The sequence below is a fragment of the Bradyrhizobium sp. USDA 4369 genome, from assembly GCF_054056435.1.
This window is the reverse complement of the sequence record NZ_JBSRYH010000001.1, coordinates 4,712,979-5,164,778: the sequence shown is the minus strand read 5'-3', so window position 1 is coordinate 5,164,778 and position 451,800 is coordinate 4,712,979. Positions and strand designations below refer to the sequence as shown.

The 451,800-nt window shown below is 64.6% G+C and carries 422 protein-coding genes and 10 pseudogenes (2 of these 432 running past the window's edge); 167 read left to right on the top strand and 265 right to left on the bottom strand.

All coding sequences use genetic code 11. The annotated features are described in order from the left end of the window. The 10 genes from ACVIJ6_RS23340 to flgB all read right to left on the bottom strand — a co-directional run. On the bottom strand, window positions 1-196 hold the 5' portion of the coding sequence (locus tag ACVIJ6_RS23340; protein WP_456774614.1) for a glutathione S-transferase. It extends 509 nt beyond the left edge of the window; the window shows 196 of its 705 coding nt (coding positions 1-196); the start codon lies at window positions 194-196; its stop codon lies beyond the left edge, outside the window. 56 nt (window positions 197-252) lie between these two features. Beyond that, a complete protein-coding gene (locus ACVIJ6_RS23335; RefSeq protein WP_456774613.1) occupies window positions 253-930 on the bottom strand; it encodes a lectin in 678 nt (225 codons plus the stop codon). A 162-nt stretch (window positions 931-1,092) separates the two neighbouring features. Beyond that, on the bottom strand, window positions 1,093-2,082 hold the full coding sequence (locus ACVIJ6_RS23330; protein WP_456774612.1) for a Tim44 domain-containing protein: 990 nt from the start codon (window positions 2,080-2,082) through the stop codon (window positions 1,093-1,095). Window positions 2,083-2,237: 155 nt separating this feature from the next. Continuing rightward, window positions 2,238-4,805 carry a cell cycle histidine kinase CckA gene (cckA, locus tag ACVIJ6_RS23325; protein ID WP_041750888.1) on the bottom strand — a complete coding sequence of 856 codons (2,568 nt, stop codon included), beginning with the start codon at window positions 4,803-4,805 and terminating at the stop codon, window positions 2,238-2,240. Window positions 4,806-4,960: 155 nt separating this feature from the next. Further along, the gene (flhB, locus tag ACVIJ6_RS23320; protein ID WP_456774611.1) at window positions 4,961-6,040 is read right to left on the bottom strand and encodes a flagellar biosynthesis protein FlhB; all 1,080 of its coding nucleotides are present in this window, start codon (window positions 6,038-6,040) and stop codon (window positions 4,961-4,963) included. A gap of 14 nt (window positions 6,041-6,054) precedes the next feature. Then, window positions 6,055-6,822 carry a flagellar biosynthetic protein FliR gene (gene fliR, locus ACVIJ6_RS23315; protein ID WP_012045417.1) on the bottom strand — a complete coding sequence of 256 codons (768 nt, stop codon included), beginning with the start codon at window positions 6,820-6,822 and terminating at the stop codon, window positions 6,055-6,057. 203 nt (window positions 6,823-7,025) lie between these two features. Further along, window positions 7,026-7,289, bottom strand: coding sequence for a flagellar biosynthesis protein FliQ (fliQ, locus tag ACVIJ6_RS23310; protein WP_008965881.1), 264 nt, complete (start codon window positions 7,287-7,289; stop codon window positions 7,026-7,028). Window positions 7,290-7,439: 150 nt separating this feature from the next. Then, the gene (fliE, locus tag ACVIJ6_RS23305) at window positions 7,440-7,796 is read right to left on the bottom strand and encodes a flagellar hook-basal body complex protein FliE (RefSeq protein ID WP_456774610.1); all 357 of its coding nucleotides are present in this window, start codon (window positions 7,794-7,796) and stop codon (window positions 7,440-7,442) included. A 16-nt stretch (window positions 7,797-7,812) separates the two neighbouring features. After that, complete coding sequence (gene flgC, locus ACVIJ6_RS23300) at window positions 7,813-8,238, bottom strand: flagellar basal body rod protein FlgC (RefSeq protein ID WP_012045419.1); 426 nt, start codon at window positions 8,236-8,238, stop codon at window positions 7,813-7,815. 28 nt (window positions 8,239-8,266) lie between these two features. Further along, on the bottom strand, window positions 8,267-8,674 hold the full coding sequence (flgB, locus tag ACVIJ6_RS23295; RefSeq protein WP_456774609.1) for a flagellar basal body rod protein FlgB: 408 nt from the start codon (window positions 8,672-8,674) through the stop codon (window positions 8,267-8,269). A gap of 355 nt (window positions 8,675-9,029) precedes the next feature. On the opposite strand from flgB, the gene ACVIJ6_RS23290 reads away from it, so the two are divergent. The 5 genes from ACVIJ6_RS23290 to ACVIJ6_RS23270 all read left to right on the top strand — a co-directional run bounded on the left by ACVIJ6_RS23290 (window position 9,030) and on the right by ACVIJ6_RS23270 (window position 14,358). Then, window positions 9,030-10,073, top strand: a complete 1,044-nt coding sequence (locus tag ACVIJ6_RS23290) for a flagellar biosynthetic protein FliO (protein ID WP_456777063.1) — start codon at window positions 9,030-9,032, stop codon at window positions 10,071-10,073. 44 nt (window positions 10,074-10,117) lie between these two features. Further along, entirely contained in the window at window positions 10,118-10,822 is a 705-nt protein-coding gene (fliP, locus tag ACVIJ6_RS23285; protein WP_012045422.1) for a flagellar type III secretion system pore protein FliP, read from the top strand. A gap of 69 nt (window positions 10,823-10,891) precedes the next feature. Further along, window positions 10,892-11,530, top strand: coding sequence for an alpha/beta fold hydrolase (locus tag ACVIJ6_RS23280; RefSeq protein ID WP_456774608.1), 639 nt, complete (start codon window positions 10,892-10,894; stop codon window positions 11,528-11,530). Then, window positions 11,531-11,767: an alpha/beta fold hydrolase gene (locus tag ACVIJ6_RS23275; protein WP_456774607.1), complete on the top strand. Its 237-nt coding sequence runs from the start codon at window positions 11,531-11,533 to the stop codon at window positions 11,765-11,767. It begins immediately after the preceding gene. A gap of 452 nt (window positions 11,768-12,219) precedes the next feature. After that, the gene (locus tag ACVIJ6_RS23270; protein WP_456774606.1) at window positions 12,220-14,358 is read left to right on the top strand and encodes a PQQ-dependent dehydrogenase, methanol/ethanol family; all 2,139 of its coding nucleotides are present in this window, start codon (window positions 12,220-12,222) and stop codon (window positions 14,356-14,358) included. Between the two features lie 89 nt (window positions 14,359-14,447). On the opposite strand, the gene ACVIJ6_RS23265 is transcribed toward ACVIJ6_RS23270, so the two are convergent. The 6 genes from ACVIJ6_RS23265 to fliL all read right to left on the bottom strand — a co-directional run bounded on the left by ACVIJ6_RS23265 (window position 14,448) and on the right by fliL (window position 21,535). Further along, a complete protein-coding gene (locus tag ACVIJ6_RS23265) occupies window positions 14,448-14,684 on the bottom strand; it encodes a hypothetical protein (protein WP_012045425.1) in 237 nt (78 codons plus the stop codon). Window positions 14,685-14,722: 38 nt separating this feature from the next. Next, window positions 14,723-18,475: a tetratricopeptide repeat protein gene (locus ACVIJ6_RS23260; RefSeq protein ID WP_456777062.1), complete on the bottom strand. Its 3,753-nt coding sequence runs from the start codon at window positions 18,473-18,475 to the stop codon at window positions 14,723-14,725. A 103-nt stretch (window positions 18,476-18,578) separates the two neighbouring features. Beyond that, on the bottom strand, window positions 18,579-19,346 hold the full coding sequence (locus tag ACVIJ6_RS23255) for a MotE family protein (RefSeq protein ID WP_456774605.1): 768 nt from the start codon (window positions 19,344-19,346) through the stop codon (window positions 18,579-18,581). Then, a complete protein-coding gene (locus tag ACVIJ6_RS23250; RefSeq protein WP_012045428.1) occupies window positions 19,343-19,822 on the bottom strand; it encodes a DUF6468 domain-containing protein in 480 nt (159 codons plus the stop codon). Before ACVIJ6_RS23250 ends, ACVIJ6_RS23255 begins: the two co-directional genes overlap by 4 nt. Beyond that, window positions 19,819-21,021, bottom strand: a complete 1,203-nt coding sequence (fliM, locus tag ACVIJ6_RS23245) for a flagellar motor switch protein FliM (RefSeq protein WP_012045429.1) — start codon at window positions 21,019-21,021, stop codon at window positions 19,819-19,821. Before fliM ends, ACVIJ6_RS23250 begins: the two co-directional genes overlap by 4 nt. A gap of 19 nt (window positions 21,022-21,040) precedes the next feature. Continuing rightward, window positions 21,041-21,535, bottom strand: coding sequence for a flagellar basal body-associated protein FliL (fliL, locus tag ACVIJ6_RS23240; RefSeq protein ID WP_012045430.1), 495 nt, complete (start codon window positions 21,533-21,535; stop codon window positions 21,041-21,043). Between the two features lie 387 nt (window positions 21,536-21,922). Here fliL and flgF point away from each other — a divergent pair, with 387 nt between their 5' ends. From flgF to flgH, 4 genes and pseudogenes are all read left to right on the top strand, one after another. Continuing rightward, window positions 21,923-22,687: a flagellar basal-body rod protein FlgF gene (gene flgF, locus ACVIJ6_RS23235; protein WP_456774604.1), complete on the top strand. Its 765-nt coding sequence runs from the start codon at window positions 21,923-21,925 to the stop codon at window positions 22,685-22,687. A 27-nt stretch (window positions 22,688-22,714) separates the two neighbouring features. Then, window positions 22,715-23,504: pseudogene (gene flgG, locus ACVIJ6_RS23230) on the top strand (flagellar basal-body rod protein FlgG). 19 nt (window positions 23,505-23,523) lie between these two features. Next, on the top strand, window positions 23,524-24,591 hold the full coding sequence (gene flgA / locus ACVIJ6_RS23225) for a flagellar basal body P-ring formation chaperone FlgA (protein WP_456774603.1): 1,068 nt from the start codon (window positions 23,524-23,526) through the stop codon (window positions 24,589-24,591). A 5-nt stretch (window positions 24,592-24,596) separates the two neighbouring features. Further along, entirely contained in the window at window positions 24,597-25,376 is a 780-nt protein-coding gene (gene flgH, locus ACVIJ6_RS23220) for a flagellar basal body L-ring protein FlgH (protein WP_172241673.1), read from the top strand. A 353-nt stretch (window positions 25,377-25,729) separates the two neighbouring features. On the opposite strand, the gene ACVIJ6_RS23215 is transcribed toward flgH, so the two are convergent. From ACVIJ6_RS23215 to ACVIJ6_RS23195, 5 genes are all read right to left on the bottom strand, one after another. Next, entirely contained in the window at window positions 25,730-26,521 is a 792-nt protein-coding gene (locus ACVIJ6_RS23215) for a 2-keto-4-pentenoate hydratase (protein ID WP_456774602.1), read from the bottom strand. Between the two features lie 146 nt (window positions 26,522-26,667). Continuing rightward, complete coding sequence (locus ACVIJ6_RS23210) at window positions 26,668-27,690, bottom strand: SDR family oxidoreductase (RefSeq protein WP_456774601.1); 1,023 nt, start codon at window positions 27,688-27,690, stop codon at window positions 26,668-26,670. A 106-nt stretch (window positions 27,691-27,796) separates the two neighbouring features. Further along, window positions 27,797-29,860 carry a sensor histidine kinase gene (locus ACVIJ6_RS23205; protein WP_456774600.1) on the bottom strand — a complete coding sequence of 688 codons (2,064 nt, stop codon included), beginning with the start codon at window positions 29,858-29,860 and terminating at the stop codon, window positions 27,797-27,799. Between the two features lie 273 nt (window positions 29,861-30,133). Next, window positions 30,134-30,499 carry an RNA polymerase-binding protein DksA gene (gene dksA / locus ACVIJ6_RS23200; RefSeq protein WP_172114412.1) on the bottom strand — a complete coding sequence of 122 codons (366 nt, stop codon included), beginning with the start codon at window positions 30,497-30,499 and terminating at the stop codon, window positions 30,134-30,136. Between the two features lie 219 nt (window positions 30,500-30,718). Further along, window positions 30,719-31,330: an NAD(P)-dependent oxidoreductase gene (locus ACVIJ6_RS23195; RefSeq protein ID WP_456774599.1), complete on the bottom strand. Its 612-nt coding sequence runs from the start codon at window positions 31,328-31,330 to the stop codon at window positions 30,719-30,721. A gap of 144 nt (window positions 31,331-31,474) precedes the next feature. On the opposite strand from ACVIJ6_RS23195, the gene ACVIJ6_RS23190 reads away from it, so the two are divergent. Continuing rightward, on the top strand, window positions 31,475-31,849 hold the full coding sequence (locus tag ACVIJ6_RS23190) for a winged helix-turn-helix transcriptional regulator (protein ID WP_456774598.1): 375 nt from the start codon (window positions 31,475-31,477) through the stop codon (window positions 31,847-31,849). 13 nt (window positions 31,850-31,862) lie between these two features. On the opposite strand, the gene ACVIJ6_RS23185 is transcribed toward ACVIJ6_RS23190, so the two are convergent. Continuing rightward, window positions 31,863-32,276 (bottom strand): flagellar assembly protein FliX, encoded by a 414-nt coding sequence (locus tag ACVIJ6_RS23185; RefSeq protein ID WP_012045440.1) that lies wholly within the window; start codon window positions 32,274-32,276, stop codon window positions 31,863-31,865. Window positions 32,277-32,546: 270 nt separating this feature from the next. Here ACVIJ6_RS23185 and ACVIJ6_RS23180 point away from each other — a divergent pair, with 270 nt between their 5' ends. The 4 genes from ACVIJ6_RS23180 (at window position 32,547) to ACVIJ6_RS23165 (ending at window position 35,207) form a co-directional block, all read left to right on the top strand. After that, complete coding sequence (locus ACVIJ6_RS23180) at window positions 32,547-33,671, top strand: flagellar basal body P-ring protein FlgI (RefSeq protein ID WP_456774597.1); 1,125 nt, start codon at window positions 32,547-32,549, stop codon at window positions 33,669-33,671. After that, the gene (gene flgJ / locus ACVIJ6_RS23175; protein ID WP_012045442.1) at window positions 33,671-34,063 is read left to right on the top strand and encodes a flagellar assembly peptidoglycan hydrolase FlgJ; all 393 of its coding nucleotides are present in this window, start codon (window positions 33,671-33,673) and stop codon (window positions 34,061-34,063) included. Before ACVIJ6_RS23180 ends, flgJ begins: the two co-directional genes overlap by 1 nt. 57 nt (window positions 34,064-34,120) lie before the next feature. After that, window positions 34,121-34,606, top strand: a complete 486-nt coding sequence (locus ACVIJ6_RS23170) for a hypothetical protein (protein WP_456774596.1) — start codon at window positions 34,121-34,123, stop codon at window positions 34,604-34,606. A gap of 214 nt (window positions 34,607-34,820) precedes the next feature. Continuing rightward, a complete protein-coding gene (locus ACVIJ6_RS23165) occupies window positions 34,821-35,207 on the top strand; it encodes a hypothetical protein (protein ID WP_456774595.1) in 387 nt (128 codons plus the stop codon). An 87-nt stretch (window positions 35,208-35,294) separates the two neighbouring features. Here the strand turns inward: ACVIJ6_RS23165 and ACVIJ6_RS23160 are convergent, their stop codons facing one another. The 4 genes from ACVIJ6_RS23160 to ACVIJ6_RS23145 form a co-directional block, all read right to left on the bottom strand. Further along, window positions 35,295-35,663 (bottom strand): hypothetical protein, encoded by a 369-nt coding sequence (locus tag ACVIJ6_RS23160; protein ID WP_456774594.1) that lies wholly within the window; start codon window positions 35,661-35,663, stop codon window positions 35,295-35,297. Between the two features lie 33 nt (window positions 35,664-35,696). Further along, on the bottom strand, window positions 35,697-36,062 hold the full coding sequence (gene flaF / locus ACVIJ6_RS23155) for a flagellar biosynthesis regulator FlaF (RefSeq protein WP_041750890.1): 366 nt from the start codon (window positions 36,060-36,062) through the stop codon (window positions 35,697-35,699). A gap of 353 nt (window positions 36,063-36,415) precedes the next feature. Next, window positions 36,416-37,987 carry a flagellin N-terminal helical domain-containing protein gene (locus tag ACVIJ6_RS23150; RefSeq protein WP_456774593.1) on the bottom strand — a complete coding sequence of 524 codons (1,572 nt, stop codon included), beginning with the start codon at window positions 37,985-37,987 and terminating at the stop codon, window positions 36,416-36,418. A 228-nt stretch (window positions 37,988-38,215) separates the two neighbouring features. After that, entirely contained in the window at window positions 38,216-39,760 is a 1,545-nt protein-coding gene (locus ACVIJ6_RS23145; RefSeq protein ID WP_456774592.1) for a flagellin N-terminal helical domain-containing protein, read from the bottom strand. A gap of 386 nt (window positions 39,761-40,146) precedes the next feature. Here ACVIJ6_RS23145 and flbT point away from each other — a divergent pair, with 386 nt between their 5' ends. Then, window positions 40,147-40,590 carry a flagellar biosynthesis repressor FlbT gene (gene flbT / locus ACVIJ6_RS23140; protein ID WP_456774591.1) on the top strand — a complete coding sequence of 148 codons (444 nt, stop codon included), beginning with the start codon at window positions 40,147-40,149 and terminating at the stop codon, window positions 40,588-40,590. Window positions 40,591-40,717: 127 nt separating this feature from the next. Here the strand turns inward: flbT and ACVIJ6_RS23135 are convergent, their stop codons facing one another. From ACVIJ6_RS23135 to ACVIJ6_RS23090, 10 genes are all read right to left on the bottom strand, one after another. Further along, window positions 40,718-42,262, bottom strand: coding sequence for a flagellin N-terminal helical domain-containing protein (locus tag ACVIJ6_RS23135; RefSeq protein WP_456774590.1), 1,545 nt, complete (start codon window positions 42,260-42,262; stop codon window positions 40,718-40,720). A gap of 325 nt (window positions 42,263-42,587) precedes the next feature. After that, the gene (locus ACVIJ6_RS23130) at window positions 42,588-44,096 is read right to left on the bottom strand and encodes a pyridoxal phosphate-dependent decarboxylase family protein (protein ID WP_456774589.1); all 1,509 of its coding nucleotides are present in this window, start codon (window positions 44,094-44,096) and stop codon (window positions 42,588-42,590) included. Continuing rightward, window positions 44,093-45,283, bottom strand: coding sequence for an ATP-grasp domain-containing protein (locus tag ACVIJ6_RS23125; protein ID WP_456777061.1), 1,191 nt, complete (start codon window positions 45,281-45,283; stop codon window positions 44,093-44,095). The genes ACVIJ6_RS23130 and ACVIJ6_RS23125 overlap by 4 nt, the downstream gene beginning before the upstream one ends. A 52-nt stretch (window positions 45,284-45,335) precedes the next feature. Beyond that, entirely contained in the window at window positions 45,336-46,964 is a 1,629-nt protein-coding gene (locus ACVIJ6_RS23120; protein WP_456774588.1) for a hypothetical protein, read from the bottom strand. A 10-nt stretch (window positions 46,965-46,974) separates the two neighbouring features. After that, window positions 46,975-47,781: a hypothetical protein gene (locus ACVIJ6_RS23115; protein WP_456774587.1), complete on the bottom strand. Its 807-nt coding sequence runs from the start codon at window positions 47,779-47,781 to the stop codon at window positions 46,975-46,977. Window positions 47,782-47,874: 93 nt separating this feature from the next. Next, complete coding sequence (locus tag ACVIJ6_RS23110; protein WP_456774586.1) at window positions 47,875-49,746, bottom strand: flagellar protein; 1,872 nt, start codon at window positions 49,744-49,746, stop codon at window positions 47,875-47,877. 12 nt (window positions 49,747-49,758) lie between these two features. After that, entirely contained in the window at window positions 49,759-51,624 is a 1,866-nt protein-coding gene (gene flgK / locus ACVIJ6_RS23105; RefSeq protein WP_456774585.1) for a flagellar hook-associated protein FlgK, read from the bottom strand. A gap of 41 nt (window positions 51,625-51,665) precedes the next feature. Then, window positions 51,666-53,471 carry a flagellar hook-basal body complex protein gene (locus tag ACVIJ6_RS23100; RefSeq protein WP_456774584.1) on the bottom strand — a complete coding sequence of 602 codons (1,806 nt, stop codon included), beginning with the start codon at window positions 53,469-53,471 and terminating at the stop codon, window positions 51,666-51,668. 294 nt (window positions 53,472-53,765) lie between these two features. Further along, window positions 53,766-54,269, bottom strand: coding sequence for a peptide-methionine (R)-S-oxide reductase MsrB (msrB, locus tag ACVIJ6_RS23095; RefSeq protein ID WP_012045458.1), 504 nt, complete (start codon window positions 54,267-54,269; stop codon window positions 53,766-53,768). A 97-nt stretch (window positions 54,270-54,366) separates the two neighbouring features. Then, on the bottom strand, window positions 54,367-55,797 hold the full coding sequence (locus tag ACVIJ6_RS23090) for an NAD(P)/FAD-dependent oxidoreductase (RefSeq protein ID WP_456774583.1): 1,431 nt from the start codon (window positions 55,795-55,797) through the stop codon (window positions 54,367-54,369). Window positions 55,798-55,902: 105 nt separating this feature from the next. On the opposite strand from ACVIJ6_RS23090, the gene ACVIJ6_RS23085 reads away from it, so the two are divergent. Both ACVIJ6_RS23085 and ACVIJ6_RS23080 read left to right on the top strand, forming a co-directional pair. Next, on the top strand, window positions 55,903-56,442 hold the full coding sequence (locus ACVIJ6_RS23085) for a SixA phosphatase family protein (RefSeq protein ID WP_456774582.1): 540 nt from the start codon (window positions 55,903-55,905) through the stop codon (window positions 56,440-56,442). 51 nt (window positions 56,443-56,493) lie between these two features. After that, the gene (locus ACVIJ6_RS23080) at window positions 56,494-56,919 is read left to right on the top strand and encodes a universal stress protein (protein WP_172241621.1); all 426 of its coding nucleotides are present in this window, start codon (window positions 56,494-56,496) and stop codon (window positions 56,917-56,919) included. A gap of 197 nt (window positions 56,920-57,116) precedes the next feature. On the opposite strand, the gene ACVIJ6_RS23075 is transcribed toward ACVIJ6_RS23080, so the two are convergent. Continuing rightward, a complete protein-coding gene (locus tag ACVIJ6_RS23075) occupies window positions 57,117-57,704 on the bottom strand; it encodes a YdcF family protein (RefSeq protein ID WP_456774581.1) in 588 nt (195 codons plus the stop codon). Window positions 57,705-57,800: 96 nt separating this feature from the next. Then, window positions 57,801-58,358 carry a hypothetical protein gene (locus ACVIJ6_RS23070; protein WP_456774580.1) on the bottom strand — a complete coding sequence of 186 codons (558 nt, stop codon included), beginning with the start codon at window positions 58,356-58,358 and terminating at the stop codon, window positions 57,801-57,803. Window positions 58,359-58,439: 81 nt separating this feature from the next. Here ACVIJ6_RS23070 and ACVIJ6_RS23065 point away from each other — a divergent pair, with 81 nt between their 5' ends. Then, window positions 58,440-58,874, top strand: a complete 435-nt coding sequence (locus ACVIJ6_RS23065; protein WP_012045464.1) for a hypothetical protein — start codon at window positions 58,440-58,442, stop codon at window positions 58,872-58,874. Between the two features lie 373 nt (window positions 58,875-59,247). Here the strand turns inward: ACVIJ6_RS23065 and ACVIJ6_RS23060 are convergent, their stop codons facing one another. Then, entirely contained in the window at window positions 59,248-59,754 is a 507-nt protein-coding gene (locus ACVIJ6_RS23060) for a YciE/YciF ferroxidase family protein (RefSeq protein WP_012045465.1), read from the bottom strand. A 386-nt stretch (window positions 59,755-60,140) separates the two neighbouring features. Between ACVIJ6_RS23060 and ACVIJ6_RS23055 the strand changes: the two genes are divergently transcribed. Next, window positions 60,141-61,235, top strand: coding sequence for a lysylphosphatidylglycerol synthase transmembrane domain-containing protein (locus tag ACVIJ6_RS23055; protein WP_172241615.1), 1,095 nt, complete (start codon window positions 60,141-60,143; stop codon window positions 61,233-61,235). Between the two features lie 189 nt (window positions 61,236-61,424). Next, window positions 61,425-63,371, top strand: a complete 1,947-nt coding sequence (locus tag ACVIJ6_RS23050; protein ID WP_456774579.1) for a hypothetical protein — start codon at window positions 61,425-61,427, stop codon at window positions 63,369-63,371. 640 nt (window positions 63,372-64,011) lie between these two features. On the opposite strand, the gene ACVIJ6_RS23045 is transcribed toward ACVIJ6_RS23050, so the two are convergent. After that, window positions 64,012-64,620, bottom strand: a complete 609-nt coding sequence (locus tag ACVIJ6_RS23045) for a DUF2147 domain-containing protein (protein WP_012045468.1) — start codon at window positions 64,618-64,620, stop codon at window positions 64,012-64,014. Between the two features lie 171 nt (window positions 64,621-64,791). Next, entirely contained in the window at window positions 64,792-65,820 is a 1,029-nt protein-coding gene (locus ACVIJ6_RS23040) for an NAD(P)/FAD-dependent oxidoreductase (protein ID WP_456774578.1), read from the bottom strand. 173 nt (window positions 65,821-65,993) lie between these two features. Between ACVIJ6_RS23040 and ACVIJ6_RS23035 the strand changes: the two genes are divergently transcribed. Next, window positions 65,994-66,458 carry an acyl-CoA thioesterase gene (locus tag ACVIJ6_RS23035; RefSeq protein WP_456774577.1) on the top strand — a complete coding sequence of 155 codons (465 nt, stop codon included), beginning with the start codon at window positions 65,994-65,996 and terminating at the stop codon, window positions 66,456-66,458. Between the two features lie 53 nt (window positions 66,459-66,511). Here ACVIJ6_RS23035 and ACVIJ6_RS23030 read toward each other — a convergent pair whose 3' ends face one another. Beyond that, window positions 66,512-66,832: a 2Fe-2S iron-sulfur cluster-binding protein gene (locus ACVIJ6_RS23030; RefSeq protein WP_012045471.1), complete on the bottom strand. Its 321-nt coding sequence runs from the start codon at window positions 66,830-66,832 to the stop codon at window positions 66,512-66,514. A gap of 83 nt (window positions 66,833-66,915) precedes the next feature. Continuing rightward, window positions 66,916-67,290: an Hpt domain-containing protein gene (locus tag ACVIJ6_RS23025; RefSeq protein WP_456774576.1), complete on the bottom strand. Its 375-nt coding sequence runs from the start codon at window positions 67,288-67,290 to the stop codon at window positions 66,916-66,918. A gap of 388 nt (window positions 67,291-67,678) precedes the next feature. Between ACVIJ6_RS23025 and ACVIJ6_RS23020 the strand changes: the two genes are divergently transcribed. Beyond that, window positions 67,679-73,303, top strand: a complete 5,625-nt coding sequence (locus ACVIJ6_RS23020; protein WP_456774575.1) for an apolipoprotein A-IV repeat region-like domain-containing protein — start codon at window positions 67,679-67,681, stop codon at window positions 73,301-73,303. Window positions 73,304-73,517: 214 nt separating this feature from the next. On the opposite strand, the gene ACVIJ6_RS23015 is transcribed toward ACVIJ6_RS23020, so the two are convergent. The 3 genes from ACVIJ6_RS23015 to ACVIJ6_RS23005 form a co-directional block, all read right to left on the bottom strand. Beyond that, on the bottom strand, window positions 73,518-74,396 hold the full coding sequence (locus ACVIJ6_RS23015; RefSeq protein WP_456774574.1) for an MlaD family protein: 879 nt from the start codon (window positions 74,394-74,396) through the stop codon (window positions 73,518-73,520). A 127-nt stretch (window positions 74,397-74,523) separates the two neighbouring features. Next, entirely contained in the window at window positions 74,524-75,318 is a 795-nt protein-coding gene (locus tag ACVIJ6_RS23010; RefSeq protein ID WP_456774573.1) for an ABC transporter ATP-binding protein, read from the bottom strand. Window position 75,319: 1 nt separating this feature from the next. Next, entirely contained in the window at window positions 75,320-76,453 is a 1,134-nt protein-coding gene (locus ACVIJ6_RS23005) for an MlaE family ABC transporter permease (RefSeq protein ID WP_456774572.1), read from the bottom strand. Window positions 76,454-76,611: 158 nt separating this feature from the next. Between ACVIJ6_RS23005 and dgcA the strand changes: the two genes are divergently transcribed. Further along, window positions 76,612-77,607 (top strand): N-acetyl-D-Glu racemase DgcA, encoded by a 996-nt coding sequence (dgcA, locus tag ACVIJ6_RS23000; protein WP_456774571.1) that lies wholly within the window; start codon window positions 76,612-76,614, stop codon window positions 77,605-77,607. Here the strand turns inward: dgcA and ACVIJ6_RS22995 are convergent. Next, window positions 77,577-78,776 carry an MFS transporter gene (locus ACVIJ6_RS22995; RefSeq protein ID WP_456774570.1) on the bottom strand — a complete coding sequence of 400 codons (1,200 nt, stop codon included), beginning with the start codon at window positions 78,774-78,776 and terminating at the stop codon, window positions 77,577-77,579. The genes dgcA and ACVIJ6_RS22995 overlap by 31 nt on opposite strands. A 75-nt stretch (window positions 78,777-78,851) precedes the next feature. On the opposite strand from ACVIJ6_RS22995, the gene ACVIJ6_RS22990 reads away from it, so the two are divergent. Both ACVIJ6_RS22990 and ACVIJ6_RS22985 read left to right on the top strand, forming a co-directional pair. After that, window positions 78,852-80,525 (top strand): hypothetical protein, encoded by a 1,674-nt coding sequence (locus tag ACVIJ6_RS22990; protein WP_456774569.1) that lies wholly within the window; start codon window positions 78,852-78,854, stop codon window positions 80,523-80,525. A 129-nt stretch (window positions 80,526-80,654) separates the two neighbouring features. Further along, entirely contained in the window at window positions 80,655-82,385 is a 1,731-nt protein-coding gene (locus ACVIJ6_RS22985; RefSeq protein ID WP_456774568.1) for a caspase family protein, read from the top strand. A 15-nt stretch (window positions 82,386-82,400) separates the two neighbouring features. Here ACVIJ6_RS22985 and ACVIJ6_RS22980 read toward each other — a convergent pair whose 3' ends face one another. The 5 genes from ACVIJ6_RS22980 to ACVIJ6_RS22960 form a co-directional block, all read right to left on the bottom strand. Continuing rightward, on the bottom strand, window positions 82,401-83,390 hold the full coding sequence (locus tag ACVIJ6_RS22980) for a threonine ammonia-lyase (RefSeq protein WP_456774567.1): 990 nt from the start codon (window positions 83,388-83,390) through the stop codon (window positions 82,401-82,403). A 70-nt stretch (window positions 83,391-83,460) separates the two neighbouring features. After that, the gene (locus ACVIJ6_RS22975) at window positions 83,461-84,273 is read right to left on the bottom strand and encodes a UDP-2,3-diacylglucosamine diphosphatase (RefSeq protein WP_456774566.1); all 813 of its coding nucleotides are present in this window, start codon (window positions 84,271-84,273) and stop codon (window positions 83,461-83,463) included. Between the two features lie 190 nt (window positions 84,274-84,463). Then, window positions 84,464-85,882 carry a pyruvate kinase gene (gene pyk / locus ACVIJ6_RS22970; protein ID WP_456774565.1) on the bottom strand — a complete coding sequence of 473 codons (1,419 nt, stop codon included), beginning with the start codon at window positions 85,880-85,882 and terminating at the stop codon, window positions 84,464-84,466. A gap of 156 nt (window positions 85,883-86,038) precedes the next feature. Further along, complete coding sequence (locus ACVIJ6_RS22965; RefSeq protein WP_456774564.1) at window positions 86,039-87,112, bottom strand: tartrate dehydrogenase; 1,074 nt, start codon at window positions 87,110-87,112, stop codon at window positions 86,039-86,041. 21 nt (window positions 87,113-87,133) lie between these two features. Next, complete coding sequence (locus tag ACVIJ6_RS22960) at window positions 87,134-88,432, bottom strand: MFS transporter (protein WP_012045485.1); 1,299 nt, start codon at window positions 88,430-88,432, stop codon at window positions 87,134-87,136. A gap of 124 nt (window positions 88,433-88,556) precedes the next feature. Here ACVIJ6_RS22960 and ACVIJ6_RS22955 point away from each other — a divergent pair, with 124 nt between their 5' ends. Then, window positions 88,557-89,474 (top strand): LysR family transcriptional regulator, encoded by a 918-nt coding sequence (locus ACVIJ6_RS22955; RefSeq protein WP_456774563.1) that lies wholly within the window; start codon window positions 88,557-88,559, stop codon window positions 89,472-89,474. 113 nt (window positions 89,475-89,587) lie between these two features. Here the strand turns inward: ACVIJ6_RS22955 and glgX are convergent. From glgX to ACVIJ6_RS22920, 7 genes and pseudogenes are all read right to left on the bottom strand, one after another. Then, window positions 89,588-91,826, bottom strand: a pseudogene (gene glgX, locus ACVIJ6_RS22950) (glycogen debranching protein GlgX). 61 nt (window positions 91,827-91,887) lie between these two features. Then, entirely contained in the window at window positions 91,888-92,163 is a 276-nt protein-coding gene (locus ACVIJ6_RS22945) for a DUF3606 domain-containing protein (RefSeq protein WP_456774562.1), read from the bottom strand. Window positions 92,164-92,258: 95 nt separating this feature from the next. Beyond that, entirely contained in the window at window positions 92,259-92,954 is a 696-nt protein-coding gene (locus tag ACVIJ6_RS22940) for a VIT1/CCC1 transporter family protein (protein WP_456774561.1), read from the bottom strand. Between the two features lie 59 nt (window positions 92,955-93,013). Beyond that, the gene (locus tag ACVIJ6_RS22935; RefSeq protein ID WP_456774560.1) at window positions 93,014-93,562 is read right to left on the bottom strand and encodes a cytochrome b; all 549 of its coding nucleotides are present in this window, start codon (window positions 93,560-93,562) and stop codon (window positions 93,014-93,016) included. A 112-nt stretch (window positions 93,563-93,674) separates the two neighbouring features. Continuing rightward, the gene (locus ACVIJ6_RS22930) at window positions 93,675-95,093 is read right to left on the bottom strand and encodes a sensor histidine kinase (protein ID WP_456774559.1); all 1,419 of its coding nucleotides are present in this window, start codon (window positions 95,091-95,093) and stop codon (window positions 93,675-93,677) included. After that, a complete protein-coding gene (locus tag ACVIJ6_RS22925; RefSeq protein ID WP_456774558.1) occupies window positions 95,090-95,755 on the bottom strand; it encodes a response regulator transcription factor in 666 nt (221 codons plus the stop codon). Before ACVIJ6_RS22925 ends, ACVIJ6_RS22930 begins: the two co-directional genes overlap by 4 nt. Continuing rightward, entirely contained in the window at window positions 95,756-96,061 is a 306-nt protein-coding gene (locus ACVIJ6_RS22920; protein ID WP_012045493.1) for a PepSY domain-containing protein, read from the bottom strand. It abuts the gene before it with no gap. Between the two features lie 353 nt (window positions 96,062-96,414). On the opposite strand from ACVIJ6_RS22920, the gene ACVIJ6_RS22915 reads away from it, so the two are divergent. Continuing rightward, on the top strand, window positions 96,415-96,657 hold the full coding sequence (locus ACVIJ6_RS22915) for a hypothetical protein (RefSeq protein ID WP_456774557.1): 243 nt from the start codon (window positions 96,415-96,417) through the stop codon (window positions 96,655-96,657). A gap of 136 nt (window positions 96,658-96,793) precedes the next feature. Here ACVIJ6_RS22915 and arsB read toward each other — a convergent pair whose 3' ends face one another. The 3 genes from arsB to ACVIJ6_RS22900 are packed head-to-tail and all read right to left on the bottom strand — an operon-like array spanning window position 96,794 to window position 98,709. Further along, window positions 96,794-97,822, bottom strand: a complete 1,029-nt coding sequence (arsB, locus tag ACVIJ6_RS22910) for an ACR3 family arsenite efflux transporter (protein ID WP_456774556.1) — start codon at window positions 97,820-97,822, stop codon at window positions 96,794-96,796. 4 nt (window positions 97,823-97,826) lie between these two features. Beyond that, window positions 97,827-98,354: an arsenate reductase ArsC gene (locus tag ACVIJ6_RS22905; protein ID WP_456774555.1), complete on the bottom strand. Its 528-nt coding sequence runs from the start codon at window positions 98,352-98,354 to the stop codon at window positions 97,827-97,829. Then, window positions 98,347-98,709: an ArsR/SmtB family transcription factor gene (locus ACVIJ6_RS22900; protein WP_456774554.1), complete on the bottom strand. Its 363-nt coding sequence runs from the start codon at window positions 98,707-98,709 to the stop codon at window positions 98,347-98,349. Before ACVIJ6_RS22900 ends, ACVIJ6_RS22905 begins: the two co-directional genes overlap by 8 nt. Window positions 98,710-98,833: 124 nt before the next feature. On the opposite strand from ACVIJ6_RS22900, the gene ACVIJ6_RS22895 reads away from it, so the two are divergent. The 4 genes from ACVIJ6_RS22895 (at window position 98,834) to ACVIJ6_RS22880 (ending at window position 102,623) form a co-directional block, all read left to right on the top strand. Continuing rightward, window positions 98,834-99,151 (top strand): ArsR/SmtB family transcription factor, encoded by a 318-nt coding sequence (locus ACVIJ6_RS22895; protein ID WP_456774553.1) that lies wholly within the window; start codon window positions 98,834-98,836, stop codon window positions 99,149-99,151. A gap of 48 nt (window positions 99,152-99,199) precedes the next feature. Continuing rightward, window positions 99,200-100,564, top strand: coding sequence for an NAD(P)-binding domain-containing protein (locus ACVIJ6_RS22890; protein WP_456774552.1), 1,365 nt, complete (start codon window positions 99,200-99,202; stop codon window positions 100,562-100,564). A gap of 24 nt (window positions 100,565-100,588) precedes the next feature. Continuing rightward, complete coding sequence (locus ACVIJ6_RS22885) at window positions 100,589-101,776, top strand: MFS transporter (RefSeq protein WP_456774551.1); 1,188 nt, start codon at window positions 100,589-100,591, stop codon at window positions 101,774-101,776. 190 nt (window positions 101,777-101,966) lie between these two features. After that, window positions 101,967-102,623 carry a TetR/AcrR family transcriptional regulator gene (locus ACVIJ6_RS22880; protein WP_456774550.1) on the top strand — a complete coding sequence of 219 codons (657 nt, stop codon included), beginning with the start codon at window positions 101,967-101,969 and terminating at the stop codon, window positions 102,621-102,623. A 4-nt stretch (window positions 102,624-102,627) separates the two neighbouring features. Here the strand turns inward: ACVIJ6_RS22880 and ACVIJ6_RS22875 are convergent, their stop codons facing one another. Next, on the bottom strand, window positions 102,628-103,353 hold the full coding sequence (locus ACVIJ6_RS22875; RefSeq protein WP_456774549.1) for a GntR family transcriptional regulator: 726 nt from the start codon (window positions 103,351-103,353) through the stop codon (window positions 102,628-102,630). Between the two features lie 175 nt (window positions 103,354-103,528). Here ACVIJ6_RS22875 and ACVIJ6_RS22870 point away from each other — a divergent pair, with 175 nt between their 5' ends. From ACVIJ6_RS22870 to ACVIJ6_RS22855, 4 genes are read left to right on the top strand one after another with little or no spacing between them, the layout of a single operon-like run. Continuing rightward, window positions 103,529-104,422 (top strand): VOC family protein, encoded by an 894-nt coding sequence (locus ACVIJ6_RS22870; protein WP_456774548.1) that lies wholly within the window; start codon window positions 103,529-103,531, stop codon window positions 104,420-104,422. 30 nt (window positions 104,423-104,452) lie between these two features. Then, window positions 104,453-105,997: a bifunctional 3-(3-hydroxy-phenyl)propionate/3-hydroxycinnamic acid hydroxylase MhpA gene (mhpA, locus tag ACVIJ6_RS22865; RefSeq protein WP_456774547.1), complete on the top strand. Its 1,545-nt coding sequence runs from the start codon at window positions 104,453-104,455 to the stop codon at window positions 105,995-105,997. 31 nt (window positions 105,998-106,028) lie between these two features. Further along, the gene (locus ACVIJ6_RS22860) at window positions 106,029-107,348 is read left to right on the top strand and encodes an MFS transporter (RefSeq protein ID WP_456774546.1); all 1,320 of its coding nucleotides are present in this window, start codon (window positions 106,029-106,031) and stop codon (window positions 107,346-107,348) included. A gap of 14 nt (window positions 107,349-107,362) precedes the next feature. Beyond that, a complete protein-coding gene (locus tag ACVIJ6_RS22855; protein ID WP_456774545.1) occupies window positions 107,363-108,214 on the top strand; it encodes a fumarylacetoacetate hydrolase family protein in 852 nt (283 codons plus the stop codon). A 280-nt stretch (window positions 108,215-108,494) separates the two neighbouring features. On the opposite strand, the gene ACVIJ6_RS22850 is transcribed toward ACVIJ6_RS22855, so the two are convergent. The 10 genes from ACVIJ6_RS22850 to ACVIJ6_RS22805 all read right to left on the bottom strand — a co-directional run bounded on the left by ACVIJ6_RS22850 (window position 108,495) and on the right by ACVIJ6_RS22805 (window position 118,643). Then, window positions 108,495-110,078, bottom strand: coding sequence for a DHA2 family efflux MFS transporter permease subunit (locus ACVIJ6_RS22850; protein WP_456774544.1), 1,584 nt, complete (start codon window positions 110,076-110,078; stop codon window positions 108,495-108,497). Beyond that, on the bottom strand, window positions 110,075-111,337 hold the full coding sequence (locus tag ACVIJ6_RS22845; protein WP_456774543.1) for an HlyD family secretion protein: 1,263 nt from the start codon (window positions 111,335-111,337) through the stop codon (window positions 110,075-110,077). The genes ACVIJ6_RS22850 and ACVIJ6_RS22845 overlap by 4 nt, the downstream gene beginning before the upstream one ends. 146 nt (window positions 111,338-111,483) lie before the next feature. Next, window positions 111,484-112,173 (bottom strand): YoaK family protein, encoded by a 690-nt coding sequence (locus tag ACVIJ6_RS22840; RefSeq protein ID WP_456774542.1) that lies wholly within the window; start codon window positions 112,171-112,173, stop codon window positions 111,484-111,486. 15 nt (window positions 112,174-112,188) lie between these two features. Continuing rightward, complete coding sequence (locus ACVIJ6_RS22835; protein ID WP_456774541.1) at window positions 112,189-113,610, bottom strand: alginate export family protein; 1,422 nt, start codon at window positions 113,608-113,610, stop codon at window positions 112,189-112,191. A 12-nt stretch (window positions 113,611-113,622) separates the two neighbouring features. Next, window positions 113,623-114,513 (bottom strand): glyoxalase, encoded by an 891-nt coding sequence (locus tag ACVIJ6_RS22830; protein ID WP_456774540.1) that lies wholly within the window; start codon window positions 114,511-114,513, stop codon window positions 113,623-113,625. A gap of 25 nt (window positions 114,514-114,538) precedes the next feature. Next, window positions 114,539-114,964, bottom strand: coding sequence for a DoxX family protein (locus tag ACVIJ6_RS22825; RefSeq protein ID WP_456774539.1), 426 nt, complete (start codon window positions 114,962-114,964; stop codon window positions 114,539-114,541). A 1-nt stretch (window position 114,965) separates the two neighbouring features. Further along, entirely contained in the window at window positions 114,966-116,843 is a 1,878-nt protein-coding gene (locus tag ACVIJ6_RS22820; protein WP_456774538.1) for an amidohydrolase, read from the bottom strand. Further along, window positions 116,840-117,127, bottom strand: coding sequence for a XapX domain-containing protein (locus tag ACVIJ6_RS22815; RefSeq protein ID WP_456774537.1), 288 nt, complete (start codon window positions 117,125-117,127; stop codon window positions 116,840-116,842). The genes ACVIJ6_RS22820 and ACVIJ6_RS22815 overlap by 4 nt, the downstream gene beginning before the upstream one ends. Window positions 117,128-117,135: 8 nt before the next feature. After that, window positions 117,136-117,786 carry a hydrolase gene (locus ACVIJ6_RS22810; protein ID WP_012045515.1) on the bottom strand — a complete coding sequence of 217 codons (651 nt, stop codon included), beginning with the start codon at window positions 117,784-117,786 and terminating at the stop codon, window positions 117,136-117,138. 32 nt (window positions 117,787-117,818) lie between these two features. Then, entirely contained in the window at window positions 117,819-118,643 is an 825-nt protein-coding gene (locus ACVIJ6_RS22805; RefSeq protein ID WP_456774536.1) for an alpha/beta fold hydrolase, read from the bottom strand. 140 nt (window positions 118,644-118,783) lie between these two features. On the opposite strand from ACVIJ6_RS22805, the gene ACVIJ6_RS22800 reads away from it, so the two are divergent. Further along, entirely contained in the window at window positions 118,784-119,833 is a 1,050-nt protein-coding gene (locus ACVIJ6_RS22800; RefSeq protein ID WP_456774535.1) for an AraC family transcriptional regulator, read from the top strand. Between the two features lie 33 nt (window positions 119,834-119,866). On the opposite strand, the gene ACVIJ6_RS22795 is transcribed toward ACVIJ6_RS22800, so the two are convergent. Then, window positions 119,867-120,322, bottom strand: coding sequence for a nuclear transport factor 2 family protein (locus tag ACVIJ6_RS22795; RefSeq protein ID WP_456774534.1), 456 nt, complete (start codon window positions 120,320-120,322; stop codon window positions 119,867-119,869). 62 nt (window positions 120,323-120,384) lie between these two features. Next, window positions 120,385-121,185 carry a bifunctional hydroxymethylpyrimidine kinase/phosphomethylpyrimidine kinase gene (thiD, locus tag ACVIJ6_RS22790; RefSeq protein WP_456774533.1) on the bottom strand — a complete coding sequence of 267 codons (801 nt, stop codon included), beginning with the start codon at window positions 121,183-121,185 and terminating at the stop codon, window positions 120,385-120,387. A gap of 120 nt (window positions 121,186-121,305) precedes the next feature. On the opposite strand from thiD, the gene ACVIJ6_RS22785 reads away from it, so the two are divergent. After that, window positions 121,306-121,551, top strand: coding sequence for an Lrp/AsnC ligand binding domain-containing protein (locus tag ACVIJ6_RS22785; protein ID WP_012045520.1), 246 nt, complete (start codon window positions 121,306-121,308; stop codon window positions 121,549-121,551). Window positions 121,552-121,973: 422 nt separating this feature from the next. Further along, window positions 121,974-123,038, top strand: a complete 1,065-nt coding sequence (locus ACVIJ6_RS22780) for a helix-turn-helix domain-containing protein (RefSeq protein WP_456777060.1) — start codon at window positions 121,974-121,976, stop codon at window positions 123,036-123,038. Here the strand turns inward: ACVIJ6_RS22780 and ACVIJ6_RS22775 are convergent. After that, window positions 122,992-125,493 (bottom strand): bifunctional diguanylate cyclase/phosphodiesterase, encoded by a 2,502-nt coding sequence (locus ACVIJ6_RS22775; RefSeq protein WP_456774532.1) that lies wholly within the window; start codon window positions 125,491-125,493, stop codon window positions 122,992-122,994. The genes ACVIJ6_RS22780 and ACVIJ6_RS22775 overlap by 47 nt on opposite strands. Window positions 125,494-125,731: 238 nt before the next feature. Between ACVIJ6_RS22775 and ACVIJ6_RS22770 the strand changes: the two genes are divergently transcribed. Further along, the gene (locus tag ACVIJ6_RS22770) at window positions 125,732-126,892 is read left to right on the top strand and encodes an ABC transporter substrate-binding protein (RefSeq protein ID WP_456774531.1); all 1,161 of its coding nucleotides are present in this window, start codon (window positions 125,732-125,734) and stop codon (window positions 126,890-126,892) included. A 39-nt stretch (window positions 126,893-126,931) separates the two neighbouring features. On the opposite strand, the gene ACVIJ6_RS22765 is transcribed toward ACVIJ6_RS22770, so the two are convergent. The 10 genes from ACVIJ6_RS22765 to ACVIJ6_RS22720 all read right to left on the bottom strand — a co-directional run bounded on the left by ACVIJ6_RS22765 (window position 126,932) and on the right by ACVIJ6_RS22720 (window position 141,953). Further along, on the bottom strand, window positions 126,932-127,852 hold the full coding sequence (locus ACVIJ6_RS22765; protein WP_456774530.1) for a c-type cytochrome: 921 nt from the start codon (window positions 127,850-127,852) through the stop codon (window positions 126,932-126,934). Window positions 127,853-128,044: 192 nt separating this feature from the next. Then, entirely contained in the window at window positions 128,045-128,494 is a 450-nt protein-coding gene (locus tag ACVIJ6_RS22760; protein ID WP_456774529.1) for a c-type cytochrome, read from the bottom strand. A gap of 129 nt (window positions 128,495-128,623) precedes the next feature. Beyond that, window positions 128,624-130,933, bottom strand: coding sequence for a xanthine dehydrogenase family protein molybdopterin-binding subunit (locus ACVIJ6_RS22755; RefSeq protein ID WP_456774528.1), 2,310 nt, complete (start codon window positions 130,931-130,933; stop codon window positions 128,624-128,626). Window positions 130,934-131,106: 173 nt separating this feature from the next. Continuing rightward, window positions 131,107-132,063 carry a DUF1775 domain-containing protein gene (locus tag ACVIJ6_RS22750; protein WP_456777059.1) on the bottom strand — a complete coding sequence of 319 codons (957 nt, stop codon included), beginning with the start codon at window positions 132,061-132,063 and terminating at the stop codon, window positions 131,107-131,109. Window positions 132,064-132,127: 64 nt separating this feature from the next. After that, window positions 132,128-134,320, bottom strand: coding sequence for a TonB-dependent receptor family protein (locus ACVIJ6_RS22745; RefSeq protein WP_456774527.1), 2,193 nt, complete (start codon window positions 134,318-134,320; stop codon window positions 132,128-132,130). 40 nt (window positions 134,321-134,360) lie between these two features. Then, entirely contained in the window at window positions 134,361-134,696 is a 336-nt protein-coding gene (locus ACVIJ6_RS22740; protein ID WP_456774526.1) for a DUF2946 family protein, read from the bottom strand. A gap of 175 nt (window positions 134,697-134,871) precedes the next feature. After that, the gene (gene murJ / locus ACVIJ6_RS22735) at window positions 134,872-136,401 is read right to left on the bottom strand and encodes a murein biosynthesis integral membrane protein MurJ (protein ID WP_456774525.1); all 1,530 of its coding nucleotides are present in this window, start codon (window positions 136,399-136,401) and stop codon (window positions 134,872-134,874) included. Window positions 136,402-136,794: 393 nt separating this feature from the next. Next, entirely contained in the window at window positions 136,795-139,230 is a 2,436-nt protein-coding gene (locus ACVIJ6_RS22730) for an NF038122 family metalloprotease (protein WP_456774524.1), read from the bottom strand. A gap of 508 nt (window positions 139,231-139,738) precedes the next feature. Then, window positions 139,739-140,890, bottom strand: a complete 1,152-nt coding sequence (locus ACVIJ6_RS22725; protein WP_456774523.1) for a DegT/DnrJ/EryC1/StrS family aminotransferase — start codon at window positions 140,888-140,890, stop codon at window positions 139,739-139,741. A 55-nt stretch (window positions 140,891-140,945) separates the two neighbouring features. Continuing rightward, window positions 140,946-141,953, bottom strand: a complete 1,008-nt coding sequence (locus ACVIJ6_RS22720; RefSeq protein ID WP_456774522.1) for a Gfo/Idh/MocA family protein — start codon at window positions 141,951-141,953, stop codon at window positions 140,946-140,948. Between the two features lie 359 nt (window positions 141,954-142,312). On the opposite strand from ACVIJ6_RS22720, the gene ACVIJ6_RS22715 reads away from it, so the two are divergent. Continuing rightward, window positions 142,313-143,023, top strand: coding sequence for a DUF1223 domain-containing protein (locus ACVIJ6_RS22715; RefSeq protein ID WP_456774521.1), 711 nt, complete (start codon window positions 142,313-142,315; stop codon window positions 143,021-143,023). Window positions 143,024-143,037: 14 nt separating this feature from the next. Here the strand turns inward: ACVIJ6_RS22715 and ACVIJ6_RS22710 are convergent, their stop codons facing one another. From ACVIJ6_RS22710 to ACVIJ6_RS22685, 6 genes are all read right to left on the bottom strand, one after another. Next, entirely contained in the window at window positions 143,038-145,257 is a 2,220-nt protein-coding gene (locus tag ACVIJ6_RS22710) for a tetratricopeptide repeat protein (RefSeq protein WP_456774520.1), read from the bottom strand. A gap of 84 nt (window positions 145,258-145,341) precedes the next feature. Beyond that, window positions 145,342-147,561 (bottom strand): tetratricopeptide repeat protein, encoded by a 2,220-nt coding sequence (locus ACVIJ6_RS22705; protein ID WP_456774519.1) that lies wholly within the window; start codon window positions 147,559-147,561, stop codon window positions 145,342-145,344. Between the two features lie 81 nt (window positions 147,562-147,642). Next, on the bottom strand, window positions 147,643-149,862 hold the full coding sequence (locus ACVIJ6_RS22700; protein WP_456774518.1) for a tetratricopeptide repeat protein: 2,220 nt from the start codon (window positions 149,860-149,862) through the stop codon (window positions 147,643-147,645). Between the two features lie 70 nt (window positions 149,863-149,932). Continuing rightward, the gene (locus ACVIJ6_RS22695; protein ID WP_456774517.1) at window positions 149,933-151,345 is read right to left on the bottom strand and encodes a mannose-1-phosphate guanylyltransferase/mannose-6-phosphate isomerase; all 1,413 of its coding nucleotides are present in this window, start codon (window positions 151,343-151,345) and stop codon (window positions 149,933-149,935) included. A 12-nt stretch (window positions 151,346-151,357) separates the two neighbouring features. Then, window positions 151,358-152,374, bottom strand: a complete 1,017-nt coding sequence (locus ACVIJ6_RS22690) for an NAD-dependent epimerase (RefSeq protein WP_456774516.1) — start codon at window positions 152,372-152,374, stop codon at window positions 151,358-151,360. Window positions 152,375-152,383: 9 nt separating this feature from the next. Beyond that, window positions 152,384-153,667 carry a nucleotide sugar dehydrogenase gene (locus ACVIJ6_RS22685; RefSeq protein ID WP_456774515.1) on the bottom strand — a complete coding sequence of 428 codons (1,284 nt, stop codon included), beginning with the start codon at window positions 153,665-153,667 and terminating at the stop codon, window positions 152,384-152,386. Between the two features lie 201 nt (window positions 153,668-153,868). On the opposite strand from ACVIJ6_RS22685, the pseudogene ACVIJ6_RS22680 reads away from it, so the two are divergent. After that, window positions 153,869-154,835, top strand: a pseudogene (locus tag ACVIJ6_RS22680) (lysylphosphatidylglycerol synthase transmembrane domain-containing protein). Between the two features lie 2 nt (window positions 154,836-154,837). On the opposite strand, the gene asnB reads toward ACVIJ6_RS22680, so the two are convergent. After that, window positions 154,838-156,808, bottom strand: a complete 1,971-nt coding sequence (asnB, locus tag ACVIJ6_RS22675) for an asparagine synthase (glutamine-hydrolyzing) (RefSeq protein ID WP_456774514.1) — start codon at window positions 156,806-156,808, stop codon at window positions 154,838-154,840. A 38-nt stretch (window positions 156,809-156,846) separates the two neighbouring features. Further along, the gene (locus tag ACVIJ6_RS22670) at window positions 156,847-157,929 is read right to left on the bottom strand and encodes a TIGR04372 family glycosyltransferase (RefSeq protein WP_456774513.1); all 1,083 of its coding nucleotides are present in this window, start codon (window positions 157,927-157,929) and stop codon (window positions 156,847-156,849) included. A gap of 27 nt (window positions 157,930-157,956) precedes the next feature. Between ACVIJ6_RS22670 and ACVIJ6_RS22665 the strand changes: the two genes are divergently transcribed. After that, complete coding sequence (locus ACVIJ6_RS22665) at window positions 157,957-159,147, top strand: hypothetical protein (RefSeq protein ID WP_456774512.1); 1,191 nt, start codon at window positions 157,957-157,959, stop codon at window positions 159,145-159,147. Window positions 159,148-159,653: 506 nt separating this feature from the next. Further along, complete coding sequence (locus tag ACVIJ6_RS22660; protein WP_456774511.1) at window positions 159,654-160,733, top strand: hydrolase; 1,080 nt, start codon at window positions 159,654-159,656, stop codon at window positions 160,731-160,733. Window positions 160,734-160,844: 111 nt separating this feature from the next. On the opposite strand, the gene ACVIJ6_RS22655 is transcribed toward ACVIJ6_RS22660, so the two are convergent. Next, complete coding sequence (locus ACVIJ6_RS22655; protein WP_456774510.1) at window positions 160,845-161,906, bottom strand: hypothetical protein; 1,062 nt, start codon at window positions 161,904-161,906, stop codon at window positions 160,845-160,847. A gap of 437 nt (window positions 161,907-162,343) precedes the next feature. Between ACVIJ6_RS22655 and ACVIJ6_RS22650 the strand changes: the two genes are divergently transcribed. Both ACVIJ6_RS22650 and ACVIJ6_RS22645 read left to right on the top strand, forming a co-directional pair. After that, a complete protein-coding gene (locus ACVIJ6_RS22650) occupies window positions 162,344-163,846 on the top strand; it encodes an MBOAT family O-acyltransferase (protein WP_456774509.1) in 1,503 nt (500 codons plus the stop codon). A gap of 159 nt (window positions 163,847-164,005) precedes the next feature. Further along, window positions 164,006-165,028, top strand: a complete 1,023-nt coding sequence (locus tag ACVIJ6_RS22645; RefSeq protein ID WP_456774508.1) for a hydrolase — start codon at window positions 164,006-164,008, stop codon at window positions 165,026-165,028. Between the two features lie 117 nt (window positions 165,029-165,145). On the opposite strand, the gene ACVIJ6_RS22640 is transcribed toward ACVIJ6_RS22645, so the two are convergent. Next, window positions 165,146-165,349 carry a hypothetical protein gene (locus ACVIJ6_RS22640; RefSeq protein WP_456774507.1) on the bottom strand — a complete coding sequence of 68 codons (204 nt, stop codon included), beginning with the start codon at window positions 165,347-165,349 and terminating at the stop codon, window positions 165,146-165,148. A 49-nt stretch (window positions 165,350-165,398) separates the two neighbouring features. Here ACVIJ6_RS22640 and ACVIJ6_RS22635 point away from each other — a divergent pair, with 49 nt between their 5' ends. The 13 genes and pseudogenes from ACVIJ6_RS22635 (at window position 165,399) to ACVIJ6_RS22575 (ending at window position 178,239) form a co-directional block, all read left to right on the top strand. Further along, the gene (locus ACVIJ6_RS22635) at window positions 165,399-166,316 is read left to right on the top strand and encodes a hypothetical protein (protein ID WP_456774506.1); all 918 of its coding nucleotides are present in this window, start codon (window positions 165,399-165,401) and stop codon (window positions 166,314-166,316) included. Window positions 166,317-166,921: 605 nt separating this feature from the next. After that, on the top strand, window positions 166,922-168,409 hold the full coding sequence (locus tag ACVIJ6_RS22630; RefSeq protein WP_456774505.1) for a PfkB family carbohydrate kinase: 1,488 nt from the start codon (window positions 166,922-166,924) through the stop codon (window positions 168,407-168,409). 9 nt (window positions 168,410-168,418) lie between these two features. Then, window positions 168,419-169,141: a nucleotidyltransferase family protein gene (locus ACVIJ6_RS22625; protein ID WP_456774504.1), complete on the top strand. Its 723-nt coding sequence runs from the start codon at window positions 168,419-168,421 to the stop codon at window positions 169,139-169,141. 108 nt (window positions 169,142-169,249) lie between these two features. Beyond that, window positions 169,250-170,189: pseudogene (locus ACVIJ6_RS22620) on the top strand (NAD-dependent epimerase/dehydratase family protein). Next, the gene (locus ACVIJ6_RS22615; protein ID WP_456774503.1) at window positions 170,186-170,794 is read left to right on the top strand and encodes an SIS domain-containing protein; all 609 of its coding nucleotides are present in this window, start codon (window positions 170,186-170,188) and stop codon (window positions 170,792-170,794) included. Before ACVIJ6_RS22620 ends, ACVIJ6_RS22615 begins: the two are co-directional and overlap by 4 nt. Before the next feature lie 12 nt (window positions 170,795-170,806). Continuing rightward, on the top strand, window positions 170,807-171,805 hold the full coding sequence (locus ACVIJ6_RS22610) for an NAD-dependent epimerase/dehydratase family protein (protein ID WP_456774502.1): 999 nt from the start codon (window positions 170,807-170,809) through the stop codon (window positions 171,803-171,805). Between the two features lie 56 nt (window positions 171,806-171,861). Next, window positions 171,862-172,710 carry a transketolase gene (locus ACVIJ6_RS22605; protein ID WP_456774501.1) on the top strand — a complete coding sequence of 283 codons (849 nt, stop codon included), beginning with the start codon at window positions 171,862-171,864 and terminating at the stop codon, window positions 172,708-172,710. Further along, window positions 172,707-173,630 (top strand): transketolase family protein, encoded by a 924-nt coding sequence (locus ACVIJ6_RS22600; protein ID WP_456774500.1) that lies wholly within the window; start codon window positions 172,707-172,709, stop codon window positions 173,628-173,630. Before ACVIJ6_RS22605 ends, ACVIJ6_RS22600 begins: the two co-directional genes overlap by 4 nt. Window positions 173,631-173,638: 8 nt before the next feature. After that, a complete protein-coding gene (locus ACVIJ6_RS22595; RefSeq protein WP_456774499.1) occupies window positions 173,639-174,676 on the top strand; it encodes a zinc-binding dehydrogenase in 1,038 nt (345 codons plus the stop codon). A 9-nt stretch (window positions 174,677-174,685) separates the two neighbouring features. After that, entirely contained in the window at window positions 174,686-175,303 is a 618-nt protein-coding gene (locus ACVIJ6_RS22590) for a hypothetical protein (protein WP_456774498.1), read from the top strand. Further along, window positions 175,290-176,333 carry an aminoglycoside phosphotransferase family protein gene (locus ACVIJ6_RS22585; protein WP_456774497.1) on the top strand — a complete coding sequence of 348 codons (1,044 nt, stop codon included), beginning with the start codon at window positions 175,290-175,292 and terminating at the stop codon, window positions 176,331-176,333. Before ACVIJ6_RS22590 ends, ACVIJ6_RS22585 begins: the two co-directional genes overlap by 14 nt. Window positions 176,334-176,356: 23 nt before the next feature. Next, on the top strand, window positions 176,357-177,019 hold the full coding sequence (locus ACVIJ6_RS22580; RefSeq protein WP_315798939.1) for a class I SAM-dependent methyltransferase: 663 nt from the start codon (window positions 176,357-176,359) through the stop codon (window positions 177,017-177,019). Between the two features lie 275 nt (window positions 177,020-177,294). After that, window positions 177,295-178,239, top strand: a complete 945-nt coding sequence (locus tag ACVIJ6_RS22575) for a TylF/MycF/NovP-related O-methyltransferase (RefSeq protein WP_456774496.1) — start codon at window positions 177,295-177,297, stop codon at window positions 178,237-178,239. Window positions 178,240-178,261: 22 nt separating this feature from the next. On the opposite strand, the gene ACVIJ6_RS22570 is transcribed toward ACVIJ6_RS22575, so the two are convergent. Continuing rightward, window positions 178,262-179,404 (bottom strand): TylF/MycF/NovP-related O-methyltransferase, encoded by a 1,143-nt coding sequence (locus ACVIJ6_RS22570; protein ID WP_456774495.1) that lies wholly within the window; start codon window positions 179,402-179,404, stop codon window positions 178,262-178,264. A gap of 307 nt (window positions 179,405-179,711) precedes the next feature. On the opposite strand from ACVIJ6_RS22570, the gene ACVIJ6_RS22565 reads away from it, so the two are divergent. After that, window positions 179,712-180,686 carry a TylF/MycF/NovP-related O-methyltransferase gene (locus ACVIJ6_RS22565; RefSeq protein ID WP_456774494.1) on the top strand — a complete coding sequence of 325 codons (975 nt, stop codon included), beginning with the start codon at window positions 179,712-179,714 and terminating at the stop codon, window positions 180,684-180,686. A gap of 136 nt (window positions 180,687-180,822) precedes the next feature. On the opposite strand, the pseudogene ACVIJ6_RS22560 reads toward ACVIJ6_RS22565, so the two are convergent. From ACVIJ6_RS22560 to ACVIJ6_RS22550, 3 genes and pseudogenes are all read right to left on the bottom strand, one after another. After that, a pseudogene (locus ACVIJ6_RS22560) lies at window positions 180,823-182,673 on the bottom strand (acyltransferase family protein); the annotation flags it as partial. Beyond that, entirely contained in the window at window positions 182,651-183,724 is a 1,074-nt protein-coding gene (locus ACVIJ6_RS22555) for a hypothetical protein (protein ID WP_456774493.1), read from the bottom strand. The pseudogene ACVIJ6_RS22560 and the gene ACVIJ6_RS22555, both read right to left, overlap by 23 nt. Window positions 183,725-183,763: 39 nt before the next feature. Continuing rightward, window positions 183,764-185,728, bottom strand: coding sequence for an acyltransferase family protein (locus ACVIJ6_RS22550; protein ID WP_456774492.1), 1,965 nt, complete (start codon window positions 185,726-185,728; stop codon window positions 183,764-183,766). A gap of 628 nt (window positions 185,729-186,356) precedes the next feature. On the opposite strand from ACVIJ6_RS22550, the gene ACVIJ6_RS22545 reads away from it, so the two are divergent. Beyond that, window positions 186,357-188,396 (top strand): TIGR04372 family glycosyltransferase, encoded by a 2,040-nt coding sequence (locus ACVIJ6_RS22545; RefSeq protein ID WP_456774491.1) that lies wholly within the window; start codon window positions 186,357-186,359, stop codon window positions 188,394-188,396. Window positions 188,397-188,419: 23 nt separating this feature from the next. Here the strand turns inward: ACVIJ6_RS22545 and ACVIJ6_RS22540 are convergent, their stop codons facing one another. Beyond that, on the bottom strand, window positions 188,420-190,300 hold the full coding sequence (locus ACVIJ6_RS22540) for a TIGR04372 family glycosyltransferase (RefSeq protein WP_456774490.1): 1,881 nt from the start codon (window positions 190,298-190,300) through the stop codon (window positions 188,420-188,422). A 1,018-nt stretch (window positions 190,301-191,318) separates the two neighbouring features. On the opposite strand from ACVIJ6_RS22540, the gene ACVIJ6_RS22535 reads away from it, so the two are divergent. The 11 genes from ACVIJ6_RS22535 to ACVIJ6_RS22485 all read left to right on the top strand — a co-directional run bounded on the left by ACVIJ6_RS22535 (window position 191,319) and on the right by ACVIJ6_RS22485 (window position 205,285). Next, a complete protein-coding gene (locus ACVIJ6_RS22535) occupies window positions 191,319-192,542 on the top strand; it encodes a methyltransferase domain-containing protein (RefSeq protein WP_456774489.1) in 1,224 nt (407 codons plus the stop codon). Then, window positions 192,539-193,075 carry a WbuC family cupin fold metalloprotein gene (locus ACVIJ6_RS22530; RefSeq protein ID WP_456774488.1) on the top strand — a complete coding sequence of 179 codons (537 nt, stop codon included), beginning with the start codon at window positions 192,539-192,541 and terminating at the stop codon, window positions 193,073-193,075. Before ACVIJ6_RS22535 ends, ACVIJ6_RS22530 begins: the two co-directional genes overlap by 4 nt. Beyond that, window positions 193,072-193,812, top strand: coding sequence for an SDR family NAD(P)-dependent oxidoreductase (locus tag ACVIJ6_RS22525; protein WP_456774487.1), 741 nt, complete (start codon window positions 193,072-193,074; stop codon window positions 193,810-193,812). The genes ACVIJ6_RS22530 and ACVIJ6_RS22525 overlap by 4 nt, the downstream gene beginning before the upstream one ends. 67 nt (window positions 193,813-193,879) lie before the next feature. Continuing rightward, complete coding sequence (locus ACVIJ6_RS22520; protein WP_456774486.1) at window positions 193,880-195,145, top strand: methyltransferase domain-containing protein; 1,266 nt, start codon at window positions 193,880-193,882, stop codon at window positions 195,143-195,145. Between the two features lie 160 nt (window positions 195,146-195,305). Beyond that, on the top strand, window positions 195,306-196,148 hold the full coding sequence (locus tag ACVIJ6_RS22515; RefSeq protein ID WP_456774485.1) for an ABC transporter permease: 843 nt from the start codon (window positions 195,306-195,308) through the stop codon (window positions 196,146-196,148). Window positions 196,149-196,250: 102 nt separating this feature from the next. After that, window positions 196,251-197,000, top strand: coding sequence for an ABC transporter ATP-binding protein (locus ACVIJ6_RS22510; protein ID WP_456774484.1), 750 nt, complete (start codon window positions 196,251-196,253; stop codon window positions 196,998-197,000). A 42-nt stretch (window positions 197,001-197,042) separates the two neighbouring features. Beyond that, the gene (locus ACVIJ6_RS22505) at window positions 197,043-198,110 is read left to right on the top strand and encodes a glycosyltransferase family 2 protein (RefSeq protein WP_456774483.1); all 1,068 of its coding nucleotides are present in this window, start codon (window positions 197,043-197,045) and stop codon (window positions 198,108-198,110) included. Continuing rightward, window positions 198,107-200,221: a TIGR04372 family glycosyltransferase gene (locus tag ACVIJ6_RS22500; RefSeq protein WP_456774482.1), complete on the top strand. Its 2,115-nt coding sequence runs from the start codon at window positions 198,107-198,109 to the stop codon at window positions 200,219-200,221. The genes ACVIJ6_RS22505 and ACVIJ6_RS22500 overlap by 4 nt, the downstream gene beginning before the upstream one ends. A gap of 195 nt (window positions 200,222-200,416) precedes the next feature. Further along, window positions 200,417-202,957: an NF038122 family metalloprotease gene (locus ACVIJ6_RS22495; protein WP_456774481.1), complete on the top strand. Its 2,541-nt coding sequence runs from the start codon at window positions 200,417-200,419 to the stop codon at window positions 202,955-202,957. A gap of 154 nt (window positions 202,958-203,111) precedes the next feature. Beyond that, window positions 203,112-204,269 carry a glycosyltransferase family 4 protein gene (locus ACVIJ6_RS22490; RefSeq protein ID WP_456774480.1) on the top strand — a complete coding sequence of 386 codons (1,158 nt, stop codon included), beginning with the start codon at window positions 203,112-203,114 and terminating at the stop codon, window positions 204,267-204,269. After that, the gene (locus tag ACVIJ6_RS22485; protein WP_456774479.1) at window positions 204,266-205,285 is read left to right on the top strand and encodes a glycosyl transferase; all 1,020 of its coding nucleotides are present in this window, start codon (window positions 204,266-204,268) and stop codon (window positions 205,283-205,285) included. Before ACVIJ6_RS22490 ends, ACVIJ6_RS22485 begins: the two co-directional genes overlap by 4 nt. On the opposite strand, the gene ACVIJ6_RS22480 is transcribed toward ACVIJ6_RS22485, so the two are convergent. The 4 genes from ACVIJ6_RS22480 to rfaD are packed head-to-tail and all read right to left on the bottom strand — an operon-like array spanning window position 205,271 to window position 210,955. After that, the gene (locus ACVIJ6_RS22480) at window positions 205,271-207,184 is read right to left on the bottom strand and encodes a polysaccharide biosynthesis protein (RefSeq protein ID WP_456774478.1); all 1,914 of its coding nucleotides are present in this window, start codon (window positions 207,182-207,184) and stop codon (window positions 205,271-205,273) included. The two genes, ACVIJ6_RS22485 and ACVIJ6_RS22480, sit on opposite strands and share 15 nt — an antisense overlap. Then, window positions 207,181-208,464 carry an O-antigen ligase family protein gene (locus ACVIJ6_RS22475; RefSeq protein WP_456774477.1) on the bottom strand — a complete coding sequence of 428 codons (1,284 nt, stop codon included), beginning with the start codon at window positions 208,462-208,464 and terminating at the stop codon, window positions 207,181-207,183. The genes ACVIJ6_RS22480 and ACVIJ6_RS22475 overlap by 4 nt, the downstream gene beginning before the upstream one ends. Then, a complete protein-coding gene (gene rfaE1, locus ACVIJ6_RS22470; RefSeq protein ID WP_456774476.1) occupies window positions 208,461-209,933 on the bottom strand; it encodes a D-glycero-beta-D-manno-heptose-7-phosphate kinase in 1,473 nt (490 codons plus the stop codon). Before rfaE1 ends, ACVIJ6_RS22475 begins: the two co-directional genes overlap by 4 nt. Window positions 209,934-209,974: 41 nt before the next feature. Then, window positions 209,975-210,955, bottom strand: coding sequence for an ADP-glyceromanno-heptose 6-epimerase (gene rfaD, locus ACVIJ6_RS22465; RefSeq protein WP_456774475.1), 981 nt, complete (start codon window positions 210,953-210,955; stop codon window positions 209,975-209,977). Between the two features lie 149 nt (window positions 210,956-211,104). On the opposite strand from rfaD, the gene waaF reads away from it, so the two are divergent. The 3 genes from waaF to ACVIJ6_RS22450 all read left to right on the top strand — a co-directional run bounded on the left by waaF (window position 211,105) and on the right by ACVIJ6_RS22450 (window position 213,352). Continuing rightward, on the top strand, window positions 211,105-212,169 hold the full coding sequence (gene waaF / locus ACVIJ6_RS22460) for a lipopolysaccharide heptosyltransferase II (RefSeq protein ID WP_456774474.1): 1,065 nt from the start codon (window positions 211,105-211,107) through the stop codon (window positions 212,167-212,169). A 114-nt stretch (window positions 212,170-212,283) separates the two neighbouring features. Next, complete coding sequence (locus tag ACVIJ6_RS22455; RefSeq protein WP_456777058.1) at window positions 212,284-212,823, top strand: D-sedoheptulose 7-phosphate isomerase; 540 nt, start codon at window positions 212,284-212,286, stop codon at window positions 212,821-212,823. 1 nt (window position 212,824) lies between these two features. Continuing rightward, on the top strand, window positions 212,825-213,352 hold the full coding sequence (locus ACVIJ6_RS22450) for a D-glycero-alpha-D-manno-heptose-1,7-bisphosphate 7-phosphatase (RefSeq protein WP_456774473.1): 528 nt from the start codon (window positions 212,825-212,827) through the stop codon (window positions 213,350-213,352). Here ACVIJ6_RS22450 and ACVIJ6_RS22445 read toward each other — a convergent pair. Beyond that, entirely contained in the window at window positions 213,334-214,380 is a 1,047-nt protein-coding gene (locus ACVIJ6_RS22445; protein ID WP_456774472.1) for a glycosyltransferase family 4 protein, read from the bottom strand. The two genes, ACVIJ6_RS22450 and ACVIJ6_RS22445, sit on opposite strands and share 19 nt — an antisense overlap. Before the next feature lie 131 nt (window positions 214,381-214,511). Here ACVIJ6_RS22445 and galE point away from each other — a divergent pair, with 131 nt between their 5' ends. From galE to ACVIJ6_RS22430, 3 genes are all read left to right on the top strand, one after another. Beyond that, window positions 214,512-215,525 carry a UDP-glucose 4-epimerase GalE gene (gene galE, locus ACVIJ6_RS22440; RefSeq protein WP_456774471.1) on the top strand — a complete coding sequence of 338 codons (1,014 nt, stop codon included), beginning with the start codon at window positions 214,512-214,514 and terminating at the stop codon, window positions 215,523-215,525. Window positions 215,526-215,627: 102 nt separating this feature from the next. Continuing rightward, window positions 215,628-217,433 carry an ABC transporter ATP-binding protein gene (locus tag ACVIJ6_RS22435; RefSeq protein ID WP_456774470.1) on the top strand — a complete coding sequence of 602 codons (1,806 nt, stop codon included), beginning with the start codon at window positions 215,628-215,630 and terminating at the stop codon, window positions 217,431-217,433. Window positions 217,434-217,480: 47 nt separating this feature from the next. Continuing rightward, complete coding sequence (locus ACVIJ6_RS22430) at window positions 217,481-218,182, top strand: fumarylacetoacetate hydrolase family protein (RefSeq protein ID WP_456774469.1); 702 nt, start codon at window positions 217,481-217,483, stop codon at window positions 218,180-218,182. A 1,108-nt stretch (window positions 218,183-219,290) separates the two neighbouring features. Here ACVIJ6_RS22430 and ACVIJ6_RS22425 read toward each other — a convergent pair. From ACVIJ6_RS22425 to ACVIJ6_RS22415, 3 genes and pseudogenes are all read right to left on the bottom strand, one after another. Beyond that, the gene (locus tag ACVIJ6_RS22425) at window positions 219,291-220,220 is read right to left on the bottom strand and encodes an aspartyl/asparaginyl beta-hydroxylase domain-containing protein (protein ID WP_456774468.1); all 930 of its coding nucleotides are present in this window, start codon (window positions 220,218-220,220) and stop codon (window positions 219,291-219,293) included. Window positions 220,221-220,451: 231 nt separating this feature from the next. Beyond that, window positions 220,452-220,607 (bottom strand): hypothetical protein, encoded by a 156-nt coding sequence (locus ACVIJ6_RS22420; RefSeq protein ID WP_456774467.1) that lies wholly within the window; start codon window positions 220,605-220,607, stop codon window positions 220,452-220,454. Window positions 220,608-220,786: 179 nt separating this feature from the next. Continuing rightward, a pseudogene (locus tag ACVIJ6_RS22415) lies at window positions 220,787-221,477 on the bottom strand (PilZ domain-containing protein). 842 nt (window positions 221,478-222,319) lie between these two features. Here ACVIJ6_RS22415 and cpaB point away from each other — a divergent pair. The 4 genes from cpaB to ACVIJ6_RS22395 are packed head-to-tail and all read left to right on the top strand — an operon-like array spanning window position 222,320 to window position 226,643. Next, a complete protein-coding gene (gene cpaB, locus ACVIJ6_RS22410; RefSeq protein ID WP_456774466.1) occupies window positions 222,320-223,120 on the top strand; it encodes a Flp pilus assembly protein CpaB in 801 nt (266 codons plus the stop codon). A 17-nt stretch (window positions 223,121-223,137) separates the two neighbouring features. Beyond that, a complete protein-coding gene (locus ACVIJ6_RS22405) occupies window positions 223,138-224,607 on the top strand; it encodes a type II and III secretion system protein family protein (RefSeq protein WP_456774465.1) in 1,470 nt (489 codons plus the stop codon). Between the two features lie 33 nt (window positions 224,608-224,640). After that, on the top strand, window positions 224,641-225,378 hold the full coding sequence (locus ACVIJ6_RS22400; RefSeq protein WP_456774464.1) for a CpaD family pilus assembly protein: 738 nt from the start codon (window positions 224,641-224,643) through the stop codon (window positions 225,376-225,378). Next, the gene (locus ACVIJ6_RS22395) at window positions 225,375-226,643 is read left to right on the top strand and encodes an AAA family ATPase (protein WP_172240111.1); all 1,269 of its coding nucleotides are present in this window, start codon (window positions 225,375-225,377) and stop codon (window positions 226,641-226,643) included. Before ACVIJ6_RS22400 ends, ACVIJ6_RS22395 begins: the two co-directional genes overlap by 4 nt. A 2-nt stretch (window positions 226,644-226,645) precedes the next feature. Here the strand turns inward: ACVIJ6_RS22395 and ACVIJ6_RS22390 are convergent, their stop codons facing one another. The 3 genes from ACVIJ6_RS22390 to ACVIJ6_RS22380 all read right to left on the bottom strand — a co-directional run bounded on the left by ACVIJ6_RS22390 (window position 226,646) and on the right by ACVIJ6_RS22380 (window position 229,907). Next, window positions 226,646-227,515, bottom strand: a complete 870-nt coding sequence (locus ACVIJ6_RS22390) for a tetratricopeptide repeat protein (RefSeq protein ID WP_456774463.1) — start codon at window positions 227,513-227,515, stop codon at window positions 226,646-226,648. 84 nt (window positions 227,516-227,599) lie between these two features. Continuing rightward, on the bottom strand, window positions 227,600-227,845 hold the full coding sequence (locus ACVIJ6_RS22385; protein WP_041751628.1) for a PilZ domain-containing protein: 246 nt from the start codon (window positions 227,843-227,845) through the stop codon (window positions 227,600-227,602). 139 nt (window positions 227,846-227,984) lie between these two features. Beyond that, complete coding sequence (locus ACVIJ6_RS22380) at window positions 227,985-229,907, bottom strand: FAD-binding monooxygenase (RefSeq protein WP_456774462.1); 1,923 nt, start codon at window positions 229,905-229,907, stop codon at window positions 227,985-227,987. 100 nt (window positions 229,908-230,007) lie between these two features. Here ACVIJ6_RS22380 and ACVIJ6_RS22375 point away from each other — a divergent pair, with 100 nt between their 5' ends. Beyond that, window positions 230,008-230,460, top strand: coding sequence for a MarR family winged helix-turn-helix transcriptional regulator (locus ACVIJ6_RS22375; protein WP_456777057.1), 453 nt, complete (start codon window positions 230,008-230,010; stop codon window positions 230,458-230,460). A 335-nt stretch (window positions 230,461-230,795) separates the two neighbouring features. Here ACVIJ6_RS22375 and ACVIJ6_RS22370 read toward each other — a convergent pair whose 3' ends face one another. Further along, on the bottom strand, window positions 230,796-232,307 hold the full coding sequence (locus tag ACVIJ6_RS22370) for a flavin-containing monooxygenase (protein WP_456777056.1): 1,512 nt from the start codon (window positions 232,305-232,307) through the stop codon (window positions 230,796-230,798). A gap of 96 nt (window positions 232,308-232,403) precedes the next feature. On the opposite strand from ACVIJ6_RS22370, the gene ACVIJ6_RS22365 reads away from it, so the two are divergent. Then, window positions 232,404-233,132 carry a hypothetical protein gene (locus ACVIJ6_RS22365; protein ID WP_456774461.1) on the top strand — a complete coding sequence of 243 codons (729 nt, stop codon included), beginning with the start codon at window positions 232,404-232,406 and terminating at the stop codon, window positions 233,130-233,132. Between the two features lie 164 nt (window positions 233,133-233,296). Here the strand turns inward: ACVIJ6_RS22365 and ACVIJ6_RS22360 are convergent, their stop codons facing one another. Beyond that, window positions 233,297-233,794, bottom strand: a complete 498-nt coding sequence (locus tag ACVIJ6_RS22360; RefSeq protein ID WP_456774460.1) for an AAA family ATPase — start codon at window positions 233,792-233,794, stop codon at window positions 233,297-233,299. A gap of 463 nt (window positions 233,795-234,257) precedes the next feature. On the opposite strand from ACVIJ6_RS22360, the gene ACVIJ6_RS22355 reads away from it, so the two are divergent. The 4 genes from ACVIJ6_RS22355 (at window position 234,258) to ACVIJ6_RS22340 (ending at window position 238,512) form a co-directional block, all read left to right on the top strand. Beyond that, window positions 234,258-234,635, top strand: a complete 378-nt coding sequence (locus tag ACVIJ6_RS22355) for a hypothetical protein (RefSeq protein ID WP_456774459.1) — start codon at window positions 234,258-234,260, stop codon at window positions 234,633-234,635. A 102-nt stretch (window positions 234,636-234,737) separates the two neighbouring features. Continuing rightward, complete coding sequence (locus ACVIJ6_RS22350) at window positions 234,738-237,305, top strand: TonB-dependent receptor (protein WP_456774458.1); 2,568 nt, start codon at window positions 234,738-234,740, stop codon at window positions 237,303-237,305. A gap of 270 nt (window positions 237,306-237,575) precedes the next feature. Further along, window positions 237,576-237,854, top strand: a complete 279-nt coding sequence (locus ACVIJ6_RS22345; RefSeq protein WP_456774457.1) for a PepSY domain-containing protein — start codon at window positions 237,576-237,578, stop codon at window positions 237,852-237,854. A 58-nt stretch (window positions 237,855-237,912) separates the two neighbouring features. Continuing rightward, on the top strand, window positions 237,913-238,512 hold the full coding sequence (locus ACVIJ6_RS22340; protein ID WP_456774456.1) for a cytochrome b/b6 domain-containing protein: 600 nt from the start codon (window positions 237,913-237,915) through the stop codon (window positions 238,510-238,512). A gap of 3 nt (window positions 238,513-238,515) precedes the next feature. Here ACVIJ6_RS22340 and ACVIJ6_RS22335 read toward each other — a convergent pair whose 3' ends face one another. Then, a complete protein-coding gene (locus tag ACVIJ6_RS22335; RefSeq protein ID WP_456774455.1) occupies window positions 238,516-238,695 on the bottom strand; it encodes a hypothetical protein in 180 nt (59 codons plus the stop codon). 277 nt (window positions 238,696-238,972) lie between these two features. Between ACVIJ6_RS22335 and ACVIJ6_RS22330 the strand changes: the two genes are divergently transcribed. Then, window positions 238,973-239,998, top strand: coding sequence for a hypothetical protein (locus ACVIJ6_RS22330; protein ID WP_456774454.1), 1,026 nt, complete (start codon window positions 238,973-238,975; stop codon window positions 239,996-239,998). 274 nt (window positions 239,999-240,272) lie between these two features. Here the strand turns inward: ACVIJ6_RS22330 and ahcY are convergent, their stop codons facing one another. From ahcY to ACVIJ6_RS22315, 3 genes are all read right to left on the bottom strand, one after another. After that, a complete protein-coding gene (gene ahcY, locus ACVIJ6_RS22325) occupies window positions 240,273-241,709 on the bottom strand; it encodes an adenosylhomocysteinase (protein ID WP_456774453.1) in 1,437 nt (478 codons plus the stop codon). A gap of 191 nt (window positions 241,710-241,900) precedes the next feature. Then, a complete protein-coding gene (gene metK / locus ACVIJ6_RS22320; RefSeq protein WP_456774452.1) occupies window positions 241,901-243,097 on the bottom strand; it encodes a methionine adenosyltransferase in 1,197 nt (398 codons plus the stop codon). 74 nt (window positions 243,098-243,171) lie between these two features. Then, window positions 243,172-244,521 (bottom strand): hypothetical protein, encoded by a 1,350-nt coding sequence (locus ACVIJ6_RS22315; RefSeq protein ID WP_012045612.1) that lies wholly within the window; start codon window positions 244,519-244,521, stop codon window positions 243,172-243,174. Between the two features lie 310 nt (window positions 244,522-244,831). Between ACVIJ6_RS22315 and ACVIJ6_RS22310 the strand changes: the two genes are divergently transcribed. Next, a complete protein-coding gene (locus ACVIJ6_RS22310; RefSeq protein ID WP_456774451.1) occupies window positions 244,832-245,221 on the top strand; it encodes a DUF2147 domain-containing protein in 390 nt (129 codons plus the stop codon). 142 nt (window positions 245,222-245,363) lie between these two features. Here ACVIJ6_RS22310 and ACVIJ6_RS22305 read toward each other — a convergent pair whose 3' ends face one another. The 6 genes from ACVIJ6_RS22305 to ACVIJ6_RS22280 all read right to left on the bottom strand — a co-directional run bounded on the left by ACVIJ6_RS22305 (window position 245,364) and on the right by ACVIJ6_RS22280 (window position 251,620). Continuing rightward, window positions 245,364-246,482 (bottom strand): cobalamin-independent methionine synthase II family protein, encoded by a 1,119-nt coding sequence (locus tag ACVIJ6_RS22305; protein ID WP_456774450.1) that lies wholly within the window; start codon window positions 246,480-246,482, stop codon window positions 245,364-245,366. A 344-nt stretch (window positions 246,483-246,826) separates the two neighbouring features. Beyond that, window positions 246,827-247,543 carry an ABC transporter ATP-binding protein gene (locus tag ACVIJ6_RS22300; RefSeq protein ID WP_456774449.1) on the bottom strand — a complete coding sequence of 239 codons (717 nt, stop codon included), beginning with the start codon at window positions 247,541-247,543 and terminating at the stop codon, window positions 246,827-246,829. Next, the gene (locus ACVIJ6_RS22295; protein ID WP_012045616.1) at window positions 247,543-248,289 is read right to left on the bottom strand and encodes an ABC transporter ATP-binding protein; all 747 of its coding nucleotides are present in this window, start codon (window positions 248,287-248,289) and stop codon (window positions 247,543-247,545) included. Before ACVIJ6_RS22295 ends, ACVIJ6_RS22300 begins: the two co-directional genes overlap by 1 nt. After that, a complete protein-coding gene (locus ACVIJ6_RS22290) occupies window positions 248,286-249,323 on the bottom strand; it encodes a branched-chain amino acid ABC transporter permease (RefSeq protein WP_012045617.1) in 1,038 nt (345 codons plus the stop codon). Before ACVIJ6_RS22290 ends, ACVIJ6_RS22295 begins: the two co-directional genes overlap by 4 nt. Before the next feature lie 7 nt (window positions 249,324-249,330). Beyond that, the gene (locus ACVIJ6_RS22285; RefSeq protein WP_456774448.1) at window positions 249,331-250,200 is read right to left on the bottom strand and encodes a branched-chain amino acid ABC transporter permease; all 870 of its coding nucleotides are present in this window, start codon (window positions 250,198-250,200) and stop codon (window positions 249,331-249,333) included. A 241-nt stretch (window positions 250,201-250,441) separates the two neighbouring features. Next, complete coding sequence (locus ACVIJ6_RS22280) at window positions 250,442-251,620, bottom strand: ABC transporter substrate-binding protein (protein ID WP_456774447.1); 1,179 nt, start codon at window positions 251,618-251,620, stop codon at window positions 250,442-250,444. 284 nt (window positions 251,621-251,904) lie between these two features. Here ACVIJ6_RS22280 and ACVIJ6_RS22275 point away from each other — a divergent pair, with 284 nt between their 5' ends. Beyond that, window positions 251,905-252,201 (top strand): hypothetical protein, encoded by a 297-nt coding sequence (locus ACVIJ6_RS22275; RefSeq protein ID WP_456777055.1) that lies wholly within the window; start codon window positions 251,905-251,907, stop codon window positions 252,199-252,201. Window positions 252,202-252,209: 8 nt separating this feature from the next. On the opposite strand, the gene purU is transcribed toward ACVIJ6_RS22275, so the two are convergent. After that, window positions 252,210-253,073 carry a formyltetrahydrofolate deformylase gene (gene purU / locus ACVIJ6_RS22270; RefSeq protein WP_456774446.1) on the bottom strand — a complete coding sequence of 288 codons (864 nt, stop codon included), beginning with the start codon at window positions 253,071-253,073 and terminating at the stop codon, window positions 252,210-252,212. Between the two features lie 156 nt (window positions 253,074-253,229). Here purU and ACVIJ6_RS22265 point away from each other — a divergent pair, with 156 nt between their 5' ends. Continuing rightward, complete coding sequence (locus ACVIJ6_RS22265; protein WP_456774445.1) at window positions 253,230-254,072, top strand: uroporphyrinogen-III synthase; 843 nt, start codon at window positions 253,230-253,232, stop codon at window positions 254,070-254,072. Between the two features lie 40 nt (window positions 254,073-254,112). Here the strand turns inward: ACVIJ6_RS22265 and fcl are convergent, their stop codons facing one another. From fcl to ACVIJ6_RS22250, 3 genes are all read right to left on the bottom strand, one after another. Beyond that, window positions 254,113-255,069, bottom strand: coding sequence for a GDP-L-fucose synthase (gene fcl, locus ACVIJ6_RS22260; protein WP_456774444.1), 957 nt, complete (start codon window positions 255,067-255,069; stop codon window positions 254,113-254,115). Then, window positions 255,050-256,135 (bottom strand): GDP-mannose 4,6-dehydratase, encoded by a 1,086-nt coding sequence (gene gmd / locus ACVIJ6_RS22255; protein WP_456774443.1) that lies wholly within the window; start codon window positions 256,133-256,135, stop codon window positions 255,050-255,052. The genes fcl and gmd overlap by 20 nt, the downstream gene beginning before the upstream one ends. Before the next feature lie 131 nt (window positions 256,136-256,266). Then, on the bottom strand, window positions 256,267-256,944 hold the full coding sequence (locus ACVIJ6_RS22250) for a Crp/Fnr family transcriptional regulator (RefSeq protein WP_456774442.1): 678 nt from the start codon (window positions 256,942-256,944) through the stop codon (window positions 256,267-256,269). A gap of 341 nt (window positions 256,945-257,285) precedes the next feature. Between ACVIJ6_RS22250 and ACVIJ6_RS22245 the strand changes: the two genes are divergently transcribed. The 9 genes from ACVIJ6_RS22245 (at window position 257,286) to ACVIJ6_RS22205 (ending at window position 267,793) form a co-directional block, all read left to right on the top strand. Next, entirely contained in the window at window positions 257,286-258,107 is an 822-nt protein-coding gene (locus tag ACVIJ6_RS22245) for an ABC transporter ATP-binding protein (RefSeq protein WP_012045626.1), read from the top strand. Continuing rightward, on the top strand, window positions 258,104-260,035 hold the full coding sequence (locus ACVIJ6_RS22240; protein WP_456774441.1) for an AMP-binding protein: 1,932 nt from the start codon (window positions 258,104-258,106) through the stop codon (window positions 260,033-260,035). Before ACVIJ6_RS22245 ends, ACVIJ6_RS22240 begins: the two co-directional genes overlap by 4 nt. A 310-nt stretch (window positions 260,036-260,345) precedes the next feature. Next, entirely contained in the window at window positions 260,346-261,239 is an 894-nt protein-coding gene (locus tag ACVIJ6_RS22235) for a branched-chain amino acid ABC transporter permease (RefSeq protein WP_456774440.1), read from the top strand. Between the two features lie 108 nt (window positions 261,240-261,347). Further along, on the top strand, window positions 261,348-262,421 hold the full coding sequence (locus tag ACVIJ6_RS22230) for a branched-chain amino acid ABC transporter permease (RefSeq protein ID WP_456774439.1): 1,074 nt from the start codon (window positions 261,348-261,350) through the stop codon (window positions 262,419-262,421). A 58-nt stretch (window positions 262,422-262,479) separates the two neighbouring features. Next, on the top strand, window positions 262,480-263,766 hold the full coding sequence (locus ACVIJ6_RS22225; protein ID WP_456774438.1) for an ABC transporter substrate-binding protein: 1,287 nt from the start codon (window positions 262,480-262,482) through the stop codon (window positions 263,764-263,766). 163 nt (window positions 263,767-263,929) lie between these two features. Further along, the gene (locus ACVIJ6_RS22220) at window positions 263,930-264,766 is read left to right on the top strand and encodes an ABC transporter ATP-binding protein (RefSeq protein ID WP_456774437.1); all 837 of its coding nucleotides are present in this window, start codon (window positions 263,930-263,932) and stop codon (window positions 264,764-264,766) included. A 151-nt stretch (window positions 264,767-264,917) separates the two neighbouring features. Further along, on the top strand, window positions 264,918-266,141 hold the full coding sequence (locus tag ACVIJ6_RS22215) for a phenylacetate--CoA ligase family protein (RefSeq protein ID WP_456774436.1): 1,224 nt from the start codon (window positions 264,918-264,920) through the stop codon (window positions 266,139-266,141). Window positions 266,142-266,272: 131 nt separating this feature from the next. Then, on the top strand, window positions 266,273-267,463 hold the full coding sequence (locus tag ACVIJ6_RS22210) for a CaiB/BaiF CoA transferase family protein (RefSeq protein WP_456774435.1): 1,191 nt from the start codon (window positions 266,273-266,275) through the stop codon (window positions 267,461-267,463). 168 nt (window positions 267,464-267,631) lie between these two features. Further along, a complete protein-coding gene (locus tag ACVIJ6_RS22205) occupies window positions 267,632-267,793 on the top strand; it encodes a hypothetical protein (RefSeq protein ID WP_456774434.1) in 162 nt (53 codons plus the stop codon). Window positions 267,794-268,519: 726 nt separating this feature from the next. Here ACVIJ6_RS22205 and ACVIJ6_RS22200 read toward each other — a convergent pair. From ACVIJ6_RS22200 to ACVIJ6_RS22175, 6 genes are all read right to left on the bottom strand, one after another. Then, entirely contained in the window at window positions 268,520-270,040 is a 1,521-nt protein-coding gene (locus tag ACVIJ6_RS22200) for a tripartite tricarboxylate transporter permease (protein ID WP_456774433.1), read from the bottom strand. A 120-nt stretch (window positions 270,041-270,160) separates the two neighbouring features. Next, a complete protein-coding gene (locus ACVIJ6_RS22195; protein WP_456774432.1) occupies window positions 270,161-270,703 on the bottom strand; it encodes a tripartite tricarboxylate transporter TctB family protein in 543 nt (180 codons plus the stop codon). A gap of 32 nt (window positions 270,704-270,735) precedes the next feature. Then, complete coding sequence (locus tag ACVIJ6_RS22190; protein WP_456774431.1) at window positions 270,736-271,722, bottom strand: Bug family tripartite tricarboxylate transporter substrate binding protein; 987 nt, start codon at window positions 271,720-271,722, stop codon at window positions 270,736-270,738. A gap of 131 nt (window positions 271,723-271,853) precedes the next feature. Further along, window positions 271,854-272,651: an enoyl-CoA hydratase/isomerase family protein gene (locus tag ACVIJ6_RS22185; RefSeq protein ID WP_456774430.1), complete on the bottom strand. Its 798-nt coding sequence runs from the start codon at window positions 272,649-272,651 to the stop codon at window positions 271,854-271,856. After that, window positions 272,651-273,844: a pyridoxal-phosphate-dependent aminotransferase family protein gene (locus ACVIJ6_RS22180; RefSeq protein WP_456774429.1), complete on the bottom strand. Its 1,194-nt coding sequence runs from the start codon at window positions 273,842-273,844 to the stop codon at window positions 272,651-272,653. The genes ACVIJ6_RS22185 and ACVIJ6_RS22180 overlap by 1 nt, the downstream gene beginning before the upstream one ends. Before the next feature lie 208 nt (window positions 273,845-274,052). Beyond that, the gene (locus ACVIJ6_RS22175) at window positions 274,053-275,258 is read right to left on the bottom strand and encodes a pyridoxal-phosphate-dependent aminotransferase family protein (RefSeq protein WP_456774428.1); all 1,206 of its coding nucleotides are present in this window, start codon (window positions 275,256-275,258) and stop codon (window positions 274,053-274,055) included. A 128-nt stretch (window positions 275,259-275,386) separates the two neighbouring features. Here ACVIJ6_RS22175 and ACVIJ6_RS22170 point away from each other — a divergent pair, with 128 nt between their 5' ends. The 4 genes from ACVIJ6_RS22170 (at window position 275,387) to ACVIJ6_RS22155 (ending at window position 280,354) form a co-directional block, all read left to right on the top strand. Next, a complete protein-coding gene (locus ACVIJ6_RS22170) occupies window positions 275,387-276,154 on the top strand; it encodes a GntR family transcriptional regulator (RefSeq protein WP_456774427.1) in 768 nt (255 codons plus the stop codon). Window positions 276,155-276,271: 117 nt separating this feature from the next. Then, window positions 276,272-279,226 carry an FAD-binding and (Fe-S)-binding domain-containing protein gene (locus tag ACVIJ6_RS22165; protein WP_456774426.1) on the top strand — a complete coding sequence of 985 codons (2,955 nt, stop codon included), beginning with the start codon at window positions 276,272-276,274 and terminating at the stop codon, window positions 279,224-279,226. Window positions 279,227-279,423: 197 nt separating this feature from the next. Further along, the gene (locus ACVIJ6_RS22160) at window positions 279,424-279,852 is read left to right on the top strand and encodes a GlcG/HbpS family heme-binding protein (RefSeq protein ID WP_456774425.1); all 429 of its coding nucleotides are present in this window, start codon (window positions 279,424-279,426) and stop codon (window positions 279,850-279,852) included. 139 nt (window positions 279,853-279,991) lie between these two features. Further along, window positions 279,992-280,354 carry a VOC family protein gene (locus ACVIJ6_RS22155; RefSeq protein ID WP_456774424.1) on the top strand — a complete coding sequence of 121 codons (363 nt, stop codon included), beginning with the start codon at window positions 279,992-279,994 and terminating at the stop codon, window positions 280,352-280,354. Window position 280,355: 1 nt separating this feature from the next. Here the strand turns inward: ACVIJ6_RS22155 and ACVIJ6_RS22150 are convergent, their stop codons facing one another. Then, window positions 280,356-281,228, bottom strand: a complete 873-nt coding sequence (locus ACVIJ6_RS22150; protein ID WP_456774423.1) for a GNAT family N-acetyltransferase — start codon at window positions 281,226-281,228, stop codon at window positions 280,356-280,358. A gap of 131 nt (window positions 281,229-281,359) precedes the next feature. Here ACVIJ6_RS22150 and ACVIJ6_RS22145 point away from each other — a divergent pair, with 131 nt between their 5' ends. Together ACVIJ6_RS22145 and ACVIJ6_RS22140 are read left to right on the top strand one after the other, a co-directional pair. After that, the gene (locus ACVIJ6_RS22145; RefSeq protein WP_456774422.1) at window positions 281,360-281,905 is read left to right on the top strand and encodes a hypothetical protein; all 546 of its coding nucleotides are present in this window, start codon (window positions 281,360-281,362) and stop codon (window positions 281,903-281,905) included. A 184-nt stretch (window positions 281,906-282,089) separates the two neighbouring features. Beyond that, entirely contained in the window at window positions 282,090-282,584 is a 495-nt protein-coding gene (locus ACVIJ6_RS22140) for a DUF418 domain-containing protein (protein WP_456774421.1), read from the top strand. A gap of 105 nt (window positions 282,585-282,689) precedes the next feature. On the opposite strand, the gene ACVIJ6_RS22135 is transcribed toward ACVIJ6_RS22140, so the two are convergent. From ACVIJ6_RS22135 to ACVIJ6_RS22110, 6 genes and pseudogenes are all read right to left on the bottom strand, one after another. Beyond that, window positions 282,690-283,469, bottom strand: coding sequence for an enoyl-CoA hydratase/isomerase family protein (locus tag ACVIJ6_RS22135; RefSeq protein WP_456774420.1), 780 nt, complete (start codon window positions 283,467-283,469; stop codon window positions 282,690-282,692). A gap of 72 nt (window positions 283,470-283,541) precedes the next feature. Next, on the bottom strand, window positions 283,542-284,279 hold the full coding sequence (locus tag ACVIJ6_RS22130; protein WP_456774419.1) for an esterase/lipase family protein: 738 nt from the start codon (window positions 284,277-284,279) through the stop codon (window positions 283,542-283,544). Further along, window positions 284,279-287,717, bottom strand: a pseudogene (locus ACVIJ6_RS22125) (acyl-[ACP]--phospholipid O-acyltransferase). Before ACVIJ6_RS22125 ends, ACVIJ6_RS22130 begins: the two are co-directional and overlap by 1 nt. Window positions 287,718-287,815: 98 nt before the next feature. Further along, the gene (locus ACVIJ6_RS22120; RefSeq protein ID WP_456774418.1) at window positions 287,816-288,076 is read right to left on the bottom strand and encodes a YiaA/YiaB family inner membrane protein; all 261 of its coding nucleotides are present in this window, start codon (window positions 288,074-288,076) and stop codon (window positions 287,816-287,818) included. Between the two features lie 43 nt (window positions 288,077-288,119). Continuing rightward, window positions 288,120-288,386, bottom strand: a complete 267-nt coding sequence (locus ACVIJ6_RS22115; protein ID WP_456774417.1) for a hypothetical protein — start codon at window positions 288,384-288,386, stop codon at window positions 288,120-288,122. Between the two features lie 185 nt (window positions 288,387-288,571). Next, window positions 288,572-290,659 carry a molybdopterin oxidoreductase family protein gene (locus ACVIJ6_RS22110; RefSeq protein ID WP_456774416.1) on the bottom strand — a complete coding sequence of 696 codons (2,088 nt, stop codon included), beginning with the start codon at window positions 290,657-290,659 and terminating at the stop codon, window positions 288,572-288,574. A 379-nt stretch (window positions 290,660-291,038) separates the two neighbouring features. Here ACVIJ6_RS22110 and ACVIJ6_RS22105 point away from each other — a divergent pair, with 379 nt between their 5' ends. From ACVIJ6_RS22105 to ACVIJ6_RS22090, 4 genes are read left to right on the top strand one after another with little or no spacing between them, the layout of a single operon-like run. Then, complete coding sequence (locus ACVIJ6_RS22105; RefSeq protein WP_456774415.1) at window positions 291,039-291,728, top strand: GntR family transcriptional regulator; 690 nt, start codon at window positions 291,039-291,041, stop codon at window positions 291,726-291,728. Window positions 291,729-291,788: 60 nt separating this feature from the next. Continuing rightward, window positions 291,789-292,787 (top strand): TRAP transporter substrate-binding protein DctP, encoded by a 999-nt coding sequence (gene dctP, locus ACVIJ6_RS22100; protein WP_456774414.1) that lies wholly within the window; start codon window positions 291,789-291,791, stop codon window positions 292,785-292,787. A 38-nt stretch (window positions 292,788-292,825) separates the two neighbouring features. Then, window positions 292,826-293,338: a TRAP transporter small permease gene (locus tag ACVIJ6_RS22095; RefSeq protein ID WP_456774413.1), complete on the top strand. Its 513-nt coding sequence runs from the start codon at window positions 292,826-292,828 to the stop codon at window positions 293,336-293,338. Window positions 293,339-293,360: 22 nt separating this feature from the next. Then, window positions 293,361-294,650 carry a TRAP transporter large permease gene (locus ACVIJ6_RS22090; RefSeq protein WP_456774412.1) on the top strand — a complete coding sequence of 430 codons (1,290 nt, stop codon included), beginning with the start codon at window positions 293,361-293,363 and terminating at the stop codon, window positions 294,648-294,650. Between the two features lie 96 nt (window positions 294,651-294,746). On the opposite strand, the gene ACVIJ6_RS22085 is transcribed toward ACVIJ6_RS22090, so the two are convergent. Together ACVIJ6_RS22085 and ACVIJ6_RS22080 are read right to left on the bottom strand one after the other, a co-directional pair. Further along, window positions 294,747-295,478, bottom strand: a complete 732-nt coding sequence (locus tag ACVIJ6_RS22085) for a Crp/Fnr family transcriptional regulator (protein WP_456774411.1) — start codon at window positions 295,476-295,478, stop codon at window positions 294,747-294,749. Between the two features lie 552 nt (window positions 295,479-296,030). Further along, window positions 296,031-296,744 (bottom strand): helix-turn-helix domain-containing protein, encoded by a 714-nt coding sequence (locus ACVIJ6_RS22080; protein WP_012045657.1) that lies wholly within the window; start codon window positions 296,742-296,744, stop codon window positions 296,031-296,033. Between the two features lie 139 nt (window positions 296,745-296,883). Here ACVIJ6_RS22080 and ACVIJ6_RS22075 point away from each other — a divergent pair, with 139 nt between their 5' ends. Then, window positions 296,884-297,201 carry a c-type cytochrome gene (locus tag ACVIJ6_RS22075; RefSeq protein WP_456774410.1) on the top strand — a complete coding sequence of 106 codons (318 nt, stop codon included), beginning with the start codon at window positions 296,884-296,886 and terminating at the stop codon, window positions 297,199-297,201. A 21-nt stretch (window positions 297,202-297,222) separates the two neighbouring features. Here the strand turns inward: ACVIJ6_RS22075 and ACVIJ6_RS22070 are convergent, their stop codons facing one another. From ACVIJ6_RS22070 to ACVIJ6_RS22060, 3 genes are read right to left on the bottom strand one after another with little or no spacing between them, the layout of a single operon-like run. After that, window positions 297,223-298,326 carry an ABC-type transport auxiliary lipoprotein family protein gene (locus tag ACVIJ6_RS22070; RefSeq protein WP_456774409.1) on the bottom strand — a complete coding sequence of 368 codons (1,104 nt, stop codon included), beginning with the start codon at window positions 298,324-298,326 and terminating at the stop codon, window positions 297,223-297,225. 2 nt (window positions 298,327-298,328) lie between these two features. Then, window positions 298,329-299,108, bottom strand: a complete 780-nt coding sequence (locus ACVIJ6_RS22065; RefSeq protein ID WP_250172340.1) for an ABC transporter ATP-binding protein — start codon at window positions 299,106-299,108, stop codon at window positions 298,329-298,331. A gap of 2 nt (window positions 299,109-299,110) precedes the next feature. Continuing rightward, window positions 299,111-300,247: an ABC transporter permease gene (locus ACVIJ6_RS22060; protein WP_250172341.1), complete on the bottom strand. Its 1,137-nt coding sequence runs from the start codon at window positions 300,245-300,247 to the stop codon at window positions 299,111-299,113. Window positions 300,248-300,348: 101 nt separating this feature from the next. Here ACVIJ6_RS22060 and ACVIJ6_RS22055 point away from each other — a divergent pair, with 101 nt between their 5' ends. Next, window positions 300,349-300,678 carry a hypothetical protein gene (locus tag ACVIJ6_RS22055; protein ID WP_456774408.1) on the top strand — a complete coding sequence of 110 codons (330 nt, stop codon included), beginning with the start codon at window positions 300,349-300,351 and terminating at the stop codon, window positions 300,676-300,678. Then, entirely contained in the window at window positions 300,679-301,179 is a 501-nt protein-coding gene (locus ACVIJ6_RS22050) for a phage holin family protein (protein ID WP_456774407.1), read from the top strand. A gap of 27 nt (window positions 301,180-301,206) precedes the next feature. On the opposite strand, the gene ACVIJ6_RS22045 is transcribed toward ACVIJ6_RS22050, so the two are convergent. Then, window positions 301,207-303,900 carry a bifunctional acetate--CoA ligase family protein/GNAT family N-acetyltransferase gene (locus ACVIJ6_RS22045; protein WP_456774406.1) on the bottom strand — a complete coding sequence of 898 codons (2,694 nt, stop codon included), beginning with the start codon at window positions 303,898-303,900 and terminating at the stop codon, window positions 301,207-301,209. A gap of 256 nt (window positions 303,901-304,156) precedes the next feature. Here ACVIJ6_RS22045 and ACVIJ6_RS22040 point away from each other — a divergent pair, with 256 nt between their 5' ends. Next, entirely contained in the window at window positions 304,157-305,146 is a 990-nt protein-coding gene (locus tag ACVIJ6_RS22040) for a zinc-dependent alcohol dehydrogenase family protein (RefSeq protein WP_456774405.1), read from the top strand. A 24-nt stretch (window positions 305,147-305,170) separates the two neighbouring features. Next, on the top strand, window positions 305,171-306,727 hold the full coding sequence (locus ACVIJ6_RS22035) for a bifunctional aminoglycoside phosphotransferase/ATP-binding protein (protein ID WP_456774404.1): 1,557 nt from the start codon (window positions 305,171-305,173) through the stop codon (window positions 306,725-306,727). A 144-nt stretch (window positions 306,728-306,871) separates the two neighbouring features. On the opposite strand, the gene ACVIJ6_RS22030 is transcribed toward ACVIJ6_RS22035, so the two are convergent. Both ACVIJ6_RS22030 and ACVIJ6_RS22025 read right to left on the bottom strand, forming a co-directional pair. Then, window positions 306,872-308,566 (bottom strand): PHA/PHB synthase family protein, encoded by a 1,695-nt coding sequence (locus ACVIJ6_RS22030; RefSeq protein ID WP_456777054.1) that lies wholly within the window; start codon window positions 308,564-308,566, stop codon window positions 306,872-306,874. A 185-nt stretch (window positions 308,567-308,751) separates the two neighbouring features. Continuing rightward, window positions 308,752-309,117, bottom strand: a complete 366-nt coding sequence (locus ACVIJ6_RS22025) for a hypothetical protein (RefSeq protein WP_456774403.1) — start codon at window positions 309,115-309,117, stop codon at window positions 308,752-308,754. A gap of 161 nt (window positions 309,118-309,278) precedes the next feature. Here ACVIJ6_RS22025 and ACVIJ6_RS22020 point away from each other — a divergent pair, with 161 nt between their 5' ends. Continuing rightward, the gene (locus ACVIJ6_RS22020; protein ID WP_456774402.1) at window positions 309,279-310,007 is read left to right on the top strand and encodes a CBS domain-containing protein; all 729 of its coding nucleotides are present in this window, start codon (window positions 309,279-309,281) and stop codon (window positions 310,005-310,007) included. Window positions 310,008-310,071: 64 nt separating this feature from the next. Here ACVIJ6_RS22020 and ACVIJ6_RS22015 read toward each other — a convergent pair whose 3' ends face one another. From ACVIJ6_RS22015 to ACVIJ6_RS21930, 18 genes are all read right to left on the bottom strand, one after another. Continuing rightward, complete coding sequence (locus tag ACVIJ6_RS22015) at window positions 310,072-311,340, bottom strand: CaiB/BaiF CoA transferase family protein (protein WP_456774401.1); 1,269 nt, start codon at window positions 311,338-311,340, stop codon at window positions 310,072-310,074. A 185-nt stretch (window positions 311,341-311,525) separates the two neighbouring features. Further along, a complete protein-coding gene (locus ACVIJ6_RS22010; protein ID WP_456774400.1) occupies window positions 311,526-311,987 on the bottom strand; it encodes a GNAT family N-acetyltransferase in 462 nt (153 codons plus the stop codon). Window positions 311,988-311,991: 4 nt separating this feature from the next. Next, on the bottom strand, window positions 311,992-312,285 hold the full coding sequence (locus tag ACVIJ6_RS22005; protein WP_456774399.1) for a hypothetical protein: 294 nt from the start codon (window positions 312,283-312,285) through the stop codon (window positions 311,992-311,994). A 2-nt stretch (window positions 312,286-312,287) separates the two neighbouring features. After that, entirely contained in the window at window positions 312,288-312,671 is a 384-nt protein-coding gene (locus tag ACVIJ6_RS22000; protein WP_456774398.1) for a hypothetical protein, read from the bottom strand. Between the two features lies 1 nt (window position 312,672). After that, window positions 312,673-312,915, bottom strand: a complete 243-nt coding sequence (locus ACVIJ6_RS21995; protein ID WP_456774397.1) for a hypothetical protein — start codon at window positions 312,913-312,915, stop codon at window positions 312,673-312,675. A 118-nt stretch (window positions 312,916-313,033) separates the two neighbouring features. Beyond that, window positions 313,034-313,588 carry a hypothetical protein gene (locus ACVIJ6_RS21990; RefSeq protein ID WP_456774396.1) on the bottom strand — a complete coding sequence of 185 codons (555 nt, stop codon included), beginning with the start codon at window positions 313,586-313,588 and terminating at the stop codon, window positions 313,034-313,036. Between the two features lie 206 nt (window positions 313,589-313,794). Next, window positions 313,795-314,894, bottom strand: a protein-coding gene (locus ACVIJ6_RS21985; RefSeq protein ID WP_456771799.1) for an IS3 family transposase whose coding sequence is annotated in 2 segments (ribosomal slippage) — window positions 313,795-314,642 and window positions 314,642-314,894 — 1,101 coding nt in all. Because the reading frame shifts where the segments join, the coding sequence is not laid out codon by codon here. 650 nt (window positions 314,895-315,544) lie between these two features. After that, window positions 315,545-316,390, bottom strand: a complete 846-nt coding sequence (locus ACVIJ6_RS21980; RefSeq protein WP_456774395.1) for a hypothetical protein — start codon at window positions 316,388-316,390, stop codon at window positions 315,545-315,547. Between the two features lie 309 nt (window positions 316,391-316,699). Then, the gene (locus ACVIJ6_RS21975; RefSeq protein ID WP_456774394.1) at window positions 316,700-317,689 is read right to left on the bottom strand and encodes a M23 family metallopeptidase; all 990 of its coding nucleotides are present in this window, start codon (window positions 317,687-317,689) and stop codon (window positions 316,700-316,702) included. A gap of 12 nt (window positions 317,690-317,701) precedes the next feature. After that, window positions 317,702-318,340 carry a hypothetical protein gene (locus ACVIJ6_RS21970; RefSeq protein ID WP_456774393.1) on the bottom strand — a complete coding sequence of 213 codons (639 nt, stop codon included), beginning with the start codon at window positions 318,338-318,340 and terminating at the stop codon, window positions 317,702-317,704. A 186-nt stretch (window positions 318,341-318,526) separates the two neighbouring features. After that, window positions 318,527-319,351, bottom strand: a complete 825-nt coding sequence (istB, locus tag ACVIJ6_RS21965) for an IS21-like element helper ATPase IstB (RefSeq protein ID WP_456771792.1) — start codon at window positions 319,349-319,351, stop codon at window positions 318,527-318,529. Then, complete coding sequence (gene istA, locus ACVIJ6_RS21960) at window positions 319,348-320,880, bottom strand: IS21 family transposase (protein ID WP_456771791.1); 1,533 nt, start codon at window positions 320,878-320,880, stop codon at window positions 319,348-319,350. Before istA ends, istB begins: the two co-directional genes overlap by 4 nt. 110 nt (window positions 320,881-320,990) lie before the next feature. Then, complete coding sequence (locus ACVIJ6_RS21955; RefSeq protein WP_456774392.1) at window positions 320,991-321,395, bottom strand: hypothetical protein; 405 nt, start codon at window positions 321,393-321,395, stop codon at window positions 320,991-320,993. A gap of 319 nt (window positions 321,396-321,714) precedes the next feature. Then, a complete protein-coding gene (locus ACVIJ6_RS21950) occupies window positions 321,715-322,014 on the bottom strand; it encodes a hypothetical protein (protein ID WP_456774391.1) in 300 nt (99 codons plus the stop codon). Continuing rightward, window positions 322,007-323,680 (bottom strand): portal protein, encoded by a 1,674-nt coding sequence (locus ACVIJ6_RS21945; protein WP_456774390.1) that lies wholly within the window; start codon window positions 323,678-323,680, stop codon window positions 322,007-322,009. Before ACVIJ6_RS21945 ends, ACVIJ6_RS21950 begins: the two co-directional genes overlap by 8 nt. Window positions 323,681-323,784: 104 nt before the next feature. After that, window positions 323,785-324,429, bottom strand: a complete 645-nt coding sequence (locus tag ACVIJ6_RS21940) for a hypothetical protein (protein ID WP_456774389.1) — start codon at window positions 324,427-324,429, stop codon at window positions 323,785-323,787. Window positions 324,430-324,720: 291 nt separating this feature from the next. Continuing rightward, window positions 324,721-325,095 carry a hypothetical protein gene (locus tag ACVIJ6_RS21935; protein ID WP_456774388.1) on the bottom strand — a complete coding sequence of 125 codons (375 nt, stop codon included), beginning with the start codon at window positions 325,093-325,095 and terminating at the stop codon, window positions 324,721-324,723. A 319-nt stretch (window positions 325,096-325,414) separates the two neighbouring features. Continuing rightward, window positions 325,415-326,086, bottom strand: a complete 672-nt coding sequence (locus tag ACVIJ6_RS21930; RefSeq protein ID WP_456774387.1) for a hypothetical protein — start codon at window positions 326,084-326,086, stop codon at window positions 325,415-325,417. A gap of 378 nt (window positions 326,087-326,464) precedes the next feature. Between ACVIJ6_RS21930 and ACVIJ6_RS21925 the strand changes: the two genes are divergently transcribed. Beyond that, window positions 326,465-327,184 (top strand): hypothetical protein, encoded by a 720-nt coding sequence (locus ACVIJ6_RS21925; RefSeq protein ID WP_456774386.1) that lies wholly within the window; start codon window positions 326,465-326,467, stop codon window positions 327,182-327,184. A gap of 160 nt (window positions 327,185-327,344) precedes the next feature. Here the strand turns inward: ACVIJ6_RS21925 and ACVIJ6_RS21920 are convergent, their stop codons facing one another. The 10 genes from ACVIJ6_RS21920 to ACVIJ6_RS21875 all read right to left on the bottom strand — a co-directional run bounded on the left by ACVIJ6_RS21920 (window position 327,345) and on the right by ACVIJ6_RS21875 (window position 335,684). Then, window positions 327,345-327,935, bottom strand: a complete 591-nt coding sequence (locus tag ACVIJ6_RS21920) for a portal protein (RefSeq protein ID WP_456774385.1) — start codon at window positions 327,933-327,935, stop codon at window positions 327,345-327,347. A 129-nt stretch (window positions 327,936-328,064) separates the two neighbouring features. Further along, window positions 328,065-329,204: a hypothetical protein gene (locus ACVIJ6_RS21915; RefSeq protein ID WP_456774384.1), complete on the bottom strand. Its 1,140-nt coding sequence runs from the start codon at window positions 329,202-329,204 to the stop codon at window positions 328,065-328,067. A gap of 137 nt (window positions 329,205-329,341) precedes the next feature. Beyond that, entirely contained in the window at window positions 329,342-330,334 is a 993-nt protein-coding gene (locus ACVIJ6_RS21910) for a M23 family metallopeptidase (RefSeq protein WP_456774383.1), read from the bottom strand. A gap of 516 nt (window positions 330,335-330,850) precedes the next feature. Next, the gene (locus ACVIJ6_RS21905) at window positions 330,851-331,435 is read right to left on the bottom strand and encodes a hypothetical protein (RefSeq protein WP_456774382.1); all 585 of its coding nucleotides are present in this window, start codon (window positions 331,433-331,435) and stop codon (window positions 330,851-330,853) included. A 370-nt stretch (window positions 331,436-331,805) separates the two neighbouring features. Continuing rightward, on the bottom strand, window positions 331,806-331,976 hold the full coding sequence (locus ACVIJ6_RS21900; protein WP_456774381.1) for a hypothetical protein: 171 nt from the start codon (window positions 331,974-331,976) through the stop codon (window positions 331,806-331,808). A gap of 105 nt (window positions 331,977-332,081) precedes the next feature. Next, the gene (locus ACVIJ6_RS21895; RefSeq protein WP_456774380.1) at window positions 332,082-333,368 is read right to left on the bottom strand and encodes a PBSX family phage terminase large subunit; all 1,287 of its coding nucleotides are present in this window, start codon (window positions 333,366-333,368) and stop codon (window positions 332,082-332,084) included. Window positions 333,369-333,371: 3 nt separating this feature from the next. Further along, complete coding sequence (locus tag ACVIJ6_RS21890) at window positions 333,372-334,223, bottom strand: hypothetical protein (RefSeq protein ID WP_456774379.1); 852 nt, start codon at window positions 334,221-334,223, stop codon at window positions 333,372-333,374. Between the two features lie 218 nt (window positions 334,224-334,441). Further along, a complete protein-coding gene (locus tag ACVIJ6_RS21885) occupies window positions 334,442-334,798 on the bottom strand; it encodes a hypothetical protein (protein WP_456774378.1) in 357 nt (118 codons plus the stop codon). A gap of 78 nt (window positions 334,799-334,876) precedes the next feature. After that, window positions 334,877-335,302, bottom strand: a complete 426-nt coding sequence (locus ACVIJ6_RS21880) for a hypothetical protein (protein ID WP_456774377.1) — start codon at window positions 335,300-335,302, stop codon at window positions 334,877-334,879. Between the two features lie 106 nt (window positions 335,303-335,408). Beyond that, window positions 335,409-335,684 carry a hypothetical protein gene (locus tag ACVIJ6_RS21875; RefSeq protein WP_012045710.1) on the bottom strand — a complete coding sequence of 92 codons (276 nt, stop codon included), beginning with the start codon at window positions 335,682-335,684 and terminating at the stop codon, window positions 335,409-335,411. Window positions 335,685-336,007: 323 nt separating this feature from the next. On the opposite strand from ACVIJ6_RS21875, the gene ACVIJ6_RS21870 reads away from it, so the two are divergent. Further along, window positions 336,008-336,331, top strand: coding sequence for a hypothetical protein (locus ACVIJ6_RS21870; RefSeq protein WP_456774376.1), 324 nt, complete (start codon window positions 336,008-336,010; stop codon window positions 336,329-336,331). 21 nt (window positions 336,332-336,352) lie between these two features. Further along, window positions 336,353-336,538: a hypothetical protein gene (locus ACVIJ6_RS21865; protein WP_172239982.1), complete on the top strand. Its 186-nt coding sequence runs from the start codon at window positions 336,353-336,355 to the stop codon at window positions 336,536-336,538. Between the two features lie 45 nt (window positions 336,539-336,583). Here the strand turns inward: ACVIJ6_RS21865 and ACVIJ6_RS21860 are convergent, their stop codons facing one another. Then, window positions 336,584-340,495 carry an ATP-binding protein gene (locus tag ACVIJ6_RS21860; protein WP_456774375.1) on the bottom strand — a complete coding sequence of 1,304 codons (3,912 nt, stop codon included), beginning with the start codon at window positions 340,493-340,495 and terminating at the stop codon, window positions 336,584-336,586. Between the two features lie 205 nt (window positions 340,496-340,700). Between ACVIJ6_RS21860 and ACVIJ6_RS21855 the strand changes: the two are divergent. Beyond that, window positions 340,701-340,922 (top strand): annotated as a pseudogene (locus ACVIJ6_RS21855) (divalent metal cation transporter); the annotation flags it as partial. Between the two features lie 134 nt (window positions 340,923-341,056). Further along, a complete protein-coding gene (locus ACVIJ6_RS21850) occupies window positions 341,057-342,688 on the top strand; it encodes an NAD-dependent malic enzyme (RefSeq protein ID WP_456777053.1) in 1,632 nt (543 codons plus the stop codon). 91 nt (window positions 342,689-342,779) lie between these two features. Here the strand turns inward: ACVIJ6_RS21850 and rocF are convergent, their stop codons facing one another. Continuing rightward, window positions 342,780-343,754: an arginase gene (gene rocF / locus ACVIJ6_RS21845; protein WP_456777052.1), complete on the bottom strand. Its 975-nt coding sequence runs from the start codon at window positions 343,752-343,754 to the stop codon at window positions 342,780-342,782. A gap of 222 nt (window positions 343,755-343,976) precedes the next feature. Here rocF and ACVIJ6_RS21840 point away from each other — a divergent pair, with 222 nt between their 5' ends. Next, complete coding sequence (locus tag ACVIJ6_RS21840) at window positions 343,977-344,237, top strand: hypothetical protein (RefSeq protein ID WP_172240144.1); 261 nt, start codon at window positions 343,977-343,979, stop codon at window positions 344,235-344,237. 15 nt (window positions 344,238-344,252) lie between these two features. Here ACVIJ6_RS21840 and ACVIJ6_RS21835 read toward each other — a convergent pair whose 3' ends face one another. Next, a complete protein-coding gene (locus ACVIJ6_RS21835; RefSeq protein ID WP_456777051.1) occupies window positions 344,253-345,389 on the bottom strand; it encodes an OpgC domain-containing protein in 1,137 nt (378 codons plus the stop codon). A 470-nt stretch (window positions 345,390-345,859) separates the two neighbouring features. On the opposite strand from ACVIJ6_RS21835, the gene ACVIJ6_RS21830 reads away from it, so the two are divergent. Both ACVIJ6_RS21830 and ACVIJ6_RS21825 read left to right on the top strand, forming a co-directional pair. Then, window positions 345,860-346,108: a hypothetical protein gene (locus ACVIJ6_RS21830; RefSeq protein WP_456777050.1), complete on the top strand. Its 249-nt coding sequence runs from the start codon at window positions 345,860-345,862 to the stop codon at window positions 346,106-346,108. A gap of 574 nt (window positions 346,109-346,682) precedes the next feature. Next, window positions 346,683-346,994: a c-type cytochrome gene (locus tag ACVIJ6_RS21825; RefSeq protein WP_456774374.1), complete on the top strand. Its 312-nt coding sequence runs from the start codon at window positions 346,683-346,685 to the stop codon at window positions 346,992-346,994. 62 nt (window positions 346,995-347,056) lie between these two features. Here the strand turns inward: ACVIJ6_RS21825 and ACVIJ6_RS21820 are convergent, their stop codons facing one another. The 3 genes from ACVIJ6_RS21820 to ACVIJ6_RS21810 form a co-directional block, all read right to left on the bottom strand. Further along, a complete protein-coding gene (locus ACVIJ6_RS21820; RefSeq protein WP_012045720.1) occupies window positions 347,057-347,410 on the bottom strand; it encodes a phasin in 354 nt (117 codons plus the stop codon). A 105-nt stretch (window positions 347,411-347,515) separates the two neighbouring features. Next, entirely contained in the window at window positions 347,516-347,815 is a 300-nt protein-coding gene (locus ACVIJ6_RS21815; RefSeq protein ID WP_456774373.1) for a hypothetical protein, read from the bottom strand. Window positions 347,816-348,021: 206 nt separating this feature from the next. Beyond that, entirely contained in the window at window positions 348,022-349,038 is a 1,017-nt protein-coding gene (locus tag ACVIJ6_RS21810; RefSeq protein ID WP_456774372.1) for a GlxA family transcriptional regulator, read from the bottom strand. On the opposite strand from ACVIJ6_RS21810, the gene ACVIJ6_RS21805 reads away from it, so the two are divergent. The 4 genes from ACVIJ6_RS21805 to ACVIJ6_RS21790 are packed head-to-tail and all read left to right on the top strand — an operon-like array spanning window position 348,968 to window position 352,201. Continuing rightward, the gene (locus ACVIJ6_RS21805; RefSeq protein WP_456774371.1) at window positions 348,968-349,813 is read left to right on the top strand and encodes a hypothetical protein; all 846 of its coding nucleotides are present in this window, start codon (window positions 348,968-348,970) and stop codon (window positions 349,811-349,813) included. The two genes, ACVIJ6_RS21810 and ACVIJ6_RS21805, sit on opposite strands and share 71 nt — an antisense overlap. Then, a complete protein-coding gene (locus tag ACVIJ6_RS21800) occupies window positions 349,813-351,111 on the top strand; it encodes an MFS transporter (RefSeq protein WP_456774370.1) in 1,299 nt (432 codons plus the stop codon). Before ACVIJ6_RS21805 ends, ACVIJ6_RS21800 begins: the two co-directional genes overlap by 1 nt. Window positions 351,112-351,131: 20 nt before the next feature. Continuing rightward, a complete protein-coding gene (locus ACVIJ6_RS21795; RefSeq protein ID WP_456774369.1) occupies window positions 351,132-351,887 on the top strand; it encodes a YqcI/YcgG family protein in 756 nt (251 codons plus the stop codon). Continuing rightward, the gene (locus ACVIJ6_RS21790; protein ID WP_456774368.1) at window positions 351,884-352,201 is read left to right on the top strand and encodes a cupin domain-containing protein; all 318 of its coding nucleotides are present in this window, start codon (window positions 351,884-351,886) and stop codon (window positions 352,199-352,201) included. Before ACVIJ6_RS21795 ends, ACVIJ6_RS21790 begins: the two co-directional genes overlap by 4 nt. 11 nt (window positions 352,202-352,212) lie before the next feature. Here the strand turns inward: ACVIJ6_RS21790 and ACVIJ6_RS21785 are convergent, their stop codons facing one another. Further along, on the bottom strand, window positions 352,213-352,401 hold the full coding sequence (locus tag ACVIJ6_RS21785) for a hypothetical protein (RefSeq protein WP_041750924.1): 189 nt from the start codon (window positions 352,399-352,401) through the stop codon (window positions 352,213-352,215). Between the two features lie 436 nt (window positions 352,402-352,837). Between ACVIJ6_RS21785 and ACVIJ6_RS21780 the strand changes: the two genes are divergently transcribed. Next, window positions 352,838-353,071: a DUF6894 family protein gene (locus ACVIJ6_RS21780; RefSeq protein ID WP_210264094.1), complete on the top strand. Its 234-nt coding sequence runs from the start codon at window positions 352,838-352,840 to the stop codon at window positions 353,069-353,071. Between the two features lie 172 nt (window positions 353,072-353,243). On the opposite strand, the gene ACVIJ6_RS21775 is transcribed toward ACVIJ6_RS21780, so the two are convergent. Beyond that, on the bottom strand, window positions 353,244-354,299 hold the full coding sequence (locus tag ACVIJ6_RS21775; protein ID WP_456774367.1) for a hypothetical protein: 1,056 nt from the start codon (window positions 354,297-354,299) through the stop codon (window positions 353,244-353,246). A gap of 238 nt (window positions 354,300-354,537) precedes the next feature. On the opposite strand from ACVIJ6_RS21775, the gene bamA reads away from it, so the two are divergent. Further along, a complete protein-coding gene (bamA, locus tag ACVIJ6_RS21770; RefSeq protein ID WP_456774366.1) occupies window positions 354,538-356,868 on the top strand; it encodes an outer membrane protein assembly factor BamA in 2,331 nt (776 codons plus the stop codon). 67 nt (window positions 356,869-356,935) lie between these two features. Here the strand turns inward: bamA and ACVIJ6_RS21765 are convergent, their stop codons facing one another. After that, on the bottom strand, window positions 356,936-357,370 hold the full coding sequence (locus tag ACVIJ6_RS21765; protein WP_456774365.1) for a hypothetical protein: 435 nt from the start codon (window positions 357,368-357,370) through the stop codon (window positions 356,936-356,938). Between the two features lie 259 nt (window positions 357,371-357,629). On the opposite strand from ACVIJ6_RS21765, the gene ACVIJ6_RS21760 reads away from it, so the two are divergent. After that, window positions 357,630-357,986 (top strand): hypothetical protein, encoded by a 357-nt coding sequence (locus tag ACVIJ6_RS21760; RefSeq protein ID WP_456777049.1) that lies wholly within the window; start codon window positions 357,630-357,632, stop codon window positions 357,984-357,986. Between the two features lie 61 nt (window positions 357,987-358,047). On the opposite strand, the gene ACVIJ6_RS21755 is transcribed toward ACVIJ6_RS21760, so the two are convergent. Both ACVIJ6_RS21755 and ACVIJ6_RS21750 read right to left on the bottom strand, forming a co-directional pair. Then, on the bottom strand, window positions 358,048-358,653 hold the full coding sequence (locus tag ACVIJ6_RS21755) for a DUF6456 domain-containing protein (RefSeq protein ID WP_456774364.1): 606 nt from the start codon (window positions 358,651-358,653) through the stop codon (window positions 358,048-358,050). A 53-nt stretch (window positions 358,654-358,706) separates the two neighbouring features. Then, window positions 358,707-359,231 carry a GcrA family cell cycle regulator gene (locus tag ACVIJ6_RS21750; RefSeq protein WP_456774363.1) on the bottom strand — a complete coding sequence of 175 codons (525 nt, stop codon included), beginning with the start codon at window positions 359,229-359,231 and terminating at the stop codon, window positions 358,707-358,709. Window positions 359,232-359,394: 163 nt separating this feature from the next. On the opposite strand from ACVIJ6_RS21750, the gene ACVIJ6_RS21745 reads away from it, so the two are divergent. Together ACVIJ6_RS21745 and ACVIJ6_RS21740 are read left to right on the top strand one after the other, a co-directional pair. Next, window positions 359,395-360,015, top strand: a complete 621-nt coding sequence (locus ACVIJ6_RS21745; RefSeq protein WP_012045735.1) for a LexA family transcriptional regulator — start codon at window positions 359,395-359,397, stop codon at window positions 360,013-360,015. Between the two features lie 117 nt (window positions 360,016-360,132). Next, window positions 360,133-360,408, top strand: a complete 276-nt coding sequence (locus ACVIJ6_RS21740) for a hypothetical protein (protein WP_456774362.1) — start codon at window positions 360,133-360,135, stop codon at window positions 360,406-360,408. A gap of 96 nt (window positions 360,409-360,504) precedes the next feature. Here ACVIJ6_RS21740 and ACVIJ6_RS21735 read toward each other — a convergent pair whose 3' ends face one another. Continuing rightward, window positions 360,505-361,479, bottom strand: coding sequence for a quinone oxidoreductase family protein (locus ACVIJ6_RS21735; RefSeq protein WP_456774361.1), 975 nt, complete (start codon window positions 361,477-361,479; stop codon window positions 360,505-360,507). A 220-nt stretch (window positions 361,480-361,699) separates the two neighbouring features. Between ACVIJ6_RS21735 and ACVIJ6_RS21730 the strand changes: the two genes are divergently transcribed. The 3 genes from ACVIJ6_RS21730 (at window position 361,700) to ACVIJ6_RS21720 (ending at window position 364,053) form a co-directional block, all read left to right on the top strand. Continuing rightward, the gene (locus tag ACVIJ6_RS21730; RefSeq protein WP_456774360.1) at window positions 361,700-361,960 is read left to right on the top strand and encodes a hypothetical protein; all 261 of its coding nucleotides are present in this window, start codon (window positions 361,700-361,702) and stop codon (window positions 361,958-361,960) included. 256 nt (window positions 361,961-362,216) lie between these two features. Next, window positions 362,217-362,543, top strand: a complete 327-nt coding sequence (locus tag ACVIJ6_RS21725; RefSeq protein WP_456774359.1) for a DMT family transporter — start codon at window positions 362,217-362,219, stop codon at window positions 362,541-362,543. A 1,288-nt stretch (window positions 362,544-363,831) separates the two neighbouring features. Next, window positions 363,832-364,053 carry a hypothetical protein gene (locus tag ACVIJ6_RS21720; RefSeq protein ID WP_456774358.1) on the top strand — a complete coding sequence of 74 codons (222 nt, stop codon included), beginning with the start codon at window positions 363,832-363,834 and terminating at the stop codon, window positions 364,051-364,053. Between the two features lie 43 nt (window positions 364,054-364,096). Here the strand turns inward: ACVIJ6_RS21720 and ACVIJ6_RS21715 are convergent, their stop codons facing one another. From ACVIJ6_RS21715 to phnG, 9 genes and pseudogenes are all read right to left on the bottom strand, one after another. Beyond that, window positions 364,097-364,705, bottom strand: coding sequence for a pyridoxamine 5'-phosphate oxidase family protein (locus ACVIJ6_RS21715; RefSeq protein WP_456774357.1), 609 nt, complete (start codon window positions 364,703-364,705; stop codon window positions 364,097-364,099). After that, window positions 364,683-365,328: pseudogene (gene phnN, locus ACVIJ6_RS21710) on the bottom strand (phosphonate metabolism protein/1,5-bisphosphokinase (PRPP-forming) PhnN). Before phnN ends, ACVIJ6_RS21715 begins: the two are co-directional and overlap by 23 nt. Then, window positions 365,325-366,482 (bottom strand): alpha-D-ribose 1-methylphosphonate 5-triphosphate diphosphatase, encoded by a 1,158-nt coding sequence (locus ACVIJ6_RS21705; RefSeq protein ID WP_456774356.1) that lies wholly within the window; start codon window positions 366,480-366,482, stop codon window positions 365,325-365,327. The pseudogene phnN and the gene ACVIJ6_RS21705 overlap by 4 nt, the downstream one beginning before the upstream one ends. A 14-nt stretch (window positions 366,483-366,496) precedes the next feature. Further along, window positions 366,497-367,195 carry a phosphonate C-P lyase system protein PhnL gene (gene phnL / locus ACVIJ6_RS21700; RefSeq protein WP_456777048.1) on the bottom strand — a complete coding sequence of 233 codons (699 nt, stop codon included), beginning with the start codon at window positions 367,193-367,195 and terminating at the stop codon, window positions 366,497-366,499. 11 nt (window positions 367,196-367,206) lie between these two features. Further along, window positions 367,207-368,001 (bottom strand): phosphonate C-P lyase system protein PhnK, encoded by a 795-nt coding sequence (gene phnK, locus ACVIJ6_RS21695; RefSeq protein ID WP_456774355.1) that lies wholly within the window; start codon window positions 367,999-368,001, stop codon window positions 367,207-367,209. Beyond that, complete coding sequence (locus ACVIJ6_RS21690; RefSeq protein ID WP_456774354.1) at window positions 367,994-368,878, bottom strand: alpha-D-ribose 1-methylphosphonate 5-phosphate C-P-lyase PhnJ; 885 nt, start codon at window positions 368,876-368,878, stop codon at window positions 367,994-367,996. Before ACVIJ6_RS21690 ends, phnK begins: the two co-directional genes overlap by 8 nt. After that, window positions 368,875-369,978: a carbon-phosphorus lyase complex subunit PhnI gene (locus ACVIJ6_RS21685; protein ID WP_456774353.1), complete on the bottom strand. Its 1,104-nt coding sequence runs from the start codon at window positions 369,976-369,978 to the stop codon at window positions 368,875-368,877. Before ACVIJ6_RS21685 ends, ACVIJ6_RS21690 begins: the two co-directional genes overlap by 4 nt. Window positions 369,979-369,981: 3 nt before the next feature. Further along, complete coding sequence (gene phnH, locus ACVIJ6_RS21680; RefSeq protein ID WP_456774352.1) at window positions 369,982-370,593, bottom strand: phosphonate C-P lyase system protein PhnH; 612 nt, start codon at window positions 370,591-370,593, stop codon at window positions 369,982-369,984. Continuing rightward, window positions 370,593-371,045: a phosphonate C-P lyase system protein PhnG gene (phnG, locus tag ACVIJ6_RS21675; protein ID WP_456774351.1), complete on the bottom strand. Its 453-nt coding sequence runs from the start codon at window positions 371,043-371,045 to the stop codon at window positions 370,593-370,595. Before phnG ends, phnH begins: the two co-directional genes overlap by 1 nt. Before the next feature lie 131 nt (window positions 371,046-371,176). Between phnG and phnF the strand changes: the two genes are divergently transcribed. Continuing rightward, window positions 371,177-371,902 (top strand): phosphonate metabolism transcriptional regulator PhnF, encoded by a 726-nt coding sequence (phnF, locus tag ACVIJ6_RS21670; protein ID WP_456774350.1) that lies wholly within the window; start codon window positions 371,177-371,179, stop codon window positions 371,900-371,902. 29 nt (window positions 371,903-371,931) lie between these two features. Here phnF and ACVIJ6_RS21665 read toward each other — a convergent pair whose 3' ends face one another. The 9 genes from ACVIJ6_RS21665 to phnC form a co-directional block, all read right to left on the bottom strand. After that, a complete protein-coding gene (locus ACVIJ6_RS21665) occupies window positions 371,932-372,774 on the bottom strand; it encodes a phosphodiesterase (RefSeq protein WP_456774349.1) in 843 nt (280 codons plus the stop codon). A 3-nt stretch (window positions 372,775-372,777) separates the two neighbouring features. After that, on the bottom strand, window positions 372,778-373,833 hold the full coding sequence (locus ACVIJ6_RS21660) for an ABC transporter ATP-binding protein (RefSeq protein WP_456777047.1): 1,056 nt from the start codon (window positions 373,831-373,833) through the stop codon (window positions 372,778-372,780). Between the two features lie 2 nt (window positions 373,834-373,835). Next, a complete protein-coding gene (locus ACVIJ6_RS21655) occupies window positions 373,836-374,621 on the bottom strand; it encodes an ABC transporter permease (protein ID WP_456774348.1) in 786 nt (261 codons plus the stop codon). 4 nt (window positions 374,622-374,625) lie between these two features. Then, on the bottom strand, window positions 374,626-375,441 hold the full coding sequence (locus ACVIJ6_RS21650) for an ABC transporter permease (RefSeq protein ID WP_456774347.1): 816 nt from the start codon (window positions 375,439-375,441) through the stop codon (window positions 374,626-374,628). A 48-nt stretch (window positions 375,442-375,489) separates the two neighbouring features. Then, on the bottom strand, window positions 375,490-376,497 hold the full coding sequence (locus ACVIJ6_RS21645) for an ABC transporter substrate-binding protein (protein WP_012045756.1): 1,008 nt from the start codon (window positions 376,495-376,497) through the stop codon (window positions 375,490-375,492). Window positions 376,498-376,657: 160 nt separating this feature from the next. Continuing rightward, window positions 376,658-377,506, bottom strand: a complete 849-nt coding sequence (gene phnE, locus ACVIJ6_RS21640) for a phosphonate ABC transporter, permease protein PhnE (protein ID WP_456774346.1) — start codon at window positions 377,504-377,506, stop codon at window positions 376,658-376,660. Next, window positions 377,503-378,387, bottom strand: coding sequence for a phosphonate ABC transporter, permease protein PhnE (gene phnE / locus ACVIJ6_RS21635; RefSeq protein WP_456774345.1), 885 nt, complete (start codon window positions 378,385-378,387; stop codon window positions 377,503-377,505). The genes phnE (ACVIJ6_RS21640) and phnE (ACVIJ6_RS21635) overlap by 4 nt, the downstream gene beginning before the upstream one ends. Window positions 378,388-378,510: 123 nt before the next feature. Further along, a complete protein-coding gene (gene phnD / locus ACVIJ6_RS21630; RefSeq protein WP_456774344.1) occupies window positions 378,511-379,443 on the bottom strand; it encodes a phosphonate ABC transporter substrate-binding protein in 933 nt (310 codons plus the stop codon). A gap of 81 nt (window positions 379,444-379,524) precedes the next feature. Next, window positions 379,525-380,334, bottom strand: a complete 810-nt coding sequence (phnC, locus tag ACVIJ6_RS21625) for a phosphonate ABC transporter ATP-binding protein (protein ID WP_456774343.1) — start codon at window positions 380,332-380,334, stop codon at window positions 379,525-379,527. Window positions 380,335-380,506: 172 nt separating this feature from the next. Between phnC and ACVIJ6_RS21620 the strand changes: the two genes are divergently transcribed. The 3 genes from ACVIJ6_RS21620 to ACVIJ6_RS21610 are packed head-to-tail and all read left to right on the top strand — an operon-like array spanning window position 380,507 to window position 383,062. Next, window positions 380,507-381,169, top strand: a complete 663-nt coding sequence (locus ACVIJ6_RS21620) for a chloramphenicol acetyltransferase (protein ID WP_456774342.1) — start codon at window positions 380,507-380,509, stop codon at window positions 381,167-381,169. Further along, window positions 381,166-382,353, top strand: a complete 1,188-nt coding sequence (locus tag ACVIJ6_RS21615) for an alpha-D-ribose 1-methylphosphonate 5-triphosphate diphosphatase (protein WP_456774341.1) — start codon at window positions 381,166-381,168, stop codon at window positions 382,351-382,353. The genes ACVIJ6_RS21620 and ACVIJ6_RS21615 overlap by 4 nt, the downstream gene beginning before the upstream one ends. A gap of 7 nt (window positions 382,354-382,360) precedes the next feature. Next, window positions 382,361-383,062: a DUF1045 domain-containing protein gene (locus ACVIJ6_RS21610; RefSeq protein ID WP_456774340.1), complete on the top strand. Its 702-nt coding sequence runs from the start codon at window positions 382,361-382,363 to the stop codon at window positions 383,060-383,062. Window positions 383,063-383,308: 246 nt separating this feature from the next. Here the strand turns inward: ACVIJ6_RS21610 and ACVIJ6_RS21605 are convergent, their stop codons facing one another. Then, the gene (locus ACVIJ6_RS21605; protein WP_456774339.1) at window positions 383,309-384,064 is read right to left on the bottom strand and encodes an SDR family NAD(P)-dependent oxidoreductase; all 756 of its coding nucleotides are present in this window, start codon (window positions 384,062-384,064) and stop codon (window positions 383,309-383,311) included. Between the two features lie 666 nt (window positions 384,065-384,730). Between ACVIJ6_RS21605 and ACVIJ6_RS21600 the strand changes: the two genes are divergently transcribed. The 3 genes from ACVIJ6_RS21600 to ACVIJ6_RS21590 all read left to right on the top strand — a co-directional run bounded on the left by ACVIJ6_RS21600 (window position 384,731) and on the right by ACVIJ6_RS21590 (window position 387,269). After that, window positions 384,731-385,285: a peroxiredoxin gene (locus ACVIJ6_RS21600; protein ID WP_012045765.1), complete on the top strand. Its 555-nt coding sequence runs from the start codon at window positions 384,731-384,733 to the stop codon at window positions 385,283-385,285. A 2-nt stretch (window positions 385,286-385,287) separates the two neighbouring features. After that, window positions 385,288-385,833: a carboxymuconolactone decarboxylase family protein gene (locus tag ACVIJ6_RS21595; RefSeq protein ID WP_456774338.1), complete on the top strand. Its 546-nt coding sequence runs from the start codon at window positions 385,288-385,290 to the stop codon at window positions 385,831-385,833. Window positions 385,834-386,336: 503 nt separating this feature from the next. Further along, complete coding sequence (locus ACVIJ6_RS21590; RefSeq protein ID WP_456774337.1) at window positions 386,337-387,269, top strand: sel1 repeat family protein; 933 nt, start codon at window positions 386,337-386,339, stop codon at window positions 387,267-387,269. A 147-nt stretch (window positions 387,270-387,416) separates the two neighbouring features. On the opposite strand, the gene modD is transcribed toward ACVIJ6_RS21590, so the two are convergent. Then, window positions 387,417-388,292: a ModD protein gene (gene modD, locus ACVIJ6_RS21585; protein ID WP_456774336.1), complete on the bottom strand. Its 876-nt coding sequence runs from the start codon at window positions 388,290-388,292 to the stop codon at window positions 387,417-387,419. A gap of 135 nt (window positions 388,293-388,427) precedes the next feature. Between modD and ACVIJ6_RS21580 the strand changes: the two genes are divergently transcribed. Next, window positions 388,428-388,985 (top strand): DUF2478 domain-containing protein, encoded by a 558-nt coding sequence (locus ACVIJ6_RS21580; RefSeq protein WP_456774335.1) that lies wholly within the window; start codon window positions 388,428-388,430, stop codon window positions 388,983-388,985. Window positions 388,986-389,026: 41 nt separating this feature from the next. Here the strand turns inward: ACVIJ6_RS21580 and ACVIJ6_RS21575 are convergent, their stop codons facing one another. From ACVIJ6_RS21575 to nifH (ACVIJ6_RS21525), 11 genes are all read right to left on the bottom strand, one after another. Continuing rightward, window positions 389,027-389,233, bottom strand: a complete 207-nt coding sequence (locus tag ACVIJ6_RS21575) for a TOBE domain-containing protein (protein ID WP_012045770.1) — start codon at window positions 389,231-389,233, stop codon at window positions 389,027-389,029. Window positions 389,234-389,379: 146 nt separating this feature from the next. After that, the gene (locus ACVIJ6_RS21570; protein ID WP_006609708.1) at window positions 389,380-389,676 is read right to left on the bottom strand and encodes a ferredoxin family protein; all 297 of its coding nucleotides are present in this window, start codon (window positions 389,674-389,676) and stop codon (window positions 389,380-389,382) included. 42 nt (window positions 389,677-389,718) lie between these two features. Then, window positions 389,719-391,026 (bottom strand): FAD-binding protein, encoded by a 1,308-nt coding sequence (locus ACVIJ6_RS21565; RefSeq protein ID WP_456774334.1) that lies wholly within the window; start codon window positions 391,024-391,026, stop codon window positions 389,719-389,721. A 19-nt stretch (window positions 391,027-391,045) separates the two neighbouring features. Next, complete coding sequence (locus ACVIJ6_RS21560) at window positions 391,046-392,152, bottom strand: electron transfer flavoprotein subunit alpha/FixB family protein (protein ID WP_456774333.1); 1,107 nt, start codon at window positions 392,150-392,152, stop codon at window positions 391,046-391,048. Between the two features lie 52 nt (window positions 392,153-392,204). Continuing rightward, a complete protein-coding gene (locus tag ACVIJ6_RS21555) occupies window positions 392,205-393,050 on the bottom strand; it encodes an electron transfer flavoprotein subunit beta/FixA family protein (RefSeq protein WP_012045773.1) in 846 nt (281 codons plus the stop codon). A gap of 260 nt (window positions 393,051-393,310) precedes the next feature. Beyond that, window positions 393,311-393,649, bottom strand: a complete 339-nt coding sequence (gene nifW / locus ACVIJ6_RS21550) for a nitrogenase stabilizing/protective protein NifW (RefSeq protein WP_456774332.1) — start codon at window positions 393,647-393,649, stop codon at window positions 393,311-393,313. Next, on the bottom strand, window positions 393,646-394,437 hold the full coding sequence (cysE, locus tag ACVIJ6_RS21545) for a serine O-acetyltransferase (RefSeq protein ID WP_456774331.1): 792 nt from the start codon (window positions 394,435-394,437) through the stop codon (window positions 393,646-393,648). The genes nifW and cysE overlap by 4 nt, the downstream gene beginning before the upstream one ends. Before the next feature lie 2 nt (window positions 394,438-394,439). Continuing rightward, entirely contained in the window at window positions 394,440-395,579 is a 1,140-nt protein-coding gene (gene nifV, locus ACVIJ6_RS21540; protein WP_456774330.1) for a homocitrate synthase, read from the bottom strand. A 315-nt stretch (window positions 395,580-395,894) separates the two neighbouring features. After that, window positions 395,895-396,389 (bottom strand): Fur family transcriptional regulator Irr, encoded by a 495-nt coding sequence (irr, locus tag ACVIJ6_RS21535; protein WP_456774329.1) that lies wholly within the window; start codon window positions 396,387-396,389, stop codon window positions 395,895-395,897. Window positions 396,390-396,406: 17 nt separating this feature from the next. Then, entirely contained in the window at window positions 396,407-397,141 is a 735-nt protein-coding gene (locus ACVIJ6_RS21530; RefSeq protein WP_456774328.1) for a nitrogen fixation protein NifQ, read from the bottom strand. An 82-nt stretch (window positions 397,142-397,223) separates the two neighbouring features. Continuing rightward, window positions 397,224-398,111, bottom strand: a complete 888-nt coding sequence (nifH, locus tag ACVIJ6_RS21525) for a nitrogenase iron protein (RefSeq protein ID WP_012045780.1) — start codon at window positions 398,109-398,111, stop codon at window positions 397,224-397,226. Window positions 398,112-398,531: 420 nt separating this feature from the next. On the opposite strand from nifH (ACVIJ6_RS21525), the gene ACVIJ6_RS21520 reads away from it, so the two are divergent. Both ACVIJ6_RS21520 and ACVIJ6_RS21515 read left to right on the top strand, forming a co-directional pair. Next, window positions 398,532-398,963: a response regulator transcription factor gene (locus ACVIJ6_RS21520; protein WP_456774327.1), complete on the top strand. Its 432-nt coding sequence runs from the start codon at window positions 398,532-398,534 to the stop codon at window positions 398,961-398,963. A 1-nt stretch (window position 398,964) separates the two neighbouring features. Then, on the top strand, window positions 398,965-399,384 hold the full coding sequence (locus ACVIJ6_RS21515; RefSeq protein WP_456774326.1) for an ArsC/Spx/MgsR family protein: 420 nt from the start codon (window positions 398,965-398,967) through the stop codon (window positions 399,382-399,384). An 18-nt stretch (window positions 399,385-399,402) separates the two neighbouring features. On the opposite strand, the gene ACVIJ6_RS21510 is transcribed toward ACVIJ6_RS21515, so the two are convergent. The 3 genes from ACVIJ6_RS21510 to ACVIJ6_RS21500 are packed head-to-tail and all read right to left on the bottom strand — an operon-like array spanning window position 399,403 to window position 400,374. Continuing rightward, a complete protein-coding gene (locus ACVIJ6_RS21510; RefSeq protein WP_456774325.1) occupies window positions 399,403-399,765 on the bottom strand; it encodes a (2Fe-2S) ferredoxin domain-containing protein in 363 nt (120 codons plus the stop codon). Then, window positions 399,762-400,091: a Grx4 family monothiol glutaredoxin gene (gene grxD / locus ACVIJ6_RS21505; protein WP_456774324.1), complete on the bottom strand. Its 330-nt coding sequence runs from the start codon at window positions 400,089-400,091 to the stop codon at window positions 399,762-399,764. Before grxD ends, ACVIJ6_RS21510 begins: the two co-directional genes overlap by 4 nt. Window positions 400,092-400,140: 49 nt before the next feature. Next, window positions 400,141-400,374 carry a BolA/IbaG family iron-sulfur metabolism protein gene (locus ACVIJ6_RS21500; RefSeq protein ID WP_456774323.1) on the bottom strand — a complete coding sequence of 78 codons (234 nt, stop codon included), beginning with the start codon at window positions 400,372-400,374 and terminating at the stop codon, window positions 400,141-400,143. A gap of 277 nt (window positions 400,375-400,651) precedes the next feature. On the opposite strand from ACVIJ6_RS21500, the gene ACVIJ6_RS21495 reads away from it, so the two are divergent. The 4 genes from ACVIJ6_RS21495 (at window position 400,652) to ACVIJ6_RS21480 (ending at window position 402,629) form a co-directional block, all read left to right on the top strand. Further along, window positions 400,652-401,143, top strand: a complete 492-nt coding sequence (locus tag ACVIJ6_RS21495; RefSeq protein ID WP_456774322.1) for a tetratricopeptide repeat protein — start codon at window positions 400,652-400,654, stop codon at window positions 401,141-401,143. 78 nt (window positions 401,144-401,221) lie between these two features. Continuing rightward, on the top strand, window positions 401,222-401,584 hold the full coding sequence (locus ACVIJ6_RS21490) for an iron-sulfur cluster assembly protein (protein WP_456777046.1): 363 nt from the start codon (window positions 401,222-401,224) through the stop codon (window positions 401,582-401,584). A gap of 35 nt (window positions 401,585-401,619) precedes the next feature. Next, window positions 401,620-402,375 (top strand): dienelactone hydrolase family protein, encoded by a 756-nt coding sequence (locus ACVIJ6_RS21485; RefSeq protein WP_456774321.1) that lies wholly within the window; start codon window positions 401,620-401,622, stop codon window positions 402,373-402,375. Between the two features lie 11 nt (window positions 402,376-402,386). Continuing rightward, window positions 402,387-402,629, top strand: coding sequence for a hypothetical protein (locus ACVIJ6_RS21480; RefSeq protein WP_456774320.1), 243 nt, complete (start codon window positions 402,387-402,389; stop codon window positions 402,627-402,629). A gap of 269 nt (window positions 402,630-402,898) precedes the next feature. Here ACVIJ6_RS21480 and ACVIJ6_RS21475 read toward each other — a convergent pair whose 3' ends face one another. The 20 genes from ACVIJ6_RS21475 to ACVIJ6_RS21380 form a co-directional block, all read right to left on the bottom strand. Continuing rightward, window positions 402,899-403,372 (bottom strand): group II truncated hemoglobin, encoded by a 474-nt coding sequence (locus tag ACVIJ6_RS21475; RefSeq protein WP_456774319.1) that lies wholly within the window; start codon window positions 403,370-403,372, stop codon window positions 402,899-402,901. 32 nt (window positions 403,373-403,404) lie between these two features. Beyond that, window positions 403,405-403,572 carry a hypothetical protein gene (locus ACVIJ6_RS21470; RefSeq protein WP_012045790.1) on the bottom strand — a complete coding sequence of 56 codons (168 nt, stop codon included), beginning with the start codon at window positions 403,570-403,572 and terminating at the stop codon, window positions 403,405-403,407. Between the two features lie 10 nt (window positions 403,573-403,582). Next, a complete protein-coding gene (locus ACVIJ6_RS21465) occupies window positions 403,583-403,897 on the bottom strand; it encodes a DUF6156 family protein (RefSeq protein ID WP_456774318.1) in 315 nt (104 codons plus the stop codon). A 38-nt stretch (window positions 403,898-403,935) separates the two neighbouring features. Further along, on the bottom strand, window positions 403,936-404,148 hold the full coding sequence (locus tag ACVIJ6_RS21460; RefSeq protein ID WP_012045792.1) for a hypothetical protein: 213 nt from the start codon (window positions 404,146-404,148) through the stop codon (window positions 403,936-403,938). A 12-nt stretch (window positions 404,149-404,160) separates the two neighbouring features. Continuing rightward, the gene (locus ACVIJ6_RS21455) at window positions 404,161-404,469 is read right to left on the bottom strand and encodes a 2Fe-2S iron-sulfur cluster-binding protein (RefSeq protein ID WP_315752853.1); all 309 of its coding nucleotides are present in this window, start codon (window positions 404,467-404,469) and stop codon (window positions 404,161-404,163) included. 36 nt (window positions 404,470-404,505) lie between these two features. Beyond that, a complete protein-coding gene (locus ACVIJ6_RS21450; protein ID WP_456774317.1) occupies window positions 404,506-405,720 on the bottom strand; it encodes a DegT/DnrJ/EryC1/StrS family aminotransferase in 1,215 nt (404 codons plus the stop codon). A 2-nt stretch (window positions 405,721-405,722) separates the two neighbouring features. Beyond that, complete coding sequence (locus ACVIJ6_RS21445) at window positions 405,723-405,983, bottom strand: hypothetical protein (RefSeq protein WP_456774316.1); 261 nt, start codon at window positions 405,981-405,983, stop codon at window positions 405,723-405,725. Window positions 405,984-405,998: 15 nt separating this feature from the next. Next, the gene (locus ACVIJ6_RS21440) at window positions 405,999-406,355 is read right to left on the bottom strand and encodes a DUF3024 domain-containing protein (RefSeq protein WP_456774315.1); all 357 of its coding nucleotides are present in this window, start codon (window positions 406,353-406,355) and stop codon (window positions 405,999-406,001) included. A 6-nt stretch (window positions 406,356-406,361) separates the two neighbouring features. After that, window positions 406,362-406,610 carry a nitrogen fixation protein NifZ gene (locus ACVIJ6_RS21435; protein WP_456774314.1) on the bottom strand — a complete coding sequence of 83 codons (249 nt, stop codon included), beginning with the start codon at window positions 406,608-406,610 and terminating at the stop codon, window positions 406,362-406,364. Next, window positions 406,607-406,930, bottom strand: a complete 324-nt coding sequence (locus ACVIJ6_RS21430; protein ID WP_012045798.1) for a nitrogen fixation protein NifZ — start codon at window positions 406,928-406,930, stop codon at window positions 406,607-406,609. The genes ACVIJ6_RS21435 and ACVIJ6_RS21430 overlap by 4 nt, the downstream gene beginning before the upstream one ends. Then, entirely contained in the window at window positions 406,927-407,700 is a 774-nt protein-coding gene (locus ACVIJ6_RS21425) for a 4Fe4S-binding leucine-rich repeat protein (RefSeq protein ID WP_456774313.1), read from the bottom strand. Before ACVIJ6_RS21425 ends, ACVIJ6_RS21430 begins: the two co-directional genes overlap by 4 nt. Further along, window positions 407,693-408,226 (bottom strand): hypothetical protein, encoded by a 534-nt coding sequence (locus ACVIJ6_RS21420; RefSeq protein WP_456774312.1) that lies wholly within the window; start codon window positions 408,224-408,226, stop codon window positions 407,693-407,695. Before ACVIJ6_RS21420 ends, ACVIJ6_RS21425 begins: the two co-directional genes overlap by 8 nt. An 11-nt stretch (window positions 408,227-408,237) precedes the next feature. Then, window positions 408,238-408,567 carry a HesB/IscA family protein gene (locus tag ACVIJ6_RS21415; protein WP_456774311.1) on the bottom strand — a complete coding sequence of 110 codons (330 nt, stop codon included), beginning with the start codon at window positions 408,565-408,567 and terminating at the stop codon, window positions 408,238-408,240. Window positions 408,568-408,577: 10 nt separating this feature from the next. After that, a complete protein-coding gene (locus ACVIJ6_RS21410; protein ID WP_006609676.1) occupies window positions 408,578-408,802 on the bottom strand; it encodes a YfhL family 4Fe-4S dicluster ferredoxin in 225 nt (74 codons plus the stop codon). 55 nt (window positions 408,803-408,857) lie between these two features. Further along, a complete protein-coding gene (gene nifB / locus ACVIJ6_RS21405; protein ID WP_456774310.1) occupies window positions 408,858-410,420 on the bottom strand; it encodes a nitrogenase cofactor biosynthesis protein NifB in 1,563 nt (520 codons plus the stop codon). Window positions 410,421-410,681: 261 nt separating this feature from the next. Beyond that, on the bottom strand, window positions 410,682-411,548 hold the full coding sequence (locus ACVIJ6_RS21400; RefSeq protein ID WP_456774309.1) for an SIR2 family NAD-dependent protein deacylase: 867 nt from the start codon (window positions 411,546-411,548) through the stop codon (window positions 410,682-410,684). Then, a complete protein-coding gene (gene nifT / locus ACVIJ6_RS21395) occupies window positions 411,548-411,769 on the bottom strand; it encodes a putative nitrogen fixation protein NifT (protein ID WP_012029022.1) in 222 nt (73 codons plus the stop codon). The genes ACVIJ6_RS21400 and nifT overlap by 1 nt, the downstream gene beginning before the upstream one ends. Then, on the bottom strand, window positions 411,766-412,980 hold the full coding sequence (gene nifS / locus ACVIJ6_RS21390) for a cysteine desulfurase NifS (protein ID WP_456774308.1): 1,215 nt from the start codon (window positions 412,978-412,980) through the stop codon (window positions 411,766-411,768). The genes nifT and nifS overlap by 4 nt, the downstream gene beginning before the upstream one ends. Before the next feature lie 9 nt (window positions 412,981-412,989). Beyond that, window positions 412,990-413,280, bottom strand: coding sequence for a NifU family protein (locus ACVIJ6_RS21385; RefSeq protein ID WP_172115359.1), 291 nt, complete (start codon window positions 413,278-413,280; stop codon window positions 412,990-412,992). Window positions 413,281-413,309: 29 nt separating this feature from the next. Continuing rightward, complete coding sequence (locus ACVIJ6_RS21380) at window positions 413,310-413,630, bottom strand: HesB/IscA family protein (protein ID WP_008960276.1); 321 nt, start codon at window positions 413,628-413,630, stop codon at window positions 413,310-413,312. 325 nt (window positions 413,631-413,955) lie between these two features. Between ACVIJ6_RS21380 and ACVIJ6_RS21375 the strand changes: the two genes are divergently transcribed. Together ACVIJ6_RS21375 and ACVIJ6_RS21370 are read left to right on the top strand one after the other, a co-directional pair. Then, complete coding sequence (locus ACVIJ6_RS21375; RefSeq protein ID WP_456774307.1) at window positions 413,956-414,564, top strand: hypothetical protein; 609 nt, start codon at window positions 413,956-413,958, stop codon at window positions 414,562-414,564. Window positions 414,565-414,811: 247 nt separating this feature from the next. Beyond that, the gene (locus ACVIJ6_RS21370; RefSeq protein ID WP_456774306.1) at window positions 414,812-415,813 is read left to right on the top strand and encodes an IS5 family transposase; all 1,002 of its coding nucleotides are present in this window, start codon (window positions 414,812-414,814) and stop codon (window positions 415,811-415,813) included. Between the two features lie 228 nt (window positions 415,814-416,041). Here the strand turns inward: ACVIJ6_RS21370 and ACVIJ6_RS21365 are convergent, their stop codons facing one another. Further along, a complete protein-coding gene (locus ACVIJ6_RS21365) occupies window positions 416,042-416,461 on the bottom strand; it encodes a Rieske (2Fe-2S) protein (RefSeq protein WP_456777045.1) in 420 nt (139 codons plus the stop codon). 199 nt (window positions 416,462-416,660) lie between these two features. Between ACVIJ6_RS21365 and ACVIJ6_RS21360 the strand changes: the two genes are divergently transcribed. The 3 genes from ACVIJ6_RS21360 to ACVIJ6_RS21350 are packed head-to-tail and all read left to right on the top strand — an operon-like array spanning window position 416,661 to window position 418,370. After that, entirely contained in the window at window positions 416,661-417,119 is a 459-nt protein-coding gene (locus tag ACVIJ6_RS21360; RefSeq protein WP_456774305.1) for a hypothetical protein, read from the top strand. 50 nt (window positions 417,120-417,169) lie between these two features. Then, window positions 417,170-418,021 carry a sulfurtransferase gene (locus ACVIJ6_RS21355; protein ID WP_456774304.1) on the top strand — a complete coding sequence of 284 codons (852 nt, stop codon included), beginning with the start codon at window positions 417,170-417,172 and terminating at the stop codon, window positions 418,019-418,021. A 31-nt stretch (window positions 418,022-418,052) separates the two neighbouring features. Continuing rightward, on the top strand, window positions 418,053-418,370 hold the full coding sequence (locus ACVIJ6_RS21350; protein WP_012045811.1) for a hypothetical protein: 318 nt from the start codon (window positions 418,053-418,055) through the stop codon (window positions 418,368-418,370). Window positions 418,371-418,741: 371 nt separating this feature from the next. Here ACVIJ6_RS21350 and hspQ read toward each other — a convergent pair whose 3' ends face one another. From hspQ to nifH (ACVIJ6_RS21300), 10 genes are all read right to left on the bottom strand, one after another. Then, complete coding sequence (gene hspQ, locus ACVIJ6_RS21345; protein ID WP_456774303.1) at window positions 418,742-419,068, bottom strand: heat shock protein HspQ; 327 nt, start codon at window positions 419,066-419,068, stop codon at window positions 418,742-418,744. 17 nt (window positions 419,069-419,085) lie between these two features. Next, window positions 419,086-419,373 (bottom strand): ferredoxin III, nif-specific, encoded by a 288-nt coding sequence (gene fdxB, locus ACVIJ6_RS21340; RefSeq protein ID WP_008960273.1) that lies wholly within the window; start codon window positions 419,371-419,373, stop codon window positions 419,086-419,088. Window positions 419,374-419,395: 22 nt separating this feature from the next. After that, complete coding sequence (locus tag ACVIJ6_RS21335) at window positions 419,396-419,596, bottom strand: CCE_0567 family metalloprotein (RefSeq protein ID WP_012045814.1); 201 nt, start codon at window positions 419,594-419,596, stop codon at window positions 419,396-419,398. A gap of 16 nt (window positions 419,597-419,612) precedes the next feature. Further along, on the bottom strand, window positions 419,613-420,083 hold the full coding sequence (locus tag ACVIJ6_RS21330) for a NifX-associated nitrogen fixation protein (protein ID WP_456774302.1): 471 nt from the start codon (window positions 420,081-420,083) through the stop codon (window positions 419,613-419,615). Window positions 420,084-420,093: 10 nt separating this feature from the next. Then, window positions 420,094-420,489: a nitrogen fixation protein NifX gene (gene nifX / locus ACVIJ6_RS21325; RefSeq protein WP_456774301.1), complete on the bottom strand. Its 396-nt coding sequence runs from the start codon at window positions 420,487-420,489 to the stop codon at window positions 420,094-420,096. 25 nt (window positions 420,490-420,514) lie between these two features. Beyond that, the gene (gene nifN / locus ACVIJ6_RS21320; protein WP_456774300.1) at window positions 420,515-421,909 is read right to left on the bottom strand and encodes a nitrogenase iron-molybdenum cofactor biosynthesis protein NifN; all 1,395 of its coding nucleotides are present in this window, start codon (window positions 421,907-421,909) and stop codon (window positions 420,515-420,517) included. A 10-nt stretch (window positions 421,910-421,919) separates the two neighbouring features. Further along, entirely contained in the window at window positions 421,920-423,593 is a 1,674-nt protein-coding gene (nifE, locus tag ACVIJ6_RS21315; protein WP_456774299.1) for a nitrogenase iron-molybdenum cofactor biosynthesis protein NifE, read from the bottom strand. A 131-nt stretch (window positions 423,594-423,724) separates the two neighbouring features. Beyond that, window positions 423,725-425,284: a nitrogenase molybdenum-iron protein subunit beta gene (gene nifK, locus ACVIJ6_RS21310; protein WP_456774298.1), complete on the bottom strand. Its 1,560-nt coding sequence runs from the start codon at window positions 425,282-425,284 to the stop codon at window positions 423,725-423,727. Window positions 425,285-425,367: 83 nt separating this feature from the next. Continuing rightward, window positions 425,368-426,870, bottom strand: a complete 1,503-nt coding sequence (nifD, locus tag ACVIJ6_RS21305) for a nitrogenase molybdenum-iron protein alpha chain (RefSeq protein ID WP_456774297.1) — start codon at window positions 426,868-426,870, stop codon at window positions 425,368-425,370. A 70-nt stretch (window positions 426,871-426,940) separates the two neighbouring features. Continuing rightward, window positions 426,941-427,828: a nitrogenase iron protein gene (gene nifH, locus ACVIJ6_RS21300; protein ID WP_006609655.1), complete on the bottom strand. Its 888-nt coding sequence runs from the start codon at window positions 427,826-427,828 to the stop codon at window positions 426,941-426,943. 475 nt (window positions 427,829-428,303) lie between these two features. On the opposite strand from nifH (ACVIJ6_RS21300), the gene ACVIJ6_RS21295 reads away from it, so the two are divergent. Beyond that, window positions 428,304-428,702, top strand: a complete 399-nt coding sequence (locus tag ACVIJ6_RS21295) for a response regulator (RefSeq protein WP_456774296.1) — start codon at window positions 428,304-428,306, stop codon at window positions 428,700-428,702. 36 nt (window positions 428,703-428,738) lie between these two features. Beyond that, on the top strand, window positions 428,739-429,197 hold the full coding sequence (locus tag ACVIJ6_RS21290; RefSeq protein WP_456774295.1) for a SufE family protein: 459 nt from the start codon (window positions 428,739-428,741) through the stop codon (window positions 429,195-429,197). 259 nt (window positions 429,198-429,456) lie between these two features. Here ACVIJ6_RS21290 and ACVIJ6_RS21285 read toward each other — a convergent pair whose 3' ends face one another. From ACVIJ6_RS21285 to ACVIJ6_RS21255, 7 genes are all read right to left on the bottom strand, one after another. After that, window positions 429,457-430,698: a cysteine desulfurase gene (locus ACVIJ6_RS21285; protein ID WP_456774294.1), complete on the bottom strand. Its 1,242-nt coding sequence runs from the start codon at window positions 430,696-430,698 to the stop codon at window positions 429,457-429,459. Window positions 430,699-430,701: 3 nt separating this feature from the next. After that, window positions 430,702-432,027, bottom strand: coding sequence for a Fe-S cluster assembly protein SufD (sufD, locus tag ACVIJ6_RS21280; protein ID WP_456774293.1), 1,326 nt, complete (start codon window positions 432,025-432,027; stop codon window positions 430,702-430,704). A gap of 18 nt (window positions 432,028-432,045) precedes the next feature. After that, window positions 432,046-432,807 (bottom strand): Fe-S cluster assembly ATPase SufC, encoded by a 762-nt coding sequence (gene sufC / locus ACVIJ6_RS21275; protein WP_456774292.1) that lies wholly within the window; start codon window positions 432,805-432,807, stop codon window positions 432,046-432,048. Window positions 432,808-432,844: 37 nt separating this feature from the next. Then, the gene (gene sufB, locus ACVIJ6_RS21270; protein ID WP_456774291.1) at window positions 432,845-434,365 is read right to left on the bottom strand and encodes a Fe-S cluster assembly protein SufB; all 1,521 of its coding nucleotides are present in this window, start codon (window positions 434,363-434,365) and stop codon (window positions 432,845-432,847) included. A gap of 38 nt (window positions 434,366-434,403) precedes the next feature. Continuing rightward, a complete protein-coding gene (locus ACVIJ6_RS21265; protein ID WP_008961670.1) occupies window positions 434,404-434,598 on the bottom strand; it encodes a 4Fe-4S dicluster domain-containing protein in 195 nt (64 codons plus the stop codon). A gap of 640 nt (window positions 434,599-435,238) precedes the next feature. Next, on the bottom strand, window positions 435,239-436,978 hold the full coding sequence (nifA, locus tag ACVIJ6_RS21260; protein ID WP_456777044.1) for a nif-specific transcriptional activator NifA: 1,740 nt from the start codon (window positions 436,976-436,978) through the stop codon (window positions 435,239-435,241). Between the two features lie 448 nt (window positions 436,979-437,426). After that, complete coding sequence (locus tag ACVIJ6_RS21255) at window positions 437,427-438,275, bottom strand: SDR family NAD(P)-dependent oxidoreductase (protein WP_456774290.1); 849 nt, start codon at window positions 438,273-438,275, stop codon at window positions 437,427-437,429. Between the two features lie 374 nt (window positions 438,276-438,649). Between ACVIJ6_RS21255 and ACVIJ6_RS21250 the strand changes: the two are divergent. Together ACVIJ6_RS21250 and ACVIJ6_RS21245 are read left to right on the top strand one after the other, a co-directional pair. Next, window positions 438,650-439,497, top strand: a pseudogene (locus tag ACVIJ6_RS21250) (xanthine dehydrogenase). Between the two features lie 92 nt (window positions 439,498-439,589). Beyond that, complete coding sequence (locus ACVIJ6_RS21245; protein ID WP_012045829.1) at window positions 439,590-439,832, top strand: (2Fe-2S)-binding protein; 243 nt, start codon at window positions 439,590-439,592, stop codon at window positions 439,830-439,832. A 132-nt stretch (window positions 439,833-439,964) separates the two neighbouring features. Here the strand turns inward: ACVIJ6_RS21245 and ACVIJ6_RS21240 are convergent, their stop codons facing one another. Continuing rightward, on the bottom strand, window positions 439,965-441,311 hold the full coding sequence (locus ACVIJ6_RS21240; RefSeq protein WP_456774289.1) for a histidine kinase: 1,347 nt from the start codon (window positions 441,309-441,311) through the stop codon (window positions 439,965-439,967). 154 nt (window positions 441,312-441,465) lie between these two features. On the opposite strand from ACVIJ6_RS21240, the gene ACVIJ6_RS21235 reads away from it, so the two are divergent. Beyond that, window positions 441,466-442,086, top strand: a complete 621-nt coding sequence (locus ACVIJ6_RS21235) for a response regulator transcription factor (RefSeq protein ID WP_012045833.1) — start codon at window positions 441,466-441,468, stop codon at window positions 442,084-442,086. An 83-nt stretch (window positions 442,087-442,169) separates the two neighbouring features. Next, the gene (fghA, locus tag ACVIJ6_RS21230) at window positions 442,170-443,015 is read left to right on the top strand and encodes an S-formylglutathione hydrolase (protein WP_456774288.1); all 846 of its coding nucleotides are present in this window, start codon (window positions 442,170-442,172) and stop codon (window positions 443,013-443,015) included. A 727-nt stretch (window positions 443,016-443,742) separates the two neighbouring features. On the opposite strand, the gene ACVIJ6_RS21225 is transcribed toward fghA, so the two are convergent. Beyond that, window positions 443,743-444,222: a DUF3280 domain-containing protein gene (locus tag ACVIJ6_RS21225; protein ID WP_041751643.1), complete on the bottom strand. Its 480-nt coding sequence runs from the start codon at window positions 444,220-444,222 to the stop codon at window positions 443,743-443,745. Window positions 444,223-444,363: 141 nt separating this feature from the next. On the opposite strand from ACVIJ6_RS21225, the gene ACVIJ6_RS21220 reads away from it, so the two are divergent. The 5 genes from ACVIJ6_RS21220 (at window position 444,364) to ACVIJ6_RS21200 (ending at window position 449,105) form a co-directional block, all read left to right on the top strand. Continuing rightward, window positions 444,364-445,581, top strand: coding sequence for an ABC transporter substrate-binding protein (locus tag ACVIJ6_RS21220; RefSeq protein WP_456774287.1), 1,218 nt, complete (start codon window positions 444,364-444,366; stop codon window positions 445,579-445,581). Between the two features lie 284 nt (window positions 445,582-445,865). Beyond that, on the top strand, window positions 445,866-446,819 hold the full coding sequence (locus tag ACVIJ6_RS21215) for a YVTN family beta-propeller repeat protein (protein ID WP_456777043.1): 954 nt from the start codon (window positions 445,866-445,868) through the stop codon (window positions 446,817-446,819). Continuing rightward, window positions 446,816-447,643, top strand: coding sequence for an ABC transporter ATP-binding protein (locus ACVIJ6_RS21210; RefSeq protein WP_456774286.1), 828 nt, complete (start codon window positions 446,816-446,818; stop codon window positions 447,641-447,643). Before ACVIJ6_RS21215 ends, ACVIJ6_RS21210 begins: the two co-directional genes overlap by 4 nt. Further along, the gene (locus ACVIJ6_RS21205) at window positions 447,640-448,494 is read left to right on the top strand and encodes an ABC transporter permease (RefSeq protein WP_456774285.1); all 855 of its coding nucleotides are present in this window, start codon (window positions 447,640-447,642) and stop codon (window positions 448,492-448,494) included. Before ACVIJ6_RS21210 ends, ACVIJ6_RS21205 begins: the two co-directional genes overlap by 4 nt. After that, window positions 448,491-449,105 carry a hypothetical protein gene (locus tag ACVIJ6_RS21200; RefSeq protein ID WP_456774284.1) on the top strand — a complete coding sequence of 205 codons (615 nt, stop codon included), beginning with the start codon at window positions 448,491-448,493 and terminating at the stop codon, window positions 449,103-449,105. The genes ACVIJ6_RS21205 and ACVIJ6_RS21200 overlap by 4 nt, the downstream gene beginning before the upstream one ends. 191 nt (window positions 449,106-449,296) lie before the next feature. Here the strand turns inward: ACVIJ6_RS21200 and ACVIJ6_RS21195 are convergent, their stop codons facing one another. Together ACVIJ6_RS21195 and ACVIJ6_RS21190 are read right to left on the bottom strand one after the other, a co-directional pair. After that, entirely contained in the window at window positions 449,297-449,860 is a 564-nt protein-coding gene (locus tag ACVIJ6_RS21195) for a PQQ-dependent catabolism-associated CXXCW motif protein (RefSeq protein WP_456774283.1), read from the bottom strand. Next, window positions 449,857-450,732, bottom strand: coding sequence for a substrate-binding domain-containing protein (locus tag ACVIJ6_RS21190; RefSeq protein WP_456774282.1), 876 nt, complete (start codon window positions 450,730-450,732; stop codon window positions 449,857-449,859). The genes ACVIJ6_RS21195 and ACVIJ6_RS21190 overlap by 4 nt, the downstream gene beginning before the upstream one ends. Window positions 450,733-450,896: 164 nt before the next feature. On the opposite strand from ACVIJ6_RS21190, the gene ACVIJ6_RS21185 reads away from it, so the two are divergent. Continuing rightward, on the top strand, window positions 450,897-451,800 hold the 5' portion of the coding sequence (locus tag ACVIJ6_RS21185; RefSeq protein WP_456774281.1) for a quinoprotein relay system zinc metallohydrolase 2. 23 nt of this gene lie beyond the right edge of the window; 904 of the gene's 927 nt are visible here — the first part of the coding sequence; it begins with the start codon at window positions 450,897-450,899; its stop codon lies beyond the right edge, outside the window.

The following is a 451,800-nucleotide window of genomic DNA, read 5'->3' as shown; positions in this document are numbered from 1 at the left end:
TGACGCGGCGGCCGGCCTTGAGGAACGGCGGCGCGAAGGGCGGCGTGTCGCTGTCCGCCTCCAGCATCGCCGTCATCGCGGCGATGCCCTCCTCGCGCGCGACGTCGCGATAGGCTGCGCCGGCCTCCTCCAGCGCGAGCCGCACATATTCGCCGCGGCCCTGGATCATCGGCCAGTAATACAGCTCGTAGCGCATGGGCCATCCTCGATCTGATGCGCCCATACGTGTTGCGACGGAGAGGACGCGGGTTGTTAGTTCGCCGCGAAGCAGTATAGCAGCCCGTCGCCGCCGGTGCTCTTCAGATCGGCCTGAGAACAGCCGCCATCGGGGCCGCGCGAGGGATGCGACGCGTTCCAGGACTTCGACGGCTCGTCGTCGCGCAGCCCGATGCGATCGGAATGGCCGACCATGGCCGCACCGGTTGTCGCGCTGGTCCAGTTGCGGCAGGTGCGGTCCTCGCCGGGACCGAAGGCGGTTCCATCGGCCTGCGAGCCGGTCAGCACATCGTGGCGGTTCGGCGTATCGCCGCGGCCGTTGATGACCTCGCCCTTCTCGCTCAGAGCGGTCTGCTTGGTGAGATTGTTCGACCCGCTATGCAGATCGGCGACGTCCTTGGCGATGACGACACCCTTGGCGTTCTGCCACGGGCCTTTGCCGATGCGGTCGCGCGCGTTCACCGCCGGCTGGCCGTCGGCGGCCTGCGTCGACAGATAAGCGCGCCAGGTCTTGGCACCTGCGCCAGCCGCCTGGGCCAGGGTCTGGCAGTGCCTGTCGGCACCGGCAAGGCCGCCGAGATTGCCGCCTTGGCCGGGGCCGTTGCTTGTCAGGAAGAAGCTGATATCCGCACCGTCAGCCGACGCGGTCGCGATCAGGCCGGGCGCGACGGCGAGCAGCGCGCTGCCGATCAGGATGCTGCGGATCGATGTCATGGTGTCCTCCCTGGTGGACGTGATGCCGGCGCATCGCTTGGGCGCGATGTCGTTCGCGTTGACAGGAACCCATGGCACGCTGGAATATTCCGCGCCGGGCTCAACGCAAAAGCGCCGCGGATCGCTCCGCGGCGCTTGATGATGATCGTCCGACCGTTCGGCTCAGCTGACCTGCTGGATCGCCGACAGCTGCCAGTCGGCGCCGGGATGGCGCAGGAAGGTCCAGATCTCCGTGACCTCCTGCGGCTGGTCGGAGCCCTCGACCACGCGGCCCGAGGCGCGCTCGGTGGTCTTGTCGGCCAGGGTGAAGCGCATCGCGACCGTCGCATAGTCGGCGCCGTTCTCGCGCCAAGCCTCGGCGAGGTCGCCCTGCAGCAGCTTGACGCCAGAGACCTTGTTGACCACGCCGCGGGCCTGGTTCTGCTCGAGATCGCGCTCGAAATACGAGGCCATCTCGGGCGTCGACAACAGCCGCAGGCGGCCGACATCCTCATTCGACCAAGCCTGCTGGATCTCGCCGAGCAGGCGCTCGAACGCCTCATAATCGGCCGGCTGGATCTGCAGCGGCGGCTGGTTGCTGCCACCGCCGAAGCCACCAAAGCCGCCGAGACCTCCGCCAAGTCCACCGCCAAGGCCGCTCAGGCCTGACCGGAAGCCCTGCTGGCCGTCGGCCGGCGACGGGCCGGCGGCGTAAGCCGGCTGGTTACGGCGCTGCCACCAGGCCATCGCCATCCGCACCAGGAACACCACCAGCACGATCTGCAGGATCAGGCCGAGGATCGAGGCGAAGCCGCCGAGCCCCGAGAACAGGCCGCCGCCGAACAGCATGCCGAACAGGCCGGCGCCGAGGAAGCCCGCGGCGAGACCGCCGAGCATGCCGCCGAATCGACCGCCGAACAGGCCGCCACGCGCGGGCGCAGCGGTGTTGATGCCGCCCGGCTGACCCGGCTGGGTGATGGTGCGATTGAATTGTGACGCCGATCCGGGCGCCGTCGTGGTCGGAGGCGGCGCGGAAAAGGTACGCGTGCCGCGGGAGCCCGAGCTGGAGCCGCCGCCGATCCGGGCGTCAGCTGCCGAGACGGCGAGCACCGTCGGCAGCGCGAGTGAAAGGGCCACGGCCATCGCCTTGAGGAGGCCGCTTTTGCGCTGCATGAAGCTCATCTTTGTTTCCCATGACTCCCCGGAATGGGGATGCCCGTAAGATGGGCACTGCGGGCCAAAAAGAAAGGCGGCACGAGGCCGCGCGGCTGCGGCGCTGGGTCGCGGCTTGAATGCCCTCGACCGCCTTGTCCGGCCCTTCCCCTAACCTATTGCGGTGCCATCGTTTCCTTCACGGCCGCGACCAGTTGGCTGAGCGTGAAGGGCTTCGGCAGGAACGCGAATTGCTGGTTCTCCGGCAGGCTCTTCTCGAACGCGTCCTCGGCATAGCCCGAGACGAAGATGATCTTGATGTCGGGATTCTTCTCGCGCATCACCTTCAGCAGCGTCGGCCCATCCATCTCCGGCATCACGACGTCGGACACCACGAGATCGAGCGCGCCGTTGCATTCCTCCAGCGCCTCCATCGCCTCGATGCCGTTGGAGGCCTCGATGACGCTGTAGCCACGCGAGCGCAGGCCGCGCGCATTCAGCGCCCTCAGGCCCTCCTCGTCCTCGACCAGCAGGATCGTGCCCTGCCCGGTCAGATCGGTCCGTGGCTTCGGCGCCTCGGCGGCGGGCGCTTCCTTGGCGGCGCCATTGCTGGCCTGCGGCTCGGCCGGGACCTCCGCCACCACGTGATGGCGCGGCAGGAAGATCTGGAACGTGGTGCCTTTGCCGACCTCGCTGTCGACATAGATGAAGCCGCCGGTCTGCTTGATGATGCCGTAGACAGTCGACAGGCCGAGACCGGTTCCCTTGCCGACCTCCTTGGTCGAGAAGAACGGTTCGAAGATCTTCTCGCGGATCTCGGCCGGAATGCCGGTGCCGGTATCGCTGATCTCGATGCGGACATAGTCGGCGACCGGCATGCCTTTGTAGGCGCCCTGCGCCGCCTCGTCCGCCGACACATTGGCGGTGCGAACCGAGAGCTTGCCGCCGTCCGGCATGGCGTCGCGGGCATTGACCGCGAGGTTCACGACCACCTGCTCGAACTGCGAGACGTCGACCTTGACCGGCCACAGATCGCGGCCATGCACCAGGTCGAGCTTGACCTTCTCGCCGATCAGCCGGCGCAACAGCATCGTCAGATCGGACAGCGCGTCGCCGAGATCCAGCACCTGCGGCCGCAAGGTCTGGCGGCGGGAGAAAGCGAGCAGCTGCCGCACCAGGGTGGCGGCACGGGTCGCATTCTGCTTGATCTGCATAATGTCCTGGAACGACGGGTCGGTCGGCTTATGCGCGTTCAGCAGGAAGTCGTTGGCCATCATGATGGCCGAGAGCACGTTGTTGAAGTCGTGGGCGATGCCGCCGGCGAGCTGGCCGACCATCTCCATCTTCTGCGACTGGTTGATCTGGTTCTCCAGCGCGCGGCGCTCGGTGGTCTCGAGCATGTAGACGATCGCGGCTTCGGTCTCGCGCTCGTCCTCCTCGACGGCGGTGACGAAGAACTGGCCGAACCGCTCCTTGGCGCCGTCGAGCATCACCTCGACCGGCGGAATATCGGCCTGCCCTTCCGCCGCCTGGTTTATCGCGGCGATCAACAGGTGCCGGTCGCGCTGGCTGACGGTGCGGAAGATCGACTTCGCCGCCGCCGCATCGCCGCTCACGCTCTGCGCCAGCTTGGCGTAGCGCGCATTGGCCCTGACGACCGCGCCGCCGCGATCGACGGTCGCGATGGCCATCGGCGTGTGGTCGAAGAAGCGCATGAAGCGCACCTCGGCGGCGCGCTCCGGATCGGAACGCTCGTCGCGGGCGCGGCTGATGACCAGGGTGCGCGAGGCGCCCGGCTTGCCGTCGGCGCCGAAGGCGAGCTTGTGATAGAGCCGCGCCGGCATGGTCTTGCCGCTGCGCATCTTCAGGTCGATGTCGAATACCTCGGTCCGAACCTCGCCCGGCACCGCCACGATCGATGTCAGCAATGACGCGCCGTCACCGGAGACCACGTCCGACAGCTTCAGGCCCCCCGACGCGATCTCGGCAAGGTCATAATCGAGCCAGTTGGCGAGGGTCGCGTTGACATAGACGAGGCTGCCCTCCGGACTGACGGAGAAGAAGCCGCAGGGCGCATGGTCGAGATATTCGATCGCATGCTGCAGCTCCTGAAAGACGTCCTCCTGGCGCTCGCGATCCCGGGTGATGTCGGCGATCGACCACACCGCATATCGCGCATAGCGCTTGGTCTGGCCCAGCGGCCGGACGCGCATCCGCAGCCAGCGGGCCTGGCCGCCCTCGGCGGCGGTGATGCGCACCTCTTCCTGCTGCCGCTTGCCCTCGCGCGCGGCCTTGAGCAGGCGGAACACGGCCTCGGAGACGTCGGGATTGCCGATGAACACGCGCTCGACCGGACGCGCCTCCTGCGCGCTCGCCGCCCCGGTCATCGCGAGATAGGCGGCATTGGCATAGACCACATGGCCGCGCGGATCGGTGACCGCCAGCCCGTCAAAGGCGTGGTCGGCGATCGCGCCCATCACCGGATCGTCGGTCGTCTTGTCGGCGAAGCGGACGATGCCCGCGGCGAAGGCGAACAGATTGAACAGGCCGACGGTGGCCAGCAGCGACAGCAGACCGAGGATATAGGGCTGCGCCTGGGCGCGGCCGATCGTCATCAGCGCGATCGCCACGGCGACCAGGCCGAACGCGACAAGCAGGATCAAGAGAATGCTGCCGCTGCGGCGCGGCCGCTCCGGCAGGTTCACCTGGTCCTGTAACGCATCGTTGTCTGGTTCGGCGCTCATGGCAAAAGGACGCGACCTGTCGGCTGGGAGCCTCGGTCGATCCGGGCGGCCCCCGCTTCCACCTGCCTGAATCGACGGGTCAAGCGCAAGCCCGTCAAGCCGATATTCCATGATTTATCCGTATTTTGCGGCTGGATCTCGAACCGAATCGACGGTCATCGCGGATGCCCCGAGAGCGTGCGCCGCAGTCCCATCACATAACTGATGATCTCCGCGACCGCGTGATAATGTTCCACCGGGATCTCGGCATCGATCTCGACGGTGGCATACAGCGCGCGCGCCAGCGGAACATTCTCGACGATCGGGATGTCGTGCGCCTTGGCGATCTCCCGGATCTTGAAGGCGATGTTGTCGACGCCCTTGGCGACGCAGACCGGCGCCGACATGCCGCGCTCATAGGCCAGCGCGACCGAATAGTGGGTCGGGTTGGTGATAATGACGGAGGCCTTGGGAACCGCGGCCATCATGCGCTTCTTCATGCGCTGCTGGCGAATCTGGCGGATGCGCCCCTTGACGTGCGGATCGCCTTCCGACTGCTTGAACTCCTCCTTCATCTCCTGCACCGACATCTTCTGGCGCTCGTACCATTGCCGGTACTGGAACAGGTAGTCGCCGATCGCGACCAGCGCGAGCAGCGCGACCACCGAGCCCATCAGATGCTTGGTCAGCGAGATGGTGACGCCGAGCAATTCGCTGACGTCCATATGCAGCAGCGATTCGAGGCGCAGCCGCTCCGGCCACAGGATCATGACCATGACCGTGCCGAGCAGGACAAGCTTGAAGATGCCTTTGGCGAAATTGGCCGCGGCCTGCTTGCCGAACAGCCGCTTGGCCCCGGCCAGCGGCGAGATCTTGCTGAAGGACGGCTTCAGCGGCTCGCCGGACCAGACCAGGCGATGCTGCATCATGTTGCCCGCGATCGCCGCCAGCATCACCATCAGGATCGGCACGCCGATGGCCGCGATCACCGCAAAGGACAGGCTGCGCGCCAGCGCCAGCAGGCCCGCGCCGTCGGTATGGATCATCCATGAATTGGCGATGAGGTTTCGCATCGGCACCAGCACCGCGGTGCCGATCGAGCCGGAGAAGGTCGACATCACCAAGGTCGCGGCGGCGATCACGAACCAGGTGTTCAGCTCCTGGCTCTTGACGACATCGCCGCGCTCGAGCGCCTGGTCGAGGCGTTTTTGCGTCGGGTCTTCTGTTTTGTCCTCGGAATCGTCCTCATCGGCCATCGGTCAGGCACTCCTCACCGCGGCATCATCTCGTGAATGACGCCTTCGAAATAGCCGAGAAACGTGCCCATCATCGCGGCCAGAACCAGCCCGAAGATGAGGAATCCGATCAGAATCGAGAGTGGCGCGCCGACGAAATAGACCTGCATCTGCGGCATCAGCCGCGCCAGTACGCCGAGCCCGATATTGAAGACGAGGCCGAACACCAGGAACGGGGCCGACAGCTGCAGCCCGATCTTGAAGGCGGCGGCGAACGCCCGGGTCGCCAGTGAGGCGACGTCGCCGCTCGGGATGACCTCCCCCGGCGCGAAGATCTTGTAGCTGTCGCTGAGCGCCGCGATCACCAGATGATGGCTGTCGGTCGAGAACAGCAGCGTCACGCCCAGCATGGTGAGGAAGTTGCCGATCAGCACGCCCTGCTGCCCCTGCGTCGGATCGACCGCGGTGACGAAGCCCAGCCCCATCTGCTGCGCGATGACGGAGCCGGCGACCTGCAGCGCCGATAGCGTCACGCGAGCGGTCGCGCCGAGCACGATACCGATCACGATCTCGTGCACCATCATCACCAGCAGCGGTGAGAGGGCCTGCAGGTCGACCTGATAGGCTTGGCGGTGCAGCGGCAGCACGATCATCGTGAGCAGCAGCGCGGTCGCCAGCTTGATGCGGACCGGGATGTTGACCTCGCCCAGCCCCGGCAGCAGCATCACCATCGCGCCGATGCGCGCAAAGGCGAGCATGAACACGGCCGCCAGGGTCGGAAGAAACGAGATGTCGATACGCATCGTCGGCCGCCCCGGCCCGGACCGCCGCAGGCTGCTGCGGCTCGCCGGTCTGCGAAGAAATCGCCTGCGACGAGGCGACCAAAGAGGCGCCGAGCACAACGGCCGCTCGCGCCCGATCGAAAGCAGCAGCGCCCCCCGCGCCGCGCTTCACGACCGGTCGCAGCGCCCTTGCAAAGGACAGCTCTGCCGCGCCGCACATTGCCTCATCCGCCGATGATTCGCGACGAGATCCGCATCATGTGCGAATGCAGCGCATCGGCCATGAACGGCAGGGCCAGCAGCAGCGTCACGAAGATCGCAATGATCTTCGGCACGAACACCAGCGTCTGCTCCTGGATCTGCGTCAGCGCCTGGAACAGCGATACGACCACGCCCACGACGAGTCCGACCACCATCAGCGGCGACGACACCAGCACGATGGTCCAGATCGCATCGCGCGCCACGTCGAGCGTTTCAGCCCCGGTCATGTCCCAACCGCCCCTTCATCGTCAGCGGGCGCTTGAGCGCCCTCGGGTTGCGTGGGGCTCCGGCACATCCGGCCCCTCCGTGTCATGTCAACTGATAGAACGCGTGACGCGCCCCCTCGCGCGTCATCGGCCTGCACGATCCGAGCGAGCTCAGATCGTCATCTTCATCACGTCTTCATAGGCCTGGATCACGCGGTCGCGCACCGAGACCAGCGTCGACACCGCAACGTCGGTCTCGGCGACCGCCGTGACGACATCCATCACATTCGCCTTGCCCGCCGCCATCGCGACGGCCTGGCTGTCGGACTTGCGGCCGGTTTCCATGACGCCGCCGATCGCATCCTTCAGCACCGCGCTGAACGACGGACCGCCCTTGTCGGCGCCATTGCCATTGCCCAGCACATCGCGCACGCGCGCAAGGCTGCCGAAAGCATTGCTCGAACCGCCGGTATCCAGCACGCGGGCGGAATTTGCATAGGCGTTCGCTGCGGAAATTGGGGAGGCCATGACGTTCGTTCCTATCCTAGGTCTTGAGAATGTCGAGCGTGCGTTGGATCATCCGGCGCGTGGCGCCGATGATGTTCAAATTCGCCTCATAGGACCGCTGTGCATCGCGCATGTCGGTCATTTCAACGAGCGGATTGACGTTCGGGTACTTGACATTACCGGACGCATCCGCGGCCGGGTTACTCGGATCGTATTTGACGCGGAACGAAGACTGATCAGGGACGACCTTGCCAAGGGTCACCACCTTGGCATCCAGCGCCCGGTCGAGCGCCGAAGAGAATGTCGGGACCTTGCGGCGATACGGGTCGCCGCCGGCTTTGGCGGCTGTCGAATCGGCATTGGCGATGTTTTCGGAAATCACGCGCATCCTTCCCGCCTGCGCGCGCAGGCCGGAGGTTGCGATGCTCATCGAGCGTACAAAGTCGCTGGTGTCATTGGCCATGCGAGTCGGTCTCCATCCTCAATCTGGCTCAGGCCTTGCCGATCGCCGTCTTCAGCAGACGCAGGCTCTTGCCGTAGAGCGAGGTCGCGGCGGCATAGTCCATCTGGTTGGCGGAGACCTTCAGCATCTCCTCTTCGAGGCTGACCGCATTGCCGGCCGGCCGCGTCAGGAATCCGACCTTGCGGTTCTGGTCGAAGCTCGCGCTCTCGCCCGACGCCGGCGCGATATGCGCGGCGCTGGTGCGCGCCAGCGAGAGCGGCGCAAAGCCGCCGACGGCCTGCCCGGTTGCATCGAATTTCGGTTCAACCAGATCCTTCGGCTTGAAGTTCGGCGTATCGGAATTCGAGACGTTCTCGGCCAGCACGCGCTGGCGCTCCTGGTGCCACTGCATCTTTGTACGCAACGCCGACAGCACGGGCAGATCGTTGATGGACATGGCGCTGCTCAGTTCTGTCCGACTATCGGACGGATTCGGTAGGTAGAAATTGCCGTGCATATGGTTAACGAACGGTTAAAAAGCGGTGCGCTGCACCCCAGGAGAATCCCGGGTTTTTGACGCTTTCTTAGGAATCTGCAGGGCTCGCCGCCGAGCTATGCATCAAATCGGGACGGCAGCCCCGGCCAAGAAGTCGTTTTGGCCCCGCCGATTCATGGGCTATTAAGATGTCGGGCGGCAGTTCCTGCCGTCATGCGTTAACAGGTGGTTCCGGTTCTGAAGCTCCGTTCGCTGCCGGCGATGCGTTGGACAGACGAGAGACTTCGAAAGGACGCGGTATTTGCCGGGGACAGAGATGCAGGCGCTGACGTTCTTTTTTGCATTCGTAGCCGTGCTGGCGCTGATCGGCCTGGCCGCTTGGCTGGTTCGTCGATTCGCCGGGAATCGCCTGGGAACCAACCCGAATCGCGGCCGGATGCCCCGTCTCGCCGTGATCGATGCCGCCGCTGTGGATGGCCGCCGCCGCCTGGTGCTGGTGCGCCGTGATAACATAGAGCATCTTCTGATGATCGGCGGGCCGACCGACATCGTGGTCGAATCGAACATCGTGCGCGCGATGCCGGCGCGGGAGCAGCTGCCGCAGCGCCCTGGCCTCAGTGCCGAGCCGCAGGCCGCGCGGATCGCTCCGCTGCCGGAGCCCGCTCCCTGGCCCGATGCTGAGCCGAAGAGCGAGCCGGTCGAGTTGCCCGAGCCGCAAATGCCGGAGCTGCCGCCGCGCCCGGCCCGGCCATCCTTCATCGACGAGGTCCGCCGCACCGCCCCGGCCGCGGCCGAACGGCGCGAGCCGGCGGCGTTTGCGCCGGAGCCGCCGCCACTCGCCCGTCGCGGCGAGCCGCGGGCGGAGCCACGCCCGGAGCCTCGTTCGGAGGAGACACGCGGTGAGCCGCGTCCCGAGCGTCTGCCGCGCAGCGAGGCGCCGCGTGAGCCGTTGATCCCGCGTCCACTGCGGCCGGCCGAGGCGCCGCAGCAGAGCGAAGCAGCACGTCAGCCGGAGGCACCGGCGAAGCTGCCGCCCCTTCGGCGTCCGATGCGGCCCGAGCCGCCCGCAGCCCCGCCGGCCCCGGCTCCCGCCCCGGTCGCCCAGATGCCCGCCGCGCCTCCGCCAGCGCCGCCACCGTCGCAGCAGAGCGCCGAAGCCAACCTCGCGGAGATGGCACAACGTCTCGAGGCCGCTTTGCGGCGTCCCTCCGCCGATGCACCGGCCGCGCCAGCCGAAGGCACGCCGCTGCGCCAGGCGGTCCGTAACGAGCCGGCGCCGACACCGCCGGCCAAGACGAGCTTTGAAAATCTGGAAGACGAGATGGCCTCGCTGCTCGGCCGTCCGAAGTCGTCTCAGTGAGAGGCGGCTTCGCCCCGCGTAGAGTTCTTTTCATTGCTGTCCTGATGGCCGCCGGCGCACTGGCGGGGAGCGCGGCTGCGCAGGACATCAGCATCAATCTTGGGCCAGGCAATGGCGGCGTGACCGAGCGCGCGGTCCAGCTGATCGCGCTGCTCACGGTGCTGTCGATCGCACCGTCGATCCTGATCATGATGACGTCGTTCACGCGCATCGTCGTGGTGCTGTCGCTGCTGCGCACCGCGATGGGAACCGCGACGGCGCCGCCGAACGCGGTGATCATCGCGCTCGCGATGTTCCTGACCGCCTTCGTCATGGGGCCAGTGCTGCAGAAATCCTATGACGACGGCGTCCGGCCGCTGATCGAGAACCAGATCGGCGTCGAGGACGCGCTGCAGCGCGCCTCGGTGCCGCTGCGCGGCTTCATGCAGAAGAACGTGCGCGAGAAGGATCTCAAGCTGTTCATGGACCTCTCGGGCGAAGCGCCGCCGGCGACGCCCGACGAACTGTCGCTGCGCATCCTGGTGCCGGCCTTCATGATCTCGGAGCTCAAACGCGCCTTCGAGATCGGCTTCCTGTTATTCCTGCCGTTCCTGATCATCGACCTCGTGGTCGCCTCCGTGCTGATGTCGATGGGCATGATGATGCTGCCGCCGGTGGTGGTGTCACTGCCGTTCAAGCTGATCTTCTTCGTGCTGGTGGACGGTTGGTCGCTGGTGGCCGGGAGCCTGGTGCAGAGCTACGGCGGGTAGGCCGCGGCGCGCCGCTATCGTCGAAGCTCAGGATCGCTTAGCCTATCCCGACACCTCCGGGAAGCTTATATGCGCGTGCTCGTCAATGGCGTCAGGCTGTACTTCGACGTCGAGGGGACAGCGCTCGTCCCCGACGGTCCGGCGATGCGGCAGAAGCCGACCGTGCTGCTGCTGCATGGCGGCCCCGGATTCGACCATACCAGCTACAAGCCCGCCTACTCCGCGCTCGCCGACATCGCCCAGCTCGTCTATCTCGACCACCGCGGCAACGGCCGCAGCGAGGACGGGCCGCAGAAGCTCTGGACACTCGCCCAATGGGGCGACGACGTCAAAGCGTTCTGCGACACCGTCGGCATCGTCGATCCGATCGTGCTCGGCGTCTTGTTCGGCGGCTTCGTCGCGATGTCCCATGCGACGCGGCATCCGGAGCACCCGGCCAAGCTGATCCTGATGTCGACCGAGGCCAAGGGCCAGTCCTACCTCGAACAGCGCGTGGCGCTGTTCGAGAGTTTGGGCGGACCGGAGGTCGGCGCGCTGGCGCGGCGCCGCTTCCTCGAAACGGGCGGACACAACGATCAGGCGTCGGTCGAGGCGTGGCAGCGCCTCGCGCTGCCGCTTTACACCCGCAAGGGGCACGATCCCGACATGATGGCCCGCGCCCTGCGCCGGCCCGCGGTACTGCAATGGTTCACCCGGCCGGTCGGCTAGGTGACGTCGTTCGACCTCGTGCCCGATCTTCATCGCATCAACTGCCCAACGCTGGTAATGGGCGGTGAGGACGATCCGATGACGCCGATCGCGTGCCAGGTCGACATCGCCGCCGCGCTGCGTCCCGACCTCGTGCGCTTCGAACGCTTCGCCGATTGCGGACATGGCGTCGTGTCCGATCAGCCGGAGCGCGCATTCGCCGTGATCCGCGATTTCATCCTGGGCGCTCACGGCTGAGCGGCCCCGGTCGAGACCGACGCGCCGCGCCTCTATTTTTGCGTCACAATCACCCGCGGTCAGCACGCCTTCATTGAATCAGCAGCGCGTCGCATCGCTGAACGTGAGAGCTCGGCATTCCCCTCACAAAAGAAAAAGTCTCCGGACCGGGAGGCCGGAGACGAAGGTGAGTGGTTCGGAAAGATGATACGAAGACACTAGCTGCTCGCAAGGCGATCGTGAAGCCAGAAATTGGAGACGAAAACGGCGGAGTTAGTACACCTCATGATCGGGAATTTTTCCTAACAATTCAGGGAGACTCGGACATGACGTGCGTCTTCCGCAACTACACGATCAACAAACAGTTTCAGCGCGCAACTTCAGCCTTCCATTGGGCGTGTCGTTCTTGACGCAGACTTTGATCGCCCTCTACGATCATCGCAGGATCCGCGAGAGATCCACGGAGGAACGATATGGAAGTGACGAAGTGCCCGCGTCCGGCCTGGATTCATGCTGCCTGGAGCACGGCAGCTGCCTTGTGTGTCGCCGTCACGATACCGGCAGACCACGCGACTGCGGATGAGTTGTCAGTCGATCGCATCAAGGCAGCGATCTCCGCCGTCGACAGCACCATGATCAAGGCCAATACCGCGACATCGAAGGACTGGCCGACGATCGGCCTCGATTATGCCGAGACGCGCTTCAGCAGGCTCGACAAGATCAACACCGACAACGTCAAGGATCTCGGGCTCGCGTGGAGCTACAATCTCGACTCCGAGCGCGGCGTCGAAGCCACGCCGGTCGTCGTCGACGGCATCATGTATCAAACCGCCTCGTGGAGTGTCGTCCATGCGATCGACGCCCGGACCGGCAAGAAGATCTGGACCTTCGATCCCGGCGTGAAACGCGAGCTGGGCTACAAAGGATGCTGCGACGTCGTCAATCGCGGTGTCGCGGTCTACAAGGGCAAAGTGTTCGTCGGCGCCTATGACGGCCGTCTGATCGCGCTTGATGCTGCGAGCGGTCAGAAGGTCTGGGAGAAGGACACGCTGATCGACCACGAGCATTCCTACACCATCACCGGCGCGCCGCGCGCCTTCAACGGCAAGATCGTGATCGGCCAGGGCGGCGCGGAATATGGCGCGCGGGGCTACATCACCGCCTACGACTCCGAGACCGGCAATCAGCTATGGCGCTGGTTCACCATCCCCGGCGATCCGTCGAAGCCGTTCGAGGACGAGTCGATGGCGGCGGCCGCCAAGACCTGGGATCCGTCGACCAAATATTGGATCAATGGCGGCGGCGGCACGCCGTGGGACACGATCACCTACGATCCCGACCTCAACATGGTCTATCTCGGCACCGGCAATGGCGCGCCGTGGAATCGCAAGATCCGCAGCCCATCCGGCGGCGACAATCTCTACCTCGCCTCGATCGTCGCGCTGAATGCCGACACCGGCAAATATGTCTGGCACTATCAGGAGACGCCCGGCGATCACTGGGACTACACCTCGACCCAGCCGATGATCCTCGCCGACATCACCATCGACAGCACCCCGCGCAAGGTGATCCTGCACGCGCCGAAGAACGGCTTCTTCTTCGTGATCGACCGCACCAATGGCAAGTTCATCTCGGCCAAGAACTTCGTCGATGTGAACTGGGCCACAAGCTATGACGCCAATGGCCGTCCGATCGAGGTGCCCGCAGCGCGCGGCGATGATCCCTACGACTCCGTTCCCGGCCCCTACGGGGCCCACAACTGGCACCCGATGTCGTTCAATCCGCAGACGGGGCTGGTGTATCTCCCGGCGCAGAACATTCCGGTCAACCTCACACCGGAGAAGAGCTTCGTGAACAATGCCCCGACGCCGGGCAAGTTCGGCGGGGTCACGGCGTGGAATCTCGGCTTCATGCTGAACGCGACGCCGCCGAAGGCACCGGCGTTCGGACGCCTGCTGGCCTGGGATCCGGTCCAGCAGAAGGAAGTCTGGCGCATCGAGCACGTCTCGCCTTGGAATGGCGGCACGTTGACGACGGCTGGCAACCTGGTTTTCCAGGGCACCGCCGATGGCCGGTTCGTGGCCTATGATGCGCGGAACGGCAAAATGCTGTGGGAGACGCCCACCGGCACCGGCGTCGTCGCGGCGCCATCGACCTACATGATCGACGGGGTGCAATATGTTTCGATCGCCGTCGGCTGGGGCGGTGTCTACGGGCTGGCGCAGCGCGCCACCGAACTGCGGACTCCGGGCACGGTCTATACCTTTGCCGTCGGCGCCAAGGCCAAGCTGCCGGAGTTCGTGAAGTACCAGACCGAGGGACTGCTGCAGGGCGTGAAATATGATCCCAAGGACGTGCCGGAGGGCACCGCGCTTTACATCGCCGCCTGCGCCACCTGCCACGGCGTGCCCGGCGTGGACAAGGGCGGCAACATCCGCAATCTCGGCTACGTGCCGGCCGAAGAGATCACCAAACTGAGGGACATCGTCTTCAACGGACCGTTCCGCGAGCGCGGCATGCCCGACTTTACCAGCAAGCTCAAGGAGGAGGACGTGGTGAAGATCCAGGCCTTCATCCAGGCCACGGCCGACGCCATCCGGCCGAAGAAGTAGCTCTCCGCGCCTGGCCTGGTCCACCGCACCGGGGCGTCCGCGCCCTGGTCATGCGGCCCCCGGCCCAGGCTGCGAGCAGCTGCTTCGCCTCAGCCTGCGACGTCGTACTGCTTGCTCAGCTGATCGCCGATCTTCACCAGCATCGCGACGCTCTCGGGATAGCCCGGCAGCGTCGCCGTGCCCGGGTCGGCCTTGGCGCGGAACTCCCATTTGGTGCCCCAGCGCAGCACCGAGATCGCCATGCCGGCGGGACAATCGACCCGCGCCTTGAGCTCCTCCTTGGCCATCGCGATGAGCTCGGCTTCGGTCTTGGTCGGCTTGGTCATCTGATCCTGTCCTCCCGCCCGCGCACCATGCGTCGACCTCAACGGCCGACGATCGCCTGCTTGACGCCCTTGATGCGCGGCAGGCTCCCGGTGGTCTCCGGCTCGACCTTGGCGGCATCCTTGCCGCCTTCCGGCGACGACTTGCCGGTCGCGTCGGGGAAGCGCGCCTTCATGTCGCGCAGGAAGCCGTCGAGCGTATCGACGCTCGCCGCCATCTTGGCGATCTGGGCGAACTCGGCGCTGGATCCGCTCGCCGGCTTGCTGGCGACGTCGAAGGCGAGCTTGTCGGCCTCGCCGGTCATCAGCGGCGCATATTTCTCGCGGAAGCGAGCCAGGCCGATGGCGTCGTCAGCCAGCGCATAGCCGACGACGGCGCGCAGGATGTCGCCGCGCTCGGCCGGATTGAGCGGGCGGAAATCGCGCCAGCGGTCGCCGTAATAGAGCTCGATCTGCTCGGAGGCCTCGCGCCAGCGCCGCGACGCCCAGTAGATGTCGGAGCGCAGCCGGATCGCCTCGCGGCCGATCACGTTGGTGATGATGTCGAGGGCGAGATCATGACGGCCGATGTCGCTGTTGGCGCGTGCCTCCAGCAGCAGCCGCTGCTGGCGCAGTTCGCCCGAGAGATCGGCAATGCGGGTCGTGCGCAGCGCCTCGATGGCGCGATCCGGCTTGCGGTTGGTCAGATAGACCATGGCGAGGCGCGCCGCCACCTGGGCCCGCGCCGCGCCTTCGAGACGGCGATCGACCTGGTACTGCAGCAGCTCGGCGGCCTGATCGAGCAGATCGATGCCGACCAGGCGATCGGCCAGCTTGCGGATCATCTCGTCGCCGCGCCGGCCGATCGGGGTCAGCTCGCGAAAGCCGTAGAAGATGCTGAGCGCGTCGACCGGCGGCAGGTCATCGGCCTTGCCGCTGAGGAACAGCTGCGAGAACAGCCGTGATGCATTGTCCTGGGCCTGGCGCGCCATGTCCGAATTCGGCATCAGGCGGGTCGCCATGCGCGCGGCTTCGAGCGAGTCGGCATAGCGGCCGGCCTCCTCATAGAGCTGCGACATCATCTGCAAGGCCTGCACCTCGACCACGTCGCCGCGCCAGATCGCCTGCAGCGTCTCCAGCTCCTTCAGCGCATCGGCCGGCTTGATCTCACCGCGCTTCTGCAGCAGCTTGATCTCCAGGAGCTTGGCTTCGGCCGCGGCCATCCGGTCGCTGGAATTGATCGCGGCGCGATACTCGTCGAGCGCATCCTTCTCCTGCGCCATGGCCTCGGCCAGCCGGCCGCGCAGCACGGCCACGTCCGGCTTCATGTCGGGCGACACGCCGGTCACGTCGAGCTCGGCCCGCCGCTTGGCAGCACCGGCGAAATCCTTGATCTCGAGCGCCGACTTCATCGCATCCGCGATCACGATGCGCTGCAGGTCGAGCGGCAGCGAGGCGATGGCGAACTCGACATTCTTCAGCTTCTCGCGGGCGTCGGCAAACTTGCCCTGCCGCGCATAAGCGAGGCCCTTCCACATCTGCGAGTCGAAATTGTTGCCGATCGAGGACGTCGCGAGATCCTTCAGGCCCTGATCGGGCCGCCCCATCAGGATGCTGGCGACCGCATGGATCATCAGCATCGCGGTCTCGTCGGTGCGCGGATCACCGTCCGAGATCATCAGGTTGGTGACGCCGCGCGCCTCCGGATACATCGCCCGCGCCATGTAGAAGCGCGCCAGCGCCAGCCGCGCCTGGGCACGCCGCTCCGGCTCCGCATCGGCGGCGGCCTTGATCAGCGCGTCCTGGCGCGCCAGGAAGGGCTGGTTCTGGTTGCGCTGCCATTCGTCGATGTCGAACATCGGCCGGACAGCGGTCGGCGCGCGCTCCGGCGAGAAGCCGATCGAGGACAGCGTCAGGCCGCCGGGACGGCCAAGGATCACCTTGTCGGGCGCGATCTCGACAGCGACATCCTCCGAATTCGGGCGCACCGCGATGCCGTGAATAGAATCGAGCAGCGACAGGTCGACGAAATCCTGGCGCTTGATGAAGCCGCGGATCGGCGGTGGCGCGGTCACCACCAGCAGCGTGTCGCCGGCATCGGGATCGGTCAGCCGGTGCAGCAACCCTGCCCCGGGATTGGCGAGCGGCACCATGACATTGGCCAGCGCGGGATCGGTGACATTGCGCATCACCATCAGCGGCTGCTGGTTGCTCTGGCCCTTGTCGGCAAAGGACAGCGTCCAGCTGCGGCCGCCATCGTCGCTCGACAGCGAATGCATCTGCGGCCGGTTGAGCCTGATCCGGATCGCCTGCCCCTTGTCGAGCGGCATCCGGTTGGCCTCGCCGACGATGGCGCCGCCCTTGGCCTTGATCGGCTCGACATCGACGGGCTTGGTCGAATCGAACACCATCCACACCGTGTCGCCGCGGCGGAACAGCGCCGCCGGCGTGACCTGGCCGAAGCCGAAGGTGAGCCGCAGGCCATCGCTGTCGCGCAGCGCCTCGAGCGTGGCGGCGCCGTTCGCGGTCGTCTCCACGGGCTTCTCGGCCATCTTCTCGACCGGCTTGACGGGTTCGGCCTTGGCGATGTCGGGCTTCGCTGCCTCGGACTTTGCCGTCTCGGACTTCGTAGTCTCGGGCTTCGTAGTCTCGGGCTTGGCAGCCTCCTGCTTCGGCTCGGCCCCGGCGGCTTCGGCCTGCGGCGGCTCTGATTTGGCAGCTTCGGGCCTGGCGGGCTCGGCCTTCTCGGCCATGGCCGGCGCGGCGGCGGCCTCGGTCGCTGGCGCGGCCATGGCGGGCGCGGGCTTGGCCTCGGCTTTCATCTCTTTCGCGATCGTCTCGGAGGTCGGCGGCACGATCTCCGGCAGGGTGGCCTGCTTCGGCTTCTCGCCATTCGGCTTGTCACCATTGGGCTTCTCGGCGGCGGCGGCCGCATTGGCGCCCGGCAGCATATCGGAGGAAACCGCGGCCACCTTCTTGTCCGGCTGCACATAGGCCACGTCGATATTGTAGTTCTTCTCGTCGCGGAAGGCGTGGACATCGACCTCGCCGATCATGCCGATCTCGACCACGGTCCTGGTGCCGTCGATGCGCTGATTGATCGCAGCGACGTTCGGCGGCGCCACGATCTTGGCGTCGGCGAGGTCGAACGACAGCGGCGCGGTGAAGAACAGCGACAGCTTCTGGTCGTTAAGCACCGAGGAGATGCCGACGCCGTCGGGGATCTCGAACACGAAGCGCACGAAGGTCGGCTGCACCAGCGCGCGCACCCGGATCGGCGGGCGCTTCTTGGATTCCGCCTCTGCGCGCTGCAGCCGCAGCGCACGTTCGGCGGCGCGGGCACGCTCGGCGAGCTCGCGCACCACCTCGGCCGGCAGCGGCGGCGGCGGGCCGGTCCAGCTGTCCGGCAGCAGATCGATGAAGACGCGCTCGCCTGCGGTCATGGTGTTGACGCGCACCTTGCGCGACAGCGACAGCCGCAACGCCGAGCCGTCCGGGTCGCCACGCGCCGAGGAGATGTAGTCCGGCGCCGCATCCGTCCAGCGATCGATCGGGATATTGGCGGGCCGATCGAACCTGATCAGCAGGATCGATCCGGCAGTGGTCACCTCGGCGCCGACATCCTCGGTGAATTTCAGCACCAGGCGCGCATAGCCGTTCTGAGCCGACAGGCTCGCCTCGCCGGGCACCGGCGCAGCCCCGGCCGCAACCGTCGACAGCAGCATTCCGATGATGATGGCCGACGCCAACGCAATGCCGGAGCGCATGCGCGCGCGGACCTGCGACCGCAATCCGATGGGAGTCATGCGCACCATGGTCACAAGCTTCCAGTTCGTCATCCGTAACGCGACGGATACGCCTGCCCCGCCACGCCGGAAGTCTAGGAGCCGGCGTTTAAGGGCGCATTAAACATGCGGTTCAATTGGTCCTGACCGGCACGATCTTGCCTTCGATCTTCGGCAACTCGGCGCTGGTGTCGGGCTTGTCGGCGCCCGCCCGGCGCGCCAGCTCCACCGTGAGCCGCTCGGCCGCCTCCGGCGTCATCAGGCCGAGAATGTCGGACATCTTGCGCGGGGCGATCTGGGACGCGATCTCGATCAGCACCGACATGTCGAGCCGGTCGAACACCTTGGCGGCGTCTTTCGGCTTCATGCCCTCATACATCGTGACGATGCTCTTGAAGCGGGCATTGTCGGCCTCGGTCTTGGCGGCCTGCGCTCCGGAAATCCGGCTCTCGATCGCCTTCATCTCGTCGGTCTTGGACTGGATGCGCTGCTCGGCGGCGCGCAACAGGCTCTCGCGAATGTCGATCTCGCGTTGGCGCGCTTCGAGCTCCTGGCGGCGCGACTGCAGCCGCTCGAGGATCGCCTTCTCGGCCGGCGATACCTGCTGCTGGTTCTCCTCGGGCTTGATCACGACGCCGTCGGGCTTGGTGTCCGGAGCGGCCGGCTTGGGCGCCTCCTCCTTCTTCTTCGGCTCGCCATGGGTCGAGCCGGTGACGATGTCATTGTCCTCGCGGCCCGGATAGCCCAGGTTTTCCTGGGCCCAGGACCGCTTGGTCGCCTGCGGATTGTACTCGAAGACGTAGCCGCCATCGATCACGAGGCCGGCCACCTTCAGGACCGCGAGGCAGGCCACCGCAATCAGGACGACGGGAATGACTCGGATGTTACGAAACGCATTCATGCAGCGAGGCCACCGGTCCTTCGACGTTCAGAGAATGCCTGAGCCGCGGCGGCGACCGCCTTGGCGCTGGAGACGCGGACAGGCTCGGCAGTGATCGCCGGCACCGGCGCGGGCGCGGGCTCCGACGCAGCTTCAGGCGCGGTGATCGGGCGCGCGGCGCTGGCGATGCGCGACAGCCGGCGCACGACGCCGTCGCTCTCGGCGAGTTGCTTGCGCAACTGATCCGACATCTGCGTCGCGGCCGCGAGCTGGTTGCCGAGATTTTCGTTGACGTCCCGTACCGCAAGCTTGAGGCCGCCGATCGCCCGCTCGGCGATCTCGGTCGCGGTGATCAGCTCGGCGATGACCGCCTTGAGCGAATGTTCGTCGGCCTTCAGCCGCTTGAGTCTGGAGTTCAGCAGCATGCAATAGCCGATGGTCAGCACCAGAAGGACCGCCACCAGGCTTTCGATGATCAATCCGAGCGAGTGGTTCATTGGGCCTCCATCAATTTGTTCTGGCCTTCGGCGCCTTCAAACATTGCGAGTGTAGTATTGGGCTTGCGCAAATTCTTGGTGACACGGATAGCGACGCGGTCGCCGACCCGGCCCATGCGTCCCTCCGTCAGCATCGTGCTGCCGCAACGGACCGCGACCAGCGCATCCGGGCGGATGTCGAGCGGCAGGGTGTCGCCGACCTTGAGCCGCATCAATTGCTTCAAGGGCACGTCGGCCTCGTAGAGCACCGCGTCGACGGCGACCTCGGCCTGGGCGATCTCGGTGGCGAAATGGCCTTCCCAGACCGGGTCGCGGCCGAATTTCTCGCCCATGAACATCTGCAACAGCACCGGCCGGATCGGCTCGATCGTCGCATAGGGCAGCAGGAGTTCGATATTGCCGCCGCGATCCTCCATGTCGATCCGCAGCTTTACCAGGATCGCGGCATTGGCGGGCCGGCTGATCGCGGCGAAACGCGGATTAGTCTCCAGCCGGTCGATCGTGAAGCGCACCGGCGAGAGCGGGCGGAACGCCTGCTCGGCGTCGCTCAGCACCACCTCGATCAGGCGCTTGACCAGATTGGTCTCGATCGTGGTGTAGGGCCGGCCCTCGACGCGCAGCTGGGTATTGCCGCGGCGGCCGCCCAGCAGCACGTCGATGATCGAATAGATCAGGGTCGAGTCGACGGTCGCGAGCCCGAAATTCTCCCACTCCTCCGCCTTGAACACCGACAGCACGGCCGGCAGCGGGATCGAGTTCATGTAGTCGCCGAAGCGCACCGAGGTGATGCGGTCGAGCGAGACCTCGACGTTGTCGGAGGTGAAGTTGCGCAAGGACGTCGTCATCAGCCGCACCAGGCGGTCGAAGACGATTTCGAGCATCGGCAGACGCTCGTAGGAGACCATCGCCGAATCGATGATCGCGCGAATGCCGGAGTGGTCGTCGAGATTGACCTCGCCTGCGGTGAAGCCGAGGAGATTGTCGATCTCCTCCTGCGACAGCACCCGCTCGCCGCCATTCTTGGTGGCGCCGAAATCGCGGCTGCCGTCCTCAACCATCGCGGCCCATTGCAGGGCCATCGATTCGGTGAGTTCGTTAGCTGCTGCGGCTTCCGCGGCCTCTGCGGGATCCTCCGAATCGAGCGAGGCTTCCCATTGCGCGGCTATCGCATCTTGGTCGACTGGATCGTTGCCTGCCATGATCTTGCGCTTCCGTGCCTTACTGGACCACGATTTCCTTGAACAACACCGCGTTGACCTGGTTGGGCGCCAGCGCGACGTTGACCCGCTTGGTGAGCTCCTCCTTCAGCCGGAACAGGCCCGCCGAGCCGTTGAGATCGCTTGGACGGAGCTCGCGCAGATAGGTCTGGAAGATGTCGGTGACGCGCGGCAGCGTCGGCTTGATATGCTCGACCTGCTTCTCCTCCTTCACCTCGAGCACGATCTTCACTTTCAGGTATTGGACGCGGTCGCCGGGATTGCCGACGAGGTTGACCAGCAGATCCGGTACCTCGACGAAGGCCGGCGGCTTCGGCGCCGGCGCCGCCTCGGCGTGATGCTCGTCGTTCTTGTGGCTGAAAAAGAAGAAATACGCCGCGCCGCCGATGCCGAGCAGCGCCAGGACACCGACGATCATGATGATCAGCTTGAGCTTGCTCTTCGGCGCGCCGGCTTGCTCTTCGCCTTCGCCTGCTCCGCCTTCATTCTCAGCCATGGCCTTCGGGATCCCCAAGGAAAATCACGGGAAGTCGAACCGATGCCGCCAGAAAGCACAATGACGCGAAACCAACGCTCCCAGCGCATCTGCGCTTCGTTGAGGGAACGCTACGGTAACAATGGTTAACGGAAGCTTTCTTTTGTTGAGGCGGTGGGAAAATCTTGCCGGGCAATTATGGTTGATAAGCCGTTATTGCCGGGTGTTTCGGGCGCGGCAAGAAAATCAAATCATTGAAACCACTCGATTTTTAGAGTTGGCACGACATTCGCTGTACTCCTCTCGAACCCGCCGGCTTGGGAGAGCTGAACGGTTCAGGAAGACCCGCTGAAGGCGGCCTTGGGAGAGGCACCGAAAGCGGTATTCGTTAAAAGGGGAGATCGACCGGTGGAGAATGCGCTTCTCATCGGATTGTCGCGGCAGATGGTGCTGGAGCGACAACTCGACGTCGTTGCCAACAACGTCGCCAACGTCAACACCAACGGCTTCAAGGCCGATCAGCAGCTCTTCGAGGAGTATCTCTCCTCCAAGGCTCACGAGGACAATTTTCCGGGCGCGAGCCGCAAGGTGTCCTATGTCCAGGACCGCGGCACCTATCGCGACTTTTCGCAGGGCTCGGCGCAGCACACCGGCAACGCGCTCGACGTCGCCATTTCGGGCAACGGCTTCCTGACGGTGCAGACCGCCGCCGGCGAGCGCTACACCCGCGACGGCAATCTGCACATGAACAATCTCGGCCAGCTCGTCACCGCCGCGGGCGATCTCGTGCTCGGCACCGGCGGCCCGATCGTGCTGCAGCCGACCGACCACGACATCAACATTTCCCCCGACGGCACCGTCACGGTGGTCGAGGGCGTCAACCGCACCGATTCGATCCGCGGCAAGCTGAAGCTGGTCAGCTTCGCCGACCCGCAACAGGCGCAGAAGCAAGGCAACAACCTCTATTCCGCCGCCGGCGGCGTGACGCCGCAGCCGGATACGAGGTCCACCGTCCAGCAGGGCTACATCGAAAAGTCGAACGTGAGCGCGGTCGGCGAGATGAGCAGGATGGTCGAAGTGATGCGCAGCTACACCCAGGTCGCCAACATGCTGCAGGTCCAGAGCGACATGCGCAAGAATGCGATCGAAAAACTCGCCGACGTTCCGGCCTGACCGCGACAGATTTGAAGGAGACGTGACATGCAGGCGCTTCACACCGCGGCAACCGGAATGGCGGCACAGGAACTCAATGTTCAGGTGATCTCCAACAACATCGCCAACCTCCGCACCACCGGCTTCAAGAAGCAGACGGCGGCGTTCCAGGACCTGATCTACGACCATGTGCGCCGCGTCGGCGCGCAGTCCTCCGACCAGGGCACGATCCTGCCCGTCGGCATCGACATCGGCGGCGGCGTCAAGACCGTCGGCACGCCGCGCTCGATGACGCAAGGCACGCTGTCGCAGACCGGCAACAGCCTCGACCTCGCGATCTCAGGCGAAGGCTTCTTCAAGATCCTGATGCCCGACGGTACCTTCCAATACACCCGCGACGGCACGTTCCAGATGGACAATCAGGGCCGCATCGTCACGGCCCAGGGCAACCCGGTGCAGCCGACGATCAGCATCCCGCAGAACGCGTCGGGCATCACGGTCAATGCGCAGGGCCAGGTGTCGGTGACGCTGCCGGGGTCGACAACCTCCAACATCGTCGGCCAGCTCCAGCTGACGCGCTTCATCAACAAGGCCGGGCCTGCAGCCGGTCGGCAACAACCAGTTCACCGACACACCCTCCTCCGGCGCGCCGCAGGACGGCGTCGCCAACCAGGATGGTCTCGGCAGCATCACCCAGGGCAGCCTCGAACAGGCCAATGTCGACGTCGTGAGCGAGATGAGCGAGCTGATCGCCGCCCAGCGCGCCTACGAGATGAACGCCAAGGTCATCTCCGCCGCCGACCAGATGATGCAGTCCACCACCGCGCTGTTCCGCTGAGGCCTGAAGGGAGATCGCCATGATGACCCGAACCGCCCACTCGCTCGTCCTCGCCGCCGCCCTGCTCGCCTCGACTGCGATGTCTGCGCTCGCCGGCGATGCCGACACACAGATCAAGGCTCCCGTCCTGCGCGCCACCGTCAACGTCACCGGCGACATCGTCCGCGTCGGCGATCTGATCGAGAATGCCGGGGCAGCGGCCGGCATCGCCGTCTATCGCGCCCCTGATCTCGGCACCACCGGCCTGCTGCCGACGGCCCAGGTGATCGCAGCCTTGCGCAATCACCAGGTCATCGGCGTCGATGTCCGCGACATCAAGGAAGTCGCGGTCAGCCGGCTGGCCCGTGCGATCGATGCCAAGGAGGTCAGCGCCGCCGTGGCCCAGGCGCTCGAGCACCGCAACGGACTGGGCGACGCGGCCAGCCTCAGCGTCAGCTTCGACCAGCCGGTGCAGGACCTGAAATTCGATGCCTCGGCCAGCGGCACGCTGGCGCCGACGAGCGTGCGCTTCGATCCGCGCAGCGGCCGGTTCGACGTCAATTTCGAGCTCGCCAATGGCAACGGCGCGACCCCGATCAAGCTGCGCTACACCGGCGTCGCGGTCGAGACGGTCGAGACGGTCGTGCTGATCCGCAATGTCGATCGCAACGAGATGATCCGCTCCTCCGACCTGCAGATCGAGCGGCGGCCCCGCGCCGAGCTCGCCGGCGGCGAGCCGGCCTCGCGGGAGCTCGCGGTCGGCATGCAGATGCGCCGGGCGGTCCGCGCCGGCCAGGCGCTGAAGACGACCGACCTCGCCAAGCCGGACCTGGTGCAGCGCGACCAGACCGTCACCCTGATCTACCAGACCGCGGGCATCTACCTCACCACCCGCGGCAAGGCGCTGGAAGCCGGCACCGATGGCGACGTCGTCAGCGTGCTCAATCTGCAGTCCAAACGCACGGTGACCGGCCGCGTCACCGGCCGCGGCCAGGTTTCGGTCGACATCGCCGTCGCGAAGCCCGCGCAGATGTCGGAAGCCGTGATGCCGGCGCCCGTCGCCGTCGCCAGCCGCCTTCCCGCCTCCGCCACCCCGAAAGCCGAGTAACTTCCATGTCCATGTTCAAGTTTGTTGCGCACAACTCTTCCGGCTTGCGGCGGGTCGCGCTGGTTTCCGTGTCCTTCGCGGTGCTGAGCTTCGCCGGCGGCTGCTCCTCGATCGACCGCATCTCGCAGATCGGCGAGCGGCCGAAGCTGACCGAGATCGACAATCCGACGACGCAGCCGGGCTACAAGCCGGTGCAGATGCCGATGCCGAAGCCGGAGGTGGTGTCCTACGCGCCGAACTCGCTGTGGCGCAACGGCTCGCGCGCCTTCTTCAAGGATCAGCGCGCCCGCCAGGTCGGCGACCTCCTGACGGTCACGGTGAGCATCTCCGACAAGGCCAACATCGCCAACGAGACGCAGCGCAGCCGCACCAACAAAGAAGACTCGGGGATCACCGATTTCGTCGGCTCGAAGACGCTCGGCGCCACCGGCAAGAACATTCTGCCCGGCCGCATCCTGACCGCCGACGGCACCTCGTCCTCCGACGGCAAGGGCACCATCCAGCGCTCGGAATCGCTGACCACCAGCGTCGCCGCGGTCGTGACCCAGGTGCTGCCGAACGGCAATCTGGTCGTCGAAGGCAAGCAGGAGATCCGGGTCAATTACGAGATCCGCGAGCTGATCGTGGCCGGCATCGTGCGCCCGGAAGACATCCAGAGCGACAACACGATCGACTCCACCAAGATTGCCCAGGCGCGCATCTCCTATGGCGGCCGCGGCCAGATCACGGACGTGCAGCAGCCGCGCTACGGCCAGCAGGTGATGGATATCCTGCTGCCGTTCTGAGGCAGAGATCATGAGCGGACGACCGGGCGGATGCACCACGCCCGGTCGCATGAAGACACCGCCGAGCTGATCCGATCTGCGGTCGGTCGCCGGGACAACAACGAAGGACCCGCATGAAAATCCCTCCCCCTGCGGGAGGGTCAGGCAAGGAACGGCCGAGCGCGACACGGATCATCCCCCGCAGCCGCCGCCCTTCTCCTGAGCACGAGCTCCCACATTGTCCAACGCGAACCTAGGCGCAGCGGGCAATGTATACGCGGCCTCCGGTAGCTCCCCTGCCGGAGGCCGTGTTCGTTTGCGCGCATCACGGATCGAAGGCGCTGCCGAGCGGACACCGGCTTGCGACGTCCCCTTCACACGAAGGCGGCCTCGACCACACCGAGCCCGTCCAGCTCCATGCGCACCCGGTCGCCAGCCTTCAGCCAGACCGTCTTCACCAGGCTCCCGGTCAGCACCAGTTCGCCGGCCTTCAGCCCCTGCCCGGTCGCGGCAAGATGGTTGGCGAGCCAAGCAAGCGCATGGAAGGGATGGCCCAGCACATCGGCTCCGGTGCCCTCGCCCGCCAGTTCATCATTGATCATGGCGCGTCCCCTCACGGTGAGCAGATCCGGCAGAGCGGAGTGTGCAACCGCGGCGCCGAGCACGCAGCCGGCGGCGAAGAAATCATCCGCGATCAGGGTCGGTGCCCCCAGCGTTTCCCATGTGACGTAGCGATCGTCCACGATCTCGATGGCCGGGTGACAGGCGCCGACGGCGGCCGCAACACGCTCCGCAGTGAACGGCGCCGCCTCTGGCGGCAGGTCCCGCGCGAGCCGGGTCGCGATCTCGCATTCGACACCGACCCGGACGTAGCCGGCCGCCGGCAGGCTCACGCCGCTGCCATGCACGCCGGTGGCGAACACGCCGCCGGCACATGGGTGCGGGATCTGCAGATAGTCCTGCATCACCTTGCTGGTGCAGCCGATCTTGTAACCGACGCGGGCGCCCTGGCGGATCGCAACCTGCTCATGCAGAGCGCGCTGCACGGCGTAACCTGCGGCTTCATCTTCAGGCTGAAGCTCAGGGGGCAAGGCTCCGAGCGGTGTCAATGCGGCCCTGGCGCGGGCGATCATCGCGGCGGCGACCGCCGCGGCATCAGCTTCCATGGACGTTCAACTCCGCTTGCCGACAGCTCCAACCGGCGTTGCAGGATTTATGGTGAAGAGTTTGTTTATAAACGGGATTTTCAATCCCGTCTCAGCTTCATCTGCAGCCTGAAGCGGCGACGGCACAACCGGCGTGTCAACGCAGGTCATCGCGTCAGCTGCCTGATCAAGCTCTCCGCGGTGGCCATGATCGCTTCCTCGTTGGACCGCGGGCTCCACCCCAGCAGCCGCTTCGCCTTGTCTGCGCTGGCCTCACAATAGCGCCCCACGAGCGGCAGCACAGCGCGCAGCTGCGGGACCGCCAGGGCCAGCGCGCGCACCAGCCAGTCTGGCAGCTCGTGGCGCGGCGCCCGTCGCCCTGACGCCCCCATCCGCGCCCGGAGCACCTCGGCGATCTGACGCAGCGACATCGCGGGGCCGGCGATGGCCAGGAAGCGCTCCCCCTTGGCGGCCGGTGCCGTCATCGCCCGCAGATGCAGATCGGCGACGTCGCGGACGTCGACCAGGCCGAAGCTGATGCGGGGCACGGCCGGGACCCGTCCGGCCAGGAGCGCCTGCACCATGGCGATCGAAGTCGAGACGTCCGGCCCCAGCACCGGACCGAGCACGGCCACCGGATTGACGGTCGCCAGTTCCAGACCGCCGCCTTCCTGCGCAATGAAGTGCCAGGCGGCGCGCTCCGCCAAGGTCTTCGACTTCGGATAAGGCTGCACGCCCGGACCATCGAGCTTGCTCCAATCGGTCTCGTCGAACGGATGGCGACGCCCCACGTGCCCGTAGCCGATCGCGGCGAAAGACGAGGTCACGACAGCCCGCTTCACGCCGGCCTCGCGCGCAGCTCGCAGCACGCGCAAGGTGCCGTCGCGCGCCGGCACGATCAGCTCATTTTCGTCCTTCGGCACATAGGCCAGCAGCGGCGAGGCGACGTGAAGCACGTAGTCGCAGCCGGTTGCGGCCGCGGCCCAGCCATCATCACGCGTGAGGTCGGCCGCGTAAAACGACAGCGGGCCGGTGTCCGTCGCCCCGCCGCGCTGAAGCATCGCCAGCACCTCGCTCTGCTGAGCGGGCGTGCGCAAGGTGGCGCGGACGCGATGGCCGGCGGCCAGAAGCTGCAGGATCACATGCGTCCCGATGAAGCCCGAGCCGCCGGTAACCAGAACCTCGCTCATTGCGCCTGCCCCTCACCTGTCCTCCTGCGAGGTCCATGTTGTGTCAGAACGCGATGGCACCTCCATGTCAGAGCCGTCGCCCGGCCATCCACAGCTGCGCGGGCCGTCAGGTCGCCTCGCCAACGGCCGCGGCCGGGCTCTGGCCGAGCGTTTCCAGCCAGGGCATGTCGAACTGGCAGGTCAGCCCGGTCTCGCCAAAGCTGCGCTGCAGATGCCTGACGGTACGCGTCAGCAACCGGCTGCCGAAGCCGACCACCGGCGGTTCACGCGCCGGCGGGCCGCCGCTTTCCTGCCAGCGGACGTGCAGAACGTCGGCACCGAGCGACCAACTGACGTTGACGTGGCCGTCCGGGGTGGAGAGCGCGCCATATTTGCTGGCGTTGCAGGCCATCTCATGAACGACCAGCGCCAGCTGGGTCGTCAGCTCGACGGGGACCAGGATGGTTGGACCGTGGATCACGAGCTGATCGGGCGTGCTGGCGAAAGGCGCGACCTGGCTTTGAATCAGCGCCGCGAGATCGGCGCCCTGCCAGTCGTTCTCGGCGAGGCTGGTGTGCACCGTGGCCAGCGCATGCAGGCGCGAGATGAAATCGCGGACCTTGACGTCCTGGCGCGGCAGCAATTGATGCGCCAGCGACTGGACTACAGCGAGGCTGTTCTTGACGCGGTGCGCCAGCTCGTGAACCAGCAGCTCGCGCCTCCGGTCGGCCTCCTTCGCCGCGGTCACATCGATATTGACACCGATCATCTGCAGATCGCTGCTGCCCTCCTCGGACAGCATGCGGGCGCGCGCCTCGATCCAGCGCACCGAACCGTCCGGCAGCGGCACCCGCCATTCCGAATCGAGCTCGCCGCTGATCAGGGCCTGCTTGTTGTCCCGGTCGGCGCGGGCTCGGTCTTCGGGGTGCACGAGCGCCAGCCAGTCGTCATAGGTGCCGTGGAAGGTCCCCGGAGCCAGACCGTAGAGCTCCTCGATCTCCGCAGACCAATGGCTGGTGTTGGACTTGCCGTCCCAGATGAACGTCCCGAGCCGGCCATATTTGGCTGCAAGCCGAAGTTGCCCTGCGCTGCGCGATGCATCGTCTCTGGCCTTGGCCAGCATCCTGAAGTTCTCCTGGAGGATGCGCGCGCTCTCCGCCTGCGCCCGCTCGGCTGCGGCAAGACGTGCGTTCAGCGCCCGTACCTCCGGCGGATCGGACGCCGCGGCCTCGCCGGGAATGGAGCTCCTGACCGCGATGCTGCCGAGCGGTCTGGCGATGCTGGCGGCGATCGCGGCCGCGAGCAGCAGCGCGAGCCCGCAAATGGTCGTTGCCGCAATCGTGGCGGTCTTGACGGTCGACGAGATCGCCTGCGTGAACGCGCCCTGCTTGATGCCGACCCCGACCGTCCAGCCGCTCAGCTGCGGGTGCGCATTGGCGTTGATGACGCGATCCCCCTCGATCGAGGTAAACTCCGCGATGCCGTCGACCGACGCATGCGCCCGCCAGCCGGCCGATGCGAGCTGGCCCGTGCTGGTGGCGTTCTTCGGGATGCGGGTGATGTAGCGGCCGCTTTCGTCCATGATGCCGACCAGCCAATCGGCCGGCAGCTGCTGCTGGGCCAGCAGCCGAGTATAATTCGACTCGGGCATGGCAATCGACAGGCAGCGGAACGGCTTGCCGTCCTTGAAGACGGGAATGTCGACGGTTGCGACCCACGCGCCGGAGTTCGGCCCCGTGAAGATGTCCGAGATCGACGGCCGTCCCGATCGGAAGGCGCGGTCCTGGGAGCGGCGGCCCTCCGGCGTGCGCTCTCCGAGCGGCTTGCCCGGCGCGGACACCGTGTTGAGCAGGAGGCGGCCATCCACATCCGAAACGATGATCCAGCCGTCCCCGCTGACGACACCGACGCGGCGCGCCTCCGCCTCGAATTCGGTGAGATCCGCTGCGCTGAGCTCGGGCGACTTCGCAAGCACCTCCGCCAGCGCGATATAGCGGCGCAACTCCGCATCGACGGCGCCGGAGATCGTCTGGGCTGCATAAGAAAGGCCGCGCCGGATCGATTCGTCCGCCGACTGCGCCAGCGAGGCGATGACATAGGCGATCAGGCCGACGCAGGGCAGGAACAGAATGCCCGCCAGCAACAGCAGCCGTCCCTTGATGCTCATCCCGCCATAGGAACGCTGCAGCATCGGGAGTAAGCGCCCGAGCAAGCGCCTTGGCATTTCCGGCTCGCGCATGATCCCCCGCGACGTGTTCCCAGATGGAACCGCCACCAACTCGGGAATAGCCGAAAGGTTCCTTGCAAAGTGGGGAAAGGCTGAACCAAAGGGAACGGCGGGGACGCCCCCTGCGGGGCTTCGCTCGATTCAGCCCACGAAAATACCGTCAGACCCAGAGCATGGCGATACGGCCGCACCCGGCGGGCGGCCGCAATCCCCGCTTGCTCTCACCGGCCTCGCGACTTACTCGTCGCGATAGACCTTTTCGCGCTTCTCGTGGCGCTCCTGCGCCTCGACCGACAGCGTTGCGATGGGCCGGGCTTCGAGTCGCTTGAGCGAAATCGGCTCGCCGGTTTCCTCGCAATAGCCGTAGGTATTGTCTTCGATGCGCTGAAGCGCAGCGTCGATCTTGGAGATCAGCTTGCGCTGGCGATCACGGGCGCGAAGCTCGATCGCCCGATCCGTCTCCGACGACGCACGATCGGCGAGGTCGGGATGGTTCACGTTCTCCTCCTGCAGAGCCTGCAGGGTGAGCTTCGATTCGCGCAGGATCTCCTCCTTCCATGCCAGCAGCTTGGCGCGAAAGTACTCGCGCTGGCGTTCGTTCATGAAAGGCTCTTTTTCGGAAGGTTTGTAGTTCTTCAACTTTTCCAAGGTCAGCCCATCTGTACGTGCTGGCGCCGGTCTCGGCACCGGCGGACGGAATACGCCCGTTCGCGGCCGCGTTATATAGCGGCCTCATGTGACAGACAATATTTCCATCGAGACGGGCACCCCGCCGTTGCACAGGCAAATTCGCGGCCTGCCGGCGGGGGCTTGGGGGCGACCTCAATAACCGACCGTGAAACGGGCCCGCCGGTGCGCCGGACGCTCGATTTCGTCGGCCATGGCCACGGCAAAGTCCTCGAACGAGATGAAGCTCTTGCCCTCGGCATCGACCAACAGCTGGTCCGTTCCGAGACGGAACTTGCCGGTCCGGCTGCCGAAATCGATCATTGCGGACGGCGACAGGAAGGTCCAGTCGAGCTCCTTCTCCTGGCGGAGCCGGTCGAGGAACGCCGCGCCCTTCTCGGCCTCGGCCTTATAGGCCGCCGGAAAGCCCGGCGTCGTCACCAGCCGCACGCCCGGCGCGACCTCCAGCGAGCCGGCGCCGCCGACCACAAGGTAACGCGATACGCCGGAGTCCTTTGCCGCCCCGATCAGGGTTTCGGCATCGCTGGCCGAGAAATGGATCGAGCTGATCGCGACGTCGTGGCCCGCCCAGAGCCGCGCCAGCTCGGCGCGGTCATTGGCGTCGCCCTTGACTGCCGTGACATTGGGATGCGCCAGGATCTTGTCGGGGTTTCGGGCGATGCCCGTGACCTGATGGCTACGGCCGGCGAGCTCGGCAGTGATGCGGGATCCGGCACGGCCGGACGCGCCGGCGACGGCGATCTTCATCTTGCAACTCCTTGGGTTCGGTCTGGTTCGCTCGGAGCGGAGCCCTGGACGGGCTTCCCCGGTATCCGATAGGAACTAGATAGCTGAACGATTGCTGGTGTTAAGAGCGCACTTCAAGATCACCTGGTCACGCTGGAGTAACCGATGAGAGCCGCGAACGTCTATTCAGCCGCCTGCCCGACCCGCCAGATCCTCGACCGGGTTGGCGACAAATGGGCGGTGCTGATCCTGATCCTGCTTCGCAACCAGCCCTTGCGCTTCAACCAGTTGCGCCGAACAATCGAAGGCATTTCGCAGAAGATGCTGTCGCAGGTGCTGAAGAGCCTGGAGCGTGACGGGCTGGTGCGGCGGCGCGCGATCGCGACGGTGCCGGTGACGGTGGAATATTCGATCACGCCGCTCGGCCTGACCTTGGCCGCCGCGGTCGATCCGTTGCGCGACTGGGCGGAGCGGCATCTGAAGGACGTCAGCGCCGCGCAACGGCGCTACGACGCGCAGCAGACCTCGAAGGCGGCGTAAGCACGTCTCGACCTCAGCCCTGCCCGGCCTTGGCGAGTTCAACCTCGACGCGCAGCTCGATCTCGGAGAGGATGGTGTCGAGCCGCGGATCGCCCGAGGATTGCTTGAGGTCGGCCGCAGCATCGCGCAGCCGCAGCGCCATCCGCGTGTCGAGCTTGCCGGACAACAACGCCAGCTTGAGATCGTCGAGCACGTCGAGCGCGCGCTTGCCGCGCTGGACCGAGCGCTTGCGCCGCTCCGCCGGATCCTCCTCGATGCCCTGCAGCGCCAGCAGCGCGTCGATATTCGCGGTCTGCTTCGGCGCCAGCGTCGCGCGCGTCTCCTGCGTCGTGCCGGCATCCGGCAGCTTGAACCCGCCCGACGAGGTCTTACGCGTGGAGCTCGTAGACGTGCCCAGCGTCGTGCCGTTCGGACCGTAGATGCGCATCGATGGCTCCCCGCAAGCTTTGCGTGTCGGCGCGGAGATTGGCTGCGCCGTGGTTAATGCGGCGTAAACGGCCCGGCAAATTCTGCCGGGGCGGCAGCTTCGTTCCCCCGGAGTAACCCTGGATCGCGACAAAGCCTGCGATTGATTTCACACTCTTTCAATGAGTTAGCCAGGAGCATCCGCCTGGCACAACCCTCGCATAGTTAACTCCGATCATGCGGTCATGGGAGTGGCCAAGTGATCTCTTGAAGAGCTCGAGGGGAGCATAGGATGCGCCGCGTCCATACTACGCGCCTGTTTCAGGTCGCCTGCGCCGCTATTGTGGCGTTGGCATCGTCTGCCATGTCCGCGCATGCGACCTCGCGGATCAAGGATCTCGCCAATATCGAAGGCGTGCGCCAGAACCAGTTGATCGGTTACGGCCTGGTGGTCGGCCTCAACGGCACCGGCGACACGCTGAACAACATTCCATTCACCAAGCAGTCGCTGCAGGCGATGCTCGAACGCATGGGCGTCAATATCCGCGGCGCCACCATCCGCACCGGCAACGTCGCGGCGGTCATGGTGACCGGCAACCTGCCGCCATTCGCCACCCAGGGCACGCGCATGGACGTCACGGTGTCGGCGCTCGGCGACGCCAAGAATCTGCAGGGCGGCACCCTGCTCGTGACGCCGCTGCTCGGCGCCGACGGCAATGTCTATGCGGTGGCGCAGGGCTCGCTCGCGATCTCAGGTTTCCAGGCCGAGGGCGAGGCCGCCAAGATCGTGCGTGGCGTGCCAACGGTCGGGCGCATCGCCAACGGCGCCATCATCGAGCGCGAGATCGAGTTCGCGCTGAACCGGCTACCGAACGTGCGGCTGGCACTGCGCAACGCCGACTTCACCACCGCCAAGCGCATCGCCGCCGCCATCAACGATTTTCTCGGCGTCAAGACCGCCGAACCGATTGATCCGTCGACGGTGCAGCTGAGCATTCCGCCGGAATTCAAAGGTAACGTCGTCGCCTTCCTGACCGAGATCGAGCAATTGCAGGTCGATCCCGATCTGGCCGCCAAGATCGTCATCGACGAACGCTCCGGCATCATCGTGATGGGCCGCGACGTCCGTGTGGCAACCGTCGCCGTGGCGCAGGGCAATCTGACCGTCACGATTTCCGAGAGTCCGCAGGTGAGCCAGCCCAACCCGTTGTCGCAGGGCCGCACGGTGGTCACGCCGCGCACCAGCGTCGGCGTCACCGAGGACGGCAAGAAGTTCGCGGTCGTCAAGGACGGCGTGTCGCTGCAGCAATTGGTCGACGGCCTCAATGGTCTCGGCATCGGACCGCGCGACCTGATCAGCATCCTGCAGGCGATCAAGGCGGCCGGCGCCATCGAAGCCGACATCGAGGTGATGTAATGGCCACCTCCTTCGTCGATTCCTACGGCGGTCGCGTTCCGCTGAGCATGCCGAGCGCCGCGGCCATGACCAAGCCGCACGCCGATCTCGATCTCGCCGACGCCCTGACCAAAGTATCGCCAAAAGCGCAGGCCAAAGCCAAGGCGACCGCGACCGATTTCGAGGCCATGTTCCTCAACTCGATGTTCGCGCAGATGACGAGCGGCGTGAAGGGTGACGGCCCGTTCGGCGACACCCCCAGCACCGGCGTCTGGCGTTCGATGCTGATGGAGCAATATTCGAAGAACTTCGCCAAAGCCGGCGGCGTCGGCCTTTCCAACGACGTCTTCCGCACCCTGATCCTGCAGCAGGCCAAGAGCAGCGGTTCGGGCGCCGACAATGGCAAAGCGTAGACGTAGGCGTTCACATCGCGGGAGTCAGAGCCGACTCGCGCCGACAGGAGTTACGAGATGACCGCACCGGCCCAGGCGAAGCCAACCACCTATGCAGCTGCCGCCAGCGCCGCCGAGGCGCGCGCGCTCGCCGACGAGATGATCGGCGTGATGAGCGAACTGCTCACCGTGATCGAACAGGAGACCGAGCTGGTCCGCGCCGGCAAGCTACGTGAGGGCATGGCGTTCGGGCCGAGAAAGACCGAGCTGTCGCGTCATTACGTCACCACGGTGGGCCGCCTGAAGGCCAGCCAACTATTCATGAAGCAGACGACACCCGAGCTGCTGGGAACCCTGCACCGCCACCACGATACCTTCCGCGCGATGCTCCAGGTGAACCTGACCGTGCTGGCCACCGCGCACGCGATCTCCGAAAAGGTCGTTCGCGGCGTCAACGCGGAGATCCAGCGGCGCAACGTCCCCAACACCTATACGGCCGGCGGCCGGCGCGCCGCCCCCGGTGCGCGGCACCTCACTCCGCTCGCGGTGAGCCGGACGCTCTGATCCCTGTTACGCCCTCCCGGCTTCGACGTTCGACAGCCGCGCCGCCGCCAAGGCCGCGCGGCTGTTGCCGTTGAATGGTCGGATAAGCTTAAAAGCCCGGCAGGTGTCGCAACGCTACATTCATTCTATTTCCTAACATAACGTTGATTGGTCACGTGCATAGTTGCACTCGGGATGGGTTGGGAATTGACTCGATGGCCATGAGGAGGCTGCCATGAGTTCCGACTTCAGCGTGAGACCGGTAGGAGCGGCTTCACCTGCTCCGATACTCCAGCCGTCGAGCCAGGCGGTGGTGAACGCTGTTCCGACGGATCTTCCTCCGAGCCAGACCGTGACCGCGGCCGAGGGCAGCACTCCTGTGCGCAACGACGTGCCGACCAACGTTGCCAGCGACCTCTCGGTTTCGCACCAGGCCTATTATGATCGTGCCGCTGCCGCGTTGGTGTTCCAGGTCGTCAACCGCAAGACCGATCAAGTCGTGGCCCAATATCCCGACGAGGCCGTTCTGAGACGCCGCGCCTACTTCAACACGCTGGACATGCAGAAGGACTTGCAGAAGGAAGATCTGCCGCGGGTGATGCCCACCGACCGAACCGCCTGAGCCGCCATTGGTCATCGCCCACCGCAACAAAAACGCCGCCCCAATGGGCGGCGTCTGCGTTCTGGCACGGCAGCAATGCCGGGCGAATCAACTGCCCTGGGTGGCGTAGGCGGTGTCGAGATAGGTCTGGCCGGAGGCCGCGTCCGTCACCACGTTCTTGATCTGGGCCTTTCCCTTGGCCGTCAAGGTGAACTTGGTATCGCCGACCCTGAACGCGTTGTCCTTGATCAGAACTTCCTGATATTTGCTCACGCCCTCGCTCTGATAGCGAACCTTGGCGCGAAAGCCATCGACATTGGAGATCGACACCGTGAACGACTTGCCGTTGGCGTATTTGCCGCTCCAGCTGCCTTGATACAGGCTCGGATCGACCGCGACATATTTGCTGCTGCCGTGCGCGGTATTGAGCACGCTCGATTTGTAGGATGCGGACAGGATGCCGGTGATATCAGCCATGGCTATGCCTCTCCTCTGCCCGCTCCCGATCGATCAGCTGCGTCCGGACAGGCCCGCGGCGATATGGCAGTTGATGTCGATGAGCGATTTCAGCTTCGCCGGATCGGGATCCATCTGCATTTCGATCGTCTGCTTCATGACGAACACGCCGATATTGGCGATGTTCTGACGAATCTCGATCGAATTCGGATTATCGTTCATTTCCACTGCGCTCATGAAGATCGTCCAGAGACGACGATTGAACAGCAGTGCCTTGTACATGTTGCGGTCAGGACCATTCCAATTGGCCTGCACGTCCTGCAGCTGCCGCGCCGCCTTCAACAATGCCTGAGCTTCGATCTCCCGTGGTGATGCCGTCGTCTGCGACGTGCGTGCATAGGCTTGAGCGGCATATGACATCAAATACTCCGGACTGACGCGGGGACACGACCAAACTGCTCAGGTTTTGTACGTTGGCTGCCTTTAAAATATGGTTAGCAGCTGTTAGCGCATTTCACATCCAACCGTTGCAGGACACCGCGAAATCATCGGCCCTGCTGGACGTCTTAATTTGTTGCGAACGCCGTGAGACAAAATCTCACGAATAGGACGCCGTGCCGCGCGGCCTGACCACCTTCAGCCACGCGAATTTCGTCGCGAATTGCGCTGCTCGCGCGCTGCTCGCGTCAGCGCCGCGCCAGCTCCATGAGCGTCGCAGACAAAACAAAAGCGGCGGGCCATGCCCGCCGCTTCGAAGAATGAGATCGAGACGATCAGCGCAGCAGCTGCAGGACGCTGGCCTGCGACTGATTGGCCAACGCCAGTGCTGACACCGCGATCGACTGGCGGGTCGACAGCGCCTGGCTGTTGGCCGCTTCCTCGTTGGTGTCGGCCAACGTCAGATTCGACGAGCCGGTCTGCAGCACGTTGATCAGGTTCTTGTTGAAGTCCTGACGGATCTGCACGATCGAGAGGTTCGAACCGAGCGACGACGCTTCCGATCGGATCGCGGTCGAAGCGCTGTTCAAGGTACTCAGGACCTTGTTGGCCGAATTGCTGTCGAGGAAGTCGGTGCCGACGACCAGCGCCGACAGGCCGAGGCCGGTGCTGTTGAACGTCACGCCGGTGATGTTCAGTGTCGAGCGGCCGGTCTCGTTGAAGACCAGTTTCAACGTATCGCCGTTGAGCAGGTTGATGCCGTTGAACGAAGCGTCCTGCGCGGTCGTATTGATCTGCGCGAGCACGTTGTTGTACTGCGCGATCAAGCCGGCTCGCGTGGTCTGCGAGTTGGTGTCGGCCACCGGGGTCGATGCAGTCACGCCGTTGAAGGCCATGCTGGAAGCGGTCGACGAGCCGGCAACCGCGCCGATCGTCGACGAGGCCGCCTCGTTGGTCGTCAGGATCGTGAGCTGACCGGTTGTGCTCAGGCTGGCCTGCAGGTTGTTCGAGGCAAGCGCGGTGTTGAGCTGCGCCAGGGTTGATATCTGCGACGCACCGGTGCCGAAGGTGATGTTCGTCGCGACACCGCCTCCTGTCGAGGCTATTGTCAGTGTCTGTCCTGACAATGCAGGTGGATTGCGTGTCGTGGTTGCGGCCGTCAATCCGAGCTTGGCCAAGGCCGTGCCCGAGACCGTCAGATCCTGCGCTGTGCCTGTCGCCAGCGCGATCTTGCCGCCGGCCACGTTGGAAGGGGTCGCCGTCGCGCCGGTCACCGAGTCGATCGCGGCCAGCAGGTTGCTGACGGTGTCGCCGACGCCGATATTGGTGCCGGCCGACACGGAACCGGCAACGAAGGTGAACACCACGCCGTTGACCACGAGCGTGTCGCCGGTCGTGATGCTGGAGGCCAGGTCGTTCGACGTCGAACTCGCGGTGCCGGACAACCGCGTCGAACCGGTGATCGCCACGGCGGAGCTCAGATTGTCATTGTTGACGGCGCTGCCGGTCACGAAGTTGTTCGACGAGCTGCCGAGCAGGTTGTTGGCCGTCGCCCCGGGGATGACGGCTGACGTGATGCTCGACTTTGTGGTGTAGCCCGTGGGGGCCTGGAGGACCTGGCTCGCGATCGACTTGGCGCTGTCGACCAGCTTCTGGAGCGAGGTCAGGCCGGTATTCGCGGCTTGCAGAACCTGGACACCGTTACCGATGCTATCGAGCAGGTTCGCGATATCGCTCGCGCGATTGTTGAGTGATTGCGCAGTAAAGAATTCGGTGGGATTGTCGAGCGCAGTGTTGACCTTGTTGCCGGTGGCCAGGTTGTTTTGTGTCGTGGCCAGCAGCGATGCCGTATTTTGCAAGGCCAGCAGGTTTTGGCGAACCGAAGCCGAAAGAACAATACCGGACATGTGTGTGAAACCTTCCTAGTTATTCACCAGGAGGTTCTAATCCACCCACTTTTAAAACATGGTTAATGGCGCTTTAAATTTGTTGCTTAACGAATGGTTACCATTCTCCCTGCTGCCCGCGCTTCGTCGTCGAACCAGTATTGATACGGGCCAGCGCCCCGGATCAGGCGCAAAAAAGCGGCGGGGTTTCCCCCGCCGCTTTCGATTTTGAGATGATGCGACTGGACCTCAGCGCAGCAACTGCAGCACGCTCGCCTGCGACTGGTTGGCGAGCGACAGCGCGGACACCGCGATCGACTGGCGGGTCGACAGCGCCTGGCTGTTGGCCGCTTCCTCGTTGGTGTCGGCCAAGGTCAGGTTCGACGAACCGGTCTGCAGCACGTTGATCAGGTTCTTGTTGAAGTCCTGACGGATCTGCACCACCGACAGGTTCGAACCCAAGGTCGACGCCTCCGACCGCAGCGAGGAGCTAGCCGTGTTGAGCACGTTCAGCACCTTGTTCGCCGAATTGTTGTCGAGGAAGTCGGTCCCCGCGGTCAGGTTCGACAGGCCGAGACCTGCGATGTTGAAGGTCACGCCGGTGATCGACAGCGAGGACTTGCCGGTCTCGTTGAAGGTGAGCTTCAGCGTGTCGCCGTTGAGCAGGTTCACGCCGTTGAACGAGGCGTCGGCCGCCGTGGTGTTGATCTGCTGCAGCACGTTGTTGTACTGCGCGACCAAGCTTGATCGCTGCGACTGCGCGGTCGCATCAGCCACCGGAGCCGCCGCCGTCAGGCCGTTGAAGGACTGGCTCGCCGCCGCCGCCGTACCGCCGATCGCGCCGATCGTGGCCGAGGCCGCATCGTTGGTCGTGGTGATCGATACCTTGCCGGTCAATGTGTCGAACGAGGCCTGCAGGTTGTTGGCCGCAAGCTTCGCATTCAGGTCGTTCAACGAGTTGACCTGCCCTGTTCCCAGACCGAACGTGACACTGGTCGCCGTGCCACCTCCTGTGGCGCCGATCGTCAACGTCTGCCCAGACAGCGAATTGCCGACAGCACTGAGGCCGAGCTTGGCCAGTGACGTACCGGACAATGTCAGGCCTGCCGCCGGAGGCGTCAGCGTGATCGCACCAGCCGTGATCGACGAGGTCACGCCGGTCGCGCTCTGGATGGTCGACAGCAGGTTCGTAACGCTGTCACCGATACCGATATTGGTGCCCGACGAGGAAGTGCCGGCGACAAAGGTAAAGGTGGTGCCGTTGACGACCAGCGTGTCGGCCGTGGTGATGCCGGTGGCCAGGTTGTTCGACGCGGTACCTGCCGTACCCGACAGCTTGGTCGAGCCGGTGATCGCCACCGCCGTCGAGGTGTTGTCGTTCAGCACGGCGGTGCCGGTGACGGCGGTGGTGCTGGCGCCGATCAGGCTGTTGGCATTTGCACCGGTCAGCGCAGCGGAGGTCACGTTCGACTTGGTGGAGTATCCGACCGAGCTCTGCAGCACCTGGTTGGCGATCGACTTGGCGCTGTCGACGAGCTTCTGCAGCGAGGTGATGCCGGTGTTGGCGGCCTGCAGGACCTGCACGCCGTTGCCGATACCATCGAGCAGATTGGAGATGTCGGAAGCGCGGTTGTCGAGGCCCTGGGCGGTGAAGTAGTTGGTCGGGTTGTCGAGCGCCGAGTTGACCTTCTTGCCGGTGGCGAGGTTGTTCTGGGTGGTGGCGAGGAGCTGAGCGGTCGACTGGAGCGAGAGCAGATTCTGGCGCACCGACGCCGAGAGAACAATACCTGACATTTTCATACCCTTCTGGTGTGAAACAAACTGCCCGATCCCTTCAGGATCAAGGCGACGCCCGCGATCGTCTGCGCGATCGGGCGACGTCCGTTAAGGTAAACAGGGGTAGCTAACAAAGGGTGAAACCCGACCCTCAGGCAGGCCGTTCCGGGTGCGGGTGCAAAGCCGCGCAACTCGGCGGCATGCAACCAATCATCTCTAAAATCAGCGATTTTTGCCGGCCAACGCCACTGTTTACCGATCATTAACCATGTTCAGAAAGGATTGCTGCGCGCCGACTGATCGCGCCGCAGGCTCTTCGCACATTCTGCACCGGCCGCCGAATGGCTGTCGGCTTCGAAGAAGCAGGTTGGGCGCCGCACCGATCGCGGCAACGGAGAACGAGAATGGCCTTGAAAGTCGAACTGAAGCCGCATGAACGCATCATCATCGGCTCCTGCGTGATCACCAACACCGATCAGCGCGCGCGGCTCCTGATCGATGGCGACAACATTCCGATTCTGCGCGAGAAGGATATTCTGACGCCCGAGACCGCCGATACGCCAGCCAAGCTGGTCTATTTGGCCGTCCAGCTGATGTACATTTCCCCCGGGGCGGACACCAATCACGGCACCTATTTCAATCTGCTGCGCGACATCATCACGACGGTCCCGAGCGCGTGGCCGATCATCGAGGCCATCAACGGTCATATCCTCAACGGCGACCTCTATCAGGCGCTGAAGGAGGCCAAGAAGCTCGTCGCCTATGAGAAGAAGCTGATCGAACAGGCCGAAGCCGAACAGCAGGCCGAAGCCGAGGCGCAGAACAAGCCCGTAAGCTCTGCGGCCTGAGCCGCCTCTCCCGATTGCAAGGGCCCGGCTCACGACGGGAACTGGCTCCTTCGTCTACGGCGAGCGCATGAAAAAAGCGGCGGGGTTTCCCCCGCCGCTTTCGATTTTGAGATGATGCGACTGGACCTCAGCGCAGCAGCTGCAGCACGCTCGCCTGCGACTGGTTGGCGAGCGACAGCGCGGACACCGCGATCGACTGGCGGGTCGACAGCGCCTGGCTATTGGCCGCTTCCTCGTTGGTGTCGGCCAAGGTCAGGTTCGACGAGCCGGTCTGCAGCACGTTGATCAGGTTCTTGTTGAAGTCCTGACGGATCTGCACCACCGACAGGTTCGAACCCAAGGTCGACGCTTCATTGCGCAGCGTGGAGCTCGCCGTGTTGAGCACGCCGATCACCTTGTTCGCCGAGTTGTTGTCGAGGAAGTCGGTGCCCGAGGTCAGGGTCGACAGACCCAGGCCGCCGGTGTTGAAGGTCACGCCGGTGATCGACAGCGTCGACTTGCCGTTCTCGTTGAAGGTGAGCTTCAGCGTGTCGCCGTTGAGCAGGTTGACGCCGTTGAACGAGGCATCGGCTGCGGTCGTGTTGATCTGCGCCAGCACGTTGTTGTACTGCGCGACCAGGCTCGACCGCTGCGACTGCGCGGTCGCATCAGCCACCGGAGCCGCCGCCGTCAGGCCGTTGAAGGACTGGCTCGCCGCCGCCGCCGTACCGCCGATGGCACCGATCGTCGCCGAGGCCGCATCATTGGTGGTCGAGATCGTGATCTTGCTGGTGGCCGTGTCGAACGAGGCCTGCAGGTTGTTGGCCGCAAGCTTCGCATTCAGGTCGTTCAACGAGTTGACCTGCCCTGTTCCCAGACCGAACGTGACACTGGTCGCCGTGCCACCTCCTGTGGCGCCGATCGTCAGCGTCTGCCCAGACAGCGAATTGCCGACAGCACTGAGACCGAGCTTGGCCAGCGACGAGCCGGACAATGTCAGGCCTGCCGCCGGCGGCGTCAGCGTGATCGCACCAGCCGTGATCGACGAGGTGACGCCGGTCGCGCTCTGGATGGTCGACAGCAGGTTCGTAACGCTGTCACCGATACCGATATTGGTGCCCGACGAGGAAGTGCCGGCGACAAAGGTAAAGGTGGTGCCGTTGACGACCAGCGTGTCGGCCGTGGTGATGCCGGTGGCCAGGTTGTTCGACGCAGTGCCTGCCGTACCCGACAGTTTGGTCGAGCCGGTGATCGCCACCGCGGACGAGGTGTTGTCGTTCAGCACGGCGGAGCCGGTGACGGCGGTGGTGCTGGCGCCGATCAGGCTGGTGGTGGTCGCGCCGGTCAGCGCAGCCGACGTCACGTTCGACTTGGTGGAGTAGCCGACGGCGCTCTGCAGCACCTGGTTGGCGATCGACTTGGCGCTGTCGACGAGCTTCTGCAGCGAGGTGATGCCGGTGTTGGCGGCCTGCAAGACCTGCACGCCGTTGCCGATACCATCGAGCAGATTGGAGATGTCGGAAGCGCGGTTGTCGAGCCCCTGCGCGGTGAAGAAGTTGGTCGGGTTGTCGAGCGCCGAGTTGACCTTCTTGCCCGTGGAGAGGTTGTTCTGGGTGGTGGCGAGGAGCTGAGCTGTCGACTGGAGCGACAGCAGGTTCTGGCGCACCGACGCCGAGAGAACGATACCTGACATTTTCATACCCTTCTGGTGTGAAACAAATTGCCCGATCCCTTCGAGATCGAGCGTCGTTGCGGGCCGAGTGTTTCGACCTTGGCGACGGGCGTCACGGTGAACGGCAGTGGCTAACAAACGCTGAAGCGGTTGCAGCGACTTTCCGTTTCAATTCCACCGACAGGTAGTTAGTGCGGTCAGGCGTATCCGCGCCGGCCGCGGAGGCCCGTTGAAAAGGCTCACGGATTTACCAAGCCGGTCGGTTCTTCACACCCCGTAAACCACTTTTGAAAGGTTTCGAGCGCTCCCGCGCCAAGCACCGTTCACGGCGAGATGCGCGACGCGATCACAATGCCAGCGGCGGCGACTCGATCTGCAACAGCGGCGTGACGCCGGCGGCGCGCTGCCGTCCGAAGCTCAGCACCGCGGCGACCAGCCGCGCAATGTCGGCGCGCTGCGTCCGATGATTCACGATCGCCGCACGAATTGCGAGCCGCCCATCCAGCATCGTCGTCGACGGCGCAGCAATGCCGGACTCGTGGATGTCTGCGACGATCTCTCGATTGAGCATGTCGGCATCGTCGGCGCGGTAGCGGAAGCAGACGATGTTGAGATTGACCGGCGCAAGCAGCTCCAGCTCGGACTCGGCCAGAACGAGTGCCTCGAGCTCGCGTGCAAGCGCACAGCTGTTTGCGATCATCGCGCCGAGCGCATCGCCCCCGAAGGTCCGCAGCGTGAACCAGGTCTTCAATGCCCGGAAACCGCGCGACAGATCCGGCCCGAGATCGCAGGGCCATTCGGCGCCCGCCGCGAGACCGCGCGTTTCGCGCCGCAGATAGGCCGCCGGCGACGCGAACGTCTCCCGATGCCGCTCACCATCACGCACGAGCAGGAATCCTGCGTCGTAGGGTACCTGCCCCCATTTATGAAAATCGAGCGCAATGGAATCCGCCTGCGCGATCCCGGCAAGCTTCGGTGCGAGCTCAGGCGACAGCATCGCGAGCGCACCGAAGGCGCCGTCAACGTGAAACCACAGGCCCGCGCTGCGGCAGAGCTCAGCCACCGCCGCCAGATCATCGATGGCGCCGATATCGACCGTGCCCGCCGAAGCGACCACGAGAAACGGATGCAGCCCGGCGTTGCGGTCCTGCGCGATCGCGGTCCGGAGCGCCGAAATGTCGATGCGATGCGCGGCGTCGGTCCGGATGCAACCGAGGGCATCGCTGCCGAGCCCGGCAATGTCCAGCGCCTTGGCGATGCAACCATGCGCGGCGGTCGAGGTGTAGGCGCGCAGCCTCCTGCCCGTCTCGCCGAGCCCGTTCTGGCGAACGGCGGCGCCGAGTGCCGCGCGGCGCGCCACCAGCACGGCCATCAGGTTGGCCATCGAGGTCCCGGTGACGAAAAGGCCGCTGGCGCCCGGTGGAAACCCGAACAGCTGCCGCGTCCAATCGACGACCTGCCGCTCGATCTCGATCGGCGCATGGTCGCGGCCGCCCAGATTGGCGTTCAATCCGGCCGCCAGCATCTCGGCAAGCATGCCGACCACCGTGCCGCCGCCATGCACCCAGCCCATGAAGCCGGGATGGACGTTGCCGGTGGCGTGGGGAACGACGAGTTCGCTGAAGTCGCGATAGACATCGGCGAGATCAGTCGGAGCGCGCGGCAGTTCGCTGCGAAAACGCCCCCGTGTCGCCTCGGACATCGGTTGCCAGACCGGACGTTCACGGATGCCGGCGACGTAATCGATCATGTCGTCGAGCATGCGATGCCCCTGCGCGCGCAGCTCGTCCCAGTCCTGCGGGTCCAGCGTCGCCGCCGGCCGCGACAGATGATCGATGCGCGCGGCGGTGCTCACGCGGCCCGCTCGGCCGCCGCTGCGGCGCGCCTGGCGATCATGGCGGCGAACGCCGCGAAGATCTTCTGCATCTGCGGCGGCTTGTACGGAAAGACGTCCGGCGGATCCATGTTGTGGACCACCGCCGTGTTGTCGGCCTCGAACACCAGCAGCGACCCGTCCTTGGTCTCCGCGCAATCGATGATGAAATAATCGAGGCCGATACGCTCGGCGATGGCCGCGAGCACAGAGCGGTGACGGCGGCCGAAGCCGATGTCGAACGTCTGCATGAACGCGGCCTCTTCGAGGCGCTTGGCCTCGCTGGCGGCCATGCCGGCGTTGAGGTACCAGATGTCCCAGCGCCGCGCGATCGCCATGTGGCAGGCGTAAGCCACGCCATCGACGAAGACGACGCGATATTTGCGGAACAGGCCGTCCTCGCTCGCATAATCGATGAAGCGCGACACGAAGAACTCCTGCTCCTCGCGCTCGTCGAGATAAAGCGAGAGCTCGATCGGCTCATCGACCTTCTCCAGGCCGACGCCGGCATGCGAGCCGCGCGGACGGACGATGATCGGAAAGCCGAGCGCGGCAGCAACGTCCCCGATCAGCTCGCGCTCCTCCGCGACCTCGTTCAACCGCTCGCGGTTGATCGGAATGGTGGCCGGGATCGAAAGACCGTCGATGCCTTCGAGCAGCGCATGCAGCTTGTCGCGATCGAGATGCCAGATGCGCTGCGGCGGATTGAGCAGCGGGCGCGGCCAGCGCGCCGCGACGGCGTCGACCTCGCGCAGCGTGTGCTGGCAGTCGTCCGAATCCGAGGCGATGACGATGGCGACGTCGTGGGCCGGCAGCGGCGACGGCAGCTCCGCGCCTGGAACGATGTAGAGCAACATCAGCTCGATATCGCTGTCTTCGAGCAGGAACTCGATCGGCGTGTTGCTGCCCATGTCGGTGGCGGCCGCGAGCGCCAGCACGCGCAGCCGCGGCGTCGCACTGCCGCCGGCCACACGATAGAGCTGATGCGATTGCAGCACATCGTGCTGGATCGCCAGTCCGGACGCCTTGTCGCCGCGCAGCTGAGCCATCAGCGCGAGGTCGAGCCCCTCCCCCGGCGCGGCGTTGCCGCCAAGCAGCTTGGCCAGCAATGCGGTCCATTGCGGCTCGAGGTCCTGGCCGTCGAACGCGGCCTTGGCGATCTTGGCCATGCCGATCCGGTCGGCACACCCTGCGCATGCCGAGTCTGCGAGCGCGAGCAAATCAATTGGCATTGCAGATATCCCTGAGATCCTGGCTGCTCACATCCGACACGAGCAGCTCTGTTTTGGCGACGACGTCGACGATATGGTCGATCTCGGCTTCGAGATTGATGCGGCAGCCGGTGATGTCGTCACACCACGCCTCCGTCACCTGGCGGGCGCCGATGCACAGCCGCAGCGCGGCGATCGGCGCTTCGCAGGGACGTTCGATGCGGACCGGCTGGCCGACGAGACATTGACGGGCCGCGACATCGGCCAGGCGCCCGCTGAAGCGGCTGCTCAAATCCAGCTGCAGCGCGCGATAGACGGCCTGAGTTTCGCCGACGCCGAGCAGCTGCCCGTGCCGCTGCAGCGCGAACGGGAAGATGGTGGCAAAGCCGAACTCGCCATTGTCGTCGTCCGCAGCCAGCTCTCGGCGCGCGATCGGGCGCAGCACGGGTGACAGCACCAGCAGGCTGTCGATCGCCTCGCCGAGCTGCCTGATCGCCATACGGCGAAACGCGACGGGTACACGGTGATAGGCCGCGATCTCCTCGAGGGCCGCCTCCCAGCGCAGCCATTGACCGATATTGGCGCGCGGCACCGAGCGCGCCCGCAGATCGGTCCAGTCCACCGGCCAGTCAGAACGATTGACGTAGTCGAACACGCCGGACGCCACCGGACCGCCGTCGCGCAACGCCGACGACACGGTGCGCGGCACCAGCAGTGCTCCGCTGAAGGCCGGACCGCCGAAGAATTTGGAGCCCGAGATCAGCACCAGATGGCCGCGCGCGAGATGGTCGCGCAGCCGCGGCCTGCCAAGCCGCATCTGGCACGCATCGACCACGACCTGAACGCGGCCGGGCCAGCGCTGTGCCACCTCGTCGAGGCATTCACGCCCCGGCGCATGCCAGCCGAGCTTCGAGGCGTCCATGACCTGCAGCAGCACGTGGCGTCCATCGCGAACCAGGGCATCGACGGCGCCGAGCACGGCCGCATCGATGTCGCTACGCGGCTGCAACGCGTTGCCATCCAACAGCGGCAGCGGCACGGCCTGACCGGACAGGCCCGCGATCGGCGCCTCCCTGGTCACAGCCACGCCATTCGCCGTCCGCGTGCTGAAATGGCTGCCGCGCATGCTGGCCGCCGTCCCGCTGCCGGTCTGGTCGGACGCCACGACCACGCTGGTCACGGCATCACCGAGCAACGCCCGCGTCAGCGCCAGCGCGTGCAGCTGCGAATCCGTTCCGGATGGCGAGAAGACGATGTCGACATCATCCGGCAGGCCGAGATGCTGCCGCAGCTCGCAGCGCATCTCCTCGGTGCGCCGGTCGAGCGCCGCCTCCAGGCCGAGCGAGATCGCCGCATGCATCAGCTGCTCGCGTGCGCGCTCCACATGGGCATAGGCGCGCTCGGAAATCGGCGAAGCCGTGCTCGATGCAAAGCACAGCAGGTCGGGCATGGGCGCCGGCCCGCAGCCATAGGCGCTGCGGCCCCAGGGCCGGTCCAAAGCAAGGCGGGTGTCGCCGCCATCGATCAGGAGATCGCCGAGCAAGGCGAACAGGTCGCGCAGCCCACCCCCGGCGCGTTGCGGCGGCCGATCGGCCTCCGACGAGTCCCTGATTTCCGACCGGGTCGCAGCGGAATTCATCGCGCGATCATCAGGCCGCATCGACTTCAGCAGCGGTCGGGACCGCCACTGCCGACGCGAATTGCGAGGCGACATTGCCATGGAAGACCGCCGGACCGACATGATCGAGCCGGCTGTCGAGATCGGCCCATATCTCGCCGCCGAGATCGGTCCAGCGCCTGCAGAACGCGAAATCCTCGCTGAGATAGGTGCCGGTCTCCGGCTCGATCATGCATTCGAACAGCGCGAAACGGTTGGGGCTGCCGGCCAGCGCATCCTGCGAATGCTCGCGGAAGAACCGCAGCGGCGCATAGCCCGGATGGGCGATCATCGCCTCGATCGCGCGGCGGCGGATCATCAGGAAGCCGGTGCCGGCGTAGCGCACCCGGGTGAAACCATTGACCACCGCGACGTGATCCGGATTGTCGATCTCAAGAACGTAATCCAGCGCCGCCGCCGGCACGTCCATACGGTTGTCGCTGATGGCCCGGCGCGCCTTGGTCCAGTTGACCTTCTTGATCGGATAGACACCGGCGACCATGTCGCCGCCGGATTCGATCAGCCGAAACACCTGCCGGGGCGTGAAGCCGATGTCGGCATCGATGAACAGCAGATGCGTGGCGGCCGGATCATTGAGAAACAGCGTGACCAGATTGGCCCTGGCCCGCGTGATCAACGCGTCGCCGTCGCGCATGTGGACGGTGAGGTCGACATTGGACGTGGTCCGCAGTTCCCGCTGCAGGGCGAACAACGAGCTCGCATAGATGCTCGACACCTGGCCGCCGAAGCACGGGGTCGCGATCACCAGGTGAATCCGCTCGTCGGTCACGTTGCTCACGTCAGCCTCCAGATGAAGAGGCTCCCGCCCCAGATCTGAATAAAAGCTAAAGAGACGTGGTTAACGAAAGCCTAACCGACGCCTCCCGCAATTCTACAGGAACTTCACCAGCGACAGCTGCGCCAGCATCGCCGTCGTCTGGTAGGAGGCCTGGAGGTTGGTCTGCAGCTGCAGGATCTGGCTCGCGACCTCCGATTGGGTGATGCCCTCCGTCTGATCGACCAGGCTCTGCATCGCCGCTTTCGCCTGGGTCTGGCGCGCGGTGGCATCCTTCATCGTGGTCTGGGCGTTGGCGAAGTCGGTCTGGATATCCGAGATCGACTGCTGGCCGAGTTGCGGCGTCAGGTTGGCGGCGATCCGCTGGCTGAGCGCAGCAATCTGCGGACCGGCATTGGTGGCGGCCGGCGGCGTGTTCACCGCGGCGTAGACTGCGGTCTGCTGCACGAGATTGCGGATGGCGAATTCGTTGGCCTGGGCGCCGAACTGAATGCTCTGCGCAGTGTCAATCCGGATGGTCGAGCTCGACCGCGCCGTGCCCGGCCCGCTATTGCCGGTGTACCAGTTGACCGTGTTGGCGGAGCCGTTGACGAGGCTGGTCGCCGATCCCAGCGGCGTGCCGGAGACACGCAAGGGCGGCGTCGGCGCCGTCACCGTGCCGGAGAGCCCCAGCGCCGCGAAGGCACCCGCATTGGAGCTGGAAACCGAGAAACTCGCGGCATTGTCGGTGCGCAGGGTGATCACCCCGCCGCTCACCGTCGAAGGCTTGGAGGTGCCGCTGAGCCCATCGATCTTCGACAGCAGCGTCTGCACGCTGTCGGTGACGTTGATCTGGTTGTTGCCGTTCGCTCCCGAGGCGACGAAGGTGAGCGTCTGGCCGTTGACGGTGATGGTGTCGCCGGCGGTGAAATTGGTGGCGATCGAGTCGGTGCTGGCTGCACCGGACAGCAGCGTCGCGCCGGTGATCGGCGCCGGCGTCGCGGCCTTGTTGTTGACGGCGGTGCCGAACACCGAGCTTGCCGTATTGAAGAAGTTGTCGCCGGCCGTCACCGCGGAGGCTGCAACCAGCGAGGTGCCCGCCAGGGTCGACAGCGCCGTGTTCAGCGCCGCGTTCAGATTGGCCGAGGTCGCCGCCGGCGTCGCGCCGATCGCGAATGTGTTGGCCGGCGCGGGCGTCGTGGTCGAGGCAGTCAGCTTGATCGACTCGGACGTTCCATCCGGCAGCTTGAAGGTGAAGCTGATCTGGTCGCCGGCATTGGGATTGCCGGCGGTGAGATCGACGGAGATGCCGGCCGGCGAGCCGGAGGGGCCGGTCACGGTGGCATTGGTCAGCGACGAGGTCACCGAGCTGAGCTTGAAGCCAAAGGGCGAGCCCGCGACATCTTCCGACAGAGTGATCGGCATGGTGGCGGATGCCGACAGGTTGAGGCGGCCGAGACCGTTCAACCCGAGATCGGCCTGCCGCCGTTCCGCGATCACCTGCTTCAGGCCGGCCTGGGTATTGGTGCCGTTCAGAATATCGTCGGCCGAAGCCAGCGCCGGCCGGTCGGTGGCGCTGCCGGAGAAGATGAAGCGGTCGCCGACCTGGGTATTGAGGATGCCGACGATGGCCGACAGGTTCGACGATGCGGTCTGCTGCCCCGTGGTCTGTCCGCTGCTGGTCAGGTTCTGCGGCGTGGCCGAAGCTCCACTCTGCACCTGGCCACCGATCTTGGACAACGACTGCAGCGAGGTGTTGACTGCACCGATGACCGTGTTGACATGCGTCATGGTCAGCGAGAACGCCGAGATGTTCGACAGCTGCGCCCGCGCCGCGATCGCAAAGCCCTCGTCAGGCCCCATGCCGGCATAGTTGTTCGCCTTGGTGCCGCTCGACAGCTGGGTCGAAAGGTCCGCGAGCTGGCTCGTGATGTTCCGCACGGACAGGCCGAGCAGAGAGCTTCCGTAATTGATACTGCTGATCGACATCTTACACGCGCCTTACTGGTAGGCCTGGAGCAGGCTCTGCATCATGCTTTGCACGACCGACATGATATGGGCGTTGGCCGAGTAGGTGTTCTGGACCTGGATGAGGTTGGACATTTCGCTGTCCATGTTGACCCCGGCCGTCGAGTTGAACTTCTCCTTCAGCGTGCTGACGACCACGCTCTGCCCCTGGCTGAGCTGGGTCGCGAGCGTCGACGCACTGCCCTGCTGGCTGACGACCTGTTGCAGATAGCCGGACACCGTGCCCTGGAACGGCTGAGCAGCGGAGCCGAGGCCGGTCTTGGGCGAATAGCTGAAGGTGGCCGAGGTCAGCTGTGCGAACAGGAAATCGGGCCGCGTCGAATCCCCGGCCGCGGTCTGCGGCGAGGTCGAATAGGTCGACAGCTTGGTCGGGTCGTTGAGCAGCGCCGGATTGACGTTGAGCCGCCCAGCGAGTCCGGTCATCTGCGAGCCGGACGCGGTGATCGCGCCGGTGTAGAGCGCCCCGCCATCGGTAAACACCGGCAGCTGCGCGCTGCCACTCGCGAGCGTCTGCACCGTGGTGGTCGCCGAGGCAGATTTGACGGTCGCCTGGCTGGTGCCGTCATCGGTGATGCGCAGCGTGGCTCCCGACGGGTTCGAGAACTGCAAATGCGCGCCGCCGAGCGCGCTGTTCAGCTGCGACACCACCGAGGCCATGCCAAGCGAGAAATCGACGCCGACATAGCTGGGATTGGCATTGGTGGCATTCTGCAGCGGCAGCGCCGCGGGATCGTTGACGTTGACGATCTTGACCTGGCGCTGGACGTTGCTCGAATCCGTGTAGGTCAGGTTGATGGTGTTGCCCGCGAGCAGACCCGTCGTCGACACGTCGAAGCCGGCCGGAGGACCCGCGACTGCCGTACCGGCCGTGGTCTTGTCGGACAGCGCCGATGCCATGGTGGCTGCGAGCTGGTCGACCTGGGTCTGCGCCTGAACCAGGGTCTGGTCGCGCAGCTTGAGATCGGCGGCGATCTGGCCGGAGTTCAAGAGATTGTTGGACACGACGTCAAGCGAGACGCCGTTTGAAAGCTTGATGTTGAGCTGCCCGACGCCGCTCTTGGTCGGATTGCTGTTGTACTGCGACGTGGCGTCGAGCGTGCCCGGCGAGGAGAAGGTGAATTGCGAGCTGAGGCCCGCCCCGACCAGTTGGACGCCCGAATTGGTGAACACGCTGACGCCGTTGCTGCCGTCCGATACGACGCGGATGTCGACATATTTCGACAGCGTATTGATGGCGTTGTCGCGCTGGTCCTGCAGCGTCGCCGACAGCGGATCGGAGCTGTTGAGGCCCTGCAACTGCGTGTTCAGAGTGGCGATCTGGGAGATCGCCGCATTGGCCTGCGTCACCGAGTTGCCGATGTCCTGCTCGACATTGCTGCGCAGGGTCTGGATGCCCTTGGTGGTCGCATTGAGCTGCTGCGCCAGGCCTTGCGCGGCGGACAAGGCCACCGATTGCGCCGACTGGTTGCTCGGATTGTTCGACAGCGATTGCAGCGCTGTCGTGAAGTTGTTGAGCGACGTCTCCAACGTGCCGCTGCCGCCGGGCGTGCCGTAGACGCTTTGCAGCTGCTTCAGAATGTTGGCGATCTGATCGGCATAGGCTCCGCCCGAGGTCTCGGTGCGGAGCTGGTTCTGAACGAACAAGTCGAGCTGACGGTTGACGCCGGTCGTCATCACCGTCGAGCCGAAGCCGCCGCTGGCGACCTCGATCTGGTTCGGGTTCTGCGCGACGTAGCCGGGCGTGTTCGCGTTGGCGACGTTCGACGAGATGATCGACAACGCCGCCTGCGTCGAGCGCAGGCCGGACATCGCGGTCGAGAGGGCTGAACTCAAACCCATGTTCGTTTGCCTTATGTCAATTCAACTGCCACGTGCCGCGGTTAGCGCAGCACGTTCAGAAGATCCTGCACCATCGAATTGGCCGTCGTGATCACCTTGGTGTTGGCCGAATAGGCCTGCTGGGTCACGATCAGCTTGGTGAACTCGTCGGCGATGTCCGTATTCGACCCTTCCAGCGAACCGCCGGAGATCTTGCCGGACGCGCCGATGATGGCCTGGCCGGACTGGTCGGTCGCCTCATAGGCGCCACCGTCGAGCGCCTTCAGGTAGTTGGTGCCGTTGAAGTGCGACAGCGTCACCTGGGCGAGGTTGATGGTCTGGCCGTTGGAGAAGGTGCCGGTGACGATGCCGCTGTTGTTGACGGCGACCGACTGCAGCTGGCCGGCGGCGAAGCCGTTCTGCGTGATGTTGTTGATGGTCGCCGAGCCGATCGTGCTGGCATATTGCGTCAGCGCGCCGGAGGAGATGTTGAGGCTGACGGTGCCGAGCGTGGTACCGTCGACCACGATGTTGGGGATCGAGATCGACGACGTTGTCGGCGAGGTGAGCGAGCCGTCGGAGGCGAAGGTGAAATTGGTACCGACATTCTGCCAGGCCACCGTCGAGCCGGTCGCGCTCGAATTGGTCTGATAGAACAGGTTCCAGACATCCTTGTGGCCGGTGCCGAGCGTCGAGCTGTCGACCTTGCCCCAGCGCAACTGCACGTTCACGGGCGTACCCGCGGAGTTGTAGGCGGTGACCGCGCCGCCCGAGATCGTCTCGTTGTTGAAATTGGTGAGATCGTTGCCGATCACGATCCCGGTGCCGGCGCTCGCCGTGCGGTTCAGCGCCACCGGCGATGTGAAGCCGAGCGCGGTGAAGCCAGCCGAGGCGCTGCTCAGGCTCCAATTCTCGCCGCTGCCGGAATGCAGCGTGATCTTGCCGGCGGTGATCGTCGGCTGCACGCCGGTCACCGCGGCGATCTTCGCCAGCAGCGTGCCGACGGAGTCGCCGACATTGATCTGGGTGCCCGAAGCGCCGGAGGCGACGAAGGTGAAGGTGACGACGTCACCGGCACTGCCGGTCAGGGTGATGGTGTCGCCGGCGGTGAAGTTGGTCGTGATCGAGTCGGTGGCCGCCGCGCCCGACAGCAAGGTCGAGGTGGTGATGTTCGCCGCATTCTTGTTGACGGCGGTGCCGCCGGTGACGGTGGCGTCGGCGTAGAAATTGGTGCCGACCGGCAGCGGCACGTTGGAGAGGTCGGCCGAGTTGAGGCCGCCGGCCGCGACCAGCGTGCCCGTGGCCGCATTGCCGCTGGCGCCGGTCTTCGGCTGCGTCGGCAGGTTGGCAGCATATTGGATCGCGGTGGTCGCCTGCGCCGGTACGAAATTGTTGGCGAACTGCAGCACGGTCGGAACGTTGCCGGTGGCGTTGCCGGTCTTCGGATCGACCGCGACGCCCATCAGGTAGTAGCCGGCGCCGTTGATCAGGTTGCCGTTGGCATTGAGCTGGAAGTCGCCGCGGCGGGTGTAGTTGGTGACGCCGGTGAAGACCGGCACGTTGTCGACCACCGACGAGGCCTTCTGGACGTTGAAGAAGCCGTCGCCATTGATCGCCATGTTGGTGGCGACTGACGACGTCGAGACGGTGCCCTGGGTGGTGATGGTCGCCTTGGCGAAAGCGGTCACGCCGCCAGCATTCTGCCGGGTCGGGTTGGTGGCGTTGGGGATCAGGTCCTCGAAGCTGGTGCCGATGCCCTTGTAGCCGACGGTCGACGCGTTCGCGATGTTACCGGAAATGTTCTGCAGCGCGAATGACTGAGCGGACAGACCGCTCACCGAGGTGTTCATCGCGTCGAAGATACCCATACCATTCTCTCCACATTGACCCGGCCGCCGGTCCGCCCCTGGCCGCGTTTTCGTGGAGAGTGTCGCAATCGCCGTGCCAAATATGAATTCGCTGCGAAATCAGCGACTTGCGAAATGACAACGGCAAAAAACCAGTATCAAAAGTGGTGAACAATTGCCGAGCCGGCAGTTCTTGCCGGGCCAGACGCGCGCAATCGCGCCCCGGCTCAGCTGCATGTTGCACGCCCCGGCGCGTCGTCAGACCCGCATGTCCAGGCTTGAACGGACGCGCCGGCGAATCCGGGCGCAGATTCGTCAGGTCGAGGATGGATTGGCCGGATGGAACACCAGCGACAGGCCGTCCATGCAGTAGCGCAAGCCGGTCGGCTTGGGGCCGTCATCGAACACATGGCCGAGATGGCCGCCACAGCGCCGACAATGCACCTCGGTGCGCACCATGCCGTAGGTCTTGTCCTGGCGGGTGCCCACCGCATTGTCGAGCGGCTTGAAGAAGCTTGGCCAGCCGGTGCCGCTGTCGAACTTGGTCTCCGAGGAGAACAGCGGCAGATCGCAGCCGGCGCAGGCGAAGATGCCCTTGCGGTGCTCCTTGAGCAGCGGGCTGGTCCAGGGCCGCTCGGTGCCCTCCTCGCGCAGGATCTCGTATTGCTGCGGGGTCAGCTGGGCGCGCCACTCGGCCTCGGTCTTCTCGATCTCGAACTTCTCGGCGGCGCGGGCGGGCGCGGAGCCGCCGAACCAGCGCAAGGCGGCGAAACCGAACAGTCCGGCAGCAGTGGTGAGCATCAGGCGGCGGTCGATCATGGCGGTCTCCGTGCGGCGGGGGGTTGCCGGAGTTACGGATGGGATGCCGCGAAGTTACGTCAGGCGCCGGTCCAGCGCCTCACTTTCTTGCGAGGTCTCAGCCCTCCCCGGCATCGGGACGACGGGTGAGGTCAGATGGCTGCGGCCGCAGCGGCAGCCGCGCGCCCGGGCGCTGGGCCGCCTGGCGACGGGCCTCGGCCGCCCTGAGCTCGCGGGCCCGCTCCTGCGCCCGCGCCCGCTCGCGCTGCCGCGCCAGCGTCCCGGCCGCCGCCGCGCGGCCGCGGACCCAGAGATTGACGACATGACCCGCCACCCGGCCGCTGACGCCGCCGGCCCAGACCAGCTCGAACGGCGAGAACAGCTTCCAGCGGTCGTCCCCGCCGAGGATTCCCTGCGCGATCAGCTGCCCCGCCATGGCCGAGCTGTTCATCCCCTGCCGCCCGAAGCCGCTCGCGACCCACAGGCCTTTGCGCAACTGCCCGACCTGCGGCATGCCGTGCACGGTCTGGCCGGTGACGCCGCCGAAGGTGTCGGCGATCTCGACATTGCCGAGCTGCGGAAACACGGTGCGGATGCGGCGCTGCAGCGCCGAGGCGAAGCCGCTCGGCCGCGCGTTCCAGGTGGTCTCGGGGCTCGCCCATATCAGCCGGTCGCCATCGACGACGCGGAAATGGTCGACGCCGTCGGCATCACTGACCGAGCCCTTGAAGGCAATGGCCTCCGCCAGGCGCTCACCGAGCGGCGCGGTCACGCCGCCATAGCGCCACACCGGCAGCAGCGTATCCGACAATCGTTGCAGCGGCGCGCCGAGATGGACGTTGCCGGCCAGCACGATGTGCGAGGCGCGCATCCGCGCCGACGGCGTGACGATGCGCTTGCGCACGCCTGACGGGTCGATGCTGACCACCGGCGTGTCCTCGAAGATCCGTGCGCCCGCCTTGCGGGCGAGCCGCGCCAGAGCGTGGACATATTCGCGGCCGTCGAGCTGAAAGGCCTTGGGGTAGTACACGCCATGGAAATAGCGATCGGTCTTGAGCTCGGTCCTGACCCGCTCGACCTGCCAGCCTTCGACGTCGGTGTCGAAATCCTCGTGCAGCATCTGCAGCCGTCGGATCAGGGCATCGCCGGCATCGACATTGGAGACTTCGAGCGCGCCCTCGCTGAGCCCGATGCCCGGCATCGACGCTTCGCTGGCCTGGGCGCGGATGAATTCGCAGCCCGCCCAGGACAACGCCCACAGCGCGCGGGCATGCGCCAGCCCGATGCGCTCGATCAGATCGGGCAGCGGCAGGTCGAATCCGGGCAGGACGGTGCCGACCATGTGGCCGGATGCGTTCCAGCCGACATGGCGGCCTTCCAGCACCGCGACGCTGGCCCCCTGCCGGGCCGCGCACAGCGCCGTGGTCAAACCGGCCAGTCCCGCCCCGACCACGCAGACATCGACGTCGAGGTCGAAATTCAGCCTGATGCGGCCGATCGCGCCTGCGGCATCCGCGTCATCGTTCGCGCTTGTGAAAGTCTCGCTCATGGCGTTTTCTTAGCCAACCCTGCGCCGGACGTCATGACGCTTTTAGTGGCGATAAAGAGACGTGGTACAGCCTGACATAGCCTAAACGATTCGAGACCGGATTCCATGCGCCGATTGATGCTGCTGCGCCACGCCAAGACCGAGACTGACGCGCCGACCGGCCGCGACCAGGACCGCCGTCTCGACGAACGCGGGCACCAGGATGCCGCCATGATCGGCGATTTCATCGCGAGCCACCCGCCCATGCCGGAGCTCGTGCTGGTCTCGCCCGCGGTCAGGGCGCAGCAGACCTGGGAACTCGCCTGGGCGGCGATGAACGGGCGTGTCGCCGCTCCGCAGGTGGAGACGGTGCCCGAGCTCTATGGCGCCGAGCCGATGCAGATCCTGCATCACATCCGGCTCGCGGCCGCGCTCGATCCGAAGCAATTGCTGGTCGTCGGCCACAATCCGGGCATGCACGAGCTCGCGCTGGCGCTCACCGGCCAGGGTGACCCGGAGGGCCGGCACGAGCTGATGCGCAACATGCCGACGGCGGGGCTCGCCGTGCTCGATTTCGACACCGAGGATTGGGGCGATGTGAGCTTCACGCGCGGCAATCTCCTGATGTTCGTCACCCCCAAGCTCCTCAAGCAGGGCTCCGATTGACAGGCCGGCCTCCCGGGGCGCGTAATGTCGCGGCAGTGAGGAGGCCTCGCGATGTTCAAATCGATTCTGGTTCCCATCGATCTGGCCGACACCGACCTTGCCAAGCCCGCGATCGCGACCGCTGCCACCTTGGCGGAGACATGGGCGGGCACGGTGCATCTGCTGAACGTCATGCCGATGACGCCGGTGATGCTGGCCGAATATGTCCCGGCCGATTTCGACGCGCAGCAGCGCGAGACCGCCGAGGAAGCGCTGTCGATCGTGGCGCGCGAATCCGGCATCCCCGCCGAGCGCGTCAGCTACGCGGTCCGCCAGGGCGGCATCTATCACGAGATCCTCGAGGAAGCGGCCAAGGTCAAGGCCGACCTGATCGTGATGACCTCTCACCGCCCGGCGATGCGCACCTACTTCCTCGGCAGCAACGCGGGGCATGTGGTGCGCTACGCGAAATGCTCGGTGCTGGTGGTGCGGCCGTAAGGGGCGCGGCTTCGTCGGCCCCAGGGATCAGCAAATCGCGGCTGTCGCGCGAAATACTCCGAGCTCCACGGCGTCATTGCGAGCGCAGCGGCGCAGCGAAGCAATCCGGGGCCGCACGCGACTCCCTGGATTGCTTCGTCGCTTCGCTCCTCGCAATGACGGAGATTTTTGCTGCCGTTCACGCTTCGCCGCTGAGATCACGGCCAATCCGCAATGAAACCCTTCGCCTTGTACGGCGCGATCTTGTCCCATTCGCTGAGCACGCGGCGGCGGAATTCGGGATGGGTGTGCCACAGATGGCGCGGCACGCCGAATCTATCCACCGTCAAGAGCATCTTCTCGACCTCCGGCCAGTGCCGCTGCAAAGTCATCGCATAGCGCCGCGCGGTCCAGCTGTTGCCGAGGCAGATCACGGTGCGGACGTTGGCGAGGCCGAGCGCGGCCTCGATCACCGGCAGCGAGAACAGCACGTTCTCGCCGGTGTTCATGGCGCGATGCTCTTCGAGAATGCGGTCGGCGGGAACGCCGCGCCGGACCATTTCATCCTTGATCAAGGCACATTCGGAGACTTCGGCCCCCGGCGTGACCCCGCCGCTGACGATGGCGTGGCGGAAATAGCCCTGCTCCCATAGCCGCGCGGCCGTGGCCGCGCGCAGCTCTTCCTCGACCCGCGTGCCGAACACGAACAGGAGGTCGGCGGGACGCAGCGGCGTGTCGGCGAAGTGCTGGGTCGAGATCGCCGCGATCTCCGATTCGTCAGGCATCCGCAGCGTGCGATCAGCCATCATTGTCCTCTTTGTCCTCCGAGACGACTGCTCATTCTCGCATAGCGCGACGGCGTCGCGCGGTCACATTCGATGACCCGGGATGACGCGGCGTGATCAGGGCAGCAGCGCCGGCGGAATGTCGGCGAACGTGTAGCTGCGCGGCACATTACGGGTGAGGAAGCCGCCGACATACCAGGCGAACATGGCGGCGAAGCCGACCAGGAACAGCGCGCCCGGCCACTCGCCGATCAGCAGCGCGCGGACCAGAAGCCCGACCATCGCGAGAGCGAACAGCGCGATCGCGGCAAGCGCCGCGCCGTAGGCGAAGCGGCCGAGGCCCGCCGTGAGCCGCGCGGTGCTGCCGCTTGCGGCGAGCCGCGCATGCAGGCCGGCGACGAAGGCCCGATAGGCCTCGCTTTGCGGCGCCATCAATGCCGCGGTCTGCCAGGACGTCGAGATGATGCTGAGGCGGCGGCCATCGCGGTTGGTGACATCGGCGCGAAACCGTTTCGCCTGCATCGACACCGGGCGGTAGGACAGGCGGATGGCGGTGATATCGGCATAGGGCCACAGACCCGTGCGGCCGGCGAACCGCCACGACAGGCCCTGCTCCGTCAGCTCGAACTGCTGCGCGACGCCGATCAGCGACGCCTTGTAGGCGTAGCGGATCAATTGGCCGTCGGCTGTGGTGGTGTCCCCGGAAATGGCTCGGTCCTGTTGCGTGGCCCGCGCGCCTTATCCTACAAACGAGCCATGAGCGAAACGGTCTATTTCCCCCGCCATCTGATCCTGGCCGGCGCCATGGCGGCCGGCGTGCTGCTGGCGCTCGCCGTGCACATGCTCGGCGCCCGCTACGGGCTCGATCTCGGCGGCTTGTGGCAGACCGAGGACGGCGCCTTCATGCCGGCCGGGTCGGCGATCGCCTGGTGGCTGATCGCCACCGTCGGCTTCTCGTCGGGCTATTTCATCGCCAACATCATGCACAGTGCGGTGTCGGGCGAGATTCCGCAGCGCATGCGCAATTTCCTGGTCGTGGTCGGCGTCTTGATGCTCGCCGGCATCGGCCAGGCGATCTCCGGGCCGAGCCCGGTGCCGTCGGCGGCCGGCGTGCTGGCCGGCCTCGCCGCGCTCGGCCTCGGCGCGCTGATGGCGTTCTGCGGCGCCAATTTCGCGCTCCGCAAGACCTGAGACTTAAGACCTGAAGCTCAAGACCTGAGGCTTCATTGCGGCGGGCGCGTCGACGCACCCCAGCGGATCACGCGGCGGCCGTGAGCATCAGCGTACCGGAGATGACCAGCGACAGCCGCAGGCCATGGACCCCGAGGGCGCCGCGGCGCGGGCGCCGCCGCCATGCGGGCCGTCGTCGCGGTTGACGCTCGTCTCATGCCGGACCTCCTGCTGGCGCCGAAGACGGCCTCAATCGACCTCACATGCGACAAGGATACTTCGATATCGATCGAATGATGGAAGCTCTCCTGCCGGTCACGACCAATGCGGCGCAAAAACGCCGCGCAAAGGCGCGGCGTTTTGTCTCATGAGCTGTCGTGACGCGATCAGGTGATCAGCTGGCCGCGCGCAGATTGACGGTGGTCTCGGCAAGCTTGGTCAGCTTCATGTCGGTCGCCTTCTCCTCGTCCAGGGTCTTCTGAAGAACGGCGGCGCAATCGCTGCGTCCGAGCTGCTTGGCCCAGGCGATCAAGCTGCCATAGCGGGTGATCTCGTAATGCTCGGCGGCCTGGCCGGCATTGATCAGGGCAGCGTCGAGCACCGTCTTGTCCGCGACCTCTCCCGCGACCTCCTCGGCCTCCTCGATGATGCCGTCGATGGCCGGGCAATCGACCGCCTTGGGAGCGATGCCCTGCATCTGAAACACCTGCTCGAGCCGCTGCACGTGCGTCCTGGTCTCGTCGAGATGGGTCAGAAATCCCTGCTTGAGCTGCTGATCAGTGGCCTTCTCGGCCATTTTCGGCAGCGCTTTGACCAGCTGGTTCTCGGCGTAATAGATGTCCTGCAGCTGATGCACGAACAGGTCATTCATTGTCTTGATGTCTTTGGTGAACAGTCCCATTTTCCTCACGTCCTCTCGGTTCGGAACATGGCGGTCCCTCCCCGACCCGTCGCGACCATGTTCGCTGTAGGTCTCGCCTGCGGCTAACCGGTTGAGGACCCGGTTGTTCCGGCTCTGCGCCCCCGGGGCTGGGCGGAACTCGTGCCGACGGCGGGACGTTTGCGACTGAACCGCGCGGGTAACCTTTGAGACCGAACTAAGGCGGTCGCAGCTATGTGACTGGAGTGTGACGGACCCGCAGGACGAAGTCGGAGCTGCGCTGTGTCAAGGACTGCACAAGACGCACGTTTTAGCTTAAGGAACAGGCTGTCACGGATTGCCCGCCCTCATCGATCAATGATCTCGTCTCTCTTCCAAGACCTAGTGCCGCCCCGCCGGGAGGATGAATGCAGCGCCTGCTGACCACGCTCTCGCGTGGCTTCAAGAAATGGATCGGCTGGAAGCGGCTGGGGATTGCAGCGAGCCTTGCGATCATCGCCTTCGCGGTCACGACGCTCGTCCGCACGCTGAAGGGCGTTGACGGCAGCGTGATCCTGACCGCCCTGACCGAAATCCCGCCCGGTCACATCGCGCTCGCGGCATTGTGTGTGATCGGCGCATTCTGCACGCTCACCTTCTACGACTATTTTGCACTGCGAACGATTGGCAAAAAACATGTGCCCTATCGCATCGCGGCGATGAGCGCCTTCACCAGCTATTCGATCGGCCACAACATCGGAGCCACCGTGTTCACCGGCGGCGCGATCCGGTTCCGCATCTATTCGGATTACGGGCTCTCGGCGATCGACGTCGCCAAGATCTGCTTCCTGTCGGGGCTGACCTTCTGGCTCGGCAATCTGTTCGTGCTCGGCATCGGCATGACCTTGCATCCGGCCGCCGCCTCGTCGATGGACCAGCTGCCCCCGGCCGTGAACCAGCTGATCGCGATCGGCATCCTGGGTGCGATCTTCGCCTATCTCGGCTGGCTCGCCGCCGGCAAGAACCGCCGCCAGCTCGGCCAGAACGGCTGGAAGGTTGTGCTGCCCTCGGCGCAGCTGACACTGGTGCAGATCCTGATCGGCGTGGTCGATCTCGGCTTCTGCGCGCTGGCGATGTACCTGCTCGTGCCGTCCAATCCGCCGATCGACTTCCTGTCGCTGTCGGTGGTGTTCATCCTTGCCACCCTGCTCGGTTTCGCCAGCCATGCGCCGGGCAGCATCGGCGTCTTCGATGCGGCGATGCTCGTGGCGCTGCCGCAATTCGGCCGCGAGCAGCTGCTCGCCACCCTGCTCGTGTTCCGCGTGCTGTATTTCGTCATTCCGTTTGCGACGGCGATCTCGATCATGGGCGTGCGCGAGCTTTGGCTCAACGTCGTGAAGCCTTGGCAGGAGCGGCGCCGGCTGCAATCCGCCTGCGACGACGAGGTCGCCGCCAAGCGCGCGGCTGCGACAGCTGCGGCGGCCGTTCCCCATCGCATCAAGCGACGGCACTCCCAGGGGTGAGCGACGCCCGCGCGCATGATCTGAGGACGTGGAAACAGGTTTCCGCAGCGATCATGCTCAAACAAAGGGCTGAGAGCCTTATGCGATCCCGTGATATCGCATCATGCCCGCAGCGAGAGGACATAGGCGCAGTTGACGTTGCGCGCTGGCCTCTTATTTCCGCCCCATCGCTGACGTGAATCCTCGCGTATGACCCGAATGTCCCTTCGTCCGATGCTCGCGGCCGGCGTGCTGGCCGGCCTGCTCGTCCCTTTCGCGGCCACCCAGGCGGCTGCGCAGTTCGGTGCCCCGCCGCTGCAGATCAGCTGGGAGGTGCGCAATCGCTTCCGCCTGTTCCGCGAGGAGCGCGACTTTCTGCTCCATGCCGAGAGCACGCGCGATCGCTCGATTCTCGCCGCCGAGCAGGGCCTGGGGGTGCAGAGCGACGGCCGCGGCTGGGCGCGCAACGTCGTCAACCGGCTGTGCATCGACCTGGCCGGCCACGTCAACGAGCCGTGCACGCGCGACAACGTCAAGGAAAGCTATCTCACGCCGATCGACCATCCCGTCACGGTGCGCCTGACCGGGCCGGTGCCGGTCGGCGCCACCTGCGCCTGGTCGTTCGACGACGGCGATGGGCCGCAGACATCGACTTTCGACTGCGCCGAGCCGGTCAATTTGCGCGTCCGCTACGGCCGCCAGACCGTGGCCAGCGTGGATGTGACCAGCGCCGAGGGCACGCGGCAGGTTTCGACCGGCATCCAGGTCCGCGACGTCTTGATCGCCGGGCTCGGCGACAGCATCGCCTCGGGTGAAGGCAATCCCGACCGCCCGATCGCGCTCGCCGACGAAGGCTTCTGCTTCCGCTCCTATCTCGGCGGGCCCACCGCGCAATATTATCGGCCGAGCCGCGCCGGCTTCAAAGGCGGCCGCGCCTGTGAGGCGCCGGACACGCTGCAGAACTGGCAGAAGTACAGTGCAGTGTGGTTCAACGCCGCCTGCCACCGCTCGCTGTACAGCTACCAGACCCGCACGGCGCTGGCGCTCGCGGTGCGTTATCCGCATGTCGCCGTCACCTATCTGCCGCTCGCCTGCACCGGCGCGACCATTGCCGACGGCCTGTTCGGCAGCCAGCGCGCGCGCGAATGCACACCTGGCCGCTCGATGGCCACTTGCGCCGGCGGCGTCAACGGCCAGATCGGCGAGTTGCGCGAGGCGCTCACCGCGGCCAAGCGTCGCCAGCCGGACCGGCGACTCGATCTGGTGCTGCTGTCGATCGGCGCCAACGACATCAACTTCTCCGGCCTCGTCGCCGACGTCATCGTCGATACGCCCACCGAACGCACCCTGTTCAAGCGCTCGGGCGTCATCGGCTCGGTGGAGGAGTCGCGCAGCGAGCTGGCGCGCGACCTGCCGCAGGGCTTCGCCAAGCTGCGCGAGGCGCTGAAGCCGCTGGTCGGCGACCTCTCGCACGTCATCTACACCGCTTACGGCAATCCGGCGCTGAGCGGGCCTGGGGTTCCCTGCCCCGGCGGTCCGGCCGGCTTCGAGGTCCATCCCTCGTTCAATGCCAATCCGCAGCGGCTCGCCAAGGTCGCGGGGTTCGTCGAGAACGAGTTCCTGCCGTCGCTGCGCGGGCTCGCGCAATGCACCGCGGGTGTGCTGTGCCGCGATCCCGGCACCGATCGCATGACGTTCGTCGATGCGCATCAGGCGGCTTTCGCCCAGCACGGCTTCTGCGCGCGCTCGCCCCAGGACCCGCCCTTCGACCGCGAATGCTTCTCGCCGTCCGGCGAAAGCTTCGATCCGAACATCGTCAGCGCCGCCAACGAGCCGCTGCTGTGCGGTCGCGGCGCCAGCGAGTATCGCCCCTATCTGCCCCGCGCGCGCTGGATCCGCGACGCCAATGACAGCTACTTCTCGGCCATGACCTATCCGCAGGGCCTGCCCGCGGCGATGCAGCCGGCCGACATTCACGATGCGAGCTGGGGCGTGTTGTCGGCGGTCTATGGCGGCGCCGTGCATCCGAGCGCCGAAGGCCATGCCGCAATGGCCGACGCGGCGTTTCCGGCGGCGGCAGAAGTGCTCGACCTCGATGCGCCGGAGCCCAAGATTACCAGCCAACCGCTGCCTCCCGCCGGCGGGGTGCGGCAGTAACGCCGGCTGACGTTGATTTGCCCGTCGGCGGCCGTTCGCGCGCTCGGGGAATGCCGAGCGCTCCGAACACGACGCGCGTCGTGGGTGCCGATGCACGAAATTCGGCAACCTCGTCAAACGGATCACCCTCTCCGCCGGTGCCGGGCCGAATTTTGCGCTTTCGTTTTTACAGAAATCATGCTCTGCTCGCATATCCCGTGCTCACAGAGGGACGCGTCGCGATCGTCACGAACGTGGAGCGCGGGATGCGGTGGGCGCCACCGGTCGCAGCGTGATCCGATCATGCCGACGAACGATCGGCGGCGCACGGTGAAATCGTATGGTCCTGGTCTCCCGATGCTGAGGCCAAGCCGGCGGTGATGATGATCCGCCTGTAACGGGGGCAATAAAGCCGGTCCCCGGGGAGAGTCCGTATAAGCCGTCAAACCATCGCGCGGGGAATGCCGGTGATCGGCTGAACCTGTGGTGACTGCCGCCTGCTTATCTTGTTGCAGGCGGGCCATGGGTGAGGCCTTCACCCGGCATTCCCCGCACCCTCGTCTTTCAGAGGGTGAAAGTGCTGCAAGGCTCGGACGCCATGCGCCGCGAGATCGCGACACCATGCTCATCAGCAACCGCCGAGCCGCGGCCCGGCAGCGGACTACTTCGCAGGCGCCGGCTTCTTCATCATCGGCGGGGCTGCCTGCTTCGCCGCCGGAATCGCGGGGGCCGCGGGAGGCGGCAGATATTTGGCGATGACCGCCGGATCGATCTGCGCCATGGCCGTATCAGGCAGGCGCACCCAGGTCTCGTCCCTGCCGAGCAGCGAGAAACCGATATAGCCGCGCAGCGTCAACGACTGGCCGTCGGGGCTCAAGGTCATCTTGGCGCTGTAGATCTTGCCGTCGCGGGGATCGAGCACATTGCCGTCTTCGTACTTCAGGCCGTCGCGCTTCATGTCGCGGATGAAGGAGAGACCGAGCCAGGGCGCATTCTTGCGGTCGTCGGTGCATTTGTCGCAGACCCGGTTCGGCGGATCGGTCGGCTTGGGAAACAGCTTTGCCATCACGCCTTCGAAGACCCCGTTGTGGTCGACGACGAGCACGTAGAGCACCGGCTGACCGTTCTCGACCTTCTGCCACAGTCCCGCCGCGGACGGCTCCGCTGCGAGCGCAGGCCGCGTCAGCAGCGCACCGGCAACGACAAGCGCGCCGATCGCGAGCTTCGCCACGCCAGATGCCAACCGAAGCCGGGAAAACGCATTCAGCATCATCACCTCACCTTGACCAATCCACCAATCGAATGGCCCGCCAGTCCGGGCCTTTCGAGCGTCGCTCCAGCCCATAACAGGTCTTGCGCGCCGGTGAAACCGGCGCACAAAGGAAACATTTCTTCACATTTGAGTTGGATGGACGGCTACGGGTTCCACCTCACCAACGAATTAGTTGACGCCGAGCTTCTTCTGCAGGCTCGACGACGAGGTCGTGTACTGGAACACCAGCCGCTTCTCCGGATACACGTAGCGGTGCGCTTTCTGCGCCATCAACGCGCCCTCGTGGAATCCGCACAGGATCAGCTTGATCTTGCCCGGATAGGTATTGATGTCGCCGATCGCAAAGATGCCGGGCACGCTGGTCTCGAACGCCGAGGTCTCGACCGGAATGAGATTGTTCTCGAGCGCAATGCCCCAATCGGCGACGGGACCGAGCTTCATCGTCAATCCGAAGAACGGCAGCATCATATCGCAGGCGACGGTCTCGACCGAATTGTCGTTGCCCTTGATGGAAGCGGCGGAGAGCACGCCGTTGGCGCCTTCGAGCGCACTGACCTGGCCGATCCGCAGATCCATCTTGTCGCTTGCGACGAGCGCGCGCATCTGCTCGACGCTATGCGGCGCAGCGCGGAAATCGTCGCGACGATGCACAAGGGTGATGCGCTTGGCCAGGGGATGCAGATTGAGCGTCCAGTCGAGCGCGGAATCGCCGCCGCCGACGATGACGACATTCTTGTCGCGGAACTGCTCCATCTTGCGCACGGCGTAGAACACCGAGGTGCCTTCATAAGCCTCGATGCCCGGCACCGGCGGCCGCTTCGGCTGAAACGAGCCGCCGCCTGCGGCGATCACCACGACCTTGCACTCGAACACCTTGCCGGCGTCGGTGGTGACGCGAAAGCCGGGATCGCCGATCTTCTCGACCTTCTCGACCATCTCGCCGAGATGAAAGGTCGGGCTGAACGGCTTGATCTGCTCCATCAGCTGATCGGTCAGCCCCTGCCCCGTCACCATCGGCACGCCCGGAATGTCGTAGATCGGCTTTTCCGGATAGAGCTCGGCGCACTGGCCGCCGACCTTGTCGAGGATGTCGATCAGATGCGCCTTGATGTCGAGCAGCCCCAGTTCAAACACGGCAAACAGTCCGCAAGGGCCCGCGCCAATGATCAGCACGTCGGTCTTGATCGCTTCGCTCATGTCGCTCTTCTCGTTGAGAGGCGCCGCTCGGTGGTGGCGGCAGGTGGCGGTCCCGAATTTGTAGCCAACGGGCCAGTGTCAGGGAAGGCACAAAAGCCCCCCTCGCCGGCCGCCGCTTGCAGCGCCGAGCGTAGCGGGGTTTGAAGGAGAGGTGAAATGATGGAGATCAATCGGTGACAGAGACGGCCCGCCGCGACCAGACGCCCCGCCTTGAGGACTTCCCGTACCGTCTCACGGACAATGTGCGGTTTGGCGATCTCGACCCCAACCAGCACGTCAACAACGCGGTCTATGCGACCTATTTCGAGACCGGCCGCGTGACGCTGATGAAGGACCCGCGCCATGGCCTCCTGCAGGAGGGGCTGGCCTGGATCATGGTACGGCTCGACATGCATTTCCGCGCCGAGCTGCGCTGGCCGGGGACGATCGAGCTCGGGCTGGGCGTGGTCAGATTGGGGCGCACCTCGGTGACCTGCGAGCAGGTCGTGTTCTCGGAGGGGCGCTGCGTGGCCTCGGCCACCGCGGTGATGGTGCTGATCGACGAGGTGACACGCAAGCCGGCGCCGCTGACAATGCAAGTGGTCCAGGCGCTACAGCCTTGGGCCCGGCGGGGCGTAACGCTGACGCCGCCGGCATGAGCGCGGGAGCGAGGCTCAGGACAGGCCGTCCCGGCGGACGGCCCCCGGACGGGTCAGGCCTGACGCTCGGGCGTCGCGACCACGAGGCCGTCGAGCTCGTCGGACACCTTGATCTGGCAGGACAGACGCGAATTCGGCCGCACTTCATAGCCGAAATCGAGCATGTCCTCTTCCATCGGGGTCGGCGGACCCACCTTCTCGCGCCAGGCTTCGTCGACATAGACATGGCAGGTTGCGCAGGCGCAGGCGCCGCCGCATTCGGCCTCGATACCGGGAATGGCATTGCGGATCGCCGCTTCCATGACGGTCGCGCCGTTCTCGATCTCAACGGTTCGGGATTCGCCGGTATGGTCGACAAAGGTGATCTTGGCCATGTGCGCTCATGCTGCGGAGGAAATGAAGTCGGGCTGTCCTATAACGGACCGCTCCGCTCCGCGCTAGTGCTGCGGCCGGCGGCTCAGGCAACGCCGAGCATGTCGGCAATGGCCGCGCGCGCCTGTGCGACCGCGGTGCCGAGCCAGGCCAGCGCGTCGGCCGGATCGCCGTCGCGCAGCGCCACTTCCAGGCCCTCGGCGGCGTCGGCGACATCGAGTGCGCCGATGGCGCGGGCCGAGCCCTTCAAGGTGTGGGCCACAGCGGCGGCGTCTTCGGGCATCACCTGCAGCCGCTCCAACAGGCGAACCGCCTGGCTGGAGAACATGCCGAGGACCTCCCGCTCAAGGTCGGCGTCCCCCAGCGTCATGCGCCGCAACAGGTCCAGGCTGATCGGCCCATCATCGGGCACCAGCGGAGGGGAAGGCATCCATTCGATCCGTTGCAGGTCGGGAATCATGGCGGCGGTCCGGTGCGGCGGCGCCGATGGCGCCTCTGTCCGCAAGCCAAGCACGACAATGGTTAACGCTTCGTTAGCGCCCCAATTGCCGCGGGTTTGCCGCGATTTCGACCTCGCTCCGCCCCAATCGCGGCTGAAACGAGAATTCGCAGGACTTCTAAAGTGTTAACGACAGCTGCTGTTAACGATGATTAAGAATCTCTTAACCACGCCCATTTCTTTCAAATGGCGCAGCCAATAGGATGCTCCTTCGGATGGAATGGGCCACCTGGCGGAATTTGCCACCTCAGGTTGCCCTGTAGAGGGATGACGTCCGGTTTGAGCCATTCGAGGGGGCACTCGTGTGCGGCTCGCCGGATCGAAATTAAGACGAGGGCTCGGACTCAACATGGCGAACACCCCTAAAAAGGTCAAAGACCCGACTGAAGTTGCGCTGTCCGCCATTCAGGAGGCTTTGAACATCAGCGACACGTCCGCGCCCCTGGAGCAGCAGGGCCCGGTCCAAGCTGACGGGGCCGCGTCCGGGAAGTCGGCCGGCGCCTCGTCCTATGATTCGTTCGACAACCGTCCGGGCGCCGATCGCGGGACGCTGGACGACATCGAACCACCGCCTTTGGCGGTGCGCCGACCGGCCAATGACGACCGCGAAACCATCGGCCAGCTTCTTCAGGCCATCCAGAAGGGCCGTCCGACGCGCAGCGTCTACACGCTGGCCACCGCGTTCGCCGGCATCTGGATCGTCGGCTGTGCCCTGATCACGATCGGCTTCCTGCCGTCGCTGCAGGCGCTGCTGGGACAGAGCGGCGGCGTGCTCGTGCTCGCCGGTCTCTCCGCTGTGTTCTTTGCGCCGGTGCTGCTGTTCTATTTCCTCGCCAGCCTCGCCTGGCGGGGCCAGGAGCTGCGCATGATCGCGCAGTCGATGGCGCAGGTAGCGATCCGCTTCTCGGAGCCGGAAGGGGCCGCCAGCGATTCGATCGTCACCGTCGGCCAGGCGATCCGCCGCGAGGTCGCGGCGATGGGCGACGGTGTCGAGCGCGCGATCGCGCGCGCCGGCGAGCTGGAAACGCTGGTCGCCAACGAGGTCGCCGCGCTCGAGCGCGCCTATAGCGACAACGAGGTTCGCATCCGCGCCCTGCTCCAGGACATCGCCCATCAGCGCGACAATCTCGTCGGCCAGGCGGAACAGGTGCGCAGCGCCATCTCGGGCGTGCAGATCGACCTGCGCCACGACATCGCGCTGATCTCGGACGCGATCGCCTCGCGCGTCGACGAGGTCGCCAAGAGCATCACCGGCGCGCTGGAAGAACGTGGCGCCCACATCACGGCCGCCCTCGGCAATGCCGGCGACAACATGATCCTCGCGCTCGGCGAGCGCGGCGGCGATCTGTTGGACCGGCTCGAAGAGGCGAGCGCGGAAACCACCCGCGCCGTGCTCGACGCGTCCGAGCGGCTGACGACCAGCCTCAATTTCAAGACCGGCCACGTCCACGACGAGTTTGCCGACCTGTCCGACCGCGTCCACGAGATGCTCAACGAGCGCATCGACCGCATCACCAGCGAATTCGAGCAGCGCACGGCGGCCATCGTCGACGGCATCTCGGTGCGCACCGAACAGGTTCACGATTCGCTCAAGGCCTCCGGCGACTCGCTGCTGCTCGAGCTTGAGCTGCGCGGCGGCGACCTCGTCAGCAAGATCGACGAGGCGAGCCAGCGCCTGTCCAGCCAGATCCTGGCGAGCGGTGAGAAGGCGAGCGAGTCGCTCGATGCCACCGTGACCACGCTGGTGGCAAAGGTGGTGAGCCAGACCGAGAGCACGCATGACACGCTCTCGACGCAGATCAGTGCCTTCGATGAGCTGGTGAAGAACCAGGGCACCGAGCTCGCCGAGCGCTTCGCACGCGACAGCTCGACACTCGGCGCGCTGATCACCCGGCACATCACCGAATTCGACCGCACCGTAAAGACCTATGGCGGCGAGATCGTCGAGCGCATGGGCCAGCGCACCCAGGAGATCTCCGAGAATCTCAAGACCTATGTCGATACGTTCGATACGAGGCTGTCGACCAACAGCGGGGAGATCACGGCGACGCTGGACCAGCGGCTGAGCCAGTTCGAGACCAACCTGCAGACCAGCATCACCAGCTTCGATTCCTCGCTCGATTCGAAGATCAAGACCTTCGACGATACCGTCGGGGGACGCCTGAAGACGCTCGAGGAAAGCTTCGACAACCGCGCCACCTCGGTGACCGCGACGATCGAAGGACGCCTCGGCACCCTCTCCAACTCGCTGACCGATGGCGCGGCCCAGGTGCTGAGCGCGATCGACTCGCGGCTGACCGTGCTGACCACCTCGCTGACCGACGGCTCGGCCCAGGCGATCCAGTCGATCGATTCCCGCCTCAATGTCCTCACCTCGTCGCTGGCCGACGGCACCGAGAAGGCGCTCGAGGCGATCGATGGACGCATCGTCAGCCTGTCCAACATCATCGACGGCCGCAGCTCCGAGCTGACCGAGACCGTGACCGCACGGTTCCAGGACATTCATCAGAGCATCGAGACCCGGGTCGGCTCGATCGCGCGGGACATCGACCAGCGCGTGTCGCAATTCGAGGACCTGCTGGGGTCGCGCGTCGAGGCGGTGGCCGGCCGCATCGAAAGCAGCGGCCGCCAGGCCAGCGACGAGCTGATGACCCGCGCGGAGCTGCTCTCCGCCAGCATCAGGTCGCATGTCGAGGACGCTGAGCGCGCTCTCACCGACCTGGTGGTCAACACGAGTGAGACGATCCAGACCGGCGCGCGCAATGCGCAACAGGCCCTGCTCAACGTCTCGACCGATGTCGGTTCGCAGCTGAAGACGACCTCGACCGAGGTGGAACGCGCCCTTGCCGGCGCCGGCAGCAACGCGGCCGATGCGATCCTGTCGAGCGCACGCGAGGCCCAGGCGACCCTGCTGACGGCCTCCGGCGAGACGGCGACCCAGATCAAGTCGCTGACGGCCGACGTCGAACGCACGCTGACCGCGGCGGGCTCGGCCACCGCAGCCTCGATCCTCGCCGGCGCGCGCGAAGTCCAGAGCACGCTGGTGTCGGCCTCCTCGGACGCCGCCGACCATGTCAAATCGCTCGCGTCGGACGTGCAGCACTCGCTCACCGGCGTCGGAACCGCGACGGCCGAAGCCATCACCGCTGGCGCCCGCGAAGCCCAGTCCACCCTGCTCGCCGCCTCCCAGGAGGCCGCCACCCAGGTCAAGGCGCTCACCGTCGATGTGCAGCGCTCGCTCTCGATCGCGGGCACCACGACGGCCGAAACCATCACCAGCGGCGCGCGCGAAGCCCAGATGACGCTGATCAGTGCCTCCTCGGACGCAGCCAATCACGTCAAGTCGCTGGCGGCCGATGTCGAGCGGACGCTCGCTTCTGTCGGCACCAGCACCGCTGCGACGATCGTCGACAGCGCGCGCGACGTGCAGTCGAAGCTGGTAGCGGCCTCGACCGAGGCGGCCGATCACGTCAAGTCGCTGGCCATCGATGTCGAGCGGACGCTGGCGACGGTGGGCACCACCACGGCCACCGTGATCATCGACAGCGCCCGCGACGTCCAGTCCAAGCTGATCTCGGCCTCGACCGAGGCGGCGGAGCACGTCAAATCGCTCGCCGTCGACGTCGAGCGGACGCTGTCCTCGGTGGGCGCCGACACGGCCAGCTCGATCCTCAACAGCGCACGTCAGGCCCAGATGTCGCTGACGACAACCTCGGCCGACACGGCGGCGACCTTGGTCGGCAGCGCGCGCGAGGCGCAGACCATCCTGACCACGACCACGACCGAGACCGTTTCGGTGATCGTGAGCGGCGCCCGCGAGGCGCAGGACATGCTGACCGCGACCTCGACGGACACCGCAGGCCAGCTCAAGGCGATCTCCTCGGAGATCGAGCGCTCGATCAACAGCGTCGCGGCGAACACGACGGATGCGATCCAGAACAGTGCGTTGAACGCGCAGAGCGCGCTCGTCGCCGCCTCGAACGAGGTCTCCACGCGCGTGAAATCGACCTCGACCGAAATCGAGCGCTCGGTGCTCGCAGCCAGCAACTCGTTCGGCTCGGCGATGACCGGCAAGACCGACGAGATCGTCACCTATGTGCAGCAGCAGACCGAGCGTCTGTCGCAGATCCTCGATGGCAAGCGCGGCACTCTGGTCGAGACGCTGAGTTCGAAGACCAACCAGCTGACGATCGAGGTCGATCGTGTCACGGCGGACGCGCTGAAGTCGATCGAGGCGCGCGGCCAGGCCTTCGCTCAGGCGGTCAGCGGCAACGGTTCGGACGTGGCCCGCAACATCACCTCGGCCGGCGAACTCGCGACCACGGCGATCACCAAGTCGCTGCGGGAGCTGGAGCAGGCTTCGCGCGCGGCGATCGAGCAGTCCCGCCAGGTCTCGGTTGCGGCCGTCACCGAAATGCAGGAAACGAGCAAGATCCTGCGCACCGACACCGTCGCTCTGTTCGAGCGTCTGCGCGAGGGCAACATCCTGCTGCAGGAAGTCCTCACCGGCGCCCACGACAACCTCAACTCGCTCGAACGGGCGCTGGTGACGCGCGTCGCCGACTTCGTCACCGCCATGAACGACGTGACCTCGCGGAACGGCACCGCGACGCAGAACCTCGAGGATCAGCTCAACGTCTTCAACTTGAAGACGACGCGGGCGCTGGAAGACCTCAACTCGCTGTCGAGCCAGTTCGACGCCCATGGCAAGGCCTTGATCGAGGCGGCCGCGGTGGTCGAACAGAGCAACCGCGATGCGACGGTCTCGATCTCGGAGCGCAAGTCGACGCTGGAATCGCTGATCACCACCATCGATCTGCGCACCGCGGACCTCGATCAGCGCCTGTCGCGCTTCACCACCCTGCTCGACGAGTCGCTGGCCGCGGCCGAGGAGCGGGCGCGCGACATCGCGCGCGTGGTGGCGGAGACCGCCGGCGCCGGCTCGACCGCGATCAGCCGTCAGTTCGAAGCCATCCGCGCCAATGCGGAAGAGGAACGCCGCCTGACCACTTCCTCGATGCAGGAGATCTACCAGCAGAGCACGCAGGAAGCCGAAGCGATGTTCAAGCAGTCGGCGGAGAAGTTCGCTGCGCTGGTCTCGAGCATGAAGCAGATGACGGCCGAGATGCACCGCGAGCTCGAAGCCACCCGCGGCGAGCTTCGCCGTGGCGTGCTCGAAATGCCTCAGGAAGCGGCCGAGAGCACCGCGCAGATGCGCAAGGTCATCGTCGACCAGATCGAGGCGCTGGCGGAACTGAACCGAATCGTCGCGCATCACGGCCGCGGCCTGGATGTCGTCAGCACGGCGCGCCCCGCTGCCGTCGCAGTCGCGCCCGCTGCCGTCGTCCGCCAGGAGGAGCCGATCGTGGCGGCAGCCGCCGTCGGCGCACGGCCCGAGATGCGGCTGCGCGAGTCGAGCTCGACCAGCGTCACCAACCTGCCTCCGCCGGATCTCGGCATGCAGCCGCCGGCGCCGCCTCCGCCGCCCCAGCCGCGTCGGGTCGAGGCGCCGCCGATGGGTCCGGTCGCCGATCAGGGGCGCGACAATTGGCTGTCCGACCTGCTCAACCGCGCCGACAACAGCACCGCCGGACAGACGGCGCCGCGCGGCCGCGGATCGGCGACGGCCCAGCCGGGCAATCCGCTGGAATCGCTGTCGCTCGACATTGCGCGGCTGATGGACCGCAATCTCGCAGCCGAGATGTGGGACCGCTATCAGCGCGGGGAGACCAAGGCGTTCTCCAAGCGCCTGTACACGCCGGCCGGTCAGAAGGCGTTCGACGAGGTCGCCCGCAAATATCGCGCTGACCGCACCTTCAAGCAGACGGTCGACCGCTACATCACCGAGTTCGAGCGGCTGCTCGATGACGTCGCACGCGACGATCGCAATCCGCAGGCTCTGCGCGGCCAGCTGACCTCGGAGACGGGCCTCGTCTACACCCTGCTTGCCCATGCCGCCGGCCGGCTGGCGTGAGAAGGCGGCGAATGGCGAGTAGCGAATGGCGAGTAGCACGCCGCGCAACGACACCAAACGGAGGCCGCAAGGCCTCCGTTTCGCTTTGGGGACTGCAATAGAAGCTTCTTCGGCCTCGCCCGTCACGCCCCTGCTTCAGCAGCATCGCAAGTGCAGGCCGGGAGCCGGTCGGGAGCCATCGAGGTCGGCGCAGCGCGCCCCTATTCGCCAGGCCTCATCGCCTGCCGCTGGCCGGCGGCGCGGGCGCCGGTGCCGGCTGCGAGGCCTGGGCATTGCTCGGGCTCGAATTGCTGGCGCCGAACAGCACGCGAGTCGGGTTGCGGTCGAAATTGTTCACGGCCCGGCTGATGTCGGACAAGGTCCGCCGCCCGTCGGCCATCAGCGCGCCGGAGCGTTTGTCGAAATCTTCGGCGAGCTCGCGGATCGACTTCACCGTCAGGAACAACTCGCCGCCATCCTTGCCGCCGGCCAGCGAATTGAGCCCGAGCATCAGCGTATCGGCCTTGCCCATGATGCCGTCGACCCGGCTCATGACGCCGTCGATGCGTTCGGAGTTGCGCGCCAGCGACTGGGTGAAGACCTCGAGATTCTTGATCGAGTTCTTCACGGCGTCCTGGTTGTCAGCCACCACCTTGTTGATGTTCTGCAGCGTGGCCCGGATCGCTTCGGTCACATCCTGCAGCCGGGTCGGGTCGGCGCGCAGCACCGGCACACCGTCTTCATCCAGGGGCGGCGGCGGTGCCGCCTCCTCCCCACCCTTGAGCGCGATCGCGGCGACCCCGGTCAGGCCCTGGAACTCAAGCCCGACGAGCGTGTCCTTGCGGATGGGCGCATTGTTCTCAACCATCGCCAGCGCCACCACGCGACGCGGATTGTCGAGCTTGACCGAGATCACCTCGCCGACCCGGATACCGTTGAAATTGACGCTACCGCCATTGCGCAGGCCGGCGGCCGGCCCTTCGAACACCACCCGCAAGGGACTGCGCTGCTTGGTCGTATGCAGGCTCTGGAACCAGAGGACGAACCCGACCGCCGCAGCGATCACCGCCAGCGTGAATGAACCGATCAGGACGTAATTCGCCCGCGTTTCCATTATCAACTCCGGTACCGGCATATCGCGGCGACGATCATGCCCCGCGCTGCCGTGCCTTTCGGTCGGCGCCGGGTTCGGCACCTGCCCCATCTGCTTTGTCGCGGGAGTCCCCTCTCCCGCTCACAAATTAACGAACCGCAGCCGCGGCACTCTCCCCCACCACCGCGCGGGCGCGCTTGCCGTGAAAATACTGCCGGAGCCATGGATGCTCCGAGGCCTGCATGTCGGCCATCGATCCCGCGGCAATGATCTTGCCGTTGCCCAGCACGGCGATGCGGTCGCAAGCCGTGTAGAGGCTATCGAGATCATGCGTTACCATGAAAACGGTCAGTCCCAAAGTGCGCTGCAGAGTGCGTACCAGTTCGTCGAAATCGCCGGCGCCGATCGGGTCGAGCCCCGAGGTCGGCTCATCGAGGAACACGAGTTCCGGATCGAGCGCCAAAGCGCGTGCCAGCGCCACGCGCTTGATCATGCCTCCGGACAGCTCACTCGGGAAACGATCAGCAACATCGGGACGTAATCCGACCATCACCAGCTTGGCGACCATGATCTCGTCCAGCAGGCGCTGCGAGACCCTCAGATACTCCCGCACCGGAAACTGGATGTTCTGCCGCACCGTCAACGAGGAGAACAATGCGCCCTGCTGAAACAGCACGCCCCAGCGCCGCTCGACGGCGCGGCGGCTGGCGCGGTCCGCGGCATCGAGATCGACGCCGAACACCTCGATGCGCCCGGCCAGCTTCGGCACCAGGCCGATGATGGTGCGGGTCAGCACCGACTTGCCCGCCCCCGATGGACCGACGAAGCCGAGGATCTCACCGCGCTTCACGTCGAGATCGAGCTCGTCGAGCACGCGCGTCGCGCCGAACTGCACGGTGACGCCGCGGACGCGGATGATCGGATCTGTCACGTCCTGCGTCATGTCACATCCCGACCGTCGCAAAGAAGATCGCGAACACGCCGTCCATCACGATGACGAAGAAGATTCCCTTGACCACCGAGGACGTGGTGTGGCGCCCCAAGGACTCCGCACTGCCCTGCACCGCGAGCCCCTCGACGCAGGCAACGATCCCGATCACCGCCGCCATCACCGGCGCCTTGAGCAGGCCCACGGTGAAATGGTCGATCGAGATCGCTTCGCGCAGGCGCAACAGGAACGCCTCGGGATCGACCCCGCCATAGAACCATGCCACCAGCCCGCCGCCATAGAGCGCAGCGATGTCGCCCAGGAAGGACAGGATCGGCAGCGCGATCACCAGCGCCAGCATGCGCGGCAGGATCAGCACCTCGATCGGATCGAAGCCCATGGTCCTGAGCGCATCGATCTCCTCGCGCATCTTCATCGAGCCGAGTTCGGCCGTGTAGGCGCTGCCCGACCGGCCCGCGATCATGATCGCCACCAGCAACACCCCGATCTCGCGCAGCACCAGCACGCCGAGCATGTCGACAACGAAGATGTCGGCGCCGAACCTGCGGAAATGAAAGATGCCCTGTTGGGCGATGATGCAGCCGATCAAGAAGGTGATGAGCACGATGATCGGAACGGCGCGCCAGCACACCTGCTCGAGATGATGGATTGTCGAGGTCAGGCGGAAGCTGCGCGGATGGATGAACACCCGGCCGCTGGCGACGATCACGGCGCCGAGCATGTCGATCAGGGCGGCCACGGTGCCGAAGATGCCGGCGACGCTGCGGCCGATCTGGCCGAGCATGCCGGTAATGGTCACCGCCGTCGCATCGTCGTCGGGCGCGGCGCTGACGCGGCGGACCTCGTCGACCAGACTGGCATAGTTCGCCGACAGGCCATCGATCCTGGCTTCGGCGGTTCCCGTCGTGAAGCTGCGGCGCAGCCGCTCGATCAGCCAGGCGCCGAACGTATCGAGCCTGGAGACCTCCGACACATCGATGGACACATCGATCTTCTTGCCGGCGAGCTTCTCGGCATCGGCGACGAGCCGCTCGAGCGACGGCGCAAACGGCGCGGTCCAGGCGCCCGTCGCGCGCAGCGACAGCGCACTGCCCTCGCCACTGCGTTGCAGATCAGGGTCGCCCGTCACGACGACCATCCTCGGAGCCCAGGACGTTCGCTCCTTGACGAGAGAAATCCCACCGCGTCGCCACCACCTTGCCGGAGACCCCCATCAACAGCCATAGTCGCTCCGCTCGCGCAAGTCCCCAGCGCCTCATCCCGGTTCACAAATCGCCAGATTTCCAGATGACTTCCAACGGTTTCCCAATACTGGACGCACGTCTCGGCCACTGGCCGATCGCCGGCAGCTTCACGATCAGCCGCGGCGCCAAGATCGAAGCCGTCACCATCATGGCCGAGATCCGGGTAGGCGCGCTCACAGGCCGTGGCGAATGTGTACCCTATTCGCGTTATGGCGAGACGCCCGAGACATCGTTGAGCGCCCTGCTGGCCATGCGCGACGCCGTCAGCTCCGGCCTCGATCGCAACGCGTTGCAGTCGGCCATGCCACCCGGCGCCGCACGCAACGCGCTCGATTGCGCGCTGCTTGATCTCGAGGCCAAGCGCAGCGGCCGGCGAATCTGGGACTTGCTTGGACGTCCAGCGCCCGAGCCTTGCGTGACGGCCTACACGATCTCGCTTGGCGCCCCCGAGGTCATGGCCAAGGCAGCGGCCAAGGCCGCGCACCGGCCGCTGCTGAAGATCAAGCTCGGCGGAGATGGTGATCCGGCGCGGATCGCCGCGGTTCGTGCGGCGGCACCGCAGTCGCAACTGATCGTCGACGCCAACGAGTCCTGGAACGAGGCGAACCTGGAGGCCAATCTCGCCGCCTGCGTCGCCGCTGGCGTCACGCTGGTCGAGCAGCCGCTGCCGGCAGGACGAGACGATGCCCTCGCCCAGATGACGCGCCCGCTCACGATCTGCGCCGACGAGAGTGTTCATGCGAGCAGCTCGCTCGAAGCGTTGCGCGGTCGCTACGACGCCGTCAATATCAAGCTGGACAAGACCGGCGGCTTGACCGAGGCGCTCGCAATGGCCGATGCGGCGCGTGCGCTGGGCTTTGAAATCATGGTCGGCTGCATGGTGGCCACGTCGCTGTCGATGGCCCCGGCCATGCTGCTGACCCCGCTCGCGCGTTTTGTCGATCTGGATGGGCCGCTGCTGCTGGCCGAGGATTGCGAGCACGGGCTGTACTATCAGGACAGCCTCGTCTACCCGCCCGATGCAGCGCTGTGGGGCTGATGCGCCAAGCAATGGCGCGCGACCCAGACCAGAAGGCCGCCGGATCCGGCCATCGCCGCCATGAGGAAATAGACGCCGGGCCCGTATTGCGCGTAGACCGGCCCCGACACCATTGAAGCGGCCGAGCCGACGATGCCGCTGGCAGCTGCGTAATAGCCCTGGCCGCGGGCGGTCACATGCGCGGGCACCTGGCGCATCAGCAGCCCCATGGTCCCGACCAGGGTCAGTCCGAAGGTGAAGCCGTGGCTGAGCTGGACCGCGGTGAGCCCGATGGCGTGCGGCTCCATGGCGGTGAGCGTCCAACGCAGCACGGCCGCGACAGCTCCGATCATCACCAGGCTCGCAGGCGCCAGCGTGAATCGCGGCGACAGAGCAAACACCACGATCTCGGCGAGCACGCCCATGGTCCAAAGCCAGGCGATCATGAGCCCGCTGAGCCCCTGTGCTTTCCATTCGATCGCGGAGAACGTGTAATAGGCCGCGTGGCTGCCTTGGATCAGGGCCGACGCGATGATGATGCACAGGAAGGCGGGATCGCTCAGCAGATGCCGTCCCTCCTGCGCCGGGCCACTGCCGCGCGGCAACGGGGGCAGCCGCTCGAGCAGCAGGCCGCTCGCGACCCCGACCAGCGCCATCGAGACGATGATCCAGATCAGGTCCGGCGGCGCAATGACGTCAGCCAGCGCGCCGCAGAGCAGCGTTCCAACGATGAAAGCGACGGAGCCCCACAGCCGCAGCCGTCCATAGTTCAAGCCGTAGCTCATCACGCCGCACAGCGCATACGCATCGGTCAGCGGAACGACGGGTGTCCATAGGCTGCAGGTGGCCACATAGACCAGGAAGACCAGCCAGGGATCGTGCTGAAAGCCGAGCACGGCAAAGCCTGACGCCGTTGCGAAAGTGGTCAGCCGCATGGCGCCGCGCAGCGCCTGGCGGCGCTCGGACAATGTGGTGATCAATGGCAGGACGGTGAACCGGGTCAGCGCGGGGACGGCGATGACGATGCCGATCCACGCGGCATCCAGCCCGATCGCCCGTAGCCACACGGGAAAAAACGGCAGGTGCGTTCCCGACAACGCAAACACCGCGCCGTAAAACAGTCCCAGGCGGCCGGCGAATCGCCGTGCCACTGCCGGCGATGTGGTGGAGATTTGTCGGGATAGTGGCATCAATTCAATTGCGATTCGGTCAATATCATGGTGATCGTTATGCCAACGCGCAGCAATTTGCGCGATGGGTTTGCCATGGTCGATGAAGTCTTCGCCCTCTCGCCTATCTCCGCCCGCGCGGCACAGCCGAACGAGGCCGACTACGAGGCGATCCGGGACGCCTTCATGGAGACCTCGCGCGGCCGCTGGTTCCTCGGCGAGTACGCCAAGCGCAACCGCAATGCCGACACCAGCATGGTGCTCGACGCGGTCGCACGCATCGAACATGCCCTGGCCTCGCAACGTCAGCAGCAGCAGGAGTTCGAACGCACCGACGACAAAGCGCTGCCGGAGGCACTGGCCGCGATCCGCGCGGCGGTCGAGGATGCCGCGCTTGCGGCTGCGTCGGCGGTCGACAGCCTGGCTCTTGAGCAGAACCTCGCGCCCGTGCGCAAGGGAACCCGCATCATCAAGGAGATCTCCTGGCGTTGGCGCGAGATCGGCGCGGACTCGCGGATCTGCGATCTGATCGATTCGCAGGTGACGTCGATCGAGGCGGCCTGCGAGCAGCTGGCCAGCACTGACCCGAAGGTTGCATTGCTGGCAGCCTTCGAGATCATCAAGTCCCGCCTCGCGGAGCTGGATCGCGGCGACGGGCCGATCGCGCCCGCGGGCAATGAGAGCGCATCCCCCAATACGGATGCCGCCCGGACAGCCGAGACGACCGCCCCAACGGCGACCGCCGCCATGGCACCAGCACCTCCGGCCGAGGAGGCCACCCAGCCGGTCACGCAACCGGAGGCCGCGCAGAAGGTCCAGGCCGCCATGTCCCAGCTCGTCGCGGCGGTCGCGGCGATCGAACAGGCCGACACTCCGCCCGCAGCGTCTGGTGCCATGCCGGCCGCCCCTGCCGAGCCGGCCCCGGCGCCCGCATCGAACGACGGCGATGTCGCACGGCGCGAGGCTGCCAAGACGATCCCGGTGATCGAGCCTGAGTTGGAGCCGATGCCCGCTGAAGCTCTCGACGAGGCCGCGGCAGCCGAGGCGCAGGATCAGGCGATCCTGGAACTGGTCGCCGCCGAAATGGGCGCGCCCGATCCGTTCGAGGACGAGGAGTTCAGCCGCGCGCGGACCTTGGGCTTTGACATCGAGGAACCCACCGCCATCGATGACGACATCGTCGCGAGCTTCAGCGAGCCGGCCGCATTGACGCCTGCTCCGGTGACGTCTGCTCCAATGACTGATGCGCCGGTGACACCTGCCCCGACGACGCAAGCCCCGATGACGCCGGCGCCCTTGGCAGCGGCCCCCTTGATGGCGGCCCCATTGGCGCCCGAACCCATGGGGCCCGGACCAATGGCGCCGGAGCCCGCGCTTGCACCGGCAGAGGTCGCCGCAGCGAAGACTCCTATCGAAGCGCCCGCTCCGGCCGTTACGTCGATGTCGGCACCGAGCACGCCAGCGACCCGGGTCGAACTGTCGACCTTTGAAGTATCAGTCGCGATCGACACGGAAATCAGCGTCGCAGTCGCCCCAGCCGCGGAGCGCACGCCCGCGCCGCCGCCCTCGAATGCGGCGCTCGACCGCGAAGCGCTCGCGACGATCGTCAGGTCCACCGCGCAGGCGATGCCCAAGCCGGCCTATGAACCATCGCTGGGCTCGACCCTGCTGTCGAACGGCCTGCTGCAGCGCCAACAACCGTCCGGCAACGATCCGCTGACGCCGATCCGCCGCATGAGCCAGCCGGAGAAGATCGCGTTCTTCTCCTGAGATCCGCCCGGCTGTCATTGACCGGGGCAGAACCGCCGATATCCACTCGGTGACATCGGTCACGTACGCCTCCGTCCGAGCCACGTAGCGTACTTCTCGCGCCATTTCGCGCTGCTTGAGGAGAACGCCGTGTCCGCTCCGCTGTCCCGCTTTCGCTTGCCGGGTTGGACCTCCCTGCTCGTCATCGGGCTGGTGAGCCTGATCGCCTGCTTCGGCCCGAGCTTGGCTCGCGCCGCCAATGACATCGACAGCCTGCAAACGCCGCCGCGTGCCCTGCTCACCCCCACGTCGGGGACAGCGGACACCACGAAGCTGGACACCGGCCAGGCTGTCGAACCGCGCGTCGCCCTCGTGATCGGCAATGCGAACTATCAAAATGCACCGCCACTTGCGAATCCCGACAACGACGCCCATGCGGTCGCCAGGCTGTTGAACTCGGCCGGCTTCGAGGTCATCACCGCAACCGACCTGACGCAGAGCGAGATGCTGAAGGTCGTGCAGGATTTTTCAAGCCGCGTCTCCGCGCATGGGCCGAACGCGGTGGCCATGGTGTACTATGCTGGCCACGGCATTCAGCTCGCGGGCGAGAACTATCTGATTCCGATCGATGCCCGCATCTCCGCGCCCTCCGATCTGACGACGAGCACGATCCGACTGGTCGATCTCATGGCCACGCTCGATGCCATTCCGAGCCGCATGCGGATCGTGGTGCTTGACGCCTGCCGCAACAACCCGTTCCCGACCGTCAGCGATGCCGGGCGCGGACTCGCCATCGTCGACGCGCCCAACGGCTCGATCGTCGGCTACTCCACCTCGCCCGGGGAAGAGGCGCTCGATGGACGTGGCGAGCACAGCCCCTATACGCAGGCTTTCCTGAATCTGGCACGACAGCCGAACCTGCCGATCGAGCAATTGTTCAAGCGCATTCGTCTGCAGGTGAACCAGGTGACGGATGGACGGCAGACGCCGTGGGAGAGTTCGTCGCTCACCAGCGATTTCACATTCTTTGGCGACACGCTGGTCGCCGCGGCGCGTCCGGCCGACAACGCGCCGGTGGTCCAGATGGCAGCCAACCTGCCCAGCCGGTCCGTGCGGCAGGCCTACGACTACGTCCTGTCCGAGAACCGCCCGCAATATTATCGCGAGTTCATCGAGATGTACCCGCGCGATCCGCTTGCCGACCGCATCCGCGCCCTGCTCACCGGCCTCGTGCAAGCCGCAGCGTGGCACCGGACAGTGCTTGCCAATTCACCCGAGGCCTACAAGAGCTTCAGCGAGACCTATGCCGACAGTCCGTATGCGCCGGTCGCGCTGCGGCTGCGGGTTGAGCCGCGTCCGATCCCGGTGCTGCAGCCGAGCCGCCTGATGATGCCGCCGCAGATGGGGTCGGTGACGCGTCCCTTCACCCCCGGCGCTCAGATACAGGCGCGTCCCGGCCCGTTGCCGCAATTGCCGAACAACAATCCGCCGGCCAACACTCTGCCGCCGCGCCAGACGCCGCCGCCCACCGTCATCACCAACGGCAAGCCTATCGCCACCCCCGCTGCCGGCAAGATCATCGACTCGCGGCCGGTCGGCCCGAGCAAGACCGGCGACAAGACCATGCCGACGCCGATCCCACCTGCGGTTGCGAAGATCCAGCGCGACCCGCTGAAGCGCGCGCCCGGCCGTCCGTTCGACACCCGTGACGTCCGGCGTCCCTTCCCTGGCGATTCCGGGCCATTCAAGCCGGGCTTCACCGCGCGACGTCCCGCGCTGGCACGCGGCCCGATGCGCGGCCCCAGCACGCCGCAGTTCGCACAGACCGGACCGCGTCCAGGTGGAGGAGGATTTGCGCGGGGTGGCCTCAGCTTCCGCTGAGGTCATCATTTGTCCTCAGGCGATCAGACGGGCGTAGAGATCGGCATCGACATTACCGCCGGACAAGACGATCACCACCGTCTTGCCGGCGACGTCGAGCCGGCCGGCCAGCAGCGCCGCAAGCCCGACCGAGCCGCCGGGCTCGACGACGAGCTTCAATTCACGGAAGGCGAAACCGACCGCGCGCCCGACCTCCTCATCGGAGGCCTCGACCGCCGCTGACAACAGCCGGCTGTTGATGGCGAAGGTGATCTCACCGGGAATCGCCGCCATCAACGCATCGCAGATCGTGCGCCCCTTGGCCTCATGCGCCTCGCGGTGACCGGCCCGCAGCGAGCGGGCATGGTCGTCGAATCCCTTGGGCTCGGCCACGATCATCTGCGTCGCTGGAAAGCGTGCCTTCACCGCCGTCGACACACCGGCGAGCAATCCACCGCCAGAGGCCGGCACGAGCACCACGTCGGGCGACAGGCCGAGCCCAGCGAGATCCTCGGCGATCTCGCGCCCCACCGTGCCCTGCCCGGCAATGACGTAGGGATCGTCATAGGGCGGCACCATTGTCGAGCCGCGCTTGCCGGCGATGTCACGGGCGATCGCCTCGCGATCGTCGCGGTCGCGGTCGTACAGCACGACGTCGGCGCCGAACGCCTTAGTGCGCTGGCGCTTGGCCACCGGAGCATCCGATGGCATCACGATCGTCGCGTGCATGCCGAGCAGCGTCGCGGCATGAGCGACGCCCTGCGCATGATTGCCGGAGGAGAATGCGACGACGCCGTTGGCGCGCTCTGCCTGCGGGATCGACGCCAGCTTGTTGTACGCGCCGCGAAACTTGAAGGAGCCGGTCCGCTGCAGCACCTCCGGCTTCACGAAGACATTCGCCTGGAACTGCGCGCTGAGCACAGGAGCCGGCAACAGCGGCGTCCGCACCGCCACGGGTGCCAGCGTGGCCGCCGCGGCATCGATGTCGGCGGCGGTCACGGGCAGGATCGGGGAATGGGCTGTCATCCCCCATTTTACCGCGCCCCATCCCCGGGAGGCAAGGGAAGGCTCAGATCAAGGGAAGGCTCAGATCGCCTCAGGCGGCGCGGGCCGCCAGTTGTGGAACCGGGGCTGGCTGCTTCAACGGATCGGTCCAGGTCAGAATCTCGAAGCTGCCATCCTCGTGCTCGACAAGCGCCGTGCAACTCTCGACCCAGTCGCCGCAATTCATGTAGCGGATCCCGTCCTGGTCGCGGATCACGGCACAGTGGATATGGCCGCAGATCACGCCATCGGCGCCGTGCCGCCGCGCCTCGGCCGCCAGCGCGGTCTCGAACGCGCCGATATAGTTCACGGCGTTCTTGACCTTCTGCTTGGCCCATTGCGACAGCGACCAATAGGGCACGCCGAACATGCGACGGAAGAAGTTCACCAGGCGATTCATCTGGATCGCGAAGTCGTAGGCCTTGTCGCCGAGATGGGCGAGCCAGCGGGCGTTCTGGACCACGAGATCGAAGATGTCGCCGTGAATGACGAGATAGCGCTTCCCATCCTTGCCGGTATGCACGATGTTCTCGACGACATCGATGCCACCGAAATGGGTGCCGTAATAGCCGCGCAGGAACTCGTCGTGATTGCCCGGCACGTAGACGATCTTCGCCCCCTTGCGCGCCTTGCGGAGCATCTTCTGGACGAGATCGTTGTGTGACTGTGGCCAATGCCAGCTCGATTTCAGCGCCCAGCCGTCAATGATGTCGCCGACCAGATAGATGGTGTCGGCGTCGTGATGGCGCAGGAAATCGACGAGCAGATTGGCCTGCGATCCGCGGGCTCCGAGATGAACATCGGAGATGAAGAGCGTACGAAAGCGCCGGGTCGGGCTTTCTTCACCAGCAGTCTCAAATCCCATGCGCGCCCACCTAACAGTCCCTGATGACACTGCGATGACGACCGGCCGCATCACAGAGCTGACCCTTTCGGACTGCTGCTGACGCCGCTCGTATGACGACTCGCGATGTCCTCGTCACATTCCCGCGATACCAGCGCGGTGCGACAAACAGGCGACAGGCGGCCCGCACGCACGGGATTTTCACTGCCTCCTATCTGGGCACGGTTACGACACGCAGATTGTTGGTGGTGCCAGCCTGTGCGAACGGGATGCCGGCGACGACAACCAGCAGGTCGCCTGCCTGGGCGAACTCTTCCTGGACCGCGAAGAACGTCGCGCGCTCGACCATCTCCTCATAGCTCTGCACGTCCTGCGACAGGACGCTGTGCGCACCCCACAGCAGGCACATGCGGCGCGACGTATCCTCGTTCGGCGTGATCGCGAGAATCGGCAGGCTCGGCCGCTTGCGCGCGACGCGTGACGCCGAGGTGCCGCTCGACGTATAGGCCACGATCGCCTTGGCGTGGATCGCCGAGGCGAGATCGGCCGCGGCCGTCGCAACAGCGTGCGGTGGCGTCTGCTCCTCGCCCGGCTGCGTCGCCTCGACGATCGAGCGATACATCTTGTGACCTTCGGTCGCCTTGATGATGCTGTCCATCATCGCCACCGCCTCGCGCGGATATTGGCCGCTGGCCGATTCCGCGGACAGCATCACCGCATCGGCCCCGTCATAGATCGCGGTCGCCACGTCGGACACTTCGGCGCGCGTCGGCGTCGGCGTCGCCACCATCGAATCCAGCATCTGCGTCGCGACGATCACCGGCTTCACCGCCAGCCGGCACGCGCGCACCAGCTCCTTCTGCCTGCCCGGCACGTCCTCATTGGGAATCTCGACACCGAGATCGCCGCGCGCGACCATGATCGCGTCCGACAGCTGGATGATGTCGTCGATGCGGTCGAGCGCCGCCGGCTTCTCGATCTTGGACATGATTCCGGCGCGGCCGTTGATCAGGCCCCTCGCCTCCAGCACGTCCGACGGCTTCTGGACGAACGACAGCGCCACCCAGTCGACGCCGAGCTCGAGGCCGAAAGCGAGATCGGAACGATCCTTCGGTGTCAGCGGCGACAGTTCGAGGATGGTGCCAGGCAGATTGATGCCCTTGTGGTTGGAGATCGTCCCGCTGACGATCACCTTGGCCTCGATCCAGTCGTCGCCGAGGCCGGTGACGCGCACGCGCACGCGGCCATCATCGATCAGAAGATCGTGACCGGGCGCGACCGCCGCAAAGATCTCCGGATGCGGCAACGGAATCGAGGTCTTGTCGCCCTCGGTGCCGTTCAATACGAAGCGGATGGTCTCGCCGGATTCGACCTGGATCTTCTTGTCGCGCAGGGTGCCGACACGAATCTTCGGCCCCTGCAGATCCATCAGGATGCCGATCGGCCGCCGCACGTCCTTCTCCAGCGCGCGGATCGCGGCGTGCACCTTGGCGTGGTCGGCCTGCGTGCCATGGCTGAAATTGAGACGGAAAGTGTCCACACCGGCGAGGAACAGCGCCTTCAGCATCTCCGGAGAATTGCTGGCGGGACCAACTGTTGCGACGATCTTGGCTCGACGGTGACGACGCATGATGTGTCCTTTCTCCCCCGCTTCGTTTGTCGCGTCTGTATGACGTGCATGTGATTGGCATGCGCGGACGCAGCGGAAGCGCTGATATACGCCCCGCAGCGTCCATTGCAAGCGCAACCCCGAACACGCCGAGATTGTACGGGAGACCGGCTCGCCTCAGACGTTGGAGCCGTGAATCGCGTCGATGACAGCGTCGGTCACCTCCTTGGTGTTCGCCTTGCCGCCCACATCCGGCGTCAGAATGCCGGCCGCACACACTTTCTCGACCGCCGCCATCAGCCGTGTCGCGGCCTCCTTCTCGCCGAGATGTTCGAGCATCTGCGCGCCAGTCCAGAATGTCGCAACGGGATTGGCGATGCCCTTGCCGGTGATGTCGAAGGCCGAGCCATGGATCGGCTCGAACATCGACGGGAAGCGGCGCTCCGGATCGATGTTGCCGGTCGGCGCCACGCCGAGGCTGCCGGCGAGCGCGCCGGCCAGATCCGACAAAATGTCGGCGTGCAGGTTGGTCGCAACGATGGTGTCGAGGCTCTTCGGCTGCAGGGTCATGCGCACGGTCATGGCGTCGACCAGCATCTTGTCCCAGGTCACGTCGGGGAATTCGCGCGCCACTTCCGCGGCGATCTCGTCCCACATCACCATGCCGTGGCGCTGCGCGTTCGACTTGGTGACGACGGTGAGGAATTTGCGCGGCCGCGACTGCGCGAGCTTGAAGGCAAAGCGCATGATGCGGGTGACGCCGATGCGCGTGAAGACGGCGACCTCGGTGCCCACCTCCTCCGGCAGACCGCGATGCGCACGTCCGCCCATGCCGGCATATTCGCCTTCGGAGTTCTCGCGCACGATCACCCAATCGAGATCGCCGACGCCGACATTGCGCAGCGGCGAGGAGACGCCGGGCAGAATCTTGGTCGGGCGCACATTGGCATATTGATCGAAGCCCTGGCAGATCGGCAGCCGCAGGCCCCACAGCGTGATGTGATCCGGCACGTCAGGCGCGCCGACCGCACCGAAATAGATCGCGTCGAATTTCTTCAGCTCGGCGAGGCCGTCGGCCGGCATCATCACGCCGTGCTTCTTGTAGTAGTCCGAGCCCCAATCGAAGGTCTTGACGTTGAAGCTGATGTCGCCCGAGCGCTTGGCGAGCGCCTCCAGGACTCGGACGCCGGCCGAGATCACTTCGGGGCCGATGCCGTCGGCGGGAATGGCGGCGATGGAATGAGTGCGCATGAAAAGGGCTCCGTGTGAGAGTCAGGACTGCGTGGCCGCTTGCTCGGCCTTCGCGCTTTGTGATCGCGCCAGCAACAGGGTCAGCACTGCCGATACCACCAGCAGGCCGGCGACGAAATAGAGGCCGCCGTTGAAGCTGCCGGTCTGGTCCTTGATCCAGCCGATCATGGCCGGACCGACGAAACCGCCGAGATTGCCGATCGAGTTGATGGTCGCGATGCCGGCCGCGGCAGCCGAACCGGACAGGAACATGGTCGGCATGCTCCACAGCGGCGGCTTCGACGAGGAGATGCCGACATTGACCAAAGTGAGCGCTGCGAGCACCGCGGCGACGCTGGTCGACAATCCGGCCAGCCAGAGGCCGACGGCCGCGACGACGCAGGCCAGCACGACATGCCAGGTGCGCTCGGCGGTGCGGTCGGAATGCCGCGCCCACAGGATCATGACGACGACCGCGATGGTCGGCGGCACGGCATTGAGGAAGCCGACCGCAAATGACGACAGGCCGAACTGCTTGATGATCTGCGGCGCCCAGACGCCGAGCGTGTAGAGGCCGGCAGAGGTACCGAAATAGACCAACGCCAAAGCCAGCACACGGATGTCGGCGAGGCCACGCCAGATGCTGTGGCTGGCGGTCGCGGCCTTGCTCGCGAGTTCCGCGTTCATCGTGCGCACCAGCCAGTCGCGCTCCTCGTCGGCCAGCCAGCGGGCCTGCTCCGGACGGTCGGTCATGTAGCCGAGCACGACGAAGCCGAGCAGCACCGCCGGCAGCGCCTCGATCAGAAACAGCCACTGCCAGCCTTTGAAGCCGAGAATGCCGTCCATTTCCAACAGCGCTCCCGACACCGGCGATCCAAGCACCGTCGACAGCGGCGCGGCCGCCATGAACAGCGCGGTGACGGCGGCGCGCTGCCGCGCCGGAAACCAGTAGGAGAGATACAGGATGATGCCGGGGAAGAATCCAGCCTCGGCAGCGCCGAGCAGGAAGCGCAGCACGTAGAAGCTCATCGGGCCCTGCACGAACGCCATCGCGCCGGAAACGAGGCCCCAGGTGATCATCACCCGCGCGATCCAGATCCGTGCGCCGAACTTGTCGAGCGCGAGGTTGGAGGGAACCTCGAACAGGAAATAACCCCAGAAGAAGATGCCAGCGCCGAAGCCGTAGGCGGAGGCCGACAGACCGATATCCTTGTTCATGGTCAGCGCGGCAAAACCGACATTCACGCGGTCGATAAAGGCCACGAAGTAAAGCAGCATGATGAAAGGAACGATGCGCAACGTGATCTTGCGCAGCACGCGCGTCTCCAGCTCTCCGGCCACCGTCACCTCCCTCGTCCGTCTTGTCGTTGATCGAGGGACCGTAGGCGGTAAAAGGGACTGGCTTCAATGGCGGCGGCATTATACAAAAAAATGATATAATCGTCGTTGCCCGGGATCGCTCCTGATGGAATTGCACCAACTCCGCTGCTTCATCGCTGCTGCCGAGGAGCTGCATTTCGGCAAGGCCGCGCAGCGGCTGCAGATGCTGCCCTCGGCGCTCGGACGGCAGATCAAGCTGCTGGAGGAGGATCTGGCGACGCCGCTGTTCGCGCGCACGACGCGGGCGGTGTCCCTGACCGAACACGGCACGCTGCTGGTGCGCGACGCCCGCAGCATTCTGGCGAAGGTCGAGGCGGTCGAGACCTCCTTCCGCCGCCGCGCCCGCAGCACCAAGGCACTAAGGCTGCGGGTCGGCGCCATCGACAGCGCCGCCGCCGGATTATTGCCGCAGCTGCTGCATGATTTCCGCGAGGCCCATCCGGACATCGCGGTGCAGCTGATGGAGGAGAAGACCATCCGGCTGCTGCCCAAGATCCTCTCGGGCGCACTCGATTTGGCCTTCGTGCGGCCGCCCGAACGCACCGACCCCCGGCTGGAATTCCGTGCGCTGCTCAGCGAGAGCGCCGTGGTGGCTCTGCCGCAGCGGCATCGGCTAGCCGCGCGCGCCTCGGTGTCGCTGGCCGACATCGCCGACCAGCCGCTGATCGTGCCGGACCGGAGATCGCGCCCGCATAGCCACGACCTCACGATGAAGCTGTTCGCCCAGGCCGGATTGTCGCCCGACGTCGCGCAATTCGCCGACGAGAAACAGACCATCGTGCATCTCGTCGCGGCCCGGCTCGGCATCGCCATCGTGCCGCGCTGGACCTCGCGGCTCGCGGTGTCGGGCGTGCGCTTCGTGCCGCTGCGGCTGCAGCGCGGGGGCACCGCGGGACGGCTGCCGCTGGCCGCGGCATGGCTGCGCGGCTCGCGCGATCCGGCGCGGGAGGCCATGCTCGGCGTGCTGGAGGCGCGGCTTGCGAAATACGCGCGTGGGGCGTGAGGCACGTTCCGCGGCGAGCGGCTGACGCTGCGGCGGCGTGGCCTGATGGTTCGAGACGCGCGCCAAGCGTTCTGGGCCTCCACTTCCTTTAACCGCGATCCCGGCGAAGACCCCTACCCCGGCAGCGGCGCCTCCGCGATGTCGAGGAGAGCGCCGAGGCCGTGACGCAGACTGCGCATCGGCTGCTGCTCGGACGACAGGCCGAGCGCCAGCATCGACCGTCCCGTCACCGCATAGACGTGGCCGAAGGGAAACGACTGCAGCTGCGCATCAGGCTGGTTGGTGTCGATCAGCGCCAGCCAATTGTGTCCTTCGGGCACCGCGGGCAGCGTGAAGTTCACCACGTCGAAATGCGCGTTGTAGATCAAAAGCAGCGTCGCGTCTGAGCCGCGGCGCTTGACACCGGTCTCCTGGGCGCGGCCGTCGAGCAGCATGCCGAAACAGCGCGCGTTGTCGTCGGTCCACTGCTCGGTCGTCATCTCCTCGCCCGAGGGAGCGAGCCAGGTCACGTCCTTGACGCCCAGGTCTTCATTGTGCGAGCCGACCAGGAAACGGCTGCGGTAGAGGATCGGAAACGCCTTGCGCATCGCGATCAGCTTGCGTGTGAACTCGCGCAGAGCCCGCCCCTGCGGCGCGATGCCCATCCAGTCGAGCCAGGTGATCTCGTTGTCCTGGGCATAGGCGTTGTTGCTGCCGCCCTGCGAGTGGCCGAACTCGTCGCCGGCGAGCAGCATCGGCGTGCCGTGCGACAGCAGCATCGTGGCGAGCAGGTTGCGCTTCTGCCGCTCGCGCAAGCCGATGATCTCGGGATCATCCGTCGGTCCCTCGACGCCGCAGTTCCAGGAATGGTTGTTGCTATGCCCGTCGCGATTGTCCTCGCCGTTCGCCTCATTGTGCTTGTCGTTGTAGGAGACGAGGTCGTTGAGATTGAAGGCATCATGGGCGGTGATGAAGTTCACGCTCGCCCAGGGCCGGCGGCCACGCTTGTTGAACAGGTCGCCCGAGCCGGAGATGCGCTTGGCGAAATCGGCGAGCGTGCCGCCATCGCCCTTCCAGAACGCCCGTGCGGTGTCGCGAAACTTGTCGTTCCACTCCGCCCAGCCCGGCGGAAACTGGCCGACCTGGTAGCCGCCGGGACCGATGTCCCAGGGCTCCGCGACCAGCTTGACACTCGACAGCACCGGGTCCTGACGGCAGGCGTCAAGGAAGCTGCCGCCCTCGTCGAAGCCATAAGGCTCGCGTGCCAGGATGGTGGCGAGGTCGAAGCGGAAACCGTCAACCCGCATCTCCGTCGCCCAATAGCGCAGCGAATCCGCTACCAGCTGCAGCACGCGCTGGTGCGACAGGTTCACCGTGTTGCCGGTGCCAGTGTCGTTGATGTAGTAGCGCTTCTGCTCCGGCATCAGCCGGTAGTAGCTGGCGTTGTCGATGCCCTTGAACGACAAGGTCGGGCCGAGCTCGTTGCCTTCGGCGGTGTGGTTGTAGACCACGTCGAGGATCACCTCGATGCCGTTGGCGTGGAACTGGTTGACCATGGTCTTGAATTCGGTTGCGAACGGCGTCTTCAGATAGCGCGGTTCCGGCGCGAAGAAACCGATCGAATTATAGCCCCAATAGTTGCGCAGCCCCTTCTCGATCAGATAGCTGTCGTCGATGAAGGCATGGATCGGCAGCAGCTCGGCCGAGGTGATGCCGAGCGAGCGCAAATAGGCTGGAATGTCGTGATGCGCGAGGCCGGCGAAGGTGCCGCGGTCGGCCTCCGGCACCAGCGGATGCAGCTTGGTAAAGCCCCTTGACATGCATCTCATAGAAGATGGTCCGCTCCCACGGAATCTCCGGCTTGCGTGAGGTGCCCCAGGTGAAGGCCGGATCGATCACCCGGCATTTCAGCATCAGGGGCGCGCTGTCGCGATCATCGAAGGAGAGATCCTTGTCGGCATGGTCGAGCTGGTAGCCGAACAGCTCGGGGCCCCAGCGCAGATTGCCGATCAGCTGCTTGGCATAGGGATCGATCACCAGCTTGTTGGGATTGAAGCGGTGGCCGGCATCCGGCTCATAAGGTCCATGCACGCGATAGCCATAGACCGTGCCCGGGCGCGCCGTCGGCAAATAGCCGTGCCAGACCTCGTCGGTGTATTCGGGCAGCTCGATGCGCTCGAGCTCGGTGTCGCCGGTCTCGTCGAACAGGCAGAGCTCGACCTTGGTCGCGTGCGCGGAAAAGATCGCAAAATTGACGCCGAGACCGTCCCAAGTGGCGCCCAGCGGAAACGGCCGCCCTTCGCTGATCTTGGCCTTGCGGAGGTTGAATGCTGCCAGCGTCAACGCGTCACCCCGATCGGTGCGCTGATCCATCGTCTGCCCCTTGTTCAAAGCCCGAATGCGAAGTCAGGTGTCGATTCAGAATTGCCGGTTGTCAGGTGGCCGCTGGCGTGTCGTCCGGCATGATCACTTCCGCCTTCGTCTCGGTCACGGTCACCGAGGCGATCACGGCGCCGGCCGGCGCTCCCAGCTTCGCGGCGCGCTGCTGCGTGACCTCCTTGTTGATCGCGGTGATGGAGTTGCCGATGCGCCCGACCATCTCGGCCAGCTCGGCGGGCGACATCTTGAGCCGCTTGGTCACGACGCGGACCTGGGCCTCGTCGGTCATGTCGAGCTTGTTGCGGGTCGGCTTGATCTTGGTGCGGCGCATGGGAGTCCTCCTGCATGCCAGCTAACCGTGGCTGCGGAGTTTGGTTCCCGGCAGCCATGGGCTGCGGCCTCGAACCGGGGGCTGGCCGTCCCCGCCTACCCGAACAGATGCGCCAGCCAGAATGCGGCGCCGGCGGCGAGGCCGCCGACGAGCGCGGTCTGCAAGGCCGACTTGATCTTGCTGACGCCGGTGAAGTGGCCCTTGATGGCGCCGAAGATCAGCAACGCCGCGCCGGTCGCGACCACGGAGATGCGCAGCGCGCCCGAGATGTCGTGGACCAGCATGTAGGGGATCAGCGGGATCAGCCCTCCGATCACGTAGGAGCCGCCGATCGTCACCGCGCTGACCGGCGCGCGCTTGGGATCGGGACGTTCGAGGCCGAGCTCGAAGCGCATCATGAAGTCGACCCATCGCCTGCGGTCGGCCGCAATGGCGTCGACCACCGTCGTCAGGGCCTCACCCTTGAGCCCGTAGTCTCTGAAGATCGCCGCCACCTCTTCGATTTCCCGACCACGGAGGCGGTCGATCTCGTCATTTTCCCGCTTCTCCTCGGCCGCATAATGTTCGGCGTCGGTCCGGGCCGCGAGATAGCCGCCCAGCCCCATCGCGATCGCACCCGCGACGACCTCGGCGAGGCCGGCCGTCACGATCACGCCGGTCGAGGTGACGGCGGCCGACAAACCGGCCGCCAGCGCAAACGGAACGGTCAGCCCATCCGCCATCCCGATCACCACGTCACGAACGGCTTCTGTGGCGGTGAAGTGCTTTTCGAGATGCGGCGTCGCAGGCATGCAGCCCTCCGGTTCGGTCCTCGACCGAAGCTTCTAGCCTGTCTGTATGACAGAAAGCGTCACCGCAGTCCCGGTACCATCCGCTTCAAGGTCCGATCGTGCAACCAGTAATGATGCAGCAGGGCCGCGCCGGCATGCAGGCCGATCAGGATCATCAGGCCGTTGGCCAAGGCCTCGTGCATCTCCTTCATGTCGTGGGCGAAGCCGCGATCACCGACCCAGGGCGAGGCGATCTCGAACAGGCCGAACACCGGCAGCCCGTAGCCGCGCGCGAACTGGGTGAGTATCCCCAGGATCGGAATTGCGAACATGATGCCGTAGATCAAGAGATGCACGATCTCGCCGGCATGAACGGTCCACGGTCCGAGTTTGGTTGCTTCCGGCGTCGGCGGCGGATCGGCCAGCCGCCACGCCAGGCGCGCCAGCGCGAAGCCGAGCATCGCGAGTCCGAGCGAGACGTGCATGAACAGGCCCATATCGTGCGCCCCCCGCGGCAGCATGTCGCCGAGATGACCGGATATCCAGGCGGCGGGCACCAGCACTGCGACAATCCAGTGCAGTCCGATCGCGACAGACCCGTAGGTTTTGGCAGAGTTTCGTAGGCGCATGAGACAGATCCTTCGTCGATGCGTGGAGCACCTCCGTGCTGGCGAGCCGAGGCGCGGGGTGGCATGTCCGAGGGATAAAGGAGCGCGGGCGTCGCGGCGCTGACGCGAGATGTCAGCCTGCTGTCAGGATGGACCGCACCTCCTTCCGCTCCCGGCTCGGCGCGGGCCGGCCCGCAGCCGCTGACGTCAGCGCCGGCGCGATGGTGATCTTGGCTCCGCCAAGTTCGGAGCGGCCGATCTGCAACCGCCAGCCATAGGCTTCCAAGACGTCCTGCACGATCGCGAGCCCTAATCCGCTCCCGGGCCCCTGCTCGTCGAGCCTGCCGCCGCGCTCGAGCACGCGGCCGATCTGCGCATCCGGAATTCCTGGTCCGTCGTCCTCGACGGACACGAACAGCGGGCTCACACTGGCGAGAATGCGAACCGTGCTCACCGCATGTCGCGCGGCGTTCTCCAGCAGATTGCCGAGCACCTCGGCGAGATCGGTGCGATCTATCGCCAGACGCATGCCGGGGGGCACCGCACCGTCGAAGCTGACATGAGCGGCGGCCGGCGTGCGGCCGAGCGTGCCCAGCAGAGCGTCGACAAGCGGCGCCAGCTCCGTCGCAGCCTCCGGCCCGCCGCGCACCTTGCCGCGCAGCCGCGCCAGCGCCAGTTCACGATCGACCTGCCGGCTCATCGCGTCGGCAACATCCTCGACATTGCGCGCGAGTTCCAGCTGACCGAGCTCCCTCAGTCGGGCGGCGTCCGCCGCCAGCGCCGCAAGCGGTGTCTTGAAGCCATGCGCAAGATCGGCGGCGCGGCTGCGCGACCGCGTGATCTCGCGCTGCTGGGCGTCGAGCAGCGCGTTGACCTCCTCGACCAGCGGCGCGACCTCGGTCGGCACCTCGACCGGAAGATGCCGGCGTTTGCCGCTGCGGATCTCGGCAACGCCCCGGCGCAGCACCGCGAGCGGACGCAGACCGAGACTGACCTGAACCGAGGTGCCCACGGCCAGGATGAACGCGAGGACGGCGAGCGCAATCGAGAGATCCTTGGCGAAGGTGCGCACCGCGCTGGTGGCGCCATCGAGATCGTAGGCCACGGCCGCCCGCACCCGGCTCTGGCGCTCCGGATTCATCAGGATGCCGCGCTCGGCAACCAGCACGCGCGCGCCGTCCGGGCCGGCCAGTTCATGCTGGTGCACGTCGGTCGGCCCCGGCTCGTCGATCGGCAGCGGCAGGATCGCGTCCCATAACGAGCGCGAGCGCAGCAGCTGGCCGCGATCGTCCGAGATCTGCCAGTACAGCCCCGACAGCGGCACCGTGAAACGTGGATCCGCCGGCGGGCGGGACACCATGATCCGTCCCTCCGCATCGAGCTCGAGACCGTTCAACAGCTGCCGCAAGTGGATGTCGAGGTCGGCGGCGAGCGTCCGCGCGACGTGGCGCTTGAACAGCACGACCATGCCGAAGCCGGCGACGCCGAGCGCGACCAGAAGGGCGATGGTGCCCGCCGCCACCAGCCGCAGCCGCAGCGAGCCCCACCTCATTCAGCCGTCTCCGGGATCATGTAGCCGAAGCCTCGCCGGGTCTCGATGATCTCGGCGCCGAGCTTCTTGCGCACGCGCCGGATCAGCACCTCCAGCGCGTTGGAGTCGTGGTCATGGCCGAGGCCATAGACATTCTCCTCCAGCTCATGCTGCGGCACGACCCGGCCGCTCTGCCGCAGTAGGTAGGCTATCAGACGATATTCCAGCTGAGATAGCGGAACCGGCACGCCGGCCAAGCTGACCTTCATCTGGCGCTCGTCGAGGGTGAGATCGCCGGACGAGAGCACCGGAGCGGCATGGCCGGCGGAGCGCCGCACGATCGCCCGCAGCCGCGCGAGCAGCTCCTCGTTGCGAAACGGCTTCGGCAGATAATCGTCGGCGCCGGCATCGATGCCGTCGACCCGCTCGGCCCAGCTTGCACGCGCCGTCAGGATCAGCACCGGCATGTGCCGACCGGCCGTGCGCCAGCGCTTCAGGACGGAGAGGCCGTCCATGCCCGGCAGGCCCAGATCGAGCACCACGGCACCGTAATCCTCGGTATCGCCGAGAAACCAGGCCTGCTCGCCATTATCGGATGTCTCGACCAGGTAGCCTGCCGCCTGCAGCGTCCGCGACAGGTCGGACGACAGCCGCGGATCATCCTCGACCAGCAGCACACGCATCTACTTTTCCTCGATCCGCTCGATCTCGCCGCTGCGCGCATCGACATAGACATCGCGCACGCGGCCATCCCGGCCGATGATGCGAAACTCATAGCGCCAGCGACCTCGCTGGCGCTCGACGTCGACGCCGGTCACATCCCCGGCAATCCGGCTGCGCAGCTTGGGGAGAATCTGCGACAGCGGCATGGCATCGCCGGATTCGACCGCGCGACGCATCGCGTCGCGACGCTCGCGATCGTCCTCGCGCGCGACCGTCGCCGCCGATGCCGCCGTCGAGATCAACATCGCCAGCATCATGATGCGCATGAACTGTCCAATTTGAGGCAAATGCATGGACTTCCTGGGACGTAGCGCCTTGGTTATCGAAGTTATCGAAACGGTCATGGCCTGCACCGCTCCCGGTTGCCGAACTCGGATCGCGGCGCATTTGCAAATGCTAGGGAGCTGGTACGGATATTAGTTTGATTTTCCGATGTCGGAATTGAGCTCAACCAATGCAGGCGGCGAAATGTCGTCCACAGCGGCATCCTGCCCCAGGGAAGCTTACAATTCGCTGACGCCGCGCGACAGGCTACGGTAAGGGTCGGTGCGACACAATCCTACCGGCGCAGATATCGACGGCTGTATCGATGCCTGCCCTGGTCATGAGGAGGGTAGTCGTGCGGGATATTTTGACACTCGCCGCGCTGGTGGCGGGACTTGGCGGCATGCTGGCCTTTACCTTGGCTGCAGCAGATGGCTCCCCCAATCTCGTGCCCGTGGCCCGCATCGATCCAGCTGGACCGGCCTACTTGCAATTGGCGGCGCTGCACACCAACCTGGAGGACCCCGACCTGCGCTACGAGCCCAGCAAGCGAGATCACGAAGGCGACGATGATGACGAGGATGAGCCGCGCCGCTGAGGCGGCCCGCTGGGTCGCTCGGGTTCGATGATGATGCGTTTCCAAAGAAGCGCATCTGATCATATTTTTGTTAGAGCATGATCGTCTCGGAACACCGATGTCCGCTTTTCCGGATCATGCGCCAGGTGAGAGGTCGCTACGCCGCCTGCCCCGCTTCGTACCAGCCTCGGCTCGCCTTGACGATGCGCACGACCGACAGCATCACGGGGACCTCGACCAGAACCCCGACGACCGTCGCCAGAGCGGCACCAGAATCGAGCCCGAACAGGCTGATCGCAGCCGCGACCGCCAGCTCGAAGAAATTGCTGGCGCCGATCAAGGCGGCCGGCGCGGCGACGCACCAGGCAACCCCGAGGCGACGGCTCAACCAATAGGCAATGCCCGCATTGAGATAGACCTGAATCAGGATCGGCACGGCCAGGATCGCGATGACCACGGGTTGCCTGAGAATCTGCTGGCCCTGGAAGCCGAACAGCAGCACCAGCGTCGCCAACAACGCGACCAGCGAGACCGGCTGCAAAACCTGCAAGGTGCGCTCTAACGCGCCGTGTTTCGTCCGCAGCAAGGCCGCTCGCCAAAGCTGAGCGACGATGACCGGCACCACGATGTAGAGCAGCACCGACAGCAATAGCGTGGTCCAGGGCACCGTGATCGAGGCGACGCCGAGCAGCAGGCCGACCAGTGGCGCGAACAGAAACACCATGATGACGTCGTTCAGCGCGACCTGGCTCAGCGTGTAATGCGGCTCGCCCTCGCAGAGGTTCGACCAGACGAACACCATGGCCGTGCATGGCGCGGCGGCCAGCAGGATGAGACCGGCGATGTAGGACGACAATTGCCCGGGCGGCAACATCGGCGCGAAGACATGGCCGATAAAGATGCTGCCGAGCAGCGCCATCGAAAACGGCTTGATGGCCCAGTTCACCAGCAAGGTGACGCCGATGCCGCGCCAATGCGCCTTGACGCCGCCGAGCGCGGCAAAATCGATCTTCAGAAGCATCGGGATGATCATCAGCCAGATCAGGGCCGCCACCGGCATGTTGACCCGGGCGATTTCCGCCGCCGCCACCGCAGCGAAGACGTCCGGCATCAGATGGCCGAAGCCGATGCCCGCAACGATGCAGAGCAGGACCCAGATCGTCAGATAGCGCTCGAACAGGGTCATCGGATCACGCGACGTCGGAGCGCGAGGATCTAGCCCCTTCGCTCGTCCCGATCTCGCGCAGCCGCGTCCCCAGCGCGAGCCTGTCGATGCGATCGAGCGGCAGATGGATGAAGGCGCCGATGCGGTTGTTCAGATAGCGGAAGGCGGTGGTGAACGCGGCGAGCCGCTCCAGCTCCGTACTTTCGGCCGCCGCCGGATCCTCGATGCCCCAATGCGCCGTCATCGGTTGCCCCGGCCAGATCGGGCAGGCCTCGCCGGCCGCGGCGTCGCAGACGGTGAAGACGAAATCCATCACCGGCGCGCCGGGCACGGCGAACTCGCTCCAGCTTTTGGAGCGGAGGTCATCGGTCGGATAATCCATCCGCGCGAGCAGTTCGAGCGCCAGCGGATGCACCGCGCCCTTCGGCGTGCTGCCAGCCGAAAACGCGCGAAAGCGGCCGGCACCCTGCTTGCGTAGGATCGATTCCGCCAGAATCGAGCGCGCCGAATTTCCGGTGCAGAGAAACAGCACATTGTAGATGGGATCAGGCATGGCTCTTGTCCTTGCGTTTGGGCGGACAGCATGGGGTGAGGCTTTCGATCACGGGAGCGCAGATTTCCGGCCGGCCGCCGCAACAATCCTGCAGGAGGAACAATGTGACGGCTTGGAGCTCGGTGAGATCGGCGCGGTACACAATCGAGCGGCTGTGCCGCTGTGAACGGACGAGCCCGGCACGGGCGAGCACCGCCAGATGCGCCGACAGCGTGTTCTGCGGCACCTCGAGCAGGCGTGCGAGCTCGCCCGCCGGCAACCCCTGCGGCTCGTTATGCACCAGCACGCGGAAAGCCTGCAGCCGCGTCGGCTGCGCCAGCGCGGCCAGGGCAAGAACGGCTTGTTCATTTTCCATATATCCAGAACTATCGATATAATGGCCGAAGGTCAAACCTCCCGGCCCGGCACTCTCACCTCTATTTCGAATATTCTAGAAATACCGTTGACTCCCGCCGGCCGCGTGCGGCAAGCTTGGGATCATGAAGCTCGACGATGCCGCCGCCCGCCTGGAAGCCCTCGGCAACACCACGCGCCTGAAGATCTACCGGGCACTGGTGCGCGCCGGTCATGCCGGCATGCCGGTCGGTCGATTGCAGGAGCGGCTGAAGATCCCCGCGTCCACCCTGTCGCATCACGTCAAGACGCTGGTAGCAGTCGGGCTGATTTCGCAACTGCGCGAGGGCACCACCCTGGTCTGCCATGCCGAGTACGACATGATGCGCTCACTGGTCGGATTTCTGGTCTCGGAATGCTGCGTGGACGAAAGCGCCTGTGGCTCGGCCAGACCGGCGGCGTGATCATTTGCCTCATTATTCGATAATTCTAGAAATACGAAAGGACAAGCCATGACGGAGGCGAAGACGATCGCGATCATCGGCGCCGGCCCGGTCGGGCTCGCGGCTGCGGCGCATGCGCTCGCGCGCGGCCTGTTACCTGTGGTGCTCGAAGCGGGTCCGGAGGCGGCCCACGCGGTCCGGCAATGGCAGCATGTGCAGCTGTTCTCGCCGTGGAAATACAACATCGATACGGCGGCGGCGCGGCTGCTCGCCGCGACCGGATGGACTCCGCCCGCTCCGGAGGTCTATCCGACCGGGCGCGAGCTGATCGAGGCGTATCTTGCGCCACTGGCGACCCGCACTGCGCTGCGCGAGGTCGTTCATACCTCTCATCGCGTCACCGCGATCAGCCGCATCGGCTTCGACAAGGCCAAGTCGAAAGGACGCGCGGCGGCGCCGTTCGATGTCCGCTATCGTAACGGCAACGGCGAGGCGGCCATGCAGGCCGATGCCGTGATCGACGTGTCCGGGACTTGGTTCTCGCCCAATCCGGCCGGCGGCAATGGCCTGCCCGCGCGCGGCGAGATCGAGCAGCGCGACCACATCGCCTATGCGATGCCCGACGTGTTGAATGCGCAGCGCGGACGCTATGCCGGCAGGACCGTCGCGGTGCTCGGCAGCGGCCATTCGGCGATCGGCACGCTGATGGAGCTCGCCACCCTCGCCGAGGAGGCGCCGGGAACGCAGGCGATCTGGCTGCTGCGCAGCGACGATCCGACGCGCGCTTTTGGCGGCGGCAGTGCCGACCAGCTCGCCGCACGCGGCGAGCTGGGCATGGCGTTCGCGGCGCTGGTGCGTTCAGGACGTATCCGGCTCGAGGCCGGATTTCATGTGACGCAGATCGCCGAGCAGGACGGCCAGTTGCAGGTCGTCGCGAGCAGCGGCCAAAGCATCGGTACGGACGAGTTGATCGTGGCCACCGGCTTCCGCCCCGACCTGTCGCTGCTGTCGGAGTTGCGCGTCCGGCTCGATCCGGCCATCGAGGCTCCGGTGGCGCTGGCTCCGCTGATCGATCCGAACGAGCATTCCTGCGGCACCGTGCGGCCGCACGGCGCGCGCGAGCTCGCGCAAGCCGACGAGCCCGATCTCTACCTCGCCGGAATGAAGAGCTATGGCCGGGCGCCGACATTCCTGATGATGACCGGCTATGAGCAGGTCCGCTCGATCACCGCCGATATCGCCGGCGACAAGACGGCGGCGGCACGCGTCGAACTGCAACTGCCCGAGACCGGTGTCTGCACCCGCAGCGGACTGGAGAGCATTGCTGCCTTGTCCGACTGCTGTGGCGGCCCTGCTCCGTCGCGCGTAGACAGTTGTTGCGCAGACGACGCCAGGGCCAAGGCGGCGGGGCGCGCAGGCTGCGGCTGCTCGTAACGCAAACTGGCGAAAGATCTGACAATGCAGGCACGACGGCTGGGCGTGGTCATCGCTCTCGGCACCGCCCAGACCCTGGCCTGGGGATCGAGCTATTATCTGCCGGCGATCCTGGCCGATCCGATCGCCCGCGATCTCGGCCTGTCCAACAACTGGTTCTTCGCCGCATTCTCCGCCTCGCTGATCATCTCCGGCCTGTTAGGCCCGCGGATCGGCCGCCAGATCGATCGCGTCGGTGGCCGGCAGGTGCTGTGTGCCTCCAACATCGTGCTCGCGATCGGGCTCACGCTGCTCGGCCTGTCGCATTCGCTCTGGGTGATGGCGGTGGCGTGGCTGTGGCTCGGCGTCGGCATGGGCCTCGGCCTCTATGACGCCGCGTTCGGCACGCTTGGGCGCATCTATGGCAAGGACGCCCGCGGCGCGATCACCGGCATCACCCTGATCGCCGGCTTCGCCTCGACGGTCGGCTGGCCGCTGAGCACCTGGGGGCTGGCGACGATCGGCTGGCGCGAGACCTGCTTTGCCTGGGCCATCGCGCATCTCGTCATCGGCCTGCCGCTCAATCTCTCGCTGCCGCGCGCGACGCAGATGGCGGCGGGCGAGGAGCAGACCACCAAGCCGAAGATCCCGCTCGACCGCCCGATGGTCCTGATCGCCTTCGCGATGGCCGCGGCCTGGACGATGACGGCGGCGATGGCCGTACATCTGCCGCGGCTGATGCAGGCGTTCGGCGCGACGCCGGCGCAGGCTTTGTTTGCGGGCATGATGATCGGGCCGGCACAGGTCGCCGCGCGCGTGGTCGAGGCCGGCTTTCTCAGCCGCTTTCATCCGCTCACCTCGGCGCGGCTGGCCTGCATCACCCATCCGATCGGCGCCCTGACCATCGCGCTGTTCGGCGGCGGGGCGGCGGCGGCGTTCGCGCTGCTGCACGGCTCCGGCAACGGCATCCTGACCATCGCCCGCGGCACGCTGCCGCTCGCGATCTTCGGCCCGGCCAACTACGCCTACCGGCTCGGCCTGATCGGTGCACCATCGCGGATCTGCCAGGCCTTTGCGCCGCTGGTGTTCGGCCTGCTGATCGACGCGCTCGGCCGAATTGTGCTGCTCGTCTCAGCGAGCCTCAGTCTGTCGGCGCTGGCCGCCCTGATGCTGCTCTCGGCAGAGCGCGCAGACACACCGATGCCGAGCCCTGCGCCTGACAAGGCGGCTTGAACGTTGGCGGATGCAGGGGTCCCCAGTCGTATTCAGCGGTCTGGCGGGCGAGGACGCCCAGGAAGGGCGATGCAAGGCGATACTGGCCAAAGCCCGCGCCGCAGCAGCGCCCTTGATTGATCAATCCCGGCTGGTGTGCCAAAGAGGGCTGAAATCTCAACGAGCTCGATAGAAAGCGATGGCAGATCGGATGGCAGCTCCCAAGACGGCGCGTGGCAAGGTCGGGCGGCCGCCGCTCGAACGGGCTGGCGAGGTCGAGGAGCGCATTCTCGATGCCGCCAAGACGGTGTTCCTGGCCCATGGCTTCGAAGGGGCGAGCGTCGACGTCATCGCGCAGACCGCGCGCGCCGGCAAGCCCACGATCTATGCGCGCTTTCCCAGCAAGGCGGCGCTGTTCGCGGCGGTGATCGGCCGTCAGGCCGCGAACAACACGCAATATGAAAATCTGGTGCCGCAGGGCCGCACCTTCCGCGCGCGGCTCGTCAACATCGCTGTCACGCTGATCGAACGCGCCTTTGCGGACGAGACGATCGGCCTGATGCGCACGGCCATTGCCGAGAGTCCGCGCTTTCCCGACCTGACACTGGAAGTCCAGGACTCGGCGCGCGAGAGCGCGACGCGCAATGTCGGCCATGTCATCGGCGAATTGGCCCGGGCGGAGGGGCTGTACGGCAAGGGCGCCTTCGCGGCGGAGCGGATCGAGGAGACCGCAAAGATCTTCATCGACCTCGTGATCTTCTCGATGCTGTTTCGCGCCCTGCTCGGTGAAGACATGCAGATGCTGAAAAAGGAAGCGCAGGCGTATGTGGAAAAGCGCGTCGACTTCTTCCTGACCGCAGCAACGTGAGTAACTACTTACCTTCCCCAGCGCCGCGGTCGCGCAGCTCCGGAAAGATGGTCTCATCCTGAAGGATGACATCCGCGGTACGTTGGTAGTGCGCCGTCAACAGCTGCACCGCGCGCTCGATATCCCCGTTCAGCACAGCCTCGACGATCGAAGCGTGCTCATCGCCGACCGCGCGTGACGGAAACGCCTTGCGGATCGACAGCCGCCGGTAGCGGTAGAGCTGGTCGGCGAGCTGGCCGCAGAAGCCGATCAGGGATTGCGAACCGCAGTTCGAAATCAGGACGCGGTGATAGATGCGGTGCAGCCGCTCCCACTCCGGATTGTCCTCGAACGCGGTGGCATTGAGCGAGCGCGGCGCCCGGCTGAGGCGATGCTGCGCCAGCACCAGCTGCTCCTCCCATTGCGGCGTCGCCGCCGCCATCGACTCGCGCAACGCCAGTGCCTCGACCCAGCAGCGCGTCTTGGTCAGCTCCGCGAGCTCGGCGCGGCTGATGTCCTTGACGTAGAAGCCGCGCTGCTCGCGCACCTCGACCAAGCCGTCAGCTGTCAGCCGGTTGAGCGCCTCGCGCAGCGGTGTCTGCCCGGTCTGATAGGTCTCGGTCAGGAAACGCATCTGCAGCTTGCGCGACGGTGCGAGCCGCCCGGACAGCAGGTCCTCGCGCAGCCGGTCATAGACATGGCTTGCCTGGGTCGCCGGGACCTGCCCCTCGACAGCTACCGCTGCGTCCACGTTCGATCTCCTCTGAATCGCGCAACATATATAGAGCCCGATCCGAGAACGTAAAATTTATAAATTCTTGTTGATTCAGATTTTTTATGTAATAAAACGCTCCAGCCGGCTCGCTGGCCCACGGCATAAGAAACATGGCGCGTCGCCTGAGGTGATTGCGCGGGAGGACACGCTCATGACCCGGTTTCCGGTCACGGCTCTGCGCAGCGTCGATCTCGGCACGCCCGATCTCGCACGCTCGGAAGCGTTCTATCGGGAGGTCTGGGGGCTGGAGCGCGTCGGGACGGCAGATGGCGTCGTCTATCTACGCGCAACGGGACGCGATCATCACGTCGTCGTGCTGCATCGGAGCGCGCGCACCGAGCTGAGAGCGGTGACCTTCCGCGTTGCCGACGCCGATGACTTCGAGGCGATCTCTCGCAATGCCATTGAACAAGGCGCGACGCTGATCGCCGCGCCGGCGGCGAATATGGCGCCCGACGGCGGGACGATTATGACGCTCCGCAGCCCCGAGGGCGGCCTGCTGCGCTTTGTCCATGGCGATATCAGGCACGATGCCAGGCCGTCACGGCCTGAGCTCCCCGAGCGGCTGGCCCACGTCAATCTCAACAGCACCGATGTCGATCGCACCGCCGCATTCTACGCGCGGGCGCTCGGCTTCAAACTGACCGACCGCTCGGCGGCGATGGCATTCGTCCGCTGCAATTCCGACCACCACGCTGTCGTGATCGCCGCGGCCAAGGTCAGCGGGCTCAACCACGTCGCCTTCCTGATGCCGACCTGGGAGGGCGTGATGCGCGGATCGGGCCGCATGATCGATGCCGGCTATCCGATCGCCTGGGGCGTCGGCCGCCATGGCCCGGGCGACAATGTGTTTGCCTATTTCATCGACCCAGTCGGCACCGTCATCGAATACACCGCCGAGGTGCTGCAGGTCGACGACGACTATGTCGTGCGCGGGCCCGAGCATTGGGTCTGGCCGCCCGGCCGCACCGATCAATGGGGCATCGCGCCGCCCAAGGCCGAGCACGTCAAGGCCGCGCAGCTCGCGGTCGGCTTCGCCGCCTGATCCTTTTTCCAGCCGAGAGCGCCGACAATCATGTCTTCCACGTCAGACGCAGAGCATTATCAGGTCGTCATCATCGGCTTCGGTCCGACCGGCGCCATCGCGGCGAGCCTGCTCGGCCGCGACGGCATCACGACGCTCGCGATCGATCGCGCCCGCGAGATCTACGACAAGCCGCGCGCGATCGCGCTCGATCATGAGATCATGCGGCTGTTCGACAATCTCGGCATCGCCGAGCAGGTCAGCCGCTACGTCGCGCCGTTTCCGGCGTCGGAGCATTTCGGTGCCCAGGGCCAGTTGATCCGGCGCATCGACATGGTCGGTGAGCCCTACCCGCTCGGCTACACGCCGAGCATGGTGTTCACGCAGCCGCCGGTCGAGCAGGTGATGCGCGAGCGTGTCGCCGGCTTTCCGTCCGTGACGGTGGAGCTCGGCGCGACCCTGGTCGACATCCGCCAGGACGCGAACGCCGCCACTGTCGTGTTGACGCGTGAGAACGGCGTCACGCGCGAGGTCACGGCCGACTACGTCATCGCCTGCGACGGCGCTTCCAGCACCGTGCGCCAGAAGCTCGGCATCAGCTTCGACGATCTCGACTTCGACGAGCCCTGGCTGGTCATCGACCTCAGGGTCAACGACAGCGGAGAGCGCAAGCTGCCGGCAACCGCGGCCCAGTTCTGCAATCCGGCGCGTCCGACCACCTACATTATCGGCCCCGGCAACCATCGGCGCTTCGAGATCATGTTGCGGCCGGGCGAAGACCGCCATGCGATGGAGCAGCCGGAGCACGTCTGGCAGCTGCTTTCGCCCTGGCTCGCGCCGCAAGATGGCCAACTCTGGCGCGCGGCGAGTTACCGCTTCCATGCGCTGGTCGCAAGCCGCTGGCGCCAGGGCCGCGTGCTGCTCGCGGGCGACGCCGCGCATCAGCAGCCGCCCTTTATCGGCCAGGGCATGTGTCAGGGGCTGCGCGACGCGGCCAACCTCAGCTGGAAGCTCAGCCGCGTGCTGCGCGGACAGTCGGGCGAAGCGCTGCTCGACAGCTATGAAGCCGAGCGCAGCACCCATGTGCGCGAGCTCACCACCCGCATCAAGGCGATCGGCCGCGTGATCTGCGAGCAGGATCCGGACGCCGCCGCGGCCCGCGATGCGCGCATCCTCGCCGAGGGCGGCGGCGTGCCGCGCACGATCACCCGTCAGGAGATCGTGCCGCCATTGACCACCGGCCTGCTGACAACCAGGCCGAACGCGGCCAACGGCACGCTGTTTCCACAGCCCTGGATTCTGCGCGAAGGGGAACGGGCCCTGCTCGATCAGTTGGCCGGCGCCGGATGGCGGCTGATCCTCGACGGACGCAGCGAGCTCCGCGCGAGCGATGCTGCGACCCGCGCCGCCGGCATCCATGCGATCAGTATCGGCGGCAGCGGCCTGTCCGAAGAGAGCGGCGTGGTCGCACGCTGGTTCGAGCGCCACGGCTGCAGCGCCGCGCTGGTGCGGCCCGACCATTATGTTTACGGCGTCGCCAAGGACACGCCGGAGCTCGCGGCACTGCTGAGCGAGCTGACGGAACGACTGAACTAATCACAACAAGAACATCAAACGGGGAAGCGCAATGACGACATCAACCGAGGCCGGAAGCGGACTGATGGGAGGACGCGCGATCGCCGTCCTCATCATGCTCTTCCTGTTCCAGACGCTCAACTTCTTCGACAAGCTGGTGTTCGGCCTGTCGGCCGTGCCGATGATGAAGGAACTGGGCTTGAGCCCTAAGGATTTCGGCCTGATCGGCAGCAGCTTCTTCCTGTTGTTCTCGCTGTCCGGCATGGCGGTCGGCATGTTCGTCGTCGGACGTTTTCCGGTGAAGTGGCTGCTCTTGATCATGGCGGGCGTGTGGTCGGCGACGCAGCTCCCGATCTTCTTCTCGAGCTCGATCGCCGTGCTGGTGGTCTGCCGCATCATCCTCGGTGCCGGCGAAGGCCCTGGCCTGCCGACGGCGCTGCATACCTGCTACAACTGGTTTCCGGCCGACAGACGCAGCGTGCCGAGCGCCGTGGTGTTGCAGGGCATCAGCGTCGGTCTGCTGGCCGGCGGCCCGATCCTGACCTATGTCATCGTGAATTACGGCTGGCGCACCGGCTTCCTGTTCTGCGGCCTGCTCGGCCTGGCCTGGATGGCCGGCTGGTTCTTCATCGGCGGCGAAGGCCCCTATTCGGCTGCGCATGCTCCTGAAGCCACGGCCGCCAAGGACAAGGCGCTGCCCGCGCGGGTGTTGTGGGGCGATGCGACCGTGATCGGCGTCATCATCATGTCCACCGCGTCGTACTGGATCGTCGGCATGTCCGCGACCTGGCTGCCGCCCTTTCTGCAGCTCGGGCTCGGCTACAAGCAGGTCGAAGTCGGCTGGATCATCTCGGGCATCTATCTATTCCAGTCGCCGCTGCTGCTCGGCGGCTCCTGGTTGACGCAATATCTGCAGCGCAAGGGTTTCAGCCTGCGCGCCTGCCTCGGCCACGCCTCGGGCCTGGCGCTGCTCGCCGCCGGATGCGCGCTGCTGCTCAGCATCGTCACGACAGGCCCGCTGCAGCTCGCCTGCGTCGCGATCGCGTTCGCTGCGCCCAGCCTCACCACGATCTTCGGCCCGGTCGCGCTCGGCGCGATCGCGCCCGCCGTGCAGCGCGGCCGGCTGATCGTCGTGATCTACTCCGGCAATGCTGCCTCGGCGCTGGTCTCCAACGCGCTCACCGGCTGGATCGTCGGCGAGGCCGGCAGCAACGCGCCGCTCGGCTATGCCCATGCCATGACCTTCACCGCCGGCGTGCTGATCACCGGCGCCATCTCGGCCTTTGCACTGATCTTCCCGGAGCGCACGATTGCGCGCTTCGCGAGGACGACGCGGGAACCCTCCTCCGCCGTCGCGGCGGTCTCGACCTGACCAAAGGACATCAGATGAAATTTGCGAGCTTCACGATTCACGACACGCCGTCCTGGGGACTGGTCGAAGGTGACGAGATCGCCGATCTCGGCGCCCTCCTGCGCGACCGCTTCCCCGACCTGAAATCGGCGATCGCGGCCAACGCGCTGACGGAGGCGGCGGCTGCGGCAGCCAAGGCCACGCGGCATGCGCTCTCAGCGATCACCTTCCAGCCGGTGATCCCGAACCCGGACAAGATCCTGTGCATCGGCTTGAACTACGAGACCCACCGCAAGGAGACCGGCCGCTCGGAGGTCGAGAACCCTACGGTGTTCGGCCGTTTCGCCAACAGCCAGACCGGGCATCTCGGCAACATCATTCGCCCGCGCGTCTCGACCGATCTCGATTTCGAGGGCGAGCTCGCCGTGATCATCGGCAAGCCCGGCCGCTACATTCCGCGCAGCGAGGCCTTCCAGCTCATCGCCGGCTATGCCTGCTACAATGAGGGCAGCGTGCGTGACTTCCAGCGCCACACCCATCAGTTCACGCCGGGCAAGAACTTCCCCGACACCGGCGCCTTCGGACCCTGGCTGGTCACAGCAGACGAGATCGACGATCTCGGCCCGCTCAAGCTGCAGACGCGGCTCAATGGCGAGGTGGTGCAGGAGGCGACGATCAGCCAGATGATCTTCGATATCCCGCGCCAGATCGAATATTGCTCGTCCTTCACCCGGCTCGAGCCGGGCGACGTCATCGCCACCGGCACGCCCGGCGGCGTCGGCTCCCGCCGCACGCCCCCGCTGTGGATGAAGCCCGGCGATGTGGTCGAGGTCGAGATCGACCGCATCGGCCTGTTGCGGAACGGGATCGCGGACGAACAGGCCTGAGCGCGACCTGCGTCGTGCAGAGATCGTCCTCGGTCTCTCCTCCGTCATTCCGGGACGCGCGTAGCGCGAGCCCGGAATCCATAACCACGACCGCCAATCGAGTCCGGGCAGTCTGCCCACTGCGCCCGTTGTCCGACAATCGCGGCCTGCGGGTATGGATTCCGGGCTCATTCGCGCTGCTTCAAAATGGCTTCGCCATTTTGCGCGCGAATGAGCCCGGAATGACAGTGGAGCGAGCGAGGGCCGCCGCTACTGCACGAGAAGAGTCAAGGCATTTCGCTTAATGCGCCATCGCCGGTCCGCCGCCGAGCTTGACCTTGCGCAAGGTGAGCGCCAGCGGAATCGCTGACAGCGAGATCAGCATCAAGGCCCAGTAGACGTCGACATAAGCGAGTAGCGACGACTGCATCTGCATGGTCTGGCCGATCCACGCGATCGCCTGCTGCTGCGCCAGGACGAGCGGGCTGCCATGAGCGGTGAAGTAGTTCGTCACCTGGTGCAGCGTGTCCTGATAGGCCGGGTTGGAGGGAATCGCGTTCTCGACCAGCCGGCTCTGGTGAAACTGCGCCCGGTGCGACAGGATGTTGGCGGCGAGCGAGACGCCGATCGAGCCGCCGGTGTTGCGCGCGGCGTTGATCAGCGCCGATGCCTGGTCGGTCTTCTCGGGCGGGATGCCGTTGTAGGACGCCGTGGTGATCGAGAGGAAGATCAGCGGCAGGCCGATGCCGATCAGCATGCGCGAATCGGCGAAGAACCAGAAACCGACATCGGCATAGACACGGGTGAGATCATACATTGCGAGCGCGACAATCGTGGCGCCGGCCATGATCATGTATTTCGGTTGCACCTTGCCCGACAGGCGCCCGACGACGAACATCATCACCATGGTGACGAGGCCGCCCGGCGACAGCACGAGGCCGGCCCAGGTCGCGGTGTAGCCGAAATCCTGCTGCACCATCTGCGGCAGCATCTGGGTGGTGCCGAGCAGGATCGCGCCGGTCGCCAGCATCACCAGGAAGCTCGCGCCGAACTGGCGCGACGCCAGCATGCGCACGTCGACAGTCGGGTTCTTCTGATTCATCTCCCAGGGGATCATGGCGATGAAGGCGGCCGCGCAGATCGCGGCGGTGACCACGATGAAGCGGGAGTCGAACCAATCATCCTCCAGGCCGCGGTCGAGCATCAATTCCAGCGCGCCGAGGAAGGTCGCGACCAGCAGGAATCCGACGACGTCAAAGCCGTGCGCCTGTTTGCGGCGCTCGGCCGTCACTGCGGCCGGCTCCTGCAGGATCAGGCCGATCAGCAGCATCGCGGCAACGCCGACCGGGCCGTTGATCAGGAAGCACCAGTGCCAGGAGACGTTGTCGGAGAGATAGCCGCCCAACGTCGGACCGACCACGGGCGCCACCACGACAGCCACGCCGAACAGCGCGAAGGCCTGGCCGCGCTTGGCCGGCGGAAACGAGTCGGCAAGGATCGATTGCGCGACGGGTACCATGCCGCCACCACCTAGCCCCTGCAGGATGCGGAACAACAGCAGCGCTTGCAGGTTCCAGGCGAAGCCGCACAGCACCGAGCTCAAGGTGAACAACCCGAGGCACAGCAGAAAGAAGGTCTTGCGGCCGAAGCGCTTCGCCAGATAGCTCGACGCGGTCAGGATGATCGCGTTGGAGACAAGATAGGTCGTCACCACCCAGGAGGATTCGTCCTGGCTGACGCCCATGCCACCGGCAATGTAAGGCAGCGCGACATTGGCGATGGTGGTGTCGAGCACCTCCATGAAGGTCGCCAGCGCGACGAGCACCGCGATCAGCCACGGATTGGTGGCGGATCGCGGCTGAGACAGAGCAACAACCTCGCTCATAGCGCGGCCCTCAGCCGCTCATACAGCGACGGCTTGGGATTGACGCGCACGGTGGGGACGACCGACATGCCCGGCCCGAGCGCGACGTCCGCCGGCGGGTCGTCCATCTCGATCTTGACCGGGACGCGCTGGACGATCTTGACGTAATTACCGGTCGCGTTCTGCGGCGGCAGCAGCGAGAAGGCTGGGCCCGAGCCGGACTGGACGCTGGCAACATGGCCGCGGATCTCGCGCTCCGGATAGGCGTCGATCTGCAACGTCACCGGTTGGCCAGGACGCATATGGTCGAGCTGTGTCTCCTTGAAATTGGCGGTGACCCAGACGTCATCGGGCACGAACATGGTCAGCGCCGTGCCTTGGGCGGCGAACTGGCCGTCGGCGGCGCTGAGGTTGACGACGCGGCCCGGCTGTGCCGCTGTCACCGTCGTGTAGGACAGATTGAGCCGCGCCTGATCGCGCTGCGCCTCGGCTTGCGCGAGATTGGCCTCGGCGCTCTCGCGCTGCGCCTTCAGGGATTCGAGCTGGCGCTGCGCGACCTGCAGATTGGCCTGCGCCGAGGTCAGCGCGGCGCGCTGCTGGCGGAGCTGCGAGGTGTATTGCTGCTCGCTCTGCACGGTTCCGGAGCCGGTGCGGGCGAGATCCTGGTAGCGCTGCGCCTGCTGCTCGGCGAAGGTGAGCCCGGCCTGGGCCTGCTCGACCTGGGCCTGGCCCGCCGTGATCTGCGCCTGCTGCACGTCGATCTGCGCATCGATGTTGCGGATCGCGGCCTGCGCGGACTTCACCTGCGCCTCGGCCTGCGCCAGCGCCGTCCTGTAGTCGCGATCATCGATCCGCGCGATCACGTCGCCGGCCTTGACATGCTGGTTGTCGGTGACCGGAACGGCGGTGATGTAGCCGGAGATCTTCGGCGCGATCGAGAACTGGCGCGCGGCGATGAAGGCGTCATCCGTGCTCTCGTAGCGGCCGGCGGCGTCGTAATAGACATAGCCGCCGGCACCGGCAGCGAGCATCAGCAGCACACCGAGCGCCGCGCCGCGCTGATGCCACCGCAACAGGCTGCGACGCGGCGTATCCGCCGCCTCGCTCTCGCCTTTGGCGGGCTGGTCGGCCTGACGCGCGGTTTCCCCGGCTTCGCGACGCAGTTCCGCCGCGGCATCGCCGCGCCATTGCTTCAGCGCGCGCTCGCGGGCCGACACGGTCGGATCGGCTGGCCCAGAGGATGGCAGGGAGTCGAGGGTGGAAGGCAGTTGGACGGCCATGCCGCTCTCCTGAAGAACGAAACTGTATCGTTCTAAAAATAGATCGCAGCTGGTAGGAGGCAAGCCGGCGGAGGGGCGGCGGAAGCTAAACTTTCTGTCATCTTCGCCGAGGCGCGATTTCACACCTGCCGGCGAAAGCCGCTGGGTCAGCGCGCCGGGTCCGGGCCCGCAAGGCGCGCGGTGAGCGCCACAGCGGCAATGACCGGCGGCACGGCGAAGCACCAGCTGCCGAGACGGACGAACAGCAGCGCGGCCGCGCCGCAGCCGAGGGCAAAGGCCAGCACATTCACCGCCATCTGCACGAGCCGCGCTGGCGGCGCCGCCGGACCCTTGTCACCGACATAGATCCGGTCGGCGAGATCGATCATCACTTGGGTCGTGGTTCCGGTCATCAAGGTCGAGGGCGGCGCGCTCGGCAGGTGAATCCGGTGCACCGCGTTCTGGATCGCCATCGCCGCCACCAGCACCATGCCGGTGGTGATCGCCTCGCGGCTGTCGCCCTCATGGAACGGACCGAAATGGATCGCGAGCGCGGCGCCGAGCAGCAGCAGCACCAGCTTGACGCCGAGCAGGATCTCAAAAGCCCGCGGCCATTTGCGCGACAGCAGCGTACCGGTCAGGCGGGTCGCGATCACCACCGCGCAGAACACCGGCAGCGCCAGCAGCTTGGCCACCGCGCCTGAGGTGCCCAAGGCGAGCGCCGCGCCGAGCGTGACGAAATTGCCTGTGACATGCGCCGTAAACAGACCCTGCAACGCCAGAAAGCCCGCAGTGTCGACATAGCCGGCATTGACGCTGAGCAATAACGGCACGATGCGGGATTCAGTCGCAGCCATGGGATGCCTCCGTGTTCACAGCGCGTATTTCAGTTCGATGCCGATGTAGTCGCTGTCGTGGCCGCCGGCGCGGCGCAGCGTATCGCCGATCTTGTAATGAACGGCTTCGAGCGCGCCGGTCAGATTGGCGTTGAAGCGATAATCCGCGCGCAATTGCGCGTAGACGCCGGACCAGGGGCTGCCCTGCCCGGCCGTGCCGGCGACCGCGACGTTGGGCTGGACATAGATCGCGTCCGCCGTCGTTGCGCGCCATTGCAGGCCCATCGCCGCCATGACCGACAGATCGGCCATCGGCTTCACCGTCAGGGACGGCTTGACATGGATCAGGTTGGTGTATCCGGTGAAGCCGGCGAGCGTGAAGTAATAGCCGTTCGGAAACAGCGGATTGAACGTCTCGATCCGGCCGTCGCCGGGGTGGCGGTCGCCGGAGGCACCGTCGACCTGCAGGCCGATGCGCGGCTGCCAGGCGACATCGGCAAAGGTATAGCCGGCACGCGCGCCGGCACCCCAGGCGCGAATCTGCTTCGGCCCGACCGAACCCGCCTGCCCCATCGCTTCGAGATCCCAGTCGAAGCCCGCGAGCTTGCCGGCGAAGCGGATGTCGAGCACGTGGCGTTGCTCGGTACCCACTGCATCGAGGAAGCGCGCATTGTCGCGCTGATAATAGGAATAATAAGATGACAGCTCGTTGCTGCCGAGCACCTGGCGCTCGACGCGGAAGGTGTGGAACAGGACGCGTCCGTTCGAGATGTCGTCGAACGGACGACCCGGATTGTACTGCAACGGCTGGCTGACGAAGCCGATGAAGCGCCAGGGCCCCGTCTCCCAATCGCCCCAGATCGCATCGAAGGATTGGCGGACATTCGGGCCGTCGCGCGACGACACGAAGCGCTGCAGGTCGAAGTCGAAATCCTGCCGCCCGATACGCGCCTTGAAGGTCCCCTGCTCCGTCGCGTTGACGTAGGCCAGGAAGGCAAGCCGGAGATCGAGCGGGTCCTGGTCGACTGCGGTGACCGTGGCCTTGCCGAAGGCGCGGTCGTCCTCGAGCTGCACGAACAGCTGCCAATGCGCGTCGAGATGCGCGTCGGCATGGATCTGCAGCCGCTGCAGGAGATGCGAATCCGGCCTTGTCCCGCCGATGCCAAAGCTCGCCGCATCCAGGCTCTCGAAGCGCTCGCGCAGGGTCATGCCGAACGAGACGTAGCTCTGCGGTGCACCCGGCTGCAGCGGGATGTACTTGATCGGATCGAATGCCGCGGTGCGCAGCGCCGGATTGGCCAGGGCGGACCAGTCCTCCTGCCAGCGGTTGGTGCGGATCGCGGGACGTGTGGCGGCGTCCTCGGCGAGAGACGCGCCGGCAGAACCGAGCGCCGCCAGCAGCGCAGCCGCGGCCACCGTCCTCGTCAATGCCCGCCCCATCCGCACGCGCGCCGCCATTCGCCGACCGGCCTACTTTAGCAGCGCGTGGATTTCCGCGACATAGCCACCTGGAAACTGCACCAGCGCCTGCTCACGCCTGTCGGAGGTGAACGGCTCGACCAGCACGGTCACACCGGCGCCCTTGGCCTTATCGAGCGTTGCCTTGAGATCCGCGACCTCATAGCCAGTCATCTCGCGGCCGAACGGATATGGCAGATGGCCGTCGGTGACGAGCACCGTCATGCGGCCGAACACCGATTCGATGCGGATGCGGCGATAGTGATCGCTGGGCCGGCCGATCTCGACACCCGGCGCCTTGGCCTCGTCGGAGACGACCTTGCCCTTGGCAAAGCGCAGGAAAGCGCGCGCGAAGGCTTCGGCGCGATCGGGCGAGACATAGACGCGATTGTCCGGCACGGTCTGGAAGGCCGCATAAGACGGCTTGGTCGTGTGCCAATACAGCTGCATGTTGACGCCACCGGGCCATTGGATGACCGTGTCCCGGCCGATCGGATCGGGGAACGGCGCGACCACGACGTCAGCGCCGGCGGCCTTGGCCGCCTTGATCGCCGCATCCATGTCGGTGACGAGATAGCCGGTGCGTTCGGCGCCGAACGGATAGGGGATCGGCGTCTTGAAGCCGAACAGCGACACCGTGCCGACCGGCGTCTGCACGAGCTGCGAGGTCGTGCTGCTCGGCGTCGGCGTCACCGTCGCGACCACTTGTTTCGTGCTCTGGCCGCCGAACGTGGCGAGGAAGCTGGCGACGAACTTGTCGACGTCATCGGGCGCGACATACACATGCGTCGTGTCATATTGCGCGCCGACCCCGATCAGCGGTGCCGCATCCTTGGCGAGCGCGGGCGCGGCGAGCAGCGTGGTGGCGACGACGGCGCCGAGCAGATGGCGGGAATTGATCATGACGACCTCGGTCAGATGAAGCGGATCAAGCGCGGCGCGCGCGCCAGGAGAGGACGGAAACGAGCACGAGGCCGGCGATCAGGCCAAGATGCTCGAAGAAGGCATTGAGCGCCATGAAGCGGTCGCGGCCGTCCATGTGCCAGAAGTCGTTGGCGGCGAGCATGGCGACTGATGTCAGCACGCCGAGCGCGCCGGCGCCGAGCCAGACGAACCGATTCACCACGACGAGCATTGCGCCGATCAGTTCGACGACGATCGCCATGACGGCCCACAGCCAGGCCGGCTGCAGACCGAAATGGGCCTGCTCGGCGATCGCGCCGGAAAAGTCCGTAAGCTTCTGGACCCCACCGATCAGATAGGCCGAGACCAGCGCAAGCCGGGCCAGCGGCCACAGCCACCGCCAATCCAGCACCGCAGCGATCGGCCGCGGCGTGTCGGATCTGGCCGTCATGTCAGACCGCCCAGCAGGCGCAGCCCAGCGCGCCCCAGAAGCTCTTGAGATCGGCAACCGGCAGCTTGCTCGACCATGACCGTGCGTGGTCGTGACCGTGCACCCCACATGCGTTGGCGCAGCCGCACATCTGCATCGCCTGGGCGCGGACCGCGCCATCATCGCCCTTCGCGAGCCATGCGCCGTAGCCGCCGAAGCGGCGCACCGGCGACCAATCCGGCATTGCCGGCGGCGGCACGGCGGCGTCGAGCGCCTTGAAATCGGAAGCCGCATAGACGATGCGGCCGCCGACCATGGTGAGATCGCTGCTGGTCTCGGCGATCTCGGACTCCGGACACGCGAAGTAGTCGCGATCCGGCACGATCAGATCGGCGAGCTGCCCGACTTCGATGCGGCCCTTCCGGCCTTCCTCGTTGGAGAACCAGGTGACGTTCTCCGTCCACATCCGCAACGCCGTCTCGCGGTCGAGGCAGTTGCGCTGCGGATACAGCCGCAGACCGCCGACGGTGCGGCCGGTGACCAGCCAGGACAGCGAGACCCAGGGATTGTAGGAGGCGACACGGGTCGCATCGGTGCCGGCGGAGACATTGACGCCCTTCTCCAGGATCGTCTTCACCGGCGGCGTCGCCTCCGCTGCGCCGAAGCCGTAGCGCTCGACGAAATATTCGCCCTGATAGGCCATGCGGTGCTGCACGGCGATGCCGCCACCGAGCGCGGCGATCCGGTCGATCGAATGGTCGGAGATGGTCTCGGCATGGTCGAAGAACCAATGCAGGCCGCCGAGCGGCGTATCCTGGTTGACCTTCTCGAACACGTCGAGGGCGCGCGAGATGGTCTCGTCATAGGTCGCGTGCAGCCGCCACGGCCATTTGTTCTGCACCAGGATGCGCACGACCTCCTCGAGCTCGCCTTCCATCTCGGCCGGCATGTCCGGCCGCGGCACGCGGAAATCCTCGAAATCGGCGGCCGAGAACACCAGCATCTCGCCGGCGCCGTTGTGACGGAAATAATCATTGCCCTGCTTGTAGGACGAGCTCTGCGTCCAGCGCAGGAAATCGTCCTTCTCGCCCTTCGGCTTCTGGGTGAACAGATTATAGGCGAGCCGGATGGTGAGCTGGCCATCATCGGCGAGCTTCTGGATGACGGCATAGTCGTCCGGATAGTTCTGGAAGCCGCCGCCGGCATCGATCGCGCCGGTGACGCCGAGCCGGTTCAGCTCGCGCATGAAGTGCCGCGTCGAATTCAGCTGATAGTCGAACGGCAGCTTCGGCCCGTTGGCGAGCGTCGCATAGAGGATCGCGGCGTTGGGCCTGGCGAGCAGCAATCCGGTGGGATTGCCGTTCGCATCGCGCACGATCTCACCGCCCGGCGGCTGCGGCGTATCCTTGTCATAACCGACGGCGCGCAAGGCGGCGCCGTTCAGGATGGCGCGGTCATACAGATGCAGCAGGAACACCGGCGTATCGGGCGCAACGGCGTTCAGCTCGTCGATGGTCGGCAGCCGCTTCTCGGCAAACTGATGCTCGGTGAAGCCGCCGACCACGCGCACCCATTGCGGCGGCGGGGTAATCGCGACCTGCGCCTTCAGCATCGCCATCGCGTCGGCGAGCGAGCGGACGCCGTCCCAGCGCAGCTCCATGTTGAAATTGAGCCCGCCCCGGATGATGTGCAGGTGATTGTCGATGAGCCCGGGCAGAACCCGCCGCCCCTTCAGATCGATCAGCTTCGTGTCGGGACCGGCGAATTTCATGACGTCCTGCGCGTGCCCGACTGCGACGAATACACCGTCCTTGATCGCCACCGCGCTCGCGGTGGGATTGGAACGGTCGAGCGTCGTGAACAGGCCGCGATGCAGGATGAGATCGGGATGATCGCTCATGAGGCCTTCTCATCTTGAGCAGGAGTGTCGGTCGTCGCTGCCCGGCCGTGATGGCCGGGCAGCAGGCCGAAGATATGCGTGGCGCAGGCGGCCTTCTGCCAGGCCGTCGCGAGGCTCGTGCCGTTCAGGAGCTGGCGGCCGACGGGGATCACCTGCTCTCCCACGAGGATGCCGAGCAGGCCGACCAGCGCCACCAGCGGCGGCGCCGGCGAGCGGACCTGAAGCAGGCTGTAGATCACGCCGACCAGCAGCCCTGCCCCGAGCGAGAACAGATAGATCTTCATGACGTGCCTCAGGCCACCTTGGCGCCGCCCTCGGAGGCGTGTTCGCCGAGCGCCCATTTCGAGAAGCGGATCTGGATGCCGTAGGGCGAATGCGCCTTCAGGATCTCCATCATGCCGTCATAGGTCTCGGCGCGCGCCCAATCCTGCTGCAGTTCGAAGGCGAACTGACACGAGGTGATCGGCACCGCGCCGGCCTGCACCGCGCGATCCATCGCGCGGTTATGCGCCTCGAGCGACAGATCGCCGCAGGCATCGGCCGGGATGTAGATCTCGTAGCCCTCGCGCAGCATGTCCAGCGTCGGGAACAGCACGCAGGCCTCGGTCCAGAGTCCCGCGATGATGAACTTCTTGCGGCCGGTCGCCGCGACCTGCTTGCGGAAGCCGGCATCGAGCCACGAGTTCATTGCCGTGCGATCGACGATATCGTGATCGGGAAACAGCTCGGTCACCTCCGGCATGAACGGGCCGGAGAACGAGTCCTTGGCGACGGTGGTGAGCACGGTCGGAATCTTGAACAGCTTGGCCGCCTTGGCGACGATCTGGATGTTGTTGAACACGCCCAGACGGTCGTGCGACTGGACGCCTTGATACATGGCCGGCTGGTAGTCGATCAGAGCGACCGCACAGTTCTGCGGCGTGAGCATTTCGAGCTTCGACATGGGATCTCCGTGACAGCTATGGGATGCGGGCGTCAGCCCTTGATGAAGGCCAGCAGGTCGGCGTTGATGGTGGCGGCTTCCGTGGTCGGCATGCCGTGCGGAAAACCCTTGTAGGTCTTCAACGTGCCGTTCTTGAGCAGCTTGGCCGCCAGCGGCGCGGAATCGGCATAAGGCACGATCTGATCGTCCTCGCTGTGCATGACCAGCACCGGCAACGAGATCTTCTTCAGATCCTCGGTGAAGTCGGTCTGCGAGAAGGCGACGACGCCGTCATAATGCGCCTTCGCGCTGCCCATCATGCCCTGCCGCCACCAGTTCTGGATCACGGCTTCCGACGGCTTGGCACCGGGCTTGTTGAAGCCGTAGAACGGACCGGCTGCGACGTCGCGATAGAATTCCGCGCGGCGGGTGGCGACCTGGGTCTGGAAGTCATCGAACACCGATTTCGGCAGGCCGCCCGGATTGGCGGCTGTCTGCACCATCAGAGGCGGCACCGCGGCGATGATCGCGGCCTTGGCCGCCCTGCTCTCGCCATGACGCGCGAGATAGTGCACGACCTCGCCGCCACCGGTGGAATGACCGACGTGAACCGCACCCTTGAGATCGAGATGCGCCGTCAGCGCCGCAAGGTCGTCAGCATAATGGTCCATGTCATGGCCATCAGACACCTGGCTGGAGCGGCCATGGCCGCGGCGGTCATGGGCGATAACGCGAAAACCGTGATTGAGGAAGAACAGCATCTGCGCATCCCAATCGTCCGATGACAGCGGCCAGCCATGGCTGAACACGATCGGCTGACCGGAGCCCCAATCCTTGTAGTAAATCTCCGTGCCGTCATTGGTTTTCAGAACAGGCATGATCTTCTCCCGAGCGCCAGCCGCGCGACCGCTTCGACAAATTTCGTATCGCAGTCGCCAATCCCAGGTGCTATGCCGTCTCATGTGCACCTGCACAATGGTCCGAGGGTGCCAAAGCACTGGCTTCAGAAGGCCAAGGGATGGCGCAGCAGATCCGAACCACATCGTCGTCCTGGATGCGTGGCGTGGCGAGCACGCTGAAGGAGCAAGGTCTCGATGCGGCCATGCTGTTTGCGGAAGTCGGCCTGTCGATCGAGGATCTCGACGATGGCGATCGGCGCTGGCCGACCGAGGCGCTGAGCCGGTTGTGGGTACTGGCGGCGGAACGGTCAGGCAATCCGGATATCGGGCTGGCAAATGTCAACGCGCCGCGGCCCGATCACTACGGCGTCGCAGGCTACGCCATGATGTCGAGCCCCGATCTCCTGACCGGGCTGACGCGCCTGATCCGCTACATGTGCCTGGTGAGCGACGCCGTGACCATCACGCTCGAGCAAGGCCATGGCGGACGCTGGGTGCGGACCGAGGTGTTCGGCGGCCAATGTCCGATCCCGCGACAGCGCTACGACTACGGCGTCGTCAATCTGCTCAATCTTTGCCGGTGGATGCTGGACCGTCCGCTGACGCCACTCGCCACCCGCTTCTCGCACGCGGTGCCGCTCTCGATTGCCGCCTACAACAACGCCTTCCAATCGCCGCTGGAATTCGATGCGCCGTTCAACGGTTTTCTGTTGTCCGAGCAGGATCTCGCTTGCAGGCTGACGACATCGGCCCCCGAGCTGACCGCGATCCACGATCGCATCGCCGACGAGGCGCTGGAGCGGCTGGTCAAAACCGATACGGCTTACCGCGCGCGGGCCGCGATCGCGAGGCTGCTGCCCGATGGCAGCCCGCTGCGCTCGGCGATTGCGGCCGCACTCGGCCTGAGCGATCGCACGTTCCAGCGCCGCCTTGCCGACGAGGGCCTGTCCTTCAGCGATCTCGTCGACGACACCAGGCGCGAGCTCGCGCAGCGTCATCTCGCCGACCCGCGCCTGACGCTGACCGACATCGGCTATCTGCTCGGCTATTCCGACCAGAGCACGTTCTTCCGGGCGTCCAACCGATGGTTCGGGGAGTCGCCGGGCGAATACCGCGCGCGCGTGATGAACGGCCACCGCCAGGACAAAGCGCTCGCGCGCGGCGCATAGCTTGCGTCCGCGGGACGCATCAGCAGGCCGGCTTCAGAACATTCCGTTGGAATTGGCCGACTGCTCCGGAATCGGCTGCACCGAATCCCAATGCTCTTCGATCTTGCCATCCTTGAGACGGAAGATGTCGACGATGGCGTTGCCGCGGGTGCCAGGCTCGCGGATGGCATGCACGCGCAGGATGACGAAATCGCCGTCGACCAGGACCTTGGTGATCTCGCTGTGAGATTGAGGATACTTCGCCTTCAGAAACTCGATGAATTTGCGAAAGCCTTCAGGACCGTCCTCGGCACTCGGATTGTGCTGGATGTAGGTGCCGAGATGTTTCGAGGCGGCCGCAAAGTCTTTGCGGTTGAGGCCCTGGTCGTAGAAGTCGAGCACGATCGCCTTGTTGCGCTCTTCTTCGGGGGTGTAGGCGCGCTGGGCCATGGCCGGCGCAGACATCGCTGCCACAGCTGCCAGCGTCATCGCGATCAGGAGTTGCCGCATCGTTGTCAGATCCTTTGCTGAGTGACGGAGATCGCAGCATTCCGGCCAAGTCAGCCCTGCGATCAATAGAACCGATAGAGGTGATGCACCGGCCCATGGCCGTGTCCCACGGTGAAGCGATCGGCGGCAGCGATGGCGCCCGAGATGAAATCCTTCGCATGGCGGACCGCCGTCTCGAGGCTCTCGCCCTTGGCCAGCCCCGCGGCCACCGCTGACGAAAGCGAGCAGCCGGTGCCATGGGTGTTCCTGGTCGCGACGCGCGGCGCCGGCAGCGCGATGCTGGTGCCTGAGGTGATCAGGTAATCGGTGCTCTCCGCGCCCTGCCCGTGCCCGCCCTTGATCAAGACGGCCGGACAGCCGAGCGCGAGCAGCCGGCGGCCCTGCTCTGCGATCCCCTGCTCCGAGGTCGCGATCGGCTCGCCGAGCAGCGCAGCCGCCTCCGGCAGATTCGGCGTGATCAGCGACGCCTGCGGGATCAGCCGGCTCCGCAGCGCCTCGATCGCCTCCTCGGGCAGCAGCCGGGCGCCCGATGTCGCGACCATCACCGGGTCGAGCACCACATGCGCCGGTCGCCAGCGCGTCAGGCTGGCATGGATCGCCTCGGCGATCGGCGCCTGTGCCACCATGCCGATCTTGACCGCGCCGACGGCGAGATCGTCGAACACGGCGTCGATCTGAGCGCTGACGAAATCCGGCGGCACCAGGTGCACCGCGGTCACCCCCTTGGTGTTCTGGGCGGTCAGCGCCGTCAGCACCGAGGCACCGTAGACCGACAAGGCTGCAAAGGTCTTCAGATCGGCCTGGATGCCGGCTCCTGCCGAGGAGTCCGACCCTGCAATGGTGAGGGCAATCGGGGTGCTCATGCCGCCTTCCTAGCGCGCGTCGGTCGTTCCCGACAAGCCGGCCGGCCGTCGAGAAAGCGTATCGACTTCGGCCGAAAAGGTTATATTGAGGCCCGAAACGTCGTCCGGAGACAATCCGCAATGGTTCCCTTCTTCGTCCAGATCAAGTGCAAGCTCGGCCAGTCCTACGTCGTGGCCAATGCGCTGGCAGAGGCTGAGATCGCGTCCGAGATCTACTCCACCGCCGGGAATTACGACCTGCTGGTCAAATTCTACGTCGACAAGGATACCGATATCGGCCACTTCGTGAACGAGAAGGTCCAGGTGCTGCCCGGCATCCAGGACACCCACACCATCATCACCTTCAAGGCGTTCGGCGCGGTCTAACCCCGGACGCCCAGCCAAACTGGACCCGCCCGGCAGACAAAAGCGCCCGTCGTTGCCGACGGGCGCGGAGGTCTTTGAAATCGGACAAGCATGGTTTCGTCATGAAAGGCGATGGCCGAGCGAAAACCCACGCCGGGCGTCCCGATGGCTGCGGCCGATCGTTCGATGTCGGGCCGTCTCTGAATATCCCCCGCCACGTTTCGCTGGCGCGGCTGATGCGCTGGGAAAGCCGGCCCCTTCGATCGTGAGGGGCATAGAGGACAGTCGAAGCGTCCGGCCTTCGTTTTCAGCAACTTGGCGATACGGCTCTCTTGACGGTGCTGGCGAACCGGGTCAATGCGGTTGAGCCGATCGAGACGATCGGACAAGAAGTTGAGACGAAAGCTCAAGACGAGCCGGCGGCGCGTAGCGTGAACAGCGACATTCAACCCGTTTCGTCTTTGTTGCCGAGCTATGGCTTCTCGGCCAGCCAGATGGACCCCGAGGCCAATCTCGCTGCCTGGCGCGAGGCCACCTCGACGTTCTTCGACATCGACGAGCTCGCCGCAGGCGAGGTCGCACCCTTTCGCGCCGACGTGCTGTCCTATGCACTCGGCGCGGTCCTGCTCGGTTCGGCGCGGGCCAGCGGCCAGCGTTTCCGACGGACGGCCGAGACGATCGCACGCAGCGGCGTCGATCACATCATTCTGCAGCTCTATATGGCCGGCGGCTATCGCGGCGTCGCAGGGTCCCATCCGATCCGGGTGGACGCGGGCGATCTCTGCGTGCTCGATCTGGCGCAGACGCTGGAAACCCGCGCCACGCCGTTCGAAGCCATCACGCTGGTCGTCCCGCGACCGATGTTCGACGCGCGCCTGCCGCAGGTGGAGGATCTGCATGGCCTGGTGCTGCCGCGCGACGGCGCGCTGGCGCCGTTGCTGGCGCGGCACTTGAGCGCATTGTTCGAATTTGCCCCACGGATGAGCCTGGACGAATGCCAGGCCGCCATCGACGGCACGATCTCGCTGATCGCGGCCTGCCTGCGTGGCGAGCTCGAACGCCGCGCCGCCGACCGCAGCGTCACCGCGGATGCCTCGCTGCTGCGCATCCGCCAATATATCGAGGCGCAACTGGCCAGCCCCGAGCTCAGCGCCGACGCCGTGGCCTCGCATTTCGGCCTGTCGCGGGCCTCGCTCTATCGGCTGTTCGCGCCGCTCGGCGGCATCGCCGACTATATCCGCAGCCGTCGCCTGCACCGTGCGTTTTTCGATCTCGCCGCGACCGGATCCCGCAATGTGCGCATCAGCGAGGTGGCACGGCGGTGGCAGCTCGGCACCGACGCGCATTTCACCCGGCTGTTCAAGGCCGCCTATGGCATCACGCCGCGGGCCGCACGCGAGGCGGCGACGCTCGGGCTACGGCATCCGCCCGTCCGCGGGCAAGACGACGTCGCCTCGCCGATCAGCCGTTGGATGCGAGGGATAGCGGCGCCCCGGACCGGGGAATGAGCGCGACGACTTCGGCAGAATGCGCATCGGCCTCCTCCGAAGCTTCGCCGACCAGCTCGTCGGCTTCGGGCGCAGCGCGCGTGATCTCCAGATGCTGCTCGAGCTGCTCCACCGGCATCGGCCGCCCCAGCAGATAGCCTTGCGCGAAATTGACCCCCAGCGTGCAAAGGTGCTGAAGCTGCTCCTCGGTCTCGACGCCTTCAGCCGTGATCTGAATGCCGAGCCCGCGCGCCAGCGTCACGACCGAGGAGATGACAGCCGCGCTTTCGTCGCGCACGCTCAGATTGGCGATGAAGGATTTGTCGATCTTGATCTTGTTGAACGGGAATGCGGTCAGCGAGCGCAACGACGAATAGCCGGTGCCGAAATCGTCGAGCGCCAGCGAAATGCCGAGCCCCTTGAGCTTGTCGATGAAGCTTTCGTTCTCCGCCGCCCGCTCCAGCAGCACCGACTCGGTGATCTCGATCTCCAGCCGCTTCGGATCGAGCCCGGAGCGCGCCAGCGCCGATTGGATGACGTCGAACAGTTCCGCCTGCTTGAACTGAACGGGCGACAGATTGACCGCCACCTTGATGTCGTCGGGCCATGACGTCGCGTCGTCACAGGCCCGGCCGATGATCCACTCGCCGAGCGGCACGATGAGGCCGGTGGCTTCCGCCAGCGGGATGAACTTGTCGGGCGGCACCAGCCCCTTGACCGGGTGGCGCCAGCGCACCAGCGCCTCGACGCCGCGCCGCTGGCGCGTCTCGGCGTCGTAGAAGGGCTGGTAGTGAACCTCGAACTGACACTGCGCGATGGCGTCACGCAGATCGCCCTCGAGCGTGTTGCGCGCCTCGAGCTCCGCCGACATGACGTCGTCATACATCGTGTAACAGCTGCGCCCCGCGGATTTCGAGCGATACAGCGCGAGATCGGCTTTCTTGAGCAGATGCTCCTGGTCGCGGCCGTGCTGCGGCGCGAGCGAGATGCCGATGCTGGTGCCGATCTCGACGCGCTGGCCACTGATCTGGAACGGTTCCGCGATCAGCCGCGTGATCCGCTGCGCCAGCTCGGTCGCGGACGCTCGCTGATCCGAGAACCCGGCCTGGATCAACGCGAATTCGTCGCCCCCGAGCCGGGCCAGCACGTCCTCCTCGCGCAGCTGCGATCTCAGACGCTGGGCGACCTGCACCAGCAGTTCGTCTCCCGCTCCATGCCCGAGCGAGTCGTTGACGTTCTTGAAGCGATCGAGGTCGAGCAGGAAGACGGTGAAGCGGCCGTTCTTCTCGTCATTGATGCGCTCCATCTCCTCCAGAAAGAAGGCACGGTTCGCGAGCCCGGTCAGCGCATCGGTCTGCGCCAGCTCGAGCACGCGGCGATTGGCGAGCGCCAGCTGCTGCGCGTTGCGGCTGGACAGCGCAAGATAGACGGCGAGGAAGAGCGTAGTCGCGATGCTCGCGGCATAGAAGGCAAGCGCTCGATTATGCGCGGTCATCAGCGCGCCACCGGCAGGCGCGGCCTGAAACACCCAATCGGCATCGCCGATCCGCAAGGTCGTCGACCAGATATTGGGATCGGCCGGCCAGCGCTGCGGATCCACGCCGGAGGCGTTGATGACCCGCTCTGGCGGAAGCAGGTTGATCGCCAACGCCGGACTGCTGGGATTGTTGGTCCGCACGGATTGCAGCAGCATCGGCAGATCGAACACGCCGATGATGAAACCGGTGAGGTTGCGGCGTCGATCGGCGACCGTGGTGCGCGAGGTGCCCTTGGCGTAGACCGGGATGCCGATCATCACGGCGTTGGGACGCTCGTTCTGATTGATGAGGTTTTGCCGCGTCCGCAACGCGCCGATCATGTCGTAGTCACGCGACTGCTCGAGCACGGCCCGATGGTCCGGGATGCTCCAATAGTCGAGACCATAGACCGGGGAGGTCTTCGCCTCCGTCGAAAAGTAGACCGGATAATATTCGTCGCTCTCCGGTGCCACCGTCCCGTCGGGAAAGGATTTGATGCGGAAGGCCGGAACGCCGTCGGTGATCGCGGCCGCTTCGTATTCGCCGCGCTCCTTGCGCTTGATCCGCGGCAGCCACGCCAGACGCAGCATGCCGCGATGCGCCTCGAACAGCCGCGCGCTGAAGGTCTGATACTCGCTGCGGGTAATATCCTCATTGGCCGACTCGAAGCGCGTGCGCAGCGCGGTCAGCCGGCTGACATACTCATTGACGCCGTTCTGAACCAGGATCGCCTGGGCTTCGGCCACGGCTTCAAAATCGGCGCGCGCAAGCCGGTTTTCCCAGCGTCCGACCGCAACCGTTCCGACCACCGACAGCACCACGCCGACGCATGCAGCGATGACCGCAGGACGATAGAGGCGGTAGCGTGATAAGGACGAAAGCAACTTCTCGCGGCCGCTGCCGACGCGAGTATCGCTCCTCTCAGTCAGGGTTGACGCGCTGTACTCTTCAACCTGCAATATGGCCCCCGCCAAACGGCTGCCCCTCATTCCGATCCAACGGATGAGACATCTTCGAAGTTAAGGACGGTCAAAGAACATCACGCGTTCGGGAGCGGTGCCGCGGCTTGGTTAACACCTCACTGTTGAGCGCCGCCGAAAACGCGATCAAGGCCGCAATGCGCCTTTAGCGAGGTATTCATTGAAAGCGGTTAGGTTGCGGCATGGTCAGTCTGTCCCGTGCGTGTTGAACATCGCTATGAAGTGGCTCTCGGAGTTCCGTAGTTCCCTCACCCTCGTGCTGTTGGCCAGCGCACTGCATGCTGGCGCCGTGCGTGCCGACGAGCTCGGCGTCACCAACGATTCAATCCTGTTCGGCCAGGTGGCCGCGCTGGAGGGGCCGTCGGCGGCGTTGGGCCAGGCGGCGCGGCAGGGCCTGCTGGCCGCCTTCAACGAGCTCAACGCAAAAGGCGGCGTTTATGGCAGACGGCTCAAGCTGGCCAGCCGCAACGACGGCTACGATCCCGATCGATCGGTGGTCGAGACCATCAAGTTGATCTACGAGGACAAGGTATTCGCGCTGATCGGCGCCGTGGGCACACCGACCTCGATCGCGACAGCGCCGATCGCCGCTTCCAACGACGTGCCCTTCATCGGCCCGGTCTCCGGCGCGGAGTTCCTGCGGACACCGGACTTCCAGAACATCGTGAACATCCGCGCCAGCTACGCCGCGGAGGCCGAAGCCTCGATCAAGCATCTCACGGAAGAGCTCCGCCTGACGCGGATCGCGATCTTCTATCAGGATGACGCGTTCGGGCGCGACGTGCTGGCGGGCGTGAAGACCCATCTCGACCGCCGGGGCCTGGAGCTTGCGGCCGAAGGCACCTTCGAGCGCAACACGCGCGCCGTCGGCGCGGCCTTGAAGGTGATCCGTCGCGCCGAGCCTGAGGCGGTGATCCTCGTCGGCACCTACGGGCCGTGCGCCGAGTTCATCAAGATGTCGCATCGCAGTGGCTTCAATCCGACCTTCACGGCGGTCTCCTTTGTCGGCGCCAATGCGCTTGCCAAGGAGCTCGGCGCCGAGGGCCGCGGCGTCATCGTGTCCGAGGTCGTGCCGTTCCCGTGGGACACCGACCGTCGCGTCGTCTCCGATTATCAAGCCGCGATGAAATCCCTGGATCCGAGCCAGACGCCCGACTTCATCGGGCTGGAGGGCTACATCACCGGCCGTCTGGTCGCGCGAGCGCTGGCGATGACCGGACCCAACCCGACCCGCGCCGATCTGCTCCGGATCATCAACGAGGTCGGGCAGTTCGATATTGGCGGCCTGGTCGTCAACTTCGGCAGCGCGCGCAAAGACAATCCGCCGCAGGTCACGCTGACGGTGATCCAGAGCGACGGCAGTTTCAAGCCGATCTAGGACCTGCTCCTCACAGTCGGGACGCGCGCACTGGCTCGATTAGTTCGCCGGCTTCTTCGGCTTCGGCGGACCTTCGACCGGCGGCAGTGATTTCAGATAGACCGCCATCGCCTTGCGATCGTCGGGCGTCAGCTGGGACGTGTTGCGGATGACGCGCGCCATCGATCCGCCGGCGCTGTCGCCGTCAGGCAGCTGGCCGGTCTCCAGGAAATAGCTGATGTCGCTTTCGCTCCAGTCGGACAGGCCCTTCTGGGTGATGTTCGGCACGAAGCCCTGCCCCTCCGGGTCGGGGCCGCCGGCCAAGCGCTGCGCGGTGACGATGCCGCCGAGCGGATTGCGCTGACTGTGGCATTCGGCGCAATGGCCGAACGTATTCACCAGATAGGCGCCGCGATTCCATTCCGCCGAGCGCGCACTGTCCGCCACAAACGGCTTGTCGGCAAAGAACAACAGCTTCCAGACGCCGACGGTGCGGCGGATGTTGAACGGGAACGGCAGATCGTGCGGGCGCGACGGGCCAGCGACCGGCGGCAGCGTCTTCATGTAGGCGAAGAGATCGCGGACATCGTCGACCTTGGCGCCGGCATAGGAGGTATAGGGAAACGCCGGATAATAGTGGCTGCCGCCGGGCGAGACGCCCTTCAGCACCGCATTGACGAAATCGGCTTCGCTCCAGCGCCCGATCCCGTGTTTGGGGTCCGGCGAGATGTTGGGCGCATAGAATGTGCCGAACGGCGATGCCAGCGGCAGCCCGCCCCCCAGCTTCAGACGATCCTGCTGGTTCGGCACCGCGTGGCAGGACGCGCAGCCGCCGATGTTGAAGATCTCCTGCCCGTTGGCGAGATCCGGCGCACGCGTCGCCGCCGCGAGCGTGACGGTCGTCGGCCGGGTCAACCACCAGAACGTCGCAAGTCCTGCGGCACCGAGCACACAGAGGGCAAGCAGGAGGCGTCGTCGCATGGGGGCTCCGTCACGACCAAAGGACGTCGTCAGCGCAATCGTGCATCGTCCCGGACCTTGGATCACGATCTGTTCGGAAGACCGGCTTTCACGTCCGGATCATGCGGCAGCCATGAGCATAGGATGCCCGAGACACCCAAACAAACGGGGCGAACGCGCTATTGCGTTCGCCCCGGTCGATGTCATGTCGGATCAGCTGTTCTTGACCCGGAAGGTCTCGTGGCAGCCGCCGCATTCCTTGCCGATCGCCGGCGCGGTCGCCTTGAGGCTGTCGAGATCCTTGATCTTGGCCTTGGCCTCGGTCACGACCTTGGCGAAGCTGTCGATCTTGGCCTTGAAGCCGGCCTGGTCTTCCCAGATCTTCGGCGACGGGCCGTAATCGCCCTCGAACTTCGCGGCCTTCAGGCTGGCCGGATACATCGTCGGCAGCTTCTTGGCGGTCTCGTCGAGCTGCGCCAGAGCGGCATTGACGGCGGCCTGGTCATAGGGCTTCTCGCCCTTCACCATGGCGATCAGGACCCCGCCGAGATTCTTGGCGTTCGCCTTCATGGTGTCCTGGCTCTGCTTGACCAGATCCTGCTGTGCCATCACGGCGCCGGCCCCGAGCAGCAACGCTGCTGCTGCCACGACAGTCCGCTTCATCAATTCGCTCCTTTGTTGTCACAATCCATCCAGCCCACCTGAACGGATCGTTCGGTTCGGTCAACCCCTCAACCCGCGGGTTATTCCGGAATTGAGGCGGATATCGGAGAGGCTACGGAGGAAGGGTACTCAGAGACTGTGACGGCGATGCTGCTCCCGGATCGCGATCCAGACCCGCTCCGGCGTCGCAGGCATGTCGATGTGATCGATCTTGTACTCGCGCCAGAGCCCTTCGACGATGGCATTGACCACGGCCGGGCATGAGCCGATGGCGCCCGCTTCGCCCGCGCCCTTGACGCCCATCGGGTTGGTCTTGCAGGGCACGTTATGGGTCTCGAAGGTAAAGGACGGCGCATCCGCGGCGCGCGGCAGCGCATAGTCCATGAAGCTGCCGGTGACCAGCTGGGCGTCGGAGTTGCTGTAGACCACCTGCTCCATCAGCGCTTGGCCGATCCCCTGCACCGCGCCGCCATGCACCTGGCCGGCCAGGAGAAGCGGATTCAGCGTGACGCCGAAATCGTCGACGATGACGTAGTTGACGATTCTGATGATGCCGGTGGCGGGATCGATCTCGACTTCTGCCACATGGGTGCCGTTCGGATAGGTGCCGTCGGCGCTTGCGAAAGTGGCGCTGCCATTGAGCTTGGCGGGATCAGCGCCAGCGCGCTTGGCCAGATCGGCGAACGAGATCGCGCGGTCGGTGCCGGCGACGCGGATCACGCCGTCGGCGATCTCGAGATCGCCGAGCCCGGCCTCGAGCGCCTCGGCGGCGATCTGCTTTAGCTTGTCTCCTAGCTCATGGGTGGCGCGCTGCACGCTGACGCCGCCCGATGGAATCGAGGCCGAGCCGCCGGTGCCGAGGCCGGTCGCGATCTCCTCGGTGTCGCCCTGATGGATGTGAATGCGCTCCGGCGGCAGGCCGAACTGCTCGGCGACGATCTGGGCATAGGCGGTCTGATGGCCCTGCCCGCTCGACTGCGTGCCGATCAGGATGGTCACGTCGCCATTCGGGTCGAGCCGCACATTGGCGGTCTCCTCGCCCATGGTGCCACAGACCTCGACATAGCTCGCAAGACCGATGCCGCGGATCAGCCCGTGCTTCTTGGCCGCTTTGGCGCGCTTGGGAAATTCCTTCCACTCGGCGATCTCCATCGCGCGCTTGAGATGCGCGCCGAAATCGCCGGAGTCATAGACCTTGCCGGTCGCGGTCTTGTAGGGCAGCGCGCGCGGCGGAATGAAGTTCTTGCGCCTGACGGCATCGACCGTCATGTCGAGTTTGCGCGCGCAGGCGTCAACCAGCCGCTCGATCACATAGGCCGCCTCGGGGCGACCGGCGCCGCGATACGCATCGACCGGCACGGTATGCGTGAAGATCGTACGCACGCGGCAGTGGAAGGCCTGGATGTCGTACAGGCCCGGCAGCATGCCGGCGCCGCCATGCGGGATGTAGGGCGCGAAGGTCGAAAGATAGGCGCCCATGTCGCCCATCAGATCGACGTCCATCGCCAGGAACTTGCCGTCCTCGGCGAGCGCCATCCTGGCGGTGGTGACATTGTCGCGGCCCTGCGCATCGCCCATGAAATGCTCGGAGCGATCGGCGGCCCAGCGCACCGATTTGCGCAGCTGCCGCGCGGCCACCGCGAGCAGCGCGTATTCCCGATAGGGGAACAGTTTCGTGCCGAAGCCGCCGCCGACATCCGGACAGATGACGCGCATCTTCTCGGTCGGCATTTTCAGGACGTTCTGGCAGAGAATGTCGCGCAGCCGGTGACTGCCCTGGCTGCCGGCCGTCAGGGTCAGATGGTCGCGCTTGGCATCGTACTCGCAGACCGCAGCGCGCGTCTCCATGAAGCTCGCCACGACGCGCGGATTGACGATACGAATCTCGGCGACGGCGTGCGCCTTGGCGAAGGCCGCGTCCACCGCCGCCTTGTCACCGATCGAGACGTCGAACAGCACATTGCCCTTGTGCTCGGCCCACACCTGCGGCGCATCCGGCTTGATCGCGTTGACGACGCCGGTGACGGCCGGCAAGGTCGTCCACTCGACCTTGATCGCCTCGATGGCGTCGCGCGCGTGGTCGAGCGAATCGGCGACGACGAAGGCGACGGCATCGCCGACGTGACGCACCTCGTCCTTGGCCAAAATGGGATAAGGCGGCGCGGTGAACGGATCGGTTTCGAGGTTGAACAGACACGGCAATCCGCCGAGTTCGGCGGTGTCCTCGGCGGTCAGGATCAACGCCACGCCGGGCAGCAGCCGCGCCGCGGCGACATCGATGGTGAACTTGGCATGCGCATGCGGCGAGCGCAGCACCAGCGCATGCAACGCGGCAGACGGCGCGAGATCGTCGGTGTAGCGGCCCTTGCCGCGGATGAGCGCATCATCCTCCTTGCGGAGAACGCTTTGTCCGACACCGAACTTGATTGGAGCTGCCATCTGGTTTCGCTTCCCGCTTCGTATTGGCGATGTTGACGCCATATTGCAGCGGATTGCCAGCCCGCGCAAACGTCATTCGCCGCCGCAGCGGTCAACTCTCGGCCAGCGCCATGTTGCGCTGCGGCCGGAGCTCCGGGCCGATTCGACATGGCCCGGAGCCCCGCCATCAGCACTCAATGCTGCGCATGTTCCGCCTTGCCGGCCATGCCCTGCTGACCAGCCGGTCCCTGCGCGCCGACCGCGAGCACGTCGAGCAGCACGGCCATCTTGCCGGCCCGCTCGAATTGCAGCGTCACGGCCACCGTGTTGCCCTCGACGAGCGGCGTCTTGAGGCCGGTGAGCATCAGATGCATGCCGCCCGACGTCAACGCGACAGTCTGTCCCGCGGGAATCGTCAGCCCTTGATCGAGCGGTCGCATCACCATGACGCCGTCGCGCGTCGACATCTCGTGAATCTCGACCGTCTCGGCCACATCGCTGCTGGCCGCGACCAGGCGGTCCGGCTCACGCCCGGCATTGGTCATGGCGAAATAGCCGGCGCCGACCTTGGCGCCCGCCGGCGTGGCACGGCTCCAGCCGGAGGACACGGTGATGTCACCCTTTGACACGCCGCGCGGCGCATCGGCCGCGGTCAGACGCAGCAACGGCGCCGGATATTTGAGCGTATGCGGGTCCTGTCCGGCGGCAGCCGTCTCGACCCATTTCGCCACGCCTGTCTGGCACTCCTGCACCACGGGAAAGGCCATGATATCGCCGGGCTTGAACGCATCGGCGATATAGCCGGTGAAGGTGAACTCGTCATAGAATCCATCATCGAGGCGGCCGCTCCAGCTGATCTCCTTGACGCCTTCGCTGAGCTGCGCGCCATGCATGAAATTGTAGGCGCGCGCATACGCGCCCTTCTTGATGTCGATGGACCAGCCCGGCTTCGGCATCGGCTTCACCGCAATCATGCCCTCCGGCACCTGCACGGTCAGACGCACCGACGCGGACCCGTCACAACCATGAGGGACGGCCAGAACCGCCTTGAACGACTTGCCGATCCGCGCCTCCGATTTGTCGATCACGACATGGGCCTGCGCCGCGGCTCCGCACACGGCAGCCGACAAGGCCATGAGACCAACCAGCATCGCTTTCACGACGGATGTCCTTTCAGTTGTCAGATGAGATTCGTCATTGCGCATCGCGCGCCCCTCACAGTTTGTAGCGGATGCCGGCATAGACGCCGCGGCCGTTGCCGGGATTGAACAGAGTGGACGTCGCCGTCGCGCGATCGATGATGCTCGTGGTGGCGATGTAGGCCTTGTTGGCGAGGTTGCGGCCCTCGATATAGGCCGAAAAATGCTTGCCATCGTCATAGGTCGCCTTCAGGCCCCACAACAGATAGGGCTCCGTCTTCAGCGTGTTGGCGCTGTCGACAAAATAGGACTCCGGCACCCATTCGACATTCGGGCCGACGGCGAAGCCGGCCGGATGCTTGTAGAGCAGCTCGGCGCGCAGGAAGTGCGGCGGCGCGCCCGGCAGGCGGTTATTGCCCCAGGTCGCATCGTTGCTGTAGCGGAAATCGCTGTAGGTGTAGGCGACATTCAGCCAGACCCGGTCGGGCGTGTCGCTCTTGACTGCAAGCCCCTTCAGCAGGCTGACGCCGAGGCCGGCCTCGACGCCCTGGTGCATGGTCTTGTCGGCATTGGTGACGTTGCAGGTGCCGAAGGTCGAGAAGAAGCACTGCAGCTCGTTCTTGATATCGGCGTGATAGAGCGCGAGGTCCCAGGTGACGTCGGGACGCCGGCCGCGCGTGCCGATCTCGTAGGTCGTCGCGGTCTGCGCCTTGATGTTGTAGAATGGAACGGCGGTGCCGTTGCCCTCACCAAAGCTCGGCGCCTCGCCGCTGCGCGAGACGTTGGCGAACACCTGCCAGCCTGGATCGACATCCCACAGCACGCCGACCTTCGGGCTGAACAGGTCGAAGGTGCTGGTGCCGGACTTCGTCGCCGGATTGGTGGTGAAATCGACCTGCTGCTCGCGCACGGCATGCAGATATTGCGCCCCCGTGATCAGGGACACGGCAGGCGTGACGTACCATGCATTCTCTGCATAGAGCGTGTAGTTCTCGGGACGCTGCACGGCCGCGAGCGTCTGCGAGCCCTTGTTGGCGCCGATGTTGACGTACTGATTCGCATCGGTCGTACCGTTCTGGATGTTGAGCCCGACCGTGAAGCGGTTGCGATGGCCGCCGATCTCGCGGTCGTCGACGGCGCGCACGAAGCCGCCATAGTCGTGATAGCGGTAGTCGAGCCATTGGAAGATCGGATGCATCAAGTGCCGGTCGACCGCGAACACGCCGAACTCGATATCGGTGTTGTCGAGCCGGAGGGTGGATTTGTTGGCGACCCGGACCGTGTCGATGTTGCGCTGCCAGTCGTTGAGCACATTGTTGGCCGCGGCGGTCTGCGGCGAGTTGAGCGCGCTGGTCTTGGTCACCTCGCCCGGGATGCGCTGCCGCACCGAATTGGCATTGAGGTAGAAACGGGTCTCGAAATCCGGCGAGACCTGGTAGCCGACATTGGCGCTGCCGCGCTCGGCCGTGCCCCAGCTATGGTCGCGATAGCCATCCGTGCGCGAGGCCGAGCCGGTGACGAAGTAGTCGAGCGGGCCGCTGACGCCGCCGGTCGAGGCCTGCCCGCGCAGATAGCCGAAGGCGCCGCCGTCGAGCCGGCTGTCGAACGCGGATGCGTCGCGCCCCGTGGGCGTTACGAAGTTGACCGCGCCGCCGAGCGAATTGGCGCCGTAGCGCAGCGCATTGGCGCCCTTGTAGACCTCGACATAGCGGTAGGCGGTCGGATCGATCTCCTGGAAGTCGCCATAGCCGTCGGCGGTGTTGATCGGAATGCCGTCGAGATAGAGTTGGGTGCCGCGCAGATGGAAGTTGCGCGACAGGCCGGAGCCGCGAATCGACAGCCTGGTGTCGTCGCCCCATTTCGGCTGCGCGAACACGCCGGGCACGTAGTCGAGCACGTCCTTGATGGTCTGCGCGGGCGCATTCCTGAAGGCGCTGTCGGCCACGACGGCCACCGCCCCCGGCGTCTGCTGGATGCGCTGCGTCGCGGTTTGCGTGTTCGGCGCGGTCAGGCTCGGCGCCGGACCGGTGGGGCCAGCAGCAGCAGCAGCAGCAGCAGCCGCGGTCTGCGGCGCGGCCCCCACCCGCGGCACGCGTGTGCCGGGCGCGGATCGATCGGTGGCGGGTCTGGCGGGGCGCGCCGCGGTGCGCTTGGCCGGATCGACGGTGACGGTCGGAAGCGTCGGGGCCTGCTGGGCCTGGGCGAAACATGGAGAAGACAACGTGACGAGGCACGTCGCCGCGCACAGCGCGGTTACGGAACGGGACATGATGAACCTCTGGACGAACGAAACCTGATGGAAAATTCAATCAGGCGTTCGCGGGAGGTCCTTGCGACAGTCGCGGTTCACGGAGGCGGGAGTCGCGCGCGGCCCAGGCCACGAAGGTGGCGAGCCGCAATTCGGCGGCGCTGCGGGCCAGCGTTTCCGCGGCCGCCGTCGGCACCGGCGCCGCATGGGCAGCAAAGGCACAGACGGCGCAGAAGTCCTTGTGGAGAACGGCTGAGGCCGGCGCGCTTGTATCATGCGTCGTGCCGCCTTGCGCATCAGTACAGATGACGCCGAGATCGCCGGAGGCCGCCGCGGCCATTTGCGCCGACATCGCGCCGGCGAGCACCATCTGCAGCGCGATCAGATAGGCGGCCATGATGCTGACCGCCCTCCTCGCCCACGCTACATTGTGTCGCCGTCGTCTCACACCGATCTCCCCAGCGGGGACCATATTCGGCGCGCTGCGCACGCGCAAGCCGGCAACAACGACGCGCGTCGTTTCTGATGAGTTCGCGCGGCGGCTACCATCGGCGCCGCACGACGCCGTCTGATCAGCGCCGCACCAGCGCCTTGAGCCAGCGCGGACCGAACAATGCGAGGATCGCTCCGGCATAGATGACGGCGCCGGCCGCGATCAGCAGGCCGAGCACGGCCTCATCCTGCAGGCGGCCCAGAAATGTGAGATGAGGCGCCGCGAAGAAGGCCGTCGACCACAGGGCCGCGGCGAGCACGAGGCCGGTCGCGGCGAATTTCAGCAGCGACGAGATGAGCCGCCGGTCGAACCGCAGATAGCCCTTGTGCACCGCGAATCCGAGCACCAACAGCAGATTGATCCAGGCGCCGACCGCCGTCGCCAGGGCCAGCCCGACCTGGGCCAAGGTCCCCATCAGCAGCACCTTGAGCAGCACGTTGACGGTGAGCCCGGTCAGCGACGCCTTGACTGGCGTCGCGGTGTCCTTGCGGGCATAAAAGGTCGAGACGGCGCTGCGGATCATCACGAAGGGAATGAGGCCGACGGCATAGGCGGCGAGCGTCGCCCCGGCCGCCGCGGCATCGCCCTTGGTGAAGGCGCCACGCGCGAACATCGCGCGGGTGATGACATCGGGCACGGCGAGGAAGGCGGCGACGAACGGCACCGAGAACAACAGCGTGAACTCGAAGGCGCGGCGCTGCTGCTCCATGGCGCCTTCGTGGTCATTGGCCGTCAGCCGCCGCGACATTTCCGGCAGCAGCACCGTGCCGATGGCAATGCCGATCACGCCGATCGGCAGTTGGTTGAGACGGTCGGCATAATACAGCGCCGAGATCGCGCCGGCGGGGAGGAACGTCGCGATGATGGTGTCGGCGAACATCGCGACCTGCGTGCCCATCGAGCCCAACGTGGCCGGTCCCAGCGCGCGGAAGAAAGCGCGGATGTCGTCGTCGAGCTTGAGCGACGCAAAGCGCGGCAGGCCGCCATGTCGGGCGAGATCGCCGGCCAGCAGAAAATACTGCAGGAAGCCCGAGATCAGCACGCCCCAGGCCGCGGCATGGCCGACGCCGGGGAAGAACGCCGCCAGCGCCAGGGTCGCCATCATCGCGAGGTTGAGGAAGATCGACGCCGCCGCGGCGCTGGCGAAGCGCTGCATCACGTTGAGCATGCCGCCATAGAGCGTCACCAGCGTGATCAAGAGCAGATAGGGGAAAGTGATGCGAGTGAGCGTGATGGCGAGCTCGCGCTGCGCCGGATCGTCGGTGAAGCCGGGCGCCAGGATCGTCATCGCCTGCGGCATGAAGGCCCAGGCCAGGATCAGCAGCACCACCTGCGACGCCAGCAACAGGGTGAAGATGCGGTCGGCAAACAGCCCCGCCGAGGCCGGCCCCTTCTCGCCATGGACATGCGCATAGGCCGGCACGAAGGCGGCGTTGAACGCACCCTCGGCAAAGATTGCCCTAAAATGGTTCGGCAGCCGGAACGCAATGAAAAACGCGTCCGCCACCGGCCCGGCGCCAAGAATCGCCGCCAGCATGATGTCGCGGGCAAAGCCGGTGAGCCGCGACAGCAGCGTATAGCCACCAACCGTGAAGATCCGTCCGAGCATGGGGGGCTTCTAGAGCATCGGGGCGCTGGTTTGAAGCAGAGAACGTGGGCTGTTCCCGCTTGCGGCGAGAGTGTGGCAACGAGCCCGCGGCTCCCGCTGGCGGCTTCAGCTGACGAGGCCCCCCATTCGGAGCATGGTCCGCGCCTATGTCAGCTTCGGGGAACGCAATATCGAGCTCTACCGACTGATGTTTGCGTCGCCGCTCGTTCCCAATGCGAGCCCTCAAACCGAGCAGGGAAAGGCTGCTGACGGGCTTCCTCAACCCGCAGGGCCAAGGCGAAGGCAATCCCTGGTCGCGCTCGCGGCCGACGACGACCGTCCGTGGCCGCGCTCGACCGCGTCCGAGAGACCGGAGAACCGGGACCCGCCAATTCGGAGCGAGCCAGCGATCTTCTATGCAAAATAGAAGTCGCTCTGATGCGCGAACAATTGCGCGGTCGTGACATGCTGCAGCGTGATCGTATCGTGCGCGGCGTCTGTTATCACGGCGTTGCCGAGTGCATCATCATGTGTTGCTGCCAGCAGTGCGGTGACGTCCGAAAATACGGTTTTGCTGAATTGAAGAGTATCCGTCGCGGGCGCAAAGTTCGCGAGGATGACCTGGCCGAAATTCGGTGCGAAAACGAACGTGTCGTGCGCGGTCGAGTTGGCGACCTGGCTGGCAGCTCCGGTCTGCCCAGGAGATGGCGCGACAGAGATCAACGTTCCGCCGTTGCCGTCACTCGCGAAATAGAAGCTGTCCTGCGAATACTGGCCGAGGACATGGAGAGACGCCGTGGTCAAGCCGTCGGTCACGGAAAGCGTACCGGAGGAATTGTCGAAGGTGGAGTGAGCCTTACTAAAGTCGAGGCCGCGAAGCTCGATCTGATCGGCCCCCGCGGTGCCGTTTCCGACGATAGCAGCGCTCAACGCAGACGGCGTAACCGGAGGGTTCGTTCCTTCGATCGTCACGTCCGCTGATGACCCTGCAACAGGCATGAAGGTAGCCGAGCTTGCGACGCTAGAACTGCTCGGCACGCCAATCACGCCGTCGCCGTTGAGGTCCTGGTGGAAGATCGTCTCGAATTGTTCGGCGACGGCGCTCGTCCCGGACACGAGGTCCGTCAAATTGCCGGTATAGTTGCCGTTACTATCCGTCGACCAGAACGTGAACTCGTTGGTGCCTGGGATCTTCCAGGCGATGTCGTACCCGGTCGTGGTCTGAATCGCTCCAACGGGCGCAATACTGCCGAACTCGCCGACAACCACGGGAGCGCCGGAATATTTCAACTCGGGCCCCGATCCGTTGATGTACATGTAATAGTTGTCGGCGATCGCCAGCAGGCTGGTCGTTACGTCGGTCTGAATCACCGATGACGTGACACCAATGCTGCCGTCGCCATTCAGGTCTCGGCCGAAGGCAGCTTCCGCCGACTCGACCAGAAAGGCGGTCCCCTGCACCAAGCCAGTGATGTTTCCGACGTAGTTGCCGTTCGTGTCGATTGTCCAGAATGTGAACTCTGTGGTGCCGGGAATCTGCCAGACGATCTCATAGCCGTTGGAGGTCGCGATCGCCCCAATGGGATTGATATTGCCGAACTCGCCGGCAACCACCGGAGCACCGCCGTAGTTCAGTTCAGGCCCCGAGCCATGGGTGTAGATATAGTAATTGTCCGCGATCGCCAGCAGGCTGGTCGACCCGGCGGTCTGGATCAGCGATGACGTAACGCCGACTGTGCCATCGCCGTTCAGGTCCTGACCGAAGACGGTCTCAAACTGCTCGACTGCGAAACTGTTGCCCGACACCAAGCCCGAAAGGTTCGAGGTGTAGTTGCCGTTAATATCCGTCGACCAGAACGTGAACTCGTTGGTGCCAGGAATCTTCCAGGCGATGTCGTAGCCGTTCGCGGTCTGAACCGCACCGATCGGACTGATGCTGCCGAACTGGCCCGCGGTGACTAGCGCGCCACCGTACATGAGCCCGGACTCGGCCCCGGTGCTGCCGCTAATCAGCAGGTAGTGGTTCCCACCTTGAGCAAGGCTCGTTGATCCATCGGTCTGAAGGATCGCAGGCGTCGTGTTGAAGCCGATCGCATCGAGCACTTCCCTATCCACCGCAGTGAGCGACTGGATTGTTTTCGAATTGCCGAACTCGTTGAAGGGATCGTTCGGTCCCTGAACGCCACTATTCAGAAAATCGCTTGAATCCGAGGTCTGACCGAAATCGGCCAGCTTCGTGTTCCCGCCATCGATCGAGAAATAGGCCGGGACCGCCGTGCCGTCTGTCGAATACAGGTGGTTGCCCGCACTCGTGTAACGTACAAAATCAAAAGTGCCGGCGGCAATTGCGGCGCCGGAACCAGAGACGCCGGAACTGGGCTCCCGTCCCATCGCATGGGTCAACTCGTGCAGAGCGGCGCCGACCAGCAGATTGGTCGGAATCGAGGGGTCAAAGCCAACGGCTCCGTCTATCACGGAGGCCGTTGGCGACATCAGAGCCAAAGCTTTCGCAACCGCGGGGCTTACGCCAAACGCATAATGATTATCGATGGTCGATGTGTTCGGCAATGAGTTCACGACCGACTGGTCGAGCACCGAGGTCTCGTGGGCTGCGAGCGCGGACCTCAGATCCGAATAATTAACGAAAAGGTCGTTCAAAGATCCGCCGAGCGCTTGTCCCTTTTTGGTTGTGAACGCACCGTTGTTCCAATCGCCGTACCCGACAAGAATTGTAACTGTGATGTTGTCGAGGATTTCTGCGTCCAAAATATTGGCCGCGGTCTGCATCGCGTCCCTGAAGCTCTGCGGAGCCGCAAGAGCGGAATTTTCATAATCGAGGACAATATTCATTCGTGCGCCTAGCGTCTGGCTTCTGCCGGTCCGGGACTATTGTGAATGGAGCAATTTTTGTAAATAACGACCATTGGTTGCGTTAGGGAATTGGGTTCCGAAGCAAGCTATTGTGTACGCTTGTTTCTTTTTGTTGCCACGCAACTTGCGCGTGAACCCACGGCTGCATGATTACGATGCGGCCGTAAATCAAGACGCAACTTCGCATGTTGAAATGGGGGCTCAGTTGATGCCGATCGTCCTTGCCGACGAGGCACACGAGAGCGGCTCCCAGACGACGCTGTCACCCGGGGCAACTCTGCCGGCGCAACGCGTCGATCCGGGGCTCATACTCCCGGAGTTCGGTGATGCGCGGAACGGCCGCCTGCCCTTTCCCGACATCACGCGATATGGGTCCCTGCGTTCGCAGGGACGACATTGGAATTTTGGGCTGCCGGCCGGGAAGATCACCAGCACACGCCGCTGCCGGCGGCGCGACAAGCAGGGCCCGGCGACGATGCGTAACGTCTCAAGCCGCCAGCGCGCCGCGGACGACGTCGATGATGCGGGCCTGGGTCGGCTCGTCGAGATAGGCGTGCATCGGCAGGCTGATGACGTCGCTGGAGAGCTGCTCGCTGACCGGCAGGCCGCCATCGGCGCTCGGGAAGATCCGGTAGGCGGTCTGCTGATGCATCGACTTCGGATAATAGATCGCGGTCGGAATGCCCTGCGCCTTGAGCGCACCGGCGAAGGTGTCGCGGTCGACGCCCTTGGGCAGGCGGATGGTGTATTGCGCCCACACCGAGGTGCAGCCCTCGGTGAGGAGCGGCACCTTCACGACGTCCGCCAGCGCGGCCGTGTAGCGCTCCGCGACCCTGTTGCGGGCGACGATCTCGTCGTCGAAAATCTTGAGCTTCTCGATCAGGACCGCGGCCTGGATGGTGTCGAGCCGCGCGGTGAGGCCGAGACGGACATTGTCGTATTTGTCGCTGCCGCCGCCATGGGCGCGGACGCTGCGCAGGCGCTCCAGCAGGCCGGCATCGTCGGTGAGGATGGCGCCGCCGTCGCCGAAGCAGCCGAGCGGCTTGGCGGGATAGAAGCTGGTGGCCGTGGCGAGCCCGAAGGTGCCGATGCGGCGGCCCTTGTAGCTGGCGCCAAAACCCTGCGCGGCGTCGTCGAGCACGAACAGGCCCTCGTCACCAGCGATCGCCGCCACCGCATCATGATCAGCGCTCTGGCCGAACAGATCGACCGGGATCACCGCCTTGGGCTTCAGCCCGAGCCGCTTCGCGGTGACGATGCCACGCCGCAGCGAGGCCGGATCGATGTTGAAGGTCTCTTCCAGCACGTCGACGAAGACAGGCGTGGCGCCGGTCAGCGCGACCGCTTCGCCGGTCGCGCAGAAGGTGAAGGACGGGCACAGCACCGCGTCGCCGGGGCCGATGCCCTGGGCCATCAGCACCATCAGCAGCGCGTCGGTGCCGCTGGAGCAGCTCACGGCATATTTGGCGCCACAATAGGCCGCCAGCTCGGCTTCGAGCTGGGTGATCTCGGGGCCACCCAGAAACTGGCAATGCGCCAGGACGCGGGCGACGGCCTCATCAAGGGATTTGCCGAGTCGCTGACGCTGCGCGGCGGTGTCGATGAACGGAATGGGCTGATGACGCAGGTGCTGGTTCATGGGGTCTGACAAAGTTTCGCAAACGAAAAAATGGGTGAAGCGGCAGCCGGGTCGATCAGCCGGCGGCGCGACGCTTGGTGGCGGCGGCTTCGGCCGGCCGATGGCTGGACGTCTCCAGGCACTGCGTGGCGATGGCGAGGCTCGCGACGCCCTCGTCGCCGGTGACGGCCGGAGAGGTGCCCGAGCGCACCGCGTGCAGGAACGCGATCAGCTCGGCGCGCAGCGGCTCGTCATGCCCGACCGGCAGATGCCGCATCGAGTAGCTGCCGTCCGGCTTGAAGCCAAAGCACTCGGTGACCTGGCGGGTCAGGAGATCGCCCATGATGTATTTGCCGCGCGTCGCCACCGTGACATTGCGCGCCTTGAACGGCGTCAGCCAGTTGGTGTTGATGTGGGCGAGCACGCCGGAGGCGGTGCGGAACTGCAGGAGCGCGATGTCCTCGCGCTCGGCCACCGCGCTCGACAGCTGCGGCTGCACCTCGACAATGTCGGATTCGGTGAACCAGCGGATCAGGTCGATGTCGTGCACGGCGAGATCGATGACGACGCCGACATTCGACATGCGCGGCGGGAACGGGCCGACGCGGGTGATCGCGATCGACAGGAGGTCTTCGCCGGCGATCGCCTTCTTGATCGCGGCGACCGCCGGATTGAAGCGCTCGACATGGCCGATCATCAAGGTGACGCCGGCGCGATGGGCGGCCGTGACGATCTCCTTGCCCTCCTCCACGGTGGAGGCGATCGGCTTCTCAACCATCAAGTGCACTTTATGCGCAATGCAATCGAGCGCGAGTTCGTGGTGCAGATGGGTCGGAGCTGCCACGGTGACGGCGTCGACGCCCTCCGCGACCAGCTGGTCGAGGGTCTCGAATGTGGGGCAGTTCGCGAGCTCGGTGACACGGCTGCGATGGGCAGGAAGCGGATCGACCACGCCGACGAGATGCACATCGGGCAGCCCGGCAAGCACGCGGGCATGATTGCTGCCCATCACGCCGGCTCCGATGACGCCGACCCGCAGCGCCTGCCTCAGATCGGCCTTGTGGCCTGCCCCCTTGGAACTCATGTCGACGACCCCATCGGTATTCCGGAATTGCGATGCCACGGACTGGCCATAACAGTTAACGAACTGCAAATCAGCCGGGCGCATTTCTGATAGCATGCCGCCTCAAGCGAGGCGAATGCGGAAACCTCTTTCAGGACACGATTTGATTCAGAAAGTTACATTCGACACCGGGAAAAAACGGTGTGTTTTGAACAAGCTGCGAGGTGGACTTCGCGTTGGGCAAGCCGCTCCTCACGCAGCAATGAAGGCAGCCGCGACAAGGCATGAGCCGTTGTCACGCCTGCGTGTAGCTCGCGTGAGGAGGTAACACGATGGCGCGGCGAGCGAAGGAGCTGAGACCCTATCGCTGGAGAACGCCCATGGTCCGTAGCCTCGTCTCGTTCCGCCACATCGCTCGCTTCGCCGTGCTGCTGGCGGCTTTTGCCCCTTGGGCGCCCTCGGCCGCAGCCGTGGACCGGCCCGTTGTGATCGAACTCTTCACCTCGCAAGGCTGCTCCTCCTGCCCGCCGGCGAATGCCTATCTTAACGAGATGGTGAGGCAGCGACGCGACGTGTTGCCGCTCGCCTTTCACGTCACCTATTGGGATCGGCTCGGCTGGAAGGATCCATTCTCGCTGTCGGCCGCCACCGATCGCCAGGCCCGCTATGGCAGCCGTTTCGGCGACGGCTCCTACACGCCGGAGATCGTCGTCGACGGCCTCACCAGCCATGTCGGCTCCAACCGGACCGAGATCGGACCGGCGATCGACCGCGCACGCGGCCAAGCGTCCACCGCGGCCACCGTCAAGCTCGTGCGCAGCGGCGAAACGCTCACGGTGGAGGTCGGCGGCGGAGAAGGACGCGGGCGCGTCTTGCTTGTCGGCTTCGATCACCGGCATGAGACGGCGATCCGGCGCGGCGAGAATGGCGGCCGCACGCTTGAGGAGCTGAACGTGGTCCGTTCGGTCCGCGCCCTCGGCGAGTGGACCGGCGCCGCGCTGCGTCTCGTCGCGCCGATGCCGGAGGGCGAGGATGCGGCCGTGATTCTCGAAGCCACGGACGGACGCATCGTCGGAGCCGCGCGGCTGTGACGATGCTCGCCTGTTCAGCCGGAGGCGCAGTAGCGGCGCCAGAACAGGCGATAGCCCTCCTCGACGCGGCGGGTGTAGGTCTCGACATTGCCGGCAGCGGAGCTCGCGACCATGGACGGGAGCTCCGCGCGCAGCTGCGCCAATTCATCCGGCCGGCCCGCATGCGCCAATGCGATCGCGATGTAGCCGTCATCGTCCGCGGCCACCCAATCATGCAACCCGACCGCCGTGATGATGCCGGCAGCCGCCCGCCCCGCCGCGCTGCGCCCGAGCTTGGCGACCACGGGCACGCCGGCCTGCAGCGATTCCCAGGTGCTGACGCCACCATTCTGCGGAAACGGGTCGAGCGACATGTCGATCGCGGCGAACTGCGCGATGTGCTGGTCGCGCGTCGACAGGCCGAGGCAGGTGATCCGATCCTGCGCGATGCCATGCGCCACGAAGCGGGCGACCAAGCCATCGCGCAGCAAGGGGTCCTGCAGCGCTCCGTTCTTGATGACGATGCGCGCGTCCGGCAACGCGGCCATCAGCCGCGACCAGAGCGCGAGCGCAGGCTCCGAGATCTTGTCGATGCGGTTGAAGACACCGAACGTGACATGGCCGTTGCGCAGCATCGGCAGCGATGTCGGCTGCCATCCCAGCAGCGGATCGGTGGTGATCACGGCCGGCAGATCGTAGACCTGCTCGGCGAACAGCGGGCGCGCCGCCTCGGGCACTGTCACCGGATCGGCGAAGAAATAGTCCATGGTCGGCAGGCCGGTGCCGGTGCCGCTGCCCCAGGCCGTGACCTGGACCGGCGCCGGCTTGCGCGCGAACACCGGCAGGCGGTTGCCGGCGGAATGGCCCGAGAGGTCGACGAGGATGTCGACGCCGTCTGCTTCGATGCGGTCGGCCAGCTCCTCGTCGGACATCTGCCAGGCATCGACCCACAGATCGGCGGCTGCGCGGCATTGCGCCGTCATCACGTCCTGCAGCGGCGAGCAGGAATAGCAGGCGATCCTGAACGCCTGATGATCGTGATGGCGCAACACCGGCAGGAACACCAAGGCGGCCGAATGCGTCCTGAAATCCGCCGAGACATAGCCGATGGTCAGCCGCCGTTCGGGATCGCGGTCAAGCAGCGGCGGCGGCCGGCGCTCGATCTGGGCACCGATCCGGCTCCACCATTCCCGCCTCACGGCCTGATGCTGGACGAAATCGGTCTCCGGCATGAAGTCGAGCAGGAAAATCTTGGCAGTGATCGCATCGCCAAAGTCAGGCTTGAGCTCGAGCGCGCGCTCGAAATGCTGCAAGGCCGTCGTGAGGTCGCCCTGCTTGGCAAAGCATTCGCCGAGCCAGGTCCAGGCGACTTCGGAGGCCGGATTTTGCTCCAACACCTTGCGGCAAGCGTCCATCGCCGGCGCGACATTGTCCCTGATCACACTGAGCTGGGCAAAGCCGAGCAGCGCCACCTCCTGGCGGGGATCGATCGACAGCGCCGCCTGGAAATCGGCCATCGCCGGATCGAACCGCCCGGCCTGCTGGTGCAGCCGGCCGCGCTGCGCGAGCACCTGCGCGGCGCCTGGCCTGATCGCCAGCGCGGCATCGAAGGCTGCCAGCGCATCGTCGAAATGACGCAGAATGATGCTGGCCAGCCCCTTGCCGAACATCGCCTCCATGTGGCGCGGATTGAGCGACAGGGCGCGATCGAAATTCTGATTGGCCTCGGCATTGCGATTGAGCGGAAGTAGCGCCATGCCGCGATTGCAATAGGCGTCGGCATAGTCCGGCTTCAGGGCGATCGCCCGATCATGCGCAACGATGGCCTCCTCCGGCCGTCCCAGGCGCATCAGCGTGTTGCCGAGGCCGGTGAGCGCGACCACGAGATTTGGCTTCAGCGCGACCGCCATCTCCTGGCATTTGCGCGCCTCCTCGTAGCGCTTGCGGTTGAACAGCGCGAGGCCGAGATTGGAGAGCGCCTCGGCATGGCGCGGCTCAGCCTCGACCGCCTTGGTCAGAGCCTGCTCGGCAATATCGAGCTGGCCGCTGTCGAGGGCCACGACGCCGAGCAGATGCAGCGCATCGAAATGCTCGGGCAGCAGCGCGAGGATCTGTCCGCAGATCGCCTGCGCCTCGGCCGGACGGCCGGCGCGATAAGCCGCGACGGCCCGCGGCAGCAGCTCATCGACCTGCTTGCGATGCTTCTTCTGCAGCCGCGCGTTCTGAAACGCGCGAGACCCGACATTGCTGGCCAAATGATGACCTCCCGGCGTGACGTCAAGAACTGGATACGCGAACCAACTCGTCGCCGGCACCGCACCGTGCCGGGCAGACCACCTTCATCCTGCGGCCGCGCAGAACCGACGCCAGAACAGGCGATAGCCCTCCTCGACCTTGCGCGCATAGGTCTCGACATGGCCGGCCGCCGAATTGGCAACCATCCCCGGCAGCTCGGCGCGCAGCCTCGCCAGCGCATCGGGCCGGCTCGCATGCTTGATGGCCATCGCGACGTAAGTGTCTTCGTCCTCCGCAATCCAGTCCTCAAGCCCGACCGCCGTGACGATCGCCGCGGCGGCCCGCGAGGCGGCGCTGCGCCCGAGCAAGGCGATCACCGGCACACCGGCCTGCAAGGATTCCCAGGTGCTGACGCCGCCGTTCTGCGGGAACGGATCGAGCGAAATGTCGACCTGGGCGAATTGCGCGATCTGCTGCTCGCGCGTCGACCAGCCGAGACAGGTTATGCGATCCTGGCTGACACCATGAGCGGCGAAGCGCGCCAGCAACCGATCGCGCAACAACGGATCGTCCAGCGAGCCGCTCTTGATCACGATCCGGGAGTCCGGCAGCTGCCGCATCAGGCGGGTCCAGACCAGGAGCACCGGATCGGAGATCTTGTCCAGGCGATTGAATACGCCGAAGGTCACATGCCCGTTCTGCAGCATCGGCAGCGGCGTCGGCGCGATACAAGGCAGCGCCTCGGTGGTAATCACGGCAGGCAGGTCGTGGACCTGCTCCGCGAACAAGGGCCGCGCAGCCATGGGTACCGTGACCGGATCGGCGAAGAAATAGTCGATCGTCGGCAGGCCGGTGCCGGTGCCGCTGCCCCAGGCGGTGACCTGAACCGGTGCGGGCTTGCGCGCAAACAACGGCAGCCGATTGCCCGCGGAATGGCCGGAGAGATCGACGAGGATATCGACCGCATCCGTCTCGATCCGATCGGCGAGCTCGTCGTCGGACATCTGCGAGGCATCCACCCAGACATCGGCGCTGGCGCGGAACTGCGCCGTCACCGCGTCCTGCACCGGCGAGCAGGCGTAGCAGCAGATCCGGACATCCTGGCGGTTGGCATGCTTCAGCACCGGCAGGAAGGTCAGCGCCGCGGAATGATTGCGGAAATCCGACGAGACATAGCCGATGGTGAGACGCCGCTCCGGATCGAGGTCGCGCGGCGGCAAGGCCCGCCGCGGGATGCGGCTGCCGATCCGCTGCCACCACTCGCGCCTGACGGCCTGATGCAGTTCGAAATCGGCATCGGGCATGAATTCGAGAGTGAAGATCTTGGCGGTCATCGCCTCGGCGAAATCGGGCCGGATCTCGAGCGCGCGATCGAAATGCGCGACGGCGGCAGCGACCTCGCCCTGCTTGCCGCAGCAGACGCCGAGCCACAGCCAGGCATCCTCGGACAACGGGTTCTGCTCCAGCACCTTGCGGCAGGCATCGATCGACTGCGCGATATTACTGAAGTGGCCGAGCTGCGCCGAGCCGAGCAGCGCCATTTCCAGCATCGGATCATGGGCCAGCGCGGCCGCGAAATCCGCCCGCGCTTGATCGAAACGTCCCGCGGTCTGATGCAGCCGGCCGCGCTGCGCCAGCACCTGCGCGGCATTGGGATTCATGGCCAGGGCGGCATCGAAGGCGGTGAGCGCGTCGGCAAAGTGGCGCAGGTTGACGCTTGCGAGGCCCTTGCCGAACATCGCCTCCATATGGCGCGGATTGAGCGACAGCGCGCGGTCGAAGCTCTGATTGGCCTCGGCATTGCGGTTGAGCGTGAGCAACGCCATGCCGCGATTGCAATAGGCGTCCGCGTAGTCCGGCTTCAGCGCAATCGCGCGGTCGTGCGCCGCGACGGCTTCATCGGGACGGCCGAGACGCATCAGCGTGTTGCCGAGGCCGGTCTGCGCGACCACGAGGTTGGGCTTCAGCGTGACCGCCCGCTCCTGGCACTTCCGCGCGTCCTCGAAGCGCTTGCGGCTGAACAGGACGAGGCCGAGATTGGAAAGCGCCTCGGCGTGACGCGGATCGACCTCCACCGCCTTCGCCAGCGCCTGTTCGGCCAGATCCAGCTGGCCGCCATCGAGCGCCGCGACGCCGAGGAGATGCAGCGCATCGAAATGATCCGGAAGCAATGCGAGAATTTGTCCGCAGATCGCCTGGGCCTCGGCGCGGCGACCGCTGCGATAGGCGGAGACAGCCTGCGGCATGAGCGCATCGGCCTGCTTGCGGTGCTTCTTCTGCAGCCTCGCATTCTGGAACGCACGCGAACCGACGTCGCTTGCCAAAGGCGGTCTCCCGAGGTGACGCGTAGATCTACGCAGCAGAGTGGTGCATTTGCGGATCGCCTGATGCCGGCCGAGACCGCGCTAGCCGGCGGAGCAATATCGGCGCCAGAACTGACGATAGCCCTCCTCGACCTTGCGCGTGTAGGTCTTGACATTGCCGGCCGGCGAATTCGCGACGCGCGCCGGGAGCTCGGCACGCAGCTTGGCCAGTTCAGCCGGCTGGCCGGCATATCTCAAGGCAATCGCGACATAACCCTCATCGTCCTCAGCGACCCAATCATCGAGCCCGATCGCCTTGACGATCGCGCCGCCGGCGCGGGAGGCCGAGCTGTTGCCCAGCTTGGCCACCACGGGCACCCCGGCCTGCAGCGACTCCCAGGTGCTCACACCGCCATTCTGCGGGAACGGGTCCATCGACATGTCGATGTCGGCAAAGGCCGCAATGTGCTCCTGGCGCATCGACGAGCCTAGGCACGTCAGCCGACTCTCGTCGATGCCATGCGCCACAAAGCGCGCGATCAACCCGTCGCGCAGGAAGGCATCGTCGAGCGCACCGTTCTTGATCACGATACGTGCAGACGGAAGCGCTTGCAGCAGCGTTGCCCAGACCTTGAGGACCTGGGCCGAAATCTTGTCGATCCGATTGAAGACGCCGAAGGTCACATGGCCATTGCGAAGCATCGGCAGCGGCGTCGGTTCGGCGCCGGGCAGCGGATCGGTCGTGATCAGCGCCGGCAGATCATAGACCTCTTCGGCAAACAGCGGCCGAACGGCTTGCGGCACGGTGACCGGATCGGCGAAGAAGTAGTCCATGGTCGGCAGGCCGGTCCCGGTCGCGTTCCCCCAGGCCGTGACCTGGATCGGCGCCGGCTTGCGCGCGAACACGGTGAGGCGGTTGCCGGCCGAATGCCCGGAGAGGTCGACGAGAATATCGACCTGATCCGCCTGAATGTGATCGGCGAGTTCATCATCCGACAACTGCCAAGCGTCGACCCAACCATCGGCCGCGGCCCTGCACTGCTCCGTCACGGAATCCACCAGCGGGGAGCAGGAATAGCAAATGACCCTGAAGGCTGTGTGATCGTGATGCCGGAGCACAGGCAGGAAGGTCAGTGCAGCCGAATGGCTGCGAAAATCCGACGACACATAACCGACCGTGATGCGACGATTGGCATCGCGGTCGATGGCAGCGAACTGACGTCGCGGAATATGCGCGCCGATGCGTTCCCACCATTCACGCCTGGCGGCCTGGTGGATGGCGACATCGGCCTCGGGGTAGAAATCGAGCGCAAAGATCTTCTTGAGGATCGCATCCTCGAAATCCGGCTTGATCTCGAGCGCACGGTCGAAATGCTGAATGGCCGCGGCCGTATCGCCCTGCTTGGCGAAGCAGGCGCCGAGCCAGGCGAACGCGATCTCCGAGGCTGGATTATGCTCCAGCACCCGTTTGCACGCCGCCATGGCCGGCGCGATCCGGTCGGTGAGCACGCACACATGCGCCTTGCCGAGCAGCGCGGCCTCCAGCATCGGCTCGGCGGTCAGGGCCGTGTCGAAATCTATTTCGGCCTCCTTGAACCGTCCCATCTGGACGTAGAGGCGCCCTCGCTGGGCGATCACGGCCGCAGCCCCCGGCCTCAGCGCAAGTGCCGCGTTGAACGCCATGAGCGCCTGATCGAAATGGCGCAGGTTGACGCTGACGAGCCCCTTTCCGAAAGTCGCCTGCATATGCCGCGGCGCCAGCGCCAAAGCGCGCTCGAAGCTCTGGCGGGCTTCCTCGTTTCGGAGCAACAGAAGTTGTGCCATGCCGCGATTGCAATAGGCATCGGCAAAATCGGGCTTGAGCGCGATGGCGCGGTCGTGCGCCTCGATCGCCTGCGCGAACAGCCGCATGTTCATCAGGGTGTTGCCGAGGCCGGTCAGCGCGGTGGCGAAATTCGGCTTGAGCGCGATGGCGCGCTCCTGGGCGGCGCGCGCCTCCTCGTAACGTTTCAGGCTGGAGAGTACGAGGCCGAGATTCGCCTGGGCCTCGGCATTGCGCGGCTCGGCGGCGACGGCCCGGGTCAGAGCCTGCTCAGCCAGATCCAGCCGACCATTGTCGAGCGCCGAGGCGCCGAGGAGGTGCAGGGCGTCGAAATGATCCGGAACCAGGGCCAGGATCTGCCCGCAGACCGCCTGCGCGTCCGCATGCCGGCCGGCGCGGTAGGCTGCGACCGCCTGCGGCAGCAGGCCGTCGGCCTGCTTACGGTTCTTCTTCTGCATGCGCGCGTTCTGGAACGCGCGCGATCCGATCGTGCTTTGCAAGGAAGCTCTCCGGCGGACGACGTCGGGGAGCTATCTAGCACGGCTCGCGTGATTCGAGGCGATCTGCGCCCTATTCGCGGCGGTAATCGTCCTCGAGGCGGATGATGTCGTCCTCGCCGAGATAGGAGCCGGTCTGGACCTCGATCAGCTCCAGCAGGATCTTGCCCGGATTTTCCAGGCGGTGCACCGCGCCCATCGGGATGTAGATCGATTCGTTTTCGTGAACGGTCTTGACCGTCTCGTTGACCGTGACCCGGGCAGCTCCACGCACCACGATCCAGTGCTCCGAGCGGTGATAATGCTTCTGCAGCGACAGCCGCTGGCCGGGCTTGACGACGATGCGCTTCACCTGGTGCCGTTCGCCATTGTCGACCGACTGATAGCTGCCCCAGGGGCGGTGCACCTTGATGTGCGCCTCGGTCACCTCGGGCGCCACCGTCTTCAGCTTCGCGACCAGCCGCTTCAGCCCGTTGGCATCGCGCTGGCGCGAGACCAGGACCGCGTCCTGCGCCGCCACCACGACGAGATCGTCCACGCCTTCGAGCGCGACCAGCGCCTTGTCGGTGACCACGTTGCAGTTGCGGGAATCCTCGAACACGGCGGCCCCCCGCGCGGCATTGCCCTGCGCGTCCTTGTCGGACAGCTCCCACACCGCGTGCCAGGAGCCGACATCCGACCAGCCGCAGGAGACCGGCGCCACGGCCGCCCGTTCGGTCTTCTCCATCACGGCGTAGTCGATCGAGATCGGCTTGGCCGCGGCAAAGGCATCGGACTCCAGGATGATGAAGCTGAGATCGCGGCCGGCCTTGGTCACGGAATCGGTGACCGTCTGCACGCTGCCCGCATCGGATTTCCGGTACTCATCGAGCAGGACCCCGGCCCGGAACATGAAGTTGCCGCTGTTCCAGAGATACCCCTCGCGGATGTAGCGCTCGGCGGTCGGCTGATCCGGCTTCTCGACGAACTTCGCGACCGCCCGCACCTCGCCTGCGACCGGCGCACCCGGGCTGATATAGCCGTATTCGGTGGCGGCGCGTTCGGGATTGATGCCGAAGGTCACGATGAGGCCGGTCTCGGCCGCAGCCAGCCCGGCGCGGCAGGCTGCGAGGAAGGCCGCGGTGTCACGGACGACGTGATCGGCCGCCAGCGCCAGCACCACCGCGTCCTGATCACGCGTCTGCGCGAAGGCAGCCCCGGCGACGATGGCGGGTCCGGAGTCGCGGCGCATCGGCTCCAGCAGCACGTCGGCTTCGATTCCGATCTCGGCCAGTTGCTCCAGCACCATGAAGCGATAGGCCGCATTGGTGATGATGATCGGGCGGGCAAACAGATCCGCATCCGATACGCGCAGCAGCGTGTCCTGGAAGGTCGACCGGGTGCCGAACAGCGGCAGGAACTGCTTGGGCCGCACTTCCCGCGAGGCCGGCCAAAGCCGGGTTCCGGCGCCGCCGCACATGATGAGAGGAATGATGCGTCTGGTCATGAAATGATGCCCTCAAATCTGATGATACTCGCGATACCAACGCGCGAACCGCGCGATGCCGTCGGCAATCGGGGTTGCCGGCCGGAAGTCGATATCGCGCTCGAGATCGCTCACGTCCGCATAGGTCGCTTCGACGTCCCCGGGCTGCATCGGCAGCATCTCCTTGATCGCCGGCCGCCCAAACTCCTTCTCCAGCAGCGTTATCACGTCCATCAGCTGTTCGGGGTGATTGTTGCCGATATTGTAAATTCGCCAGGGCGCCCGGCTGCTGGAGGGGTCGGGCCGGGTTCCGTCCCAGTCCGGATTGCCCTGCGGAGGGCGGCCGATCAGGCGATGAATCGCCTGCACAATGTCGTCAATATAGGTAAAATCCCGCCGCATCTGGCCGTGATTGAACAGTCTGACCGGCTGGCCCGCCAGGATGGCCTTGGCGAAGATGAACATCGCCATGTCCGGTCGCCCCCAGGGCCCGTAGACGGTGAAGAAGCGCAGGCCCGTCGCCGGCAGCCGATAGAGATGGCTGTAGGAATGCGCCATCAGCTCGTTGGCCTTCTTGCTCGCCGCATAGAGGCTGATCGGATGGTCGACATTGTCCTTCACCGAGAACGGTAGCTTGGTGTTGGCGCCATAGACCGACGATGACGAGGCGAACAACAGGTGCGCGCAGCCGTGATGCCGGCAGCCTTCAAGGATATTGATGAAGCCTTCGAGATTGGCATCCACATAAGCGTGCGGATTGTCCAGCGAGTAGCGCACGCCCGCCTGGGCGGCGAGATGCACAACCGCCGGAAAATGGTGGGCTGCGAACAATGCCTTGACGCCGGCACGATCGACCAGATCGAGCTTGTGGAAAATGAAGCCGGGCTGGGCGGCCAGACGATCGAGGCGCGCCTGCTTCAGCTTCGGGTCGTAATAGGCGTTGATGTTATCGATGCCGATCACCTGCCGCCCCTCGGCGAGCAGCCGTTGCGCCAAGTGGAAGCCGATGAATCCGGCGGCGCCGGTCACAAGGATAGGATCGTCTGCCATATCGCTCTCTCAGGGCCGCCACAGCTCGATGGCGCCGGGTTTGCTCGCGCGGTCGAGCTTCATCTTGACGTCGAGCACAAGGCCATCGCCTTCGCGCAGGAGAGCCTGAACCAACGACCAGCCGCCAGCCAGAAACTGATCGTGGGACACCGCGAGCACGACCGCATCGGCAGGACGCAGCGCCGCGAACGCGGTGAGGTCGATGCCGTACTCCTCGTGCACCGCCGCTGCATCGGCGAGAGGGTCGGCGACCTGCACTTCGACACCGAACGACTGCAGTTCGCGGACAATGTCGATCACACGCGAATTGCGGATGTCCGGTACGTTCTCCTTGAACGTCATGCCGAGAATGGTGACGACGCCGCTTCGCCCCCTGCGCTTCAGCAGCCCACGGATGCATTCCCGCGCGATGCGACGGCCCATCTCGTCATTGATGCGACGTCCGGCGAGGATGACTTCGGGATGATAGCCGGCCTTTTCGGCGCGGTACGTCAGGTAATAGGGATCGACGCCGATGCAGTGCCCACCCACCAGTCCGGGCGAGAACGGCAGGAAGTTCCATTTGGTGCCGGCCGCCGCGAGGACGTCGCCGGTATCGATCTCCAAGGCCTGGAAGATCAGCGACAGTTCGTTCATGAAGGCGATGTTGAGATCGCGCTGCGTGTTCTCGATGACCTTGGCCGCCTCCGCCACCTTGATCGAGGGGGCCCGATGAATCCCGGCGGTGACGACCGATCCGTAGACCTCCGCTACGATCTGCAGGGTGTGCGGGTTCTGCGCCGACACCACCTTGGTGATCGTCTCGAAGCGATGGGTCTTGTCACCAGGATTGATGCGCTCCGGCGAATAGCCGACATTGAAATCGGTCCCGGCCCCGAGCGCAGAGCCGCTTTCCAGCAGCGGCACGCAGTCTTCCTCGACGGCACCTGGATAGACGGTCGATTCATAGACCACGATGTCGCCCCGCTTCAGTACGGCGGCCACGCTTCGGGTGGCGGCGAGCATGGCGCCGAGATCCGGCCGCCGCGCGCTGTCGATCGGGGTCGGAACCGTGACGATGAAGAAATCGGCAGAGCCGAGATCTGCCGGATCGCTGGTGAAGCGCAGCCCCGGGTGGCGGAGATCGGCGGCATCGACCTCACAGGTCCGGTCCTGCCCATCCCTCAGTTCGGCGACCCGCTTGGCATCGATGTCAAACCCGAGGACGGGGCCGCCTGCGCGTGCAAACGCTGCGGCAACCGGCAGGCCGACGTAACCAAGGCCTATCACCGCGATCTTCCGGCCATGAGACATAAATTGATATTCCGGTCGTTTCGGAGGCCATTGACGCCACCCCTGCGACTGTTTAGCCACCGGGGCTCATGGACCGCAAGGGGGCGCCGCCGTCACGGCTCGGCTCCTCACCGAGGTCCGGTCACCTTGCCAGGACGGGGAGTTGCGCGTCTCGCACTCGGCTTGGGCCGTTTTCAAACCAGACAGCGAAGCCGAGCCGGCATGCGTGCGATTCTCATTCTCCTCCTCCGGATCGTGGTGTCGCTCGCCCTGCTCTATCTCGCGCTGCGCGGGATCAACTTCGCGGCGATCGGTGAGCGGCTCAGCCAGATCAACATCGGCTGGATCGTGCTGGCGGTCGGCATCACGCTGTTCCAGATCTTCATCGGCGCGCTGCGATGGCGGGAGATTTCGGCGCTGTGCGGCGCGCCGCTGACGGATCTGCAGGCATTCCGCTACAACATGATCGGGGCATTCTTCAATCAGACCCTGCCCTCCTCCATCGGCGGCGATGCCGTGCGCCTGTGGCTGATCGGCCGGACCGGTGCCGGCTGGCGCGCCGCCAGCTACTCGATCCTGACCGATCGCGCGGTCGGCTTCATCGCGCTGGCCCTCATCATCGTGGCGAGCCTGCCGTGGAGCTATGGAATGATCGCCGACGACAAGGGACGATTGGCCCTGGTGCTGGTCGATGCGGCCGCGCTGGCTGCCGGCGTCGGCTTTCTCACGATCGGCTATCTGCCAGCCGCGTGGATGAAGGCGTGGTGGCCGACCCGGCACGTCTATGCCTGCTCGGTGATCGCAAGGAAGGTGATCCTGGGCAGGACGACGGCCGCCAAGATCGCAGTCCTGTCACTCTCGATCCATGTGCTCGCCGTCGTGATCGCATGGTGCGCCGTGCGCTCGATCGCAGCCCCGGCTGCCTTCGAACAACTATTCCTGCTGACGCCACCGATCATGCTGATCACCATGCTGCCGATCTCGATCGCCGGCTGGGGCGTGCGCGAGGCGACCATGATGGTGGCCTTCGGCTATGCCGGCCTGGCGCCGGCCGACGGCACGGTGGTCTCGATCCTGTTCGGCGCGGTCTATTTCATCGTCGGCGGCATGGGCGGCCGGCCTGGTGTGGATTCTCAGCGCCGAAAAAGGTGCGGGCAGCCTGACCGTTCCGGCGACCGTCGAAGAGTAAGGCTATCCGGCGCGGCCCCATTCGTCGTACCAAGCCTCGGCCATCAGCACGTTCCAAAGCCAGTACGCATGATTGTGACGGCGGCTGATATGCTCCTCGAACATGCGCGTTACGCGCGTGGGAGCGAACAGGCCCTGCCGCTTCAGTCGTGCGGGTGACAACAAATCGCCGGCCCATGATTTCAGCGGCCCGCGCAGCCAGGCATCGAGCGGAATGCTGAAACCGGTCTTCGGCCGGTCGATCATGTCAGCAGGAACATGGCGATACAGGACCTGTCGGACGAGCCATTTGCCACGGCCGTCGCGGACCTTCATGCTCGCGGGCACCCGGGTCGAGAATTCGACGACGTCCCTGTCGAGGAAGGGCACGCGCGTCTCCAATGCCACGGCCATCGCGGCACGATCCACCTTCTGCAGGATGTCGTCGCTCAGATAGCTCAGGGAATCCGCCAGCGTCATGCGGTCGAGCGGGCTTATCTGCCCCGTCAGCTGCTTCATCTCGCGCGCAGCCCAGCTCGCCCGCTCTTCGCCCGCGACGACCGTCGCGCGCGGATCCTGGTCGATCGAGCACAGCGTCCGATACAGGCCATCGAAGCCGTCGGCGGCGACGATGCGTCCGAGCTTGGCGACCTGATCACCAGCATGCCGGACCCTGAGCCGGGCGGGCAACACCGGCTGCAACATATTGAGCAGCGTATCGGCCGGCTCCGGAGCGATGGCGCCGAGCGCGGCTCCGATCGCCCGCCGCAACGGCATCGGCACGCGACCGAGACGCTCCTGCAGCGCACCGCCCCAGACATGCCTGTTGTAGCCGCCGAACAGCTCGTCACCCGCATCGCCCGACAGCGCGACGGTGACGTGCCGGCGCGCCAGCTGCGCCACAAGATGGGTCGGGATCTGCGAGGAATCGGCGAACGGCTCGTCGTAAATCCGCGGCAGCTTCGGCACCACCTCCATCGCGGTCCGCGCATCGACATAAAGCTCGGTATGATCGGTGCCGAGATGCTGCGCCACTTTGCGCGCGTCCTCGGCCTCGTTGTAACCGCCCTCGGCAAAGCCGATGCTGAAGGTGCGAACGGGCTGGCTCGCCTGCGCCTGCATCAGCGCCACGATGGTCGAGGAATCGACGCCGCCGGACAGGAAGGCGCCAAGCGGCACATCCGACAGGCACTGCCGCTTCACCGCCGTCGACAGCAGCTGCTCCAGCCGCGCGATCGCCTCGCTTTCACTGCTGATCTGATGACCTTGGGCGGCGACGACGGAATCACGCAGCGACCAATAGGATTGCGCGGCAGGCGACGTCCCTGGTCCAGCGTCGGCGAAGAAGGCAACGAAAGAAGCGGGTGGCAATTTGCGCACGCCGCGCCAGATGGTGGCCGGCGCCGGCACGTAAGAATAGCGCATGAAATCGGTGAGCGCAGCCCGATCCAGCGACGGTGCCCATCCGGGATGGGCCGCGAGCGCCTTGAGCTCGGAGCCGAACACCAGGTCGGCGCCGCTCCAGCCATAGAACAGCGGCTTCTCGCCGAACCGATCCCGCGCCAGGATCAGCTGCCTCGTTTCAGCGTCCCACAGCGCGAAGGCAAACATTCCGATCAGGCGCTGCAGCGCCGGGGCGAGGCCCCATTGTCTGATGGCGGCGAGCAGCGTTTCGGTGTCGGAATGGCCACGCCAGTTCGGCGCGGCGGCGGCGTCCTCGAGCTCGGCCCGCAGATCGAGATGATTGTAGATTTCACCGTTGAAGGTGATCGTATAGCGGCCGCAAGCACTGTGCATCGGCTGCGCGCCGGCCTCCGACAGATCGAGAATCGCAAGGCGCCGCTGCCCCAACGCAATGCCCTGCCGGCCGCTGACCCAGCTGCCGGACGCATCCGGACCGCGATGCGCCAGCGCGGCTGTCATCCGCCCGACAATCCCGGCCAGCGCGCTCTCGTCCGCCCCCGCCGGTCTGAACAGGCCGGCTATGCCGCACATGATGCGCCCTCAGATGCGCCGCCGTTCAGTGGCATCGCTCACCCGCCCTCGGTCACTTCGGGAAGGAAGTGCTTTTCGTGCCTGGCGAGGAACGCAAGGCTGGGGCGGCTCGGGCCATAGAAATAGGGCAGCGCAAGCGCCCGCTTCCAACGCGCCAGAAGCCTCTCGGTATCATAACCGGCCTCGAATTCCGCCGACCGCCCCTCGGCCAGCGCCAGGACTTCGTCTACGGCCAGACAGATCTCGTCGGCCGAGTTGTTCTCAGGGTGAGCGGCGCTGCGGCCCAGCACCGCGGCATCGAACACCCGCCATCGCCACGGCTCCGTCGTCAGCTGCCCTTGCGTAAGCATGGTTCCGTCAGCCAATTTGACTGGCTTGAGCGCGAAGCGAACATTCGCGTTCCACAACTGCGCATCGGTGGTGATCGCATTGACGATGGCACAGGGAATGCCGAAGCTGACCGCCACATTCGTCAAGCCCGACGTGGTGCCGATGAAGGCACGGGCATGGCGGATCAGGTGAATGTCCATCCGCTCGGAGCGGAATTCGCTGAGCGCATAATCGATGGTCCGCGCCAGCGGCGGCAGTTTGGGAGAGTTCGGACCTCCGAGCTTGATGACCCATCCCCCGCGTGAGGTGATCAGGCGAATCGCGTCCAGAGATGCTTCGATCGGCGCGTTACGATGCGTCTGCCCGGTTCCAATGAACTCGAAATAATGGGCAGCGTCGCGCGTGTGAAGACAAACATACCAGTCGTCGGCCTTCATGCCGTACCTGGCGCAGAGCTGAATAAACCGCTCGGCGGCAACATCCGAAATGGATGCATCGTAGACGTCGCGCAGCGGATGCGATCGTCCTTCCCGCTCCCATTGTTCGAGCGCGATCGCGCCCGCATCCTGCCAAGGCACGGCTCGGCCGTCCGGCAGCCGGAAGGCATTGAAGCTCAGACCGCACCAGCGCTGAAGCGACAACAACTCCTCAGCCACACGCTCGGAGATCGTCTCACCGATGACAAGGACCCGGCCGAACCCCTTGAACAGCTCGAAGAACGCGGCGTTGGCGATCAATCCCGGACGTACGACGATCACCGCCTTGCCCGACCACCAGCCGAGCTCGCGCATCCGGAATAGAATGTCGAGCATCCCGAGATGGCCGATCTGGGTGGCCCATTCCTCGGGAACCAGCCGCAACTCGTCGAAGCTGACATCAAGCCGCTCGAACAGCAGCGTCAACTCCGCCGACAGCCGCGGAGGCGATTTGCGGAGACGCTGCTGTGCCTCCAGAGCACGTTCGAACAGCCGGATTCCGAGCTCTCCGCGACCGACATGGGTCACCCGCTGTCCCGTGAAATTGCACAAATCGAACAAGCGGCCCTCCGACCCGCACAGCACATCGAAGCTGTTGGGACGGTAGAGCATAGAACCTCGCGCAGCGATGTTCTGATGCGGGCGGAAAAAGTGCAGGCTGCTCCTGCACGCCCAGAACATCGCGTCCAACGCGCTTTGCTCGTCTCCGCAGATCATGTCGACCATCGCCTTATGGTAGGCGAGATCGGTCATCGAGCACAGGTCATCATTCGTCGCGCCGGACGCGGCGTCCCGCGCGGCCTCGAACTCACCGAGCTCGAACAGCGACCGGACGAGTGCATAGCGGACGCTCGTTTCATCCCGCGGCAGCGTCTCGCGGCGGACCACGTCGACGACCTCCCGATAGGCGCCAACCCTATGCAGAACATGAACGCACGCAAAATAGAAGCGACGGCTCAAAGCCGTCGAAAAGCGAAAACCCGGCTCATCTGCCAGATGAGAGGTGGCATAGGGAAAATAGGCTTGATACATGCGCTCGCGAAGCGGAACTCTCACGACTTCAGCGACGACAAGGCCAAGGAATACGGCACGCCTCGGCAGCAGATTGAGCGTCGTGCCGAACATCACGAATACAAGATAGACGAACCGGCGATAGCGAGCGCGCTTAAATATCTGAAGCGATTTCATCCAACAAAGTCCCAACAGAGCCAAGGCTCTTCATTAGCGTCCGAAGCGAGACCGAGATTGGAAGACCTACCCAGCGCGTTGCGGAGCAAGGTCCTGCTCGAAATCACTATCGATGTTGAGATAATGAACGCGCATAGTCCAAGCGAAAGCGTCTTTGCCGAGATGATCGGCTTGGCGGGGGGTGATCAAGAGCTGCATCGATCGTGCCAGCGGAACTATAGCAGAGCGGGTCCTGCCAAGCCAAGCCGGACCTACGGATCAGAACCAATCCGTTTTGCATGCTGCACAATCCACAAGGGCCGTTCCCGCGGTCCCCATCGAGCGACCGTCCTGTACCGCTGTTGACAACGCAAGGCACGGACCTTTGAGCGAGGTGGGGGCGGAGATCCTGGACGGCTGGGGACGCGCTGGATGGCTTCAGCCACTGGTCTTCGCCTCCCCCTTGGCGACAAGACGCCTGAGCATCGGCTCGCCCTCACCAGTCGAATTCTGAAACATCATTCATCTGGGCGACTGCCCGCCCAGGGCATTTGCCGACTCCATCAAGGCGGCCCCTTCCCCGCATTCCGCTAACGGCCATCCTGGACAGACCCGCAAGGGAACACCATTGTCGACGAAATTAGCTCGGCACACGGGCTTCATCACGCCGGAGCTAGCCTCTCAAGCAGATCCGACGCAAGCCCGAATCGCTTGTTCCGAAGCCGCAATCGACTTAGGATCGCTACTCTGAATCTATCCAACGTTTGTTGACCTCTTTCTTGACGTCGACAACGACGCGACAGATGCCGATATCGGCAATGCCATCTTCCGCCGCCTCAATTGCGTGGCCTTGATCGAGACGAGAAGCCTACATGCGCCGCGCGAATTGCTACCTGGTGGTTATACTGGCGCTTACTTCAATCGCAGGAGCAGTTCTGTTTTTCGCCGCAAGACCGTTCGGCTCGAGCAGTTCCGATGCGATCTTTCTGCCGTTCGATCTCCGATACAATGGTGCTTACAAGCTGCACAGCCTGCCGTCGCAGCGTCTGGATATCCTTTGGATCGGGTCGTCGCGCGCCGCCACCTTCCGTTCGAATGCGTTCCAGCCGTACAGCTTCTACAACATGTCGTTCACTGCGTGGACGACCGACCAGATCGCGGATGTCTTCGAACGCGCGACGCGGGACACCAAGCCTCGCGTCGTGATCATCTCTCTCGACTATTTTCTTTTCACCGACGCCTGGGAGCAGGCGAATGCCGGCTCCAGGACAATGATCTACGGACAGATATGGACCTATCTGCGGTCGAGCATCGCGGATTTCCTCCAAACCGCACTCAAGCACCCGCGAATTCTGCAGAAGGCGTTGTTTGAAGCGGGGCCGTTTGTCGGCACGCAGGCGCTTCTGCAGGAAGAAGGTTTTCGCTGGGACGGCTCGTATCAGTTCTCCGCGTCCCATATCGACGAGGCACGCCAACGCCATCAGACCGCGGAAACGTTGGTACAGGCGATCCCGGGGGGCACTGAAATGTCAGAGCGCCAGATGGCGGCGATCGGCCGGATCGCTGAGATGGCGAAGCAGCGCGGCATCACGCTCGTCGGCGTGCAGTTGCCATTCATTCGCGCCGGAATCGATTATCTTGATCACAATGAATCCTACCGGGACTACGCGGGCGTGTGGCGCGAGTTCGAAAGCGATCGAAATCGCAACCGGCTCGAGACACTCGGCATTCGGTTTTTCGACCTCGCTCGCTCGCCGATCAACGATGACAAGGCGAATTTCGTCGACTCCTATCATGTCAGCGAGCTCGGAGCGCTGCGCGTCATCCAACGACTGCTCGACCTTCCCGGATTTCGCGCGATCTTTCCGGACATCGACCCGGTCAGGACCGAGCAGCATATTCGAGAAGTCACCTCAGAAAACCGACCGGCTTTGCGGATCGGTTCACCCTAGACTACCAGCCTGATTCGACCGGATCGCTCCCGGTCGGGATCGCCGCACTGACAGCCTGAGCCGCCCTGCCCGTGGGACTACCGGACAAGGGCGCCCTGGCTCCTCAGGAAGTCACTTGGTCGCGCTGAACCTATTTGGAAACGCCTGCTTGAACGCCTCGGTCTTGACGATCTCACGGACGAGGAAGCTGGTGTACCGTTCCGCACCATTCCGGTCGAGATGGCCACCACCATCGATCGTGGTCATTCCATCAAACGGCGGCGCAACCAACTCCAGGTTCAGGGCCTTGGCCAGTTCATCCGCCTGCTGCACGCAGGACTGGCTATGCGGAACCACGGTCAGCACGACGCTGCCGCCGATCTCCTTCAAGAGTGTCCTTGCGTAATCGATGATGGCTTGAGTGGTGTGACAGTTGGGATCGCGCGCGGACAACATCGGCTTGTTGCCCTGGGCGACGTAGGATGGGTTGGCATCCAGCCCCATGTCACCGTTAGCGATGTTGCGGTACAGACCGGTCTGCGTGAACTGCCCGCTCTTGAATGCCGCCACCAGATCTTCGATCCGCCAGTGCAGATTGCGCCCAACCACGGTCAAGTAACCGCGCAGTCGACTGCGCTCGACCGCAACGATTGGCATCTTCTGCGGGCCAAGGGTCACATTCAGATCATTGCTGAAGAAATGGACGAACTGATCATCCGCATTGATCACCCAAAGCGGCGGATGAATCTTCCAGCGGTTGATCACCCGGCGCGAAAACTCGCCGCCCCGCAGACCGACGAACGCCATATTGTAGATCTTCAGCTGATCGAACTGAGGGGCTGCCTCGAGAGTTCGCCGGTCGAGCGCATAACTGACGAAGGACGGACCTAGGAAGATGATGTCTGCACTCTTGGCCGCGGCCACCGAAGACCCGACATTGCTGTAGAATATGTCCTGATCTTGGATTTGCGGGACGCTGCGCCCGCCGAAGTTGCGATACCATTCCGCGTTGCCATCGCGAGGAATCTGCGAAAAGTAGTCGCCGAACATCCAGCCGTCATGCGAGAGCAACGACAGGCTGGCGGAGAAGATGAAGAGCAGAGCAAGTCCGCAAACACCGACGACGGCCAGATAGCGCCCGGCCGCGAGCGTTCCCGACGTTGCCTTCAGGCCCGCCCCGGTGACTGTCGACATCGCAAGATCTCGCTTAGACTGACTTTGGACCCACAAAGGAACACTTTCCACGGCCTCGAATACAGCGGCAGCCCAGTCAACTCAAGCCAAGGCTCCAGATGCCTGTGGGTGCGTCACCGATGGAAGGCTGAAGGACAGCGCGGAAGAGTGCTGGCAAGGCATCGTACCGGATATGAAGAAGCACCGCCCCATCCGGAGCAACGCGCCAGGGTGCATGAACCCGAACGGCAAATCGATTTGCCCGTAATCCTGGGGCAGCTTCGCATGTTGAGCCGAAAAACGGCCAAATGCGACCTCAGTGTCTTTTAGTGGGCGCAACAGTCTGCGGCGATGACACAATCCCACAGACTTTCCTGGCTTGATCCCAGGACCAACTTGGCAGCGTCGGTAATCATTGGTAAAGCAACGCGACGCGCCGCAACATCAAGAAACTTGTTATGCTCTTCACGCAGTTTGAGTTTCTGTTCCTGTTCCTTCCGGTGACCTTCGCCGGATACTTCCTGCTTGCGCGCTTTTTCGTGTCGCCGGTCGCGCGGCTGAGCTGGCTCGCAGCGGCGTCGCTGACCTTCTACGGCTATTGGGACATCCATTTTGTCCCGATCATCCTGGTCTCCATCGTGTTCAATTACACGATGGGCCTGTTGATCGCGGGACAGAGCGGTAAGGCGCGCAACGGATTGTTTGCGGCTGCGATCGCGCTCAACCTAGGAGCGCTCGCATTCTACAAATACACGAATTTCGGCATTCAGATCCTCAATGCGCTCACGGCATCGAAGTACCCTTCGCTTGCCATCGTGCTGCCCTTGGGCATCTCGTTCTTCACCTTTACCCAGATCGCCTACCTTGCCGACGTTTATGGCGGCTACGCCAGCGAGCGGAGCTTCGTCAAATACGGTCTTTTCGTCACCTATTTTCCGCATCTGGTTGCGGGACCGATCCTCCATCATCGCGAGATGATGCCGCAGTTCGGCTCCGAGGATAGCAGAAGGATCTCCATCGAGAACGTGGCAATCGGCCTGACGATCCTGACGATCGGCCTGTTCAAGAAGTCATTCATCGCCGACGGATTCGGGCTGGTCGCGAATCCGGTCTTCCAGGCCGCCAATTCAAGCCATCTCCATCTTATGGACGCCTGGGGCGGCGCGCTCGCCTATTCGCTTCAGATCTATTTCGACTTTTCCGGATACTCGGACATGGCGATCGGCATCTCGATCATGTTCGGCATCAAGCTGCCCTTCAATTTCGATTCGCCCTACAAGTCGCAAAGCATCGTGGAATTCTGGCGCAGGTGGCACATCTCGCTATCGCGCTTCCTGCGCGACTATCTTTACATTCCGCTCGGCGGCAACCGTCATGGCCAGCACAGGCGCAACGTCAATCTCTTCATGACGATGCTGCTCGGCGGCCTTTGGCACGGCGCCGGCGTCACCTTCATCATCTGGGGAGCGCTGCACGGCCTCTTCCTCATTGTGAACCATCGCTGGAGCAAGTTCGTGGAGAGGCGGCCGGCGCTTGCCCGCTGGTCAGGAACTCTCTCTTACGCCGCGGCGGCGCTGGTTCTGACCCAGATCATGGTCGTGCTGGCCTGGGTTTTCTTCCGCGCCGACAATCCGAATGCGGCCGTCAGGCTGATCAAGGGCATGATTGGCCTGTCGAACCCGGAGAAGATCACGATGACGAACCTGGTCGATGGCCGGGTGATGATCGCGATCCTGCTGGGCTACGTTGCATGTCTTGCGCTGCCCAACGTCAACGGAATGTTCGAACGCTGGAAGGTCGGGCTCGAGACCTATCACAATCCGCGGCCCTGGAGCATCCTGAGCCTGAATTGGCGGCCGTCCCTGCCATGGGCGGTGGGAACGTCGGTGGCGCTGGTTGCCGCGGTGCTCATGAACATCATCGCGGGGGATACGTCCCAGTTTCTGTATTTTCAGTTCTAATTCGCGAACTGCCGCAAACCGCGGAACCAAGGCGCGATCACGACCAGCAACGGTGCAAGCGACCGCCGCATGATCGATCCGCCAGGCTCAACCGATGCCCTGCCAGCTGCCGGTCTGACACGGCGATATCTCATGGGTGTTCTGGCCGCCTCGGCCGTTGTGGGCTATCTGCCGCCGGTTTGCCTATTTCAGGCTGCACGTCCGTTCGGTGCAGCGGCCAGCTTGCAGGACCTGGCGGACTCGCAACGAAATCATCCGGAGCAGATCGTCCTGCCTTACGATCTCCGCTACAACGCGGCATTCAAGCTGGCGAGGATGGCGCAGGAACGCCCCGAGGTTGTCTGGATCAGCACCTCGCGCGCAGGAACATTTCGCTCGGACCTGTTTGCCCCTTACAGCTTCTACAACCTGTCCTTCACGGCCTGGACCACGGGCCAGACGGCCGAACTGTTCGAGCGCGCCACCAGGCTGCACCGGCCACGGGTTGCGATTCTCTCGCTGGACCATTTCCTGTTTGCCGACCGTTGGGAAGAGTGGTTCGCGATCAAGCGACAGATGCAATACGATCATCCCCTCACCTATCTGAGGGGAAGCCTGCTGGATTTCGCCCGCACCGCGACGCGTCATCCCGGGACGTTCAGAGATTATCTGAGCGCGCCGAGCGCCTTCGTCGGGACCCAGTCCATCTTTCACCAGGAGGGGTTCCGCAATGACGGCTCTTACGTCTATTCGCCCGGCCACCTCGCCGATGCCCGATCGCGCTATATGAACGCCGAAACGCTCGCGGAGACCCTGCCGCGCGCACCAGGCCTGTCATCCTGGCTCAAGCAGCCGATCGTTCGAATGGCCGAGATCGCGCGGGAGCGCGGGGTGAGGCTCGTGGGCGTCCAGCTGCCATTCATCCACTCAGGGGTCGCGTTGCTGGATCGCGAGCAGAATGCTGCCAACGGCTTCGGAGCCTGGCGTGAATTCGCGGCTGAGGAAACCCGCGCCTGGCTACACAGCCTGGGAGTTCCGCTGTTCGATCTGGCTCGACTCACGATGGCCGACGAGACCTCCAGCTTCGTCGACGCTTACCACCTCGCCGAAGAGGGTGCAGCCAGGGTCATGCTTCATCTGCTCAAGAATCCGGATTTTCGAACGTTGTTTCCCAGGATCGATCCGGATCGAGTTGCGTTCTAACCTGATCGAACGCCGCGCAGCTCGGTAGCCATCTGCGTGAACCGGCGCTCCCGAACTCGTAACTGCCGCCACAATCAAGCCCGGAGAAACACGGATTGCGGGCCTAATTGTCCGCAATTAGAAGCGAACGATACCGGCAAATTGGACGTCTGTTGTGGCGCGATATGTTGCGATCGTCATTGCACTTTTCGTCGCCGTATTCATTCCGCTGCTGGTGGTCTTGGAGTGGGCGGGCTGGCGGTTGGGCGCAACGATCCCGTTGTCGACGATCGCCTCCGAGCAGTCGCAAACTGAACGGGTCGTCTGGCTCGGCTCGTTCAAGGATTATGCTCCCTACAAGCTCGAACGCATCAAGCAGGTCCAGCCTGAGGTGCTGCTGGTCGGAAGCTCGCGCTGCGGTCAGGCTCGTGCGCAGATGTTCCGTCCTTATGTCGCCTACAACGCCTGCCTTACGGCGTGGCCACTCACGCATGTCGTCGATTTCATTGACCGCGCAACCCGGCTCGCGAAGCCCCGAATCGTCATCGTCGCTCTGGATTACTTCCTGTTCGGCGACTTTCTCGCCGAAGCCTGGCAGAAAGAGCGGACGATGGATTTCAGTCAGGGCCTCGACTCTCATCGGCGGAAGCTGCACGACGTCGCCGACTTCGTGATCCGGAACAACGGAGATCGCGACGCGATCCTGGCGGCTGTCACGGCGCCGCAGACCGAGCCGGTGGATGGAAACAGGCTGGTTGGAACAGAGGCGATCCGCGGCAAGTTCGGCTTCCGACAGGACGGCTCTGTGATGGTTGCTCCACCCTATCGGCGGATAGCGGAGGAGACATTGTCACGCGGCCCCCAATATGTGACGTCCTCGTTTCCTGGAGCCCCGCAGCTCAGCGAACGGCAGTTCGGCGAGATCGAGCGTCTGTCACGCCTCGCGCATGAACGCCAGTTCCAGGTCATCGCGATCCAATATCCGTTTCTTGAAAGCGCCGCAGCCTTCCTCGATACAAACGAGTCCTATTGGCCCTATTCAGGGATCTGGCGCGACCTCAAGAGTGAGCAGACGGCAAACAGGTTCGCCAAGCTCGGCATTTCGTTCTTCGATATGAGTCGTACACAGACGTCGCAGGACCCCAATAATTTCTTTGATCCCGCGCATCCCTCCGAACGGGGCATGTTGAAGACGTATCTCGCTTTGCTGGAAAAGCCCGACTTCGCCAAACACTTCCCGCGGATTGACCGCAGCTTGGCGGCAGACCTCGACCACGGGCAGAACGAGCAGTTCGACCTGTACCACTGAGTTGCGCGGGCGCGGCTCGCCCTGCGAATCAGCTGATTCGTCGCCGCCACGAGGGCCCTCGTCCAAGTCCGGCCCGCGGCGGAACAAGACTGAATAAAGCTGCCGCAAAACGGTGCCGAGATAGACACCGGCGCCCGGCCTCAGTCGATCCGTCACAAGCAAGCCCGCGGCAGCTGCGGCCTCAAGGTGCCATATCCCTTAGCAAAACCACATTTTCCTTGGCGACTGCCGCAGCGTGCCGAATGTCATGTTCGCGTAAGCAGGTGAAGCAACCATCCGTTGCAGTAGCAGTCCGAATCCCATTCGGTTGCACCCCGCGGGGTTTGTGTTGCTGCGCACACCTGTTAAAGAGTTGGGCTGAAAAACCTGGATGCCGCCGGTTCATTGCTTTAGATCATGAGAATGCTTCGACTTTTTACAATGAAATCAACGTCCGCGAGCAGCCACGCGCTTGATGGAACGGCGTGTCCCGACGCCGGGACGCCAAGCCGGTCATGCCTTTCACGTCAGCGATTCGGTCATCCCGCTCGCGTGCGACCTGCAATGTCATCTCAGTTGTCGCAGCGCGGCTGAGCCGGAGACGAATCTTGGATCAGGTGATCGATATGACCCAGACGGATCTGGCCTGTCAGACTATTCGCGCGTCCTGTGAGCCTGGGCAAACGATTGCCTTCGTATCGGGCAATTTCAACGTCGTGCACCCTGGACATCTGCGACTGCTGAAATTCGCGGCTGAACAGGCAGATGTGCTCGTCGTCGGGGTCAACCCCGATTCCACACCGGGCGTAACTTTGGCGCAGGACATGCGCCTGGAAAATGTACGCTCCATCGCCTTTGTGCACCATGCCGTGCGGCTGGAAACGTCCGCGTCCGAGTTCATCTCGCACCTGAAGCCGACCGTCGTCGTCAAGGGCAAGGAGTTCGAGGACCGCGCCAATCCCGAACAGGAGGCAGTCGACTCCTATGGCGGCCGGCTGATCTTCTCATCCGGTGAATTGCGTTTCGCCTCTTTGTCCCTTTTGGAACGGGACGCAAACGTCGATATCTCAACCGTCCGCAAGCCTTTGGAATTCCCCAAGCGCCACGGTTTCGAGATCGGGACGCTGAAGGATCTGCTCGGCAAGCTCGCCGGCATGCGGGTGGCCGTCATCGGCGACCTGATCGTGGACGAGTACGTCACCTGCGACGCCGTCGGCATGTCCCAGGAGGATCCGACCATCGTCGTGACGCCGCTGATGACCCGCACCTTTGTCGGCGGCGCCGGCGCGGTGGCAGCGCATGCCCATGGTCTCGGCGCCGACGTGCAGTTCTTCACGCTGGTCGGTGACGACGAGGCGGCGCGCTTCGCCCGTCACACGCTTGAGCAGCATGGCGTGAGTTTCAACGCTTTCACCGACCAGACACGCCCGACCACGCGAAAGCAGCGTTTCCGCGCGCTGAATAAGACGTTGCTGCGGGTCAATCATCTGCGTCAGCACGCCTCCGACGCGGATCTGCAGCGGCAGATGCTGACCTCGGTTGAGCGCGCCCTGAAGACCTGTGATCTGCTGCTGTTCTCCTGCTTCAACTACGGCTGCCTGCCGCAGGATCTGGTCGACGCGGTGGCGGATCGCGCCCGCTCCAAGGGTGTGATGATGGCGGCTGACAGTCAGGTGTCGTCGCAGACCGGCGACGTCTCCCGTTTCAAGGGCATGACCCTGCTGACGCCGACCGAGCGCGAGGCACGCGTTGCGTTGAACGACTTCATCTCGGGCCTTGCCGTCATCAGCGAACGGCTGGTCGAACGGGCCCGCACCAAGAACCTTGTGATCACGCTGGGCGCCGAAGGCGCGCTGATCAACACCATGGCGGAGGGTATCTTCACCTCCGACCGCCTGCCCGCGTTCAATCCGTCGCCGAAGGACGTGTCCGGCGCGGGCGACAGTTTTTTCATGGCCTGCTCGATGGGCCTGCGCGCGGGAGCCGATATCTGGGAGGCCTCCTATCTCGGCTCACTTGCCGCGGCTCTCCAGGTCTCCCGGGTCGGCAACCTGCCGCTGACGACCGCGGAACTGGTCAAGGAAATCGACGAAACCGGCTTCAGCCACGAGTAGGATGCCGTCATGCGTGCCCTTCTGCTCGCCGCCGGCATCGGAAGCCGGCTGCGCCCGCTGACCAACACGACGCCGAAATGCCTGGTCCGTGTGCACGACCGGCCGCTTTTGGACTATTGGCTCGACCTCGTTTTTGAGGGCGGCGTCGAGCGGGCGCTCCTGAATACCCACTGGCTCGCAGACCAGGTGCAAGCTCATGTCGCCCAGTCGCCGTGGCGCGACCGGATCGACCTCGTTCACGAAGATGAACTGCTCGGCACGGGTGGCACCGTGCTCGCCAACCGGGCCTGGTTCGCCGACCAGCCATTTCTCGTGGCCCATGCCGACAATCTCACGGATTTCGACGTCGAGGGGCTGCTCGCGGCGCATCACAACCGGCCGTCCGGCTGTATTATGACGATGCTCGCATTCCGAACTGACGATCCGAGTTCATGCGGCATCCTTGAGCTAGATCAGCAGAACAGGGTGCTCGCCTTCCACGAGAAGGTCAAAAATCCGCCTGGGAACCTCGCCAATGGCGCGGTCTATGTGTTCGAGCCTGCTGTCATCGACGACATCGCGGCGCTGGGAAAGAGCGTCGTCGATCTCTCGACCGAGGTCATCCCCAACTATCTGGGACGCATTTTATGCGTGGAAACGAGCGGTTATCATCGGGATATCGGTAACCCGGAAAGCTTGCGCCGGGCCCATTTGGAGTTTAATCACAAACCGCGCCGTGGCGAGGACGCTTGACGGGCGGCTTTGGCCGCTGGGTTGGTCGCCCACCTCTGCCAATTTGTATAAGGGTGCGCACGACGCACCAGCCGGCGAGACGACAGGCGAGCCACGGGGATTCTGCAGATGAAAATATTCGTGACGCGGAGCGTGCGGCTACAAGGGCAGCGTGCTGGTGCCGAAGCTCTTGAAGGCCGGCCACAAGGTCGTCGCTTTCGACATCATGTGGTTCGGCAACTTCCTGGAGCCACACCCCGACCTGACGGTCGTCCAGGGCGACGTCCGCAATCCGGACGCGATCGACCTGACCGGCGTCGACGCGATCATTCATCTGTCCAGCGTCGCCAACGACCCTTGCGGCGATCTCGATCCGAAGCTCACCTGGGAGATCTCCTGCCTCGCCACGATGCAGCTTGCTGATCGCGCCTATCGGCACGGGATCAAGCGCTTCATCTACGCCTCCTCCGGCAGCGTCTATGGCGTCAAGGAAGAGGAGCAGGTGACTGAGGATCTCGAGCTGCTGCCGATCTCCGAATACAACAAGACCAAGATGTGCGGCGAGCGCATCGTGCTGTCCTACAAGGACGACATGGTGGTGCAGATCGTCCGTCCTGCCACCGTGTGCGGCTATTCTCCGCGCCAGCGCCTCGACGTGTCGGTGAACATGCTGACGATGCAGGCATTGATGAATGGCCGAATCACCGTGTTCGGCGGCGACCAGACCCGGCCGAACATTCACATCGACGACATCACCGACCTTTATCTGTTCCTGCTCGATCATCCTGAGCACACCGGCGTGTACAATGCCGGCTTCGAGAATATCTCGATCCTCGACATCGCCAAGCTCGTCACCAAGCACGTGCCGGCCGAGGTCATCGTGACGCCCTCGAACGATCCGCGCAGCTACCGCGTCAATTCCGATCGCCTGCTCGCGACCGGTTTCCGCCCGAAGAAGACGGTGGAGGACGCGATCAAGGAAATCATCGGCATGTATTCGCAGGGCCAGCTGAAGAATGACGACCGCTGGTACAATCTGAAATGGATGGAGAAGGAGGTCGTGAAATGAACGCCCTCACCTTCAAGACCCCTGGCAGCCTGTTCGCCGACTACACCAGCCGCTTCAGCACCGTGCTGAAGGATTTTGACTGGGCTCCCGTCGAGAAGCTCGCCTATGATCTGCGCGACTGCTGGCAGACCGGCCGTCAGGTGTTCTTCTGCGGCAATGGTGGCAGCGGCGGCAACGCCAACCACCTCGCCAACGACTTCCTCTACGCGCTGTCGAAGACGCCGGGCTCGGGCCTGCGCGTGCATTCGCTGTCGTCGAACCCGTCCGTAATCACCTGCCTCGCCAATGACGAAGGCTACGACCAGGTGTTCTCGCTGCAGCTCGCGGTGCTCGCGCGCAAGGGCGACGTGCTGATCACCTTCTCCGGCTCCGGCAACTCGCCGAACATCCTGAAGGCGCTCGAAGAGGCCAAGACGGTCGGCATGACCAGCTATGCCGTGCTCGGCTTCTCCGGCGGCAAGGCCAAGGCGCTGGCCGACGTGCCGATCCACTTCGCGGTCAACGACATGCAGATCGCCGAGGATGCGCAGATGGTGATCGGCCACATGATCATGCAGTGGCTGTACGCCCAGCGCGGCGAGATCATCACGACGCGCGAGGTCTGACGGGCAAAGACGATGGCTGCGAACGAAAAGTACCTGATCCTCGGCTCGAACTCGTTTTCGGGCGCAACCTTCGTCGATTTCCTGGCTGCGGCCGGTCACGACGTCATCGCGACCAGCCGCTCGGACGAGCCGCATGAGGCGTTCCTGCCCTACAAGTGGCAGAAGCGTCCCGGCAATGTCCGCTTCAAGCGCGTCGATCTCAACCACGATCTCGATGCGTTGAAGGCACTGCTGGCGGCCGAGCGGCCGACCCATGTCGTCAACTTCGCAGCCCAAAGCATGGTCGGCGAGAGCTGGCTGTATCCGGACCACTGGATGATGACCAACGTCGTCTCGGCCGTCCGCCTGCACGACATCCTGCGCAACTATGACGGCCTCGACCGCTACGTCCACGTCACGACGCCGGAAGTGTACGGTTCGACGGAGGGCTGGGTGCGCGAGGACGCGCCGTTCAATCCGTCGACGCCCTACGCGGTATCGCGCGCAGCCGGCGACCTGAGCCTGCGCACCTATTTCGCCAACTACCAATTCCCCGTGGTCTTCACCCGTGCGGCCAATGTCTATGGCCCGGGACAGCAGCTCTACCGCATCGTGCCGCGCACCATCGTTGCCGCGATGACCGGGCAGAAGCTGCGGCTCGACGGCGGCGGCAAGTCGGTGCGCGTGTTCATCCACATGACCGACGTCTCGGATGCAACGGTGAAGATCGGCCGCAGCGGTAAGCTCGGCGAGACCTACCACATCTCCGGCTATGAGCTGGTTTCGATCCGCACGCTGGTCGAGATGATCCTGGCCCGGCTCGGCAAGTCGTTCGAAGACTGCGTCGAGATCGGCCCGGAGCGGCCGGGCAAGGATACCGCCTATACGCTCGACAGCTTCAAGCTGCGCACCGAGCTCGGCTGGCGCGACACCTACTCGCTGGAACAGGGCATCGACGACGTCATCGCCTGGGCGCGACGCTTCGAGAATGTCATGGCCAAGCTGCCGACCAAGTACGAACATAAACCCTGATCGACACCCTGATCGACCCCTGCGCTTCCTGATGGGAAGCGCGACTGGAGAGCACGATGAACGTTGCAGTCCGGAGCACCGCGGCCAAGCCCGACGTCGCCGCCCTGAAGGCGCAGGCCGCCAGGCTGCGCGGCAAGATCATCGAGATGTCGCACAAGGCCCAGGCCGCGCATCTGGCCTCGTCGCTGTCCTGCGCCGATGCGATGACTGCCGCCTATTGGCACGTGCTGAACATCGACCCGAAAAACCCCACCGATCCGCTGCGCGACCGGTTCATCCTGTCCAAGGGCCATGCCGCCGCGGCGCTGTTCGCGACCTTGGCGATGAAGGGCTACTTCCCGATCGAGGAGCTCGACACCTATTGCCAGGACGGCGGCCGGCTCGCCGAGCATCCGCCGGCGAACCTTCTGCCCGGCGTCGAGGCCGCCACCGGCTCGCTCGGCCACGGCCTGCCGCTCGGCTGCGGCATGGCGCTGGCCGGCCGTATCAAGGGCGAGAATTACCGCGTGTTCGCCCTGCTCTCGGACGGTGAGAACAATGAGGGCTCGGTGTGGGAGGCCGCGATGTTCGCCGCCGCCCAGAAGCTCGAGAACGTCTGCGTCGTCGTCGACTACAACAAGTGGCAGGCCACCGCGCGCTCCAACGAGACCCTGATGCTGGCGCCGCTGCGCGACAAATGGGCCGCCTTCGGCTGGGACGCGCATGAGATCGACGGCCATGACGTCGGCGCACTGGCCGAGGCCATGCAGAACATTCCGAACGGGTCGGGCAAGCCGGTGGCGCTGATCGCCCACACCGTCAAGGGCAAAGGCGTGTCGTTCATGGAGGACGACAACAACTGGCATTACCGCGCCCCCACCGCTGAGGAAGTCGTCAAGTCGTTCAAGGAGCTCGGCCTGTCATGAGAAACGCATTCGCGGACGAACTGACCAAGCTCGGCAACGAGGACAGCCGCGTCGTCATGCTGTCGGGTGACATCGGCAACCGGCTGTTCGACAAGTTCAAGGACAAGCATCCCAGCCGCTTCTTCAACTGCGGCGTCGCCGAAGCCAACATGATGGGCGTTGCCGCCGGCATGGCCATGAACGGCCTGCGCCCAGTCGCCTACACCATCACCCCCTTCGTGACGACGCGCTGCCTGGAGCAGATCCGCACCGACGTCTGCTATCACGAGGCGCCAGTCACGATCGTCGCGGTCGGCGCCGGCCTCGCCTATTCCGGTCTCGGCCCGACCCATCACGCCTGCGAGGACATCTCGTTCCTGCGCTCGATCCCGAACATGGTCGTGATCTGCCCCGGCGACGCCTTCGAGGTGCGCGGCGCGCTGCGCGCGGCGATGCAGCAGGACCGTCCGGTCTACATCCGCATGGGCAAGAAGGGCGAGCCTGTCGTTCACAAGGGCCCCATCACGGATTTCAAGATCGGCAAGGCGATCACGATCGAGGAAGGCAGCGATGTGTGCCTGCTCTCGACCGGCAACATGCTGCCGGAAGTCATTGAGGCCGCACACAAGTTGAAGGAGAAGGGCAGCTCCGCCGAGGTCGTCAGCTTCCACACCGTGAAGCCGCTGGATGAGGACAAGCTCAAGCAGGCCTTCAGCCGCTTCAAGCTGGTCGCGACCATCGAGGAGCATTCGCTGATCGGCGGCTTTGGCTCGGCCGTGTCCGAATGGCTTGCCGATACCGAGACGAAACACCAGAAGTTCCTGCGCTTCGGCACGCCGGATGCCTTCTTCAAGAAATCAGGCGAACAGGAATATGCCCGCGAGGTGCTGGGACTGACCGGCCACCAGATCGCGGACAAGATCATCCACGCGTTGAGCTGAGACATCACATGAAGACCCAAGCTGCCCTCCTGGTCCAGACCGGCCAGCCGCTCGTCCTGGCCGAGATCGAGACGCCGGCCCTGAAGCCGGGGCAGGTCCTGGTCGAGATTGCTTATTCCGGCGCCTGCGGCACGCAGGTGATGGAGTGGCGCGGCGACAAGGGCGAGGACAAATGGGTGCCGCATTGCCTGGGCCATGAAGGCACCGGCACGGTCATCGAGGCCGGCAGCGCGGTCACCAAGGTCAAGGTCGGCGACAAGGTCGTGCTGTCCTGGATCAAGGGCACGGGCATCGAGGCCGGCGGCGCCGTCTATGACTGGGACGGCAAGAAGGTCAACGCCGGCGGCGTCACCACCTTCCAGCGCCATGCTGTGGTCAGCGAGAACCGCCTGACCCTGCTGCCGCCGGACCTGCCGATGGATGTCGCCGTGCTGCTCGGCTGCGCCGCTCCGACTGGCATGGGCGCGGTCTACAACGTGCTGAAGGTCCAGCCCGGCGATGCCGTCGCCGTGTTCGGCACCGGTGGCATCGGCCTCAACGCGCTGATGGCCGCAGCACTCGCCGGCGCCATGCCGGTGATCGGCATCGACCCCAACCCGACGCGTCGCGCGCTCGCTCAGATCTACGGCGCGACCCATGTGATCGACGCCTCCGGCGACGTGCTGGCGGAGATCAAGAAGATCGTGCCGCAGGGCGTTGATCTCGCGGTCGAATCCTCCGGCATTCCGGCCGTGATGGAGCAGGCTATCAACGCCACCCGTCAGCAGGGCGGCCGAGCGGTGGTCATCGGCAATGCCAAGCATGGCGCGGTGCTGCCGCTCAATCCGGGCGTCTTCAACCAGGGCAAGAGCCTGCTCGGCACCTGGGGCGGCGACAGCGTGCCGGATCGCGACTACGGGCGCTACGGGCGGCTGTTGAACTCCGGTCGTTTCCCGGTGCGGGACCTCCTGTCGAAGCCCTACAGCCTCGCCCAGGCCGACCAGGCGCTGCAGGATCTCGCCGCCGGCAAGGTCGGCCGCCCGCTGATCGACATGTCGCTGCGTTAAGTCCAGGCCATGCGGATCGGGATCGACTTCGATAACACGATCGCCTGCTATGACGGCGTGTTTCATGCGGCAGCCCTCGAGCGCGGCCTGATCCCGGCCGATCTCGGCCGCGACAAGAACAGCGTCCGCGACCATCTCAATGGTAGCTGTCGCAAGGACGATTTCACCGAGCTGCAGGGCTATGTCTACGGCGCCCGCATGGACCTGGTGTCGCCCTACCCCGGCTTCGCCGAGTTCGTCGCCGCGGCGCGGGCTGCCGGCCATGACCTGTTCATCGTCAGCCACAAGACCAAGCACCCCATTCTGGGCCCGAAGCACGACATGCATGCCGCGGCGCGCGGCTTCCTGACCGACCGCGGCCTGATGGGCGAAGCGCCCGGCCAGATCGCACCCGACAGGGTGTTCTTCGAACTGACCAAGGACGAGAAGGTCGCCCGCGCCCATGCGCTGGCCTGCGAGCTGTTCGTCGACGACCTCCCGGAGATCCTGGCGATGAGCGGATTTCCGGACGGGATGCGCAAGGTGCTGTTCGATCCGGAAAACCAGTTCGCAGCCAAGCCCGTGCCTTACGAGCGTCGCGCCTCCTGGGTCGAGATCGCGGCGGATGTCGTCCGTGACCGCGGCTGAGGCCGGCGCGGACACCGATGCGGCCCTGCTGGCGCTGGCGCAGCGCCTCGCTGCGCAGGCCGGCAAGGCCAGCCCCACGGCGTTGACGCGGCTGGCCGGTGGCCGCAACAATCAGGTCTTTCGCGTCGATACCGAGGCGGGCCCCCTCGTCCTCAAGCGTTACTTCACCGACGCCCGCGACAGCCGTGACCGGCTGGGCGCCGAGTGGAGCTTCATCAGCCATGCCTGGTCGCGCGGTGTTCGCGTCGTGCCCGAGCCGATGGCCTGCGACCGCGCCGCGCAGGCCGGGCTCTACAGCTTCGTCGAAGGACGCAAGCTGACCGCCGCCGAGCTGGCGCCGGCTCATGTGGATGCCGCGATTGACTTCGTGCTCGCGGTGAATGCCCCGCCGCGCCCCACTCTGGCCCCGGGATCGGAAGCCTGCTTCTCGCTCGCCGAGCACATCGCGACCGTCGAGCGCCGCGTGGCCCGGCTCGCGACGCTCGATGCCGACGTGCCGCATGTGTCCGAGGCCAGGCAGTTCGTTGCGACGCGGCTGCAGCCGGCCTGGGCAGAGGTGAAGGCAACCATTCTGCGCAGTGCCGCGGCCGAAGGTCTTGCCCTGGATGCAGCCAGTCCGGCCGATCAGGTCTGCCTGTCGCCATCCGACTTCGGCTTCCACAACGCGCTGATCGACGAGGCCGGTAAGCTGACCTTCCTGGATTTCGAATATGCCGGCCGCGACGACCCGGCCAAGCTGGTGTCGGACTTCTTCTGCCAGCCGGAGGTGCCGGTGCCGCTCGCCGCGCACGAGCATTTCATCGACCGGCTGGCCGACGGCCTCGGACTCGACGCGGCCAGCGTCGCGCGCTGCCGCCTGCTGCTCGACGCCTACCAGGTCAAGTGGACCTGCATCATCCTGAACGACTTCCTGCCGCTCGGCGCCGTCAGACGCGCCTTTGCCGACACCGGCGCCTGGGCGCAACGCTGCGCCGTGCAGCTCGCCAAGGCCGAAGCGCAGCTCGGCCTGATCGGCGCCACATCCGACTAACCGATATCGTAACGGAGATCTTCATGGCCTATCGCGAGTTCGTCAGTCTCGTCCACAAATCGACCAAGCGCGACTATCTCGCGCGCGTCACCCAGCGCGACAAGGCCGATGTCGCGGAGATGGCGATCAAGTACGACTACGACTACTGGGATGGCAGCCGCGAGACCGGCTATGGCGGCTACAAATATGACGGCCGCTGGCGCAAGGTCGCCGACGCGATGATCGAGACCTACGGCATCAAGCCCGGCATGCGCGTGCTCGACGTCGGTTCCGGCAAGGGTTTCATCCTGCACGATTTCCGCGAGGCCATTCCGGATCTCGAGGTCGCCGGCATCGACATCTCCTCCTATGGCGTCGAGCACACGATGGAGAGCGTGAAGCCGTTCTGCCAGGTCGGCAGCGCGGCCAAGCTGCCCTACCCCGACAAGCACTTCGATCTCGTCATCTCGATCAACACGCTGCACAACCTCTACAACTACGATCTCGATGCCGCCCTGCGCGAGATGGAGCGCGTCAGCCGCGGCGCCAAGTATCTCTGCGTCGAGGGCTACCGCAACGAGCGCGAGAAGGTGAACCTGATGTACTGGCAGCTCACCTGCCGCATCTTCCACACCCCCGAGGAATGGGCGTTCGAGTTCAAGCGCTCGGGCTACACCGGCGACCACGAATTCATTTTCTTCGAATGAGCTGGAACGACGGGCGGCGGCACTTCCACCGCCGCCCGACAAGCTGACCGCCGCCCTCTCAACGGGGGACCCGAGGGCGGCACAGGGCTCATCGCGCTGACGACCCGGCGAATTCCGGTCGACCGAGCTTAGTCCATCTCGTGAAGGCCGCGCGGCAGGAGTCGGCGGAGCGAAAGCCGCCCCACATCGTATGGAGACGACGGCGCTTTTGCGATCTTTGCAGAATGTCTCTATAAATGTGCTTCCAGAGGCAAGAGCACGGGACGGGGCTGCCAATGACGAAGTCATTGAAGGTTGCGATTGCTGAAGGACTGCCACCTCAAACGCTCTTCAAGCTGCGCTCGATCAAGCGCGCCCTGATGGGGCAGCCGCCGCCGGAGCGTCCGCAAGCGGCCGAAGCGCCTGCATCCGAAGCCGCCTCCGCACCCACCGGTGAGGTGCAACCGGCTGCGCATGAACCGCGAACGAGACAGACCGAGGCGCTGGAACGGCTAGACGCCCACAAGATCAGCGCGCCGTATCTGTTCTTCGACGTCGACGACGTGCTGATCCTGCCGGCCAAGGAGATCGCGCGCACGCTGACCCTGAGCGTGATGTACATCAACAGCGCCGACGTGAAGGGCGATATCGTCGAGTTCGGCACCATGGGCGGCTTTACTGCGCGCACGCTGGCCAACGCGATGGTGTTCGATCCGCGCTACCAGCCGAACCATCCGCTGCGCACCTTGCGCTTGTTCGACAGTTTCGAGGGGCTGCCGGAGATCACCGACAAAGTCGACCTCGAGTCGCAGCATGTGAAGTCCGGAACCTGGTCAAAAGGCGGTTGCCGGATCCTCAGTGCAAACGAACTGCGGACCATGGTCGAGGCGATCATTCCACCGAGCCGGGTCCGGATCTACGAAGGATGGTTCTCTGATACCGTCAAGCAGCTGCCTGACGATACGCGCCTCGCCCTGATCCATTTCGACGGCGATCTCTATTCGTCGACCATGGATGCGCTCGTCCCGTGTTTCGAACGCGGCCTCATCTCCAAGGGAGCCGTGATCTGCTTCGACGACTGGAACTGCAACGAAGCTGACCCCGACGCCGGCGAGCGCAAGGCCTGGGCCGATCTCGTGAGCCGCTTCGAGATCGTCGCCAGCCACTCCGGCGACTACGCGATCCAGAGCACGAAGTTCATCATCCATTCCTACCGCGGCATGAAGCCGCGGATGGATTGACGCGGCGTCGACCATTCAGGGATCACGAATAGGGCTTGATCATCAGGCCCTGTCCGGTCGGCAGCGCCAGGATGGCGACGCCCCGCTCCGCCGCAAACTTGTCGAACGCTTCCTTCTGGGCCTCGTAGCGCACGAACCCGTAGTCATCGAGCAGGATCGGCGCGCCCGGCAACAGCTTGTCCCAGAAATAGGTCGCCGCGGCGATCTCGGGGGCAGCATTGTTCATGTCGATCGAGAGGTAGGCGACCTTGCCGATGTCGACGCTGGTCAGCGTCTCCGGAACGCTGCCGCGGGTGATCACGACGTCCTTGAATTCCGCAAAGTTCCTGACGACGTGGTCGTAGATGTCCTCACCATATCCGATGCGGAAATGCGGAATGTTGATCAGCTCCTCGTCCGCCAATTGAGTCTCGTCGACGCCCCGGAACGTGTCGAACAGGAAGAACTTCCTGCCCACCTTGTTCCAATCGTAATAGGAGGCAATGGCGGTGCTCAGGAGTCCCTTCCACACGCCGCATTCGACGAAGTCGCCGTCCAGCCGCAGCGCCAGGCTCGCACACCACAGCGCGACGTGGACGCGCCAGTAATAGCGATGGTCGATGACGGTCGCCTGGACGGCCCGCTTGTAGGCGGCGACGAAGCGCGGATCCCGCATGAAGTCGTGGTTGTGAACAATGTAGGGATCGTTGCGCAACCCGTCGAAATCGTAGACCGGAACGTAGATGCCGTCTCCCGCCGGACGCTCGACCTCGACCGAGGGCGAAGATGGCGACTGCGCGGACCCTCCTCCGGCCGACAAGAGTTCGACCGTACGGCGCAGGCGAACCAGTTCGTCGCCCTGGGCACGGAGCGCCGCCGATTCACGCTGCAACGTCGTGAGATAGGCCCGGCTGACGGTCTCTGCGGGTTCGCCATCCCGCGGAGTCATGCGGAACTTGTTGGCCTCGACGCTGCTCTGAAACGCGATCTCCACCTGTTGAGCAACGGAGTCCACCACGACAGGTGCCGCAGGGGTGACCTCGGCTGCAGCCGGCGGCGGCGATTTTGGCACCGGGACTCGTCCGACCGCTGAGAGCCGGTCGATCGTCTCGGCTCGGACCAACTGCAGACCAAACGAGCGCAACACCTGGTTAGTGGCATTTTTTCCAGCTGCGATCAGTCCCATTGCCCCTCCCGCTCGCCGTGCCTGCCGATTAGGTAGTTGTGGCAGGTCTCCTGAGCATTGTCCAATGCCCGGACGTGTCAAGCCCAACGCACCTCACGAAGCGGACTCGATCAACGCCACAACGCACCCGTCTTGCCTGCAACAAGAAGCGGACCAAGGTACTCAGCTGCAAGACCCCCGACTGACCTTATCCCTTGCAGAGCCCTCGCAGGGCCGTTAAGCGAGATGGCAAGGCCGCAGCTTGCGTATGAGCCGCTTGTTGTAAGGTCGCGTGGCTATTGGCTTGGACCGCATCGGAGATGTGTCAATGCTTACCGCGTTGAAGAATGGGCTTGCCAATGCGCTTCCACCGCCGGCGCTCTATTGGTTGCGGTCGGTCAAGCGCGCCATCATGTTCGAGCCGCCGCTGCCCTGGCCATATGGTCCGGATGAGGCGAGCGGGTCCGCCACCACGCCGGCCATCGCGATCGCTGCTCCCGTTTTTCACGGCAGCGACGACGGACGGCTGATCCAGGACATTGCGCTCGAGAAATACAAGGCCAAGCAGCTTCCCTCGCCTGCGTCATATTACGGCTATGAGGACGTGCTGATCCTGCCTGCCAAGGAGATCGCCAAGGCGCTCACGCTCAGCGTTCAATATATCAACAGCGCGCATGTGAACGGCGACGTCGCGGAATTCGGCACGATGGGCGGCTTCAGCGCTGCGACGCTGGCGATGTCGATGGTATTCGATCTTCAGCGGCAGCCGCTTGCCAAGAGCGCCTCGGGCGAAAACCCGTTTCGCGTCTTGCGGCTGTTCGACAGCTTCGAGGGACTGCCCGAGATCACCTCCCCGATCGATCAGGTCGCGCCGCATGTGATTTCCGGCGCCTGGGCCAAGGGCGGCTGCAAGGTGCTGGCGGCGCCCGAGCTGCGCGAGCGCATCGGCAAGATCCTGCCGCCGCACCGCTTCGAACTTTATGAGGGCTGGTTCGCCGATACCGTGAAGACGCTGCCGCCGGAGACGCGCTTTGCGATGATCCATTTCGACGGCGACCTGTATCAGTCGACCATGGATGCGCTGGTCCCGTTGTTCGAGCGCGGCATGATCTCGATCGGCGCCGTCATCTGCTTCGACGATTGGAACGCCAATCGCGCGATCCCGACCACCGGCGAGCGGCAGGCCTGGAAGGAGCTGGTCGAGATGTTCGCGATCGAGGCCTCCAACAGCGGCGACTACTCGGTCGGCGGCACGCGCTTCCTGATCCATTCCTATCGTGGCATTCCGGCCGATCCGATCTGACCCGGCTTACGGCGACGGCCGCCGGGCGGGACCTAAGAGGTCGCCGATCACGTGGCCCGCCAAGAAGATGGCACCTGGCACCCGTGAGGTGCCCGGGATCGAACGCCGTCAATTGCGAGGCGCCGGGACCGATGCGGCTGAGACAGCCCTCGTCGTTGCAGAACACGTCGCGCACCGAAATGTAGTCGATGCCGAGCTCACGGGTGAGCTCGCGGAACAGGGCGTCGCGGCCGCGCGTCCATTCGTCGTTGGAGCGGAACACGGTCCGCTCCGGCAGCAGCTGTCCGGTTTGCCGGTAGTAGTCCAGCACATTGGGAGACAGGCCGCCGCCCAGCCAGCTCGGCGGCGGGCCCATCAGCACGATCCTGGCAATGCCGTTTGCCCTGAGCGCGGCAACCGTACGCGGCAGATCCTCGCGCAGCACCGCCTCGGCATGGCCCCAGGTGGCGTCGAGAATGACGACATCGGGTTTCAGGCGCCCGATCCGCAGCACGACGTCGTCGTTGATGCTCTTGCAAAACGGCCGTGCGTCCAGCGTGTAGCCGATCAGCGGCGGACAGGCGGACGCGGTGTACTGCGCGACGTCATAGCCGCGCTCCACTGAGACATGGAGCAAGCCTGGATAGAGCGCCGCGCCATAGGAATCGCCCCAGATCAGCAGCAGCGGCCGGCCTCCCTGCCCGGCGCACTCGGCGCCGAAAGCCGAGGCCGGCTGCAGAACGAGCAGACAGCGGCCGCGACGCCAGTGCGACCACGTCTCGCTGCCGGACAGCATGAAGCCCCTGATCTCAGGTGCATACCGGACCGGCAGGCCGCGCGTGCTCGTCGCAACGATTCCGACAGCTCCCGTGGCCGTCATGGCGGCCAGCAACGGCCACACCCGCCAGGACATGGGCGCCGCTCCGAACCTGATCGGCAGCTCGATGAAGCGGTAGGTGAGCCATGCCAGCACGGCGCTCAGCCCGAGCATCATCAGCAGCATCCAAGCCGGGGCGGCTCCACCGACGTGAAGCTTCAGGATGGCGATCAGCGGATAATGCCAGAGATAGAGCGGGTAGCTGATGAGGCCGACGAAGACCACCGGACGCTGGGCCAGCATGCGATGCATGGATGTGCCGCCGGTCGCGATCAGCGCCATCGTCGCCGCCACGGGGAGGATGGTGCGAACGCCGGGCCAGGGCGAACTGCCGCTGACGAGGAAGAATGCGACCAGGAGTCCGGCCGCGCCGAAGCCGGCGAGCAGGTTGCGGGGCATCTCAACTGCGTGACGACGCGGCCGCGGCGATAGCCAGACCGCCAGAAGCGAGCCGGCCAGCAGTTCCCACCCGCGCGTGGTCGGGGAGTAGAACGCCCAGGCCGCATCTTGCGCCGGTGTCGCGAGACAGAGCACCAAGGAGCCGAGCCCCAAGGCAGCAATGATGGCCACCTTGTGCGAGGGCCATCGGGCAATCAGCACGTAGGCCGCCGGCCAGATGATGTAGTATTGCTCCTCGATGCCCAGCGACCACAGGTGCAGCAGCGGAAGGCGTTCGGCGCCAGGATCGAAATAGCCGACGATCTGCTCGTGCAGCATGAAGTTCTCGACGAACGCTGCAGCGCCCTTGATGTTGGTCCCGAGCGCTTCCATCTCGGCCACCGGCAGCACGAACCACGCGATCAGGAATGTCGCCAGCACGACGGCGATCAAAGCCGGAAAGATCCGCAGGATGCGGCGGGCGTAGAATCTCGCGAAGCTGAAGCTCTTCTCGGCGCATTGACGATCGATGATCCCGGTAATCAGATAGCCCGAGATCACGAAGAAGACGTCCACGCCGGCAAAGCCGCCCGGCAGCAGCTGCGGAAAGGCGTGGTAGATGAGCACCGCGATCACCGCGACCGCGCGCAGCCCGTCGATGTCGGGCCGATAGGTCAACGCCTGCGCCGTGCGGAGCTGCGACGACGAGTCGGAGCCCGCGGCTCGGAGCTCAACGCTGCTGGCGATCGTCATTCTCGCGAATCCGCTGAAACGCGCTCGTCTTCTCCAGCGCGCTGACGAGATCAAGGGTGAAGTCGGCGGCGCCCCTGCGGTCGAGATGGCCTCCGCCGTCCCAGCTCGAATAGTCGGTGCGTGCCGGCATCGCCATCTCGACACCAATCGCGTCCGCGACCTCGCGAACCTGAGTTCTGCAGCCGTGGAAGTTCGGCACCAAGGTCATCACGACGGGCGCTCCGAGCGACCGCACGAACTCGCGCGCATTGGCAATCACGTCCGGCGTGGTATGGCAGTCAGGATCGCGCGTCATCTTCACCCCGGGATTGCCGTCGGCGAGAAAGCGCGGGAACGCGCGCATGTCAGCGGCCCCAGTCCGGTCGTCGCGTTCGAAAGGCGGAATCGCGCCGGCTCTCGGCGCCGCGAACGAGCGACGAACATCCCGCGTCGCGTCTTCCAGCCGCCATCGCAGATTGCGCCTTAACACCTCATAATACGCCCCGAAGCGACTGAGCTTGATGCTCGGGATCTGGCGGGCGTCGGCACCGAAGGACCGCATCAGGTTCCGGTGGAAGAAGTTGCCGCCGCCTCCGCCGTCGTCCGCATTCACGATCCACAGCCGCGGACGGATGTGATGCTTGCGCGCGATCTGCCGCACGAACTCGCCGCTGGCGACGCCGACGAACGCCATGTTGTAGAATTTCAGCCCGTAGCGCTGTTCGATACGCTCGCGCATGATGGCCTGATCGACAGCGAACGACACCAGGGATGATCCGAGGATGATGACGTCGGCCTGACGCGCATGGTCGATCGAACGGCCGATGTGATGATAGAACAGATCCTGGTCTTGGATCTCGGTGACGCTGTCGCCACCGAAATTGCGATACCATGCCGGGTCGTCCGGCCTGCTGATCGCACTGAAATGGTCGCCGCCCTGCGACGCCAGCCAGACGCCGAGGCCGCCCAGCATCGCCGCAGTCAGTCCGAGCAGACAGCCGAGATAGCGTCGTCCAGCCGGACCGAGGCCTCCGGCCCTGGCCCTCTCGCCGGCGCGACCGGTCAGCTCCATCGGATCATCCATGGCGGCCCCAGGCGCTCGGACGGCGGCTTATTTATCGAAGCCAGGCAACGCCTCCAGCGTCTGCCTGGCAATGAAGACCGAGCCTGGATTGGTCAGATGGCCGGAATCATAGGCCGTCAGGTCGGATCCATCAGCGCCGATCCGCGCAAGACATCCGTCATCGTTGCACATCATCCGGCGCGCGGAGATGTATTGGATACCCACGCGCTGCGCCTGCGCCTCCAGAAATTCATCCAGCGCCCGCGTCCAATTGTCGTTCGAGCGGAACTTGGTGCGCGCCGGCAGCAGGGCGTGCGTCCGGAAATAATAATCAAGAATATTCGCCGGCAGGCTTTCGCCGAGCCAGGTTGCCGGCGGTCCGAGCAGGACGATCCGCGGCACATTGAGCTCCTTCAATGCCGAAACCGTTCTGTCGAGTCCGTTGCGAAGGGCGTCAGGGCTATAGCTCCAGGTCGAATAGAACAGCACCAGATCCGGCTTGAGCTCCGCCACCTTCTGGATGACGAAATCATTAGCACCCTTGCAGAACCGCCGCTCCGGATGGACGAAACCGAGCAGCGGCGGACAGGCCGAAGCCGTGAACTCCGCGACCTCGAATCCGCGCTCGGCACCGAAATGGGCAAGTCCCGGATAGAGCGATGCCGCATAGGAATCACCCCACACCAGGATGAGGGGATGCCGGCCGGTGCCTGCGCAGTCCGGTGAAAACTCGGACGCGCTCTGATCCGGCTTCAGCAGACACTTTTCCGACCGCCAGAAGCGCGCAGTTTCGCTGCCGTCGAGCATGAAGCCGCGGAGCTCGGCCGGAATCCGGACCGGCAAACCATTGGTCTGGTCAGCCACGACGCCGACGATGCCCAGGGCGGCCATGGCTCCGAGCAGGCCCCCGACCTTGAGCGGCACAAGCTGGCAACCGAAGCGGATCGGCCGCTCGATGAAGCGGTAGGTCGCCCAGGCCAGCGCCAGGCTGGCTGCGATGATTGCGATCATGACCCACGCCGGCACCGCATCGACGAACTGGATGCGGGCATAGGCAATCAGCGGATAGTGCCAGAGATAGAGCGGATAGCTGATCAGGCCGACGAAGACGGCGGGCATCGAGGAGAGAATGGAACGATGCACCAGTGTGCCGCGAGTCGCAATCAGGCTGGCGGCGCCGAGCACCGGCAGCAGCGTGTGAACGCCCGGATGCGGCGTCGGGCGACCGTAGCGCCAGAACGCGACCACGATCGCGAGCAACGCGGCCCATGCGATGAGCTCGCGCACGAGCCGGTGGTCGATCAGCCGCTGCGAGCGAGCCTCCGCACCGCGTCCATCCAGCCAGAGTGCCAGGCCGGAGCCGACCAGCAGCTCCCACGCCCGCGTCACCGGCAAATAGAACGCGTAATCGGGCGCGCGAGGCTGCACGATCAGGCAGGCAATGAACGACGCCGCCGCCAGCGCAAGCGTGACCGCCAGGCTTCTGCGGCGCCAGCTCCCGATCAACAACAACAGGATCGGCCAGACGATGTAGTATTGCTCCTCGATCGCGAGCGACCAGAGATGCAGCAACGGCTTCTTTTCGGCGGCGAGATCGAAATAACCGACCTGCCCGAGCAGGATGAAGTTCTGGATGAAGACGGCGCCGCCTGCGATGTTGGTGCCGAGCGATTTCAGCTCGCGCGGCGGCAGCACAAACCATGCGATCAGAAACGTGACCAGCACCACCGTGATCAAGGCCGGAAAGATGCGGCGGACCCGGCGGGCATAGAAATCCGCGATGCTGAACGAGCCCGACAGCATCTGCTTGTGGATGATTCCGGTGATCAGATAGCCGGAGATGACGAAGAAGATGTCGACCCCGTAGAAGCCACCCGGGACTGCGGTGGGAAATGCGTGGTAAATGAGAACCGGCAGCACGGCGATCGCGCGCAGGCCGTCAATATCCTTGCGATAGCCGAGCGGCGTCGCGCGGGCCTCGTCAAAGGCAAGGTTCGGCTGAGCAAAGTTCATCGGTTCGGGTCGCTCCAGGACAACTTCGGGAGAACAGTCGATTGCGTCCAAAGGACGCAGCGCGACGGCCGCCGGCTGCTGACAAATTCGGAGATATTCACACGCTTTTCCAGGAACTCATCGACCGTCCTGGTGGCAATCAGCGCTGCTAACAGCAGGCACGGCCGGCGGTCTGTAGATCCGTAGGCATATACGTCAGGATGCCCTCGTCCTCTTTGGCCGACCGGCGTCGCACGAGTGACAGCCTCTTGATTGCGAGGCGACTTCCGCAAAGGCTGGCGGCCGACCACAACTCATGAAACGCCGGCAAAAGCTAGCTGTCGGCCGGTTCCTTGACAAGCATGACGACACCGAAGGAACCGCCATCACCACATGGCGACAGTCAAGACTGATCTACATGCCGTCCACCTTTTTTCGCTGCGCCGAGCCCCGCTGTCCCGCGGCTTGCGGTCAGCTGAATAGCTCTATATTCAAAAACGAGTATACTTATGAATTATGCAACTGTCGCGCTCATGTATGGGGCTCCAAAATGTCCTTCGTGTCCGCTCATTCAATTCCGGCCGGCCAGCCTCCGCCAAGCCGGACGGGTGTGATCCGATCATGGAAGGGGAGCCTGACCGCACGTGTCGTGAAAGCGATCAGCTGGTACCTCAATGCAGCCGGACACCGTGCCGAACCCTTCAAGGACCTGTTTTTTGCGCTGCTGACGTTCCGACAGGCCTTCATGGTCGCCCTGATCTTTCGCCGCCATGCGCATCGCAACGAGTTCGACCGGCAGTTTCGTTATTTCTGCGGCCCCCATCTGGAAAAGGAAATGCAATGGGTGCTCTCCAAGCCGCGCTCGGATCAGTATTGCAACGAGCTGATCCTGTTTCTGCTGATCTGCGAGAAGGAAAAGCGCGTTCTTGAGCTGTTTCCCAACATCGACTGGGAGCGGGTCGACGACGAGTTCATGGAGTCGATCGGCCAGCTGATCAAGAAGCTGATGTCGGGCTATTTCATGGAGCTGCTCGCGCAGGCCCACACGATCAATTGGACCGCGCTCCGCCCGCAGCACCTGCGCCGCTTTGCCGAGATGATCAAAGTTATGCTCGAGCACCGGAGTTTCCGGTTCGAGCAGAAGAGTTTCGAGGGGCGACAGGCCGACGCCCGCAGAGACGGCGACCCCGAGCTGTTCGAAGCCCCTCTGGACCGCTACGTACCGGAATACTTCTGCGACAAGGAATTGATCGAGACGCTGGTCAATCAGCTCGACCTGCCCAGGCACGACGACATCCTTGCCGCACGTGAGGACAGCGGCCAGTACTGGGAGCGGTTTCCTGCCGACCATCCCCAGCGGGAGGTCCTGGCGGAGATCAACCTGTTCTACGCCTATCGCAACCTGCTGCTGACGACCTATCACAGCGGCGAGGGCTTTCATGTCCCCCAGGTTTACATCAAGCTGACCGATACCCAGCAGCGGCTGCGCCGCCATCTGCCGGCTCCCAGCGCCGAGCTCAAGGTCCTTCTCAAGAAGCTCGAGACCGATCTGCCCGACGTCAAACTGCTCTCTCCGGACTGGAGCGCGCTCATCGGCCACAATGGCCATCTCAACGTGCACCTGATGATGCGGGAGATGGGCTGGTGGCAAGGTCAGCCCCTGCTGCTCGCCAACAAGGACCGGATCGCCAACAAGCCATTCCTATCGCTGTTCTCCGACATCTGCCCGACGCTCACATTAGGCGAGAACGCCAGTCCGGGCGTCTGGCACGAGCTCGCCAGCTTGACGCCCTTCCTCGGCGATTCGCACCAGGCCTTCCGCTTCGAGGATGGACGCGCCGTGTACTGGAACGATGCGGGATCACTGGCGCTCAAGCAGTGGGAAAGCCGGCAACGCACCTTTCCGCTGCGCGACATCTACGACCGCCGCTTGCTCGCCGACCCTCGCATCGAGCAAACCTACCAGGACTACCGACGACGATGGGGCATGGCTGACGGCGACTGGTTCGTCTGCCTCCATGTGCGGGATGCCCAGACGCGCAACGATACCGAGGGCGTCGGCGAATCCATCCGCAACGCCTCGCTCGCAACCTATATCGAGGCGGTCCGCCACATCACCGAATGCGGCGGCTGGGTGGTGCGGATGGGCGGTCGCAAGGTCCCCCCGTTTCCGAAGATGGCGCGGGTGATCGACTATGCCCGCAGCGATGACCAGTTTCCGGCGATGGATATCCATCTGATGCGCCGCGCCCGCATGTTCATTGGAACCACCTCCGGCTTTGCCTATGTGGCAACTAGCTTCGGCATCCCGACGGCCATGGTGAACGCCTTGAGCTCGATCGGCCTGTTGTGGTCAACGGACACCCGCTTCGCGCTCAAGCCGGTGCACAGGACGGACGGTCGCATGCTGTCCCTCAGCGAGTGGACGTCAGAGCAGTATCGCTGGGCCTACCCGACATATGAGTCCGTGGCGCGCGCCGAGCTCGTCGTCAGCGAGAGCAGCTCGGACGAGATCCTGGAGACCGTACGCGAGGTCCTCGACATCTCGGATCTCCAGCGCATAGGCCCTCCCCCCGACGTGGACGTCGGCTGGGAGCGCCACGTTCAGGTGCCAGGTTTCTTCGGCAGCTCCCGGCCGAGCAAATATTTCCTGGAGAAGCACGCCCGAAACCTGCTGAGAGACCCCTGAGCAGATCGATCCCTCCGCGGCGGCTACAGGAGAGCGCCTTCATACTTGCTGAGATAGTAGGCGCTGATTCTGCTGGTGCCGTAATAGTGGGGTGTGGGCAGCCGTTCCTGCCAGCGCGCCAAGAGACGTTGCGAGCCGCCATTCACGTGACGCCCCGAGGCCAGATCGACCACCTCTTCGGCTACAGCGCGAATTTCGTCCGCGGTGTTGTTCTGCGGATGCGCACCGTTGCGATGGAGAACACCGGCATCGAACAGGCGCCACCGCCATGGGGCCGTTGTCAGCTGCGCCTGCGTCAGCATCGTGCCGTCCGCCAGGCGCACCGGCTTTAGCGCAAATCGAACGTCGCGGTTCCATAACTGCGGATCTGTCGTGATGCAGTTGACGAGCGCACTCGGAATACCGAAGCTGATCGCAACATTCGTCAATCCAGAGGTCGTGCCAATGAACGCCCTGGCGTTTCGGATCAGGCAGATGTCCATCAATTCGGAGCGGAAGTCGCTCAATGCATAGTCAATCGTGCGATCGAGGGACGGCAGCCTGGGCGAATTCGGACCACCGAGCTTGATCACCCAGCCTCCCTTGTCGGTGACCGCGCGGATCGCATCAAGGTAGGTCTCGATCGGCGAGTTGCGATGGGTCTGACCGGTCCCATCGACCTCGGCATAGTGAGACGCGTCGCGGGTATGTAGACACACATACCAATCATCCGGCTTCATGCCCCAGGCTTCGCGCATCCGTCGAAACTCGTCCTGAACCTGCGGCGTCGCTCCGAAAATCCGGTCATATGCGTCGCGCAAAACGTGGCCCCGCCCTTCCGTCTCCCATTGCATGATGGCAAGAGCGCCGGCTTCCTGCCACGGCACGGCCTCGCCATTCGGCAGCCGAAACACGTTGAAGTTCATGCCGTACCATCGTTGCAGTGACAGCAGCTCCTCACCGACCGCGTGCGAGACGGTCTCTCCGATCACCACGACGTCGGCCAATCCTTCAAACAGCCGAAAGAACGTCCTGTTCGCGACGAGGTTCGAACGCACGACGATCAGCGGCCTCCCCGACCACCATCCCAGGTCACGCATCCGGAACAGGATGTCGAGCATCCCGAGGTGACCGATTTGCGTCGTCCATTCCTCCGGAATGACCCGCAATTCGTCCAGTGGAATGGACAGCCTTCTCAACACGTAGCTGGTTTCCGCCGACAAGGGCGGCACGATCTTGCTGCGCAACTCTGATTGCGCCGCGAGCGCCCTTGCAAACAGGTCGATGCCGAGTTCGCCTCGGCCGACATGAGTGACGCGCTGGCCTACGAAGTTGCAGAGATCGAACAATCTGCCCAAAGAGCCGCAGGCAAAGTCGAGCGGATTGGGATGGTAGTTTCGCGCTGGCCGCGATGCCATGTTCTGATGAGGACGCATGTAGCTGGGAAGGCTTTGACAGGCGCTGGTCATGCTTTCGATCGCGCAGGTCTCGTCGCCGGCTATGATTTCCAGCATGGCCTTGAGAAAAGTCAGATGGGCCACCAGCTCAGGCCCCGCGAGCAGAGGAAGCTGCGAGGCCACCCGATGCGCCTTTTCGAACTCTGCGAGCTCGATCAGCGAACGAATCATCGTGTTTGCCAAGTCCAGCGAGCGAGCCGCGAGCTGATCCTGCACGATGAGGTCATACGCCTCGCGATCGGCTCCGAGCCGCAACAGGATCTCCGCCGACTGGACCGGGAAGTACCGCCTCACCCCCCCCGAAAAGGTCAGGTCAGGCTTCTGCGCCAGCATCGAGGCGACGTGCACCCGATAAGCCCCTTCGAGCAGATGTCGGCCCCGAAGCTGCTCGATCTCGAGCACGACGAGGATCAGGAAAGCCAGACGAGGTGGCAGAAGGCCGAGAAATCTGGCGGCCCAGGCGCTCAACATGCGTCCCCATTGCGGCGACTGCGGCGAGAACAGTTCTCTCGAACGCGCAAGTCCGGCCGGCAACACAACGATCGCAGGTGACCGCTCAGTGAGGCTGCGGCTGCGCTTTGGGCTCAGAAAATCGAAGCTCGCCCTTAAGAGCTGCATCGGATACTCCAACTCTGTCTCCAGCTGGCGGCCTGGCCTGTATCTCAAAAATCCAGTCGGTCCCCGCGAAGGACCAGGACTGGAACCCCATCAAGGCGTTTGTGCGGGTTCGAGAGCCAAGCCGGCATCGAAAATGGCGCCTCTAAACAGCAAGCGTGAATGTGGCCGATCTCTCGATTGCGCCATCAAGTCAACGTACGATCGATTATTGCAACTATCCGATGAAACCACGCGGCAATCGGCAAGAGGCCAGCCCTGTCGACAATGAGCAGGATGGTGGACCATAGAACCAGCCGCTCGAGCACTCTGCGGCCGAGTCCGACTGAAATGAAGATGAACGTCGTGAGCCCCGCCAGGACGGCGTTCAAGAATCCCGCCCCGAGCGCCAGGAAGACGGAAAAGCAGGCCATGCTCACGCAGAGCATCCGTAGAATTGTCCGTAGGACAAGGACCGTCTCTTTCAAGCAGTTGCCCCCCTTTTGCCACCGCAGAATCATGTAACGGAAGACAGCTGCCAAAGCTGGCAACTCCCTTGTAGAATCTCTCAACGAGGCGAACGTGCAAGATCATCTCGGAATGCGTGTACAGGTGTCAGCCCTCGGCCGAGATCGTGTCGAACATCGTTGCTCTGCCCTCTGGCCGTCACTCGAGCATATTTCGAAACGATTACTTCGGCGCGGCAGCCCGATCAACAGCGATCCCGGTCGGGGCGCCAGACAATGTACGAAATTTGCGCGGGGAGCTGATGAATTGCCTTTCCGGCGAGGACATCGTAAAGAGCCTTCCTGCGGCTTTCTCCCGCGTGGGGGATTGATATTGATAGGGAAACACGACACCACGGCGGCACCTTCTTGCTGAGCTCTGCGAGATGACACCGACTGTCGAAGCTACGGGCGCTGCAATGTCTTTCCGATGCCGCATGTGTAGCACCTCCACCGCTGTCCCTGCCCTGGCTCTCGGCCGCCTTCCCGTATGCAACGCGTTTGGCCAGGACGGCCGCGTCCAGCGGCAAGTGGACCTTGATATCGTCGAATGCGAGAGCTGCGGATTGATTCAGCTCGCTGCCGCGCCTGGCCCTGAAAGCCTGATGCCGGAGGTGCCCTGGATTCGCTACCGCGAACCGGAGGGCCATCTCGACGCGCTCGTCGACGAGTTGATCCGATTACGGCCGGAGGCAACGACGGCGTTCGGCGCTGGCCCGTTCGAACAGCCCTTGCTGACAAGGTTGCAGACGCGTCACTTCACCACCGACATGCTGCCCTTCGACGGCGCCTCCCCGCCCGGCCGCTATCCCTATCTCGAGACCTGGCAGGCCAGGCTCGATGCGGCGCAGCTGTCGGCGGCGCGGCCTGGACCGTTCGACATCGTCTCGTGCCGCTACCTGATCGAGCATACGCCGGACCCGGTACGCGCGCTCCAGGCCCTGAAACCTCTGGTCAAGCCCGACGGGCTGCTGCTGATCGAGGTTCCCGACAGCAGCAAGTTCTTGGCTGCTCGCGACTACTGCTTCCTGTGGGAGGAACACAGCAGCTATTTTGTCGAGGACACATTGCGTCGTCTGGCCGAGGTCAGCGGCTGTCGCGTGCTGGCTCTGCTGCGCTACCCGGGAGCCTTGGAAGACGCTTTGGTTGCAGTCCTGACCACTGCGGAAGGCCTGCCGCCGCTGGTCGCGCCCCAGGGACCTTCGCACCTGTTCCAGACCTATCGTGACGAATTTGCCGGCATCCGCGCTGGGGTGCGCAGCAAGCTGACAGCCTTGGCTGGTCCAGATCGCGACCGCATCGCGCTGTTCGGCGTCGGCCACCACGCCATCATGTTCGTCAACGCCTTCGGCCTTTCGGACCTGATCGCGCTCGCCGTGGATGATGACGCGGACAAAAGCGGCTTTTTCCCGCCGGGCTGGCGCGTCCCTGTGGTAGGATCGCAGGTGCTGCTAGCGGATGAGCGGATCAGGCTGTGCCTGTTCGCCGTGGCGCCTCATATCGAAGGCAAGGTGCGCGACAAGCTCGCAGCTCTTGCGGCGCGCGGCGTGGCATTCCGATCGATCTATGCAGCGCTCGACAATTCCATCATGAAGGACCCTGCCCCATGAGCCTCGTCCAGAAATCTCCGGAGGTGTTCCTGGCCGAAGGACCGATCGCAGCCGTCGGGCCGGCCGAAATCGAGACCCTCAAGGCGGCGGTCGAGGCCAGCCCCAAGCGGCGCGCCCGCATCAACGCCCATCCCGACGGCGATGATTCGCTACACGAGATGATCATCGCGATCGATGCCAGCTCCTACATCCGGCCACACAAACATCCCGGCAAGAGCGAGGCCTTCCACATCGTCGAGGGCGAGGTCGATATCGTCGTGTTCAAGGATGACGGCGAGATCGACCGGATCGTCGAGCTGGGACCGCCCGGCGGCCGCCGCCCATTCTATTATCGGATGTCGAATGCCTTTTTCCACACGCTGATCATCCGCAGCGATCTGTTGATCGTGCACGAGATCACCAACGGCCCGTTCCGCCCGTCCGCCACCGTGTTCGCAGATTTCGCGCCGGAGGACCGCGACGCCGACAAGGCTGAAGCCTATCAGGCCGAGTTGGTCCAGCGTGTCGCCGCGCTGCAGGGCGCCAGCGCATGACTGTGCATGCCGTCGTCATCGGGGGCACCCGGGGTCTTGGCCGCGCGGTGGTCGAGCGCCTGCTGGCCCGCGGCTGCGCGGTCAGCGTCGTCTCGCGCCAGCGCCCGGCCGACTTTCCCGACCAGCCCGGCCTGCGCCATTTCCCGGCGGATCTGGAGCACAGCGAAGGCTATGCCGGATTGTGGACCCGGATCGCCGAGGCCGGCGGCCCCATCCGCTATCTCGTGCTGAGCCAGCGCTTCCGCGGCCAGGGCGATCCCTGGGCGGGCGAGATCCAGGTCGGCCTGACCGCCTCTCGCGACATGATCGAGGGGTTTTCCGGGCATTTTGCCCCGTCCGGTGACCGCGCGATCGGCGTCGTCAGCTCCGTCTATGCCGAATTCGTCGGCAGCTCCCAGCCCGTCGGCTACCATGTCGTGAAGGGCGGCCTGAATGCCATGGTGCGTCATTACGCGGCAACCCTCGGCCGCCAGGGCATTCGCGTCAACGCGATCATGCCGCTGACATATCTAAAGCGCGAATCGCGCGTCTTCTACGAGCAGAATGAGCGGCTGATGGACACCTACCGCCGGCTGGTCCCGCTTGGCCGGCTCGGCACGGCGGAAGAATGCGCCGACGCGCTCGATTTCCTGTGCAGTGAGCGCGCGTCCTTCATCAACGGGCAGAGCCTGTTCCTGGATGGGGGCGTGTCCACAGTCTGGCAAGAAGAGGTCGCCAAGAGCTTCGCGGGCCTGTAAAACGCGCCGCGAATCTCGTTTCGGCCACCTTCCCCCGCGGGGATCGCCAACCAAGGATCGCCTATTCATGCAGCACGTGAAGCACAAGACCGATTGCCGCCTGTGCGGTTCGACCTCGCTCGAGCATGTCCTGCCGATCCGGGCCTCCGCAATCGGCGATGCCTTCGTGACGGCGGACCGGCTGAGCGAGAAGCAGGACCTCTATCCGCTCGATTGCTATCTGTGCCTGACCTGCGGTCACCTGCAGAACCTCGACGTCGTCGATCCGGACGTGCTGTTCCGTGACTATACCTATCGGACGTCCGTGTCGCTCGGACTCGTCGAGCACTTCAAGCGCTACGCTCAATCCGTCGTCTCGTCACTCGCCATTCCCAAGGGAAGCCTGGTCGTCGAGATGGGGAGCAATGACGGATCGCTGCTCAAGGCCTTCAAGAATGAAGGCATGCGCGTGCAGGGCATCGACCCGGCGCGAGACATCGCCGCGACCGCCACCAGCGAGGGCATTCCGACCATCCCGGACTTCTTCACCAGCGCGCTGGCGGCCAAGATCAAATCGGAACAGGGCGAAGCCAAGCTGTTCTGCGCCAACAACGTGTTCGCCCATATCGACAACATGTCGGATGTGGTGAAGGGCATCCGGCTGCTGCTCGCCGACGACGGCGCCTTCGTGTTCGAAGTGTCCTACATCGTCGACATGATCGACAACATGGTGTTCGACACCATCTACCACGAGCATGTCTCGCATCACGCGCTGATCCCGCTGGAGACCTTCCTGAACCGGCACGACATGACGCTCTTCCATGTCGCGCGCACCGGCACGAAAGGCGGATCCATCCGGGCCTTCGCCCAGCCGAAATCGACCGCCAAACGCCCGCGCTCGGCGGAGCTGTCGCAGCTGATCGCCGAGGAGGAACGCCGCGGCGTCACCAAGCCTCAGATCTACCGCGACTGGTTTGCCGCAATCGAACAGTGCAAGCACAAGGTGCTCGCTTATCTCGACAAGGCCGCCAGCGAGGGCAAGCTGATCGCCGCCTACGGCGCATCGACAACGACCACCACCCTGCTCTACCACTTCGAGTTGGAGAATCGGGTCAAGTTCATCGTCGACGATAATCAGCTCAAGCACGGCCGCTTCAGCCCCGGCGCACACATTCCGGTGCTGCCCTCGAGCGAGCTTGCAGCCAGGAAACCTGACGTCGTGGTGATCCTGGCCTGGATCTATGCGGAGCCGATCCTCAAGCGCAACCAGGCCTATCTCGACGCCGGCGGCCGCTTCCTGGTGCCGCTTCCGGAGCCGCGCATCGTCGACGCGTCGGGGACGCGTGCGATCTGAGCAGGCCGGACGGGCCTCGGCTGGCCCATGCCAAGCTGACAGGTTGACAGCCTGTCCATAACATGGTCCAGCAAACCCTGATAATCGGCCGCCGGCATGCCGGGGGCGAACGATTTTCGGCTGGTGAAACAGACGCTTACGGCACTCGCGAGGTAGCAGGATGACCACCCTGACCGATGGACAGGTCGAGCGGCTCGTGGTTGCGGAGCAGCGCCGCTTTTCCTGGGCGCGCTGCCGCAGCGACATCGCCCCGTTCGTCACCCGTCACGTCACTTGGCGCGCACTCGCCGCCGGCGATATCCGTTCGAAATACCGCCGCACGCTGCTCGGCCCGTGGTGGATCACGGCCACGAACGCGATCACGGCGCTGATCATGGGCACCGTGGCCGGCCGGTTCCTAGGCGCCGACATGAAGACCTATCTGCCGCACTTCATGGTCAGCATGACGATCTGGAGCTTCATTTCCTCGTCGCTCAGCGAATCCTGCTTCACGATGATCAATGCGGGCGGCATGATCAAAGCGGTGGATATGCCGATCCTGATCCATGTCATGCGCATGGTTCAGCGCAATCTGATCATCTTTCTGCACAACATCGCCGTCATTCCTTTCATCTGGCTCGTCTACCCCTGGTCGGTCGGATACGGTGCCGTGCTCGCGATTGCCGGCTTGATGATCGTCTACGTCTTCGTCGTCAGCGCGTCGGTGATCGTATCGATGATCTGCGTGCGCTATCGCGACGTGCCGCCGGTGATGGCAGCCGTGCTGCAGCTGTTGTTCTTCATCTCTCCGATCATCTGGGAGCCGTCGAAGATCCAGGGAGGCGAGTTGATCGTTGCACTCAATCCGATCGCCTATCTGCTGTCAGTCACGCGTGGCCCGCTGATGGGAGACGTCCCCAACCTCGCGACCTGGGCCGGTGCCATTGGATCGGTGGCCGTCTTGACGGCTGCGATGATCTATATCTACACGCGCTATCGTTCGCGCGTCGTGTACTGGGCCTGATCCCTTGTCCCGTTTTTGTTTCGCAGCCCGCTTTGCGGCACTTCCGATCGGCAACGGAACGACGTCACGCCGGAGCGGCCAAGTTCTCTGGATTCACCTCTCATGCCTTTGATTGAAGCCAAGCAGATCGGCATCGAATTTCCTGTCGCGCCACCGAATGCGCGCTCCTTCCGGCATCTGGCGATCAAGGCCGCGGCGCGCGTCGGTGGCCGGGTTTCGAAGGGCGAGGGTTCGTTCCAGTTCGTGCAGGCTCTCGACGAGATCAGCTTCAGCCTGAAGCAGGGAGATCGGCTCGGCCTCGTCGGCCACAATGGCGCCGGAAAGACCACGCTGATCCGCGTGCTGGCCGGCATCTACGAGCCGACACGAGGTTCATTGCGCGTCGTCGGCCGGAACGTCCCGATGTTCGACATCGGCCTCGGCATGGATGAGGAAGCGTCGGGCTACGAGAACATCCGAACCCGCGGCCTCATTCTCGGCCTCAGTCCCGAAGAGATCGAGGAGCGTGTGCCGGAGATCGCCGAGTTCGCCGAGCTCGGTGACTATCTGGAGCTACCGATCCGAACCTATTCCTCGGGCATGCTGCTGCGCCTGGTGTTCTCGATCGCAGCCTCGATCCACGGCGACATCATCCTGATGGACGAGTGGATCGCGGTCGGCGATGCGCAATTCCGCAAGAAGACGCACGACCGGCTGCAGCAGATCACGCAACGTTCGGGCATCGTCGTGCTGGCGTCCCACGATTTCGGGCTGCTCCGCGAAACTTGCAATCTCGGCCTATATCTGGATGGCGGGCGCGTGCGGGCGTTCGGAGCGCTGGACGATGTTCTGAAGGAACTGCCGCCGGCCTGAGCAGCCGAACCGACCATGTTGCGGCAGGATGTTCGCTGAGCCATGACCATGACGACCAGCCCTGCCGCCTCGCCGACCGCGACCCTGGTCGTTCCGAACTTCAATCATGCCCATTACCTGCCAGAATCGCTCGGCAGCATCGTCCGGCAGACCCGGGCGCCGGACCGCGTCATCATCATCGATGACTGCTCGACCGATCACAGCATCGAGGTGATTTCCCGGTTTCTCGCGGACCGACCGAGTTGGCAACTGATCCGCCATGAAAAGAACCAGGGCGTCGTGCGTGGCCAGAACGAAGCGCTGGCGATCGCGGATACCGATTGGATCGGCTTTCTCGGTGCCGACGACGCCTTGCACCCGCGCTATCTCGAAAGGGCCATGGCACACGCGGCGGATCACCCCGATGCAGGGCTGATCGTCGCCTGCTGCGAGATCATCGGACCGAACGGCGCTTCCGGAAGACGGATGTTGCGACCGATGATGCTCCCCGCCGCCCTATCGACCATGCTGACGCCTGCGGACGTCAGACGAATCCTGCGCGTCGGCGACAACTACTTCTCCGGCACCACGTCGCTCTATCGGCGCGGCGCATTGCAGGCGCTCGGCGGCTTCGACGTCAAGCTCGGCTCGTTCTCGGACGCATTTCTCGCGCGACGCCTCGCGCTGACTTTTGGCTGCTACTTCATCGCCGAAATCCTGGGCTACTGGCGCATCCACGGCCAGAACTATTCGACGGCCACGGCGACCGACCCGAGATCGCTCGATGCCAAGCTCAAGGAGATCGGCGCGCTCATCACCGACAGCGGGCTATTCCCGGACAACTATGCCGCCTTGTTCGCGCGGCGCAACCGCTTCGGCGCGGTGCGGATGGTGCTAGGCAGCGAGACAACTCCCTCGGCCAAAGCCGAGCACGCCGCAGCGCTGCTCGATGGCACATCGTTCGACAAGCATCTGCTGCAGTCGCTCCTGCGTCTGGGCGCCGGCGGCCGGCTTGCTGCGCTGGCATGGGTCACCCTGCGGACACGGCCCATGTCGCTGACGCGCCTGGTTGCGCAGCGGCGCGCGCGGCGCGCGATCGTGTCGGCAACGCCGGGCTACAGCGCCCCATGACGCCCGCTGCTCCCTTCGGCTCTCTCCGGCATCGGCTGCGCAAGCCGCGGAAGACTGCGGCCACAGACCGTCCGGCCGTCCCCACCGCGGGTCCGACACAGGCTGGCGCGCGCCGCAGATCGCCCCTGAAGGCCTGGCTGACGGGCTCCGCGTTCCGCCTCTATGCTTTTCTGAGCGCTCGGCGCCGCCAATTGCTGCCGCTCACCACGCGCGCCGCCAACATCGTCGACCGCACGCTCATCGTCGCGCCTGCGGGCACGAGACTGCTCCGTCTCATGGACCGGCAGCTTGCGCGCGGAACGCTGCTCGGCCGGCTGCTGGCGCGTTTGACCTTGACGACGCTCGCCGCGTCAGCCCAGCTTCATCTCGCCGCCAGCCGCAAGCCGAGCGCGTTGCGCGCAGTCCGCATTCTGAACCTGATCTTTCGCAGCGACGTGCAGTCGCGGACGGGGATGGGTGCACAGGCCTATTTCGCCACCCTCGCTCTCTGCAGCGCCTATGACCGGATCGTCCGCGACGTTCCGCAAGCCGAGTCGATCGGCAGCTTCGCGATCAATTTCGCGGTCGGTGTTGCCCACATGTATCGCGGCAACCTTCCCGTTGCCGCGCATTTCCTGCAGGTGGCATCGGCGTCCGGCGACAGCAACGCGCTGCGCAAGCTCGGCGCGGTCCACGCCCTGGCGGGGGAGCTTGCGCAGGCCGCAGCCTGCTTCAAGGCTTCCGTCGCCCGCGATCCGCGCTCGGTGATGGCGCACCAGAACTATGCCGGCGGCTACGATCCCTCGACGTACAGTCCGGGTGCGTGGGAGCTGGAGAATGCCGGCGAGCTCCTGATCTACGACAATCTGATCCAGCTCGGCGAGAACTTCTATCACCAGGGCCGCTACGAGGATACGTTCCGCTGCTATCAAGCCGCGCTCGATCATCAGGACGCGCTGGCGGACAAATGGTCGATCCCCGATGCGCTGATCCAGCGCATCGCCGCCGTCAGCGGCCATTTCAAGGCTGACCTGCCGGTGCGGCTGCTCGGCTATGAATGGGTCACGCTGATCGGCCATATCGGCTTCATCGATTGCCACCTGCGCATGGCCGCACTGGGCATGCTGCCGCGCGCCAATTACGTCCTGCTCGCACCGGCGGACAAAGTGGTCAACCAGCCTTTTCTCAGGCTGTTCGCACCGCATGTGACGATCGTCGAGGACCCCGTTCTGGTCGACGATCTCCTGCCCTATCAGCGGCTGGTCGGCGATCAGTTCATCGCCGTCCGGGGCAAGGAAGGCCTGGCCGAACCGTGGGCTCACGCCGCCTCCCGCGCGCAAATCGCCTGGGCCGCACAAAGGCGCGGCCCTATCGTGAAGGTTCCGTCGAACCTGATGGAGGCCGGCGCAGCAAGGCTGCGCGCGGCCGGCGTCACCGCTGACTGGTTTGTCGCGATGCACATCCGCGAGGGCGGCTATCATGGTGACGGTCCAGGCACGACGCGCCAGCACCGCTCAGCCAATGTCGGCGACTACATGGACGCGATCGCCGCCATTACCGCGCGCGGCGGCGGCGTCGTCCGCCTCGGCGATCGCAGCATGACGCCGCTCAGTGGCGTCACCGGCGTATTCGACTACGCTCACAGCGACATCAAATCAGCGGAGATGGACCTCTATCTTTGTGCCGCCGCACGCTTCTTCGTCGGCACGACATCGGGGCTGACAACGGCGGTGCAGGCGCTGGGAACGCCGATGCTGCTGGTCAACTGCATCTCCAACGACTGCCAGTTCTGGCACGAGCGCACCGACTTCACCGTACGTCCGGTCTATGACCGCCGCGCCCGGCGCTATCTGTCGCTGCGGGAAACCTATCGCCAGCCGCTGCAGGCGTTGTTGATCGACACCGCGGTGCTCGGCCGTCACGGGCTCGAGATTCATCCCAACACCCGGCAGGACATCACGGAAGCGGTTCGCTACAAGCTCGATTGCCTCGACGAGGCCTGCCAGCCGTTGCGGAATGGCGGCAGCCTGCTCGACCGTTACCGCACCGCCCTCGCCGACAATCCCTACAATTTCGGTGCCGCGCTACCGGTTCCGGCATTCTTCGACCGGCTGCCCGAGCTGCTGCACTGAACGCAGCGCCGAGTCCCGGTTCGATCTGCGCCCGGACCAGGCAAATGCCGGTCGTTCCTCTGGAACCCGCGATACTCATTAACCGGCAGGCAAGACAGCTGATCTCATAACTAGGCCGGTACGGTCGCAATCGGCTCGGCAGCCAGTCGAACCCGGTCCCCCTGCACCGTTCGCGCGGATGGCTGGAGCTGTGGTATGAGTCAGGCGACCAACTCGCAAGTGTCCCCGCCCGATGTGGCGTATTCGCCCCCAATAGAACTGCCTCCGACCGACCCCGTTGAGCTGCCCGAAGAAGCGGTCGAAGCCCAGCTGGCGCAAGGCGATTTCGCCGGGATCGGCGCCGTGACCGCCGTCAGTTCCGGCGGACTGACGATCAACCTGCTGTTCGATACGGCGGCGATGAATGCCCCCGCGAGCTTTCGGGCCGGCATCCAGCAGGCCGCCGCGATCCTCACCTCGATGATCTCCGATCGGATCACGGTCAACCTCAAGATCGACTATAGCGGAACGGGCGGCGGCGCCGCAGCCGGTCCCGACGGCGGACAGTGGATGAGCTACTCCACCGTCCGGAGCAATCTGATCAACAATGCCATCCCTGGCGATACGACGTTCAATGCGCTGCCGGCCGGCTCCAGCATCCAGGGCCAGTCCTACGTTGCGGTGTGGAATTCGCAGCTGAAGCTGTGGGGCGGTCTCGGCGCCAACGATGCGACAACCGACGATGGCGCAGCCACCTTTGCAACAGACATCAATCCGAACCTGCTGGTCGGCGTCGCACTGCACGAGCTGACCCACGCCTTCGGCCGCGTCCCCTACGGGCCTCAGCCCGACATCTTCGATCTGTTCCGCTTCTCGAGCCCAGGCAACCGGCTGATGACCGGCGGCGCCACGGCGTCGACCGCCTATTTTTCGGTCGATGGCGGCAACACCAAGCTCGGGGATTACGGCCAGTCTTCCGACCCGAGCGACTTCCTGAACAGCGGCGTTCAGGGTGGCAACGACCCGTTCAACGAGTTCTACACCGGCAGCACGATCCAGACGCTGACATCCGTCGACCTCAAGCAGCTCGTCGCACTCGGCTTTCATCTGGTCGGCCCCTCGGGAACGGTGATCCAAACCAATGGTGATACGAGCCTGACGCTGGTCGGAAGCTCCTATTACCTGAACAGCGTTTCCGGCGGCACTGGACCAACTCTGAAGTATGGCGGCACGGCCGTCGCCTCAGGGCAGTTCGGCAGCATCGCGCCGATCGGAGCGATCAAGACCGGCTCCGGATATGACGTCGCGTGGCAGATCCCGGGCACCAATCAGTTCACGTTCTGGATGACGGACAGCAACGGCAACTTCAAATCCAACATTTCCGGGCTCGTTTCCGGCAACAGCCTGACCTCGGAGTTGCTGGAAACCACGTTCGGCCAGGATTTCAATCACGACGGCACGGTCGGCGTCACCGCATCGCTTGTGCATTCCAATGGCGCGACCAGTCTGCTGCAGATTGCTGACGGCTACTACATGTATGTGAACGGATCCGGCCCGCAATTGATGTATGGCGGAGGTCAGTTCACGGTCGGCCAGTTCGGCACGATCTCGCCCATCGCAGCTGTCCAGGTCGGCAGCACATTCGACGTCGCCTGGAAAAACTCGGCGACCAATCAGTTCACCTTCTGGACCACCGACAAGAACGGCAACTATACCGGCAACCTCGTGGGGCTGGTGTCCGGCGGCAGCTTCGCGACCGAATCGATGGAGACGACCTTCGGTCAGGATTTCAACGGCGATGGCACGATCGGCGTAACCGCGTCGCTGGTGCAGACAAACGATACGACGAATCTGCTCCATATTGCAGATAACTACTACATGTACGTCAACGGAACCGGCCCGCAGCTCAACTATGGCGGCGCAGCGGTGACCGTCGGTCAGTTTGGATCGATCGCCCCGATCGGCGCAATCAAGACAGCCACCGGTTTTGACGTTGCCTGGAAGATTCCAGGCACCACTCAGTTCACGTTCTGGGCCACCGATGCCAACGGCAACTACAGCGGGAATTTGACCGGTCTCGTCGACGGGGCGACGGCGACCGTCAAATCCTTCGAGACGATCTTCCATCAAGATCTGAACGGCGATGGCGTCATCGGATCGCCAAGTTCGGCGAGCCCGGCTGCCGCGCAATCCGCCACCCAGCCCGCGGCCTCCGGCAATGCGCTCGTCATATCGTCCGGCTTCAGCGGCGAGCTGATCGGCTTCGGGAGCACGGCTGACCAGATCGATGTGAAGGACGTGACCTTTGCCTCCCTGCGGCCGCAGTTCGGCGTCCCCGACGGGGTCTTGTCTTTGACCGATGGCACCCACAGCATCTCCCTGCACTTCATCGGCCAGCTGTCACAGGATAGCTTCCACTTCGCGGCAGACAGCCAGGGCGGCACCCTGATCTCCGGCGCCGGGATCCAGACCTCGGCAAGCGGCACGACTCCGCAGTCCGTTGTGCTGCAGGGGCATGACGCCTTCGTCTTCGCCGAGCATTTCGGACAGGCGAGCCTCTCCGGCTTCACCCCCGGAACCGACACGATCATGATCAGCCACAACTTGTTTGCCGACCAGTCTGCGCTCGTGGCTGCGATCCACGACGACGCCTCCGGCAACGCCGTCATCACCGATGCGGCACAGGACACCATCACCGTCCAGCATGTGTCCACGGCCGAATTGTTGTCGCATCAGTCGAGCTTCCACCTGGTCTGACCGGTCGAGCTGCATTCGGGAAGACGATCGGCAGCCGCAGGCAGCATCCCGAGGGGCCGCCGGCTGGTGCTTCGCGGGGGCAGGCAGATAACGGCTCGCGCAACGCTCGCTCTTGGCCTATACGGCGGTCCGACCGTCCAAGACCGTGAGTTTGATGCCCTCGCCCCGCTCCGCTTCGCCGCGACGCCTGCTTTACGTCGCCAACGAAGATTACGCCTTCCTGATGCATCGCCTGCCGATGGCGCGTGCCGCGCGTGACGCCGGCTACGAGGTGCATGTGGCGACCAATGTGAATGCGGGCGCTGCCGCGATACGGGCCGAGGGCTTCACCCTGCACCCGATTCCATTCCGGCGCGGCGGCCTGTCCCCCTCGTCCGCGCTGCCCACGATCCGCGCCATCCGCGCCGTCGAGGCGGCCATCAGTCCGGACGTGGTGCACCATTCCGGACTGCAATCCAGCGTGCTCGGCTCACTGGCCGCGCTCGGACGCGCCACACCGGTCGTCAACGCCATGACCGGCCTGGGCTACATCTTCACCTCGGCCAGCTGGCGCTCGCGCCTTCTCAAGCAGGGCATGCTGTGGCTGATGCCTTGGCTCATGAACCGGGCGCCATGCCGTGTGCTGGTGCAGAACCCCGATGACCGCGAGGCACTGAAGGTCATGGGCGTCCGGGGCGACAAGATCACGCTGATTCCGGGCTCCGGTGTGGACACCGACCGCTTCCGGCCGCTGCCCGAACCGAGCGGACCGATCACCTTCGGCTTTGCCGGGCGGCTCCTGACCGACAAGGGCATCCGCGCCCTGGTCGCCGCACACCGGATGCTGCGCCAGCAGGGCCGCGACGATCAGCTGCTGATCGCAGGCTCCCCTGACCCGGCCAACCCGGCCTCGGTTTCCCCCGAGGAGATCGAGGCTTGGCGGCACGAGCCGGGCATCGTCCTGCTCGGCCACGTCAAGGACATCGCCGAGCTCTGGCGACAGAGCCATATCGCCGTGCTGCCGTCGCATCGTGAAGGGCTTCCTGTGAGCCTGCTGGAAGCGGCCGCCTGCGGCCGCCCTCTGATCTCGACCGACGCGCCCGGCTGCCGGGAGATCGCGATCCACGGTCAGACCGGCCTGTCGGTGCCGATCGAGGATGCGGCCGCGCTGGCGCAGGCGATGACGCAGCTTGCGACCTCGCCGGAGTTGCGCGCCCGCTATGGCAAAGCCGCGCGGCAGCTCGTCGAGGACAAGCTCTCTGCGACGATCATCGGGCGCTCCGTGGTCGCACTCTATGACGGCCTCGCAACCGCATCGGGTGGGCATCGATGATCGCCAACCCCACCGCCATCGCCCTTGCCGTCACACTGATCGCGGCTGCGATCTGCGCGGTGCTGATCGTGCTGCTGCGGCCGGTGCTGCAGCGCTATGCGCTGGCGCGGCCGAACGCCCGCTCCTCGCACAAGATCCCGACGCCACAAGGCGCCGGGATTGCCGTGATCGGCGCAACCCTCGTTGTCGGCGGCGCTTTTGCGTCGGTCAACGGTTTCGCGCCGCTGACGTCCCTGTTCGTCGCGGTGCCCCTGCTGGCGCTCGTCGGCCTGGTCGACGACATCAGGCCGATCCCGGTGCTGCCGCGGTTCATCCTGCAAGGGCTGGCCGTCAGCCTGGTCGTCTTCACCGCGCCGGATGATCTCAGGCTGCTGCCGATCCCGTTGGCGATCGAGCGCACATTGCTGCTGATCGCCGGTCTCTGGTTCGTCAACCTCGTCAACTTCATGGACGGGCTGGATTTGATGACCGTGGCCGAAGCGGTGCCGGTCACCGCGATGCTCGTGCTGTTCGGCATCTTCGGCCTGCTGCCATGGCCGGTGACGGCGATCGCCGCGGCGCTCGGCGGCGCCATGCTGGGCTTCGCCCCGTTCAACCGGCCGGTGGCCAAGGTCTTTCTCGGCGACGTCGGCAGCCTGCCGATCGGGCTTCTGCTCGGCTGGTCGCTACTGCAGCTGGCTTGGCAGGTATCCATCGTGGCAGCGCTGCTGCTGCCGCTGTATTATCTGGTCGATGCCACCTTCACCCTGCTGCGGCGCATGGCGCGGCGCGAGCCGTTCTGGGCGGCGCACCGCACGCACTTCTATCAGCGTGCCACCGACAACGGCTTCACCGTGGCCGGTGTCGTCGGCGATGTGTTCGTGCTCAACATCGGCCTCGCAGTGCTGGCCGGCGCGTCGGTCGCATTGCGCTCGGTTGCCACTGACGTCATCCTGATCGTCCTCGGCCTCGGCGCGGTGGCCTTCGTGCTGCGTCGCTTCTCAGCGCCGCGCGTCCGGCCGTCAGGCGGCGCTTGAACCGAACTCAGGCACCGCGTCCTTCAGCACCGCCTTGATCGTCACCGGATCATTTCGCGCAATCGCCTGATCCAGCGCCGCGATCCATCCCTTCAGGGTCTGCATCGGCGGCTCGTTCGGCTTGGCGGCCATGATGCCGGCGACGCCGATCTCGACCGGCGGCTCTTCGCTCGCGAACAGGATCTCGTTCAGGCGCTCGCCTGGGCGAATGCCGGTGAACACGATCTCGATGTCATAGCCCGGCTGCAGTCCGGAGAGGCGGATCATGCGCTCCGCCAGCTCGACGATGCGGACCGGCTGGCCCATGTTCAGCACGTACACCGAGACCCCCGGCCGCTCCGGTGCCAGCGCATGCGAGGCCGCGGTGATCACGAGGTCACAGGCCTCGCGGATGGTCATGAAGTAGCGCACCATGTCCGGATGGGTCACCGTGACCGGACCGCCCGCCTCAATCTGGGCCTTGAACTTCGGCACCACCGAGCCGTTCGACGCCAGCACATTGCCGAAGCGCACGGAGATCAGCCGCATCGGCGGCCGGCCGATCGGGCGCTCCGCGAGCTGGCGGTCGAGCGCCTGACAATACATCTCGGCGAAACGTTTGGTGAGTCCGAGCATCGACACCGGCTCGATCGCCTTGTCCGTCGAGATCATCACCATCGCCTCTGCGCCCGACGCCACCGCGGCATCGGCGACGTTGATCGAGCCGAAGATGTTGGTCTTGACGCCCTCGCTCCAATCACGCTCCAGGATCGGCACGTGCTTCAGGGCGGCCGCGTGAAACACGAGACCCGGCTTGAACTCGCCGATCAGCGCGAACACCCGGTCGCGATCGCGAATATCGGCGATCCGTCCCTCGACGGCCACCTTGGCCTCGGGGGCGGCCGCGAGCACCTCGGTGATCGCATAGAGCGCCGGCTCGGAATTCTCCAGGATGAGCAGTCGCGCCGCGCCGAACGCCACCACGCGCTGGCAGATCTCGGCGCCGATCGAGCCGCCGCCGCCGGTCACGACGACCGCCTTGCCTTTCACCAGCGCCTCGAGCCGTCCGTAATCGATCTTCTCGCTCGGCCGCAGCAGCAAGTCCTCGACCGCCACCGGCGCCAGTCGCGGCGCATCGCCGCTCTCCAGCGACGGCAGCCGGCTGATGATCAGGCGCAGCCGTCGTGCGCGCATCAGGAAGGTCTCCGGATGGCAGTCCGGCTCGAACGCCGTCGGCATCATCAGCGCGCGCGCGATCGGCTTGCCCCTGCGGGCAAAGTCCGTGGCGACGTCCTCGATGTCATCGATGCCGCCCAGCACCGGCACGCCGCGGATCAACTGACCGCGGTCGGCCATCGAGGGCGACAGGATGCCGATCGGCCAGATCCGCTTGACCGCGCCGCTTTCGATGCCGCGCAAGACCACTTCCGCGTCTGCCGTGCGGCCGATCAGCAGCGCCGGCGCGGCATCCTCGGATCTCGCGTGGTGGCGGACCCTCGTGTAGCGGAAATACCGATAGGCAAACCTCAGCGTGCTCAGCGCGAAGATCTCCAGGAACCAGTACAGGATGATCGTGAGCTTGCCGAAGAAGAAGGTGCCGCGGACGTTCGGAGCGACGATGATGTAGTCGAGCACCAGCAGGGCCAGCGTCAGCACCGTCGCGACGCGCACGATGTTGAGCGCGTCCGGCAGCGAGATGAAGCGCCATTTCGTCGTCAGCAGGTTGGAGAAATAGAAGACCACGAAGCTGAAGGCGAGGAAATAAGGCAGGAGCTGCAGGAGCAGCGGGACCCGCTCCCAGAAGCTGCTGGCGCCTTCGAAACGGATATAGAACGCGGCAAACAGCGCGACGACGCTGACGAGCAGGTCGTGGATGGCGATCAGCAGGTTGCGGGAGGTCAGTTGGGACAGGCGCGTCATGTCACGGCCGGTCCCTGGGCCTCATCGGGCTGCGGCTTCGATCGCAGCAGCATGCCGCCGGCGACACCGACACCGATCACATACATCCATCCCTCGTGGAAATCGAAAATATGGGAGTTGAACAACGAGGTGAAGATGTTCTGCACGACGACGAGAAGCCCGATCCAGGGCACGAGGCCATCGCCCCGGAACAGCAGCAGATGCACCGCCCACATGGCGTAAAGGATGATGACCCCAAGCGTCCCCCACTGTACGGCGACGTTGAGCGTCTGGTTGTGGGGATTGCCGACCACCGTTCCGGCGGCGAGGTCCGAGCGCTCGCTGGCCGCCAGCTCGAACAGATGGCGGGTCGAGCCTGAGCCGTGTCCGATGAGCGGGGCATCGGCGAAGAAGCGCAGCGATTTGCGCCAGAACTCCAGCCGTTCGCCGATCGAGGTGACGCCGCGGTCGTTCCTGTAGTCCTGATATTGGCTCGTGAAGGTCGCAACCTTGGCCTGCAGTTGCGGCGACACCGACCACGCCGCCAGACCCAACGCGAGAGCGCTGACCGCAATCAGCAGATTGGCCCGCCATTTCAGGTGGATCAGGCCGAACACGGCAAGCAGGATCGGGATCGTCACCAACGCGGTGCGCGAGACGACGATGAAGATCATGTTGGCCAGGAACGCGACCATGATCGCGGTCAGCACGGCGGCCGGCACGAACCGGCGGGCGCGCAGCAGCTGCGCGATCGGATAGGCCAGCGCCACCGCACAGAGCGAGAATTCCTGGCCCTGGTCGATATAGTTCTTCACGAAGATGCCGCGATCCGCATTGGCCTTGAGCGCCAGCGCCGGATTGAACGCCACGGCCGTCGACATCCCGACCATCAGCACGCAGGAGGCCAGAAATGCGGTGAACACCCAGAGGCCGCGTTCGGACCGCTCGAAATGGTAGAACAAGCCGGGAAGCACCAGAAGCTTGGCTGCAGGCCCGACGGCATAGAGCCGCGCTCCCCACGCCGCATCCGACCACAGCGTTCCGACCAGGGCGAGCAGGAACAGAGCGATCGGTGCCAGCGAGATCGGACGCTTCAGAATCTGCAGCAGACGTTCCAGGTCGAGGAACGGCAGCATCGTGATCAACATGACGACGCCGAGGATCGAGACCAGCGATGTCGACCATGGCAGCGAGGCCGCCAGCAGGACGGCGACGACATCGACGGTGGTTCGCCACGCCGCGGGATCGCGCCAACGGCGCGCCAGCAGCGTCGGAGCGGGATGACCGGCCAAGGCGCTCATCGGCCGTCGCTCCGTGCCCGATCGACCAGCGCCGTCGTGCTGTGCCCCTTCAGGATGTCAATCAGGATCACCTCACCGCCGCCCGCCTCCACGACCTCGTGTCCGACCACCTGCTCCCGCGTGTAATCACCGCCCTTGACCAGCACGCTCGGGCGAACCAGCTCGATCAGGCGAAGCGGCGTATCCTCCGTGAAGATGGCGACAAGATCCACCGCCTCAAGCGCGGCCAGCACCTCGGCGCGGGCACGCTCGTCCTGAACGGGACGGCTCTCGCCCTTCAACCGCTTGACCGACGCATCGCTGTTCAGCCCGACCACCAGCCGGTCGCAGGCGGCGCGGGCAGCCGTGAGCACCTTGACATGGCCTGGATGCAGAATGTCGAAGCACCCATTGGTGAAACCGACGCGCAGCCCCTCGCTCCGCCACCACTCGACCCGAGCCAGGATTTCGCCGTCGCTCGCGATGATCTTCTCCTCGGCTGCGCGATAGGCATGAGGAAGAATCTTCCGGCGCAGTTCGGCCGATGTCACGCTGGCCGTTCCCTGCTTGCTGACCGCCACGGCCGCTGCTGCGCTCGCCATGCGCAAGGCCTCCTCCCAGCCCGCACCGGCGGCGAGCGTCGCGGCGAGGACGGCAACCACGGTATCGCCCGCGCCAGAGACGTCGCGCACCTTCACCGGATAGGCCGGGACGTGGATCGGATCGCCCTGGCGCGGCACCAAGGTCATGCCGCGCTCGCTCTGCGTCACCAGAATGGCCTCGCAATCGGCGAGATAGATCGCATCCTGCGCCGCCGCAGCGATCTCCTGCTCGGTCTCGGCACGGCTGCGGGTTGCTTCGGAAAACTCCTTGCGGTTCGGCGTCAACACACTCGCTCCGCGGTAGATCGCAAGATTCGCACTCTTGGGATCGACGATCACGCGCTTGCCGGCCCGGCGCGCGGCATCGATCACGTTGCGCAGCACACGTGCCGTCAGCACGCCCTTGGCATAGTCGGACAACAGCACGATATCCGCCCTTGCCAGCAGTGGCACGATCGCATCGATCAGCCTCTGCTCGATCTCGCCAGACGCGGGCGCGGCGCGCTCCCAATCGGCGCGCAGCATGTGGGTGGAGAAATGCTCGGACACAAAGCGAACCTTGCGCGTCGTCGGCCGCGACGCATCGCGCACCAGCACGGTCTCGATGCCTGGCTCCCTGGCCAGTTCCGCCTCGAGCTGGGCAGCCGCCGCGTCATCGCCGACGAGGCCGACGAAGATGCAGCGTGCGCCAAGCGCTGCGATGTTGCGTGCGACGTTGCCGGCACCGCCGATATTGATCTCGCTGCGCTGAACGGCAATCACCGGTGCCGGCGCTTCGGGAGAGATCCGCGACACCTCGCCATAGACGAACTCATCCAGCATGAGGTCGCCGACGCACAGCACCGTCTGGCGGGCGATCGCTTGCGAGAGATCGTCAAAGTCGAACATCAGCGGCAGTCTCGATGCAAATGGGACCAATCAGGACTCGTCTATCGGAAGCGGTCGGCAGAATCGAGATAGCCCCTGATATAGTGGGCGACCGCGTCCTCAAGCGGCGTGAAGCCGCCATTGTATCCGGCGGCCAGCAGACGGTCGATCTCGGCCTGCGTGAAGTACTGGTAGCTGCCGCGAATCGCTTCGGGCATGTCGATATACTCGATCCGGGGTGTCGCTCCGAGCGTGGCATAGGCCGCGAGCATCATCTCCTTGAAGCTGCGGGCTTGGCCCGTGCCGACGTTGAACAGGCCGGACACCGACGGCGAGGCCAACAGCCACATCATGACGCGCACGACGTCGTCGACATAGATGAAGTCGCGGCGCTGGTCGCCGTCAGCGATGCCGTCGCGGTGCGACTTGAACAGCTGAAGCGTGTGCCCGGCCTTGATGTCGTCGAATCGACGGGTAAGCACGCTCATCATCGATCCCTTGTGGTACTCATTGGGACCGAACACGTTGAAGAACTTCAAGCCGGCATATTGCGGCGGCAGCATCTCGCCCCGTTCGGCACGCGCGGCGATCGCGGTGTCGAACAGCTGCTTGCTCCAGCCATAGAGATTCAGCGGCCGCAGCGTCTTGAGCGCAGCGAGCGACGGATCGTCCTGGAAGCCTTGGCGACCGTCGCCATAGGTCGCGGCCGATGACGCATAGATGAACGGCGTGGAACTCGCAGTGCACCAGTCGAGCAGCCGAAGCGAGCTGCGAAAATTGCGCTCCATCACGAGATCCCCGTCGGTCACCGTCGTGGCGGAGATCGCGCCCATGTGCAGGACCGCGTCCAGCCGACGGCCCTTCAGCCAGGCGTCGAGCTCGGTTGGCGGCACCACATCGGCCAGCTGACGCTTGGCGAGATTGCGCCACTTGCCTTCGCTGCCGAGCGTGTCGCACACGACGACGTCGGTGCGGCCGGCATCGTTCAGCGCCGCAACCAGATTCGATCCGATAAAGCCGGCGCCGCCGGTCACCAGCAACATTCCGTAACCAGTCCCTGATCCCGAAAAACCCGGCCCTCGCGTAGCGCATGCGGCGGCAAAGTGTAAGCGCTTTGGTGACGGGGCGCCGGGCCCACTTTACCTGCGGCGGCCGAGCGGCTACCAGCGGCCCGAAGCTAGGCAATCAAAGAATGAATTCCAATTCGCCCAAAATCGAGGTGGACGAGACGGACACCAGCCCGATCCTGATCATTCCCTATATGTGGATCGGGGATTTCGTGCGCGGCCACACCGTGGTGCGGGTGCTCAAGGAACGCTGGCCGAACCGTCCCGTGGACCTGCTCGTGACCTCGCTCTGCGCCCCGCTGGTCGATTACATGCCCGGCGTCCGCTCCGGCATCGTCTGGGACCTGCCGCGCAGCCGACTGGCACTCGCCAAACAGTGGCAGCTCGCCAGTCTGTTGCGCCAGCGCCACTATCGGACCGCCCTGGTGATGCCGCGGACCTGGAAGGCTGCGCTTGCGCCGGCGCTGGCCGGCATCCCCGAGCGGGTGGGCTTCGTCGGCGAGGCCCGGTTCGGGCTGCTCAACCAGTGGCGCTGGGGCGAGAAGGCCCTGCCCCGCTTCATCGACAAGAATGCCGCGCTGGCCCTGCCTGACGGTGCGGCGCTGCCGCCGGAATGGCCGGTCCCGCAGCTGCGGGTGCCTCCGGAGCAGGTCGCACGCTGGCGCGAGGCCCAGGGGCTGGGCAGCCGGCCGGCGGTGGCGCTGGCGCCCGGTTCGGTCGGCGCGGCCAAGCGTTGGCCGTTCTATGGCGAGGCTGCGCGGCTGCTGCGCGACGCCGGCTTGGACGTCTGGGTGGTCGGCGGCCCCAGCGAGAAGCCGCTCGCCGCCGAGATCGTCGCCGCCGGCGGACCTGCCGTCCGTGATCTGACCGGGACCGACCTGCGCAACGGCATTCTCGCCATGGCCGCGGCCAGTGTGGCGATTTCCAACGATTCGGGCCTGATGCACATCGCCGCCGCGCTGGGCACGCCGACCATGGGCATCTTCGGTCCCACCAGCCCGTACCATTGGGCGCCGCTGAACGGCCTTGCGGCGACCGTCCAGACCAAGACGCAGGTCCCCTGCCAGCCCTGCCACCGCCCGGTCTGCCGAATGAACGACCATCGCTGCATGCGCGACATTCCCGCCGTCGATGTCGCGGCCATTGCCCGGCAAGTGCTGGCGGACGCGGCGGCGCGCGTCGCGCATTAGCTTGCGAAGCGGCCGCCCGCCCAATACACCGGCCTCACCGCAGCCCGAGCCGCCATCGTGAACCGCGCAACCGACGATCTCATTGCCCGCCATCTCGCCCGCTCTCACGCGGCGATGGCGCGCGCTGCGCAGGATGCGGCGCTGCTGGCCAGCGCCGGGCGGATCGCGGCCAAGATCGTTGCGGCCCTGCGCAGCGGCCGCAAGCTCCTGATCGTCGGCAATGGCGGCAGCGCGGCGGATGCACAGCACATCGCCGCCGAGATCGTCGGCCGCTACAAACAGGAGCGACCGGCCTTTGCCGCGATCGCGCTCACCACCGACACCTCGGCGCTGACCGCGATCGGCAATGATTACGGCTTCGATCACGTCTTCGCCCGCCAGGTCGAGGGACTTGGCGCTAGCGGCGACGTGCTGCTGGCAATCTCGACCTCCGGGCGCTCGCCGAGCATCCTCAACGCGCTGCGCAAGGCGCGCGAGCGCGGGCTGACCACCATCGGCTTCACCGGCGCAAACGGCCTCGCGATGGGCGAACTGTGCGACGAATTGCTCGTGGCGCCGAGCGACGACACACCGCTGATCCAGCAGATCCATCTGGCGACAGCGCACGGCATCTGCGAGACGATCGAGGCGGCGCTGATGCAGGATCTGAACTGACATGACCAAAGCCCAGCTCAAGCCGGCGGCATTCCTGGACCGCGATGGCGTCATCAATCATGACGACAACTACATCGGCAGCCCTGAGCGGATCCGCTGGATGCCGAATGTGGCCCCTGCGATTCGGCGCCTCAATGAAACCGGCTACCACGTCTTTCTGTTCACCAACCAGTCCGGCGTCGCCCGCGGCCTGTTCAGCGAGGAGGACGTCCAGACGCTGCATGCGTGGATGCTCGCCGAGCTTGCCACCCAGGGCGCCGTGATCGACGACATCCGCTACTGCCCCTATCACACCGAGGGCTCGGTCGCGCAATATCTGCGCGAGCATCCCTGGCGCAAGCCGGCGCCGGGCATGATCATCGATCTGATGCAGCACTGGCCGGTGAGGCACGAGGGCAGCTTCGTGATCGGCGACCGTGCCTCCGACATCGCGGCCGCCGAGGCCGCCGGCCTGCCCGGTTTCCTGTTCGCCGGCGGCGACCTCGATGCCTTCGTCGCCGACATCATCGCTCAGACCAGCCGGCGGTAGACCGCGGCGATCTTGTCGGCCTCGGCCTCGAGGCTGAACCTCTCGATGACGCGTGTCCGCGCTCGCTCTCCCATCGCGCGCGCCGCAGCCGGATCGCGCATCAGCGGTTCGAGCGCCGCAACCAGCGCCTCGACATCGCCGGGCGGCACCAGCACGCCAGTGCCCCCCTCCTCGACCACGATCTCGGCGGCACCGGCGCGCGCCGCCACCAGCGCCGCGCCGGCAGCCATCGCCTCGATCAAGGTCAGGCCAAAGCCTTCATTGCGCGAGGTGAAGGCGTAGATCGTCAGCCGCTGATACCAACGCTGCACCTCGGCGATGTCGAGCTCGCCGGTGATGACGATGCGCTGCTCAAGGCCATCAGCGGCGATCTGCTTGCGCAACTCGCTCGCGAACGGCAGCTGCTCCGGCGTGACGGCGCCGACCAGCACGGCCGAAAAATCCGGATAGCGCGGCAACAGCCGGCACATCGCGGCGACGAACACGTCGCTGCCCTTCTGCGCACGCACGCGACCGAAGCAGCCGATCGCGTATCGTCCCGGCAGTCCGCTCTCGGCGAAGGCGGCGGCGCGATCCGGAGGCGGCGCGTAGATGTCGGTATCGACACCATGCGTCACCACCGTCGCCTCGCGCTTCAGATAGGACGCCGAGATGTCGCTGGTCGCGATGATCGCGTCCATGCGGCGGATCAGCCAGCGCGTGATCCAGCTGTGATGACGCTGCGCCGCCGAGGTGAACACCAGCTTCAGCGGCCAGCCGAGCGCGCGCAGGATCACACCGGCGATCATCTCGTTGTTGCGGCGCGCGTGCCAGATCAGCGGACGGCGGCGGCGCCACAGCGTGACGAGACCGCTCGCGCGCATGCGTACAATCCCGTCCGGCGCGTAGGTGCCGAGCCAGGCCGCACGCACACGGCGCGCGAGCTTCGGCGCCACCATGCGGTTTGTCGCCGTCACGCCGGAATAGCGCCGGTGCAGGTTCGGCACGATCACGTCGAGATCGGCGGCAGAAAACGGCTCGGCAGGCACAACTCACTCCAATTGTAACGTTTCCCTATACGCAAGATTAGGCACCCCCGCCAGTTCACATCCCGCTCAACCCGTCCTTCATCTCGCTGGCGCTAGTGTGCCGGAAAACAAACCAGGGATCGCGTCAAACAATGACCGTGCTCGTGACGGGTGGCGCCGGCTATATCGGCAGTCACATGGTGCTTGCGCTGGCGGAAGCCGGCGAAAACGTGGTGGTGATCGACAATCTTTCGACCGGCTTCTCCGCCTTCGTGCCGGAGAATGTGCCGTTGTTCATCGGCGATGCCGGCGACGAACATCTCGTCGATGGCGTCATCAGCCAGCACGGTGTCGACAGCATCATTCATTTCGCGGGCTCGGTCGTGGTGCCGGAATCGGTGCGCGATCCGCTGCTGTATTACCGCAACAACACCATGACCACCCGCAGCCTGCTCAACGCCGCGGTCAAGCGCGGCGTCAGCCGCTTCATCTTCTCCTCGACCGCGGCCGTGTACGGCAATCCCGAACAGGTTCCGGTCACCGAAACCGCACCGACGCGGCCGACCTCGCCCTACGGCACCTCGAAGCTGATGGCCGAGATCATGCTGCATGACGTTGCCACGGCGCATGAGCTCAACTACGTCGTGCTGCGCTATTTCAACGTCGCCGGCGCCGATCCGCAGGGCCGTGTCGGGCTTGCCACCGTCGGCGCCACCCATCTGATGAAGATCGCGATGGAGGTCGCCACCGGCCAGCGCGCCAAGATCGACGTCTACGGCACCGATTATCCGACCCCCGACGGCACCTGCATCCGCGACTTCATCCATGTCAGCGACCTCGCCCAGGCGCATCGCGCGGCGCTGGCCTATTTGCGCACCGGCGGCTCCTCGGTCACGCTGAATTGCGGCTATGGCCGCGGCTATTCCGTGCTGGAAACGATCGAGGCGGTCCGCCGCGTCTCCGGCCGCGCCATCCCCACCCAATACGCGCCGCGCCGTCCCGGCGACATCATGACCATGGTCGCCGATACCACGCGTCTCAAGGCGCTGCTGGACTGGACCCCGGCCTATGACAATCTGGAAACAATCGCCGACCACGCGCTGGCCTGGGAGGAGAAACTGTTCCTGGAACGCCACAGCGGCGCGCTGCAGCGGGCCACGGCCTAGAATCAACGACTTAGCCGGACACCGGGGGGCTTGAAAAAGCCGCCCCGAGCGGGCAAGCACACTTGGCCGCCCGGCGATTTGTCCCGGCGGCCAGGGACCAGAATGGCCGACTTTCCAAAGAAGATCACCGACGATCCCTATGGCGCCGCGATCCTGATCCGCCGCCTCGTGATGGAACAGGGCATCCTCTACTGGCGCCGCTATCTCACCGCCTTCGCGCTGATGGCGGTCTCGGCCGGCGCCAGCGCCGGTGCGGCGTACATCCTCGGCCAGGTCATCAACAAGGCCTATGTCGACAAGAGCATCCCGGGCATCGCCGTGCTCTCCGGCGTCACCGTGCTGCTGCTGTTCGTCAAGGGCATCTCGACCTACGGCTATGCGGTGATCCTGTCGAAGATCTCCAACGCGATCCTCGCCAACAATCAGCGCCAGCTGTTCGCCAAGCTGATGAGCGAGAGCATCAGCTTCTTCTCCGAGCGCCATTCGTCGGAGTTCCTGGCCCGCCTCACCGCCGGAGCCAAGTCGATCACCGACGTCCTGACCATGCTGATCAACGCGATCGGCCGCGACCTCCTGCTGCTCATCAGCATGATCGCCGTGATGGTCGCGCAGGACCCCTGGATGTCGCTGCTCGGCCTCGTCGTCGTGCCGCCGGCGATGCTGGTGCTGCGCAAGCTGGTCAAGCGCATCAAGGGCCTCGCGCACAGCCAGTTCACCGGCAATGCCGACATCCTCGAGACCATGCAGGAATCGCTGCAGGGTATCCGCACCGTCAAGGCGTTCACGCTCGAGGACGCGATGCGCGCGCGCATCGACGAGAATATCGCCGTGGTCGAGCGCAACGCCAACAAGATGGCCCGCGTGTCGAACCGCTCCAACCCGCTGATGGAGATGCTCGGCGGCTTCGCGGTGGCCGGCTGCCTGATGTATGGCGGCTATGCCGTGGTCGCGCTCAACGCCACGCCCGGCCAATTCTTCTCCTTCATGACCGCCTTCCTGATGGCGACCGAACCGGCCAAGCGGCTGGCGCGGCTCAACATCGACCTCAACAGCCAGTTGGTCGGCGCCCGCATGCTGCTCGAAGTGGTCGACAGCCCGGCGAGCGAGCAGCCCGACGACGACAAGCCGGCGCTGAAGCTGACCGAGGCCAGAATCGAGCTGCGCGACGTCTCCTTCGCCTATCGCGACAACGAGCCGGTGCTCAACCGCATGAGCTTTGTCGCCGAGCCCGGCAAGGTCACCGCGCTGGTCGGGCCGTCCGGCGGCGGCAAGTCGACGGTGCTGGCGCTGCTGCTGCGGTTCTACGAGGCGACCGCGGGCGACATCCTGATCGACGGCCAGTCGGTCTCGCAGGTCTCGCGCCGGTCCCTGCGCGAACAGGCCGCCTATGTCGGCCAGGATGTCTATCTGTTCCGCGACTCGATCCGCGCCAACATCGCCTTCGGCAAGCCGGGCGCGACCGAGGCCGAGATCATCGACGCGGCGAAGGCCGCCTGCGCGCACGACTTCATCATGAGCTTCCCGCTCGGCTATGACACGCCGGTCGGCGAGCACGGCACCCAGCTCTCCGGCGGCCAGCGCCAGCGCATCGCGGTCGCCCGCGCGCTGATCCGCAACGCCCCGATCATCCTGCTCGACGAAGCCACCGCCGCGCTGGATTCCGAATCCGAGCGCCAAGTGCAGGAGGCGATCGAGCATCTCTGCCAGAACCGCACCACCCTCGTCATCGCGCATCGCCTGCACACCATCATGAACGCCGACGCCATCCTGGTGGTCGAGGCCGGCGAGATCGTCGAGCGCGGCCGGCATGACGATCTGTTGCGCCGGGGCGGCCGCTATGCTTCGTTCTTCCGCCTGCAACAGCGCGACATGGGGCCGAACGTCATCCCCATGACTGCGACATCGTGACCGCGACCTCCTGACCCGCTTATTTCACCGCACCCGAGATCCATTTCATGAGCGCCTCCACCGTCATTCCGGCCTTCCCGCAGCCTTCTCTTCCCGTCGTCGGCGAAGCCGGTGTCTTCCCGGTCCGCCGCATCTGGTGCGTCGGCCGCAACTATCTCGAGCACATCCGCGAGATGGGCAATGACGAGCGCGATCCGCCGTTCTTCTTCGCCAAGCATGCCGACATGCTGGCGCCCGAGGGCGCCGTGATCCCCTACCCGCCGCTGACTCAGGACCTGCATCACGAGGTTGAGCTGGTGGTGGCGCTGAAGAGCGGCGGCCTGAATATCCCGACCGACAAGGCGCTCGACCACGTCTACGGCTACGCCGTCGGCATCGACCTCACCCGCCGCGACCTGCAGCTCGCCTCCCGCAAGATGCAGCGCCCCTGGGAGGTCGGCAAGTCGTTCGACCATTCGGCGCCCTGCTCCGCCATCCAGCCGGCGTCCAAGATCGGCCATCCGGCGAAGGGCAAGATCTGGCTGTCGGTCAACGGCACCGAGAGGCAGACCGGCGATCTCTCCGAGCTGATCTGGAACGTGCCGGAGATCATCTGGAAGCTCTCCCAGCAGGTCGAGCTCGCCGCCGGCGACATCATCATGACCGGCACCCCCGCCGGCGTCGCAGCGATCGTCCCCGGCGACAAGATCGAATGCGGCGTCGACGGCGTCGGCACGCTGAAGGTCTCGATCGGGCCAGCGGCGGCGTAGGCGGCGGCTGCCAAAGCAGCGGCCTGACCACCACCAACCTCGCTTCAAAAAAAGGCCGCGCCCCGCGCGGCCTTTTCCGTTGCCGTCATGCCTGACGGCGGGCACGCCGTCCGCACGGCAAGATCCACCCTCCCCTGGAGGGGGAGGGTCGCCTCGCGGAGAGCGAAGTGAACCGTGAGGCGGGGTGGGGTGATCTCTCCTCTGGCACCGCGGCCGCGGAGAGATCACCCCACCCCGCTCGCCCGCTTCGCGCGCGATCGACCCTCCCCCTCCAGGGGAGGGTGAGCACCGCGCAAGCGGCATCATCATCTCCACAATCTCAAACAGCATCGCGTTGTTCCGGGAACGAGCATCCACCGCCTCGCGACGCATCCCGCGCCCGAGCTATGCTCGAAGTTCCGCCCTCTTCAGAATGGAGGGCGCGAGGAAGGCCGGACCTCGGCTGAGGCCCGTGGCCCGCCTGCTAGACAAAAAAGCAGGCGGCAGTCACCACAGGTACAGCCGGACAGACCCGGCCTTCCCCGCGCGATGGTTTTAACAGGCTATAGCACGCTCTTCCTGGTGCACCGGCTTTCTGGCCACCATGTCGCGCCATGCGCTGATCGCGCATGACGCTGGATACTAGCATCGGAGTATCAGAACCACGCGCCTTCACCGTCCGCGAACCGAGCGTTCGTCCGTGCTAACAGCACGCCGCCGCCCCGCGTCCACCGCATCCCGCTGCCAACGTCCATGACGACCGCGAACCGTCCCCTACCGTGCAACGAGATGGACGGGACAGTAATGCTGATTTGGGCAGCGCGAAAAGCGATTTATGTTTTTCAGAAGAACTTGACAGGATTTGCATGACGGGTGTGATTTGCCCGACGATAAGGTCAGCGGGCGACGTTGCAAATCGGTGGTAGCCGGCATCAACCAACCCACAACACCCACTCCCTGCAACAGTCATTGGCCGCCGATCGCTGAACTTCAGAACAAGTGAGCGCCCTTGGAAAACGAATGGCGAAAGCACGCGCAGGGCGGCTTAGCCGAAGGCGTAATCCGCCGCGCTTCTGCGAGCACAGGATGGCGGATTACGCTTCGCTAATCCGCCCTACTCTTCCCGACATCACCGAAACGCCGACACCACGATCGCGCCGACGATCGCGACCGTCAGCGTGTACTTCGCGGCGTAATACACCGTCCTGTTCCACGCCTTCACCTTGCGCGTGGCCAGATGAAACTCGTACAGCTTGCCGAACACCTTGTTCAGCACGCCGACATGCTCGCCTTCGACGTTCTGCGTCGCCGAGGCCTTGACGATGTGGTGGCTGACCCAGCGGTTGAGGGCGGTGAAGACGCCGTATTTCATAGGGCGCTCGACGTCGCAGAACAGGATGATGCGGTTGACGTCGGTGGCGTTTTCGGCGCTGTGGATGAAGGTCTCGTCGAACATGAAGGCCTCGCCGTCGCGCCAGACGCAGGGCACGCCGTCGACCAGGATGCGGCATTTGTCGGAGTTCGGGGTGACCAGCCCCAAGTGATAGCGCAGCGAGCCGGCGAACGGATCGCGATGGGCGCCGAGCTTGCCGCCGGGCGGCAGCATCGCGAACATCGCGCCGTGCACATTCGGGATCGAATTGAGCAGCTCGACGGTCTTCGGGCACAGCGTGCGCGCCGACGGCAGGAAGTCGTCATACCATTTCAGATAAAAGCGCTTCCAGCCGCTCTTGAAGAACGAGTAGAAGCCCCAGTCATTGTTGGCGGCGGCGGCGCGGATGAAGCCCTCGTCGAACAGGCGCACCGCTTCCTCGCGTATGTCCTGCCAATTGTCCGTCAGCTTCTTGAGCTCCGGAAACTGCTCGACCGGAATGACCGGCGTGTTCGGCACCGCCGAACCGGCATACATCAGCACATTATAGGGCGCGAGATAGGTGGAGTGATCGCCGAGCTGCCGGGCGAAGCGGAGCCGCTGCTTGCCGCGGAAATGGACGTAGATGGTTGCCCCGATCAGGATGTACAGCCCCACGAGCTGGGGCGCAAAAAGCTGTCTCAGCATATCCGGTTCCCATGACCCGGCCGCTCAGAGCGTAGCGCGCAGAACCACGTCGCCATCCCGGACGACGATTGAAACGGTACCTGATGCAGCCGCAAGACCACAGCATAGCGGGAAGCCCGGCGGGCTGCATCCCTCGGATGCAAGTTGTGAACAGAACGATCCGGTAAATTTGTTTGGGCGTGCCCTGGTTGCAACAGCCCTGGGTGGTCGTGACGCCGGACCTCGCCAGATCTAGCCCCTGGCCAGCTCCTGCAGCCCCTTGAAGGTCAGGCGCTTGGGGTCGCGGACCCCGGCCTGATACATGCGCCTGATGCAGGCGGCCACGGCGTCGCGATCGCAACCGGTCAGGACGACGATGGCGTCCACTGCGGTCTTCTGGGCCTCCATGGGACTCAATCCTCCTGGCGTGCGAACCCGGCCCTGCAAGCGTCCACGGTCGGGCTTAACACCGCGTTAACCGTGCGCAGGGCTCCGCGTTCCATGCCGCGATTCCCGCCCGTCCCCAATACGCGAAACCGCGGATGCCGGACCGACCGCATGACGAAGGCGGCACGAGGCCGCCGCAATCACACCACGAAAAACTCGTCAGCGGATTCGACGATGTCATCGGCATGGGCGGCGAGCCGCTGCCGCGTCGGCCGCGTCGGCTGCGTGACCACGCGCCGCTCAAGCTCGGTCATGCTCGCCAGCGGGTCGACGAAGCGGACGGCGAACCCGTCGTGAAAATGCCTGACCACGCGGCCGACACAGCTGCCCACCGCCAGGGGCGTGCCGATCTCCGGCTGCAGCTCCGAGGAGACGGCGACGCCGGACACCGAGGCATCGATCACCAGGCAGGGAATGCTGCTGCCATCGGCCAGCATCAGCGCCGAATGCGGACTGTCCGGCACGTAGCGCGCATCGCGGCGCGCGTCGCGGATGGTCGGATCGCGCTGTCTCTTCTCCAGCCAGACCAGCTTCTCCGCAAGCTTGGCGCGCTCGGCGCGCGTCATCTCCAGCTCGAGCAGAAAGCCGCCATGAACCGTGTCGCTGATCTGGCCCTCGAAACTTGCCGAACTCGCGGAAATAGCTGGTGAGGCGGTCGCCGATCTTGCCGACGACAGGCACGTCCAGCAAGGCGCGAAACGGCGACACGCGCGTGGTCCGACACGCGAATGACCGCAGCTTTCCTTCCGGATCGTACCAGTTCGGCAGCGTATACGATCCAACCGTCTGAATCCTGACCGCGCGCTGTTTCAGGAATCGGGCAACCGACATCCCACGCCTCCCCATGAACCAACCGAAAATGTTATGGGGCCATCGCGTGTAGTGCGTCGGCAGGCGCAATCGGCTGCCGGCCTCATGGTTGTCAGGGCGATGCAAGCGCACCGCCTCACCGCGCCGTGCGCGGCGCTCCCGACCATCAGCCTCCTGGATCTCGTCGCAACATCTGCCCGCGTCCTCGGGCGCCCGCCAAAGGCGGGCGGCCCGAAGAGCAGAAGCGAGGTCCAGCCAACCCGCGCTGCTCTCAACATGCGATCGCCCTGCATGTCCTCCGGCTGGAGCTTGCCCCGCTTTCGCAGCAGTGCGACACGCATATTACAATCTTTGCGTGTATTTTTGAACACACCACCATGAGTAGAAAGATACCAGCCATCATGCGCGGAACCTGCGCGCACAATTGCTAAGAAAGTCTGTTTTTTTAGGTGAGATTCCCGGCCAACGGAATCGTATGTCCGACCCGTTTCCGGCTGCTGAAGATGCGATCCCGTCCGACTACGGTGGTCAGAGGATCGCGCGTCTGTACCAACAAGCTTAACGAGGCATCGCGCCGTCGCGCCGCTCGTCACGCTCGGCAACCCTTGGTTTGCCGGAGCACCGGAACCAACTACTTCCCCGCGCAGACGGCACCAGCGTTAATCATCTAACATGCTCGACAAATTGTACGAATAGCCTGCTAACGCCGGATTCACCACTTGCGCAATCGGTGCTTTGGCCGGCCCCTGCGCCCTGCCTTGTGCAAGTTCGCTTATACCATTGCCGCTTAGTCATGAAGGACGGCACGCGCTGTTAGCTGATGATCGGCTGCTCCGGCGCATGAGTTGAAAGTAGTAACGCGTATGATGACCGCACGCATCGTGGTGTTGACCATCGCTCTCGGCGCAGGCGGCGTCGCGGCCTATCTCGTCAGCACCTCAGAAAGCCAGCAGCCTGTTGCCGTCGCGCCGGTCGCGCAGCTGCCGACGGTCGAAGTGCTGGTCGCAAAGAACGACATCGGCCTTGGACAGGCGATCAAGCCCGGCGACCTCGTCTGGCAGACCTGGCCGGAAGCGGCGAGCAACATCTTCATCCGCCGCGGCGATCGCCCGGAGGCCGCCAACCAGCTGGTCGGCACCATCGCGCGCGCGCCGTTCGTGATCGGCGAGCCGATCCGCGAGCAGAAGCTGGTGAAGTCCGATGGATCGGGCTTCATGGCGGCGATCCTGCCTGCGGGCATGCGCGCGATCTCCACCGAGATATCGCCCGAAACCGGCGCCGGCGGCTTCATCCTGCCGAACGACCGCGTCGACGTCATCCTGTCGAAGCGAGACAAGAACCCGGACAAGCCTGGCGGGCCGGACTACGTCAGCTCCGAAATCATTCTCTCCAATGTGCGCGTGCTCGCGATCGACCAGGCGCCGAAGGAGAAGGAAGGCCAGAACACGGTGGTCGGTAAGACGGTCACGCTCGAGCTCAAGCCCGAGCAGGCCGAGACGCTGGCGCGCGCGCGACAGTCCGGCTCGCTGGCGCTGGCCTTGCGCAGCATCGCCGACGTGAACGCGGCCGACAGCAACAAGAACGAGACGCAGATGGCGCGACGGGGCAACGCCATCGAGATCATTCGCTACGGGATCACGAGCTCGCTCACGGCGCAGAAGTGATCGAAAGGACGGGGACCATGAGGGGTGGGTATCAGCATCGTGTGAGGACGGCGACCTGGCTCGTCCGCGCACTCTCGACCGCGGCCGCGATCGGCCTCGCGATCAATCCGGCGCTGGCGCCGGTCCACGCGGCCGAGGACCGGGACACGCCGGTCGTCTCGGTCGGCTCGTCCAAGGTGCATTATCTGTCGCTCGGCATCGGCAAGTCCGTCGTCGTCGACTTTCCGCAGGACGTGAAGGACGTCCTCGTCGCCGATCCCAAGATCGCCAACGCCGTGGTGCGCTCGGCACGGCGCGCCTACATCATCGGCGCCGCGGTCGGCCAGACCAATGTCGTGTTCTTCGACGGCGAGGGACAGCAGGTCGCAGCCTATGACATCGCGATCAAGCGCGATCTCAACGGCGTGCGCCAGGCGCTGAGCCAGAGCATTCCGGGCGTCAAGATCGATGGCGTCGGCGACGGCGTCATCCTGACCGGCTCGGTGTCGAGCCCCGTCGAGGCGCAGCAGGCCGGCGAGATCGCCAGCAGGCTGGTCGGCGGCTCCGACAAGGTCGTCAACTCCATCGTCGTGCGCGGCCGCGACCAGGTGATGCTGAAGGTCAACGTGTCCGAAGTGCGGCGCGAGATCGTCAAGCAGCTCGGCATCGATCTCAGCGCCAGCATGACCTACGGCACCGCCGTGGTGAACTTCAACAACACCAATCCGTTCACGGCCTATGGCAAGTCGCTGGTCAATGGCAACGCCCTGAACGTTTCCGGCGGCGGATTGTCGTCGGTCTCGGCGACGATGCGCGCGATGGAGACGGCGGGCGTCACCAAGACGCTGGCCGAACCGAATCTGACCGCGATATCCGGCGAATCCGCGACCTTCATCGCCGGCGGCGAATTCCCGGTTCCCGGCGGCTATAATTGCGATCCGACCACGCGGGTCTGCACCACCTCGATCACCTACAAGAAGTTCGGCATCTCGCTCAACTTCACGCCGGTCGTGCTCAGCGAAGGCCGCATCAGCCTGCGCGTCATGACCGAAGTCTCGGAACTGTCGAACGACAACGCGATCACCGTGTCCTACGCGCTGACGTCGACGTCGAGCTCGTCGGTCACGATCCCCGCGATCCGGACCCGTCGCGCCGAAACCACGCTGGAGATTCCGTCCGGCGGCTCGATGGCGATGGCCGGCCTGATCCAGAACCAGACCAAGCAGGCGATCAACGGCCTGCCCGGCGTCGACCAGCTGCCGGTGCTCGGCCAGCTGTTCCGCAGCAAGGACTACGTCAACAACGAGACCGAGCTGATGGTGCTGGTGACGCCCTATGTCGTGCGCGCCGTGGCGCAGAAGGAGCTGGCGCGTCCGGATGACGGCTTCGCGCCGGCGACGGATTCGGAATCGGCGCTGCTCGGCCGCATGAACCGGCTCTACGGCATCGCCGCCAAGGTCGACACGGCCACGGGCGAGCCGGCCGGCTTCGGCTTCATCATCGACTGAGACGGCGGGATCACGGGGACCGGGAGAACGATCATGTCGAACAAAAAAGCAGAGAATGGCCGCCGCGCAATGCGCCGATGTGGTGCCGTCATCGGTCTCGCGCTGACGCTGGGCGCCTGCAACGCGACGACCGGCGAGGTGGTGGCGACCATTCCGGACGACTACAAGATCCGGCATCCGATCGCCGTCGAGGAGGGCCGGCAAGCGATCGTCGTGTTCGTCGGCAGCGGACGTGGCGGCCTGACCTATCAGCAGCGCGCCGATGTGGCCGGGCTCGCGCGCTCCTGGCAGCGCGAGGGCACGGGCGCCATCGTCGCCGAAGTGCCTGCGGCCACGCCGAACGCCCGCGCCGCCGCCGATACCTATCGCGAGATCCATGCAATGCTGACGAGCGGTGGCGTGCCGTCGCGGTCGATCACGCTGCGGCATTATACGCCGGACGATCCCCGCCTGCTCGCGGCGGTGCGGCTGAGCTATCCGAAGATCGCGGCCGTCGCCGGTCCCTGCGGACTGTGGCCCGATGATCTCGGACCCAACATCGACAATCCCAGCTACAGCAACAATCAGCACTATCACAATTTCGGCTGCGCCACGCAACGCAACCTGGCTGCGATGATCGACAATCCCGCCGATCTGGAGCAGCCGCGCGCCGAGGTGGCGGCCTATACGCCGCGCCGCTCCGCGCTGTTCGAGAAATACCGCAAGGGCGAATCGACGGCCGTGACCTATCCGGAAGCCGAGAAGGCCAAGCTCAGCGATACAGGCAAATGATCAACGCGTCCCGTCAGAGCCAGGAGGAGACCGCCGGCCCCAGCGGCGCGGCGCTCAACGACCATATCGCGCCGGTGCCGCGCGTCTCGGTGCAGGCATTCTGCGAAACCGATCAGACCTCCGCGGCGATCCTCGCCGCCAGCCAGGACCGCCGGCTCGGCAAGGCGCATATCACGATCAAGGCGGGCGGCATGCCGCGCGCCATCGAGACCTACCATTCGCAGCCCACGCCCAACGTGATCGTGCTGGAGACGAAGCCCGGCGGCGACATCCTGGGCGGGCTCGACGATCTCGCCAGCGTCTGCGATCCCGGCACCCGCGTGGTGCTGATCGGCAACCCGGCCGACGGCGTCGCCTATCGCGAGCTGGTGCGGCGCGGCGTCAACGATTATGTGGTCGGACCGGTCGAGACCATCGACGTGATCCGCTCGATCTGCAGCCTGTTCTCGGCCTCGGAAGCGGTGATCACCGGCCGCATCATCGCCGTGATCGGCGCCAAGGGCGGCGTCGGCGCGTCCACCGTCGCGCATAACGTCGCCTGGAGCATGGCGCGCGATCTGACGCTGGACTCGGTCGTCATCGACCTCGACATGGCGTTCGGCACTGCCGGGCTCGACTACAATCAGGATCCGATGCAGGGCATCGCCAATGCCGTGTTCCAGCCCGACCGGCCGGACACGGCGCTGATGGATCGCCTGCTCGCCAAATGCACCGAGCATCTCAATCTGCTCGCCGCGCCGGCGACGCTCGAGCGCGTGTATGATTTCGGCGCCGATGCGTTCGATGCGATCTTCGACACCTTACGCATGACCCAGCAATGCATCGTGCTCGACGTGCCGCATCAATGGTCGGCATGGACCCGGCATGCGCTGATCAATGCCGACGACATCCTGGTCGTCGCCGAGCCCGACCTCGCCAATCTGCGCAACGCCAAGAACCTGCTCGGCGTGCTCAAGGCCTCGCGGCCGAACGACCGGCCGCCACTGTATTGCCTGAACCAGGTCGGCATGCCCCGCCGGCCGGAGATCGACCTGAAGCGCTTCGCCAAGACCGTCGAGGCCGAGCCGGTCGCGGTGATTCCGTTCGACTGCAAGCTGTTCGGCACCGCCGCCAATAACGGCCAGATGATCGCGGAGATCGCAGCGCTCAACCGCACGCCGAAGCTGTTCCTGGAGATCGCAAACCGGCTCACCGGCCGCGTCGACCCGAAGCCGCAGCGCAGCTCGCTGCTGGCGCCGATCGCCAGGCTGCTCGGAGCGAAATAGACTCAGTCGTCGGCGCGGCTGAGCGCGCGCGCCAGTGCCTTGTCGGTCTGGCCCGCGGCGGGGCGATCGCGCCGCGTCGCCAGCTCGCGCTGGGCCACCTGCCGGCGCTCGAGAATGCGCTTCACATAAGCGACATTGGCGTTGGCCTGCTCCGGCGGCAGGCCCGACCGCGCGATGCTCTCGGCCTCGCCCATGCGGCCCTGCAGGCCAACGATGACGGCGAGATTGGTCCTGACCCGCGGGCTCGCATCCGGATTCGCAGTGGCCCTGCGCAGCTGCTCCTCGGCCTTGGGCAGTTCGTTCGAAAGCGCGTAGGACAGACCGAGATTGGACAGCACCGAGGGATCGTCGGGCGCGATCTTCAGCGCCGTCGCGTAATACTGCCGGGCCTCGTCATGGCGGCCGAGCTGGTCGAGCGTGGCGCCCTGCGCCGACAGGATGCGCCAGTCGGGGTCCTCGGGCGAATGCGCCCGGCTCAGCACGTCGAACGCCTGCTGGAAATTGCCGTTGTCGGCCAGCGCGCGGCCATACGCCGCCAGCAGCGCCTTGTTGCTGGGATTGGCGATCGTCGCCTGCTCCAGAACGGCGACCGCCTGCGACCGCTGGCCGGTGCCGCGCAGCGCGGTGCCGTAGCGCAGCGCCACATCGGGATCGTTCGGGGTGGCACGAAAGCGCTCGCGCAGCTGGTCGAGCTCGGCGCGCGGATCGCCGCCCGGCGCGCGCGTCTTGTCCGCGCCGCCGCCGAGCGCCCCCGTGACCTCTTGCAGATCGGTGGTCTGGCAGGCGCCGAGGGCGAGCAGCACGACGGCAAAGGACAGCGCGAACGCCGCCGGCCGCAACACAGGAGAACAACGAGAGGGCCGCGCACGCATGCAACTGAACTACTTCGGGACCAGATGCGGTGCAGGCTGGCAGTTTAACCCTAAGGTCCCGTTAAGCGGCCCGTCGTTGGCGCCTCAATCGATGAATTCGGCGCCGAACTCACAGCCGATCCGCCACCGCAACCTGCACTTGCGCTGGTGATCCGGTGCAAAAATGATCGTGAATTCGGGAGGAATCTCGACGAATTCCGCGACCACCTTGACGCCGCCGTCCGAAATATCGGTGATCGTGCAGTCCCGCGGCAAGGTGCCGGTGCCCCAATAGATCTTCGCAAGCCTCCGGCACAGCCGACGTTCGCTCTTGCGACGGTTCGCCAACATTAACATCTCGAGGTCTCACCCACTCAGTCGTCCATCCGGAGACATCGTTTCTAACGGGCAAAGATTTGGAACTGGCTAGCGTGAGGCCCGGGAATCCGGCGGAGCGATTTGCAATTCATTTACCGTCTCCGCGCGCGCCTCAACGCATCGGCCGCATGAAGCCGGCAAAATACGCGGCCAGCCGTCGTACATCGTCGAGCGGCAGCACGTCGGCGACGTATTGATCCGGACGCACGATCACCAGGCACCCCGCGGCACGGTCGATGCCGCGCATCGCGAAGATGTCATGGCCGCCCTTGAGATCGGGGCAGAACATCTTTTCGTAGTCAATGAGGCCGTGACGCCCTTTTCGCGGCAGCAGCAGCTCCGGCATCGCCTCGATGGCTAGATCGCGATGTCCCTGCTGGAACACCGCACGCAGATCGATGACGGAATCGATGTCGGCGCCATCAGGCGTGTAGCGCCGCAATGGCGATTCCGGATCGTCGCTCAGAAATTGGCACAGACGGCGGATGGCCGCGTTCGGCGCCGTCGGATTGTCGGCACCCGCGAAGGCGAACAGGCGGAAGCGGCCGTCCGCCTGCACGACATGCCCGAGCTGCAGCGGCTTGGCATCGCCCAGCCGGATCACCGGAGCCGAATGGAAGCGCTTGCCGATGACGAAGCCGGTGGCGAGCTGCTGGAACGTGGCGTCGCCGGTGAGGACGGACGGACGATAATGCGTCGCGGTTCCCGCGGTGTAGCGGCCGTGACGAACGAAATAATCCTGCGTCTTGGCGGCGTCGGCACCGCCCTGCTTGGCGGCCGACGCCAGGATCGCGGCCCATTCGCGATCGAAATCGATCAGCTCCTGCGCGATCGCCTGGCGCTCGGCCGAGTAGCTGTGCAGGAGCTCGGGCGCGCAGCGTTGGCCCAGCACGGCTGCGAGCTTCCAGCCGAGATTGAACGTGTCCTGCATCGACACGTTCATGCCCTGCCCGGCCTTGGGGCTGTGGGTGTGGCAGGCATCGCCGGCGATGAACACGCGCGGCAACCGCGTCGCGACCTCGGCCGCCGGCACGTCGTCGAACTTGTCGGTGATGCGCTGGCCGATCTCATAGACCGACCACCACGCGACCTCCTTCACCTGCAACGTATAGGGCGCGAGAATGCGTTGCGCCTTGGCGATTACCTCCTCGACCGTGATGTTGCGTCCCGCGACGCGCTCGCCGACCTCGAGCTTGGCAAGCTCGACATAGAGCCTGACGAGATAGCCGCCCTCGCGCGGGATCACCAGCAGGCTGCCGTCATGGGCGGACTGAATGAGCGACTTGAAGCGGATGTCGGGAAAGTCGGTGACGGCGAGCACGTCCATCACGCCCCAGGCATGATTGGCGGAATCGCCGTGCAGCTCACGGCCAATCGCCCTGCGCACCGTGCTGCGGGCGCCGTCGCAGCCGACGACGTAGCGCGCACGCACGGTCTCGACCTCGCCCTCATGCTCCGGATCGATGCGGTCGAAGCTGACGGTGACGCCGTGATCGCCCGCGCCCTTGGCCGGATCGATCACGAGATCACGCAGCCGCCGCGCATAATGCGGCTCGAGCTTCGCCGCCGAACGGCGCATGACATCGAGGAAGAAGTCGTGCACGCGGGCCTGGTTGAGCACGACGTGCGGCATTTCGGACAGGCCGTCCTCGACGTCCTGCACGCGGCCGCTGCGGGCGATGTGCGCGCTGTTGGCATCGTCCGGCTTCCAGAACGTGGTCTCGTTGATCCAGCAGGCTTCCTTCAGCACGCGGTCGGCGAAGCCATAGGCCTGGAACATCTCCATCGTCCGGCAGGCGATGCCGTCGGCCTGGCCCAGCAGCAGCCGGCTTGGCTTCTGCTCGACGATGCAGGTCTTGATGTCCGGGAAGGCGGAGAGCTGGGCGGCGAGATTGAGACCGGCGGGACCGCAGCCGACGATCAGGACGTCGACCTCCCCCGGCAAAGCGCCGGTCGCGCCCTGGCTGGCGACGCGCTCGGCCGCATCGAAGATCTCGGGATCGCCCGGCTGGAAGCCATTGAGATGAAACTGCATCTGATCACCCTCCCTTGCATTCATTATTGATCAGTATACTGATTATCAGTATACTTGTCAAATTAGCGGCGGGAGGATCGGATTGAGCGAGATGAAGGACATGCCGGGCCATCTGGCGCGCCGGTTTCAGCAGATCGCGGTGGCGGTGTTCCTGGCGGAGGTCGAGGCGGCCGGCTTCGACCTGACGCCGGTGCAATACGCAGCCCTGGCGGCGATCGCCGCCAACCCGTCGATCGACCAGATCACGTTGGCCGGCCTGATCGCCTATGACCGCACCACGATCACCGGGGTGATCGATCGGCTGGCGCAGAAGGGCCTGGTCGTCCGCCAGGCGAGCGCGCGCGACCGCCGCTCGCGCGAGCTCTTGATCACCGACGACGGGCGGCGGACGCTGGAAGCGATCACGCCGGCGGTCGAGGCGGCGCAGCGGCTGATGGTGCGCGGCCTCAGCGATGCGGAGGCGCGCGAGCTGGTCCGCCTGATGCAGAAGGCGATCGCCGCCGCCAACGAACTCAGCCGCGCGCCGCTGCGCGAGGGGATGCCGGAGCGCTGACGAAGATCTCTGCTCTCGGTGAGCTGCGGCCGCTTGCCAAGTCGCTCCAAGAATTGCCTATCAGTTATTCGTCATGCCCGGGCCTGTCCCGGGCATCCACGTTCTTCCAAGCCCGACGACGTGGATGGCCGGGACAAGCCCGGCCATGACGATGTGGAGAGGTCCGCCCTCAAACAAGCATCATCGGGGTGGGCGCGTCTCGAACCATGAGGCCGAGGTGAGACGGGCCTCGTCCTTCGAGACGTCCGCCTTCCGGTGGGCTCCTCAGGATGAGGGTGGAGAGGTCAGGGAGCCGAGAGACACAGATTCGACATCAGTACTCCTGCCCCCTGCCCTCACGAATAGCGCATCACCCCGTCGTCGACCTTGCCGAAGCGCAGCGAGACGATGTCGAGCGCGTAGTTCTGGTACAGCCGCCACGGCCGCTTCGAGCCTTGTTTCGGCAGGTCGGCGACCGCGCGCTGCACATAGCCGGAGCTGAAGCTCAGCGACGGCAGCGGCGTGACCGAGGCGTCGTCATTATGCGGCACGCATTGGCGATAGCCGTGCCGGTCCATGTAATTGAGCAGACGGCAGACATATTCGCAGGTCAGGTCGCATTTCAGCGTCCAGGACGCGTTGGTGTAGCCGAGCGTGGCCGCGAGATTCGGCACGTCGGAGTACATCATGCCCTTGTAGTTGAGCGTCTTGGCGAAATCGACCTTGCGGCCGTCGACCATCACCTCGATCCCGCCGAGCACCTGCAGCACCAGACCGGTCGCGGTCACGATCACGTCGGCCTCGAGCTCGCGGCCATCCGACAGGCGCAGGCCGCGCGCGGTGAAGCTCTCGATCCCGGCCGTCACCACCGACGCGCGCTGCTCGCGGATGGTCTTGAACAGGTCGCCGTCCGGCACCAGACAGAGCCGCTGGTCCCACGGATTGTAGCTTGGCGTGAAATGGGTGGCGACGTCGTAGTCGGGGCCGAGCTCGGCGCGCACGCCGCCCAGGATCAGCTGCTTGACACGCTGCGGCTTGCGCCGGCTGAGCTGGAAGAAATACATCCCGAACAGCACGTTGCGCCAGCGGATCAGGTGATAGGCCAGGCTGGCCGGCAGATGCCGGCGCAATTTGTTGGCGAGCGCGTCCTGCGCCGGGCGCGACACCACATAGGTCGGCGAGCGCTGCAGCATCGTCACATGCGCCGCGGTCCTGGCCATCGCCGGCACCAGGGTCACGGCCGTGGCGCCGGAGCCGATCACGACGACGCGCTTGCCGGCATAATCGAGATCCTCGGGCCAGGCCTGCGGATGCACGATGCGGCCCTTGAAATCGGCCATGCCCTTGAAGTCCGGCAGATAGCCCGCCTCGTAGCGGTAATAGCCGGAGCACATGAACAGGAAGCCGCAGGTGATCAGCACCGTCTCCTTCATCCCCTCCTCCGTCCGGCGCTCGGCCTCCACCGTCCAGCGCGCGTCCGCGCTCGACCACGCGGTGCGGCGCACGCGATGATGAAAGCGGATGTGGCGATCGATGCCGTTCTCGGTCGCGGTGTCCCTGACATAGTTCAGGATCTGCGTCCCGTCGGCGATCGCCTTCGGATCCGTCCACGGCTTGAACGAATAGCCCAGCGTGTACATGTCGCTGTCGGAGCGGATGCCGGGATAGCGGAACAGGTCCCAGGTGCCGCCGATCGCACCGCGGCCTTCCAGGATGGCGAAGCGCTTGCCCGGACATTTGTGCTGCAGATGATAGGCAGCGGCGATGCCGGACAGTCCGGCGCCGACGATCAGCACGTCGACATGCTCTGTTGACATGAGGCGGTCCTGGCGTTCCCTGGTCCAGCGTCTTGCGCCGGTGGCGGACAGTCGCAACCCTGCCTGTCCCTGTCAAATCGTGCGCGCGTTCGCATTCGATCAACCCTCCTGCTCTATCAACAGGACCATCCTCAAACGGACCTCGTGATGAACGACCCCGCCCCGCAGCACGAAACGCCCGGCAACGACGTCAGCCGGGACCGCGGGAGCGCACAGGCGCAGCGCATCGCCCTGGGGTTCACCCTCGCCGCGATCGGGCTCACGGGCTGGTCGCTCTTCCCCAGCTTTCCGGCCGGGCAGCTGATCGCGGTCGTGACCGTCATTCCGCTGCTGGCGCTGATCCTCACGCTGCGCTTTCCCGGCCGGTTCCGCATCGGTCTCGGCGCGGGCTACGCGGCGGCCAATCTCGGCACCGGCTGCATCGTGGCCGCCGGCACGCTCGCCGCACGCACGCTGTCGGACATCAACCTCGTCAGCTGGCTGCCGCTCACGGCCTTCGCGATCGCGGTCGCGATCATCTTTCTCATTGTCGCCGCGCGGTTCGAAACCCAGCTGCGCCGGCGCGGCTGGCGGCTGCTGCTCGCGGCGCTGTTCGTCGGCGCCTATGCGTTCGGCGCGCTCGGCCAGTTCAACACCGCGCTCGACCGCTCGGCGCCGGCGCTGCTGCGCAGCCGCGTGCTGGCCAAGCATCTCGGCCACAGCCGTCTTGCGACCCATCAGGTGACGCTGGAGGCCTGGGGGCCGTTCGCCAGGCCCTCGGAGGCCCATGTGCCGCAGGCGCTGTACGATCAGCTGCAGTCCGGCGACAGCCTGTGCCTACGGCTACGGGATGGCGCATTCGGCATGGCCTGGTTCACGGCGGCGGCCTGCCGGTGAGGTGCGGCGCTGCAACGATTGGGGCGAGCAAGTTGCGCGATTGAGGGATGCTGCGTATGTCTGGTCAAGGATCGTAGCCCGCATGAGCGCAGCGACATGCGGGACCTCACGCAGGGTCTCGATCACCCGGATCTCGCTGCGCTCGTCCGGTTACGGCCCCAGCCTCAGCTTTCCAGCCGATGGACGACGACATCGAATCCTTCCTCGGGCGTGGGCGCCACGAAGTAGGACGTGAACAGATCGAACTCCTCGTCGGTCACCGTGAACGCATGCCGGCCCGCGTCGTTGCGCGCGCGCAGCCGCGCCTTGCAGATCTCGTCGGGCACGTCGAGGTGATGCAGCTGGTGCGGCACGCCGGCCGCCTCGAACAGGCCGCGCATCCAGGCGCGGCTCGCCCGCGTATTGGCGGGAAAGTCGAGGACCACCGAGATGCCCGCGCGCAGCAGCGCCACCACATGCGGACCCATCGCCGTACGCAGCCGTGACGAATTGCGCACATAGTCGGCGAGGCTGGTCTGCTCACCCGGATAGAGCTGTGCCAACCAATCGTCCTCGGCCACCACGACGGTGGCCGGACGACGGCCGAGCTCTGCCGTGAGCGTCGATTTGCCGGCAGCAATCTTGCCGCACACGAGTTGCAGCGTGGATAAACTTGGAGACACGGAAAAGACCTCGCGCAGGCACCGCCGCGGGCACCATCGATGTGTTCACAGGGAATGTCACAGGCAACCGCGCCCGGCCCGACGGATCAGGCCGGGTCGATAATTCGGCCGCAAATGGCGGCGCCTGCGACGTGAATGCGGAAGGTCATGAGGATGTATTTGACAGTTATTAGCGACGGCGTCCAGACTCGGCCTCATCCGTCGCCCGATACCACATCGCGATTGAGTTTGACTCGCAGGACACGGGCGCCAGCATTTCGCTCACTGCAGCTCACGACTGGGTTGAAGTCACTTCCCTGTGGCCGAATTGATCCACCGTGACAGGAGTGGACGATGCCGTACATACTCCATTGCCAATGCGATATCCGCTCCTGTAGGTCATTCCAAGGGACGGGAGCGTTAGCCGGTGGCTCATCAGCGGCGTCAACGAAAAGGCATCGTATCAGGACGACGTGAGGCGCGCATGCACTCAGCGTGGTGGCGCGCTGCGCTGTCGCGGCTCGGCAGCGCTCTCGTCTGGTTCGCGGCATGGGCCCTGATCTTCCAGTCCGCGCTGGCGTTCTCCGCGATGAGCACTGCGGCTGCGACTCCCGACACCGCCGCCATCTGTCAGAGCTCCGCCGACGGTCCGTCGCTGGACGACATCGGCACGGCGGCCAAACAATGCGCGAGCTGTCCGTTCTGCGCGCTCGGGCGCGGCGTCACCGTCCCGCACGTACCCGCCGTGGCGCGGCCGATGCCGGTGGTCGTGGCGATCCTGATCGGGCGGATCGACCTCGTTGCGGCACCCCGGCCTGCGCTCGAAATGCCGGTCGCTCGCGGACCACCGGCGGCCGTCTAGGACGATCACTGCAGACATTTCATCCCGTCACGATGCGGCCGGTCTCGTCCGCACGCGTTGTGTGCTGCCGTCCAGCGGCCGCCGCAGCCGCCTCGTCGCGACATGTTCACAAGGCCACGGCGCGCTCGCCGCCAGGCGCCTCTCCCATTTCGACTCCGAGATCCGATCATGGACCATTGTTCGACTTCCATCCGGCGGCGGTTGCTCCGCTCAACCACCGTGCTGACATCGCCCGCGCTGCTGGCATTCGCCCTTTCGAGTCCCGCGCTCGCGCAGGACTCATCGCAAGCTCGCTCTGCCGCCACGCTGCCGCAGGTGACGGTCACTGTCCCGAAGCCCCGCCAGGCCGCCCGAACGGCAGTCCGCCGCAGGGGCGTACGTGGGGCGACGACCAATGCGGCAGTTGCTCCACCGCCGCAGGCGGCCTCACCCGACAGCGTCGCCGCGCCTCCCGGCGCCACATCGGTTGCGCCGGGTGACATCTTGGCGAAGCGCACCGCCACGAACGACACCGCTGCGTTATTCGCCGATCTGCCCGGCGTCAGCCTCTATTCGGCCGGCGGGGTCTCGAGCCTGCCGGCGATCCATGGCCTGGCCGACGACCGCCTGCGCATCAAGGTCGACGGGATGGACACCATCGCCTCATGTCCCAATCACATGAACCCGGCGCTGTCCTACATCGATCCGGCCCAGGTCGCCGCAGCCAAGGTCTGGGCGGGCATCACTCCCGTGAGCGTCGGCGGCGACTCGATCGGCGGCACCGTCACCGTCACCTCGCCGGCGGCCCTGTTCGCGGCGCCGGGGCAGAGCCTGCTGACCAAAGGTAGCATCGGCACGTTCTACCGCAGCAACGGCAACGTGCGCGGCGTGAACCTGTCGGCCACCATGGCCACCGAAAACTACAGCGTCAGCTACAGCGGCGCTGCCGTCAAGGCAGACAACTATACGGCCGGCGGCAACTTCAAGAACTTCACCCTGAGGAGCTCCATCACGCCGGTGCTTCCCCTCGACCAGGTCGGGTCATCCGCCTACGAGACCAGGAACCACATGATGGGCATCGCCTGGAGCAAGGACGGCCAGCTTATCGAGCTGAAGGCGGGTGTGCAGGAGGTCCCCTATCAGCTCTACCCGAACCAGCGCATGGACATGCTGGGCAACGATGCCTACAGCCTCAACCTGCACCATCTCGGCCGGTTCGACTGGGGCGATCTGGACACCCGCCTCTATCACCAGTCCGTCGATCACTACATGAACTTCGGCGACGATCGGCTGTTCTCGTATGGCACGCTGAGCCCGCCGAACACGACGGGTGCTCGCTATCCGGTCAATGGCATGCCGATGTATACACGCACCAAGACCAACGGCTTGACTTCCAAGGCCGACATCACGTTGTCACCCCGCGACGTGGTCCGCGTCGGCGTCGACCTGCAGACCTATCGTCTCGACGACTGGTGGCCGCCGGCCCCCGATTGCGGCGTCGGCAACTGCATCGGCGGCATGGCGCCGCTGACGTTCTGGAACATCAACGGCGGCAAGCGCGACCGGGCCGGTGTGTTCAGCGAGTGGGAAGCGAAGTGGAGCCCGTCCTGGCTGTCGCTGCTGGGGGTGCGGTTCGAGCGCGTCGAGGCCGACACCGGACCGGTCGTCGGCTACAACACCAGCACCACGCCGCTGACATCGGGGTTCATGTCCGGCATGTATGAGACGAGCTCGGTCGGCTCCCGCGCCACATTCAACGCGATGGATCGCTCACGAAAAGACAACAATGTCGATCTGACGGCGCTGTTCCGGAACACGCCGAGCGCCCATCTCACCTTCGAGTTCGGCGCGATGCAGAAGACCCGGTCGCCAAATCTGTACGAACGCTATTCCTGGTCGCGCAACACCATGGCGCTGGAGATGAACAACTTCGTCGGCGACGACAACGGCTATCTCGGAAACCCCAATCTGAGACCCGAGATCGCCCATACCGTGAGCTTCACCGGCGCCTGGCACAGCGCCGACCATGAGGCCGAGATACGGCTCACACCTTATTATACCCATGTGCGCGACTACATCGATGCTGTGCAGTGGAAGGCAGCCACCAACACCGCCGCGGTTCCTGCGGTGGCCAACCAGTTCGTGATCATGAAGTACATGAACCAGCAGGCACGGCTGTACGGCTTCGATCTGTCCGGCAGGGTGCCGCTGGGCAGGACGCCGATCGGCGATTTCGGCCTGAAGGGAGTCCTGAGCTACACTAACGGCCGGAATCTCGACACTGGAAGCGGCCTCTACAACATCATGCCGATCAACGGCAAGCTGACGCTCACGCACCGGCTCGACGGCTGGGACAGCGGCCTCGAGCTGGTGATGGTAGGCCGCAAGTCCGACGTCTCCATCGCGCGCAACGAGCTCAAGACCCCGGGCTACAGCCTGGTCAACCTGCGCAGCAACTACACCTGGCAGAAGCTGCGCATCAGCTTCGGCGTCGAGAACCTGTTCAACAAGCTCTACTACCTGCCGCTCGGTGGCGCCTACCTCGGCGAGGGCGCCTCGATGTCGTTCAACAAGGAGGCCGGGACCGTCGCCGCGGCGGGCGGCGGCGTATCGGGCACCTCGACGATGTGGGGCACCGCCGTTCCCGGTCCCGGACGCTCGTTCTATCTGGGTGCGAACCTGGAATTCTGACGCCGGCATTCGCACCACCACCCTGTCCCACCGCGCGGGACAGGGTGAGAGCGGACACCAGACGAACACATTGTCACGATGAGCGGCGCGAGCGAGACGTAACGTCGCACACCACCCCGTCCGCGATTCTCGGCTGAAATCGCAGCCCTCATAAACTTGGAAAAGCTCTAAGAGTGATTCCAGCGGCCGCTCCGTTGACACATTCGGCCGGTTGCCGTCTCCACTGATCCCACGATGCATCGTGTTTGAATTTGCTCATTGGAGGGATTGATGAGACTGACCACCGCCGCCGTGCTCGGCGCCGCACTCGCCGGATTCGCCTTCTCGCCGGCCCTGGCCGACGGCTACAAGGACTGCACCAAGCTCGACAAGGCATCATGGAAGCCGGCCGCCGAGGCGGAGGCCAAGGCGAAGGCGCTTGGCTATGAAGTGCGCCGCTCCAAGATTGAGGGCAGCTGCTACGAGGTCTACGGCGTCAAGGAAGGCAAGCTGTACGAGCTGTTCTACAGCCCGGAGGATCTCAGCCTGAAGCACACCATCGCCAAGTAAGCGTCCAGATCCTCGGCAGACGGCGTGCAGCACCGCTGCACGCCGTGATGCAACGGCCATGCACGGCACAGCTCCGAGATCCAGCGTGAAAGACCCGGACCCGGCCGAGACCGTGCTGGTCTGGGATCTTCCGTTGCGCCTGTGGCATTGGCTGCTGGCCGTACTGGTGCTCGTCGCCTGGGTGACGCCGAACGTCCATGACGAGCTGCATCGGCTGGCCGGCTATGCGATCCTCGGGCTGCTCGCCTTCCGCCTGATCTGGGGCCTGATCGGCACGCGCCATTCACGCTTTCGCAGCCTCCGTGCCCGGCTGCGCGCCACGCCGGCCTATCTGTGGAATCTGCGGCGCGGCAGGACCGGCCGCTATCTCGGCCTCAACCCGGCCGGCACGGCCATGCAGCTTGCGCTGCTGCTGCTCCTCATCGTCTCGGCCGTATCAGGCGCGATGCAGGTCACCGTGCGCTTCTTCGGCATCTGGTGGGTCGAGGACACCCACGAGGTGACGTCATATCTGCTGATCCCGCTGGTGGTGCTGCACGTCGCCGGCGTCGTGCTGGTCAGCCGGCTGCAGCGTGAGAATCTCGCGCGCGCGATGCTCACGGGACGCAAGCTGCTGCGGCGGAGCGCTCGCGCAGCACCTCCGTCCCCCGAGCGCTGAGGCTCAGCCGCGCACGGCGTAGGGCGTTTGCGCCAGACGGTCGGCGCCGATGGCGAGATTGCGCTGCGCGTCCGCCAGCGCCTGCCGCTCGCGCTTCTCCTCGGGCAGCGACCAGATCGAATCGTCGCGCGCGTAGTCCCGGATCAACCTGGTGCGACCGACGACGATCTCGATGGTGCTCATGGCATCAGCTCCACGACCAAGTCCGCGCAGACTACGCCGCGCTCGCGGCGGCGGCAACCGAGTGGCGCGATGTCGCGACGACGGCAGCGCGCTGCCGAACGGCTGTTCGAGGCGCCGTGCGCGGAACTCCGCATCGTTGCACACAAGCCACAGTTCCCGCAAAAGCTGCTAACGACACGCGCTGCGTTATTGCGCCCCGCCGCCAAGCGCCGAACAATCGCAGGTATCGGATGCCTGACCGCGCCTGTTCGCAGGGGCCTGGATTTTAGGAGACCGGATGATGAGCTCGCCGTCGGTTGTCACGCGTGCGTTGTATCGGTCCGTTGTCCTTGCGGCTTCCATCGCGGCGTGGCCCGCTGGGGCCGCCGAGATCGAGGCAGCGACGCCGCCCGTCGTCACCGAGCCGGTGGCAAGCTCGGCGCAGCCGCCGGCCGCAGACGCCGCGCTCACGACGGCCTCCATCACGCCCTCGGCCAATCTGCCTGCCGACGAGCTGGCGGCCCTGCCAAAGGCGGCTGATGATGCGCCGAAGCCCACCGTGGCCAGCGCCGACCGCATCGAGATCCTCGACGAATGCCTCGACATCGACGCCTGTATCGATCGCTATTTGTGGGCGCTGTATGAGCGCGCGCCCAAGCTCGACAAGATCAAGGAGACCGAGCGGCGCGTCGTCACGGTCAAGCGCAAGGGCCGCATGGTCAAGGTGACGCGCAGCTTCACCAGGCTGGTCGACAATGATTTCACCTGGAAGGATCCGAAAGCCGCCGACCGCATCGGGCTCAGCATGAAGGACTACGTGATCGGCGGCATGGACCGCGGCTTCAAGCTGAAGCTGTTTCATACCTTGCATGCCGCCGAGGCTGCGGGGCTGGCACCGGGCATCACCAGCGCGTTCCGCGACGATTACCGCCAGGAGATCGCCAGCGGGCTGAAAGCCGCCACCAACCGCTCCTATCACGGCGGTAGCCTGCGCGGCGGCTATGGCCATGGGCTCGCAGCCGACATCGTGAGCGTCAATGGCGCAACGCGCGCACAGCGCTGGGTGGCGACGGAACAGCTGTGGAAATGGGTCGATGCCAACGGCAAGAGCTTCGGCGTCGGCCGCCCCTATCTCGACCGCGACCCGCCGCATGTCGGGCCTGTCGACGGCCAGGAATATGCCAAGCACCGCGCGCCGGCCGTAAAGGTGGCGGCGGCGGAGACCAAGAAGCACAAGCGGATCGCCGCGCGGCCGGAGCATCACGCCGCCAAGCGCAACAAGGCCGTGCGCGCCTCGGCGCTGGCGTCGCGTCGGACGGGGTGATCGTTTCATCACCGCGGGTGGCGACGCCCGTGTGATGTCGTAGAGCGCGCCACAATCTCCGTCATTGCGAGGAGCGAAGCGACGAAGCAATCCAGAGTCCCGCCCACCACTCTGGATTGCTTCGCGGAGCCTGTCATCGGGCCGCGCGTCCGCGCGGACCCGGTGGCTCGCAATGACGGCGCCTCATTGTCGGAGCGTCAGTGACGCAAACAAATAATGAAGGCCGGGGCAATGCCCCGGCCTTCGTCGTCTCCGCCGCGCGTGGTGCCGGATCTCAGTAGCGGTAGTGGTCCGACTTGAACGGGCCTTCCTGCTTGACGCCGATATAGGCGGCCTGGTCGGGGCGCAACTCGGTGAGCTTGACGCCGATCTTGGCGAGGTGCAGCCGCGCGACCTTCTCGTCGAGCGACTTCGGCAGCACGTAGACTTCCTTCTTGTACTTGCCGTCCTTGTTGTTGGCGTAGAGCTCGATCTGCGCCAAGGTCTGGTTGGTGAAGGACGCCGACATCACGAAGGACGGGTGGCCCATCGCATTGCCGAGATTCACGAGGCGGCCTTCCGACAACAGGATCATGCGCTTGCCGTCGGGGAAGGTGATCTCGTCGACCTGCGGCTTGATGTTGGTCCACTTCAGGTTCTTGAGCGAGGCGACCTGGATCTCGTTGTCGAAATGGCCGATGTTGCAGACAATGGCGCGATCCTTCATCGCGCGCATGTGCTCGATGGTGATGATGTCCTTGTTGCCGGTGGCGGTCACGAAGATGTCGGCGCGCGGCGCGGCGTCCTCCATCGTCACCACCTCATAGCCCTCCATCGCCGCCTGCAGCGCGCAGATCGGATCGATCTCGGAGACCATGACGCGGCAGCCGGCCTGGCGCAGCGAGGCGGCCGAGCCCTTGCCGACGTCGCCGAAGCCGGCGACCATCGCGACCTTGCCCGACATCATCACGTCGGTGCCGCGACGGATACCGTCGACCAGCGACTCGCGGCAGCCATAGAGGTTGTCGAACTTCGATTTGGTGACGCTGTCGTTCACGTTGATCGCGGGCCACAGCAGGGTGCCGGCCTTCTGCATGTCGTAGAGACGGTGCACGCCGGTGGTGGTCTCTTCGGACACTCCCTTGATCGAGGCTGCGATCGCCGCGAAATAGCCCTTCGGCTTCTCCTTGAGCTGCTTCTTCAGCAGCGCGAAGAACACTTCCTCTTCCTCGGAGGCGGGCTTGTCGAGGAATGCCGTGTCGCCGTTCTCGGCGCGCAGGCCGAGATGGACGTACATGGTGGCATCGCCGCCGTCATCGAGGATCATGTTGGGATGCAAGGCTTCACCGGGTTTTGCGCCATGCCAGTCGAACAGCTTGGCGGTGTAGTCCCAATAATCGGCCAGGGTCTCGCCCTTGACGGCGAACACCGGAATGCCGGCGGCGGCGATCGCCGCGGCAGCATGGTCCTGGGTCGAGTAGATGTTGCAGGACACCCAGCGGATGTCGGCGCCAAGGGCTGCGAGCGTCTCGATCAGCACGGCGGTCTGGATGGTCATGTGCAGCGAGCCCGCGATGCGCGCGCCCTTCAGCGGCTGCTTCGGGCCATACTCCTCGCGCGTTGCCATCAGGCCGGGCATCTCGGTCTCGGCGAGCGAGATCTCCTTGCGGCCGAACTCGGCGAGCGAAATGTCCTTGACGATGTAGTCGTTGAAACCTGGCTTGGCGGTCATGAGATCATCCTCTGTCTTCGCGCGAACGCGACATTGAGCAAATCGAACAGCAATTGTTCGTCATGCCCGGCCTTGTGCCGGGCATCCACGTCGTCAGTCGTATCCGTCACCTCAGCTCAAGACGTGGATGGCCGGGACAAGCCCGGCCATAACGCCTCAAACATCCAGGCGCGACGCGGCGCCTGCAGTGCTTACACCGCGCGCTTGAACGCTTCGGCGAGGTCGGTCTTCTCCCAGGAGAAGCCGCCTTCATTGTCGGGCGTGCGGCCGAAATGGCCGTAGGCCGCGGTGCGCGCGTAGATCGGACGGTTGAGGTCGAGATGCGAGCGGATGCCGCGCGGGGTGAGGTTCATCACCTCGGCCGCCGCCTTCTCGAGCTTGTCCTCCGAGACCTTCCCGGTGCCGTGGGTGTCGATATAGATCGACAGCGGCCGCGCCACGCCGATGGCGTAAGCGAGCTGCAGGGTGCAGCGGTCGGCGAGGCCGGCGGCGACGATGTTCTTGGCGAGGTAGCGCGCGGCATAAGCGGCCGAGCGGTCGACCTTGGTCGGGTCCTTGCCCGAGAACGCGCCGCCGCCATGCGGGGCCGCGCCACCATAGGTGTCGACGATGATCTTGCGGCCGGTCAGGCCGGTGTCGCCGTCGGGGCCGCCGATGAAGAACTTGCCGGTCGGGTTGATGTGCCAGATCGTGTCCTTGGTGATCCAGTCTTTCGGCAGCGCTTCGCGCACATAGGGCTCGACCCGCTCGCGGACCTGCGCCGAGGTCATGTCCTCGACCAGGTGCTGATGCGAGACGACGATCTCGCGCACGCCGACCGGCTTGCCATTCTCGTAGCGCACGGTGACCTGGCTCTTGGAATCCGGGCCCAGCACCTTCTCGACGCCCGAGTGGCGAGCTTCGGCGATCAGGCGCAGGATCTTGTGGGCGTAGAAGATCGGCGCCGGCATCAGATCAGGCGTCTCGTTGCAGGCGTAACCGAACATGATGCCCTGGTCGCCGGCGCCCTCTTCCTTCACTTCACCCGGCTGCAGCGCGTCGACGCCCTGCGCGATGTCGGCCGACTGCGGATGCAGCAGGATCTCGATGTCGCAGGTCTTCCAGTGGAAGCCTTCCTGCTCGTAGCCGATGTCCTTGATGGCCTCGCGGACGACGTGCTCGATATGCTCGTTGGTCACCGAGGCCGGGCCGCGGGTCTCGCCGGCGATCACGACCTTGTTGGTGGTGGCGAGCGTCTCGCAGGCGGCGCGGATCTGCCAGGGGTCGATGCCGGCCTTCGGCCCTTCGCGGTAGAACAGGTCGACGATCTCGTCGGAAATCCGGTCGCAGACCTTGTCCGGATGGCCCTCGGACACCGACTCCGAGGTGAACAGATATGACGCGCGCATCAAGCAACCCCTTCTTCGCCGCCCACGGCGGTCGTTGTATTGATCCCAAGTGACTTCGAGCGATCCCAAGGATGTCAGTCGCGACGCCGCGAGATGACGTAGGATTCGTCGTAGAACCACAGCCCGTTGTGCTTTCGCAGAACCTCTCTGGCGGCGTCGAGCGCACGAGACGAGTGGGCCACCTCGGTCAGGCGGTCTTCCTCGATCTGCGCGACATACACCGCCGCGTTCCAGGCTGCAAAGGCCGTCGAGGTTCCGATCGCACCGGTGACCTCGTTGGGCAGAGCCTCCATCTCATACCTGAAAATCGAGCGATTGTCCGCATAGGCGTTAAAATTTAGGTCTCGCCCACTGGAGCCCAGCTCGTATTTCACGGCGCGCAATAGCTCATGACGGCTGACCGAGAAAGGATTTTCTCCGGGCCAGACCGCCTGGATGATATCCAACCCCGGATCATGGCCGTGGGAGTGGATTCCGATCAGCCGGCCGCCCGGCTTCAGAGCCCGTGCCAGCGGCGCGATAATGCGCTTGGCGCGGAAATTGACCGACGAACGGGCGCGGTAGGGCTGTGACGCGATGATCAGGTCGAAATTGGCCTCGACCCGGCCGGCGCGCGGGATGATGCCGTCGAGCAGGAAGCGGTGGTCCTCGCGGTAGAGCACCAGCGCCACCGGGCGCTCATAGACCGGCATGCCGGTCCGCGGCGAGACATTGGCGCGCCAATTCTGCTCCAGGAACGGCTTCAACGCGGTGATCTGGGCCTCGAAATCCCCCGACGAATCGCCCTGCAGCACGACCTCGTGCCAGATCATCGAGGCGGCGACCGATGGCGAGGCCGGCGTCAGCCAGGGCGCCTCGGCATAGTTCATGTTGGTGATCACGAACACCGAGGCCGGATGCTCGAACAGCCGGTCCGGCACCTTTTCCAGGGTCAGCCGCACATCCTCCAGGCTCAGCTCCTTGCCGGCGACATAGAACGGAATGTGTGGAAAACGACCGTGCATGGTGCGCAGCACTTTCGACAGCACGGTGCCGTCGCCGACGCCAGCGTCGAACAGCCGCAGCGCCGGCGGCCTGGGATGGATGCTGGCGAGCTCGAGGCCGACGCGCTCGGCCACCACCCGCTTCTCGCTGCAGGTGTGCACGAACAGGAGATATTTCTGGCGGTTTTCGAAGAAGCGGAAATTGCTCTTGGGATCGCGCTTTTCGGGAACGACGTCGAGCCGCGGCGGCGGCAGGGTACCGGTCGAGGCCGCAATATAGGCCTGGATGCGATCGAGCGTATCGATGGTGATGCGCTTGCCCTCGCGCAGCCGGTGCACGAGTTTGCCGTCGTTGACCGCGCGGCGGCCAAACGTCGATTCCGCCATGTCCGATTGGCGGCAGAACTCCGTGATCTGAGCAAGCAGCTGGTCGTTCTTCATCCGGCCAAGACGGTGGGAAATGTGGGTGGGCCGGAGCCCGTTCGCCCAACGTCCTAGCACCTTCTGCCCACCGACGGGAAGGGCCTGCCCCCGGGCCTCTCCGGACGCAACACACCGGAGAGACCCCCGGGGCGCTCCGGAACCGAAACCCGCGCGCAGAGCCGGTCGCCGCGCCGTCATCGCCCGGAACGACCGAATCCTGTTATCCCTGACCGCCACATGGAAGACGACGCCAGCGACGTCGGCATGCCGCTCCGCCGACATGATCCGCCGGCAAAGTGGGCGTCGCGGACATTGCAGGGAGGCTCGCATGATCGGTCGGTTGATCCTTAGGCTAGGTCTCGGCGCGGGTGTCTTGCTCGCGCTGGCCTCAGGCCCGGCACACGCCGACGACGTCACCGGCGTCTGGCTGCGCGAGAGCGGCGCCTCGAAGGTGAAGTTCGCGCCCTGCGGCGGCGCCATCTGCGGCACGCTGGTCTGGATCAAGGAGGGCACGGACACGCCGGCCAAGGTCGGCCAGCGGCTGTTCTCCGACATGAAGTCGACCGGCCCCAACGCCTGGGCGGGCAGCTACAACAATCCCGATGACGGCAAGACCTATGATGCCAAGATGACGCTGTCGGGCGGCACGCTGACGACTGCGGGCTGCGCCTTCGGCGGCGTGATCTGCCGGTCCTCGACCTGGACGCGCGCGAACTAGCGGCAAACGGCTTCCCGAAAGGATCATGCTCAAGCAAGATCAGGAAGCGCTTCTGCAGCCACGCGGCACGATCCAGACGCAAAAAAAGGCCGGACCAGGCGGCGCCCGATCCGGCCTCATCATCCCTCACCTGGCGTGAGATTTACTTACCCCAGATCTCCTCGGCGAGTTCGACGCAGAGGCGCAGCTTGGCCCACTGCTCTTCCTCGCTCAGGATATTGCCTTCCTCGGTCGAGGCGAAGCCGCATTGCGGCGACAGCGCGAGCTGGTCGAGCGGGGCGAACTTCGACGCCTCTTCCAGGCGGCGCTTGATGTCGTCCTTCTTCTCGAGCTCGCCGACCTTCGAGGTGACGAGGCCGACGACGACGACCTTGTTGCCCTTCGGCAGGAAGCGCAGCGGCTCGAAACCGCCGGCACGCTCGCTGTCATATTCCAGGAAGTAGCCATCGTAGTTGGTGTTGGCGAGCATGGTCTCGGCGACCGGCTCGTAGCCGCCCGAGGAGATCCAGGTCGAGCGGAAATTGCCGCGGCAGACATGGGTGGTGATCGTCATGTCGGCCGGCCGCTCGGCGATCGCATAGTTGATGATGCGCGAATAGATCTGCTGCAGGCCATCCGGATTGTCGCCGCGCTCCCGTGCCTTCTTCAGCTCATCCTGCGAGCACAGATAGGCCCAGACGGTGTCGTCGAACTGCAGATAGCGGCAACCGGCGTCGTAGAATGCCTTCACGGCCTTGCGGTAGGTCTTGCCGAGATCCTCGTAGAAGGCGTCGAGATCGGGATAGACGTCCTTCGAGATCGATTTGCGGCCGCCACGGAAATGCAGCACCGCCGGCGACGGGATGGTCATCTTCGCCGTCACATGCGCCGTGTCGGCGTGCTTCTTGAGGAAGCGGAAGTGATCGAGCATTGGATGATCGTCCGGGAAGTCGAGCTTGCCGATCACGCGCACCGCGTCGTGGCGGGTCTGCACGCCGGTGAACTGGATGCCGGTGTCCGGATGAAACAGCTCGCAGCCGGTCAGCTTGGCCAGGAAGTCGAAATGCCACCAGGAGCGGCGGAACTCGCCGTCGGTCGCAAGCTTCAGGCCGGTCGAGGCCTGGCGGTGCACGACCTTCTCGATCTCCATGTCCTCGATCTTGCGGAGATCGTCGGCCGAGATTTCGCCCTTCTCCAGCTTGGCGCGGGCCTCTTTGATCTTCTGCGGGCGCAGCAGGCTGCCGACTTCATCGGCGCGGAAAGGGGGCTTGGTGCGTTGCATCTCTTCACTCCTTGGAAGTGTCGACGTCTTGGATGTGGTTGTTGGATCGGTTTAACCTAGACGAGCTGCTCCCTGGCCGGTGCCTGCGCGTCCTCAAGGCCACGGCCAGCCCTACCGCGTATCCGACCAGTATACAATTCCGTTCCGATCAGGATTGTGCACGCTGGGGTCGGTCCGCACAGGACAGCGGCTTGCATCCCGCTGCTGCTGTTCATTCTGCGGTCCAAGTTCCGATGATGCGCACAGCGGGCGATCATCCCGAACTCCGTATCGGTATACAGAATATCCCTCGCCTGCGACAGCCCTGCCCCGGTAGCCGCTGGACCACCCGAGGCGCCTGAGCGTCAGTGCGCCGCCGCGCTCGCAACCCCCAGATGCCGCTCCAGCGGCGCGGGGTCGGCCTTCAGCGCGCTGGAGGGCGCGTCGTGAACGATGGTGCCGCGCTCCAGGATCACGACGCGATCGGCCAGCGTGAGCAGCTTCTGCGCATGCTGCTCGACGATGATCGAGCACAGCCCGCCGGCGCGGCTGATGGTGCCGATCGCGGCCAGCAGTTCCTCGACAATGATCGGCGCCAGCCCCTCGGTCGGTTCGTCCAACAGCAGCACCTTGGGGTTCAAGGTCAGCGCGCGGCCGATCGCCAGCATCTGCTGCTCGCCGCCGGAGAGCTGGTTGCCGAAATTGTTGCGGCGCTCCTTGAGACGCGGAAACATCTCGTAGACGCGCTCCACCGTCCATGGTCCCGGCTGCGCCACCGCAGTCATGTTCTCCTCCACCGTGAGCGAGCGGAAGATGTTGCGCTCCTGCGGCACCCAGCCGATGCCGGCGCGGGCGCGCTGGTCGGCGCGCAGGCCGGAGATGTCGGTGCCGGCAAGCGCGATCTTGCCGGAAAAGCGCCGGGTCACGCCGACGATGGAATTGATCAGCGTGGTCTTGCCGGTGCCGTTGCGGCCGAGCAGCGCCAGCACCTGGCCTTCCGGGAGCTTCAGCGACATGTTCGGCAGCACGACCGCCTGGCCGTAGCCGGCACGCAGGTTCTCGATGGCGAGCAGATCGGTCATCACGCGGCCTCGCCGAGATAGACGGCCTTGACCTGCGGGTCGCGCGCGACCTCATCGGGCGCGCCCTCGACCAGCAGCGCACCGGAGACGAGAACCGAGATGCGGTCGGCAAAGGAGAAGACGAGGTCCATGTCGTGCTCGATCAAGAGCACCGTCACGTCACGCGGCAGCGCGGCTACGGCGGCGAGAATGTCCTTGCGCTCGCCCTCGGGCACGCCGGCAGCGGGCTCGTCGAGCAGCAGCACGCGCGGCTTGGCCGCGATCGCGACCGCGATCTCCAGCAGGCGCTGCTTGCCATAGGGCAAGGTCGAGGTGCGATCGTTCATCACGTCGAGCAGCCGGAAGCGCTCCAGGGTCTCGGCGATCTCGGCATTGATGTCGTCGCGCGTCCCCATGCGCCGCCACCAATTGCCGCCGCCGCCAAGCCGCTCGGAAACAGCGAGCCCGATCGTCTCCAACGGAGTCAGGTCCGGGTAGAGCTGGTTGATCTGGAAGGTGCGCGACAGGCCGCGCAGCACCCGCTTGTGCACCGGCAGATCGGTGATGTCCTGCCCTTCCAGCAGGATACGCCCTGCACTTGGCTCCAGCACGCCGGTTAGTTGATTGATCACGGTGGTCTTGCCCGCGCCGTTCGGGCCGATCAGCGCGTGCCGCGCGCCGGGCGCAATCTTGAGCGACAGATCGCGGGTGACGTGGAGGCCGCCGAAATGCTTGTCGAGGCCGCGCGTTTCCAAGGCGTAGGTCATGGCGCCTCGTTATCGGTGAGAGCCACCGCGGCCTTGCGGCCGGCGATCTGCCGGAGGACGAGATTGGGTAACCATAGCGCATAAGCGTGAATGCGATGGCGGCCGACGAGCACGATGACGACGAGCACCAGGCCGATCCAGAACATCCAGTATTGCGGCGTGATCCACTGGAACAGCTCCTGCAGCATCCGGAATACGGCAGCGCCGATCAACCCGCCATAGAGATAGCCGGAGCCGCCGATGACCAGCATCAGCACCAGATCGGCGGACCGCTCAAAGGAGAACACGTCGAGCGAGGCGAGCGCCGTGGTCTGGGTGAACAGCGCGCCGGCGATGCCGGCATAGAACGCCGCGACGGTGTAGATCGCGATCAGGCGCTTGTTGACGGGAATGCCGATCGCAGCCGCCCGCAACGGATTGTTCTTGATCGCGCGCAGCGACAGGCCGAACGGCGAATGCACGATCATCCGCGCCAGCAAGAACAGCACGAACAGCACTGCGAGCGCATAGAAGAAGCCGGTCTTGCCGAACATGTCGAAGGCGAACACGCCGAAGATCGGCTGGATGTCGATCCCTTGCAGACCGTCGGTGCCGCCGGTGATGTTGGAGAAGCGCTCCGCCAGCGCTTCCATGAGCAGTGCGATGCCGAGCGTGACCATCAGCCGCGTCAGGTCGGCGCCGCGGATCACAAGGAAGCTGGTGGCGAAGCCGAGCACCGTGGCGGCCAAGCCGGCCACGATCAACGCCAGTACCGGCTCGTTGATGAGGCCGTGCACCGACAGCAGGCCGGCGCAATAGGCGCCGACGCCGAAGAAGGCGGCGTGGCCCAGCGAGACAATGCCGGCATAGCCGAGGATCAGGTCGAGCGACAGCGCGAACAGCGCCAACCGCAGGATCTCGGTCATGATCAGATAGCGCGACGGGAATGCCAGTCCGACCGCCAGCACGACGATCCAGAAGGCGAACTCGCTCCAGTGCCAGCGGCCGTGCTGCCTGGCGTGAAAACCGACCTCGGTTTGTGCGTTCGTGGTCATGTGATCCTCACCGCGTCGCCGTGCGACCGAACAAGCCGTTCGGGCGCCAGATCAGGATCACGATCATGATGGTGTAGATGACGAACGGGCCGAGCTTCGGCACGTAGTATTTCCCGGCAACGTCGGCGACGCCAAGCAGCAGCGAAGCCAGGAACGGCCCGGTGATCGAGGACGAGCCGCCGACAGTGACCACGATCAGGAAGTAGATCATGAACTTCAGCGGGAAATATGGATCGAGGCCGAGGATTTCCGCGCTGAGTGCGCCGCCGAGGCCGGCGAGCCCGCAGCCGAACGCGAAGGTGAAGGCAAAGACCTGCGGCACGTTGATGCCGAGGCCGCTGGCGGCGCGCGGGTCATCGACCGCGGCGCGCAGCCGGCTGCCGAACCGGGTCTTGGACAGCACCAGCTGCAGCCCCACCGTGAGCAGGCCGCAGATCACGATGATCATCAGCCGATAGCGGCCGATGCCGACGCCGAAGATGTCGAACTGGCCCTGCAGAACCTCGGGCAGTTTGATGAAGATGCGCGACGAGCCCATGATGTAGTCGACCGAGGCGACCGTCATGAACACCAGCCCGATCGAGAACAAGACCTGGTCGAGATGGCTGCGCGCATAGAGATGCTGATAGAGCGTCCGCTCCAGCAGCGCCCCGATCATGGCGCTCGCGACGAAAGCCAGCGGCAGCGCGGCGAAGAACGGCCAGCCGACCCGGTTGACCAGCACGGCGCAGACATAGCCGCCGGCCATGGCGAAGGCGCCATGCGCCAGATTGACGAAGTTCATCAGGCCGAGCGTCACGGCCAGCCCGCAGGCCAGCACGAACAGCAGCATGCCATAGGCGACGCCGTCGAACAGATTGGTGAGGATGGAGGTCATTGAGTGTGCGCCGGTCCCCGGTCTCATCCCTTCGCCAGAAGGGCACGCGTGTCACGCCTTGCTCGGTCTGCGCCTCCCCCGCTTGCGGGGGAGGTCGGATCGCATCGACAGATGCGATACGGGTGGGGGAAATCTCTCCTCACGAACAACGCGCCGTGTGGCGTCCCCACCCCAGCCCTCCGCCGCAAGCGGGAGAGGGAGCGCACCGTCCGTGGTGCGCCCGACGCCGCTCACGCAGGCGTCACTTCTTCGCCTTGCCCGGATCCTTGACGGCGTCGAAGGTCTGGAACTCGACATTATAGAGCTCGCCGTCGACCTTCTCGACCTTGCGGATATAGACGTTCTGGACGATGTCCCGCGTTTCCGGATCGATCGAGATCGGGCCGCGCGGGCTCTCCCAGGCCATGCCCTTCATCGCCGCGAGCAGGGAGTCGCCATCGGTCTTGCCGCCGCTCTTCTTCAGGGCCTCATAGATCAGGTGAATGCCGTCATAGCCGCCAACCGCCATGAAGCCCGGGCGGCTGTTGAACGCCTTCTTATAGGCCGCGACGAACTCCTTGTTCTTCGCCGACGGATGCGCCGCCGAATAGATGTGCGCGGTGACCGCGCCGAGCACGGCGTCGCCCATGTCGTTGAGCAGGTCGTCGTCGGTGACGTCGCCCGGCCCGATCACCTTGATGCCGCTTTTGTCGAGACCGCGCTCGGCATATTGCTTCATGAAGTTGCCGCCCTGCCCGGCCGGCACGAACACGAACATCGCATCCGGCTTGGCGTCCTTCATGCGCTGCAGGAACGGCGCAAAGTCCGGGTTCTGGAGCGGAACCTTGACTTCCTCGACGATCTCGCCGCCACCGGCGGTGAAACGCTCCTTGAACGAGGCCAGCGCGTCATTGCCCGGCGCGTAGTCCGAGGTCAGGGTCGCGACCTTCTTGATGCCGTTCTTCACAGCCCAGTCGCCGATGATGGTGGAAGACTGCGGCAGCGTGAAGCTGGTGCGAACGATATAAGGCGACTTTTCGGTGATGATCGAAGTCCCCGCGGCCATCACGACCTCCGGGATCTTGCCCTGGGTGGCGAGCGGCGCGGCAGCGAACGCCGCCGGGGTCACGCCGAAGCCGGCAATGACGTTGACCTTGTCGTTGACGATCAACTCCTGCGCCAGCCGCTTGGTATTGTCGGGCAGCGCAGCGTCGTCCTTGAGGATGACCTGGATCTTCTTGCCGGCGACGGTGTCGCCGTTCTGCTGCATGTAAAGCTTGATCGCGTTGTCGATCTGCTTGCCGGTCGACGCCTGGCCGCCGGTCATCGGCACGATCAGGCCGATTTTGAACACGTCCTCGGCCCGCGCCGCACCGGACGCGAGCGCAGCCGCGGCCAATGCCGCACTGGCGAGCGTCAGTGTCTTGTTTCGCACGAACATTGAAACTACCTCCCTGGTCGGATCAGGACCGCAGCCCCCGGCCATTGTTGTCTCACCTGTGCGATCTCGTTCACGATATCGCGCGCGCATCGCTGCGGACTCGGCACGTTCTTGTCAATGGCGATCATGGGAGGCTTCGTGGACGATCGGTTTCTGAAACCGACCAGCGGCGGCACAAGAGGTACAATGATACTCAAACCATGGATCGGCCAAATTTTACCATTTGATGGCAAGCCGTTAGGGTCCGGGCCGCGGGGTGCCCGCGCATGAGAGGTCATCTGTCGATGCCGGCCAGCCGTCGATCCGCAACAAGACTGCCTGTGGCCATGATGGTGCTGACCACCCTCGTCCCGGCGTTATCCGGCTGCTCGTCAATCAATGCGACGGTCGGCGCGGGCATGGGCGACCTGATGCCGCAATGGGCGGGCGGCCTGCCGGCTGGCGCCCCACCCCGCCCCGGCACCGCCGAATACGACCGCTTCATGCAGGAGCGCGAGCGGCAACGGCAGCTGCCAGCCGCCGAGCGCGACAAGGGGACGCAGTCCGACACCAACGCCCAGGCGGCCGGCTCCGGCCGCTGACGGCTGCGTCAATCCATGAACACGACGGTCTTGCGGCCGTTGAGAATGACGCGGTCCTCAAGGTGGTAGCGGATCGCCCGCGCCAGCACCCGACGCTCGATGTCGCGCCCCTTGCGGACGAGATCATCCGGCGTATCGCGATGGCTGATGCGCTCGACATCCTGGTCGATGATCGGGCCTTCGTCGAGATCGCGGGTCACGTAATGGGCCGTCGCGCCGATCAGTTTGACACCGCGCTCATAGGCCTGGTGGTAGGGCTTGGCGCCCTTAAAGCCCGGCAGGAACGAATGGTGGATGTTGATGCAGCGGCCCGACAGGCTTGCTGACATCTCATCGGAGAGAATCTGCATGTAGCGCGCGAGCACGACGAGATCGGTCTTGGTCTCCTCGACCAACTTCAGGATCGCCTGCTCCTGGTCGCGCTTGGTCTCCTTGGTGACCGGCATGTGGTGAAACGGAATGTCGCCGAAATCGAGCCCGGCATAGGTCTCGCGCGGATGGTTGGAAACGATCGCGGTCGGGATCATCGACAGGTCACCGGTGCGCCAGCGATACAGGATATCGACCAGGCAATGGTCGAACTTCGAGACCAGCAGCATCACCCGGCGCTGCGCGGCGCGGTCGCGCATCTGCCAGTCCATCGAAAAGCGCTCGGCGATCGCCGCGAATCCGGTCTGCAGCGCCGGCAAGTTGACGGCGAGATCGGCGGCCGTGAACACCACCCGCATGAAGAAGTGATCCGTCTCGAAGTCGCCGAACTGCTGGGCGTCGAGAATGTTCTGACCGTTGTGGGCAAGGAAGGTCGAAACGGCCGAAACGATCCCGGGACGATCCGGGCAGGACAGGGTCAGGACATATTGGTGGTCGGACATGGCGATGACGTCACCGGACGGATGAGCTGAACATGAATGAGCGCCGGGCTTGGCGCCCGTTCGGGCCCTGCTCTATCACCCTCTGCACGCTTGCGCCAACGCTCGGCGCGGGGGCAGGATGAACAAAAGATCACTCCTCAAGCTTTGAGCATGGCCATGGCAGACAGGCTGACCGGCAACCGCATCCTGATCCTGGAAACCCGCGAGGAGGCGCAGTTCTCCCGGCTGCTCGCCGAGCAAGGCGCCGACGTGCTGCAATGTCCGATGTTCACGATCCAGGACGCGCCGGACCCGGCTCCGGTCGAGGCCTGGATCCATCGCTGCATCGAACGGCCTTTTGACGACCTGGTGTTGATGACCGGCGAGGGGTTGCGGCGGCTGATGACGGTGGTGCGCCGAATCGGGGTCGAGCCCGAATTCGTCGCGGCGCTGGGCAAGGCCCGCAAATTCACCCGCGGGCCGAAGCCGGGGCGCGCCTTGCGCGAGCTCGGGCTCGAGTCCCAGGTCACGACCGAGAAACCGACGTCGGAAGGCGTCGTCGAACTGCTGGCGCGATACGATCTGAAAGGCCATCGCCTCGGCTTGCAGCTCTATCCCGACAAGGATCATTCGGCGCTGATCGGCGCCATCCGGGCGGCGGGGGCCGACGTCGATCCGGTGCTGCCCTACGTCTATGACGCCAAGGCGGCGGACGCGAACATCCTGACCGCGATCGACGAGATGACCGCCGGCAAGGTCGATGCGATCGCGCTGACCAGCTCCGGCCAGCCGCGTCGGCTGTTCGACGTCGCCAAGGCGCATGGCGTCGAGGACCGGCTGCGACAGGGTCTGGCCCGCACACAGATTGCTTCCGTAGGGCCCGTGGTGACGGAGGAGCTCGCCGCGCACGGCCTTGCGCCATCGATCGTGCCGGCGGGAGAGGCCTATTTCATGAAGCCGCTGATCTCGGCGATGGCGACGGCGCTGGGCGTGAAGGCGCAGCGGACCGCGCCGAACTAACGGCGTCGTCCCGGCGCAAGGCCGGGACGAGACCGGCGTGTTAGGCGGCAGCCTGCCCCGTCTCACGCAGGAACGCCTGGTAGGCGAGCCTGATCCCCTCCTCCAGGGGCGTCGTCGCGCGCCAGCCGAGCGCGGCGAGGCGCGAGACGTCGAGCAGCTTGCGCGGCGTGCCATCCGGCCGTGACGGATCGAAGCTGATGCGGCCCCGGTAGCCCACCGCGGCCGCGACCACACGGGCGAAATCGGCAATGGTGATGTCCTCGCCGGTGCCGATATTGACCAGTTCGGGCGCCGAATAGGTCTTCATGAGGTGCAGGCAGGCATCGGCCATGTCGTCGACATAGAGAAATTCGCGCCGCGGCGTGCCGGTGCCCCACACCACGACCTCGGCAGCATCAGCGCGCTTCGCCTCGTGGAAGCGCCGGATCAGCGCCGCGACGACATGGCTGTATTCGGGATGATAATTGTCGCCCGGGCCATACAGATTGGTCGGCATCACATTGATGAAGTCGGCGCCATATTGGCTGCGATAGGCCTCGACCATCTTGATGCCGGCGATCTTGGCGATCGCATAGGGCTCGTTGGTCGGCTCCAATGCTCCGGTGAGCATCGCGTCCTCGCGCAAGGGCTGCGCGGCGAGCTTCGGATAGATGCAGGAGGACCCGAGAAACATCAGCTTCTCGACGCCATTCATATGCGCGGCGTGAATGACATTGGTCGCAATCGCGAGATTGTCATAGATGAACTCGGCCCGCAGCGTGTTGTTGGCGACGATTCCGCCGACCTTTGCCGCAGCCAGGAACACCACTTGCGGCTTGGCGTGGGCAAACCATGCGAACACGGCGGCCTGGTCACGCAGATCGACCTCGCTGCGCGGCACCGTCATGAGCGCGACGTTCTCGCGCGCCAGACGCCGCACCAGCGCGCTGCCGACCATGCCGCGATGACCGGCGACGAAGACGCGTTTTCCCGTGAGCTCAAAGCGTGTTGCTGCCACGAGCCGCCTCCCGCCGCGCCGCGACGAGGTCGCTCGCAACCATTTCCTTGACCAGTTGCGCGAAGCTGGTCTTCGGCGTCCAGCCGAGCTTGTCACGCGCCTTACTGCAATCGCCGATCAGGAGATCGACCTCGGTCGGCCGGAAATAATTCGGATCGATACGCACCACCGCCTTGCCGGACCGGCAGTCGATGCCCGTCTCCTCGACACCCTCACCGCGCCATTCGATCCGGCGATCGACCTCGGCGAAGGCAAGCTCGACCAACTCGCGCACCGAATGCGCCTCGCCGGTCGCCAGCACAAAATCATCCGGCACATCCGCCTGCAGGATCCGGTGCATGCCCTCGACATAGTCGCGGGCATGGCCCCAGTCACGCTTGGCCTCGAGATTGCCGAGATAGATGGCCTCCTCCAGACCGGCCTCGATGCGGGCGACGCCGCGGGTGATCTTGCGCGTCACGAAGGTCTCGCCGCGGATCGGGCTCTCATGATTGAACAAGATGCCGTTGCAGGCGAACATCCCGTAAGCCTCGCGGTAATTCACGGTGATCCAGTAGCCGTAGAGCTTGGCACAGCCATAGGGCGAGCGCGGATAGAATGGCGTCGTCTCCCGCTGCGGAATCTCTTGGACCAGCCCATAGAGCTCGGACGTCGACGCCTGATAGAACCGGGTCTGTTTCTCCATGCCGAGAATGCGAATGGCTTCCAACAGGCGAAGAACACCGAGCGCGTCGGCGTTGGCGGTGTATTCCGGGCTCTCGAAGCTGACGCCGACATGGCTCTGTGCGGCGAGATTGTAGATCTCGTCGGGGCGGATCTGCTGCACCAGCCGGATCAAATTGGTCGAGTCGGTCATGTCGCCATGATGCAGCAGAAACGGCACATTGCCTTCATGCGGGTCCTGGTAGAGATGATCGACCCGTCCGGTGTTGAACGACGACGATCGCCGCTTGATGCCATGCACGGTATAGCCGAGCCCGAGCAGGTACTCGGCGAGGTAAGCGCCGTCCTGCCCGGTCACGCCGGTGATCAGCGCCACCCGGCCGCTGCAATCCTTGCCCGCCATAACCACTCCAACATCGTCGCCGCCCTGCGGGCCAAGTTCCCGACGAGCAGTCCATAGCTGCCGCCGCCGGTCAAGCTCAATGGAAAACATACGTCAGATCAATGGCGTAGAAATAGGATGCAAAGGTCGGTCTAATCCCCGTAGCAGCGCAGACGGTCGAGATCGAGCACGGTCACCCCGCCATATTCCACCCGCAGCAGGCCGTCGCGCTCCAAGGTCTTGAGGCATTGATTGGCGTTCTGCCGCGACAGGCCCGAGAGTGCCCCGATCTCCTCCTGGGTGATTTCAAGGTGACGGGTCGTGTTGGGGTAGAGGATCGGGTTGAAGAGCGCGGCAATGCTGCGGGCCAGCCGCGCCGTCGCATCCAGCGTGCGGCCGACCTCGACGAGGCCAATGAACTGGCCGAGCCGCTCGTTGAGCTGGGTGACAAGAAAGCGGTTGAAGCCGACGCTGTTCTCGAACAGCCACATGAAGGTCTGCCGCTCCATCAGCGCCGCACGGGTATCGCGCAGCGCGACCACGTCGTAGCGGCGCGGCTCGTTCTTGAGCACGCTGCCCTCGCCGAACCAGGCGCCGGCCGACATGCCCGCAAACGTCGTCGCCTTGCCACCCCGCGATACCGTGCTCATCATGCGGGCCAGGCCCGAGACGATGCCGGCCCAATAATCGAACTGGTCGCCCCGCAAAAAGATGTGCTCGTTGGCGGCAAAGGAGCGCTCGACGATGCCGGCCGAGGCAACGTCGATCTCCTCGGGCCTGAGATGGCGCGACCAGGGCGCGATGCGCAGCAGGGTAGCGGAGGAGATCAAGCCATCGTCTCGTTACTTCGAATCTCGCCGCGACCGTATTGCATCGCAACAATCACGTCTTGAATTTTGCCCGGGAATTGTCAGGCGCAAGACAGTTCCTAATAGCGCTTTCCCTTATCCAGGACCACCGCATTCGACTCGGGCCTCTCCGGTTCATCCCCAGCATGGATGACGCGAAAGGCCCGGCATGCGGCAAAATGCACCCGCCGGGCCCGCCCCTCATTCGTCGGATGGCGCGGAATAGGCGGGCGGGATAGAGTTCGACGACAGCGGCGAGACTACGTCGCGACACCAGGCCTGAAGAGCGCGACAAGCGCCGGCAAGGACTTCGGGAGGACGACTTGGACTATACGTTGGAAGCGCGCGGGGTGTCGCTGCGTTTCGGTGGGGTGAAAGCCCTGACCGACGTCAGCTTCGGCGTGCGTGAGGGCGAGCTGTTCTCGATCATCGGCCCGAACGGCGCCGGCAAGACCTCGATCGTCAACTGCATCTCCGGGCGCTACAAGCCGACCGAAGGCCGCCTGTTCCATCGCGGCCACGACATCACCGGCCTGCCGCCGAATGCGCGCGCCAAGATCGGCATCGGCCGCACCTTCCAGAACCTCGCTTTGTTCCACCATATGAGCGTGCTCGACAACATCATGGTCGGGCGGCATCATTTATTGAAGAACAACTTCCTCACCGGCTCGCTCTATTGGCTCACTGGCGCGCGGCGCGAGGAGCTGAAGCACCGCGAGAAGGTCGAAGAGATCATCGACTTCCTCGACCTTCAGTCGGTGCGCAAGGCGCCGGCGGGCACCCTCTCCTACGGCCTGCGCAAGCGCGTCGAGCTCGCCCGCGCCATGGCGCTCGAGCCGCATCTCATCCTCCTCGACGAGCCGATGGCCGGCATGAACTTCGAGGAGAAGGAGGATATGGCGCGCTACATCGTCGACCTCAATGAGGAATACGGCATGACCGTCGTGATGATCGAGCACGACATGGGCGTCGTCATGGACATCTCCCACCGCGTCATGGTGCTCGATTTCGGCCGCAAGATCGCCGAGGGCGACCCGGCCGCCGTGCTCGCCGATCCCCACGTCAAGCGCGCCTATCTCGGCGAGGAGGACGAGCTGCTGGTCGATCCCGACGAGGCGCCCTCCATTGCGGAGGACGCGGCATGATGGACTATGCAGGTCGCGTCAGACAGGCCGACACCTATCCGAAGCTGCTGCGGCTGAATGCCAGGGAGCACGGCCCGGAGATCGCGCTGCGCGAGAAGGATCTCGGTCTCTGGCGCACCTTCACCTGGGCGGATTACCAGGCTCGCGTCCGCGATTTCGCGCTCGGCATGGTCGCGCTCGGGCTCGGCAAGGACGACGTCATTGGCATCATCGGCGACAACCGGCCGGACTGGGTTGCAGCCGAAATCGCCACCCATGCGATCAGGGCGTTCAGCCTCGGCCTCTATCGCGACGTGCTCGACGACGAGGCCGCCTATCTCCTGAACTATGGCGAGGCGCGGCTGGTGTTCGCCGAGGACGAGGAGCAGGTCGACAAGCTCTTGAACCTCGCCGATCGCGTGCCGGCGCTGAAGCACATCGTGTATTCCGATCCGCGTGGCATGCGCAAATATGACGATCCCAGGCTGATGCCGGCCGACAAGCTCGCCGAGCTCGGCCGCAACCTGGCCGCCCGCGAGCCGGATCTTTATGACCGCATGGTCGACGCCACCCAGGGCGACGACGTCGCGATCCTCTGCACCACGTCGGGCACGACCTCGCATCCGAAGCTCGCGATGCTCTCGGCCGCGCGCGTGCTCAAGCATTGCGCGACCTATCTCGCCTTCGACCCCAAGGGTCCCGAGGACGAATATGTCTCGGTGCTGCCGCTGCCCTGGATCATGGAACAGGTCTATGTGCTCGGCAAAGGTCTGCTCTGCCGGATGAAGGTCAACTTCGTCGAAGAGCCCGATACGATGATGAACGACTTCCGCGAGATTGCGCCGACCTTCGTGCTGTTCGCGCCAAGGGTCTGGGAGCAGATCGCGGCCGACGTCCGCGCCGCCGTCATGGACGCCTCGCCGCTGAAGCAGCGGCTATATCATCTGGGCATGTCGACCGGTCTCGCGGCGCTGGAGAAGGGGCAGCATTCAGCCTTGGCCAACATGCTGCTGTTCCGCGCGCTGCGCGACCGTCTCGGCTTCACCCGGCTGCGCTCGGCCGCCACCGGCGGCGCCGCGCTCGGGCCTGACACGTTCAAGTTCTTCCGCGCCATGGGCGTGCCGCTGCGCACGCTCTACGGCCAGACCGAACTGCTGGGGGCCTACACGCTGCATCCCGCCGACAAGGTCGATCCCGACACGACCGGCGTACCGATGTCGGAGGACATCGAGATCAGGATCGACCAGCCCGACAGCCAGGGCATCGGCGAGATCCTGGTGCGCCATCCCAACATGTTCTTGGGCTACTACAAAGCCCCTGAAGCCTCGGCCGCCGACGTCAAGAATGGCTGGATGCATTCCGGCGATGCCGGCTATTTCAACGACCACAAGCAGCTGGTGGTCATCGACCGCATCAAGGATCTTGCCGAGACCGCGCGTGGCGAGCGCTTCTCGCCGCAATATATCGAGAACAAGCTGAAGTTCTCGCCCTACATCGCCGAAGCGGTCGTGCTCGGCGCCGGCCGCGAGCATCTCGCGGCAATGATCTGCATCCGCTACTCCATCATCTCGAAATGGGCGGAGAAGAACCGCATCGCGTTCACCACCTATTCCGATCTCGCCTCGCGCAACGAGGTCTATGCGCTGCTGCAGAAGGAGGTCGAGACCGTCAACGCGCATCTGCCGGCTGCGCAGCGCATCGCCCGCTTCCTGCTGCTCTACAAGGAGCTCGACGCCGACGACGGCGAACTGACCCGCACCCGCAAAGTCCGCCGCAGCGTCATCAACGAGAAATACGCCGACATTATCGACGGCATCTATGGCGGCAAGCCGGCTATCCCCGTCGACACCGTCATCCGCTTCCAGGACGGCACCACCCAGCGCATCCGCACGACGTTGAGGGTGGTGGATCTCGGCGGCCACGGACCCATGGCGGAGGCGGCGGAGTGATGCGCTTTTCGTCACATGAGACCGTCATGCGCGGGCTTGACCCGCGCATCCATCCCGTTCCGAAAACGCTGGATCGCCGGGTCAAGCCCGGCGACGACGAGCGAGGTCTCGAGCAGCAGCAAACGCGACTGCACATTGATGCGCCCTCTCCTCTTGTGGGAGAGGGCAGCTCCGCTGGTCGACGAAAGCGCGGTGCGGTGAGGGATCCGTCTCCCCTTGCTCGCCCGCGGAGAGACCCCCTCACCCGGCTGCGCAGTGCGCAGCCACCCTCTCCCACAAAAGGACAGGGCTACATTGTGCCTGCACGCCCATGAACACCTCCTTCCTTATCCAGCTCCTCGTCAACGGCCTCGTGGTCGGCACGCTCTATGGCGTGGTCGCGATGTCGTTCGTACTGATCTACAAGGCGACGCAGGTCGTCAATTTTGCCCAAGGCGAGCTGCTCTTGATCGGCGCCTGGGTGTGCTGGCTGCTGCTGACGAAATATCAAGTCCCGTTCTGGGTCGGCATGCCGCTGACGCTCGTCTTCATGTTCGCGTTCGGCATCGCCGTGCAGGTCGTGATCCTCCGTCCCATGATCGGCGAGCCCATCATTTCCGTCATCATGGTGACGATCGGCCTGTCGACGGTGTTCCAGGCGGCGCTGAAATGGATGTTCGGCGTCAATCCGCAGCCGTTCCCGCCGGTGTTCGCGAGCAAGGCAGTCGATCTGTTCGGGCTACAGATCCAGACCGTCTATGTCATGAGCCTTGTGGTCTCGGTCGCGATGATGCTCGGAATGGCCTGGTTCTTCAAGGCATCGAAATACGGCCTCGCGATGCGCGCCACCGCCTTCAACCAGCAGGTCGCGCAATCGCTCGGCATCTCCGTCAAAAACGTGTTCGCGATGGCCTGGGCGATCTCGGCAACCGTCTCCGCCGTGGCCGGCGTCGTCGTCGCCGTCGTCAACGGCGTGTCGTCGGGACTGTCCGCCTATGGCATCAAGGTGTTTCCCGCGGCGATCCTCGGCGGCCTCGACTCGGTCGGCGGCGCCGTTCTGGGCGGCATCATCATCGGCCTGCTCGAAAACATCGCGCAATATGTCGACAGCCAATATCTGCACTGGGGTAATCTCTACGAGATCGCGCCGTTCTACGTGCTGATCCTCATCCTGATGATCAAGCCCTACGGCCTGTTCGGCACCAAAGACATCGAGCGGATATGAGCATGATCGCCGAAAAGTGGAGACCGGTTTTCGGTAACGATCATGCTCAAACCAAAGCGAAGGGCGAGCCAATGACGCAACCCAAGCTCCAGGCGAGATAGGCCCACCATGGTTGCACGCTCCACGATCCCCGCCGGTGACTTCCGCACCTCCTATGCGGCCGACACCACGATCTTCCCGACCAAGACCAGCCGCAATTTCGCGATCGCCGGCGTGATCCTGCTGTGCTTCGCGCCGCTTGTGTTCTCCGAATACTGGCTGTCGGTTTCGATCCAGATCGGCATCTTCGCAATCGCGGCGCTTGGGCTGAACATTCTGGTCGGCTTCACCGGTCAGATCTCGATCGGCCAGGCCGGCTTCTTCCTGCTCGGCGCCTTCACATCGGCCTATATCAACAACACCTATGCCATTCCGGTGTTCTTCGCGATCCCGCTGGCCGGGGTGATCACGGCGCTGGTCGGGCTCGTGTTCGGCCTTCCCGCGGCGCGGCTGAAGGGCCTCTATCTCGTCATCGCCACGCTCGCCGCGCAATACATCCTGCTCGACTTCTTCTCCCGCGCCGAATGGTTCTCCGGCGGCTCGGTGCCGGCCTCGGCCAATCCGTTCTCGATCTTCGGCTATACGCTGCGCGGCGACCGGCAATATTTCTACGTCGTGCTGGCCTATGTGGTGGTCTGCTATTTGCTCGTCACCAATTTGATGCGTACCCGCGACGGCCGCGCGCTCATCGCGATCCGCGACCATTATCTCTCGGCCGAGATCATGGGCATCAACCTGACCAAGTACCGCACGCTGTCGTTCGGCCTGGCCGCGTTCTTCGCCGGCATCGCCGGCGCGCTCTACGCGCATTATCAGCTGGTGATCTCGCAGGAGGGCTTCGGCATCGAGCGATCGATCCTGTTCCTGGCGATGATCATCATCGGCGGCACCGGCTCGATCATGGGCACCTTGATGGGGACCGCCTTCGTCGTTCTGCTGCCAGAATCGATGGAGTGGCTGAGCCATCATCTGAAGGGCGGCGCGATCGACAAGACGCTCGCGCTGAACAACAACATCACATTCCTGCGCGAGATCGCGATCGGCCTGATCATCATCGCCTTCCTGATGTTCGAGCCTGACGGGCTCGCGCATCGCTGGCGGCAGATCAAGACATACTGGAAGCTCTACCCGTTCTCACATTGATTCCAACCAACAGGGACCGGCGACAATCCGGCCCGGATGCACCACAGGAGGAAGCACTATGACGATCAAATCATGGCTCGGCTCGGCGGCGCTCGCGCTGCTCGCAGGCACCTTCGCCGCATCGGCGAACGCGCAGCAGATCGCGATCGGCCATCTGCAGGATCTGTCGGGCGGCACGTCCGACGTCGGCACGCCCTATGGCCAGGGCGTCGTCGACACCTTCGCCTGGGTCAACAAGAACGGCGGCATCGGCGGCAAGCAGCTCGCCGTCGACAGCAACGACTATGGCTACCAGGTGCCGCGCGCGATCGCGCTGTACAAGAAGTGGTCGGCGCCGGACAACAAGGTCGCTGCAATCATGGGCTGGGGCACCGCCGATACCGAGGCGCTGACCGGATTCCTCGCCAATGACAAGATCCCGGATTTGTCCGGCTCCTACGCCGCGGCGCTGACCGATCCCGAAGGCACCAGCGGCAAGGCCAAGCCTGCGCCGTATAATTTCTTCTACGGCCCGAGCTACTCGGACGCGCTGCGCGCCGAGCTGACCTGGGCAGCCGAGGACTGGAAGGCCAAGGGCAAGCCCGGCAAGCCCAAGTTCGTGCACATGGGCGCCAACCATCCCTACCCCAACGCACCGAAGGCCGCGGGCGAAGCGCTCGCCACCGAGCTCGGCTTCGAGGTGCTGCCGCCGCTGGTGTTCGCGCTGGCCCCCGGCGACTACAGTGCGCAATGCCTGAGCCTGAAGAGCTCCGGCGCCAACTACGCCTATCTCGGCAACACTGCGGCCTCCAACATTTCGGTGATGAAGGCCTGCAAGAACGCCGGCGTCGATGTGCAGTTCCTGTCCAATGTCTGGGGCATGGATGAGAACGCCGCCAAGACCGCGGGCGATGCCGCCGATGGCGTGATCTTCCCGCTGCGCACCTCGGTCGGCTGGGGCGGCGATGCACCGGGCATGAAGACGGTGCAGGAGATCGCCAAGATGTCCGACCCCACCGGCAAGGTCTATCGGCCGGTGCACTACGTCGCCGCGGTCTGCTCCTCGCTCTACATGAAGGAAGCAATCGAATGGGCGGTGAAGAATGGCGGCCCGACCGGCGAGAACGTCGCCAAGGGCTTCCACCAGAAGAAGGATTGGGTGCCGGCCGGGATGGATGGCGTCTGCAGCCCTTCGACCTGGACCGAGAAGGATCACCGCGGCACGATGAAGGTCGACCTTTATCGCGCGCGCGTGACGGGTCCGACCGATGGTGACCTCAACGACTTGATGGCGAAAGGCGTGATCAAGCTCGAAAAGGTGAAGACCGTCGAGCTGCCGCGCAAGGCCGAATGGGCGGGTTGGTAAGCTAATGAGATGCTGAAGAGTACGCGCGTCAGCATCTCCACACACGATCGTCATCCCCGCGAAAGCGGGGATCCAGTACGCTGCGGCTTCTCGATCGAGCATCGGCGTCTCTGCAATACTGGGTCCCCCGCCTTCGCGGGGGACGACAGTGAGGTGAACGGACATGGTTGAGACCCTCGACAAGCCGAATGCCAATGCGACCGCGAGCGCCGCCCCCCTGCTCTCCGTTCGCAACATCGAGGTCGTCTATGACGACGTCATCCTGGTGCTGCGCGGGCTCAGCCTCGATGTCCCGAAGGGCGCCATCGTCGCGCTGCTTGGCGCCAATGGTGCCGGCAAATCGACGACGTTGAAGGCGATCTCCGGCCTGCTGAAGACCGAGGATGGCGAGGTCACGCGCGGCGAGATCATGTTCGACGGCGCGCGCATCGACGGCATCGATCCGGAGAAGATCGTCCGCCGCGGCATCTTCCAGGTCATGGAGGGCCGGCGCATCGTGGCCGACATGACCTCGCTCGAAAACCTCAAGCTCGGCGCATTCACCCGCAGCGACCGCGAGGTCAACAGCGACATCGAGATGGTGTTCAACTATTTCCCGCGGCTGAAGGAGCGGACCGGCCTGGCCGGCTATCTCTCCGGCGGCGAGCAGCAGATGCTGGCGATCGGGCGCGCGCTGATGGCCCGGCCGAAGATGATCCTGATGGACGAGCCGTCGATGGGCCTGTCGCCGTTGCTCGTAAAGGAGGTGTTCGCGATCATCAAGGAGATCAACCGCGATCTCGGCGTCACCATCCTCCTGGTCGAGCAGAACGCGCGCGCGGCGCTGTCGGTCGCCAGCCACGGCTACATCATGGAACAGGGCAAAGTCGTGCTCGACGGCACCGCAGACAGCTTACGCGACAACGAGGACGTCAAGGAATTCTACCTCGGCGGCGCCGGCGACCAGCGCAAGAGCTTCAAGAACCTGAAGAGCTTCAAGCGGCGGAAGCGGTGGCTGTAGCCGAAATCTCTCCCCTCGTCATGGCCGGGCTTGCCCCGACCATCCACGCGCGAGCCGCAAAGACGAACCACGTGGATGCCCGGGACGACAATGCGAAGACGCGCTTCGCGCTTTTGCCCGGACATGACGGCACAAGACCGAAGGACTGGGCATGAATACCCATTACGACGCCCTCGAAACCCGTGATCCCGCCGTCCGCGAGCAGGATCTGTTCGGCCGCCTGCCGGACGTTCTCCGCGCGGCGATGAAGGCGCCGGCCTATGCCGCGCTGCTTCAGGGCATCGATCCCGTCGACGTCACCACCCGCGCCGCGCTCGCCCAACTCCCCGTGCTGCGCAAGTCCGAGCTCCCGGCCCTGCACAAGGCGGCGCCGCCATTCGGCGGCTTTGTCGCGCAGTCCCCCGGCGCGTTCTCCCGTCTGTTCACGTCGCCTGGCCCGATCTTCGAGCCGGAGGCGGCGCATAGCGATCCCTGGCGCGGCGCGCGCGCGCTGTTCGCGGCCGGCTTCCGCCGCAGTGACGTCGTGCTCAACACCTTCAGCTATCATTTGACGCCCGGCGGCTTCATCTTCGACGCCTCGGCGCGCGCACTCGGCTGCGCGGTGATCCCGGCCGGACCGGGGAACACCGAGGCGCAGTTCGAGCTGATCGAGGCCTATCGGCCGGTCGGCTACAGCGGTACGCCCGATTTCCTGAAGATCCTGCTCGATGGCGCGGCGAGCGCCGACCGCGACGTCTCCTCGATCAAGCGCGCACTGGTGTCGGGCGCGGCCTTTCCGCCGTCCTTGCAGGCCGAGATCAAGGCGCGCGGCATTGATGCCTACCAGGCCTTTGGCACCGCCGATCTCGGCATCATCGCCTATGAGACCTTGGCGCGCGAGGGCATGGTGGTCAATGAGGATCTCATTTTCGAGATCGTCCGCCCCGGCACCGGTGATCCCGTGGCCGAGGGCGACGTCGGCGAGATCGTCGTCACCTCGCTCGATCCTGCCCATCCCTGGATTCGCCTCGCACTCGGCGATCTCACCGCCGCCCTGCCCGGCGTCAGCCGCTGCGGCCGCACCAACATGCGCATCAAGGGCTGGATGGGCCGCGCCGACCAGACCACCAAGATCAAGGGCATGTTCGTTCGCCCTGAGCAGGTCGCCGAGATCGGCAGGCGCCATCCGGAGCTCGGCCGCCTCCGGCTTGTCGTCACCCGCGCCGGGGAAACCGACGCGATGACGTTGAAGGCCGAATGCGCCGCACCGTCAGACGGCCTGCAGGACGCGCTCGCCGCGAGCCTGCGCAGCGTCGCCAAGCTCGGCGGCCAGGTCGAACTGGTCGCGCCGGGAACGCTGCCCAACGACGGCAAGGTGATCGCAGACGAGCGCTGAGCCAGGTTCCTGCGCGAGGGCGCAGCCCTGCAGCGGCGGCATGAGCGGCGCGGCGCGCACGGCCGTTGCGCAATTGTCGCCTCCCGCGGCCTCTCCTATACAGCCATGTCAGTTTTTCGGAGTTCATCCGCATGGCCTTCCCGCGCGCGTCCAAAGCCCTGTCCCGCTTCACTGTGCTCGATTTGACGCGCGTGCGCGCCGGCCCGACCTGCGCGCGGCAGTTTGCCGATTGGGGCGCCAACGTCATCAAGATCGATGCCATGATGGAGGATGGCGGCGAGGCGCTGGGTGGCCCGCGCCGGGGTGCCGACTTCCAGAACCTGCATCGCAACAAGCGCGCGATGACGCTCAATCTGAAGGATCCCAAGGGCGTCGACGTGTTCATGCGGCTGGCCAAGCAGGCCGACGTCGTGATCGAGAACTATCGGCCCGATGTGAAGACCAAGCTCGGCATCGATTACGAGGCCGTCCGCAAGGTCAATCCGCGCATCGTCTATGGCAGCATCTCCGGCTTCGGCCAGGACGGCCCCTATGCCAAGCGGCCGGGCTTCGATCAGATCGCGCAGGGCATGGGCGGGCTGATGTCGATCACCGGGGCGCCCGGAGAAGGCCCGATGCGTGCCGGCATCCCGATCGCCGATCTCTCCGCGGGCCTGTCCTGCGCCATGGGCATCCTCACCGCGCTGCTTGAGCGCGAGGTCTCCGGCGAGGGCCAGTGGGTGCAGACCTCGCTGCTGCAGGCGCAGATCTTCATGCTCGACTTCCAGGCCGCGCGCTGGCTGATGGAGAAAGACGTCGCGCCGCAGGCGGGAAACAATCATCCGACCAGCATCCCGACCGGCGTGTTCAAGACCGCCGACGGCTACATCAACATCGCCGCGACCGGCGGCCGGATCTGGGAGCGGCTATGCCAGACGCTGGGCGCCCCGGAATGGATCGATCATCCCGACTACGCCACCGCACCAGCACGCTCGAAGAACCGCGATGGGTTGAACGCCGAGATCAACCAGCGCACGGCGGCGAAGACCAGCGAACAATGGGTCGCCGAGCTCAACGCTGCCGGAGTCCCCTGCGGCCCGATCTACGCGATCGATCAGATGTTCGAGGACCCGCAGGTCAAGCATCTCGGCATGGCGCAGCAGGTGCCGAGCGACGACGGCCGCGACATCACGCTGGTGGCCCAGCCCTTCACATTGTCGCGCACGCCAAGCCGCATGGCGGCGCGGCCGCCGGAGTTCGGCGAGCAGACCGAGGAGATTCTCTCCGAATTCGGCTTCACCGACGGCGAAATCGCCGATCTCCGCCTGAATCGCGTCGTGTGAGCAGGTGCAATATGACCAAGCTGCGGCATCCCGCCGCTGTGGCCAAGATGTCACCACGTTGGAACTTCCAACTTGGCCGGATTGAGGCCAAGGCAAGACCGCGTTAATCTCTTCGCATCAGTTGATCGCGGACCTCACGGGGCCCGCGCGCGTGAGGAGTAGCGGATCATGAGCGCGACCGAGTTGAACGAATTCCTGACGGCGATGGACATCGTACGCGACGTCAACGCGGCCGCTCTGAACCACGGTGCTGGGCTTCCTTTCGACGAGACGATGCTCGACAACGAGTCCGACTGGTACCACATGCCCGTCGCGGAGAAGGTGAACTGAGGCTGAGCGCTGCCTGAGTTCAACGCTCTCGTCTGATATCAACGCTTCCCGAGGCCCTCGTTCGGACAATCCGGACGGAGGCTTTTTTCATTCGGGACCCCAGGATGAGGGAGAGCGCGAACAGGCATCCTTGTCAGAAAACGCCGAACGCAAAAAAAGCCCGACGCAAGCGCCGGGCAAGGGATCGTCTCGGGAGGAAACATCAGGACGCGATGACCAGAGATCAGGCACCGCGCGTGAGCAGCACAACGTCTGCCCATGAATGAAGCCTACCACCGCCCTGCCTAAAAAGCTGTCATCGCAAAGACACAACCTCTGGAGAAGCGCGGAAAGGATTCGAACAACGGTCCGTCGCCGCGAAGCCAGCCTCCTCCCTGATGTGGCAACGGTGCCACGGTCCAGTTCGATCCACGCCAAGGCCCAATCGAGCCAATGGTCGCAATCTCACGCGAGTTCTAGCCTGTTTGTTGTGGCGGCCTGCCATTCCAGCGGCGGCGCTCCGCCTCAGCACAGAACGCGTGGTCCGCGCGGCTCATCCCGCCTGCGGCCGTCCTTCGAGACGCCCGCCTGCGGCGGGCTCCTCCGGACGAGGCCTGAATGCGCAGCACGATCTCCCCTTCATGGTCAGGAGCGCCGCGCCTCAACAGGTAGTGGACTCCACCAACTGTTGCGCGCGGCGCGTCTCGAACCATGAGGCCCTGAACGTCGCGGCTTGCGGTCCGCCGCCTACGCCTCGGCCTTCGCCGCCGGCGCGCTCGACTTGCTGACGCTCGCGACCAGCCGATCGATCAGCGGCCAGAACAACAGCAGGATCGCGAGCGTCGTGATCGTGCCGACGAGACCGTTCGCCCAGAACACCTTCATGTTGCCGCCGGAGATGATCATCGACTGCCGGAACGCGTCCTCGGCACGGCTGCCGAGGACCAGCGCCAAGGTGAACGGCGCCAGCGGAATCTTGATCTTCTTGAAGACGTAGCCGACGACGCCGAAGCCGAGCATCAGCCAGACGTCAAACATCGCGTTCTGGATCGCATAGGCGCCGATGGCGCAGGACACCACGATCATCGGCGCGACGGCCGCAAACGGCACCCGCAGGATCGAGGCGAAGATCGGCACGGTGGAGAGCACCAGCACGAGGCCGACGACGTTGCCGAGATACATCGAGGCGATCAGGCCCCAGACGAAGTCCTTGTGCTCGACGAACAGCAGCGGTCCGGGATTGAGACCCCACACCATCAGGCCGCCGAGCAGGATCGCCGCGGTGCCGGAGCCGGGAATGCCGAGCGCCAGCATCGGCAGCAGCGCCGCGGTGCCCGAGGCATGCGCGGCGGTCTCAGGCGCGAACACGCCCTCGATGCGGCCCTTGCCGAAACTGTCCGGGTCCTTCGAGAAGCGCTTGGCGAGGTTGTAGCCCATGAAGGACGCCGCGATCGCGCCGCCCGGCGTGATGCCGAGCCAGCAGCCGATCACCGAGGAGCGCAGCAGGGTCATCCAGTATTTCGGCAGGTCCTTCCACACGGCAAGCACCGTGCGCAGCGAGATCGCGGCGGCGTGCCCCCGCAGCGCCAAGCGCTCCTCCATCGTCAGCAGGATCTCGCTGATGCCGAACAGGCCGATCACGGCAACCAAGAAGTTGATACCGCGGAGCAGATCCGTCGAGCCGAAGGTCATGCGCAGCTGGCCCGATACCGTGTCCATGCCGACACCGGCAAGCAGCAGCCCGAGCGCCATCGCGATGACGGTCTTGTGCTTGTCCTCACGTCCCAGCCCGACGAACGAGCAGAAGGTGAGCAGATAGACGGCGAAGAACTCGGGCGGACCGAACTTCAGCGCGAAGGACGAGATCCACGGCGCCAGGAAGGTGATCAGCAGCACGGCGACCAGCGAGCCGATGAAGGACGAGGTGAAAGCCGCCGTCAGCGCCTCGGCCGCCTTGCCCTGCTGCGCCATCGGATAGCCGTCGAAGGTGGTCGCCACCGACCAGGCCTCGCCGGGAATGTTGAACAGGATCGAGGTGATGGCGCCGCCGAACAGCGCGCCCCAATAGATGCAGGACAGCATCACGATGGCCGAGGTCGGATCCATCGAGAAGGTCAGCGGCAGCAGGATCGCGACGCCGTTGGGGCCACCGAGCCCCGGCAGCACGCCGACGAACACGCCGAGCACGAGCCCGACCATCATCAGCGCCAGCGTCTTCCACGTCAGAAGGACCGCAAACCCGTGCAGCAGGAGACCCAAGGCTTCCATGATTTCATTCCAACTGTTTCCTCGTCATTGCGAGCGCAGCGAAGCAATCCAGAGTCGCGTGTGAAGCCCTGGATTGCTTCGTCGCGATGCTCCTCGCAATGACGGAGGGAGAGACCAGTGTCAGTACCCGAACGCCGCTTCGAGCGGCCCCTTGGGCATCAGCACGTCGAACACGATATCGAAGGTCACGAACATCACGGCGCTGAACAAGAACGCCGTGAGCAGAGATTTCCAGATCGCGATTCTGCCGACGATACGCATGAAGCCGGCGATCAGCAGGAAGCTCGCGACATAGATGCCGAGAAACTGCATGGCGATGCAGAACAGAAGAGTCGGCACGAACACCGCCATCACACGGCGCAGCTGCGCCCGCGTGACGAAGGTCTCGACCGCCTCCTTGCGCGACAGGAACGCCGCGCCGATGCCGTAGAGGCTGGCGCCACCGAGAATCACCGACAGATAGAACGGGAAGTAGCCCGGCTCGGGACCGGTGGAGTCCCAGGACGCCCCGGTCCGCCAATTGTCCCAGGCGAGCACGACGGCGAGCGTGAGCAGCAGCAGCGACACGGCGACGTCGACGGTCCGGTTGGATGTGACGGCCGGAGAATTCTCCTCCGGCGCGGTCGGATCGTCGACCGCGATCTCGATCTCAGCGTTGGACATCGATCCTCCTCATCCCCTCGCCCCGCCCGGCCTCACTTGGCGACGAAGCCAGCTTCCGTCATCAGCTGCTTGTTCAGCGAGCCGTCCTCTTCGAGGAACTGCACCATGTCCTTGCCGGTGAGGAAGATCGGCTTGAGCGCCTGCTTCTCCATGTAGTCCTTGTATTCCGGCGTCTGCACCAGCTTGCTGAACAGGTCGACATAGAACTCCTGCTGCTCCTGGTTGACCTTGCCTGGCAGGAACATCGCGCGCAGCATCAGGTACTGCACGTCCAGGCCCTGCTCCTTGCAGGTCGGAATGTCATTCCAGGACTGCGTCTCCGTGACCTTGGCGGTGTAGGAGATGCGCTCCTTGTCGAACACGCAAAGCGGACGCACCTGGCCGGCGCGCCAGACTTCCAGGTTCTCGGAGGGATTGTTGACGTTCGCCTCGGTATGGCCGCCGACCAACTGCGTCGCAGCCTCGCCGCCCGACTTGTAAGGCAGATAGGAGAATTTGGCGCCGGTCTTCTTCTCCAGGAACACGGTGAGCACGTGATCCTCGCGCTTCGAGCCGGTGCCGCCTAGCTTGAACGGCGAGCTCGATGCCTTGGCGGCCTCGATGAACTCCTTCACCGTCTTCGGACCGTTGACATTGTCCCACAACACGAACTGGTCGAGCGCGATCACCGCGACCGGCGACAGCTCATGCCAGTCGAACGGCAGCTTGGCCGACAGCGGCAGCATATAGATCAGCGAATAGGCGATCAGGACCTTGTTGGCGTCAGCATCGCTGGACTTCATGTACATCAGCGCCTCGGCTCCGGACGCCCCGCCCTTCAGCGACACGACGACCGGTTGCTTCAGCAGATTGTTCTTCTGGATCGCCGCCTGCATCATGCGGGCCATCTGGTCGGATGCGCCACCGGCGCCCGCAGCCACGACGATTTCGACCGGCTTGGTCGGCTCCCAGCCGGCAAAGGCCGGCGCACTTCCGAAAAGAACCGCCGTTGCGGCCGCAATTTTGATCAGGTTGCGCACGTGTTTTCTTCCCCGTTCGAAGCGCCTGCTTGCATCCTACCAGGATACTGCTGGCTTATTGTGATGAGTTCAAGATGACAAGGAAAATGCCGCGTCGCGATGTCCGCATAAGGTCGCAGCCGCGGCATGCGCTACTTGCCCTTCCAGTTCGGTGGACGCTTGTTGAGGAACGCGTCCATGCCCTCGCGGAAATCCTCGCTCATATAGGCCCGCAGGATCAGGTCCTCGCCCTCGTCGCGCGTCAACGTGCGACGGATGCGGCGGACCGCCTCCTTGGTCACTTCGAGCGTGATCGGCGCATGCGACGCGACAAGCTTCGCCGTCTCCAGCGCGCGCGTCTGCAGGGTTTCGACGTCGGGCACGATCTCGTTCAGCAGGCCGAGCGCGAGCGCCTCCGGGGCCTCGACCAGCCGGGCCTTGAAGATCATGTCCTTGGTGCGCGCCGGTCCGATCAGGGAGACCACGCGCGAAACGTTCGACATCGACAGGCAGTTGCCGAGCGTGCGCGCGATCGGAAAGCCGATGCGGGTGGTCTCGGTGCCGATGCGGATGTCGCAGCAGGCGGCGATGCCGGCGCCGCCGCCGGTGCAGGCGCCGGCGATCGCCGCGATCACCGGCACACGGCACAGTTCGAGCGTGCCGAGCACGCGATCGATCCGCGCCTCATAGTCGAGCGCGTCCTGCGCGGTCTTGAAGGCACGGAACTGGGAGATGTCGGTCCCGGAGGCGAAGGCCTTGTCGCCGGCGCCGGTCAGGATCAGCGCCTTGATCGAGCGGTCGGCATTGATGGCCTCGCAGATCGAGGCCATCTGGTCGTACATCGCGAATGTCATCGCGTTGCGCGCCTGCGGCCGGTTGAAGGTGATCCTCGCGATGCCGTCGTCGACGGCATAGATGAGATCGTCGGATCCGGTCGCAGGTGCGTTCATCAGGCCACCTTCGAAATCGGCGCGGCCTCGCGCGCCTTCAGGACGTCCATCGCCGCGAGCACGCCACCGGCGCGATGCGGCACATTGGCGAGCGCAAGGCCCATCTCGACGCCGGCGAGCGTGCCCATCAGCATCAGGTCGTTGAAGTGACCGATATGGCCGATGCGGAACACCTTGCCCTTGATCTTGTTCAGGCCGGTGCCGAGCGACATGTCGAAATTCTCGAGCACGAGCTTGCGGAACTGATCGGCATCATGGCCCTCGGGCATCACGACGCCGGTCAGCGCCGGAGAATGCGCCTGCGGATCCTGACACTGCGTATCGAGACCCCACGCCTTCACGGCGGCGCGCGTCGCGAGGCTGTGGCGGCGGTGGCGGGCGAACACGTTCTCGTGGCCCTCCTCCTCCAGCATTTTCAGTGCCTCGTTGAGGCCCATCAAGAGATTGCAGGCTGGCGTGTAGGGGAAGGTGCCGAGCCTGTTGAAATTGATGATCTCCTGCCAATCCCAATACGAGCGCATGCCCGGATTGGACTTGGCGGCGGCGAGCGCCTTCTCCGAGACGGCATTGAAGCCGAGGCCCGGCGGCAGCATCAGGCCCTTCTGGGAGCCCGCGACCGAGACGTCGATGCCCCAGGCGTCGTGCTCGTACTCCATCGAGCCGAGACCGGAGATGGTGTCGACCATCAGCAGCGCCGGGTGGCCTGCGCGATCGAGCGCCTTGCGCACATCGAGCGGCGGCGTCAGGCAGCCGGTCGAGGTCTCGTTGTGCACGATGCAGACGGCCTTGATCTTGTGCGCCTTGTCCTCGACGAGGCGCTGTTCGATGGCCGCGATGTCGGCGCCATGACGCCAGTCGCCGGAGATGAAGTCGACGTCGAGCTTGAACTTGTCGGCGATGCCACGCCACAGCACCGCGAACTGGCCGGTCTCGGCCATCAGCACCTTGTCGCCGGGCGCGAGCGTGTTGACGATCGCCGCTTCCCAGGCGCCGGTGCCGGACGACGGATAAATGATCACCGGCTGCTTGGTGCGGAAGATCCGCTGGCTGGCCGCCAGCACGGCAAAACCGAGCTCGGCGAACTCGGGACCACGATGATCCAGCGTCGGCATGTCCATCGCGCGCAGCACGCGGTCGGGCACGTTGGTCGGCCCCGGAATTTGAAGAAAATGCCGTCCTGTGTGCACAGTCATTGGCGTCCATCCCCGGTCGTTTGGTTGGTGCGCGGACGTGGCATGCCACGCGCTCGCCGCGCTTTTCTCCCGCCAGACCGCTGGCGTCAACAAAGAAGACGCAAGCACCGATCGCTTCGGGCTGACATCCCTCAGATGCACACGGGCTTCCTTCTGCTGTGCAATGCGGCACGGGCGGATTTGACCCGCAGCCGCACGCGATTTCGCCTCAATTCACAACTGCGAGATGCCGCGGCGCATTGCCGGGCATTGGCTGCTCCAGAAGTGCCATCGCAGCATCGACACCACCGGCACGATGCGGCACGCCGGCGACACGCAGCCCCATCTCAACACCACTGAGCGCGGCCATCAGGGTCAACTCGTTGCACTCGCCGAGATGGCCGATGCGGAACACCTTGCCGGCGACCTTGGAGAGGCCCGAGCCGAGCGACATGTTGTAATTGTCCAGCACGACCTGGCGGAACTGATCGGCATCATGGCCCGGCGGCATCAGCACGGCGGTCAGGACCGGCGAATAGTCCTTCGGCTCCTGGCAGAGCACCTCCAGTCCCCAATGCTGGACCGCGGCACGAGTGGCCGCCGCCAGTCGTTGATGGCGCGCGAACACCTCGTCGAGGCCTTCCTCGAGCAACATCGCGATCGCTTCACGCAAGCCGTAAAGCAGGTTCGTCGCAGGCGTGTAGGGGAAGAAGCCAGTCGCGTTCAGCTTCAGCATGTCTTCCCAATCCCAGAACGAGCGCGGCATCCTGTTGGTCTTGGCAACCGCCCGCGCCTTGTCCGAGACCGCATTGAAACCGAGCCCCGGCGGCAGCATGAACCCCTTCTGCGAGCAGGACACAGCGACATCGACCCTCCACTCGTCGAAGCGGAAGTCGGCCGAGGCGAGGCCCGAGATGGTATCGACCATCAGCAACGCCGGATGCTTGGCGCGATCCATCGCTGCCCTGACCTCGCCGATCCGGCTGGTCGCGCCGGTCGAGGTCTCATTGTGCACGACCATCACGGCCTTGAGCTGATGCGCCGTGTCGGCCGCGAGCTTCTCTTCGATCATTGCGGGGTCGACACCGCGCCGCCAGTCGCCCGGAATGAAATCGACCTCGATCCCCCAGCGCGACGCCATCTGCCGCCACAGCGTGGCGAAATGGCCGGTCTCAACCATCAGCACCTTGTCGCCGGGCGACAGCGTGTTGACGATCGCAGCCTCCCAGGCGCCGGTGCCGGAGGACGGATAGATGATAACCGGGCTCGCGGTCTTGAAGATCTTCTGCGACCCGCTGAGGACGGCTTTGCCGAGCTCGCCGAATTCGGCGCTGCGGTGGTCGATCACCGGCATGTCCATCGCCCGCAGCACCCGCTCGGGCACCGGACTCGGTCCCGGAATATGCAGGAAATGGCGGCCTTGGTGACGGGTCAAAGGAAAACTCCAAACGACAGCGGCATTGCAGCACCTATGATTGCATGCAATTTTCGCCTACGCAAGGCATATAACGAATTCATATATGAGATCGACCCAATCTGTAATCACCGCTACAATGTTGCGGCATGAGCTCCATGATTCCTGACATCGAAATGCCCCCCTCTGCCGAGCCAGGCAGCCGCACGACATCAGCGCGGGACGAGACCTCGCTGCATGACGAGATCCTGGCCAGGCTGCGCGACCACATTGTCGAGGGCCATGTCCCCGACGGCGGGCGGCTGTCCGAGCGGCAGCTCTGCGAGATGTTGGGGGTATCCCGCACGCCCTTGCGTGAAGCCCTGAAGGTGCTCGCGGCGGAAGGGCTGGTCGAACTGCTGCCCAATCGCGGTGCGCGGGTGCGCCCCTTGAGCGCCGCAGACATTCGCGAATTGTTCGACCTGATGGGTGGCCTGGAGGGTCTTGCTGGACGCCTCGCCTGCGAGAAAATGTCGGATGAAGACATCAAAAATATCGAGCAACTTCATCACGATATGTATGGCTTTTACATGCGGCAGGACATGCATGGTTACTTCCATATGAACCAGCTCATCCACCGCGCGATCGTGGATGCCGCCGCCAATGCAACCCTTCACGCGACCTATGAGAGCCTCGCCGGACGCATCCGCCGGGTCCGCTTCTCAGCCAATTTCGCGCGCAAGCGCGAACGCTGGAGCGAGGCCATGCGCGAGCATGAGCAGATCCTCGACGCGCTGCGCCGCCGAGCGGGCAGCGAACTATCCGACATCCTCTTCCAGCATTTGCGCAACAAGGGGGCGGCCGCGATCGCCTACTTTGCCGAGGGGCAGGCCGTCATCTCACCAACCGCCGGCGGAAAGTCCGTCGGAGTAGACTAAGGTCGAGAAAGGCCTTCTCAAATTGCATGCAATCTGGTTGACGGTACGCCGCAAATGATTGACACCGGGCCGAGGCCTGGGGAACCGCGACCAGACCAGGGCCGACCAGGGACCATCATGCCGAACGCCAAAGCCGGTCCGTCCAGGCTGGAACAGAAGCTCCGCGCCGAGATCACCGGCGACGTCTTTTTCGATCGCTTCAATCGTGGCCGCTACGCCACGGACGCCTCTTTTTATCAGGTCATCCCGGCCGGCGTGGTCGTGCCACGCACGATGGACGAGGCTTTACGGGCGCTGGCCATCGCCCGCGATGACGGCCGCATCGTCACCCCCCGCGGCGGCGGCACCTCGCAATGCGGCCAGACAGTCAACGAGGGAATCGTCGTCGACTTTTCCAAGCACCTCAACCGCATCGTCTCGCTCGATGTCCAGGGCCGGACCTGCGTGGTCGAGCCGGGCATCGTGCTCGACGACCTCAACCGCCAGCTGAAGACGCACGGCCTGTGGTTTCCCGTGGATGTCTCCACGGCGTCGCGCGCCACGATCGGCGGCATGGCAGGCAACAATTCCTGCGGCGGCCGCTCGCTGCGCTATGGCACGATGCGCGACAACACCATTGCCATCGACGCGGCGCTGGCCGACGGCACGATGACGCGCTTCGGCGAGGTGCCGCGCGACCTCGCCGACGTGAACGTACCAGATAGCGCCCGCGCGCTGTTCCGCGACATGCTGGCGCTCGGCGAGCGCGAGGCCGCCGAGATCGCCGACAGATTTCCCAAGGTGCAGCGCCGCGTCGGCGGCTACAATCTCGACGCGCTGACGCCGCGCAACGCCGCCACCAATCTCGCCCATCTCCTTGTCGGCTCCGAAGGTACGTTGGCCTTCTCCACCCGGATCGAGCTGAAGCTGTGGCCGCTGATCCGGAACAAGGTGCTCGGCGTCTGTCATTTCGGCAGCTTCTATGAGGCGATGGACGCGGCCCAGCATCTGGTCAAGCTGAAGCCGATCGCGGTCGAGCTGGTCGACCGCACCATGATCGGGCTCGGACGCGACATCGCAATGTTCCAGCCGGTGATCGCGGCGGCCGTGCGCGGCGATCCCGATGCGATCCTGGTGGTGGAGTTCGCCGAGGAGACTGCCGACGCGAACCTCGCCAAGCTGAAGCAGCTCTCCGAGCTGATGGGCGATCTCGGCTTCTCCTGGACCAACGAGCCGCGCAAATGGGGCGGCGTGGTTGAGATATCAGAGCCAGCGCTGCAGACCGCCGTCGCCGACTTCCGCGCCGCCGGCCTCAACGTCATGATGTCGATGAAAGAGGCCGGCAAGCCGGTGTCCTTCGTCGAGGATTGTGCCGTGCCGCTGCCGCATCTCGCCGACTACACCGCGCGCCTCAATGAGGTCTTCGCCAAGCACGGCACCCGCGGCACGATGTACGCGCATGCCTCCGAAGGCTGCCTGCACGTCCGCCCCGTGCTGAATTTGAAGCTGGAGAAGGACGTCAAGGCGATGCGGGCCATTGCGGAGGAAGCCTTCGCCATGGTGCGCGAGTACAAGGGCTCGCATTCCGGCGAGCATGGCGACGGCATCGTGCGCTCGGAATTCCACGAACAGATGTTCGGCAGCCGTATCGTCGCCGACTTCAAGGAAATAAAGCAGCGCTTCGACCCGGCGAACGTGCTCAACCCCGGCCGCATCGTCGATCCGCCCAGAATGGACGACCGCTCGCTGTTCCGCTATCCGCCGGATTATCGCGTCGACGACATCAAGACCGTGCTCGATTGGTCGGCCTATCCCGGCGCTGCCGGCGGCTTCCAGGGCGCGGTCGAGATGTGCAACAACAACGGCGCCTGCCGCAAGCTCGACGGCGGCGTGATGTGCCCGTCCTATCGCGCCACTCGCGACGAGAAGGATGTCACGCGCGGCCGCGCCAACACGCTGCGGCTCGCGATCTCCGGCCAGCTCGGTCCGGGCGCGCTGTCATCCGACGAGATGATGGAGACGCTCAAATTGTGCGTCTCCTGCAAGGCCTGCCGCCGCGAATGCCCGACCGGCGTCGACATGGCCAAGATGAAGATCGAGGTGCTGGCGGCACGGGCCAGGAGCCATGGCCTCACCTTGCGTGACCGGATCGTCGCTTATCTGCCGCGCTATGCTGATCTGGCGGCTCGCTTCGCGCCGCTCGCGAACCTGCGCAATCACAGCGCGCCGCTGCGCGCGCTCATGGAGCGCGTCGCCGGCATCAGCGCCAAGCGCAAGCTCCCGGCGTTCCGGAGCGACACGTTCCGCGTCGACGCCGAGGCGTTCGGTCCCGAGAACGGCCGCGAAGTCGTGCTGTTCGGCGATACCTTCAACCGCGTCTATGAGCGTGAGAATCTCGAGGCCGCGCTGCGCGTGCTGATCGCCGGGGGGTACCGCGTTTACGTGCCAAGACCTGCCGATGGCGGCCGTGCGCTATGCTGCGGCCGCACCTTCCTGTCCGCCGGGCTCGTCGACGAAGCCAAGTCAGAGCTGAAGCGGCTGGTCGAAACCTACGCTCCGTTCGCCGCCCGCGGCGTGCCGATCATCGGCCTGGAGCCGAGCTGCCTTCTCACGCTGCGCGACGAACTGCTGTCGCTGCGCAACGACGCCGCCGCGAAGACGATCAGCGCGCATGCCTTGCTGCTGGAGGAATTCCTCGCGCGCGAGGCCGAGAGCGGGCGTCTCGCGCTGCCGCTCGGCCCCCTGCCCGGCAAGGCGCTGCTGCACGGGCATTGCCACCAGAAATCCTTCGCCGCCTTCAAGCCGGTCGAACAGGTGCTGCGGCTGATCCCCGAGCTTGAGGTCGAGACGATCGAATCCTCCTGTTGTGGCATGGCGGGCGCGTTCGGCTATGGCGCGGAGACCTACGAGGTGTCGCAGCAGATGGCGGAAGCCTCATTGCTGCCGGCTGTTCGCAATGCGGATGCTTCGACCTTCATCGTCGCTGACGGCACCTCCTGCCGCCATCAGATCCAGCATGGCGCCGCCCGCGGCGCCATGCACGCTGCGCAGCTCCTGGCGATGAGCCTGGAGCGAGCGCACCCGAGCGCGTAGTTCGCGCGCTGCCAACCGCGGAGCGCGACGTCAATGTTCGTCAGTGCGAGGAGCGAAGCGACGACTTGTCCGCCATAACCCGGAGGGCGACGGCGGAAGCAGTCCAGACCCTTTCTTTCGCCCTGGATTGCTTCGCTTCGCTCGCAATGACGGATGATAGAGCCGACTATTCATCACAAATCACAAAGGACACCGACATGACCGATCTCACGCTCGACACCGCCCGCAAGATCCTCGACGCGACGCTCGCGAAGGGGATCGAGAAGAAGCTGAAGCCGCTCGCCGTGATGGTGCTCGACGCCCGCGGCTGCCTGAAGGCCGCCGCCGCGCAGGATGGCACCAGCCTGATGCGGGCCGAGGTCGCGCATGGCAAGGCCTATGGCGCGCTGGCGCTCGGCCTCGGCTCGCGCGCGCTGTTCCAGCGTGCCCAGGAGCAGGCCTATTTCATCGATGCCGTGAACACGCTGGCGCAGGGCCGCATGGTGCCGGTGCCCGGCGGCGTGCTGATCATGGACGGCGCTACTTTGCTCGGCGCCGTCGGCGTCTCCGGCGACACCAGCGACAATGACGAGATCTGCGCCATCGCCGGCATCGAGGCCGCCGGCCTCAAGCCGAATGCGGGCTGAGCGCGCAACCTGGACTCCATGCGCCCCACGATGGATGGAGCGCATGGATGCGCCGGATCAGGGGCACCTGCCCTTGCGCCCCCTCCCGCGATCTGCGCTTCTCTGCACTGCGGCTTCCATTCCGGCACGGAGAGCCACCATGACCATCGAGAGCATCAGCGCGATCACCATCGCCACCCACGACATGGCCCGCGCGGTCGCCTTCTATCGGGCGCTCGGGTTCGACGATATCCCGTATGGCGGCGCCGACGCTCCATTCACGACCTTCCGCGTCGGCGCGGGCTATCTCAACCTGATCGCTACCCCCGAAGACAAGCAATGGAGCTGGTGGGGCCGCATCATCTTCCACGTTGCGGATGTCGATGCCGTCTACGCCAAGGCCCTGGCTGCCGGCTTCGCGCCCTCGACCACACCGCGTGACGCCGAATGGGGCGAGCGCTACTTCCACCTCACCGATCCCGACGGCCATGAGTTGAGCTTCGCGCGGCCGCTCGGACGCTGAGCTAGCCGAGCTCGAATGTGGTGATGCCGAATACGCGCTCGATCCGCAGCGGCGGAATCGAGCCGGTATACATGCGCGCGGTCTCGAACACCGGCTTGAGGCCGAGGCTCTCGGCGAGCGCCACCGCGTCCAGATTGATTGTGGGCACGTCGAGGAACAGCTCGGCTTCGCCGATTGTGCTCAGCAGCGCCGCGACCACGGCCTCAGCATCCTCGCGCCTCTCGGCCACCAGCGGACCGATCTTGGAGCCGGCGCGGCACGGGCGGATCACGCCCCAGGCGGCCAGCGCGCCATCGCGGATCAGCGCCCGGCCGACATGACCGGGCGTGCCGATCCAGGCCCGCAGGAATGCGCGGCGCGGGGCGGGAAACACGGTCGCATCCGACGCGTCGATGTCGGCCAACGGCACATCGCTCAGGGCGACGATCCCTGATGAACTCCCTGGTGGCGGCAGGGCGGCAGGTCGCCCACCATAGCGGATATTTGCATATGCATAGCTGAAGCCGGATTTCCGGTAATTGTCCTGCTGCGCGACCACGCCATCGAGCCCGACGATGCGCGATCCCGCATGCGCCATCGCCGCCCGCCAGAGCCGCAAGCCGTAGCCCTGCCCGCGCAGCCCAGGACGGACGATGTAGAAGCCGAGAAAGGCGAAGCGGTCGTCGTAATTGACGCAGGACACCGTCGCGACCGGCACGCCGTCGCGCTCGGCAACGAGGAAGCCATCGGGATCGACCACCGCGAAGCAGGCCGCATCAGACAAACCAGGATTCCACCCCTCGGCCGCCGCCCAGTCGACGGCGAGAGAAATCTCGTCGGCGCGCGTCGGCCGAATGGTGAGACCATCGGTTGAATGGGGACGGGAAGATGTCATGCGTCCATCCTAAGTCCGTCAGCGCACATCGACAACGGCGCCTTGACGGAGATGATCGTGGCTGCTCCATATCAGCCGCCGGCCCGGAATCCCTGACTGCGCCGGCGAGACACTGTACCCGCGAGGTCGAATTGACGGCTCCCACAGATCCGGAAAGCGCCCAAGGGCAGCCCCTCGCCATCGCGACCACCGACCGTCTTATCAACCTCGACATCCTGCGTGGCCTCGCCCTTTTCGGCGTTATGGCCATCAATGTCGTGTTCGAATTCCGGGTCTCGATCTTCCGGCAGTTCCTGCCCGTGCTCGCAGCGCCGCAGGACGGAACGATGTTCGTCGATACGGCCAGCGTCTCTCCGAAGCTGCTGGCCCTCCTCTTCTCCCTGTTCGGCGACTCGCCATTCAACCGCGCGCTGGAGGAATTTCTCGATCGCGCTGTCTCCATGAAGGCCTTCGCTCTATTCTCGCTGATGTTCGGCATCGGGCTCGCCATGCAGTTCGACCGGATCGCGCCGCACCGCCGTCTCTCCCTGCTGCTCCGGGCGTCTGATGATCCTGCTGGTGATCGGCCTGCTGCACCTGACGCTGCTGTGGAACGGCGACATCCTGACCGAATATGCGCTCGCCGGAATGATCGTGCTGCCATTCCTGTTTGCGCCGAGGTGGGTCGTGATAGCTAGCAGCCTCGCGCTGCTCGGCATCTATTTCACCGGCTTGCTCATCCGCCTGGTGCCCCTGCCCAGCTCAGCGTGGATGATGCAGCATGTGACCGATGCCAGCCTCGTCTAAGCCCGCGGTAGCTTCTCTCAAGTCCTCGCCTTTCGGCTGCTCGAGATCGGCGCAATCGCTCCGCTGCACGTGTGGGTGCTTCCGCGTACGCTCGGGCTTTTTCTCGCCGGCATCATCATCTGGCGCTCTGGCGTTCTGTCCGACGCATTCCGTCATCGCGCCATGTTGCTGCTGACGGCCCTGGCTGCACTCGCTGTGAGCATCGACGCGGGCTCATCGCTTGCGACCGTCAGTCTGGCGATGGCCTATGGCGCGCTGGTGCTCTCGGTTGCGAGCAGCGCATGGGGCCTACGGCTGCTCCGCTGGGCGGCTCCCGTTGGGCGGATGGCGTTCACAAACTATCTCATGCAGTCCGTCATCTTCGGCGTCGTGTTCTACGGCTACGGCCTTGGCCTGTTCGGCCGGCTCAGCGTCTCACTAGCACTCGGCATCGGCGTCACCGTTTATGGTCTTCAGGTGCTCGTGAGCTGGTACTGGCTGAAAGTGTTTCAGTTCGGCCCGGTCGAATGGCTATGGCGTAGCATGATGTACAATCGGCGCCAGCCGATGCGACATGGCTTGCGGTTCTGATCAGACATTGCCCGTCGTGTTACAATGTCTTCGCCTGCGCAGGCGGGCGATCCAGTATGCCCGAGGCCGCGGTCATCGAACCCGTAACCGTCCAACGACGGCGCGCTACTTCCCCGGCCACACCGGCTTGCGCTTCTCGGCAAACGCCTTCAGCCCTTCCTTCGCGTCTTCGGTCATCGCGAGCAGCGCGATCTGGCTCTCAAGATAGGCGATGGACTCGTCGAACGACATCGAGGCGATCGCGCGCATCGCATATTTGCCGCGGCGGATGGCGGTCGGCGACTTGTCGACGAGGCGGCCGATCAGCCAGTCGATCTTGGCGTCGAGCTCGGCGGCCGGCACGACATGGTTGAGCAGCCCTGCGGCCTGCGCCGCCTTGGCGTCGAAAGGCTCGCCCGTCAGCGCCCATTCATTGACGAGCCGCGGCGGGGCGATGCTTTGCAACAGGCTCAGCACCTGCATCGGGAACACGCCGACCTTCACCTCCGGCAGGCCGAAGATGACGTGGTCCGCCGCGACGGCCATGTCGGTCATGCACAAGAGCCCCATGCCGCCGGCCATGCAGACGCCACTGAGGCGCGCGATCGCGGGCTTGGTGGCGTTCTGCGACAACCTGAGCAGATCGGCGTAGTCGACATTCGGACGAGAGAAATCCATCGCGAAGGCCGCGCCGGAGTTCTGCAGGTCGGCGCCGGCGCAGAACGCCTTGTCCCCTGCCCCCGTCAGCACGATCACGCGCACGTCCGGATCGTCATGCGCCTGGCGGTAGCCATGCGAGATCCCGGCGATGACGTCGCCATTGAGGGCGTTGCGCTTCTCGGGCCGGTTGATGGTGATCCAGAGAGCCTGGCCGCGCTTGTCGAGAATCACGCTGTCATCGGTCATCGCCTTGCCTGTCGCTTGCTGTCGGATGCGAGATTGGCGCGGGATAGCTGGGAGCGGCAAGGAAAACTTGCGTCAAGAGGCCGCGCGGCGGCCGATCTCGGCGATGACGCCACGCAGCAGCGGACGCGCCGGCTCGAACTGGCCATTGCGCAGGAACGCGATCGTCTGCCGGATCGAGGTCGGATGCACCAGGAGGCCCATATGCGAGGCCTTCACCGTCGTGTAGTCCGTCATCTCCGCCAGCTTGCAGCTTTCGACCGACACGCGGCCATCGTTGGGCCAAGGCAGCACGAACAAAGCGGCGATCGGGTCGAGGAAGCGGTTCCCGGCAATGACGCCGATCTCGTAGTCGGGCGGCGGCAGCGATGTGAGCGTGACGTGCTTAGTGGTCACCAGCTGGAGGCCGGCAGGACCAAAATAGGCGCGATAGAGCCCTACATTCTGCAGCCGGTCCGCGAGCTCACTGCCGCCATTGGGCGTGCCCAGCATGACGACGCGACCAAGCCGCGACGGCCGATGATGGGCGATCGTGACCCGCGCCAGCAGACCGCCCATCGAATGGGTCACGAAGTGGATCGGGCCGTCGATTCCTGCCGCAAAGTCGGCGATAGCCGGATGGATATCCTCGGCGAGGTGCTCCAGCGGCTTCTTGCGGCTTTCATAGTCGAGGTTCAGCGTCGCAAACCCGGCGCGCTGCAGCCGCCTCTCCAGCGGGCGCAGCATCAATGAGCGGCCGGCGATGCCATGCAGCAGGATGACCCCCGCGTCGCGGGGGCCATGCTGTTGGCGAGATCGGCGCAGCGATGCCATCACGCCACTTCCCGCTCCTCCGCCTCGCGCTCCGGAGCGGCGGCCTGAGCCGTCTCCTTGGCAGCCTCCTCGGCAAGCGTCTTGGCACCGACATAGTCAGTCTTGCCGGAGCCGAGCAACGGGATCTTGTCGACAACCATCACGACCGCCGGCACCGCGAGCTCCGGCGCGCCCTGCGCCTTGGCCTGGCGCTGCATCGCCGCGCGCTCGGCATCCTTCTGCGTCGTGATCAGCACGATGCGCTCGCCCTTGCGCTGATCGGGAATCGACACCGCGACGGACGCGGCCTGCGGCCACAACGTCGCAGCGATCTGCTCGACCACCGTCAGCGAGACCATCTCGCCGGCGATCTTGGCGAAGCGCTTGGCGCGCCCCTTGATCGTGATGAAGCCCTGCGCGTCGATCGTGACGATGTCGCCGGTGTCGTGCCAGCCTTCCGGCAGCGCCTCGAGCACGCCGGGGTTCTCGGCCCTGACATAGCCGAGCATCACGTTGGGCCCGCGGACGGAGAGCCGGCCGCCCTCCTCGATGCCCGGCACCTTGTCGAGCCGATACTCCATCAGCGGCGACAGGCGGCCGACAGTGCCGACACGGTTGGCCATCGGCGTGTTCATCGCCAGCACAGGCGCGGTCTCGGTGACGCCATAGCCTTCGAGCACGCGGATGCCATAGCGCTCCATGTAGATCTGCCGTGTCCGGTCCTTGACCGGCTCGGCGCCGGCGATGACCAGCCGAAGCGTGCGGAAATCATAGGCATGGGCCGAACGCGCATAGCCGGTGAGGAATGTGTCTGTGCCGAACAAAATGGTGGCGCCGGTCTGGTAGATCAACTCCGGCACGATCCGGTAGTGCAGCGGCGACGGATACATATAGATCGGGATACCCGCCAACATGGGCATCATCATGCCGCCCGTGAGGCCAAAGGAGTGGAACACCGGCAAAACGTTGAACACGAGATCGTTGGCATTGGCGTCGACCCGGGCCAGCGCCTGAGCGGCATTGGCCAGGATGTTGCGGTGGGACAGCACGACACCCTTGGGCGTGCCTTCCGAGCCCGAGGTGAACAGGATCACGGCCGGGTGATCGGCGTTGCGAGGCACGCGCGGCTTGGTGCCATCGAAAATACCCTTGATCTTGTCGACGGCAGTGACGGCGGCCTTGACGTCCTCCAGGTAAACAAGGCGAGCCTGCCCCTCGATCGCCGCAATCAGCTTGTCGAGCTTGCCCTTTTCGATGAAGGCCCGCGAGGTCAGCACCATCGTGACCTGTGCCGCCTTCATCGCCGCCAGCACGTTCACCGGACCGGCGGAGAAGTTCAGCATCGCCGGCACACGGCCGATCGACTGAAGCGCCATGAAGACGACGGCGACGCCGGCCGAGTTCGGCAGCAACACGCCGATGTTGTCGCCAATCATCGTGCCTTGCTCCAGCTTGCGCGACAGCACCTGCGCGCCGAGCAGCAGCTTGCGATAGGTCAACCTGGTCCCGAGCGGATCCTCGATCATCACCTTGCCGGTGTCGTGGTCGCGATGGGCATGGGCCAGCGCCTCGAACAGCGTGCGGTCGAGCATGGCGTTCTTGACCATCGCCTCGATCATCACGTCCTGCAGCGCCGCTCCAGCCGCGTTGCGGCGGGTCTTGCCTTTGAGCGCCGCGTCAATGGTGAGCTTGACCGGCGGCAGGATGGTCACCGTCACCTTGGGGAACCACGAGCGCTTGATCTGACCGTCCTTGAGGTAGCTGAGATGCGAGCGCTGCGCGCCCTCGATGCGAACGGGCACGACCACGGCATCGGCCTTGTCGGCGATCATCGCGGTGCCGTCATACACCTTCATCAGCGAGCCGGACACCGTGATGCGGCCTTCCGGGAAGATCACCACCGGCTCCTGGCTGGCGACCAGCTTGATGAGGTCGCGCGCGCCGAGCGGCTTGGTCGGATCGATCGTGATGTGGCGGACCAGCTTGAGGAAGACCTTCGCCCACCAGGCCTTTGGAGATGCCGGTGTCGACGGCGAAGGTCGCGTCGATCGGCAGCACCGCATGCAGCAGCGGGCCATCGATCAGGCTGACATGGTTCGGCGCGATCAGCATGCGGGTGCCGGCCGACGGCAGGTTTTCCAGGCCGCGCACTTCGGTGCGGAACAGCGCGCGGAACAGCATGGCGCCGAAGTCCCGCACGCCTTCCTTGCCCCACTTGTTGAGCACGAACCAGACCGCCCCGAAGCTCGCCAGCGCTAGGCCGAAGAAGATCCAGGCGATCGAGACGCCTGCGGCCTGCAAGCCGGCCACACCCAGCGAACCGACCACCATGAAGGCAGCCTGCAGCACATTGCCGGCGGCGATGATACGGGCTCGCTCATTGGGCTCCGACCAGGCCTGCACGGCCGCGAAGGCCGGAACAACGAATAGGCCGCCGCCGAAGGCGAACAAGGCAAAATCGATCAGCATTCGCGCGCCAGCCCAGGAGCCGATGAAGCCAAGCGGTGTGAGGCCCTTCGCGGTCTCTGTCGTGGCGATGGCCCAGGAGAGATCCAGTCCGAGCACGCCCATGAGGATGGCGCCGATCGGCACCAGTGCGAGGTTCGGCCTGACATGGCTAAGATGGGCAGCGAACAGCGAGCCGATCGCGATACCGATCGCAAAGATGGCGAGGCACAAGGTGACAACCCCCTCGGTCCCGCCGACGACATCCTTGACCAGCGCCGGCAGCAGCGACAGCACGACGGCGCCGACCAGCCAGAACCACGACACGATCACCATGCCGTCCCACAGCCGCGGCGCGGCATAGAGCGACTTCAAGAGGTGCGACGTCGAGGTCCACGGATTGGCCGTGATCCGGAGATCCGGCGCCGAGGGCGCGGTGTGCGGAATGCGCGAGGCCGACGCCCAGGAGATCACGGCAAGACCAATGACCGCGAGAGCGACCCACCCCATGTGGGAGGAGCCAGAGACGAGCTGGCCGCCGGCGATCGTGCCGATCAGAATGGCCATGAAGGTCGCGCCTTCGACCAACGCATTGCCGGTGGCGAGTTCGCCGACCGTCAGCTGATCCGGCAGCATGGCGTATTTCACCGGGCCGAACAGTGCCGCGATGACGCCGAACATGCCCAGCGCGACAAACAGCAGCGGGATCGAATGCAGGAAGAAGCCAAGCGCGGCGAACCCGGCGGCGAAGATCTCTGCGAACTTCAGCCTGCGCGCCACGACTCCCTTGACGTATCTGTCAGCCAACTGGCCGCCGAGCCCGGACAGGATGAAGAATGGGAAGATGAAGACGGCTCCGGCCACCGTCACCAGCGCATCCCCATGCGCTGCGACGGCGCCGTAGAGCAGCATGATGACCAGCGCGTTCTTCAGGACGTTGTCGTTCAGCGCCGAGGCGAACTGCGCCCAGAACAGCGGAGCAAACCGGCGCGACGACATTAGCTGCTTGATCATGGTCGTTTCCTGTGTGCTGCGGACGCTTTGCCGCAAGGATCGCGAAAACTGTTGAATCTTGGTGCTGAAATAGAGGCTCGCCCGGAACGAGTGCCGCCTCACGCGCGGCGCCTTTCCGGTCTGCGTCGTCGACCGCCACGCACCGAGCCTCGCGACAGCAGCGCCATCGTGTCGGCCAGCGTGAAGGACGACCACAAGAGCGCCACAAGCCCTGCTGCGAAGCCCCCGCGCAGCTGCCAATCGAGCGGCAACGCAACGATGCCGCCGCCGACCAGCACCAACGATATCGCGAAGGTCATGTGCAAAAGGCTTATCCGGATGAAGGTCAGCTGCACGGAGGAAACCGGACGTAAGGACATGGTGACCGCATCGTTGCGCATGAGCCGCAGATTTGAGCTGTGATCAGCTCAGTTCGCTCAGGTAGTTGAAGCAGCCGAACCGGCCGCCGCGGCGAAGCCAGCCCCGTCCGCGCCCGGCGGCACGAAAGAGCTGATAACCCGCCAGTCGCCGCGCTCGTCGCGCCGCCAGCAGACCGGCGACGTCGCAGGCATTGGCGATGCGTTCGACGCGAGACGCTACGAGGTGAGACGCGGCTCGGGCTAAACCGTTCAGCACAGCCTGAGATGGAATGAAAAAAAGTCGCGGACCGCGGAAGCTGAGGACCAGCATGGGATGACCTCTCTTTTTTGAGCGACGCTCAAAACCTACACGAGATATGAGCAACGCTCAAGAGACTTTTGTAGGACGCCGCATTTTGGTAAAGAAGATGCTCGCGGCAGCTGCACAGCACACCAACCACGAACGTAAGTTACTGATTTTCTAAAAGATTTTGAGATATCGCCGGAAGACCGCGTTCACCCGGTCGATTTTCGCAGCCAGACCTTGTTGTCGTGGAAGGCGGCGCCGCCGATCGGCGCGACGGTGTCTGCTCCCGTGAGCGAGTTTATGCCGCGACCACCGGGATGAGCCCGATTGGGATGAATCGATTCGGCGATGAGCACCCCGCGCCGGACGCCCTCGAACAGCCGGGCTGTCAGCGACGTCTGGCCGCGCGCATTACCGAGTGTGACGAGATCGCCATCCGCAATGCCAAGCGGGGCGGCATCGAGCGGATGGATCATCACCGACGGCGCCCCTTCCCTCGCTTGCGAGGAAGGCGTCTCGTTGAAAGAGGTGTTGAGGAACGAGCGCGCGGGACTCGTTGCGAGTCGGAATGGATGTTGCTGATCGACGTCCTCGGTGACCGCCCAATGATCCGGCAGCGAGGGCATGCGATCAGGATTGCCCATGACGCGCCCGAACGGCGGATGAACCCAATCGGCCTTGAAGTGGAATTTGCCGTCCTTGTGCGCAAATCCGTCGAGATAATGCGACGTGCGGAAGTCAGGCTGCAGGTCGCGCCAGAGATCAGCCTCGAGAGCGGCGATGTCGCCGTGGCCACTCTTCTTCAACGTGGCATCGATCAATTCGCGCGGCGTCATCTCGAAGCCGGGATGAATCGCCCCCAATCGACGCGCCAAGGACTGCAGCACTTCGTGATTGGAGCGACATTCGCCGGGCGGATCAATCAGCTTCGGTCCGACCGAAATATGCTGGTGGCCTCCGCCATAATACAGATCGTCATGCTCCATGAACATCGTTGCGGGCAGCACGATGTCGGCCATCTGCGCAGTTTCAGTCATGAACTGCTCATGCACCGCGACAAACAGATCCGCGCGCGCAAAACCCTGACGAACCAGGTCCTGTTCCGGAGCAACCGTCATGGGATTGGTATTCTGAATCAGCATCGCCTTGACAGGCGGGCCATCACATAATGCCTCCTGATCTCCGACCAGGATGCGCCCGATCTGCGATTGGTCGAGAAGGCGGGTGGCGTGATCGACGGCGTCATGGCCCTCGATGATCGACTCGTCGAAACGCCACAGCGCAGCGTTGTTAAAGAACGCTCCGCCCCCCTCATATTGCCAGGCACCCGTCACAGCCGGGATACAGGAGGCCGCATGCATCTGCGTTGCACCGTTCCTGCTGCGGGTGAAGCCATAGCCAAGCCGGAAAAAAGTCCGCTTGGTCTCACCGACAAGCTTCGCGAAGGCCTCGATCTCGGCCACCGGAACACCGCAAATTTGCGACGCCCATTCCGGCGTCCGCGCCTTCAGATGCGACTCGAGATCGTCCGGACAATCAGTGTATTTCGCCATATAGGCGCGATCGGCATGCCCGTCGCGAAACAGCACATGCATCACGCCACAGGCGAATGCACCATCAGTGCCGGGACGCAGGATGATCTTGACGTCAGCCTGCTTCATCGTCTCGTTGTCGTAGATGTCGACCGCGGCAATCTTGGCGCCCCGCTCCTTTCGGGCGCGCGCGGCGTGAGTCATGACATTGACCTGGGTGTTGACGGGATTCGTTCCCCAGATCACGACGAGATCCGAGAGAGCCATCTCGCGGGGATCGACGCCGGCAATCTTGCCGGTGCCGATCGCGAAGCCGACACGGGCCACATTGGCGCAGATCGTCGAGTAGAACCTCGAGTATTTTTTCACATGCGTGAGACGGTTGAGGCCGTCGCGCATCACGAGACCCATCGTACCCGCGTAGTAATAGGGCCAGACCGACTGCGAGCCGAATTCGCGCTCGGCCTGCAGAAACTTCTCGGCGATCTCGCCGAGTGCCTCGTCCCAGCCAATGCGGGCGAACTTGCCAGCGCCTTTCGGTCCAACCCGTCGCATCGGGTGAAGCAGACGATCCGAATGATGAATGCGCTCGGCATATCGTGCGACCTTCGCGCAAACCACGCCGGCCGTGTAGGTCTGGCGTTTTGAACCCCGAACGCGTCCGATGGTTTTGCCGTCGATGACCTCGACGTCAAGCGCACAGGCTGACGGACAATCGTGCGGACAGGTGGAGTGGCGGATATCGATGCGCGTCTGCTGGTTCATCCTCGACTCGTAACATCAAACGAGCCGACCGCCGAGAGCATTCGCGTCGCATTCTCAACAGTAAAATCAAGACACCCGAATTCTGCAGAGCAAGGAACCGGGTGAGTTCCTCCGATTGATCAACGAACACAGCTGTACGACCGCGAGCGTCACCGGAACTCGGTCACGGTCCGCGGAGTGCCGTGATTATCGGAACGACGGGAGCGACGGGAGCGACGGATTACGCCAATCCCGCATCGCACCATAACGAAGCTTCGGGTAACCGGCATTTGCTGTTGCCAAAGCAAGTTCATATACTAATATATCAGTTGAGGAAACGTAGATGCCCAGCCGTGCTCCAAGGAAATTGGCTCCCGCGCCACGTCCAGTCGTTGCTCGCATGCGCCGCAATGGTCGGCCGCGGGGCGCAACAGCCGCTTCGCGCATCTATGCCGATCTGAGGGCCGAGCTCGTGTCGCTGGTCCGTCGACCAGGTGAGCCGATATCGGAGGCGCAGATCGCGACCGCCTACGGCGTCAGCAGAACGCCAGTGCGTGAAGCCATCCTGAAGCTCTCGGATGAGGGGCTGGTGGACATATTTCCTCAGTCGGGCATTTTCGTTTCGCGCATTCCTGTCGCAGCGCTTCCCGAAACCATCATCATCCGCAAGTCCCTTGAGGAAACCACGGCCCGGATGGCCGCCGAGCACGCGACCTCCAGCCAGTTGCTGAACCTGCACGCGACGCTCGAACGCCAGCGCGAGGCGTGCGCTGCGAAGGATCGAGAAGCCTTTCATCAAGCGGACGAGATGTTTCATGCGGGGATCGCTGAGGTGGCGGGCTATCCTGGAATATGGAAGCTGATCCTGCAAGTGAAGGTTCATGTCGATCGATATCGCCGCCTGACCCTGCCTCAGATCGGACGGATGGCAGAGGTCATCGCCGAACATGAGCCTATTCTGGAGGGGATCGAGCGGGGCGATCCGGAACGAGCCCGCGCCGCCATGGCCAGCCATCTGGAACGACTGCTCGACGATATCTCTGAAATTCAGAACCTCAATCCAGATTATTTCGATCAGCCAACCCAATGATACGCCGCGACATCCAACTGCGGCTTTAGCGATCAGGCCAAAGTCCGTGGGAGGGACGCCATGAAAAGACGCGATTTCATAAAACTAACAGCCGGCCTGGCCGGAACAGCGGCGCTGCCGCCGTTCTCAGCCGCGCACGCCCAGTCGAAAGCGGTGTTCAAGGCTTCCGACGTTCAGCCCCCCGGCTATCCGACGGTTGCCGCCACCGAAAACCTCGGCAAGAAGCTCGCAGCCGCCACCAATGGACGGCTGACAATTCAGATGTACCCCTCCGCGCAACTCGGCGGCGAGAAGGAGACCATCGAACAGACCCAGATCGGCGCAATTCAGATGCTGCGCGTCAGCGCCGGCGCGCTGGGGCCGATCGTCGATGATGTCAACGTCGTCAACATGCCGTTCTTGTTCAAGTCCATCGAACACTCAGAGAAAATGATGGACGGCCAGATCGGGCAGGATCTGCTCGACCGCATCAGCGCCAATCCGAGCGCAAATCTGGTTGCGCTCTGTTGGATGAACTCCGGTGCGCGCAGCATCTACAACACAAAGAAGCCGATCAGAACGGTCGAGGACATCAAAGGTCTGAAGATCCGCGTGATCGGAAATCCGATCTTCATCGACATGATGAATGCGCTGGGCGGCAACGGAGTTGCAATGGGCTATGATCAGGTCTTCAGCGCATTGCAGACTGGCGTGATCGACGGTGCCGAGAACAATCCTCCGAGTTACGTCTTCAGCAACCACTATACCGCGGCCAAATACTACTCCTTGACCCAACATCTGGTCATCCCAGAGGTGCTCGTGTTCTCGAAACGAGCCTGGACGAACCTTTCGACCGACGACCAGGCCCTAATCAGGAAGTTCGCGCGCGAGGCCCAACTGGAGGAGCGCGAGCTTTGGAAGGCCTATGAGCGCGAGGCCATGGAGAAGGCCAAGGCGGCCGGCAGCGAGATCATCGAGATCGCCGACAAGACGCCGTTCCAGAAGGCCGTCAAACCGGTGTGGGACAAATATGGTCCCAAGTATCAAGACATGATCAAGCGCATTCAAGAGATCGCGTAACGCACGGAGCAATCGGTTCGGACAATCAGGGGGTTACCATGGCCGGGCTCTATCGCCGTGCGATGGATGCGCTGTATCTCGCCTGCGTGATCGTAGGCGTCACCGCGCTCGTGCTGATCTCAGCCGTCATTCCCTGGGCGGTTTTCACCCGCTACGTGCTGAACAGCGCCGCCTCCTGGCCCGAACCGATGGCCGTTCTGCTGACGATTCTCTTGACATTCATTGGCGCGGCGGCTGGGTACCGGCTCAATCTTCACATGAACCTGGCCTACTTTGCCAATCAGACGCCGCCCCCTGTGCGACGAGCACTCGACGTACTCGTGCAATTGCTCATGGCCGTCATCGCGATCTTCATGATCGGCTGGGGCGCGAGGCTGGTCGAGGTCACATGGAACAACACGATCGGGGATTTCCCCTTCCTCTCGGTCGGTGTCACCTACCTGCCCATCCCGGTCGGTGGCTGCTGCTTGCTCCTGTTCATCATCGAACGGCTGTTCATCGGCGCACCGCCCGACCCCATTCCTCATCACGACACCGAATCGTTCGAGTAAGCCCGGCAGCCGAGTCAGACCGATGGACATCTTCATTCTGCTTGCCACAATGCTGGTGTGCTTCCTGATCGGGATGCCCATCGCTTATTCGCTGGCGATGGCCGCAATCGCTGGCGCTCTCTCCGTCGGCATTCCGCTCGAAGCGGTGATGCTCAAGATTTCGGATGGAGTGAGCAAGGTCGCGATGCTGACCATTCCGTTCTTCGTGCTGGCGGGCGCCATCATGGCGGAGGGCGGGATGGCTAAACGGCTGGTGGCGTTCGCTGACGTCCTGGTCGGTCTCACTCGCCTGCGCGGCGGTCTATCGATCGTGAATGTGCTGGCAACGACTTTTCTGAGTGGCATCTCCGGCTCGGCGGTCGCCGACACCTCGGCGATCGGCTCGGTCATGATCCCGCAGATGGAGGCCAACGGCTATCCACGCGTGTTCGCAACGAATCTGACCATCAGCTCTTCCGTTCAGGCGCTGCTTGTTCCGCCGAGCCACAACGCCGTGCTGTATTCCCTGGCGACCGGCGGCACGATTTCCATCAGCGCCTTGTTCATGGCCGGTGTATTCCCCGGCCTATTGCTCGGCTTTTCGCTCATCATGCTTTGTATCGTCATCGCCTATCGCGAACGTCATCCGCAAGGCCAGACGGTACCTGCCAAGGATGCAGTCAAGATCACCATCGATGCAGCGTGGGGCCTCATTACGCTCGTGATCATTCTCGGCGGGATACTCGGCGGCATCTTCACCGCGATCGAAGCCGGCGCCGTCGCCTGCATCTGGGCGTTCTTCGTCACGATGTTCATCTACCGCGACTATCGCTGGCGCGACCTGCCCGCGCTGCTACACCGGACGTTCCGCACCGTAGCAATGGTGATGACCTTGATCGCGTGCGCATCTGCAGTCGGCTATATCATGGCGCTGACGCAGATGCCCGCGAAGATGACGCAGTTCTTCCTGTCGATATCGAGCAACAAATACGTCATCCTGCTGCTGATCAACGTGCTGTTGCTGCTGCTCGGAACGCTGGTCGATATGGCGCCGTCGATCCTTATCGCGACGCCGATCCTTCTTCCCGTGATGCAGAATTTTGGCGTCGATCCGGTTCATTTCGGCATGATCATGCTGCTGAATCTCGGCATCGGCCTGTGCCATCCGCCGGTTGGTGCGATCCTTTTCGTCGGCTGTGCGGTCGGCAAGGTGTCGATCGAGCAGGTCATGCGCAAGATCTGGCCGTTTTATGCGGTCATGTTCGGCGTGCTGATGGCGGTGACTTACATTCCTGAAATCTCGCTATGGCTGCCACGACATATCCTGCGCTGACGCTCTCGCGACCCGCCGCGGCGCCCGCGACGATCAAGAACCAGCCGGAGCACCGGGCGATGAGGCTGCCGTAGAGATGGCTGACCAGCGAGGGACCTATTGGTCGTCATCCTGACCGGCCTCGGCTAGTCCTCGCAGCGGCTCGGGATTGAGAAGCACGATCGCACCATGCTCCAGTCGGACCCAATCCCGCGCGGCCCACGCACGCAACTGCTTGTTGATGCTCTCGCGGGTCATGCCGACCATCTCGCTGATTTCTTGCTGAGTGATTGCAATGGTGCGGCTGGACGGATCCAACTTTCGCTTCTCTGTCAGGCCGAGCAGAGCGCTGGCGAGGCGCCTGGGAAGATCCTGCAGGATGACCTGCTCCACCTGATCGCTCGTCCAGCGCAACCGGTCGCAAAGCAGTTCGATGAACTTCATTGCGAGCACCGGCTGCTGCTTGACGAACGGCAGGAATTCACGGCGATCGATCACCAGGATTTCGCAATTGGTGCTCGCGGTTGCGTCCGCGGTTCGTTCCCTGCCGTCGAGCACTGCGACTTCGCCGAAGATCTCACCCGCGCTGATCAAATTCAGGATCGCATTGCGCCCATCCGGGGACGACACGCTGATTTTGACGGTGCCGCTGATCACAGCGTACAGGCTCGATCCGGGATCACCTTTCGAGAAAATGGTCGCGCCACGCTTGAGCGAGGTTGGCTTGGCGTAGCGGCAGAGCTGGTCGAGCGCATCGGGCTCAAGTTCGCGAAAGATCGGATGCTGTCGCAGGACCGACAACTTGCCGCCGCCGGCTGCTCGACCGCTCGCCTTTTTCTCCTCAGTCACACCGCATCTCCCAGGCGTCCCATCCGGCTGACCAAAGGAGATGTCGAAAGCCGCCGACCGCGCCCTTTGACGTCAAAGGACCACGGACGCGCCCAGCAAAGACAATCCCTCGGCCTCGCGACCGCCCATCTCTCAATTCCGCTCCGTTTCGGAATACGGCAGATCGGGACTTTGTCCAAGAGAATGCGTCAAAGATCAATGCGGGGCCTGAACGCCAAGAGCCCCGGAGCATTTCGGCTGACCGAGGGCTCAGCAGAGATTATATTGCATCGCAGCAAATCTCGTCGCCCGCGGTCCAGCCAAAGGTCTGAACGGGCAGCTTGGAGGATCTGCGATGTCGGCCTCAGGCTCGGGTTCGAGTCTGCGAGTCAGCCCAGAGCAAGACGCCCGCAAACGCGACGAAAACCGCCACCACCGCAAAGCTCACCATCATGGCATCGAACGGCATGTCTCTCCCCCTTTTTGAGTTTGAGACATTGTTTCTCAATCGCACCCCGGCAGTCTTTGACTCAGATCAATGCAAAGCCGATCACCCGCGGAGCGACAAAGATGTCAGGCAGCCGCTAGCGCCTCGGCACGCGCCGAATCCCGGAGCGATACGCCTCCGGGTAGTATGGTGATGATTCCATCCCGCTCGAGCTTGGTGAACGTCCGGCTGACTGTTTCGATCGTAAGCCCAAGATAGTCGGCAATGTCTTGCCGACTCATCGGTAGCGGCACGATGTTGGAGGGCCCTCGGAGGTCGACCAGCCGGTCCCGCCAGCTCACAAGGAAGGTGGCAACCTTTTCCTCAGCGGAACGGCGACCCAGCAAGACCATGTGGTCCCGCGCCTGGTTGAGCTCCTGCACAGCCAGTTCGTTCATCCGGCGGAGAAGGTTTGGCTTGTCGTGCGCAAAGCGACCAAACGGCAACTTGGCGAACTGACAGACCGTAACCGGACCGATGGCATCGGCTGAAAACCCATGTCGCTCCTCGGTCGTCATGCCCACGAAATCGCCAGGCAGTACAAACCCAACGATCTGTCTCCGACCGTCAGGCAGAAGCTTATAGAGCCTCATGACTCCGTCGAGCAGGTTGTAGAAGCAAGACGTAATATCCTCTTGCGAGAAAACAGTCTCGCACGACGCGAAGTGGGAACGCCGACTGAGCTGTTCGAACTCGCGCATCTCGAACTGATCCAGCGATGCGCACACGCTAAATCCGCGTACAGCACATTCAGAGCAGCCCTGCCCGTGGAAATCGACTGCAACCAGAGACGTCTTCATACGGGGCTCCGCTGGGCCAAGCGCAAGGACAATTGCCGCATTCTAACGGATGCTCATAGTTCCGATTGATTCAAATCAAATGACGGGAGGATCCCGACCCTATCGTGGCGGAAAATGCCTGATGCCATGGACGTGATGCATGCGGTGGTTTGTTCTCTGCGCTTTACTTCTGCCTCTCTCGTGGACATATCCGTCGAACGCAGCGTCCAAGCCGGAACAGCGGGGACGGGCTTACGCCAAGGCCCATTGCGCGCGGTGCCATGCCATCGGCGCGACCGGAGAAAGTCCATTCGAGCCGGCGCCTCCGTTCCGAACGCTGCACCTGCGTTATCCAATCGAAACGCTCGGCGAGGCTCTCGCCGAAGGCATCGTTACCGGGCACCCCGCGATGCCACAATTCGAACTTGCACCGACCCAGATCAACGATCTGCTGTCGTATCTGAAGACGCTGGAATAGGTTCTTAGCCAGAGGCGAGATCTACAGCGCCTGGACGGTCCACGTCAGGAGCGACTTGGCAACTCGGCCAAATGCCTGGTCGAAGGCAGTGACTGCAATCGCAGGATCGAGGCGATCAACAGGTTGGCTTTCGTCAAACAGGCGCGAAGCGATGATTTTTCCGCTCTTGTCGACAAGACGAGCCGACAGCCCGATCTCCACGATAGCTGTGGGATCCGTATTGATCCGGAAGCGGCGGACGTCCACAAGCAATTGGACGTCAGGCTGTCCGAGATCCGCTGTCCGCAGCGGAGCGTGGGCGATGTCATAATTCTCAAACGCGTCGATCAGGCGAGCCTGCAGCAGTTTCGGGATGCTGTCCGCCCATAGGGCGTCACCAAATCCCGGATAATCCTTCGCCGGCGAGAACAATATCCGCTGCGTCTGCAGCATCGCTACGGCCGTCGGCTCAGGGATGGCGAGTTGTCCCTTCAAGGTCTTGTTGATCGGGCCGAAATCGCGCGGCGCCCGAAGGTCATATGTCACCTTCTGTGCCGGAGCGCCACCACCGGTCATCTTCTCGAGTCCAGACACGATACTGTCCAACTTGCCGGTGTTCCGCGCCAGCCCGTCTGAAAATGTCCTAAGATTGGCAATCGTGTCCTTGAGCGGTCCGGCATTCTCGGCAAGGACAGCGTCGACGCGCCGCAAGGCGTCACGCGCCGCCTGCGTCATGCTTTGTCCGGCGCCGGGCTCTGCGATCAAAGTCGATACGGACCCTGATGTCGCAGTTGACGAGCCACCTTCCAGTGCGATGACCGGTACCCCCGTCAGCCCCTGGAATTCCAGACCCACCTTGGTGTCGGACCGCACCGGCACGCTCGTCGCAACCGAAATCGTCGCATTGACCCGACGTGGATTGTCCGGCGCCAGGACCAGGTCGGTCACCTCGCCAACACGAATTCCGTTGAAAAGAACGGCAGCCCCGACCAGAAGACCGGGAACTGAACCCTCGAACTGCACGTGATAGCTTGTGCGTGGCCCAAGACCTCCCGTGTTGTTGAGCCAGTACACAAAACCAAAGATCGCGACGATCGCCGCCAGCACGAAGCCGCCGATTACAGCGAATGGCGCACGCGTTTCCATCTTCAACTCACTTTCGGTTGCAGCATCTGGGATCGCTTACCGTGGAAGTAGGCCTTAACCCAGGGATGTTCTGATCGAAGCAGATCGCTCATCGGACCGATCGCAACGATCTTGCCGTCCGCCAGGGCCGCGACACGGTCGCAGACAGAATTGAGGCTGGCCAGATCATGCGTCACCATGAACACGGTCAGCCCCAGCGTCTGCTGGAGAGTCTTGATCAGCGCATCGAAATCGCCAGCTGAGATCGGATCGAGTCCAGAGGTCGGCTCATCGAGAAACACGATCGCAGGGTCGAGTGCGAGAGCCCGCGCCAGTGCGGCCCGCTTGGTCATTCCGCCCGACAGCTCAGCGGGAAACTTGTCGCCGTCCTCGGCGCGAAGGCCGACCATCTCGAGCTTGGCGATCGCGATCTCATCCATCAGAGTCTGCGACATCTGCAGGTTTTCGCGCAGCGGAAACTGAACATTCTGCTTGACCGTCAGCGATGAAAACAGCGCGCCCTGCTGAAACAGGATTCCCCACCGCGTCGCCGCATTCTGTGTGGCGCGCTCTGCCGCGCCGCCGAGCGGCACCCCCATCACCTCGATGCTGCCGCTGCGCCGTGGAATGAGGCCAATGATCGTGCGCATCAGGACCGATTTCCCGCCGCCCGACGCCCCGACGAGCCCCAGAATTTCACCGCGGCGAACATTCAAGGACAATTCGTTCAGAACGATTTGTCGACCGAACCCGACGACAAGATTGGTGACGCGGATCGCGCTCGTCTCTTGCAGATGATCCATTGCTACAATCCAATGGACGCAAAGAACACGGCGAACAATCCATCGAGGACGATGACCAGAAATATGGATTTCACCACGGATGTCGTGGTTTGTTGACCTAGCGATTCGGCACTGCCCTTGACTCGCAGGCCCTCGCTGCAGGCGACAATGCCGATGACGAGAGCCATGAACGGCGCCTTCCACATCCCGACCTCGAAATGCGTGACGGAGACCGCGTCATGCAAGCGAGCGATGAAGATGGCCGGTCCCATGCCACCGTAAAGCTGGGCGACCAAGCCTCCGCCATAGAGCGCAGCCATCGAGCCAATGAAGGCCAGGATGGGCAGGGTCAAAATCAATGCCACGATACGCGGCAGGATCAGGACCTCCACCGGATCAAGCCCCATCGTCACCAGAGCATCGATCTCCTCGCGCATCTTCATCGATCCGAGTTCTGCTGTGTAAGCACTACCTGATCGCCCCGCCACCATGATGGCCACGATCAGGACGCCGAGTTCACGCAGCACGAGAATTCCAACCATGTCGACGACATAGGATTCTGCGCCGAAGCGACGAAAATGAAAGATCCCCTGCTGTGCAATGATGGCGCCGATCAGAAAGGTGATCAGCACCACGATCGGAATGGCCTGCCAGCCGATACGGTACATCTGATAGACAAGCGAGGTCACGCGCAGCGACCGCGGCCGCGCCAACGTCCGGACCAAAGCCAATGACAACGCCGCCAGCATGTCGAGGAACACCGTGATGTCCCGCGCAGCCCCGAGCGTCGAACGACCGAGATCCGTGAGCTTGGCCACTATCGGGTTCTGCCGCGGAGGCGGCGCAATATCGCGCCGGTTGACCTGCCGGACCTCCTCAACGAGACCTACGTAATTCTCGGCAACCCCGGTCATCTCGACACGGCGGCCACCGGCGGCAGCACTCCGGCTGAGCTTTTCCAGCAGCCAGACGCCGACTGTATCGATCTCGCTGACGGCGCCAAGATCGAGCTTCACGGCCTTGGCGTTGCCGACTTTGCCGCTCGCAGACCTCGTCAGGTTCTCGAGCTCGGTCACGTTGAGGGACACCCAGGATCCGCTGGGACGAAGCTCAAGCAGTTCTCCGGTCGCCTCGGCGGCCAATCCTGGATGGGCGCGCAACTCGATATCTCCTTCACTCGGCAGGCCCGGGGTACCCCCGTTCCTTAGATCTCACCAATCAGCCGCGTTTGATCTGCGTCAACCCCGTCTGACGGCATCGATTGAGCGAAATCAAGCCCCATGCCGCCTCCCGTTTTACAGTCAATCCAACCATAGGACAAAGCATGGCTGACGCATCCACCAGACATGAGCTGGCTGCATTGACCCGCGAACTTCGCGAGCTATTGAGCCAGATCGAGAACAAGGACTCCGGCCAGTCCCGGGGCGCCTCGATGATGGCGCCGATCGCTGCAATGAGCGCCGCTCTGGGCAGAGATCTTGGCGATGCGGAGCTTCGTGTCGAACAGCTGATCCGCAGCCGTCCCGTCACGGCCGCCGTGTCGGCCTTCGCGATCGGCATCGCTGTCGGCCTGCTATTGAGGAGAACCTAAGTGGATACAGAGAATGTCGCCAAACACCTTCGTCTTCTCTGGCGCACCGACCGGGTGATCGCCGATATCAGGCTGCGACACCTGCTCGTCGGCTTCGGGCTGCGGGCCCTCGCAGCACTGATTGCCTGCTTCGGCCTCTTGATGTTCGAATTGGCGGCTTATCTTGCATTGGTCCAGATCACGTCTGCGGTCGTCGCAGCCGCGGTTCTCGGCACCTCCAACGTCGTTCTTGCAGCACTCCTGCTGATGCTGGCCGGCCGAGAGCCCGCGGGCCACGAATTGGAGCTCGCCAACGAGATGCATGCCTCGTCGATGGACGCGCTGCAAGCGGAAGCGAGATCGCTGCAATCCTACCTGTCGGGCCTCATCAACCACCCGCTCAACAGCTTGGTTCCGCTGCTCATCATCCCCTTGGCCACGATGATCATCAAGACACTCCGCTCGCACGACGTCTCCGAGACCGAAGCCACGAGCCCATCCGCCGGCACGCCTCCCGGCTGAAGCCGCCTTCGCGGCAAGAGTTCATGTCTACAGCCTGAGCTTGACGTTGCAGAGATCGCGCTCGGTCGGGTCCGTCTTGACCTCGAACCCGAGATTGCGACACATTTCCAGCATGACGATATTCTCCTGCAGGACATCGCCAGAGATCATCTTGAGACCTTCCGCCTTGGCATATTCGATGATCAGCTGCATCAAGGCCCAGCCGAGTCCTCTGCCCTTGAGATCCGAACGCAACAGAATGGCATACTCACCGCTTTCGTAGATCGAATCGGAATGAATTCTCACCACACCGACGAGCTCATTGGTCGTTTCGTCCAGAGCAACAAAGGCCATTGCCCGTGAGTAGTCGAGCTGCGTCAAACGCGCGATGAACTCATGGGTGAACTCCTTCATCGGCGCGAAGAAGCGAAGGCGGAGATCCTCCGCGGTGACATGCTTGAGGAATTCATGAATGGTCGGCTCGTCCTCGGGTCTGATCGGACGCGCAAAGATGCGCCAGCCGTCTTTCACCTGGAGATGCCGCTCCCACTGACTCGGGTATGGACGAACGGCAAAGTTCGACGGCCCTGAGCCCTTGAATTTCGGCGGCACCCGTCCGACAGCAACGCGCGCGTCGACCGCCAGGACCCCGCTCTCGTCTGCCAACAACGGGTTGATATCAAGTTCGCGAATCTCGGGAACATCCGCCGCGAGCTGCGCCAGCTTGACGAGGACCAGCGCGACGGCGTCCGGCTTGACAGCCGGAACATCGCGATAAGCGCGCAGCAATCGCGAGACGCGCGTGCGCTCGATCAAGTTGCGGGCAAGATGGAGATCCAGCGGAGGAAGACCGAGCGCCTTGTCGTTGATGATCTCGACTGCAGTGCCGCCCCGGCCAAACACGATCACGGTCCCGAAGGTCGGATCGTCGGCGATGCCCATGATCAGCTCCCGCGCCTTGGCACGCACGACCATGGCTTGTACGATCACTCCGGAAATGCGTGCATCTGGGCGAACGGCCTTCGCACGGACCATGATCTCATGTGCCGCGTTACGGACCGCCTCCGCGGTGGTCAGATTGAGGACGACACCTCCGACATCAGATTTGTGGACGATGTCGCGCGACAGAATCTTGAGCACGACAGTCGCGCCCTGCGCAAATAGCTGGTTGGCATAGGCGACCGCTTCGTCAACCGTCGACGCCGCATAGGTCGGCACCATCGCGATGTCATAGGCTTCCAGAAGTCGGCTGATTTCCACGGGATCAAGCCAGGTCCGCCCATCGACGAGGGCTGTCTCGACAATGTTGCGGGCGGCCTCGACATTGGGCGAAAAAGAGCTCGGCATCGCCGGGGGCACTGCGGCCAGCGACTCGACCACCTCCCGATGGCGCACAAGGTGCATGAAGCCCCGAACGGCGTCGTCCTCCGTGGGATAGTTCGGAATTCCTGCACCGCTCAAGGTCTCGATGACTTGCTGCTCCGCGCCGACCCAGGCGGCAAGGACCGGTTTGGCCCAACGCCTGTGCTGCTTACGGTAGGCATTGACGAATTCCGTGACGGCAATTGCAATGTCGCTTGCTGACGCAATCGCCGTCTGAACGTTCATCACAAGGACCGCGTCATTGGCCTGGTCCGCGAGCAGCGCCTCAAGCGAGGTCGTATAACGGGCCGCGTCTGCATCTCCGACAATGTCGACCGGATTCGACGCAGACCAGGTTGGCGGAAGGACGGCCTGCAGCCTGTCACGAACCGCTGGCGACAGGGTTGCTGGAACTCCTCCGAGCTCGACCAGCCGATCCACCGCGAGCACACCAATTCCGCCACCATTAGTGAGAATTGCGAGCCTTTTACCCGTCGGCGGCTCGACCCGCCCCAACGTTTCCGCGCAGTCGAACAGTTCACGGAGATCCGACACACGCAACACGCCGGCGCGGCGAAACGCCGCGTCATAGACCGCATCGGCCCCCGCCAGCGCTCCCGTATGCGTTGCGGCAGCTCTCGCGCCAACCGCACCACGGCCGGACTTCACGACGACAACCGGCTTGACCCGGGCCGCCCCGCGCGCCGCCGACATGAACTTCCGAGCATCCTTGACAGCTTCGATGTAGAGCAGGATCGCGCGGGTTCCACCGTCAAGCGCGAAATGATCGAGAAGATCGGCGAGATCGACGTCCAACTGGTCGCCGATCGAGACAATTCCCGAAAATCCGACGCCGCGCTGCGCAGCCCAATCCACCATTCCTGCGGCAATCGCGCCGGATTGGGAAATCAGGGCCAAGCTGCCCGCCACCGGCATATGCGCCGAGAAGCTGGCGTTGAGCTTGATTGCGGGCATCATGATGCCGAGGCAGTTCGGTCCGATCAGGCGCATGCCGTAGCGCTGTGCGGCCTTTTCGGCCTGGTCGGCGAGCGAGCCCGGACCATGACCAAGCCCCGACGTGATGATCAGCGCGCCAGCCGCTCCCAGTGCGCCGGCACCGTCGATCAGGTCGGGAATCGACGGGGGCGGCGTTGTGATCACCACAAGTTCAGGAACGAATGGCAGCTCGCCAAGACTGCCGACGGACCCGATCCCGGCGATGTCACGGTATCGGGAATTGACCAGACCGAGCTTGCCCTCGAACCCTGCCTTGATGATGTTGTCGAGAATAGCCCTTCCGACAGAGTTCGGCCGCGGGCTTCCGCCCACCAGAGCGATGGAGCGTGGCAACAGCAGGTTCCGCAGGCGATAGGTCGACATTTCGATATCCAATAAGGAGGCGACGAGAGCCGTTCGTAGCCAGGTCCGTCTCACCAATCGGCATCTTAGTTTCAATCCGCCGCCGGTCTAGCGTGACTTATGATCCCAGACGGGGAATGAGCGTGACGCTGCTCAAGCCCCATGCTCGACGGCGACTTGATAAGCTACCCAAGCCGCTTAGAACCTTGACGGACATCAAGCCGTGGCGAGTTGTCTTGGCTTATGGGTTGAAGGCAATTGGTCCAGGAGGCGCAAGGTGCACGCGATGGTGCTGCAATCGCCTGGAGCCCCTCTCCGGCATGAATGTCTGTCGGATCCCGAGCCGGGTCTCGGAGAAATTCGCGTCCGTATCAGCGCCTGCGGAGTCTGCCGAACCGACCTGCATCTCTGCGATGGCGAGCTCCCCAGCATTCCTTATCCGATCATTCCCGGCCACGAGATAGTTGGTCGCGTTGACCGAATCGGTCGTGGGGTGACAACCCACCGGTTGGGCGAGCGGGTCGGAATTCCGTGGCTGGGGCATACTTGCGGCCGCTGCCCGTTCTGCAGCCGCGGAATGGAAAACCTCTGCGACGAGCCTGCTTTCACCGGCTATACGCGCAATGGCGGCTATGCGACCCACGCCATCGCCGACGCAAATTATGCCTTTCCGCTCGATGGACTGAGCGATGACGTCGCGACCGCGCCGCTGCTCTGCGCCGGTCTCATCGGCTGGCGGTCACTGGTCATGGCAGGTGACGCAGAACGGCTTGGAATTTACGGGTTTGGCGCTGCGGGTCACATCATTGCCCAGGTCGCCCGCTGGCAGGGCCGCCAGATCTATGCCTTCACCCGCGAACATGACCGGCCCGCACAAGATCTGGCCCGCCAACTTGGCGCAGTATGGGCTGCAGGTGCGGACCAGCGTCCAGACGTCGATCTGGACGCGGCCATCATCTACGCCCCTGCCGGCGAGCTTGTTCCGGCCGCTTTGCGGGCTGTCCGCAAAGGCGGCCGGGTTGTCTGCGCCGGCATTCATATGAGCGACATTCCGAGCTTTCCTTATTCGCTTCTGTGGGGAGAACGCTTGGTGATGTCCGTCGCCAATCTGACGCGGCAGGATGGTGTCGATTTTCTGCGGGTGGCCAAGGAGGCTGACATCCGCACGCATACGACGGCCTACTCCTTGTCCGAAGCAAACACTGTTCTCGCCCGCTTGAGGCAGGGCGACATCGTGGGCGCGGCCGTCCTCGTCCCGGACTTTTGAATCGAACTCCATCGGTAACGGCCCATGACCTCATCATCCGATCAGGACCACGTGCTCACATTCCTGGGCGATCCACGGCGACATCCAGAGGTCCGCCGCATCGATACGCATGCCGCGTCCGTCTTTCTGTTCGGGCAGCGCGCCCTGAAGATCAAGCGCGCGATCCGGCTGCCGTTTCTCGACTATTCGACTCTTGCACAACGCAAGGCGGCTTGTGTGAAGGAGCTGGAGATCAATCGGCCGTTTGCGCCGGACATCTACCTGCGCGTGGTCGCCATCACCACGGCGCCGGATGGATCGCTCGAACTCGATGGATCCGGCACACCGATCGAGTATGCCGTGGAGATGCGTCGCTTCGATGACAGCCAGACGCTTGATCATCTTGCCGCCCGACGTCATCTGGATCACGATCTCGCCCGACTCCTGGCCATGACGATCGGCAAATCCCACGCCGTCGCGCCCCAGGTCACATCGAGCGGATGGGTGGAGCAGCTCCCGCATTGGATCGACGCGTTCATCACCAGCTTTCGAGCCAGCAAGCGATTTGATGAGCTTGACGTCGAGGAACTCAGAACCCGTTGCCAATCGGCCTTCTCGCGTCTGCGGCCATTGCTCGAGCAGCGAGCAGCGACCGGTCACGTTCGACGCTGCCACGGCGATCTTCATCTGGCCAACATCGTCCTGATCGACGGCAAGCCGGTGCTGTTCGACGCCATCGAATTCGACGATCGGATCGCGACGATCGACGTGCTCTACGATCTCGCTTTCCCGCTGATGGACCTGCTGCACTTCGCTCAACCGGTCGCGGCCAATCAGCTCCTGAACCACTATTTATCGACCGCGGCGCGCGAGCGGGCCGGGGGCTTGGCCGCGTTGCCGCTCTTCATGAGCATCCGGGCAGCGATCCGCGCCCAAGTCTTTCTGGCAAAACTCGATCGTGACGATGCTGATAACACCGACCATGATCGATCGAACACGTTGGAGACCGCGAAAAGCTACTTCAAGCTGGCCAGCCGGCTGATACAGCCGGCGCCAGCAATGATGATCGCCGTCGGCGGACTTTCCGGCACCGGGAAATCCGCGCTGGCGCGGGCGCTCGCCCCTCGCCTGCCCCCTCCACCGGGTGCAATCGTCCTCCGCAGCGACCTGCTGCGCAAACGGCTGTTCGGTGTCGAGGAGACAGATCGGCTCCCCGGAGACGCCTACACGCCTGATGCCAGCTCACGCGTCTATCAAGAGCTGGCACGGCAGGCCCATCAGATGCTCGCACAGGGCCTCACCGTGATCGTCGACGCCGTGTTTGCACGCTTGCATGAACGCCAGGAAATCGAGACTCTTGCACAGCGATCAAACGTGCCTTTCGTCGGGCTCTTCCTTGTCGCAGACCTCCCTATCCGACTGGAGCGGATTCGCGCGCGGGTCGGCGATGCGTCCGACGCGACGGCCAGCGTCGCCCGAGAGCAGGAAAGCTATGATCTGGGTACCCTGGAATGGCTGCAGGTGGATGCGTCAGGCACGCTGGAGACGACACTCGAGCGAGCGCTGTCGATGCTGCAGCCCTACATTCCGAGTTCAAACTGAATCTTCGATGCGATGGCCGTGATTGCCGACAGCGCATGCCAATCCAATTGTCATGAGAGGCATGATCTTGCGAGAACTATGTCGCCTGTCAGCCGTGCCACGCTCGGCTGGCGGCTTTTGAGCCGACCACAGACGCCTCTCTTCTCAGGTATGCACGTAATCACCCGGTGCGTCGGGAAGATCGCTCGAGCCTTCAATGCCGAACTGCGGCGGCTCGCGCAGTGTCCCTGACTGTTGCTTCAGCCATTCGATCCAGGTTGGCCACCACGATCCTTCGACCCGCGGAGCAATGCTCAGCCACTCGTCCGGTCCGAGATAAGGGGCATCGGCAGCCTTGGTTCGCACTTGATGCGAGTGCCCCTGCTCATCCGGCGGCGCCACGATCCCGGCATTGTGCCCGCCGCTTGCAAGCACAAAAGTCACGTCGGCATCGACCTCGTAGTGGATCTTGTATGTCGACTTCCATGGCGCCACGTGGTCACGCAAGGTTCCGACAACGAACATCGGCTTATGGATGTCCGACAACGAGACCGGCTTTCCATCGACCCGATAGCGCCCCTCTGCGAGATCGTTATTCAGGAACAGCCTGCGCAAATATTCGGAGTGCATCCGATAGGGCAGCCGCGTCGCATCGGCGTTCCACGCCATCAGGTCGCTCGGACTGGCCCGCTCACCGAGCAGGTAATCGCGCGAGACCCGCGACCAGATCAGATCGTTGGACCGCAACAGCTGAAAGGCCCCCGCCATCTGGGTCGTGTCGAGATACCCACGCTCCCACATCATGTCTTCGAGGAACGCGACCTGGCTTTCATTGATGAAGAGCGTCAACTCTCCCGCTTCGGTAAAGTCGGTCTGGGCCGCAAACAATGTGATCGTCTTCAGACGATCATCGCCATCCCGGGCCATGGCCGCTGCCGTGATCGAGAGCAGCGTTCCGCCAAGACAATAGCCTGTGGCATGAACCTGCGTATTCGGCACGATCCTTCCGATCGTGTCCAGGGCGGACATCACGCCCAGGGATCGGTAATCGTCGAAGGCAAGGTCGCGGTCCGCTGCCCCCGGATTTCGCCAGGAGATCATGAATACGGTGAAGCCCTGGTCCGTCAGATATCTGACCAGCGAATTTTGCGCTGACAGATCCAGGATATAATATTTCATGATCCAGGCTGGCACGACCAGGACCGGCTCCGGCCGGACCTTCTCGGTGGTCGGCGCGTACTGGATCAGCTCCATCAAGCGATTGCGAAGCACCACCTTGCCCGGCCGGGTCGCGACGGTCCTGCCGACGACGAACTCGGCATTGCCGGGTGGTCGCCCCGGGTGTAGCACCTGCATGAGATCGGCGAGCCAATTCTGCCAGCCGAACACCAGGTTTTCTCCGCCGCTCTGGAATGTCTTCTCGAGGACCTCGGGATTGGTCGCCGCGAAGTTCGAGGGTGCGAACATGTCCAGCAGCTGACGCAGCGAGAAATCAACGACGGCTTCGTTGGCAGGATCCACGCCGCGAATGCCGGTCGTCGCTTTATGCCACCAATCCTCTCCCAGCAGGAAGCTCTGGGCCAGCAGGTTGAACGGCTGCATCGCCCATTGCGGCTTGGAAAAGCGATGATCGTTGGGCTGAGGCTTGATCAGGTCCCAAGGAGAGCGGTTGGGGTCGGCAAAATGCAGCGACCGCTCGGCGAGCTGCCTCGCCATTTGCCAAGCATTGTGAACATTCTCCATCTGGCGCTGCGGCGCGGCGGCCAGATGGCATGCCCAATCCAGGTAGGCCATCGACAGGGCGGCGGGAGAGATTCCGGCGGTCACCCGCGCCAGAACGGCGCTGAACGCCTTGTCCAGCTCATGATCCTCGCGGCGAAACGCGTCGGAATCCTCGTCCTCTTGTTTGAGCGGTGGTTTTCCGCCCTTTACAGCAAGCGCCGCTGCCGATTCTGACGGCGCTGTGGCGGTCACGGCAGCGGCCAGATCGCCATCGGTGTTTCCTTCTCGTCGCCGCAGATCAGGACGCGACGCACCCGCAGTCTTCAATTTCTTCGCCACCGTTGCCCCACGAGATTCACACTGGCATCAATCAGGCGCTGCCCGTGCTTGAAGAGCCGGTCGCAGTCCCTCCTGACAAAATCGACCTGATGCCGGCCACATTCCTGCACCATCGTCTGGATTCCCTTGACGGAATGCACGCCGGCGAGTTTCGATACGAATTCAGCGAACAGGTGCGTTTCTGTCCGCGCGCGATCCAGCGCCTCATTGCTGGCGAAGAGAATCTCTTCCAACATGATCTGCTGAGAGCCGATGAGCAGCTCGAGAGCATGCTTATTGGACAGCGCGACGCGTTCGGACAATTGGGCCGTTTCGTCGGCCATAGCATTCACGCCGGGGAGTTCAGACATCGGCCGTCTCCTCTCGCTGGATCAGTGGATCTTCATAGCCCAGGTCCAGGTTGAGGCCTTGAGCTGCATCAATGAATTCGCGACCTCCGCCTTTGACCTGGGTCAACTCAGGGATCTGACAGCGGACTACCCTCCATCAGCTTTTGACATCGGAGTCCGCCATGCGCGCCCATCAGATCATGACCCGTCCGGTCATCACCGTCACGCCTGACACCCCAATCGTTGATGCCGCCAACATCATGCTTCAGCGCCATGTCAGCGGCCTGCCGGTGGTCGATGCCGGCGGCAAGCTCGTCGGTGTCGTCTCTGAAGGCGACTTCATCCGCCGAACGGAAATCGGCACCGGACGGAAACGCGGGCGCTGGTTGCGCTTCATTCTCGGACCCGGAAAATCGGCCGCCGATTTCGTCCACGAACATGGACGCAAGGTGTCGGAGGTGATGACCAAGTCACCTTTGACCATTACGGAAGACGCCGCATTGGCCGAAATCGTGGAGATCATGGAAAAGAACCATGTGAAACGGCTCCCCGTGGTCAAGGGCGACCAGGTGGTCGGCATCGTGTCACGGGCAAATCTGCTGCAGGCCGTCGCAACGCTTGGGCGCCAGGTCCCGGACCCGACGGCGGATGACGATCACATCCGCAACCGCGTCATCGACAACCTCGAAAAGAACGATTGGTGCCCGTTCGGCCTGTCGGTCATCGTCAAGGACGGCATCGTTCATCTGAGTGGTGTCATCACCGAGGAACGCTCGCGGCAGGCGGCAATCGTGGCCACTGAGAACGTCGCGGGCGTCAAGAAGGTTCACGATCATCTGTGCTGGGTCGATACCATGTCGGGCATGTACCTCAACTCGCCGGAAGACGAGGAGATGGCCAAGGCCAGCTGATCGATCTGACCGGCCTCGGCCAACTCGACAGGCCATCACCGCGATTGAACCATCAGAGCGCGCGTTAGGCTTGTGGAATGGGAGGGATCGGGCCGAAGGCGCCAGCTTGCCGCAGACGCTCGATATCCTGCTCCGAATGCCCCAGAGTGTCGCGTAAGACCGCGGCGGTGTGCTCGCCGAGCCGGGGGGCCGCGCGGGGTTCGACGGTGGGCGTCAGTTGCATCGAAATGGGCGGCTCGATATTCGGGATCGAGCTGGCCGTCGGGTGGGGAATGTGACAGACGCGGTCACGCTCCCGCACCTCGGGAGCATGAAGGGCTTGCTCGACGGTGCGGACGCGACCGACCGGAACTCCGGCTTGGTTCATCCGCGAGATCCAGACGTCCATCTCTGTTGTCGCCATAATGTCAGCGATAATGCCGCGCAGTTGAGTGCGGTTGATCCATCTCGCCCGTCGCGTGGCAAAACGCGGATCGCTCAGGAGATCCGGACGACCAAGAACCTCCGTCACCAGCCGCCGGTAGAGCCGATCATTGGCGCAGGCCACGTAGAGCGGACCATCTGATGCCTCGAAGACGCCAACTGTTGGAGAGTCGTTCGGCGAGTTTCCGGTACGGCTCGGGTTCACACCGTTCATCAGATAGGCCATCCCGAAGAAACCGGTCATGGCGAGGGCAACGTCGAACAGAGCCACCTCGACGTGCTGACCGCGACCGAGCCGCTGCCTGGCGGCGAGCGCCAACAGAATGGCATTGCAGGCCGACATGCCGGTCGCCAGATCGATGATCGGGGGGCCGGTCCGCACCGGAGGACCATCGGCAAAACCGTTCAGCGACATGAAGCCGCTCTCGGCCTGAGTGATCGGATCGAAGCCCGATCGCCAAGCAAGAGGACCGCGGCGTCCATAGGCAGAGATCGAGCAATAGATCAGACCTGGATTGGTGCCGGAGACAGCCGGATAGTCCAGGCCGAACTTCTTCATGACCGAAGAAGAGAAGTTCTCAACCACGACGTCGGCCTTGGCGATCAGCGCACGGGCGACCTCCTGGCCTTGCGGGACCGTGAGATCCAGCACGACGCCCCGCTTGTTACGATTGAGACTGAGGAACGCTGCGCTTTCACCGCCGAGCTCCGCATGCTCATAGGCGCGGGTATCGTCGCCGGTGACCGGTTGCTCGATCTTGATGACCTCGGCCCCGAAGTCGCCCAGGGTTTGCGTACACGCCGGCCCGGCAACGACACGGGTGAAGTCAATCACCAACAGACCCGCCAAGGCGGCCGGCGCGTCAGTCGGCCGCGGCGCACGATCTGGCAGGGCGACCTGAGCCGGCATTCCAATCCTCCCCGCTTGCGTCGATCGTCTCACGCGATCTGTGCGGCGTTGTTCGGCGACGAGCCCACAACGACTGGAAGACCATGGTTAGCCCAATCACTGGCGCAAAGAAAGTCGCCCCCGCCCCCTCTCTCTCCCTCCTCTGCTGCAGCGCAGCGCCGCATGCGCGCACCGTTGGAGAAGCATCAGGACCCGATCACCTTGCGCCAGTAAAGCGAGTTCCGCCAGGCCCAGGGCTGCTCGGGCTGGAACAACGCATACCCGCAGCGGATGAAATTGTTGGCGGAGATGATGTTGCCGGTCGTGTCCGAAACGATGCAAGACACGCCGGATCGTCGCGCGCGTTGCTCGATCGTACGCATCAATCGCCGCTGGAGACCATGTCCGCAGCACTCTCGAATGACACCGACCCTGGAGAGATAGCCGATGCCCCGGCCGAGCGATGAAGGGATCATGCCGGCAAACGCGACGGGTCGTCCACGCTCGCTCGAAACCCACCACTGTCCGATCTCGAAATCGGGGAGAGGCGCGCAATCGAGGAAGGTTCGCACATGGAGATCGTTCAGCGTATCGAGGACATCGGGCTCGCCCGCGTCGACCTCCCGGATAACGAAGCGGCATGTCAGCCGCAGATTGTTTGCCGGCACGGCATCACCTTCCGAGGACCACTTTGATGCCGAGCCAGATCGCGCCAAGCAGACCGGTCGCGATCACCGTGATGACGGCCTTGAACGTATAGCTTTGGGCCTGTTCCACGCTCTTGCGCCAGCGGCGCAAGTGCTGAAAGTCCGCTCTCAACTCCTTCCGATCCTCCTCCTCGATGCCGAAAGAGGTGAGAATGGTCGCGATCGCCCTCATCACGACAGCGTCGATCTCGTCACGCTGAAGCTGGCTTTGCTTCATCAGCGTCTCCGCAACCACAGCCCTGATCTCGTCATGCGTCATGGTCACCGCCTGATGATTCTCGCCACGTTTTCGAAGCCGCGCTTGGCAAAGTAGAAGGAGATGACGAGGTTTGCGGTTGTCGATGCAAACCCGGCCAACGGATCGGTGGAGCCGAGCCCAAGCACCTTGTCCCACACCAACAGCTTGGCGAAATAGATCGAGACGCAGTAGCCGATCAGCTTGTCGGGCTCGTACCAGCAGCCGATCTCAGCCGCACGAAGCCGTAGCAGAGCGTCAGTCTCGGAGACCTGCGCCGCGATCTCCGTTGCGGCGAGATCGGCCGCAATCTTGGCGTCGGTGTTGCCGGCCTTGAGCTTCGCCTGATAGGCGTCGATCAGCCCCTTGATCACGGGCCCACCGAGAAAGCCGAGAAGGCTCATCCACATGTCACGAAGCCCTCCTGAGCGAGCGCAGTCGCGCGATGATCGTGACCAGCGAGATCAGCAAGAGAATCCGGCCGACGGTCCGCGTATCGCCGAACGCGGCACTGATCTGGTCCTTCAGCCCAGGATCCCCCAGAGCGTCGCTGATCGTGTCGATGATCGACAGCAGCCCCCCGATGAACGCCAGCACGTAGCCCCAGGCGATCGTCAACGAATGACGACACGCGGCCTTGATTCTTGCCCACATGACCAAGCCCTTTCGAAGAAGAGAAGCGCCGCGCCTCGACCAAGGCGCGCAAGCGCAATGCGGTTGTTGTCGTTCACCTCGTTCCCTGCGACCTCCATGCCGCAGGGAACGTCAGAATTCAGCCGCCGACGCCACCTTGCCGGCGACTGAAAATGCGCTTCACCAGCGCAGCAAAAAGGGCTCCGATGGAACCCTTTTGCGGATGACTGATCGATGCCGGCGATGACGTCGGAGGGCCTGTTGGCGGCCGAGGCTCCAACTTCTCCTCCCCGTCGCTCACGAAGCTGATGCTCGGATCGATCGCCATCATGGCCTTGAGCAGGCCGGCACACCCCGGCTGCCGGTCGACCGCCAGGGGATCGTAGATCCCATCCCGAACGTATTTCCCGGACCGATACTGATCCGTGCCAGCCCAAATATAGGGCGACGGCACACCGCGACGCGCATAGCCCAGGCCATTATATTGTTCGAGGAGCGTCAAGGCGCCGCCGATCGTCCAGTCGCGCCAGCGCGCCGCATACGGCGGGCAATTGACCAGCGCATCGACCGCCGCCTCCTCCCAGGAGGCGAACGGTCCCCGGCCAGCGGGAACGTGGACCGAGACCCGGTCCCATCGATCCCCCTGCGCCAACGAGGCGGACCAACTCTGGGACGATTCGCGCTCATGGATCACCGCAATGACAGCCCAGGGAACAGCGGTGCGCTTCGCGACGAGTTCATATTGACCTTGCCCCCAAGTTTTATCCAGGTCTGAGTTCGTTCGGGCGGTTGGATGAAGTGCTCCCCGAAACTAGGCCAACTGAGGCTGGAATTTTCCGGGGTTATGAAGTGCTCCCCGAAACTAGGCCAACTGAGGGCTGGAATTTTCCGGGGTTAGGCTCATGCCGGCGGGGGCGCCGATGAGCCATTCAACAGCGAAATCGGCGCCTTGTTGCCGATCGCGCTATGTGGCCGGACCTCATTGTAGTCTCTACGCCAATCCTCCATTTTCTGCCGGGCATCGTCAAGGCTCAGGAACCAGTGCGTGTTCAGGCACTCGTTTCGGAACTTGCCATTGAAGGATTCGATGAAGCTGTTGTCGGTCGGCTTGCCTGGCCTGGAGAAGTCGAGAATGACATTCTTCTGGTAAGCCCAGATGTCGAGATCGCGGGAGATGAACTCCGACCCCTGATCGACGCGAATAGTCTTGGGGTAGCCGACGGCCTTGCAGACGCGTTCCAAAGTCAGCACGACATCCTCGCCTCGATAGCTGAAGCGCGGATCGACGGCTGGTGAGAAGCGACTGAAGGTATCGACGATCGTAAGAACCCGGATCTTGCGGCCGGTAGCGAGCTGATCGTGAACGAAATCCATCGCCCAAGTCTCATTGATCTGAGATGCGTCGGTACGATCCTCGCGCAGCTTGGCCTTGACGCGACGTCTCGGCGTTTTATTGCGCAATTGCAGGCCTAATTCCCTGTAGAGACGATAGACGCGCTTAACGTTGACGGCCCAACCGTCACGTTGCAGCAGGACATGGACCCGGCGATATCCGTATCTCACCCGCGTCTGGCAGACGTCCTTGATCCGATTTTTAAGGGCGGCCTGGTCGCCGCGCTTCGACTTGTAGACGTACAGTGCGCGATCGATCCGAAGCGTCGAACAGGCCCGCCTGATCGAGACCTTCCAGTCGCTCCGCACCTTGTCGACAAGCTCCCGCTTGCGGCCAGGCTTCAGAGCTTTTTTGAGAGCACATCCTGCAGCATGGCCTTGTCGAGCGACAAGTCCGCAACGATCCGCTTGAGCTTGGCGTTCTCCTCCTCGAGTTGGCGCAGCCGCTTCATCTCCGATGGCATCAGACCGGCATACTTCTTCTTCCAATTGAAATACGTCGCCTGGCTGATCCCGGCCTTGCGGCAAACCTCCGCAACCGCCGTACCGTCCTCAGCCTGCTTCAGAACAAATGCGATCTGAGCCTCCGAAAACTTCGATGCCTTCATGGAACTCTCCTCTGTCCCGGGTGGGATCATAAGTGGAAAATTCCAGTTCAAACTGGCCTAATTTGGCGGGGGCACGTCACATCCGACATAGCCCCCAACTTCACCTTGGGAAGACCTGACCGCCAGGGGCGGAAGCCATGAGCCTGGCCAGCAGATCGAACAGACCGCCGCGCCCGGTCTGGTCTCCGGGCCCCGGCGCCTGCGGCAGAGAGCCGAGACCGAACAGAACGGCTGGGCCCGCAGGTCGCGAGGCCAGTGCATCCTGCCCGCGTCCGACTGCGCCGTTTGCCACCGACGAATGACCAAGCGCAGCAACGGCCGGTAGCAGGGCCGATGACGAAGCAGGCCCGGCCCGTCGATCGGAGACTGCTCCCGGCAGCGACGACTGCGGAGCTGGCAACAGCGGCATCTGATTCCGATAGTTCGGCATCCACGGCGAATTTTCGGGATTGTCGCGGGCCGGGTCGTCACCTGGGAGATAGAGGGGCGCCCGGTTTCGAGCGAGATCTTCGACATTTGGGACGGTCCACTGCTGGCGATATCCTCGAAGCTCGCCAGCAAAATCGGGATTGGGTACAGAATGCAATGGTGCGCTATCTCTCATGTGGTCACTCCTGAAAATGCTCGAGCGTTAATGACGCGCTTGCCGATCATGGATCATAGATCACGTCACGCGCGCCGTAGCGGTTGGCCAACGCGGTCGCTTCTTCCTGCGACTGCGGGTAGGCCTCGTAGATGATCTCGGCCGTGAACAGGCGCTTGAGCGATGTCGGACTCAGCATCCATCCAATGCCTGGAAATCGCCCTGTCTGATCGTAGAGCCGCTTCAAGCGCTTTCGGACATACTCGCTGTCGGGCAGCGGCTGGAAATGATCTCGATCGACGACCCTGTCCTGATAAAAGCGCCCGAACTCCGGATAATCGCTCGCAAAGGTGAGACGCCATGAATCACCTTTCGGACACTCCGCCCGCCAAAGCTTTGGGACGCTGGAATCGCGCAGCGCGCGGAACGTGACCTGGCAATCTTCCAAGCTATGCTGCCAGAGCACGATCGTATTCTTCACGACGTAGGTTCTCGCCGACGCTACGATGTAATACGATGAACAATGGTGAATGCAGACGTCGAACACTACGACGGTGACGTCGCGGCTGCGCAAAAGGTCGGAGACACGCATCGCCGTCTCGGCCTTGCCACCATTGCCGCGCACGACGAAGAGGCCGTTCTGGGCGATCTGGCTGACCAAGGACACGTCGACATCGACGCCGGTCTGCTCGCTGAAGCAGACGATCATCCGGTCAGGGCTGATCGCCGTGGGTTGCGGCACGTCGCCACGACAATAGTCGACCGCGCGATGATAGGCCTCGGGATCCGGCTGCTTCTGGTTGGCTGCGAGACCATCGGAGCCCAGAAGCAGACAGACCAGGGCGGCCCATGAGAGCGCGCTGCGAATAACTCTCCAGCTTCCCGCACTTCTCGTCGTCGCCCTTTTTGTCATCGCACGGTCGCTCCTCGGAGTGCTAACGAATTCTGTCGTGACAGCGAAACTACGACTGGACGCCGTCTCGGAGCGATCCACCTCGTCATGCGCGGCTTGCGCATTCATGCCCCTTCGCGACCAGTCGTCTTGTTTCGAGGCGCGAGCTTCGCGCTTCACGGATAGCAGGAGCGAGCCAAGACCGAGGGACGAGCGGCATTCCCGAGGGCGCCGGAGGCTCGCCGGATCTCCGTCGATCCTGCAACCGGCGCGCATCAGCCATCGATACTGACTTTTCTGACTTGGGGCCCTTAGCGGCAATTTCTTGCTTCAGTACTGAGCAACGCGGCTTATCAGCCGCCTTACCGGATACGCTTCATCAGATATCTGCTTCGGTTCTCGCTCGACCAGATCGCCGGGTCTTGAGAAGATTCCGAGCATCCCCAGCAGACTCATGCTCTCTGCTCCGGAAAGCGAGGCAGGCAGGATTCGCAGGCTTGCGGCTTGCGGAGAAGCCGGCGAATTGTCTGAGCTATCCCATAATGAAGGCGCCACCTGAATGCCGAGATCAAACGGCTCCATCGCATCACTTCTTCGCGGATCTCTCACAGCTACGAGTGGCGGCAAAGATGGTGGTACGACCGGCTGCGGCCCACCTGGGCCGCCGACTGACGTGGATCCTTCTGCGCCAGGAATTGGCATACCTGGCCGCAATGAGAGCGCCGGCGGAACTCCAGATGGCGAGATGATCATCTGGCCGGTCGCCGGCAGCGATTGACGAGGATCGTTGCTTGGCTCCGACCGCGCCGACGACCGGTCCGGCCGTTCGTAGGGAAACGACGGATGGTTGATGTCAAACGTATCCGGATCGGCTCTGTGTTTGATCTGGCTTGAATAGAGTCCAAGACCACCAGTCTCCTTGAGCCGAACGTTTCCGGAAATGATCTCTCGGTGAAGGTGAGGGCCGGTGGAGAGCCCGCTCATCGACTGCACATACTCCTTGCTTCCGATGACAGCGCCGAGGATCGGCTTCCCTGCAACGACATCGGTACCTGGGATCGGCAAGTCTCCTGGACCCAAATGGCCATATAGGGCGTAGAACGTCGTCCCGTCGGGCGCTACCGACCGAACGATGACCGAACGACCGTAGCCGGCGATCGTGCCGCTTCTGAATATCTTGCCGGTATATTCGGAATACACGGGTGTACCCGCGGCGGCAGGATTATCGGATCCCCCATGATACCCTCCTACAGTACCTGGACGCTTGGTCAACCAATCGTCGCCTCTTGGTCCATACCCTGGGTAATTATATCGCGGCATTGTCGCTTCTCATCAGCTGCATTCCGGCGCCTGGACGGCCAGAAGATGTGTGTTTCCCGACACCTCGCCCCCCGACCACGTTCCCTGGAGCAGCAGGTAGCAGCCGTCTTTGCTGAAGGAGAGGTTATCGTTGGAAACGACGAATTCAGGATAGGGTAACGAGAACGTTCGCACCCCGGTGCGGTCGATGCGCGCTATTCCGAGCGTCGTGCTCCAGCGCCGATGATCCAGCAGCGGAAATGCGCAGATGCCGTAATCACCGTTGATCAGGAACGGCACGTTATATCTTCGAAACAACTTTCGGACACCGATATGAGCCAACCAGTCCTGCGCGCCCGAACCGTCCCCCAACGCCATGTAGCGCGACGTCTCGACACCGACCAGAGACGCGACTTCGCGGTCACCACAGCGCACGATCTCTGTCGAACTGAAATCCTTGGGCAACTTGGTCTCATGCCCTTCCTTGGTCCACCCGTCATCGGCTGGGACAAATCTCTGGATGACGCTCGCATCGTCGACATAAACATGCCGCTCCATGAAAAAGACGTTGTGCCGCTCGTGCGGAAACACGGCGATATCCGCCAGGAGATCCGGGCCGCTGACCAGGATTGGCTTCTCCGGAAGCGTGATATTTCGCCCATCCGGAGACAAGAACGAGTACCGCCCCACCCTCGTGAACGAATGAAAGCGTGATAGCCTGTAGCGCGACGATCAGGATGAGAACTGGGCGTCAATCTGGATGAGAAGATTGGGGCCGGGATCCTGGGATCATTGTCGCGGACGTCCGGCTTGGCAAGTGCTGATTGACGCTGGGCGACAATCAGCGGTGCGGCAGCGTCAATCAGCGGAGCTTTGAACCTCCTTCGGCGTAGCATGGACTGGTGGCCGGCTGGCGCCGCGCTTGCGGCCGAGGGCGGCCTTGCGGCGGTAGCTCTCGACGTTCATCTCGATGATCGTGGCGTGGTGGACGAGGCGGTCGACGGCGGCGAGCGTCATGGCCTGATCGGGGAAGATGCGGCCCCACTCGCCGAACGGCTGGTTGGCGGTGATCAGGAGCGAGCGCCGCTCGTAGCGGGTGGCTATCAGCTCGAACAGCACGCTGGTCTCGGCCTGATCCTTGGAGACGTAGGTGATGTCGTCGAGGATCAGCAGGTCATAGCGATCAAGCTTGGCGATCGCGGATTCCAGAGCCAGTTCACGCCGCGCCACCTGCAGCTGCTGCACGAGGTCCGTCGTGCGCGTGAACAGGACGCGCCAGCCGTTCTCGACGAGGGCAAGCCCGATCGCCGCGCTGAGATGGCTCTTGCCGCCGCCGGGCGGACCGAACAGCAACAGATTGGCCCCGGTCTCGAGCCAGACGTCACCTGCGGCGAGTGCCATCACCTGCGCCTTGGACAGCGTCGGCACGCTCTCGAAGTCGAATGTCGCGAGCGTCTTGCCCGCAGGCAGGCGTGCCTCCGTCATGTGCCGCTCGATGCGGCGACGGCCACGATCGGCCACCTCGTGTTCGGCGAGCGTGGCGAGGAAGCGCGCCGCGGGCCAGCCTTCCTTGTCAGATTGCGCGGCGAGCTTTGGCCAGATCGCCTTGACGCTCGGCAAGCGCAACTCTGTGAGAAGGAGTTCGACACGCGCGGCATCGATGGATGTGGTCGTGCTGGTCATGCTGCATCTCCCGTATTCGAGGTTGCCGGCACGAAGCCGATGGACGCCAGTTCGTCGTAGGCGGCGAGCGGTGCGAGCTCGACGGCGACGTGCGGGATCGCGGCCTGCTCCGGGCGAAAGCGGATGCGCAACGCGGCAAGGTCAGGCAGCCGTCCCGCATCGAGATCTCTGGCGACGATCTCGGCAAGCTCTGCCTCGCAGGCCCGCTCGTGAGCGAGGGCGAGAAGCTCGACCGTCACCTTGCAGGCATGACGATCGTCATATCGTTCCTGCAGAGTCTCGAACGCGCGTCGATAGGCGGCCCGTGGGAACAGCTGATCGCGATAGACGAGATTGGCGAGCGCCATCGGCTTGCGCCGCAGGGCGTGGATGACGTGCCGATAGTCGACGACATGTCCGCCCTTTTTGTCCGACACCGGACGACCACGACGCAGCGTCGCGACCTGCGTGGTGCCTATGAAGCATTCGAGGCGATCATCGTAGATGCGCACGCGCAGACGATGACCGATCAGCTTCGACGGCACCGTGTAGAACACGCGGCGCAGGATGAAGCCGCCCGACGAGGTCACGTGGATCACCTTCTCCTCGAAGTCACTGCTGCGACCTCTCGGCAGTGGCGCCAGCGTCTCCTTCTCGATTGCGATCCGCTTGACGAGATGGGCGTTGCGCCGGCCGACGACCATGTCGACGAAGGCGCGATAGGCATCGAGGTCGGCGAAGTCGCGCGTCCCCCGCAAAAGCAGCGCGTCCTCCAGCGTCTTCTTGAGATGGCCATGTGGGCTCTCGATCGAACCGTTCTCATGCGCGATGCCGGCATTGTTGCGGGTCGCCACCATGCCGTAATGCCGCATCAGTTCGTCGTAGCGTTGCGTGATGTCCTCGCGCGCATCGATCGTGAGGTTGCGGAACGCTGCCGACAGGCTGTCGCTGCGATGCTCTCTGGGGACGCCGCCGAGCGCCCACAGCGCATTCTGCAGGCCTTCGGCCAATGCGACGAAGCTCTCGCCACCGAGCACGACATGGGCGTGCGCGAAGCCGGAGAACGCCAACCGGAAGTGATAGAGCCGGTGGTCGAGCGCCACGCCCGCGATGGTGATACCCAGCACGCCGGCATCGGTGAAGTCCGACAGGCCGAGCCGCCCGGGCTCATGCTCCTGGCGGAAGATGACGTCCTGCTCGGGCCCATTGAAGGCGCGCCAGGCCGTGATGCGCCGCTCCAGCGTGCGGCGGATGTTGGGATTGAGATCGGGATGGCGCCGGCGCAGCTCCTCCAGCACACCGACCGCCCGGATACCCGGTGCGGCCTTCAGGATCGGCTCGATCTCGGCGTCCCAATAGGGCGCCAGCGGATCAGGCCGCCGCCGGCCACGCGGCTCCTGCTTCTGCGACGGCAGCCGCGGATCGGCCTCGATCCGGTAGGCACTCGCCGTCGAAAACCCGGCTTTGGCCGCCGCGGCCTCGGCCGATAACGTCAATCGGTAACTCATGTATAGCCTCATCTGGTGGTCGGTGATGTGGAGGCCAGGCAAGCCGTCGATCCTCTCTTGTCGAGACGAATCAACAGCTTGCGCTAACCACACCCGGCCGCCAGACGGCCTGAAAGGGACGCGCCGCCGGCGGGAGCGGTCCTCCGGTCGGGCTACGCCCTCCCTTCGTCCCGCTCCCGCCGGCACTCTCTCATCCTGATTGTCGCTGGGTTCTCACCTTGATTGTCGTCGCGCAATAGCCGATACGTCGCAAGTTTCGTGTCTCGCAACACGAAGAGCATCTGCTGAAATGAATCGTAGGCGACGACCGTCCGCCCATCCTGTGAGCAAGACAACGACCTCACATCGGCATTGCCCGAGACGGTCGCGAGCAGATGCTCCTCGCCGTTCAAATAGCCTTTGAAGATCGAGGTGGTTTTTCGCTGCGCATCATATTCCATATAGATGATTGCAGGTTCGGAATCGTAACAGAATTGCGGAATACCGGGGAGATCTGAGCTCCACAGAAGGCGCAGCCCGGTCTGTGCAGAAGCCGTCGCAAGAGCGAGGCTGGACATGCATCCGAGGCTCAAGATGCAAGCGGTGCTGATCAAACGCCACAAGATTCCAGCATGCTTGCCTGCGCCTGAAACGATCGGAATCTGGCGCAAACCTCTAGACATCCGACCCCATCCTCCCAATCAGGACGGCATTCCATTCCTGCGTCCTCCGTGGCCGCGGAGATCGAGCATCCTCATCACTTGCCACGCTGAACTTCGCGATCGAGATCATCAAACCAACTCCACGAGACGGTCGGCACAGAGGTCCCTCAACTCTCCGGAACGCTAGAACAAACAAGGAACACGTCAACACATCTTTTGGTTGTGCCACGGGTGACTACAGCAGTCCGAACCGCTTCCGCCGCTCCGCGGTCAGCGCGAGCTCCTTCAGCTCCGTTTGTGCCAGCTTGCCATTGGCGAGGATTGCGCCGAGATGGTCGCGCACCTTGCCGACGATGTTGATGGCCAGAAACAGCTTCTCGCGGCCAGCGACGTCGTCGATCGACGTCTGCCGCCAGGCCGAACTGTAGCTCGCCTCGAGCGCATCGAACGCGCTTGCGAGCAGGTCGTCCTCGAGCAGCGCCTTGGCGCGGATGCCGCGCGCGGCGGCTTGTTGCAGCATGCTTTCGTCAGTCATCGCGCCGCTCCGTCGTGTGGTGTGCGTGGCCCCCGCTCCCGGCCCGGGCCGATGCCGCGGCGAGACCGAGCGCCGTTTCCGCGATCTTCATCTCGTGAGCCGCCTGTGCCTGCTCTCGCTGCTGCGCCTCTCCGAGCGCCTTGAGATGCGCATCGAGCAGCGCAATCTTGGCGTCCAATCCCGCCTTGATCTTCGCCAACTCGATCTCTGCCTGCATCTTCACCTGCTGGTGGATCAGATCGTTGTGGGCCTGCTGCTGCGCGAGCTGCGCCTTGTGCGCGGCGATCGCCTGCTCGGTCTGCACCCGCGCCTGCGCTGCAATCAGCTTCGGATCCGGCGGCGGCTGCGGCGGCGCCGGCGGCGGATGCAGCAGCCTGCCGCTCTGCGGATCCACCGCGGCCGGGTCATTGAAGAAGCGCCCCGGGTTCTTGTGCCCCATGATCCGCGTCAGCTCGGCGGCTGTATTGTAGAGCTCGCGATCGCCGACCAGATTGACCTTTCCGGCCATCACCAGCTCCTTTTGCACATTGGCGATCGCCATGGTCTGGGCGAATTGCTGGGCCTTGCCGCCGGAGCCGAGGCCGACCTCGATCGTCATGTCGTCGCGCGTCTTCCAGTCGCGCGGATCGACCTGGACCCAGGCATTGCGCAACCGCACCGTCTGGCGTTGCTGGCCATGCTTGCGGATCGTGGCATGCAGCAGCCCGAACATGTCGCGGACGCCTTCGGCCATGATCCGCGCGATCAGCTTGATCCGCATCTGCGACGCCGAGAACACCTGCGCCACCGCCGTGGCGGACTGGTTCTGCAGCGCATTGGCATCGATGCCCTGCGCCTGCTTCGACAGCCCCGACCGGCTCTCGAGCTCGGCATCGATATATTGCAGCATCGGATAGATCGAGCTGGTGATGTCCGGCACCACCTGCCAGTTCAGGCCGCCCGCGGTCTTGGTGCGGACAACGCCGCCCGGCCGCGACACCAGGAGATCGTCCAGCGTGTTCGGGCCAGCATTGGCTTCGGCGACCTCGACGCGCGGGTTGTTGTGCAGATAGAGGTTGTCGAGCGCTCCGCGCTTCAGGGCCGTCTTCTCCCGCTGCAGCGGCATCACGAGATCGGCGATGGAGCGGCCGAAGAAGCGGTGCGTCATCGGCACCGGCGTGGTGGCCGCGAAAGGAATCGCATCGAACGGCGTGATGCAGTCCTGACCGTCCTTGCGCAGGATCTCGCCTTGATCGCCGCCGGTGATGATCTGGTACAGGCACGGCCTGCCCTCGCCTTCATAGTCCATCCGCACATAGTGCTCGGTGACGCGAACGAGCCTGGTGCCCGAATTGGCCGCGCTCGCCGACGCCCGCGACTGCTCGTCGACCGTATCGCGGGCCAAGGTCTCGACCCGGTTGGTCCCGGTATAGTCGCCGAGCGATCTGATCTGCGCCGCATCAAAACCCTCGGCGATCAGCTGCGCCTCGGTCTTGGTGACGATCTCGTGAAAGCAGTAATTGCAGTCGCGGATCGAGCGCGCGCCGCGCTCGATCCCGAACTCTTCGGGCGGCACCCCCATCACCCGGGCCTGCGCGAATTTTCGCGTGGTGACGATGGTGACGTCGTGCGTGGTGGTAAGTGCTGGCGCCGGTTGCGACAGTGCCGACGGCATGGAGAGGGTCATCACAATGGTCTCGCTTGGAATGGCGAAGAGGACGAGAGGGTCGGAGCCGAAGCGCAGTCACATCCGGTTTGGATCATAGTCGTCACGTCGGCTGGCGCGGAGGTTTACCATCCCGCGCGGTCGCCCCGACTGCGGAGATAATCTTGAATCAACCCGAGCAGGCCGCCTGCCCGCCGCTCACTGTTGTTAGCGGCCGGACCGGTCAAACCACCTACATTCGCGAAAGGAACAGGCGCGCGGCCCGCGCCAAATGCGCTCGCTTCTTCAAAGCGATCTGACGCTCCGCCGGTCGCTGTCGGCCCTGATCGCCCGTTCCGCTCCGCCGCGGTACGATCCGGAGGATCAGGGAAGCCATATTCCCAAACGTTTTGTCGACTTGGCACGCCTGCTCTCGCCGCGGAATCCCGCACGATTGCTTTAGTCCAAGGGCGCGAGAAGTCCTTCGACATGTCGAATGGACCATAGCCGTTGGTCACGCCGACTCCCGGCGTTCCTATTCCGAAGCCGGATGCGCTGCCGCTCCATCCACCGTTGAGACGGACTGGTCCCCTGCCAAAGCTTCCGGAAATGGAAGGCCCGGTGAGCAGACCTTCGAGATCATCGGTATAGCCCCCCGAAATGCCGAAGCCCGGCTCACCGCTGTAAAGCTGCGGATAGAGCCGCCCATGACTGTCGATATACAGGCCGCCGCCAAGACCTTTCATACGACGAAACCCAAAAACGCCGCCGGCGTAGCTGCCCTTCGTCATGCTGTCTTCTCCTCGTTTATTGAACGCACGCAAGCGCATGTCGCCGAGCTTGCGAGCCAGATATCTCGACCGCCCGGCGCTCGGAACGTGAACTGCTGCAGAATTAGCTCCGAACGACTCCGCGGCATGTGGCCTACCGCGCAGGAACACGTTCGGTGACTTGAACGATCCGGCCACAGCGACGTTGCCACGTCTGCTGAGACTGTGGCCTATTCGGCGGCAGGCTGTCGACTTTGCTCGCGTGATCCCGATCCGGACAGCATTGCTGTCATCAGGCCTCAGCGCCGTCGATCAGATATCTTCGCTTGCACGCTGCGCCCGCTCGCGATTCGACTTGTACGTCTTCCAATCCGCGAGCGCGCCATAGCCGGTCCATGTGAATGCGATCAACGCGAGAGATCCGAACACCGCCTGATCCGCCGCAAAGAGGCCGGCCGAAATCGACAAGCAAGCTGCGCAGGCGAGGCCCTCGGACCTGACATAATCGGCCTGGACATCCAGTGGCGTCGTCGGCTCCAAGGCATAGACGGAGACGGCGTACCGCGCCTTCTCGTACTCCTGGAATTGCGGAGGCAGCGTCTCGACGATGGCACGCTGGACGGAATAGGTCCGGATCGCGGAAACGAACAAGAGAAATCCACCGAGCACAAAAAACGCGATATGCATTGTCTCATCCCCGAGGATTTTAATCGCTTGCCGCTCGAACGTTGACGGCTGAGCCGTGTCGGACAAATGATACCACGCGCGATCTCATCTCACTCATATCGCCACGCCCCCTCACTCGATCTTGAGTTGCATTGCACGCAGGACGTGTTGGACCTCCGGCTTTCCAACCTTTCGCCAGGCATTGGGATGCCCAGGGGCAAGGACAGATTCATGATGATGGACTCGTCTGAAACAGGTCAGGAACGCCATGGCAGGTCAGTCAGGGAACGACGAGACTCGACTCTGTCCGCGCCCCTCGCACTCGATGATCACTGACAGGTCATCGGGGGACCGAGCCGCCCGGCGACCAACGTCCACCGCGTTGCACGGCCTCGGTCGTCAGATAGTCCTGAATCATACCGAGCAGACCGCCAGCTCGAGAATCGAATCCGCTCTCGCCCCCGGCGCCGTCTGCGGCTGCCGGCGCGACCACGCCGGCATAGCTCACAGGCGGTCCCGAGGTCGGCATGAACGGGATTGCCGAGGTCCCCGTCGAGAAGGCGCGATCCGTGTCTGCGCCGGAATAGGTCGGAGCTGGCGTAGCGTAGCGGCCATCGATGTAGCCCGAGCTCCACGGCGCCGTCCCGGCGCCGAACGGCCCCGATGGCGGCCGAACATAGGGGATCGGATCTTCGGTCACGGGACCAAGCCTCGCAAATCCGCTCTGAAGGCTTCGTTGGAACGGTGACAACTCGTCGTCTGGACCCATCGCAGGCTGGATGAATCGGTTTTTCTTCAGGAACTCGACGATCTGCTGCGGAGTCACCGTGTACGTCGTCGCCCGTGAGGCGCCCACCGAGCCGCTCAAGCCGACCTCGATCGAAGACACTTTGTTCTTGGTCGGCTGGGGAATGCCGTCACGGTCGGGCATGCTGGTGTTGACGGAGACGGAGGGAATGACCGTAGAGACATTCGAGTTCGTGCCCCACCCGAGTGAATCGGCCGATGACATGCCTCGCCGCCTGAAGACCAGACCGGCGTTGAAACTTGCCTGCGGAGGTCCGATCTTCCAGACATCCTTTCCCTTGCCCCACGAACCTGTGAACGTCGCGCGTGGTGCGTCAGCCGCTCCGGGATTCCAGTACCAAGTCCCACCGATGCCGATCTGGCCGACACGCGGGAACGACGGCGTCCAAGACAAATAAGCGCCGTCCGGGCGCAGCCTTCCGTGATCGTTGACAGACACAATGCCTCCATGATTGAAACTGCTCGAAATAGAAAGTCGCATCTCGGCCGATTGAAGTTTGATCAGCGGCCTTGGACGGTTGCGATTTCACGGCGCTCGCCCTGCCCTATTACTTTCCCGGGCATGATCACGAGGTGGTTCAAGATGCCGACGTCTGCGTATGTGGTCATCGCACTTTGGACCGGCGGGCTTCTTTATCTTGCCGGGCGTACGTTGAATTTCCTGCGGCTCGTTCTCAATAACTTAAGGCCCGGACAAGCCTATCACGGCGCGGGCTTCATCGGTCCGCTCGCGACGCGCTTCACTATGAATGCCGCCGCGGTTGAACCCGAGAAGCTCAACGAACTTGGAAAACGCTATCAGAAGAAGGCCATTCTGAATCATAGCCTGATGTTTGGGTGGCTGTTGCTTGGCTTTGTCTTGTTATACGTCTACTCGTCTTCTCTGCCGGTTGCGCAGGACGCCCCCACACACGACCAGCGCGTGATGCAGGACCGAAGCACGACGACAACGGCTTCGCCCGCCCTGGCCGACATCGAGAGATCACCGGCTGTCGCTCCCAAGTACCTCATTGGTGGAGTCGTCTGCATCTGGCTGCTCGGCATTCTTGTTCTGGCCAGCCGGGCACGCTCGCAGGTTCGGCTTGCCATAGAGCGGCGGGCACCGGACGCAAACCGATCCGAAACGCACCACTACGGATTCCGCAAATTCGCGCGTTACATCGATCCGAACGCGTTAACCGCGGAAGGCCAGGCGCTGCTCCGAGACGCAAGCCGGACTGAGACCCTTTTTCTGCTCTGGACGTTCGATGGCCTGTTCTTCGTGGTCGTTCCCTTGGCAGGGCTTTGGTCTCAGAGTCATTGATTGCCGCGACGAAAAAGCGTTCTCGGCAAGATCCGCAAAATCCCCTCGCTGTTCATACGGCGATCTGGGCCAGTGCGACAGTTTAGTTCACCCCCCTCCATCGCGTCTCGCTCATATTGCCATGCTGCCCGCTCAATTGCGAATTGCATGGCACTCGGCATTACGCCCGCACGCACCCAGCCGCCGGCGGTGCCGTCCTCGGGTCAGCAGCCGTCCCCAGCATCGTATGCGCCACGATCCGCATGCCTCCCTCAGACTCCATGACCGACTGCGCGAGAAGCGCGAACTGTTCCTCGGTCAGATCGTAGTAGGTCTCGCGGCTCTCCTCCTCGCGTTCTTCCCACCAAACCTTGACGACACCGACCTTCGAGAGGAGCGCATCCTTGATGAAGGAATACAGGATCATGAAGCCGGGATTCTGCTGCATGAAGACGTGATTGACATAGTCGGTCTCCTGCGCCGCAGCGGCCTCATCCTCGGGGCCGACCGGCTCGAAGCGCACGACCTCGTCGGATCCCGCAAAGATGTCCATCAGATGCGGCATCAGGCCCTCCACCGTGTCGGCGACATCGGTCGAGACGGCACGGGAGCGCCCTTCCTGCGCGGGCATGTCCTTCTTCATGTTGCCGAGATAGTAGTCCATGGCGTCGGCGCGTTCTTCCGCCAGGCGCGCGGCCGAGATGGCGGCCAGCGCGTCGGCCTTCTCGGCTGCGAGCATCGTCTTGAGGTCGGAGTTGGACATTTTCGGCATGATCAGAACCGTATCGTTGGCAAGATGTAAGCGATGACATGGGCCGACTGGTGCCGGCCCTGAAGAGCGGCAGCAGCGGGCGGGCGCAGGACACGATCGGCGCGAGGCCTGCTCGCAGCCGCGCCGCAATCAGCGCGCCGGGCCCCAGGGCGAGCGCCGACGCCGAGACTCAGCCCGATCCTCCAAGCCAGCCCCGGCGTCTCCAAACGCCGGATTCTGGAAGAGATAATCTGGCATTGCATTTCCGGGGAACACGCCGACCGGACCTGCAGACTCAGGCAACGACCAGACCGGCTGATCCGGCGCAGTCCCAGGCGGTCTGCCGATTGCCGTGGGCGGCAATTGGTCAGCACGGCGGGAGCGCAGGATGCGGATGGGAGACCTGACCGGATCGGGACTGCCCCCACCCGCGGCAAGGTCGGCGGGGTTCGGCGGCTCTTGTGCGCCTTGCGGAAACAAGAGAGACAGCGAAGGCGACCCTGGCTGAAACGGCGGAGCGCCAGCCGCGTCCGCATTCCTGCGTCGCGCGAGCTCACGCAGGAGCGGTGATTGCGACACCTCGGCGGCTCCGATCGCAGGAGAGGGTTGGCCAACGGGCTCGTTGTTGCGCGGCCCCACCTGTCCGACCTCCGCTGGATCATCGGCCCAGTCCGGCGCCGCCCACTCGTCTTTCTCCCAAGCCTTGTCCTCGAATGCACGTTTGGCGTAGTAAGGCGTCGACTTGATCTGCTTGTTCACATATGTTCGATCGTGCGACAGACCGTTGTAGAGCGAGTAGATGTTTTCGACGCTGGGATCGTCCAGCCGCTTTGCGATCCCCGCCAGCAGCTTCGCGGTCAGCTCGATATTGTCTCGCGGGTTGTGAACGTCAGAGCCGGGAATGAGCTTCTGCCAACTGGCATCGATGTTGCCTGGCAGGATCGTACGGGCAATCACGTCGTGGTCGAGTCGAAACAGCGACCTCACCGCCCGGCCCACAGCCTCCCCCGGATAACCGTATTCGCCACCTCTCGTGACCTCCGTGTAGATCACGGCTCTCACAAGATCGGGATTCACTCCATAGCGCCTGGCGGCCTCCTCGATCAACGCATTGTTCGTCTTGACTTGCTCAGCACCCCACTTGTGATGCTGCAAAAGCGTATTGACGGCAGGTCGCTGATCCTTGGGAATGTCGGAGAACTTCTGGCTTTGAAATTCGAACCTGGTGTCCGGCGTGTCTTCCAGAAGCGCCCGCTTTCTATCTTCCGCAGTTCGCAAATAACTTGTCATTCAATTCCCCTGGGAACGTCCTGGCAGGACCTTGACTCCGATGGAAACGGCAGCGGTGCGCGTCTCGCGTGAATGCTCCGGGACGCTGGCTCGCCTGTTGCTCGTGGGCCGTCAGAACATTGAACGAGGCAGCCGCATCATTTGCCCCAGTTGGGCGGCTTGCGCCGAAGGGCGGCCCAGTCTTCAAAGCCCGGCATGCTCCCGCCCGCATCCGGCGGCGCAAATGGATAGTCGGGTGCAGGTGGTCCAGCAACGATGCCCAGGGGGCGCTCCGATCGCGGTGGTGGAACGAACCGTCGGTCGGGAGTGATCGGAGCACTCGCTCCGCCCTCGGAGGTCCATCCGCCAAAGCGATCGGCAAAGGATGGAGCGTCATCGGGCGACACCAACGCATTCGGCATGGTCGCCGGCGCATTGACCTCCCGGTCAATTGCGCGACGCGAACGCAGAATGCGCACCGGGCTCGTCGGTGGGGATGACGATGCCGACGCGTCGGCGTTCGATCGAGAGGTCTCGGCCGGTTGCGCGCCGTAGCGAGCTCCGACATCGGGAATGTTGCCGAAGGCGTTGTCGACGGTCGTGTCACGCTGACGCTCATACCGACGCTGCTGCTCCAGGTAAGGAGCCTGATAGGGATCTGGATCGATGGGGCCTTGCGCGGTCCAGTAGTCGACAGGATTGACCGTTCGTCCGTGACGATCCTTGATCTGGTAGTGCAGATGGAAGTCCCCGCTCTCGATTCCAGGCGTCTTGACGCCGGTGTTTCCCATCGTCCCGACCAGCTCGCCGGCCATGACTGAATCGCCAACGCGCACGTGCTGGGAATGCGTATGAAGAAGCTGATGCGAGAGGCCATCCTTGTCCTGGATGGCGATCGTTCCGTAGCCTCCCCCTCCTCCTGCCATGGTGACGACGCCCGTCACCGGTGACCGAAGTCCGGGATAGCTTCTGTTCAATCGCAGCGCCTGGCCGCCCTCGTAGTTGGCGTCTGCTCCCTTGTGATCCTGCCACTTGCCCCAGCTCTCTCGCCACCTCCACCCAGGAGGGCTCGTCATGTCGGAGTAATGAGTGACGTTCGATCCGTCCGTGATCGGCTGAAGCATGCGCCGCACGGCTTGTTTCCATGACATCCCTGCTTCCTTTCATGATGTTGCGCCCCGCCGCGCGGAAGACGCCGAAGCGACCCGCGAACGCCGCCACGGCATCGTGGCTGGAGAACCCAGCCGGGCGCCGTGGAGAAACGCGATCGGCGGGATTCAAGGCGCGATTGTTCGGCGTCCGTTGCGCGCGGACACAGCGCGTCGCGAGTTAACAAGACATTCGCTCATGAGACCGGCTCGGGACGCGGCGCATCCTCCCGGTCGATGCGGTCCAGACGGCGAGCCCATGCCGTGCCGAGACTGAGGCCCAACACGGAGAGCGACGAGCCCGGCTCAGCCCTTGAGCCCGGCTCAGCTGTGGTCGAACGATGACAGACCCGATCGGCAGCAATGCCGTTGGCATGGCGGGATTCAGTCAGCACACCACGATGTCAAGCGTTGGCGCGTGGCCACGACTGAGCCATGGCCGAGCCGCCGACCCTGCGTCGGGTGACGAGTTCATGCCGACGGCACGGGACCACCGGCAGGAGCAGCGCCGCGTCGATGTCACCTCTGGAACTTGCTGGACTCCAGAGGCGCGTAGTTCTTGTGAACGAGATCGATGTTGGACCTGAACTTGATCGCAGGAAGGGTGCATTGGCGCTGTGCCTCCAGCGAATCGATCTCGTCAGTTTTCTCCTTTGCAGACATGCGACGATCTGCCTTCGTGCGAGCGACGCGGACTCTGATCAATTGCTCCCGACCGACATATCGCTTGGTCACCCGGTCATAGCCCGAAAACACCTGGATGACGTTGGCACGTATCGTCTTGAACTCGAGATATCCGCTCAGGCCGTGCTTCCTGGCGACCGCATCCAATTTGGCCATCGTCTCAGTACCTATCTCGTAGAAGCCACCGTGGCTGTTCTCTCGGACTTGGTCGATCTCGTCGGCCGCGGCCAGGAGCCCGCCAATCTGGCTCTCCGTGAGCTTGATCTGGTCGAACTCCATGCACGGACCCATGGATCCCGCAGGCCGCTTCTCAACCTTGTCTGGCGTGTCGTCGACCTGAGACTGATCAGCGAAAGCCACATTCAGAGTCAAAACGCTAAACGCCAGTGCAGCCACAGCTGCTTGCAAGTATGGGATCATGAGCCTTCGATCCGGTCTTCTGGTCCAACAAACTCGCAAACCTGTACATGATTTGTTCCGACCCGCGCAATCGCTTTCTGGTTGTAAATCTGCAAAATCAGGCGCGGCGCAATGTCAGCTTCTTCGCTTGACTTTGCGCGATCATGCTGACGAGCCTTGCTATGAGTTGTTCCGCAGCCATGACGATCTCTCCTGCCTTCCTGTTCACGTTGGGTCTCACGATCAGCGGACACACATGATGCCGGACGATAGCGCGCAGTCGGCTGCATACGGTTGCATGAAGTCTTTGCTGGTCTATGTGCTACTTTTCGTCTTCCTGTGCAGCGCCTGGTATGTCGCGTTTGACGATTGGGGACTCCTTCTCGGCATTTCAGCATTCCTCGCGATCCCCTTTGGCCGGTTCTTCGAGAAGGTCTTCGGTCATCCGCCAAAGGTCCCGTCTCTTCGCGAGCCGGACAGTGATCGGACGGATCGATCCGGCCTGATCGGGCTTGGCGAGCCAGTCCCGCAAGCGAAGGCTGCGAGCGGTCGCGTCGCGCATCAGAGTGTACCTGATAGGACAAGCACGGATCGGCGATGATCCTTCAATGCTGCGGCGACACCGCGACGAATTCAGAGCGGTGCGAGGCGTCCCGTCCGGCCGATGTCACCGCCACCCTGCTTCCTGGTATCGGATGGGCCGGTTGAAGCTCGCGGTTCGCCCGGGTGCCTCGTAGCAGACGGCCATCAGGCCGAGCGCGTCGGCGGCGTGCGATGACCAATCGTGCTCGGGGCCGAGCCCGACATTGCGCGTCTCGTCCTTGCGCTCGTGATAGAAGCCGAGCGCCTCGCGTCCGGCCTCGGTGGTCTCGGCATTGAACCATAGCTGCGGGCCGAGCCGTCGGAGCGCCTCGATGCGCATCATCGCCGCTCCCCTGCCCTGGTTCTTGACCGGCGGTTCCACGGCAAAGCCGGCGTCGCGCAGATGATCGGCGTAGCGCTTGCCGGTCACCGCATTCGTCGCGAGGCCGTCATGCGGAAGGTAGAGAATGGCGTTCTGATAGCCGCGCGCGCGCAGCCAGTTGACGTGGAAGGCCAGCACCTGCCCGACCGCCTCATAATAGTCGAGCACGCGCACTTCATTGCCGACCCACTGCACGATCCAGATCGTGAAGGCGTCGGCACTCGCGCCGGCGCCGCCGATATCGATGAAGGCGCGCAGCGGCAGCAGCGGATCGGCCGCGACCTTGCCGATCCGTCCCTCGCGTCTCACCTGCGCCAGCAAATCGGCAAAATAGGCTCCTTCGAACGCACGCACGTAGTCGCCCTCCCAGATGTGCTCGTAACGATCGGGATAGAGCGCGAGGTCGAGCCGGCGCTCTTCGTCCAGCACCGCCGGAAGCCACGGGTTGTCGCGCCAATTCGCCTTGACCACGACCGCCCCCTCGGGCTTGCGGCTGCGCATGAAATCATCGACGGCATCCGACTTGCGGCGCGGATTCCAGCTCGCCCACAATTCGGAACGTGGCGCGCGGATCGTCGGCCGCAGCAGCGACAGCGAGCGCGCGCTCAAGGTCTGTGCCTCGTCGATCCAGGCGATGCGAAATCCCTCCAGCGACTTGATCGATTCCGCAGTGTGATCCTGCATGCCGCGGAAGATGATGAGGCCGTCGCCCGGCGTCACGATGCGATCGCTGAACGGACGGAAGCCCTGGCCGAGGCCAAGCGCTGCGATCTTGCCCTCGATCAACCGCTTGGACGATTGCGCCAGCGTGCGCTGCGCCTCGCGGATGCAGACCGCGAGCGTACCGCGCTCGGCCTGGCAGGTCTCGACCAATAGCTCGCCGAAGAAGTGCGACTTGCCCGAGCCGCGGCCGCCGAACGCGCCCTTGTAGCGCGCCGGCGCCAGCAGCGGCTCGAATACTTTCGCAGTGGGGATCTTGAGGGTGGACAATGATCACCTGCTCCTGCCAGCCGGCTGCGCGGTCCACGGGACCGACAGGAACGGCACGGACGGAGCCCCAGCGTCGAATGCGGATTGATCCGTCGGAATCGCCTGCCGCGATCGAAGACGGCGTAAGGGCTGCCCCTTTTCCTGGTTGGTGAAGCCCGACTCGGCCTGCCCTCGCAGGGCAGCTCCAGCGTTTGGATTGGTCCAGCCTCCAAACCGCTCATCGAAGGGTGCGACGGGGACGGACTTCTCGCCGCTGTTTGATCGACCGGGAAGACGTCCCAATCGCTCGGAGGGAGTGTCTGCCCCGCCGCCGACATAGGCGTAGTCCCTCTGAATCCCACGGAGGGCATCAGGGACAGGCAATCCCGTTCGCGCCAATCGCTGCGCTTTTGGATCTTTCGCCAGCGTGTCGGCTATGTCGGACAGATACTCATAATTGGCTTGCGGTATCGGATAGAGGTGCTTTCCGAGACCTGCAGCTTCGGTGATCCGATTCACGATCGACGTACAGATGCTGGGGTCCTGCGAAAAACGGGCAAGATCCCAGCCGTTGTAAAAAAGAGGCTCGGCACTGAGCTTCGCGATCTCCACACGGGCGAGATCCGCCTGTTGTTCGGTGACCGGAACCGTGAACGTTGCGTACAGGCCGGCATCTGCGACGCTGGAAAAGTCGTTCGGTGGCGCCTTCCCATTCTGCATCGAATGAGCGTCGAATTTGCCCTTGTCCGAAATCGAACCATGATGCTCTGGACCGAAGCCCGCATACACCTGCCCGGTCGGATCATTGACGACGACGGCGGCGTGCCCCGGCAGGCCGGGATTGACCTGAAATGTGAGCGAGTGTCGAGCGGCCATCATCGGCTCCATGTGTGTTGAGAGAGATTGTTGAATGAACGCTGCCAGCTCACCGCATCGCAGTGGACGCGACCTGGCGGCGCCACTCTCCATGCGAACGATGCGGGCGGCTCCGCTTCGGACTCAACTGCGACTGCGCAAGGTGGGAACGGGCGGCTCATCACACGCGCCGCTATGTGGGCCGGCGTTCGCCGCCGCAATGGCGTCGCGTCGTGCGACTAATTCCGATGGAGTCGTTTGATCAAACGGGCATCGATCCGGTCCAAGCCAGGACCGATGCGTCTGACGACCAGACGCCAGAGACTATGAATCATCCATCCGAACAGGTAGGATATGAGCAGGCTTACGGGGAAATAGAACAGATAGCTGTTCATCCAACTATCGGTATCGAAGGGCGGATCGTGAAGGCCAAAAGCTGACCACACCCAACCGAGGATCATCCCGGCCGGAAGAACGGCCATTTCAGCCAGCAACACGCTGGACTTCAGGCTGGCGAAATAAGATAGGCAGCTGAACACCACAAAGTGCACGACGTAGAGGGCCGAGGCGATCAGCCCACCTTTGTTAATTCGCATGATCACCCCTTCCTACTCATGGCCCGCTGAACGATTTCCCCGGGCGCGTTTGCGAAATTTCAAGATGAATGGTGCCAATCATTGAAACCAGGAATAATCGTTCATCACGAAGTCATCGCGGCTTGATCGCTTGCGCCGATAGATCGCAAAGTGCATCGGACCGGGGTTGATCCTCGACTGGAATTTTTGTTCGGCATCGCGCGTGTAGCAGCAATCGGGCCCGCCTCGAACGATCATGTCTAGCGTGGCAAAAGTTGTCGTGCTTGGACGGACAACGATGTCAACGTCCAGATCAGTAGCGCGGGAGCGACAAACACTGTCATAGCCGCAGCTATCGAGCTTGCCGCTGCCCGTCTTCCCCTCTGCGTCCACCGCATAGTTGATAACGACATCGCTCGCTGCGGCCGGACTGCACAGAACGACGAGCAGGACCAGACGGACAGCGGGAAGTCGCGCCACGGAGTGAGCGGATCGATCCTGTCCAAGCCGCACTGCTGCGCCCATGTGACCTGCCCACATCTCGACCGCACGATTAACAAGGGACCGACACCTAAGAACAAAAATAGAACAAACAGCCAAATCCGTCAACGGCGACTGAGCGACGACGCTGTTATTCCACGGCGGTTTCCCCCTCCTGCTCGTGATCCACGTCGCCGGGATGCACGATCACGCGCTCGATGCGGTGAATCAGTTCGAGCGCGCCATCCTCGCTGTTTTCCAGGGCTTGCGGCGGCTTGCCCCAGCCGCGATCGAGAATGGCATTGGCGGCAGAGACACGCGCCGCGTGCGTCGCCTTGGGCGACCGCATCACACCGACCAGCGTGTTGATCGCCGTCTTGGTGTGGCTGCGCGCCATCGAGCGGATTTCAGTGATCGTTTTCGACATGATCGCTTCCGGACGTGGTGAAGTGTCAGATCAGGCGGCGCCATCACGACAGCGCAACCGCAGCCGCAATGGGAACGAGATCGAGCAAGGAGAACGACGTCGGATCGGCGTCTCGTACTCTCCCGTGGACTGAACGATAGGCGCGGCGGATCGCGGACGACGCGATCGCTTCGGGCGCGAACCCCATCCCTCGAGCAAGGGACCGCAGCGGGCGCGACGACGGTCGTCACGTCCGCGGACCGCCCCCTTCGCGCGGGACGGTCAATATTCAGAAGGTTGTCAGCAGCCAGCCCTGGCTCAGCTTTGACGCATGAGCAGGTCAAGTGTTCGAGCAGCGGGCCCGAGCTTTTGGCCCCGATCGGATCGCCAGCGGCGGCCGACGAAGCCAATTTCGAAAATTCCGACAACGCCATCATGCCGGTGATTTGCCCGACATGTCAAATTTGATCGAAATGCGGTCGCCGTGCTTTGCAGTTTCGATACCGCCACGCGAAGTCCTGCGCGACCAAACAAAAAGCCCGCTGCCGATCTCCCGGCGCGGGCTCTATGATTTTTTCGATAGTGGCAAAATGCGCCTGATTTGCCCGACGTGTCAAGCGCAATGGCCGACGGCGATCAGCAGCACGGCCTGCGCGCCCATCGGCTGAACCGGAGAAGGAGGTCTCATCATGTATGTCGTCGCAGTCGTCCTGGCCGTCTTGTCCGCGCTGTTCTATGCAGCCGGGCAGCATCAGCTCGGATCGGTCGGCGCCGATGTCTGCAGCTACGGGGGCCTGTTCTGCGACAAGCCGCACTACATGATGACAAGCGCGTTGCTCGCCGGCCTTTGGGGCAAGTTCGTCAGCATGCGCTGACGGCGCGGCGGTGAGCATCCGGGAGCAGAGGCTCGACATGCGTCCCTACTCCGACGGAGCCCGCTCCGGGCTCGTTGGCCGCCCGGCCATCACCTGGCGCAGCACGCGCGACAATTCGTCGACCGAATAGGGCTTGTGAATCAGGCTGAAGCCGTGACGACCGCCATCGGCGAGAACATCGCTATAGCCGCTGTTGAGCACGATCGGAATGCTCGGAAGCCGACGCCGAATCTCCTGGCCGAGCGTGACCCCGTCCATTCCGGGCATCACGACGTCGCTGAGCACGAGGTCGAAGCGTTCAGGATTGTCGTCGAGCATGCGCAACGCGTCGATCCCGCTTCGGGCCAGGACGGTTCGGTAGCCGAGATCTTCGAGCAGTTGCGTCGAGAATTCGCCGATCTCGGGGTTGTCCTCGACCACCAGCACATTCCAGCGCGCAGTGAGCAGCTCAGGGGCACGCTCATACCGCTGATGCGTCTCGAGCGGCTTCTCGGTCAGCGGCAGCAGCAGGGTCAGCGTGGTTCCTCTGCCGACCTCGCTGTCGGTCAACACCCGGCCGCCAGACTGGTGCACGAAGCCATAGACCTGCGACAGGCCGAGGCCCGTGCCGCGGCCGACGCCCTTGGTCGTGAAGAACGGCTCGAAAATGCGATCGAGCTGCTCGGGCGGAATGCCGCATCCGGTGTCGCTGACCGCGATCGAGACGAACGGCTCTGGCGCGCCCGTTCCGCCATGATGGACCCGTTCACCACGGATGGTCAGCACGCCGCGGCCATCCATCGCATCCCGCGCATTGGCGACGAGATTCACAAGTGCAGTGTCGAACTGATTGATGTCGACATCGACCGGCAATGGCCGGGCGCGAAGATCGAGCGCGATCACGGCCGGCGCGCCCAGCACGGTCTGCAGCATCTCCGCGATCTGCTCGATATGGCGCGCCGCGTCGAAAACCTGGCGCTCCATCGGCGTACGCCGCGCGAAGGCGAGCAACTGGCCGGTCAGCTTGGCCGCGCGATCTGCGGTGTCGGAAATCGCGTCCACGTAGCGTCGCATCCGCTCGGGCGGCAATTGGCGCCGGCGCAGCAGATCGGCCGATGACCTGATTACGGTCAGGAGGTTGTTGAAGTCGTGCGCGACGCCGCCGGTCAGCTGGCCGATCGCCTCCATTTTCTGGGCCTGCCGGAACGCTTCCTCGGCCTGGCGACGCTCCGTCAACTCAACGGCCTCGGGGACGATCGCCGCGAGCTGTCCCGCCTCGTCGCGCACCGGCCGCATCTGGAAATCGAACCACCGCCGGCCCCCGACCGGAAGATCGAGCTGAATCTCCCGGCGCGCGACCTCGCCATGGATGACGATGTCGACGAGCGACTTGATCATCTCAGGCATGCCGGGCGTGCCCGTGAACCATGGTGTGTCCCAGAACGGCAGCCCCGCGACCTTGTCCAACGGCGCCGCAATCGCGTCCAGCGAGGTGACATTGGCGTCGAGCAGCGTCCCCTCGCGGGACAACAGGGCCTGGAACGTATAGCTCGCTTCGAAGATCGTTCGCAGCCGCGCCTCCTTCGCCTGCAGTTCGGCCGTTCGCTCGGAGACCTGGGCCTCCAGTCGCTCGTTCAGCTCGCGCAACGTGGTCTCGGCCTCGCGCCTCACCCGAGCCAGATCGATGTTCACCCGGACACGCGCCAGCAACTCGCGCGCGCTGAACGGCTTGCTGAGATAGTCGCTGGCACCCGCGTCGAGGCCTTCGACCTTCGCCTCCTCGCCTGCGCGTGCGGACAGCATGACCACCGGAATGTCGCGCAGCCGCGGGTCGCTGCGCATCGCCTGCAGCAGACCGAACCCGTCCATCCCGGGCATCATCACGTCGGTCAGAACAAGATCGGGCCGGCGGCGTCGCATGGCCTCCAGTGCGGCGCCGCTATCGCCGACGGCTTCGACGTCATAGTCCTGCCCGAGCAGACGACGCACATAGTCACGCATGTCCGGATTGTCGTCAGCCAGCACGACACGGTCTCGCCCGGCCACCGCCGCAGCGGGAAGTCCCAGATCGTCCGGTGATGACGGATGCGGCAGTTCGGCAGGCCCATCGCCGCTCGGCCAGCCCAACGCCTCGTCGATATAGGCCCGCGCCCGTATATGGGTCGTGACCTGCGCACGTGCGGACGGGAGCTGGGCGGGCGGCAAATGCGACGCGCCGAACGGGAGCCGGACAGTGAAGACGGAGCCACGGCCGAGCTCGCTGTCGGCCGTGATGTCGCCGCCATGCAGCTTGACAATCTCCTGGACCAGCGCAAGACCGATCCCACTCCCCTCGTAGGAGCGGCCTCGCGCCCCCGCGACGCGGCGAAAGCGCTCGAACAGATGCGGCAGCTCGTCCGGCAGAATGCCCGTGCCGGTGTCATGGACCGCGAATTCCGCATGTCGCATGTCGGGTGCGATGCCGATCGTGACGGAGATTCCGCCATCGAAGGTGAACTTGAAGGCGTTGGACAGGAGATTGAGAACGATCTTCTCCCACAGGTCGCGATCGACATAGACAGGCTGTGGAAGAGGCGCAGCCTCGATCACGAGGCGCAGGCCGGCGCGGTCTGTCGCCGACCGGAAATTCGACACGAGTTCGGAAGTCAGGGCCGCCAGATCCACCGGCTCGAAGCTCGCGGTCATGCGACCGGCCTCGATCCTGGAAAAGTCGAGCAGCGTGTTCACCAGCTTCAGCAGCCGGATCCCATTGCGGTGAATCAGGTTCAGCACCGCCAGCTGTTCGGCGCCAAGCCCCGCATCCGTGCGCGCGAGCATGTCTTCGAGCGGGCTCAACATCAGCGTCAGCGGGGTGCGAAACTCATGGCTGATATTGGAGAAGAACGTCGTCTTGGCGCGGTCGATTTCCGCCAGCGCCTCGGCCCGCCGGCGTTCTGCCTCATAGGCCAGGCCATTTCCGGCAGCAGCGGCGATTTGGCCGGAGACGAGGTTCACGAACCGGGCATAGCTTTCATCGTAGAGACGAAACGGATTGAGCCCGGCGATGACGAAGCCGCTCTCACCGATTTCGCCGGACGCGAGGATGGGAAGCACCACCGCCTGTTTGGGCGGCTGTCGCCAGCCACCGCTGGGAAAATCGACGCCGAACGATCGCCGCAGATCGCGCACCAGAACCGGCGACTGCCGTCGCAGCGCCTCGGCGAGCGGCCACATGCTGTCGCGCCCGATCGACAGGCTTTGCTGAACCGCGGGATGAGTTGAATCGATCCCGGTGAACGCCGCAAGCCGGGCTTTCTTGCCGCTCTCCTCCATCATGTAAATCATCACGAAGGGGAGATCGCGCGGCTCCTGCGCCAAGGCGCGCGCGCAACTCGTACAGGCCTGGTCGACGCTGCGAGCTTCCGCCGCAGCGTTGGCGAGTTCGCGCAGCAGGGAAAGCTGCCGCTCACTGATCGCGCGCTGCGTATCGTCGGTGTTGGCGCAGAAGATGCCGCCGGGCGACCCGTCGTCGTCAGGAATCGGACTGTAGGAGAACGTGTAGTAGGTCTCCTCGGGAAAGCCGTTGCGCTCCATGATCAGGAGCTGTGCCTCGACATAGGTGCCTCGATCGCCGCCGCTCGCTTTGGCAAGCAGCGGACCGATATCCTCCCAGATCTCGTGCCACACGACCGACGTTGGACGTCCGAGCGCCCAGGGATGTTTGCCGCCGATGATGGCCTTGTAGGCGTCGTTGTAGAGATAGATGAGCTGCTTTCCCCACCCGATCCAGATCGGCTGTTGAGAGGTGAGCATGATTCTGACGGCGGTCTTCAGGCTTTGCGGCCATTGCTCCGGCGGGCCGATCGAGGTGCTGCCCCAGTCGAATTGCAGCATCAGCCCGGCGAGCTCGCTGCCCCCCGAAAACAGCCTGTCCCGCTCCGCCGAGCGGAGGTCCTGAGCCTGCCCTGGCTGCCGCTGATCCGGCAAACGTGCCCCCATTCGCAATACACCCCGACTCTAACGCCGGCCCCCCTCTCCGGTTCCCGCAACTGGAACAAAAAGGGGACGAATGACTTCGACAACATACACTATCCCGCGCGGCGGAGTTCTGCCGTGGCCATCATCTTTGCATCAGAGCCCAACAAGCCGAAGCGATCGGCCAGGAGCTTGTTCCGGCTGCTGGTCTGGTGACCGGCGTCGCCGGCTGGCGGGATCGGCCGCCTATGGCGTGGCCGAGGTCTTCGGCTGGCATGCGACATTGGAAGCCAAGCCCGACGAGGCGGCCGGCTTCTACAGCATCATTGCCGCGGCCACGCTGATCGGCTTCACCGGCATCGATTCGATCCACATGCTGGTCTGGAGCGCAGTGCCCAACGGCATCGTCGCGGTGCCGATCAGAACGCAGTTGCACAACGTCATTGGTGCAACGCGGCGCGGAATCTGTGTTAACAGACCGATCCCGCCATGCTGTCTCGATTGATGCCGGTCAACGCCGACCGGCTCCAGCAGCGCGAGGCTCGAAAAGGACTCGGAGACTCCGCCTTGACCCAACCGCAACGTATGACCGCACCGACGCTACCCACCTACTCCCCTCGCGGGCTTGCGCTGCTGCGTGATCCCCTGCTCAACAAGGGGACAGGATTTACCGAGCAGGAGCGCGACGCGCTTGGGCTGCGCGGCTTCCTTCCTGCGGGTGTCCTGTCGATGCAGGCGCAAGCCGAGCGCATTCTGGTCAACCTCCGCAGCCTGCCCAGTGATCTGGAGAAATATGTCGCGCTCAATGCGCTGCACGATCGCAACGAGGCGCTGTTCTTCCGGGTGGTCTGCGACAACATCGACGAGATCCAGCCGCTGATCTACACGCCGACGGTCGGCCTCGCCTGTCAGAAATACGGGCTGATCTTCCAGCGGCCGCGCGGACTGTTCATCTCTGCCAATGATCGCGGGCGGATCGCCGAGATCCTCGCCAACTGGCCCTACCGGGCCAAGCTCATCGTCGTCACCGACGGCGAGCGCATTCTCGGCCTCGGCGACCTCGGCGCCAACGGCATGGGCATTCCCGTCGGCAAGCTCTCGCTCTACTCGGCCTGCGCCGGCATTCATCCCGAAGAATGCCTTCCGGTCATGCTGGACGTCGGCACCAACAATGAGGAGTTCCTCAAGGACCCCTATTATATCGGCCTCCGTCAGAAGCGCATCACCGGCGCAGCCTATGACGAGTTCGTCGACGAGTTCATGAACGCCGCGCGCGCGGCCTTCCCGGGCGTGCTGATCCAGTTCGAGGATTTCGCCAACCACGCGGCTTTCAAGCTGCTGCACAAATATCGCGACGACGCCTGCGTCTTCAACGACGACATCCAGGGAACGGCGGCTGTCGCGCTGGCCGGTCTGTTTTCCGCGCTGCGCATTACCGGCGGCCGCCTTCGCGATCAGCGCGTGCTGTTCCTGGGCGCCGGCGAGGCTGCCACGGGAATTGCCGATCTCGTCGTCTCGGCCATGATGGCGGAAGGCCTGTCCGAAGCCGAGGCGCTGCAACGCAACTGGCTCACGGACTCACGCGGGCTCGTGGTAAAGGGACGTGAGAACCTGCACGGTCACAAATTGCGCTACGCTCATGAGCAGGCACCGATCGGTGACTTCCTGACCTCGATCAGGACGCTGAAGCCGACGGCGATCATTGGCGTTGCCGCGGTCGGCGGCGCCTTCACGCCGGAAGTGCTGCAAGCGATGGCGGAGCTGAACGAGCGGCCGATCATCTTTGCGCTGTCGAACCCGACCTCGAAGGCGGAATGCTCGGCGGAGGCGGCCTATCGTTACACCCAGGGCCGCGCATTGTTTGCCTGCGGAAGCCCCTACGATCCGGTCAAGCTCGATGGCAAGACCTTCGTGCCCCGGCAGGGCAACAACTCCTACATCTTCCCCGGTGTGGGCCTCGGCGCGATCGCCAGCGGGGCGCGGCTGGTGACGGACGAAATGTTCATGGCTGCCGCACACACACTCGCGAACTGCGTGACCGGCGCTGATCTCGAACAAGGAAGCCTTTATCCGGCGCTGCCGCGGATCCGCGAAGTATCCGCCCTGATCGGTGCGGCGGTGGCGGGCGTGGCCTATCAGAACGGGCTCGCCTCCGGACCGGCGCCGAACGACCTGCTCGGTTTCGTCGAGCAGAAGATGTACGACCCGCGCTACTGACGCCGCCAAAGCGGATGCCGTGCTGAAGCTCGCACGGCATCCGCTTCAGCCCATCCGTCAGCAGACCCGGCAACGCCGCGTCCGGCACGTGTCATAGATCCGGGACGATCGCGTTGGTCGGTGTCGGCCGGTCGGTGATCTGCTGGCCAAACAGACTGCCAATCAGCTCGACCGCAACCCGGGCCGTCTTGCCACGCTCGTCGAGGAAGGGGTTGAGCTCGACGATGTCGACCGACCGCACCAGGCCGGAATCATGCAGCAGCTCCATGATGAGATGCGCCTCACGATAGGTCGCTCCGCCAGGGACTGTCGTGCCGACCCCCGGCGCTACCTCCGGATCGAGAAAGTCGACGTCGAAGCTGACATGCAGAACGCCATTGCGGGCGCGGACCTTGTCGAGGATCCTGCGCGTCAGGACGCCGACGCCAAACTCGTCGATGGCGCGCATGTCGGCGACGCTGATGCGACGCATGCGCAGCAGCTCCTTCTCCGCCTTGTCGATCGAGCGGATGCCGAACAGTTCGAGGTGCTGGGTGGGGATGGTGGCGCGGACGTCGCCACCGAGCAAGCCATCAAGGCCCGGCTCTCCACACAGGAAGGCCGCGGACATGCCATGCATGTTGGCGGTGATCGTGGTCTCCGGCGTGTTGTAGTCGGCATGCGCATCGAGCCAGAGCACGAACAACTCCTGACCGACATCGCGGTAGTGACGCGCGACGCCGTTCACCGATCCCATCGACAGCGAGTGATCTCCTCCTAAGAACACCGGGATCGCCCCGGTCTGCGCCAGTTCATGGCTTCGGCGTGCCAGCACCCGCGACCAGCGTTGGATCTGGCGATAATGCTTCGCCTTCGCAGGAGGCTCATCGCGGAGTTCGGTCATATCGGCGATCCCGACGTCGCCATAATCCGTCACATCGAGACCGAGGCTTTCCAGCAGCGGCACGAGCCCGGCGGTTCGAAGCGCAGCCGGCCCCATCAGCGTGCCGCGCACAGATGCGCCGAGATCGATCGGGGCCCCCAGCACGGCGAGGCGGCCCGGGGAGGCTTTGTCAACGTGGGTCAAAACCAGATCCTTCCACTTGCATGATGAACATAACCCCTCCCCGATGTTGCAGGGATGTCGTTTCCACGGCGTTCCACCGGATTCACCTGAAGCAACCTGGGCGCCGCCGGAACCAATCGCGTCAGCCCGCATTTCCTGGAACGCCAAGCCCGCTTGCGACCGCGATCGGATCGAGCCGGGCGATCATCAACCGAGCCGATGAACATCGAGAAGGCAACGATAGTGAGCAGCGAAACGTTCGAAACACCTCCGCAGCCGGGCGTCGCAGAACGCGCGCTCGACACGGCCACGGACATGTCCCGCTCTCTCGGCGAGATCGTGGGCACCCTCAGTGCGGCCGTCGACCGCCTGAGCGCCGTTGCAAAGGACGCGCGCCGCCCCGGGACGGCGCTGTCGACCTTGAGCGCCATCACCCGCGAAGCTCCGCTGGCCAGCCTGTTCGTCGCGTTTCTGTGTGGTGTGGCGGTGGCGCGCCGGCGCTGACCGCACCGGCGGCCGTCAAAACAGCCTTGGTCCGCGCCGATCGAGCTGCGTTTCCCAGGTCAGCAGCGTGGCGGCGATGACCATCACGGCAATTCCCGCGATGCTGATCAGCAGCTGCATGGCAAAACCGCTGGAGACATCAGTCAACACGACCTGCCCGATAAACGCCAGCAGCACCCCTATGCAATAGATGGAAAGCGAGTTTTCCCCGCAGCGGATGATCGCCATCATCAGCGGGCGGGCCGGGCCGTTCCATTGCGGCGGTGTCAGCCGCGATACGACGAGAGCCAGCGAGAGAAAGTGGAGCAGCCGCACCGGCGCCAGATGGCTCTTGTAGATCGGATAGATCAGGCCGGTGACGGCCGACGGGATCAATGCCTCCAGGCTCTTGAACTCCCAGCTCAGAGCCATGAAGAGGCTGAAGGCAAGGTAGGCAAGCGCGACGATCAGGAGCGTGCGCGAGTCCAGGATCGGCCGCAGACTTGCGGAGCCGACATAGGCATACCAAGCGCCGATGACGAACAGGAACTGCCAGGCGAACGGATTGAAGTAGAGTTCGCCGCTCGGCCAAGCCGGCACCTGCCAGCTGAACAGTTGGACCATCATGTAAAGCAGGAACGATATCACCAGCGTGAAGGTCGGGCTGGTCATCATCATCCACAGGACGGCGGGGAAGCAGATGTGCAGGATCGCGAAGGTCAGCAGGATATCGGTGTTGACGGGTGCAAACTGCAGCAGCGCGACATGCACGAGCGTGGGCCCGGGATCGCGGAAGAAAAAGCCCGTATTCGTCTCGTCGACGAAGCGCTCCCCATTACCGACGACCCAGACCAGCGCCGCATAGGCGAGCAGCAGCACGAGGAAGGCCGCATAGATCTCCCACGCTCGCCGCAGCGCACGCACCACCGTCGTCGCCCAACCTTGCGCCGGCAATGCTCCGCCATAAGCCAGCATGCAAGTGTAGCCGGAGACGAAAACGAACACCTCAGACGTGTCGCTGAAGCCATAATTCCGCGGCGTCAGCCAGGACAGCGAGTTGTCCGGCACGTGATCGACAAAAATGAACCAGAGCGCGAGACCTCGGCAGGCGTCGAGGCGCAGATCGCGGCAATCACGTGCCGCGTCAACCGCGCCCGCCGTCGCGCAAACCAGACCACGATCATTGAGGTCCAAGGCGTCCCCCGTCTGATGTCCCGGATCGGCATCTCCGATGTGGGCTTCCCAGCCACAGCGATCTCGACGCAGCAGCCGCCGTCGGGGCTGCGGACGTTCGCGTCAAATAGACGCACGCCCGACGGAGCTCCAGAGCCGGGAAACTTGCAACCATTGATCCCAGCAGCGTCGCTCCAACCACTGACGATTTTTTCCAGACCAAAGATCGCAGTCCCGCGCCCGCCACAGATATCCGCGCATTCTTACAGGGTTCCGTTGGCCGATTGGCAACCCGGCCGGCCTCGCTGGCTCCGAAGCAACATCGGGACTCGCGCGGGAACATCGCGGACTTCTCGGTGTTAACTATTTTGCCTCGCGTAGCTGGCAAAAGTTCCACTCCCGTATTTGCCCGGATTGATTGTAGATGGGTTAGACGTTGACTTGGAGTGGAAGAGTTAAAGGGGGGTTCCGTGATCCACCGAGGTGTCCAATATACGGTCGTGCCGACTGCTGAACCGGACATTTGGGAATGGCGGTATGAGTTCGGCGACCAGGTCAAGTCTGGACGAACTCAGACCCGGCTGGCCGCGCTTGCCGCGCGGCGCGTCAAATCGAAAATTGACGCGGCGCTTCGGGCAGCGCAAACGGCCTCCGTGCCCACCGCCAATGTTGCCGAGCGCATGGGTCTCGCGAAGGCGACGTCGCACGGCCTGACCTGACCCGCTCTTTTTCTCCGCGCCGGTACGCTCTCGGACGGAGCTTCGTTGCCTGTTGAGACAGATCAAGGCCATGAGGGCCCTGATCTGGCATGCTTCGAGGATGGAAACTCTCGTTTTTCGCTGCTCCCAGACGGGATCCGACGTGCAGGTCGGTGTGGTCGGGCCGCTGGTCTCCGACGACACCGATTTGTACGAAGCCGTCGCATGTCCGGCCTGCGGTCGCCTGCACCTCGTCAACAAGGGGACAGGAAAGATGCTTGGCGACAGAGGGGGGCCCACATGTCCTATGCTGCCCAGGAACTAGCGGCCACTAAGGCGCCCCGCCCTTCCCTCCTGAGCCGCCTGGGCGCCCTCTTCAGGCGGATCATCAGCCGGATCGACCTGTCACATTTCCCAAAGTCCTGCTGCAACTGAAGCGGGTCTATGAGACGATCGGTCCGACGCGTCGAGCGCGGACGCAAGCGTCCGTCCCTCCCCGACAATAGATCCACATGGCACGGATTGGCGAGCCGCTTTTTCTTGCTGCCACACGAGCGGACAAGCTCGACGAAAAACCGATGAGACGGAGTTCCTGATGCGCGTGTTCGTGACGACAATTCTGACCATTGCAGCCGCAGCGACGGCGAGCACTTCATGGGCCGCCGATGCCGATCACGGTGCGGATCTTGCCAAGCGCTGGTGCGCCTCGTGTCACCTGGTCGAGGGAACGCAGAAGCAGGCCAGCGCGGATGTCCCGTCTTTCGCGCAGATCGCCCAGAAGGCAGACTTCACTCCGGAGAAGGTCGCCTTCTTCCTGCTCGATCCGCACCCCAAAATGCCGAGCTTTCCGCTCAACCGCCTCGAGGCGGCCGACATCGCGGCCTATATCGCTTCGCTGCGGAAATAAGTTTCGACCATCGGCGGCTCAGCAGCCGCCGATGCCCGCTTCATGCGGTCACATGCGCTGCCCTAGGTCTTGGGCTCGGTCGCTTTGCTTGCTGCGGCCATAATGCCCGCGGTGATGGTCTTCATGTGCTCGCCGGCATTGGTGAACTGGCTGCGCAGGAATTCGGACTGGATCCGCATGGCCTCTTCAAGCTCGGTCGCATGGACAAGCTTACGCGCATGTTCGAAGGCCGTCTTGATGTTCTGCTCGGTGAGCGAGAGGGCCTGCTTGGACATCTCGGCCGCAGGCCCGGGAACCGTCGTGATCGATTTTCCGGCAGCATCGAAGAACATTTCGAAGGCTCTTTCGGCCTGCGCGATCGTCTTCTCCGCAAGGTCGCGCAGTTCAGCCGGCACTTCCAATTTTGTTTGGGTCATTGTTGGCGTCCTCCACGCGGACCCAACTACCACATTTGTCAGCCTGCGTCGCCGTCGATTTGCAGCTGCCGATGCGGAGATAGCAGTCGTGCGATATCGACGATCTCAGAATGAGAAGGCACGTTCCCGTGCAATCTGGAGCGAGAGTTCGATCGAGGCGAGATGCCGGTCATAGATCCACCGCTCGTCGTCGTTTGCGACCATGCTGCGGAGCTCGCGCGCATGCTGCAAAGCAAGATCGAGCAGGATGATCGTCTTCCTGACCTCGTCCTGGCTGCTGCGCCCGGAGGAACGGATGGGCTCGAGCCGGGCGGCCCCCACTGCTGCGACACCAACTTCACCCTCGGCCTCCAGGTGCGACGGAGACCGCGTTGTCCTTGAACGAAAGGGCAGGATGTTCGTCATGGCCTCTCTCCCCGCGACTACAAACATCGAAGCGGAAGTGAATCAACTTTTCCATTCAATACACGCAGCATTTTACTGAAGCCTTAGGCCGATCTTCGACGGCACGGCCACTCTGGCCCCAACTCGGCAGGTCGAATTAACTCGAACGCAAGCCGCAAGCCTTGCGCGAGGAGAAAATACGACCGCCTGACGCAATCGCAATCAGCTTAGCCCGAGAAGCGGCGGCGGTACTCCGAAGGCGAGACGCCGAGGTGCCTCAGGAACGCGCGGCGCATGCGCTCGTCATCGCCGAAGCCGGCCCTTTGCGCGACCTCGACCACGCTGCCCACCTGGCGACTTTCGAGCAGGAGTCGCGCCGTCTCGACCCTGAGCGCCTCCACGCCCTGCGCAGGCGTCATGCCCGTTCGGCTGACATAGGTGCGGGCGAATGTGCGCGGCGACATGCCGGCCTTTGCAGCCAGCGTCTCGACGCGCAGATCGCTCGCGATGTTCTCGATGATCCAGGCATGCAGCGCGCTGAATCGTCCCTCGACGTCGGAGGCCTGCGCGGCCAACACGGTGGAGAACTGGCTTTGGCCGCCGGGACGCTTGAGGAAAACGACCAGCCGCCGAGCCACGTCGAGCGCAATCGTATGGCCGAAATCCTCCTCGATCATGGCCAGCGCGAGATCGATCCCGGCGCTGACGCCCGCTGAGGACCAGACGCGCCCATCCTGGACGAAGATCGCGTCCGGCTCGACCTTCACATTGGGAAAGCTGTCCTGCAGTCGCGGACAATAGCGCCAATGGGTCGCAGCGCGTTTGCCCTCGAGCGCTCCCGCCCATGCCAGCGCGAACGCGCCAAGGCACACCGAGGCGATCCGCCGCGCATCAGGCAACGCCTGACCAATCCATCGCATCAGCGCCTCGTCCTGGCGCAACTTCCAGATGCCCGGCCCGCCCGGAATTAGCAGCGTGTCGACCTCACGCGGATCGATGGCCGTCATCGGCGCGGTATCGATCATCAGCCCGACGTCTGTTGGCACCAGACCGCCGTGCCTCGAGACGTAGCTCAGTGCATAGCCTGGGCGCGGCAGTTCGATGTCGGCGAGCTCGGCGAACACCTGGGCCGGCCCGGACACGTCGAGCAGCGTCACGCCTGGAAAGGCGACGATGACCAACCGTCTTTCGGTGGCGTCTGGAGGCAGAACTGCGCGCCGGGACTTGGCAGAATTCGAGGGCATATTGTCCTTTAAGCCATCGGACGGCCGCCTGTATAGCCTGCACTGCAGAGTGGGAGTCCGTGCAATGGCGTTCAAGCTGGATGGCCGATACCCGACCATCGCCTCTCCCTGGGGCGACTATGCCGTCTACAGCTTTCCTGACGCGTCCGAGATCGGCTGCTCGGATCGTCAGCCGATCATGGATGCGATGAATTCGATCATTGCGATTAACTGGAAAGCAATCGAACCGCATTGGACCGCCTCCTCGTCGCCCTTCGACAGCAAATACAGCCTCATTCTGGTCTACGATCGCGTCGAACTCATCGCCTTCTCGGTCTATCGCGTCATGACCATTGCGCAACGGATGGCCATCTATCGCAGTGGGACCGAAGTGCTTCCGGCGTATCAGGGACGTGGCCTGTACGGCTTCTTCACATCGCAAATTCTCAAACATCCCTGCGCAGCTTCGCACAGCGAGCGGCTTCTCTACGGCTGGCGCACGCGCAATCCCATCGTGTGGGCCGCCAACGCGAAGATCTGCGAAATGGTTGCACCGTCGCTGCTCGCTGACGCCGCTGACGCCGATCTGCAGGCTGCCTGTATCGAAATGTGCGCGATGCTTTATCCGGGCAAGCCGCTCGAGGTGCCGGGCATGATCATGCGCGGCGCCTATGGACACATCGAGCACATTCGACAGGACTATCGCGGCACGGCCTCTCTCGTCGAGGCCGCCATGTCGCGGATCATCCCGAATTCAGCCGACGCGCTGTTCTCGGTCGGCTACGCGAGGGTGTGATGGCAGTGCTCGGACAACACGCCGTATCCTCATCCTCGTCGCCGATCAGGCTGCTCGATCGTACCTATGTTGCGTGGGGAACGGTCGCATTCGCCTATGCGATCGCATTTCTGCAGCGGATGTCGCCGCAGGCCGTCGGCCTGAGCTTCATGCGCGATTTCGGCACCGACGCTTCGGGTGTCGCGATGCTCGCCTCCAGCTATTTCTGGGGCTACACGTTGATGCAGATTCCGGCTGGTCTGCTGGTCGATCGCTACGGCGTCAAACGCGTCGTGCTGTGCAGCATGGCGGCATCGGTGATCGGCAGTCTGGCATTCGCGCTCTCGCCCACCCTGTTCGACGTCTTCATAGCCCGCGTGATTGTGGCCTGCGGCGACGCGCTCGTATTCACCGCGTTGCTGAAGCTGGTCGCGCAGAGCTTTACAGACGAGCGTTTCGGCCTGATGTCCGGGATCTCCCAGGTGTCTGGTTATGCCGGTGGCGTCATCGCAACCACTCCGCTCGCAGCCGCCGTCAGCGGCTTCGGCTGGCGTGCTTGCTTCTTCTTCATCGCCTGTGTCGGGATCGCCAACCTGGCATGCGCCGCGGTGGCGCTGAAGGCCGCGCCATCGAACAACAATGGAAGGACGCTGAAGAGCGTCCTGCTGGCGAGTTGGCAGTCGCTCGGATCAGCCGCGAATTGGGGCTGCGCGATGAGCTTCGCGTCGCATTTCGCGGTGGTCACGACCCTGGCTGGCGTGTGGGGCATTCCGATGGTGTCGCATTATTTCGGCATTTCACCGTCGGCCGCCGGCGCTCCCCTGCTCGCCTTCATGGTCGGAAATGCGATCGGATCCATCTTTCTCGGCCATGCTGCCGACCGGACGCGGTCGCTGGACTCGGCCTTGATACGCATCAGCCTGCTTCGCATGCTGCTTGTCGCGATGCTGTGGCCGGCTCTCGCTCATGCATTTGGCCTTGTCTATGTCGGCGTGGTGTTTGCCGTGCTGGGCCTTGTCGCAGGCGGCACGGTTCCCCTGATCCTGAAATGCACGAAGCATCTCTACACGGTGGAACGTATCGGCGTTGGGGCCTCGATCAACACAACCTCGGCGGGCGTGTTCGCAGGACTTGCGCAGCCCGTCATCGCCTTCGCCATGATGGCCGCAAGCGGACTTGGTGCCGGTGACGGCTCAAGCCTGCACGCCGTCGCAAACGACGCCGGCTACGCGACCCTGCTGGCAGCTCTTCTGCTGATGTCCCTACCGGGCATTTTCGGACCACTGATGATGAGGCCCAGACTGACACCGAATACTTAAGCATAACAGAGAGGGTGAGTATGTCGCGTTTGTTTTTAAGGAAGGACGAGGTTCGAGCCAGCTATCGCGTCAGCAGCTGGCAGAGCGTCCTGTTTTCGGAGTTCGAAGCTCAAATGAGCAGCGATGCTCGCCCTTTTCCCTGCATCTTTGGCGTCGCCGGCTATCGGCAGGATCAGCTTCGCTATCTGTTTCTCGATCCTCTCGACACGGACGCTCTCGGCAAGCAGCTCGCACTGTTCGTATCGGAATCTCGTTCGCACGGACCCAACACCTCGCTCGTTCTGTTCACGCGGCCTCGACCGGTTCAAACGCTCGACGCCTACTACAAGAAGTTCTGGCGTATCCTCGATCAACTCGCGCGCATCGACAAACAACCGTGGCCGGCACACATCCCGCAAACCATCGACGATCCGATGTGGGAGTTCTCGTTCGCCGGGGAGCCGATCTTCGTCGTCTGCAGCACGCCGGCGCATGTGATGCGGCAGAGCCGGCGCTCGAGCGCCTTCATGCTCACGTTCCAGCCACGCTGGGTGTTCGAAAAGATCCTCGGCACCGATCGGGCTGCAGCGAAGGCTTTCGGCGAAGTGCGCAAGCGGCTCGCGCCGTTCGACACGACGACGGCGTCACCGCTGCTGGGGCGCTACGGCGATCCGGAAGGCCGGGAATACAAGCAGTACTTCCTCTACGACGAAAACGAACCGCCGCCAGCCTGCCCCTTCCACAGGCTCGCGCAAACCAAGCTGCCTTCGGTCGAAGACAAGGAGCAGGCCGCATGACCCAGATCATCGCTGGAACGAAGACGGAATTCGCGATTGATCCCGACATCCTCGCGCTGTTGCCCAGGCAGGGCTGCATCGAGTTGCAGCATGACGCGGCAGGCAAGGTCCATCACTTCCACACCCACCCGGTCGACGAGATCCTCGTGGTGATCCGAGGCCGGTTGACCTTCCGATGGGAGGGCGGCGAACGCATCTGCACTGCTGGCGACAAGATCCTGCTGCCGGCCGGGACGCTCCACGAATCGGAAGCCCTTGACGACGCAGTCTACGCGATTGCGACGCAGCCGCCCGCAGCTGACGCGAGCAATTAGGGAAGGTGAGGTCAGGACAGGGGACGATCGGTTTCCGAGTTGTGCTCCGAGGTGAGCCGCTCGACCAGTTCGACGACTTCGATGCGCTGGCCCGGAGCCAGCTTCAGGAACGCCTTCAACAATCGAAGGCTTTCCACGGCATCGCTCGATGGGGCTCCGAGCTTCGCGTGCAGCTCCGCGATGAGAGTGGGATTCTTCATCTCGCACCTATAACAGGAAACAACTATGGCAGTCCTAAGCAAACGAGAAGGCCTTGCACGCAAGGTAGATACTGCAGCAATCGAAGCTGAAAGTCTTGGTCTGACGACAGCGACCCTAATCCTCAGAATGGCCCGCCTGGAAATCGACCGCGCGGAACCCGACGAGGTTGAAACTATGCCAGCGAACAACTCCTGCAGCAAGCCGAACTGACCAGATGGTCGATTTCGGCGGCACAATTTGAGCTTTTTGGCAGTTTCTGATCGCCGATGCCAGCGAAAATGGTCGATTACCGAACCAGGAAGGGGAAATCCGGCGGAGGTAAGCTTGTCCTCCACATTAGAGGTCTTCTATAGTTTACGCGCGAAGACAATGGGTTGCGGATCCTCCGCTGCGTTCCACAGCCTGATTTCTCGCGGACAAGGCGGCAGGAAGACCATGCAAACATATTATTTTGACATGAAGGACGGCATTCCGACCCGAGACCGAACCGGCCTCGAGTTTGCCACGCGAGCGGGAGCCATCGAACACAGCCGGGATCTGGCCCGGCGGCTACGCCACGATCCCCGCATCACGGATCGGCGGTTGTCGATTGTTGTTGTTGATGAATCCGGCGCCGAAATCCACCGAGAGCCGGTCTATCCCGCTGTCGCCAAGGCCAGCCTCTCCTGATTTCAGCCGGACGCCGGAGACGTCCGCCCCTGCGGAGCAGCATTCTACTTTCGATCTACGCAACGCATTATCCACAATTTTTAAGCGCAGAAGCTGCGTGGCCCCGCTTCGTCCATACGCCGCCTGCGCCGATCTCGTGCGAACCGGCCGCTCGTAATCAATCGCCGCCCGCTCATTGCTGCTTCTCCCAGAATGAGAGCAATCCCTGGGAGGCGGAGCCGCCGATCACGCAGGGAATTCCGACCGCCACCTGTCCGAGCGCGGCTGCAGAGACGCAGCCCAGCGCCAGAGCCCCTACCCCCAGCTGGCCCCAGAAGTCCATGTTGCGGCGCGCATCCGACCCTTTGGTCTTGAGCTCCTCGACCGCAGCCACGGCATCCTTGCGAACAGCACCGAGCTGAACCGTATCGGCCGCTTCGACGACTTCGGCCAGGGGCGCCTTGATCGGCGCCGATTGTCGCCCCAGCTCGCCGCGCAGATAGTCCCGCAAGGCTGCATCCCGCACCGAGTAGCTGGCGAGCGTATAACGCGCCATGCTGCCGATCGTGAGCTTGTCGACGGTGTCGCGGCTCTTCGACCACGGCAGCATCTGCACGATGCGCTGAATCGGCACGTACGAGCCGGTGGCAAAGTAGTAGCCCCAGAGAATATCGAGCAGATCCTGGTGGGTCGCGTAGCTCAACCTGGTATCGAGCTTGCGCTCCTCCTTCTTGAACGGATTCTGCGTGATCGCCCCCCGCAGCTTGTCCATCATACCTGGCTTGGCTTCCTCGAGCGGAATCTCCAGCAAGGTCTGCTGCGCGCCGCTGAGATAGCCTTCGATCATGACGCGGCGCCCCGGCATCTTCGGCGCGACCTTGCGCATGAGATTGCGCCAATCCGGCAGACCGGAATAGGCGATCGCCCGAACGATCACCCACTCGTCCTCGGGAGGAACGGGGAAGAAACTGTTGACGAGCTGCTCGGCCTTGGCGGGATTGGACCCGATGGCACCGGCGATGAAGCCGAGATAGATGCCTGCGTTCTCAGGTTCCTTGAACGTCTGGGAATGAAACATCACACGGACGGCAGCCGGCACGTGAGCGTAATCCGGCTTGGTCCGATAATTGTAGATCCATTGCTGGACGACGGCGAGCGACGTCTGCGGATCGATCTCCGGTGCAGCCGCAGCGGCAAGAGCCGATTGCATGAAGCTACAAAGGATAAGGGCCAGCGCGATCACTCGCATTGTCTGCTCCCGATGTCTGCTCACAATGACATGCGCCACAATCAGCATCTGCAGATCCGGACGCATGAGCAAAGCAGCAATCCTGTGGATCGACTCTGCGTCCTTTCTGCGACGTCCAGAGCTTCACATTCGCGCGAACCGTCGCTCGCCGGACTACAGACCAACAACTCACCACGGCCGCGACATGATTTCGCCCTGCGCCCGCACTTGCATCCGGGCGATGGACGAGCACGCAGCGATGACAGCGGACAACTCCGGACGCACCAGGCGGCGCGGCCTCGACGCAGTTCGTAAGCACCTGCTCCCCGTCGCGGTATTGGTCCTGATATCGGCCATCTCGGCACATGCGGCTACGGAGACGCTTGCCGTGCTGGGCAACCGCCGGATCGATGCCGATACGGTGCGCGCCTACTTCCATGCCGATGCCAACGGTCACTACGACGCCTCCGCGCTGGATTCCGGTCTGAAAGGCCTGGTCGCAACCGGCCTGTTCGAGGACGTGTGGATCGACCGCGCCGACGGGCGTGTCGTAGTGCGCGTCTCGGAGGCAAAGGTGCTTGATCGCGTCGCCTTCGAGGGTAACAAGAAGGTGAAAGACGCCGAGCTCTCGGCTGCAGTTCAGTCAAAGCCGCGAACTGGACTGCAGCGCGCAACCGTGCAGGGCGACGTGGCCCGCATCATCGAAGCCTATCACCGTGTCGGACGCAACGACGTCCGCGTCGTCCCCGAGATCATCGATCGCGGCAATGAACGCGTCGACTTGGTGTTCACGATCACGGAGGGCAAGAAAACGCCTGTCCGAAGCGTCAGTTTTGTCGGCAATCATGCCTATGGCGCGCGACAATTGCAGGCCGTCATCAAGACATCGGCGACGCACCTGTTGAGCTTTGTCACCGGCGGCGACGTCTATGACCCCGACCGGATCAATGCGGATCGCGAACAGCTGCGGCAATATTATCGAAACCACGGCTATGCCGATGCCGAGGTAACGAGCGTCAACGTCGATTATGACCGAGCGACCAGCGGCTTCGATGTGACATTCGCCATCGCGGAAGGTCCCCCCTATCGGTTCGGCGCCATCGAGTTGTCGTGCAACGTCCCGGAGCTGGACTGCAAACGCTTGCGTTCCCTGCTGCTGGCGCAGAAGGGTGACGTTTTCGACGACGGCAAGCTCGTCAAAACGACGGAAGCGACGACGGCGGAGCTCGGCAGGATCGGCTTTCCCTTTGCGCAGGTCGAGCCGGTCATTTTGCGCGATCCTGCCGCCCATCTCGCCGGCGTCCGCTTTCAGGTCGACCAGGGACGGCGCACCTATGTCGAGCGGATCGAGATTCATGGCAATTCGCGCACACGCGACGACGTCGTGCGGCGCGAGTTCGATTTCAGCGAGGGCGACGCCTACAACAAGACGCTCATCGACCGGGCCGAGCGGCGCTTGAGGAACCTGAACTACTTCAAGACCGTCAAGATCTCCTCGACGCAGGGTTCGTCCCGTGATCGCGTCGTCCTGGACGTCGAAGTGGTCGACCAGGCGACAGGCGACTTCAACGTGTCCGGCGGCTATTCCAACACCGATGGCCTGCTCGCGGAAGTCAAGATCGGCGATCGCAACGTGCTTGGAACGGGCAACACGGCGCAGGCGGCGTTCACCTATGGCCAATTCGCGCGCGGCGCCAATCTGTCATTCACCTCTCCCTATGCTCTGGGACGCACGACGCCCGGGATCGAACTGTTCGCGCGGCAAAGCGCAGCCACCACGTTTCAAGCCTTCGGCAGCAATACCTATGGCGGCGCGCTGACGCTTGGCATGCCGGTGAGCGAGCAAACCGCCATCCTCTGGCGCTATTCGCTATACGACCAGAACGTCGTCCTCTCCCCTGGCACAAACCCGGCCGCGGTGTCGCCGGCCGTCCGACAGGCCACCTCGGCTGGGCGGCAGCTGGTGTCGCAACTCGGGCATTCCGTCACCTACAGCACGCTCGACAACAACAAGATCCCGACCAACGGCATCCGCTCGCAACTGAGCCAGGATCTCGCCGGCCTCGGCGGCGACGTGCGCTTTCTGCGGACCACCGAAGACGTCCGCTACTATCGATCGATCAACAACGACCTGACCGGCATGGTGCGCGCCCAAGGGGGTTATATCACCGGCTGGGGCGGTCGGCAGGCGCCCCTTCTCAACAGCTTCTTCGGCGGCCCGACCATGGTGCGCGGCTTCGCGCCTGGCGGCTTCGGCCCCCGTGATCTCACCGCAGGCTCGACGCGGGACAATGTCGGCGGCAGCGTCTATTGGGCGACCACCGCGGAGCTGCAAAGCAACATTCCGGGGCTGCCGCAGGAGTACGGCCTGCGCGCATCGGCCTTCGTCGACGCCGGAACCGTATTCGGCTATCGCGGCCCGACCCAGAACCTGCAGGTCGCAAACAAGAACGTCATTCGCTCATCGGTCGGTGTCGGGATGACCTGGGCGTCCCCGTTCGGGCCGCTGACGGTCGACTACGCGGTGCCGCTAAGCAAGGCCGCCTACGACGTCGTCCAGCCGCTGCGCTTCAGCGCCGGCGGCTTCTGAAGCCAGGCCGCTCCCTACCCCGATCATGCCGACGAGCGCCGACGCGAAGCGCGCGGCCGGACGAAGCTCAGTACGGTTGATAGTAGTGGACGCGCGGCCCGTAATAAGGATGGCCGTAATAGGGATGGCCATAATAAGGACGGGGCGCGTAGTAGACCGGTGGAGGCCCGTAATAGCCCGGTCCCGCATAATATCCCGGCCCGCCGTAGTAGTAATCGTCATCATGCTGATGCGCAGCGATTGCACCGATCGTTCCGATCATCGCGCCCATGATGGCGAGGCCGGCTGCGGGATTGCCATGGTAGTGGCGACGATAACGCCGGCGCGCGCTGAAATCGGTCGCATCGCTCGACGTCGCATGCGTGAGCACCAGCTTGCTGGCCGATCCCGACGATCGCGCGAGCACGGTCGTCGGCTCGACCGTCGTCGCGATCAGCATCGCCATGGCCGCGAGTGCGATCCTTTGCCCAGCAGGCCTCAACCGAAATTGTCCGTTGACCATGTGATCCCCCGTCTCTTCCTTCTCCCAATCAAACAAGGCGGAGAGCCTAGCGTCAACCAGGGTTTTCGAGTCGGTGGTCAAGCAAGTGCCTTAGGGCGTGATTTTTTCATAGACCCACAAGAGTGCTTAGACGCCGCAGCACGCATTCGGTTCATTGTTGGAGCGCAGCAATTTTTCACGAACCAACTGCGCCGCATCGGAAACCAATGCTTGCACGCTCAAGCCCCTATCCGATGAGGCACTGCCGACAGGAGACGCGATGACTTCACGACTGCAAAGCTTGATATTCGCCGCCCTCGCCATGCTGACCGTTCCCGCGGCAACGGCGATCGCTGACGAGAGCAAGATCTCGCTGTTCAAAGTGGTGACCGTCAAGGACGAGATCGTCATCGGGCTCAGCTCCGAGGAGATGAGAACGATTGGCGGAAGCGACGCCGGCGCGATCGCACACGCATTGGCGCAGAAAGGCGACCTCACGGCTTGGCAATACAACGTGCACCGCGGGCCCAATGGTGAGCTGCAGATGACCCCCTCTGCCAAGATCGCGCTGCTCGCTCATGCGTCGCTCCGGATCGAGCCCTACAGCACCACCTACATCGCGGCACCGCACCCTTGACCCGAGAAGGACGGCCAGCGCTCGCGGCCTGGATCATGCCGCGAGCGTTTGCCGGCTGCTGCTAAGACGGCGGGTCGGCGTGATGCCTCGATTGCAGCGGGTGACCGTTCGCCCTGGAAATGCGTTCATTGGACATTCCATAGAGCACGGCCAGCCGATCGAGACATTCCTTGAACCGGCGCGCGAAATAGTCGTTCCAGCGCTGGCTGGACAGCCCCCGCTTGTGCCCGACCTGCTCCATCGTAAGGCCATGCACCAGGATGTCATGGACGATCGCCGCCCCATCCGCGCCGAGTTCGCGCTCGGCCCGGTTCAGCCGGACCATCGCCTGACGCTGGCCTTCGGTCACGAGTTCGCGGCCCTGCGCGCCGTCGACATGATCACGCGAGGGGTCAATGGCCTGAGGTCCCCGCTCCGCCCGCTCCCAATCGTTCTGGAAGGCGCGTCCCGACCGATATTGCGCTTCGTCCAGCTGCTTGTGCGCGTGCAGGCGGCCGAGCGGATCATTGCGGACCGATCGGAGCGCAACGATTTTCTCCCCTGGCTCGCGCGCAAAGGGATCGTCGATCTCGACCGCGACCACCTCCGCATTCCTGGGCAGGTCAAGCGCGCGACGGTCGTGGCTCTTCGAGATGCGAATCGACTTGCTGCGTTTCGGACGCGCCATATTCCTTCTCCGTCATGCTGGTTGAAATCAGGTCTGGTCAGCTGCGCGCGTGATCACGCCGCCGCCACGAGCCGCAGCACCAAAGGGCGCGTCGGACGCTCTGCAGTGACCTCCGGGTTGCGGGTGAGATGAAAATGCGGGGTGCAGTAGCTTGCGCCGGGCTGCCGCGGATGACCGCAGAACGTGATGGGGTCGTCGTCCCGGTCGCCGCCATAGGGATAGCGGCAGTCGCCTGCCTCGAGTTGCTCGAACGAGAGCAACCTGGGACTGATGCCGACGCAGCGAAGCCGGACTGGCGCCGGCGCTGCCGCGGGCCTGACAATCTGATCTCTGGTTGCAGTCTCCCGCCCGCCGGTTCCCGCGGCGACAGATCGCGGTCTGGGTTCGGGACCGCGGGCCGCTTGCCGGACCACCGGCGCGAGCCCCATTCGCTTGCCCCGGCCCAGCGTCGCATTGCGCGTATAGGTGGTACCGAATTGCGCATTCAGGGCCCGCGCAATCTCGGCATAGGACAGTCCTTTGGCGTGAAGGTCACGCAACACCATTGAATGTTGATCGGGCCAATCGGTGGACTGCATTTTCGCCTCTTCGTCTGCGTGGGGAGGCCCGGGGCGGTATCGCCACTGCGCCTTCGCCCCGGACCGGCTCAATTTCCGATATTCCGAACGAAAAGTCAAGCTTGAGTTCTGATTATCGGAAACATATGATGCGCCATCAGATTCGCAACGGAGGTTTGGAGCCATGTTGGACGTCGCCATGATCGAGCGTGCCCTGGAGAAGCCGGGGAAGACGAAGGGGGGCCTAGCCCGCGCCATGGGCGTGCGCCCCGGGGCGGTCTCCGAGATTCTCGGGGGACAACGGCTGATCAAGGCCGCCGAGATTCCCCTGATCACGGAGTACCTGGAACTGAACTCCGTTCCGATCATGGGACGGGTGGGCGCCGGCTCCGTCATCGAGCCGGAATATGAACAGGTGCCGGCGGAGGGACTCGGCGAGGTGGCCCTGCCCTTCCCGATTTCGGAAGAGACCATCGCGTTCGAAGTGTCCGGCGATTCGATGCTGCCGAAATATGAGAACGGCGACGTGATCGTGGTGTATCGTGAGCAGCGGCACCCGCTGTCGAGCTTCTACGGCGAGGAGGCCGTGGTGCGGCTCAAGACCGGCGAACGCTATCTGAAGACGATCGAGCGCGGCAAATCGTCAACCCTGGTCAATCTCAAGAGCTTCAACGCCAAGCCGATCCTGGGCGTCAAGCTGGACTGGATCGGCGAAATCTTCGTGACCCTGCCCCGCGGCCAGATCCAGCGGATGCGGAGCAAATCGGCCGCCCGCGCCAGGGCAGCGCGGTCGTCCAGCAAGTGATGGCGGATTGACGCCGATAGCGAGGGCTTGAGCGCCGCCGAGGAACGCCATTGACATTTTTCTGTTTATCAGAAATAATGTCGCTCCAGGATATGGCAGTCTCCGAGGCGGCGCTGCATGCAATATTTCGTCGTGATGATCGACTACGGCCGTCGTGGACGGGAGGCCGTGGTCGATCCTGAGATGACCCGGCGCGAGATGATTGCACGCGTCGCGTCGGGAGAATTTGCGAATATCAGTTTCATTCACGAGATCCGCGACCACGCGGTCGAGGACATCACTGCGGACGTGATGGCGCAGGCTGCCGTTCCCGAACTCGACGAAGCAACGATCGACATGCAGGCCGCGCAGTTCGATCACCGCCGCGACCTGCGCAAGCACGAGCAGGTCTGAGCGGGTATGCCGCTCTCGTGTTTCGGCCGGAGGTGACGGCGGGTCCGCCAGAGCTGCTGGCCGACCCACAATCTGAACGCCCTCGTCGACCCCGGGTCAGACCAGGAACACCGTCGATCCCGTAGTCTTGCGAGCGGCGAGGTCGGCGTGAGCCTTGGCGGCGTCCTTGAGCGGATAGGTCTGGTTCACTTCGATCTTCACCGCACCGGACTTGACGACATCGAACAGCTCGTTCGCCATGGCCACCAGGTTCTCGCGCTTGGCCGCGTAGGTGAACAGGGTCGGCCGGGTCACGAACAGCGAGCCCTTCTGGGCAAGAAGGCCGAGATTCAGCGGATCGACCGTGCCGGATGACTGGCCGAACGACACGGCGTAGCCGAGCGGCGCGAGGCAGTCGAGCGACTTCAGGAAGGTATCCTTGCCGACGGAATCATAGACCACCGGCACCTTCCTGCCTGCCGTGATCTCGTCGACGCGCGCGACGAAATCCTCGCGCGAATAGACGATGGTGTGATCGCAGCCATGGGCCCTGGCCTGCTCGGCCTTCAGGTCGCTGGAGACAGTGCCGATCACCGAGGCGCCGAGATGCTTGGCCCACTGGCTCAGAATGAGGCCGACACCGCCCGCTGCGGCGTGGAGCAGAATCGTCTCGCCAGCCTTGACCCGGTAGGTCTGACGGATCAGGTATTGGACCGTCAGGCCCTTGAGCATCATGGCGGCGGCGGTCTTGTCGTCGATGCCATCGGGCAGCTTGAGCAGTTGCGCTGCCGGAATGAGCCGCGCCTCGGAATAGGCGCCGAGGGGCGACGAACCATAGGCGACGCGATCGCCGACCTTGAGGTCGGTGACCCCCTCCCCCAGTTCCTCGATGACGCCGGCGCCTTCGCTGCCAAGTCCGCTCGGCAGTTGGACGGGATAGAGGCCGGAGCGGTTGTAAATATCGACGAAATTGAGCCCGACCGCGGTGTGACGGATGCGGGCTTCGCCGGGCCCGGGCTTGCCGACGGTGACGTCCTCCCAGACCAGAACCTCGGGACCGCCGGTCTTGTGGAAGCGAATGGCGTTTGTCATGATTGTTTGTCCTCCCTGTTGGACCATGCCGCCCCGTTCGGCGGCATCATGGCCGTTCCTGAACGGTGTCGCGCTCGCGCGCGACCGAGACAGCGCTCTGTCGTAGCCGCTCGCGCCGCGGTTTGGCAATCAGCTTTGCCGCAGACCGTCCCTCGACCGGGCGTGGCAGGAACCGCCGATACAGTCGCGCGTTCACAGGCGAAAGCGGAGGACACGTCCCATGCCGCCCAAGAAGCGTCGCGAACTGATCAGGCCGGCGATCCTGCTCGAGCTTGCTTGTCATACGTTGATGGGCACCACGCTCGGCCTCGGCTTCGCCTTCGCACTGACAGAGCTCGATGCGTTCGGAATCGCGAGCCTGATCACGCACAGTGTCGAGCCGATGATGACGGTCGCGATCTTCGTGAGCGTCATGACGCTGTCCTTTGCCGTCGGCGCGACGCTGACGGGCTTTGTCCTCACGATGATGGAAGAGAGATAGGTCTAGCAGCGGCGTCACCGCCCGCCATCACACAGCCGGTCTTGATTACCGCTTGAGGCGTCGGATCTCTGAACGTCAGCTCCGTGGCCAAGGGCCGTAGCGCCTGTCATATGCGCGTCGCGCAAACGAGGCAGATGGACTGCAGGTTCGACCGGCGCGGAGATGACGGAATGGCCGGACTTTGTCGGGCGATTGTCCCACAGCTTCGACAGACAGGCGGCACTGCCGGTGCCGCCGCGCGTTCAGGCTCGCCGCAATGATGAATGGCTGGCTCGCTCTGTTGACCGCCGGCCTGCTCGAGATCATCTGGGCGCTGGGCCTGAAGCATTCCGACGGCCTCACGCGCTTCTGGCCGAGCATCGGAACGGTCATCGCGATCCTTCTCAGCTTCGCGATGATGTCGCTGGCGCTGAGATCATTGCCGTTCGGCACCGCCTATGCGGTATGGACCGGCATTGGCGCGGCCGGGAGCATCATTGTCGGCATCGCCATCTACAGCGAGCCCGCCGACCCGATGCGGCTGTTCTGCCTGACGCTGATCATTGCCGGCATGGTCGGACTGAAGTTGAACTCTCCCGTTTGATCCAATGACCGGCCTTCGCCAGGAGCGCGCCAGCTCGACGCCGCCGAACACGCCGAGCGCAAGCACGAACGGCAGCAGGTGATAAAGGCAGCGAAAGATCAGCAGCGCCGCGAGCAGCGGCTCCTGATCATCACCGCCCAGACCCAGCAGGATGGTCGCGTCGAACAGCCCGATACCGGCCGGCGCGTGGCTGGCGAAGCCGAGTAGCGTGGCGGCGATGAACACCGCCATCATCCGCGAGACCTCGATGCCGAGTTCAGCGGGAATGAGGACGTACATCGCCAGCGCCGCCATGGTGAGATCGAACAATCCGACGACGATCTGCAGCAGCACGGCCGGGCCGGACGGCAGACGGACCGGCCAGCGCGTGCTCCGCCGCCCTGGCCAGCTCCATACGACGAAGGCGACGACGCCGCAAAGCAGTGCTGCCGCGATGAGCCGATTCAAGGTCGGCGGCCAATACGCGACCCAGCCGAAAGCATCGGGATCGATCAGCAGGCTCAAGCCAAGCGCGGTGAGATTGCCGAGCCAGAATGTCAGCCCGGTGAGGAAGCTCATATTGGCGATGTCGATCGCGCCGAGCCGATACGGCGCATAGATCCGATACCGCACCAGTGGCGAGATCAACGCAACCGCGCCAATTCCGTGCGCGATGGGGTAACTCGTGAAGCTGCCGAGCGCGGCCGCGCGATAGGGAATGTCGGGACGACGGATTGTCCGCAGCGCGAACAGATCGTACAGCGTCAGCCCGGCATAAGAGAGCGCGATAAGAACCAATGCGATCGCGATGAGATGCTTGTCCGTAGCCTGTGCGATCGCAAGCACATGACCGACATCGAGCTTCTTGATGGCATGTGTGAGGACATACACCGCCACCGCCGCGATCGAGAGGCTCAGGATCAGCCCGCCCAGGCTGCGCCACCAGTTTTTGCGGTTCACAGGCAGCAGCTCATCATTCATGTCAACCATCAGCGCGCGTTCCGAATCAAAGGTGCGCACCAGCCGGTTCGAGCGCGAAGACGGCGCCGTTTGACACACCGATGTGACAGCGGCGTTACGCCCGCGGCGAATGATCTGCCTTAATTTTCTCTTAACAACACGCGACGATTCACGATTTCCAACAGGGTTGGCTGCAATGCAGAACCCTGTCGAGATCATTCAAATTTGAATTAATTTACGCGCGGTTCGGGCGTAATGAGGCGGCCGTATCACTACGGTTGCTGGAAGGTCGCATCTTCGTCACGCGGCTTCCCTAAGACGAATGCGGGACGTCAACATTCGAGGCAGCATGAACGCGGAATTCGAACAGGAACTCACGCCGGATCAATGGGAGACGCTGAAGGCGCTCCGCATTCCCGCGCGCGACCGCCGCCGGCTGAATGGCATGATTGTCGAACAGCTCGTTGCGCTTGGACTCGCAGCCATCGACAACGGCGCTGCGAAGCTCACTCTTGCCGGGCGCAAGGTCCTCGTCAGGGGATCCTCGCGCCTGCTCGACCTCGCGGCCTGATCGTCGCGCCGGATAGCAACTGTGTCTTCGAGCCGCGCCGAAATCACCACATCGATTTCCGCGCGCGCTCGGGCCACTCACGGTCATATGCCGCACCGTCGATATCGGCGGTCATGGCGGCCAGGATCTGGCCCGGCGTCGGCAGCTCTCGCGGATCGACGCGCTTCTCCGGGTTCCAGAGATCGGCACGAACAATCGCCCGCGCGCATTGAAAGTAGATCTCCTCCACCGTCATGACGAGCACTGTGCGCGGCAACTTGCCTTCCATGCGGAACGATTCCAGCAGGTCCGGCGCCGTCGACAGATGACCATGCCCATTGACGCGCAGCGTGTTGCCCGATCCCGGAATCAGGAACAGCAGGGCGATACGCGGATCGCGCACGATGTTGCGCAGGGAATCGACCCGATTGTTGCCGCGGCGATCGGGCATCATCAGCGTCTTCTCATCGTGAATTCGGATGAAGCCCGGAAGATCGCCGCGCGGCGAGCAATCGAGGCCTTCGGGGCCGCAGGTCGCGAGCGCTGCGAAGGGTGATTTCTCGATCATCACGCGATAGTGCGGTGTCACACGATCGGCCACCTTGGCCGTCGAAGCCAGCCCGGTCTCGCCATAGATCGCTTCGAGCTGCTCAATCGTGGTGATGATCGACATGGCTGCCTCCTTCCGTGGCTCCGACCGGCGTTGCCTCACGCGGCCCCCCTGATTATCTGCGCCAGCCTGTGGCCGTGCGCCTCGGGATCACCGACATTGATGATCGTCACGTCCGCCGCGACGGCGTCGTCGCTCACCGCGCGCTGGAGGCGCTCGCTGATATCGCCGTCGCTTGGGCGATGCCGCTTGCCGAGACGCTCGGCGAGAACGTCTGCCGGCGCCGTGATCGTGACGACGATGACATGGGCGTAGCTGCGCCGTGCGGCTGCGACGACGGTGCGCGAGACATTCACGGCGACGGTGCGCCCCGCCAGGATGTCGTCATTGATCGACCGAGGCACACCGTAGCCGTGCCCATGCGCATCCCAATGCAGCGCGAACTGACCGGCGTCGAGCGCCTCGCGAAAGCCGGCTGCGCTCATTTCCAGATTGTCCTCGAAGGCGGAGGCCGCGCGGGTGACGATCCGCTGCGGAAACACGACACGGTCATCCCCGGCGCAGTCGCGGCGCGCGACGTTGAGCAACGTATCCTTGCCCGCGCCGCTTGGCCCGACCACCAGCACCAGACGCCCCGGTCCGAGCTTCTCGCGCAGATTCAGCCCTACGGCCGCCGCGTCGCTCATGCCACCCGCAATCCTTCCCGCCAGACGCTGCGCACCACTGGCAACTGGCCCGCGACACGGACGCGGATCAGGTCGGCACGTTTGCCCGCGGCGATCTCGCCGCGATCATGCAGGCCGACAGCGTCGGCCGGAGCCTTGGTCACCGTGCGCACGGCGGCTGCGAGGTCGATGGCCGGCACCCGCTGCGGCAGCTGCAGCGCGCCCATCAGCAGGCTCGACGGCACGTAGTCCGACGACAGGATGTCCAGCAGACCTTCGCGGGCGAGGTCGACCGCCGCGATATTGCCGGAATGCGAGCCGCCGCGAACGACGTTCGGCGCCCCCATCAGAATGCTGATGCCCGCCTCGTGCAGGCCACGCGCCGCCTCCATCGTGGTCGGAAATTCGGCGACCGCGATGCCGTCCTTGATCGCATCCGCAACGTTCTCCTCGGTGGTGTCGTCGTGGCTGGCCAAGGGCACGTCGTGGGTCTTGGCCAGCGCAACGATGTCCCGCATGTTCGGCGCAGCATAGGCCTGCTGATACGCAAACCGTCGCGCGAACATCACGTCGAGCTCCGCGTCCGTCTTGCCGCCGCTCTTGCCGCGGTAGTAGTCGCGCAGCTTGCCCTCGTCGCGGAACTGCCGCTGGCCCGGCGTGTGGTCCATCAGCGACATCAGCCGCACGTCCGGGCGCCCCGCCAGCTGCCGCGCCTCTTCGACCACCGTAGGCATCGGAACCTCGCAACGCAGATGCAGGAAGTGGTCGGAGCGCAGCAATCCGCCGTTGCGGGCCGTCGCGATCGCCTCGGCCAGGACATTGGCCTGACCATCGACGCCCTCGGCGCCCTCCTCGGTCCACACGCGTAAGGAGTCGAGAACCGTGGTGATGCCGGCGGTCGCGAGCTGCGCGTCATAAGACACGACCGCCGCAACGGGATCCCAATGCACCTTCGGGCGCGGCACGACGTGAGCCTCGAGGTGATCGGTATGCAGTTCGACGAGGCCCGGCATCAGCAGATCGCCGTCGACATCAAGACTGCCGGCCGGCGCATCGCCTTCGCCAAACTCGACGATCCTGCCACCGGCAACGGCCACCCAGCCCTGCTCGATCACCCGATCCGCGAGGACCAGCCTGGCATTGCCTATTACCGTGTCGGACATGTTCGCGCTCATCTGCAATCTTGCCTCTATGCCGCCGCTGCGAAGGTCGTCACATCGACCGTGCGATCAGCAATATGTTCACGGATCTCATCGTCATGCACGATCGCGAGCATCGCCACGCCGTCCCGCTTCTTCGCCGCGATGAGGTCGACGACGACGGCGCGGTTGGCAGCGTCCAACGAAGCCGTCGGCTCGTCCAGCAACAGGATCGGAACGTCCGAGATGAAGCCGCGCGCGATGTTGACACGCTGCTGCTCGCCGCCGGAGAAGGTCGACGGCGGCAGGGACCATAACCGCTCCGGAATGTTCAGGCGGCCGAGCAAAGCGCCGGCGCGAGCACGGGCCGCGTCGCGCCCCAGGCCCGCCGCAAGCAGCGGCTCGGCCACGACATCCAGCGCCGGCACGCGCGGCACCGCGCGCAGGAACTGGCTGACATAGCCGATCGTCTGCCGCCTTGCATTCAGGACCAGTCGCGGTTCCGCGCCGGCAAGGTTAGTCATCTCGCCCTGGTGCCGAACGGCGATCCGGCCGCCGTCGCAGCGATAATTGCCGAAGATCATCTTCAGGATCGACGACTTGCCGGCGCCCGAGGGCCCGGACAACACGACGCACTCCCCGGCCTTGACCTGAAACGACACGCCGCACACCACCGGCAGCGAAATGCCGCCCTGCAGATGCATGGTGAAGGTCTTACGGGCATCCTCAATATCGATCATCACGGTCATTGCGGTCGGGCTCATGGCGGCAGGATCGAGGAGACGAGAAGCTGTGTGTATGGCTCGCGCGGATCGTCGAGCACCTGGTCGGTCAGGCCGGTCTCGATCACCCGCCCCTCCTTCATGACCATCACACGATGGGACAACAGCCGAGCAACCGCAAGATCATGCGTGACCACGATCGCCGCGAGGCCGAGCTCGTTCACGAGGCTGCGCATCATGTCGAGCAGGCGAGCCTGAACCGACACGTCGAGTCCGCCGGTCGGCTCGTCCATGAACACCAGCCGCGGCTCGGTGACGAGATTGCGCGCGATCTGCAGCCGCTGCCGCATGCCGCCCGAATAGGTGCGCGGCGCATCGTCGATGCGGGCCACATCGATCTCGACCCGCTCCAGCCAGGACGATGCCGTCTGCCTGATCCGGCCGTAATGATTCCAGCCGACCGCCATCAGCCGCTCGCCGACATTGGCGCCGGCCGACACCGCCATGCGCAGCCCCTGCGCCGGGTCCTGATGCACATAGCCCCAATCGGTGCGGAACAGGAAGCGGCGCTCGGCCTCGCCGAGATCCGCGAGATCGCGCAGCACGCCGTCGCGCATGCGGTAGGACACACGGCCCGCGCTCGGCGCAAGCTGCGCCGACAGCATCTGCAGCAGCGTCGACTTGCCCGAACCGGACTCCCCGACGATGGCGAGCACCTCGCCGGGATAGAGCACGAACGAGACGTCGCGGCACGCCGCGAGGCGGCCATAGCTCTTCGAGAGCTCTTCGGCGACCAGCAGCGGCTGATCGGACGAGCGGATGACCTCAGACATGAGCGCCCTCCTTGTGCGGCGCGGCGTTTTGCGTACCGCGATGCCCGGCGGCCTGGCGCCCCTCGCAATAGTCGGTGTCGGAGCACACGAACATGCGGCTGCCCTTGTCGTCGGTAACGATCTCGTCGAGGTAAGAATCCTCGGCACCGCAGAGCGCGCAGGGTGCGTCGAACTTGTAGCGCGTGAACGGATGATCCTCGAAATCGAGCGACACCACCGACGTATAGGGCGGGATGGCATAGATCCGCTTCTCGCGCCCTGCCCCGAACAGTTGCAGCGCCGGACAGTTGTCCATCTTCGGATTGTCGAATTTCGGCGTCGGCGACGGATCCATCACGTAGCGCGCATTGACCTTGACCGGATAGGCATAGGACGTCGCGATGTGCCCGAAGCGCGCAATGTCCTCGTACAGCTTGACATGCATCAGGCCATATTCCGCCAGCGCGTGCATACGGCGCGTCTCGGTCTCGCGCGGCTCGAGGAAGCGCAGCGGCTCCGGAATCGGCACCTGATAGACCAGCACCTGCCCCTCTTGCAGCGGCGCCTCGGGAATGCGGTGACGGGTCTGGATCACGGTCGCCGCTTCTGTCGAGGTCGTCGTGGCCACGCCCGCGGTCTTGGCGAAGAACTTGCGGATCGAGATCGCGTTGGTGGTGTCGTCGGAGCCCTGGTCGATGACCTTGAGCACGTCGGCCGGGCCGAGAATGGCCGCCGTGACCTGCACGCCGCCGGTGCCCCAGCCATAGGGCATCGGCATCTCGCGGCTGGCGAACGGCACCTGATAGCCGGGAATGGCGATCGCCTTCAGGATCGCGCGACGGATCATCCGCTTGGTCTGCTCGTCGAGATAGGCGAAGTTGTAGGTCGGCGCGTTCATTCCGCGGCCTCCTTCATAGCAGGCTCGGCATTGGCCTCGGCGAATTCCCGGCGCAGCTTGCGCAACAGGCCGAGCTCGGACTGGAAGTCGACGTAGTGCGGCAGCTTCAGATGCTCGACGAAGCCCGTCGCCTGCACATTGTCGGAATGCGACAGCACGAACTCCTCGTCCTGCGCGGGCGCGACCAGATCTTCGCCGAGCTCGCGCGCGCGCAGCGCGCGATCGACCAGCGCCATCGACATCGTCTTGCGCTCGCTCTGGCCGAAAGCGAGGCCATAGCCGCGCGTGAAGCACGGCGGCTCGGTCGCCGAGCCCTTGAACTGATTGACCATCTGGCATTCCGTCAGCTCGATCGAGCCGAGCGGCACGGCAAAGCCGATCTCTTCGGCGAAGAATTCGACCTCGACCTCGCCGAACCGGATCTCGCCGGCGAAAGGATGGTTGCGGCCGTAGCCGCGCTGGGTCGAATAGCCGAGCGCCAGCAGAAAGCCTTCGTCGCCGCGCGCCAGATTCTGCAGGCGCAGGTCGCGGCCGGCTGGAAAACCGAGGGGGTCGCGCGTCAGGTCGCCGACCGGCGCACCTTCCTCGGTCTGCGGCGACGGCTCGATCAGCCCGTCCTGGCCGAGGATATCGGTCACGCGCGGCGTCGGCGCATTCGACGCCTCGGCGAGCGCCGGTGCATCCGGATCGGTGGCCGCTGCAAGCTGCGGATCGAGCAGCCGATGCGTGTAGTCGAAGGTCGGCCCCAGCACCTGCCCGCCGGGAATGTCCTTGAAGGTCGACGACACCCGCCGCTGCACCCGCATCGCGCCGGTCTCGACCGGCTCAGTCGCGCCGAAGCGCGGCAGGGTCGCGCGGAACGCCCGCACCAGGAAGATCGCCTCGATCAGATCGCCACGGGCCTGCTTGATCGCAAGTGCCGCCAGCTCCCGATCATACAGCGAGCCCTCGCTCATGACGCGATCGACCGCGAGCCCGAGCTGCTCTGAGATCTGCGCAAGGGACAGCTCCGGCACGTTCCGGTCGCCCCGGCGCTCATGCGCCAGCAGCCGGTGCGCATTCTCGATGGCGCGCTCGCCACCCTTGACGGCGACATACATGCCTCAACCTCCTGCAGCGGCGAGCCGCGTCGTGCGCGGGATCGCGACCAGCGAGCGACCGTCGACCAGGATCACGTCGATGCCGCGTGGAAACAGAGCTTCGTTGATGGACAACCTTGCAAACAGATCGGCGGGCGCGATCGATGCGCGAAGCGACACCGTGCCGTCGATCCCCGGCCCTCGCAGCTGACATATCGGCCCGGCGGAGAGACTCGCCACCTGCAACACCAGTGTCGTCGAGCGATCGGGATAGTCCGCACTGCCAAGTGCGAAGCTGCGCAGATCCGGAAGCTGCGCGGGCGCCGCAAACAAGGCGAAACTTGCAAGGGCGGGATCGGCGACGATCGGAGCCCCGGTGTGAAACTTGAGCCACGCATTGACCTCCGGCGCACCTGACAAGAGGGCGTCGAGCCAGATCGGCGTCTCCTGATCGAACAGCGTCAGGGCGATGGCGGCAACACCGGCCATCATCGACAGCGGCCGGCCGACGCCGTCCTCGACCTGCATCACCCGCCCCGGACGCGCCATGGCTTCCATCACCGTACGGAAGGTCGCCTGCGCCGACAGTACCTTGTCGGCGAAGCCGGGCTGCAGCGCGTGATCCAAGCTCTGCATCATCCTTCTCCGCGAACCATGGTGTAGAAATCGACGCGCGTGGCCGCCGCCTGCGCGGCCGTCCGACCCCGCGCCGCGCACATCTCGGCCCGCAAGGGCGTTACGACCTTGGCCTCGATCGCGGCGGCATGATCAGGTGATTGGATCAACGCGTCACACAGCGCGATCAGGCGCGCCTTCTCGCCGTCACGGCCGAGCGCATAACCGAAGCCGACCTCGCCGCTGTGAAGACGGATGGCCGCGCGCGACACCGTGGCCTCGCCGAGATTGAATGGCGCACCATCGCCGCCGATGCGGCCGCGCACCATGACGAGACCGTTCTCCGGCGCACGCAGCTGCTGATAGGGCGGCAGAGGCAGCTCTGCCACGCGCCGCGCGATGTCGGCTGCCGGTGCGTGCGACAGCACTTGCATCGCCCCCTGGCGTCTCTCCTGCAACGTATTGCCGCTCATGTTGCCTCTGATGGCCACTCTCGATCTTGCCCGGCTTAAGTTGTCTATGATAATAGACAACTTGATAAGAGAGCGCCATGACTGTTTGATGACATGGACGTGATTTTCACCAGCGCAGGCGGGACATCCGAATGAGCATGCCGGACGCCGATTCAGGCGTGGCCCTATGGCGACGGGTCGCCGACGGCATCGAGCGCGACATCGCCGGCGGGCGGTTCGCGGCCGGTACGCGCCTGCCCGGGGAAACCGAGATCGCCGAGACCTATCGCGTCAACCGCCATACGGTGCGGCGTGCGCTGGCGATGCTGGCCGAACGTGGTTTGGTGCGAGCCGAGCGCGGCAGCGGCACCTATGTGGAAGCGCCCCGCCTGTCCTACCCGCTGCGCTCGCGTACGCGTTTTTCCGAGATCGTCGGCGCCGGCGGGCGTGAGCCGCGCGGACAGCTGATCGCGAGTTCGGAGGAGCCAGCAACGCGCGAACTCGCCCGCGGTCTGGCCTTGAAGACCGGCACGCCGCTGATCCGCATCGAGGCGTTGCGCTTCGCCGACAAGACGCCGATTTGCGTCAGCACCTCCTGGCTCTCGGCCGAGCGCTTTCCGGATGCCGCGCGGATCTTCGCGACAACCCGCTCGATGACGGCGCTGCTCGCGCATTACGGTATTCGCGACTACCGCCGTGGCAAAACGCGTATCACTGCGGCGATCGCAGACGCCAGCGATGCCGCGCGCCTGGACCTTGCGTTGGGCCGCCCGGTCCTGGTCGTCGATAGCACGGACATCGACGCGGACGGGACGCCGCTCGTCAGCAAGCGCTCGCGCTTCGCCGCCGAGCGCGTCACCTTCGAGGTGGAAGCCTAGCGCAAGGTTCTGCGACCGCGACCGGGCGGTCAGTCGATCAGCGTGCCGTCCGCGTTGAAGAACGGATGCGGCCCACCGAAATCGCCGATCGGAATCTGATGCGTGACCAGCATGCCGAACGCCGCACCGGGAAACCAGGCATGCAGATGGAAGGCCGGCGGCTCGATTTTGAACGACGGCGGCTGGCGCGCCGCGAGGTCGAGATCGACGGCGTGGTTCGGCGCTGGACAGATCGTACAGGGGACGCCGGCAAACCTGGTCAGCGTCGCCCGATGAACATGGCCGCACCCGATCAGTTGGACGCGCGGATGCCGTGCGACGATCTCGGCCAGAGCGTCGGCATTGCGCAGATTCTGCCGGTCCATGTGCCAGATGCCCGCGGCAAAGGGCGGATGATGCAGGAACAACAGCGCCGGCCTGTTCGCGCGAGCCGATAATTCGGCGTCCAGCCAGCGCAGCGTCTCGTCGTCGAGCTCGCCATGCGGCTGACCGGGAACGCTGGAGTCGAGAAGAAGCAGATCCAGATCGGCGAGCTCGACGCGCCGGTTCAGCGCGCCAGACGGCGTCGCGAAACAATGATCCGGAAAGGCGGCGCGCATCAGCGCGCGGGAATCGTGGTTGCCGGGAACGGCGACGAAGGGAATGCCGAGACCTGCCAGCAGGCTCTTGAGATGATCATACTCCGCCGTCGACGGCGTGTCGGCGAGATCGCCGGAGATCACCACCAGATCGACCCGGGGGACGAACCTGTTCAGCTCATCGACGCAGCGGCTCAGTGCCAGCGCCGTATCGACCCGGCGATAGGCCAGATGTCCGGGCGCCTTGACGTGGAGGTCCGAGATCTGGGCGATGATGATGGGGCTCTTCGTCATGTGTCAGCCTTCCGCGGGGAGCAGGCGAATCGAGCCCGCCGCAATGGAGAGGCCGATCCGCTCGCCCGCGCGCACATTGATCGTGTGCGGCGCATCCAGCGCAAGCGGAATCGCGGCCGCGTCGCGCACGATGATGCGCTGACGGTCGCCGGCAAAACGAATGCTGTCGACGATGCCGGTGAGGCTCGCTTTGTCCGCATCGACGATCCCGATCGTCTCGGGGCGGACCATCGCCACAGCCTTGGCGCGAGAGTCTGTCGACCCGACCGGCTGACGACCGCCGGGCAGGATCAAATCGCCGCTCTCGATCGGGGCCTCGATGATATTGGCGGCGCCGACGAACTCCGCAACGAAGCGGTCGGCAGGCGTGAAGTAGATCTCGCGCGGCGTTCCGACCTGGGCGATCGCGCCCTTGCGCATCACCACGATGCGGTCGCCGAGCTCCATCGCCTCGGCCTGGTCATGGGTGACATAGATCGCCGTGATGCCCAGCGTGCGCAGAAGGCCGTTCAATTCGCCACGCAGGCGCTCGCGCAAGGCGGCATCGAGCGCCGTGAGCGGCTCGTCGAGGAGCAGCACGCTCGGCCTGATGGCGACGGCGCGCGCCAGGGCGACGCGCTGCCGCTGACCACCGGAGAGCTGATCGATGCGGCGATGTTCAAGTCCACCCAGATTGGTTAACGTGATCAGCTCGGCGACACGCGCCGCGCGTTCCGACCTGGAGACGCCGCGGATCTTGAGCCCGTAGCCGATATTCTCCGCCACGGTCATGTTGGGAAACAGCGCGTAGGATTGGAACACCATCCCGACATTGCGCTTCTCGATCGGCTGCCGCGTCAGATCCTTGCCGTCGAACAGCACGCGGCCGCCCGCATCGGGCATCTCCAGCCCGGCGACGATCCGCAGCAGCGTGGTCTTACCGCAGCCGGAGGGGCCAAGCAGCACCAGCGTCTCGCTCTGCGCAATGTCCAGCGTGGCGCGCGCGAGCGCGCAGGTCCCGTCGGCAAAGGTCTTGCCGCAATTCTCGACCTTCAGCGCCGCGCCATGGCGGATCATCATCGTCACTTCGCACTCCCCCTCTCGCCGATCCATTGCATCGCCACCAGCAGCGGAATGATCATGACGAAGAAGATCAACGTATAGGCCGAGGCCACCTCGAGCCGCATCGACGCGTAGCTGTCGGCGAGCCCGACCGGCAGGGTCTTGGTCAAGGGCGTGTGCAACATCCATGTCAGGTTGAACTCGCCGAGCGACAGCGTCACCACCATGAGGCTGCCGGCCAGGATCCCCGGCGCCGCATTAGGCACGATGACATCGACGAAACGGCGCCAAGGCGCGGCGCCGAGCGATGCGGCGCCTTCATCCAGCGACTTGACGTCGATGCTGGCGAAGATGGCCATGACGGAGCGCACCATGAACGGCATCGTGAAGATCACATGGCCGGCAAGAATGAACAGCCACGAGCGGCGAAAGCTGCCGAAGCCGCCATAGGTCAACAGCAGCCCGAGCGCCAGCGCAAGGCCAGGAATCGCGACCGGCAGGGTGATGGCCTCCTCGACCAAGCGAGCCAGCCGGCCGCCGCGGACATAGAGCGCGTAGGCCGCGGGGACGCCGACGACGAGCGTGACCAACAGCGTCCCCAGCGCGATCGAGATAGATGCCATGATCGTGCCGGCATAGAGATCGAAGACCTGGGCGACCCATTGCAGCGTGACGCCGGACTGGATGCCGCGGAAGTAGTTGACGGTCACGCCCGCCGCGATCGAAAGCGCGGCAGGCACGGCGAGAAACGCCGCGACGATCAAGGTGAACAGAAGTTGCAGGGCGAAGATGATCCGGTCGCGCACGCGTCTATCCCGCCGCCGCAACGGAGTTGCCGGTAAAGGAGCGCGCCAGCGCCAGGATGAGCCAGGTCATCACGCCGAGCCCGACCGATAGCGCCGCCGACGTCGCGAGATTTCCGGCCAAAGTGAACTCCGTGTAGATCAGCATCGGCAGCACATCGATATTGGTGGCCAGAGTGAAGGCCGTTCCGAACGCACCCATGGCCGTGGCAAAGGCGATGGCACCTGAGGCCACCAGAGCCGGCGCGAGCGCCGGCAGGATCACGTCGCGCAGCACGGCGAAGGGCCCGGCGCCGAGCGAGCGCGCCGCCTCCGCAAGCCCCGGATCGAGCTTCTGCGCCGCGGCCATGATGGTGAGGATGACGCGCGGGATCGAAAAATAGAGGTAGCCGAGGAACAGGCCATAGATCGAATAGGCGAAGACGAGCTTGTCTCCGGTCAGGCGCGCGGAGACGTCGCCGATCAGCCCCTGGCGGCCGGCCAGCAGGATGATCATGAAGCCGATGACGACGCCGGGAAACGCCAGCGGGAATGTCAGGATCGCCACCAGAACCGCACGCCCGGGGAAGCGGTGACGCTGCAGGAACAGGCCGGCGATGGTTGCGATGATCAGCGTCGCGACGGTGGTCGCCGCCGCCAGCAGCACCGTGTTCAGGAGCGTGGCGCGGTAGCGCGGCTCGACGAGAATCGCGAGATATTCGGCCAGCCCGCGTGGTCCTTCCGCACCGGTGACGAGCAGCCGCGCCATCGGCAGCAGAAAGAAGGCGGCCGTCACGGCCGCCAAAGGCAACAGGCAGATCCAGACGAAGGATTTGTGCGACATGAGATCACGGACGTCCCGCCGGTCAGGGCCGGCGGGACCAGGTCCTCCTTAGCGGACCTCGGACAGATAACGGTCGACGAACGCCTTCTGCGCCGTTTCCATGTCGCCCCAATTGACGCTCTTGGCACGGGCGTAGTCGCTGTCCGGCAGGAACTTGGTCTTGACGGCCTCGGGCAGCTCGATCGGACGTGCCGGACGCAGATAGGCATTCGTCCAGATCGCCTGGCCCTTGTCGGAGAGCAGGTAGTCGATGACCTTCTTCGCCTTGTCCTTGTCGGGCGCATTCTTCACTAGGCCGACGACGTAAGGGAACACCACCGAACCCTCGCAGGGAATCACAAACTCGAAATTGCCCTTCTCGGTGTATTTTGCGCGGTAGGCGTTGAAGTCGTAGTCGAACAGAATCGGGATCTCGCCCGAGACCACGCGCGCATAGGACGTCTGCTTCGGCACGATCGGATCGTTCTTGCGCAGGTCCTTGAAGAAGCTCAGAGCCGGATCGAAATTGGACTGCGAGCCGCCAAGCGCAAGATTGACCGCGACAGCGCCGACATAGCCGACAGCCGCCGAGCTCGGATCGAGATAGCCCACCATGCCCTTGTAGTCGGGCTTCAGCAGATCCTTCCAGCAGGCCGGGACCGGCTTCCCGCCGAGCGCGTCCTTGTTCACGAACAGGCCGAGCGTGCCGGAATGGATGGTGGTCCAATAGCCGTCGGCGTCCTTCAGACCGGCCGGGACCTGGTCCCAATTGGCCGGCTTATAGGCTTCCAGCGCATCCTGCGCCTTCGCCTTCATGCCGAAGGTGACGCCGAAATAGCCGATGTCGCCGACGGGATTGCTCTTCTCGGCGAGAATCTGGGCCAGCGCCTGGCCGGAGTTCTTGTTGTCGTGCGGGATGTCATAGCCGAGATCGGTCTTGATGGCCTTGAGCATCGAGGCCCAATCAGCCCATTCCGGCGGGCAATTGTAGCAGATGACGTCAGCGGCTTTGGCTTGCTGCGACGGCGCCAGGACGACCAGCGCGAGCAGCGCAAGAACGAGGCGGGTGACCTTCATGACGTTGAAAACTCCGTATGTCTGGCACGGCGGCCAGCTCCCGAGCTTCCCCTAAAGGCGGCGCATGAAGGATTTGCGACAGCGCGTGCGGCGCACACAAGCGAGGCCGCACGCTCATCGTTTGCCTACGAACGACCTCTACCTTCAGCTGCCGACATGATCAGGCGACGGCGCGGCGGCCGATGATGGCGAAGCGCAGCTTGCCCGAGATCCAGTCGATCGCCGCGACCGCCACCAGGATCATCAGGATCAGGAACGACACCCGCTGCCATTCCAGCACGCGGATCTGCTCGGCCAGCTGCAGCCCGATGCCGCCCGCACCGACGATGCCGATGATCGTCGCCGAACGGGTATTGGATTCGATGAAGTACAACACCTGGCCGGCGATCACGGGAAGAACCTGCGGCAGGAGGCCGAAGCGGATCTCGTGCAGCGCGCTGCCGCCCGAGGCGCGCACGCCTTCGACCTGTTTCCTGTCCGCGCTTTCCATCGCTTCCGAGAACAGCTTGCCGAGCGCGCCGAAATCCGAAACGGCAATCGCGAGCACGCCGGCAAACGGGCCGAGACCGACGACATTGATCCAGACCAGCGCCCAGATCAGCGTGTCGACGCCTCGGATGGTGTCGAACAGCCGGCGCACCGGAAAACGGAAGATCGTCGAGGGAATGATGTTGCGCGCTGCGAGCAGGCTGACCGGCAGCGCAAAACATGCGGCCAGCGTCGTGCCCAGCACGGCGATGGACAGCGTCTCGCCGAGGGCCTTCAGATAGATCGGCAGCGAGGCGCCGGGATCCGGCGGCAGCATCAAGAGCGCGATCCAGCCGAGCTGGCTGAGGCCCGACAGCATGCGCGACGGCGAGAATTCGAGATCGACAAGGCCGAAGACGAAGATCGCCAGTGCGAGCACCAGCACCAGCGGCGTCGCCAGCCGGGCGGACAGCGGCCGGTCGAAGATCTCGGGATAGCGCTCCCGGATCTGTTGCGAGTCGGGCGCCTGCTGACGGCTCATGAGCGGGCCTCCGCGCCAAACAACCGTCCGCGCAGCCAGCCGGTGCTGATATCGATCAGGAACACCGTCAGCACGATCATGACGAGGATGGCGCTGACATCCGAGTAGTAAAATTTGCGGATCGCGACCACGAGTTCCTGCCCGATGCCGCCGGCGCCGACGAAGCCCATCACCGAGGCTTCGCGCACGTTGATTTCGAAGCGCAGCAGCGTGTAGCTGGAAAATCCGGCGATCACCTGCGGCAGCACCGCGAAGCGCATGCAGGACAGCCAGCTTGCGCCGGTCGCGCGAATGCCCTCGACCGGCTTCATGTCGGCGTTTTCGACCACCTCGGAGAACAGCTTGCCCAGCGCGCCGCTGGAATGCACAGCGATCGCGAGCACGCCGGGGATCGGGCCAAGACCGAAGGCGATGACGAAAATCAGCGCGAACACGATGCCCGGCACGGTACGGGCGAATTCGAGCAGGCGCCGTACCACGAAGCGGATCCAGGGCGCCGGCGAGGTGTTCTCCGCGGCGAGGAAGTTGAGGCAGAATGCCACGACCATGCCCGCGATGGTGCCGACATAGCTGATCAGCAGCGTCTCGCCGAGCAGTTTGAGCCACTTCTTGAGGCCCCAGAACCATTCGGGAATGTTGGTCCAGACCCGCTGGCCGTCATCGAGCGTGAAGATGCGATCGAAATAGCTGATGAAATTGCCGAAGTAGGTGTAGAGCGTCCGCAGATTGACCTCGGCGCCGACCGCCGCCACCAGCAGCACGGCGATGAACACCACCGCCGAGAGCGCAAAACGCAGGCGGCGGCGGAACACCGCCCGGCGATAGACGCCGTTCAGCGCCGCAAGCTGCTGGCTCGGCAGGATCGAAACGGCTACCGCCATCGGAGTTGTGCTGCTTCCGGTTCGGATGTGTCAGACGTTGGTTGACAAACCTTGCTCGACCAACCTTGCGCAAGACAAGAGCCGGGTCTGTCCGACCCGGCTCTTGCTGGCATGATTTGTCGATCAGGAGGCCTTCTTGCGCAGGCTGTCGACGAACTTGATCAGGTCGATGGTGCCGTCCCAATCCTTGGTCGTGGCGGGATGGAAGCCCTTCTTCTGGCCGTCGGACAGACGGTCGAACGCCGCCTTGTCCTTGGTCGGGGCTTCAAAGAAGGCCTTGGCGATCGCCTGCTTGGCCTCTTCCGGCAGATCGGCATTGTAGGCGTAGGGCCCGTTGATGATCGGCGCCGATTTGTGGATGATGCGGAAATCATCCTTCTTCATCGGCGAACCGTCGGCGTTCTTCAGCATGCCCTTGGTCAGCATCTGCGCCAGCGTCGAGTCGTTATCGCTGGTCCACTGATTCGCCGCGACGTCGACGGTGCCCTGCGCCAGCGCCAGGATCGCATTCTCATGGCTGCCGGTGAACACGACCTTGCTGAAATAGCCGTCGGCATTGGTGATGCCCATCTTGTTCAGCTCGAAACGCGGCACGTTGTTGCCTGAGGTCGAGTTCGGATCGACCAGGCCGAGATTCTTGCCCTTGAGGTCCTCGACCTTCTGATACGGGCTGTTCGCCTTGACGAAGAACACCGAGTAATAGCCCGTGCTGCCGTCGGCGTTGATGTCGTTGGCGAAGGCGTCGATCTTGACACCAGTCAGCCGGGCGCGGGCGAACGAGGCCGAGCCATAGCTTGCGATGTGGATATTGCCGGCGCGCTGTCCCTCGATCACGGCTGCATAGTCGTTGGCGATGCGCAGCGTGACCTTGGTACCGAGTTCCTTGGACAGATAGTTCACGAACGGCGTCCACCGCTCGGTCACACCGGACGCATTCTCCGCCGGAATGACAGCAAAAGTCAGCTCCGGATACTTCGCCCTCCAATCTTCAGCGGAAGCAGAAGCGGTGAACGCCAGCGCGGCGACGCCCGCGAGAATGATGCGACGATTGATCATGAATTGCCCTCTTGTTGCAGTAAGTAACAGACCTCGTCCTGAGCACCTGCGGAGATCCGAGGTCGCAGAAAATTCCCGTCGTCAGGCCACGGCCGCTTCGCCGAGCGCCGGCACGGTTGCCGCCGGCGCCGGATGAGCCGCTCCCATCACCTCGTCAGCCTCGAGGTCGTAGAGTTCGCGCGCAATCTGCGCCGTCAGGGCCGCGGGCACGTCGTCGAACACGACCCGCCCCGTGGCCATGCCGATCAGGCGATCGCAATAGCTCCGCGCCAGATCCAGCGAATGCAGGTTACAGATCACGGTGATGCCGAAATGCTTGTTGATGCGCAGCAGCGCGTCCATCACGATCTTGGTGTTGCGCGGATCGAGCGAGGCGATCGGCTCGTCGGCGAGAATGATCTCGGGATTCTGCACCAAAGCGCGCGCGATCGCGACACGCTGCTGCTGGCCACCGGACAATTGATCGGCGCGCTGAGCGGCCAGCGGGGCCATGTCGAACTGCTCGAGCGCCGACAGTGCCATGGCGACGTCCTCCGCCGGCCAGAGCTGCGCCAGCGAGCGCCACGACGGAATCTCGGCCAGCCGCCCCATCAGAACGTTGGTCAGCACGTCGAGCCGTCCGACGAGATTGAACTGCTGAAAGATCATGGCGGAGCGGGCGCGCCACTGCCGCAACTCGCGACCGCGCAGCGCGGTCACGTCGAGGTCCTTGAAGAGCACGCGCCCGGAGGTCACCGGGCTCAGGCGATTGATCGAGCGCAGCAGCGTCGACTTGCCGGCCCCGGATCGGCCAATCACACCGACGAAACTGCCAGGAGAAATAGAGAATGATGCGTTGTCGACCGCGGCTTTCGTGCCGAAGCGGCACGTCAGGCCATCCACCACCAGCATAGAATTCTCCAGACGCCTCGCTTTGTCGCTATCGCTAGCGTCCGGATTCTACAGATATGTGACAGTCGCGCTGCGCTGCGACGATCATCCACACATCGGGCGTCATTCAGACGTCACGCACCCGTCATAATGAAGCGTCCTCCACCGCAAGGTACCGCAGACAGAGTGCGAGATGGCCGGCAAATCACTTTCGACCGAACCAACCGTTGATCCCTCGGCCAAGCTCCAGGACGTGAAGCTCGGCATCTATTGCGAGGTCGGCGCCCGCACCATCCTGCAGGAGGTGACGATGGGCGACTATTCCTACGTCGTGAACGACTCCCAGATCACCTACACGACGGTCGGCAAGTTCTGCTCGATCGCGGCGATGACCCGGATCAATCCCGGCAATCACCCGATGCACCGCGCGACTCAGGCTCACTTCACCTATCGCGCCAGCGCGTATTTTCCCGGCGAAGCCGACGATGCGGAGTTCTTTGCCTGGCGCAGGGAGCATCACGTCGAGATCGGCCACGACGTCTGGATCGGGCATGGTGCGATCGTGCTGCCCGGGCGCAACATCGGCACCGGGGCCGTGGTCGCCGCAGGAGCCGTGGTCACCAAGGATGTGCCGGCCTATACGATCGTTGCTGGCAACCCGGCCCGGCCGATCAGGCGTCGTTTTCCGCTCGAGATCGAGCAGCGTCTGATGGATCTCGCCTGGTGGGATTGGGACCACGAGGCGCTGCGTCGGGCGCTGCCTGATTTCCGGCGGCTCGAGATCAGCGCCTTCCTGGACAAATACGAAGCCGCTCTCGACGGCGGCCGCGCGCTGCGGCAGAGTGCCACCCCATGACCGACATCTCGATTTCCAACGGCCGTTGCCTGATCGGCTCCGACCTCGTCGAAGCATCGCTGATCGTCGCCAATGGCGAGATCGCCGCGATCGAGACCCGCCGCCCGCCATCGGGCATGGCAATCGACGCGCGCGGATTGACCGTGCTGCCCGGCATTGTCGACATCCATGGCGATGCCTTCGAGCGGCAGATGATGCCGCGCGCCGGCGTCGATTTTCCGATCGACGTGGCCCTGATCGACAGCGACCGGCAGGCTGTCAGCAACGGCATCACGACGGTGTTTCATGCCACGACGTGGTCGTGGGAGCCGGGCCTGCGCAGCGCCGGAAATGCGCGTCGCCTGCTCGAAGCGATCGAAAGCCTGCGGCCGCGGCTTGCCGCGGACACCCGCTTCCATTTGCGCCACGAGACCTACAATCTCGACGATGAGGACGAGATCCGCCAGCTGCTCGCGGCGCGGCGCATCGACCTGTTCGCCTTCAACGACCACATGGACTCGACGGTCGCGAGCCTCGAAAAGCCGCATAAGCGTCAGCGCATGATCGACCGCACCGGCCTGTCCGGCGATGATTTCGACCGCCTCGTCGTGCGCATCGCCTCGCGCGGCGACGCCGTTCCGACGTCCATTGCCCGGCTGGCGGAAGCCGCGCGCGCGGCCGGCGTGCGGATGTTGTCGCATGACGACGACAGCCCGGAGATGCGCAAGGCGTTTCGCTGCCAGGGCGTGACCATCGCCGAATTTCCGGTCAATGAGGAGACGGCGCGCGAGGCCGCCGGCGGCGGCGATGCGATCGTCTTCGGCGCGCCCAATGTGGTCCGCGGCGGCAGCCATACCGGCTGGACCAAGGCGAGCGACATGATCGCCAAGGGCCTGTGCTCGGTGCTGGCGTCGGACTATTACTATCCGGCGCCCCTGCTCGCCGCGTATCGCCTCGCGGCCGACGGTATCCTTCCGCTGTCGCGCGCCTGGGACCTGATCTCGGCCGGCCCCGCCCGAGCGGCCGGCTTGTCCGATCGCGGATCCCTGACGGAAGGCTTGCGCGCGGATATCATCCTCGTTGACGACAGCGACGCCTTGCGTCCGCGCATCGTGGCCGTGGTGGCGGCGGGACGCCTGGTCTACCTGACCGACGCCGCTCGTCTCCACACCGTCGCCGCGCCGCGCGCAGTCGCGGCGGAATGAGACGCCGATGACAGGCTTCCCACGCTACGCGATCTACTACACGCCACCGGCCGACACGGCACTGAGTGCGTTCGGTGCCGACCTGCTCGGCTACGACGCCTGGACCGGCCACGAACGGCCTTGTCCGGACGATGTCGTCAACGCCGTCCCCGATTGGGCCGAGCTCGCCGCCGACGCGCGCAAATACGGCTTTCACGCAACGCTGAAGGCGCCGTTCAGCCTGGCCGAGACACGCAGCGAGCGCGAATTGTGCGACGCCTGCGCCGGCTTCGCGGCGGCTCCCAGAACGGCTCCCCTGATCCGGCCGGTGTTGGACGCGATCAGCGGCTTCATTGCGGTCATTCCGGGCGAAGTCTCGCCGGCCCTGCAGGATTTCGCCGCTGAATGCGTGCGCGCCTTCGAGCCGTTTCGTGCGGCCATGACCGCGGAGGATCGCGCTCGTCGCAAGCCGGAGCTGCTCACGCCGCAGCAGCGCGCGCATCTCGATCGTTGGGGTTATCCCTACGTCATGGAGGATTTTCGGTTTCACATGACGCTGACGTGCCGCCTGTCCGACGAACGGCGCCGGCCGATCCTGGGCATGCTGCAAGCGCGCTTTGCAGCGCTCGGCATCACCTCGCTGGCGATCGACAGGATTGCGCTATTCCGTCAGCCGACCTCGAGCAGCCGTTTCAGCATTATTGCAAGCTGGCCGATCGCGGACCGATGATTTGCGGTCAACCCGGTGCGCCCGTGACGTGCGGGGGCGACTGCGGATCGAACAACGACAGCGGCGGCGAGATGTCGGCGCACCGGACAGCTCCTGCGTGAGTGCCTGCATCCGTGCCTCTCCCTTGCGTATCAAGGGCTCTCAACTCTTGAGATCGGATGGGGACTCGGACGTCAGCCGCAGTGCAGCATTCTTCCGCTGCATGGCTGGAGGGTTGCAAAGCGGGAGCCGTGAGGGAGCGAAAGCTTACACGGCCTTGGTCAGGGCCCCATCGACGATGAGGTTGGTTCCCGAGATCCGGCTCGCCAACGGACTGGCCAACATCACCACGCCGAAAGCCACCTCCTCCGCGGTTCCCATGCGACCGGTCGGGTTCAGGCCCATCGCCGTCTTGAACAGATCAGGCGAGCCGTTCTCGATGTTCTGCCAGATGCCGCCTTCGAAGTAGGTGTTGCCGGGCGACACGGCATTGACCCGAATGCCCTTGCCGACGAGCTGATGTGCGAGCCCCTTCGCGTAATGCAGCAACGCGCCCTTGATCGCGCCATAGGACCCTGCGGCGAAATCGACTTCAAATCCGGAGACGCTGGAGATGATGATGATCGAGGCCGACGGCGACTTCTCCAAATAGGGGACGGCCGCCGCGACGGCATTGACCGTATGCATCATGTCGGTGCGGAAGGATTTCTCCCAGGTCTCCGGCGTATCACCGACGGCGAGCGCGCTCACATTGCAGACCAGGCAATCGATGCCCTCGAACGCCTCGGCGGCACCATCGACCCAGCCCTTGAGCGCGACGGGATCGGCGACATCGATGCCCTGCCCCCAGGCCTTACCACCCCCGGCCGCGAGCTTCGTCACCACCGCGCCGACCGCCTCCGCATCGCGCCCGCAGATGGCGACGTGCGCGCCCTCGGCGACAAACAGCTCCGCGATCGCGCGCCCGATGCCCTTGCTGCCACCGGTCACCAGCACGCTTTTGCCGGTCAGCCTGAGATCCATGATGCTCTCCCCTTACGGCTTCACGCCAGTCTGCGAGTTCGATCATGATGGCCGGCGCGCACGACGCGGATGAAAAACGGGGCGCAGCGCGCTTCGGTGACCAAGCGACATGATGACCAAGCGAAAACCTGCGAGGAGGTTACGGCCCGGTCGTGCCGCAGCAAGGCGAAATAACAGACGCGACCTGCTGAAAAAGCTGACGCCGACGAGAATGTACGTCTGTGCCGGCTTCGCGCTGCCCAGGCGATGTCGTCTTGCTGCCGCTTGGCGAACCGCTTTGCCCACGCGTGCATCGCCCACCGCGCTCCTCGCACGAATCGGCTGACCAACGCCGCACAAAGAAAATGCAGCAGCGCCGCGGCGACAGCGCACCGCTTTCAAGGCCCGGCGTGTCAAGCCCGACGGCCTTTCCCGCTCGCTTGCGTCAATTCTTGTTTGTAGCTCGGCTCACCCACGCGCTCCAGATGCGCGGCGCATCTTCATCCCGATGTCACGAATCGAACGCTGCTGACGGTCTCGATCAGCACCGACATTCGCAATTGCAGCATCAGCAATGCGGAGTGTCGACTTTACGACAACGCATTGATGTTGATAGCTAATGGCATATCGCTTGCAATGCACAATGCGCCTCGCTATTGCAGCGCAGAAATTTCTTTGGAGTGCCACATGCTCGGAATTGGAAGTAAGCTGCCTTCGTTCGAAATCGTCGGCGTGAAGCCCGGCTTTCAGCTTCATGAGGAGAAGGGCGAAAGCGCCTTCGAGACCCTGACCGAAACCAGCTTTCCTGGAAAGTGGAAGGTCATCTTCTTCTACCCGAAGGACTTCACCTTCGTCTGCCCGACGGAGATCGCCGAGTTCGCCCGGCTGGCAAAGGACTTCGAGGACCGCGACGCCGTCGTGCTCGGCGGCTCCACGGACAACGAATTCTGCAAGCTGGCCTGGCGCCGTGACCACAAGGACCTTCACAAGCTGCCGATCTGGCAGTTTGCCGACACCAAGGGTTCGCTCGTCGACGGTCTCGGCGTGCGCTCGCCCGACGGCGTGGCCTACCGCTATACATTCGTGGTCGATCCCGACAACACCATTCAGCATGTCTATGCGACCAACCTGAACGTGGGCCGCGCGCCGAAGGACACGCTGCGGGTGCTCGACGCGTTGCAGACCGACGAGCTCTGCCCCTGCAATCGCGAGGTCGGCGGCGCCACTCTGAAGGTCGCCTGACCGTGTCCATCGAGCAGCTCAAGGAGCAGATTCCGGATTTCGCCAAGGACGTCAGGCTGAACCTGTCGTCGATGGCGTCGGACGAGAGCCTGTCCCCGCAGGCCAAATACGGTCTGTTCGTTGCCTGCGCGATCGCCACTCGCAACCCGGCCGTGACAGCGGCGCTGGAAGCGGTGGCGGCGGCACATCTGTCGGCGGCGGCGTTGACCGCCGCCAAGACGGCTGCCGCGCTGATGGCCATGAACAACGTGTATTACCGGTTTGTGCATCTCGCCACGAACAAGGAATACGCGACGATGCCGGCGCGGCTGCGCATGAATGCGATCGCCAATCCGGGCGTCGACAAGGCCGATTTCGAGCTCTGGTCGCTGGCGGTGTCGGCGATCAACGGCTGCGGCACCTGCATCGATGCCCATGAAAGGGTTCTGAAGGAGGCCGGCGTCAGCGCGGCGTCGATTCAGACCGCGGTTCGCTTCGCGGCCATCATTCAGTCGGTCGCCGTCGCAATCGAGGCGGCGGCTGTCACCGTGCCGTTAGCGGCGGAATAGAAAACGATCGACATGTGATTGCGGCCGGCATTGTTCGGCCGCATTTGCTTTGGACAACTCGCTCAATAGTTGTTGCGTAAATTCATTCCGTGGTGCGGTTGGCGCCCATACGAACCGCCAGTGGTCCTGCCAGAACCCGCATCGCGGCGGCACCATGATACTGCAGGCACCGCTCTCGCCTCGGGTAGGCATCAACAGAAATTCGCGCACAGCGTGTATTTCGACGAAGGGGCTGGCCGGGAAATTTCCACGGAATAGCCTTACCCGCTCACCCTTCCCGCCAAGAACATTGATCAGCTTAGGGGTCAAGCAACCCCGATTGTGACCAGCGCGCGCAAAATGGGTGGCGCGCATCGCGGAAGGAAACTGATCTGCCAGTCCCGGCAGAAGCGTTGGCGATATCGCGGCTCGCCTGGTGATGCTAGCTTCGGTTGGATCACGCGCGCCTGACGCCCTGAAGATCTCTTCCGCGACGCGGGTCGTGGGAGACAGGAGGCCTAGTAATGAGTGCTCCAGTTCAGAACGAACCGGCCAAGCCGACTCCGCCTTGGGCCAACGAGGAGCTCCGGAAATACGCTCCGCGGCGACATCAGAGCGATGGGGGACTGCCTGTCCAGGACGCGCGCCCCTTCAGCCCGCTGCCGTCCCATCTGGTCGCACGGCAGAACGCCCTGACCGCGACACCCAGCGTGACAGACCTTGTCGACGAGGAATTCCGCCGTGGTCTGCTGAGCGCAAAGCTCGATCCCGTCGTCATGCCCCTCCCTCCGGTGGACTCGGACCGGACGTCTCGTCTGGGCACCATCGTCAGGATCGGCGCCGCCGTCGGCATCGCGGCGTCGGTGGCCATGATGGTCGCGAACGTGGTGACGCTGGACGACGGCGGATCGGAGCGGAGCCGCAAGGCCCCGATCATGCCGGCGGCTGTGCTGGAAAGTCTTGCCCAGATCGACCCCGCCGAAGCGAAGATGGCCCAGGAGGATCCGCCCGCGACTGCCGCCATCATCGCGTCGGCCAGCCCAGACGCTGGCGCGCGTCCGTGGCCCCCGACATCGTCGGCAGCAGCGGCGACCGCCGCTCCCGCCCCTGCTGCCGTGGCCGTCTCCAATCCCGTACCTGCGGCCTCGGCCGTCCCGCCGCGCCCGACCATGCCGTTGCCGCGCGACGAGGTCGAGTCGCTGATGAAGCGAGGGCGTGATCTGCTGTCCGTGGGGGACGTGGCCAGCGCGCGCCTGATCCTCACCCGACTCTCCGATGCGGGACATGCCGACGCCTCTTTCCTGCTCGCACGCACCTATGATCCGATCGAGTTGACCAAGCTGAGGCTGCTCGGAGCCGTGCCCGACCCGGCCAGGGCAAGGACTTGGTATCTCAAGGCCGCCGAACAGGGCTCTCCGGAAGCCAGTCGTCGCGTCCAGCAATCAGCCGTGCGATAGGACCAGCGCGCGACGCAGCCGACGAAAATATCGGGCTGCGTGCCGCCCTGGTCAGAATACAGCGCCGCTGACAGGCTCTCGGGGTCATGGCGCGGGGCGCCCCCGACGAAAGTGCCACGCTGGCCAGCCTCAGCGACAGACACGTCTTCAAGCTGCGGCAGGTGCCGGTGTGATGCGGACCTGCACGTCGCATGGCCGCGCCAGATAGGGCGCCGAGGTGACCAGCAGGTCGGCGCCCGCCGCCGCATAGGCGGCTGCATTCTGCGCATTGACCCCGCCGGCGGCGGCGATGATCGGCCGTATCTGCAAGGCGGCCATCGCGCCGACGCGCCTGACCACCGCCTCGATATCGGCGGCCGGAAATTTCTCGGCCTGGATGACATCGAAGCCGGCCACGGCCGCGGCGACCGCCTGCTCGATCGAGGTGACCTCGATGACGAGCCGCTTCTCCGGCGCGGAGCGCCGCAATCGCTCAGCGACGGCGGCGAGCGGCGTGTCGCCCAGAAAGGCCCGATGCTCGGGAAACACTAGGATCGTCTCGGACAGGCCGAGCCGATGCATGATCGCCCCGCCCGCCTTGACCGCCGCCACCGCGAACTGCTTCGCACCCGGAACGTTCTTGCGCGTACAGGCGACGGCGATGTCCGGGCTCACCGTGCGCGCCGCACGCACGATCGCCTGGGCTTCCGTCGCCACGCCGGACCAGATCTCGATCAGGGTCTGCGCCACCTTCCAACTGCGCAGCAAGCCGGCAGCCGCGCCCTCCGCGCGCAGGATCGGACTGCCTTTCTCCAGCATCGCTCCGCTCGCGGCACGTAGCTCGACCTTGCAGCCAGTGAGCGCGATCAATGCAGCGGCCTCTTCGGCCAGCGCCAGCACCATCCGGTCGCGCGCGACGAACTGCATCTGGCCGGGCGCGGCGCCGATCCCGAGCGCCTCGGTCGTCAGGTCGCCATAGGGAACGTCGTCACGCAGCAGGGTCTCCAGATCATGACGCGGAATGCTGGTCGGCACGAACGACACTCCTCTTTGTGTCAGGTCTTTGTCTCAGGGCTACAACCTCGATATAGTCGCATCCGGCTGCTCGCCGCAGATCGCCGGGCCATGGGGGCTGGGATCGCCGAACGAGTTCGCAGCAGTCACCCGAGGTTACCCGTGATGCCACGCGATAGTCTGCCCGCTGAACTCGATCCTCCCCGCCTCGCCGCCATCCTCTACGGGCCGGGCGACGATGCCGATGTTCTGCTGGACGATTTCGCCCAGGGTCTCCTGCAGCGCGGCGTGCGGGTCGGCGGCATCGTCCAGCGCAATACGCGAAACGAGGTCGGCCGGAAGAGCGGGATGGACGTGATCGACCTGGGCAATGGCGACACGATCTCGATCTGCCAGGATCTCGGCAGCGGATCGACGGCCTGCAAGCTGGACGCCGCAGGGCTTGCCGAAGCCGGCATGGCCGTTCACCGTGCCATCGCCGCGCATGCCGACCTCATCGTGATCAACAAATTCTCCAAGCAGGAGGCGTCCGGAAGCGGTCTGCGCGGCGAGCTCGCCGAGGCGATCACCTCCGGCATTCCGGTTCTGACCGCCGTGCCGCAGAAATGCATCGAGGATTGGCGGAGCTTTGCCGGCGGGTTCGGCACGCTGCTGCCGCCATCCCGATCCGCGATGGATGAATGGTGGCTCATGCTGAGCTCGAAGGCGGGCAGCGTTGGCTGAACGCCGTCACGGCCACCCCACGCATCTCCGCCAGCCTCATCCTATTTGCCGATCATCACGTCCGATGACTTGATCACAGCCGACACGCTGTCACCGACGGCAAGCCCGAGTTCCTCCACCGCCTCATTGGTGATGGCGGAGAAGACCGTCAATCCGGGGGCCAGCTCGACCTTGACATGGGCCGTCGTGGCTCCCTTGGCGACAGAGATGACTTTCCCCGGCAAGACGTTTCGTGCGCTCAGCTTCACGTGCTGCTCTCCTCATCGTCGGCAGCACCTTTGCTGCAGCCGAATGTCAGCACAGAGACGGCCCGGACTCAATGACCTATATCAACTTCGATACAGCATTCATCGAGTGCGCATTGCGGAGAGCATCTGCCCGGTCCGGCCCGCTCTCAGCCGAACTTGAACAGCACGCCATAGCCGCCGCGCGGATAGCTCCATTCGATATCGCCGCTGGCCTCGCCGATCACGCGGCAGGTGCCGCATTCGATGCAGCCATCGACCGTGATCTCGACCTGACCCGAATCGTTCAGCTCATAGCAGCGCGCCGGACAGGCCTTGAGCAGCGCCTTCAGCTGCGGGCTCGGCGTGGTATGCGGACGGACCTTGATATGGGCCCGGCCGGGATCGACCTGATAGCGATTATAGAACAGCTTGTCTTCGACCCTGACAGCGACATCCGTGCTCATCTCTGATCTCCCTTGGCCCAGTCGTTTCGTTCACTTCAGTTATCAGCGCCACGCCCGCGCGAAGCGGAACGCGTCTCCGAACAGGCCCGTCCAGGACCTCGCGCTCACGAACGAACGCAGGGTGCTGCTCTCCTTCTCCTTCTTCGGCGTGCCGTCGACACGCACGAAGTTCTGCATCGCCTTCGAGACCAGCTGCGGATAGGTCAGGAAGAAGTTCTGCGACTGGTTGTGCAGCAGCGCTGGCATGTCCTTATACTTCTTCAGATCCTTGATGACGAAGGACTCCTCGAGCATCTTCTTGTAGAGCGCGAGGTTTTGCTTAGTCATCGGATCGCGGCGCGACTTCACCTGGAAGATCGCCTCGGCCGCGATGCGGCCCGAGGTCATTGCGAGGTTCGAGCCCTCGCGGTGGATGGCGTTGTTGAGCTGGGCGGCATCGCCGACCACGACCCAGCCATCGCCGCACAGCTCCGGGATGGCGTTGTAGCCTCCCTCGGGGATCAGATGCGCCGAATACTCCTTGACCTCGGAGCCCTCGATCAGCGGCGCCACCGACGGGTGCTTCTTGAAGTTCTCGAGCAGTCCGTAGGGCGTCTCGCCGGTCTTCTGGAAGTCGGAGACGAGACAGCCGATGCCGAGCGAGATGCACTCCTTATTGGAGTAGATGAAGCCCATGCCGGTCATGCCGCGGGAGATCGTGCCCGCCGCTTCGATGACAGCGCCTTCGTCACCCTTGAGGTTGAAGCGCGCCTCGATCGTCTCGCGCGGCAGGAAGTGCATCTCCTTGACCGCCAGCGCAACATTCTCCGGCTTCGGCCGCTCCCGCAGCCCCGCGCGGGTGCCGAGCAGGCCGTTGACGCCCTCGGCCAGCACGACGACATCGGCGTGGATCTCGCCGTCGCGCCGGTCGGTCTTGACGCCGATAACCTTGCCATAGGCGTCCTGCGCCAGCTCGGTCACCGTGGTCTCGCAGAGTACGATCGCGCCCGCTTCCTTGACCTTCGACGAGAACCATTTGTCGAACTGCGCCCGGATGATGGTGTAGCGGTTCGGCTTCTCCTCGTTGAAGTCGTCCGACTTGTAATGCAGGCCGACATGCGACTTGTCGTCGAGCATCCAGAACCGCTGCTCGACCAGATGCCGCTCCAAGGGCGCCTCCTCGCGGAAGTCCGGGATCAGCTTCTCCAGCATGTCGGCGTAGAGGATCGCGCCCTGCACGTTCTTCGAGCCGGAATATTCGCCGCGCTCCAGCTGCAGCACTTTCATGCCGCGCTGGGCCATGGTCAGCGCAGCCGCATTGCCGGCCATGCCGGCGCCCACGACGATCGCGTCGAAACGTTCCTCGATCATTGCCCTGCTCCCTCTCTGCCTAGCTTGCGATGCGGTCGCGCGAATGCGGCGACAGTCGTGCGCGGAATGCCTCGGTGAGCGCCGGCAGCAGCCGGATCGCGTCGGTGACGATGCCGATATGCGCGAAGTCGAAGATCGGCGCGTTCTTGTCGGTGTTGATGGCGACGATCAGGTCGGCCCCCTCTACACCCACGCGATGCTGGATCGCCCCGGAAATGCCGGCGGCGATGTAGAGCTTGGGTCGGATGGTCTTTCCGGTCTGGCCGATCTGGCGATCCGACGTGACCCAGCCCTTCTGCACCAAAGGCCGCGAACAGCCGAACTCGGCGCCAAGCACGGAAGCAAGGCCCTTGACGAGCTGGAAGTTCTCCGGCGAACCAAGCCCGAGGCCGCCAGCGACGACGATGTCGGCATAAGCGAGATTGGACTTGGCGGAGTCGCGGTCCGGAATGAAGGACAGCACCTTGGTGACGATATCCTCCTCGACCAAACCGAGCTTGTGCTCGATGATGCGGCTGGCCGGCTTCTCGATACGCTCCGGCATCGGCATCACGCGCGGGCGCACGGTCGCCATCTGCGGCCGGTAGTTCAGCGTATAGATCGTGCAGAGCAGCGACCCGCCGAAGGTCGGCCGCGTCGCCGCCAGCGAACCGTCGGCGTCAACGTCCAGCTCGGTGCAGTCGGCGGTCAGACCCGTGAGCAGCGTGGTCGCCACCGAGCCTGCGAGGTCGCGGCCGAGCGTGGTGGCGCCGAGCAGCAGGATCTCCGGCTTGAAGGTGTTGACAGTGTCCGTCAGCGCCTTGGTGTAGGCCTCGTTGCGATAATCGGTGAGGACGTCGTCGGCAACGATATAAGCGAGATCAGCGCCGTAGCAGAACGACTCGGCCGCGGCGTGCTGCACGGCTTCGCCCGGCGGCCCGATCACGACGGCTGCAAGGTCAACCTTCAGCTTGTCCGCGAGCTTGCGGCCGGCGCCCATCAGTTCCCAGGACACGGGGTGAACCTGTCCGCGCTCCTGCTCGATGAATACCCAGACGTGCTTGTAGGCTTTGAAATGCTCCGGCAGCTCCTTCTTGGTCGCGGCGCGACCGGCTGCGGCAGGCGGTGCTTTGGTGGGTTCGCTCATGGTCGTCGTCCCGTTGAAGCTCGATGTCGGAAACCGAAGTCAGATGGCGAAGTCAGAAGCCGTGCGCCGACGAAATCAGCTCGGCCTCAAGCTTCGGCTGGCGCTTGAACAGCTCTTCGATCAGCGCCTCCGCCGGCGGTCGATTGGCGAAATCGACGATGGTCGCCTTCTCGGCCCGTGCCGACGGCGCGAACACGCGCTTCACGATGGTCGGCGAGCCCTTCAGGCCGCACTTCGAAATGTCCTCGACCCCCGCGTCCTTGGCGCTCCAGGTCACGATCTGCGCGCGCGCGGCGCGCAACGCATCGGCCATGGCGCCGCGGCGGATCTCATTGGTCGCCTCAAGCATCGTCACCAGGCATGGCAACTTGGTCTTGAGCACCTGGACGCCGCCTTCCGAACGACGCTCGGCCTCGATGGTCCGCGCGACCGGGTCGACCTCGTTGATCTTCGCCACATAGGTCAGCTGCAGCAGGCCGAGCCGCTTGGCAATGCCTGGACCGACCTGGGCGGTGTCGCCGTCGATGGTCTGCTTGCCGGTGAAAACGATGTCCGGCGCGCCGAAGGTCTCGCTGATCTTGCGAATGGCGGTCGCCAGCGCGTAGGTCGTCGCCAGCGTGTCGGCACCCGCGAAGAAGCGATCGGTGAGCAGCACCGCGCGATCGGCCCCGTAGGTCAGCGCCCGCCGTAGCGAGTCCTCGGCCGATGGCGGTCCCATGGTCAGCACCGTCACTTCGCCGCCGAACTTGTCACGCAGCTGCAGCGCCGCTTCGAGCGCAAACAGGTCGTAGGGATTGATGATGGTCGGCACACCCTGGCGCATGATGGTGTTCGTCACGGGATGAACACGGATCTGCGCGGAGTCCGGGACCTGCTTGATGCAGACGACGATATGCATGCGATCACTCCGGTATGTGGGCCTGCGATAAGGACAGCAATTGTCGTACCAGTTTTCGCCACAGCGAATATCGAGCCAGATTCAACACCTTGGCGCACAGGCCTGAGGTGTTGCTCAGAATTGGCGCTAAGGTCCGACACGTCGCAAGCAACACGCGTCGGGAATGCGACAGGAGCTGAACAGCATGTCGATTGCCGTCAAAGCAGAGGCGCCGCCAGTTGGACTGGCGGCGCCTCTGGATGCCATGATGAGTTCGTCTGTTACTTGAGCGTGGTCAGCGACACGAAAGGCTTGGGCGCCGGCTTCGGCGGCGCGACAGCTTCCTTGAGCACCTTGAAGACACGCTGATCGAGTGGCGACGAGACGACGAAGTCCTGATAGGCCTGCTCCAGGAACGATTTGCAGCGCGAGGCAATCTCCTCGTTGGAGACGTCCGAGAAGTCCTCACTGACGAGATACTGGCCCATCCGCCTGAGAATGTGCAGCCGGCAGACGTTCAGCACCTTGGGATCATAGTCGACGTTCAGCAGCTTGAAGAACTCTTCCGCTGCCGAGGTCTTCTTCAGCTCGTCGAGAACGTTCGGTGTTGCCGCGGTCATCGTTTTGCTCCTTGGGTCAGAATCGGGTCAACCTCGCATCCATTGATCGGCGCCGGCGGCGGCGGCCCCTGGCGCACCTTTTGCCGGACATGCGCGAGCTGCGCCTCGAGGAATTCGATCCGGTCCAGCATCACCGACAGCGCCTCGCCGACCGGATCGGGCATCAGATGGTGATCGAGATCGATGCGGCCGACGGTGCGGCGGTGGGTGAACTCGGGACGCACCACCTTGGCCGGGATGCCGACCACGGTGACATCCGGCGGCGTGCTCTGGATGACGACGGAATTGGCGCCGACGCGGGTGCGCGGTCCGATCGTGATCGGTCCGAGGATCTTGGCGCCGGCCCCGACGACGACGCCGTTCTCCAATGTCGGATGCCGCTTGCCCGGCGACCACGAGGTGCCGCCCAATGTCACCCCATGATAGAGCGTGACGTCGTCGCCGACCTCCGCCGTCTCGCCGATCACGACGCAGGCGCCGTGGTCGATGAAGAAGCGGCGGCCGATCTCTGCGCCCGGGTGAATGTCGACATTGGAGAGGAAGCGTCCGAGCCAGGACAACAGACGCGCCGGGAAGCGCCAGCCATGGATCCACAGCCGGTGCGCGAGACGATGCCAGATCAGCGCGTGGATGCCGGGATAGGTCAGCAAGGTCTCGATCTCGCTGCGCGCCGCGGGATCGCGCGAGCGGACGCAGCCGATGTCCTCACGGATCAATTGGAGCAGCGACGGCGGGCGCGTGTCGGCTGCGACGGGCTTGGCAATCGGCGTGTCGACGATATCGCTCATGATCAGGCAAAGCTCGCTAGCGGGTGATCGCAGACTTCGCGCCAGATGGCGGCCACGGCCTCCTTCGGCACCGGCCCCTTGTGGGCAACCGCATGCTTGCGCACGCGCGCCAGGATGCGCTGGGCCTGGTCGGCGCTCGCCGGCAGACGCAGATCCGACAGCAGCGAGGTGATCGCCGACAGGCCGGAATGCTTGCCGATCACGATTCGGTTCGAGCGGCCGAACAGCACCGGATCGAGCGCCTGGTAGGTCCGCTGATCCTTCAGGAGGCCATCGACATGGATGCCGGATTCGTGCGTAAAGACGTGCTCGCCGACGATCGCCTTGTTGAGCGGAATGGCGCGCGCCGCGGCGGCTGCGACGACATTGGCGACATGATCGAGCTCGGCCAGCACGATCCCCGTCTCGCGCCGGTAGAGCTGGCGCAGCGCGACGGCGACTTCCTCGAGCGGCGCGTTCCCGGCCCGCTCGCCGAGACCGATCACGGTGACCGATGCATGCGTCGCGCCGGCCTTGACCGCGGCCAGCGTGTTGGCGGTGGCAAGACCGAGATCGTCATGACCGTGAAACTCGATCTCCAGATCCGTAGTCGCGCGCAGGGCATTGACCAGTGCAAACGTCGCGTCGGGATCGAGCACGCTCAGCGTATCGGCGACACGGAAGCGCCGCGCGCCGAGCGATTTCGCCGCGGCGATGACCTCGGCCAGGAAGCCGATATCCGCGCGCGACGAGTCCTCGCCGCCGACCGCGACATCCAGTCCGCGGCTCCGGGCATAGCCGACCACGCGCTTGAGCAACTCCAGCGCAGCACTGCGGCCACCACCGAGCTTGGCTGCGATCTGCACGTCCGATGTCGGAATGGAGACATTCACCATCGAGACGCCGGCCGCGATCGCGGCATCGACATCCGCCTCGCGCATCCGGCACCAGCCGATGATCGTCGCGGGCAGCCCGGCCTCGACGATGGCGCGGATGGCGGCGATCTCGTCCGCCCCCATGGCCGGCGTCCCGGCCTCGATCTCCGGCACGCCCGCACGCGCCAGGGCGCGGGCGATGCCCAGCTTCTCTCCCAGAGCAAAGGCGACACCCGGCGCCTGCTCGCCGTCGCGCAGCGTGGTGTCGTTCAGGATCACCCGCGGCATCGGGCTGCAAGATGATCCGCCCCTGAGGGCAGAGCCGGCATCTTGGGCATTCCTGGGCCCGCGCGATCCGAAGACGTCAGGCATTCACTTGCTCCGTCGCAACCTGTGACGGCCGCCAAAAGCGTGACGCTCGATCGCGGCCCACAGGCTCCTCAGCAACGGCCATGCCACCGCCAGACCTGGCCGTAATCAATTGAATATGAGGCATTTTTCGTTAACGACCCGGATTGTCGGATTTGCAACAGGGTCGGAAATCCAACGTCGGGATGGCGGGCGGTGCGCGCAGCATCGGAGCTGCCGCGTCCGACCGGTGCGTCAGGCGTGGCGCTTGCGGCGCAGATGGATGACGACGTCGATCCGCTCCATGGCGTAGCCCGGCAGCGGCTCGGGCAGCTGATCGAACACGACGTGCTCGGGCACGTCGACGAGCTCGCCCTCGTCCTCATAGAAGAAATGCGGATGCACGGTCGTGTTGGTATCGAAGAACGACTTCGATCCATCGACCCCGATCTGCCGCAACAATCCGAGCTCGACGAACTGATTGAGCGTGTTGTAGATGGTCGCCTGCGAGATCTTCATGCCGCTCGCCACCGCGGCGGCATAGAGCGCGTCCGCGGTGATGTGACGGTCACCGTTACCGAACAGGATGCGGCTCAATTGCTGGCGCTGGTGGGTTGGACGGAGCCCGGCCTCGCGCAGCGCGTCCGCGCAGCGGCGCATGAGCGTCTCGCCCGCCTCGCAGGTGTCAGCCGCGGGGCACAGGCCGCCGTCACCATTGCACGGGGATCCAAGCTGGGCATCCAACAACATCGTCGCAATCCTCGAACTCACATGGCCGCGCTTGCGGCCGCCTCCTGCAGCGCGACCTCGCGGCGCCGCTCCGCCATCCGGCTCTCGCCGCTCTCCTCGCCGAAGCAGAGCTGGAAATCGTTGCACTGGGTGCAGACCGGCGTCGTGCACATCACGAAGCCGTCGTCCTCGCACAGCATGCGGTAGAAGAAGCGCTTCCAGCGCATGTTTCGGGTGTTGCGGCTGGCCAGCGGCGCGAAATGACGCATCAACAGCCGCGACAGTTCGGAACGCTCACGCAGGCCGAGATCTTCCCACAGGTGGTTCGGCTCCATCGCGCGCCGCGCGACCATTGCCGCGAGCCAGCGGCTGATGTCGCCTGGGGTCGAACGCTGGGCGGCGAGCAGATCGCGCACCATCGTGATCTCGTCGTCGTCAGGCGCGGCGGCGGCGCCGTTGATCGGCAGCCAGGAGGAATCGATCGATGCCGCGGGAAACAGCTGCGCCAGCAGCGTGATCAGCTCGATCGTGGACAGCCCTGCCCGTTCCGCCAGCGTGCCGTGCTCCATCGCAGCGACGGCGAGGATGGACGCGATCACGTGACGGTCGAAGCCGGCATCGTCGTCGATGCGGGCGTCATCGGGATCGACACCTGTCAGCAAGTGGTAGATCTGGCGACCGTGATGCTGACCGCTGCATCCGAGGCCGCCATCATCCGGCGACGACGGCAGGGCAGAAACCGAGCGCGAGACGTCCACGATGGCGATGGTCATAACGTGATCCCCTGCGGCGTGCGACGGGACTTGCGAAGAGATACCGGCCTTCCGACGGGAGGAAGGCCGGTACCAAGACTGCTTAAGCCGTTGCGGCGAGTTCGGCGGCAGTCTTTCCGATCTGGCTCTCGTCCACCGCCTTCATGATGCCGTGCTCCATCAGCATGTCCTCGAGCTCGTCCATCGTGATCGGGGTCGGGATGATGCCCTTGCCGGCGTTGCCGTGGATCTTTGTCGCCAGGTTGCGGTAGTGGTTGGCCTGAACCGACTCCGGCGCATATTCCAGAACCGTCATGCGGCGCAGCTCGGCGTGCTGCACGATGTTGTCGCGCGGCACGAAGTAGATCAGCTGGGTTCCGAGCTTCTTGGCGAGCGCTTCAGCCAGCTCGAGCTCCTTGTCGGTCTGGCGCTCATTGCAGACCAGGCCGCCGAGGCGCACGCCGCCGGAATTGGCATATTTCAGAATGCCCTTGGAGATGTTGTTGGCGGCATACATCGCCATCATCTCGCCGGACATCACGATGTAGATCTCCTGCGCCTTGTTCTCGCGGATCGGCATCGCGAAGCCGCCGCAGACCACGTCGCCGAGCACGTCGTAGGACACGTAGTCGATGTCCTCATAGGCGCCGTTCTCTTCCAGGAAGTTGATCGAGGTGATGACGCCACGGCCAGCGCAGCCGACGCCCGGCTCCGGACCGCCGGACTCGACGCAACGGATGTCGCGATAGCCGACCTTCATGACCTCTTCGATCTCCAGGTCCTCGACGCTGCCCGCGGCAGCGGCCAGGCTGAGGATGGTGTCCTGCGCCTTGGCGTGCAGGATCAGGCGGGTCGAATCCGCCTTGGGGTCGCAGCCGACGATCAGGATCCGATGACCCATCTCGGCCAGCGCGGCCAGGGTGTTTTGCGACGTCGTCGATTTGCCGATGCCGCCTTTGCCGTAGAATGCGATTTGTCGCAGCGATGCCATTCTGCTCTCCATCAACCGATTGCCAATGTCGCGCCCGCTCATCCGCAGGGCGTGACCGCGTCCTCTCATGTGTCCGAACCGGCAGACGGGTTATCGGGAAGGAGAGCATCGCTCGTCCGAAGCGTCGGCGTGCACTCAGCCCTCAACCATTGCCTGACCAGAGTTTTGCAACGGCTGTGCCAGTGCCTGCCGCGAGCCAAAACAACCGTGTTTATAAGGAGATGAAGAGCAGTCCGCCGATCGATGCGAGTTGTTGCAAACCCGACATCGGAACGCTTCGCAAGATCCGGTTCAGCCTCGCGCTGTCCGAAACGACACATCGGCGGCGGCTTTGCAACGCGCCAGGGCCCGGAACGAGATTTGCTAGGTCCGCCATCGCAGCCTTGCGGCAGACGCGCTGAGATCGTTGAGGAGGATGCAATGCAGATCGGAGTTGAAACGGCAAAAGCAGTGGACCAGAGACGCGTGTTCGTGATCGATGACGATGAGATCACGCGCGCCGCCCTGCAGTTCATGCTGCACGACGAAATCGAGACCCATGAGCTGGCGACCCCCGAGGAAGCCTATGAGAAGGGAGTCGACTGGCTGACGCCGAACGTGGTGCTGCTCGGCGTCTCCTTCCTGAAGCAGCGGGGGCCCGAGCTGGTGCGCGAGATCGCCGCCAGGTTCAAGGGCGTGCGGATCCTGATCGTGACCGCCAAGGCCGACGAGGCGATCGCCATCGAGGGGCTGAAGGCCGGCGCGCATGGCGCGGTGGTCAAGCCGCTCACGATCGAGTCGGTGCGCAAGAAGGTCGACACCATTCTCGGCCGCGCCGGCGGCGCCCAGCTGGTGCAGATCGGCGGCCTCTGACATGACGACCGTGGTGTTCTACGAGAAGCCGGGCTGCGGCACCAATGCCCGGCAGAAGCTGATGCTGGCGCGCGCCGGTCACGAGGTCGTCGCGAGAAACCTCCTGACCGAACCTTGGACCGGCGAGCGGTTGCGCGCCTATTTCGCTCGCACGCCGGTCTGGTCGTGGTTCAACCCGGCCTCGCCGCGCGTCAAATCCGGCGAGATCGAGCCGGAGGGTATCGAGGCCGTCGCGGCGATCGATCTGATGCTGGAAGATCCGCTGCTGATCCGGCGTCCGCTGATCGAGGCCGACGGCCAATTCTGCGCCGGCTTCGACCGCGAGCCGGTGCTGTCGCTGCTGCAGCGGGACAAGGATCTGGACGATGTCCAGGGCTGTACGCGCCCCGACGCGGCGACACCCTGTCCGGAGCCGCGCTGAGCGGCTCCGGCTGAGACTTCAGCGCTTCAAGACCATCACCAGACGGTCGACGCGCTTGCCCTGCTTGAAGTGGGACTCGACGATCTCGTCGATATCCTCCGGCTTGGTCGGCCGATACCAGATGCCGTCGGGATAGACCACCATCATCGGGCCGGCGCTGCAGAAGCCGAAGCAGCCGGCGGCGGTGACACCGATATCCGTCAGCCGCTGCGCCTCGATGGTCTTGGTGAGCCGGTCCCACAATGGCGGCACGCCGAGCGCGCCGCAGCTGCCGCGCGGATGTCCCGGCGGACGCTGGGTGAGGCAGACGAAGGCGTGATATTTGTAGAGCTGCGGAATTTCGAAAGCGTCATCCGCCTCGGCAACATCGGTCTCGCTCATGATGCGGCGGCCTTGATGCCCTTGTCCGCCAGCAGGGTCGCGAGCTCGCCGGCCTGGAACATTTCGCGCACGATGTCGCAGCCGCCGACGAATTCGCCCTTCACGTAAAGCTGCGGAATGGTCGGCCAGTTGGAGAATTCCTTGATGCCCTCGCGGATGAAGGGATCGGCCAGCACGTTGACGCTTTCGTAAGCGACGTCGAGCTTGGCCAGGATCTGCGCCACCGCGGCGGAGAAGCCACATTGCGGCGCCGCCGGCACGCCCTTCATGAAGAGAACGATATCATTGCTGTCTATCAGCTTCTGAATGCGTTCGGATGTCGACATTGACTTGATCCTTTCTCGTGGATGCGACCGATCAGCTCGGTGAGCCCGCTCATTTCGGCAATGATGTCTCGAGCGCCAGCGCGTGCAGAACGCCGCCCATCTGGCCCTTGAGGGCCGAATAGACCATCTGATGCTGCTGCACCCGGCTCTTCCCGGCGAAAGCTTGTGAGATGACGCGCGCCGAATAATGGTCGCCGTCCCCGGCCAGATCCTCGATCACGACGACCGCATCCGGGAACGCCTCCTTGATCAGACGCTCGATATCAGTTGCTGCCATCGCCATCGCCGTCACTCCCGCTCGATTGATGGAGGCATCATGCAAGCTCTGAACCAGCGCTTTGTCCGGCCGCAATCTCCGGCTCGTCGTCGTTCGACGGCCCGTCGGCGCCAAACCACTGCTGCGACACGTCGCCTTTGCGACATCAATGACAATGCGAGGCAACGGCCGCGTTGAAAACGCAACATCGGTCGGCCCTCACGGCCCGCGTCACGCTCGGAGAAGCGCCAATAGCCCCGGCCGCCCAAACGGTCCGCGTCTTGCAATGATTTGATCGAGGTCAATGCAAATGCTCGAACTCGTCAGCGAACCCGAGACGATCAACTTCGGCGATCTTCCCGAGGAGATCGACGCGCTGTTGCAGCAGGGCGTGGCGGCGTACCGATGCGACCACGCGCGGGCGGACCGGCTGTTTCGCCAGGCGCTGGCCGCCGCTCCTCACGAGCTACCGACCTATTTCTGTCTCTATAAGATTCAGACCTATCAGGGCCATCTCGACGAGGCCAAGGCAGTGGCCGAGCTCGGCCTCGCAGAGGCCGCGCGCCAGGCCGGCTGGCCCGCGGATTGGCGATGCTGGGTGCCGTTCGATCCGCTGCCAGACGGTGCCGGCCGCTTCGCGCTCTACACGCTGAAGGCGCTGGCCTTCATTCATCTACGCAAGAACGATTCCGACAGCGCGGCCGAGATGCTCGCAGCGCTGCGCCGGCTCGATCCATCCGGCGCGGTCGGATGGCCTGTCGTCGCAGCGCTCGCCGACGGCCTCGGGTCGGAGTGAGGGCCAGCCCAATATGGACATCAATTTGAACCAGCATTCCCCGGTGCGAAACAGGACCATGAGAGGACCCCACGGATGATGAGCATGCACGCCGCGCCCCCTCCCTCCCCAGCTCCGACCGCCGTCGCAACGGGCTCCCAGGATGCCGCCGAGAGCGTCATCGCCGCCTTGCGGACCGTCTATGACCCGGAGATTCCGGTCAATGTCTACGACCTCGGGCTGGTCTATCGGATCGCGCATGAGGGTGGCGGCGCGGTCGAGATCGACATGACGTTGACGGCGCCTGGCTGCCCGGTCGCGAGCGAGATCGTCCGCATGGTGGAAGACGCCGTGCAGGCTGTCGACGGTGTCGCGTCGGTGAAGGTCACGCTGGTGTTCGAGCCGCCCTGGGACAAGTCGCGGATGTCGGAAGAGACCGCCTTGGAGCTGGGTTTGCTGTAACGCGCCGGGCGCGCAGTCAGAAGCAGGAGCATCTTATGCCCACAGAGAGCACCATCAAGCTCACCGCCGGCGACGGCCATACGTTTCAGGCGTTTCGCGCCGACCCGGCCGAGACTCCGAAAGGCGCGATCGTCGTGCTGTCCGACAACAATGAAGGGCCGGGCCGGCTCCGCAAGGTCGCCGATGCCTTCACGGCCAGCGGATATGTCGTGATCACGCCGGAACTGTCACCGGCCATGGCCGAGCCTGTTCCCGACAGCGAATCCTCGGCGGCCGTGCCGGATCCGGCTGCGCGGCTGCTCGCCGAGATCCAGTCGACGGTGGACAGCGTCAAGGACTGCGGCAAGGTTGCCGTCATCGGCTACGGCGCCGGCGGCGGGCTTGCCTATGACGCCGCGAACCGCGTGTCCGGGCTAGCCTGCGCCGTCAGCTACTACGCGACCGGCGTGGTCGAGGCAGCCTGGGCCAAACGCAAGGTGCCGACGCTGCTGCACTTCGGCGAAGCCGATGCGGTCGTGCCGTTCCCCGCGGTCAGCATGTTCCGCGCCCATCATCCCGAGGTCAGCGCTTTCTCCTATCCCAATGCCGCGCACGACTTCGATGGCGACGGCGACGCTTACGACGAAGCCGCGGCGACACTTGCCCAGCATCGAACGCTCGCCTGGATCTCGCAATATGTCATCGGCCAGCCGCCGATCGCGCTGAAGAACGCTGGCGCCTATGCGCTCGCCAAGGTCGACAAGAAAAAGAAGAAGAAGGCCGACGACGACATGGGACCACCGATGGAGTGAGAGCGCCGCAGATGCTGCCAACCACCATTCTGATCGACGAGCAGCCACGCTGCGTGGTGCGGCCCAACGACACCAAGGACCTCAACCGCTTCATTCGCAACGGCAGGATTTATCTACTGGCCGAACGGCCGGACGGCAAGATCACCCATCGCAACGCCAGCGACGCCGAGAGAATACAATGGCAGAACGCGTTGGCCCTGCACCGCGCCTGGGGCGGCGACGACGAGACCTTCTTCGGCGTGCCGTTGTATTAGTGTTCGAGTTGGTTGACGCGTCGGTTGGGCGTTGATGCGTAGGTGGGCAAAGGCGCCACCGACGGTCTTGAGCTGCACCGCCGGAAGCTCGCCGTGCCCATCACTCCGATCCACGTTGCAGGCGAGACCGCCAGTGGGCACGCTTCGCTTTACCCACCCTCCACGACACCCCCTCCGTCATTGCGAGCGCAGCGAAGCAATCCAGGGCGACGCGGCGACTCTGGATTGCTTCGTCGCCTTCGGCTCCTCGCAATGACGCTGCGGCTGGCTCACGGCCGCGCCGCGCGGGCGTCGTGCGGATTGCCGGCCTGGTTGCGCATCCAGTCGGCGAGCTTGGTCATGGCGGCGTCGACATCCTGTCGCGCCTGGACATCCGCGACGGTTTCCTCCAGCGCGCCGCGCATGCACAGCAGCCAGGCGTCGCGTTCGGCATTGCCGATGGGAAAGCCCAGGTGGCGCTGTCGCAGCCGCGGATGGCCCTTCTCCGGCGAATAGAGTTTTGGGCCGCCGAGCCATTCCGAGAGATAGCGCTTCAGGATCACCTTGATCGGCCCCAGATGGGTGCCGTGCATGTCGCGGATGTGCTTGGCCGCCGGCAGCGTATCCATCCGTTGGTAGAACGACTCGACCAGGCGATCGACCACCACGGCGCCGCCGATCCGCTCATAGGGCGTGACGACCGGCCCTGCGGCCGAAGCTCCGGTCTCTGAAGTCCCAGCCTCTGAAGTCCCAGCGTCCGCCATGCGGCAATTCCCGTCTCTATTCGTCCAAGCTTCTATTCGTCCAAGCTCGGCTGCAGGATGACCTCCGCCGGTGCACCCGGCCCCTGCTCGTCCACGAGCTCCAGCGCATCCACCCGCGACAATCCGGCGCCGCTGTCCATCAGCACGATAGCGTCCCTGGGCATACTGGCAAGAGCCTCGATCAGCTTGGCGACGGTCACGGTTCCTCCTTCACGCAGCATCCTGCCCGGCGACGGGTGCGCCGGCCTCATCGAAATTCAGGGTCACCGGATCTTCATCCTGCATGACGATTTCGGCACGGCTCAACACGCCGTTGGCGTGATAGCTGTAGCGATGCGTCAGCTCGATCTCGCCATAGACCACCTTCTCAAATCCGGTCAGCGCGCCCGCGGCATCGAAATAGCCCCGGATGAAGGTATTGCGGTTGGACAGCTGCTCCGGTGCGATCGCGGTCACCAGCCGCAGCGGCAGCTTGACGCCCGTATACGAGACGAAGAACCTGCAGTCCTGTCCTGTATCCGACATCGCGCTGCCGCCTGAGGCCTGATGCACCGATTCTACCGTCACGCGACGGCCGCGGCCTTCAAGGCTTCGACCTGGTCGCGTGCGACCTTGAACATGCCGCGGCCACCGGCGAAGGTTTGATAAGCCTTCATGCCGATCGCCTCGCTCAATTTGTTGAACCATTGCTGCGGCGTCAGCGCGGCCGGCCGCTCGCTGATCTCGGCAACGGTCCCGTCCGGCGCAAAGCGAACATGAAGCGTGATATTCTCCATCGGTCTCTCCTGTTACAGACCCGAGCCGAAGCCCAGAAGCTCAATCTTGACGTTCTCGGTGCCAAGGATGGTCGCCTGACACGCCAAGCGGGATTTCGAGCCGACGCCGACGATGGTGTCGAGCTTCTCGTTCTCCAGCTTGGTGACCTTCGACACGCCCTTGCGTCCTTCCTGCAGGAAGATGTGGCAGGAGCCGCACTTGGCCTGGCCCTCGCATTTGTGCGGGATCTCGACCTCAGCGCCGAGCAGCGCCGCCAGAATGGTGGTGCCCTCGCCCACCTCGATCGTCTTGCCCGAAGGCATTACCGTCAATGTCGCCACTTGGATTCTCCTTTTGCAGTTTGAGATCAGAACTCGTCAGTAGATCGCCGCGCCCGCTCCGACATTGACCGAGGCGTCCTTCATGGTCGCGACGATGAAGGCGATCTGGTCCGTGGTCAGATGGACGTGGAACGGCAGGGCGACCACGCGATCGGCGACCTTCTCGGTGACGAGATAGTCGCCGCGGCGGTAACCCATGTCGAAATAGTGCCGCTGCAAATGCAGCGGATTCGAATAGGCGACCGCCTCGACCTGCTCGACCCTGAGATCCTCGACGATGGAATCGCGGCTCGACTTCGAGAACCGCGTGCCGAGATGAACCTGGTACAGGAACCAGTTCACCTCGGTGACGTCAGGGCCGACATAGGGATCCTTGATGCCCTCGAACGATTGAACCTGGCTGTAATAGATCTGCTCGACCAACCGGCGGCGCTCCAGGATCTCGTCGATCCGCTTGAGCTGCGCCAACCCGAGCGCCGCCGTGACGTCGCTGATGATCGCGTTATGCGACGGGGTGCTGCTGACGACCACCGACGCGCGCTCATCGAGCCGATGCAGACGGTGACGGCGCACCGCGACCGCGATGTCGACATCGTCGGTGACGATCATGCCGCCCTCGCCGCAGGTCAGCGCGAATGGCTGCGAGAAGTCGAACACCGAGGTGGCCCCGAAGGTGCCGACCAGCGCGCCCTGATATTTCGAGCCGATCGCCTCGGTCGAATCCTCGATGACAGGCAGATTGTGAGCCTTTGCGATCGCCTGCAGCTCCGACCATTTGGCCGGGTGGCCGTTGGTGTTGCCGGCCAGGATCGCCTTCGTCTTCCCGGTGATGCGCGCCGCAACTTTGCTTGGCGCCAGCGTTCCCGAATAGTAGTCGATATCGGCAAACACCGGCTTGGCGCCGACGATGCTGATCGCATGCGCGATCTCGCGGAACGAATAGGACGATGCGATCACCTCGTCCCCGGGCCCGATCCCCAGCGCCTTCAGAACGAGCAGCAGGCCCAGGGTCCCGCTCGGAACGGCGATGGCATATTTGCGCCCGAGATAGGCGGCGAACGCCGCCTCGAACTCCTCGACCAGCGGACCGCAGGACAGCCGCGGCGAGCGCAAGGCCGCGTCGACGGCGGCGATCTCCGCGGTCGTGATGTCGGGATCGGACAGCGGAATGAAACCGGAGTCGACCGGGGTGAGATCGGCTTCGTCCTGCTCCTGTCGATCGGCGTCGTGCACCAGATAAGGCTTGGTCATGCTCAGCTCCGCTTCGCCAGGATCAGACCGGTGGCCTTCGCCGGATCGTCGGTCACCAGGGCGCAATGGTCGCTGGCGTCGAGCAGATGCAGGTCGAAGGCCGCATAGCTGCGGAACGGCTGTTCGGTCACGTCGGAGGCGTCACAGCGCGTCAAGGCCAGCTTCGGGAAGCGGCGGCGCAGCTCGCCGAACGCCATGCTGCCGGCGTCGGGTCGCTCGAGGACCTGCGCGATCTCATTCAGTTCCTGCTCGACCAATGCCATGTCGCCCGTCCTCCTCTACTGCCAAAAGATCCGCTCGGGATCGGCATTCAGCTCGTCAACCGCCGCGGTCAACCGCTGATGCACGCTGTGCAGCTCCCAGATCCCCTGCGCGTGGTCTCTCCAGAACAGCTTCCACATTGCATTCGCGGGGTCGTGACGCAGCAGCGCCACGTCGATCACCCCGCCTTCCTTGTCGATGTTGCGCGAGCAGCACGGACTCTGGACGTGATAACCATCATCGACCGGCGACACCGTCGGCTCGACATAACGATAGCGCTTGCGCGACTTCAGCGCGCGCTCGATCCGCTTGCGATCCAGTTCGTTCGGATGCGCAGGCAGGACGAGACTGAGCTGACGCGCGGTTGCGGCCATGGCTGATCATCGCCCCTCAACCGGGACGATCTCCTCCTCGAGACAGCCCACGACGAGCTGCTCGCCAAACTCGACCAGATAGATCGGCACATTGGCTTCGGTGTGCGTCCCGACCTGCACGATCTCGCCCAGATCGCCGACGCCGACGAGCTTGGCCTCAGCCGGCGCATTGGGGAACGAGCCGTCATTGACGAGGTCGATCAGCGCCTTGACGCGCTGACCCCACTGATATTTCGGCAGACGCGGCTCGATCATGACTGATAGGCTCCCGGCAGCGGCAGCTCATCGTCGACCTCCCCGCGGGGAACGGTCGATTCGAGCTCCTTGCGTTTCATGCCGACGCGATTTCCGCTTTCGAGAAACTCGACGCCGTAGATGTAGAACTGCTGCAGGAACGTACCGATCGAGACGACGTAGCCGATCTCGCCCTTCTTCGCGAGGATCTCGCCGATCTCCTTGCCCGCATAGGTGCCGTCGTTGCGGATGGTGCGCTTCGCCTTCACCTTCTCGCCGAAGGTGAAGTATGGCGGCGCAGACAGTTCCACCACCTCGCTGTCACGAACGATGTTGCTCATGCCGGTTTCTCCATCGCTGCTCCAGAACGGTTATCGAGTCGGCCCCGAGCCATCTCCCTCACCAGCGGATCCTCGTCTCCCGCCAGTTCGCGGAGCTCGCTGAGCGCGATCCGGCTCGCGACCTCATGGCGGACCCGCCAATCGGAGTCCTTGCGCATCGCGGTGAGCAGATCGGGCGCCAGGCGCTCTGCGATCTCCAGCCGCACCCGGGCATCGGGATCGCTGATCATGCCGAGCAGCCAGTCGTTTGGGATGCGCCGGGCGACGACGCGGCGGACCTCGGCCTCGGGGTCGCCCATCATGCGGCCGAGCACCGACGGCACGATCCGGCGCGCGACGACGAGACGGACGTAATAATCCTCGTCCATCATCATCGGCATCAGGTCTTCCGGATCGAGCACGGTGGCGATACGGATGCGGACCTCGCGATGCGGATCGTGGCGCAGCCGTAGCACGAGCCGCTTCGGCAGCCGCCGCGCCGCATTCCAGCGCACGGTCTCCTCGGGATCGTCGAGCAGCGGCGGCAGATAGAACGGACTGGCGTGCTTGGCGGCGATCGCGCGGACCTCGAAATGCGGATGCTTGACGTAATCGTTGGCAAGCGCCGGATTCCAGTTGAAGAAGCGGTCGATGCGCCGGGCATAGCGGTCATGCACGCAGGCGTGCCGGAGCCGGCAGCCGCCGGCGGCGCTGAGTTGCTCGTGGGCGCAGCCGGCGCAGCTGATCTCGCGGCCCTGCCAGTCGATGGCCTCGTCGATGTCGTCACTCATCATCGAGCTCCACCCGGTCGACGACCTCGAGCAGCACCCGCGCGCCGATCTTGTCGCTGGGATCGAGGTCGAGCAGCTTCTGCACCGCGAGCCGCCCCTCCACGAGATTGCCGAGCCGCATCTGCAAATACGCGTAGCCCTTCAGCGTGAACATGAAGAAACGCGGCAGCATGTGATCGAAGCTGCCGAACTCGGCATGGTCGGGGCGGACGTCGCGCCAGTGCGGCGGCAGATGGTTCTCGACCGCGGCCTTGGCCAGGCAGCGCTTGGCGATCCGCAGCGCGTCGGTCAGCCGCCCCTTGTAGAAGTAGAAGCGGTAGAAGCCGATCAGGACCGCCGCATGGTCGGGCGCCAGCGCCTCGGCCTGCTTCAGATGCGTCTCCGCAACCTCATCGACATGATAGCTCTGTCCAGCCAGCCAGAGATGATGCTCGGCCTCCTCGGGCAGGCCACCACCGAGCAGCGCATCCGCAAGCAGCGCGTCCTCGATGGCAGTCTGGGAGCTGGGCCGGGCATCGGTGGGCATGGTTCGCTGTCCTAGTCCTGCAGCGCCTTCAGCGCGTGGCTGGAGCACGACACCTGCTTGGGATCGTGGAACACCAGGCCGGTCTGGGTCGCGGTATCGGCGAAGTCGATGGTCACGCCGTCGAGCAGCAGCCGGCTCTCGACCGGCAGGAACAGCTTGACGCCGTCACGCTCGACCACCGCATCACCGGGCTGCGGGGTCGCGAGCACGCTGATGTCAGCGGCCAGACCCGAACAGCCGCCGGGCGACACGGCGAGGCGGAAGCCCGATCCCGCGGTGCCGTCGGCCCGCAGCATCATGCGCATGAACTTCTGCGCGGCTGGCGTGAGAGTGAAGTTCATCGGGATCTCCTCAGGCCGGCGGCTGATAGCGCGGGAACGAGTTGTCGATCACGCAGGTGTTGTCGACCGGGCAGACGGCGGCGCATTGCGGTTCGTCGAAATGGCCGATGCACTCGGTGCACTTCTTGGGGTCGATCACGAAGGTGCCGTTCTTCTCGGAGATCGCCACGTTCGGACATTCGGGCTCGCAGGCCGAGCAGCTCGTGCATTGCGAGGCAATGATCTTCAACGTCATGAATTGCTCCTGTCGAAAGGGACCGGCGGCGACAGCGCGCCGCCGGATTCGCGTGTTACGCTGCCGAGATCAGGGCCCCCTGGCGGATCTCGGCGTCGCCGCGCACGACGTGCTGGATCTCGCCGCTGTTGACCTTGTCGAGATAGCTCTTGAACCAGGCGATCGCCGATTTCTCGATGAACTCATGGGCGAACTGATCGACCGGCTCGATGCCGGCGGCCTGCAGGTCGCTCTTCGGGCAGCCGCCGATCTTGGCCACGAACACCGCATGGCAGTCGTTGATGGCGCGGATCACGGTCTCCAGGCTGTCCTCGTCGCCATAGCCGCCCTGGCAGTACAGGTCGACGCGGCGGTGACCGACGAACTTCGCACCGGCGGTGGAGAGTTCGTAGACCTGGAACTCCTTGGCGTGGCCGAAATGCTCGTTGATCAGGCCCGAGCCCTTGGTCGCGACCGCGACCAGGAGCTTGACGTCGCTGGACTGGCCGGCGAGCGAGGCCAGCTCCTCCTGGCGGGCGACGACCTTGGCGACGCGCTCGCTCTCGACCGCCTCCTGATAGGCCTTGCGGCTGTCGATGTCGTAGTTCACCTCCATCGCCATGATCTTGTCGGTGGTGAACTCGGCGGAGCGATCCTCGCCGAGCAGGCCGACGGCGTCGGCGCGGCACTGGCGGCAATGCCGCATCATGTTCATCTCGCCTTCGCACTCGTCCTGCAGCGCCTTGAGCTCCTGCGCGGTCGGGCCGCGCTGGCCGGTCAGGCCGAACACGGTGCCGTGCTCCGGCGAGGAGATCAGCGGCATGATGTTGTGCAGGAAGGCGCCGCGCGACTTCACCGCTCGGTTGACCTCGACCAGGTGCTTGTCGTTGACGCCTGGGATCATCACCGAGTTGACCTTGCAGAGGATGCCGCGCTCGGTCAGCATCTCCAGACCCTGCAGCTGGCGGTCGGTGAGCAGCTTGGCCGCCTCGACGCCGGTGTAGCGCTTGTGCTTCCAGAACACCCAGGGATAGATCTTGGCGCCGATCTCGGGATCGACCATGTTGATGGTGATCGTGACGTGGTCGACATTGAAGCCGGCGATGGTGTCGACATGGTCGGGCAGCGCGAGACCGTTGGTCGAGAGACACAGCTTGATGTCGGGCGCGGTGCGCGCGATCAGCTCGAAGGTCTTAAAGGTCTTCTCGGGGTTGGCGAGCGGATCGCCCGGGCCGGCAATGCCGAGCACGGTCATCTGCGGAATGGTCGAGGCGACGGCGAGCACTTTCTTGGCGGCCTGCTCGGGCGTCAGCTTCTCGCTGACGACGCCCGGACGCGACTCGTTGGCGCAATCATATTTGCGGTTGCAGTAATTGCACTGGATGTTGCAGGCCGGCGCCACGGCGACATGCATACGCGCATAGTGATGATGCGCCTCCTCGCTGTAGCAGGGATGGTTCTTCACCTTTTCCCAGATCTCCGGCGGCAGGTCGTTCTCGCCGGCACCTGAGCCGCAGCTCGCCTTGCCGCTACCGCCCGAGGTGCCGCAGCCCTTGTGCTCTGCGATGGTCTGCATCACCGAGCTCAGCTTGTCGCCGTCCGGTATCGTCGCCTGTTCGTGCTGCACTGACGCGTCCATGTCCGCTCCTTAACGTTGCTGGCGAGCCGCAAACCGCCTTGGTCTTGGGTTCAGCAACTCGCGTGCCACGCCGCGGACAAGATCATTTCTCCGAACTATCAACGCCTTAGCAAAATCATCGCGGCTGTCGCCTTGCCAACATGCGAAAGCCTCTCGTTTGATGCGTTGTTAGAAACGTTACAGACTCTGATGCGGACCCGGAACGCACAGCAGAACAGCGCGGCTTGTGGCCGCGCTGTTCGTAATGGTGAGGGACCGCGTTCAGCCGCCGATGATGATCTCGGTCGCCCGCGCGAGTGGAATTGCGATCGGCGTCAGCCGTTCGGCGATGAAGAATTTCAGCTCGTTCTTCGACAGCGAGTCCGGCTCGACCAGGACGTAATGCTCAGTGCCGGAGCGCTTGATGACCTGGCGCCCATAGGTGCGCAGCAGCTGGTCGTTGAAGCGGCAGCCGATGAACAGGAAGCCGCGATCGGTGCGGCGATCCTTCACGGTATCCGGAATCGGCGTCTGGATGTCGATATCGGTCAGGACCTCGACATAGTCGGCATCGGTGATCAGGAAGTTCTTGGCCGGCGTGATGCCGCCATGCGGCTTGTAGAGCAGCGTGGTCCAGCCGCCAGCCTTCTCACGGTCGGCCTCGGCACCGGACGCATCGTAGAAGCGATACCAGCGGTCCTCGCCGATGCCGGCACGGGTGATGCCCTGCACCTCGCCCCAATCGCTGCGCCCGGCCAGCGCCGTCCGCATGGCGCCGTCATACCAGCTGTCGACGATCATCGGCAGCGGCAGCATTGCCAGGTGCTTCTGCAACGGCGTCGGCGCGACGGGGGCTGCGAACGCTTCGGCCATCAGCGCCGTCACCGTGGAGCGGTGGCGCGTGCTCTCGATGTGCTGCGCCGAGGCCCAGGCATTGCCCTTGGCCCGGCGCGGCAGCGCCACCTTGGTGCCGAAGAACGCCGCCAGCGCTTCCGGATTCATCGGCACCGGAGCACCGGACTGTTCCGAGACCGCAGGGCCGAGGAACGGGACGACCTTGCCGGCCTTCAGCCGGGCGACGACGTCCTTCAGCAGCGCCTCGGCGTCGGCCTGCTTGAGAATGTCGATATGAGGAAGCGGCGCATTCATCACTCGTCCCCTTCTCCACCGCGCTTGCGCGCATTGATCGTGATCGGCAGCCGCGTGTCGGCGGCCATCTGCGGCAGCTCGAGCACCCAGCCATTGGCGATGCGGATCCAGCCGCCCCACAAGGTCTCGTGCTCGGTCTCGACGATCGGCTCCTCCAGGTCCTTTTTCGGGACGTAGATCGAGAGGCCGGTTTCCGGCGAGCGGCGGATCATGACTTTCATTGCGTGAGCTCCGTGGGGCGAAGGACGTCCGCCGATGGCGTGGGATGGTGCTGCAGCCAGGCCGGCGAGCTCTCGCGCAGCCGGCCGACGATGTCGGGCAGGACCTGCAGCACGCGCGTGATGTCGTCGTCCGTGGTCTCACGCGACAGCGAGAAACGAACGGCGCCGCGCAAAAAATCCGGCGGCACGTTCATGGCGCGCAGCACATGCGACGGCTCCATCGAGCCGGACGCGCAGGCAGAGCCGAGCGAGGCCGCGATGCCGGCCTGGTTCAGGCGCAAGACGATGGGCTCGCCTTCAAGATGCTGGAAGGCGATGTTCGCCGTGTTCGGCAGCCGCTGCGCGGGATCGCCGAGCACGGCGCAATGGCCGACGCCCTGGATGATGCCCTGCTCCAGCCGGTCGCGCAGCGCGCGCACGCGGCCCTGCTCGTCGGCGAGATGATGTGCGGCCAGCTCGGCCGCCTTGCCGAGACCGATGATCGCGGGCACGTTCTCGGTGCCGCCGCGGCGGCGGCGCTCCTGCGGGCCACCGCGCACGAGCGGCGCGAACGGCGTGCCCTTCCTGACATAGAGCGCACCGATGCCCTTGGGCCCGTGCAACTTGTGGCCGGACAGCGACAGCATGTCGACGCCGGCCGATTTCAGATCGATCGCGATCTTGCCGACAGCCTGGACGGCGTCGGTATGAAACAGCGCCCCCGCGTCATGCGCGAGCTTGGCCAGCTCCGGAATGGGAAACAGCGTCCCGGTCTCGTTATTGGCCCACATCACCGAAGCGATCGCGGTGCGCGGCCCGAGCGCGCGCTTGTAGGCGTCGAGATCGAGGCGGCCGGCGGCGTCGACGCCGATCAGATGCACCGTCACGTCACGTCTGTCCCTGAGCTGATCGACCAGCGACAGGATCGCGGGATGCTCGACCGCCGTGGTGACGATCTCGTCCCGGCCGTCCTGCGTCTCCAGCGCCGACAGCAACGCGGTGTTGTCGGATTCCGTCCCGCCCGAGGTGAAGACGATCTCGTGATCGAAGGCGGCGCCCAGCAGCGCCTGCAGACTCTTGCGCGCCTGGCGGACGGCGCCCGCTACCTCGCTGCCGAAGGCATGCGAGGACGAGGCATTGCCGAACTGGTCCGAGAAGAACGGCAACATCGCCGCGACGACGGCGGGGTCGACACGTGTCGTCGCGTTGTTGTCGAGATAGACCGGACGCAAGGCCGCTCCTTAATGCCGCGCCTTAGGAGCGCCGGCCACGGGAACGAGACGGACGAACTCGCCGAGCTTCTCGATCATGCGGGCCTGGATGCCCTCCAGGGTCGCGCTGGCGAGCTTGCAGAAGATGCAGGCGCCGGCGAGCTTGACCATGATCTTGTTGCCGTCGATCTCGACGAGCTCGCAATCACCGCCGTCGCGCTTGAGGTTCGGACGGACCTCCTCGATCACGGCCCGGATGATCCGCTCACGCTCGCTCATCTGAGCCGGCGCTTCGACGATGCCCTGGGTTTCAACCAGCATGATGTCACTTCTCTCGAATGTTGCGGGGATCAGGCGAACGACTTGCCGCAGCCGCAGCTGGACTTGGCGTTCGGGTTCTCGAAGGTGAAGCCGGAGCCTTCGAGCGCGACGACGAAGTCGATCGTCGTGCCTTCGAGATATTCGAGGCTCTTGTGATCGACGAGTACGCGCACGCCCTCACGCTCGATCACGGTGTCCTCCGGCTCGCTGCCGCTGACGAGGCCCATATTGTATTTGAGCCCGGCGCAGCCGCCGGCTTCGACCATGATCCTGAGGCCGTCGACCGGCTTGTCGGAGGTGGTGATCGCGTTGCGCACCGCATTGATGGCGCTGTCGGTCAGATTGATCATCATCGTCTCGCCTTTCCCGTTCGGCTGTTGCGGGTGGGATTGGCAAGTCTCGTGCCATGCAGCAATGAGCTGAAAGCACTTGGCTTTTTGCAGTGTCGCTGTGGCGTTTCCGACGCGTGTCGACTTTCCGACAGGGGCGCTTCGCGTCGTGTCCCCCCGGACTGTCGGCGGGCGGTCCTGGCGCAAATCCGACAATCCGCGCGCCTTGCGGGCGAAACACCAGACAAATCAAGCCGCGAGATAGGTCGGCAGACAATTTGCATCACGCCGTTTTTGACCGCGCCGTGCGGCGAACGGCTCACCAGACCATGCGAGGGGATTGCTGATGACGACATTGGAGAAGACGGTTGCGATCGAGACCACCGCGCTCGCGCAGCTCGACAAAGAGGGGCGGTTGCTCAACGCCGTCCTGAAGGCACCGACCACCAAGCCCGGACGGTTCGGCTTCCGCGGCGACATCGCCTTGAAATTCCAGACCCAGGTCGCCGACGAGAAGCGCCCGCCGGATTTCTCGATCGAGCAGGTGCTGACGATCGTCCATGACGGCGAGGCGACAATTCCGGTGCTCGTCGGCTACATCCATTCGCTGGCCTATCTCGAGACGGCCGCCGAGATCCTCAAGGGTCTGCTGCGGCCCGACGGCAGCTACTTCATGTTCTGCAACAACATCGACCTGTTGGCGAAGTACCGCATCAAGATGGGCGACGTCACGTTCTATGTCCTGCCGTGCGATGAATCGACGGTCTGGAAAGAGATGATGGATCTGCTTTCGATCGACAAGAACGACATCAAGAAGCTCGACACCGCCGGCAAGCTCGATTACGTGCTCGACGCCGCCAAGCAGTTCAGCGAGGCCTATGAGGTCATTCCTTACGCGGACGCGCTCGCGAAGATGGAGCCGGTCAAGAACCGCAACGAGAACCGGCCGGTGTGAGGCCGCTCTGATCTTCAGATGCAGGGTGAACTCGACGAGCGTTTCGTTAGGACCAGCCATTGTTTCGGGGTTGAGTTCGCGCCCTCCCACCTGCTGTCATGCTCCGCGAAGGCGGAGCATCCAGTACTCCGCGGCAGAAGTTATTGAACCGAGGTGTCACAGCGTACTGGATTGTCCGCCTTCGCGAGGGCTTTGCATAAGTCCAGCCAGATGCTTCTCTTCTGATGGAGATTCGCGGGAGAAGATCATGGCGGAGCGGCAGATCGGCCAATTGAGCTTTACCGATGACCGGGTCAGAGATGCTGTGCGCGCGAATGCCGGATTGCAGCGCGTAGCGGAGTTGGTCGATTGGAGTGCTGTCGAGGCGCTGCTGAGTGTCTTGCGCAGCGGGTCCATGGGCGCGCCAGCGTATCCTTCGCTGGCGCTCCTGAAGGCGCTGTTGCTGCAGCAATGGTATGGCCTGTCTGATCCGGGCCTTGAGGAAGCCTTGGTCGATCGGCTGTCGTTCAGGCGCTTCCTGGGGCTGTCCCTGTCCGATCGGGTACCAGATCATTCCACGCTGTGGCGTTTCCGCGAGCAACTGGCCAAGAGCGGATTGGCCGAGCGCGTCTTTGCCTTAATCACGGCGCAAATCGAGGCGTCCGGCTTTGTTCTGAAGCGCGGCACCCTAATCGACGCCTCGCTGGTCAAGTCGGCCGTCAATGCGCCCGAACCGCCGGATACTCCTTCACCTCCAGACGCCGACGGCAGACCCGCGAGCAAGCTGATCAGAAGCCCCCTCGATCCGGAAGCCGCCTGGACGAAGAAGGAAGGTAAATATTTCTTCGGCTACAAGGCGCATGTCGCAATGGATCAAGGCAGCCGCATCATTCGGCGGGCGACCTTCACGCCTGCCAATATCAACGATTCCGTACCTGCCAACGCATTGATCTGCGGAGACGAGAAGACCGTCTATGCTGACAAGGCCTATGACAGCAATGCTCGTCGCGAGAAGTTAAAGGCTCTCGGTATCCGCGATGGAATCGCACGCCGAGCCAACCGTTGGCACCCGATGCGCCCATGGATGACCCGCCGGAATGAGTTGATTTCCTATCTCCGGGCGCCGGTCGAGCCGCTGTTTGCGCTCTTGAAGAAAACCTATCGCTTTTCGCGGGCACGACACCGCGGCCTCGCCCGGAATTCGGCGGCCTTCTACCTCGCAATTACAGCCATGAACCTCAAGCGGTGGATCACCCTGCACCCTGTCTAACCCAGGTGCCGGGCCCATCGGCCCTGCATCGTCTTCGATGCTTCGAGAGCTAATCTACTCGAATAAGACATGGCCGCCCCTAGACCTTGTCGGCCCAACTTCTGCAAAGCCCTCGCGAAAGCGGACGATGACAGCCGGGTCTAAACGATCAATATGCCAGGACTTTGGAAGCGGTCGTCTCGTGCAACCTGAAGTCCCGGCCCTCGTGCCGGGACTTCGTGCAAAATCTCAGCCTTCCTCGCATTGCAGGCCGGTCTCGGCGTCCTCCTCGTCGTCTTCGACCAGCGTCACGCCGGTCACGCAGATGTCGCCATCCAAGACCGTCAGCGTCACCGGCGTCAGGCTTTCGCCCTTGCAGGGGCCGTCGACGCAGAGCCCGGTGCCGATCTCGAACAGCGAGCCGTGCTTGCCGCAAAGGATGCGCAGGCCGTTGCCGTCCAGGAACTGATTGCGCTCCCAGTCGAGATTGACCTTGTCGTGCGGGCACATGTTCAGATAGCCGAACACCTGCTTGCCCCAGCGGATGACGAAGATCGGCCAGGGCCGTTGGCTGCCGTCCTCGGCCACGATCATGAGCTGGAAGCCCACCGCGCGGCGGCTCGGTATGTCGTTGAAGCTGCAGATGGCGTAAGCGACCTCGGTCGTCATGTCAGGCCTCATCGATGTCTGGCGCATGTCCGACATCGCCGCTTTCAGCACCGCGAGAGCGACGGTCGGCTCGCTGAGGGGCCACATTGCAAGATTCGCGCAACTCCGCCGCCCGACCTGTCTTTCTCGCTTTTGCGAGAGACTGGCACAGAACTTGAAAATTTCTCCCGCAAAGGCGCTTCTTTGTAAGGAGATCGACATGAACGTGACACTGGACTTCGTCGAAAGCTCGCTCGACGACATCAAGGCGGCCCTGGATGGCGGCACCTTGACGGTCTACTCGGTGGCGCGGCCGACCACGGCCGACAAGGCGGTCGATCGCAGCGGCGTGCTGGCGACCTTCACCTTCGCCTCGCCCGCCTTCGGCCCGGCCAAGGACGGCCTGGAGCAGCCGAACTTCGTCGCGGCCTCGGTGCCGGCGGCCACCGTCGGCACGCCCGGCTTCGCGCGGGCGCGCAAGGCCGACGGGACGACGGTCGCCGATTTCTCCGCCGGCCCCGGCGACCGCGAGATCAAGTTCACCGAAGTGTCGTGCTCGCCCGGCGCACCGGTCACCGTCGCCACCTTCAAGATCATCGCCGATGGCGGCTGGCCGGAGCGCCCGGAATATTACGACACCCGTCCGCGCCCGGGCTACCCGATGCCGAAGACGCTCTGACGCGTTGCCGCGTCAGCCTTCCCTTGGCTCTTCAAATCGCGAGCGCATATATGAGCACAGACACATCGAGCGCCCTGGTCAGCTCCGAATGGCTGACGCAGCACCTGACCGACCCCGCCGTCAAGATCCTCGACTGCACCTGGCATCATCCGAGCACCAATCTCGACGGCCGCACCCAATATCGCGGCCGGCATCTGCCGGGCTCGGTGCATTTCGACATCGACCAGGTCGCCGACAAATCCAACCCGCTGCCGCACATGCTGCCGACGGTCGAGGACTTCGCGCACAAGGTTGGACTGCTCGGCATCGGCAATTCCGATCGCGTCGTCGTCTATGACCGCCATTATGGCGGCTCGGCGGCCGCGCGCGTGTGGTGGATGTTCCGCGTGTTCGGACATGACAATGTCGCGCTGCTCGATGGCGGCTTCGGCAAGTGGACCAAGGAGAAGCGGCCCGCGGAAATGACGCCGGTGCGTCCCGCGCCGGCGAGCTTCACGGCGAATTTCCAGCCCGGCCTGGTCGCGACGCTGGCGGACGTGCAGCGGCTGGCGCAGAGCGGCGCACAGCTGGTCGATGCCCGCGGCCCAGGCAAGTTCGACGGTACACAAGCGGACGTCTTCGCCTTCAAGCGCCAGGGCCACATTCCCGGAGCGATCAACCTGCCCTGGGCCGATCTGGTCAACCCCGACACCGGCGTGCTGCTGGCCCCGGACGCGCTCGCTGCACGCGTCACGGCCGCCGGCATCGATCTCGGCAAGCCGATCGTCACCAGCTGCGCCTCCGGCATCACCTCCTGCATGCTGGCGCTGGCGCTGTACCGGCTGGGCGTTCCGACCACCGCCGTCCATGACGGCTCCTGGGCGGAATGGAGCCAGCTCGACGATACGGCCGCAGCGGCGTGATCCAGCTGATAGCAATGACGGGAGTACGAGCATGGCAAAGACCCTGGTCAAGACCACGCAGGACGGCCGCAAGGTCGAGGTGATTGGGCTCGCGATCTGTCTCGAGGGCGAGCTCGAGGCGTTCGAGCTGGTCGAGGTCAAGCTGCATCCGAACCGGCGCAAGATCTGGGAGGCCGCGCCCGACGCCACCCACATGGCCGGCCGCATCACCTTGACGAAGGACGAAGCGGCCATCGTCGAGGGCGCCTTCGCCGCCGCCCAGGCCGAGATCCTCGCCACCCCCGCCGCCATCAACGAGCGCTTCCGGATCGCGGCGATGTGGAAGGCTAGGGAACAGGGGATCGAGTAGGTCCGGCCTGGCAACGGCGTCTTCCTATCTCTCCGCCGTCATTCCGGGGCATCGCGTAGCGATGAGCCCGGAATCCATAACCACGAACGGGTGTTGTTTTCGAAGATGAGCGCCACATACATCTCGCGCCTCATCGTCGGTCGTGGCTATGGATTCCGGGCTCGCGCTGCGCGCGCCCCGGAATGACGGCGGAAAGAGAACGCTCAACATCTGGCTGCGTGAATATATCGGCGATGTCGGTCCACGGTGCGTCGTCATCGCGAGCACAGCGACGCAATCCAGAGCTACGCTGGGACTCTGGATTGCTTCGTCGCCTGCGGCGCCTCGCAATGACGTCTGGGAGACTTGTGAACGGCCACTGAAATGATCGACTACTGAAAAATCCGCCCGCGATAGTGGTAGCTGCCGTCGTCGTCGACATCGAACAGCTCGCCGATATCGGGATGCTTGACCGGCTCGCCGGAGGCGTCCGGCAGCAGGTTCTGCTCGGGCACATAGGCAATGTAGCTGCTGTCGCCGCTCTCGGCGAGCAGGTAATAGAACGGCTGCTCCTTGTCGAGCCTGGCGTCCATGGTGATGGCGCGCCAGCCTTCGTCCTCGGAGAACGACAGGTCGACGTCGAACACGACGCCGCGCAGATCGTAGACGCGGTGCCGGGTCACCTGACCGATCGTGAACTTTGCCTCCATCCGCACCATGGCCGCACGTCCGGTTGCTACGCCGCCGGCGAATGGGTCTGGCAATTGGTCGGACAGACCCGGGCGCAGGCGCCGCAGCCGATGCAGGCGCCGGTGTCGTGCATGACCATGATCTTTTTCTCGACCTCGTCATCCTCGTCATCGTCGAGCTCGACGAACTCACCCTCGTCGTTGATGCCCTTCAAGGTCATGACCTCGCGGCCACAGACCTTGTAGCAGCGGCCGCAGCCGATGCATTTGGCGGCATCGATGGCGACCAGATAATCCGGCCGCCAGTCGCGGCCGTCGCGGGTTGAATTGGACATGGTGACGGGTCCTTGAAAAGGGTCACGCGGTCTCGAGCTTCTTCAGCTCGGCCCGCTTCTTCTCCAGCTCGGCGAACGCTTCGTGCGCCTTCTGCGCGGTCGGCAGGATCTGGTCCCAGTTGATGGGCAGCTCCTCCGACAGATCGTGCAGGTTCATCTTGGCATCCATGGCGCGGGCCGACAGCTTCTTGATCTCGGCCTTCAGGGTATCCAAATCGCTCATCGTCTCATCCTCGCCGTTAGTATTTCGCGACGTCCTTGAACTTCTCGATCATCTCGACGCCGGCCTTGACGAATTTGTCGCCCTCGTCGGCCAGCTTGCCAAGATTATCGAAGCCGAAGCGGTGCACGTCGCGGAGCTGCTTGTTGACCACGATCAGCCGGCCGCCGATCAGCACCATGCGGCCGAACCCCTCATGGCTCATCTTCAGCATCGGCGAGATCATCACGCCGGTGGCCTTCTCGATCGACAGTGCGATCGCGTTGAAGAACAGCTCCAGGCGCCAGATCGTCTCGGGATCTGGATCGCCGATGATCGGCAGCGCCCGCCGCTTCTCCTTGTCCAGGATGTAGGGCTCGAGCAAGTCAACGTCCTTCTTGCCCTCCCAGGCGCCATGGGTGTCCTGGGCGCGCCAGACCTTGATCAGTTCCTTGACGAAGGGCCGCTGCTCGGCCGGGACGACTTCTGCGACGACTGCGGTATCAGACATGTTGGTTTCCTCATTCCTCGAAATCGAGCGCGCGTTCCTGACCCTTGGCCAGCGCCTTGCGCAGCCATGGCGGCGGCGTCCCCCTCAGCACGGCCTGCAGCTTGCCGAGGAGATCCGTGATCTCCTCAGGCTGGGTGACCTTCATCGGATGGATGTTGTTGGCGACGACGCGCGCCGCGCCGGAGCCGCCGATCGCGGCGACATAGAGGATCGCGCAATCCTTGATCGCCTCGATCTTCGGCGCCAGCTTGTCCTCGTTGCCGTCCTCCTTGAGATCGCCGTCGAACTCGACCGTCTCGACGAAGCGATAGCCCTCGGGATCGAGATCGTAGATCGCGATGTTCTTGGCCCAGCCGAAATGGGCGTCGACGCGTTTCAGATCCTGGGTAGCGAATGCGACTTTCATGTCGTCGGTCCTTTCTCCTGAAGCGTCAATGCAGCGGCGCCACGACGGCGGAGTCGATCGGCGCCTGATGGTCGGCCCATGGGTCGAGCCAGGTGTCGGGCGTCGGCTGATGGTTGTCCTCGCGATCGGCAATGATCAGATTGGCCAGCGCAAAGATCAGATCGCGGGTGCCCCGATAGCCGACCGTCAAGAGATGCCCTGCCCCGAGCCGGTCAAACATCGGGAAACCGATCCGGTAGAACGGGATCTTCAACCGCGCGGCGGCCTGGCGGCCATGCGAATGCGTCATCATCAGGCCGCAGTCGCGCGCTTTGGCCAGCGTCTCCAGATCTTCGAGATCGCCGATCAGCACCTCCTCGCACGGCATGCGCTCGAGCACCGGCGACTGCGTCGTGGTGATGGCGACCGCGATATCAGCGCCCATGTCGTGCAGCATGCTGGCGACGTCGAACAGCAGGTCCGGCTCGGCACCGATGGCGAGCTTGCAGCCGCCGATGTGGAAATGCGCATCCAGCATCGCGTCCGCGAGCTGGCCGCGCTGCCGGCGATATTTCGCCGGCACCGGACGTCCCGAGATCTCGCTGAGGAAAGACATGAACTCGTCGTTCGGCAGCAGGCCGCAGAGACGCTCGAACAGCCGGTACGGCACGCCGGTCCTGGCCTGCATCGCCTCGGCCGCGCGCTTCATCTGCGCACCGATCGCGATCGTCCAGTTCGCGCTGCCCATGACAGCGATTTCCTCCAGCCCGATGCCGCCGATCGTGGTCGGGGTAAACTCGTCGGGGATATGGCCGTCGAGCGAGCCGCCGATATCCGGCAGGAACGACGGCTCCAGGCCGAAATCCTCGAAGATGGTGCGCAGCTCCTCGATGTCACCCGGCGTCAGATGGCAGCCCGGCAGCACGTTGACGCGGGCCGGATCGCGCCGGGTCGAGGTCGGCTTGTCGACCAGCACCTCCACCATCTTGGCCACGGTCTTGTCCCAGCCGTCCTGAAAGGCGTCCTTGAAGTCCGGCGTCGAGACGTAGACCAGCGGATAATTGGCGAGCTCCGGGTGCTTCTCGCGGATCAGTCTGATGTAGCCGTCGACATCATCGCCCTTGGTCTCGGTGACCCCGGTCGAGCAGATGCCAATGATCTCCGGCTTCTGCTTCTTGTAGATGTTGAGGATCGCCTGCTCGACATTCTCATAGCCGCCGAGCACGGTGGCGACCTCGCTCATCGCCGTGGTCTGCATCGGCACCGCTTCCTTGAAGTGGCGCACGAACAGCGTCAGGCCGAACGAGGTGCAGCCCTGCGAGCCGTGCAGCAGCGGCATTGCCCCGCGCAGGCCGAGGAACGCGAACGAGCCGCCGATCGGCTGGCTCATCTTCAGCGGATTGACCGCGCAGGCCTTCTTTCCAATGGTGACCTTGGCCATGTGCGCCGCCCTACTCCGCCGCCTGCAACAGCTCGGCCGGCGCGCTGACGCGGGCCAGGATGTCCTCGACCCGGCCGGCGCAGGCTCCGCAGCCACCCGAGGCATTGGTGTGGGTGCGGACGCCGGCGACGTCGGTCAGGGCATGCGCCTTGATCGCATCCTCGATGGTGCCGAGATCGACCGCCTTGCAGTGGCAGATCTTCTTGGCGCGCCGCGCGGCTTCCGCAGCGACGGGATCAGCGGCGAGCGCTGCCGCTTCGGCATTGGCCTGCGCGATCGCCCTGGCCTGCCAGGTGTTGCTGGCGGTCTCCCACGGCGCCCGCTTGCGCAGCTGCTCCCACATCGGGTTGTAGATCGCCTTGTCGATCTCGGCGACCAGCTTCACCATGCCGATATAGCCCATATAGGCGTGGGAGCGCTCCTGGTTGATGTCGAGCCAGGGCATCGCCGCCTTCAGCGCGACGAATTGCGACTTGCCGCCCGACAGCATGATGTCGGCCTTGGCGTCCTTCAGCATCTTGTACATTTCGCGCGGCGCCATGTCGTCGATCATGTGCGCGTCCTGGCCCATCAGCTCCTTGATGCGCTCCTTGTCCTCCTTGGTGGACTTCTTGACCGAGGTGCCGACCAGCTCCATGCCGGCCTCCTGCAGCGCCGCCACCACCGACCACGACTTCACGCCGCCGGTGATCAAGAGCACCTTCTTGCCGGTGAGCCGCTTCTTAAACGGCTCGATCGCCGCCCAGGCCTTGGCTTCCTCGCGCGCGATCACCGCCTCGGTGCGGTCGAGCAGGTCGGCCGGCGCGCCGCGCTCGACCAGGAGACGCGCGATCTCGCGCAGCGAGTCCGAGGAGTCCTGGATGCCGTAGAACGAGCCCTCGAAGAACGGAATGCCGTAGCGCTCCTCCATCTTGCGGGCGACGTTGATCATCGCCTTGGAGCACACCATCATCGCGGCGCGGGCGCGGTGCGACGACGCCACATCCTTGTAGCGGCCGTCGCCGGAGATGCACGCGGAGATGCGGATGCCGAGTTCGTCGAACAGCGGCTTCACCTGCCACAGCTCGCCGGACAGATTGTATTCGCCGATGATGTTGAGGTCGTAGGGCGTCGTCACCTCCGGCTCGACCGTGCCGATGACATGGTCGAGCAGCGCCTCGCCGGCGAGCTTGTTGCCGAGGTTCTTCGGACCGACGAAACCGGGCGAATTGACGGGAATGCAGGGCTTGCCGAACTTCGCCGAGGCCGCCTTGCACACTGCATTGATATCGTCGCCGGTCATGGCGGGCACGCAGGTCTGGTAGACGAACACCGCCGGCGGATCGTATTTCTCGATGATTTCCTTGATCGCCTTGTACAGGCGCTTCTCGCCGCCGAACACGACGTCGGTCTCGTTGATGTCGGTGGTGAAACCGGTGCGCCAGATCTGCGAGCCTGACGACGCGGCACCACGGTTGTCCCAGGAATTCCCTTCGCAGGCGATCGGTCCGTGCACGAGATGCGCGACGTCGGTCAGCGGCTGCAATGCGACCTTGGCGCCGTCGAAGGCACAGCCACCGGCCGCGCCGCCTGGCTGCAGCTGCTTGGTGCAGCCCTTCTTGCGCTCGGCCTCGGACTTGTTGGCGTTCTTGCCGCAACCCGGCTCGTTGAAGACGTTCTGGATCGTGGCAGACAGCGAGCTCATGGGCTTCTCCTGTTGGCGGACCGTGTGCGCGTCTTGCGAGAGACTAAGCCCAGGCACATCGCGCCTCCCCTTGAGCCTCGTCGACCCCTTACGAAGCGCGGCGGCCCTTGGGGAGCCGCCGCGCGCCGTCCTTAGCGAATGATGTCGAAGCTGTAGTCCGACTTGGCCGGCACATTGGTGTTGCGGTCGATCTCGTCGAAGATCTTGTCGAGGATCGTGACCAGCACGTTGAGGCCGCCCTGATAGCCCCACACCGGGTAACGGTGCTTGTGGTGGCGATCGAAGATCGGGAAGCCGATGCGGATCAGCGGCGTGCCGGTGTCGCGCTCCAGATATTTGCCGTAGGTGTTGCCGATCAGGAAGTCGACCGGCTCGGTGAACAGCAGCGAGCGCATGTGCCAGAGATCCTTGCCGGGATACACATGGCAGTTCTTGCCGAACGGCGAGCTATCGAACACCGCCTGCACCCGCTCGGCCCATTCCTTGTTGCCGTTGGTGGCGAGCACGTGGGTCGGCTCGGCGCCGAGCTCCAGCAGGAACGACGCGAGGCCGAGGCAGAGGTCCGGATCGCCGTAGATCGCGAACTTCTTGCCGTGGATATGGGCGCTGGAGTCGGCGATGGCGTCGACCAGCCGGCCGCGCTCGAGCGCGAGCGATTCCGGGATCTCCTTGCCCGAGATGCGCGACAGCGCCATCACGAACGCGTCGGTGCCGGACACGCCGACCGGATGGTGGAACGAGACCACTTCCTGGCCGTGGTTCTTGATGAACGGCAGCGTCTTCTCGGTGCAATAATGCTGCATCGAGATGGTCGCCTTGGCGTGAACGGCGTTGGCGGCATCCTCCAGGGTGGTGCCGCCCTCATACATGCGGAACTCGCCGTCCGTCGGCGTGTCGAACACGTTCGAATTGTCGCCGAGGATGGTGTAGGCGATCCCCATCTCCTCGAAGATGTGCTTCACTTCGCGCAGATTGCCGACGGTGTAGCCGTCGAAGCCGCCGATGAAGTTGATCTTCTCGTTGGCCACGCGCTCGATCTTCGGCGCGGTGCCGGCCTTGCCGTCCCAGAAGTGCTCCAGGATGCCCTTCATGGCATTGTCGTAGCCGGTGACGTGGCTGCCGACGAAGGCAGGCGTATGAGCGAAGGGAACGTCGAACTCGGCCGGAACCGAGCCCTTCTCCTTGGACGTCTTGATGAAGGCGTTGAGGTCGTCACCGATGACTTCCGCCATGCAGGTGGTCGACACCGCGATCATCTTCGGCTTGTACATGTTGTAGGCGTTGGCGAGGCCGTCGATCATGTTGTTGAGGCCGCCGAACACGGCCGCGTCCTCGGTCATCGACGACGACACGCAGGAGCTCGGCTCCTTGAAGTGGCGCGACAGATGGCTGCGATAATAGGCCACGCAGCCCTGCGAGCCGTGCACGAACGGCAACGTGCTTTCGAAGCCGACGGCGACGAACACCGCGCCGAGCGGCTGGCAGGCCTTGGCCGGATTGACCGTCAGCGCCTCGCGGGCGAAGTTCTTCTCGCGATATTCGGGCGTCTTGGCCCATTCACGGATGCGCTCGACCTCGGCGGGGTCGCGCGGGTTCTCGAACATCTTCTTCTTGTTCGCCAGCATCTGCTGGTATTCGGGACCACGGAAAAGCTCGAAGTGATCGAGCACATGTTCGGCAGACTGCGTCATGGGAGTACCCTCTCTATGTTCCTGTGTCGATCAGGGAGCGCTGGCTCTCCGCCGAAGGAGAGCCAGGCCGTGGGTGGTGGTGATTACTCGGCCGCCTGGAGCAAGGGCTTGGGCGCCTGCTTCCAGGGCGCCTTGGTCATCTTCCAGACCGGCGAGTTGATGGCCATGTCCATGTCGCGGGCGAAGATCGCGAACCCGTCATAGCCATGGTAGGGACCGGAGTAGTCCCAGGAGTGCATCTGGCGGAACGGCACGCCCATCTTCTGGAAGACGTACTTTTCCTTGATGCCCGAGCCGACGAGGTCCGGCTGGACCTTTTCGACGAACTTCTCGAACTCGTAGCCGGTCACGTCGTCATAGATCAGCGTGCCGTCCTTGACGTAGTGCTGAGCGGTGCGCTGATAGTCGTCATTGTGGGCGAACTCGTAGCCGGTGCCGACGACCTCCATGCCGAGGTCCTCATAGGCGCCGATCACGTGGCGCGGACGTAGGCCGCCGACGAACAGCATCACGGTCTTGCCTTCGAGGCGCGGCCGGTACTTGGCGATCACGGCGTCCATCAGCGGCTGGTACTTGGCGATGACGCGCTCGGCACCTTCCTTGATCTTGTCGTCGAAATAGCTGGCGATCTTGCGCAGGGATTCGGCGATCTTGCTCGGTCCGAAGAAATTGTATTCGCACCACGGAATACCGAACTTCTCTTCCATATGCCGCGAGATGTAGTTCATCGAACGGTAACAGTGCAGCACGTTGAGCTTCGCCTTCGGCGTCGCCTCGAGCTCTGCCAGCGATCCGTCGCCCGACCACTGGGCGATCACGCGCAGGCCCATCTCCTCGAGCAGGATGCGCGACGACCAGGCATCGCCGCCGATATTGTAGTCGCCGATGATCGCGACATCGTAATCGGACGGCTCGAACCGCGGCGCGGCGTCGGCCGGCAGCTTGTCGAACACCCAGTCCCGGATCGCGTCGTTGGCAATGTGGTGCCCCAGCGACTGGGAGACACCGCGGAAGCCTTCGCAACGGACAGGAACGATGGTCTTGCCGTCATATTCCTTCGACTTGACCTTGGAGACCGCCTCGATGTCGTCGCCGATCAGGCCGATCGGGCATTCCGACTGCACGGTGATGCCGTTGTTCAGCGGGAACAGCTCCTGGATCTCGTCCATAATCTTGGCGAGTTTCTTGTCGCCGCCGAAGACGATGTCCTTTTCCTGGAAGTCGGAGGTGAACTGCATCGTCACGAAGGTGTCGATGCCGGTCGTGCCGATATAGTAGTTGCGGCGCGCCGCCCAGGAGTACTGGCCGCAGCCGACCGGGCCGTGGCTGATGTGGATCATGTCCTTGATCGGGCCCCACACCACGCCCTTCGAGCCGGCATAGGCGCAGCCGCGGATGGTCATGACGCCGGGGATCGACTTGATGTTCGACTTGACGCCGCAGTCCGACTTGCCGGACTCGTGGACGTTGAGATGCTTGGCGCGACGCTTGGCGGTCTTCTCGGGATAGACCTTGAGGACCTCGGCGATCAATTCCTTGTTGCGCGCCTTGATCTCGGCCACGCTTTGTTTCTCGGTAACGCTCATCTGGCTTTCCTCGATGATCGGTTGCGGGGACCGCCCGGCCCTTCCGAAAGGACCGGGTGGCCGGTGGCGGTTACGCCGTTGCGGCGAGTTCGGCGGCAGTCTTTCCGATCTGGCTCTCGTCCACCGCCTTCATGATGCCGTGCTCCATCAGCATGTCCTCGAGCTCGTCCATCGTGATCGGCGTCGGGATGATGCCCTTGCCGGCATTGCCGTGGATCTTGGTCGCCAGGTTACGGTAGTGGTTGGCCTGCACCGACTCCGGCGCATATTCCAGAACCGTCATGCGGCGCAGCTCGGCGTGCTGCACGATGTTGTCGCGCGGCACGAAGTAGATCAGCTGGGTGCCGAGCTTCTTGGCGAGCGCTTCCGCCAGCTCGAGCTCCTTGTCGGTCTGGCGCTCGTTGCAGACCAGGCCGCCCAGGCGCACGCCGCCGGAATTGGCATATTTCAGAATGCCCTTGGAGATGTTGTTGGCGGCATACATCGCCATCATCTCGCCGGACATCACGATGTAGATCTCCTGCGCCTTGTTCTCGCGGATCGGCATCGCGAAGCCGCCGCAGACCACGTCGCCGAGCACGTCGTAGGACACGTAGTCGATGTCCTCATAGGCGCCGTTCTCTTCCAGGAAGTTGATCGAGGTGATGACGCCGCGGCCGGCGCAGCCGACGCCCGGCTCCGGACCGCCGGACTCGACGCAACGGATGTCGCGATAGCCGACCTTCATGACCTCTTCGATCTCGAGATCCTCGACGCTGCCCGCGGCAGCGGCCAGGCTGAGGATGGTGTCCTGCGCCTTGGCGTGCAGGATCAGGCGGGTCGAATCCGCCTTGGGGTCGCAGCCAACGATCAGGATCCGGTGACCCATCTCCGCCAGCGCCGCGAGCGTGTTCTGCGACGTCGTCGATTTGCCGATGCCGCCTTTGCCGTAGAATGCGATTTGTCGAAGTGATGACATTCTGCTCTCCATCAACCGATTGCCAATGTCCCGCATGCGCCTTGCATGACGAGAACGCGTCCTCTCTCCAGAACCGGCAGACGGGTTATTGGGAAGGAGAGCATCGCTCGTCCGAAGCGTCGGCGTGCACTCAGCCCTCAACCATTGCCTGATCAGAGTTTTGCAACGGCTGTGCCAGAGCTTTGGAATCGTTAAAAAGGCCGTCTTTTGAAAGAGATGCGGCCAACGTCGAGGCTAGGATGGAGTTGTTGCAAACCCGACATCGGGGTTTTTCACCCGACGCTCCCGGGCCGTGCTGTTCGAAACGACACATGGCATCGCAGCTGTGGCTCCGCAGCGCTGGCTTCGCAGCCGCAAAGCCGAGCTCCGGTCATCGCCGGTCGCTGCTGTCTGAGCTAACAGGCCAAGGGGCGCGGTACGGAGTTTGCTTGATGTAGATCAAACCCGTTTCCGAACGGGCAGCAGGAGTATTTTGATGTCGGACAAGGCATGCGTCTTCGTCATCGAAGCAGATCAGGTGATCCGGTCGGCGCTCGGCTATATCCTCAGTGAGCGCCACGAGACCTTCACATTCGCAGAGACCGCGGATGCGCTGAGCAAGGCGGCGCGGGCCACGCCCGACGCGGTGCTCGTCGGCAGCAGCATCCTGGAGGATGGCGGCGCCGAGATGGTCGGCGTGCTCGCCAGGAAGCTGCATCAAGCCGGCATCATCGTCGTTGCCGGATCGACCAGGTCGCCGCTGGCGCTGGCCGGGCTGCGCCAGGGCGCCGAGGCCATTATAGCGAAGCCGATCACCTTCGACGGCGTGACCCATGCCGTCGATACGGTGCTGGCGCGGCGCGGGACGGAGCCCAGCCTGGCGACATCGTCGTGATGTCCAAGGCCTCCAGCAAATGACCAGGAGAAGATCATGTTGCAGCTGACCCAGACCGCCGCGCCGGGAACTCCCGACATTGCCGACATCGTCGAGAACTTCGCCGTCCTGGACGATTGGGATGACCGCTACCGCTATGTCATTGAGCTCGGACGCGGCCTTGCACCGCTGCCGGACGCCGATCGCACTGACGCCAACAAGGTGCAGGGCTGCACCAGCCAGGTCTGGGTCGCCACGTCGGTGCGTCACGGCGCCGCACCAGTGCTCGATTTCATTGGCGACAGCGACGCCCATATCGTGCGCGGCCTGGTGGCGATCCTGCTGGCAATGGTTTCGGGGCGCACAGCATCCGAGATCCTCGCTGCCGATCCAATCGCCCTGTTCGAGACGCTCGGACTGCGCGAGCATTTGACGCCGCAGCGTTCCAACGGCTTCCGCTCGATGGTCAGCCGCATCAAGGCGGATGCGAAGGCGGCGCTGGCGGCGGCGGCGTAGGTTTGATTGTTCGATTGCTGATTTAATTAGTCGCGCATGTCGCACCGAACTCGGTGCACCCTCTCCCCTTGTGGGAGAGGGTGGCAGCCGAAGGCTACCGGGTGAGGGGTTCTGTCGGCAAATTCAGACGGTCGTGTGCGGACACCACCACTCACCCGAGGGAGTCTGAAGCTGACAACGGTGCCGCCCTCTCCCACAAGGGGAGGGGGCGCATTCATGGGCAGCGCTTCTTGGTGATCAGTAAGAGCGGCGCAAGCCGCTACGAGAAGAACTCCTGCGCCCTCTTCAGCGCGCGCACCAGCGCATCGACCTCCTCCCGCGTATTGTACATCGCGAAGGAGGCGCGGCAGGTGGCGGTGACGCCGAAGCGTTCCAGCAGCGGCATCGCGCAATGGGTGCCGGCGCGTACCGCGACGCCGGAGCGGTCGATGACGGTGGCGAAGTCGTGGGCGTGGGCGCCCTGCATCTCGAACGAGACGATGGCGCCCTTGTCGGCGGCGTTGCCGATGATGCGCAGCGAATTGATCTCGCGCAGTTGCTCGGTGGCGTAAACCACCAGATCATGCTCATGCGCGGCGATGCGCTGCTTGCCGATCGAGGCGACGTAGTCGATCGCCGCCCCCAGCCCGGCCGCTTCCACGATCGGCGGCGTGCCGGCCTCGAAGCGGTGCGGCGGATCGCCATAGGTGACCCAGTCCCGCGACACCTCGCGGATCATTTCGCCGCCGCCATTGAATGGCGGCATCGATGCCAGGAGTTCGCGCTTGCCGTAGAGCGCGCCGATCCCGGTCGGGCCGTAGATCTTGTGCCCCGTAATGCAGTAGAAATCCGCGTCGAGATCGCGGACATCGACCTCCATATGCACGGCCGCCTGAGAACCGTCGATCAGCACGGGGATACCGCGCGCATGCGCGATGCGGATGACGTCCTTCACCGGAACGACCGTGCCGAGCACGTTCGACATCTGCGTCATCGCCACCATCTTGGTGCGCGGCGTCAGCAGCTTCTCGAACTCGTCGAGCAGGAAGTTGCCGGCGTCGTCGACGGGGGCCCATTTGATCACGGCGCCCTGGCGCTCCCGGAGGAAATGCCAGGGGATGATATTGGCGTGGTGCTCCATGATCGAGAGCACGATCTCGTCGCCCGGCCCGATCCGCTCGCGGCCGAAGGTCTGCGCCACCAGGTTCACGGCTTCCGTGGCGCCGCGGGTGAAGATGATCTGCTCGGGGCTTTCGGCGTTGAGGAATCTCGCGACCTTGGCGCGTGCGCCCTCATAGGCCTCGGTCGCCGCATTGGCGAGATAATGCAGCCCGCGATGCACATTGGCGTATTCGAAGGTGTAGACCTGGTTCATCCGATCGAGCACGGCCTGGGGCTTCTGCGCCGAGGCGGCGTTGTCGAGATACACCAGTGGCTTGCCGTGCACCTGCATGCCGAGGATGGGGAAATCCGCGCGGATGCGGCCCACGTCGTAGCCGCTTCCCTGCACCGCTGCATGCATCATCTACTCCCGTCGTCCGAGCCAGCCCAGCATCGCCTCCGTCAGCGCCGCCCGCACGCTCTCATCGGCCGCGCCCTCGATGATCTCGCCGACGAACGCCTGGATCAGCAGCGCCTTGGCCTCATTGGGCGGAATGCCGCGCGCCATCAGGTAGAACAAGAGCTCATCATCGATCGCGCCGGTCGTGGTGCCGTGGCCGCACTGCACGTCGTCGGCGAAGATCTCGAGCTCCGGCTTGCTGTCGGCCTCGGCCTCGTCGGAGAGCAGCAGCGCGCGCGACATCATCTTGGCGTCGGTCTTCTGCGCGCCCGGGCTGACCGTGATCTTGCCCTGGAACACCGCCCGCGCGGTGTCGCCGACCACGGCCTTGAAGGTCTCGCGGCTCTGGCAGTTCTCGGCGGCATGCTCGATCGCGAGCGTGGTGTCGGCATGCTGGGCGCCCGACAGCAGCGAGCCGCCGCGGATGTCGACCACGGTGCCCTCCCCCGCGATGTGCACAAACAGCTGGTTGCGCACCAGGCTGCCGCCGGCGACGAAGCCGAGCTGGTTGAAGGTCGCGCGTGCGCCGATATTGGCGAGCAGCGAGGAGATGTGCAGCGCGCTGTTGCCCTCGATCACGACCTTGACGTGGTCGATCCGCGCCTCGTCGCCGACGATGAGCTGCATCGCGGTGTTGACCTGATATTCGGTGCCGTCGGGCCCCTGATGCGACTCGACGATGGTGGCGCTGGCGCCCGCGCCGATGTTGACCTGCGAGCGCGTGAACATCGAGGTCGCGACCCAATTGGTCGTGACGAAGGCGACATGGATCGGCCGGCTCACCGCGGTGCCCGGCGCGACCAGGATCACGACGCCATTGGCGGCCAGCGCGGTGTTGAGCGCCAGTGCCGGATCGTCGTCCGGCACCACGGGGCCGAGGCGCTGCAACAGCAGCGGCTTGTCGGCCGCCAGCGCATCGGCCATCGGCTGGATCGTCAGGCCCGGCTCGAGACCCGCGAGATCGGACAGCTCTGGCACGAAGGCGCCGTCGACGATGACAAGCTTGCGGAAGCCGGCGCCCGCGAACAGATCGCTCGCTTCGCGCGCTTTCGTCTTGGCGGCATCGTCGGGCAGCGAGGCGAGTCGCTTGGCCTCCTTCATCTGCGTGCGCAGATCAGTGTAGCGCCAGGCCTCGACGCGCCGGTGCGGGAGGCCGACCGCGTCGAAGCGGTCGAAGGCTGCGGCACGCACCGCCGTGATCTCCTCACCGCCCGGCAGATAGCGGCGGGCGCCCTGATACAGATCGGCCAGTCCGAGCTCGGCCTTGGTCTTGCGGATCGCGACGCCCATCCTGCTGCTCCCCACGCCTTAGGCTGCTTCGCTCTGATACTGGGCGTAGCCGGTCGCCTCGAGCTCGCGCGCGAGGTCTGCAGCCCCGGTACGGACGATGCGGCCGGCCGCGAACACGTGGACGATGTCCGGCACGATATAGTCGAGCAGCCGCTGATAGTGGGTGATGACGATCATGCCGCGCTCCACCGAGCGCAGCGCATTGACGCCGTTGGCGACGACCTTCAGCGCGTCGATGTCAAGGCCGGAGTCCGTCTCGTCGAGCACGCAGAGCGACGGCTGCAGCAGCGCCATCTGCAGGGTCTCGTTGCGCTTCTTCTCGCCGCCAGAGAAGCCGACATTGAGCGGCCGTTTCAGCATCTCGGCGTCGATGTTCAAGGTCTTGGCGATCTCGCGCACGCGCTTGATCAGCTCCGGCGAGGACAGCTCCTCCTCGCCGCGCGCCTTGCGCTGGGCGTTGAAGGCGGCGCGCAGGAACGTCAGGGTCGCGACGCCCGGGATCTCCAGCGGGTATTGGAAGGCGAGGAACACACCCTTGGCGGCGCGCTCGTTGGCTTCCATCGCCAGCAGGTCCTCGCCATTGAGATAGACCTCGCCGGCGGTGATCTCATAGCCGGGCTTGCCGGCAAGCACGTAAGAGAGCGTCGACTTGCCGGCGCCGTTCGGCCCCATGATGGCGTGGATCTCACCTTTGTTGACGGTCAGGTCCAGCCCCTGGATGATCTTCCGTCCGCCGGCGATCTCGGCATGGAGCCCCTTGATTTCGAGCAAGGCCGTCATCGAACCCTCCTTCTGATGTTGTCGCCGCGCGGCACCGTCATCCCACCGAACCTTCGAGCGAGATCGAGATCAGCTTCTGCGCCTCGACCGCGAACTCCATCGGCAGCTGCTGCAGCACGTCCTTGACGAAGCCGTTGACGACAAGCCCGACCGCTTCCTCCTGCGAAAGACCGCGCTGGATGCAGTAGAACAGTACGTCCTCGGAGATCTTCGACGTTGTCGCCTCGTGCTCGAACACCGCCGACGAGTTCTTGGCCTCGATATAGGGCACGGTGTGGGCGCCGCATTTGTCGCCGATCAGCAGCGAGTCGCAGGCGGTGAAATTGCGCGCGCCCGAGGCCTTGCGATGCGCGCTGACGAGACCGCGATAGGTGTTCTGCGACTTGCCGGCGGCAATGCCCTTGGAGATAATCCGGCTCGACGTGTTCTTGCCGAGATGGATCATCTTGGTGCCGCTATCGACCTGCTGGAAGCCGTTGGAGATCGCGATCGAGTAGAATTCGCCGCTGGAATTGTCGCCGCGCAGAATGCAGCTCGGATATTTCCACGTGATCGCCGACCCCGTCTCGACCTGGGTCCAGGAGATCTTTGAATTGGCGCCGCGACAGTCGCCGCGCTTGGTGACGAAATTATAGATGCCGCCGACGCCCTCTGAATTGCCGGGGTACCAGTTCTGCACCGTCGAATATTTGATCTCGGCATCGTCCAGCGCGACCAGCTCGACCACGGCGGCGTGCAGCTGGTTCTCGTCGCGCTGCGGCGCCGTGCAGCCTTCGAGATAAGAGACGTAGGCGCCCTTGTCGGCGATGATCAGGGTGCGCTCGAACTGACCGGTGTTGCGCTCGTTGATGCGGAAATAGGTCGACAGCTCCATCGGGCAGCGCACGCCCGGCGGTACGTAGACGAACGAGCCGTCGGAGAACACCGCCGAGTTGAGCGTCGCGAAATAATTGTCGGTGGTCGGCACCACCGTGCCGAGATATTTCTCCACCAGGTCCGGATGCTCGCGCAGCGCTTCGGAGATCGGCATGAAGATGACGCCGGCCTTCTTCAGCTCCTCCTTGAAGGTGGTCGCCACCGAGACCGAATCGAACACCGCGTCGACCGCGATCCTGCTGCGCGGCGCCGCGGTCTCGCCGTCGGCGTCGGTTTCCACCGTCGCAGCCGGCCGCTCGACGCCTTCGAGGATCTCGACCTCGCGCAAGGGAATGCCGAGCTTCTCATAGGTCTTGAGAATTTCCGGGTCGATCTCGTCGAGCGAAGCCACCTTCTTCTTCGGCTTCGGCGCCGCGTAGTAATAAAGGTCCTGATAGTCGATCTTGGGATAGCCGACGCGGGCCCAACTCGGCTCGGTCATGGTCAGCCAGCGGCGATAGGCCTCGAGACGCCATTCCAGCATCCAGGCCGGCTCGTTCTTCTTGGCCGAGATGAAGCGGATGGTATCCTCGGACAGCCCCTTCGGCGCCTTCTCGGATTCGATGACGGTCTCGAACCCGTAGCGATATTGATCGACATCAATGCCCTTGACCCGATCAATCGTCTCCTGAACCGCTGCCATCTCTCACTCCGCTTGCAATGATGCCGTCCGCGCCCGCGTCAGGCGGGCACGCAGGTGTCCGGAACCGGACAGACGGCAGCGCATTGCGGCGCGTCGAAATGGCCTTCGCACTCGGTGCACTTCTTCGGATCGATGATGTACATGTCGTTCTTGAGCCGGATGGCCGCGTTCGGACATTCGAACTCGCAGGCCCCGCACACCGTGCATTGTGAGGCGATGATCTTGTAGGCCATGTGCTGCTCCCCGCGCTTTCCGCGACATCGGGCGATGTCATTCACGCGATATCTTTCAAGCGCCGTGCCAGAGAGCACTTGGTTGATTTCTAAGGAAGATTCTAAACTTCGCCGCGCCGACCAGCTGTCGCTCTCCCGACAGCATGTCGCAAGTGCGACAGGACGGGAGGGATGCGTGCAGCGTTGCTCTGCGCGGAGGCCCACGACCAGTTGGACTCAATCACTCACCCCCAACGGCAGTGCGCTCCCCTCCCCCTTGCGGGGAGGGGGCGGGGGTGGGGTCCACGAAGCGCGCTGTCTCTGATGAGCCCCCGTATATGATCGAGAGCGCAGCGATTAATCATGCACGGCAATCGCTACAGTCAACGCGCCCGCTGTGGCTCCCCTCAACTGAGCAAGGCCGTCGTGCATCGTCTCGCGTTCTCGCAACAATGATGTGATGCATGCGTCGACGGTGCACGCCACGAAGGTTGTCGCCCGGGGACCCCTACCCCTGACCCCTACCCGCAAGGGGGAGGGGAGCCGACCGCCGCCCGGGTGAGAGCTCTAATCCAACCGCGAGCAGCGGCAGACACGATCCACCAAGAGGCAAAAGGGCGCGCTGCCAGCGCGCCCTGCGACGAGCCTCAGGCCAAGCCGCTCAGAATCGCTTGACCTCGATATTATACTTCTTCAGCGCGTAGCCGATCTGGCGCGGGGTCAGGCCAAGCAGGCGCGCGGCCTTGGCCTGGACCCAGCCGGAGCGCTCCATCGCCTGGACGATACGGTCGCGCTCGGGCACGGCACCGCCATCCATCGCCTCGTTGAACTCCCCATCATCGATTTCGGCAACCGGCGACTCGGCCGGCGTTTCGATCGGCGCCGATGAGCGCGGCAGGATCGGCAAGGGCACGATCGGCTGGCCGCGCGGTGGCGGCGGGGTCACCGTGTTGCCCTTCCACAGGATCGCCGACATGCACTCGTTACGGCTGCAGGCGAAGTCGTGCTGGCCGATCGCCGATCCAGCCGCGAGCGTCGCCGTCCGCTGTACGCAGTTCTCCAGCTCACGCACATTGCCGGGGAAGCCGCAATGCATCAGCACCTCGATGGCGCTGACGTCGAAGGTGAGGTCGCGCTCATTCTCGCAATTGAAGCGGCGCAGGAACTCGTGCGCCAATTGCGGAATGTCGCTGCGCCGCTCGCGCAACGGCGGCAGCTTGATCGGAACCACGCTGATCCGATAATAGAGGTCGGCGCGGAACTCGTTGCGCGACACGGCCTCCTCCAGATTGCGGTTGGTGGCGGTGACGATGCGGACATCGACCTTGATGGTCTGGTTGCCGCCGACGCGCTCGAACTCCTGCTCTTGCAGCACGCGCAGCAGCTTGGCCTGGAACGCCGGCGAGATCTCGCCGATCTCGTCGAGGAACAAGGTGCCTTTGTCGGCGAGTTCGAAGCGGCCTTTGCGCGAATTGATGGCGCCGGTGAAGGCGCCCTTCTCATGGCCGAACAGCTCGGACTCCAGCACCGTCTCAGGCAGTGCCGCGCAGTTGATCTTGATGAAGGGGCGCTTGGCGCGGTTCGACAATTCGTGGATCGCTTTCGCGACCAGCTCCTTGCCGGTGCCGGATTCGCCGCGCAGCAGCACCGGCGCGTTCGACTTCGCCACCACATTGATCTTGTCGAGCAACGCGCGCAGCGCCGGGCTGTCGCCGACGATGCCGTCGACCAGCACCTTCTTGCGATTGGCCGACGCCGGCTTCAGCTCCGACAGCTCCTTCTGCAGCCGATGGCTCTCCGCCATCAGCCGCTCGCGATCGCGCGCCACGACACGATGCAGCTTGATGGTCTGGCCGATCAGGTTGGCCACCATCGTCAGGAAGCGGACATCGGAGTCGAGCCGGAACACGGCGCGGCCATCCCAGACCCGGTCGATCGTGAGCGTGCCGACCACGCGCTGATCGATCCGGATCGGCACGCCAAGGAACGACACGCGGGTGTCCGCACCGGCACCGAGCGTCACCGCGTCGGCGGGACTGAAGGCCGGGTGATCGGCGACGTTCTCGGCAATCAACGGCACGGCGGTCGCGACGATCTGGTCGATCGCCTTCTGCGGCAGGCGCTCGCGGTAGCGCTGGTCACTGCCTTCGCTCCACCCGGCCCCGACGGCGAGATCGGGAATGCCGTCGTCGGCGAGCAGCGACACCACGCCATGGCGCATCTGCATGAAGGACTGCAGCAGGTTGACAACGTTGGCGAGCGTAATTTCCAGCCGCGTCGGCGCGGCGAGGATTTTCGAGATTTCGAAAATTCCGGTCAGCGCGATCTCGCTGAGCGGTATCGGGGCTGCGTTGGACCTGACGTCCTGAGCTTCGACCTGACGTGTTTCCGTTTGGACCATGGTCGCTTCTCTGGTGGTCACGGACGTTCCTGACAAGGCCGCCGTGATTGTAGGCGTTCTAACATCCTCCCCGAACTGCAGATGATTGTCGTGCCTAACTTTGCTGCATTGCCGCAGAAGTAGTGGGCAGCGAAGAGAATAGAAAAGCTGCAGGACTTCATGATCTTAACAAATTAGTTTGCATCCGGCAGAAAGCGTGCGCTGCGGCCGCGAGGCGCCGCCGCATCGCGAGACGATCCGACAAAGACGTGGTGTTTCCGACACCTAATACCGCCGCATCGGGCCCCTTGCTGCGCGCGGATCGCAAACAGAGGAACTGATCATCAGGTTTCCACCCTCGCCTGGCACTCGCGAGGCCCTCCTGCTAGCGGCGCTCATCGCTCGCTTCACATCCGCGTGTAGACAGCCGTGAACAGACTTGGCTGCGCTACGTCGACCCGTCCATCAATCAGAGGTGTTGCCCCCCATTGATCTGGATCTCCTCCCCGGTCACGTAGCTCGCAGCGTCCGAGCAGAGGAAGAACAACACCTTTGCGACCTCCTCCGGCGCGCCGATCCGGCGCATCGGGATCAGCGGCGAGAAGCGCGCCTCGGTCTCCGGCGACACCATCTCGGTCTTGATCTCTCCCGGCGCGATGGCGTTGACGCGAATCCCGTGCGGGGCGAAGTCGTGCGCCATCTCACGGGTGAGACAGGCCAGCGCCGCCTTGGACGTCGCATAGGCGGTGCCGGCAAAGGGATGCACGCGGGTGCCGACGATCGACGTCACGTTCACGACGGCGCCCTGCCCGCGCTTGAGCTCCTCGAACAGACCCCGCGCCAGCAGGATCGGCCCGAGGAAATTGACGTGGAAGACGGTCATCCAGGTCTCGACCGAGGTCGAGAGCGAGTCGAGCCGGCCACCATCGGTGGCCTTGGGAGAGATTGCGGCGTTGTTGATCAGGGCATGCAGTGGAGCGCCGTCGAGCTTGGCCTTGATCTCGGCGATCGCGCGCGGGATCGCCTGGCGGTCGCTCAGATCGACCTGGACGTGATTGGCAGCACCGGCGTCCCAGGGGCAGCGCCCGCCATCGAACGGCTGGCGTGAGCAGGTCAGGATGCGCCAACCGGCATCGGAGAACAGTTTGGCCGTCGCGTGGCCGATGCCCCGCGACCCGCCGGTCAGCACCAGCGTCTTCTGCTCGGTCCGGCCGGGACGCTCGGCTGCGGCGAGGTCCTGATGAAATGGACACGACGCCACCGTCGCGACCGCTTCGCCGGCCGGCTCCCGCACATCCTGGTCGAGATCGAGACTCACCTCATACCGTCCTGACGCCGTCCTGATGATTTGGCGATCGACTACAGGGCCGCCGCGCCCACGGATCGCGCGTCGGCCCGCGGTATCGTCATGCGGCTGTTTTGCAGTTTCCGGGCCAACGAAAACCGCGCGCAAACCGGCTGGCCCGTGTCGCATTCCCGACAGATTGGCCGGTTCGGAACACCGCGAGCGTCGGCTTTCCTCCCATTGCCTTGGGGCTGGATCGGCAAGACCTTCAGGCGGCGGACCTTTTCCTGATGCCGCGGGGATGGTCCGACTCTTGCTGACAAGGCTGATGGCTGGACTGGAAGCCGTCTTTCCAGGCGCAAGGGACTGCCGGCCGCAGGACGCCGGCCGCAGGACATCGACGCCGTATGGACCGAGACATGGGGACGAATGCAGTGCGCTTCGCCGTTGTCCTCGGCACCAACGAGATTGCATCGGCAATCGGCGTGCATCTGCATCGCGAAGGCTTCTGCGTCGTGCTCTCTCGCACGATCCCAATCCGCCGGTGATGCGCCGCAAGATGGCGTTCCACGACGCGTTGTTTGGCGACACCCCGCGCGTCGAGAACGTCATTGGCGAGCGCATCGAGAGCACGATGGATGTGTTCAAGGCGCTCAGCGACCCGCAGCACGTGCTCGTCACCTGGCTCGGCCTCTCGGATCTGCTGCCGGTCCGCAGCATCGACGTGCTGATCGATGCCCGGATGCAGACCCGCGAGGTGACGCCGAACCTGCGCGGCATGACACGCCTGTCGATCGGTCTGGGTCCGGGCTTCTCGCCATCGGCGAATTGCGACGTCGCGATCGAGACCCGCCAGGACCGGCTTGGCCAGATCGTACGCGAGGGCTGGACATCGGCGCACATCGATGCCGGCGAGCTCGGCGGCGTCGGAAACGAGCGCCTGGTTCATTCGCCCCATGAAGGGCGCTGGCATACGCCGGTCGAGATCGGCACACGCATCTATAAGGGGTTCGTAGTCGGTCACCTCTCCGGCATCCCCGTCACCGCGCCCTATGACGGCATCCTGCGCGGCATCGTCCGCGACGGCTGCGACGTCGCCGCCGGCGTCGCCCTCGCCGAGATCGATCCACGCGGCCGTCACGCGCAGTGGACCGGCATCGACGCGCAAGGACAGGCGCTCGCACAGGCGACGCTCGCGTCGATCCGGCTGCATGCCGCCGACCGCATCAGCACGAGCGCGGCCAGCACGCCTTGATCTGCCATTTCGAACGATTCTGATGAGGCCGCATCCGCGGCCTGAACCTTGGCATCGCGGTTGCTTATCGGTCGCAGGAGCGAGCAACAGCCATGATCATTTGTTCCTGCAACGTCATCAGCGACACCGCCATCCGCGACATCGTCACGGCGGCCGACATCACCTTCGGCTCACCGGCGCAGATCTACGATTGTCTCGGTTGTTCGGTTCAATGCGGGCTCTGCTCGCGCTCCGTGAAGCGGATCCTGGACGAGCGGCAGGGCGAAACTGCCGCCGCTTCAGTCTGGCCGGTGCATCCCGAGCCCGCGCCCTGCGCGCTGATGTCGGTCGCGTGAGGCGATAGCGGCATGCGACATGTCGGATCGCATGCTGTCGGATGTCGGACAAATCGGACAAGCGCGCGACGGGAGCGTGACTTTATCAATCGAGTTGGACGGCGTCGGCGGGTTCGTTCCTACTTGCCGAACTCACGCCGCGTCGGCCGGCACCATCGCCTCGATGGTGACGCCGGTGCCGGTCGAGGCCACCGTCAAGGTGCCGCCGAGCGCCAGCAGCCGCTCGCGCATGCCGGTGAGACCGAAGCCGAGCTTGTGCTCGGGCGCGAGCCCGCGGCCGTCATCGCGGACGCAGACCCGCGTATAGGTGCGCCGCTGTCCCGCCGCCACCTGCTGCTGCGGCTCGATGGTGACATCGACCGAACTCGCCTCGGCATGGCGGAACACATTGGTAAGCGCCTCCTGGACCACGCGATAGACCGTCAGCTCGGCAGTCTCGTTGCTGCGGATGCCGGGGTCGGTGAATCTGGTCTCGATCGCGACCTCCGGCCGGGATTCCCGCCACAGCCGCACCAGGGCGCCGAGCGCCTCGCGCAGGCCGAGTTCGGCAAGCCCGACCGGACGCAGCCGCTCCAGGATGCGGCGGTTGAACTGCTGCACGGCGTTGACCTGGTCGAGGATCGCCTGGCCGTGCCGGCGCATGGCGGCGACGTCGAGCGTCCCGCTCTCCGGCAGCCGCATCAAGGCACTGGCATGCGCGCGCAGTGCGAACAGATGTGGCCCGAACTCGTCATGCAATTCGCGCGCGATCTCCTTGCGCTCAAGATCCTGCAGCGACACGGTCCGCTCCGCCAGCCGGCGCTTCTCCTCGACGGCTTCGCCGAGCGCGCCGGCGAGGTGGTTGAGCTTGGCGCAGAGCGCCGCGAGCTCCGGCGCACCGCCCGGCTTCACCCGCGCATCATAGGCGCCCGCCTCGATCCGGCTCATCGCCTCCGACAGATCTGCCAGCGGTGCCAAAGCGCGGCCGACCACCAGCATCGTGATGCCGAAGATCGCCACCGCGATCGCCGAGCCGACCACCAGCTGGGTCGTGATGCCGTCCCAGATCTCGGCGATCTCGTCGTCCGGATGCGACGTGATCACCAGCGTCTCGGCCCGGCCCGCCACCAGGACGGGCATGCTGACCGAGGTCTTGTCCGGATGCACGAGCGCGATGAACCAGCTCGGCGCCGCGCGGGCTGGCTCTCCGGGAGGCGGTGACTGGCCGGGCATCGCCTGCCGCCGCACGCTCACATGGCGCAACTGACCGAGATCGCCGACGATCCGGTCAAGCCGGGCACCCGGGTCCGGCGCCTCATTGACCTCGTCCATGATGGTCTCGACGAAGGCGCGGGTCAGGCGGATCACGCTCTGATCCTCCGCCAGCACGCGCGGTGCCGCCTCCAGCACGAGACGGCCGATGTTGATGGCGAGCCCCAAGGTCAGCACCAGCGCGAGCAGTACGTTGATACGGGTCCGCAACGACCAATTCTGCCACATTATCTCCGCCCCGCCGCCATCCAGTTCATACGCACTCACATTGACAGACAATTCCGTCGGCGATCTAATTGCAACATGTTGCAACATCGCGCAGCATGCATCCATGATGCATCGCAACAATGACGCGAGGCGGAAAGTCCGGGACCCCAAGGCCATGCGCGTACTGATCGTGGACGATCATCCCATTGTTGCGTCGGGGTGCCGTGCCCTGTTGTCGACCGATCCGGATCTTGAGCTGCTGGAAGCTTCGGATGCCGAGAGCGGCGAGGCGAGCTTCGTTGCGCGGCGGCCGGATGTCAGCGTCATCGACATCAACCTGCCGACCGTGTCGGGTTTCGAACTGGCGCGGCGCATCCTGGCGCATGAGGCCAGCGCCCGGCTCATCATGTTCAGCATGAACGACGACCCGGTGTTCGCGGCGCGCGCCATCGATATCGGCGCCAAGGGCTATGTCTCCAAGAGCGGCGATCCGAACGATCTTGCCGAGGCGATCCGCGAGGTCGCACGTGGCGGCAGCTATCTGCCACCGGCGATTGCGCGCAGTATCGCGTTTGCAGGCGCGACGGTGGCGCAGAGCCCGCTGGCGAAGCTGACGCCGCGCGAACTCGAAATTCTCCGCCTGCTCAGCGCCGGCAAGAGCCTGTCCGAGATTGCCTGGCTGATCCACTCATCCTACAAGACCGTTGCCAACACCTCCTCGATCATCCGCCAGAAGCTCGGCGTGAGAACGTCCGGCGAGCTGGTGCGCCTGGCCATCGAGAACGGCGTGGCCTGAGTTGCGTCGATCGAACAATTTGACAAAGGTTGGCGACATGCTGCGCCAGCCGCCCTGACATCATCGCTCAACAGGATGCTTCCATGACGCTCACGACCGTCTCCCAGAACAAGGCCCATGGTGGCGTCCAGGGTGTGTACCGGCATGCCAGCCAGGAGACCAAGACCGAGATGACGTTCTCGGTATTCGTGCCGGCGCATGATGCCGGCGCCAAGCTGCCGGTGGTCTGGTATCTCTCCGGCCTGACCTGCACGCATGCCAATGTCACCGAGAAAGGCGAGTTCCGCGCCGCCTGCGCCGAGCTCGGCCTGATCTTCGTCGCGCCCGACACATCGCCGCGCGGCGACGGCGTGCCCGGCGATCCCAACAATGCCTATGATTTCGGCCTCGGCGCCGGCTTCTATGTCGATGCGACGCAGGAGCCGTTCGCGAAGAACTATCGCATGTGGAGCTACGTCACCGAGGAACTGCCGAGCGTGGTCGCGGCCAATTTCCCGATCGACCCGCGCCGGCAGTCGATCATGGGCCACTCGATGGGCGGCCATGGCGCGCTCACCGTGGCGTTGCGCAACCCGGACCGCTACCGGGCGGCCAGCGCGTTCGCGCCGATCGTCGCGCCCTCCCAGGTGCCGTGGGGCGAGAAGGCCCTGGGCGGCTATCTCGGCGCGGACAAGGCGGCCTGGCGCAAGCACGATGCCGTGGCGCTGATCGAGGACGGCGCCCGCCTCTCCGACCTGCTGGTCGATGTCGGCGATGCCGACCAGTTCCTGGCGCCACAGCTGCGACCCGAGCTCCTGAAGGCCGCCTGTGAGAAGGCCAACATCCCGCTGCTGCTGCGCAAGCAGGACGGCTACGACCACAGCTACTACTTCATCTCCACCTTCATGGGCGACCATCTGCGCTGGCACGCGGCCCGGCTCGGGCGCTGACACCAGCGCGCACCTGATTTGCCCGGCGGGCGCGATGACGCGCGCGCCGATCGCGTTCGTGGTCGCCGCCGGCTTGGTCTCAACTGCGCGCAAACCGCAATTTCGGCAGGCCCCACAACGCGATCAGCCCTGTCCAGTCGGCCGATGAAAAAGATTCCGCTTTCGGTTTTTTTTCAAAAGACATGATTGTGTAGCCCTATCCCGCCTCGTCGAGAGGGCGTATCGCGGTCGTCACGAACGTGGAGGTGGGGTGCGGTGGACGCCGGCGGCGCGCAGCATGGTCAGGGCATAGTATGCCCATGGGCATGCGGACGAACGCGTCACGGCGTACGGCCAAGTCGCGTGGTCCTGGCATCCCGAAGCCGATGCCCCCGCGGCGGCGCGCGATCAGCGTGTCGTCGCGCACGGTGACCAGAAAGCCCGGCGCACCGGGGAGAACGCGAAGCAACCGTGAAAACCATCGCGCAGGGAGGGCCGGGATGTTCCCAGCCGAACCTGTGGTACCTGCCGCCTGCATTCTTCTCCGCAGGCGGGCCATGGGGGCGGCAGGCTCCCGGCCTTCCCTGCGCCTCTCTGCTTTCCGAGGGGCGATCGATACGCACAGCTCGGGCTGCAGCGGCCGCGAGGATGCAGCGTCATGTCTGACAATGCCATGGAAAATCAGATCGACGCAGCATCGGGGCCTCATGGTTCGAGACGCGCCGCCAACGCGCGATGCCCTCGCCGCCTATTGCGCCTGCGGCGCGCCGTAGTTCGGCGCCAGCAGGCGATTGCGGACCAGCCAGGCCATCGTGCGCGTCCAGGACTCGTCGGTATTGCCGCGCATGTCGGCGGTCATGGCCGCGACCGGCTGGCCGGTGTGAGCGTCGCGCAAATAGATGTTCATGTTGAGGATCAGATTGGACACTTTCTGCACCGTCCCGGTCATCGCGAGATCAGCCCCGAGATCGGCAGCGAGCTTGACGTCGCAGCCGCCGCAGGCCTGCAGATTGCTATGGTGCGCCGCATCGTTAACAGGGCCGATGTCGAGCACGCGAAACTGTCCGGAGTCCCGGAGCGCGGCGCGGAGTTGCTCGCCCGCCTGGGCCAACCGCCGCTGCTCGTCCTGGCGCGGCCCCTGCACCTCGCCTTGCAGGCTGCTGTCGATCAGCTCGAAGTCGAAGACGGCCACCTTGGGCGGCTCGGCATGGACGGATGCCGCTGAGATCAGGAGCAGCGACGCGAGGATGAAGGCGAGTTTCAAGGTCGTGATCCGAAATGATGCAACAGCGGCCAAAAGCGGGGTTGAAAGCTAGGCCAATTCGGTCATCTTGCAACATGAAACCTCGCCAAGACAGGACGGGGAACAATGGGAGGACATGTGGTCCTGGGAGTTCTGGCCCGATGCCTGATCGGCGCGATCGGCCTCTTTGCGACCGCGGCGCACGCCGCGGAGCCCGTCGACATCAAGCCCGTCGACATTGCAATCGGCTATCTCGGTCGCGCGAGCGCGCCTCAGACCTTGTCGCCGCTCGACCAGCCGGCGCCCGATGACGGCGTGGCCGGCGCGCGGCTCGCCATCGAGGACAACAACACCACCGGCAAGTTCCTCAACCAGCGCTTCACGCTGATCGATCGTCGCGTGAAGGACGACGAGGATGCCGCACAGGCCGCCAATGAGCTGGCCGGCAAGACCGGCTTCATCCTCGCCGACCTGCCGGCCGATACGCTGCTCAAGGTTGCTGATGCCTTGCGCGGACGCGGTACCACCCTGCTCAATGTCGGTTCAACCGACGATCGGCTGCGCGAGCAGGATTGCCGGGCCAACGTCATCCATGTCTCGCCGACGCGCTCGATGCTGGCCGACGGCCTGGCGCAATATCTGGTCTGGAAGCAGTGGAAGCGCTGGCTGCTCGTCACCGGCTCGCACGACAATGACAAACTGTTCGCCGACGCGCTGCGCCGCGCCGCCACCCGCTTCGGCGCCAAGATCGTCGAGGAGCGCAGCTTCGAGGACACGGGCGGCGCCCGCCGCACCGATTCCGGCGTGACCTTGATCCAGCGCCAGATGCCGGTGTTCACGCAGAAGGCGCCGGCCTATGACGTCCTCGTCGCCGCCGATGAGAGCGAGGTATTCGCCAATTATCTGCCCTACCGCACCTGGGATCCGCGCCCGGTCGCCGGCTCCGCCGGACTGCGGCCCACCAGCTGGGACCCGGCGCAGGACCAATGGGGCGCGACGCAGCTGCAGAACCGCTTCATGAAGCTGGCCTCGCGCCGCATGGACGCCCTGGACATGCAGGCCTGGATGGCCGTGCGCATGGTCGGCGAGGCGGCCTCGCGGACCAATTCCGGCGACGCCAAGGCGATGGCCGACTACCTCAAGGGCCCGAACTTCACCATCGCCGCCTTCAAGGGCACGCGGCTCTCCCTGCGCGACTGGAACCTGCAGTTGCGCCAACCGATCCTGTTGGCCGATGGCCGCATGATCGTCTCGGTCTCGCCGCAGGAAGGCTTCCTGCACCAGGTCTCCGAGCTGGACACGCTCGGCGTCGACCGCCCCGAAACCAAGTGCAAGCTGCAATGATGTCCTATTGGATGATGTTGATGAAGTTGCTTTACGGCGCGATATCTCCCCTCACCCTGAGGAGCCCGCTGAAAGCGGGCGTCTCGAAGGGCGAGGCCCGGCAGGGGCCTCATGGTTCGAGACGCGCCTGCGGCGCTCCTCACCATGAGGGTCTCCAGCGTGCCGGTCTCGGCAAAGAGAAGCCTTACCGCCGCTCGTTCTGTCCTCGTCCTGAGGAGCCCGCCGAGGGCGGGCGTCTCGAAGGACGGCCAGGGCTTCGCAGGTGCTTCGGCGTAGCAGCCTGCCTGCTCACCGCCGCGCTGTCCCTGACCTCCATCAACCCCGCCTCAGCCTACGTCGCCTTCGTCTCCAACGAGAAGGGCAACACCGTCTCCGTCATCGACACCGACACCTGGACCGTGACCAAGACCATCAAGGTTGGCCAGCGGCCGCGCGGCATCGCGTTCACCCGTGACGGCAAGTTCGTGATGGTGGCGGTCGGCGATGACGACACGATCCAGGTGATCGATGCCAAGAAGATGGAGGTGGTGGACACCCTGCCCTCCGGCCCCGATCCCGAGCTGTTCGCACAGGATGCGGCCGGCAAGACACTCTATGTCGCAAACGAGAACGACAACACCGTCACGGTGCTCGACCTCGAGAAGCGCGTCCGCATCGGCGACGTCCAGGTCGGAGTCGAGCCGGAAGGCATGATGCTCAGTCCGGACGGCAAGATCCTGATCTGCACCTCCGAGACCACCAACATGGCGCATTTCATCGACACGGCGACGCGCAAGATCGTCGCCAACGTGCTGGTCGATGCGCGGCCGCGCTATGCCGAGTTCAAGAGCGACGGATCGGAGCTGTGGGTCTCGGCCGAGATCGGCGGCACGGTCTCGATCATCGATCCGGCCAAGCGCGAGGTCACCGGCAAGATCAAGTTCGCCGTGCCGGGCCTGCGCAGCGAGGCGATCCAGCCGGTCGGCATCGGCCTGACGAAGGATGGCAAGACCGGCTTCGTCGCGCTCGGCCCGGCCAACCGCGTCGCTGTCGTCGACGGCTCCACGCATGAGGTGAAGAAATATCTCCTGGTCGGCCAGCGCGTCTGGCACATGGAGTTCACACCCGACGAGAAATATCTTGTTGTCACCAACGGCGTCTCCAACGACGTGTCGGTGATCGACGTCGCCGCGCAGAAGGTGATCAAGACCATCCAGGTCGGCGAGCTGCCCTGGGGCATCACGATTGCACAGCCATGACGCTCAACGCGCCCGCTCTCGACTCCACAGCCTCGGCACCACAGCCGGCGTCCAATCAGGTGCCAGCGCTGTCGGTCGCCGGCGTCAGCCATTCCTACGGCGCCCGCAAGGCGCTCAACGATGTCAGCTTCGCAGTGCGGCCGGCCAGCTTCACCGCCCTGCTCGGCCTCAACGGCGCCGGCAAGAGCACGCTGTTCTCGCTGATCACCCGCCTGTTCGCGGTGCAGACCGGGCATATCGGCATTTTCGGCCATGACATCGGCCGCACGCCGGGCGAGGCGCTGCGGCTGCTCGGCGTCGTGTTCCAGCCGCGCACGCTCGATCTCGACCTGTCGCTGACCCAGAATCTGCTCTATCACGCCGCGCTGCATGGCATCGCGCGCCGCGAAGCCCGCGCGCGCAGCGCGGAGCTGCTGTCGCGGATCGGCCTCGCCGACCGCGCCGGCAACAAGGTGCGCGATCTCTCCGGCGGCCAGATGCGCCGGCTGGAGATCGCCCGCGCGCTGCTGCACCGGCCACGGCTGTTGCTGCTCGACGAGGCCACGGTCGGGCTCGACGTCAAGGCCCGCGCCGATATCGTCGGTCATGTCCGTCAGCTCGTCACCGAACAGGGCATCGGCGTGCTCTGGGCGACGCATTTGTTCGACGAGATCGCCTCGACGGACGACCTCGTGGTGCTGCATCAGGGCCGCGTGCTGGCGCGCGGGCCGGTGCCGCAGGTGATCGCCGAGGCTGGCGCGGCCGATGTCAACGCGGCGTTCGCGCGGCTGACGACCCTGGCCAGTCCGTCCAGTGTCAATCCGGCGCGGAGTGCGGACACATGACCATCACCACCGTTCACTCCGCAACACCGCCCCGCAGCGGCTTTTCCGCCGGCGAGTACATCACCTGCCTCATCGGCATCGTCTGGCGCGAGGGCCTGCGCTTCCTGCATCAGCGCGAGCGCTTCGTCTCGGCGCTGGTGCGGCCGCTGGTCTGGCTGTTCATCTTCGCCGCCGGCTTCCGCCAGGTGCTGGGCATCTCGATCATCCCGCCCTACGAGACCTACATTCTCTATGAGGTCTATATCGCGCCCGGCCTGATGGCGATGATCCAGCTGTTCAACGGCATGCAATCGTCGCTGTCGATGGTCTACGACCGCGAGATGGGCAACATGCGCACCCTGCTGGTGAGCCCGCTGCCGCGCGGCTATCTGCTGTTCTGCAAGCTGCTCGCCGGCACCGCTGTATCGGTGCTCCAGGTCTACGCCTTCCTGATCATCGCCTGGTTCTGGGACATCACGCCACCGCCGATGGGCTATCTCACGGTGCTGCCGGCGCTGATCCTGTCCGGCCTGATGCTCGGCGCGCTGGGCATGCTGATCTCCTCCGGCATCAAGCAGCTGGAGAATTTTGCCGGCGTCATGAACTTCGTCATCTTCCCGATGTTCTTCGCCTCCTCGGCGCTCTACCCGCTGTGGCGCGTCGAGGAGGGCAGCCCCTGGCTCGCTTATCTCTGCGAAGCCAATCCATTCACCCATGCGGTCGAGCTCATTCGCTTCGCCCTCTACGGCAAGTTGAACTGGGTCTCTCTGGCCGTGGTTGGCGGCTGTACAGCCGTGTTCATGATCGGCGCGATCCTGGCCTACGATCCGTCGCGTGGTTTTGTCAGGCGTGGTCCCGGAGGCGAGGCATGAGATCGAGAGCTGTGTTGGCGGGGATCGTGCTCATGGCGGCGTCGGCCGCGCCCGCCCTGGGCGCCGATCCGCGCTATCCCGACTGGCCCTGCCCGCAGGCCAAGGTGCCGGAGATCTCGATCGCCGCCGTCTGGTCGGGCCAAGCGATCGATGACGTCGGCGCGAGCTGGAAGGACGACGCCAAGATCGCGGACCTTGTCGCCAAGCTCGCCGCGCGCCGCATCCCGCTGGAACAGGCGCAGAAGGACATTTCCGATTTTCTCACCGGCACAGCGGAAGAGAAGACCCGCAAGGGCAAGCTGCTGTTCGCAGGCCTGTTCGATACGCTGAACGCACAACGGACCTCGGTCATGAACGGCCTGGAGCGCGTCATGCGCAAGCAGCGCGAGGCGGTCGAAAAGGTCCGCGGCGACACCATTGCGCTGCAGGAGATGCAAAGCAGCGCGACGCGCGACGAGGCTAAGATCGAGGAGTTGGGCAATCAGCTCAACTGGGAGACGCGCATCTTCGAGGACCGCCGTCGCGTGATGAAATTCGTCTGCGAGGTCCCGACCGCCATCGACCAGCGCCTGTTCGCGCTCGCCCGCGAGATCCAGCAGGACATGGAGTAGCTGCGGTGTCGTCGCTCGCCACACCAAGGGACCATGTCGAGCGACTGCACCGCCCCCTCCACGTCGTCATGTGCAGACCTGCCCCGCGCATCCACGTCTTTCCGCGTGGCACGACGTCGATGGCCGGGACCAGCCCGGCCAGGACGAGGAAGACAACTGACGACGTGACGCGCGGTCATGCGCCGGGGCGCTCACTCCTCCGGCCGTGGCTCGGGCTGCGTCTGCTGCAACGGCAGGTCGGCACGGGCCCAGCCGTCGGTGCCGTCGGGATACCAGGCGACGGCACGATAGCCATAGGTCAGCGCCCGCTTGGCGGCGTTCCAGGACATCCAGCAGTCCTCAAGACAGTAGAATACGAGCATGCGGCCGAGATCGCCGCCCGACGCCTGAGCCAGGCCGCGCTTCAAATAGTCCTCGGTGGCCGGTGCCAGAACGCCATAGCCGGTGTCCGGCAGCCAGATGCTGCCGGGAATGTCGAGACGCGGCTGCTCGCGCCAAACCGTTCCGACGGGCAGGCTTTTCGGCTTCGGCGGCCGCGGCAGGACATCGACAAAGGCCGCGGACTTCGTCCGCCAGATCGCTTCGGTCTCCGGCGTGGACAGCACCCGCGCGCCGTTGAGCGTCGTCGGCACCGGCGCGCGGTAGTTCTCGGTGCGATAGCTGGGCGGCTCCGCCACGAGATCGTCAGCCCACGCGGCCACCGCGATCAGCAGCAGCGCGGCCGCCAGGACAATCGCGGTGAGCCGAACGATCATGGCTTCGCCGCAGCTTCGGCGGTGATCAGATGATTACTCTCATCGAGCAGCGGCACGCCGAAATCCAGCAGGATCTTGTTGATCTCGCCCTGGTTCTCCTGGATCAGCTTGTTGAGCTGCCGCCGCCAGTTCTGGTCGGCGCCGCGCACGCCCATGGCGATGCGGTAGATCAGCTTCGGGCCGGACGTCTCCTTGACCAGCGGTGTGACGTGCAATTGCGGGTTTGCCTGCTTGGCATAGTAGCCGGCCATCGGGCCCCACAGCACGCCGGCATCGATTTCACCGGATTTCAGGTCGTTGATCATCGCCTCGGCCGACGAATCCACCCGGGTATCGATCATCAACGGATAGGGCTTTGCCGTCGGCATCAGCCCGGCAAGGGCCATGTTGGTCGCCGGCGGCGTGCCCGCCACGATGCCGATATGCTTGCCCTTGAGCTTGGGGTCTTCCAGCGTGGTGACATCGGCAAGATCGGAGCCCGGCTTGGTCACGATCGCATAGGCCGTCCGGTAATAGGGGCTCGTGCTCTGCACCAGATCATCCCCTTGCGGAAAGCCCATGATCACGTCGCAGCGATGCGAGCCGAGCGTCATGCGCACGAAGCCCGTCGCCTGCGGGAAGAACGTGTAATCGACCTTCTTCTGCAGCTTGACGGCGAGCAACTCCGCAAGCTTGTTCTCGAAGCCTTCGCCCTTCTCGTTCGAGAACGGCAGGTTGCGCGGGTCGGCGCAGACCCGGAGCACCTTCGGATCGACCAACTCGATCGACAGGTCCAGCCCGTCATTGCTCTGCGCGTGAGACGCAACTGGTCCGAGCAGCGAGAGCCCCGCGGCCACAGCCAACGAGCACGCGAGTTTGCGACGTTTTGTCATTGTTACTTCCATCCCTATGGACCGCATCGAGGTATTTTTGGAAATGCTAGGCTGCCGGCCTCGCGCACGCAACAGCCCCCGTCATCGCGAAGAGTTGACCCCGTGCTGCACCGCAACGTCTGCAAGGACAAGAAGACAATGTCTCACGCGAGCAAGGCGAACCGATGGTGACGCAATGGATCATCGCCATCCTGGCTTGGGGCGCCCTTGCGCTCGGCGACGTCGCGCATGCCGAGACACGGGAGCTTCCTGTTGAGGAGATCGCGTCCGGGGTGTTCGTCCATATCGGCCAGACCGCGTTGATGACCGCAGAGAACGAAGGTGCCATCGCGAATGTCGGCTTTGTCATCGGCAGCGATGCCGTTGCGGTGATCGATACCGGCGGCAGCGTCCGCGAGGGACGCGCATTGCTGGCCGCGATCCGCGCCCGCAGCAGCAAGCCGATCCGCTACGTCATCAACACCCACGCTCATCCCGACCATATCTTCGGCAATGCCGCATTCCAGGTGGACGACGCCCGCTTCGTCGGCGCGAAGAACCTGTCCCGGGCGATCGCCGTGCGCGGGCCGCATTACATCGAAGCCTTCCGCCGCTTGATGGGCGCCGAACTGATCGACGAGGTCCGCCTGGTGCCGCCGTCGTTCGTCGTCGAGGATCACCTGTCGCTCGACCTGGGCGGGCGGACTCTGACGCTGAAGGCCTGGAGTACCGCTCATAGCGACTGCGACCTGACCGTCACCGACGACCAGAGCGCGACCTTGTTTGCTGGCGACCTCGTTTTCCTGCGTCACATCCCCGTGATGGACGGCAGTCTGCGCGGCTGGATCGCGGATATCGCGGCCCTGGTGACCATCACCGCCGCGCGCGTGGTACCCGGCCACGGGCCGGTCAGCCCATGGCCGCTGGCGCTCACCGACGAACGCCGCTACCTCGACACATTGGCCCATGACGTTCGCGGGCTGATCAAGGCGGGCAAGCCAATCGCCGACGCCGCAGGCGCCGCCGGATCGGAACGCGGCAAATGGGAACTGTTCGACGACTACAATGCCCGCAATGCCACCGCGGCGT

Excerpts from the sequence above, each read along its gene's own strand:
- ACVIJ6_RS21645 (WP_012045756.1), bottom strand. The coding sequence starts at position 376,497 with ATGAAGGTCACCCGCCTCGTTCTTGCGCTGCTCGCGCTGGTCGTCCTG.
- ACVIJ6_RS22520 (WP_456774486.1), top strand. The coding sequence starts at position 193,880 with ATGCAGCACGTGAAGCACAAGACCGATTGCCGCCTGTGCGGTTCGACC.
- ACVIJ6_RS22575 (WP_456774496.1), top strand. The coding sequence starts at position 177,295 with ATGACGAAGTCATTGAAGGTTGCGATTGCTGAAGGACTGCCACCTCAA.
- ACVIJ6_RS21570 (WP_006609708.1), bottom strand. The coding sequence starts at position 389,676 with ATGAGCACGGATGTCGCTGTCAGGGTCGAAGACAAGCTGTTCTATAAT.
- ACVIJ6_RS21650 (WP_456774347.1), bottom strand. The coding sequence starts at position 375,441 with ATGTCGCACAAATCCTTCGTCTGGATCTGCCTGTTGCCTTTGGCGGCC.
- ACVIJ6_RS21805 (WP_456774371.1), top strand. The coding sequence starts at position 348,968 with ATGACCAACCGTCTTTCGGTGGCGTCTGGAGGCAGAACTGCGCGCCGG.
- ACVIJ6_RS21615 (WP_456774341.1), top strand. The coding sequence starts at position 381,166 with ATGACCGACATCTCGATTTCCAACGGCCGTTGCCTGATCGGCTCCGAC.
- metK (WP_456774452.1), bottom strand. The coding sequence starts at position 243,097 with ATGCGCGCGTCATATCTGTTCACCTCGGAGTCGGTGTCCGAGGGCCAT.
- ACVIJ6_RS22840 (WP_456774542.1), bottom strand. The coding sequence starts at position 112,173 with ATGGCTGCGACTGAATCCCGCATCGTGCCGTTATTGCTCAGCGTCAAT.
- ACVIJ6_RS21610 (WP_456774340.1), top strand. The coding sequence starts at position 382,361 with ATGACAGGCTTCCCACGCTACGCGATCTACTACACGCCACCGGCCGAC.
- murJ (WP_456774525.1), bottom strand. The coding sequence starts at position 136,401 with ATGCTCGGACGGATCTTCACGGTTGGTGGCTATACGCTGCTGTCGCGG.
- ACVIJ6_RS22625 (WP_456774504.1), top strand. The coding sequence starts at position 168,419 with ATGCGTGCCCTTCTGCTCGCCGCCGGCATCGGAAGCCGGCTGCGCCCG.
- ACVIJ6_RS23085 (WP_456774582.1), top strand. The coding sequence starts at position 55,903 with ATGCGCCGATTGATGCTGCTGCGCCACGCCAAGACCGAGACTGACGCG.
- ACVIJ6_RS21685 (WP_456774353.1), bottom strand. The coding sequence starts at position 369,978 with ATGTATGTCGCCGTCAAGGGTGGCGAGCGCGCCATCGAGAATGCGCAC.
- ACVIJ6_RS21475 (WP_456774319.1), bottom strand. The coding sequence starts at position 403,372 with ATGGCGGACGCTGGGACTTCAGAGGCTGGGACTTCAGAGACCGGAGCT.
- ACVIJ6_RS21495 (WP_456774322.1), top strand. The coding sequence starts at position 400,652 with ATGCAAATGCTCGAACTCGTCAGCGAACCCGAGACGATCAACTTCGGC.
- ACVIJ6_RS22870 (WP_456774548.1), top strand. The coding sequence starts at position 103,529 with ATGACCCGGTTTCCGGTCACGGCTCTGCGCAGCGTCGATCTCGGCACG.
- ACVIJ6_RS23190 (WP_456774598.1), top strand. The coding sequence starts at position 31,475 with ATGAGAGCCGCGAACGTCTATTCAGCCGCCTGCCCGACCCGCCAGATC.
- ACVIJ6_RS21350 (WP_012045811.1), top strand. The coding sequence starts at position 418,053 with ATGGCAAAGACCCTGGTCAAGACCACGCAGGACGGCCGCAAGGTCGAG.
- ACVIJ6_RS21465 (WP_456774318.1), bottom strand. The coding sequence starts at position 403,897 with ATGTCGGATACAGGACAGGACTGCAGGTTCTTCGTCTCGTATACGGGC.
- ACVIJ6_RS22380 (WP_456774462.1), bottom strand. The coding sequence starts at position 229,907 with ATGCAGTTTCATCTCAATGGCTTCCAGCCGGGCGATCCCGAGATCTTC.
- ACVIJ6_RS22130 (WP_456774419.1), bottom strand. The coding sequence starts at position 284,279 with ATGGCATCGCTGCGCCGATCTCGCCAACAGCATGGCCCCCGCGACGCG.
- ACVIJ6_RS23100 (WP_456774584.1), bottom strand. The coding sequence starts at position 53,471 with ATGGGTATCTTCGACGCGATGAACACCTCGGTGAGCGGTCTGTCCGCT.
- nifK (WP_456774298.1), bottom strand. The coding sequence starts at position 425,284 with ATGACGCAGTCTGCCGAACATGTGCTCGATCACTTCGAGCTTTTCCGT.
- ACVIJ6_RS22530 (WP_456774488.1), top strand. The coding sequence starts at position 192,539 with ATGAGCCTCGTCCAGAAATCTCCGGAGGTGTTCCTGGCCGAAGGACCG.
- ACVIJ6_RS23260 (WP_456777062.1), bottom strand. The coding sequence starts at position 18,475 with ATGGTGCGCATGACTCCCATCGGATTGCGGTCGCAGGTCCGCGCGCGC.
- ACVIJ6_RS22200 (WP_456774433.1), bottom strand. The coding sequence starts at position 270,040 with ATGGAAGCCTTGGGTCTCCTGCTGCACGGGTTTGCGGTCCTTCTGACG.
- flgC (WP_012045419.1), bottom strand. The coding sequence starts at position 8,238 with ATGGCCAATGACACCAGCGACTTTGTACGCTCGATGAGCATCGCAACC.
- ACVIJ6_RS23290 (WP_456777063.1), top strand. The coding sequence starts at position 9,030 with ATGCAGGCGCTGACGTTCTTTTTTGCATTCGTAGCCGTGCTGGCGCTG.
- ACVIJ6_RS22375 (WP_456777057.1), top strand. The coding sequence starts at position 230,008 with ATGCCGGGCCATCTGGCGCGCCGGTTTCAGCAGATCGCGGTGGCGGTG.
- ACVIJ6_RS21420 (WP_456774312.1), bottom strand. The coding sequence starts at position 408,226 with ATGCCCACCGATGCCCGGCCCAGCTCCCAGACTGCCATCGAGGACGCG.
- ACVIJ6_RS22225 (WP_456774438.1), top strand. The coding sequence starts at position 262,480 with ATGACGATCAAATCATGGCTCGGCTCGGCGGCGCTCGCGCTGCTCGCA.
- ACVIJ6_RS22770 (WP_456774531.1), top strand. The coding sequence starts at position 125,732 with ATGAAGTGGCTCTCGGAGTTCCGTAGTTCCCTCACCCTCGTGCTGTTG.
- ACVIJ6_RS22475 (WP_456774477.1), bottom strand. The coding sequence starts at position 208,464 with ATGAGCGCCTTGGCCGGTCATCCCGCTCCGACGCTGCTGGCGCGCCGT.
- ACVIJ6_RS22280 (WP_456774447.1), bottom strand. The coding sequence starts at position 251,620 with ATGTTCGTGCGAAACAAGACACTGACGCTCGCCAGTGCGGCATTGGCC.
- ACVIJ6_RS22880 (WP_456774550.1), top strand. The coding sequence starts at position 101,967 with ATGGCAGCTCCCAAGACGGCGCGTGGCAAGGTCGGGCGGCCGCCGCTC.
- ACVIJ6_RS22045 (WP_456774406.1), bottom strand. The coding sequence starts at position 303,900 with ATGTCGACCTATCGCCTGCGGAACCTGCTGTTGCCACGCTCCATCGCT.
- sufB (WP_456774291.1), bottom strand. The coding sequence starts at position 434,365 with ATGGCAGCGGTTCAGGAGACGATTGATCGGGTCAAGGGCATTGATGTC.
- ACVIJ6_RS22550 (WP_456774492.1), bottom strand. The coding sequence starts at position 185,728 with ATGAACTTTGCTCAGCCGAACCTTGCCTTTGACGAGGCCCGCGCGACG.
- ACVIJ6_RS21785 (WP_041750924.1), bottom strand. The coding sequence starts at position 352,401 with ATGAAGAATCCCACTCTCATCGCGGAGCTGCACGCGAAGCTCGGAGCC.
- ACVIJ6_RS21565 (WP_456774334.1), bottom strand. The coding sequence starts at position 391,026 with ATGATCGAGGAACGTTTCGACGCGATCGTCGTGGGCGCCGGCATGGCC.
- ACVIJ6_RS22205 (WP_456774434.1), top strand. The coding sequence starts at position 267,632 with ATGAGCGCGACCGAGTTGAACGAATTCCTGACGGCGATGGACATCGTA.
- ACVIJ6_RS22800 (WP_456774535.1), top strand. The coding sequence starts at position 118,784 with ATGGCGCAGCAGATCCGAACCACATCGTCGTCCTGGATGCGTGGCGTG.
- ACVIJ6_RS21775 (WP_456774367.1), bottom strand. The coding sequence starts at position 354,299 with ATGCGAGTGATCGCGCTGGCCCTTATCCTTTGTAGCTTCATGCAATCG.
- flgH (WP_172241673.1), top strand. The coding sequence starts at position 24,597 with ATGTCCATGTTCAAGTTTGTTGCGCACAACTCTTCCGGCTTGCGGCGG.
- irr (WP_456774329.1), bottom strand. The coding sequence starts at position 396,389 with ATGTTGTTGGATGCCCAGCTTGGATCCCCGTGCAATGGTGACGGCGGC.
- phnG (WP_456774351.1), bottom strand. The coding sequence starts at position 371,045 with ATGAGCGGCAATACGTTGCAGGAGAGACGCCAGGGGGCGATGCAAGTG.
- ACVIJ6_RS22180 (WP_456774429.1), bottom strand. The coding sequence starts at position 273,844 with ATGACTGTGCACACAGGACGGCATTTTCTTCAAATTCCGGGGCCGACC.
- ACVIJ6_RS21440 (WP_456774315.1), bottom strand. The coding sequence starts at position 406,355 with ATGGCCGCAACCGCGCGTCAGCTCAGTCTCGTCCTGCCTGCGCATCCG.
- ACVIJ6_RS22230 (WP_456774439.1), top strand. The coding sequence starts at position 261,348 with ATGGTTGCACGCTCCACGATCCCCGCCGGTGACTTCCGCACCTCCTAT.
- ACVIJ6_RS23195 (WP_456774599.1), bottom strand. The coding sequence starts at position 31,330 with ATGAAGATCGCCGTCGCCGGCGCGTCCGGCCGTGCCGGATCCCGCATC.
- ACVIJ6_RS22385 (WP_041751628.1), bottom strand. The coding sequence starts at position 227,845 with ATGTTGGCGAACCGTCGCAAGAGCGAACGTCGGCTGTGCCGGAGGCTT.
- ACVIJ6_RS22940 (WP_456774561.1), bottom strand. The coding sequence starts at position 92,954 with ATGCCTGCGACGCCGCATCTCGAAAAGCACTTCACCGCCACAGAAGCC.
- ACVIJ6_RS22355 (WP_456774459.1), top strand. The coding sequence starts at position 234,258 with ATGCACTCAGCGTGGTGGCGCGCTGCGCTGTCGCGGCTCGGCAGCGCT.
- ACVIJ6_RS21915 (WP_456774384.1), bottom strand. The coding sequence starts at position 329,204 with ATGACAAGTTATTTGCGAACTGCGGAAGATAGAAAGCGGGCGCTTCTG.
- dgcA (WP_456774571.1), top strand. The coding sequence starts at position 76,612 with ATGACTTCCAACGGTTTCCCAATACTGGACGCACGTCTCGGCCACTGG.
- ACVIJ6_RS21705 (WP_456774356.1), bottom strand. The coding sequence starts at position 366,482 with ATGAGCGCGAACATGTCCGACACGGTAATAGGCAATGCCAGGCTGGTC.
- flgK (WP_456774585.1), bottom strand. The coding sequence starts at position 51,624 with ATGGGTTTGAGTTCAGCCCTCTCGACCGCGATGTCCGGCCTGCGCTCG.
- thiD (WP_456774533.1), bottom strand. The coding sequence starts at position 121,185 with ATGAGCACCCCGATTGCCCTCACCATTGCAGGGTCGGACTCCTCGGCA.
- ACVIJ6_RS22170 (WP_456774427.1), top strand. The coding sequence starts at position 275,387 with ATGAGCTCCATGATTCCTGACATCGAAATGCCCCCCTCTGCCGAGCCA.
- ACVIJ6_RS23145 (WP_456774592.1), bottom strand. The coding sequence starts at position 39,760 with ATGTCAGGTATTGTTCTCTCGGCGTCGGTGCGCCAGAATCTGCTCTCG.
- ACVIJ6_RS21825 (WP_456774374.1), top strand. The coding sequence starts at position 346,683 with ATGCGCGTGTTCGTGACGACAATTCTGACCATTGCAGCCGCAGCGACG.
- phnD (WP_456774344.1), bottom strand. The coding sequence starts at position 379,443 with ATGATCAATCGTCGCATCATTCTCGCGGGCGTCGCCGCGCTGGCGTTC.
- ACVIJ6_RS22855 (WP_456774545.1), top strand. The coding sequence starts at position 107,363 with ATGAAATTTGCGAGCTTCACGATTCACGACACGCCGTCCTGGGGACTG.
- fliE (WP_456774610.1), bottom strand. The coding sequence starts at position 7,796 with ATGGCCTCCCCAATTTCCGCAGCGAACGCCTATGCAAATTCCGCCCGC.
- ACVIJ6_RS21580 (WP_456774335.1), top strand. The coding sequence starts at position 388,428 with ATGCCACGCGATAGTCTGCCCGCTGAACTCGATCCTCCCCGCCTCGCC.
- ACVIJ6_RS22760 (WP_456774529.1), bottom strand. The coding sequence starts at position 128,494 with ATGAAGCGGACTGTCGTGGCAGCAGCAGCGTTGCTGCTCGGGGCCGGC.
- ACVIJ6_RS23135 (WP_456774590.1), bottom strand. The coding sequence starts at position 42,262 with ATGTCAGGTATCGTTCTCTCGGCGTCGGTGCGCCAGAACCTGCTGTCG.
- ACVIJ6_RS21205 (WP_456774285.1), top strand. The coding sequence starts at position 447,640 with ATGACCATCACCACCGTTCACTCCGCAACACCGCCCCGCAGCGGCTTT.
- ACVIJ6_RS23040 (WP_456774578.1), bottom strand. The coding sequence starts at position 65,820 with ATGAGCGAAGCGATCAAGACCGACGTGCTGATCATTGGCGCGGGCCCT.
- ACVIJ6_RS23090 (WP_456774583.1), bottom strand. The coding sequence starts at position 55,797 with ATGAGCGAGACTTTCACAAGCGCGAACGATGACGCGGATGCCGCAGGC.
- gmd (WP_456774443.1), bottom strand. The coding sequence starts at position 256,135 with ATGGCGGGCAAGGATTGCAGCGGCCGGGTGGCGCTGATCACCGGCGTG.
- ACVIJ6_RS21195 (WP_456774283.1), bottom strand. The coding sequence starts at position 449,860 with ATGATCGTTCGGCTCACCGCGATTGTCCTGGCGGCCGCGCTGCTGCTG.
- ACVIJ6_RS21450 (WP_456774317.1), bottom strand. The coding sequence starts at position 405,720 with ATGACCAAGCCTTATCTGGTGCACGACGCCGATCGACAGGAGCAGGAC.
- ACVIJ6_RS21600 (WP_012045765.1), top strand. The coding sequence starts at position 384,731 with ATGCTCGGAATTGGAAGTAAGCTGCCTTCGTTCGAAATCGTCGGCGTG.
- ACVIJ6_RS22185 (WP_456774430.1), bottom strand. The coding sequence starts at position 272,651 with ATGAACGCACCTGCGACCGGATCCGACGATCTCATCTATGCCGTCGAC.
- ACVIJ6_RS21815 (WP_456774373.1), bottom strand. The coding sequence starts at position 347,815 with ATGACGAACATCCTGCCCTTTCGTTCAAGGACAACGCGGTCTCCGTCG.
- ACVIJ6_RS22655 (WP_456774510.1), bottom strand. The coding sequence starts at position 161,906 with ATGTCGACAGTCACCGGGGCGGGCCTGAAGGCAACGTCGGGAACGCTC.
- msrB (WP_012045458.1), bottom strand. The coding sequence starts at position 54,269 with ATGATCGACCGCCGCCTGATGCTCACCACTGCTGCCGGACTGTTCGGT.
- ACVIJ6_RS21355 (WP_456774304.1), top strand. The coding sequence starts at position 417,170 with ATGAGCACAGACACATCGAGCGCCCTGGTCAGCTCCGAATGGCTGACG.
- ACVIJ6_RS22300 (WP_456774449.1), bottom strand. The coding sequence starts at position 247,543 with ATGACCGATCTGCTCGCCATCGAGAACCTGCGTGCCGGCTACGGCCAG.
- ACVIJ6_RS22435 (WP_456774470.1), top strand. The coding sequence starts at position 215,628 with ATGGCCGACTTTCCAAAGAAGATCACCGACGATCCCTATGGCGCCGCG.
- flgJ (WP_012045442.1), top strand. The coding sequence starts at position 33,671 with ATGGCCACCTCCTTCGTCGATTCCTACGGCGGTCGCGTTCCGCTGAGC.
- ACVIJ6_RS21755 (WP_456774364.1), bottom strand. The coding sequence starts at position 358,653 with ATGGCGCGTCCGAAACGCAGCAAGTCGATTCGCATCTCGAAGAGCCAC.
- ACVIJ6_RS22310 (WP_456774451.1), top strand. The coding sequence starts at position 244,832 with ATGATCGGTCGGTTGATCCTTAGGCTAGGTCTCGGCGCGGGTGTCTTG.
- ACVIJ6_RS22095 (WP_456774413.1), top strand. The coding sequence starts at position 292,826 with ATGGCCGGGCTCTATCGCCGTGCGATGGATGCGCTGTATCTCGCCTGC.
- ACVIJ6_RS22945 (WP_456774562.1), bottom strand. The coding sequence starts at position 92,163 with ATGCGCCGCACCAAGATCAAGCCGACCCGCAACAAGCTCGACATGACC.
- ACVIJ6_RS21380 (WP_008960276.1), bottom strand. The coding sequence starts at position 413,630 with ATGATCAATCTGACCGACAGCGCCATCAATGCGGTGCGCAACGCGATC.
- ACVIJ6_RS22650 (WP_456774509.1), top strand. The coding sequence starts at position 162,344 with ATGCTCTTCACGCAGTTTGAGTTTCTGTTCCTGTTCCTTCCGGTGACC.
- ACVIJ6_RS21800 (WP_456774370.1), top strand. The coding sequence starts at position 349,813 with ATGGCAGTGCTCGGACAACACGCCGTATCCTCATCCTCGTCGCCGATC.
- ACVIJ6_RS22105 (WP_456774415.1), top strand. The coding sequence starts at position 291,039 with ATGCGCCGCAATGGTCGGCCGCGGGGCGCAACAGCCGCTTCGCGCATC.
- nifN (WP_456774300.1), bottom strand. The coding sequence starts at position 421,909 with ATGGCCAAGGTCACCATTGGAAAGAAGGCCTGCGCGGTCAATCCGCTG.
- ACVIJ6_RS22930 (WP_456774559.1), bottom strand. The coding sequence starts at position 95,093 with ATGAGGTGGGGCTCGCTGCGGCTGCGGCTGGTGGCGGCGGGCACCATC.
- ACVIJ6_RS22295 (WP_012045616.1), bottom strand. The coding sequence starts at position 248,289 with ATGACCTACGCCTTGGAAACGCGCGGCCTCGACAAGCATTTCGGCGGC.
- ACVIJ6_RS22155 (WP_456774424.1), top strand. The coding sequence starts at position 279,992 with ATGACCATCGAGAGCATCAGCGCGATCACCATCGCCACCCACGACATG.
- ACVIJ6_RS21530 (WP_456774328.1), bottom strand. The coding sequence starts at position 397,141 with ATGACCATCGCCATCGTGGACGTCTCGCGCTCGGTTTCTGCCCTGCCG.
- galE (WP_456774471.1), top strand. The coding sequence starts at position 214,512 with ATGACCGTGCTCGTGACGGGTGGCGCCGGCTATATCGGCAGTCACATG.
- nifT (WP_012029022.1), bottom strand. The coding sequence starts at position 411,769 with ATGAAAGTCATGATCCGCCGCTCGCCGGAAACCGGCCTCTCGATCTAC.
- ACVIJ6_RS21375 (WP_456774307.1), top strand. The coding sequence starts at position 413,956 with ATGACGACATTGGAGAAGACGGTTGCGATCGAGACCACCGCGCTCGCG.
- ACVIJ6_RS23120 (WP_456774588.1), bottom strand. The coding sequence starts at position 46,964 with ATGAATTCCGCTGCGACCCGGTCGGAAATCAGGGACTCGTCGGAGGCC.
- ACVIJ6_RS22830 (WP_456774540.1), bottom strand. The coding sequence starts at position 114,513 with ATGATCAATTCCCGCCATCTGCTCGGCGCCGTCGTCGCCACCACGCTG.
- cckA (WP_041750888.1), bottom strand. The coding sequence starts at position 4,805 with ATGAGCGCCGAACCAGACAACGATGCGTTACAGGACCAGGTGAACCTG.
- ACVIJ6_RS22290 (WP_012045617.1), bottom strand. The coding sequence starts at position 249,323 with ATGACCACGAACGCACAAACCGAGGTCGGTTTTCACGCCAGGCAGCAC.
- ACVIJ6_RS22490 (WP_456774480.1), top strand. The coding sequence starts at position 203,112 with ATGCCCTCGCCCCGCTCCGCTTCGCCGCGACGCCTGCTTTACGTCGCC.
- waaF (WP_456774474.1), top strand. The coding sequence starts at position 211,105 with ATGAATTCCAATTCGCCCAAAATCGAGGTGGACGAGACGGACACCAGC.
- ACVIJ6_RS22765 (WP_456774530.1), bottom strand. The coding sequence starts at position 127,852 with ATGCGACGACGCCTCCTGCTTGCCCTCTGTGTGCTCGGTGCCGCAGGA.
- ACVIJ6_RS21745 (WP_012045735.1), top strand. The coding sequence starts at position 359,395 with ATGTTGGACGTCGCCATGATCGAGCGTGCCCTGGAGAAGCCGGGGAAG.
- ACVIJ6_RS21885 (WP_456774378.1), bottom strand. The coding sequence starts at position 334,798 with ATGCGAATTAACAAAGGTGGGCTGATCGCCTCGGCCCTCTACGTCGTG.
- ACVIJ6_RS22005 (WP_456774399.1), bottom strand. The coding sequence starts at position 312,285 with ATGACGCATGACGAGATCAGGGCTGTGGTTGCGGAGACGCTGATGAAG.
- fliM (WP_012045429.1), bottom strand. The coding sequence starts at position 21,021 with ATGGCAGGCAACGATCCAGTCGACCAAGATGCGATAGCCGCGCAATGG.
- ACVIJ6_RS23330 (WP_456774612.1), bottom strand. The coding sequence starts at position 2,082 with ATGCAGCGCAAAAGCGGCCTCCTCAAGGCGATGGCCGTGGCCCTTTCA.
- ACVIJ6_RS22075 (WP_456774410.1), top strand. The coding sequence starts at position 296,884 with ATGCGGTGGTTTGTTCTCTGCGCTTTACTTCTGCCTCTCTCGTGGACA.
- ACVIJ6_RS21520 (WP_456774327.1), top strand. The coding sequence starts at position 398,532 with ATGCAGATCGGAGTTGAAACGGCAAAAGCAGTGGACCAGAGACGCGTG.
- ACVIJ6_RS22405 (WP_456774465.1), top strand. The coding sequence starts at position 223,138 with ATGAGGGGTGGGTATCAGCATCGTGTGAGGACGGCGACCTGGCTCGTC.
- ACVIJ6_RS21740 (WP_456774362.1), top strand. The coding sequence starts at position 360,133 with ATGCAATATTTCGTCGTGATGATCGACTACGGCCGTCGTGGACGGGAG.
- flgA (WP_456774603.1), top strand. The coding sequence starts at position 23,524 with ATGATGACCCGAACCGCCCACTCGCTCGTCCTCGCCGCCGCCCTGCTC.
- phnC (WP_456774343.1), bottom strand. The coding sequence starts at position 380,334 with ATGCTGGTGGTGGATGGCCTGACGTGCCGCTTCGGCACGAAAGCCGCG.
- ACVIJ6_RS22660 (WP_456774511.1), top strand. The coding sequence starts at position 159,654 with ATGCGCCGCGCGAATTGCTACCTGGTGGTTATACTGGCGCTTACTTCA.
- ACVIJ6_RS23185 (WP_012045440.1), bottom strand. The coding sequence starts at position 32,276 with ATGCGCATCTACGGTCCGAACGGCACGACGCTGGGCACGTCTACGAGC.
- ACVIJ6_RS22065 (WP_250172340.1), bottom strand. The coding sequence starts at position 299,108 with ATGGATCATCTGCAAGAGACGAGCGCGATCCGCGTCACCAATCTTGTC.
- ACVIJ6_RS22135 (WP_456774420.1), bottom strand. The coding sequence starts at position 283,469 with ATGACCGATGACAGCGTGATTCTCGACAAGCGCGGCCAGGCTCTCTGG.
- ACVIJ6_RS22755 (WP_456774528.1), bottom strand. The coding sequence starts at position 130,933 with ATGGCAGCTCCAATCAAGTTCGGTGTCGGACAAAGCGTTCTCCGCAAG.
- fliP (WP_012045422.1), top strand. The coding sequence starts at position 10,118 with ATGGCCGCCGGCGCACTGGCGGGGAGCGCGGCTGCGCAGGACATCAGC.
- ACVIJ6_RS22860 (WP_456774546.1), top strand. The coding sequence starts at position 106,029 with ATGACGACATCAACCGAGGCCGGAAGCGGACTGATGGGAGGACGCGCG.
- phnE (WP_456774346.1), bottom strand. The coding sequence starts at position 377,506 with ATGAGCCGTCAGCAGGCGCCCGACTCGCAACAGATCCGGGAGCGCTAT.
- ACVIJ6_RS22525 (WP_456774487.1), top strand. The coding sequence starts at position 193,072 with ATGACTGTGCATGCCGTCGTCATCGGGGGCACCCGGGGTCTTGGCCGC.
- ACVIJ6_RS21480 (WP_456774320.1), top strand. The coding sequence starts at position 402,387 with ATGCTGCCAACCACCATTCTGATCGACGAGCAGCCACGCTGCGTGGTG.
- ACVIJ6_RS21665 (WP_456774349.1), bottom strand. The coding sequence starts at position 372,774 with ATGACGAAGAGCCCCATCATCATCGCCCAGATCTCGGACCTCCACGTC.
- ACVIJ6_RS21515 (WP_456774326.1), top strand. The coding sequence starts at position 398,965 with ATGACGACCGTGGTGTTCTACGAGAAGCCGGGCTGCGGCACCAATGCC.
- ACVIJ6_RS21905 (WP_456774382.1), bottom strand. The coding sequence starts at position 331,435 with ATGATCCCATACTTGCAAGCAGCTGTGGCTGCACTGGCGTTTAGCGTT.
- ACVIJ6_RS22850 (WP_456774544.1), bottom strand. The coding sequence starts at position 110,078 with ATGAGCGAGGTTGTTGCTCTGTCTCAGCCGCGATCCGCCACCAATCCG.
- ACVIJ6_RS22365 (WP_456774461.1), top strand. The coding sequence starts at position 232,404 with ATGAACGACCCCGCCCCGCAGCACGAAACGCCCGGCAACGACGTCAGC.
- ACVIJ6_RS21850 (WP_456777053.1), top strand. The coding sequence starts at position 341,057 with ATGACCGCACCGACGCTACCCACCTACTCCCCTCGCGGGCTTGCGCTG.
- ACVIJ6_RS23030 (WP_012045471.1), bottom strand. The coding sequence starts at position 66,832 with ATGGCCAAGATCACCTTTGTCGACCATACCGGCGAATCCCGAACCGTT.
- ACVIJ6_RS21900 (WP_456774381.1), bottom strand. The coding sequence starts at position 331,976 with ATGCGCGACGCGACCGCTCGCAGCCTTCGCTTGCGGGACTGGCTCGCC.
- ACVIJ6_RS22630 (WP_456774505.1), top strand. The coding sequence starts at position 166,922 with ATGACCCAGACGGATCTGGCCTGTCAGACTATTCGCGCGTCCTGTGAG.
- ACVIJ6_RS22285 (WP_456774448.1), bottom strand. The coding sequence starts at position 250,200 with ATGACCTCCATCCTCACCAATCTGTTCGACGGCGTCGCCTATGGCATG.
- ACVIJ6_RS21335 (WP_012045814.1), bottom strand. The coding sequence starts at position 419,596 with ATGAGCGATTTGGATACCCTGAAGGCCGAGATCAAGAAGCTGTCGGCC.
- ACVIJ6_RS21240 (WP_456774289.1), bottom strand. The coding sequence starts at position 441,311 with ATGTGGCAGAATTGGTCGTTGCGGACCCGTATCAACGTACTGCTCGCG.
- ACVIJ6_RS22905 (WP_456774555.1), bottom strand. The coding sequence starts at position 98,354 with ATGCCTGATCCCATCTACAATGTGCTGTTTCTCTGCACCGGAAATTCG.
- ACVIJ6_RS21940 (WP_456774389.1), bottom strand. The coding sequence starts at position 324,429 with ATGACGAAGGGCAGCTACGCCGGCGGCGTTTTTGGGTTTCGTCGTATG.
- ACVIJ6_RS23055 (WP_172241615.1), top strand. The coding sequence starts at position 60,141 with ATGCAGCGCCTGCTGACCACGCTCTCGCGTGGCTTCAAGAAATGGATC.
- ACVIJ6_RS21190 (WP_456774282.1), bottom strand. The coding sequence starts at position 450,732 with ATGACAAAACGTCGCAAACTCGCGTGCTCGTTGGCTGTGGCCGCGGGG.
- ACVIJ6_RS21555 (WP_012045773.1), bottom strand. The coding sequence starts at position 393,050 with ATGCATATCGTCGTCTGCATCAAGCAGGTCCCGGACTCCGCGCAGATC.
- ACVIJ6_RS21930 (WP_456774387.1), bottom strand. The coding sequence starts at position 326,086 with ATGTCATCGGCCGATTCACTCGGGTGGGGCACGAACTCGAATGTCTCT.
- nifX (WP_456774301.1), bottom strand. The coding sequence starts at position 420,489 with ATGAAAGTCGCATTCGCTACCCAGGATCTGAAACGCGTCGACGCCCAT.
- ACVIJ6_RS21690 (WP_456774354.1), bottom strand. The coding sequence starts at position 368,878 with ATGAACGCGCCGACCTACAACTTCGCCTATCTCGACGAGCAGACCAAG.
- ACVIJ6_RS21790 (WP_456774368.1), top strand. The coding sequence starts at position 351,884 with ATGACCCAGATCATCGCTGGAACGAAGACGGAATTCGCGATTGATCCC.
- ACVIJ6_RS21950 (WP_456774391.1), bottom strand. The coding sequence starts at position 322,014 with ATGACTGACGAAAGCATGCTGCAACAAGCCGCCGCGCGCGGCATCCGC.
- ACVIJ6_RS22685 (WP_456774515.1), bottom strand. The coding sequence starts at position 153,667 with ATGTCTCATGGCCGGAAGATCGCGGTGATAGGCCTTGGTTACGTCGGC.
- ACVIJ6_RS21295 (WP_456774296.1), top strand. The coding sequence starts at position 428,304 with ATGTCGGACAAGGCATGCGTCTTCGTCATCGAAGCAGATCAGGTGATC.
- ACVIJ6_RS21490 (WP_456777046.1), top strand. The coding sequence starts at position 401,222 with ATGAGCATGCACGCCGCGCCCCCTCCCTCCCCAGCTCCGACCGCCGTC.
- ACVIJ6_RS21995 (WP_456774397.1), bottom strand. The coding sequence starts at position 312,915 with ATGTGGGCAAGAATCAAGGCCGCGTGTCGTCATTCGTTGACGATCGCC.
- ACVIJ6_RS21920 (WP_456774385.1), bottom strand. The coding sequence starts at position 327,935 with ATGCCGAAAATGTCCAACTCCGACCTCAAGACGATGCTCGCAGCCGAG.
- ACVIJ6_RS23255 (WP_456774605.1), bottom strand. The coding sequence starts at position 19,346 with ATGAATGCGTTTCGTAACATCCGAGTCATTCCCGTCGTCCTGATTGCG.
- ACVIJ6_RS22035 (WP_456774404.1), top strand. The coding sequence starts at position 305,171 with ATGACCTCATCATCCGATCAGGACCACGTGCTCACATTCCTGGGCGAT.
- ACVIJ6_RS22515 (WP_456774485.1), top strand. The coding sequence starts at position 195,306 with ATGACCACCCTGACCGATGGACAGGTCGAGCGGCTCGTGGTTGCGGAG.
- ACVIJ6_RS21285 (WP_456774294.1), bottom strand. The coding sequence starts at position 430,698 with ATGCATGCAGCGGTGCAGGGAAGCGGCTACGACGTGGGCCGCATCCGC.
- ACVIJ6_RS21880 (WP_456774377.1), bottom strand. The coding sequence starts at position 335,302 with ATGGGCGCAGCAGTGCGGCTTGGACAGGATCGATCCGCTCACTCCGTG.
- ACVIJ6_RS22890 (WP_456774552.1), top strand. The coding sequence starts at position 99,200 with ATGACGGAGGCGAAGACGATCGCGATCATCGGCGCCGGCCCGGTCGGG.
- ACVIJ6_RS22795 (WP_456774534.1), bottom strand. The coding sequence starts at position 120,322 with ATGCGGCAACTCCTGATCGCGATGACGCTGGCAGCTGTGGCAGCGATG.
- ACVIJ6_RS22810 (WP_012045515.1), bottom strand. The coding sequence starts at position 117,786 with ATGTCGAAGCTCGAAATGCTCACGCCGCAGAACTGTGCGGTCGCTCTG.
- ACVIJ6_RS22555 (WP_456774493.1), bottom strand. The coding sequence starts at position 183,724 with ATGGAGCTGACCGGTCGCGCCGGCGAGAGGGCCAGGGCCGGAGGCCTC.
- ACVIJ6_RS21510 (WP_456774325.1), bottom strand. The coding sequence starts at position 399,765 with ATGAGCGAGACCGATGTTGCCGAGGCGGATGACGCTTTCGAAATTCCG.
- sufC (WP_456774292.1), bottom strand. The coding sequence starts at position 432,807 with ATGACGGCCTTGCTCGAAATCAAGGGGCTCCATGCCGAGATCGCCGGC.
- nifE (WP_456774299.1), bottom strand. The coding sequence starts at position 423,593 with ATGAGCTCGCTGTCTGCCACGATCCAGAACGTCTTCAACGAGCCGGGT.
- ACVIJ6_RS23110 (WP_456774586.1), bottom strand. The coding sequence starts at position 49,746 with ATGTCGATCAGCAGTATCAATTACGGAAGCTCTCTGCTCGGCCTGTCC.
- ACVIJ6_RS21750 (WP_456774363.1), bottom strand. The coding sequence starts at position 359,231 with ATGCAGTCCACCGATTGGCCCGATCAACATTCAATGGTGTTGCGTGAC.
- arsB (WP_456774556.1), bottom strand. The coding sequence starts at position 97,822 with ATGACCCTGTTCGAGCGCTATCTGACGATCTGGGTCCTGCTCTGCATC.
- ACVIJ6_RS22955 (WP_456774563.1), top strand. The coding sequence starts at position 88,557 with ATGGAATTGCACCAACTCCGCTGCTTCATCGCTGCTGCCGAGGAGCTG.
- ACVIJ6_RS22565 (WP_456774494.1), top strand. The coding sequence starts at position 179,712 with ATGCTTACCGCGTTGAAGAATGGGCTTGCCAATGCGCTTCCACCGCCG.
- ACVIJ6_RS22725 (WP_456774523.1), bottom strand. The coding sequence starts at position 140,890 with ATGAACCAGCACCTGCGTCATCAGCCCATTCCGTTCATCGACACCGCC.
- ACVIJ6_RS22420 (WP_456774467.1), bottom strand. The coding sequence starts at position 220,607 with ATGGAGGCCCAGAAGACCGCAGTGGACGCCATCGTCGTCCTGACCGGT.
- ACVIJ6_RS22715 (WP_456774521.1), top strand. The coding sequence starts at position 142,313 with ATGGTCCGTAGCCTCGTCTCGTTCCGCCACATCGCTCGCTTCGCCGTG.
- ACVIJ6_RS22570 (WP_456774495.1), bottom strand. The coding sequence starts at position 179,404 with ATGGGACTGATCGCAGCTGGAAAAAATGCCACTAACCAGGTGTTGCGC.
- ACVIJ6_RS21975 (WP_456774394.1), bottom strand. The coding sequence starts at position 317,689 with ATGCCGCGATATAATTACCCAGGGTATGGACCAAGAGGCGACGATTGG.
- mhpA (WP_456774547.1), top strand. The coding sequence starts at position 104,453 with ATGTCTTCCACGTCAGACGCAGAGCATTATCAGGTCGTCATCATCGGC.
- ACVIJ6_RS21385 (WP_172115359.1), bottom strand. The coding sequence starts at position 413,280 with ATGCTGGTTGAAACCCAGGGCATCGTCGAAGCGCCGGCTCAGATGAGC.
- ACVIJ6_RS23020 (WP_456774575.1), top strand. The coding sequence starts at position 67,679 with ATGGCGAACACCCCTAAAAAGGTCAAAGACCCGACTGAAGTTGCGCTG.
- ACVIJ6_RS22820 (WP_456774538.1), bottom strand. The coding sequence starts at position 116,843 with ATGAGCGATCATCCCGATCTCATCCTGCATCGCGGCCTGTTCACGACG.
- ACVIJ6_RS21935 (WP_456774388.1), bottom strand. The coding sequence starts at position 325,095 with ATGCATATCGCGTTTTTTGTGCTCGGTGGATTTCTCTTGTTCGTTTCC.
- ACVIJ6_RS23075 (WP_456774581.1), bottom strand. The coding sequence starts at position 57,704 with ATGGCTGATCGCACGCTGCGGATGCCTGACGAATCGGAGATCGCGGCG.
- phnK (WP_456774355.1), bottom strand. The coding sequence starts at position 368,001 with ATGTCTGAGGTCATCCGCTCGTCCGATCAGCCGCTGCTGGTCGCCGAA.
- ACVIJ6_RS22495 (WP_456774481.1), top strand. The coding sequence starts at position 200,417 with ATGAGTCAGGCGACCAACTCGCAAGTGTCCCCGCCCGATGTGGCGTAT.
- ACVIJ6_RS22730 (WP_456774524.1), bottom strand. The coding sequence starts at position 139,230 with ATGAATATTGTCCTCGATTATGAAAATTCCGCTCTTGCGGCTCCGCAG.
- ACVIJ6_RS22120 (WP_456774418.1), bottom strand. The coding sequence starts at position 288,076 with ATGTCCTTACGTCCGGTTTCCTCCGTGCAGCTGACCTTCATCCGGATA.
- ACVIJ6_RS22485 (WP_456774479.1), top strand. The coding sequence starts at position 204,266 with ATGATCGCCAACCCCACCGCCATCGCCCTTGCCGTCACACTGATCGCG.
- ACVIJ6_RS22965 (WP_456774564.1), bottom strand. The coding sequence starts at position 87,112 with ATGCGCACTCATTCCATCGCCGCCATTCCCGCCGACGGCATCGGCCCC.
- ACVIJ6_RS23280 (WP_456774608.1), top strand. The coding sequence starts at position 10,892 with ATGCGCGTGCTCGTCAATGGCGTCAGGCTGTACTTCGACGTCGAGGGG.
- phnF (WP_456774350.1), top strand. The coding sequence starts at position 371,177 with ATGAGCATGCCGGACGCCGATTCAGGCGTGGCCCTATGGCGACGGGTC.
- ACVIJ6_RS22080 (WP_012045657.1), bottom strand. The coding sequence starts at position 296,744 with ATGAAGACGTCTCTGGTTGCAGTCGATTTCCACGGGCAGGGCTGCTCT.
- ACVIJ6_RS22825 (WP_456774539.1), bottom strand. The coding sequence starts at position 114,964 with ATGACGGCCAGATCCGACACGCCGCGGCCGATCGCTGCGGTGCTGGAT.
- ACVIJ6_RS23335 (WP_456774613.1), bottom strand. The coding sequence starts at position 930 with ATGACATCGATCCGCAGCATCCTGATCGGCAGCGCGCTGCTCGCCGTC.
- ACVIJ6_RS23170 (WP_456774596.1), top strand. The coding sequence starts at position 34,121 with ATGACCGCACCGGCCCAGGCGAAGCCAACCACCTATGCAGCTGCCGCC.
- cysE (WP_456774331.1), bottom strand. The coding sequence starts at position 394,437 with ATGAGCGATATCGTCGACACGCCGATTGCCAAGCCCGTCGCAGCCGAC.
- ACVIJ6_RS22835 (WP_456774541.1), bottom strand. The coding sequence starts at position 113,610 with ATGGCGGCGCGCGTGCGGATGGGGCGGGCATTGACGAGGACGGTGGCC.
- ACVIJ6_RS21735 (WP_456774361.1), bottom strand. The coding sequence starts at position 361,479 with ATGACAAACGCCATTCGCTTCCACAAGACCGGCGGTCCCGAGGTTCTG.
- ACVIJ6_RS21925 (WP_456774386.1), top strand. The coding sequence starts at position 326,465 with ATGCCGACGTCTGCGTATGTGGTCATCGCACTTTGGACCGGCGGGCTT.
- ACVIJ6_RS22505 (WP_456774483.1), top strand. The coding sequence starts at position 197,043 with ATGACCATGACGACCAGCCCTGCCGCCTCGCCGACCGCGACCCTGGTC.
- ACVIJ6_RS22920 (WP_012045493.1), bottom strand. The coding sequence starts at position 96,061 with ATGCGCATCATGATGCTGGCGATGTTGATCTCGACGGCGGCATCGGCG.
- ACVIJ6_RS22750 (WP_456777059.1), bottom strand. The coding sequence starts at position 132,063 with ATGCTGGTTGGTCTCATGGCCTTGTCGGCTGCCGTGTGCGGAGCCGCG.
- ACVIJ6_RS22995 (WP_456774570.1), bottom strand. The coding sequence starts at position 78,776 with ATGCCACTATCCCGACAAATCTCCACCACATCGCCGGCAGTGGCACGG.
- ACVIJ6_RS23270 (WP_456774606.1), top strand. The coding sequence starts at position 12,220 with ATGGAAGTGACGAAGTGCCCGCGTCCGGCCTGGATTCATGCTGCCTGG.
- ACVIJ6_RS22315 (WP_012045612.1), bottom strand. The coding sequence starts at position 244,521 with ATGAAGAACGACCAGCTGCTTGCTCAGATCACGGAGTTCTGCCGCCAA.
- ACVIJ6_RS23050 (WP_456774579.1), top strand. The coding sequence starts at position 61,425 with ATGACCCGAATGTCCCTTCGTCCGATGCTCGCGGCCGGCGTGCTGGCC.
- ACVIJ6_RS22535 (WP_456774489.1), top strand. The coding sequence starts at position 191,319 with ATGACACCGACTGTCGAAGCTACGGGCGCTGCAATGTCTTTCCGATGC.
- ACVIJ6_RS22340 (WP_456774456.1), top strand. The coding sequence starts at position 237,913 with ATGCACGGCACAGCTCCGAGATCCAGCGTGAAAGACCCGGACCCGGCC.
- ACVIJ6_RS22450 (WP_456774473.1), top strand. The coding sequence starts at position 212,825 with ATGACCAAAGCCCAGCTCAAGCCGGCGGCATTCCTGGACCGCGATGGC.
- ACVIJ6_RS21605 (WP_456774339.1), bottom strand. The coding sequence starts at position 384,064 with ATGGATCTCAGGCTGACCGGCAAAAGCGTGCTGGTGACCGGTGGCAGC.
- ACVIJ6_RS22610 (WP_456774502.1), top strand. The coding sequence starts at position 170,807 with ATGGCTGCGAACGAAAAGTACCTGATCCTCGGCTCGAACTCGTTTTCG.
- flaF (WP_041750890.1), bottom strand. The coding sequence starts at position 36,062 with ATGTCATATGCCGCTCAAGCCTATGCACGCACGTCGCAGACGACGGCA.
- ACVIJ6_RS23010 (WP_456774573.1), bottom strand. The coding sequence starts at position 75,318 with ATGACGCAGGACGTGACAGATCCGATCATCCGCGTCCGCGGCGTCACC.
- ACVIJ6_RS22070 (WP_456774409.1), bottom strand. The coding sequence starts at position 298,326 with ATGGAAACGCGTGCGCCATTCGCTGTAATCGGCGGCTTCGTGCTGGCG.
- ACVIJ6_RS21620 (WP_456774342.1), top strand. The coding sequence starts at position 380,507 with ATGGCCGGCAAATCACTTTCGACCGAACCAACCGTTGATCCCTCGGCC.
- ACVIJ6_RS22425 (WP_456774468.1), bottom strand. The coding sequence starts at position 220,220 with ATGCTGAGACAGCTTTTTGCGCCCCAGCTCGTGGGGCTGTACATCCTG.
- ACVIJ6_RS21725 (WP_456774359.1), top strand. The coding sequence starts at position 362,217 with ATGATGAATGGCTGGCTCGCTCTGTTGACCGCCGGCCTGCTCGAGATC.
- ACVIJ6_RS23150 (WP_456774593.1), bottom strand. The coding sequence starts at position 37,987 with ATGTCCGGTATTGTTCTTTCGGCTTCGGTTCGCCAAAACCTGCTGGCC.
- ACVIJ6_RS22510 (WP_456774484.1), top strand. The coding sequence starts at position 196,251 with ATGCCTTTGATTGAAGCCAAGCAGATCGGCATCGAATTTCCTGTCGCG.
- ACVIJ6_RS23080 (WP_172241621.1), top strand. The coding sequence starts at position 56,494 with ATGTTCAAATCGATTCTGGTTCCCATCGATCTGGCCGACACCGACCTT.
- nifB (WP_456774310.1), bottom strand. The coding sequence starts at position 410,420 with ATGGACGCGTCAGTGCAGCACGAACAGGCGACGATACCGGACGGCGAC.
- ACVIJ6_RS22330 (WP_456774454.1), top strand. The coding sequence starts at position 238,973 with ATGATGAGCTCGCCGTCGGTTGTCACGCGTGCGTTGTATCGGTCCGTT.
- ACVIJ6_RS21200 (WP_456774284.1), top strand. The coding sequence starts at position 448,491 with ATGAGATCGAGAGCTGTGTTGGCGGGGATCGTGCTCATGGCGGCGTCG.
- ACVIJ6_RS21415 (WP_456774311.1), bottom strand. The coding sequence starts at position 408,567 with ATGAACTTCACTCTCACGCCAGCCGCGCAGAAGTTCATGCGCATGATG.
- nifH (WP_012045780.1), bottom strand. The coding sequence starts at position 398,111 with ATGGCATCGCTGCGACAAATCGCATTCTACGGCAAAGGCGGCATCGGC.
- ACVIJ6_RS22025 (WP_456774403.1), bottom strand. The coding sequence starts at position 309,117 with ATGTCTGAACTCCCCGGCGTGAATGCTATGGCCGACGAAACGGCCCAA.
- ACVIJ6_RS22000 (WP_456774398.1), bottom strand. The coding sequence starts at position 312,671 with ATGTGGATGAGCCTTCTCGGCTTTCTCGGTGGGCCCGTGATCAAGGGG.
- ACVIJ6_RS23065 (WP_012045464.1), top strand. The coding sequence starts at position 58,440 with ATGAGCGAAACGGTCTATTTCCCCCGCCATCTGATCCTGGCCGGCGCC.
- ACVIJ6_RS22925 (WP_456774558.1), bottom strand. The coding sequence starts at position 95,755 with ATGCGTGTGCTGCTGGTCGAGGATGATCCGCGGCTGTCGTCCGACCTG.
- ACVIJ6_RS21425 (WP_456774313.1), bottom strand. The coding sequence starts at position 407,700 with ATGAGTGACGACATCGACGAGGCCATCGACTGGCAGGGCCGCGAGATC.
- ACVIJ6_RS21860 (WP_456774375.1), bottom strand. The coding sequence starts at position 340,495 with ATGGGGGCACGTTTGCCGGATCAGCGGCAGCCAGGGCAGGCTCAGGAC.
- ACVIJ6_RS22720 (WP_456774522.1), bottom strand. The coding sequence starts at position 141,953 with ATGAGTTCCAAGGGGGCAGGCCACAAGGCCGATCTGAGGCAGGCGCTG.
- ACVIJ6_RS21730 (WP_456774360.1), top strand. The coding sequence starts at position 361,700 with ATGCCGCCCAAGAAGCGTCGCGAACTGATCAGGCCGGCGATCCTGCTC.
- ACVIJ6_RS22935 (WP_456774560.1), bottom strand. The coding sequence starts at position 93,562 with ATGCGCCTACGAAACTCTGCCAAAACCTACGGGTCTGTCGCGATCGGA.
- ACVIJ6_RS22740 (WP_456774526.1), bottom strand. The coding sequence starts at position 134,696 with ATGGCCGCCTATCTGATCGCGCTGCAGATGGTGCTCGCCGGCGCGATG.
- ACVIJ6_RS22580 (WP_315798939.1), top strand. The coding sequence starts at position 176,357 with ATGGCCTATCGCGAGTTCGTCAGTCTCGTCCACAAATCGACCAAGCGC.
- ACVIJ6_RS21810 (WP_456774372.1), bottom strand. The coding sequence starts at position 349,038 with ATGCCCTCGAATTCTGCCAAGTCCCGGCGCGCAGTTCTGCCTCCAGAC.
- ACVIJ6_RS22265 (WP_456774445.1), top strand. The coding sequence starts at position 253,230 with ATGGCAGACAGGCTGACCGGCAACCGCATCCTGATCCTGGAAACCCGC.
- ACVIJ6_RS22690 (WP_456774516.1), bottom strand. The coding sequence starts at position 152,374 with ATGGCAGACGATCCTATCCTTGTGACCGGCGCCGCCGGATTCATCGGC.
- ACVIJ6_RS21980 (WP_456774395.1), bottom strand. The coding sequence starts at position 316,390 with ATGACAAAAAGGGCGACGACGAGAAGTGCGGGAAGCTGGAGAGTTATT.
- ACVIJ6_RS23015 (WP_456774574.1), bottom strand. The coding sequence starts at position 74,396 with ATGGAAACGCGGGCGAATTACGTCCTGATCGGTTCATTCACGCTGGCG.
- ACVIJ6_RS22015 (WP_456774401.1), bottom strand. The coding sequence starts at position 311,340 with ATGCCGGCTCAGGTCGCCCTGCCAGATCGTGCGCCGCGGCCGACTGAC.
- fliR (WP_012045417.1), bottom strand. The coding sequence starts at position 6,822 with ATGCGTATCGACATCTCGTTTCTTCCGACCCTGGCGGCCGTGTTCATG.
- ACVIJ6_RS21290 (WP_456774295.1), top strand. The coding sequence starts at position 428,739 with ATGTTGCAGCTGACCCAGACCGCCGCGCCGGGAACTCCCGACATTGCC.
- ACVIJ6_RS22400 (WP_456774464.1), top strand. The coding sequence starts at position 224,641 with ATGTCGAACAAAAAAGCAGAGAATGGCCGCCGCGCAATGCGCCGATGT.
- ACVIJ6_RS22990 (WP_456774569.1), top strand. The coding sequence starts at position 78,852 with ATGGTCGATGAAGTCTTCGCCCTCTCGCCTATCTCCGCCCGCGCGGCA.
- ACVIJ6_RS21660 (WP_456777047.1), bottom strand. The coding sequence starts at position 373,833 with ATGATGATCCGCCATGGCGCGGCGCTGAAGGTCGAGAATTGCGGCAAG.
- nifH (WP_006609655.1), bottom strand. The coding sequence starts at position 427,828 with ATGTCATCACTTCGACAAATCGCATTCTACGGCAAAGGCGGCATCGGC.
- purU (WP_456774446.1), bottom strand. The coding sequence starts at position 253,073 with ATGTCCGACCACCAATATGTCCTGACCCTGTCCTGCCCGGATCGTCCC.
- ACVIJ6_RS23025 (WP_456774576.1), bottom strand. The coding sequence starts at position 67,290 with ATGATTCCCGACCTGCAACGGATCGAATGGATGCCTTCCCCTCCGCTG.
- ACVIJ6_RS21780 (WP_210264094.1), top strand. The coding sequence starts at position 352,838 with ATGCAAACATATTATTTTGACATGAAGGACGGCATTCCGACCCGAGAC.
- ACVIJ6_RS21955 (WP_456774392.1), bottom strand. The coding sequence starts at position 321,395 with ATGTCCAGCCTCGCTCTTGCGACGGCTTCTGCACAGACCGGGCTGCGC.
- ACVIJ6_RS22240 (WP_456774441.1), top strand. The coding sequence starts at position 258,104 with ATGATGGACTATGCAGGTCGCGTCAGACAGGCCGACACCTATCCGAAG.
- ACVIJ6_RS22590 (WP_456774498.1), top strand. The coding sequence starts at position 174,686 with ATGCGGATCGGGATCGACTTCGATAACACGATCGCCTGCTATGACGGC.
- ACVIJ6_RS22275 (WP_456777055.1), top strand. The coding sequence starts at position 251,905 with ATGCCGGCCAGCCGTCGATCCGCAACAAGACTGCCTGTGGCCATGATG.
- ACVIJ6_RS22895 (WP_456774553.1), top strand. The coding sequence starts at position 98,834 with ATGAAGCTCGACGATGCCGCCGCCCGCCTGGAAGCCCTCGGCAACACC.
- ACVIJ6_RS21865 (WP_172239982.1), top strand. The coding sequence starts at position 336,353 with ATGTATGTCGTCGCAGTCGTCCTGGCCGTCTTGTCCGCGCTGTTCTAT.
- ACVIJ6_RS21400 (WP_456774309.1), bottom strand. The coding sequence starts at position 411,548 with ATGAATGCGCCGCTTCCTCATATCGACATTCTCAAGCAGGCCGACGCC.
- ACVIJ6_RS22115 (WP_456774417.1), bottom strand. The coding sequence starts at position 288,386 with ATGCTGGTCCTCAGCTTCCGCGGTCCGCGACTTTTTTTCATTCCATCT.
- ACVIJ6_RS23210 (WP_456774601.1), bottom strand. The coding sequence starts at position 27,690 with ATGAGCGAGGTTCTGGTTACCGGCGGCTCGGGCTTCATCGGGACGCAT.
- ACVIJ6_RS22615 (WP_456774503.1), top strand. The coding sequence starts at position 170,186 with ATGAACGCCCTCACCTTCAAGACCCCTGGCAGCCTGTTCGCCGACTAC.
- ACVIJ6_RS23045 (WP_012045468.1), bottom strand. The coding sequence starts at position 64,620 with ATGCTGAATGCGTTTTCCCGGCTTCGGTTGGCATCTGGCGTGGCGAAG.
- flbT (WP_456774591.1), top strand. The coding sequence starts at position 40,147 with ATGGCCTTGAAAGTCGAACTGAAGCCGCATGAACGCATCATCATCGGC.
- fliQ (WP_008965881.1), bottom strand. The coding sequence starts at position 7,289 with ATGACCGGGGCTGAAACGCTCGACGTGGCGCGCGATGCGATCTGGACC.
- ACVIJ6_RS21715 (WP_456774357.1), bottom strand. The coding sequence starts at position 364,705 with ATGTCGATCATCACCACGATTGAGCAGCTCGAAGCGATCTATGGCGAG.
- ACVIJ6_RS23265 (WP_012045425.1), bottom strand. The coding sequence starts at position 14,684 with ATGACCAAGCCGACCAAGACCGAAGCCGAGCTCATCGCGATGGCCAAG.
- ACVIJ6_RS22345 (WP_456774457.1), top strand. The coding sequence starts at position 237,576 with ATGAGACTGACCACCGCCGCCGTGCTCGGCGCCGCACTCGCCGGATTC.
- sufD (WP_456774293.1), bottom strand. The coding sequence starts at position 432,027 with ATGGGCGTCGCGATCCGCAAGACCAAGGCCGAGCTCGGACTGGCCGAT.
- ACVIJ6_RS22350 (WP_456774458.1), top strand. The coding sequence starts at position 234,738 with ATGTTCACAAGGCCACGGCGCGCTCGCCGCCAGGCGCCTCTCCCATTT.
- ACVIJ6_RS21365 (WP_456777045.1), bottom strand. The coding sequence starts at position 416,461 with ATGACGACCGAGGTCGCTTACGCCATCTGCAGCTTCAACGACATACCG.
- flhB (WP_456774611.1), bottom strand. The coding sequence starts at position 6,040 with ATGGCCGATGAGGACGATTCCGAGGACAAAACAGAAGACCCGACGCAA.
- ACVIJ6_RS21435 (WP_456774314.1), bottom strand. The coding sequence starts at position 406,610 with ATGATCGAGCCGCGTCTGCCGAAATATCAGTGGGGTCAGCGCGTCAAG.
- ACVIJ6_RS22745 (WP_456774527.1), bottom strand. The coding sequence starts at position 134,320 with ATGTCCCGTTCCGTAACCGCGCTGTGCGCGGCGACGTGCCTCGTCACG.
- hspQ (WP_456774303.1), bottom strand. The coding sequence starts at position 419,068 with ATGGTGCGGATGGAGGCAAAGTTCACGATCGGTCAGGTGACCCGGCAC.
- ACVIJ6_RS21760 (WP_456777049.1), top strand. The coding sequence starts at position 357,630 with ATGACTTCACGACTGCAAAGCTTGATATTCGCCGCCCTCGCCATGCTG.
- ACVIJ6_RS21210 (WP_456774286.1), top strand. The coding sequence starts at position 446,816 with ATGACGCTCAACGCGCCCGCTCTCGACTCCACAGCCTCGGCACCACAG.
- fliL (WP_012045430.1), bottom strand. The coding sequence starts at position 21,535 with ATGGCTGAGAATGAAGGCGGAGCAGGCGAAGGCGAAGAGCAAGCCGGC.
- ACVIJ6_RS22605 (WP_456774501.1), top strand. The coding sequence starts at position 171,862 with ATGAACGTTGCAGTCCGGAGCACCGCGGCCAAGCCCGACGTCGCCGCC.
- ACVIJ6_RS21820 (WP_012045720.1), bottom strand. The coding sequence starts at position 347,410 with ATGACCCAAACAAAATTGGAAGTGCCGGCTGAACTGCGCGACCTTGCG.
- ACVIJ6_RS22020 (WP_456774402.1), top strand. The coding sequence starts at position 309,279 with ATGCGCGCCCATCAGATCATGACCCGTCCGGTCATCACCGTCACGCCT.
- ACVIJ6_RS21485 (WP_456774321.1), top strand. The coding sequence starts at position 401,620 with ATGCCCACAGAGAGCACCATCAAGCTCACCGCCGGCGACGGCCATACG.
- ACVIJ6_RS21245 (WP_012045829.1), top strand. The coding sequence starts at position 439,590 with ATGATCATTTGTTCCTGCAACGTCATCAGCGACACCGCCATCCGCGAC.
- ACVIJ6_RS22455 (WP_456777058.1), top strand. The coding sequence starts at position 212,284 with ATGGCGCGCGCTGCGCAGGATGCGGCGCTGCTGGCCAGCGCCGGGCGG.
- ACVIJ6_RS22395 (WP_172240111.1), top strand. The coding sequence starts at position 225,375 with ATGATCAACGCGTCCCGTCAGAGCCAGGAGGAGACCGCCGGCCCCAGC.
- nifW (WP_456774332.1), bottom strand. The coding sequence starts at position 393,649 with ATGACCGCGGCAACACCGAACGTTCTCGACGAGCTGAAGAAGACCTCG.
- ACVIJ6_RS23205 (WP_456774600.1), bottom strand. The coding sequence starts at position 29,860 with ATGCTGCAGCGTTCCTATGGCGGGATGAGCATCAAGGGACGGCTGCTG.
- ACVIJ6_RS23165 (WP_456774595.1), top strand. The coding sequence starts at position 34,821 with ATGAGTTCCGACTTCAGCGTGAGACCGGTAGGAGCGGCTTCACCTGCT.
- ACVIJ6_RS21235 (WP_012045833.1), top strand. The coding sequence starts at position 441,466 with ATGCGCGTACTGATCGTGGACGATCATCCCATTGTTGCGTCGGGGTGC.
- ACVIJ6_RS22305 (WP_456774450.1), bottom strand. The coding sequence starts at position 246,482 with ATGCAACGCACCAAGCCCCCTTTCCGCGCCGATGAAGTCGGCAGCCTG.
- ACVIJ6_RS21765 (WP_456774365.1), bottom strand. The coding sequence starts at position 357,370 with ATGGTCAACGGACAATTTCGGTTGAGGCCTGCTGGGCAAAGGATCGCA.
- ACVIJ6_RS22160 (WP_456774425.1), top strand. The coding sequence starts at position 279,424 with ATGACCGATCTCACGCTCGACACCGCCCGCAAGATCCTCGACGCGACG.
- ACVIJ6_RS22815 (WP_456774537.1), bottom strand. The coding sequence starts at position 117,127 with ATGAAGATCTATCTGTTCTCGCTCGGGGCAGGGCTGCTGGTCGGCGTG.
- ACVIJ6_RS22195 (WP_456774432.1), bottom strand. The coding sequence starts at position 270,703 with ATGTCCAACGCTGAGATCGAGATCGCGGTCGACGATCCGACCGCGCCG.
- dctP (WP_456774414.1), top strand. The coding sequence starts at position 291,789 with ATGAAAAGACGCGATTTCATAAAACTAACAGCCGGCCTGGCCGGAACA.
- ACVIJ6_RS22600 (WP_456774500.1), top strand. The coding sequence starts at position 172,707 with ATGAGAAACGCATTCGCGGACGAACTGACCAAGCTCGGCAACGAGGAC.
- ACVIJ6_RS22670 (WP_456774513.1), bottom strand. The coding sequence starts at position 157,929 with ATGCGCGAGCTCGGCTGGTGGTCGGGCAAGGCGGTGATCGTCGTACGT.
- flgB (WP_456774609.1), bottom strand. The coding sequence starts at position 8,674 with ATGTCCATCAACGATCTGCCCGTGCTGTCGGCGTTGCGTACAAAGATG.
- ACVIJ6_RS21330 (WP_456774302.1), bottom strand. The coding sequence starts at position 420,083 with ATGTCTGATACCGCAGTCGTCGCAGAAGTCGTCCCGGCCGAGCAGCGG.
- ACVIJ6_RS23125 (WP_456777061.1), bottom strand. The coding sequence starts at position 45,283 with ATGGCCAAGATCGCCAAGGCCGCGTTCGACGGCCAGGACCTCGAGCCG.
- ACVIJ6_RS23180 (WP_456774597.1), top strand. The coding sequence starts at position 32,547 with ATGCGCCGCGTCCATACTACGCGCCTGTTTCAGGTCGCCTGCGCCGCT.
- phnE (WP_456774345.1), bottom strand. The coding sequence starts at position 378,387 with ATGGCGGTAGCCGTTTCGATCCTGCCGAGCCAGCAGCTTGCGGCGCTG.
- phnL (WP_456777048.1), bottom strand. The coding sequence starts at position 367,195 with ATGACCGTGATGATCGATATTGAGGATGCCCGTAAGACCTTCACCATG.
- ACVIJ6_RS21220 (WP_456774287.1), top strand. The coding sequence starts at position 444,364 with ATGGGAGGACATGTGGTCCTGGGAGTTCTGGCCCGATGCCTGATCGGC.
- rfaD (WP_456774475.1), bottom strand. The coding sequence starts at position 210,955 with ATGTTGCTGGTGACCGGCGGCGCCGGCTTTATCGGATCGAATCTGGTT.
- ACVIJ6_RS21720 (WP_456774358.1), top strand. The coding sequence starts at position 363,832 with ATGAACGCGGAATTCGAACAGGAACTCACGCCGGATCAATGGGAGACG.
- ACVIJ6_RS22805 (WP_456774536.1), bottom strand. The coding sequence starts at position 118,643 with ATGCCTGTTCTGAAAACCAATGACGGCACGGAGATTTACTACAAGGAT.
- fghA (WP_456774288.1), top strand. The coding sequence starts at position 442,170 with ATGACGCTCACGACCGTCTCCCAGAACAAGGCCCATGGTGGCGTCCAG.
- ACVIJ6_RS22150 (WP_456774423.1), bottom strand. The coding sequence starts at position 281,228 with ATGACATCTTCCCGTCCCCATTCAACCGATGGTCTCACCATTCGGCCG.
- rfaE1 (WP_456774476.1), bottom strand. The coding sequence starts at position 209,933 with ATGTTCGACTTTGACGATCTCTCGCAAGCGATCGCCCGCCAGACGGTG.
- ACVIJ6_RS23250 (WP_012045428.1), bottom strand. The coding sequence starts at position 19,822 with ATGAACCACTCGCTCGGATTGATCATCGAAAGCCTGGTGGCGGTCCTT.
- asnB (WP_456774514.1), bottom strand. The coding sequence starts at position 156,808 with ATGTGCGGCATAGCCGGCCTGTTCAGACCGGCGGGGGCGGACGAGAGC.
- ACVIJ6_RS22110 (WP_456774416.1), bottom strand. The coding sequence starts at position 290,659 with ATGAACCAGCAGACGCGCATCGATATCCGCCACTCCACCTGTCCGCAC.
- ACVIJ6_RS22845 (WP_456774543.1), bottom strand. The coding sequence starts at position 111,337 with ATGGCCGTCCAACTGCCTTCCACCCTCGACTCCCTGCCATCCTCTGGG.
- ACVIJ6_RS22165 (WP_456774426.1), top strand. The coding sequence starts at position 276,272 with ATGCCGAACGCCAAAGCCGGTCCGTCCAGGCTGGAACAGAAGCTCCGC.
- ACVIJ6_RS22980 (WP_456774567.1), bottom strand. The coding sequence starts at position 83,390 with ATGACAGCCCATTCCCCGATCCTGCCCGTGACCGCCGCCGACATCGAT.
- ACVIJ6_RS21590 (WP_456774337.1), top strand. The coding sequence starts at position 386,337 with ATGAGTGCTCCAGTTCAGAACGAACCGGCCAAGCCGACTCCGCCTTGG.
- ACVIJ6_RS22975 (WP_456774566.1), bottom strand. The coding sequence starts at position 84,273 with ATGGGATTTGAGACTGCTGGTGAAGAAAGCCCGACCCGGCGCTTTCGT.
- ACVIJ6_RS22665 (WP_456774512.1), top strand. The coding sequence starts at position 157,957 with ATGGCCGATCTGGGTGGCCCATTCCTCGGGAACCAGCCGCAACTCGTC.
- ACVIJ6_RS22210 (WP_456774435.1), top strand. The coding sequence starts at position 266,273 with ATGGCCTTCCCGCGCGCGTCCAAAGCCCTGTCCCGCTTCACTGTGCTC.
- ACVIJ6_RS22215 (WP_456774436.1), top strand. The coding sequence starts at position 264,918 with ATGAATACCCATTACGACGCCCTCGAAACCCGTGATCCCGCCGTCCGC.
- ACVIJ6_RS22090 (WP_456774412.1), top strand. The coding sequence starts at position 293,361 with ATGGACATCTTCATTCTGCTTGCCACAATGCTGGTGTGCTTCCTGATC.
- ACVIJ6_RS23060 (WP_012045465.1), bottom strand. The coding sequence starts at position 59,754 with ATGGGACTGTTCACCAAAGACATCAAGACAATGAATGACCTGTTCGTG.
- nifA (WP_456777044.1), bottom strand. The coding sequence starts at position 436,978 with ATGGTCCAAACGGAAACACGTCAGGTCGAAGCTCAGGACGTCAGGTCC.
- ACVIJ6_RS22595 (WP_456774499.1), top strand. The coding sequence starts at position 173,639 with ATGAAGACCCAAGCTGCCCTCCTGGTCCAGACCGGCCAGCCGCTCGTC.
- ACVIJ6_RS22390 (WP_456774463.1), bottom strand. The coding sequence starts at position 227,515 with ATGCGTGCGCGGCCCTCTCGTTGTTCTCCTGTGTTGCGGCCGGCGGCG.
- ACVIJ6_RS21795 (WP_456774369.1), top strand. The coding sequence starts at position 351,132 with ATGTCGCGTTTGTTTTTAAGGAAGGACGAGGTTCGAGCCAGCTATCGC.
- ACVIJ6_RS21460 (WP_012045792.1), bottom strand. The coding sequence starts at position 404,148 with ATGGAGAATATCACGCTTCATGTTCGCTTTGCGCCGGACGGGACCGTT.
- ACVIJ6_RS21910 (WP_456774383.1), bottom strand. The coding sequence starts at position 330,334 with ATGTCATGGAAACAAGCCGTGCGGCGCATGCTTCAGCCGATCACGGAC.
- ahcY (WP_456774453.1), bottom strand. The coding sequence starts at position 241,709 with ATGACCGCCAAGCCAGGTTTCAACGACTACATCGTCAAGGACATTTCG.
- ACVIJ6_RS21945 (WP_456774390.1), bottom strand. The coding sequence starts at position 323,680 with ATGACCCTCTCCATGCCGTCGGCACTGTCGCAACCGGCGCCAGCACTT.
- ACVIJ6_RS22335 (WP_456774455.1), bottom strand. The coding sequence starts at position 238,695 with ATGAGCACCATCGAGATCGTCGTCGGTCGCACCAGGTTGATCCGGGAC.
- ACVIJ6_RS22220 (WP_456774437.1), top strand. The coding sequence starts at position 263,930 with ATGGTTGAGACCCTCGACAAGCCGAATGCCAATGCGACCGCGAGCGCC.
- nifV (WP_456774330.1), bottom strand. The coding sequence starts at position 395,579 with ATGCCGCGGGTGATCCTGAACGACACCACGCTGCGCGACGGCGAGCAG.
- grxD (WP_456774324.1), bottom strand. The coding sequence starts at position 400,091 with ATGTCGACATCCGAACGCATTCAGAAGCTGATAGACAGCAATGATATC.
- ACVIJ6_RS21265 (WP_008961670.1), bottom strand. The coding sequence starts at position 434,598 with ATGGCCTACAAGATCATCGCCTCACAATGCACGGTGTGCGGGGCCTGC.
- nifD (WP_456774297.1), bottom strand. The coding sequence starts at position 426,870 with ATGAGCGTTACCGAGAAACAAAGCGTGGCCGAGATCAAGGCGCGCAAC.
- fdxB (WP_008960273.1), bottom strand. The coding sequence starts at position 419,373 with ATGTCCAATTCAACCCGCGACGGCCGCGACTGGCGGCCGGATTATCTG.
- ACVIJ6_RS22885 (WP_456774551.1), top strand. The coding sequence starts at position 100,589 with ATGCAGGCACGACGGCTGGGCGTGGTCATCGCTCTCGGCACCGCCCAG.
- cpaB (WP_456774466.1), top strand. The coding sequence starts at position 222,320 with ATGATGACCGCACGCATCGTGGTGTTGACCATCGCTCTCGGCGCAGGC.
- ACVIJ6_RS22695 (WP_456774517.1), bottom strand. The coding sequence starts at position 151,345 with ATGACCAGACGCATCATTCCTCTCATCATGTGCGGCGGCGCCGGAACC.
- ACVIJ6_RS21875 (WP_012045710.1), bottom strand. The coding sequence starts at position 335,684 with ATGTCGAAAACGATCACTGAAATCCGCTCGATGGCGCGCAGCCACACC.
- ACVIJ6_RS22785 (WP_012045520.1), top strand. The coding sequence starts at position 121,306 with ATGGTTCCCTTCTTCGTCCAGATCAAGTGCAAGCTCGGCCAGTCCTAC.
- ACVIJ6_RS21430 (WP_012045798.1), bottom strand. The coding sequence starts at position 406,930 with ATGAGCAACATCGTTCGTGACAGCGAGGTGGTGGAACTGTCTGCGCCG.
- ACVIJ6_RS22235 (WP_456774440.1), top strand. The coding sequence starts at position 260,346 with ATGAACACCTCCTTCCTTATCCAGCTCCTCGTCAACGGCCTCGTGGTC.
- ACVIJ6_RS21360 (WP_456774305.1), top strand. The coding sequence starts at position 416,661 with ATGAACGTGACACTGGACTTCGTCGAAAGCTCGCTCGACGACATCAAG.
- ACVIJ6_RS21890 (WP_456774379.1), bottom strand. The coding sequence starts at position 334,223 with ATGGCCGCTCGACACTCGCTCACATTTCAGGTCAATCCCGGCCTGCCG.
- ACVIJ6_RS21445 (WP_456774316.1), bottom strand. The coding sequence starts at position 405,983 with ATGGCATTGGTCGAGCAGGAACTGAATGAGATCGCGCAGGTCCTCGAG.
- pyk (WP_456774565.1), bottom strand. The coding sequence starts at position 85,882 with ATGCGTCGTCACCGTCGAGCCAAGATCGTCGCAACAGTTGGTCCCGCC.
- ACVIJ6_RS23160 (WP_456774594.1), bottom strand. The coding sequence starts at position 35,663 with ATGGCTGATATCACCGGCATCCTGTCCGCATCCTACAAATCGAGCGTG.
- ACVIJ6_RS21410 (WP_006609676.1), bottom strand. The coding sequence starts at position 408,802 with ATGACGTTGAAGATCATTGCCTCGCAATGCACGAGCTGCTCGGCCTGC.
- ACVIJ6_RS22480 (WP_456774478.1), bottom strand. The coding sequence starts at position 207,184 with ATGACGCGCCTGTCCCAACTGACCTCCCGCAACCTGCTGATCGCCATC.
- ACVIJ6_RS21370 (WP_456774306.1), top strand. The coding sequence starts at position 414,812 with ATGGCGGAGCGGCAGATCGGCCAATTGAGCTTTACCGATGACCGGGTC.
- ACVIJ6_RS21560 (WP_456774333.1), bottom strand. The coding sequence starts at position 392,152 with ATGAGCGAACCCACCAAAGCACCGCCTGCCGCAGCCGGTCGCGCCGCG.
- dksA (WP_172114412.1), bottom strand. The coding sequence starts at position 30,499 with ATGAACGAACGCCAGCGCGAGTACTTTCGCGCCAAGCTGCTGGCATGG.
- bamA (WP_456774366.1), top strand. The coding sequence starts at position 354,538 with ATGACAGCGGACAACTCCGGACGCACCAGGCGGCGCGGCCTCGACGCA.
- ACVIJ6_RS22430 (WP_456774469.1), top strand. The coding sequence starts at position 217,481 with ATGAGCGCCTCCACCGTCATTCCGGCCTTCCCGCAGCCTTCTCTTCCC.
- ACVIJ6_RS23215 (WP_456774602.1), bottom strand. The coding sequence starts at position 26,521 with ATGGAAGCTGATGCCGCGGCGGTCGCCGCCGCGATGATCGCCCGCGCC.
- ACVIJ6_RS21500 (WP_456774323.1), bottom strand. The coding sequence starts at position 400,374 with ATGGCGATGGCAGCAACTGATATCGAGCGTCTGATCAAGGAGGCGTTC.
- istB (WP_456771792.1), bottom strand. The coding sequence starts at position 319,351 with ATGACCAGCACGACCACATCCATCGATGCCGCGCGTGTCGAACTCCTT.
- phnH (WP_456774352.1), bottom strand. The coding sequence starts at position 370,593 with ATGCAGAGCTTGGATCACGCGCTGCAGCCCGGCTTCGCCGACAAGGTA.
- ACVIJ6_RS22900 (WP_456774554.1), bottom strand. The coding sequence starts at position 98,709 with ATGGAAAATGAACAAGCCGTTCTTGCCCTGGCCGCGCTGGCGCAGCCG.
- ACVIJ6_RS22500 (WP_456774482.1), top strand. The coding sequence starts at position 198,107 with ATGACGCCCGCTGCTCCCTTCGGCTCTCTCCGGCATCGGCTGCGCAAG.